This window comes from Embleya australiensis, assembly GCF_051903075.1.
Classification (GTDB): Bacteria; Actinomycetota; Actinomycetes; order Streptomycetales; family Streptomycetaceae; genus Embleya.
Genome location: NZ_CP182422.1, coordinates 4,198,622 through 4,654,826, shown reverse-complemented (window position 1 = coordinate 4,654,826; position 456,205 = coordinate 4,198,622). Strand labels below are relative to the sequence as shown.

Here is a 456,205-nt window from a genome sequence, read left to right as displayed (position 1 = left end):
CGCTCCGCGGTCGGGCCGGGGCGGGATCGGTCAGTGCGCCAGATCCGGGCGGTACGAGCCCGCCACCCATGCGCGCGTGGCGACGCCGACCCGGTTGAGGGTGTTGATCGCGGCGATCGACCAGACGATCTGGCCCATCTCCACGTCGTCGAAGTACTTCGCCGCCTCGTCCCAGACCGGCGTCGGCACGTGTCCCTCGGTGAGCAGCGTGACCGCCTCGGTCAGGGCCAGCACCGCTCGCTCGCGGGCGGTGAAGAACGGCGTCTCGCGCCACACCGGGATCGCGTGCATGCGCTGCTCGGTCTCGCCGAGTTCGCGGGCGTCCTTGGTGTGCATGTCCACGCAGTAGGCGCAGCCGTTGATCTGCGACGCGCGGATCTTGATCAGCTCCGCGACGATCGGGTCCAGACCCTCGGCCGCCGCCTTGCTCAGCGCGATGGCGGCCTTGTACGCGGCGCCGTGCAGGGGCTTGAGGGGCAGTCGGGCCGGGTCGCCGGCGACGGGGGTTTCCTCGGTCACTTCCTGAATGCTCATGACCACGACCCTACGTACGGATCGGACCACGATTAAGGTCCAATCCCATGCGGAGTTCCTGGGCCATCGGCGATGTGGATCTGTACCTGGAACCCGGCCCCGTGCGCGGCCGGCGGATCGGACTGGAGCGTGCGCTGCGCGCGGCGATCGTGGACGGCCGGCTCGCCCCCGGCACCCGGCTGCCCTCCTCGCGCACCCTGGCCGTGGACCTGGCCATGGCCCGCAACACGGTCGCCGAGGCGTACGCCCAACTCGTCGCCGAGGGTTATCTGATCGCCCGCCGGGGCGCCGGCACCGTGGTCGCCGAACGCCCGGCCGACCCGGTGCCGGTGCCGGTGTACGCGCGCGCCTCGGCCCCGCGCTTCGACCTGCGGCCCGGACGCCCGGACCTGTCCGCATTCCCCCGGGCCCGCTGGGCCGCGGCCCAGCGGCGCGCGCTGGCCGCCGCCGGACCGGACGCGTTCTGGCCGCAGGCCGACCCGCGTGGCCGGATCGAACTGCGCGAGCGCCTGGCCGACTACCTCGGCCGGGTCCGGGGCGTGCGCACCCGGCCGGATCGCATCGTGGTGTGCGCGGGCTACACGCAGGGCCTGTACCTGCTCGGCCACACGCTGGCCGCCCGCGGTGCGCGCCGGATCGCGATGGAGAACCCGGGGCTGCCGTTCCTGCGCGAGATCGTGGCCCGCACCGGCGTCGAGGTCGGCACCGTCGGGGTGGACGGGCAGGGCGCCCGGATCGACACGGCCGGCGACGCGGACGCGATCGTGCTGACCCCGGCCAACCAGGCCCCGATGGGCGTGCCGCTGCACCCGGACCGGCGCGCGGCGGCGCTGCGCTGGGCCGCGCGGACCGGTGGCGTGGTGATCGAGGACGACTACGACGGCGAGTTCCGCTACGACCGGCACCCGGTCGGCGCGCTCCAGGGCCTGGGCGCCGAGCACGTGGTGTACGCGGGCACCGCGAGCAAGATGCTCTCGCCGGGCCTGCGGCTCGGCTGGCTGGTGGTGCCGCCGTACCTGCTCGACGACCTGCTCGCGGTCCGCGACCGGCCCGAGTTGACGGTGGGCACGTTGGATCAGCTCACCCTGGCCGAGTTCATCGCCGCCGGCGACCTGGACCGGCACGTGCGCCGCGCCCGCCTGGCCTACCGCGACCGCCGCGACCGGCTCGTCGCGGAGCTGGCCCGGCGGGTGCCGGCCGTACGGGTGTGCGGTATCGCGGCGGGCCTGCAGGTGCGCCTCGAACTGCCCGAGGGCGGCCCGGGCGAGGAGGAGACGCGCGCGCTGCTGGCCCGGCGCGGCGTGGCGGTGCACCGCATGGGCTGGTACCACCGGGCCCCGTACGCCGAGCACCCGCCGGGGCTGGTCGTCGGCTACGCGGCGCCCACCGCGGCCGCCTTCGCCGGCGCACTGGAGGCCCTGGTCGCCGCGCTGGCCGAGCTGTTCGGGCCGAGGACCGCGCCCGGGCGCGCCCGGCTCCGCGAACACACCGGGGGCGGGCCGTTCGGCCCGCCCCCGGTCGATTCCGCGTGAGGCCGGCGCCGCGAAGGCGCCGGCTCCGACTCAGATCAGGCCCAGCTCGCGCACCGCGTCGCGCTCCTCGGCCAGCTCCTGCACCGAGGCGTCGATCCGCGCCCGGGAGAACTCGTTGACGTCCAGGCCCTGGACGATCTCCCACTTGCCGTCCTTGCAGACCACCGGGAAGGACGAGATCAGGCCCTCGGGCACACCGTAGGAGCCGTCCGAGACGACACCCATCGAGGTCCAGTCGCCGTCGGCGGTGCCGTTGACCCAGGTGTGCACGTGGTCGATCGCCGCGTTGGCCGCGGACGCCGCCGAGGACGCGCCGCGCGCCTCGATGATCGCCGCGCCGCGCTTGGCGACGGTGGGGATGAAGGTGTCGGCGAGCCAGGTGCGGTCGTCGACCACCTCGGCGGCGTTCTTGCCGGCGATCTGCGCGTGGAAGATGTCCGGGTACTGGGTGGCCGAGTGGTTGCCCCAGATGGTCAGCTTCGCGATGTCGGTGACCGCGACGCCGGCCTTCTTCGCGAGCTGGGTCAGCGCGCGGTTGTGGTCCAGGCGGGTCATCGCGGTGAAGCGCTCGGCCGGTACGTCGGGCGCGTGCTGCTGCGCGATCAGCGCGTTGGTGTTGGCCGGGTTGCCGACCACGAGCACCTTGATGTCGTCCGCCGCGCCGGCGTTGATCGCCTCGCCCTGCGGCTTGAAGATGCCGCCGTTGGCGGCCAGCAGGTCGCCGCGCTCCATGCCCTTGGTGCGGGGGCGGGCGCCGACCAGCAGGGCCACGTTGGCGCCGGCGAAACCCTCGGTCGGGTTGTCGAAGATGTCGATCCCGGCGAGCAGCGGGAACGCGCAGTCGTCGAGCTCCATCGCGGTGCCCTCGGCGGCCTTGACCGCCTGGGGGATTTCCAGGAGGCGCAGGCGGACCGGGGTGTCGGGGCCGAGCAGGTGACCGGAGGCGATGCGGAACAGCAGCGCGTAGCCGATCTGACCGGCCGCGCCCGTGACGGTGACGTTGACGGGGGTACGGGACATTGCGCGCGGGTCTCCTCTGCTGCGGCGGGATCCGACGCCGATGGCAGTCCGCCGGTAGCTCGGCATCGAGATACTTTTCGCGGCCACACTACCCCCGCCTCCGGGGCGGCTCGGCCACCCACCGGTGTGAGGTTCGCCCGGCCGCGCGTCTCGGCTCACCCGCTCCGCCAGGGTGCGTCGGGTTCGCCGGTTTCCGTTTCGGCGGAACCGGCCGGTAGGTTCGTGACGGATCGAAGTCGCACGGCCTCGAAGGGTGATCCCGATGTGCATGTCACCGGACCGCGTCGCGTCGATCCCGGCGGCGGTGCCGGAACCCGCGCCCGTGCCGATCGCACCCGTGGTCGAGGGCGCGCCGGTCGACCCGATCGACGCGGTGGCGCTCGGCTGGGTCGACAACGCGGGCATCACCCGGGTCAAGACCGTCCCGTACTCCCGCCTGGACGCGGTCGCCGTGCACGGCGTGGGCTTCTCCCCCGTGTTCGACGTGTTCCTCGCCGACGACTCGATCACCGCGGGCAACCTGGTCGGCGGTCCGGCGGGCGATCTGCGCCTGGTCCCCGACCTGACGGCGCTGCGTCCGCTGGCCGCGCAACCGGGCTGGGCCTGGGCGCCCGGCGACCGCTACACCCAGGACGGCGTGCCGTACGCGGGCTGCCAGCGCACCTTCGCCCGGCGGATGGCCGCCCGCGCCGGGTTGCGCGGGTTGTCGCTGCGGATGGGCTTCGAGGTCGAGTGGGTCACCGGTACCGAGGACGCGGCGGGCCGCTTCGTGCCCGCCTTCCACAAGGCCGCGTACGGGATGACCCGGGTGGTGCGGGTGTCCGCCCAGCTGCGCGAGCTGATCCGCGCGCTCGCCGCGCAGGAGGTGCGCGTGTTGCAGGTGCATCCGGAATACGCGGCCGGCCAACTGGAGGTGTCCGTCGCCCCGGAGGACCCGGTCGGCGCGGCGGACACCACGATCCTGGTGCGCGAGACGATCCGGGCGGTGGCCGCCCGGCACGGGCACGCGGTCAGCTTCGCGCCGTGCGTGGTGCCCGGCGAGGTGGGCAACGGCGCGCACCTGCACTTCTCGCCGTGGCGCGACGGGACGAACCTGTGCCACGGGGGTGAGGGGCCGCAGGGGTTGACCCACGAGGGCGAGGCGTTCCTGGCGGGTGTGCTGCGCGAGTTGCCCGCGCTGCTCGCGATCGGCGCGCCCGGCGCGGCCAGTCATCTGCGTCTGGTCCCGGCCCAGTGGGCGGGGGTGTACCGCTGCTGGGGTCTGGAGAACCGCGAGGCCGCGATGCGGCTGGTCACCGGGATGGCCGGCGAGCGGCAGCACACCGCGAACGCCGAACTCAAGTGTTTCGACGCGACCGCCAATCCGTATCTGGTGGTCGGCACGGTGATCGCGGCCGGTCTGGCCGGGCTCGAGGACGGCCTGCGGCTGCCGGTGGAGGTGCCGGGCGACCCCTCGACCGCCGGGGACGTACCGCGCCTGCCCGGCTCCCCCGCGGCGGCGCTGGCCGCCCTGGAAGCGAGCACGGTGCTGCGCGAGGCCCTGGGCGAGACCCTGTTCGACGCGATCACCGCGGTCCGCCGAGCCGAGATCACCCGCTCGGCCGGGATGACCCCGAACGAGATCGCCACCGAGGCGCGCCGGTTGTATTAGGCCCGACCCGGCGCACCGGGTCGGACCCGGGCGCCGGTACGACCGGCCCTGGAACTAGGCCCTAGCGGCCGGTGCGCCTGGGCACCCACGGCAGGTCGACCAGCGGTTCCGGGATGCTCAGCCCCAGGAGCAGGACCGCGCCGCCGAAGATCAGCAGCATGGCCACGTCGGTGAACCGGCTGCGCACCGCCAGTACCCCCACGTCGGACACGAACACCCGCAACAGCGCGGCGACCAGGAAGGTCCCGGCGATCATCATCGCGGCGGGACGGAACCCGCTCAGCGCCGCGGTCAGCAGCGCGGCGAACAGGCAGCCGAAGACCACCGTCGCGGGCCACTCGCGCAACCGCCCGGGGCCGGTCGGCGAGCCGCCGCCCTCGGGCGGGAAGGTGCCCGGATCCCTCCTCCTGCCCTCCCTGCGTCGCCCCCGAGTCGTTGCCACCACGTCCACCTCTCATCGACAGGGCGAGCGGTGCCGCGACCGGCCCGGAGCGGTGCGGCTCCGGGCCCGTCGCGACCGGGTCACAGACCGGTGACCTGCCGCTCGGCGGCCTCGACGACGTTGGTGAGCAACATCGCGCGGGTCATCGGACCCACCCCACCGGGCATCGGGGCGACCCACGCGGCCTTCTCGTACGCCTCCGGGTGCACGTCGCCGACCAGGCCGTGCTCGGTGCGGGTGATGCCCACGTCGAGCAGCACCGCGCCGGGCTTGACCATGTCCGCGCTGATCAGTCCGGGCACCCCGGCGGCGGCGATCACGATGTCGGCCTGGAGCACGTGGAACGGCAGCTCCTTGGTGCCGGTGTGGCACAGGGTCACCGTGGCGTTCTCGGTCCGGCGGGTGAGCAGCAGGCCGATCGGGCGGCCGACGGTGACCCCTCGGCCGATCACGCACACCTCGGCGCCGTTGATCTCGATGTCGTGCCGGCGCAGCAGTTCCACGATGCCGCGCGGCGTGCACGGCAGCGGCGCCTCCTGGCCGAGCACCAGCCGGCCGAGGTTGGTCGGGTGCAGGCCGTCGGCGTCCTTGTCCGGGTCCATCAGCTCCAGGACCCGGTTGGCGTCCAGGTGCCGGGGCAGCGGGAGCTGGACGATGTAGCCGGTACAGGCGGGGTCCGCGTTGAGCTCGCGGACCACGTCCTCGACCTGGTCCTGCGTCGCGTCGGCGGGCAGGTTGCGCTGGATGCTCGCGATGCCGACCTGGGCGCAGTCGCGGTGCTTGCCGCGCACGTACGAGTGGCTGCCGGGGTCGTCGCCCACGAGCACGGTGCCCAGACCCGGCGTGATGCCGCGGGCCTTGAGGGCCTCGGCCCGTACGGCCAGTTCGGCTTTGATGGCGGCGGCGGTGGCCTTGCCGTCGAGGATCTGCGCCTTCAAGTTGTCTCTCCTGGTCCACGGTTCCGGGCCGGTCGTTGCGATTGTCCCGTATCCGGGCCGGCCGTGCGGCGGACCCCGTACAGCAGCCGCGCCGGCGGGGCCAGGATGCGCTGCCGGACGAACGCGGGCAGGTGCCGGGCCGCCACCGGTTCGTTCGCGCGGGTGATCACCCGACCGAGCCGCTTGAGGTGTTGCCGCAGTACCGGATACCCCCACAGGTCCGGGAGTTCGGGCAGGGTCGGGGGGCGGCGCTCCTCGGCGGCCGAGGCCAGTTCCTCGACGTAGGCGTCGAGTCGGGCCAGGTCGTCCTCGGGGATCGGCTCGGGCGAGTCGGTGCGGTAGGTCTCGGGCGCGGTCATCAGCCGGTAGCCCAGGCGCTGGGCGGTGACGATGGCGGGCCACAGGCGTTCCGCGTCCAGGTGCCGGCCGGTGATCTCGCCGAGCGCGGACTCGTACACGCTCCACAGGTCGATCAGTTCGCGGCGAGCGGCCCGGCGGGTGCTGCCCCAGGCCCGATCGTCGACGATCTGCCCGGTGACGGTGGCGCGCAGCAACATCGCCTCGGCGCGGATGGCCCGGCCCAGCTGCCGGGGCAGCCGGGTGGCCGAGGCGCGCGGCCACAACACCAGGCTCGCGACCAGGCCGACCGTCAGGCCGAGCACGGTGTCGATCATCCGGGTGGCGGCCAGGTCGCCCACGTGCGCGCCGGGGCTGCCGGCGGCGGCCAGGAACAGGCCGACGGGGGTCACGCAGGCCGCGCCCACGGCGAGGTTGCGGGCGATCACCGTCTGGGTGGCGCCGAACAGCAGTGCGACGACAACCACCACCAGCCACTGGTCGGGCCGCAGGTCGTGGAAGAACAGCGCGATCACCGCGACGCCGAGCAGGGTGCCGATCGCCCGTTGCAGCACCCGGCCGAAGTCGAGCACGACGTTGCCGCCCTGGAGCGCGGCACCGGCCGCGATGGCCACCCACACGGGGTGCACCACCGGCAGCAGCGCGGCGGCGAGCGCGGCCGAGCCGACGCCGAGGCCGGTGCGCAGCGCGGTCGGCGGCACCAGCGAGGACCGGTCGAACGCGGCGCGCAGCCGCTCGCCGGCGCTGGGCCGCCGGCCGGGGATGATCTCGCCCTCCTTGACCGCGGGTTGCCCAGCCGCCGCGGCGGCGGCCCGCAGCGCGGTGCGCAGCGTGCGTTCGGCGGCGGTCTCGGTGTCGGCGAGCACCGCGGGCAGCACCGGGACGAGGGTGGGCCGCCCGACGGCGCCGGCCAGCGCGCGCACGGTCTCGGTGATCTCCGCCGGCAGCGGCCGGTCCCGCTCGACGGCGAGCAGCTGGGCGGCCTGGAACAGGTCGAGCGCGCGCCGGCACAACACCCGCAGGCGGCGGGCCTCACCGGTGCGCCGGTTGCGTCTGGTGTCGGCGCGCAGCACGGTCACCCACGCGCTGTGCACGGTCTCGGAGGCGCGGTGCCGGGCGGCGTCGCTCGGCTGGTCGCCGATCGCGGCGAAGAAGTCGGCCAGCGCCTCGAAGCAGGCGGCGAGCGCCAGGTGCTCGGGGTGGCGCGGGCGCACCAGCCAGCCGGACATCGACACCAGCCAGGCCCCGGCGGCGCCCGCGAGCACGAGGGCGCCGCGTTCGAGCACCCGGTCGGGCTGGTGCGGCAGGAACGCGCCCATCGCGCAGACCAGGGTGAACATGTACCCGCCGGGACGGTCCACCTGGAGCGCGCCGCACAGGAAGGTGGCGACGCCGGCCACCACGGTGATCACCGGGACGTACAACAGCGGGGTGCCGGCCGCGAGCGAGCCCAGCATCAGCGACACGGCCAGGCCCAGGCCGACCAGCGCGAGGGTGATGCCGCGACGCGCGTAGGGCTCCTTGGCCGCGTACAGGACGGTGTAGCCGCCGAGCGCGGCGAAGGTGGCGTCGCCGAGGCCGAGGGTGGCGGTGACGATCGCGAAGGGGATGCCGACGCCGAGCGCGGCCCGGATCCCGGCGGCCCAGGTGAAACCCTTCCCGGTGAGCGTGACCAGCGGCCTGATCTGGTTCTGCGGGCCCAGCTCCGGCGGGTGCACTGCCGGGAACGGAGGCAACGTCGGCGGCCCGTTCGGGTCCGCCGAGGGTCCGGGCGGCAACGCGAGGGGTGCACGTTCCGGATGGGGTCCCGGGGTCGCCTGATCCTGCATGCTCCCATGCAACGCACGTTTCACCGGGAATGCCAAGTCCCACTCGCGCATGATCCCGCTCACCGAACCGGCGGGGACCTACCCGGCGCCAACCGCTTCGGTATAAGGTGCCGCCTCCAATGGACTCTCGGGTCGTGGGGGCGACGCCGGGCTCGAATACGGCGCTCGCGCGTCGACATGCCCGGGGGTCACCGGCGTCGCGCACGATGTGCGCGCGTTCTCAGGGGAGAGTTCCACATGTCCCAACCTCCGGGTCCGTACGGCCCGCCGCCCGGGTACGGCGCCGAGGGCCAAGGCGCGGGCTACGGCCAACAGCCCGGTTACGGTCAGCAGGCCTACGGCCAACCGGCCTACGGCCAGCCCGACTACGGTCAGCAGGCAGGCTACGCCCAGCCGTACGGCTACGGGCCGCCGCAGAACCTCGGCGACTACTGCGCGAGCTGGGGGCGGCGCGTGGGTGGGGCGCTCCTGGACGGGCTCGTCATGCTGCCGGTGGTGATCCCGTACTCCATCGGGTTCAGGATGTTCATGGACAAGACCGAGACCACCAGCAACCTCGACGGCACCGAGACGACCACCTACGAGGGTGGGTCCGGTCCGATCGTGCTGATGATCGTCGGCGGTGTGCTCTCGTTCGCGTTCGGTCTGTGGCAGCTCTACCGCCAGGGCAAGACCGGTCAGACGATCGGCAAGAAGGCGGTCGGGATCAAGGTGTTGCGCGAGCGGGACGGCATGCCGACCGGCTTCGGGATGGCCTTCGTCCGCGCCATCGCGCACTTCCTCGACATCATCACGTGTTTCCTCGGCTTGTTGTGGCCGCTGTGGGACGACAAGAAGCAGACCTTCGCCGACAAGGTGTGCTCGACGGTCGTGGTCAAGGTCTGAGCACCCCCACCGACGCGCGCGAGGCGCGGCCCCGTTCGGGGTCGCGCCTCGCGTGTGTCCTGGGCCGGATCGGTCGGATCCGGATCAGTGGAAGAAGTGCCGGGTCCCGGTGAAGTACATGGTGATGCCGGCCGCGCGCGCGGCCTCGACCACCTGCTCGTCGCGGACCGAGCCGCCCGGCTGCACGACCGCCTTGACACCGCCCTCGATCAGCACCTCCAGGCCGTCGGGGAACGGGAAGAACGCGTCGGACGCGCCCACCGAGCCGGCCGCCCGCTCGCCGGCGCGCTGCACCGCGAGCCGGGCCGAGTCGACCCGGTTGACCTGGCCCATGCCCACCCCGACGGTCGCGCCGCCGGACGCGAGCAGGATCGCGTTGGACTTGACCGCGCGTACCGCCCGCCAGGCGAACACCAGGTCGCGCAGCGTCTCGGCGTCGGCCGGCTCGCCGGTGGCCAGCGTCCAGGCGGCCGCGTCGTCGCCGGGCGCCTGGTAGCGGTCGGCGTTCTGCAGCAGCAGCCCGCCGTCGATCTGGCGGAACTCGACCGGCGTGGCGGGCGCCTCGGGCGCGCGCAGCACCCGGATGTTCTTCTTCCGGGCCAGCACCTCGACCGCGCCGTCCTCGTAGCCCGGCGCCACGATGACCTCGGTGAAGATCTCCGCGACCTGCTCGGCCATCGCCACGCTCACCGGCCGGTTGACCGCGATCACGCCGCCGAAGGCGGACAGCGGGTCGCTCGCGTGCGCCCGCAGGTGCGCCTCGGCGACGGTCTCGCCGATCGCGATGCCGCACGGGTTGGCGTGCTTGATGATCGCCACGCACGGCTGCTCGTGGTCGTAGGCGGCGCGGCGGGCCGCGTCGGTGTCCTGGTAGTTGTTGTAGGACATCTCCTTGCCGTGCAGTTGCTCGGCGCCGGCCAGGCCGCCGGTGCCGTCCACGTAGAGCGCGGCGGCCTGGTGCGGGTTCTCGCCGTAGCGGAGCACGTTCTCGCGGCGCCGCACCGAGCCGAGGAAGGCCGGGAAGCCCTCGTCGTCGGCCGGCGCGTAGCTGCTCGAGAACCAGGACGCCACCGCGACGTCGTACGCGGCGGTGTGGCCGAACGCCTCGCCCGCGAGCCGCTTGCGCTGCGCGAGGTCGAAGCCGCCGGCCTCGATCGCGGCGAGCACGTCGGCGTAGCGGTCCGGGCTGGTCACCACGGCCACGGACGGGTGGTTCTTGGCCGCGGCACGCACCATCGAGGGCCCGCCGATGTCGATCTGCTCGACACACTCGTCCGGCGTGGCGCCCGACTCGACGGTCGCGGTGAACGGGTACAGGTTGACCACGACCAGGTCGAACGGCCGGATCTCCAGCTCGTCGAGCTGCGCGCGGTGCGACTCCAGGCGCAGGTCGGCGAGGATGCCGGCGTGTACGCGCGGGTGCAGCGTCTTGACCCGGCCGTCCAGGCACTCGGGGAAGCCGGTCAGCTCCTCGACCTTGGTCACGGGCACGCCCGCGGCGGCGATCCGACCGGCGGTGGAGCCGGTGGAGACCAGTTCGACCCCGGCGGCGTGCAGGCCGCGGGCCAGCTCCTCCAGGCCGGTCTTGTCGTACACGCTGATCAGCGCGCGACGGATCGGGCGCAGCCCGTCCTGGTCGGCGGGGGTGGGGGTGGGGGCGGCGGAAGTCATGCGGGGATCCGGACCTTTCTTCCTTCGATGCGGTAGCCCTCGCGGGCCAGCCGGCCCACGACCTCGACGAGCAGGGTGCGCTCGACAGTCTTGATGCGCTCGTGCAGCGCCTCGCCGCCGTCGGCGTGATCGCCGTCCTCGACCGCGACGACGCCCTGAGCGATGATCGGCCCGGTGTCCACGCCGGCGTCCACGAGGTGCACCGTGCAGCCGGTCACCTTGGCGCCGTACGCGAGCGCGTCCCGGACGCCGTGCGCGCCGGGGAACGAGGGCAGCAGTGCGGGGTGGGTGTTGACGGTGCGTCCCTCGAAGCGGGCCAGAAAGCGCGGGCCCAGGATCTTCATGAAGCCGGCCGAGACGACCAGGTCGGGCTCGTACGCGGCGACCGCGGCGGCGAGCGCCGCGTCCCAGTCGGCCCGGGTGGGGTGGTCGGACACCCGCTCGACGAAGGTGGGTACACCGGCGCGTTCGGCGCGGGCGGGCCCCGCGATGTTGTCGCGGTCGGCGCCCACGGCCACCACGCGTGCCCCGTACGCGGGATCCGCGCACGCGTCGAGCAGGGCTTGCAGGTTGGTGCCGGAGCCGGAGACGAGGACGACGAGCCGGGCCGGCCCGGGGGTGCGCGGGGCGTGAACGGCCACTGCTTTCAAGCTCTTTCCGGAAGGGAAGGGCGGGAGGGGCACCCAAGGGATTCGGGCTCTCGCCGGGATCTCGCACGGGTCCGGCGGGCGTTCCCCGACGGGAGGCGGGAACACGGAGCGGCGCCCGTACGTCGGCAACGATAGCGTCAGGGGGTAGGCAGTACCGAACCGGCGGGGTGGGATGCCATCGGCGGTGCCGGCGTGATCCGGTCGACGGGCCCACGGGCCGCGGTCGACGGGGGCCTCCGGGCCCCGCGGACGCCGCCGCCCGGCTACGGTGCACCCCGCACACGTACGATCCTGGGAAGGGAATCCCGCGATCCGGCACGACGAGGGCAGGCAGAGGATGAGTACCGGCAACGAGACCGACGAGCGGGATCCCTACGCCCCGCCGCCGGAGGGTACGCCCGACCGCCCGCCGGCCGCCCCGTGGAACGTGCCCGGCAACGGGCGAGGGGACGGCAACGGAGGCAACCGACAGGGCCGCGACGACCGGCCGCAGCGGGCGCCGCGCGAGCCGCGCGAGCAGCCCGACCCGAAGGACGTCCGGGTCCGCAACGCGCGCCTGGCGCTGTGGGCGGGGGTGTGGGCGGTGTTCTTCGCCCTGTTCTTCCCGTCCGACCTGGGCCTGGTGCTCGGGGTGGTGCTGGGTGTGGTCGCCCTGGCACTCGGCATTCGCACCGTCCGCGGCACCACCCCGGCCACCGCCGGGCCGCGGATCGAGGAGGGCCCGGGCGGCACCGCCCGACACCCGGGGCACGCCCCCGGCGGCCCGGCCCACCGGCCGCGCGTGCGCCGGCCGGCGCGCGCCCGCTCGGGCGCCGCGCTCGCGGGTTTGGTCACCGGCGCGATCGCGGTGGTCTACGTGCTGGGCGTGTGGACCTTCGAGGCGGTCAACAAGGACTACTACGACTGCATGGACAGCGCGCTCACCAAGACGGGCGAGCAGCGCTGCCTGGACAAGCTGCCGGACCGGTACCACTGGGTCGTGGACGGCACGTTCTAGGGCTCTGGCCAGGGCTCCTGTCGGGTTCGGGGCTCGGCCCTCCGGGGGTCGGAGTTGCGGGGCTCGGCGTTTCGGGGCTTGGAGCCTCGGGGTTTCGTGTTCCGGGGTTCCGCGGATGCGAGGAGCGGGTGCGCTCCTGTGTCGGTCGGGTCGGGATGGAACGAGGCGAGGGCCGTCTCCGCCGTGGCGGGGGCGGCCTTCGGGCTTTCCGGGGTCTGCGGGCTCGCCGGGCCTGCCAAGCTCCCGGGGGTCGTCGCGTCGTCCGGGCCGGGCGGGTCCGCCGGGCGTCTCGGGGTCTTCTCCCGGCCGCGCCACCACGTGGCGGCCAGGGCGGCGGGGGCGGCGACCAGGGCGATCTCGACGGTGAGCGCGGCGGCGGTGTGCCATACGTTCGGGCCCAGGTCGGCGAGGTTGGCCAGGCCGGCGGTGCCGGTGGCCAGTCGCGTGGAGGCGAGGGCGAGCAGGCCGACGCCCACACCGGCGCCGACCGCGTGCGCGGTGACCGGGAGCCAGGACCGGGGCGGCTCGGCGCGGGCCGCGAAGCAGCCCGCCACGACGCCCGCGAGCACCGGCAGCACCGCGGGCGCCCATGCGGTGGAGGGCACCGTCGCGGGGCCCGGCAGGGCGGCGAGCAGCGGCAGCGTGGGCAGCGTGCCGAACGTGCTGCCGGTGGGCGCGATGGTGGTGGCCGCGCCCAGCACGAAGCCGGTGCCGGCCGCGTAGCACACCGCCCATACGATCGCGTTGGGCACCAGGGCCGCGCACAACACGGCCAGCGCCGCGAAGCCGACCGCGTCGTTCGTGGTCAGCTTCAGGGCCAGGCGGATCTGCCCCGCGTGGGCGAACAGACAGACCAGGACCAGCAGCGCCCCGCCCGCCGCGAGCACCGCGGCCGAGGCCAGACCGGCGCGGACCGCGGGCACCCGGACCAGGATCGGGCCGAACGCGCCCAGCACCCCCGCGGCCAGGACACCGATCCCGGCGACCGCGACCGTGTCCGGGACCGGCCGCACGCTCGCGGTGCCGACGCCGGCGGCCACCGCGTACATCAGGCCCGTGTACACCGGCACCTGCGCCGCGAGCACGAGCGCGGTCCCGGCGACGCCGTCGGCGAGCCGTCGGCCCATCCGGCACAGCAGCCAGATCAGCGGGACGGTCAGCCCGAGCGGGGCGAGCCGCAGCGGCACCACGGTCACGATCGGCGCGACGGAGCCGGTGGCGGCGTGGCTGGTCTCCACGACCTCGAAGCCGACGTGATGCGCGGCGAGCCAGATCCCGCCGACCACGCGCAGCAGCGCCTGGGGGTGGTCGAAGCTGCCCGAGCCGACGCCGCAGGTGGCCACGATCAGGACCAGCAGGGCGACCGTGCCGAGCCCGGCCGCGGCCACGAGCAGCGCGGACGCCACGCCTCGGGCCAGCGCCTGGGTGATCCGGGCGATGTCGGGGCGGTGCGCGGCGAGGGCGGTCAGGGCCGCCGCGCCGGGCAGCGTGGACCACGCGGGCAGCGCCGGACCGGTGGGCGCGGGCGGGCCCCAGGGGCGGGCGGACGGTGGTTCGCCGGCGTCGGGGGTCTCGACCGGGGCGAGCGCGGGGAGGGCGTCCGGGGGGCGGTCGGGCCTGGGCGGAACGACCGGGGGCGGGGCATCGGGGCGCGGGGGCACCGCCGGGGCTTCGTAGGCCGGTTCCGGCGCCTCGGGTGTCGCCGAAGGCGCGTGCGCCGGGTCCGGTGCCGCCGGGGGGTGCCGAGGCGTCCGCGTCGGCGTGTCGCGGGTGTGTACCGCGTCGGCCGCTCGGGCCGGCTCCGCCGTCTCGTCGAGCGAGGTGGGGGGCGTGCCCGACGGCGCGGGCGGCTGCTCGAAGGGATGCTCGAAGGGCCCGGAGCGGGGTCCGAGCAGGCTCTCCACGCCGGCCCACGGGCCGGCTCGGACCACCGCCCAGGGCGCCGACGAGCCGCGCTCGTTTTCCGGCATTTCGGTCACGGTCCCCATGCTGCCCGCGCGACCGCGATCCGGGCCGCATATGCCCGCCGAGCGGGGCAAGACACCCCATTTGCTCGATCGCAAGCATTTAATATGCATTTTCGGTCGACCCTCGGGTACCTCAGCCCCTCATGGGCATCGACGACGAGCACACGGTCCCGCGCGCGAGCGCCCCGGGGTTCGACGCCCTGGTCGCGGCGACCGCCCCCGACATCGCGCGTTACACGTTCCTGTTGACCGCGAGCCCCACACGAGCCGCGCACGTGACCCGGCACACCTTCGCCCGGGTCTGGCGCGACCTGCCGGACGCGGCGGACACCCCGGCCGACGCCGCCTACGTCCGCACCGTCGCCGGCGACCTCGCGCTGGGCCGCCGGTTCCTGGTCCGCCGGGCGCTGTGGCGGCTCGTACCGCACCCCGACCGCACCGCCCGGGTGGTCCCGCACGCCGACGACGACACGCGGCGCGACCAGGACGTCGCGCTCCTGCGCGCGCTCCAGCGGGTGCCCGCGCACCGGCGCCGGGTCTTCGTCCTGCGACACCTGTTCGGGTTGTCCCCGGAGCAGGTGGCGGCCGAGACCGAGGCGACCACCGAGGTGACCCGGATCCGGCTGATACACGCCCACGAGGACCTCGCCGACCGGATCCCGGCGATCACCGGCCCGTCGCCGAACTGCGCCGAGGCACACGCGTTCCTGAGCACGCTCACCCGCGACCTGGCCGCCCGCCACGCGCCGGAAGTCCCGCAGGCCCACGCCGCGCGCGTGGGCAGCCGGGCACGGACCGCGACGCTGGTCACCGTGGTGGTCGCGGCGATCCTGGCGCTCTTCGTCGCCGCGCTCCCCCGGCTGCTCACCCCGGGCACCTCCCGCGACTCGCGCGGGGGCGACCGGGTACGGCCGCTCACCGGCCCGGAGGCGGCCCGCCCGGTGCCGCCGATGCCCGCGTCGGCGGACGACAGCCCGCCGGCGCCCGCTGCGGCCCCGCCCGCGCCCGTGGAGCGCACGCAGGCGCCGACCGAGGCACCGGCCACGCCCGAGGCGCCCGCGCCGCCGTCCCCCGCGGCCCCCCTGCCGCCCGCGGACGGGCAACCGGCCCCCGGTGTGACGCCGGCCCCCGCCGCCCCGGAGCGGCTCGCGCCGCTGCTTCGACCGGCGACGCCCACCGGTGCCCGGACCACGACCGGGACGGCGGCCGACCTGCGGGCGGGCACGGGGGCCGCGGCGACCGGCCCGGCCTCGCTGCTGGCCCCGGAGCGGGCCTTCGTCCTCGACACGAGTTGCGTGAACAACGGGCTGCGCCGGCCGGCGCAGCCCTGACGGGCCGGGGAAGGCACGACGCCCCGCATCCCACCGGAAACGGCGGGGTGCGGGGCGTCGTCGGTGACCGGGTGGGTCAGCCGGCCATGATCTCGCGCATCAGGCGCGCCGTCTCGGACGGCGTCTTGCCGACCTTGACGCCGACGGCCTCGAGCGCGTCCTGCTTGGCCTGCGCGGTGCCCGAGGAGCCCGAGACGATGGCGCCGGCGTGGCCCATGGTCTTGCCCTCGGGGGCGGTGAAGCCCGCGACGTAGCCGACGACCGGCTTGGTGATGTGCTCGGCGATGTAGGCCGCGGCACGCTCCTCGGCGTCGCCGCCGATCTCGCCGATCATCACGATCGCGTCGGTGTCCGGGTCGTCCTGGAACGCCTGGAGGCAGTCGATGTGCGTGGTGCCGATGATCGGGTCGCCGCCGATGCCGACGGCGGTCGAGAAGCCGATGTCGGCCAGCTCGTACATCATCTGGTAGGTCAGCGTGCCCGACTTGGACACCAGACCGATCCGGCCCGGCTTGGTGATGCTGGCCGGGATGATGCCCGCGTTGGACTGACCGGGGGTGATCAGGCCGGGACAGTTCGGGCCGATGATCCGGGTCTTGTTGCCCTTGGCGCCGGCGAGCGCCCAGAACTGCGCGGTGTCGTGCACCGGCACGCCCTCGGTGATCACCACGGCGAGGCCGATGCCGGCCTCGATCGCCTCGACCACGGCGTCCTTGGTGAACTTCGGCGGCACGAAGACCACGGTGACGTCGGCGCCGGTGGCCTCCATGGCCTCGGCCACGGTGCCGAATACCGGTACCTCGGTGCCGTCCACGTCGACCGTGGTACCGGCCTTGCGCGGGTTCACGCCACCGACGATGTTCGTCCCGGAGGCGAGCATCCGGTGGGTGTGCTTCATCCCCTCGGAGCCGGTCATGCCCTGGACGATGACCTTGCTGTCCTTGGTCAGGAAGATAGCCATGCTGGGTCGGTCTCCCTTACTTCGCGGCAGCGAGCTCGGCGGCCCGCTCGGCCGCGCCATCCATGGTGTCCACCTGCTGGACCAGCGGGTGGTTCGCGTCGGTCAGGATCTGCCGACCCAGCTCCGCGTTGTTGCCGTCCAGTCGCACGACGAGCGGCTTGGTGACCGCCTCGCCCTTCTGCTTCAGCAGTTCGAGCGCCTGCACGATGCCGTTCGCGACCGCGTCACACGCGGTGATGCCGCCGAAGACGTTGACGAAGACCGACTTGACGTCGGCGTCGCCCAGGATGATCTCCAGGCCGTTCGCCATCACCTCGGCGGACGCGCCGCCGCCGATGTCGAGGAAGTTGGCGGGCTTGACGCCGCCGTGGTTCTCCCCGGCGTACGCGACCACGTCCAGCGTGGACATGACCAGGCCCGCGCCGTTGCCAATGATGCCGACCGAACCGTCGAGCTTGACGTAGTTCAGACCCTTGGCCTTGGCCGCCGCCTCCAGCGGGTCGGCCGCGTCCTTGTCCTCGAGCGCCTCGTGGTCGGGGTGGCGGAAGTCGGCGTTCTCGTCGAGCGAGACCTTGCCGTCCAGCGCGATGATCTTGCCCTCTTCGGACTTGATCAGCGGGTTCACCTCGACGAGCGTGGCGTCCTCTTCGACGAAGACGGTCCACAGCGTCTTGAGGGTCGCGACGATCTGGTCGTGCAGCTCGGCCGGGAACTTCGCCGCCTCGACGATCTCGCGGGCCTTGGCCTCGGTCACGCCCTCGATCGCGTCGACCGGGATCTTGGCGAGCGCGTCGGGGTTCTCCTCGGCGACGACCTCGATCTCGACGCCGCCCTCGACGGACGCCATCGCGAGGAAGGTGCGGTTGGTGCGGTCGAGCAGGAACGAGACGTAGTACTCGTCCACCGGCTTGGCCAGCCCGGCCAGCATGACCTTCTTGACGATGTGGCCCTTGATGTCGAGGCCGAGGATCTGCTCGGTCTTCTCGACGACCTCGTCGGTGCTGAAGGCCAGCTTCACGCCGCCGGCCTTGCCGCGGCCACCGACCTTCACCTGAGCCTTGACGACGGCCTTGCCGCCCATGCGCTCGGCGGCGGCCCGTGCCTCCTCCGGCGTGAAGACGACTTCACCGGGCAGAACCGGCACACCGTGCTTAGCGAAGAGATCCCTCGCCTGGTACTCGAACAGGTCCACGCGGGTCCGTCCTTGTGATCGCGATCGGATATGCGGAACATGCGCAGCCGCGTCCGTCGTCGCGCAGGTCCGGCAGGCTCGCCCCCGGTTCCGGTGGACGGCGTCCGCACGCGTAGCTGATCCGCCTTGCAGGCTATCGGGCAGGAGTGCGGGGGCCGAACCAGGGTCCGGGTCACATTCCGCGGGCGGCGCCGGACCTCGGCTTCGCCGTGCGTCCGAATCCGCCCGTTTACGCCTGTTCCACCGTGACACAGGGAACACACCCGAACGGAACGTGACGACCCGATGTGGCCGATCCCACGCCCGAGCCCCACGGTCGATAGTCACACTTATCCGGAACTCCGACATACGAACGAACGGACGGCCACGATGGACGCGCAAGCCAATCCCGACGAAGGAGCCGAGATGACCGCGCTCGCACATGAGTCGCCGATCGCCTCGACACTCGACGACTTCACCACCCGTCCCACCGCCTTCATCGCCGCACTGCCGCTCCCGGACGGCGTACGTGTGGAGTTCATCGAAAGGAACTACTACATGTCGCCCCCGGCCAACGCCGAGCACAACAGGTGGGCGGTCGACCTGATCGTGCAGTTGCGTGCGGCAGGTATCGACGCGGCTCTGATCGGCAACGGGTACTGCTCGGAACCCGCCGGGGAGAAGCACGTGACCGGCGCCTTTATCCCGGATTTCGAAATCCCCTACCGCCGCCCGAACGAGGCGGACGAGGCGTATCGGAGCAGCCACGACGGTTGGTACCCGGCGAGCATGCTCCACCTCGTCGGCGAGATCACGTCCCCGAGCAACGCACGGATCGATCGGGAGGAGAAATACCGTACCTACGCTCGCGCCGGCATCCCCGTCTATCTCCTCATCGATCGGGAAAAGGGCCTCGCCATCTGCCACTCGGAGCCGGTAGATCGCGGAGAGGAGTCCTACTACCGAGTGGCCGACCCGGTCAAGCTGGGCGAGAAGGTGCAACTCCCCGACGGCCTCCCCGCCCTGGACACCGCCAAGTTGAACTGACCGTCCGTAACACCTGCGCCGCAACGGCAGGCTCACAGTACGTACCGGCCACTCCTACGCTGCCGGCACCGGGAGGGGCAGGCCCTGGAGTGCGGCGGCCATGACCTCCGGGAACAGGTCGGGGGTGCAGGCGAAGGCGGGGGTGCCGAGCGCGGACAGGGCCGCGGCGTTGGCGTGGTCGTAGGCCGGGGCGCCCTCGTCGGAGAGGGCCAGCAGGGTGACGAAGGTGGTGCCGGCGGCCTGCATGCTCGCCGCACGGCGGAGCATCTCGTCCCGCACACCGCCCTCGTACAGGTCGCTGATCAGCACGACGACCGTCTCCGTCGGCCGGGTGATCAGCGACTGGCAGTAGGTCAGCGCGCGGTTGATGTCGGTGCCGCCGCCGAGACGGGTGCCGAAGAGCACGTCGACCGGGTCGTTCAGTCGGTCGGTCAGGTCGACCACGCTCGTGTCGAAGACCACCAGCGAGGTCCGCAGCGCGTGCATCGAGCCGAGCACGGCGCCGAACACCGACGCGTAGACCACCGAGGCCGCCATCGAGCCGGACTGGTCGACGCACAGGATCACGTCCTTGTGCACCCCGTGCCGCCGGCGCCCGTAGCCGACCAGGCGCTCCGGCACGATCGTGCGGTGCTCGGGCTGGTAGTGGCCGAGGTTGGCCCGGATCGTGGCGTTCCAGTCGATGTCCCGCGGGCGCGGGCGGTGCACCCTGGTCGAGCGGTCGAGCGCGCCTCGGACCAGGCTCGTGGTGCGTTGCGCGACCCGGCGCTCCAGGTCGTCGACGACGCGGCGGACCACCGCGCGGGCGGCCTCCTTCGTCGCCTCGGGCATCAGCGCGGTGAGCGCGAGAAGGGTGCCGACCAGGTGCACGTCGGGTTCGACCGCGGCCAGCATCTCCGGCTCCAGGAGCAGCCGGGTCAGGTCGAGCCGCTCGATCGCGTCCTGCTGGAGGATGCTCACCACGCCCGCCGGGAAGTAGGCGCGGATGTCGCCGAGCCAGCGGGCCACCGACGGCGCGGAGGCACCGAGGCCGCCGGCGCGCGGCCCGGTCGCCCGGCGGCTGCCGCGCGGGGCCTGGGTCTCGGGGCGGTACAGCGCGCTCAGCGCCTGGTCGATCCGGGCGTCGTCGCCGGTGAGCCCGTGGCCGGTGCCGTCGGGTTCGCCGCCGAGTACCAGGCGCCAGCGGCGCAGCCGTTCGTCGTCGGCCTCGCTCGTCACGGGGTCGCCTCCCGGTGTGCCAGGCCCAGGATCCCGGCCAGCAGTGGCAGTACGGCGTCGGCGCGCGCGCCGTCGAAGTGCTCGGCGGTGGCGATCGGGACGACGGCCCGCGCCGGGGTGCGGATGCGCTCGCCGAGCAGCCGGCGCTCGGGCGCGGCGAAGCCGGCGAAGGTGCGGCGCAGCAGCGGCAGGATCTCCACGAACAGGTCGTCGGGGGTGCCGGTGATCCAGGCGTCGACCAGGTCGAGGAGTCCTTCGTCGTGGATCAGCAGCATGCCGCCGCCGGCCAGGAATCCCTCGATCCAGGCCGCCGATTCGCGATGCGGGACGCCCCGGGTGAGGGCGCGGGCCAGGCGGGGCGCCGCGTCCTCCGGCGCGAGGCGGCCCCGGTCGAGCAGCAGGCGGGTGGCGCGGCCGGTGAGCAGGCCGGGCAGGTTCTCCCGGTCGGCGAGCCGCCGCAGGGTGGCGTACCACTCGTCCTGTCGGCGCTCAGGGAGCAGTTGTACGGCGGCGTGCACGTCGTCGAGGCGACGGCGCATCGCGGCGGCGCCGTCGTGGTCCAGTCCGGCGCAGGCCGCGGGCAGCCCGACGCAGATCCGGACCACCAGGCCGGCCACGACGGTGTCGAGCGCCGAGGTGTCGGTGCCCCGGACGTCGCCGTAGCGCAGCGCCCGCACCAGTCCCGGCAGCGCCTCGGCGAGCCGGCCGACGTCGGCGTCCAGGGCGGCGCGCCGGTCGAGCACGCGCATGATCACCGGCAGCGCGTCGGGCAGGTCGGCGCGCAGGCAGCGTTCGGCGACCTCGGTGACGTCGGCGAGCGATTCGGCCCGGATCGCCAGGTCGCTCGCGCGCGCCTCGGCCGCGGCGACCACGGTGGTCCCCCACACGCCCGCCTCGGCCACCCGGATCGCCAACTCCGGCTGCCAGTCCAGGCGCCAGGTCTCGCGGAAGGTGCCCCGGCTCTCCCGGCCCGGGACCGGCACGCCCCACGGGACGTCGAGCAGGGCGAGCCGGTTGAGCAGTCGGCTGCGGTCGGCGTGCGAGTCCTTGCGCAGGTCGAGTTCCAGTTCGCGGGCGGCGGGCTCGGGCCGGAGCCGCAGTCGGCGCTGCTCGCGGGTGAGGTCGCGCTGGAGGGGTACGGCGGGCACCGTCGGCGGCACCTCGCCGATCACGTCGCCGACCACGAGAGCGTCGTGCACCAGCGCGAGCGGCCCGGTGACGCCGTCGCACATCACCGCGCGGACCGCTTCGAGAGTCTCGTCCAGACCGGCCAGCGGTCGTCCGCGCAGCGCGGCGAGCGCGTCGGCGTGGCGGGTCGCCTCGATCACATGCGCGGAGGAGACCGGGTGGCCCGCCTCGCGCAGCAGCCCGGCGATCCGGACGAACCAGCGGGGCAGCGGGTCGGGCTCGGCGGCGGTGTCGAACAGGTGCCGGTACCAGCCCGGGGACGCGACGCCGGCCCCGTAGCCGGAGCTCTGCGCGAGGCGGTGGTGGGTCCACGGCACCCACGTGGTCTCGACCTTGACGGCGGCCCGGTGCGGCGCGAGCAGCGCGCGGTCGGCGGCGGCGGAGGGCGGGTCGGCGAGCGCGGGCACGTGCCAGGCGCCGCACACCACGGCGATCCGGGTGTGCCCGGCCCGGCGCGCGGAGCGGATGCACTGGCGCATGTACGCCTCGCGCAGTCGCTCGATGTCGGGCTCGGCGCTCGGGCCCGGGTCGACGGCGGGCCGCTCGTCCTCGCGCAGCGCGGCCATCGCCTCGGCGAGCGCCGCGAACGGCCGCAGCGGGTCGTCGGCGGGCGGGCGGTGCTCGATCACGTCCTCCCACCAGTGCTCGGCGTCGTCCCGACCGGCCAGTCGGGCCAGCGCGGCGATCGGGTCCACCGGGGGCGGCACGGGATCGGCCGGCTCGTCGCTCTCGCGCTCGCGGCGGGCCCGGTCGAGGGTGAAGGACACCGCGACCGGCAGGTCGATGAACCGGACCGGGACACCGTGCTCGCTCGCGTGGGTGATGGCCACCCACTCGGGGCTGAAGTCGGCGTACGGCCAAAAGCCGGCCTGCGCGGGATCGTCGACCGCGTGCGCGAGCAGCGCGACGGGCGGACGCAGGCCCGGCTCGGCGGCGAAGGACAGCAGCGGGTCGGCCTCGGGCGGACCCTCGATCAGCACGATGTCGGGCCGCAGCCGGGCCAGTGCGGCGCCGACCGCCCGGGCCGAGCCGGGGCCGTGGTGCCGCACGCCGAGCAGGATCGGTCGCGCGGCCGGGGGCCGCGCCATCAGACCGGGTCCGCGTCGCGGCAGGCCCGGTAGAAGTCCTGCCAGTCGGCGCGCGGGCGCACCGCGGTCTCCAGGTATTCGCGCCAGACCAGGGTGTCGGCGCCCGGGTCCTTGACCACCGCGCCCAGGATCCCCGCCGCCACGTCGGCCGAGCGCAGCACACCGTCGCCGAAGTGCGCGGCGAGCGCGAGGCCGCCGGTGACCACGGAGATCGCCTCGGCGGTGGACAGCGGCCCGGACGGGGTCTTCAGCCTGGTCCGCCCGTCTTCGGTGAGGCCGGCGCGCAGTTCCCGGAACACCGTGACCACACGCCGCAGTTCGGCCTCGGCACCGGCCACCGGCGGCAGTTCCAGGCCCGAGCCGAGCTGGGCCACCCGGCGGCTGACGATCTCCACCTCCGCGTCGGCGGTCGCGGGCAGCGGGAGCACCACGGTGTTGAACCGGCGGCGCAGGGCCGAGGAGAGTTCGTTGACCCCTCGGTCGCGGTCGTTGGCGGTGGCGATCAGGTTGAACCCGCGCACCGCCTGCACCTCGTCGTTCAACTCCGGTACGGGCAGGGTCTTCTCGGACAGGATGGTGATCAGCGAGTCCTGCACGTCGGCCGGGATGCGGGTCAACTCCTCGACCCGGGCGACCAGTCCGCGGCTCATCGCACGCATCACGGGGCCCGCCACCATGGCCGCGCGGCTGGGCCCGTGCGCGAGCAGTTGGGCGTAGTTCCAGCCGTAGCGGATGGCCTCCTCGGGAGTGCCGGCGGTGCCCTGCACCAGCAGTGTGGAGTCACCACACACGGCGGCGGCCAGATGCTCCGACACCCAGGTCTTGGCCGTGCCCGGCACCCCGAGCAGCAGCAGCGCGCGGTCGGTGGCCAGCGTGGTGACGGCGACCTCGACGATCCGGCGCGGCCCGATGTACTTGGGCGAGATCACCGTGCCGTCGGGCAACGTGCCGCCGAGCAGGTAGGTGGCCACGGCCCACGGCGACAGCTTCCAGCGTGGCGGCCGGGGCCGCTCGTCGGCGGCGGCCAGCGCCGCCAACTCCCCGGCGAACGCGTCCTCCGCGTGCGCCCGAAGCACACCCTGATCGACCTGCGCACCCGATTCGGCAGACACGCCCACCACGGCTCCCCCAGCGCTCGAACAAACCCGAACAGGGACAAGTCTGCCGCCCGGGTCCGACACGCCGAGGCGCCGAGGGGGTCAGAGGTGATCGAGCAGAAACGCGGTCTCGATGGTCGCGTCGAACGGCTCGGGCAGCCGCACCGGACGTCCGGCTCGCACTCGTTCGGTGAACGTGTAGCGCCCGTCGACCGGCTCGAAGCACACGATCACCTCGTGCTCCCGCCGATCGACGATCGCCATCACCGGCACTCCGGCGCGCGCGTATTCGTCGGGCTTCTCCCGCAGATCGATTCGGCGGGTGCTGCCCGAGGTCACCTCGACGAACATCCAGACTCCGGAGGCGGACATCGCGTGCCCGTCCCGGAATTCGGCTTTCTTGCGCGGATCGAGAACCACGAGGTCGGGTGTGCGCTCGGTACCGATTCCCACCACGAAGGCAATGCCTTCCAGCACGAGCACCTCTGCCGGAAGCAACGGTTCGAGCACGTGCCGCAGACCCGTGAGGATCCGGGCGTGCTCCCAGTCCGGCGATGCCTGCATGACCAGACCGGCCGTCGACGCCTCCCACCGCACGCCCTCGGGAAACTCACCCGAGTCGCGCAGCATCCGCAAGGCCGCCAGGCGCATGTCCCCCAATGGGTCGATCTGATCCGCGTCGTCGGTCACAGCCTCATCATCTCGCGACGAGGCCCGTCGATGCGGACATCGGACGAACACGGGGAAAACGTGCCGCCCGCACCGTCGCCACCGCCCTTCCGCACGAGGACGGATCGGCTCAGCCGTCGAGCAGTTCCGCGCGCATCGTCGCGCGGTAGCGCAGGGTCGCGGCCAGGGTCCGGAAGGCTTTGGGCCATTCGCCCTCGCCCTCGGCGAGGCGGTCCACGCGGTCGACCATCGACGGGTCCAGGCCGCGACCGGCCACGTCTCGGGCGCCGCTGAAGCTCCAGGGGTACGCGCCGGAGTCGGCCGCCGTGGCGAAGGCGTCCAGGACCGCGTCGCCCAGGGGGAGCGGCCACGGGGTCGGGCAGTTGGTGAGCAGTTGCAGGGCCTCGGACAGGCCGTGCGCGGCGATGTGGCGGGCCACGTGGTCGGCGCACTCGGCCGGCGGCAGCACGGTGAGCAGGCGGGTGGGCGCACCGCGGCCGGCCAGTGCCCGGGCCCATTCGACGTCGCGCTGGAGCACCGCCGCGCGGGCCCACCCCTCGCGGACGTCCTCGGCGAACCGGCGCGGCAGCGCACGGGCCGCGATCTCCTCGGGGCTCGCCCCGAACACCTCCCGCCACACCGACAGCGGCGTGGCCGCGACGACCTCGCCCAGCCACCACGAGTGGTCCTCGCGTCCGGTCGGCGAGGACCGGTCGATGCCGTCCCGCACCATCGCCTCGTCGCACTCGCCCGGCGGCACCACAAGGACCCGACCCGCGCCGTCGGGCCGCAGGCAGGCCCGGCCGCGCGCGCTCATCCGGGCCACGAACGCCGATCCGGGCAGCGCGCCGAGGCGTCGCGCCGCGGCCACCCGGACCACCTTGGCCCGATCGTCCAACGCCGCCTCCAGGAACGCCTCGTCGCCCGCCGTCGCCCCGGTGCCCAGCGCCTCGACGAACACCGCGCGGTCCTCGGCCGGTTCGGCCCGCCAGGTCCGGGCCAGCAACTCCCTGGCCCCGTCCGGGTCTGCCGCCCGCAACACCGCGAACGCGGCCAGCCGCTCGCCGAACCGGCCGTGCCGCCACAGGTCGATCGGGTCGTCGGGATCCTTGGCCGCGATCCGGGTCAGCCAGGCCCACTCCGGGTTGAGCCCGGCCAGCCAACGCCCCCTCGGCCCGGCGAGTTCGGCCACGATCGCCCGCAGGTCGGTGCGCGAGCGGGCCGCGGTCAACAGGGCCGGCAGTTCGGACTCGGGTGCCCGCAGGCCGGCCGTCCGGGCCAGGGCGAGCCATTCCGGCAGGAAGTCCATCCCGTCGCCTTCGAGCAGGATCCGCAGCCGCACCCGGGCCGGCTCCGGCACGGACGGTCGCGGGTCCACCTCGGCGCACGGCTCCGGCGGCGCGCCCGCGGGGGCCCGTCGGCCCGCCCGCCGATGCACCATCACGATCGCCGCCAGGTCGAGCAGTCGCACCGCCTCGTCGGTCCGGTCCACGCCCGCGGCCAACTCGCCCAACGCGCCCTCGGCCGGCCATTCCGCGGCCCTGCGCCGCCCGGTGCCCACCAGTGCCGCCGACACCAGGTCGTCCCACACCGGATCCGCGACCCGCATCCGAACTCCCCTCCCACACATGGCGATCGGCCGCCGAAGATCGGCGACGGCGTCGATCCTCCGACCCGATCGGGCCGGGCGGCGGCGGACCGATGACAGCGAGACGGCACAGCGAGCCGCCGACAGCGGACCGGCCACCGCGGATCGACTACAGCGGCACGGCTTGGCCCTCGTGCCACGCGGTCACCGGGACGAATCCGCGCGCGCCGTACTCGCCGAACACGGTCAGCCCCGTGCCGCCGGACATCGCGGACAACCGCCACAGCGCCTGTTCGCCGGTCCGGGCCCGGTCCACCGGCAACCAGAACCCGTCCGCGCCGGCGATTCGCCACCCCATCGGCTCCGGCACCGCGACCACGTCGGCGAGCACCACCGGCCACGCCTCCAGCCAGGGCTCGCGGCGCAGCGCCTCGGCGTAGGCCAGAGTCGCCTCCTCGGGTCCCACCCCGGCCGGCTCCGCCCCGGCGGCCGGCTCACCGGTCCGCTCGCCCAGCGCCACCCGCAGCGGCACCGCGTCGTCGTGGAAGGCCGCGTCGGCCTCGATGGTGCGCCCCACGGGCAGCGCCAACTGCGGCGCACGCCCCTGCGGTCCGAAGGCCAGCACCAGCGCGGGCCGGCCCGACCCGGTGCCGCGCAACCAGATCCGCCGCTCGGTCAGCCCGCCGTCGACGCTGTCCCGACTGCCGAGCACCAGCCACCGATCGTGCACCGCGGTGCCCTCGGCCCGCGCCGCCCGCAGCACGTCCTCCGCGTCCACGGTCCAGCCGATGCGCGCCCGCAATCCGGCCACCAGGGACGGATCCAGGTCGTCGGCGTGTTCGTGGGCGCGCAGGAGCAGCCACAACTCGGCGTAGTCCTCCAGCAGTCGGCCCGGCCAGCCCTCCGCCCCGGACGCGGGTATCGCGCCCGCCGCGCGCAACCGGGCGGCCAGGCCCGGAGCCTTGGCGTCGACCATGCGCTCCGCGATGCCGTCCCACATCGCGTATCCCTCACGTTCGGTGCCCGCCAGGCCCTGGTGCACCCGATCGGCCAGCCATCGGCGCAACCGCTCGGTGCCCTCGGCGACTTCGGCCGCCCGCCGCTCGGCCCGCCGCCGGGCCGCGGCGGGATCGGCCAGACCGGCCCGCTCCCGCCGCCCGGCCGCCGGGGCGTCGACCCAGTCGGGCACGCCCGCCCCGACCGGCACCGCGGCCGGATCGTTCGCCCACAGGAGCAGCAGGCCGAGGGCGTGTACGCAGGGAAAGCCCGGTCCGGGACACGAACATCGCCCCGTGGGACCGGCGGGATCGACCACCGTGCGGTAGGCCGCCGCGCCGCCGCCCGACCCCCAGATCGGACCGCCGGCGGCCGTCGAGGCACCGGTGGCCGACCACGACTCCGGTCTCGCGAGGGCGCTCCCGGCCGTGCGTGCTGCGGCGTCGGGGGCCAGTGCCAACACCCGTTCCGCGGTCCACCGTTGCTGCATGACGGCCACGGTACGGGCCCGCACCGACACGTGTGTGCGAGCCCGTCGAACCCGCGGAGCGCGCCGGGCCGAATGTCCGCATCCGAGCGAAGTGCCCGGTCAGGCGGCGGTGGTCGCCACGTGTGCGCGCACCCAGTCGACGATGTCGGTGGTCGGCGCGCCCGGGGTGAACACCGCCGCGACACCGATCCGGCGCAGCTCGGGGACGTCCTCCTCCGGGATGATCCCGCCGCCGAACACCAGGATGTCCTCGGCCTCGCGCTCCTTGAGCAGTTCGATCACCTTGGCGAAGAGCGTCATGTGCGCGCCGGAGAGCACCGACAGACCGATCGCGTCGGCGTCCTCCTGGATGGCCGTCTCGACGATCTGGACCGGGGTCTGGTGCAGCCCGGTGTACACCACCTCGAAGCCCGCGTCGCGCAGTGCGCGCGCGACCACCTTGACCCCACGATCGTGTCCGTCGAGCCCGGGCTTGGCCACGACGATCCTGATCGGTCCGGGAACACCCATCACTGCCTCCATGTACATAGCGAAGCCCTCGCCCGGAGCGTAACCCCCGCTCGGTCGGCGCACGGGCGGCGGTCGACGGCGTCCGCCCGGACGGGTGCCGCCGAAGCGGACCGCATCACCCGCCCGGCCGCCTGACCTGCGGTTCCGATCGCGAGGATTGTCCTGTGAACGTCAAGGGAGCTACAGTCCGTTTCCGACCGACCCCCGAGACGTAAGGCGACGTAGGTGACGGACGTTCGCTACCCGAGTGCGGAGCAGCAGGCTCGCCACGGGTCGGACACCGAGGGTGCGTATTCCCCCTACGGCTCGTCCGACCCGGCCCACGGCGGCTACGACCAGGGCTACGGGTACGGCGCGAACGCCTACTCGGCCGACCCGAGCGGCGGTTGGCCCGCGGTCGACGCATCGGGTGGCTGGGGTGTACCGGCACCCGCGTACGACGGATACGACACCGGCACCGGCTACCCCGCGGCGACCGGCTACGCATCCGGCGGGTACGCCGCCGTCGACCACTCCGGCACCCAGTACTCCGCCGTCGGCTACGACACCACGGGCCAGGGCACGGGCGGCTACGACACCTCGGGGTATCAACCCGCCTACGACGCCTCGGGATACGTCCAGGTGCCGGGCCGGGACGGCTACGGCAACGGCTCGTCGGACGGCCACACCGGGACCTACGACGCCTCCGGCGGCCATGCCGCGACCGGCGCCTACGGCTACTCGGCGGTCCAGGACACGGGCTACGGCACGCAGACCCAGACCTGGGCGGTCGCCGACACCGCGGTGCAGGATCCGGCGCCGGCCCCGTACGTCGACCCCGCCTGGGACGGCGGCTCGAACACCGGTATGTGGTACGCCGCTTCGGACACCGCCGCGTGGGAATCCGACACCTGGTACTCCCCCGTCCCGGTGCGCGACGACGCCGACAAGTGGTCGGGCGGCAACCGCTCGACGACGGACCTGTTCGACGACGGCACCACCCGTGCGCCGGTCGAGCCCGCGTTCGATGTCGACGACCATGACCGCAGCGTGCCGGCCCGCACCGACACCGGGGCCGACGCGGACGACGCGCGCGACGAGCGGCGGGCCGAGCCGGCCGGGAAGCCGAAGGTCAAGGCCGCCAAGGAAGCCAAGGAGCCCGCCGACAAGACCCGGGTGAAGCGCAAACGCGCGTTCCCGCTCACCGCCGGCGCCCCGCTCGCGGTGATGGGCGCGGCGGCGATGGCCGTCGCGGCGGTCGGCGGCCTGCACACCGCGGGCGCCGAGACCAAGGACGCGGACCCGGTGGCCGGCGGCGAGGACCTGCCGCTGATGTCGCCGATGGACAAACAACTGGTGGATCTCCAGGTCGGCGCCGAGGACTTCGCCGAGCGCGCCAGTCGCGCGCAGACCCGGGTCTCGCTCCAGGAGCGCCAGGAACAGGCCCAGCAGGACCAGGAAGCCGAGCGCAAGCGCCGGGAGTCCCTCAGGCCCAAGTACGTGCTCCCGGTCGCCCAGAAGGGCCTCAGCGCCTATTTCGGCTCCTCCGGCTCGCGCTGGGCGCACACCCACACCGGCATCGACTTCCCGGTGGACCTGGGCACCCCGGTGCTCGCGGTGATGGACGGTGTGGTGCGCACGCAGGTGAACACGGCGTACGGGAACATGGTGATCCTGACCGGCAAGGACGGCACCGAGACCTGGTACTGCCACCTGACCCGGGCCAAGATCCGCTCCGGTCCGGTCAAGGCGGGCGACGTGATCGCCTACAGCGGCGACACCGGCAACAGCACCGGCCCCCACCTGCACTTCGAGGTCCGCCCCGGCGGCGGCGCCCCGATCAACCCGCTGCCCTGGCTGCGGGCGAACGGCCTCGACCCGACCTGAGCGCGGCGCGCGGCGGGGATCCGGGACCTATCGTGGACGGATGAGCTCATCCGAGGCGCAGTTCACCGCCGAGACCGGCAACCGTGGCGAATTCGTCCGACAGGCCAACCGGTTCACCGGGCGGCCGGAGCCGGAGCGCGGGCGATATCAGCTGGTCGTGTCCCTGGCCTGCCCGTGGGCGCATCGGGCGATCATCGTCCGTCGGCTGCTCGGGCTCGAGGACGCACTGGGTCTGTCCGTGGTGGACCCGATCCGGGACGAGCGCGGGTGGCGGTTCACCAACCACCCCGACGGACGCGACCCGGCGACGGGGCTGGCGTTCCTCGCCGACGCCTATCGGGCCAGTGACCCCACCTACGCCGGTCGGGTGACCGTACCCGCGATCATCGATCTGACCACCGGGCACGTGGTCACCAACGACTATCCGCAGATCACCCTCGACCTCTCCACCCGCTGGACCGCGCTGCACCGGGCCGGCGCGCCCGATCTGTACCCCGAGCACCTGCGCGCGGAGATCGACGCGATCAACGCGGACGTGTTCCGGGACGTGAACAACGGCGTGTACCGGTGCGGGTTCGCCACCTCGCAGGACGCCTACGAGGAGGCGTTCGACGCGCTGTTCGCCCGGCTGGACCTGCTGGAGAAGCGGCTCGGCGGGCAGCGCTTCCTGGTCGGCGAGTCGATCACCGAGGCGGACATCCGGCTGTTCACCACGCTGGTCCGGTTCGACGCGGTCTACCACGGCCACTTCAAGACCAACCTGCGCAAGCTGACCGAGTACCCGGTCCTGTGGGCCTACGCCCGCGACCTGTTCCAGACCGAAGGCTTCGGAGACACGGTCGACTTCGACCACATCAAGCGCCATTACTACGTCACACACAACGCGATCAACCCAACCGGAATCGTCCCAAAGGGCCCCGACCCAACCCTGTGGCACACCCCACACGACCGCGGCTGAGCACACCCGCGACGCACGGCGCGGGGGCGCGGAGGCGTGACGCGGAAGCGTGACGCGAGGCGCGCGCGGACGCGGTACGGGGCTCGGCGCGCGCGGCGGGAACGCAATACGGGACGCGGCGCGGAGGTGCGGGGTGACGCGGAGACGCGGGCGCGGAGGTGGGGGCGCGGGAGGCGGGAGCGCGGGGCGGGAACGCAAGGGCGGAGCGCGCGGCGCGGGAACGCGATACGGGACGCCGCGCGTGCCGCGCGCGGACGCGGTACGCGGCTCGGCGCGCGGGAACGGGCGCGGAAGTCCGGGGCGGCGCGAAGACGCGGGCGCGGAGGTGCGGGACGCGGGGACGCAGCGCATGGCGCAGGGCGCGCGGCGCCGGAACGCGATACCGGACGCCGCGCGTGCCGCGCGCGGACGCGGTACGCGGCTCGGCGCACGGAGACGGGCGCGGAGGTCCGGGGCGGCGCGGAGACGCGGGCGCGGAGGTGCGGGGCGCGGTGCCGAACCGAGGCGCGGGCGCGAAGCGGCAGAGGGGCGGGTTCGGAGATAGCGGGTGCGGACCCGGGGCAGTGCCCGCCGCGTACGCGCGAGGGGGCGGGTGGGCTGTCGGCCCACCCGCCCCCTCGTCGTATCGGCCACCCGCGTCGGCTACTTGGTCGGGTCGACGGCCGGCGGGGTGCCGTCCGGGCCGCCGTCGGACGCCGCCGGAGCGGCCGAGGATCCGGCCGGTGAGTCCGGCTCGGCCGGCGCTTCGATCACGGCCAAGATCTCCGTCTCGTCTTCCGCCTCGACCTCGGCATGACTCCCGGCCCCGGCACGGGATGTGACCTCGACCCCGGCTCCGGTCTCGGTGTCGGTCTCGACGTCGGTCCTGAGGTCGGCGCCGGTCTCGATGCCAGTCCTGAAGACCGTCTCGATCTCGCCGCCGGACTCGACATCCGTCCCGAGGTCGGTCCCGGTCTCGGTGTCGGACCCGACGCCAGACCCGAAGCTCGTCCCCATCTCGACGTCGGACTCGATATCCGTCCGGAGGTCGGCCCCAGCCTCGACGTCGGACTCGGCGTCCGTCCCGAAGCGGGTCCCGGTCTCGCTGCCAGTCCCGAGGTCGGCCCCGGTCTCGATGTCGGACTCGGCACCGGTCCCGGAGTCGGTGCCGATCTCAACGCCGGTCCCGAGGTCGGCGTCCGGCCCGAAGCCGGTCCCGGTCTCGGCGCCTGTCCCGAAGGCGGCCCCGGCCTCGGCGCCGGTCCCGAAGGCGGCCCCGGTCTCGGCGCCGGTCACGGAGGTGGTTCCGGTCTCGGCGCCGGTCACGGAGGTGGTTGCGGCCTCGATGCCGGGCTCGATGTCCGTCCCCGGCACCGTGGCGGCCTCGGGGTGGGGCGGCCGGCCTGGGCGGGTTGTCGGGTCCGGGGCGGTCCCGGGGTCGGCTGTCGGACGGGGCTCGGGGTCGGATCCGGCTTTCGGGTTCGGGTTCGGGTTCGTTCCGGTGTTCTCGCCGAGTGGGCCTACGCGCTCCTCGTGTCCGTCTCGGCCCACGAACGCCGTGCCGCCCGGCTCCGGCGGAGCCACCGGCGCGAAGAACCGGGCCGGCGGCGCGGGCGCGTCGGAGCGGCCGGTCGGCACCATCGACCACAGGGCCCCGGCGAGGCCCGCCAGGCCCACCCCGATCGCCGCGGTGGCCAGCGACCACTCGGGGCTCATCAGCGCGTGACCGCCCGCCCGTAGGAGATACGCGATCGCGATGGCGGTGAACACCACACCCGCGATCAGGGCCATCGGGTCGAAGCGCTGCCTGTTCGTCCTCATCGGGATTCGCCCTCCATCCGGGCCACGCCGTTCCTCGGTGTCGTGCTCATCGAGGCAGCCGTCCGTGGTCGTCGTACAGCAGTTCCACCTGGCCCACGCCGACCTTCAGGTCCAGCGTGATCGTGCCGCGCTCCGGCTGCGCGATCGGCTCCAGCGTCTCGCTCCGGTCCGGCCGCCAGCCGTCGTCGCGCCCGCTCGTCGTGCGCACGTCGCCCACGTCGGAGCGGCCCTTGAACACCACCCTGACGTCCTTGGGCACCCACACCTGGATCTGCCCGGCGCCCACCGTGGCCTTGACCGTCGCCGCGCGGGCCGGCCCCAGGTCGAGGCTGCGCAGGTCCAGGTCCATGTCGCCGCCGCCGAGGTGGTACGACGCGGGCAGCGCCGCGACCGAGGTCGGCGTGTACGTGCGCTCCCCCCACGGCCCGGTCAGCGGCACGGTGATCGCGGTCAGCCCGGCGAGCAGCGCGGTGAGCGCGAGGGCGGGCAGGATCAGCAGCCGGGCCCGGCCGAACCAGGTGCCCGCGATCAGGCCCAGTCCGACGACGCCGAGCACGATGGCCACCGCGACGGTGAACGTCACGTCGACCGCGTCGCTGCGGTTGAGCACCCACAGCAGGCCGCCGACCATCGTGGCCACGGACAGCGTGGCCAGCGCCACGTACGAGCGCGGACGCTTCGCACCCTTCCCCGGCTCGGCCGCGACCGGCTTCGCGGGCGGCTTCCCACCCTCCGGCGCCGAGCCGCCACCGGGCGCCTGCCACCACATCGGCGGTCCCGGCGCGGTGTCGCCGGCCGGGACGGTGTCGACCGGCGCGGGAGCGCTCGCCATCGCCGCGACCCCCGCCGTGCGCGCGGCGGCCTCGGACCTGCGTTTCGTGTCGGTCCAGACCATGAACAGGACCACGGCGGTGATCATCATCAGCGGGACCGACGGGCCGAAGCCCGAGTCCAGATACGTGAAGAACAAGGCGACCCCCATCACGGCGACCACGGTGGCGGCCGTCGCCCCGCGGTCGAACTTCCCGGAGAGCACCCGGCGCAGCACCGGCTGCTCCTCTCCACGGGCCGGGATCAACAGCCAGCCCAGGCTGTACACCAGTACGCCCACCCCGCCGAAGAGCGACAGCACCGCGAAGACGATGCGGAAGATCACCGGATCGAGGCCGAAATGCTCGCCGAGCCCGCCGCACACGCCGGAGACCATGCGGTCGTCGACGCTGCGCAGAAGTTGGGGTCGAGTGGTCGTCGTCGTGGGCGCCGCGGACGACCCCGGAGGGCCGCCCGGGACGTCGCCGGCCCGGTCGCCGGCCGAGACACCGGGTTTCATGTCGTCGTTCATGGGTCCATCGTGGCGTGCGCGCGGCCCCGTTCCCATCGGGCTCCGCCCTGGTCGACCCCTGGTCCGACCCTGAGGGGGAATCAGGGTCGGGCCCTGATGCGCCCCGGCTTGCCGGCGTGTGACGATCGGTCGTGTGACCGCCGTATATCCGCCCCCCGCCGCGCCGAACCGGCCCGCGTACCCGACGCCGAAGCTCCGCCGCGCCGCGTCCCACCGGTTCGCCGGCGGCGTCGCGCGCGGCCTGGCCGAGCATCTCGGCGTCGAGGTGGTGGTGCTGCGCGTCGCCTTCGTCGCGCTCGCGTTCTTCGCGGGCCTGGGCGTGGTCCTGTACGCGGCCTTTTGGATCTTCGTACCGCAGAGCGTGACCGACGCCGCCCCGCCGAGCCGCGAGCGCGGCCGGGAGCGGCATCAGGCGCTCGCGCTGATCATCGTGCTGATCGCGGCGACCATGCTCACCGGGCTCGGGACCGACACCGACGCCGGTTCCGGCGACTGGTTGTGGCCGCTGCTCGTGGCCGGGCCCGGAGTGATCCTGCTGTGGCGTCAGGCCGACGAGTCGCAGCGGCAGCGCTGGTTCTCGCTGGACGGGCGCAGCCGGGTGGCGGGTTGGCTGCGCGCCCTGATCGGCGCCACGCTGGTGGTCGCGGGCCTGATCTTCTTCTCGCTCGGCCGCGGCGGTATCGGCGACGCGCTGGCCGCGATGCGCGGCGCGGGCCTGCTCCTGGTCGGCCTGCTGGTCATCTTCGGCCCGTATCTGCTGCGGCAGACCCGCGAGCTGGGCGCCGAGCGCCGGGCCCGCATCCGGGCCCAGGAGCGGGCCGAGGTGGCCGCGCACGTGCACGACTCGGTGCTGCACACGCTGACCCTGATCCAGCGCCAGGTGGAGGACCCGCGCGAGGTGGCCCGGTTGGCCCGGGCGCAGGAGCGCGAGTTGCGGGCCTGGTTGTACCGCCCCGACGGCGAGGAGCCGGACCGCACCTTCGCCGCCGCGCTGCGCGGGGTCGCCGCCGAGGTGGAGGACGCGCACGGGGTGTCGATCGAGATCGTGTGCGTGGGCGACTGCCCGGTCGACGACCGGCTCTCCGCGCTGATCGCCGCCGCGCGCGAGGCGATGGTGAACGCGGCGAAGTACGCGGGCGGCGCGGCGATCTCGGTGTTCGGCGAGGCCGACGAGGACACGGTCACGGTGTTCGTCCGCGACCGCGGGCCCGGTTTCGACCCGGACTCCGTACCCGCAGACCGGCTGGGTGTGCGAGAGTCCGTGCTCGGGCGCATGCGCCGCAACGGGGGCGCCGCGAACATCCGCAGCGAACCCGGCGAGGGCACCGAGGTCGAGCTGGAGATGCGCCGCGCCGACGCCGGCCGGTCCGCTGTGGGAAGGACGAACACGTGAACACCACCGAGACGAGTAGCGCACCCGTCGAGGGCACGCCCCGCACCCGGGTGGTCCTCGTCGACGACCACCGGATGTTCCGCACCGGCGTGCGCGCCGAGATCGGCGAGGCGGTCGAGGTGGTCGGCGAGGCCGACGACGTGGCGAGCGCGGTGGCCGTGGTCACCGAGACCCGCCCCGAGGTGGTCCTGCTCGACGTGCACCTGCCCGGCGGCGGCGGGGTCGAGGTGTTGCGCCGGTGCGCGTCGCTGATCCCGGCGGTGCGCTTCCTGGCGCTGTCCGTGTCGGACGCCGCGGAGGACGTGATCGGGGTGATCCGGGGCGGCGCCCGGGGCTATGTGACCAAGTCGATCACCGGCGACGAGCTGATCCGCGCGATCGGCCGGGTCGGCGAGGGCGACGCGGTGTTCTCGCCGCGCCTGGCGGGCTTCGTACTGGACGCGTTCGCGGCCACCGACGTGCCGCCGATCGACGAGGACCTGGACCGGCTCACCCAGCGCGAGCGCGAGGTGCTGCGGCTGATCGCGCGCGGCTACGCCTACAAGGAGATCGCCCGCCGACTGGTCATCTCGGTCAAGACGGTGGAGACCCATGTCTCCGCCGTGCTGCGCAAGTTGCAGCTGTCCAACCGGCACGAGCTGACCCGCTGGGCGACGGACCGGCGACTGGTCTGACCGGTCGCGGACGCCCGGCACATACGACGACGGCGCCCGTCCTCGGATTCGTTCCGAGGACGGGCGCCGTCGTATGTGCCGGGTGCCCGAGGGCTCTAGCCGGGGCGGATGGCCGCGAGGAACGGCATCGAGTCCAGCGGCGCCTTGGTCACGGTCTTGCCCGGACGCGGGGCATGCACGATCTGGCCGTTGCCGATGTACATGCCCACGTGGCGGTTGTCCGAGTAGAAGAACACCAGGTCGCCCGGCTGGAGGGCGCTCTTGGCGATCCTGGGGCCGTCGTTGATCTGGGTCCAAGTGGTGCGGCTGAGCGAGACGTTCGCCGCCTTCCAGGACGCCTGGGTCAGGCCCGAGCAGTCGTACGAGCCGGGGCCCTCGGCACCGGAGACGTACGGCTTGCCGATCTGTGCCAGCGCGAAGTTGATCGCGGCCTGGGCCCGACCGGACGCCGGGACGCTGGTCGCCGGCGCGGTGTCCTTGTCCTTGTCCCGCGAACTGCGGTCGTTGCCCCGCGTGCTGTCGTTCGCGTGCTCGTCCGAGTCGAGGACTTCCTTCTTCTGCTGCTCGGTGAGCGTGTTGAGCAACCGCTGCGCCTCGGCCAGCTTGGCCTGGATGTCGGTCTTGTTCTTGTTCAGGTCGGTGCGCAGCTTCTCCAGTTCCGCGAGCTGCGAGGAGGCCTCGGTGCGGTCCTGCTGGAGAACTCGGGCCTGCGCCGCGATCTGCTTCAGCTTGGCGGCCTGCTGGCCGTCGAGCTGGGACAACATCTGCGACTTCTGCAGGTAACCCTCGGGGTCGCCGCTGAGCGCGAGCGAGAGCGACGGCGGGAGGCCGCCGCTGCGGTACTGGTTGGCCGCCAGGACACCGATCTGGTCGCGCAGGGCGTTCAGCGCGGCCTGTTCCTCGGTGATCCGGGCCTGCGTCTGGTTCGCGGTGCCCTGCTGCTTCTCGATCTGCTCCTCGACGCCGTTGGCGGCGTCGGTGGCCTTGATCACGTCACTGTGCAGCTGGTTGACGCGGTCCTTGGTCTGCTGGAACGACTGCGCGGGATCCGCGCTCGCGGTGCCGGCGAAGGTCATCACGCCGGTCATCGTCGCGGCGGCCGTAACGACGGTCGCGGCGGTACGCACGGCGGTGCGCGGCTTGGGCTTGCGGTGTTGCCCGGGTCGACGTTGGGACGCCACTGGTGGCGGGTCTCCTTCCTCGGCCGCCTACCGGGTTAGCTGACGGGTTCGGGCGGAAGAAGGCGCCCTACGGTGCCGAAGCACCGATTCACCCCAAGGGACTGCGAGGGTCCCCGGTTCCGGCTGCGCGTCGCGACGACCGTGGTTGCCCACCGTCACCGAAACCCGTCACCGAATTCGGCGGAGGCGATCGTGTCGACCGGGTGGCCGACCTCGAGCCGATCGCCTGCCGCAGAACACTAGTCACACGCGTGTCAGGACCATCACCATTGGCCTTCGTATTGCCAAAACTTTACCAATGTCACCGTTTCCATCTCCGCGTATCACGGGAAAAGCGCCCGGATTCCCTAAAGTCGATCTTGATCCCTTTTGGCGATCTTTAATGGCATTCGACCGATGGTGAGGCGTGAACCGCCGCCGGCTAGGCTGCCGGACGGCGGCGGGGGTCTTGGCGTCGGCGCCGAGAACGCCGGCCGGATGCCCACCGGGGCGACGATCGACGAGGGGTTGTACGACGTGGACGTTCTGCGGCAGATCCTGCTGGTGCTGCACATCGTGGGCATCGCGGCCCTGCTCGGCGGCTTCCTCACCCAGATGTCCGCGCTGCGCACCGGCGACGTGCGGATCGTGCCCGCGATGACGCACGGCGCGCTGACCATGCTCGTCACCGGCCTGGCCCTGGTGGGCGTGGTGCAGTCCGGCCTGGACCGGGACGTGGACACCGCCAAGATCGGCACCAAGCTCGGCATCCTGCTGGTCATCCTGCTGCTGGTGTGGGGCAACCGCGCCGCGGACCGGGTGTCCGCGCGCGTCCTCGGCGCGATCGGCCTGCTGACCGTGGCGAACATCGCCATCGCCGTGATGTGGACCTGAGCGGCCGGTCCCGCCGCCGCTAGCGGGTGTCCACCACCCGGAACACCTCGGCCATACGTCCGGCGCCCAGGTCGAACCGCGCCGCGTTGCCCTCCAGCATCGACACGACGTGCTCGCGCAGCTCCGGCAGATGGCCCGTCTGGCTCTCGTGCGACAGCAGCGCCGCGATCTTGCGCTCGAACACCTCCGTCACGTCCACCGCGTGGTTCGGCGCCGCGGTCGGCGACAGCCAGGTCTCCGGCACCGTCCACTCCTTCAGCCCCTCCGCCTCCAGCAGTTCGGGGTGGGCGAACGGGTTGCGCGCGTCCGGATAGATGGCCCGCATCGCCGCCTCGCCGGCCTCCAGGTGGTCGGGGTGGCTCGGCGCCAACCGGGTCCAGTCCCGCTCCGGACTCGGGATCACCATGCGCTGCGGGCGCACCTGCCGGATCACCCGGCTGATGTCGCGCCGCAGTTCCATGGAGGCCGCCAAGCGCCCGTCCGGATACCCCAGCCAGTACAGCTGCCGCACCCCCACGTGCGCCGCCGCCGCGCTCTGCTCGGCCCGCCGGATCCCGCCGATCTCGGACCGGGGCACCGCCGGATCGAACCCGCCCGCGTCCCCGTCGGTGACCAGGCAGTAGCTCACCTCGATGCCCGCCTCGGTCCACGTGGCGACCGTCCCCGCCGCCCCGAAGTCGATGTCGTCCGGGTGCGCGGCCAGCACCAGGACCCGCTCCACGTCGCGATCGTCCAGCACGATGTACTCCCTTGATCCGACTCGCTCCGACCCGAACCGACCCGATGTCCGACGGGGCGAAGATGGTTGTCGGCGCAATGATCCCTGCCCGCGACAACGGCCCGGGCACGACCCGCCCGACACCCACCTAGACTCGGGGAACGATGAGCAGCCTCTTCGACGACATCCCCCTGCCCGGTTTCGACACCGCGGCCAAGAAGTCCCCCGCCGGCTCCGCGGACGAGATCCCGCTGCCGCCCGAGCCGGACGAGAACCACGTGTACGGCCTGCCGGAGGACTATCCGGACGACCTGTACGAAGGGCAGTACGCACCGCCGCCCGAGCCGCGCGACGCCTACTACCGCAACGGCGCCCCGCGCCCCGTGGTGGACCCGGCCCGGCTGCTCGACGGGATGAACCCGCAACAGCGCGCCGCGGTCGTGCACGAGGGGTCCCCGCTGCTCATCGTGGCGGGCGCGGGCTCCGGCAAGACCCGTGTGCTGACCCACCGCATCGCCCACCTGCTCGCCTCCCGGCACGTGCACCCCGGCGAGATCCTGGCGATCACGTTCACCAACAAGGCCGCCGCCGAGATGCGCGAGCGGGTCGAGGCGCTGGTCGGGCCGCGCACCAAGGCGATGTGGGTGTCCACCTTCCACTCGGCCTGCGTACGCATCCTGCGGCAGCAGTACAAGAAGCTCGGCATGAGCTCCTCGTTCTCCATCTACGACTCGGCCGACCAGCAGCGGCTGATGGCGATGGTCTGCCGCGACCTCGACCTGGACCCGAAGAAGTTCCCGCCGCGCAAGTTCAACGCGCAGGTGTCCAACCTCAAGAACGAACTGATCGACCACGAGGACTTCGCGGCCAAGGCGATCAACGAGTCCGAGCGCATACTGGCGCAGGCCTACACGATGTACCAGGAGCGGCTGCGCCAGGCCAACGCGCTCGACTTCGACGACCTGATCATGACCACGGTGCACCTGCTCCAGGCGTTCCCGGACGTCGCCGAGCACTACCGGCGACGGTTCCGGCACGTGCTGGTGGACGAGTACCAGGACACCAACCACGCGCAGTACACGCTGGTGCGCGAGCTGGTCGGCGGCGCGGCCGGCAGCGGCCCGCGCCTGACGGTGGACGGCGAGTTGGTCAACCCCGCCGAGGCCGGGCTCGTCGGGCTCGAACCGGCCGAGTTGTGCGTGGTCGGCGACGCGGACCAGTCGATCTACGCGTTCCGCGGCGCGACCATCCGCAACATCCTCGACTTCGAGGCCGACTACCCGAACGCCACCACGATCCTGCTGGAGCAGAACTACCGCTCCACGCAGACCATCCTGAGCGCGGCCAACGCGGTGATCGAGCGCAACAGCAACCGGCGCGCGAAGAACCTGTGGACCGACGCCGGCGCCGGCACCCCCATCGTCGGCTACGTCGCGGACGACGAGCACGACGAGGCGCAGTTCGTCGCCGACGAGGTGGACCGCCTCACCGACGCGGGCCACACCAAGCCGGGACAGGTCGCGGTGTTCTACCGGACCAACGCCCAGTCCCGCGTCTTCGAGGAAGTCTTCATCCGGGTCGGCCTGCCGTACAAGGTCGTCGGCGGCGTGCGCTTCTACGAGCGCCGCGAGGTCCGCGACGTGCTCGCCTACCTGCGCCTGCTGGCCAATCCCGACGACACGGTCTCGCTGCGCCGGATCCTGAACGTGCCCAAGCGCGGCATCGGCGACCGGGCCGAGGCGTGCCTGGACGTGCTCGCGACCCGCGACCGCATCCCGTTCGCCCAGGCGCTGCGCCGGGCCGACGACGCGCCGGGGCTGGCCAAGCGCTCGGCCAACGCGGTCAAGGGCTTCGTCCGGCTCCTGGACGACCTCACCGCGGTGGTGGACGGCGGCGCGGGTCCGGCGACCGTCCTGGAGGCGATCCTGGAACAGAGCGGCTACCTCGCCGAGTTGCAGGCCTCCAGCGACCCGCAGGACGAGACCCGGATCGAGAACCTTCAGGAACTCGCTGCGGTGGCACTGGAGTTCGAGCAGGCCCAAGCCCAGGAGGGCGGCTCGGGCACGCTCGCCGACTTCCTGGAGCGGGTCTCGCTCGTGGCCGACTCCGACCAGATCCCGAGCGACGCCGAGGACGGCGGCGTGGTCACCCTGATGACCCTGCACACCGCCAAGGGCCTGGAGTTCCCCACGGTGTTCCTCACCGGCCTGGAGGACGGCGTCTTCCCGCACATGCGCTCGCTCGGCGACGCGAAGGAGTTGGAGGAGGAGCGCCGGCTGGCCTACGTGGGCATCACCCGCGCCCGCGAGCGGCTCTACGTCACCCTGGCGAAGATGCGCAGCGCGTGGGGCGCGCCGTCCTACAACCCGCCGTCGCGCTTCCTGACCGAACTGCCGGAGAAGCTGGTCGACTGGCGCGGCACCTCGCCGTCGGCGGCCAAGGCGATGTCGGCGACGAAGTCGACGGTCGGCTCGCGCGGCGGCTTCGGCAAGGGCGCGCAGATCAAGGAGCGCCCGGCCATCGCGCTGTCCCCGGGCGACCGGGTCACCCACGACAAGTTCGGCCTGGGCACGGTGGTGTCCACCGCCGAGACCGGTGACAAGGCGAAGGCGACCATCGATTTCGGCGCGGGCGGCGAGAAGACCCTGCTGCTGCGCTACGCGCCGGTACAGAAGTTGTAGCGCCGCTCGCGTCGAGACGAGTGCGGGCCGGGTCGATGTCCTCGACCCGGCCCGCCTGCGTGTTCCGCTCCGCTCAGCCCGCGATCTGGATCTCGTACGGCGCCGACTCCACGCCGGAGGCGGACACCACGCACAGCTCCACCCGGCCCGGTTCCACGTCGACCGGGACCGGGACGACCACGCACGCGTCGGAGGGGTTGGCGAAGCCGGTGTCGGCCGGGATCAGCGGGGCGTGCACGTGGACCGCGCCGAACTTGACCACCACGCGCGCCAGCAGGTCCGCCTCGTGCGAGCCACCCGCCGCGAGGTTGATCCCGCGCACCTCGATGTCGTCGCCCTGGCGGACCGCGGAGTCCAGGTCGCCGCGTGTGCGCACGCGCACCACGGACAGGATCACCGGGCGGTCGTTCTCCGCCAGCTTGCCGGCGAGGTAGGTGACCACCGAGACCACGGCGAGCGCGACCAGCGTGGCCGGGATGTCCGGGAGCCGATCGGGGTCGCGGGCCAGACCGACCACGACGAAGCCGACCGCGACCAGGTTGACCAGGACGTACTGGGCGTCCACGAACGAGGCCCGACCCGCGTCGTCGGTGACCAGGTCGCGCAGCGCCGCCTGGTCGGCGCGGAGCTTTTGCAGCACCCGGCGGCCGACCTTGTCGCCGACGATCCGGCGTACCGCCACCGCGGCGAGCAGCGGCGCGGCCACCAGGGTGATCTGGTCGAGCGCGACGTCGCCCAGCCGATCGAGCAGCCGGTCCCGCTGTCCGTCCCCGGAGGCCGCGGCGAGCCGCATGCCCAGGAAGGCGAAGCAGTACATCAGCGCCACCATCCACAGCGCGGCGACCGCCTTGGAGGTGGACAGGCGCCCGTCCAGGCCCCGTACGGGCGCGAACACGCCGCCCCCGGCCCGGGCGGCCCAGCCGACCACGCTGAGCGCTCCGGCGACCACCACGGCCGCCACGATCCCGGCGGTGCGCGAGCCGGTCCAGCCCGCGCCGATCGCGGTCAGCGCCTGCACCAGGACGAGCACGGCGACCAGGAACCACAGCACGATCAGCGCACGACCGCCCAACACCTGTAGCCAGGCCCGCCCCTGGGCCCGCCGTATGGTGGCCAAGTCCTGGGCCTTGCCCCGCAGTTCGTCGGAGATCCACTGGCGCGCGCCGCCGTCGGAGTGGGCGACCGCCGAGGGCACACCCTCCTTGCGGGCCAGCGCCCGCCGCAGCGTCTCGAAATCGGCGACGGTCCTGCGGTATTCCTCCCGGACCACGCAATGACAGTCCGGTCCGTGCACACCGACACCGTGCGCCACTTCGCCACGCCCTCCCCACCACCACATACGAACGTGCTCGTTCAGCGGCACATTGTGCCGCATCCGAGAGGGCCGTACCGGCCCGGTCCGGCGATCGCGCGCAATCTCGATCGAAGACCCGCCGCGACGCCAACCCCCGTATCCCACAAGGCGTCCCGCCGGCTCGTCGGCCCGGCCGCGGCGGGCTCCGGGAACGCCGCCGGCCCCCGTCCGAAATCGGGCGGAGGCCGGCGAAAGCACGTGCGATCGAGGTGGTGGACCCGATCGAGCGCAGCGGGCGGAGCGACGCGGGAGGCTACTCCCACTCGATGGTGCCCGGGGGCTTGCTCGTCACATCGAGAGTGACCCGGTTGATCTCCCGGACCTCGTTGGTGATCCGGTTGGAGATCCGGGCCAGCAGGTCGTAGGGCAGGCGCGACCAGTCGGCGGTCATGGCGTCCTCCGAGGACACCGGACGCAGCACGATCGGGTGGCCGTAGGTGCGGCCGTCGCCCTGGACGCCGACCGAGCGCACGTCGGCCAGCAGCACCACGGGGCACTGCCAGATCTCCCGGTCGAGCCCGGCGCGGGACAACTCCTCGCGGGCGATCGCGTCCGCCTCGCGCAGGATCTCCAGCCGGTCGGCGGTGACCTCGCCGATGATCCGGATCCCCAGACCGGGGCCCGGGAACGGCTGCCGCCAGACGATCTCCGAGGGCAGGCCCAACTGCTCGCCGACCGCGCGCACCTCGTCCTTGAACAACTTGCGCAGCGGCTCGATCAGCTTGAACTGGAGGTCTTCGGGCAGCCCGCCGACGTTGTGGTGCGACTTGATGTTCGCGGTGCCGGTGCCGCCGCCGGACTCGACCACGTCCGGGTAGAGCGTGCCCTGGACCAGGAACTCGACCTCCTCGCCGTGCGCGCCCGCCTCGGCGACCACCTCGGCGGCGGCCTGCTCGAAGACCCGGATGAACTCGCGCCCGATGATCTTCCGCTTCTCCTCGGGGTCGGTCACCCCGGCGAGCGCGATCAGGAAGCGTTCCTGGGCGTTGACCACCTTGAGCGAGACCCCGGTGGCCGCCACGTAGTCCCGCTCGACCTGCTCGGGCTCGTCCTTGCGCAGCAGGCCGTGGTCGACGAACACGCAGGTGAGCTTGTCGCCCACGGCGCGCTGGACCAGGGCCGCGGCGACCGCGGAGTCGACCCCGCCGGACAGGCCGCAGATCACGTGCTTGTCGCCGACCTGCTCACGGATCAGCTCGACCTGCTCCTCGACGATGTTGACCATCGTCCAGTTCGCCGCGAGCTTCGCGCCCACCTTCAGGAAGCGCTCCAGGATGGCCTGGCCGTGCTCGCTGTGCATCACCTCGGGGTGGTACTGCACGCCGTACAGCCGCGCCTCGTCGTTCTCGATCGCGGCGACCGGCGCGCCCGCGCTGGTCGCGGTGACCGCGAAGCCGGCCGGCGCGGCGGAGACCGAGTCGCCGTGCGACATCCACACCGACAGGTCGACGGGCAGCCCGTCGAACAGGGTGCTTCGCGTACCGGTCACGGTCAGCGGGGTGGCGCCGAACTCGGCGAGACCGGTCTTCTCGACCACCCCGCCCAGGGTCTGCGCCATGGCCTGGAAGCCGTAGCAGATGCCGAGCACCGGGACGCCGGCCGTGAACAGCGCCGGGTCGATGCTGGGCGCCTCGTCCGCGTACACCGAGGAGGGGCCGCCGGACAGGATGATCGCGGCCGGGCGCTTCGCGAGCATCTCCGGCACGGACATGCTGTGCGGCACGATCTCGCTGTATACGCGCGCCTCGCGCACCCGGCGGGCGATGAGCTGGGCGTACTGGGCGCCGAAGTCGACGACGAGGACGGTTTCGGTGCCGCCTCCGTCCGGGCTGGCAAAGGTCACGAGGGGCCTTCCGGCGAAGCGAAAAAGGGGTGTACGCCGATTCTACCGGCGTCGCGCGGGTGACCCCGGCTGGTGTCCGCTCCCGCCGTCGCGGCATACTGACGCCATGTCCTCGTTCGGCGTGACGCGCAGCTTTACCTATGGCACCGGGATCCCCGGCGCCGCCGTCACCGCCTGAACGCAGCACAGCCACAGGCAGACGAAGACGCCCCGGGTCCGGTACCCGGGGCGTCTTCGCGTTCGTGTCGAGGCCCCGGATCCGACCCCTTCCGGAGAGCAGGCCGCATGGACGACACCACCACCACCCCGCCGCAGACGCCCGAGGACGTGATCGGCGCGGGCCGCGCCCGCATCGACGACCTCGACCGGCGGATCATCGCGCTGATCACCGAGCGGGTGGACATCTCCGCCGAGATCCAGCGGGTCCGCGTCGCGTCGGGCGGCGCCCGCGTGCAACTGTCCCGCGAGATGGAGGTCATCGCCCGGTACCGCGAGGGGCTGGGCAAGCCGGGCACCACCGTCGCGCTGACCCTTCTGGAGTTGTGCCGCGGTCGGGTCGGCCCCCGGGCGTAACCTCATCGCGCCGGCGGTCGTTGTGACTGATGGCCGGCCCGCTTCATGCGCGGGCCGGGCACCGCAAGGCCGCCGACGCGATGAGGCGCGCTCACCAGCGCGCCGTGGGACCTCGCGTTGGTGCCGTGACCGGGACGCAGGGGACAGCAACCGGTCACAACCCCGCCGGCGGCCGGTGTCGGGGACGCCCGACACCGGCCGCCGCGCCTTGGGTCGATCCACGGATCGACCCCCGCGCGTCGGGCCTCGGCGTGCCCCATGCACCACGAATCCCACGCACCGCGAAAGCTGCGCAACGCGGATCTTTCACACCAAAGCCGCCGGCAGCGCCAAGAGTAGCGGGATTCGGTGCCCCCATCGGTGGTTCCGGCGAAGTGCGCGGCCGGCTCGGGGGCGTCCGGTTAGCGCAAATGATGATCATTAACCGGTCGATAAATGTCATTTTGCCCCGAGTTGGCAGTCCCTCGCTCGGCCCTGCCCGGCGAACGGAATTCACCCTTGCGCCGACTCGCGCCCCGCGAGCCGCACACACGCCTGCCGATACCCGGCGCGCGCCGGGTATCGGCAGGCGTGTGAGGCCCGTGGGCACCGACCGCACGCGCGGGGTCAGCGCACGCGCAGGGTCTTCATGATGCGCAGGGACAACGTCAGCGAGCGGGCCCACTGCTCGTCGGTCATGCCGAACGGGGCGGCGATCGGCAGGAGGCGCTGGGTGGCCACGGTCTGCGCCTCGGTGAACTTCATGATCCCCTCCGCGCCGTGTCGGCGACCCAGGCCCGAGTCGCCCATGCCGCCCATCGGCGCGCCCGCGCTGCCGTACGCCGCCGCGTAGCCCTCGTTGACGTTCACCGTGCCCGCGCGCAACCGGCGCGCGAGCGCGCCGCCGTGCCGGGTGTCGCGCGTCCACACGCTCGCGTTGAGGCCGTACGCCGTCTCGTTGGCGCGGGTGACGACCTCTTCCTCCTCGGTGTAGCGGTACACCGACACCACCGGGCCGAACGTCTCCTCCGCGCACACCGCCATCTCGGGGGTGACGTCGGCGAGCACCGTCGGCTCGTAGAACAGCGGGCCCAGGTCGGGCCGGGCCTTGCCGCCGACCAGCACCCGTGCGCCCGCCGCCCGGGCCTCGTCCACGTGCCGGGTGACCGTGTCCAACTGCCGGCGCGAGACCAGCGAGCCCATGTCGGTGTCCCACCCGTATCCGGCCGCGAGCCGCATCGCCTGGATCCGGCCCAGGAACCGGTCCACGAACGCGTCGTGCACGTCCTCGTGCACATACATCCGCTCGATCGAGATGCACAACTGCCCGGCGGAGGAGAAGCAGGCGCGCACCGCCCCCTCGGCGGCCCGGTCCAGGTCCGCGTCGGGCAGCACGATCATCGCGTTCTTCCCGCCCAACTCCAGCGACGCGCCGACCAGTCGCTCGGCCGCCCGCCGGGCCACCTCGCGGCCGGTGCGGGTGGAGCCGGTGAACCCGACGTAGTCCGCGCCCTCCACCACCGCCGTGCCGACCACCGGGCCGTCGCCGAGCACGATCTGCCACAGGTCCTCGGGAAGGCCGCAGTCGATCAGCACGTCCTGGGCCCACAGCGCGGTCAGCGCGGTCTGCGTGTCGGGCTTCATCACCACCGCGTTGCCCGCGATGAACGCCGGGATCGCGTCGCCGATGGACAGCGCCAGCGGGTAGTTCCACGGCGACACCAGGCCGACCACTCCCTTGGGGTGGCGGACCTCGATCGCCTTGGTGAGCACCGGCAGCGCACCGGCCCGGCGGCGCTCGCGCAGGTAGCCCGCGGCCCGCCGGCCGTAGTGCCGCGAGCACAGCGCGACGTCCAGGACCTCCTCGAAGGCGTGCTTGCGTGCCTTGCCGGTCTCGGTCTGGACGATGTCCAGGATCTCCGACTGGCGCTCCAGCACCCGGTCGTGGAAACGCAGGAACACCGCGGCCCGCTCACGCACCGAACGCTTCGCCCACGCGGTCTGCGCGAGCCGCGCGCGGGCGAAGGCGGAGGTGACGTTCTCCGGGGTGGACTCGGGGAGTTCGGCGATCGGCGACCCGTCGAACGGACTACGGGTCGTCACCTTCGTCGGCACGGCGCCGGTCACCACGCGCCGCGCCAGTCGCTCGGCGGGCAGGTGGGGCACGGCGATGGAGGCTGCTGCGGGCGCTGCGATGTCCGTCATGGCACCAGCCTAGACAGCGCTACTTTCGGGTAACAAGAACCGTCCGGCGCGCGGACGGACCCGACCCGCCCACACGCCGTTCCCGGGCCCGACTCAGTCCGTGTCGAGGTCGGCCAGCGCCGACTCGATGGTGCGGTGATACGTGGGATACGCGTACATCATGTCCCGCAGCGTGGCCACCGGGACCGCCGCGCGCACGGCCACCACGAGCGCGCCCAGGATCTCGCCGCCGGCCGGGCCGGCGGTGGTCGCGCCGACCAGCACGCCCCGGTCGACGTCCTCGATCACCTTCACGAAGCCGCGCGCGCCGGTGATGTGTCCGCGCGAGGAGGCGGCCAGGTCCGCGTGGCCGATCCGCACCGAGAGCCCGGCGGCGCGGGCCTGGTGCTCGGTCAGGCCGACCGCGGCGATCTCCGGGTCGACGAACGTCACCCGCGGCAGCGCGCTGTGGTCCGCGTCGGGTCCGGCGGTACCCCGACCGGCCGCGTGCAGGACCGCCTTGGTCACGATGGCCGACTGGTACATCGCCACGTGGGTGAACGCGCCCTGCCCGGTCACGTCGCCGACCGCCCAGACCGCGGGGGCCGTGCCGCCGGGCTGCACCCGCAACTGCCCGTCCACCGGCAGCGCGTGCGCGTGCGGGTCGACGCCCAGCGCCTCGGCGCCCAGGCCCGGCAGGTCCACCCGGCGGCCGGTGGCCACCAGCAGCTTCTCCGCCTCGATCGAGCGCCCGTCGGAGAGTTCGACGGTGAACGTCTTGCCGTCGTGCGCGACCCGCTCGGCCCGCGCGCCGAGGTGGATCTCGACGCCGTCCTCGCCCAACGCCCATGCGGCCAGGTCGGAGGATTCCGGCTCCTCGGCGGCCAACACCCGCTCGCCGTTCTCCACGATCGTCACCCGGGTGCCGAATCGGGTGAACACCTGGGCGAGTTCGAGGCCGATCGCACCGCCGCCGAGCACCGCGAGCGAGGCCGGCGCCTCGGCGGCCTCGATCGCCTCGCGATTGGTCCACAGCGGGGTGCCCGCCAGGCCCTCGATCGGCGGGACGAACGCCTTGGTACCGGTGCCGACCACGATCGCGTGCCGGGCCCGGAAACGCCGCACCCCGTCGGGGCCGGGCACCTCGACGGTGTCCACGCCGGTGATCCGGCCGGCGCCGCGTACGAAGGTCATGCCCTTGTCGATCAGCCGGTCCACGGCCGCCGTGTCGTCCCAGTCGGCGGTCAACTCGCGGACCCGCGCGGCGAGCGGCGCCCAGTCGGGGTGCTCCTCGGTCCGGGCCCGGGCCGCCGCGTACACCATCGCCTTCGACGGGATGCAGCCCCAGTACGGACACTCGCCGCCGACGAGGCCGTCCTCGATGCCCACCACGTCCAAACCGGCGGAGGCCAGGTTGCCGGCGACGGCCTCACCGCCGACGCCGAGGCCGAGGACGATCACGTCGACATCGACGGTCGCGACGTCTTGGGGGTGCTGCGTGCTCACTGATGTACCTCCGGGGATGGCTGGGACTCCTCGGACCGTACCCCGGGACGGGACTCGGACTCGCGCGTCACTTGCCCTGGAAGGACTCCGTCATCCTCTCGAAGCGGTCCAGCGAGAGCGGGTTCCAGTCCTTCTCGTACGACGCCACGTACAACGCGTAGTCCACGTTTCCGGTCGTCACGACGCCCAGGTTCATCGCATGACTGGGCACCGAACTGCCCGAGTCGTCGCCCCTGATCGGGTCGCCCTGAAAGACGTACTCCCACAGTGCGGCCGTACGCGTGCCCGGCGGCAGCGGGGTGTACTCCCGCAGTTGTCGCCGGTTGTAGCCGGGCTTCTTCTGTGCGGTCGACTCGACGACCCGCTCGAAGTTGCCCAGCGGGTCGTGGCCGAACGGCGTCGCGCCGATCACATAGGCGGTCTTCCGATCCGCCGTCACGTACTTGATCTGGTCCTTGTTGACGCCGAAGACCGTACGGGTCCTGTCGCCCTTGGGCATGAACAAAGAGAATCCGAGCGGATCCTTGACCAGTTCGTAGCCGGCGGGCGGGACGGACCCGTTCGGCGCGGAGGCGGACGGCGGCGAGGTGGGGGGAACGTTGGGCGCCGGCGGCTGGGTCTGCGGCGGCGTCACCTGCCCGGAGGCGGGCGGGTTCGGGCCCGCCTTGCCGCCCTTGTCGTCGTCCCGGGTGACCAGGAACCCCACCGCGGCGCCGCCCGCGATCAGCGCGACCACGAGCGCCACGACCGCGACGATCCGGCCGCGTCGGCGCGGCTCAGGGGTCGGCTGATGCGGCGGCGCGGGGGTGTGCGGGATGTGCGGCGGTTGCGGGGGTACGCCCGTGCGGGTCGGCGACGCCTCGGCGGGCGAATACGCCGGTTGCGGCCAGGAGTTCGGCGGCGTGTTGCCGCCAGGGTGACCGGTCGCGCCCGTGTCGTGGCCGGCCTGCGCGCGCCCGTGCGGGTCGTACGGCTGGGCCGGGGTGGTCGGCGCGCCGGGGTCGGCAACCGGGGTCGGCGGCGGCGGGACCGCGCCGTACTGCCGCGACGGCGTCGAGTTCGCCACCTCGCGCAGGATCCGGGCGCCGTCCTCCACGCCCATCCGCAGGTCGACGTCCTTGACCAGCCAGCCCGCGATCACCGGCTCGAGCCCGCCCGCGTGCCGGGGCGGGTCGGCCTCGTCGTTCAGGATCGCGTTCAGCGTGCTGATCATGGTGCCCCGACGGAACGGGTTGCGTCCCTCGACCGCCATGTACAGCACCACGGCGAGCGACCACAGGTCGGCGGCGAGCAGCGGGCGTTTGCCCTCGGCCCGCTCCGGCGACAGGAAGTCCGGCGACCCGACCAGCATGCCGGTGGTGGTGAGCGTCGCGGTGCCGGTCGCGGTGGCGATCCCGAAGTCGGTCAGCACCACCCGCCCGTGCGGGGTGACGAGGATGTTCGCGGGTTTGACGTCGCGATGCAGCACGCCCTTCTGATCGGCGGCGATCAGCGCGTCGAGCACCTTCAGGCCCAGTTCGGCGGCGTCGGCCGGGGTCAGCGTGCCCTGCGTCTCCAGGATCTCGGCGAGCGACTGGGCCTCGACCAGCTCCATCACGATCCACGGGATGCCGCCGTCCTCGACCACGTCGTGGATGGTGACCACGTTCGGATGCCCGATCCGGGCCGCCGTGCGGGCCTCGCGCATCGTGCGCTCGCGGGCCAGCTCCTTCTCCTCGTCGTCGAGGTGGTCGGGCAGCCGCAGCTCCTTGATCGCGACGTCGCGGTGCAGCATCTCGTCCACGGCACGCCATACCGTGCCCATGCCGCCTCGGCCGAGCATGGTGCCCAACCGGTAACGCCCGCCGACCACCCGACCGCGCGTGCCCCCGGTCTGTGCCACGTACCCTCCCCGCATCGGCCGGCCGTACCGCCGGCCATCTTCGGTCTGCAACCCGCCACATTAGATGCGACGCCTGGGGGTTCGGCGAGCGGATCCGCCGACCGGACCGCTCCGGGCCCGCCTCTCGCACCCCGCCGGCGGGCACGCCGACGGTCCCCGTCACGGCCGTGACGTGGGGTTTCCGGCCGCGGGCGAGCCGCGGCCGGTGCTCGATCGGGCGGGGGCGAACCCGATCAGGTCGACTTGCCCGCGCTGCCGGCCGACGGCGGGTCGGTGATCGGCGGGCGCGTGGTCGTGGTGGTCGTCGGCGGCCTGCTCGTGGTCGGCGGCCTCGTGGTGGGCGGGCGCGTCGTGGGCGGGCGGGTGGTCCAGGTCTCCGTGTTCGTCGGCCGCGAGGTGCGGGTCGACCCGGATCCCTGGCTGCCGCTGCCCGAGGTGCCGCTGTCGTTGTTCCCGGAGCCGGTGGAGGAGCCGGTGGTGTGCAGCATGTCGTTGCGGGTCCCGCTTCCCGGCGAGTTCGCGGCGCCCGAGCCGGGAGGCTGCGTGTCGGCGACCTTCACGTTGCCCGAGTCGCGGTCGCCGCCTCCGCCACCGCTCTGTCCGCCCAGCGCGTTCGGCACGAAGATCGCCAGCGCGGCCACCGCGGCGGCGACCATGGTGCCGAAGACGACGGCCTTGCGGCGCTTCTTCTTCGTGGCGGCGTCGGCCGCGGCCGACGGGCCGTCGGAGGGGCCGCCGGCCGGGCCGATCAGCACCGGGTTGACCCGGTCGTCGGCGGTGGCCGAGCCGTGCACCGCGTCGGTGGGCGACCAGGCGTGTGCGCCGGTCGCCGGGTAGCCGCCGCCGGAGCTGTCCGGGTCGGCGGAACTGGCCGCGCCGAACGGCGGCGCGGCGGCGGTCGACGGCTGCTGCCGCCAGTCCGGCTCGGGTCCGGGCTCCGGCGTCGGCACCGACGTCGACCGGGTCTGCGGGGTCGGCGGCGGGGCCGGCTGCCAGGACGAGCGGGTGGCGCCGCGGACGCCGCCCGGGTCCTCGACGGTCGCGGTGCCCGGCGGGATCGGGCCGGCCGCGTTCCAGGAGTCCTCGGGAAGCGGTTCGACGCCGACCAGCGCGGCGGTCAGAAGCCGTTCGGTGGTGTCCTCGTCGGCCCGCTCCAACGGGTCCTTGCGCAGCAGCGCCTCGATGGCCGGCCACAACGCGCCGGACTGCCGCGGCGGCGCGGGCTCGTCGGTGAGCACCGCGCTGAGCGTGTCCATCGCGCCCGACCGGCGAAACGGCGAGAACCCCTCCACCGCCTGGTACAGGGTCACCCCGAGCGACCACAGGTCGGAGGCCGGACCGGGCCGACGCCCGAGCACCCGCTCCGGCGCCAGGTATTCGGGCGAGCCGACCAGCATCCCGGTCGCGGTGAGGGTGACGGAGCCGGCCACGGTGGCGATGCCGAAGTCGGTCAGCACGATCCGACCGCCGGGCGCCATCAGGATGTTGCTGGGCTTCACGTCGCGGTGCAGGACGTCGGCCGCGCGGGCGGCGCGCAGCGCGGCGAGCACCGCCAGGCCGACCTCGGCCGCCTCGTGCGGGGCCATCCGGCCCTCGTCGAGCACGTCGGTGAGCGAGGGCGCGCGGACCAGCTCCATCACGATCCACGGGCGCCCGTCGTCCTCGGCGACGTCGAAGATGGTGACCACGTTCGGGTGGGTGATCCGGGCCGCCGCGCGGGCCTCGCGCAGCGCCCGCTCGCAACGGCCCTGGGTCTCCATCTCGTCCAGGTCGTCCGGGATCCGGACCTCCTTGACCGCGACGTCGCGGCGCAGCAGCTCGTCGAAGGCGAGCCACACCGTGCCCATACCACCTCGACCGAGCGGCTCGCCCAGGCGATAGCGCCCATCCACCAGGCGGCCGTGCGAGCCGCTGTCGTGTGCCACGTGGTCCTCCCCAAGACCGTGGACACCACCCGATCCGCCCCGTCGGCGCGTCTTTGGCGTCACGTATAGGACGTCCGGCGGGTGCCGAAGGTTCCGCTCCGGGCCGGGCTCAGCCGCCCGGCGTGAAACTCTCCCGCGCCGCTTCGAACGCCGAACGCACCAGCGCCGCGCCGCCGTCGGGGCCGGAGACCCAGAAGTCCCAGGTCCGGCCGTCCTCGACGAAGCGCATGTTGATCGATCGGCGCACCGTGCCCCGGTCGTTCCAGGTGAACTCCCAGAGTCCGGCGACCTGTCGGTGCACGGTCGTGCAGATGAGGCGGATCAGGTGGTAGTCCGTGCCGTTTCCGATGAAGCTGCCCGGTCCCAGGCCCTTGGATGCCTGTACGGTCAATTCGCCGCACGGATCGCCGTGCGCGTCGGACGCGTCGGGGCGCACCCCGAGGCGGTACAGGTCGTCCGTCGACCGGTAGTAGACCCGCTCGCCGGCCGCGTCGCGCACGGTCCAGTCGGCGGGCACGAGCACGGTGAACGCGCCGCGCGCGGTCACCCGCCGAAACCCGCCCGCCGGATCGACCGGACCGGGGCCGCCACTCGGGACGACGACGGCACCACTCGCCCGGACGTCACCGACCCCCGGCGGGCCGGAAGCGGCAGCCGAGGCCACGCCCCGACGATCGGTCCGCTCCACCAACACCCCGACGACCACCCCGATCACCGCAAGCACCACGCCCACCGCCACCGCCCCCACCACGACAAGCACCCGCCGCGACGCCCGAGCAAACACGGGCCGCCCCGAGCCCCCGGGCAGCGCGGCCGGGGTGAACGACCCGGCGGGGGCGGGCAACGGGGCCGGGGTAAGCGACCCGGGCGGGGTCGCCGGCTCCGGCGGTTCGGGTGAGCCGAACACGACGGGCGGCCCCGGCGGCGCGGGCGGCCCGAGCGGGGTCGCCGACTCGGGCGAGGCGGGTGGCGTGGGCGAGGCGAGCGCGATGGGTGGTCCGGAGGGTGTGCGCGACCCGGCCGGGGTGGCGGGCGCGAGGGGGGCGGCCGGTTCCGGGGGTGTGCGCGGGTCGGGTGTCGGCGCCGGCTCGATGCCGGGGAGGGAGTTCGCGGACGGGGCCGAGTCGGGGTGACCGGGTGCGTCGGGGGAAGCGAGGTGGGCGCGCGCGACGGGCGTGCCGGGCCCACGCCGCTCCCCCGCTCCTCCCGCGCTCGCCGCGGCCAGCAGCGGGGCCGCGTCCGCCGCCGTCATCCGCGCGGCCGGATCCGGCGTGAGCAGCCCGAGCACCGCCTCGGCCAGCGGCCCGGCGTGCGTGGGCGGCGGGCACCTGCCCAGCGCCACCGCCTGCAGCGTGGCCAGCGGATTGTCCCGGCGGAACGGCGAGAATCCCTCGACCATCTCGTACAACGTCACACCCAGCGACCACAGGTCGGCCGGCGCCCCGGACGGCCGCCCGCTCGCCCGCTCCGGCGCCATGTACTCCGGGGTGCCCGCCGTCGCGCCGGTCTCGGTGACCGCGGGCGCGTCCGGGTGCGTCGCGATGCCGAAGTCGGTGAGCACCACGCCGTCGTCCTCGTCCACGATCACGTTGGCGGGCTTCACATCCCGGTGCTCGATGCGGACCCGGTGCACGGCGGCCAGCCCCGCGAGCATGCGCGCGCCGATCCGCGCCACCCGCTCCGGCTCCATCGCGCCCTCGGCGATCAGCGCGGTGAGCGGCCGGCCCGGCAGCAGCTGCATCACGATCCACGGCCGGCCGTCCTCGACCACGATGTCGAACACGGTGACCACGTTCGGGTGCCGCACCCGCCCCGCGGCCCGCACTTCGCGCTGCATCCGCGCCGAGCGCCGGGCCACCTCGTCGGCGTCGAGCCAGTCGGGCAGCCGCAACTCCTTGATCGCCACGTCCCGCCCGATCTCCGGGTCGTGGGCCCGCCACACCACCCCCATGCCGCCCTGCCCCAGCACCTCCGTCAACAGGTACCGCCCCGCGAGTACGCGTCCACTCATCGCCGCCCCCGACCGGATCGTCTTCCGGGCCCGGTCAAGCGGCGATCGACAGGTGACGGCGGGCGTGCTCGTAATAGGCGCCGGCCGTGCCCCACAGGTCGTCGCGACCGCGCACGGTCAGCCAGTAGCGCAGGCCGGACGTGGTGCGCACGACCAGGTCCTTGCCGTGGTACGTGGTCAGGTCCTGGCCGCGCCAGACGTACTCCCACTCCGCGGCCTCGTGGCCCCGGTAGTCGATGGCCCGCAGGAGCAGCCGCTCGTAGTCCTCGCCGTCCAGCCGCTCCCGCCCGCCGACGCTGCCGTGCTCGCGGTGCGCGACCGACTCCTCGGGGGCCATCACGATGCCCCGGTCGACGGTGACGGTGACCGAGATCAGCCGGTCCGGGTCGGTCACCGTCAGCCCGCTCTGGCTGTCCGTACAGGTCCAGCCCTCCGGCACGGGCAGCGCGAAGCCCAGGTCGGTGCGGCGCCGCCGGCGCAGTCGCGGTATCACCTTGTTGTCCACGAGCGGGCCGACCACCAGGCAGCCGCCGATCAGCGCGCCGACGATGATCGGGTTCGGGTTGATCTTCGCCGCCTCCAGCGCGCCGCCGGCGATGACCCCGAGCAACATCGCGATCGGCACCGACCGGGAGATCCGCCGGTGCGGCAACACCAGCCACACGCTCAGCGCGAGCGCGAGCAGCACGATCGTGTACATCCCGGTCCAGTTGCCGAACGCGGCCAGCCAGCGCGCGCCGGCGGCGGTGGCGATGCCGACCGAGGTCAGGATGGTCGTCCAGTGCCGGAACCACCAGCGCGGCCAGCGCCGGTAGCGGGCCCGGAACGCGCCGCCCTCGCGGGGCAGGCGCACGTTGGTGGAGGTCTCGTCCAGGCTCCCCCGGGCGCCGCCCCGGGTGCCCGCGCCCGCCCGGGCCGGCGGACGCGGCGTGCCCGGCGCCCGCGGCGTGCCGGGGCGCAGCGGGATGTGCGGATGGCCGGTCACCCGCACACCGTGCCGCCGCACCGCGCCGGGCCGGGTCCGGTCCGGCACAAAACGCTCGGAGGTCGATCCGCCGGCCGCGGTCGGCATGCGCTCGACGATCTCCAGGAGCAACTCGCGCACCTGGGCCACCGAGCCGCGCCGCGCCGGGTCCTTGACCAGCAGCGCCTTGAGCACCGGGGTCAGCGGGCCGGCCAGGAAGATCTCCGGGAAGCGGCCCGCGGCCACCGCGGCGAGGGTGGCCGCGTGCGTGTTGCGGCGATACGCCGGTCGGCCCTCGACCGCCTCGAACAGCGTCGCGCCGAGCGACCACAGGTCGGCGGGCGGCCCGGGCGGCTCGCCCGCGATCTGCTCCGGCGCCAGGTATTCGGGCGAGCCGACCATCGCGCCGGCCTGGGTGAGCGTGGCGCTGTCCTCGACCGAGGCGACGCCGAAGTCGGTGAGCACCACCCGGCCGTTGCGGGCCAAGAGCACGTTCGCGGGCTTGACGTCGCGGTGCAACACGCCGACCTCGTGCGCGGCCTCCAGCGCGGCGAGCAGGCGCAGGCCCAATTCGGCGACCTGCTCGGGCGGGATCGGCCCCTCCTTGTCCAACTCCTGGGCCAGGGAGAGCCCGCGGACCAGTTCCATCACGATCCAGGGCCGCTCGTCCTGCTCGGCGACGTCGAAGATGGTCACCACGTTCGGGTGGTCGATCCGAGCCGCCGCCCGCGCCTCGCGCAACATCCGCGCGCTCAGCGTGCCGCGCTCGTCCTCGTCCTCATAGCGGGGCAGCCGCATCTCCTTGACCGCCACGTCGCGATCCAACATGGTGTCCACCGCCCGCCACACGGTGCCCATCCCGCCCCGGCCCAGTTGATCACCCAGGCGGTATCGCCCCGCCAGCAGACGCTCGGGCGCTTCCGGGTCGGTCAAGTCTCTCGCTCCCCATGCAGCCGCGGTCCCGCCGCGCGATCGGGTGGTTGCCTTCCCATACTCCTGTCCGGCGGCGCGCGGGGTCCACCGGTTCGCGGACGAACCTCGCCGACGACACCTGACCGGCCTATCGATGGAACGTGACGACGCCCGGGAAGGTGCCCACGACACTCCGGATCAACCACCGGGATCGGATGCCGCCGGGCCTCACCCGGAGACGATGTCCTCCGCCCCGAGCCGCACCGCGTCCGCCGTGTGATCGTCCATCTGCTCCTGCGAGGACCGTTCCGCCTCGATCCGCTTGAGGAAGTAGTCCACCTCCCGCCGCAACCGCTCCTCCTCCCATCCCAGCACCCGGGCCATCAAGGCACCGCAGGCCCGGGCCGCCCGCGCGCCCCGGTCGAATGTCTCGATCGACACTCGGGTCCGGCGATCCAGCACGTCGCCCAGGTGCAGCGCGCCCTCGTGGGTGCACGCGTAGACCACCTCGGCGGCCAGATAGTCGTCCGCGCCGTCCAGCGGATACGCCAACTCCGGCTCCGCCGCGATCAGCGCGAGCGGCTCCTCGATCAGCGACCCGTACCGGTTCAACAGGTGCTCCACCCGGGCCACGTGCAGCCCGGTGCGCGCCGCCGTCGAGGCCCGCGCGTTCCACAACGCCCGATACCCCTCCGCGCCCACCAGCGGCACCGTCGCGGTGCAACTCGGCGGCACCTTGCGATCCAGGCCGTGCACCGCGGCGTCCACCGCGTCCGCGGCCATCACCCGATACGTCGTGTACTTGCCGCCCGCGACCACCACCAGGCCCGGCACCGGGTGCGCCACGGTGTGCTCGCGGGACAACTGCGAGGTGGCGTCCGACTCGCCCGCGAGCAGCGGACGCAGGCCCGCGTACACCCCCTCGACGTCCTCGCGGGTGAGCGGCACCGCGAGCACCTCGTTGACGTGGTCGAGCAGATAGTCGATGTCCGCCCGACTCGCCGCGGGATGCACCTTGTCCAGATCCCAGCGGGTGTCGGTGGTGCCGACGATCCAGTGCCGGCCCCACGGGATCACGAACAGCACGCTCTTCTCGGTGCGCAGGATCAGCCCGGTCGAGGAGTGGATCCGGTCCCTGGGCACCACCAGGTGGATGCCCTTGGAGGCGCGCACGTGGAACTGCCCGCGCTCGCCGACCATGGCCTGGGTCTCGTCCGTCCACACCCCGGTCGCGTTGACCACCTGCCCGGCCCGGACGTCGTACGTCGCGCCGGTCTCCATGTCGCGCACGTGCACCCCGACCACCCGCTCGCCCTCGCGCAGGAAGCCGGTCACCGCCGCCCGCGAGGCCACGTGCGCGCCGTAGCCGGCGGCGGTGCGCACCAGGGTCATCGTGTACCGCGCGTCGTCCACCTGCGCATCGTGGTACTGCACCGCTCCCACCAGCGCGTCCTTGCGCAACGCCGGTGCCAGGCGCAGCGCCTGACGTCGCGTCAGCTGCCGGTGCCGGGGCAGCCCCGGATCCTGCCCGGCCGACATCGCCATCGTGTCGTAGAGCGTCACCCCGGCGGTGACGTAGGGCCGCTCCCAGCCGCGGTGGCGCAGCGGATACAGGAACGGCACCGGCTTGACCAGGTGCGGCGCCAGCGTGCGCAGCAGCAGCCCGCGCTCGCGCAGCGCCTCGCGCACCAGCGCGAAGTCCAGCATCTCCAGGTAGCGCAGTCCGCCGTGGATCAGCTTGCTGGAGCGGCTGGAGGTGCCCGACGCCCAGTCGCGCGCCTCCACCAGCCCCACCGACAGACCCCGGGTGACCGCGTCCAGGGCGGTGCCCGCGCCGACCACGCCGCCGCCCACCACGACGATGTCCAGTTCGCGCTCGGCCATCCGCCGCAGCGCCCGCGCACGCTCCGCGGGCCCCATCGCCGTGGTCCGCATCCGCCACCTCCGACCTCGATCATCACGCAAGGGACCACACGGACGGCGACGACGCGCCCCTCCTGCGTGTACCCATTGCCCCGCCGCCCGGACCCCGCATGCGCCGCACGACCCGCGCGCACCCCGCGGACGAGGTGCCCGCGAGCTGCCCGCGAGCCACCCTTGAACCGCCCGGAAACGACGAACGGCCCCGAACACCGAGGGTGTTCGGGGCCGGACGGGGGTTCGGGTCAGTGCGCGGGCGAGACCGTGACCTCGACCTGCTGGAACTTCTTCAGCTCCGAGTAGCCCGTGGTGGCCATCGCCCGGCGCAGCGCGCCGAACAGGTTCATCGAACCGTCGGACACGTGCGAGGGGCCGAGCAGGATCTCCTCCAGGGTGCCCACCGCGCCCAGGTTCATCCGCCGGCCGCGCGGCAGTTCGGGGTGGTGCGCCTCCGAACCCCAGTGGTGGCCGGCGCCGGGGGCGTCGCTGGCCCGGGCCAGCGCCGAGCCGATCATCACCGCGTCCGCGCCGCACGCCACCGCCTTGGCGATGTCGCCGCTGCGGCCCACGCTGCCGTCGGCGACCACGTGCACGTAGCGCCCGCCCGACTCGTCGAGGTAGTCCCGCCGCGCCTCGGCCACGTCGGCCACCGCGGTCGCCATCGGCACCGCGACGCCGAGCACGCCGCGCGTGGTGTGCGCCGCGCCGCCGCCGAAGCCGACCAGGACGCCGGCCGCGCCGGCCCGCATCAGGTGCAGCGCGCCCTGGTAGGTCGCGCACCCGCCGACGATCACCGGCACGTCGAGGTCGTAGATGAACTGCTTGAGATTCAGCGGTTCGGCCCGACCGGACACGTGCTCCGCCGAGACGGTGGTACCGCGGATGACGAACACGTCGACGCCGGCGTCGATCACGGCCTTGTGGTACTGCGCGGTGCGCTGCGGCGACAGCGCCGCGGCGGTGACCACGCCCGAGTCGCGGATCTGCTTGATCCGCGCGCCGATCAGCTCCTCCTTGATCGGCTCGGCGTAGATCTCCTGCATCCGCCGGGTCGCCGCGTCCTCGTCGAGCGCGCCGATCTCCTCGATCAGCGGCGTCGGATCCTCGTAGCGGGTCCACAACCCTTCGAGGTTGAGCACGCCGAGGCCGCCCATCCGGCCGACCTCGATCGCGGTCTGCGGCGACACGACGCTGTCCATCGGCGCGGTCAGGAACGGCAGCTCGAACCGGTACGCGTCGATCTGCCACGCGATCGAGACCTCTTCGGGGTCCCGGGTCCGCCGGCTGGGGACGATGGCGACGTCGTCGAAGTGATAGGCACGCCGGCCACGCTTGCCCCGGCCGATTTCGACCTCAGTCACGTTGCGCCTCTCCTGCTGGAATCGGTGGCTGGGAAAATCCCCGTATCCCAGGGTACGGGGCGAGTACGCAGGCAAGAGGCCCCGCCCGGCGTACGGACGGGGCCCCTCGGTGTAGTACGGATACCACGGCGCCCGCTAGCGCGAGTGGTAGTTCGGCGCTTCCTGCGTCATGTGGATGTCGTGCGGGTGCGACTCCTTGAGCCCGGCCGAGGTGATCCGCACGAAGCGGCCCTTGTCCTGGAGCTCGGTCACGGTCGCGGCGCCGGCATAGCCCATCGACGCGCGCAGGCCGCCGATCAGCTGGTGTGCGACGGCGGACAGCGGGCCCCGGTAGGGCACCTGGCCCTCGATGCCCTCGGGGACGAGCTTGTCCTCGGAGAGCACGTCGTCCTGGAAGTAGCGGTCCTTGGAGAAGGACTTGGCCTGGCCGCGCGACTGCATCGCGCCGAGCGAGCCCATGCCCCGGTAGGACTTGAACTGCTTGCCGTTGATGAAGATCAGGTCGCCGGGGCTCTCCTCGCAACCCGCGAGCAGGCTGCCCAGCATCACCGTGTCCGCGCCCGCCGCGATCGCCTTGGCGATGTCGCCGGAGTACTGGAGGCCGCCGTCGCCGATCACCGGCACACCCGCCGCCCGCGCCGCCTGCGCCGCCTCGTAGATCGCCGTGACCTGGGGCGCGCCGACGCCGGCGATCACCCGGGTGGTGCAGATCGAGCCGGGGCCCACGCCGACCTTGACGCCGTCCACGCCCGCGTCGATCAGCGCCTGGGCGCCGTCGCGGGTGGCCACGTTGCCGCCGATGACGTCGACCTTGGTGTTCGCCTTGACCTTGGCGATCATCTCCAGCACGTTGCGCGAGTGGCCGTGCGCGCTGTCCACCACGATGAAGTCGACGCCCGCCTCGACCAGCGCCTGGGCGCGGCGGTAGCTGTCGTCGCCGGTGCCGATCGCGGCGCCGACCACGAGCCGGCCGTCGGCGTCCTTGGTCGCGTGCGGATACTGCTCGCTCTTGACGAAGTCCTTGACCGTGATCAGGCCGTGCAGCTTGCCGGCGTCGTCGATCAGCGGCAGCTTCTCCACCTTGTGCCGGCGCAGCAGTTCCATCGCCTGATCGCCGGTGGTACCGACCTTGCCGGTGACCAGCGGCATCGGGGTCATGATGTCGCGCACGCGGCGCGAGTGGTCGACCTCGAAGCGCAGGTCGCGGTTGGTGACGATGCCGAGCAGTCGGCCCTTGTCGTCGGTGACCGGAACACCGCTGATTCGGAACCGCGCGCACAGCGCGTCGACTTCCTGCAGCGTGGCGTCGGCGCCGATGGTGATCGGGTCGAGCACCATGCCGGCCTCGGACCGCTTGACCGTGTCCGCCTGCGCGGCCTGGTCCTCCACCGACAGGTTGCGGTGCAGCACACCGACACCGCCCTGGCGGGCCATGGCGATCGCCATCCGCGCCTCGGTGACGGTGTCCATCGCCGACGACAGCAGCGGGATGCGGACGCGGATGTTGCGGGTGACCCGGGCGGAGGTGTCCACCTCGCTCGGCACGACGTCGGACGCGCCCGGCAGCAGCAGGACATCGTCGTACGTCAGCCCGAGCATCGCGAACTTCTCGGGTACGCCGTCGGCCGTGAGACTCATGACACCTTCCGAAGGTATTCCGATGGACCGCTCCGCCGGCCCCGCGAGGAACGGGGTCCCCGGGTAGCCGGGTAGGACGAGAACGCGCTCTCGGCAAGCGGATGGGTGGGTTGAGGGTTCATGCTACTGGCCCCGCGCGGTGCTTCGAGCCCGCTTGCCGACGGTGAGCACAACGGCACACCCGACCCCGACCATTCCCGGCCGGAATCGGCACCGGACTCAGCACCGGTCCGGCACCACCCGACGGCGGTTCGCGGCGGTGCCGTCCACCTCGGCGAGCAGCGCGTCGAACAAGCCGACGATCCGGTCCTGGACGGGGAGCGGGCGCCGCCGGCGCAGCTGCTCCACGAGTTCGTCGTCCTGACGCAACAGACCCAGGTCGGCGGTGCCGGATCGGCCGCCGAACCGCACACCACCGCCGCTCACGCGGTCTTCTCCTCGCCCGCCAACGCCCGCAGGCGGGTCAACGCGCGATGTTGGGCGACCCGCACCGCCCCGGGCGACATGCCCATCGCCCGCCCGGTCTCCTCGGCGGACAACCCCACCGCGACCCGCAACACGAGCAGTTCGCGCAGATTGTCGGGCAACCTGCCGAGCAGGGCGCGCGCGTGCGCGGCGTCGCTGCGCCGCACCACCTGGTCCTCGGGCCCGGGGTGGTCGTCCACCGCCTCGGGCAGATCGCAGGTGGGTACCGCGCCGCGCATCGCGGCACGCTGCACGTCGACCACCTTGTGTGCGGCGATACCGAAGACGAACGCCTCGAACGGGCGCCCCTCGTCGCGATATCGCGGCAGCGCGGAGAGCACCGCCAGGCACACCTCCTGCGCGGCGTCGTCGGCCGCGTGCTCGGCGCCGGAGACCCGGCCGAGCCGGGCTCGGCAGTAGCGCAACACCAGTGGTCGGACGTAGGCGAGCAGTTCGTCGGTCGCCTGCACATCCCCCTGGACCGCGCGGACCACGACGGCACGCATGCCGTCGTCGGCGTGCGCGTGTGCTTCGTACGACTCGTCCGGCATTCGCTCGGGGGTCCCACCCATGCCATTCAGTATGCAGGGATCGGCAACCGAATCACGGCCATGCCGACCCGGGGGACTCATCCGGCCCCCCGGGCAACGGCATTCACCGCACGGACCCTCGCCCGTCGGGGGCCGTCGGCACCCGCCTCATCGCACAAGTCCCCACCGACCGTGGTCGCCCGGACGAACCCCCGGGCCCTCGCGGTCGGGGAGGTCCTCGCGGACGTTCGTCATCGCACGAGTCCCCACCGGAATCCCAGCGCGACCGCGTGCGCCCGGTCGGACGCGCCCAGCTTCTTGAACAGGCGTCGGGCGTGGGTCTTGACCGTGTCCTCGGACAGGAACAGCTCGCGCCCGATCTCGGCGTTGCTGCGCCCGTGGCTCATGCCCTCGAGCACCTGGATCTCACGTGCCGTCAGGGTCGGCGCCACGCCCATGTCGGGCGAGCGCAACCGCCGGGGCGCCAGCCGCCACGTCGGGTCGGCGAGCGCTTGGGAGACGGTCGCGCGCAGTTCCGCGCGCGACGCGTCCTTGTGCAGATATCCCCGAGCCCCGGCGGCGACCGCGAGGGCCACCCCGTCCAGGTCCTCGGCCATCGTCAGCATGATCACCCGTGCGCCGGGGTCGCCGGCCAGGAGGCGGCGCACCGCCTCGACGCCGCCGAGCCCGGGCATCCGCACGTCCATGAGGACGAGGTCGGACCGCTCCGCGCCCCAGCGCCGCAGTACCTCCTCGCCACTCGTGGCCGTCGTCACCCTCTCGACGCCGGGGACCGTGGCCACCGCCCGCCGCAGGGTCTCCCGAACCAGCGGGGAATCGTCGCAGACCAGGACGGTCGTCATCGCCGGCCTCCGCAGTGGATCCGCGTCACGTTGAGCCTCCACGCCTGTACGTACCGTTTCCTTTGCGGCGGCCCCGAGGGTCGGTGGCTCGGGATCCAGTCCCGACCGCCCTCGTCGCCAACCGCTTCACCCACCCCAACGAGCATCACTCGAAAGGGTTACGGGGGGAGTTCCGCTCCGCCGCCACCACAACGAGGCGACCGTCCCGAAGGACACGCAAGGGTGAAGCCCGGCCGCCCCACGCCACCCGGCAGCCGCCCCGCACACCCCTGTCCCCACCGCTCCCAACCCCGAACGCCCCTCCATGCACACCACACCCATTCGCACCACATCACCCCAATTAGCCCGATACACCTGCCAAGGACCCCAGCCTGGGTAATTTTTTCGGGATTCGATGCATAAGTGGGAATTAGGATTGGAACTGATCATTTCGTGACACAGTCGCACCTACTTCTGATCGCTTGATCACGACTGTTCTGCACGGTCCGCACCAGAGGTGGCATCCCTGCTCACCGATCACTCGTACGCGATAAGCAAGAGGGACGAGTCATGGCTGATTTCTCGCGACTCCCCGGCCCCAACGCCGATCTGTGGGACTGGCAGCTGTCGGCAGCCTGTCGCGGAGTCGACAGCGCACTGTTCTTCCACCCCGAAGGCGAGCGAGGCGCCGCCAGGGTCGCCCGGGAGGCTTCGGCCAAGGAAGTCTGCATGCGGTGCCCGGTCCGTCGCCAGTGCGCCACGCACGCGCTCAAGGTGCGCGAGCCGTATGGCGTATGGGGCGGGCTCACCGAGGACGAACGGGTCGAACTCGACAGCGACCGCCGGCACGGGGTCGCCGCGGAACGGGCGGCCGCGGCGAGCGGCGCGTCCGTGACGCACTGATCTTCACGACCTCCACGACCTCCACGCATCGACCCCACGGGCGCCCACGCCTCGCCTCCCGCCCCGACGGCGGCGCCCGACAACACCATCGTGAAACGTTCGGCGGCCCGCCCCCAAGCCAGGGGGCGGGCCGCCGAACGTCGACACGGGCCGGTCGCGCGACACGTGTCGGCACGGGACGCGCGGGAGGGTTCGGCCCGTTATTGGAAGGCGGACATGTCCATCTCCCACACCTTCGGCCAGTCCTTGCCCCGGAAGGAGGCGTCGGTGCCGCCGTCGCAGAAGACCACGGAGCCGACGAAGAAGCTCGACTCGCCGCCGAGCAGGAACGCCACCAGCGCGGCGATCTCCTCGGGCCGGCCGCCGCGACCGGCCGGGATGGTGTTCAGGAACATCTCCATGCCCTCGGCGGTCAGCGGGTCCGTGCGCCCCTCGGCCGTCATCGGGGTCTCGATCAGGCCCGGCGCGATCGCGTTGAGCCGGATACCGTCGGCGATGTACTCGGCGCACCGGGTGCGGGCGTACCAGGCGAGCGCCGCCTTGGTCGCGGGGTAGGCCTGCAGCGCCGCGAACTCGCCGAACGCCTCGGCGGCCGCGCTCGCCCCCGCCTCGTCCCCGGCCAGGCACGACTCGGCCACCTCGACCGGCCAGTTCGGCTGCGCCGTCGTGGAGTTCGAGCTGATCAGCACGACCGAGGGGCCATCACCGGCGGCGAGCAGCGGACGCAGCCCCTCCAGGAGCACGATCGCGCCGAAGTAGTTCACCGACACCAGCAGGCCGCCCGACCGACCGGTGGCCGCGGCCAGGCCCGCGAACGGCACGAAGCCGTCGAGCACGCCGCCGGACAGCTCGGTGACCCGCGTGATCGCCTCGGCCCGACCCTCGGCCGTGCCCAGGTCCACGGTGACGTCGGCGTCGCGCAGGTCGACGCCGATCACCCGGTGCCCGTCCGCCTCCAGCCGGGCCTTGGTCGCGGCGCCCAGGCCGGAGGCCGCGCCGGTGATCGCGTAGGTACCCATGTGTCTCCTTCGTGCTGCTCGACGGGATCGGCCGCACCCGGCGGCTGACGGTCCGTCAGTTATCGGGCTCCGGGCACTCTCGCAGATCGGGCCGGCGGCGAAAAGGCCGACGGGCCCGACCGCGGGGATGCGGTCGGGCCCGTCGGGGACGTGCGGGGTGGAACCGGCGCGCGGGCTACCCGTGCGCGGAACCGATGCGCGTGGAACTAGTGCGAGTGGCCGTGGCCGCCGTGGCTGTGCCCGGCCGGCTCTTCCTCGGCCGGCTTCTCGACGACCAGGGTCTCGGTCGTGAGCAGCAGCGACGCGATCGACGCGGCGTTCTGCAGCGCGGAGCGGGTCACCTTGACCGGGTCGATGACGCCCGAGTCGACCAGGTTGCCGTACTCGCCGGTCGCGGCGTTGAAGCCGTGCCCGACACCGAGCTCCTGCACCTTGTTGACGATCACGTAGCCCTCGAGGCCCGCGTTCTCGGCGATCCAGCGCAGCGGCTCGACCACGGCGCGACGCACGACCGAGACACCGGTCGCGATGTCGCCGGTCTGGCCCAGGTTCTCCGCGAGCACCGAGGCCGCGTGCACCAGGGCGGTGCCGCCGCCGGCGACGATGCCCTCCTCGATGGCCGCGCGGGTCGCGGAGACCGCGTCCTCGAGACGGTGCTTCTTCTCCTTGAGCTCGACCTCGGTGGCCGCGCCCACGCGGATCACGCACACGCCGCCGGCCAGCTTCGCGAGCCGCTCCTGCAGCTTCTCGCGGTCCCAGTCGGAGTCCGTGGACTCGATCTCACGCTTGATCTGCTTGACCCGGTCGGCGATCGCGGCACCGTCGCCGGCGCCGTCCACCAGGGTGGTGGCGTCCTTGGTGATGGTGATGCGACGGGCGCTGCCCAGCACCTCCAGGCCGACCTGGTCGAGCTTGAGGCCGACCTCGGGGGCGATGACCTGACCGCCGGTCAGGATCGCCATGTCCTCCAGCATCGCCTTGCGGCGGTCGCCGAAGCCCGGGGCCTTGACCGCGACCGCGTTGAAGGTGCCGCGGATCTTGTTCACGACCAGGGTGGACAGCGCCTCGCCGTCCACGTCCTCGGCCACGATCAGCAGCGGCTTCGACGCGCCGGCCTGGATGATCTTCTCCAGCAGCGGCAGCAGCTCGGCGATGGCCGAGATCTTGCCCTGGTGGATCAGGATGTACGGGTCGTCGAGGACGGCCTCCATACGCTCCTGGTCGGTGACCATGTAGGGCGACAGGTAGCCCTTGTCGAACTGAAGGCCCTCGGCGAACTCCAGCTCCAGACCCATGGTCTGGGACTCCTCGACGGTGATCACACCGTCCTTGCCGACCTTGTCCATGGCCTCGGCGATCAGCTCGCCGATCTGCTTGTCCTGGGCGGACAGCGCGGCGACGGCGGCGATGTCCTCCTTGCCGTCGATCGCGCGGGCGGTACCGAGCAGCTGCTCGGACACGGCGGCGACGGCGAGGTCGATGCCCTTCTTCAGGTCCATCGGGGCCGCGCCGGCGGCCACGTTGCGCAGACCCTCGCGCACCAGCGCCTGGGCGAGCACCGTCGCGGTGGTGGTGCCGTCACCCGCGATGTCGTTGGTCTTGGTCGCGACCTCCTTGGCGAGCTGCGCGCCAAGGTTCTCGTACGCGTCCTCGAGCTCCACCTCACGGGCGATGGTCACGCCGTCGTTGGTGATGGTCGGGGCACCGAACTTCTTGTCGATCACGACGTTGCGGCCCTTGGGGCCGAGCGTGACCTTGACGGTGTCGGCCAGCGCGTTGACGCCGCGCTCCAGCGACCGCCGGGCCTTCTCGTCGAACTGGAGGATCTTCGCCATGAGGGTCTTCGTCCTTAAAGGTTGCTTTTCGACGTCGTACAACCGACTCCGCCCCGGGTCCACCGGCCGCGAGGGCAGGGCGATCCGGGGCGGGGTCGTCGAACCGTCACCGGTTCCGGCGCGTCAGCGCGATGTCACTTCTCGATGATCGCGAGCACGTCGCGGGCCGAGAGAACGAGGTATTCCTCGCCGTTGTACTTCACCTCGGTGCCGCCGTACTTGCTGTACAGCACGGTGTCACCGACGGCGACGTCGAGCGGCAGACGCTGACCGTCCTCGAAACGACCCGGGCCCACGGCCAGGACGACGCCCTCCTGGGGCTTCTCCTTGGCGGTGTCCGGGATCACGAGACCCGACGCGGTGGTCTGCTCGGCCTCAAGCGTCTGAACCACGATGCGGTCCTCGAGCGGCTTGATGGCAACCTTGGTGTTGGCGGTCGTCACGATGCGACCTCCCCCTTCGGAGATCTCACGGAAAAATGTCTGTCGGCGAATGGGACAGATCCGTCGTCGCGGGTGCCGGACCTGCTCGTATCGCACTGGCACACTCATGGGGAGAGTGCCAGCACAGACACTAGGTGGCGGTTAGCACTCCGTCAACCAGAGTGCCAGATTCAGCGCGTCGCGAGCGTTCTTCATACCAATGGGCGCGGATCTACGGGGACCGGCTTCATGCCGATGGGCGCGGATCGATGGGGCCGGGCGCTCGGCGAGAATGGCCGGGTGCACACCGACGCCATCGAAGCCCTCACCGCGCTGCGGACCGACGAGGGCCGCTGCCTGCTCGACCTGCTGGCCGAACACGACGCCGCGGACGAGTTGTCGCTGGCCACCCGGTTGCGTCGGGAACATCCGCCGGAGTTGATCGCCGCCGCGCTCACCCAGACCCGGTTGCGGCAGCGCGGCCGGGCCAAGTTCGGGGCTGACGCGGACCGGATGTTCTTCACGTCCAACGGCCTGGAGCAGTCCACCCGGACCTCGGTGGCCGACCACCGGGCCGCCCGGCTGGCCGCGGCCGGCGTCCGCCGGGCGATCGACCTGTGCTGCGGCATCGGCGGCGACGCGCTCGCGCTGGCCCGCGCCGGGGTCGCGGTGCACGCGGTCGACCTCGATCCGGCGACCTGCGCGGTGGCCCGGGCCAACGCGGAGGCGCTGGGCCTGGCCGACCTGCTCACGGTCGAGTGCGCGGACGCGACCGAGGTGGATCCGTCCGGCTACGACGCGGCGCTGATCGACCCGGCCCGGCGCACCGCCCGCGGTCGCACCTTCGACCCCGAGTCGTACGCGCCGCCCTTCTCGTTCCTGAGCACCCTCGCCGCCCGCGTCCCCGCCGGCGCGGCCAAGGTGGCCCCCGGCATCCCGCACGAGATCGTGCCCGCCGGCATGGAGGCGGAGTGGGTCTCCGACCGCGGCGACGTCAAGGAGGCGGTGTTGTGGTGGGGCGGGCTCGCCCGGGCCGGTCTGCGTGCCACCCTGTTGCCCGGCGGCGCCGAGTTGGCCTCGGGGATGGTCCGGCAGGCGCCGGTGGGCCCGATGCGCCGCTACCTCTACGAGCCGGACGGCGCGGTGATCCGGGCCCATCTGGTGTCCGAGGTCGGCGAGTTGGTGGACGGCAACCTGGTGGACGAGACGATCGCCTACCTGACCTCGGACCGGCTGGTGCACACCGCGTTCGCGAGCGTGTACGAGATCACCGACGTGTTGCCGTTCAACCTCAAGCGGCTCAAGGCCCTGCTGCGCGAGCGCGGCGTCGGCACTCTGACGGTCAAGAAGCGCGGCTCTGCGGTCGAGCCGGAGGAGGTCCGCCGCCGGGTCCGCCCCACCGGTCCGAACGCGGCCACGGTGCTGTTGACCCGGGTGGCGGGCGCGCCCACGATGCTGATCGGTCACCCGGTGCCCTGCGGTGGGTGACCCGGGCCGGGGCGGTCCTCAGCCGATGTAGTCCTCCAGGCGCGCGATCGTGAAGCCCTGGGCCTGGATCTTGCGCAGCATGTTGCCGAACATCTCGGTCATCGTGGTGCCCTTGAGCTCACTCGGGCCGCGGAAGTGGGCCAGGATGATGTCGCCCGGGTGCAGCTTCTTCTCCCCCGCGTACTGCATGTCGTTGATCTGCATCGACTCCTGCCACTTCACGATCGCGCCGATTCCGCCGCAACCGCCCGCCACCGTCTGCGTGGTCGCGTTCCAGTTGCCGTAGGGCGGGCGGAACAACGTCGGGCGTTTGCCGTACAGCTCGCCGAGCCGGTCCTGTTGGCCGCAGATCTGGTGCTTCTGCGCGTCGGCGCCCAGGGTCTTCAGGTCGGGGTGGGAGAGCGTGTGGTTCTGCACGGTGGCGCCGAGGTCCTGGAGCTTGCGGAAGTATTCCGGGTCCTGGCGCACGTAGGTGTCGTTGAGGAACATCGCCACCGGGATGCGCAGGTCCCGCATCATGTCCAGGAACTTGGGATCCTTCTCCGCGCCGTCGTCGATCGTGATGAACACGATCTTCTCCTGTGTGGGGATCTTCTCCACCACCGGCGGCTTGGGCCCGCCTCCCTTGATCGGCTTGTCCGCGGGCGGGGCCGGCGGCGCGGCGAACGGCTTCAGGTTCCACTTCGCGGCGAGCGTGGCGGGGTCGGCGCCGGGGGTGTCCGGCTTGGCCGCGGGCGCCGGTTTGGCGGCCGCGGTCGAGGTACCGCCGGAGGGTACCTCGGTCGCCTTCACCGACGACGTGTCGTCGGATCCGCCGCCACAGCCGGTCAGCGCGAGCAGCAGTACGCCGGCCAGGCCGACGCCGACCGAGGCGAATACGCCTCGCCGCTTTTGTACCGTTCCATGCGCCACTGTCGCCGGCCCTTCCGTCGCCTGGACCGTTCGCCCGATCCACCCGCGCCCACGCTACGCGGCGCGGCGGCCTGTCACGGTCCGGACAAGCCCTGTTCAAGGGACTGTCGAAGGACTGTTGAGCAGCCGATGAGCTGGGCACACTCCCGGCAAGGCCAATGGCACGTGCGGCGGCACGCAGCCATCAGCCAAGGCACTCGACCCACGTCCGGCTTGCGAATGGCCTCCTCGTCGGACGCGGGTCGAGTGTTGCGCCGACTCGGGCGGGGCGAGGGCGGCGCCGAGGCTTCAGGGGCCGACGCTGAGCCGTTCGAAGTTCCAGGTGTGCGGCGGCCGGGCGACCAGGGCGGCCGGTGGCTCGGGCAGCGCCACCGGCGGGCCGGTCCACAGCGCGATCACCACCACGCGGTCCCCGTCGGGTGCGTCCGGGGCGGCGAACACCTCGATCCGCTCCAGGCCGGGCGCGCCGGCCACGACGGGCAGCGCCACCTCGTGCACCCATGCGGCCAGCGCCGCACCGTCGCCGGACTCGGTCCTGGCCTCCCACATCGCCGCGATCGCCATGGTCAGGACACCGCCTGCGAGATCGTGACCGGCATCGACGAGTCGGCCGGGATGGACAGTGTGGAGGGGGCCCGGTCGCGGGCGACCATCTCGGCGCCAAGCGCGGCGACCATCGCGCCGTTGTCGGTGCACAGGCCCGGCCGCGGCACGCGCAGCACGATCCCGGCCGCGTCGCAGCGCTCCTGCGCCAGCGCCCGCAGGCGGGTGTTGGCGGACACGCCGCCGCCCATCATCAGGTGCTCGACGCCGTTCTCCTTGCAGGCCCGGATCGCCTTGCGGGTCAGCACGTCGACCACCGCCTCCTGGAAGGACGCCGCCACGTCCGCCACCGGCACGCTCTCCCCGGCCCGCTGCCGGGCCTCGACCCAGCGCGCGACCGAGGTCTTGAGGCCGGAGAAGGAGAAGTCGAACGGCGCGTCGCGCGGACCGGTCAGCCCGCGCGGGAAGGCGATCGCGGCGCGGTCGCCCTCGCGCGCCCACCGGTCGATCACCGGGCCGCCCGGGAAGCCGAGTCCGAGCACGCGCGCGACCTTGTCGAACGCCTCGCCCGCCGCGTCGTCGATGGTCGACCCCAGCGGGCGCACGTCGGAGGTGATGTCGGGCACGAGCAGCAGCGAGGAGTGCCCACCGGAGACCAGCAACGCCATGCACGGTTCGGGCAGCTTGCCGTGCTCCAGCTGGTCCACGCACACGTGCGAGGCCAGGTGGTTGACGCCGTACAGCGGCTTGTCGAGGGCGACCGAGTAGCCCTTGGCCGCGGCGACGCCCACCAGCAGCGCGCCCGCCAGGCCGGGACCCGAGGTGACCGCGATCGCATCGATGTCGCCCATCGTGACACCCGCGTCGGCGAGCGCGCGGCGCACCGTCGGCACCATCGCCTCCAGGTGCGCGCGGCTGGCGACCTCGGGCACCACACCGCCGAACCGGGCGTGTTCGTCGACACTGGAGGCGACCGCGTCGGCGAGCAGCGTGGTGCCGCGCACGATGCCGATGCCGGTCTCGTCGCACGAGGTCTCGATGCCCAGGACGAGTGGTTCGTCAGCCACCGGTGGCCGTTCCTTCCCGACGTTCCTTCAGATCGCAGCGCATCACCAACGCGTCCACGTTGGCGGGCTGGTAGTAGCCCCGGCGCACGCCGATCCCCTTGAAGCCGAAGCGCTCGTACAGCGCCTGCGCGCGGGCGTTGTCCACCCGCACCTCGAGCAGTACGTCCCGGCAGCCGCGCGCCACCGCCAGGTCGAGCAGTTCGGTCAACAGCAGCGCGCCCAGGCCCGTGCCCCACCGATCGCGGCGCACCCCGATGGTCTGCACGTCGCCCTCGTCGCCGATCACCGCGAGCCCGGCGTATCCCGCCAGGGTGCCCGTCTCGTCCTCGGCGACCACGTAGTGCCGCATCTCCGGTTCCGACAACTCGGACCAGAACATCCCCGCCGACCACGCGTCCTCGGCGAACAACTCGTGCTCGAGTCGCATCACGGCCTCGATGTCCCACCACCGCATCCGCCGCAGGCGAGACCCGAATTCCATGCCGGAAGTCTAGGCCCTGCCCGGCGTGGCCCGGCCGGGCTACGCCCCGGGCGGGGGCCCCGCGGGGGTGACGGCCTTGTAGCCGGCGGGGACCTGGGCGTCGGGGCGGCGCAGGTAGAGGGGCTCCGGCGGGAGCAGGGCGAGGCCGGCGGTCAGGCGTTCGACGGCGAACGCCGCGAGCGCGGCGGCGTCCGGGTGTTCGGGGCCGCGCACGTCCGCGAACGCGTCCGGGTACAGCGCGGCGCCCGCGCCGACGGCGGGCAGCGCGGTGACGGTCGCGGCCAGGTCGCCGGCGCGGTCCACCGACGGTCCCTCGACGCGCGTGTGGGCGTCGTCGTAGCGCGCCCAGTAGACCTCCTTGCGGCGCGCGTCGGTCGCGGCCGTGAACGGCCCGGCGACCGTGGCGTCGCGGCCGGCCGCGTACGCGAGCGCGTCCAGGGTGCATACGCCGTGCACGGGGATGCCGAGCGCGTCGCCCAACGCGAGCGCGGTCACGATGCCCACCCGCAGGCCGGTGTACGGCCCGGGGCCGACGCCGACCGCGATGTCGGTGAGTTCGGCGCGGGTGCGTCCCGCCGCCCGGAGCACGTCGACGATGCCGGGCGCGAGCAACTCGCCCTGCCGGCGCGCGTCGATCCGGGTGGAACCGGCGAGCACGCGGGAATCGTCGTGGAGGGCGACCGTGACGGCCGGGGTGGCGGTGTCGAAGGCGAGCAGCAGCACGGCACCAGGCTACCGACCGCGGAGCGCGGGCCCGCCCACCGGCGCCTCCCGGGACGCGTTCGCGGGGAAAAGCCGACCCGGCTCCGACGCGGGGACACCGGCTGCCGGCACCATGGAGGCCGACACACGGCGGAAGAGGGACCCAAGGCAATGGCGAAGCGGCTCAACCCGGGCGTGGCCGTCGCGGGCATCACCATCGCCGCGCTGGTCGGCGTCGGCTTCCTCGCGGTCCAGGCCGCGAACTCCGCACCGGACAATCGGGGGATAGCGCGTACGAGCACGCCGACCCCGTCCGGCGCCTCCGGCGCGCCCGTGGCGCCGGCCTACGTCCCACCGCCCGTGCCGGCCAACTCCGGCACCGGCAAGCGGGTCGTGTACTCGCTCAAGGACAACCACGTCTGGCTGGTCGACGAGGCCGAGCGCATGTTGCGCGACTACCGGGTGGCCGCCGCGCCGGTCAAGCCGCAGCCGGGCACGTTCCAGGTGACGCTGAAGAAGGAGGAGGCGCAGACCGGCAGCGACGGCCTGCGGATCACCTACTCGGTGCGCTTCGGCGCGGTCCAGGGCGTGCCGCTCGGCTTCGCGGCCACGGACACCCCGCTGGACCAGATCGACAGCGGCGGCAAAACCGGCCCCTCCCCCACCGGCACCGCCCGCCCGCGCACCTCGGCACCGCCCGCCAAGCAGAGCGCGGGCATCCGCTCGACGCCGGACGACGGCGTCGCGCTGTGGAACTTCGCCCCGGTCGGCACACCCGTCATCGTGGTGCCCTGAGCCCCGGTCGCGACGCGCCGAGCCCCGGTCGCGACGCGCCGAGCGCCGCCGCGAGGCCCTGAGCCGATCGGGTCCGCCACGCCACGCCCACCATTGTCCGATTCGGCGGCCTTTCTTCAGCTTTGCCCACATATCATCGGGATGATGATCCCTCTGGCCCCACCGGCCCCACCGGGCACACGCGGGCGACCGGCAGGGCCCGTCAGGGCAATGGCACCGAGGAACAGGTGGGCGGCGTGGCGCACGACTCCTCCGGTCCGAGCGGTCCCGGCGACGTCCAGGGGCCGACTCCCCGGCGCAGGCTGTTCGACTATCCCCGGAGCAATCGCCGGGGTCCGCGCCGTTGGCTGCCCTCGTTCAAGCACCTGCTCACCCTGCTGCTCCTGGCCCTGTCCGGCCTGTTCGCCGCCGTGGGCCTGGTCTACGCGATCACCCCGGTTCCCGAGACGGTCAACGCGCAGGCCCGGCAGGAGAGCAACGTCTGGAACTGGAGCGACGGCACCGAGATCACCCGCACCGGCGCCACCAACCGGCAGGCGGTGCCGCTGGCCGCGATCCCGATCGACGTGCAACACGCGGTGCTCGCCGCCGAGGACCGCTCCTTCTACTCGAACTCCGGCGTCTCGATCACCGGCACCGTCCGCGCCCTGCTGAGCAATCTCGCGGGCGGCGGAGGCGGCCTCCAGGGCGGCTCGACGATCACCCAGCAGTACGTCAAGAACGTCTACCTCACCCAGGAACAGACGCTGGGCCGCAAGTTCAAGGAAGCGATCATCGCGGTCAAGCTCGACCGCACCGTACCCAAGGACGACATCCTCACCGGCTACCTCAACAGCGTGTACTTCGGGCGCGGCGCCTACGGCGTCGAGGCCGCCGCACAGGCGTACTACGGCATCGACGTCGGGCAGCTCACCGTCGAACAGGGCGCCTACCTCGCGGTGTTGCTCAACGCGCCGAGCGCCAACGACGTGCGCAACGCGGGCGAGGCGGGCCGGCGGCGGATCCTCGCCCGGTGGAACTACGTGCTCGACGGCATGGTCAAGGAGAAGTGGCTGACCCCCGAGCGGCGCGCCGGCATGGTGTTCCCGGAGCCGGTCGATCCGCGCCCGGCGGCCAACCTGGCCGGGGTCAACGGCTATCTGGTCGAGATGGCCAAGCGCTACCTGCTCGACCACAAGGTGGTCGACGAGGACCGGCTCGACGCGGGCGGCTACGCGATCACCACCACGTTCGACAAGCGCAAGACCGAGACGCTGTACAAGACCGTGCAGGACCAACTCGCCCAGTCGCTCGACCCCACGGACCGCTCCGTCGACGTCGGGGTGCGGGTGGCCGCCGCGTCCGTGGAGCCCGGCACCGGGCGCATCGTCGCGGTCTACGGCGGGCCGAACTACGTCAAACAGTTCGTCAACGACGCCACCCGCCGCGACGTGCAGGTCGGCTCCACGTTCAAGCCGTTCGTACTCGCCGCCGGGTTGCGCGACGGCGCCCAGGACCCGGACGGCAAACGGGTCCGGATCACCCCGACCACGGTCTACAACGGCAACGACAACGTGGTGATCCACTACCCGAACGGCAAGCCGGTGATCCAGGACGGGGTGCCGTGGCAGCCCGGCAACGAGGACGGGGTGAGCTACGGGCAGATCACCCTGGCCCGAGCGATGGACCGGTCGGTCAACACCGCCTACACCCAACTCGGCATGGACGTGGGCACCGATCGGGTGGTGCGGGCCGCGGTGGACGCGGGACTGCCCGCGACCACGCCGGGGCTGCGCCCCGTACCGTCCGTCTCGCTGGGCACCTCCACGCCCAGCGCCCTGGACATGGCCGCGGCCTACGCCACCTTCGCCGCCGAGGGCAAGCAGCGCGACGCGTACCCGGTGGACAAGCTCAGCCGCGGCGGCGACACGATCGACCTGCCGGACCACGACGCCAAGGACGCCTACGACAGCCGGCAGGCGGACGCGGTCACCCGGGTATTGCGCGGTGTCGTGGACGGCGGCACCGGATTTCGCGCGCAGGCGCTGAACCGCCCGGCGGCGGGCAAGACCGGCACCACCGACGACAACCGTTCGGCCTGGTTCGTCGGGTACACCCCGGACCTGGCCACCTCGATGGGCATGTTCCGCGAGGACGCCGACACGCACGCGTTCCTGTCCCTGTCCGGCGTCGCCGGGCTGGACCGGGTGGACGGCGGCAACCTGCCGACCCGCATGTGGACGACCTACATGCGCGCCGCGCTCGCCGGCGCCGGCGTCGCGGACTTCCCGGAGGACACCGAGGGTGGTCTCGGCGGTCCCGACACCGGTCTGGTGCCGCCGGGCACCGGTACGCCGCCGCCCGGCACGGCGCCCCCGACGACGGCGCCCGCGAGCAGCGCGCCGCCGAACACCACCCCGCCGACCACGACGGCGCCGACGGGCACCTCCTCGCCGGGTACGTCCACCGGCGGCGGAGCGAGCACCCGCCCGCCGAGCCGGTCCCCGGGCCCGCCCGAAACGCCCGCCTCCCAGGCCCCGGCAACGGGCACCTGACCGAGGCCCGGTCCGGCGGATCCCGACGGGGCCGCCGGACCGGCCCGGGGCGTCAGCCCGCCAACCCGTCCAGGTCGGCGCCGGCCCAGCGGGCCCCGATCCCGGTCACCCGGATCGTGCGCACCTCGTCCCCGGCGAAGTCGCCCGCACTCGCGGCGAGCGGGTCCGCCTCGGCGTGGTCGCGGTCGATGGCCACCTCCAGGCGGTCCTCGGTCAGGTCCTCGACCATGCCCTCGCCCCACTCCACGACGGTCACCGACTCGTCGAGCGAGGCGTCGAGGTCGAGGCCGTCGATCTCCGCGGTGACGTCGGCGGAGCCGCCGAGTCGATAGGCGTCGACGTGCACCAGGGCCGGGCCGCCGACCTCGGACGGATGTACGCGGGCGATCACGAACGTCGGCGAGGTCACCGCGCCGCGCACGCCCAGGCCCACCCCGATGCCCTGGGTCAGCGTCGTCTTGCCCGCGCCCAGACCGCCGGACAACACGAGCAGGTCGCCCGCCCGCAACACCTTCGCCAACCGGGCGCCCAGCGCGCGCGTGTCCGCACCGCCGGCGACCGTCACGGTCATACTTCGCACCACTTCAGCACTCCCACCACGCCGGTCCCGTCGGCCCGAACCGCCTCGGACCCCACCGTCGTCCCGAATCCGCCCGCGGTCTCGGGACCCCTGCACGGGATCACTGTCCGTCAGGATCCCGACCCGCGTCGAATCCGACCTGTGCGGAGGATTCGCCGCGCCCGTGCCCGCCGGATTTCCCGCCGGATTTCCCGCCGCGCCGACCGGGCGCGCCCACGGCGCGCGCGAGCAGCCCGCGCAGCGCCGCGTTCACCACCTCCGGATGCTCCAGCGGGGTCAGGTGTCCGGAGTCCGGCACGATCAGCAACTCGGCGCCGGGCAGCGCCTCCTTGATCGCCTCGCTGTGCGAGGCGGGCGCGATCAGGTCGCCCTCCCCGGCCACCACCAGCGTCTCCACCGTCTCCAGCGCCGGCAGCGCGGCCAGCTTGTCGTGCGTCTCGAAGGCGGGGAAGAACTCGGCGATCACGTCGATCGGCGTGCCCGAGATCATCCGGTCGGTGAACCGCACCAGGGTGGGGTCCACCTCCGAGTCGAAGGCGTATCGCTCGGTGAACAGGTACACCAGGTCGCGGGCCGCGCGCCGACCCGCCTCCACCAGCGCGGCGCGCCGGCCGAGGGTACGCAGCAGCCCCGGCGCTATCCGGTGCACCAACCGGGCCCCGGCCGCCGGGATGCCCAGCGTCACCGTCGCCCAGCGGCCCGCCGACGTGTTCATCAGCGCGACGCCGATCACCCGTTCCCCGAACAGCTCGGGGTGCTGGTCGGCGAGCGCCATGATGGTCATCCCGCCCATCGAGTGGCCGAGCAGCACCAGCGGTCCCTCGGGCGCGAGTTCGCCGAGCACGGTGTACAGGTCCGCGCCGAGGTGGTCGATCGTCGAGGTCTCCGGCGCGCCGCGACCGGAGCGGCCGTGGCTGCGCTGGTCGTAGAGCACCAGCCGGTATTCCTCGCGCAACGCGGCCCGCTGGTAGTGCCAGCAGTCCATGTCGAGGCAGTAGCCGTGGCACAACACCACGGTCACCGGGGCGTCCCGGTTACCGTCCACCTCGGCGTACAACTCGACGCCGTCCTCGGCGGTGATCAGCTGCGGCTCGCCGCGCAGCGTGCCGAACTCGGCGAGCGCGTCCAGTTGGGCCTCGGTACGGCGGCGGAAGGCGCGGCCGACCGTCATGCGCTCGATCGCCACGCCCGCGGCGGCGCCGGCCGCGAGCACGCCGACCGCGGCGCCGACGATGCCGGCCCGGCGGCCGAGCGCGCGGCCGGCGCCGGAGGAGGCGGGCACGGGAGTGGTCACGACGCGCCCGTCCCGGTGTGGACCCTGGGCACGCGGGCGCCGATGCGGGTGACGATCTCGTAGGAGATGGTGCCGATCGCCGCCGCCCAGTCCTCGGCGGTGGGCTCGCCCCGGTCGCCGGGGCCGAACAGGATCGCCTCGTCGCCCGCGCTCGCCTCGTCGTCGCCGAGGTCGACCACGAACTGGTCCATCGCGACGCGGCCCGCGATCGTGCGCCGCCGTCCCGCCACCAGGACCGGGCCGACGTTGCTCGCGTGGCGGGGGATGCCGTCGGCGTAACCGGTGGGGATCAGCGCGAGGTTGGTGTCCGTCGGCGCGATCCAGGCGTGCCCGTACGAGACGCCGTGGCCGGCCGGCACCCGCTTGACCCCGGCCAGGTTCGCCGCCAGCGTCATCGCGGGGCGCAGGCCGAAGTCGGCCGGGCCGCCGACTTCGGGCACGGGCGAGAGGCCGTAGCCGGCCAGGCCGACCCGGACCAGGTCGAAGTGGCTGTCGGGCAAAAGCAGTGTGGCCGGCGAGTTGGCCATGTGCCGCACCTCGGGGGTGACCCCGCGGCCCTCGGCGTGGGCGAGCATCGCCACGAACTCGCCCAGCTGGGCCGGTACGGACGGATGCCCGGGTTCGTCGGCGCAGGCGAAGTGCGACCACAGGCCGACCACCTCGACCGTGCCGTCGGCCTGGGCCTTGAGCGCGGCGTCGACCAGGGCCGGCCAGTCGGCGGGTGTGCAGCCGTTGCGCCCCAGGCCGGTGTCCGCCTTCAGGTGCACGCGCGCCGGTCGCTCGGCCGCCCGGGCGGCCGCCACCACCTCGCGCAGCGCCCACGACCCGCTCACCGAGATGTCCACGTCGGCGCGCACCGCGTCCTCGAAGGCGTCCCCGGGGGCCCACAACCAGGCGAGCACCCGGCCGGTGTCGCCCGCCGCGCGCAGCGCCAGCGCCTCCTCGACCACGGCGGTGCCCAGCCAGGTGGCGCCGCCCGCGCGGGCGGCCCGCGCGGAGGGGATCATGCCGTGTCCGTAGGCGTTCGACTTGACCACGCTCATCACCGCCGCCGACCCCACTCGGGCTCGAATGGCCGCGATGTTGTCCCGAATCGCATCCAGATCGATCCGCGCTTCGGCACGCATGGGGCAGGTGGTCCTTCCGACGACGATCATCGAACGCGAGTCCGGGGCGCGGTCCCGGCCGGCCGCCGGGCCCGGAAGATCCCCGAACTCAAGACTCCCAGTGTGGCAGGCCCGGGCCCGGGCGGCGTCCTCCTCACGTGCCGGTGACGTCCGCCCACACCCCCGGCAGCGCCCGGATCAGGTCCGGCGCGGTCACCGGGCCGGATAGCGTCCGGGCGGCCAGCCCGTGCAGCCAGGCGGCCGCGGAAGCGGCGTCCAGCGCGTCCAGACCGGCCGCGAGCAGCGCGCCGGCCAGGCCGGAGAGCACGTCGCCGCTGCCCGCGGTGGCCAGGCGCGGGGTACCGGTGGGATTGACCCGGGTCCGGCCGTCGGGCGCGGCGATCACCGTGGTGGAGCCCTTGAGCAGGACCACGCAGCGGTACAGCGCGGCGAGCCGGCGCGCGTGCTCCAGCCGCCCCGCCTCGATCCGCTCGCGGGTGACCTCGACGCCCGCGGCGGCGAACAGGCGCACCGCCTCGCCCGCGTGCGGGGTCAACAGCGTCGGGGCGGGGCGGGTGCCGGGGGCGGAGCGGGCGAGCAGGGTCAGGCCGTCCGCGTCCACCAGTACGGGCACTTCCGCGTCCAGCACGCTCGCGAAGCGCGCCTCGGCGTCCGGGTCGGTGTCCAGGCCGGGGCCCACCACCCACGCCTGCACCCGGCCCGCCTCGGCCGGGGGCGCCTGGGTCGCCAGCGCCTCCGGATGGGCCGCGAGCACCGGGCCGAGCACGGCGGCCGGCCCCGTGCAGCGGACCGCGCCGACTCCGCCGCGCACCGCCGCGCCGACCACCAGGACCGCCGCGCCCGGGTAGCGGGGGGAGCCTGCGGCCACGCCGAGCACACCGCGCGAATACTTGTCGCTCTCGCCCGAGGGAGAGGGCAACAACCGGGCCACGTCGTCGTGTTGCAGCACGGTCGGGTCCGGCTCCGGCAGGTGCGGGCCGAGGCCGATGTCGACGAGGTGCACCACTCCCGCGTGGGCCGCGCCGGGGTCGATCAGCAGGCCCGGTTTGTGGGTGCCGAAGGTGACCGTCACATCGGCGCGCACCGCCGCGCCCGCGACCTCGCCGGTGTCCGCGTCCACGCCGCTGGGCACGTCGACCGCGACCACGGTCGCGCCCGACACCCGGGCGAGCAGCGCGGCGGGGGTCGGGCGCAGTGCGCCCCGGCCGCCGATCCCGACGATCCCGTCCAGGACCAGGTCGGCCCGCCCGAGCAGGTCGGCGAGGCCGGGGCCGTCCGGGTCGACCGCGTCCCGCGCCCGGACGCCGGCCGCCCGGGCCCAGGCGAGGCCGGCCGGATGGGCCCGGTCCGGGGCGAGCAGCAGGGCGTCCACGCGCGCGCCGCGCCGGGCCAGCATGCCTCCCGCGTACAGCGCGTCGCCGCCGTTGTCGCCACTGCCCACCAGCAGCACCACGCGGGCCCCGTAGACCCGGTCGAGCAGGCGCACGCAGGTGCCGGCCAGCCCGGCCGCGGCGCGGCGCATCAGGGTGCCCTCGGGCAGCGTCGCGAGCAGCGCGCCCTCCGCGGCGCGTACCTGCTCGACCGTGTGTGCGGCGCGCATGGGCGGCCCCCTAGCCCTCGGCGATGACGACAGCGGAAGCGATGCCCGCGTCGTGGCTGAGCGACACATGCCAGTGCGTCACACCCAGCACGGCGGCGCGCGCGGCCACCGTGCCGGTGACGGCCAGCAGCGGACGGCCGGAGTCCTCGGTGGTCACCTCGGCGTCCAGCCAGTGCAGTCCGCCGGGCGCGCCGAGCGCCTTGGCCAGCGCCTCCTTGGCGGCGAAGCGCGCGGCCAGCGAGGCGACCCCGCGGGGCTGTCCGGGGCGCACGTTCCGCTCCGCGTCGGTGAACAGCCGATCGGCCAGTCCGGGTGTGCGCTCCAGCGACTGCCCGAAGCGTGCGATGTCCGCCACGTCGATACCCACACCGATGATCACGGCCCGAGCCTATTGCCGGGCACGGCGCCGAAGAACACACCGGCCACCCGCGCCGACCCACCCACCGGCGACGCGCCCACCACACGCGCCGACAACGCGGCCGGGCCGCATCCCCGGCGGGGATGCGGCCCGATCGGCTCGCGAAACGGTCCTGCGCGGTGCTCGTGGCGGTGTGCTCCCGCCCGCTCAGGAGGCTTCGACGACCTCCGACCGACGGGTCTGCCTCGTGATGGTGACCGGCGCCTCGACCCGCACCTCGGGGGCGCGGCGGGGGGCCCGCTGGCCGAGCACCATCGCGCCCAGGGCGATCACCAGGCCGAGCACCTGGAGCGGGGTCAGCGTCTGGCCCAGCACGATCAGGCCGGCGAACGTGGCGATCACCGGGTTGACCAGGCCGAGGAAGGAGGCCACCCCGGCGCCGAGCCGCTCGATGCCGCGGAACCACAGGACGTAGGCGAGCGCGGTGCCGATCAGCACGAGGTAGCCGAAGCCGAGCAGGTTGCGGCCGGTGGGCACCGGCGGCATGCCCTCGACGGCGAACATCAGCGGGACGATGACCAGGCCGCCGACGGTGAGCTGCCAGCCGGTGGTGGCCAGGAGCGAGACGCCCTCGGGCCGACCCCAGCGGGCCGACATCACCACGCCCGAGGCCATCAGGGTGGTGGCCAGGAGCATCAGGCCGATCCCGATCGGGTCGATCTTCGCCTGCGAGCTGAGCACCAGCAGGCCGACCCCGATCACCCCGCCGACGCCGGCGAGCAGCACCCGGGGCTGCGTGCGCACCTTCAGGATCAGGAAGGACAGGCCCGCGACGATCAGCGGCGACACCGCGCCGATCGTGGCGGCGACACCGCCGGGCAGGCGGTAGGCGCCGGCGAAGATCAGCGGGAAGAACAGCCCGACGTTGAGCATCCCCAGGACGAACGAGCGCCACCACCACACACCGGTGGGCAGTCGGCGCGACAGGGCGACCAGGATCAGCCCCGCGGGCAGCGCCCGCACACCCGCCGCGAGCAACGGCCGGTCCGCCGGGAGCATCTCCGTGGTCACGAGGTAGGTGGTCCCCCACGTGGCCGGGGCGACGGCCGTCGCCAGGAGCATCCCCAGGCGACCGAGTCCCTTGCTACCGCCCTGAACCGCCATGACTTTCACCTCAACGCTAGTTTTGCGAGCACTGACTATCTGAACGTTGAGATAAGTAAATACCTTGGATCTGCGAGCGTCAAGTAGATGAGCGTTGAGATAAATTGGAGCCATGAACGGACGTGACGCAATTGATGACGTATGGGACCAATGGCACCGTGAACGCCCCGAGATCGACACCGACCTGCTGGATGTGATGGCCGCCGTCGGCCGCATGAACCGACTGCGCCGGTACATCGACCAGACGTTGCGGACCTACTTCGCCCGGTACGGGCTCGACTTCTCCGAGTTCGACGTGCTGGCCACACTGCGCCGCTCCGGCGGCGTCGAGGGGGTCAGCGCGGGCACGCTGCTGCGCTCGGCGATGGTGACGTCGGGCGCGATCACCAACCGGGTGGACAAGCTCACCGCCAAGGGCCTGGTCGAGCGCTCGGTCAGCACCGAGGACCGCCGCTCGGTCCGGGTCAGGCTGACCCCGGAGGGCATCCGGCTCGTGGACGACATCCTGCTCGGCCACATCGAGAACGAGGCGCGCTTTTTGGCCGTGCTCGACGACGGCGAGCGCGACCTGCTCAACGGCCTGCTGCGCAAGCTCCTGATCGCCCAGGGAGACACCCACCTGGGCTGAGCTCATGAGGGCGCTTCGCGCCGGCTCGCGAGGGGCTGTTTGTCCGGCGCTTCGCGCCGGCTCGCGAGGGGCTGTTTGTCCGGCGCTTCGCGCCGGCTCGCGAGGGACCACTTTTCTGCTCCCCCGCTTCGCTCCTCCGCAGAAAAGCGGCCCCTCGCTCGGGGTCGGGTGTCCCTCCGCTTCGCTCCGGGCCACCCGACCCAAACTTCGCGGCTCCGCCGCTCTCCGCGCTTCGCGCGTCGATCCCGGGGGCGACCCGACTCGTGGGCGCTGACCCGCCACGGGGGCGGCGGGTAGGGGCAGCGGCCTCGCCGCACCCGACCCGGCCCGGCCGGTCCCGCACCGAGGCCGGCGCTCGACAAGACCGCCCCGCGCCCCCCTCATTCGAGGAGGGTGCGGGGCGGCCGATGCGCGGGACGGGCTACTCGACCGTGACCGACTTCGCCAGGTTGCGCGGCTGGTCCACCTCGTGGCCCTTGGCCGTGGCCAGCTCACAGGCGAACACCTGGAGCGGCACCGTGGACACCAGCGGCTGCAGCAGCACCGGCGTGGCCGGGATGCGCACCAGGTGGTCGGCGTACGGCACGACCGCCTCGTCGCCCTCCTCGGCGATCACGATGGTGCGCGCGCCGCGGGCCCGGATCTCCTGGATGTTGGACACGATCTTGTCGTGCAGGACCGAGCGCCCGCGTGGCGACGGGACCACCACGACCACCGGCAGGCCCTCCTCGATCAGCGCGATCGGGCCGTGCTTGAGCTCGCCCGCGGCGAAGCCCTCGGCGTGCATGTACGCCAGTTCCTTGAGCTTGAGCGCGCCTTCGAGGGCCACGGGGTAGCCCACGTGCCGCCCCAGGAACAACACCGAGCCCGCGTCCTTGAGCGATCGCGCCAGCTCGCGCACCGGCTCCATGGTGTCCAGGACCTTGTCCACCATCTCGGGCATCGCCGCGAGCTGCTCGATCACCTCGGTGATCTCGTCGCCCCACTTGGTGCCGCGCACCTGGCCCAGGTACAGCGCGACCAGGTAGCACGCGACCAGCTGGGTCAAGAACGCCTTCGTCGAGGCCACCGCGACCTCGGGGCCGGCGTGCGTGTACAGCACGGCGTCCGCCTCGCGCGGCATCGTCGAGCCGTTGGTGTTGCAGATCACCAGCACCTTGGCGCCCTGCTCGCGGGCGTGGCGCTGGGCCATCAGGGTGTCCATCGTCTCGCCGGACTGCGAGATCGTCACCACCAGCGTCTGCCGGTCCAGGATCGGGTCGCGGTAGCGGAACTCGCTGGCCAGCTCGACCTCGCAGGGCACCCGGGTCCAGTGCTCGATCGCGTACTTGGCGATCAGGCCCGCGTGGAACGAGGTACCGCAGGCGATGATCACCACCTTGTCGATCTCGCGCAGCACCTCGTCGGCGATCCGCACCTCGTCGAGCACCAGGCGCCCGTCGGTGCCGATCCGGCCGAGCAGGGTGTCGCCGACCGCCTTGGGCTGCTCGGCGATCTCCTTGAGCATGAAGTAGTCGTAGCCGTCCTTCTCCGCGGCCGACACGTCCCAGTCGACGTGGTACTCGCGAAAGGCCGCCGGCGCGCCGTGGAAGTCGGTCACCGTGACGCTGTCCCGGCGCAGCTCCACGACCTGGTCCTGGCCCAGCTCGATCGCCTCGCGCGTGTGCTCGATGAAGGCGGCCACATCCGAGGCGAGGAAGTTCTCGCCGTCGCCGCGACCGACCACCAGCGGGGAGTTGCGGCGCGCGCCGACCACCACGTCGGGGGCGTCGGCATGCGTCGCGACCAGGGTGAACGCACCCTCCAGGCGGCGGCAGACCCGGCGCATCGCCTCGGCCAGGTCCTGCCCCGCGCCCGGGAACTCCTCGGCCAGCAGGTGCGCGACGACCTCGGTGTCCGTCTCGGAGGCGAGCTTGTGCCCGCGCTCGGCCAGCTCGGCCCGCAACGCCGCGAAGTTCTCGATGATCCCGTTGTGCACGACGGCGACCCGACCCGCGTTGTCCAGGTGCGGATGCGCGTTCACGTCGTTGGGCGCGCCGTGTGTGGCCCACCGCGTATGACCGATGCCACACGTCCCCACCGGAAGCGGCGACTCCGTCAGCGCGTCCACGAGGTTGGCCAGTTTCCCGGCCCGCTTCTCGCTCACCAGCGCACCGTCGACGAGCACGGCCACCCCGGCCGAGTCGTAGCCGCGATACTCCAGCCGCCTGAGCCCGCCGATGACCACATCCAGCGCCGATTGAGCGCCCACATATCCCACAATCCCGCACATGGGGGCCAGCCTACGGGGTCCGCATCGAGCCGGCGGAAACACGTTCGACGGCCCGGCGACGGGCGGTCCGCGACCACTGACGACAATGAGTGGGTGCATTCCTTCGCGGCTCAGGGACCGGCTCGCGACCTGTCCCCCTTCGTCGAACTCGACCGCGCCGCCTGGACCCGACTTCGGGCCGGGACGCCGCTGCCGCTCACCGCGGACGAACTCGAGCGCCTGCGCGGTCTGGGCGACGTGGTGGACCTGGACGAGGTCTCCGACGTCTACCTGCCGCTGTCGCGCCTGCTCAACCTCTATGTCGGCGCCACCCGGGGCCTGGGTCGCGCGCTGACCACGTTCCTGGGCAACGGCGAGAACCCGGGGATACCGTTCGTGATCGGCGTCGCCGGCAGCGTCGCCGTCGGCAAGAGCACCACCGCGCGCATCCTGCGCGAGCTGCTCGCCCGCTGGCCCGACCACCCGCACGTGGAACTGCTGACCACCGACGGCTTCCTGTACCCCAACGAGGAGCTGGAACGCCGCGGCATCATGCACCGCAAGGGTTTCCCCGAGTCCTACGACCGGCGGGCCCTGGTGCGCTTCGTGGCCGACGTCAAGGCCGGCAAGCCCGAGGTCACCGCGCCGGTCTACTCGCACCTGACCTACGACATCGTGCCGAACGAGCGGTTGACCATCCACCGGCCCGACATCCTGATCGTCGAGGGCCTGAACGTGCTGCAACCGGCGTCGCCGACCGCCGACGGGCGCCCCCGGCTCGCGCTGTCCGACTTCTTCGACTTCAGCGTGTACGTGGACGCGCGCACCCAGGACATCCGCCGCTGGTACCTGGAGCGCTTCCTCAAGCTGCGCCAGACCGCGTTCCGCGACCCGGCCTCGTACTTCCGCAAGTACGCGGTGATGACGCCCGACGACGCGCTGCGCTACGCGGAGAACACGTGGGCGACGATCAACGAGGTCAACCTCGTGCAGAACATCCGCCCCACCCGCGGGCGCGCCACCCTGGTGCTGCAAAAGGACGCGGAGCACGCGGTGAGCCGACTGCGGCTGCGCAAGTTGTGAACCCGGGTACCTTCACGGGATGTTTCATCTTCGTCTGATCGTCCCCGTGGAGCGCAGCGCCGCCGTGCGCGACCTGCTGCTCACCGAGCCCGGAGCCACCCACCTGGTGATCTGGCCGGGCGCCGCGGTGCAGCCCGCGGGCGACGTGATCTCCTGCGACCTCGCCCGTGAGGCCACCAGTTCGGTGCTCGCCGAACTGCGCGCGCTGGACCTGCACCGGGACGGCTCGATCGCGCTCGAGGACCTGGACGTGATGTTGTCCCGCTCCGCCGAGGAGGCGGAGCGGGACGCGCCGGGCGAGAGCGCCGACTCCGTGGTCTGGGAGGAGATCGAGGAGGCCACCTCCGAGGAGTCCACCCTCTCGGTGACGTTCCTGGCCTTCTTGACGGTGGCCACCATGATCGCGGCGTGCGGCGTGCTGCTCGACAACGCGATCCTGATCGTCGGCGCGATGGTCGTCGGCCCCGAGTTCGGACCGCTGGCCGGACTGTGCGTGGCCGCGGTACAGCGCCGGCCCCGGCTCGCCGCCCGCTCCGGGCTCGCCCTGCTGATCGGCTTCCCGGTCGCGATGCTGGCCACCATGGCCTTCACCGGGCTCCTGGGCGCGCTCGACCTGGTCGACCGGGACATGCTGGAACGCCCGCGCCCGCTCACCGAGTTCATCTATCAACCGGACTGGTTGTCGTTCTGGGTCGCGCTGTTGGCCGGTGTCGCGGGCATGCTCTCGTTGACCAGCGCCAAGTCCGGCGCGCTGATCGGTGTGCTGATCTCGGTCACCACCGTGCCCGCCGCCGCGAACGCCTCGGTGGCGATCTGGTACACCGACTACGCGCAGGCCGGCGGCTCGCTGGGCCAACTCGGCCTGAACCTGGGCGCCATCGTCATAGCCGGCACCCTGACCCTGCTTGTCCAGCGCGGCCTGTGGAACCTCCAGGCCGCACGCACCAAGCGGCGGCCCCCGACCATCGCGCCGGGAGCCGCCGAGTCGTCGTGAACTCGCGCGCGTTCGACAGCCGGAGACGGCCTAGTCCAGCGCGAGCAACGTGCGTACCACCTCGGCCAGATGCGCGGCCTCGTCGTGCGCCTGGTCGTGGGTCTCGGCCTCGACCATCACCCGGACCAGCGGCTCGGTGCCCGACGGACGCAGCAGCACCCGGCCGGTGGCGCCCAGCCGCTCCTCCACCAGCGCGACGGCGTGGGCGAGTTCGGGGGTGGTGTGCACCCGGGTGCGGTCCACGCCGGCGACGTTGACCAACTGCTGCGGCAGGCGGGTCATCACCGACGCCAACTCGTGCAGCGGCTTGCCGGTCTCCGCGACCCGCGCGAGCAGGCGCAGCGCCGTCAGTGTGCCGTCGCCGGTGGTCGCGTGCTCCAACAGCACCACGTGGCCCGACTGTTCGCCGCCCAGCGAGAGCCCCGAGGCCTGCATGGCCTCCAGCACGTAACGGTCGCCGACCGCGGTCTCCACCATCTTGATGCCCGCGGCCTGCATGGCCAGCCTGAGCCCGAGGTTGGACATGACGGTGGCCACCAACGTGTTGTCCACGAGATGCCCGCCGTCGCGCATGGCCAGCGCGAGCACCGCCAGGATCGCGTCGCCGTCGACCAACTCGCCGCGCGCATCCACCGCCAGGCACCGGTCGGCGTCGCCGTCGTGCGCGATGCCGGCGTCGGCGCCGTGCTCGACCACGGCCGCCGCGAGCGCGTCCATGTGCGTGGAGCCGCAATTGTCGTTGATGTTCAGGCCGTCGGGCTCGGCGTGGATCGCGATCACCTCGGCCCCGGCCCGGCGCAGCGCGTCCGGCGCGACCGCCGAGGAGGCGCCGTTGGCGCAGTCCACGACCACCTTGAGCCCGTCCAGGCGGTGCGGCAGGGACGACAGCAGGTGCTCGACGTAGCGCTCGTGGCCCTCGGGGTGGTCCTGTACCCGGCCGACCGCGGAGCCGGTCGGCCGCTCCCACTCGGTGCCGAGCAGCGCCTCGATCCGGTCCTCCACCTCGTCGGGCAGCTTGTGCCCGCCGCGCGCGAAGAACTTGATCCCGTTGTCCGGCATCGCATTGTGGCTCGCGGAGAGCATCACGCCCAGGTCCGCGCCGAGCAGCCCGGTCAGGTAGGCGATCGCCGGCGTCGGCAACACGCCGGCACGGTAGACGTCCACACCCGCGCCCGCGAGCCCGGCGACCACGGCGGCCTCCAGGAACTCCCCGGACGCCCGCGGGTCACGACCGACCACGGCGAACGGCCTGCGGCCGTGCCCTGATTGCGGAATCCCGTCCCGGCCGCGTGATCCGAGCACCCGCGCGGCGGCGACCGCCAGGTCGAGCGCCAGTTCCGCGGTCAGCCGGCCATTCGCCAGGCCACGCACGCCGTCCGTACCGAAGAGTCGTCCCACAGTTGGATCTCCCGCATACATTCCGGATGTCTCGGACACTACCTCTCGGCGCCGCTCCTCCAGGAGGGGCGCCGGAAAAAAGCATCAGGCCCCGGGGGCACGAACCGTGCCCCCGGGGCCTGAATGACGCTGCGAACAGCCGCAGAGGGTGCTGCGGGCTGTTTAGCGCTTGCTGTACTGAGGCGCCTTGCGCGCCTTCTTCAGACCGTACTTCTTGCGCTCCGTGGCACGCGGGTCACGGGTCAGGAAGCCGGCCTTCTTGAGCGCCGGGCGGTTCGCCTCGACGTCGGCCTCGTTCAGCGAACGGGCCACACCCAGACGCAGCGCGCCGGCCTGGCCGGAGACGCCGCCACCGTGGATGCGGGCGTGCACGTCGTAGCGGTCGTCCAGCTCGAGCACCTTGAAGGGCTCGTTGACCAGCTGCTGGTGCACCTTGTTCGGGAAGTATTCCTCGAGCGAACGCCCGTTGATCTTCCACTTGCCGGTGCCGGGCACGATGCGAACGCGCGCGACGGCCTCCTTGCGGCGGCCGGTGGCCGCGCCCGCCTGCGGCTCGCTGAAGCGCGACGCGAGCGACTCGGAGGTGTAGCTCTCGAGCGGAAGACCCTCGGTCTCCTCGATCGGGGTTTCTGCAATGGTCTCGGCCACTGTTCTCCTCAAACTATTCGTTCGTCAGGCGGTGGCCGTGACTACTGCGCGACCTGGGTGATCTCGAACGGAACCGGCTGCTGCGCCGAGTGCGGGTGCTCGGAACCGCGGTACACCTTGAGCTTCGACAACATCTGCCGGCCCAGGGTGTTCTTCGGGAGCATGCCCTTGATGGCCTTTTCCACGGCCTTCTCGGGGTTCTTCTCCAGCAGCTCGTCGTAGCGGACGGCGCGGAGGCCACCCGGGTAGCCGGAGTGGCGGTACGCCATCTTCTGGCTGCGCTTGTTGCCCGACAGGTGAACCTTGTCGGCGTTCACAATGATGACGAAATCGCCGGTGTCGACGTGCGGCGCGTACACCGGCTTGTGCTTACCCCGGAGCAGGGCAGCAGCCTGGGTGGACAGACGGCCGAGCACGACATCGGTCGCGTCGATGACGTGCCACTGACGCTGGACGTCGCCGGGCTTGGGGCTGTACGTGCGCACGGTCGATAGCCTTCGCTTCTTCGTGAGTGTGTGCTGACGGATGCCGACTGGCTGTCCGGGAGATGATTCCGAACCATGCGGACTCCGGTGGCCGGCGGCCCGGCGTACCGACTCCACTCAAGCAAGCCAATACGCACAACGAACCGGCACAATACCGGGTCAAGGGGGTGCCGGTCAAAACGAGCAATGGGGCGATGATTTGCTCATGCCCCTCTCCAGCGTAAGCCATCGCCGGGGGTGCTCCGACCGTGCCACGCCGACACTCACCGCTTCGGTGACGGATACGATGCGCCGAACGGCCGGAGCGTCGGCACATGGGGAGCCGGGGCGGGTCATTTCCTTGCAGGGGGCGGATGTGTCGGGGGTCGGAACACCCGGGGACGACGGGCAACGCCCATGGAGCGTACGCCCGGGCGGGCCCGGTACGCCGGGGCAGCCGCAACACGCGTGGGACCCGTTTCCCTCGCACGCGCACGGATCCCAGGGGCAACCGCCGCAACAGCAGCCCCAACAGCCCTTCGCACAACCCCCGCCGCAGGCCCAACAGCCCGCAGGGCAACAGCAGTTCGGCGGCGCGGGCGGGTCGAGCGGCCCCGACTGGAGCCGGTTGGCGGAGGAGCGTGACTCGGCGGCCCGGCGCCGCAGGCTGCTGTTCGCCGCGGGCGGCACCGTGCTCGGTCTCGCCCTGGTCGGCGGTGTGGTCGCCGCCGCGATGACGCTGTCCGGCGGTGACGACGACAAGAAGGCCGGCCCCGGCGCCTCCGGCGGCCCGTCCGCCGCGACGTTCGCCCCGGAGAAGCCGACGTTCCGCCCGGCGCCGACCGTACCCGCGCCGCCGCCCGCCCGCGCGGTGCTCGCCGACCCGACCCTGGACACCGCGCCCTTCACCGTCGAATCGTTGTTCCCCAACCAGAAGTTCACCGTCAACGGACGGCAGTACTCGGTGGCCGCGGGCAAGCTGGACAACACGTGCTCCGACGGCACCGACACCAAGCTCGGCGCGGCGGCCCGCGACCAGCAGTGCACACAGCTGATCCGACTCGCGGTGATCGGCCCGAACGGCGTGCTCACCACCGCGGCGGTCGCCTCGTTCCCGTCCGAGGGCAAGGCGAACGCGGTCAAGAACGGCAAGGACGGCGGCGAACTGCTGCCGCTGGCCGGTCCCGGAGTCAAGGTGTTGGACGCCAAGAAGCAAAAGCACGGCAAGCTGCGCAACTCGGTGGGCCGCTACGGCCTGTTCACCCTCGACTGGTACGCCGACGGCAAGGACCCGGTCGGCGACGACAAGACCATGGCGCAGGCCCAGGACGACGTGGACAAGTTCCTGTGGAACTCGTTGACCGCGCGCGGCGAGGCGATCTCCAAGCAGATCGACGACGAGAACCGGCGCAAGGCGCTGCAGCAGATCCAGGGCTGAGCGACAGCGGGGGCGGCGCCGGGCCGCCCCCGCGCTCAGCTGCCGTCGCGGCGCCGCCGGGTGGCGCTCACCCGGTCCGCGAGCAGTTCGTCGGCCGGATACGCCACCTCCTCCAGGGTGAGCCCGTGCGCGGGCGCGACGTGCACGCCCGAGTCGCGCACCGCGCGCCCCAGGACCTCCTGCGGCCAGGTCGGCGGCTTGCGCCCGGTGCCCACCGCGAACATCGCACCGACCAGCGAGCGCACCATGTTGTGGCAGAACGCGTCGGCCCGCACGGTCGCCACGATCACCGGGCGGTACGCCGGACCCACGTCCGCCCCGGTCGGCGTCTCGCGGGCCCAGGAGAAGTCCTGGAGGCAGCGCACCGTCGTGGCCCCCTCGCGCCGGCGGCAGAACGACGCGAAGTCGTGTTCGCCGATCAGCCGCCCGGCCGCCTCGTTCATCCGGTCCTCGTCCAGCGGCCGGTCGTGCCACACCACGTCGCCCCGGCGCAGCGGGTCCACCCCGCCCGGCGCGTCGCACACCCGGTACGCGTAGCGCCGCCAGATCGCGCCGAACCGCGCGTCGAACCCGGCCGGCGCCACGGTGATGTCGCGCACCCGCAGATCCCGCGGCAGCCGCCCGGTGACCCGGCGCAGCGCCACCTCGCCCAGGTCGGCCCACACCTCGTCGGGCACGTCCAGGTGCGCCACCTGGCCCCGTGCGTGCACCCCCGCGTCGGTCCGCCCAGCCACGGTCAGCTGCGCGGGCTCCGCCAGCCGCAGCACCGTGGTCAGGGCGCTCTCCAACGTCCCCTGCACGGTGCGCAGTTCGCGCTGACGGGCCCACCCGGCGAACTCGGTGCCGTCGTACGACAGATCGATGCGCAAGCGCACCACGTCATCCACCTCCGGACATGGCGCGAGCCCGCCCTCCGTACGGATACGGAGAACGGGCTCGCACGGTGATTCGGAACGCCTGGAGCGTCCGACCCGGCCTCAGGCCTTGTCGGCGTCCTTGCTCTCCTCGGCCTCGGCGGCCTCGGCGGCGGGCGCCTCCTCGGTCGGGGCGGCCTTCGCCGTCTCGACCTTGGCGGTCTCCTGCTCCTTGACCGAGCGCTTGGTGGCGGCCTCGGCCTCGCCGACCGCGGTCTGCGCCACGGTCAGCGCCTCGACCAGCTCGATGACCGCCATGGGCGCGTTGTCGCCCTTGCGGGTGCCGATCTTGGTGATACGCGTGTAGCCGCCGGGACGGTTCGCGTAGCGCGGACCGATCTCCTCGAACAGCGTGTGCACGACGCCCTTGTCACGAACGACGGTGAGCACCTGGCGACGGTTGTGCAGGTCGCCCTTCTTCGCCTTGGTGATCAGTCGCTCGGCGACGGGACGCAGCCGGCGCGCCTTGGCCTCGGTCGTGGTGATGCGACCGTGCTCGAACAGCGCCGTCGCGAGACCGGCCAGGATCAGCCGCTCGTGGGACGGGCCGCCGCCGAGGCGCGGACCCTTGGTGGGCCTGGGCATGTTCTCTCCTTGATATTCCTGCGCCGGCCGTATCAGGTACCGGCGTCAGTCCACCCGGGCCGGTCGGCCCGGGTGGCGGCAACTCCCGAAAGAGCCGCTCAGTACTGCTCGGTCTCCGCGAAGCCGTGGTCGTCCTCGTCGCCGAAGCTGTCCGCGGCGGCGGTCGGGTCGAACCCGGGCGGGCTGTCCTTGAGGGCCAGACCCATCCCGTTGAGCTTCGCCTTGACCTCGTCGATGGACTTCGCACCGAAGTTGCGGATGTCCAGCAGGTCGGCCTCGCTGCGCGCGACCAGCTCACCCACGGTGTGGATGCCCTCGCGCTTGAGGCAGTTGTAGGAGCGGACCGTGAGCTCGAGCTCCTCGATCGGCAGCGCCAGGTCGGCCGCGAGCGCGGCGTCGGTCGGCGACGGGCCCATGTCGATGCCCTCGGCGTCGATGTTCAGCTCGCGCGCGAGACCGAACAGCTCGACCAGGGTCTTGCCCGCGGAGGCCATCGCGTCACGCGGACGCATGGACTGCTTGGTCTCGACGTCGACGATCAGCTTGTCGAAGTCGGTGCGCTGCTCGACACGGGTCGCCTCGACCTTGTAGGTGACCTTGAGCACCGGCGAGTAGATCGAGTCGACCGGCACGCGGCCGATCTCCTGGCCCGCCTGCTTGTTCTGCACCGCGGAGACGTAGCCGCGACCGCGCTCGACGGTCAGCTCCATCTCCAGCTTGCCCTTGGCGTTCAGCGTGGCCAGGACCAGGTCGGGGTTGTGCACCTCGACACCGGCCGGCGGCGCGATGTCGCCGGCGGTGACCACACCCGGGCCCTGCTTGCGCAGGTACATCACGACCGGCTCGTCGTGCTCCGAGGAGACGACCAGCTGCTTGATGTTCAGGATGAGGTCGGTGACGTCCTCCTTGACGCCCGGCACGGTGGTGAACTCGTGCAGGACACCGTCGATCCGGATGCTGGTGACGGCAGCGCCCGGGATCGAGGAGAGGAGGGTACGACGGAGCGAGTTGCCGAGCGTGTAGCCGAAGCCGGGCTCGAGGGGCTCGATGACGAACCGCGAGCGGTATTCGTCGACGACGTCCTCGGTGAGGGTCGGCCGCTGGGCGATAAGCATGGGGTGCCTCCATGTCATTGGCGTCCGCTATATGACGCCAGTGAGAACAAGGATACGGGCGGACCGGCATCCAGGGTTTGTCTGCAAACCCTGGGGCGGTCCGCCCGTTCCGAAGAGCCGCTACTTCGAGTAGAGCTCGACGATCAACTGCTCCTGCACCTGCGTGTCGATGACCTGACGCGCCGGGAGGGAGTGCACGAGGATGCGCATCTTGCCCGGGATGACCTCGAGCCAGGCCGGGACGGTGCGCTCGCCGGCCTCGGCACGGGCGACCACGAACGGGGTCAGCTCGACCGAGTCCTTGCGGACCTCGATGATGTCGTTGTCGGAGACCCGGAACGACGGGATGTCCGTCTTGACGCCGTTGACCACGATGTGACCGTGGCGCACGAGCTGACGGGCGTGGTCACGCGACTTGGCGAAGCCCGCGCGGTAGACCACGTTGTCCAGGCGCGACTCGAGGATGCGAAGCAGGTTCTCGCCGGTCTTGCCCTGGCGACGGTTCGCTTCCTCGTAGTAGCCCTTGAACTGCTTCTCGAGAACGCCGTAGATGCGCGCGCACTTCTGCTTCTCGCGCATCTGCAGCAGGTACTCGCTGTCCTTGGTACGGCCACGACCGTGCTCGCCCGGCGGGTAGGGGCGGATCTCGATCGGGCACTTCGGGCCCTCGCACTTGCTGCCCTTGAGGAACAGCTTCATCTTCTCGCGACGGCAGCGCTTGCAGTCCGCGCCGGTGTAACGCGCCATTGTTCTTTAACTCCTAGTCAGCTGCTGGTCAGACGCGGCGGCGCTTGGGGGGGCGGCAGCCGTTGTGCGGCACGGGGGTGACGTCCTGAATGGAGCCCACCTCCAGGCCGGTGGCCTGCAGCGAACGAATGGCGGTCTCCCGACCGGAGCCCGGGCCCTTGACGAAAACGTCGACCTTGCGCATGCCGTGCTCCTGCGCACGACGCGCGGCGGACTCGGCGGCCATCTGCGCGGCGAAGGGGGTCGACTTGCGCGAGCCCTTGAAGCCGACGTGGCCCGCGGAGGCCCACGAGATCACGTTGCCGCTGGGGTCCGTGATCGAAACGATGGTGTTGTTGAACGTGCTCTTGATGTGGGCGTGCCCGTGAGCGACGTTCTTCTTTTCCTTGCGGCGCACCTTCTTGGCGCCCGCGCGGCTCTTGGGAGGCATCTGCTGAAAACTCCTGAGGTCGTCGGTCCGCTACGAATTGAGGACCGCGTGATCCGTCGTACGCGGACTACTTCTTGCCCGGCTTCTTCTTGCCGGCGATCGCGCGGCGCGGGCCCTTGCGGGTACGCGCGTTGGTGTGGGTGCGCTGACCGCGGACGGGAAGACCGCGACGGTGACGCAGACCTTCGTAGCAACCGATCTCGACCTTGCGGCGGATGTCGGCGGCGACTTCGCGGCGGAGGTCACCCTCGACGCGGTAGTTGCCCTCGATCCAGTCGCGAAGCTTGATCAGGTCGTCCTCGGCGAGATCGCGGACGCGGGTGTCGGGGTTGACACCGGTGTTCTTCAGCGTGTCCAGCGCACGAGTGCGCCCGACGCCGAAGATGTAGGTCAGAGCGACCTCGACCCGCTTGTCACGGGGGAGGTCGACGCCGACGAGGCGTGCCATATGTGTGGCTCCTGGTTTCAGTCGGAGGTCTGGCCCAGCACCGGTCCGGCAGATCCACGGGGGATGTGCTCGGTCCTCGGCCTCCGGCCGAGGGTGGCGTCCCGCACGGGGCGGGGGTCGGGTGCTGCGGCTCTTACGGGGTGCGTCGCGCGTCGATCGCTCGTTGTGCGAAGGGGGGTGGTGCCGCTCAGCCCTGGCGCTGCTTGTGGCGCAGGTTCTCGCAGATCACCATGACCCGGCCGTGACGGCGGATCACCTTGCACTTGTCGCAGATCTTCTTGACGCTCGGCTTGACCTTCATGATTTCTCCGGTACGTGTGACGAAGGCGTGCGGGCACGCCGCCGTCGCCGAGTCGGTTGTCGGTTTGCTGCCAGGCCCCACACACCACGCACGGCGTGGGCGGGACCGGGGCTCGCCTACTTGTAGCGGTAGACGATCCGGCCGCGGGTCAGGTCGTAAGGGCTCAGCTCCACGACAACCCGGTCGTCCGGAAGAATCCGGATGTAGTGCATCCGCATCTTCCCACTGATGTGCGCGAGGACCTTGTGCCCGTTCTGAAGCTCGACGCGAAACATGGCGTTGGGGAGCGACTCGATGACGGTGCCCTCGATTTCGATGGCCCCTTGCTTCTTGGGCATGTCCTCCGCGCTTCGTGTCTCGGGATCAACTACCGTTACCCGGCGCACATGACGAAGCTCAGATTTTCGGCGCCCGTACGACGGGCGCGCCAAACCTGGCTACATGTGAGCCGACGAGTCAGTCTAAGCCACTGGACGGGTGAAAGCGAAACCGGCCCCGGAACCGCGGATTCCGCGCCGGCACCCCCGCGGACACCCGCAGCGGCGCACCGCCCGCGCACGAGCCGGCGCGTGGATCAGCGCACGAAGTAGACCAGTGCCCACACCAGCACGCCGAGGGTCATCACGACCAGCCAGACCTTGTTCAACATCGTGTTGGACACCCGCGACCGACGTTCCTCGGCCGGACCATAGGCACCCGCGCGAAACGGCGCCTCGACGGGGTGGTCGTATCCCGGCGGCGGCGTCGCGCCCGCCGTCTCGGTGCGATCCTCGCGACCCGGCAGGTTCGCCGCGAGCGAGTCCAGCTCCCCCACCGTGACCGCCCGGCGCACCCCGTCCAGGCCGGCCCGGTAGTCGGCCAGCGCCAGCCGACCCGACGCCAGGTGCTCGCGCAGCTCGGCGGTCACACGTTCGCGGTCCGCCGGAGTCGCGGGGACGTTCGGATCACGGTCCATGCTCCGAGCGTAGTCCCGCTCGGCCCACCGGCGCCCGGGTCACGGCGCGGCGCGGCCGTGTCGCCACACGATCATCTGGATCGAACCCAGCACCGCGGCCGCCGGACCGTAGACCCACACCGGCCAGAAGTACACGACGCCCGTGCCCGCGACCGCGACCAGCAGCCAGATCACCACGTTCAGCGCGGTGACCGCGTTCAACACCGTCCAGGCCGCGCGCAGGCCCCGCGCCGCGGTGGCCCACCCGTCGCCCGGGCGCCGCGTCGGGGCGGCCGACCACCGCACCTCGGCCGGCACCGGCGGCAGCGGCCGCGGCGGCGTGAGCGGCATCGCGGGCAACACCGACGTCGCCGGCTCCGTACCCGACACCGCCGGCCGGGCGAGCGCCGCCCGGGTGCGCGCCTCCTCGTAGGCCATCCGCGCGCGGATCACCTCGACGTCGGCCTCCAGATGCTCCGGGGGCGGCAGATCGGCGATCAGCCGGGCCAGGTCCCCCAGGGTGACCGCCGCGAAGGCGGCGCCCATACGCTCGTTGAACTCTGCCAGCGTCAGCCGTCCGACCAGATGGTGCTCACGCAGGAGCGTCACCGCCGCCTCGCGGTCCACGTCGGATGCCCGCATCGTCGGATGCCTCACCATGCCTTCGACACTAGGCAGGCACCGCGGTCTCGTACATGGGGCCAGCCCCACCATCGGCGGGGGTCTGTCCTCAGGGTGCGGTGAGCACCACGGGTCCGTTCGCGGTGATCGCGATCGAGTGCTCCCAGTGCGCCGCGTGGCCGCCGGCGGTGGTCTTGACCGTCCACTCGTCGGGCAGCGTGTAGGTGTCCGGCTTGCCGAGGGTGACCATCGGCTCGATCGCCAGGCACACCCCGACCTCCAGGCGCGGACCCCGGCCGCCCGGGCCGTAGTTGAGCACGTGCGGGTCCTGGTGCATCTCGGTGCCGATGCCGTGGCCGCCGTAGTCCTCGACGATCCCGTACTTCGCGCCGCCCGGCAGCCGGTGCGACCGGATCGACTTCTCCACCGCGTGGCTGATGTCGGTCAGCCGACCGCCCGCCACCGCCGCCTCGATGCCCGCCCACATCGACTGCTCGCACACCCGGCTCAGTTCCAGCACCTCGGGCACGACCGTGCCGATCGGCACCGTGATCGCCGAGTCGCCGTGCCAGCCGTCCAGGATCGCGCCGCAGTCGATCGAGATGATGTCCCCATCCCGCAGCGGCGTCTCGTCCGGGATCCCGTGCACGACCACGTCGTTGACCGACGCGCAGATCGACGCCGGGAAGCCGTGGTAGCCCTTGAACGAGGGAATCGCCCCGGCGCCGCGGATCGAGCGCTCGGCGATCGTGTCCAGATCGGCGGTGGTCACCCCGGGCACCGCCGCCTCGCGCAGCAGGGCCAGCGTGTCGGCCACCACCGCGCCGGCACGACGCATCTTCTCGATCTGCTCGGGCGTCTTGCGTTCGATCCGCATGTGCCGCTTCCTGAACACCGGCATTGCCGTCCTCACCTGTCATCCACTGAAAGCACGATGGGCGATCCGGGGTTTCCCCGGATCGCCCATGTGTGATGTCTGTCGCGGCCGGCCCCGATCAGGCGCCGAACTCCCGAAGCGCGGTCATCGCGCGCGCGGTGACCTCCTTGACCGGACCGGTCGCCTGGATCGGCAGCAGGAGGTTGCGCTCCGAGTAGTAGCCGACCAGGGGTTCGGTCTGCTCCTTGTAGACGTCCAGACGGTGCCGGACGGTCTCCTCGCGGTCGTCGTCGCGCTGGTACAGCTCACTGCCGCACTCGTCGCAGATGCCGGCGACCTTCGGCGCGTCGGTCAGGATGTGACAGACGTGTCCGTTGGCCCGGCACTGCCGACGGCCCGAGATCCGCTGAATGATCTCCGAGTCGTCGACCTTGAGTTCGAGCACCACGTCCAGCTCGGTGTCGTTCTCGGCCAGGATCTCGTCGAGCACCTTGGCCTGCGCCGTGTTGCGCGGGAACCCGTCCAGGAGGAAACCTCCGGCGACGTCCGGCTGCGCCAGGCGCTCCCGGACCATGCCTATGGTCACCTCGTCGGGTACGAGGTTGCCCGCGTCCATGTAGGTCTTCGCCTCGCGGCCGAGCGGAGTGCCCTGGCTCACGTTGGCGCGGAAGATGTCACCTGTCGAGACGGCGGGAATCGACAGGTTGGCGGCGATGTACTGGGCCTGGGTTCCCTTACCCGCGCCGGGAGGCCCCACGAGAACGATACGCATTTAGCGGAGGAAGCCTTCGTAGTTGCGCTGCTGGAGCTGACTCTCGATCTGCTTCACGGTTTCCAGACCCACTCCCACGATGATCAGGATGCTCGTGCCGCCGAACGGGAAGTTCTGGTTGGCGTTGAAGAGCACGAGCGCGATGCTGGGTACCAGCGCGATCATGCCCAGGTACAACGATCCGGGCCACGTGATCCTGGTGAGGATGTAGTTCAGGTATTCCGCGGTCGGTCTGCCGGCGCGGATCCCCGGAATGAAGCCACCATACTTCTTCATGTTGTCGGCTACTTCTTCGGGGTTGAACGTGATGGCCACGTAGAAGAACGCGAAGAAGACGATCAGCAGGAAGTACGTGATCATGTACAGCGGGTGGTCGCCCTTGACGAAGTGTCGTTCGATCCACACCGCCCAGTCCGACTTGCCACCGCTGAACTGCGCGATCAGAGCCGGAATGTAGAGCAGCGACGAGGCGAAGATGACGGGGATGATGCCCGCCTGGTTCACCTTGAGCGGGATGTAGGTCGAGGTCCCGCCGTAGGCGCGACGCCCGATCATGCGCTTGGCGTACTGCACCGGGATCCGGCGCTGCGCCTGTTCCACGAAGACCACCAGGCCGACCATCACGAGGCCGATGGCGATGACGGTGAAGAACGGGACCCAACCGTCGCCGATGGTGCCCTGCTCCTTGATCGTCCACAGCGCGGCCGGGAAGCCGGCGGCGACCGAGACGAACATCAGGATCGACATGCCGTTGCCGATGCCGCGGTCGGTGATCAGCTCACCGAGCCACATGATCGTCGAGGTGCCGGCCGTCATCACGACGACCATCACGATCACCCGGAAGAGCGAGTCGTCCGGAACGATGCCCTGCGGGTCACAGGTGGCGCTGCGGGCGCTGGAGAACAGCGCGCCGCTGCGGGCGGTGGCGATCAGCGCGGTCGCCTGGAGCACGGACAGCGCGATGGTGAGGTAGCGGGTGTACTGCGTGATCTTCGCGGTACCGGCCTGGCCCTCCTTCTTGAGGGCCTCCAGTCGCGGGATCACGACGGTGAGCAGCTGGAGGATGATGCTCGCCGTGATGTACGGCATGATCCCCAGCGCGAAGATCGTGAGTTGCAGCAGCGCACCACCGCTGAACATGTTCACGAGCCCGAACAGGCTGTTCTTGTTGGAGTCCTCTACGCAAGAGCGCACCATCTCGAATGAGACGCCGGGTACCGGGATGTGCGACCCGATCCGGAAAAGGACGATGATCGCCAACGTGAACAGCAGCTTCTTGCGCAGGTCGGGCGTGCGGAACGCCCTGGCGAACGCGGTGAGCACACTGCCTCCTGCGCCCCGCCCGTCTCAGGGGCGAGTCGATCGAGTCGTCGGTCCGGGAAGAGGACCACTGGTCAGGTCCCTCACAGGAACCTCACGGACAATAACAGCGCCGACGGCCCGGAAGTATCGCCCGGGCCCGACGTTCCTGCGTCATGACACAACACAAGTGAAAAACGGAGCAAGTCATGTGAGGGGGTGGCGCAATGAACCCACCCCCACGGCACAGCAAACCACAGGGGCGTCACCACCTTACCGGCGTGACGCCCCTGAGCTATAGCCTCCAACGACGTCAAGGCCCGTTCGGTACCGATCCGAACGGGCCATGACGGTCATTCCTTGTCCGCGAGGGGTCAGACCGACAGTTCGTCGGCCGAACCACCCGCGGCGGCGATCTTGGTCTTGGCGGAGCCGGAGAAGGCGTGCGCCTTAACCTGGACTGCCACCGAGATCTCGCCGGTGCCCAGGACCTTGACGGGCAGGTTCTTGCGAACCGCGCCCTTCTCGATCAGACCCTCGACGGTGACCTCGCCACCGTTGGGGTACAGGGACTCGATCCTGTCCAGGTTCACGACCTGGAACTCGACCCGGAACGGGTTCTTGAAGCCCTTGAGCTTGGGCAGCCGCATGTGCAGCGGCATCTGCCCACCCTCGAAGCGGGCCGGCACCTGGTAACGAGCCTTGGTGCCCTTGGTACCACGACCGGCGGTCTTGCCCTTGGAGCCCTCACCACGACCCACGCGGGTCTTGGCGGTCTTGGCGCCCGGGGCGGGCCGCAGGTGGTGCACCTTCAGCGGGTTGTCAGCACCCATGTCAGTCGACCTCCTCGACGGTGACGAGGTGCGACACCGTCGCGATCATGCCGCGGATCTCCGGGCGGTCCTCCTTGACGACCACGTCGTGGACGCGCTTGAGACCGAGCGAACGGAGAGTGTCCCGCTGGTTCTGCCTGCCACCGATCTTGGATCGGGTCTGCGTGACCTTGAGACGTGCCATTACGCACCAACCCCCGCGCGGGCCCGCAGGAGCGCGGCCGGGGCCACGTCCTCCAGGGGCAGGCCACGACGAGCCGCGATCTCCTCGGGGCGAACGAGCCCCTGGAGCGCCGCGACGGTCGCGTGCACGATGTTGATCGGGTTCGACGAACCGAGCGACTTGCTCAGCACGTCGTGGATGCCGGCGCACTCGAGCACGGCGCGCACGGGGCCACCGGCGATGACACCGGTACCCGGCGAGGCCGGCTTCAGGAGCACGACGCCGGCAGCCTTCTCACCCTGGATCGGGTGCGGAATGGTGCCCTGGATACGGGGGACCTTGAAGAAGTGCTTCTTGGCCTCTTCAACACCCTTGGCGATCGCGGCCGGCACCTCCTTGGCCTTGCCGTAACCGACACCTACGGTGCCGTCGCCATCGCCCACCACGACCAGCGCGGTGAAGCTGAAGCGACGTCCACCCTTCACGACCTTGGCGACGCGATTGATCGCGACGACGCGCTCGACGTAAGCGGTCTTCTCGGCGGCTGCGCCACCATCACGTCGATCCCGCCGGTCCCGCCGCTCGCCGCCGCCGGCGCCGCCACCGCGGCGCTGGGGTCCAGCCATCAGAATGTCCTCATCTGTCGTTCGAAGCTTGTCCGGAGCAGCGGGCTCAGAAGGTGAGCCCGTTTCCGCGTGCGGCATCCGCGAGAGCGGCGATGCGACCGTGGTACTTGTTGCCACCGCGGTCGAACACGACGGCCTCGACACCCGCGGCCTTCGCGCGCTCGGCGACCAATTCGCCGACCTTGCGAGCCTGGGCGGTCTTGTCACCCTCGGCGCCGCGGATGGACGGGTCCATCGTGGACGCCGAAGCGAGAGTGTGGCCGGCGATGTCGTCGATAACCTGCGCCACCATGTGACGGGTGGAGCGGCTCACGACGAGACGGGGCCGCAGCGGGGTGCCGGAAACCTTCTTCCGCACCCGGATGTGCCGGCGCTTGCGTGCGACAGACTTCTTCGCAACGCCCTTGCCGGTCTTCACGCCGACAGCCATGCCTACTTACCAGCCTTTCCGACCTTGCGGCGGATGACCTCGCCCGCGTACTTGACGCCCTTGGCCTTGTACGGGTCGGGCTTCCGCAGCTTGCGGATGTTCGCGGCGATTTCACCGACCTTCTGCTTGTCGATGCCCTCGACCGAAAAACGGGTGGGGGCCTCGACCGCGAAGGTGATGCCTTCCGGGGCCTCGACGACGACGGGGTGGCTGAATCCGAGCGCGAACTCCAGCGAGGAGCCCTTCTGCTGGACACGGTAGCCGACACCGCTGATCTCGAGCTTCTTGATGTATCCCTGGGTCACACCAGTGATCATGTTCGCCACCAGCGTCCGGGACAGCCCGTGCAGGGCCTTCGAGCGACGCTCGTCGTCGGGGCGGGTCACCGCGAGGGTGCCGTCGTCCGACTTGGCGATCTCGATCGGGGCGGCGATGGTGTGCGACAGGGAACCCTTGGGGCCCTTCACGACAACCTCGCGGCCATTGATGGTGACGTCCACACCGGTGGGAACCGGGATGGGGAGACGTCCGATGCGCGACATTGCTCTCCTTCCCTTCCCTTACCAGACGAAGGCGAGGACTTCCCCGCCCACGCCCTTCTTGGCCGCCTGCTTGTCGGTGAGGAGACCGGTCGACGTCGAGATGATCGCGACGCCGAGGCCACCGAGTACCTTCGGCAGGTTCGTGGACTTTGCGTACACCCGCAGACCGGGCTTCGACACGCGGCGGACGCCGGCGATCGAGCGCTCGCGGTTCGGGCCGTACTTGAGGACGACGGTGAGCTTCTTGCCCACCTCCGCGTCCTCGACGCGCCAGCCCTGGATGTAACCCTCCTGCTGGAGGATCTCCGCGATGTGCGACTTGATCTTGCTGAACGGCATCACGACATCGTCGTGGTATGCCGAGTTGGCGTTCCGCAGACGGGTCAGCATGTCTGCGATGGGGTCGGTCATGGTCATGACGGCCTCAAGGCCTTTCTCGCCGTGGTTTCCCGGCGTGCGATCCCTCGTCCGCCGCCGACCCGAAGGACGGCGGCGGACGGCGACTGCGGTGCGGGACCTACGACGTCGTTACTGTTCTCGCTCGGCCCAGCGGGCGAACGATTTGTTGCGGTAGCGGTAGCTCTCGGCCGCCGGGGCGGCCGCGGACTACCAGCTGCTCTTGGTGACGCCCGGCAGCTCGCCGGCGTGCGCCATGGTGCGCAGGCACACACGGCACAGACCGAACTTGCGGTACACCGAGTGAGGACGGCCACAGCGCTGGCAGCGCGTGTAGCCGCGAACCTCGAACTTCGGCTTGCGGGCGGCCTTTGCGATCAGGGCCTTCTTCGCCACGTCTCAGTCTCCTTGTTGCGTTCCTCAGCCGCCGAGGCGACTGCTCACGCTTCCTTGAACGGGAAGCCGAGGAGACGCAGCAGAGCGCGGCCCTCGTCGTCGTTCTTGGCGGTGGTCACCACAGTGATGTCCATGCCACGAACGCGGTCGATCTTGTCCTGGTCGATCTCGTGGAACATCGACTGCTCCGTGAGACCGAAGGTGTAGTTGCCGCGCCCGTCGAACTGCTTGGGCGAAAGCCCGCGGAAGTCGCGGATACGCGGCAGGGCGATCGACAGCAGACGGTCCAGGAACTCCCACATGCGGTCGCCGCGCAGTGTAACGTGCGCGCCGATCGGCTGACCCTCGCGCAGCTTGAACTGCGCGATGGACTTGCGGGCCTTGGTGACCTGGGGCTTCTGGCCGGTGATGGCCATCAGGTCCTTGATCGCGCCGTCGATCAGCTTGGAGTCGCGGGCGGCGTCGCCCACACCCATGTTGACCACGATCTTGGTGACACCGGGAACCTGCATGATGTTCTCGAACGAGAACTCCTCACGCAGCTTGCCCAGGATCTCCTCGCGGTAACGCTGCTTCAGACGCGGCAGTTCACGCGCCTCGGTGGTGACCGTCATCAGATGTCCTCACCGGTCCGCTTGGCGTACCGGATCTTGTTGCCCTCGTCGTCGAACCGGAAGCCGGTCCGGGTCGGGACCTTCTTACCGTCCTTCTCCACGACCAGCATCACGTTGCTGATGTGGACGGACGCTTCCTGGGTGATGATGCCGCCGGTCTTGGCACCCTTGGCGGACTGACCCACCTTGGTGTGCTTCTTGATCCGGTTGACACCCTCGACCAGGACGCGCTCCTGGGTCGGGTAGGCCGCGATGACCTTGCCCTGCTTGCCCTTGTCCTTGCCGGTGATGACCTGTACCAGGTCACCCTTCTTGATCTTCATCGCCTTCGCCATTGGTTAGAGCACCTCCGGCGCGAGCGAGATGATCTTCATGAACTTCTTCTCGCGAAGCTCACGGCCGACCGGGCCGAAAATACGGGTGCCACGGGGTTCGCCATCGTTCTTCAGGACGACGGCGGCGTTCTCGTCGAAGCGGATGTAGGAGCCGTCGACACGCCGGCGCTCCTTGACCGTCCGCACGACGACCGCCTTGATGACGTCGCCCTTCTTCACGTTGCCACCGGGGATCGCGTCCTTGACGGTGGCAACGATGACGTCCCCGATGCCCGCGTAGCGCCGGCCGGAGCCACCGAGCACACGGATGCAGAGAATCTCCTTCGCACCCGTGTTGTCGGCGACTCGCAGTCGCGACTCCTGCTGGATCACGTCTAACTCCTGATCGTCACGTCGCGGTCACGACCCACGGATGGTGGGGCGACCGGCGCTCGCTACTTGGCCTTTTCGAGGATCTCGACGATGCGCCAGCGCTTGCTGGCGGACAGCGGCCGAGTCTCCATGAGGACGACACGGTCACCGACGCCACAGGCGTTCTGCTCGTCGTGAGCCTTCAGCTTGTTCGTGCGGCGGATGACCTTGCCGTACATCGGGTGCTTCACGCGGTCCTCGACGGCGACGACGACGGTCTTGTCCATCTTGTCGCTGACGACGAGGCCCTCACGGGTCTTGCGGAATCCCCGGGCTGCTTCAGTCATCTCAGTCTTCTCGCTCACGCCGCGCCTCCGGTCTCCTGCACGTCGATGCCCAGCTCGCGCTCGCGCATCAGCGTGTAGATCCGGGCGATGTCCTTACGGACAGCCTTGAGCCGCCCGTGGTTTTCGAGCTGCCCGGTCGCCGCCTGGAAACGGAGGTTGAACAGCTCCTCCTTGGCTTCGCGGAGCTTGGCGACGATCTCCTCGTCACCGAGTTCGCGGAGCTCGGACGCCTTGGTAACGGCCGCCATCACGCCTCACCAGCCTCGCGCCGGACGATCCGGCACTTCATCGGCAGCTTGTGCACGGCGCGGGTAAGCGCCTCACGAGCCACCTTCTCGTTCGGGTACGACAGTTCGAACATCACCCGACCGGGCTTGACGTTCGCGACCCACCACTCGGGCGAGCCCTTACCGGAACCCATGCGGGTCTCGGCAGGCTTCTTGGTCAGCGGACGGTCGGGGTAGATGTTGATCCACACCTTGCCACCACGGCGGATGTGCCGGGTGATGGCGATACGAGCGGACTCGATCTGACGGTTGGTGACGTACGCCTGGCCGAGGGCCTGGATGCCGTACTCGCCGAACGCCAGTTCCGTACCGCCCTTGGCGCGGCCACCACGCTTGGGGTGGTGCTGCTTGCGGTGCTTGACCCTGCGGGGGATCAGCATCGGGGTCAGGCCTCCGATCCGGATTCGGGCGCCGAGTTCACAGCCTCGGCCGCCGGCGCGGAACCGGTGTCCGAGGAACCGGTGGCCTGCGCGTCGTTCTGCTGCGGACGTCCGCCGCGGCCACCACGGCCACCGCGCTCGCCACCACGACCGCCGCCGCCACCCTCGCCGCGGCGGGGACGCTCGGGAGCGCCACCACGGGCGGGACGGTTGCTGGCACGCGCCGCGGCGTTCTCGGCACGGACCTCGGCGATGTTCTTCACGTCGCCCTTGTAGATCCACACCTTCACACCGATGCGACCGAACGTCGTACGGGCCTCGAAGAAGCCGTAGTCGACGTTGGCGCGCAGCGTGTGCAGCGGCACACGACCCTCGCGGTAGAACTCCGAGCGGGACATCTCGGCCCCACCCAGGCGGCCACCGCACTGGATCTTGATGCCCTTGGCCCCGGCCTTCATGGAGCTCTGCATCGCCTTGCGCATCGCGCGGCGGAAGGACACGCGGCTCGAAAGCTGCTCGGCCACACCCTGCGCGACCAGCTGGGCGTCCACCTCGGGGTTCTTGACCTCGAGGATGTTCAGCTGGACCTGCTTGCCGGTGAGCTTCTCCAGCTCACCGCGGATGCGGTCGGCCTCCGCACCACGACGGCCGATGACAATGCCCGGCCGGGCGGTGTGGATGTCGACGCGGACGCGCTCACGGGTGCGCTCGATCTCGACCTTCGAGATCCCGGCGCGCTCCATGCCCTTCGTCATCATCTGACGAATCTTGACGTCCTCGCCGACGTAGTCCTTGTACAGCTTGTCGGCGTACCACCGGGACTTGAAGTCCGTGGTGATGCCGAGACGGAACCCGTGCGGGTTAACCTTCTGGCCCACTAGCGGGTCCTCTCCTTCTCGGCGACAACCACGGTGATGTGGCTGGTGCGCTTGCGGATGCGGTACGCCCGGCCCTGTGCCCGCGGACGGAAACGCTTGAGGGTCGGACCCTCGTCCACGTAGGCGGAGGACACGTACAGGTTGTTCGTGTCCAGGTTGTGGTTGTGACCGGCGTTGGCAATGGCGCTGTCCAGCACCTTGCCGACCGGCTCACTCGCGGCCTGCGGGGCGAATCGCAGGACCGCCTGGGCCTCCGCGGCGTTCATGCCACGGATGAGGTCCACCACACGGCGGGCCTTCATGGGCGTGACGCGGATGTACCGCGCCTGAGCCCTGGCTTCCATCGACGTCCCCTTGCTCATCTCGATATCCATGCGATTCGCCGCGTCAGCGACGACGCGACTTCCGGTCGTCCTTCTCGTGACCGCGGAAGGTCCGAGTCGGCGCGAACTCGCCGAGCTTGTGGCCGACCATCGACTCGGTCACGAACACCGGGACGTGCTTGCGGCCGTCGTGCACCGCGATCGTGTGGCCCAACATCGCCGGGACGATCATCGAGCGGCGGGACCAGGTCTTGATGACGTTCTTGGTTCCCTTGTCGTTCTGTACGTCCACCTTCTTGATGAGGTGGCCGTCGACGAAGGGTCCCTTCTTCAGACTGCGCGGCATCGAGACTGCTCCTAGCGCTTCTTGTTCGTCTTGCGGCGGCGGATGATGAGCTTGTCGCTGGCCTTCTTCGGCCGACGAGTACGACCCTCGGGCTTGCCCCAGGGGCTCACCGGGTGGCGACCACCGGAGGTCTTGCCCTCACCACCACCGTGCGGGTGGTCGATGGGGTTCATCGCCACACCGCGGACGGTCGGGCGCTTGCCCTTCCAGCGCATGCGACCGGCCTTGCCCCAGTTGATGTTCGACTGCTCGGCGTTGCCGATCTCGCCGACCGTCGCCCGGCAGCGCACGTCCACCAGGCGAATCTCGCCCGAGGGCATGCGGAGGGTCGCGTGGGCGCCCTCCTTCGCCAGCAGCTGCACGCTGACACCCGCGGAGCGGGCGATCTTCGCGCCGCCACCGGGCCGGAGCTCGATGGCGTGGATGACCGTACCGACCGGGATGTTCCGGAGCGGCATGTTGTTGCCCGGCTTGATGTCGGCGCCCGGACCGTTCTCGATCCGGTCGCCCTGCTTCAGCTTGTTCGGGCACAGGATGTAGCGCTTCTCGCCGTCCGCGTAGTGCAGCAGAGCGATGCGCGCGGTGCGGTTCGGGTCGTACTCGATGTGCGCGACCTTGGCCGGCACGCCGTCCTTGTCGTTGCGCCGGAAGTCGATCAGTCGGTACGCGCGCTTGTGTCCGCCACCCTGGTGGCGAGCGGTCACGCGGCCGTGGTTGTTACGACCACCCTTGCTGTGCAGAGGGCGGACCAGCGACTTCTCCGGCTCGGACCGCGTGATCTCGACGAAGTCGGCGACGCTGGCGCCACGACGGCCCGGCGTCGTCGGCTTGTACTTGCGGATGCCCATGGCTTCTCTTAGTCCTCGTCCGTATCAGCGGCCGTCAGCCGACGGGTCCACCGAAGATGTCGATCCGCTCGCCCTCTGCAAGGGTGACGATCGCGCGCTTCGTGTCCTTGCGCTTGCCGAAACCGGTCTTGGTGCGCTTGCGCTTACCGACGCGGTTGATCGTGTTGACGCTCTCGACCTTGACCCCGAAGACCGCGATGACGGCCTGCTTGATCTGGGTCTTGTTGGCGTCGGGGTGCACGATGAACGTGTACTTGTTCTCGTCGATGAGCCCGTAGCTCTTCTCCGAGATCACCGGCTTCAGCAGCACGTCGCGCGGGTCGGTGTAGGTCTTGCTGGTGACCTTCGTCGTGCTCTCGACGGTGTCGGTGCTCACGCGATGCTCCCTTCGAGCTCGTCGGAGCCCGCGACCGCCGAGGCGGCCTTCGCCGGTCCGGCGATGAAGCGCTCCAGAGCGGCCTTCGTGAAGACCACGTCGTCGGAGACGAGCACGTCGTAGGTGTTCAGCTGCCCGACCTCGAGCACGTGCACCTGCGGGAGGTTGCGAGCGCTCAGCCAGGCGGCGGTGTCGGACTTCTCGACGACCAGGAGCAGGTTCTTGCGCTCGCTGATCTTGCCGAGGAGGGTCTTCGCGGCCTTGACCGAAGGCGTCTCGCCCTCGACCAGCGCGGAGACGCAGTGGATGCGCTCGTGCCGAGCCCGGTCCGAGAGGGCGCCGCGCAGGGCGGATGCCTTCATCTTCTTCGGGGTCCGCTGCTCGTAGTCGCGCGGCACGGGACCGTGCACGACGCCACCACCGGCGAACTGCGGCGCGCGGGTCGAGCCCTGACGGGCGCGACCGGTGCCCTTCTGGCGGTACGGCTTGCGCCCACCGCCGCGGACCTCGCCACGAGTCTTGGTCTTGTGCGTGCCCTGACGGGCGGCGGCGAGCTGCGCCACGACGACCTGGTGGATCGTCGGGATGCTCACCTGGACGTCGAAGATCCCCGCGGGGAGCTCGATCGTCCCGGACTTGTCGCCGGCGGGCGAAAGAACGTCAATGCTGGTCATGAGATTCACACACCCTTCGCCGCAGTGCGCACCAGAACCAGGCCGCCGTTCGGACCGGGGACCGCACCCTTGATCAGGAGCAGGCCCTTCTCCGCGTCCACGGCGTGAACGGTCAGGTTCTGGGTGGAAACGCGCTCGTTGCCCATGCGGCCCGCCATGCGCACACCCTTGAACACACGACCCGGGGTGGCGCAGCCACCGATCGAGCCGGGCGAGCGGTGCTTGCGCTGCGTACCGTGCGAGCTGCCGAGACCCTTGAAGCCGTGTCGCTTCATGACACCGGCCGTGCCCTTGCCCTTCGAGGTGCCCATGACGTCGACCTTCTGGCCGGCCTCGAACACATCGGCGGTGATCTCCTGGGCCGGCGTGTACTCGCCGGCGTCGGAGGTGCGGAGCTCGACCAGGTGGCGACGCGGGGTCACACCGGCCTTGGCGAAGTGGCCGGCGAGCGGCTTGTTCACCTTGCGCGGGTCGATCGCGCCGAACGCGATCTGGACGGCGGAGTAGCCGTCGACCTCGGCGGTGCGGACCTGGGTCACGACGCAGGGCCCGGCCTCGACCACAGTCACTGGAACGACGCGGTTGTTCTCGTCCCAGACCTGGGTCATGCCGAGCTTCTTGCCCAGGATGCCCTTCATCTGCTTCGTCATCGTCGGTGCGTCCTCAGAGCTTGATCTCGATGTCGACGCCGGCCGGCAGGTCGAGACGCATGAGCGAGTCGACCGTCTTCGGCGTGGGGTCGAGGATGTCGATGAGCCGCTTGTGAGTGCGCATCTCGAAGTGCTCGCGCGAGTCCTTGTACTTGTGCGGCGAGCGGATGACGCAGTACACGTTCTTCTCGGTCGGCAGCGGCACCGGTCCCGCAACCTGCGCACCAGTACGCGTCACCGTCTCGACGATCTTCTTCGCCGAGCTGTCGATGACCTCGTGGTCGTAGGCCTTGAGCCTGATGCGGATCTTCTGTCCCGCCATGGCTGCTTCGAATTCCTTCTCTCGTACCGCTGCGGATCACCCCCGCTGACACGGGGAGAAGACTTGGGCTGAAAACCCCTCGGGGTTTCCCTTCCCCGCCGACCCCCGCGGTCGGGCGTGTCGCCTTGTTGCTCACAAGCGCCCCTTGGAAACCCTTACGGGCGGCCTGGGGGCCTGGGCAACGTACGCTCGGCGTCACCTTCGCTGCGGCAAGCGAAAGGACGGCACGAGGTCACTAAGCGACGACGCCGGCTGCATGGGTGGCAGGACAGAAGTCCACCGATTGTTCGGAGCCAACGGGGGCCGCGCTACGTACCGTCTTCGCGACAGGCACGGCGCAGCCCGTTGTCCATCCGAGCAACTTGGCTAGTATGCCCCACCGATGGCGGGCTTGGCCAATCGAGCGGCTCTCCCGGGTTGGAGAGAGCCCCCGAGCAATGGATATCCGGTCCCACCTAGGGGGTGGAATCGATCCGGACAAAGTCCCGCCCGCCGACCCAGGTGGACCGGCGGGCGGGATTTCATCACTTCTTGATCTTGACGACCTGGCCGGCGCCCACGGTGCGGCCACCCTCGCGGATGGCGAAACGCAGGCCCTCTTCCATGGCGATCGGCTGGATCAGCGCGACGTCCATGCCGGTGTTGTCACCGGGCATGACCATCTCGGTGCCCTCGGGGAGGGTCACCACGCCGGTCACGTCCGTCGTACGGAAGTAGAACTGCGGCCGGTAGTTGTTGAAGAAGGGGGTGTGACGGCCACCCTCGTCCTTCGACAGGATGTAGACCTGGGCCTCGAAGTCGGTGTGCGGCGTGACCGAACCCGGCTTGATGATGACCTGGCCGCGCTCGACGTCCTCGCGCTTGATGCCGCGGAGGAGCAGACCGACGTTCTCGCCCGCCTGGCCCTCGTCGAGCAGCTTGCGGAACATCTCGATGCCGGTGACCGTGGTGGTGGTCTTGGTCTCCTTGATGCCGACGATGTCGACAGTCTCGTTGACCTTGACGATGCCACGCTCGATGCGGCCGGTGACGACCGTGCCACGACCGGTGATCGTGAAGACGTCCTCGACGGGCATGAGGAACGGCTTGTCGGTGTCACGCGGCGGAGTCGGGATCGCCTCGTCGACGGCGGCCATCAGCTCCAGGAGCTTGCCACCCCACTCCTTGTCGCCCTCGAGCGCCTTGAGCGCCGAGACCCGCACGACCGGAAGGTCGTCGCCCGGGAACTCGTACTCGGAGAGGAGCTCGCGCACCTCGAGCTCGACGAGCTCCAGGATCTCCTCGTCGTCCACCATGTCGGCCTTGTTCAGCGCGACCACGATGTACGGAACGCCGACCTGGCGGGCCAGGAGCACGTGCTCCTTGGTCTGCGGCATCGGGCCGTCGGTGGCGGCGACCACGAGGATCGCGCCGTCCATCTGCGCGGCACCGGTGATCATGTTCTTGATGTAGTCGGCGTGCCCGGGGCAGTCGACGTGCGCGTAGTGACGGTTCTCCGTCTGGTACTCGACGTGCGCGATCGAGATCGTGATACCGCGCTGCCGCTCCTCCGGCGCCTTGTCGATCTGGTCGAACGGCGTGAAGGGGTTCAGGTCCGGGTACGCGTCGTGCAGCACCTTGGTAATCGCCGCGGTCAGCGTCGTCTTACCGTGGTCGATGTGACCAATGGTGCCGATGTTGACGTGCGGCTTAGTCCGCTCGAACTTAGCCTTCGCCACTGGGGTCCTCCTGTGGACTGGTTCTTTACGCCGTACGACGTCGGGTATCGGGGGTGAGCCGGGGCGGAGGCCCCGAAGTCCGGTTCCGGACCCCGGGTCCCCCAGGTATCGCTGGTGCCGCGCCTGCGGTGATTACTCGCCGCGCGACTTGGCGATGATCTCCTCGGCGACGTTCCTCGGAACCTCGGCGTAGGAGTCGAACTGCATGGAGTAGCTCGCGCGACCCGAGGTCTTGCTGCGGAGGTCGCCGACATAGCCGAACATCTCCGACAGCGGGACCAAAGCCTTGACGACACGCGCACCGAAGCGCTCGTCCATGGCCTGGATCTGGCCGCGACGCGAGTTGAGGTCGCCGATCACATCGCCCATGTAGTCCTCGGGCGTGGTGACCTCGACGGCCATCATCGGCTCGAGAAGAGCCGGCGACGCCTGCCGAGCCGCTTCCTTGAACGCCTGCGAACCGGCGATCTTGAAGGCGAGTTCGGACGAGTCGACCTCGTGGTAGCCACCGTCGATCAGCGTCAGACGCACACCGACCATCGGGTAGCCCGCGAGCACGCCGTACTGCATGGCCTCCTGCGCGCCCGCGTCGACCGAGGGGATGTACTCCCTCGGGATGCGGCCACCGGTGACCTTGTTGACGAACTCGTACGCGTCGCCCTCGAGCGGCTCGAGCGCGATCTGCACCTTGGCGAACTGACCGGTACCACCGGTCTGCTTCTTGTGCGTGTAGTCCACGCGCTCGACGATCTTGCGGATCGTCTCGCGGTAGGCCACCTGCGGCTTGCCGACGTTGGCCTCCACGCGGAACTCGCGCTTCATCCGGTCGACGAGCACTTCGAGGTGCAGCTCGCCCATACCACCGATGATGGTCTGGCCGGTCTCCTCCTCGGTGTGCACCTGGAAGGAGGGGTCCTCGGCGGCGAGGGACTGGATGGCGACACCCAGCTTCTCCTGGTCGCCCTTGGACTTCGGCTCGATCGCGACCTCGATGACCGGGGCCGGGAACGTCATCGACTCCAGGATCACCGCGTTGGACGGGTCGCAGAGCGTCTCGCCGGTGGTGGTGTCCTTCAGACCCATCACCGCGATGATGTCGCCCGCGCCGACCGACGGGATCTCCTCACGCTTGTTCGCGTGCATCCGGTAGATCTTGCCGATGCGCTCCTTCTTGCCCTTCACCGAGTTCAGCACGGAGCTGCCGGCTTCCAGGACACCCGAGTAGACCCGGACGAAGGTGAGCTTGCCGAGGTGCGGGTCACGCATGATCTTGAACGCGAGGCCCGCGAAGGGCTCGTCGTCGCTCGGCTGGCGAACGATGACTTCCTCTTCGTTGTTGACCGCGTGACCTTGGATGCCCTCGATGTCGAGCGGCGACGGCAGGTAGCGCACGACCGCGTCGAGCAGGGGCTGGACGCCCTTGTTCTTGAACGCGGTACCGCAGAACACGGGGGTGAACGTGGGCTTGCCCTTGTTCTCACCCTTGGTCGAGGCGATGGTCGCGCGACGGATCGCGGCGATCAGCTGCTCCGTGTCGGGCTCCTGGCCCTCCAGGTACAGCTCCATCATCTGGTCGTCGTATTCGGCGATCGTCTCGAGCAGCTTGCCGCGGTATTCGGCGGCCGCCTCGACGTGCGTGGCCGGGATGTCGACGACGTCGTACATCTCGCCCTTGGCCGCCTCGGCGGACCAGACCAGCGCCTTCATGGCGACCAGGTCGACAACGCCCTGGAAGTCCATCTCGGTGCCGATCGGCAGCTGCATGACCAGCGGAACCGCGCCCAGGCGCGCGTCGATCATGTCGACGCAGCGGTGGAACTCGGCGCCGGTGCGGTCGAGCTTGTTCACGAAGCAGATGCGCGGCACGCCGTACCGGTCGGCCTGACGCCAAACGGTCTCGGACTGCGGCTCCACACCGGCGACACCGTCGAAGACGGTGACGGCGCCGTCGAGCACGCGCAGCGAACGCTCCACCTCGACGGTGAAGTCGACGTGGCCCGGGGTGTCGATGATGTTGATCGTGTGATCGACGTCGTCGAGCGTCCAGTGACAGGTCGTCGCGGCAGACGTGATGGTGATGCCGCGCTCCTGCTCCTGTTCCATCCAGTCCATGGTGGCAGCGCCCTCATGAACCTCACCGATCTTGTAGTTGACCCCGGTGTAGAACAGGATCCGCTCGGTGGTGGTGGTCTTGCCCGCGTCGATGTGGGCCATGATGCCGATGTTTCGGACCTTGGCCAGATCAAGAGCAGTGGTAGCCATCGTGGCTTGTCTTCTCTCGGCTTCTCGTCGTTGCGGGTGGAACTACCAGCGGTAGTGCGCGAAGGCCTTGTTGGACTCGGCCATCTTGTGGGTGTCCTCGCGGCGCTTGACCGCGGCACCCAGACCGTTGCTCGCGTCCAGCAGCTCGTTCATCAAACGCTCGGTCATCGTCTTCTCGCGACGGGCGCGGGAGTAGCCGACGAGCCAGCGGAGAGCGAGGGTCGTGGAGCGGCCCGGACGGACCTCGACCGGCACCTGGTAGGTCGCGCCACCGACACGGCGGCTGCGGACCTCGAGGGTCGGCTTCACGTTCTCGAGCGCGCGCTTGAGCGTGATGACCGGGTCGGTACCGGTCTTCTCGCGGCAGCCTTCGAGCGCGCCATAGACGATCTTCTCGGCGACGGAGCGCTTGCCGCTCATCAGGACCTTGTTCACCAGCGAGGTGACCAGCGGCGAGTTGTAAACCGGGTCGATGATGACCGGTCGCTTGGGGGCAGGGCCCTTACGCGGCATTAGCTCTTCTCCTTCTTCGCGCCGTAGCGGCTGCGCGCCTGCTTGCGGTTCTTGACACCCTGGGTGTCGAGCGAACCGCGGATGATCTTGTAGCGGACACCGGGGAGGTCCTTCACACGACCACCGCGAACGAGCACGATGGAGTGCTCCTGGAGGTTGTGACCCTCGCCGGGAATGTAGGCCGTCACCTCGATGCCACTCGTGAGGCGCACACGCGCGACCTTGCGAAGCGCAGAGTTCGGCTTCTTCGGCGTCGTCGTGTAAACACGGGTGCACACGCCGCGACGCTGCGGGCTCCCCTTGAGCGCCGGAGTCTTGGCCTTGTCGACCTTGTCCTGGCGGCCCTTTCGGACCAGCTGCTGGATCGTGGGCACCGCGTCTCCGTCTTCTTCGTGCCGAGCGGTCTTTTTGAAGCGACTGCAATGTCTGAATCGGCCTGCATCCCGGTCGACGCCGGAACCACCGGCAAGCCCGACCCCCGCGGTCGGGCGTGTCGCCCGGTCTTGGGAGTGTGCTTGCTCAGGAGGCTGCGGGTCGGTCTCCCGCGCCCTCTCACGCACGCATCCCGAGGGGATTGCGGTGAGCGCAGGCACAAGAGCCCGGGGACACCCCAGGCACAAGGAGAGAGACTACCTACCACAGCAGCAGAGGTCAAAGCGAAAAGAAAGACCCCCACCACGACACCGAATCCGGGGCTCTCACGCTGGTGGAGCACCGATTCGCTCGGGCCGATATGTCACTCTCCGGGCCCCACCGTACCCGGCATCGCGGAAAGAGGCGAACGAGCGCCCGGGGCCGCTCCCCCGGGGGCCGGGCCTCGGGTCAGCGCACGCCGCACCCTCCGACGAGCAGGCCGAGGTAATCGGAATACCCGTGGTCGTGCCGGGAATCCACGATGAGCATCACCACGACCAGCGCGAGCACCGCCATGCCGATCCAGCCGAGCACTACGCCGGCGATCGCCATGCCGCGGCCCTCCTGGCCGGTGCGGGCGGTCTGGGCCAGGGCTATGTGCCCGAAGATCACCGCGAGCAGGCTGCCGATCCAGTAGATCCAGACGATGCCCAGGATCATCGACGCGATGGCCAGGCCGTTGGTGCCCGGCTGGGGCAGGTAGCCGCCGTAGCCGGGCTGCGGGTAGTAGCCGTAGCCGTAGGGCTGTTGGCCGTAGGGGGCGTGCGGGTCGTAGGGCTGCCCATACGGCGCCTGGCCGTAGCCGTACGGCGCGGCGGGGTCGCCATACGGCGGCTGCCCGCCGGGGGCGCCGTAGGGGCCCTCGGAGTCGTCGGCGGGTCGTTCGCCGAAGGAGCCGTACGGGCCGGGCCCGCCAGGGGTGCTCATGGGGTCCTCCCGGGGTACGACGGAGCGTTGGGAGCATCGTCGCACCCCCGGGACCCTCGTGGAGAGTCCTTCGGGCACCCGGCCTCGGACGCGCGACAGGGCCGCCACCCCGAAGGATGGCGGCCCTGTCCGGTACCGGGAGGATCAGCCCTGGTAGCCGCCGAAGTCGTACTCCTCCAGCGGGACGGCCTGGCCGGAGCCGGACCCGAACGCGGAGTAGTCGGCCTCGTCGTACCCGGACATCGAGTACATGGCGGCCTTGGCCTCCTCGGTCGGCTCGACCCGGATGTTGCGGTAGCGGGGCATGCCCGTACCGGCCGGGATGAGCTTGCCCAGGATCACGTTCTCCTTCAGGCCGAGGAGCGGGTCCGACTTGGCGTGGATCGCCGCGTCGGTGAGCACCCGGGTGGTCTCCTGGAAGGAGGCCGCCGACAGCCACGACTCGGTGGCCAGCGACGCCTTGGTGATGCCCATGAGCTGCGGACGGCCCGAGGCCGGGTGCCCGCTCTCCGACATGACCCGACGGTTCTCCGTCTCGAAGCGACCGCGCTCGACCAGCTCGCCCGGAAGCAGCTCGGCGTCGCCCGACTCGATGATCGTCACGCGGCGGAGCATCTGCCGAATGATGATCTCGATGTGCTTGTCGTGGATCGACACACCCTGCGAGCGGTAGACCTGCTGGACCTCCGCCACGAGGTGGATCTGCACCGCGCGCTGACCGAGGATGCGCAGCACGTCGTGCGGGTTGACCGCGCCGACGAGCATCTTCTGGCCGACGTCGACGTGGTCGCCCTCCTCGACCAGCAGGCGCGAGCGCTTGCTGACCGCGTACGCCAGTTCCTCGGAACCGTCGTCCGGCACCACGACGACCTTGCGGGTCTTCTCGGTGTCCTCGATACGGACCCGACCGGCCGCCTCGCTGATCGGGGCGACACCCTTGGGGGTGCGCGCCTCGAAGAGCTCGACGACACGGGGCAGACCCTGGGTGATGTCGTCACCCGCCACACCACCGGTGTGGAAGGTACGCATCGTCAGCTGGGTGCCGGGCTCACCGATCGACTGGGCGGCGATGATGCCGACCGCCTCGCCGATGTCCACCAGCTTGCCGGTGGCCAGCGAACGGCCGTAGCACATCGCGCAGGTACCGACCTTGGACTCGCAGGTCAGCACCGACCGCGTCTTCACCGACTCGACGCCTTCGGCGACGAGGTGGTTGATGATCACGTCGCCGAGGTCGGCGTTGGCCGGGGCCAGCACCTTGCCGTCGACGACGACGTCCTCGGCCAGGTTGCGGGCGTAGACGCTGGTCTCGACGTCGTCGTCCTTGCGGAGCACGCCGTCGGCACCACGCGTGGCGATCGACAACACCAGACCGCGGTCGGTGCCGCAGTCCTCCTCGCGCACGATGACGTCCTGCGAGACGTCCACCAGACGACGGGTCAGGTAACCCGAGTCGGCGGTACGCAGCGCGGTGTCGGCCAGACCCTTACGGGCACCGTGCGTCGAGATGAAGTACTCGAGCACGGACAGGCCCTCGCGGAAGGACGCCTTGATGGGACGGGGGATCGTCTCGTTCTTGGCGTTCGACACCAGACCGCGCATACCCGCGATCTGCCGCATCTGCATCATGTTTCCGCGAGCACCCGAGTCGACCATCATGAAGATGGGGTTCGTCTTGGGGAAGTTCAGGTTCATCGCCTCGGCGACCTCGTTGGTCGCCTTGGTCCAGATCTGAATCTGCTCCTGCTGACGCTCGTCCTTGGTGATCAGGCCGCGCTCGTACTGCTTCTGGACCTTCTCGGCCTGGGCCTCGAAGCGCTCCAGGATCTCCTTCTTCGCCGGCGGGACGACGACGTCGGAGATCGAGACGGTGACACCGGAACGGGTGGCCCAGTGGAAGCCGGCCTCCTTCAGGTTGTCGAGCGTCGCCGCCACGACCACCTTCGGGTACCGCTCCGCCAGGTCGTTCACGATGACCGACAGCGTCTTCTTGCCGATCTCCTCGTCGACGAACGGGTAGTCCGCCGGCAGGAGCTCGTTGAACAGCGCGCGACCGAGCGAGGTGCGCACGCGCAGCGGCGAACCGGGCTCCCAGCCCTCGGGCGCGACCCAGCCGCGCGACGGGACGGTGCCCGCCGGCAGCCGCAGCTCGATCTTCGCCTGCAGGTCGAGCTCACGGGCGTCGAACGCCATGATCGCCTCGGCCGTGGACGCGAAGACGCGCCCGTCGCCCTTGGTGTTCTCCCGCTCGGAGGTCAGGAAGAACAGCCCGAGCACCATGTCCTGGGTCGGCATGGTGACGGGGCGACCGTCGGCCGGCTTCAGGATGTTGTTGCTGGACAACATCAGGATGCGGGCCTCGGCCTGCGCCTCCGCGGACAGCGGCAGGTGCACGGCCATCTGGTCACCGTCGAAGTCCGCGTTGAACGCGGTGCACACGAGCGGGTGAATCTGGATGGCCTTGCCCTCGACGAGCTGCGGCTCGAACGCCTGGATGCCCAGACGGTGCAGCGTCGGTGCGCGGTTGAGCAGCACCGGGTGCTCGGCGATGACCTCTTCGAGCACGTCCCACACCACGGGGCGGGCACGCTCGACCATGCGCTTGGCCGACTTGATGTTCTGCGCGTGGTTGAGGTCCACCAGGCGCTTCATCACGAACGGCTTGAACAGCTCGAGCGCCATGGCCTTCGGCAGACCGCACTGGTGCAGCTTGAGCTGCGGGCCGACGACGATGACCGAACGCGCGGAGTAGTCCACGCGCTTGCCGAGCAGGTTCTGCCGGAAACGACCCTGCTTGCCCTTGAGCATGTCGGACAGCGACTTGAGCGGCCGGTTGCCCGGACCCGTCACCGGACGACCGCGGCGGCCGTTGTCGAACAGCGCGTCGACGGCCTCCTGGAGCATGCGCTTCTCGTTGTTCACGATGATCTCGGGGGCACCGAGGTCGAGCAGGCGCTTCAGGCGGTTGTTGCGGTTGATCACGCGGCGGTACAGGTCGTTCAGGTCGGAGGTCGCGAAGCGGCCACCGTCCAGCTGCACCATCGGACGCAGGTCCGGCGGGATCACCGGGACGCAGTCCAGGACCATGCCGTTGGGGCTGTTCCGGGTCTGCTGGAACGCGGAGACGACCTTGAGGCGCTTGAGCGCGCGGGTCTTCTTCTGGCCCTTGCCGGTGCGGATGATCTCGCGCAGCTTCTCGGCCTCGGCGTCGAGGTCGAACGACTCCAGCCGACGCTGGAGCGCCTGCGCGCCCATGCCGCCCATGAAGTAGGTGCCGAAGCGGTCCCGCATCTCGCGGAACAGGATCTCGTCGCCTTCGAGGTCCTGGACCTTGAGGTTCTTGAACCGGGTCCACACGTCGTCGAGCCGGTCCAGCTCGCGCTGGTTGCGGTCGCGCAGCTGCTTCATCTCGCGCTCGGCGCCTTCGCGCACCTTGCGGCGCACGTCGGACTTGGCGCCCTCGGCCTCCAGCTCGGCGAGGTCGGCTTCGAGCTTCTTCTGCCGCTCCTCGACGCTGGCGTCACGGCGCTGCTCGATCTGCTGACGCTCGACCGAGATCTTGGCGTCGAGGGACGGCAGGTCGCGCTGGCGGCGCTCGTCGTCGACGTACGTGATCATGTACGCCGCGAAGTAGATGACCTTTTCCAGGTCCTTCGGGGCGAGGTCGAGCAGGTAGCCGAGGCGGCTGGGCACACCCTTGAAGTACCAGATGTGCGTGACCGGCGCGGCGAGCTCGATGTGGCCCATGCGCTCACGACGCACCTTGGCGCGAGTGACCTCGACGCCGCAGCGCTCACAGATGATGCCCTTGAAGCGGACACGCTTGTACTTGCCGCAGTAGCACTCCCAGTCCCGGGTCGGACCGAAGATCTTCTCGCAGAAGAGCCCGTCCTTTTCCGGCTTCAGGGTGCGGTAGTTGATGGTCTCGGGCTTCTTGACCTCGCCGTGCGACCACTGGCGGATGTCGTCTGCGGTAGCGAGGCCGATACGCAGCTCGTCGAAGAAGTTGACGTCGAGCACTGTTTCGTCAATCCCTCTTTCGGGGTTTGGTCCCGGCGGTCACGGCGGGGGCTGTGCCGTGTCCACCAGTGTGTGTCTTCATCAGGACTGGGGTCGAAATCCCGGGTCCGGCCTCGCGGCCGGACCCGGGAGGGAGCCTCAGACCTCTTCGACGCTGCTCGGCTCGCGCCGCGACAGGTCGATTCCAAGCTCCTCCGCAGCGCGGAAGACGTCCTCGTCGGTGTCGCGCATCTCGATCGACATACCGTCGCTGGAGAGGACCTCCACGTTGAGGCAGAGCGACTGCATCTCCTTGATGAGCACCTTGAAGGACTCGGGGATGCCCGGCTCCGGGATGTTCTCGCCCTTGACGATCGCCTCGTACACCTTCACGCGGCCGAGGACGTCGTCGGACTTGATGGTCAGCAGTTCCTGGAGGGCGTAGGCGGCACCGTATGCCTCGAGCGCCCACACCTCCATCTCACCGAAGCGCTGGCCACCGAACTGGGCCTTACCACCCAGCGGCTGCTGGGTGATCATCGAGTAGGGACCGGTCGACCGGGCGTGCAGCTTGTCGTCGACCAGGTGGTGCAGCTTGAGGATGTACATGTAACCGACCGAGACCGGGTGCGGGAACGGCTCGCCGGAGCGGCCGTCGTACATCTTCGCCTTGCCGGTGCCGTCGATCAGCCGGACACCGTCACGGGTCTTGTTGGTCGAGTCGAGGAGACCGGTGATCTCCTCCTCGCGCGCGCCGTCGAAGACCGGGGTGGCGACGTTGGTGCCGGGGGCACCCTGGTCGGCCGCGATCGCCCGGAGGCGACCCTTCCAGTCCTCGTCGTCGCCCTCGACGCTCCAGCCGGTCTTGGCGATCCAGCCGAGGTGCGTCTCCAGGACCTGACCCGGGTTCATCCGGGACGGGACACCGAGCGGGTTGAGGATGATGTCGACCGGGGTGCCGTCCTCCAGGAACGGCATGTCCTCGACCGGCAGGATCTTCGAGATGACGCCCTTGTTGCCGTGCCGGCCGGCGAGCTTGTCACCGTCGGTGATCTTGCGCTTCTGCGCGACGTAGACGCGGACCAGCTGGTTCACGCCCGGCGGCAGCTCGTCGCCGGCCTCGCGGTCGAACACGCGCACGCCGATGACCTTGCCGGACTCGCCGTGCGGGACCTTGAGCGAGGTGTCGCGCACCTCGCGCGCCTTCTCGCCGAAGATCGCGCGGAGCAGGCGCTCCTCCGGGGTCAGCTCGGTCTCGCCCTTGGGGGTGACCTTGCCGACCAGGATGTCGCCGGGGACGACGTCGGCGCCGATCCGGATGATGCCGCGCTCGTCCAGGTCGGCGAGGACCTCTTCGGAGACGTTCGGGATGTCCCGGGTGATCTCCTCCGGGCCGAGCTTGGTGTCACGGGCGTCGACCTCGTGCTCCTCGATGTGGATCGAGGAGAGGACGTCGTCCTGCACCAGACGCTGCGACAGGATGATCGCGTCTTCGTAGTTGTGGCCCTCCCACGGCATGAACGCCACGAGGAGGTTCTTGCCGAGGGCCATCTCGCCCTCTTCGGTGCACGGACCGTCGGCCAGCACCTGGCCGGCCTCGACCCGCGCGCCCTCGTCGACGACGACCTTCTGGTTGAAGGACGTGCCCTGGTTGGAGCGCATGAACTTCTGCACGCGGTACGTGGTGTACGTCGCGTCGTCGTTCATCACGGTGATGTAGTCGGCCGAGACGTCCTGCACCACGCCGGGCTTCTCGGCGGTGATCACGTCGGCGGCGTCGACCGCGGCGCGGTACTCCATGCCGGTGCCCACCAGCGGCGACTCCGCCTTCAGCAGCGGCACCGCCTGGCGCATCATGTTCGAGCCCATCAGCGCGCGGTTCGCGTCGTCGTGCTCGAGGAACGGGATCATCGCGGTCGCGACCGACACCATCTGGCGCGGCGAGACGTCCATGTAGTCGACTTCGTCGCCGGGGATGTAGTCGATCTCGCCGCCGCGGCGACGCACGAGCACACGGGCCTCGGCGAACGAGTCGTCCTCGTTCAGCGGGGCGTTGGCCTGCGCGATGACGAAGCGGTCCTCTTCGTCGGCCGTCAGGTAGTCGATGCCGTCGGTGACCCGGCCCTCGACGACCTTGCGGTACGGCGTCTCCACGAAGCCGAACGCGTTGACCCGGCCGTAGGAGGCGAGCGAGCCGATCAGGCCGATGTTCGGGCCTTCGGGGGTCTCGATCGGGCACATGCGGCCGTAGTGCGACGGGTGCACGTCGCGGACCTCGAAGCCGGCCCGCTCACGCGAGAGGCCACCGGGGCCGAGCGCGGACAGACGACGCTTGTGGGTCAGGCCCGACAGCGGGTTCGTCTGGTCCATGAACTGCGACAGCTGGCTGGTGCCGAAGAACTCCTTGATGGAGGCGACGACCGGCCGGATGTTGATCAGCGTCTGCGGCGTGATCGCCTCGACGTCCTGGGTGGTCATGCGCTCGCGGACGACGCGCTCCATCCGGGCCAGGCCGGTACGGACCTGGTTCTGGATCAGCTCGCCGACGTTGCGCAGGCGACGGTTGCCGAAGTGGTCGATGTCGTCGACCTCGACCACGATCTCCTGGCCCGACGCGCCTTCCATGGCCTCTTCGCCGGCGTGCAGCTTGACCAGGTACTTGATGGTCGCGATGACGTCTTCGACGGTCATGACGCCGGCGTCCAGCGCCTGCTCGACCCCGAGCTTCTTGTTCACCTTGTAGCGGCCGACCTTGGCGAGGTCGTAGCGCTTCGGGTTGAAGTAGAGGTTCTCGAGCAGGGTCTGCGCGGCCTCGCGGGTCGGCGGCTCCCCCGGACGCAGCTTGCGGTAGATGTCGAGCAGCGCGTCGTCCTGGCCCTGGGTGTGGTCCTTCTCCAGGGTCTGGCGCATCGACTCGTACTGGCCGAACTCCTCCAGGATCTGGGAGTCGGTCCAGCCGAGCGCCTTGAGCAGCACGGTGACGCTCTGCTTGCGCTTGCGGTCGATGCGGACACCGACGGTGTCGCGCTTGTCGATCTCCAGCTCCAGCCAGGCACCACGCGAGGGGATGACCTTCGCGCTGAAGATGTCCTTGTCGGACGTCTTGTCGACCTGGCTGTCGAAGTAGACACCCGGCGAGCGGACCAGCTGGGACACCACGACACGCTCGGTGCCGTTGATGATGAAGGTGCCCTTGTTGGTCATGAGCGGGAAGTCGCCCATGAAGACCGTCTGGCTCTTGATCTCGCCGGTCTCGTTGTTGGTGAACTCGGCCGTGACGAACAGTGGCGCCGAGTAGGTGAAGTCGCGCTCCTTGCACTCCTCGATGGAGTTCTTCGGAGGCTCGAACCGGTGGTCCCGGAACGTCAGGGACATCGAACCGGAGAAGTCCTCGATCGGTGAGATCTCTTCGAAGATCTCTTCGAGTCCGGACTTGGTGGGCACATCCTGTCCGCCCGCGAGGGCGGCCTCGACCCGTGCCTTCCACGCACTGTTGCCGAGCAGCCAGTCGAAGCTCTCGGTCTGCAACGCGAGAAGGTTCGGAACCTCCAGGGGTTCCCTGATCTTGGCGAAGGAGATGCGGAGCGGGGCAGTGGCGGCGCCGGGGTTGGTAGCGGAGGCGGTGCGCGAGGCGGCCAAGAGGGGTCCTTCCGAGGGCTCGGACTCACTATGCGCATACTGGACGGCCCGGGTTCATACACCGGGGTAAGTCAATAGGCAGCGCAAAGGGTCAGTGTAGCCACAAGGCACACCGCTGTCCAGCCCCTATGAAGGGCCGGTCCACCACCCGGATTCGTGAACCATCCGGCAACCGTGCTTCAGGGGTGCGTCCGAAGAATTGCGCGCCCCGATCCGTTCGTCAAGGGGTTGCTTTCCCCCTGACAGCCGACGGAACCCTTCCGAGCGCCGAGAAAACCGGACCTCCGTCCCGAACTCGCGGCCTGCGGCGAGAGTCTCGTCACAGCGGCCGACCGAGTCGGCGAGAAGCCTCGGCAAGCCGGAAAAACACGGTAGACCGCCGGTCCGACAACGCCCGGGCGGCGCGCTTCGAACCGGCCGCGCGCGCCGTGGCGCACGCCCTCGGCGAGGACCCGACGGCGCTGGTGCGCGGGGGTTCGGCGACTGCTCAGAGTGTTGGGAGTATCACCCTTTCGGGCGAGGCCGATCGGGGCGAATCGGGCGCCGCGCGACCCCTTCCGGTGACCCGTCGACGCCGGCGGGCCGGGTGCGGGCGAGCCCGATACCGGCCCCGAAAAGCCCGAAGGCGATCGCCCTGACGGACGATCGCCTTCGGTGATGCCGCCCGAGTGGGCGGCGTCGAATTACTTGACCTCGACCGAGGCGCCGGCGCCTTCGAGGGCGGCCTTCGCCTTCTCGGCGGCCTCCTTCGAGACCTTCTCCAGGAGCGCCTTGGGGGCGGAGTCCACGAGGTCCTTGGCCTCCTTCAGACCGAGGCTCGTGAGCGCGCGCACCTCCTTGATGACCTGGATCTTCTTGTCGCCGGCACCCGTGAGGATGACGTCGAACTCGTCCTGCTCCTCGACGGCCTCGACGGCGCCGGGGCCGGCCGGGCCCGCGGCAACGGCGACCGGGGCGGCGGCCTTGACGTCGAAGGTCTCCTCGAACAGCTTCACGAAGTCCGCGAGCTGGATGAGGGGCATGGCCTTGAACTCTTCGATGAGCTCTTCGTGCGTGAGCGCCATGATCGGCGTTCCTTCCTGATCAATTCGGCTGGTGCCGGGTGGTGTGGATGGGCGGGGGCGCTGCCCCCGGCGACGTCGGTCGCGACTGCCGAACTACTCGGCGGTCTCGGCCTCCGCGGCGGGAGCCGGCTCGCCGGCACCGCCCTGCTCGACCTTCGCCCGAAGCGCGTCCGCGGTGCGGGCGAACTGCGTGAGCGGAGCCTGGAAGGTCGCCGCGGCCTTGGCCATGGAACCCTGCATGGCACCCGCCAGCTTGGCGAGCAGCACCTCGCGGGACTCGAGGTCCGCGAGCTTCTTGATCTCGTCGGCGCTGAGCGCCTTGCCCTCAAGGACGCCGCCCTTGATGACGAGAAGGGGGTTCGCCTTGGCGAAGTCACGCAGGCTCTTCGCGGCCTCCACGGGGTCACCCGTGACGAACGCGATCGCGGACGGGCCCTCGAGGAGGTCGTCCAGCTGATCGATGCCCGCCTCGTTGGCGGCGATCTTGGTCAGCGTGTTCTTCACCACGGCGTACTGCGCGTTCTCACCGAGCGAACGACGCAGCTCCTTGAGCTGCGCGACGGTGAGCCCGCGGTACTCGGTCAGCACTGCGGCGTTCGAGTCACGGAACTGGTCCGTGAGCTCGGCGACCGCGGCCGCCTTGTCGGGCCTCGCCATAGGGCTGGCCTCCTTCCGCGATGCGATTGCCGGTCGACCGTGGCGGTCGACCTGTGCCGGATGAATTCGCCGGTCCGCGGGGCGGAAGGGGTCCACACACGAAAAACGCCCCGGCGCAGGCGCACGGGGCGTACATCCTCGATCCACACGGCATCCGTATGTATCGGGGGTAACGTCTCACGTTCACACCTACGCAGGCCGTCCGCGATGCGGAACCTTCGTTTGTCGACCCGCCTTGCGGCACGACGACAACGACCGACGGTCTTTGGCTTGGGGTAAAGGTACGCGACGGCACCCGTTCGGAGCAAATCGCTTCGGCGGGCGGGCGGCGCGGGCTTCGCCGGCGCCCGGCGTGCTTGGCGGCGGCCGGGGCCGGACGTGCCGAGGCCCGGCACACCGTGTGGGGTGCCGGGCCTCGTTCGTGTGCGGGGCGGATCAGACCGCCTCTTCCTCCACCAGGAGGTTGCGGGTGCGGTTGGGGTCGACCTGGATGCCGGGGCCCATCGTGGTCGAGACGCCGACCTTCTTGATGTAGCGACCCTTGGCGGCCGACGGCTTCGCGCGGAGCACCTCTTCGAGGGCGGCGGCGTAGTTCTCGACGAGCTGGGCGTCGTCGAACGTCGTCTTGCCGATGATGAAGTGCAGGTTCGAGTGCTTGTCGACGCGGAACTCGATCTTGCCGCCCTTGATCTCGTTCACGGCCTTCGCCACGTCGGGCGTGACCGTGCCGGTCTTCGGGTTGGGCATCAGACCACGCGGGCCGAGCACGCGGCCCAGGCGGCCGACCTTGCCCATGAGGTCCGGGGTGGCGACGACGGCGTCGAAGTCGAGCCGACCCTTGGCGACCTCGTCGATGAGTTCGTCGGAGCCGACGATGTCGGCGCCGGCGGCCTTGGCAGCCTCGGCACGGTCACCGGTCGCGAAGACCAGGACCCGGGCGGTCTTGCCGGTGCCGTGCGGGAGGATGACCGTGCTGCGGACCATCTGGTCGGCCTTGCGCGGGTCGACGCCCAGGCGCATGGCCACCTCGACGGTGCCGGCGAACTTGGTGGGCGAGGTCTCCTTGGCCAGGCGGACGGCCTCGAGCGGCGAGTAGAGACGCTCGTGGTCGACCTTGGTGTCGGCCTCGCGGTAGGACTTGCTGCGCTTCACTGAAAGCTCCTGGAATTCTGAAAGGAGTTGTGGTGGGAGCGGGTCGCGCGGACCCTTCCACTCCGCGAGTCGGTGGGCGTACGCACACCTTCTCGCGCTGTTTCGGTACTGCCGGAGTGCTGCGGGGGCTGGATCAGCCCTCGACCGTGATGCCCATCGAACGCGCGGTGCCGGAGATGATCTTCTCGGCGGCGTCGAGGTCGTTGGCGTTCAGGTCGGCCATCTTGGTCTGCGCGATGCCGCGGACCTGCTCGCGAGAGATCTTCGCGACCTTGGTCTTGTGCGGCTCGCCCGAGCCCTTCTCGACACCGGCGGCCTTGAGGATCAGGCGCGCGGCCGGCGGCGTCTTCGTCACGAAGGTGAAGGAGCGGTCTTCGTAGACCGAGATCTCCACCGGGACGATGTCGCCACGCTGCGACTCGGTCGCCGCGTTGTAGGCCTTGCAGAACTCCATGATGTTGACGCCGTGCTGACCCAGCGCGGGGCCGACCGGCGGGGCCGGCGTGGCTGCGCCGGCCTTGATCTGCAGCTTGATGATCGCTGACAGCTTCTTCTTCTTGGGAGGCATTTTTTCCGGGTCCTTCGACGAGATGTACGTCCCGATCACCACGCGGAGCGCGGACGTGTTCGGGCCCGCCACGCGGTGCGGCGCCCACTCAACGATAACCACCGTTGTGAGGGCGCCTTGTCCACCACCCGGATGCGGCCCCGGCGAACCGGGGCCCCACCAGGGGGAAGTATCAGTTCTTCTGGATCTGGTTGAACGAGAGCTCGACCGGCGTCTCGCGCCCGAAGATCTCCACCAGGCCCTTGACCTTCTGCGAGTCGGCGTTGATCTCGTTGATCGTCGCCTGCAGCGTCGCGAAGGGGCCGTCGATGACGGTGACCGAGTCGCCGACCTCGAAGTCGAGCACCTTGACCTCGGTGGTGCTCTTGGCGCCGCTGCCGCCGCCGGTCGCCTTCTCCTCCTCGGGGGCGAGGATCTTGACGACCTCGTCGAGGGTGAGCGGGAAGGGCTCGTGCGCGTTGCCGACGAAGCCGGTGACACCGGGGGTGTTGCGCACCGCGCCCCACGACTCGTTGGTCAGGTCCATCCGGACCAGCACGTAGCCGGGGAACTTGTTGCGCTTGACGGTCTTGCGCTGACCGTTCTTGATCTCGACGACCTCTTCCTGCGGCACCTCGACCTGGAAGATGTAGTCCTCCATGTTGAGCGAGGTGGTGCGGGACTCGAGGTTGGCCTTCACCCGGTTCTCGTAGCCGGCGTACGAGTGGATGACGTACCACTCGCCCGGGGCGCGACGGAGGACCTCCTTGAAGTCCTCGACGGGGTCGCCCTCGGGGACGTCCTCGGCTGCCTCGGCGTCGTCGTCGGACTCGGACGCGTCGGCGAACTCGTCGTCGTCCTCGTCCTCGTCGTCGGCGAACTCGGCTTCCGCGCCCTCGGCGTCTTCCTCGTCGCCCTCGGCGTCTTCCACGTCGTCATCGGTGGAGACGGCCGGGGCCTCGGCCGCGTCCTCGAGGGCGATGTCCTCGAGAGCCGCGGCCTCCGCCTGCTCCGACAGGGTCCCCGTCTCATCGGCGGAGTTGTCGGCGGACAGGTTCGGGTCAGACACGTTGGGTGCTTCTTCCTGGCTGGGGGTCGAACGGTCGTTGCAGGCGCGCTGCGAGGGACGGGGCTCAGCCGAAGACGGCGAGCGCGGCCTTCGCGAAGGCGAGGTCGAGTCCGTAGACGATTCCGATGATCATCAGGCAGAACACGATGACCACGGTGGTGTACGTGCTCAGCTCGTTGCGGGTCGGCCAGACGACCTTGCGCAGCTCGGCAATGATCTGCCGGTAGAAGAGAGCCGCCCGCGCGAACAGGTTTTTCTTCTTCTGCTCCGGCTTGCCCGAGGAGCCCTTCGGGCGATTCGCCCGGCGACCGCCGGGGGGCACGTCGTCGGAGCCGTGGCCATCAGAGCTGCTGTGCTCAGGCGTAGCCGTGGAGCCGTGGGCCTCCGTCAACTCGTCCTCACCTGATCCGGTCCGACCGTGGATCACCGACGGGGTTGTCGGCGCCGACAGTTTGCGCTGACTGCGTGCACGTCACGGTCGATCCGAGGATCGACCGCTCTCGCACATCGCAGGGCACGAGGGACTTGAACCCCCAACCCCCGGTTTTGGAGACCGGTGCTCTGCCAATTGAGCTAGTGCCCTTCGTTTGGTCATCAACCTAGCGGAGTCACCGGCCCGAGAACACAGGATTTCGGGCGCGGCAGCACGCAGGTTGGGACCGCCAAGCGTCGAGTGTACGGGGTCGGGTGCGTCAGGTCGAACCCGTGCCGTGACGGTACCGAAGTTCGGGTGTGCTCGCGGCGCGGAATCGGCGTGCTCTCGGCGGGGGCGAATGCGACGATGGCCGGCATGACGGCTTCCACCCCCAGCTCCCCGTCCGCCGCGTCCGGGTCCGCCGCCGGGCGCCGGGTCTCGGTTCGCGTCGGCGCCATCGCCGAGTCCGCGACGCTCGCGGTCGACGCCAGGGCCAAGGCGCTCAAGGCCGCCGGGCGTCCCGTGGTCGGCTTCGGCGCCGGCGAGCCGGACTTCCCGACGCCGGACTACATCGTGGACGCCGCGGTCGCGGCCTGTCGCGAGCCGCGCTTCCACCGCTACACCCCGGCCGGCGGGCTGCCGGAGTTGAAGGCCGCGATCGTGGCCAAGACGCTGCGCGACTCGGGTCTGGCGGTGGATCCGGCGCAGGTCCTGGTCACCAACGGCGGCAAGCAGGCCATCTACGAGGCCTTCGCGGCCCTGCTCGACCCGGGCGACGAGGTGTTGGTGCCGGCGCCGTACTGGACCACCTACCCCGAGTCGATCAAGCTCGCGGGCGGCGTCCCGGTGGACGTGGTCGCCGACGAGACCACCGGCTACCTGGTGTCGGTCGAGCAGTTGGAGGCGGCCCGGACCGAGCGCACCAAGGTGCTGGTGTTCGTCTCGCCGTCGAACCCGACCGGCGCGGTGTACTCGCGGGCGCAGACCGAGGCGATCGGGCGCTGGGCCGTCGAGCACGGGTTGTGGGTGCTGACCGACGAGATCTACGAACACCTGGTCTACGACGATGCCGAGTTCGTCTCGATGCCGGTGGTGGTGCCGGAGCTGGCGGACCGCTGCGTGATCGTCAACGGGGTGGCCAAGACCTACGCGATGACCGGCTGGCGGGTCGGGTGGATCATCGGCCCCCGGGACGTGGTGGCGGCCGCCGCGAACCTGCAGTCGCACGCCACCTCCAACGTCTGCAACGTCGCCCAGGCCGCGGCGCTGGCCGCGCTGAGCGGGGATCTGTCGGCGGTGGACACGATGCGGGCGGCGTTCGACCGGCGCCGGCGCACCATCGTGCGGATGCTGAACGAGATCCCGGGCGTCGAGTGCCCCGAGCCGAAGGGCGCCTTCTACGCCTATCCGTCGGTGAAGGGGGTGCTCGGCCGGGAGATCCGGGGCGCGCGCCCCGCGACGTCGGCCGAGTTGGCGGGGCTGATCCTGGACGAGGTCGAGGTGGCGGTGGTGCCGGGTGAGGCCTTCGGCACTCCGGGCTACCTGCGCCTGTCGTACGCGCTCGGCGACGAGGACCTGGTCGAGGGCGTACGGCGGATCGCGGAATTGCTGGCCGAGGCGAAGTAGCCGCACGTCGTCGCCTATGTCGTCGCTCGTGTCGTCGTTCACGTCGGCGCCGCCGAAGTTTCCGCTCTCCTTCAGGGGGATCATCGGCGGTACCCCTCACGTGTGCGGGGCCGGTGGTCCATGATCTGTGGATGGATCGTCCCGCACGCGATGTCCGCACCCTCCCGAAGGCTCATCTCCACCTGCACTTCACGGGATCCATGCGGTCGGAAACCCTGTTGGAACTGGCGGACCTGCACGGTGTGCGGCTGCCCGACTCGCTGACCTCGGGCCGGCCGCCACGATTGCGGGCGACCGACGAACGCGGCTGGTTCCGCTTCCAGCGGCTGTACGACATCGCGCGCTCGTGTGTGCGCTCCGAGGACGACATGCATCGGCTGGTCCGCGAGGCGGCCGAGGACGATCGGGCCGAGGGGTCCGGGTGGCTGGAGATCCAGGTCGACCCGACCTCGTACGCGCCGCGGCTGGGTGGGCTGACCCCGGCGGTGGAGATCGTGCTGGACGCGGTGGAGGCGGCGCGGAAGGCCACCGGGATCGGGATCGCCGTGGTGATCGCGGCGAACCGGACCAAGCACCAGTTGGAGGCACGTACGCTCGCGCGGCTCGCGGCGCAGTACACCGATCGTGGCGTGGTCGGGTTCGGGCTGTCCAACGACGAGCGGCGCGGGCGGGCGCCGGCGTTCGAGCGGGCCTTCGAAATCGCCCGGCACGCGGGGCTGTTCGCGAATCCGCACGGCGGTGAGTTGGACGGGCCGCGCAGCATCCGGGACTGCGTGGACGTGTTGGGCGCGCGGCGGCTCGGGCACGGGATCCGGGTGGTGGAGGATCCCGAGTTGATGGCGGTGTTGGCCCGGCGGCGGATCGTGTGCGAGGTGTGTCCGGCCTCCAATGTCGCGCTCGGCGTCTACGACAAGGCGGCGGATGTGCCGTTGCGGACGTTGTTCGAGGCGGGTGTGCCGATTGCGCTGGGCGCGGACGACCCGCTGCTGTTCGGGTCGCGGTTGGCCGCGCAGTATGAGCTGGCCCGGGACGAACACGACTTCACCGACGCGGAGTTGGCGGAGTTGGCGCGGCAGTCGATCCTGGGCTCGGTGGCGCCGGCGGAGGTGCAGCGGGCGTTGCTGGACGGGGTGGAGGGGTGGCTCGCGGGGTCCGATGCGGTGGTGGGGGCGGGGGTTGTGCCCACCCGCCCACCCGTTGCGTGAGGTGAGAGGCTGCGGGATTCGGGCAGGCGGCGAGCGAATCGGGCCCCGCGGCCGAGAGCATCGGGGTGCGGGTCGGGTGCCGACGGCTGGGTGCGGGGTGTGGATGGGCTGCGTGCTGCGTGCTGCGATGCGGGCCCGGGCGGTTGGGACCTCGCGAGCGGGGACCGGTGCGTCCGGGTCGGCTCGGGCGCCGGAGGCTGGGCACCGGGCGTGAGCGGGCTGCGGGCTGCGGTAGGCGCCGGGTGGTGGGGACCTCGCGAGCAGGGGGCAGCGTAGGGGCCGGTTGGGTGCCGGGTTGCGTGCGGGGCCTCGGTGGGCTGCGGGCTTTTGTGCGGGCCCGGGGGCGGCGGAACCTTGCGGTCGGGGACCGGTGCGTCCGGGTCGGCTCGGGCGTCGGGAACTGGGCGGCCGGACGTGAGCGGGCTGTGGGCTTTGGTGGGCACCGGGCGCTTGGGGCCTCGCGAGCGGGCAGCGCGAGGGCGGTCGGGTGCCGAGGTTGGGTGCAGGCTGTGGGTGGACCGCGGGCTTTTGTGCGAGCTCCGGGTCGGCTCGGGCGCCGGGCGGTGGGGACCTCGCGGGCCGGGGGCGGCGCGGAGGGTTGGTTGGGTGCGCCGAGGTTGGGTGCGGGCTTTGTGCGGACGCGGGGGCGGCGGAGGCTCGCGTTCGGTTGAGTGGGCTGTGGGGTTTGGTGGGTGCGCCGGGGTTGGGGTCGGGGTGGGTCAGAGCTTGGCGTTGATTAGGACTGGTTCGTTGGTCAAGGTGATGCCGAAGGTTTTTGCTACGCCGTCGCGGACCTCTCGGGCCAGGGTGAGGAGGTCTTCCGTGGTGGCTTTGCCGCGGTTGGTCAGGGCCAGGGTGTGTTTGGTGGAGATGCGGGCTCTGCCCTCGCCGTAGCCCTTGGTGAAGCCTGCCCGTTCGATCAGCCAGGCCGCGGAGGTCTTCACGTGGTCGGCGCCGGACGGGTAGCGGGGCGGAATGACGTCGGGGCCCAGGTGGCGGGCGACGCGCGCGGTGAGGTCGGCGAAGGCATCGTGGGTCAGGATCGGGTTGGTGAAGAAGGAGCCCGCGCTCCAGGTGTCGTGGTCGGCGGCGTCGAGGACCATGCCCTTGCCGCGACGCAGTTCGAGTACGGCGGCGCGGGCGGCGGCCGGCGCGACCCGCTCCCCCGGCTCGACGCCGAGCACGCGGGCCAGTTCGGCGTAGCGGATCGGGGCCGAGCGGCCGTCGTCGTCGTGCAGCCGGAAGTGCACCCGCAGCACCACGAAGCGGTCGTCGCCTTTGAACACGCTGTGCCGGTAGGTGAAGCGGCAGTCGGCGGCGGTGAGCGTGCGCGGGCGGCGTTCGGTGCGGTCGTAGACCTCGACGGAGGTGATCGTCTCGGCGACCTCCTGGCCGTACGCTCCGACGTTTTGCACCGGGGTGGCGCCCGCGCTGCCGGGGATGCCCGCGAGGCATTCGATGCCGGACAGGCCCGCGTCGACCGCGGCGGTGACCACGTCGTCCCACGGCACGCCGGCGTCCACGCTCAGCGCGGTGCCGTCGACGCGGAGGCCCGTGGTGGCGATCCGCAGCACGTCGCCGGCGAAGCCGTCGTCGCCGACGACCAGGTTGCTGCCGCCGCCGAGCACGAGCAGCGGGATGCCCTGCTCGTCGGCGGCACGGACGATCGCCAGGACCGCGTCGGTGGTCGTGGCCGTGTGGAGCCGACGGGCCGGGCCGCCGAGGCGGAGGGTGGTCAGGGCGGCGAGGGGCGCGTCGATTTCAGGCTGCACCGTTGGATTCTCGCATCACCCGCCCGGCGCCGGGCTCGGGCCGGCCGCCCCGGGGCTCCGGGCACACCCGGCGCCTCGGGCCGAGGCCGGCCGCATCACGGCTGCCGGCACGCTCGGCGCCGGGGCTCGGCTCGGCCGCGTCGCGGCTGCCGGCACGCTCGGTGTCTGGGGCCGGGGTCGAGCGGGCCGCGGCTCCGGGCGCTCCCCGGCGCCTGGGCTCAGGCCAGTTGCACGATGGCTCTGGGGACGCCCAGGACCTTGGCGCCGGCGGCGGTGACCACGAGGTCCACGCGGGCCCGGCGGTCGTCCAGGAGTACCGCGACCTTGCCGGTGACCTCGATGGTCGCGCCCTCGACGCTGTCCGGGACCACGACCGGCTTGGTGAAGCGCACGCCGAATTCGACCAGCGCGCCCGGGTCGCCCAGCCAGTCGGTGACCACGCGGGCGGCCTCGGCCATGGTGAACATCCCGTGCGCGATCACGTCGGGCAGGCCGACGTCGGTGGCGAACCGGCCGTTCCAGTGGATCGGGTTGAAGTCGCCCGACGCGCCCGCGTAGCGGACCAGGGTCTCCCGGGTGACCGGGAAGCTGCGCGTGGGCAGTTCGGTGCCGACCGCGACGTCGTCGAAGGAGATCTTGGCGGTCATGGTCAGCCCTCCGATTCGTCGGCGGCGCGGGCCACCAGGCTCGACAGCGCGGTGACGACGTGCTCGCCCTCCACGGTCCTGACTTCGGCGCGGGTGGTGAGGACGTCGTTGCCCGCGAGGGTCTTGATGTCGTCCACGGTGGTCACCACGGTCAGTCGGTCGCCGGCGCGGACCGGTCGGGTGTACGTGAACTTCTGGTCGCGGTGCACCACACGCGAGTAGTCCAGGCCCAGTTCGGGGTCATACACGACCTGGTCCGCGGCGCGCATCGTGACCACGATCGCGAAGGTCGGCGGCGCGATCACGTCGGGGTGGCCGAGCGCCTTGGCCGCCTCGGGGTCGTTGTACGCGGGATCGGGGTCACCGATCGCGGCGGCGAACTCGCGGATCTTCTCCCGACCCACCTCGTACGGCTCGGTGGGCGGGTAGGTCCGCCCGATGAACTTCGCGTCCAGCGGCATGAAGCGGTTCTCCCTGGTGGAGGCGGCGGTGGCCGGCGAGCCGGCGGGGCAACGCTGCGGAGAATACGACAACGAGGCCACCCCCTCGTGGGGAGTGGCCTCGTCGGTGTCGGAGTGCGAAACGCCTAGCGGGTTTCGCGGTGCGCGGTGTGCGCGTTGCAGCGGGGGCAGTGCTTCTTCATCTCAAGACGGTCCGGGTCGTTGCGCCGGTTCTTCTTGGTGATGTAGTTCCGCTCCTTGCACTCCACGCAGGCCAGCGTGATCTTCGGGCGGACGTCGGTGGCAGCCACTGGAGTGCCTTCCTTGCGGTCAGGGGTGAATACAGCAAAAGCAGCCGATGCGGAGTCTCCCCCGAATCGGCTCGCTTGGTAGCGGCGACCGGACTTGAACCGGTGACACAGCGATTATGAGCCGCTTGCTCTACCGTCTGAGCTACGCCGCCTCGACGAGGCCCCCACCTGTTGCCAGGCGGGGATCCCATCGTCTGAGCCCCAATACGGAATCGAACCGTAGACCTTCTCCTTACCATGGAGACGCTCTACCGACTGAGCTATTGGGGCGAGCAGGAAAACCATACACGCTGCCCGACACCGATCGGAAATCGATTGGCGCAATGCCCCCTGCCTCAGCTCTCGGTGGACCAAACAGCCCTGGTCAGAGCCCCTTCGACGGTTTGCGCGTACACGGCCGCGGCCAGCCACGCAGCGGACAAAAGGTCGTTGTCGCCCGCGCGAAGACGCCCGAAAACATCCCGTTCGCGGCCCGCCGCGGCGTGCGTCAGACGTTCCACGAGCAGTGCCCCCGTGGCCAGCCCCACCCGGCGCAGTCGGGCGGTGTCGCCGGCGGTGGAGCCGGCCAGGGCCAGGACGGGACGGCCGCCGCTGATCGCGCGTTCGACGTGACGGTGCATCAGGTAGAGCGGGGCGGGCGGGGGTTCCTCGGCCGCGCCGGGTACGGACGGGGTCGGGTCGGCGGCGGGCAGGTCGGCACGGTGCAGGCGCTCCAGGCCCAGGTCGATCCGGCCCAGGCGGTCCTCGGCGAGCCGCAGGGTCGGGCCGTCGCCGGGCGCGACGCCGACCGCGAGCGGCCGGATCGCCCGGTCGGCGCCGGGTTCGAGGCGGCCGACCACGCGCAGGCGCAGTCCGGGGCGGTCGGCGAGCAGGCGCAGGTTGTCCCGGTAGGCGAAGACGGGGTCGGCGTGCGCGACGAGCAGGTGTACGGACTGCCCGGCGCATTCGGCGAGCAGGCGGTCCCGGGCGCCGGGGGTGGTGCCGAGCACGGTGACGTCGAGGAAGAGCAGGTCGGCGCCGGCGGGGCGGTCGTCGGGGGGCAGGTCGCGGTGGCCCACGATCCGGTCGATCTGGGCGGACAGCGGCGTCTCCCACAGGGCGCGCAGCGGTTCGTCGGTCCAGGCCGCGCCGCTCGCGCGTGCGGCGCGGACGGCCTGGCCGGCGCCGAGCCGACCGTTGGCGGAGACGGTGGCACCGGAGACGACGAGGCCGGCGCGGGTGAGCGCGACCGGGTCGATCGAGGTGTCGCCGAGCCGGATCGCGCGGCCGGCGGCGCCGATCGCCCGGTCGGCGCCGCCGGGGGCGACGTCGCCGATGGTGCGCAGGGTGCCTGCGGGGTCGACCGTGGTGGTGACCGCGCCGGCGAACCCCCGGGCGGTCAGGACGGGTTCGGTGAACAGGCCGTACAGGCGCAGCGAGCCGGCCGGGGCGTAGGCGCGGCGGGAGGTGCCGCGCAGGAGGTCGAGGGACTGCGGGTAGGTCGCCGCCGGGGTGCGCAACGCGTGGGCCACGTCGAGCAGTTCGCGCATGGCGGCGACGAGGTCGGCGAGTCGGTACGCGGGGTCGCGGTCGCGGGCGGCGCGCAGGCCGGTGGCAACCGTGACGGCCGCGGCGGCGGCGCGGTGCAGGCCGGCGAGGCGGGCGGTGTGCGCGGCGCGGAGCAGGCCGGCCTGGAGTACGGCGCCGGCGCCGTCGACACCGGCGTCGACGATCTCGGCGCCGGCGGTCCAGAGGGCGTCGGCGGCGGTGCGTTCGGCGGGGGTGGACTCGGTGGGGGTGGCGGACTCGGCGGTTGCTTCGGCCGGTTCCGTGGGCTCGGTGGTGGTGGGCGCGTCGGGTGTGGCGGTTTCGTCGGGGGCTTGGGGGTCGGCCACCGGGGCCCCGGCGGCGGCTGCGGCGCGGTGTACGCAGGCGGGGGCCAGCAGGCAGCTGCAGCGCAGGTCGGCGGTGGTGGTGACGGCTCCGGTGGGGATGTACAGGGTCAGTTCGGCGTCCTCGCCGACGGTGATCCGCACCGTGTCGCCGTCGTGTTCGATCGGGCAGGCGGCGAGTTTGCCGATCGCGGCGTCGAGGCGTTTGCGCAGGCGCGGGGTGAGTGCTTCGACGATGTCGGCGGTGACGTCGGGGGCGACCGGTGGGAGGCCCTGCGTGCTCATCGGACCTTCTCTCCGACCCAGCGGGCCAGTTCGGTGGGGCTCAGCGCGGCGACCGGCATGCCGGCGGCGACCAGTCGGCCGGCGACGGCGGTCGAGTAGCGCGGTCGGCCGGCGTCGTCCAGGCTCGCGCAGCCGAGGATGTGGCAGCCCGAGGAGGCGAGCGCGCGGACCTCGGCGAGCAGGCCGCCGATCGGATAGCCCTCCTCGAAGTCGCTGACCACGGCGATCAGGGTGCGCGAGGGCACGGTGACGAGATCGCGGGCGGCGCGCAGGCCGGCGGCGATGTGGGTGCCGCCGCCGACCTTGACCTCCAGGAGCAGGCCCAGGGGGTCGTGGACGTGTCCGGTGAGGTCGATGACCTCGGTGGAGAAGGTCAGGAAGTGGGTGCTCAGGGACGGGACGCCGGCCATGATCGAGGCGGTGAGCGCGGACCAGATGGTCGACGCCTCCATCGAGCCGGACACGTCGACCACCAGGATCAGCCGCCAGTCGTTGCTGCGGCTCGCACGGGTGCGGAAGATCGGCTTCTCCGGCACCACGAGCACCGAGCCGTCGGCGGCGCGGCGGGCGGTGGTGAGGTTGGCCCGCAGGGTGCGTGGCAGGTCGAGCGCGCCGCCGGGGCGGCGGGTGGGCCTGGGGGTGGTGATGCCGGTGAGCGCGGGGCGCAGCCGGGTGGCGAGTTCGCGGGCGAGTTCGGCGACGATGCGGGCGATCAGCGGGCGGAGGAGGGCGAGTTTGCTCTCCGGGAGGCCGCCGGCGTGGGTCAGGACGGTCTTGAGCAGGTCGACGGAGGGGCGGGCGGCGGCGGGGTCGAGGTGGGTGAGCACATCGGTGCGGCCCGCTGACGCGGCGGCGGCCAGAACCTCCTCGCGGACGGCCGGGCCGAAGAGGGCGATCAGGTCCTCGGACCATTCCCGGACGCCGGGGTAGGGGGCTTCGCGGCCCGCGCCCGGGGCGTCGCCGAGGTCGCTGCGGGAGCCTTCGCCGTGGCCGGTGCCGTATAGCTCGTCGAGCGCGCGGGCCATGCCGGATGCCTTTGGGGGGAGGCGGTCGGATTGGCGGCCGAGGATGAGTTTCCAGCGTTGGGCGGGGGGGAGGTCGTGGATTTTTGCCCACCCGCCCACCCGTTCAGCGAGACCCGCAGGCTGCGGATTTACGGCATCGGCCGAGCCGGATCGGCCTCGCGGCCGCCCGTCGGGAGCGGGAGGGACTGCGGCGGGCGCGGGGTTCGCGGGCTGCGGATCCACGGCGTGGGCCGGGCCGGATCGATCCTGCGGACCACCATCGGCGGGAGCCGGGGCGAGGGCGGGGTTCAGGGGTTGCGGAGCCACGGCGTCGGGCTGGACGGATTGGTCTCGCGGAACGCCGGCGGAAGTGGAAGAGGCCGGGGCCGCCACGGGGTTCGTGGGCTGCGGATTCACCGCCTTGGCCGGGGCGGATCGGTCCTGCTGACCACCATCGGCGGGAGCCGGGGCGAGGGTGGGATTCGGGGGCTGCGGAGCCACGGCGTCGGGCTGGACGGATTGGTCTCGCGGAACGCCGGCGGAAGTGGAAGAGGCCGGGGCCGCCGCGGGGTTCGTGGGCTGCGGATTCACCGCCTTGGCCGGGGCGGATCGGTCCTGCGGAACACCGGCGGGGGGAGCCGGGGCGAGGGTGGGGTTCGCGGGCTGCGGATCCACGGCGTGGGCCGGGGCGGATTGGTCTTGCGGAACGCCGGCGGCGGGGGCCGGGGCGAGGGTGGGATTCGGGGGCTGCGGAGCCACGGCGTCGGGCTGGGCGGACCGGCCCTGGGGGGCGGCGGTGGGGGTCGTGGGCTGCGGGTTTGGCGTGTCGGGCTGGGTTTGTGGGCCGCCGGTGGGCGGGGTGGGGCTGGGAGGTGAGGGCTGGGGTTTTTCGGCGTCGGCGCGGACCGATTGGGCTCGCGTCCCGCTGGAAGCGGCGGAGGTGGCGTTCGTGGGCTGCGGCTTTGTCGTGCCCATGGTCGGGGTGGGGTTGTGGGGCGTGGAGGGTGCCAAGAGGGCTCGTTGGAGTAGGGCTGATTTGGCTGTCAGGTCGGTGCTGGTCCATAGGGCCAGGGTGATGGGGTCCGCGTCGGTGTCGACTCGGTCGCCCAAGTGGTCGGCCAGGGTGGCCAGGACTCGGTCTCGGGCGGCGGGGGTCAGGGTGTCGAAGCCGCCTCTCAGGGCCGGGAGACGGTCCAGGAAGGGGCGGTCGGGGAGGGTGTCGACGCGGTCCAGGAGGGGGGTGAGGATCGGGCCGCCCGCCTGGAGGAGGGGGCCGGCCGCGGTGAGCAGGCCGGTGAGGCGGCGGGTCAGTTCGGCTCGGGTCGCCGGGGTGGTCGCGGTGTCGATCCAGGAGCCGATCCGGTCGCCGAGGGTGGTCGGGTCCTCGTGCCCGAGCAGGACCCGGACGGCGCCCGCGGCGGCGGACATCAGCGGCGAGCCGTCGGCGGCCAGGCGGGCCAGTCCGGCGGTCAGCCGGACTCCGCCGAACACGTCGGCGCGTCCGGCGAGGTCGGCCAGCGCGCGGGCGTCGGCCGGGTCGTCGGATCCGGTCAGGCCGTCGAGGTGGCGGACGGCGGCGGTGAGGAGGATGCGGGTGATCTCCTCGCCCGACCGCGACTCCGATCCCGACTCCGATCCCGAGGCCGTGGGGGCCTTTCGGTCGCCGGGCTCCGCGTACTCGTCGACCGTGACGGTCGCCGAGGCGCTCTCGGGGGCGGGGAGGCCCAGGTGGCCCTGGTGAATGCGGTCGGTGAGGACCAGGGCCGCGAGGAGGTCGGGGAGGCCGGCGATCGTGGGGAGGGACTCGGCGGTTTCGGCGAGGCGGGTCGCGGTGAGGTCCGGCAGGCCGCAGGCCGCGGCGCGTTCGAGGCCGGTGAGGATCTGGGCGGCCGTGGGGCCGCCTTCGGCGAGTTCCTGGTGGTGTTGGGCGCGGAGGGTGCCCTCGGCGGCCTGTTCCGGGGTGACGCCCCGGGCGCCGGCCGCGTCCAGCAGGGCCGCCACCGACGGCGTCCAGCGCACCCGCCAGCGGGTGGTGACCGCGTCCGCGCCGCCGGTGCCGACCACCGCGGTCGGCTCGGCGTAGGGGATGCGACAGGTCGTCAGCTGTTGCAGGAGCAGTTCCCGGCGGCGGTCGCGGTCGCTGCGCAGCGGGTCCAGACGCAGATCACGCTCCGCCGGGTCGGTCGGTCCGGGCAGGCCCAGTTCGGCGATCCGGCGCTCCACCTCGGGCCCCAGGCCGCTGCGCGGCGCGGCCGGTGACGGGCGCCCGGCCCGCGTGCCGACCAGCACCCGCTCCAGGGCGCGGGCGACCGAGCGGCCCCGACCCAGCGGCTCGCCGTGGGTGAGCACGGTCTGCGTCGCTTCGAGCAGTTCGCCGCGCCCCGCCGCCGGCAGGCCGCGCAGGTTCGCGAGGTCGCCGGCGATCCGGACGATCTCGCGCGCGTCGACCGGACCGCTGGGGTGTCCCTGGCCGCGCAGATCGGTGCAGATCCGTACCGCCGCGCCGATCAGCGCCTCGCGCAGCGCGGCGGGGTCGCCGGCCGACTCCAGGACGGACTGCTGCCACTCGGGATCGCGGATGCCGGCGGGGTAGCCGGAACGGGAGTCCAGGAGCGGGTAGGTGTACGGGATCAACGACATCGTCACGTCGGCGATGTCGCCGGCGGGCGGTTCCGCGTCGCCGTCGAGCAGGGCCGGTGCGTGGAACGCGCCGAGCACCACGGTGACCCGCGTCGCCCCGGCTTCCTCGGCCGCGCGCAGCGTGGACCGCATCCACGCCTCGCGGCGCAGGTCGACCGGGTCGACGCCGCCCGTGTCGCGGCGCAGCGCCCAGCCGACGGTGAGCGCGGCGCGGCGGATCGCCTCGGCGGACGAGCCGGGCGCGGTGGCCTCGACCAGCCGGTCCCACAGGTCGTCCCCGGCCCGGCCGGTGAGCCGGTCGCGCAGCGCCGCGTGCAGCCCGCCGCCCCGCGCGCCGGTGTCCCCCGCGTCCGCCCCCGGGCCGGCCGCCCGGTCCCACCCGGGGTGGCCCAGCGGCAGGTCGCACGGGATCGCCGGCACGCCGTTGCGCGCGGCCCAGCGCAGCGCGGCCAGTTCCGGCGAGAAGTCGGCGAAGGGGTAGAAGCCGAGCCCGTGCGGTCCGGTCCCGGCCAGCGCGATCGGCGCCCGGGTGTCCTCGTGCGCGAGCCACTCCAACCAGGGCGCGGCCTCGTGCGGCAGTTCGACGAGCAGCACGTCGGGCCGGGCCTCGTCGAGCAGCGCCGGCACCGCGGCGGCGAGCGAGGGCGCGTGGTGGCGCACGCCGATCAGGTGGGGCCGCCGGGACGCGGCAAGGCGCGCGGCGGCCGGACGGGCCTCGTCGTTGGGCCCGTCCGTACGTATGGTCGACACCTCGTCAGCCCTCCAGGACTCCGCGCAGGTCCCACAGGGTGCGCCAGGTGGCCGAGCCGTGTTCGGCCCGTCGGCGCACCGCCGCGTCCCAGTAGGACAGCAGCCGGGCCGCGTCGGCCGGGTCGTCCTTCTTCGCGACGCCGAGCAGGTGTCCCGGCAGCAGGCTCAGCACGTCCCGGTCGCCCGGGAAGTAGGCCGCGGCCAGCGCGAGCGAGGAGGCGACCGAGACCGCCTCGGCGGTGCTCAGCACGGTGGACGGGCGTTCGATCTCCCAACCCTCGGCGGAGCGGCCGGTGCGCAGGTCGCGGAACGCGGTGACCAGCACCTCCAGGACCGTGTCGTCGACGGCGTACGCCGTCCCGGTCCGCTCCACCGCGGCCTTGGCCTGCCGACGCACCAGCGCGGTCTCCGCGTCGTGGTCGCCGATCGGGCCGACCGTCTCGAAGTTGAACCGGCGCTTGAGCGCGGCGGACATCTCCGAGACGCCCCGGTCGCGCAGGTTCGCGGTGGCGATCAGGGTGAAGCCGGGCGCGGCGTGTACCTGCGCGTCGGGGCCGCCCGCGAGTTCGGGAACCGCGATCCGCCGTTCCGAGAGCAGCGACACCAGCGCGTCCTGCACCTCGGGCAGGCAGCGGGTGACCTCCTCGATCCGGGCCACCGCGCCCGTGGTCATCGCGGTGAGCACCGGCGAGGGCACCAGGGCGCCGCGGCTGGGGCCCTGGGCGAGCAGCAGCGCGTAGTTCCAGCCGTACTTGAGCTGGTCCTCGGTGGTGCCCGCGGTGCCCTGCACGGTGAGCCCGCTGGTGCCGCAGACGGCGGCGGCGAGCAGTTCGGACAACATCGACTTGGCGGTGCCGGGCTCGCCCACCAGGAGCAGGCCGCGTTCGCCGGCGAGGGTGACCACGCAGCGCTCGACGAGGGCGCGTTCCCCGACGAACTTGGCGCCGATGGTCAGGGCGCGGGGCAGGCCCTCGACCGGTTCGGGCAGCTTGAGTTCGTCACCGCTGCCCATCACGAAGGTGACCACGGCGCGCGGGGTCAGCCGCCAGGCCGGCGGGCGCGGGCCCCGGTCGTAGGCGGCCAGGAACGCCAGTTCCCGGGCGTACAGGTCCTCGGGCGGGTGTATCTGGCGTGCCCCGGCGGCGGGTTCGGTTGCGGTTGCCATCAGCGGCGGCCCTTCCGGGTGGTGCGGGTGACGAGTTCCTCGAAGCCTGGCGCATCACCGTCCTGCACGCGCCGCCAGGCCCGGTGGAACAGTTCGGGCACGGGCAGGTCGGGCACGATCATGCCCTGACCGGGCTTCGGGTAGAGCCCCTCCTTCCAGACCTCCAGGGGCAGTGCGGGGCTCTTCAGCGCGTTCCAGCCGCCCGGCAGGAAGAGGGTGCGGCCGGCCCGGGCCCGCTTGGCCTCCAGGACCAGGTCGGTGCCGGCGAGTTCGGTCCGGGCCTTCTTCAGCCGCGCGGGCTTCCAGCCGGTCCAGCGGGCGACCTGACGATCCGTCGGGTCCGGCAGGGCGAGCAACTGGAGGTACAGCACGGCGGCGTCCTCGCCGATGCCGTGCGTCTTGGCGACCTCGGCGACCAGCTCGGGCACCGAGTGGCTCGGGTCCTGCGGGACGCCGGGCGGGCCGTCGGCGCGCAGGAGCGTCTCGAAGGCGGGGTCGAGGATGCGGCGGAAGGCGGCGAAGGCGACGGACTTCGCCTCGCCGCGCAGCGCGATCAGCCGGTCGAACCACGGGTCGTCGACCCCGGTGAAGCCGGCGGTGCGCACCAGGGTGAACTCGTTGTCGGTGTACCAGGGGCGCAACCAGAAGCGGTCCTCGATCCGGAGCACACCGTCGGGGTCGGTGCCGCCGGTGGCGGGCAGTCCGGCCGCCTCGCGCAACAGGGTGGAGGTGGCGCCGCGTTCGGCGTACTCGACGTCCAGGTCGACCACCAGGCCCGGGTCGGCCACCCGCTTGCGCAGCAGGTCGAGCACGCGCGGCAGCTGCGGGCGCAGCGGATCGCCGTAGGGCAGCCGGTAGGCCAGCCAGGCGAGCGCGGTCACGGTCTGGCCGAGCGTGTGGCCGGCGGGCACGGCCGCGGGGTCGGAGGCGACGAGGTTGCCGTCCTTGTCGACGCTGTGGGTGGAAGTACCGGTGATCCACCGCTGGGATTCGGGGGTGAGGACGTACTCGAACGCGGCGGCGGCGATGCCCCGGACGTCCGCCGCGACCTCCTCGGGCAGCCGCAACACCCGCCCGAAGGCGGCCTCCCAGGCGCGGCTGCAGGCCGCGATGTCCCACCCGGTCGTCCACAGGGCGGCGACGTCCTCGGGCCGCTCGGGTACCAGCGCGCCCTGGACGCCGACGCGCGCCACGCGGTCGAGTCGGTCCAATTGCTCGCGGGCGCTGGTCGCCTCGGCCGCCTTGAGGCCGAGCACCGCCCGTCGGTCCTTGTCCATGTCGCCCGCGACCAGCCCGGCGAGCAGCACGCTCGCCTCGGCGCGGCCCAATCCGGTGCCCTCGGTCAGGGCCGACACCGCTTCCGGTCGCCACGGGACCGGGCCGTGGGCACGAATGCCCTCGACGACGGCGGCGACCCGCTCGGGGGACATCGGCTCGCGGTAGCGGTGTTCCTCGTGCGTCGTGAAGCCGTCGACCGCCTCGAACCGGCCCGACGGGTCGTGGTCGAGCGCGAGCCAGTGCTGCGTGTCGTTGCCGTAGGTGTACTGGCTGTCCAGGACGATCACGGTGCGGTCGGCGCGGCGCAGGACCTGTCCGATGCGCTTGCGTTCCTTCTTCTTGCCGGAGGGCTCGCACAACACGACCCGGCGCAGCGTCCCGGCGGGGGTACCCAGCGGGCCGACGGCGAGCGCCTCCAGGAGCAGCAGCAGCGAGGCGCGCTGTGTGTCGGACGTGAGCGGCGACAGGGCACGGGCGACCATCGCGGCGCGGTGGTCGAGCAGGTCGTGCCAGGCGGCCACGTGGGGTTCCCGCAGCCTCTCGGGTTCGGTGGTCCACTCGGCCGGGCCGTCGGTACGCGCCAGCGCGGCGGACACCGCGGTGATGTGTTCGAACGTGGTCCAGGTGCCCTGGCCCTGGTTTCCGTAGTAGCGGCAGCCGACGCCCGCGATGCCGGCCACCGCCGAGCACAATTCGTTGTCCCGGCCGTGCTCGGGGCCGGTGGGCACCGCGCGGAGCCGCTGCTCCTTGTGCTTCACCTTGCCGAAGTCGCGCAGCCGCTCGGCGAGTCGGGCGGTCTCCCCGGCCAGCGAGGCGACGCCGCGGACCAGGCCGGCGTGGGCGATGGCGGGCAGCAGCCGGCGCACCGGTGCGGTCCGGATGGTGTCCGGCTTGGCGGGCTTGTTCGTCGACGCCTTCTTGGCGGCCTCGTACTCGGCCCGGGCGCGCTCGCGGTCCGCGCGCACCTCCTCGACCAGTGCGCCGGCCTGCTCGTGGGTGATCGCGCGCAGCGCCAGCGAGCCGGCCTCGTCGCGCGGTCGCAGCGCGTGCCAGAACGCGGGCGACGGCACCACCCGGGTGCCGGCGGCCAGTCCGGAGCCGGACCCGCAGTCGCCGAGCAGCACACCCTCGTGCCACAGCGTCACGGCGCCGTTGTTCCGGGCGACCGCCGTGGGGGCCGCGCCGCCGGGCAGGCGCAGCGCGCCGATCGGAACCTCCAGCGGACGCTGGTCCCAGTGCCGCCGGCCGCGCACGGGCACGGTCACGGTGCGGCCGTCGACCGAGCCGGCGGTGACGGTGTCGCCGTCGATCCGCACCCAACGGCCCACGAGCGTGCCGTCGGTGCCCAACGGGGTCTGCTCCAGGCCGGGCAGCAGCGGCAACAACTCGCACGCGTCGGGCACCAGCGAGCCGCCGTCGGCGACCGCCGCGGCGAACGGGGCGGGCAGCGAGGCGCGGCCGTGGATGCCGGTGGCCGGGTCGAACTCGGTCCACTTGCGGTCCGATCGCTCGTAGTCGAGCGACCAGTGCGTGGTGCCGTCGGTGAGCACACCGCGGCGCACGGGCAGCTTGGTGTCACCGGCGTACAGCGGCCGGCCGCCGGTGGTCACCCCGCCGCCGGGCAGCGCGAGGGAGAGCATGGCGCCGGCGGAGCCGCTGTTCGGCGATCCGCCGAGCAGGAACGTCTCGGTCGGGCGCGCGGACCAGTAGCCCTCCCATTCGTAGTCGGTGTTGTACCAGGCGACCAGGAGTTGTCCGTCGACGTAGAGGTACTGGGTGCGCTGCCAGTTGGTGCGGTCCTTGGGCACGTGCGGTTCGTGGTCGAGCAGGATGCCCTCGGGGCCGACCACGAGCGCGCGCTTGTCGGTGGAGAGCACGAGCGCGGGCCAGGCCTCGTCGATCCGGATGTCGCCCTTGCGGCCGAGCAGTTCGACGGCCTCGTCGAGCGCGGGCCAGCCGAGTTCGTCGTAGACGCCGGCGCGCAGCGTGGTCGCGAGCAGCGCGATCGCGTCGAACGCGCGGACGCGGGCGACCAGGTCGGGGGTCACGTCCTCGACCACGCCGCGGAATCCGTCGAGCAGCGTGAGTTCGCGCTCGGCGTCGGGCAGGCCGGCGGCGGAGGTGAGCCGTTCGCCCATCTCGGTGAGTCGGCGGGCAAGCACGGGGCGCAGCACGGGGTGGGCGGCGGTGGCCGGCTGATGCTTGGCGTTCAGGCCGCCGACGGCGATCAGGAGCAGGGCCTGGAATCGTTCGTCGGCGGCGACGGCGGCCAGCTCGCGCCGGCCCTCGGCCTCGTCGTCCCACCACTCGCCCAGGCCGAACGTGCACTTCGGGTCCGGGTCGGTCACGGGTATGCGCTCGGCCAGGGCCAGGTCCAGCAGGTCCAGGTCGACGCCGGCGCGGTAGCGGTTGCCGCCGAACAGGGTGACCGGTACCGCCTCGGCGCGCAGCTTGTCGGCTATCCGCGCGACCAGCGCGGCGGTGCGCGCGCTGCGTGGGGTGTAGCCCCAGCCGCGCTGACGATGCGCGGCCCAGCGGGTGACCCACTGGGCCCGGACGCCGGGTTCGAGGTCGCCGCCGACGAGCAGGTCCAGGACGCCCGCGTCGTCGAGCAGGTCGAGCCAGAAGTCGTCGACCTCGGCGTTGGACGTCGAACCGCCGGGGGTGGGCAGGATGTCGAGGAGGCGGGCCCGCGACTCGGGTTCGGCGCCGGCCAGTGCCGCGATCGGGGCGCGGTTGACCTTCCAGAAGGACAGCGGCGCGCGGGCGATCGCGGGGGTGGCGAGCAGTTCGCGCAGCAGCGCGCGCTCCTCGGCGGTGTGGTCGCCGCCGGCCGCGCGGATCAGCGCGCGGGCGTCCTCGGCCAGGCCGGCGTACGGCGGCATGCCCGCGGTGCAGCGCTCGACCGCCAGTTGGCGGAACTGTACCCACGCCTCGGCGGGGCCGAGGCGTGCGGCGAGCGACTTGGCGTGCTCCTTGAGCGCCTTGGCTGTCAGCGCGCCGGCGAAGGCGAACTCCAGGAAGACCGCGCGCAGCCGCTCCTCCTCGATCGCCAGGTTGTGCACCCGCTCGGCCTCGCGGGCCTTGCCGAAGAACGCGGACGCGTAGGTCTTGTTGTCGTGCTTGAGGAAGATCCGCGCGGCCTGCTCGTGGAAGGTGGGCAGGAAGTGCGGTACGGCCCGGCCGAGGCGAATCGCGAGCTGGTCGAAGCCGTCCTTGGCCGCGCCGGGCTTGGTCTTGGCCTGCCGGTCCAGGCGTTCGATGTCGCGGACCAGGGCCAGTGCGTGGTGTCCGTTCGCCGGGTCGTTGACCAGTGCCCAGGCGGGGAAGCCGAGCGCCTCGCGGCGGACCTGGCCGACCTCGGGGGCGTCCGCCTCGCGGGTCAGCCCCAGGAAGCCGAGCGCCAGGTCCTCGGCCTCGCCCAGGGTGCCCGGGACCAGCCGGACGATCGGGCGGTCGCCGAACGCCGGGTGCAGGTAGGTGCGCACGGTGAGCGTGTCGATGTCGTCGCCGGCGAGGGTGCCGACGGGCAGGACGGCGCCGGCGTCCAGCAGGACGCGCGACGGGTCGGGGGCGGTGCCCGTGCCGGTGGTGTTCATGCCGCGTCCTCCGTGGTTTCGATCGTGCGGCCCGCGTACAGCGCGGCGCCCATCCGCATGCCCTCCGACCAGGCCACCGGCGGCACCCGGTCGAGGGTCAGCGTGGCGCCGTCCTCGGTCCAGGCGACCGAGCCGGTCTCGGTCGAGTCGTAGCCGTCGTAGTCGCCCAGCCACATCCGCGCCTCGATCTCGCGGCCGCCGTCGAGCACGGCGCACACGGCCTGGCCGCCGCGCACCTGGTAGCCCAGCTGGGTGGCCCGGCCGATCAAAAAGCGCAGCTGGTCGTAGCGTCCGCCGGCGAATTCCTCCACGCCGGTGCGGGCGGCGTCCACGTCGGCGGGGCGGTGCCACACCTCGCGGTAGAGCTGCTGGACGCGCTGCTCGACGCCGAGTTCGACGGCGAATTCGCGCAGGTCGTCGAGGTCGTCGAGGAGTACGGGGTGCGGGATGCGGATGGTTTGCGCGTCGAGGTAGACGGTGTCGCCGTCGGGGTCGACGATGCCGACGCCGCGCTCGGGGTCCGCGCCGCGCAGGAATCCGGCCACCGCGCCGTCCTCGCCGGTGGTGACCACGAGGTCGCGCAACACCCGCTGCCAGGCGGGATCCGGCCACACCCGGGCCAACACCGCGACCGGGACCGGGAGCGAGCCGATCATCCAGCGCTCCACCGCGTCCAGGCAGGCCCGATCGTGCCGATCCAGCCACTCGACGAGCTGGCGCAGGCCCACCACGGCCGGATCGTCGGCGAGTTTCCCGGGCACCGACTTCAGTTGCCGCCCCTTGGCGTTGCGGCACACCACCTTGCCGTCTTCCAAGGCGACCTCATAGTCGCCCGCCCGGATCCATCCCACGATCGTTCCCCTCCACGCATGTGTGCGAATGTCGGTGACAACCCGTCAACTGCCCAGCGGCACAAGGCGCTCGGCGCCCGTGATCAGGTTGGCGGGAACGTTAGCCGTCGATTCCGACAGCGCCGTCACCCGTCAGGATGAAACACCGCGCGAAACGACATTCGATGGCCGAAAAGTACGCCCCGTAGGGAAATTCGCGGGAGCGGGTCGGCTAACTTGCGGGGAATGACCGTGCCCGCCGTGCCTCGTGGACTGCGCAGCCTGATTCCCGGCCCCGGCCCGGAGGGGATTCCGGACGACGCGGGGCGACCCGCGACCGGCCCCGCCGAGGCCGCCGGACCCCCGGCCGGGTCGCCACCGATCGCGGCCAGGACCCGCTCGATGCTGGACGGCCTCGCGCCTGTGCCGGTGCCGCGCGCGGTCGCCGAGGCGTCGGCGGACGTGTTGTGCGCGTTGGCCGCGAGCGCGCCGGCGGAGTTGGCACAGGTGGCCCACGAACTGGCCGGTCGACTGCGGGTCGCCGCCCGCTAGGCCCTGTCCGGCGGGGCGGCTCCGCCCGTTCGGACGTGTCGCCGTATCCCCCGGCGCCTTGGCGCGTTGTTCAGGATCCACCCGCCGAGGGTGGGACCTGTACGCACCGAAAGGACCGACTCAACATGTCGCGTATCGCCAAGGCCGCTGTCCTGACCGCCACCGTGGGCGCCGCTCTCGCCGGTGCCGCCGGCCCCGCCATGGCCAGCGCCGAGGCCGACGGCGCGGCGGTCGGCTCGCCCGGCGTGCTGTCCGGCAACAACATCCAGATCCCGGTGCACATCCCGGTCAACGTGTGCGGCAACACCATCAACATCATCGCGGCGCTCAACCCGACGTTCGGCAACGTCTGCGTCAACGGCGGCTGAACCGACGCCTCGGCCCCGCCCGGCGCGTGTTTTCGCGCGCCGGGCGGGGCCGTTGCCTTGTGTGCCCGCGATCGGGGGGACCGTGGGCCGCGGCGCCCGCCGAGGGACCCGGACGGTGGGTGTGCTCGCGCGGGGGCGTGGTTCCGCTCCGCAGTGCCGGGAGGGTAGGAATGCGCGCATGACATCCTTCGCCCTGCACCACGTACAGCTCGCGATCCCCGCCGGCAGCGAGGACGCGTGTCGTGCCTTCTATCTCGGCGTGCTCGGCATGACCGAGGTGGCCAAGCCGCCGGTGCTCGCGGCACGCGGCGGACTGTGGGTGCGCGCCGGCACGCTGGAGATACACCTCGGCGTCGAGGCCGACTTCCGGCCCGCGCGCAAGGCCCATCCCGGCATCCTGGTCGACGACCTGGACGAGGTGACGGCCCGGCTCGCGGCGCACGGCACCGAGGTCACGCCCGACGGCGAGTTCCCCGGCCACCGCCGGTGCTACGCGCACGACGCGGTGGGCAACCGGCTCGAATTCCTCCAGCCGCTGTGACCGCCCGCACCGTCTCGGGTCACGGGCGGCGGGCCACCACGTCGATCTCGACCAGGATGTTCATCAGGTCCGAGCCGACGGTGGTGCGCACCGGGTACGGCGCGGTGAAGTACTCGCGGTACACCTCGTCGTAGCCGGCGAAGTCACGCTTGAGATGCTCCAAGTGCGTGGTCACCTTCACCACATGGCTGAAGTCGAGCCCGGCCTCGGCCAGTACGGCCTTGAGGTTGTCCAGCACCCGGCGGGTCTGGGTCGCCACGTCGTCGCCGACGGTCGCGCCGGTGGCCGGGTCGATCGGGCCCATGCCCGCGGTGTAGACGAAGTCGCCGGTGTCGATGCCCTGCGAGTAGGTGCCGCCGGGCTTCGGCGCGGCGTCGGTGCGGATTTCCTTGTGGGCCATGATGGTTCGCCTTCCCGATCGCGTGTGCGGATGCGTGGGAATGCTACGTGTGGCCGGGATTCAGCGGGTGACCGCGTCGTCCTGGGCGAGCAGCCGCAACTCGTCCCGGCGGGGCAGGCCCTCCCAGTCGCCGGGCACGGTCACCGCGAACGCGCCGGCCGCGGCGGCGGTTGCCAGTCGGGTCGCGACCGGGCCGCCGCCGACCAGTTCGGCCAGGTAGCCGGCGGCGAACGCGTCGCCCGCGCCGACCGGGTCGACCGCGTGCACCCGGTGCGGCGGCACGTCGTGCGGCCGGCCGTCGACGATCGCGACCGCGCCCAGCGCGCCGCGCTTGAGCAGTACCTGGGCGGGGCCGAGCGCGGTCAACTCGCGGGCCAGGTCCACGAACGGGGTGTGGTCCGGTGCCTTGAGCACCAGGCGGGCCTCGTCCTCGGTGGCGAACAGGATGTCGGCGTGGCCGGCCAGGGCGCGCAGTTCGCCGGCGGCGTCCTCGGCCGACCACAACGCCCGCCGGTAGTTCAGGTCGAGCGAGACCGGGACGCCGGCCGCGTTCGCCTCGGCGACGGCCGCGCGCACCGCGGCGCGCGCGGTCGGGGACAGCGCGGGGGTGATGCCGGTGACGTGCAGGATCCGGGCGGAGCGCACCAGGGCGGGGTCCACGTCGTCCGGGCACAGCCGCGAACCGGCGCTGCCCGCGCGGTAGTAGCGCACGTCGGTGGCCGCGCTGGTGCGTCGGGCCTTGACCATCAGCCCGGTGGGCGCCTCCGGGTCGACCACCGCGGCGCGCGTGTCCAGTCCCTCGCCGCCGAGCACGGTCAGCACCAGCCGGCCGAACTCGTCGTCGCCGACCCGGCCGATCCACGCGGCCCGCCCGCCGAGCCGGGTGATCCCGATCGCCAGGTTGCTCTCGGCGCCGCCGGTGGCGACGTCAAGCGTGCGGGCGTGCCGCAGCGGGCCGATGTGCGGCGCGCGGAGCAGCACCATGGTCTCGCCGAGCGTGACCACGTCCGGGGTTTCCCGGGGTTCGGCGGTCATGATGTCCTCTCGCGGGCGTCGCGTCGTCGACGGCATCGGATGCGGGATCAATTCGGGTGGGTCCGGTGGTTCGGGTGGGGCCGGTGGTCCGGGCGGGCTGTGCCGGTGCGCCGGGCCCGGGTTGGGCCGGGACCGGCGCGGCTTCCCCGGTCAGAAGTGCGTGTTCAGTACGTCCACGATGCGGTGGTCGTCGTCCACCACCGGCACCACGCGCCACTTGTCGAAGGCCGTACAGGGGTGCGAGATGCCCAGGCAGACCAGCTCGCCCGGGGCCACCTCGGTGTCGCCGAGGTCGAGGTAGGCGTGCTGGTCGTCGAGCCTGGTCACCCGCGCGGCGCCCGGCTCGCGCAGCGTCCCGTCCAGCGCACGGATGCGCAGCGGCACCGGCAGGTTCTGGTCGAAGGGCACGTCGCGGCGGCCCGCGCCGAGCAGGGCCAGGCCCGGCTCGGGCACGGAGAGCACCTGCGCCCAGACCTCCAGGGCGCTCGCGAGCGAGCCCTCCTCGGGATGCCGGACGAACGGGGTGCGCACCGCGTAGAAGCCGTCGTCGTGTGAGACGTAGGCGCCGCTGCGCAGGATGATCGTCCGGTCGGGGAGCGGCTTGCCGTCCGGTGCGAGCGTGTCCACGACCGCGTCGAACCAGGAGCTGCCGCCAGCCGAGACGATCGGCGAACCGGGCACCAGGTCGGCGATCTCGTCGGCCAGGGACGCGAGTTCGCCCATCCACGCGGACACCGCCGCGGCGTCGGGCAGGCCGCCCTCGTAGCCGGCCACGCCCGCCACGGTCAGCCCCGGCACCGCCGCCGCGACCCGGGCCAGCTCGGCCGCCTCGGCGACACCGCGGCACCCGGTGCGCTCGCCGGCGCGGCCCAGTTCGACCAGCACCGACAACTTCCCCCCGGGCACCGCCGCGAGCGCCGCCGCCGCGACCTCGACGCCCGCCCGGGAGTCGACGTAGAACAGCAGGTCCGGCCGGGTGGCGGCCCAGCGCAGCACCTTCTCGTCCAGGACCTCGTTGGCGATCAGGATCCGCGGTACGCCGAACCGGTGCGCGGCGAGCGCCTGATTCGCGGTGGCCACGCTGATCCCCCAGGCGCCCGCGTCCAGTTGCTCGGCGAACAGCTCGGGCGACATCGTGGTCTTGCCGTGCGGGGCGAACAACACGCCGTGCCGCTCGGTGTACGCGGCCATCGTGGCCACGTTCGCGAGCAGCGCGGATTTGCGCGCGACCATCACCGGCCACGTGAGCGGCCCGTCGAAGAGGCTGTGTCCGGCGGCGCCGAACTCGTCGTCGGTGAGTTCCTCGTAGGGCAGCCAGGTGCCCTTGGTGTACGAGTCGAGGGTCATCGGGTCGCTCCCAGGGTGCGCGATACACGAAGTGCCGCCCCCGCGACCGCGGGTCCCAGTTCGCGGACCCGGGCGGCGGTGACGCGCGACGTGAGACCGGAGACCGACAGGGCCCCGACCACGACGTCGTTGTGATCGAAGATAGGCGCCGCCACGCAGCGCACCTCGGGCTCGTTCTCGCGATCGTCCACCGAGTAGCCGCGGTTGCGGATCCGGGCCAGTTCGGTGCGCAGCAGGCCGGGGTCGGTCAGGGTGCGGGTGGTGACCGTGGGCAGGCCCGCTTCGACGACCTGGGCGAACACGTCCTCGGGCAACCAGGCGAGCATCGCCTTGCCGACCGCGGTGCAGTACATCGGCGCGCGGCTGCCGATCCGCGAGGCCATCCGTACCGCGGTCTCGTTCTCGACCTTGTCGATGTAGACGATGTGCGGCGCGTCCGGCACGCACAGGTGCACCGTGCCGCCGGCCTCGCGCATCAGGCGGTGCGCCTCCTCGGCGGCGGCGGTGCGCAGGTCGATGCCGGCCAGGTACGCCTGGCCGAGGGCGAGCGCGCCGGGGCCGAGCCGGAAGTGGCCGTGCCGGCGGTCGCGGGAGAGCAGGCCGGTGTCCAGGAGCGGCTGGGCCAGGCGCAACACGGTGCTCTTGGACAGGCCGAGGGTGTCGGCCAGCTCGGTCAGGCTCAGGCCCTCGGCGGCGGCGTGGTCACGGACCTGCTCCAGGACGGCGAGGGCGCGGCGCAGGGACGCGGACTGGTTGCGCGGCGGGGCCGGGGCGCGGCCGGCGCGGACGTCGTCCTGCTCGTCGGGGCGCGTCGGCGCGACCGCGTGGGTCGATTCGACCGGGCGGATCGGCTGGTCGACGCGGGTCGACGCGCTGCCGTCGACCGGTTCGGGGCCGTGCTCGGGAGTGCTCACTCGCATGTCCTCAGGACGGCCTGACCGGGTGCCCGGGCGGGTTGCCCGTCAGGGCTTCGAACGAGAGTACGGGGACACCCGCCACCGGCACATCGCCGCCACCGGGCACCTGTCCGCCGCGCGGCGGTACGTCGTACATGCGAGCCCTCCCTGCCCTTCCACGCGTTTCCTCGCCGCGCGCCGTGCGGCGTCGCGTCCCGCGTCTTCCTGCCTCGTCCGCATACCTCGCGTGACCCCGTGTGTCCGCGTGCCTGCGGTTCGGAACACACGGTGTCCGGTGGATGACCGACGGGTCGACCGAGCACGGACGTTACGTGTCCGTAAGCGTCCGATACCACTTTCGCAGCACACAGTTTTGCAGTGCACAACGTTCGGCGGGACGCCTTGTCGGATCGACGCGCCGCTTTCTAACGTCCCGCTCACGCCGCACCGGATTGTTTCCCCCTTGCGGCCCCGTTCGTGTCGATTGACGCGACGTCCAGACGTACAGGCCGACCCTCGGGTCGCGGCACCCCCCGCGATCGCCTCGGCCTGCCTCGCCGCAGGAGGAATTGTCGTGAAGATCCGGAGTTTGGCCGCCGTCGCAGTGGCCGGCATCGCGCTGGCGGCGTGCGCGCCCGGCACGGCGTCCAAGACGAAGTCCGCCGACGAACAGACCGGCACGCTCAAGGTGTGGCTGTACGACGAGGCCAACCGGGCGCCCAAGGAGAAGGTCGTGGGCGCGGCCGTCGCCGACTTCAAGGCGGCGCACCCCAAGGTGAACGTCGAGGTGGGCTACATCCCCACCGACGCGGGCCCGCGCGCGGAGAAGATGAAGGGCGCGTTCAACGACCCGAACAGCGCGCCGGACGTGGTCGAGTTCGGCAACACCGACCTGTTCGGCTACGTCCAGGCCGGCGGCCTCGCGGACATCTCCGGCGACCTGAGCAACTGGTCGGAGGCGAGCGACCTGCCCAAGGACCTCAAGGACACCACGCTGGTCGACGGCAAGATCTACGGCCTGCCGTGGTGGCTGGGCCTGCGCTCGCTGTACTACCGCACCGACGTGTTCACCGAGCTGGGCCTGAAGCCCCCCACCTCGTACGCCGAGCTGGTCGACGCGGCGAAGAAGGTGCGCCAGGCCAAGCCGGACATGCTCGGCATCGCGGTCGGCGGCAAGTACACCTTCGGCGGCCTGCCCTTCCTGTGGGCCAACGGCGGCGAGATCGCCACCCAGCAGGGCGGCAAGTACGCGGCCGCGATCGACTCGCCGCAGTCGCAGGCGGGCGTCAAGGCCTACACCGACCTGTTCGCCAAGGACATCTGTCCGCCTCAGCAGTGCGCCGACCTGACCGGCGGCAAGACGGTCGAGGCGTTCGCGGCCGGTACCGCCGGCATGGCGATCCTGCCCAACTCCTCGCGCAGCGCGGTCGAGGCGGGCACCGCCAAGGGCAAGTACGCGGTCGTGCCGCTGCCGGGCACCGCCCCGGGCTCGATCGCGCCGGCCTTCTCCGGCGGCAACGACCTCGGCGTGATGAAGTCCTCGCAGCACCGCTCACTCGCGGTCGACTTCATGAAGATCCTGGGCGGCAAGAAGTACCAGCTCCAGATGTTCGACGCGATGGGCAACCTGCCCACGCTCGCCTCGGCGCGCGGCGACGTGGTTGCCAAGGACCCGTGGCTCAAGCCGTTCATCGACACCCTGAACGCGGGCACCAAGTTCGTGCCCAAGGACGCCGCGTGGGCCAAGATCGACTCGCAGTCCGTGGTGCCGACCATGTTCCAGAAGGTGATCACCGGCAAGTCGGACGTCTCCGGCGCCACCGGCGAGGCCAAGACCGTCATCGACAACGCGTTCGCCGGGAAGTAAGCCGGTGACCACGACCACCACGCCCGCGCGGGCGGACCGGCCGGCCCCGGCCTCGGTCCGCCCGCGCGGCGGCGCGGGCAAGACCAAGACCGGACGGCGCCGCTCGTGGACGCCGTTCTGGCTGCTGCTGCCGTCGGCGGTCATCCTGATCCCGCTGTTCGGCTACCCGCTCTATCAGCTCGGCCTGCTCTCCTTCCTGAAGTTCGGTCAGCCGCAGGCATCGGCGGGCGAGGTCGCGGAGTTCGTCGGGTTCGACAACTACTCGACTCTGCTGGGCGACAACCAGTTCTGGGACGTGCTGTTCCAGACCGTGGTGTTCGCCGCGGCGTGCGTGGTGGCGACCCTGGCGGTGGGTGCGGCGCTGGCGGTGCTGCTCACCCGGGTCGGCAAGTGGCCCCGGCTGTTGCTGCTGTTCGCCGCGCTCGGCGCCTGGGCGGCGCCGGCGATGACCGGCTCGACGGTGTGGATGTTCCTGTTCGACACCAACCTGGGCCTGGTCAACGAGGTCCTGGGGATGCAGGGCCACAACTGGTTCTACGACAAGTGGTCCGCGTTCGCGCTGGTCGGCGTCGTGGTGGTGTGGCACTCGTTCCCGTTCGTGATGATCTCGCTGTACGCGGGCATCGAGTCGATCCCGGTCTCGGTGCTGGAGGCGGCCCGCCTGGACGGCGCGTCCACCTGGACCGTTTTTCGACACGTGATGCTGCCGATGTTGCGGCCGATCCTGACCATCGTGGTGATCCAGTCGATCATCTGGGACTTCAAGGTCTTCACCCAGATCTACGTGATGACCGGCGGTGGCGGCATCGCCGGCCAGAACCTGGTGCTCAACGTGTACGCGTACCAGAAGGCCTTCGCGTCCTCGGACTACAGCCTGGGCGCGGCGATCGGCGTGCTGATGACGCTGATCCTGCTCACGGTCACCATTTTCTACATCCGCGCGCTGCGTCGCTCCGGGGAGGAGCTGTGAACCGTACCTCCGCCGGCGCCGTCCGGCCGGCCGGCCCCCGTCGCTCGAAGGGCAATCGCACGGTGTCCCGGCGGATCGCCAACACCACGGCGATCGTGATCGCGCTGCTCACCGTCTTCCCGCTGTACTGGATGGTGCTCTCCGCGTTCAAGCCGGACGGTGAGATCAACTCGGTCGACCCGCGTCCGTGGACGTGGCATCCGACGTTGTCCAACTTCCGGGACGCGTTCGGGGTCAGCGGCTTCGGCGGCTACTTCCTGAACAGCCTGATCGTGGCGAGCGTGGTGGTGGTGCTGTCCGGGCTCGTGGCGTTCCTGGCGGCGGTGGCGCTGACCCGGTTCAACTTCAAGTTCCGCACCACGATCCTGGTGATGTTCCTGGTCGCCCAGATGGTGCCGGTCGAGGCGCTGACCATCCCGCTGTTCTTCCTGGTCCGCGACATCGGCTCGGTGGCGCCGCAGTTCGGGCTGAGCACGCTCGGCTCGCTGATGCTGGTGAACCTGGCCTTCTCGCTGCCGTTCGCCATCTGGATGTTGCGCGGCTTCGTCAAGGCGATCCCGGAGTCGCTGGAGGAGGCGGCGCGGATCGACGGGGCGAACCGGTTCACCATCCTGTGGCGGATCCTGTTCCCGCTGGTGGCGCCCGGGCTCGCGGCGACGTCGGTGTTCTCGTTCATCACCGCGTGGAACGACTTCGTGTTCGCGAAGACGTTCATCCTGGACACCGATCACCAGACCTTGCCGGCGGCGCTGATGGTGTTCTTCAAGCCCGACGAGAACGACTGGGGCGGGATCATGGCGGCTTCGACGCTGATGACCATTCCGGTGTTGATCTTCTTCGTGCTGGTGCAACGGCATCTGGTATCGGGGTTGGGCGGGGCGGTGAAGGACTGACGGTTCGGGGTGTGTCGGCGTTCGGTCGTCGTTGGTATCCGTGGTGACCTCCTCGTTGGTGAAGGGCTGATTCCGTGTCTTCGTCTTCCTCGTCCGTGGCACCGGTGGCATCCGGGCCGTCCGTGGTTCCCCGACCGGCGCGGATGACGCCCGGTGTGGGCGGGTTCGTACTGACGCCCGCGACCGGGTTGAGCCATCCGTCGGAACTGGCGGGCGAGGCGGCGTGGTTGCGCGGCGCGCTCGGCCCGGCGACCGGGTGCCTGCTGCCGCCGGGGCCGGGGATCGAGTTGCGGCTCGACCCGGAGGCGCTGCCGGCGGAGGGATACCGGCTGGAGGTCACCGCCGCCGGGGTGGACCTGTGCGGTGGTGCGCCGGCAGGGGTGTTCGCGGGCCTGCAGACGCTGCGGCAGTTGTTGCCGGCGGACGTGTTCCGGCGCGGACGGGTGCGGGACGGCGCGTGGTCGATGCCGGCGTGCCTGATCGAGGACGCGCCGGCGTTCGGGTGGCGCGGGGTGATGCTGGACGTGGCCCGGCACTTCGTGCCCAAGCAGGACGTGCTGCGCTTCGTCGATCTGCTGGCCGCGCATCGGCTGAACGTGCTGCACCTGCATCTGACCGACGACCAGGGCTGGCGGATCGAGGTGCCGGGGTGGCCCCGGTTGACCTCGGTGGGTGCGTGGCGCACCGCGAGCTTGCGCGGGGCGCGGCAGCACGAGCGCTTCGACGAGAAGCCGCACGGCGGCTTCTACACGGGCGACGATCTGCGCGAGATCGTCGCGTACGCGGCCGATCGGCACATCACCGTGGTGCCCGAGATCGACCTGCCGGCGCATGTCCAGGCGGCGGTGGCGGCGTATCCGTCGCTGGGCGCGGTGCCGGTGGACGGGGTGCGTACCCGCTGGGGCGGGCTGTCCGACGGGGTGCTGGCGCCGACCGAGGAGGCGCTGGGCTTTTGCCGCGACGTGTTGGCCGAGGTGTGCGCGATCTTCCCCTCGCGGTATGTGTGCGTCGGCGGCGACGAGGTGCCGACCGGGCCGTGGGAGCGGATGGGGCACCCCGACCCCGGCTCGCTGGGCGGCTGGTTCGTGGCCGAGTTGGCGAAGATGTTGGCCGCGCACGGGCGGGTGGTGTTCGGCTGGGACGAGGTGCTGGCGGGTGGCGACGCGGTGCCGTCGGACGCGCTGATCGGGGGCTGGCGCGCCGAGCACGGGACGATCGTGGCGGCGCGGGCCGGGTTCGACGTGGTGGCGTGCCCGGACATGTCGGTGTACTTCGACTACCGCCAGGGCGAGGCGGCGGACGAGCCGATTCCGGTGGGGCCGTTGTTGACGTTGGCGGACGTGTACGCGTTCCGGCCGGTGCCGTCGGTGCTCACCGCCGAGGAGGGCGCGCGGATCCTGGGCGGGCAGGCGCAGATCTGGACCGAGCACATGGATTCGGTGCGGCGGATCGACTACATGGCCTTCCCGAGGATGTGCGCGTTCGCCGAGGCGGTGTGGTCGGGGCCGGGCGACTTCGCGGAATTCACCGAGCGGTTGACGTCGGCGCACCTGGCGCGGCTGGACGCGTTGGGCGTGGAGTACCGCCCGCTCGACGGGCCGCACCCGTGGCAGACCCGGCCGGACGCGCCGGGGTTCCCGAAGTCGCGGGCGGAGCGGGAGGCGGAGTTGTTGGAGCTGACGGAGAACATCAGGGGTGGGGCGGTGGGGTGAGGCGGGGTGGGGTGCGGCCCCGCTTCGCGGGGGACACTGACATCTGACGCTGCGTCAGTTATGGTCGCCCGGATGGGGTCCGGGCGGCCTCGGCCTCCTCGCCCCTCCCCCACGAGAGGTTGGTCGGTGCCGTCATGCCTTCCGGATACCACGCGATCCCGAACCTGGTCGGGCTGTACGCCGAGCGCATCGACGCGGGCGATTTCGCCGGCGTGGGCGAGCTGTTCGCGCACGCCGTGATCACCTCGGAGGGCCAGGACCTGGAGGTGCGGGGCGCGGCCGGGGCGCGGGAGATGTACGAGGCGTGGACGCGCCGGTATCCGGACAACGGCACACCCCACACGCGGCACGTGACCACGAACCTGATCGTGGATGCCGACGACGACGCGGGGACGGGCACGTGCCGCAGCTACGTCACGGTGTTCCAGGCGCTGCCCGACTTCCCTCTCCAGCCCGTCTTCACCGGCCGCTACCACGACACCTTCGCCCGCCTCGACGGGGCGTGGCGCTTCACGCGCCGCCACATGATCACGGACTACGTGGGCGACCTGAGCCGGCACCTGAACCACGCGCTGTAGGGAGGGTGGCCGGGCAGCCGGGCAGCCGGGCGGTCGGGCAGCCCGGCGGTCAGGCGAAGGTGACGCCCTCCGGGGGGACGTCGACGCGGCTGTCGTCGTCCAGGATCGGGACGCCCAGGCGCTCGTGGGCGATGCGCTGGGCGGCGAGGGCCTGCGGCAGTCGGGTGTCGTAGCCGCCGCCGAGGAGCGCGGCGGCGCGGCGCGGGGTGACCAGGACCCGGCTCCACGACCAGCCCGTGGCCGGGTCGGGGGCGAGCGGGCCGAGTGCGGCGAGCCGGGCGGCGCTGCGGGAGCGCACATCGCCGCCGTCCGGGTCGGACAGGTAGCCCACATGGGTGATTTCGCCCAGCACCGCGTTGGCCTCCTCGGCCACCTCGCGCGCCAGGGTCGCGAGCGCGTCCACGTCCTCCGGCTCGGCGCCGCCGCCGGGCAGCGCGTACCCGCCGTCGGGGTCGCCCACAAGGAGCACCCGACCGTCCGGATCGAACAGCCACCCCGCCGCCCGGCCCACGGGCGTACCGGCCGGGATCGGCTCGTCCTCGTGCCAGACCCGCTCCTTCGGCGGCCGATACTCGCGCCCGTCGACCACGTACAGACAGGCCCCCGACGCCTCCGCCTCCAACGCGACCGAGACCCGACGCCGGGTGCGTCCCGGAAAACGCGGCAGCGCCTCGTCGGGCGTGAGCACGTACACCGCGTCCAACTCGGCGTCGGCCGGGGCGAGTACGGCGACCTGCTCGTCGGTGAGCGTCGGCCCGGCGAAGACGAAGTCGAGCACGACCCGCCCGAACGTCGCGGCGGACGTGGTGCACACCGCGAGCAACCGCCCGACCGCGAGGTCGAGGCCCAATTCCTCCCGCACCTCGCGCCCGGCCGCCTCGTGCGGGGACTCCCCGGCCTCGGCCGTCCCGCCGGGCAGGTCGAGGCCGGGCTTGTACCCGGGGTCGACCACCACGAGCCGACCGCGCCGATCGCGCAGCACCATCGAGGCGCCCACGACCACGCCCGGCAGGCCGGCGCAGTAGTCGATCATCTCCCGGGATACCGGCTCGTCGATGCCATCCACGCTCATCCGCTCCCCCGTCACATCCGTCGTCGTCCCGGGCGACCCGCTCGCCGCCCATCCTCGCGGACGGGTCGCCCGTACCGGGCAGGCGGGTGCATGCATCGCAACCTTTCGGGCCCCACGACAGATATAGGAGGTGTCAAGTCCGACCCCGCACACCCAGAGGAGCACGATGTCGCACATCCGTCCGCGTCGGCTCGCCCAGGCGGCCCTGCTCACCGCCGTCGGCGTCATCCCGCTGTTCTCCGCCGGCGCCGCCCAGGCGGTCACCCCGGCCCCGCCCGGCCTGGCCGGCATCACCCAGCCGGACCCGGAGCACTACGGCATGCCGACGGTCCCCAACGTCCTCGAAGAACCCGCCTCCGACACGGTCGTGGCCCCGCTCAAGGACACCCTGGCCCCCGGCGTCGTCGGCGCCGCCCCCGCCACCGACCGCGGCCTCAACGCCCCGATGGCCGCCGCCGACCGCTCCATCACCCAGGGCACCCACCACGAGATGACCACGAACGCCGCCGACGCGGTGGAGGGGGTAACCACCCCCCTGCGCGAACTCCCCACCCAATTCTGACCCCGCCCAAGCACTTCGACGGAACAGCCCCCGAGCCCGCCCCCGCTCCGGGGGCTGTTCATCGCCTGCCACGGGCCCCGGCCTCGGAGTTGGCCCGAATGGCCCGCCCACGTTGCCGGTGATCATGGTTGGGCTTCGCATGGAGAGGCACCCGACGGCACGCCGTCGCGCCGGCTTTCGAGAGGCATGAACCATGCAGGAGCCCGTGTACGTCCGAACCACCTACGCGACCGGCGACCCGGCCCGAATCGACGCCGCCCTCGACGGGATCAGCCGCGAAGCCCCCGGTCTGCTCCGCGGCCAGTCCGGCTACCACCGCTTCGGGCTGTTCGCCGACCGCGAGCTCGGCAAGATCCTCATGGGCTCGTGGTGGGACAGCGAGAACGCCATGACGCAAAGCGACGGCAACCTCGGCGACCGCCGCAGGGAGCTGCTGAAGCCGTTCGCCTCCACGGTGACCACCGAGGCGTGGACGACGGTGTCGTACACCCCGGCGCCACAACTCGCGCCGGGCGCCACCCTGCGCATGGGACGCCTGGGGTTCGCCCCGTCCAACGCGTCGCTGTTCGTGGACACATTCGTCAACGTCGGCCGCCCGAAGCTGGAGGCCATCGACGGCCTGGTCGGCGCGACACTCTTCCTGAACGCACCCGCGGGCCGAGCCCTGGTCGGCACCCTCTTCCGCGACAAGGCCGCCCTGACCGCCTCCCGCCAACCCCAGGCCGCCACCAGAGGCGAAACCCTCACCAAGGCACAAGCCACCCTGCTGAGCATCGAGGAATACACCCTGATCGCCCTCGACCGCCCCACCTGACCTCCGCCAGGAACGACAACGGCCCCTGACTGCGTTTCCGCAGATCAGGGGCCCTCATCAAGGTGTGGCGGGTGTTGGGTTCGAACCAACGTAGGCGTACACCGGCAGATTTACAGTCTGCTCCCTTTGGCCACTCGGGCAACCCGCCTTGTGCGTCTTTCGGCGCGACGGGGACAACAATAGCGGACCACCCCGGGTGCTTCGCCACTCGGTATCGGTTCGGGTGGAGGCGGGTGCGGTCGGGGTCGGGGTTGTGGGGGACGCTCTAGGCTGGAGGGGTTGCCTTCCCTCCCTGTCAGATCCCACAGAAAGCGATTCCGAGCCTTGGCTGACTCCTCTTTCGACATCGTGTCCAAGGTCGACCGTCAGGAGGTCGACAACGCGCTGAACCAGACCTCGAAGGAGATCGCGCAGCGGTTCGACTTCAAGAACGTCGGCGCGCACATCGGCTGGACCGGCGAGCAGATCGAGATGCGCGCCAACTCCGAGGAGCGCGTGAACGCGATCCTCGACGTGTTCCAGGGCAAGCTGATCAAGCGCAGCATCTCGCTCAAGTCGCTCGACGCCGGTGAGCCGAAGGCGTCCGGCAAGGAGTACAAGATCTTCGCGTCGATCCAGGAGGGCATCTCCCAGGAGAACGCGAAGAAGGTCTCCAAGATCATCCGCGACGAGGGCCCCAAGGGCGTCAAGGCGCAGATCCAGGGCGACGAGCTGCGTGTGTCGTCGAAGAACCGGGACGACCTCCAGGAGGTCATCGCGCTGCTCAAGGGCAAGGACCTGGAGTTCGCGCTCCAGTTCGTGAACTACCGCTAGTCGCGGTCGTCGCCGCGCGGCGGCGTGGTGGCGAGGTGGGCGCGGTGGTTCGGGTGGTCCGCCCCTGACACGCGCGAAGGGCACGACGAGGATTCGGGGAGGGGTCGCCTGCCGGCGGCCCGCCCGCGGTTCTCGCCGTGCCCTTCGTGCGTGTCGCAGACGGGGGCGGGCGCCGCGCTACCGGGGGGCCGCCGCCCTCGGGTCCGTTGCGGTTCGGGTGGTCAGGACCTCGGTCAGGTGGGTAGGGACCCGGTCTTCTTCGAGGCGGCCCGTGAAGCCCGCGTGGAGGACTCTGAGGGCCTCCTCGTACGCGAACGGGGCCAGGTCCGCGCCCGTGGCCAGGTGTTCCTGGGCGATCGCGAACATCGTCAGCGCGTGGCGGCGGAACCTCGCGACGCGGCCCGTCGGCGGTACCGGCCAGCGGGCGATCACCGTGCGGTAGGTGTCCTCGTACTGGCTCAGCCACGCGACCCGGGCCGCCATGCCGCCCGCCAGGCTCGCGTCGGCCGGTTCCCGGTGGTAGACCACCCCCGGCTCGGACAACCGGGTGAACGACCAGCCCCGGTCGTGCACCAGGCGCAGCCACAACGACCAGTCGACCAGGATCGGCAACTCCGGGTCGAAGCGGAACCACGACGCGGGCGCGGTGTGCGCGGGGTTGCGGGCGACCACGGCCGTGGTCGGGACGAAGTTGGCCACCGAGAGCATGTCCGGGTCGTACGGGAAGTCGTAGCGGTACGGGCTGCCCGCCGGGATCTCGCCCGGCACCGCCCGCTCCCCGCTCAGCACGCAGTCCGCGTACACGGCGTCCGTCCCGGAGTGCTCCAGCGCGGCCAGGGCCCGGTCGAGGTGGCCCGGCAGGTACAGGTCGTCGTCGTCGAGGAAGGCGACGAAGCGGCCGGTGGCGATCTCCAGGCCCGCGTTGCGCGCCGCGGCCGGCCCCCGCGAGCGCGGGAACGACAACAGCCGCACGGTCATCCCGCGCACCCCGAGCGGCAGCACCCCCGCCACGTCCGCGCCGCCGTCGTTGATCACCACCACCTCGATGCCGCGGATGCCCTGGAGGGCCACGCTGCGCAGGGCGTCGGCCAGTTGGGCCGTGCGATCCCGGGTGGGAACGATGACACTGACCGTCGCCGCCACGGCAACCTCCGCGCTTCCCGAGATGGGATCAACAGGGCTTACCGGTGGATTTCGCCACACCGGTGTCTCGACCCATATCGACACACCGGGTGCGCGACTACAGCGATCGGGTGCTCGTCTCCCTCGTACGAGACCTCCCGATTGGCCTGTCCGGGCTCAGACGCCGACGTGCATCGGGTCGCTCGTCGAGACGATCTCGCGGCCCAGCGGGGTGAGCGAGACCGGGATCAGCTTGAAGTTGGCCAGGCCCAACGGGATGCCGATGATCGTGATGCACAGGAGCACGCCGGTGACCAGGTGCCCGAGCGCCAGCCACCAGCCGAACAGCACGATCCACAGGATGTTGCCGAGCATCGACCCGGCCCCGGCGTCCGGACGCCACTCCACCCGCCGCCCGAACGGCCACAACGCGTAGGCCGCGATCCGCCAGGCCGCGATGCCCAGCGGAATGGTCACCACGAGGAAGAAGAGCAGGAAGCAGACGATGCCGGCGACCGCGTAGCCGATCGCGAGCCAGAAGCCGGCGAAGACGAGCCAGATGACGTTCAGGACAGTTTTCACGAGGGTTGTTCTACCCCGGCCCAGGCCGACATGCCGTCACCCATAGGACTGACCGCGGCGAAATCACGAGGCCGCGCACCACTCGCGGGAACCCTTACCGCCCCGCCATCTGCTCCAGCCGCGCGATCCGGTCCGCCATCGGCGGGTGGGTCGAGAACAGCTTGCTCATCCCGCCCGCGCCCCGCCGGAACGGGTTGGCGATCATCAGCGAGCTGGTGGTCTGCAACTTCGGCTCCGGCGGCAGCGGCAGCGCCTGGGTGCCCGCGTCCAGCTTGCGCAGCGCGCTCGCCAGCGCCAGCGGGTCGCCGGTGAGCCTGGCCCCGGAGGCATCCGCCTGGTATTCACGCGATCGACTGACGGCCAACTGGATGACACTGGCCGCCAGCGGCCCCAGGATCATGATGGCCAGCATGCCGAACAGGCCGGGGCCCTCGTCGTCGTTGCTGCGGCCGAACGGGATCAGCCAGGCGAAGTTGACCAGGAACATGATCACGCTGGCCAGCGCGCCGGCCACGGACGAGATCAGGATGTCCCGGTTGTACACGTGCGACAGCTCGTGCCCGATCACCCCGCGCAGCTCCCGCGCGTCCAGGATGCGCAGGATGCCGGTCGTACAACACACCGCCGCGTTGCGCGGGTTGCGGCCGGTGGCGAACGCGTTCGGCGCCTCGGTGGGCGAGATGTACAGGCGCGGCATCGGCTGGCGCGCGTCGTTGGAGAGTTCGCGCACGATCCGGTACAGCTCGGGGTTCTCCGCCTCGCTGACCGGACGCGCCCGCATCGAGCGCAGCGCGATCTTGTCGCTGTTGAAGTAGGCGTAGCCGTTCGTCGCGAGCGCCACGAACAGGGCGATGATCAACCCGGTGCGGCCGAAGAAGCTGCCGACGACCAGGATGAGCGCCGACATCCCGCCGAGCAGTACGGCGGTCTTCAGTCCGTTGTGCTGGCCGTGCACGGCAGAGTCCTCTCGAAGCGTCAGCGTCCAGGGGTGACAATGCGGGCCCGTGCGGGGTATCCGCCGGCTTGTCGCCCTCTGCCCGTTGTCTCTTCTTTCGCAACGGGACAACGCCACGCAGAGTTCCCTTCCGAGGCGGGCGTAACCCCCCGCCTCGGGACGGAACCGCAGGTCAGCCGAGCAGCCCCGGCATGGTGAGCACCCGCAGAACCAGCTGCGGCGCGACCGAGAGCAGCACCCCGAGCGCCCCCGTGAGCACGAGCGCGGCGACCAGCGGAAGCGGCATCGGGGCCGTCCCGGTACGCACCCCGGCCGCCTCCGAACCCGCGACCGGCGGCATCCCCGGCGCCTCGACCGCGAACAGTTGCGCCGTCCACGCCAGGTAGTAGTACAGGCCGATCACCACGTTGACCGCCATCACCACGGCCAGCCATCCGGTGCCGGCCCCGATCACCGCCTGGAACACCGTCACCTTGGCGAACAGCCCGGCCAGACCCGGCGGGATACCGGCCAGGCACAGCAGGAAGAACGCCATCGCGAGCGCCGCGACCGGATGCGCGCGGAACAGGCCGCGATGGTCGGCGACCAGCCCGCCCCGCTCGCGCGCGACCAGCGTCACCACGGCGAACGCGCCCAGGTTCATCACCGCGTACACCGCCAGGTAGGCCACCGCCGCGGGCAGCGTGTCGGCCAGGTCCTCGCCGTGCCCGGCGGCCGTGCCGAACGGCACCAGCACATAGCCCGACTGGGCGATCGAGGACCACGCGAGCAGCCGTACCGCGTCGGTCTGCCGCAGCGCGGCCACGTTGCCCGCGGTCATCGTCACCGCGGCGAGCACCGCGAGGGCCGGCCCCCACAGGTGCGCGTACGGGCGGAACGCGATGCCGGCGACGAGCAGCAGCCCGGCGAAGCCCGCGGTCTTCGAGACCACCGACAGGTACGCGGCGACCGGGATCGGCGCACCGCGATAGGTGTCCGGCGCCCAGGCGTGGAACGGCACCGCCGCGACCTTGAAGGCGAACCCGATCATGGTCAGCACCGCGCCGGTCGCGGCCACGTGGGTGAGCTTCGGATCGAGCCGGTCCAAATCGCCCGCGATCCGGGCCAGATGCACGCTGCCGGTACTCCCGTACACCAGGCTCACCCCGAACAGCAGCACCGCGGTGGCACCGGCCGAGAGCAGGAAGAACTTCAGCGCCGCCTCGCCGCCCCGGCCGTCCCGGCGCAGCCCGACCAGCGCGAACGCGGGCAGCGACAACGTCTCCAGCGCGACCACCAGGGTGAGCAGGTCGCGGGCCCCGGCCAGCGCCACCGCGCCGGTCACCGAGGACAGCAGCAGAAAGTGGTACTCCCCGCCCGGCACCTCCGACGAATCGCCCGCCCCCTCGGCGCCGTCCGCCCGCACCATCGGCATCGACAGCAGCACCACCACGAACGCCGAGCCGAGCAGGACCAGCTGTAGCACCAGCGTCAGATCGGTGACCACGTACGAACAGCCCGACGGCGAGCAGAACGTCCCGCGCGCGTCGTTCCCGTCCGCCCGCAGCGGCAACAAAAGCACCAGGCCGGCACCGAGCCCGGCCAGCGTCAGCCAGGGCAACACCGCCTTGCGCGCACCCTCCAGGAACAGGTCCGCGAGCAGCACCACGAGCGCGGCGACCGCGACCGCGACCACCGGCGAGATCGCGAGCCAGTCGATCGACTGGACGTCGAACGGCATGTCAGCTGCCTCCCATGAGGGCACGCACGGCCGGGTCGGTGATCGCGAGCAGGGTGGCCGGCCACAGCCCGGCGACCAGCGTCAGCACGACGAGCGGGGTCCACACCACGAGTTCCGGACCGGTCACGTCCACCCCGGCGGCCGGCTCGCCGCCCGCAGGTCCCATGCAAAGCCGCCGGACCAGGCCGAGCAGATAGGCCGCGGTCAGCACGGTGCCCAGGCCGGCGATGGCCAGGAAGGTCCGGTAGCCGCCGACGGACAACCCGGCGCCCGGCTCGTACGCGCCGTACATGGCCAACAACTCGCCCCAGAAGCCGGCCAGCCCCGGCAGCCCGAGCCCGGCCACCGCGCCGAACGCGACCAGCGCGCCCAGCCGGGGCGTACGCCCGTACATCCCGCCGCCCAGCCGGCCGAGCAGCGCCGTGCCGTGCCGGTCCTTGACCGCGCCCGCCAGGAAGAACAGCAGGCCGGTGACCAGCCCGTGGCCGATGTTGACGAACAGCGCGCCGTTGACGCCCTGCGGGGTGAGCGTGGCGATGCCAAGCAACGCGAAGCCCATGTGGCCCACCGACGAGTAGGCGATGATGCGCTTCAGGTCCCCGTCCGGGTCGCGCAGCAGCGCCAGGCACACCAGCGACCCGTACACGATGCCGACCACGCCGAACGCGGCCAGATAAGGCGCGAACGTCTCGGCGCCCTCCGGCAAAACCGGCACCGCGATCCGGATCAGGCCGTACGTGCCCATCTTGAGCAGGACGCCCGCCAGAAGGACCGACCCCGCCGTCGGCGCGGCGGTGTGCGCGTCGGGCAGCCAGGTGTGCAGCGGCCACATCGGCACTTTGACCGCCAGGCCCAGGCCGATCGCCAGGAACGCGAGCACCTGTACGCCGTGCGACATGCCCACGCCGTGCCGGTCGGCGAGTTCGACCATGTCGAAGGTGCCGGTCTCGGCCTGGATCAGCAGGAAGCCGAGCAACATCACGGCCGAGCCGAGCAGCGTGTACAGGATGAACTTGTACGACGCGGGGCCGCGCTCGCCCGGACTCCCCCACCGGTTGATCAGGAAGTACATCGGCACCAGCACGACCTCGAAGAACAGGAAGAACAGGATCAGGTCGAGGGCCGCGAAGGTACCGAGCGTGCCGGTCTCGAGGAGCAGGAACAGCGCGACGAAGGCCCGCGAGGAGCCACCCGGCGGAATGTTCCACAGGCTGTGGACGGCGACCAGCAGGGTCAGCAGCGCGGTGAGCACGAGCAGCGGCAGCGAGATGCCGTCGATGCCGAGGTGGAACCGCAACCCGAGCGAGGGCGCCCAGGACACGTCCGTCTCGAACCGCATCCCCCGCCCGCGCCGGAACGCGCAGGCCAGTGCGACGGCGCCGGCCAGGGTGGCCGCGGTGGCGCCGACGCCGATCAGCCGGGCCGCCCGATCACCGACCCCGGGCAGCAGGAGCAGGGCGGCACCGAGCAGCGGCGCGGCCACGACGAGGATCAGCACGACGCTCACCGCGGGGTCTCCTGGGCGTGAAGGGGCGTCGGGGGAAACGAGCGGGAGCGGATCACGAGCCCACCGCCACCGCGAGGGCGAGCACGACCACGCCGGCGAACAGGCCGGTCAGATACAGCCGGGTGTTGCCGTTCTGGCCGCGGCGGATCCCGCCGCCGAGCAGCCACGCGCTCTGCGCCGCGCCCTTGACGTAGGTGTCGATCACGGCCCCGTCGGTGAACCGCGCCGCCTTGGCGGCCGCTCGGACCGGGGTGAGCACCAGCGCCGCGTACAGCCCGTCCACATCGAACCCGCGCAGCGCCGGGCCGCGCACCGGACCGAGCACCCGGGCCGGGTCGGCGGCCGGATCGCGCCGCCACGCCGCGGCGACCGTACCCGCGCCCAGGAGCAGCGCGACCAGCGCCAATCCCGTGGTCAGCGGATGCGGCGTCAACTCGTCGTAGCCGAGTTCGCCGCCCAGTGAGGGCAGCCCGGCGAAGGCCAGGAAGCCGAACAGCACGGTGGGCACGGCGAGGACCACCAGCGGCCACACCATCGCGCCCGGGGCCTCGCCGTGCCGGCCCCGCCCGGGTTCGCCGTAGTCCGCCGCGTCCGCGTGCGCCGGCACCTCCGCACCCGGCGCCGCCTCGCGCGTCGGCCCGAAGAACACCCGCAGCCAGACCCGGGTCGCGTAGGCCGCCGTCACCGCGGCCGTCAGCAGCCCCGCCACCAGCACCAGCCAACCGGCGACGGCGGGCACCGAACCGTGCCCGGCGGCGGTGTGCTCGGCCGCGCCGAGCACCGCCTCCTTGCTGAAGAAGCCGGAGAACGGCGGCACACCGGCGAGTGCGGCCAGACCCGCCGTCATGGTCCAGAACGCGATCGGCGCGCGCCGACGCAGGCCGCGCATGCCGGCCAGCGCACCGGTCCCGGCCACATGGATCAGTACACCCGCGCCGAGGAAGAGCAGCGCCTTGAACGCGCCGTGCGAGAGCAGGTGGAACACCGCCGCGTCCCGCCCGCCGACCGCCAGGCCGCCGGTCATGTAGGCGAGCTGGCCGACCGTGGACCACGCGAGCACCCGCTTCAGGTCCTCCTGGGCGAGCGCGGCGAGCGCCGAGCCGACCATCGTCACCGCGGCCATGACGGCGAGCACGATCAGCGTCGGGTGCGCGGCCAGGAACGCCGGGTAGAGCCGGGCCACCAGGTAGGCGCCCGCGGCGACCATGGTGGCCGCGTGGATCAGCGCGGACACCGGGGTGGGGCCGGCCATCGCGTCGGGCAGCCAGGTCTGCAGCGGCACCTGGGCCGACTTGCCCGCTACGCCGCCCAGCATCAGCAGGGTGCCTGCGGTAACCCAGCCGGCGCCGCCCTCGGGCACCGCCGCGAGCACGTCGCGGATCCGGAACGAGTCGGCGCCCGCGGCCAGGACCAGGATGCCGATGAGGAACGGCACGTCGCCCAGCTTGGTGACCACGAATGCCTTGATCGAGGCCGAGCGGGCCGCCTCCGTCTCCCAGTGGTGGCCGATCAGGAAGTAGGAGCAGACGCCCATCACCTCCCAGCCGACGAGCAGCACGATCAGGTCGCCGGTGTAGACCACGAGCAACATCGCCGCGGTGAACAGCGAGACCAGCGCGGCGTAGGAGGAGTAGCGCGGGTCCTCGCGCAGATAGGCCGCCGAGTAGACCTGTACGAGCAGCGCGACCACGGTGACGAGCACCGCGGACAGCGCGGCGAGGCCGTCCACGCGCAGCCCGAGGGTGATGTCGAGGGCGCCGGTGGGGGTCAACCGCACCGCCGACTCGCGCACGTCGTCGCCGATGCCGGCGGCCGGCACGATCGTGAGCACGGTGGCGGCCAGGCCGGCGGGTACGGCGATCAGGACCGGGCGCACCCGGCGCCCGAACAGCAGCCCGAACAGGGCCGCGAGCGCGGGCAGTGCGATGGCCGTCGCGGCGGCGACCGTCATACCGACCCCTCCTTGTGCTCGGCCAGCTCGCGCAGGTCGGGGATGTCGGCGGTGGCCCGGTTGCGGAACACCATCAGCACGATCGCCAGGCCGAGGCCGATCTCGGCGGCGGCGATGGTGATCACGAACAGGGTCAGCGCCTGTCCGGCGTGCAGCGTGTCGCGCAGGTACATGTCGAACGCGACCAGGTTGACGTTGACCGCGTTGAGCATCAGCTCGATCGACATCAGCACCAGGATCGCGTTGCGGCGCGCGAGCACCCCGTACAGCCCGATGCCGAACAGCAGGACGGCCAGGACGAGCGGATAGACCAGATGCATCGGGTCAGTCCTTCCGATCCGAGCGCGCGCGGGCCCGGGAGCGGGAGAGCACGACGGCGCCGATCAACGCGGCCAGGAGCAGCACGGACAACACCTCGAACGGCAGCACCCACACCTTGAACAGGCTCTCCCCGGTGACCTTCGTGGTGCCCACGGTGTCGTCGCCCAGGTGGAGGTAGGCGGTCCGGAACGCGTCCACGATCACGGTGACCAGCGTCGCCGTGGCGCCGAGCGCGACCGCGGCGGCCGGGATCCGGGCGGTGCGGTCGGCCGGTTCCGAGTAGCCGATCGGCGCCTTGGTGAGCATCAGCCCGAACAGCAGCAGCACCACGACCGCGCCGACGTAGATCAGCACCTGGACCCAGGCGATGAACTCGGCGGTGAGCAGCAGGTACTCGGCGGCCAGGCCGCCGAGGGTGACCACCAGCCACAGCGCCGCGTGCACGACCTGACGGGTGGTCACCACGAGCAGCGCGGAGCCGAGCACCACCAGGCCGATCAGCACGAACGCGATCTCCGCGCCGGTGGGCGAGAGGAACCCGTGCTCGGTGGCGGCGAGATTCACGGTGTCTCCTCCGCGTCCGACGCGGCGGCCCGGGCCGCGGCCGCGGCCTTCTCCGCCTTCTCCACGGCCTTGCGGGCCTGGGTCAGCTCCTTGGGGTCCTCGGCGCGCTCGTCGAGGGCGGGTGGCGGCGGGACCGTCCACATCCACTCGCGCAGCCGGTCCTTCTCGTGCGTGAGTTCGTGGATGTCGCCCGTCGCGTACTCGAACTCGGGCGACCAGAACAGCGCGTCGAACGGGCACACCTCGACGCAGATCCCGCAGTACATGCACAGCGCGAAGTCGATCGCGAAGCGGTCGAGCACGTTGCGGGTGCGGTCGCGCGCGCCGGGTTCGCGGGCGGGCACGACCTCCTTGTGCGAGTCGATGTAGATGCACCAGTCGGGGCATTCGCGCGCGCACAACATGCAGACCGTGCAGTTCTCCTCGAACAGCGCGATCACCCCGCGCGAGCGGGGCGGCAGTTCGGGGAGCACCTCCGGATAGGACTGGGTGGTGCTGCGCCGGGTGAGCGTCTTGAGGGTCACCGCGAGGCCCTTGGCCAGGCCCTTCATCAGGTCGCCACCTTTACCACGCCGGTCAGGACGAGTTGGCCGAGCGCGAGCGGGACGAGCGTCGTCCAGGCCAGCTTCTGCAGCTGGTCCTCGCGCAGTCGCGGGTAGCTGACCCGCAGCCAGATCACCACGAACGCGAGCACGCCGATCTTGAGCAGGGTCCACAACCAGCCGACCGAGTCCGACCACGGCCCGTGCCAGCCGCCGAGGAAGAGCACGGTGGTCAGCGCGCAGACGACCAGGATCCCGGCGTACTCGGAGAGCAGGAACAGCGCGAAGCGCAGGCCGGTGTACTCGGTGTAGGCGCCGAAGATGATCTCCGAGTCGGCGACCGGCATGTCGAACGGCGGGCGCTGGATCTCGGCGAGGCCGGCGGTGAAGAACACCACGCCGCCGATCGCCTGCCAGGGCAACCACCACCACTCGAAGCCCTCGACGATCCCGGGCAGCGACACGGTGCCGGCGGCCATCGCGACCGAGGCGGCGGCGAGCAGCATGGGCAGCTCGTACGCCATCAGCTGGGCCGCCGCGCGAATGCCGCCGAGCAGCGAGTACTTGTTGGCCGAGGCCCAGCCGCCCATCAGCGAGCCGAGCACGCCGACGCCCATCACCGCGAGCACGAACACGATGCCGGCGTCGATGGTGCGGCCGACGAATCCGTTCGGGCCGATCGGGATGGCGATCAGCACCACGAAGTAGGGGATCAGCGCGACGGCCGGCGCGAGCTTGAAGACCCTGCGGTCGGCGCCGGCCGGGACGATGTCCTCCTTCTGGGCGAACTTGACGCCGTCGGCGACCAGTTGTGCCCAGCCGTGGAAGGCGCCGGCGTAGATCGGGCCGACCCGGGCCTGCATGTGCGCCATCACCTTGTGCTCGGTCTGACCGATCACCAGGGGCAGCACGAGAAAGGCCCCGAGCACCAGAACGAGCCGGAGGCACACGTCGAGGAGACTCACGGGGTGTCCCCTTCGGCGGGTTCGGTCGGATCGGTGGACTCGGCGGGCTTGGTCGGCTCGGCGGGCTTGGTCGGCTCGGCCGGCTTGGTCGGCTCGGCCGGCTCCACGGGCTCGGCGGCCTTCGTGGGCTCGGCCCCAGCGGGCCCGGGGGGCGGAGCAGGCGCGGCGGATTCGGCCGGCGCGGTGGGCTCCGCAGGTGCGGCGGGCTCTGCGGTGGGCGGCGCCTGTGCCAGCTGCGCGTCCGGCGGCGTCTGGCTCGCCGACCCCTGGGACGCGCTGCGGGTGCGCCGCGCCGGGTGCGCACCCTCCGCCGCCTGGCTCGCCGACCCGGCCGAGGCGCTGCGGGTCCGGCGCGGCGGCGCGCCCGCGCCCGCGCCCTCCGTCGTCCCCGTCCCGGCCTGGCTCGCCGACCCCGCCGACGCGCTGCGGGCGCGACGGGGGCGCTCCTCGGCCGCCGCCGCGGCCTCGGCCGCCGCCTCCTCCTTGTGCGGACCCCACACAGCCGGGTCCGGCACACCCGGCGGCAGTGTGCGCCGCCGTCCCGGCGAGCGCCCCGGCCCGCCGCCGTGGTCGGACTCGCCCGGCTCCTTGGCCCCCGGCCAGGGCTTGGCCACCCGCGCGGCCAGGACGAACTCCTTGCGCAGCGGATGCCCCTCGAACCCGTCCGGCAACAACAGCGGATCCAGGCCGGGGTGCCCGGAGAAGTCGATCCCGAACATCTCGTGCGTCTCGCGCTCGTGCCAGCGGGCCCCCGCGTACACCCCGGTCGCGCTCGCCAGCACCGCGCCCTCGCGCGGCACCCGGGTACGCAGCAGCAGCCGGGGCCCGCGCGGGATCGCGCACACGTGGGCGACCACGCCGAACCCGTCCGCGAGTTCGTCCACCCCGGTGAGCCAGTCGAAGAACGCACAACCGAGCCGATCGCGCGCCGCGGTCAGCGCGTCGACCCAGTGCTCGGGCGCGACGTCCAGCGTGACCAGCCCGTAGGCGTCCGACACGGCGAGCACCAGTTCCTCGCCCACCCCGGCACGGATCTCCTCCGGGGTCATCCGGCACCCCCGGCCGGCGGCGCGGGAGGTGCGGGCGGCGCGACCGGCGGCCGGCTCAGCGCGGCGGCGGGCAGCGCACGCCCGTACCGCGCGGCCGGGTTCTCCACCGCGATCCGCTCCTGGAGCTTGAGGATGCCCTGGAGCAGTGCCTCCGGCCGAGGCGGGCAGCCCGGCACGTACACGTCGACCGGCACGATCTGATCCACGCCCTTGGTGACGCAGTACGAATCCCAGTACGGCCCACCGCAGTTGGCGCACGACCCGAACGAGATGACGTACTTGGGCTCGGGCATCTGCTCGTACAGCCGCTTGATCGCGGGCGCCATCTTGTCGCTGACCGTGCCCGACACGACCATCAGGTCGGCCTGGCGCGGCCCGGGCGCGAACGGGATCACGCCGAGGCGGATGAAGTCGTGCCTGGCCATCGACGACGCGATGAACTCGATCGCGCAGCAAGCCAGGCCGAAGTTGAACACCCAGAGGGAGTAGCGCCGCCCCCAGTTGAGTACCAACCGCACCGGGTCGGGCGCCAGCCGGGAGAGCACCCCGAGCCGGGGTGTCGGCAGATCGACCGGCGGTCGATCCGCCGGAGCGGGTGTCACGTCCATGCGAGCACGCCCTTCCGCCACGCGTACAGCAGTCCGGTGGCCAGGAAGCCGACGAACACGAACATCTCCACCAGGGTCGTGGCGCCGAAGCCGGGCGCGTCGAAGACCGTCGCCCAGGGGAACAGGTAGATCGCGTCGACCGCGAAGATGACGTAGAGATAGGCGTAGAGGTAGTAGCGGATGTGCACCTGCGCCCAGCCCACCCCCACGGGGTCGACACCGCACTCGTACGTGGTCAGCTTCTCGTGCGTGGGTACGCTCGGTCGCAGCAGTCGCCCGCCGACGAACGCCACCGCGACGAAGGCGGACGCGACCAGCAGCACCAGACCCACGAGCGCGTACGTTCCGTAGTAGCCCTCCACCCGGCGCCTGCCTCCCGATCGACATTGCCTCGACGTTGCGTGGACGTTGCGTATCTTTGTGGCACGGGAGTCTAGGGGGGTTGCGCCGGACCTGTCCCCGGTGTCCGGTCCGGTCGACCCCGCCGGACCGGTGACATCCGCCCCGGCCCCAGGTGGTAGGGACAACCCCACCCCCAAGACACCGACCCGCGCCATGGGACCCGTCCGGGCCTCCAGGCAGAGTTGACCCAACGGATCGGCTTCTCTCCCAGCGAGGCAACTCCATGTCCATGCCCTCACCCGTGACTGCCTACGACGGGTCCACAGGTGATGCCCCGGCTCGAACCCGGCCGGGCGTCCTGCGCGCGCCGTTCACCGTGCGCACGTGGACCGACACCATCCATCTGGTGCTGAATCTGCCCGTCGGCATCGTCGGCTTCACCTACGCGGTGGTGTTCATCGCGCTCGGCATCGGGCTGACCCCGCTGTTCCTGCTCGGGTTGCCGCTGATCGTGCTGACCCTGCTCGGCGCTCGCGCGTTGGGGCGGATGGAGCGGGCCCGGGCGAGCGCGCTGCTCGACGAGCACGTCCGCGCCCCGGCGCCGGTACGGCGCCCGCCCGGGTGGACGGGCTGGATCAAGGGAGGATTGGCCGACCGTACAGGGTGGCGGGCCTGTCTCTACCTGTTCCTGCAACTGCCCTGGGGCGTCTTCACCTTCGTGGTCACCACGGTGTTGTGGGCGGCCTCGCTGAGCGCGATCACCTATCCGCTCACCCAGCCGCTGTACCGCCGGGCCGACATGCCGGGCGCGATGATCTCCGGCGACGGGCCGAACGAGCCGGGCGTGGACCACTACCTCGCCGGGCCGGGCCCGGTGTCGCTGACCGTGGCGGCCGGGGTGGTGCTGTTCTTCGTCACCCCGTGGCTGGTGCGCGGGATGGCCAACGTGGACCGGGTGATGGTGCGCGGGCTGCTCGGCCCGGCCTTCCTGTCCGAGCAGGTGCGCGACCTGACCGTCTCGCGCGGCGCGGCGGTCGACACGGCCGCGTCGGACCTGCGGCGGATCGAGCGCGACCTGCACGACGGCGCCCAGGCACGGCTCGTGGCGCTGGCGATGGACCTGGGCATGGCGAAGGAGAACCTGAACGCGAGTCAGGACACCGAGACCGCGCGGATGGTGTCCTCCGCGCACGACGAGGTCAAGCTCGCCCTCCAGGAACTGCGCGACCTCGCCCGGGGCATCCACCCGGCGGTGCTCACCGACCGGGGTCTGGACGCGGCGCTGTCCTCGATCGCGGCCCGCTGCACGGTCCCGGTCCGGGTCGAGGTGGATCTGCCGGAGCGCCCGCCCGCGCCGATCGAGTCGGTCGCCTACTTCTGCGCGTCGGAGTTGCTGACCAACGTCTCCAAGCACGCCCGCGCCACGCACGCGTGGGTGACGGTGGGCCACGAGGACGGCCGGATGTACCTGATCGTCGCCGACGACGGCGCGGGTGGCGCCGCCACCGGCAAGGGTTCCGGTCTGGCCGGCCTCACCGAGCGGGTGCGCGGTGTGGACGGCACGCTGCACGTGGACAGCCCCGAGGGCGGGCCGACCCGGGTCACCGTGTGGTTGCCGCTGTGAGGTTTTGTCGGGGGTGACCCCCGCCCTCCCGATCGGGACGGCCGGCCGCGGTTTCGGCCGGAGTACGCCGCATCCGTTCGAATCCGGAAGACTGTAGGCCGCACCCGCCGTCCGGGTGCGGCCTACCGGATTTGGGGGATGTGAACGCAGTGCGCGTCGTCATCGCTGAGGATTCCGTACTACTTCGGGATGGTTTGTCCCGATTGTTGACCGCTCGTGGCCACGAGATCGTGGGAGCGGTCGGCGACGCCGAGCAACTGGTCGCGGTCGCGACCGAGCTGCGTCCCGATGTCTGCGTGGTGGATGTGCGCATGCCGCCGACGCACACCGACGAGGGCATCCGCGCGGCGGTGAAGATGCGCGCGACGCTGCCCGAGGTCGGGGTGCTTGTCCTGTCACAGTACGTCGAGGAGCAGTACGCGACGGAACTGCTCGCGGGCAACACCAGCGGCGTCGGCTATCTGCTCAAGGACCGGGTCGCCGACGTCGGCGAGTTCGTCGCCGCGGTCGAGCGGGTGGCCGGCGGCGGCACCGCCCTCGACCCCGAGGTGGTCTCGCAACTGCTCGGCCGCTCGCGCAAACGGGATGTGGTGGAAAAGCTCACACCGCGCGAGCGCGAAGTACTCGGTCTGATGGCCGAGGGGCGCACCAACGCCGCCGTGGCGCAGGCTTTGGTGGTGTCCGACGGAGCGGTGGAGAAGCACGTCAGCAACATCTTCGGCAAGCTCGGCCTGGCGCCCAGTGACACCGATCACAGACGTGTGCTCGCGGTACTCGCCTATCTCGGATCCTGACATCGTAGGGATCGAATTACTGGACCCATGCAATCATCCGGTCGATCGCAGGCGCCGTCCAAGCCGGGGACGGGCCTTTGCTTTACTCGGATAACGCAGCGTTTTGCTCGGATTCAGCCGGATTTGTACCGCTTGCGGGCCATGTCCGGAGCGTGACGCCGCTCACGTCGCGCGCCAGGGCGGATCCCCGCCTGTTCGCGGGGGGCACCACGGTGTCCCTCCGTGCCGCCGTACGATGAAAACTGCGACATCCGCGCGGTGCGCGGACCAACCGCCGCAGCGCCGAGGAGGTCCTTCCCCGTGACCAAGCAGGTCAAGCAGCTCGACCGGGTCGTGATCCGGTTCGCCGGCGATTCCGGTGACGGAATGCAGCTGACGGGCGACCGTTTCACGTCCGAGACGGCGACGTTCGGAAACGATCTGTCGACCCTTCCCAACTTCCCCGCCGAGATCCGGGCGCCCGCGGGCACCCTGCCGGGCGTGTCGAGCTTCCAACTCCACTTCGCCGACCACGACATCCTGACCCCGGGCGACGCGCCGACCGTCCTGGTCGCGATGAACCCGGCGGCGCTCAAGGCCAACATCCGCGACCTGCCGCGCGGGGCCGAGATCATCGTCAACACCGACGAGTTCTCCAAGCGCGCGATGGCCAAGGTCGGCTACCCGACCAGTCCGCTGGAGGACGGGTCGCTCGACGCCTACAACGTGCACGCGATCCCGCTGACCACGCTGACGGTCGGCGCGCTCGCCGAGTTCGAGATCTCCAAGAAGGACGCCGAGCGGGCGAAGAACATGTTCGCGCTCGGGCTGCTGTCCTGGCTGTACCACCGCCCGACCGAGGCGACCATCGACTTCCTGCGGCGCAAGTTCGCCAAGCTGCCGGTGATCGCCGAGGCGAACGTGGCGGCGTTCAAGGCGGGTTGGAACTTCGGCGAGACCACGGACGACTTCGCGGTCTCCTACGAGGTGGCACCGGCGAAGCTGCCCTCGGGTACGTATCGCAACATCACCGGCAACCTCGCGCTGTCCTACGGCCTGGTGGCCGCCGGACAACTGGCCGAGCTGCCGGTCTACCTGGGTTCGTACCCGATCACCCCGGCCTCGGACATCCTGCACGAGCTGGCCAAGCACAAGAACTTCGGCGTGCGCACCTTCCAGGCCGAGGACGAGATCGCGGGCATCGGCGCCGCGCTCGGCGCGTCGTTCGGCGGCGCGCTCGGGGTGACCACCACCTCCGGTCCCGGTGTCGCGCTCAAGTCCGAGACGATCGGCCTCGCGGTCTCGCTGGAGCTGCCGCTGCTGATCGTCGACGTGCAGCGCGGCGGGCCCTCCACCGGGCTGCCCACCAAGACCGAGCAGTCCGACCTGCTCCAGGCCATGTTCGGCCGCAACGGCGAGGCGCCGGTGCCGATCGTGGCCCCGCAGACCCCGTCCGACTGCTTCGCCGCCGCCGTCGAGGCGGCCCGGATCGCGCTGAAGTACCGCACCCCGGTCTTTCTGCTCTCCGACGGCTACCTGGCCAACGGCTCCGAGCCGTGGCGCCTGCCCGAGACGTCCGAACTGCCGGACCTGCGGGTCGCGTTCGCCACCGAGCCGAACCAGGAGAACGCGGACGGAACCAAGGAGTTCTGGCCGTACAAGCGCGACCCCGAGACGCTGGCCCGCCCGTGGGCGGTGCCCGGCACCCCGGGTCTTGAACACCGCATCGGCGGCATCGAGAAGGCCGACGGCATCGGGTCGATCTCCTACGACCCGGCCAACCACGACCTGATGGTGCGCACCCGCCAGGCCAAGGTGGACGGCATCGCGAAGGACATCGACCCGCTGTGGGTCGACGACGCGACCGGCGACGCCAAGGTCCTGGTGATCGGCTGGGGCTCCACCTACGGCCCGATCGCCGCGGCGGTACGCCGGGTGCGGGCCGCGGGCGGCAAGGTCGCGCAGGCCCACCTGCGCCACCTCAACCCGTTCCCGGCCAACACGGCCGAGGTGCTGCGGTCGTACGACAAGGTGATCGTCCCGGAGATGAACCTGGGTCAGCTCGCCCTGCTCCTGCGCGGCAGGTTCCTCGTGGACGCCATGTCGTACAACCAGGTTCGCGGGCTGCCGTTCAAGTCCGAGGAACTGGCCCACGTGATCCGGGAAGTGATCGAGAGTGTCTGAGTCCGCGAACGGCGCCGGCGGTTTCCCCTCGCTGGCGCTGATCCCGAAGGCCGATGCCAAGCAGTCCATGAAGGACTTCAAGTCGGACCAGGAGGTGCGCTGGTGCCCGGGCTGCGGCGACTACGCCATCCTGGCCGCCGTGCAGGGCTTCCTGCCCGAACTCGGGCTCCGCAAGGAGAACGTGGTGTGGATCTCGGGCATCGGCTGCTCCAGCCGTTTCCCGTACTACCTCAACACCTACGGCATGCACTCGATCCACGGGCGCGCGCCGGCCATCGCGACGGGTCTGGCCACCTCCCGCGAGGACCTGTCGGTGTGGGTGGTCACCGGTGACGGCGACGCGCTGTCCATCGGCGGCAACCACCTGATCCACGCGCTGCGCCGCAACGTCAACCTGAAGATCCTGCTGTTCAACAACCGGATCTACGGTCTGACCAAGGGTCAGTACTCGCCCACCTCGGAGACCGGCAAGATCACCAAGTCCACCCCGATGGGCTCGCTCGACCACCCGTTCAACCCGCTGTCGGTGGCCATCGGCGCCGAGGCGTCGTTCGTGGCCCGGTCGATCGACTCCGACCGCAAGCACCTGACCTCGGTGCTGCGCGCGGCGGCGGCGCACGAGGGCACGGCTCTCGTGGAGATCTACCAGAACTGCAACATCTTCAACGACGGCGCGTTCGAGCAGCTCAAGGACCCCGCGCAGCGCGACGACGTGACCATCCGGCTCGAACACGGGCAGCCGATCCGGTTCGGCGCGCAGGGCCAGTACGGCGTCATCCGCGGCGCGCACGGTGCCCTGGACGTGGCCGAGGTGGCCGAGGTCGGCGAGGACGCGGTGCTCGTACACGACGCGCACGCGAACAACCCGGAGCTGGCCTTCGCGCTGACCCGGCTCGGCGATCTGACGAGCAACACGCACACCCCGATCGGGGTGTTCCGCGACATCGCGCGTCCGGTCTACGACCGGCTGATGTCGGCCCAGATGGCCGAGGCGGCGACGAAGCAGGGCCCGGGCGACCTGGCCTCGCTGATCCGCGGCAACGACACCTGGACGATCGCCTAGGTCCTGTCCGGCGAACGACGCGAGACCCGAGCGGGCCCGGCACGAGCGTGTGCCGGGCCCGCTCGGGTTTGCGCCGCGCCCCCTGTTCGGCCGAGCACCCGCATGCGCTGCCCAAGACCCGGGCAGCCGTGCGGGTATGCAGTCGCCCCCGGGACCGGGCGGCCGGGCCGGTGTGCCGGCGGTCGGCGGCCCGCCCGCTCCGCTCAGCGTGGACGTCCACATCCCCGAGACGATCGGGTATCGGCTCAAGAAACGACTGCTCGGCCCGCCCCTGGTGAGTTCGCGGCTGCGCGGCGAGAAGTTGTCCAACCCGACCGCGCTGGGCGTGCTGGCCTCGGACTGCATCTCCTCGTCCGCGTACGGCACCGAGCAGATGTTGCGCGCCCTGGTGCCCTACGTCGGCGTCGCCGCCTTCACCCTGCTGCTGCCGGTCACCTACGCGATCCTCGCGGTGCTGCTCCTGCTCACCCTGTCCTACTGGGACGTGGTGAGCCTGTACACGAAGGCCGGCGGCTCCTACATCGTGGCCCGGGACAATTTCGGGCCGCGTGTCGCACAGGTCGCCTCGGTCGCGCTGCTGATCGACTACGTGGTCACCGTCGCGGTGCAGACCGCGGCCGGCACCGACGCGATCGCCTCGCTGCTGCACCTGATGTGGGGCGCCGACATCAGCCGGTGGAAGCCGGAGGTGTGCGTGGCGGTGGTCGGCGTGCTGTTCTACGGCAACCTGCGCGGAGTCCGGGAGGCCGGGCGGGCGTTCGCGCTGCCCGCGTACCTGTTCATCGGCGCGCTGGCGATCGTCTTCGCGGTGGCGCTGATCCGCTGGACGACGCACGGGTCGCTGCCCCAGGCGGACGTACACGCCGCAGGCGCGGTCCCGCTGGGCACCTCGGGCAACGGACTGCTCTACGGTGCCTCGCTGTTCGTGGTGCTGCGGGCGTTCGCCAACGGCGGGTCCTCGCTGACCGGCCTGGAGGCGCTGTCCAACAGCGTCTCCACCTTCCGCGAACCGCAGGGCCGCAACGCGCGCAAGACGCTGGTGGCGATGTCGCTGGTGCTGGCCACGCTCGTGCTCGGCATCTCGCTGCTCGCGCACGCCACGCACGCGATCCCCTACGTGGACGGCGATCCCACGGTGATCGCGCAGGAGGCGCACCTGGTGCTCGGCGGCGGGGTGCTCGGCCGGGCCGGGCTGGTCTTCGTGCAGATCGCCACCGCGCTGATCCTGTACACCGGCGCGAACACACCGTTCAACGGCTTCCCGTTCCTGGCCGACTTCGTCGCCGAGGACGCCTTCCTGCCGAAGATGTTGCGCAAGCGCGGACACCGGTTGGCCTTCTCCAACGGCATCATCCTGCTCGCGGTGCCGGCCGTGGCCCTGCTCCTGGTCACCCGGGCGAGCGTGGACTCGCTGGTCGCGCTGTACGCGATCGGCGTGTTCACCGGATTCATGATGGCGGGCGCGGGGCTGACCAAACACCACTGGACCCATCGCACCGGCCACTGGCGGGTCGGATGTGTGGTGAACGCGCTCGCGGCCGTGGTGTCCGGCACGGTCGTATTGATCTTCGCGATCACCAAGTTCACCGAGGGCGCGTGGCTGGTGGTCGTGCTCTTCCCGCTCGGCGTGTGGGCCTTGATCGGGGTCAACCGGCGTTATCGCGAGGAGGCGGCGGCCCTGGAGGAGGCGCCGGCCACCGCGGACTTCGGGCTCCGCGACCGGTCGGTGGTGGTGGTACTGGTCGACTCGCTCGACGTCGCGGTGCTCCAGGCGCTGCGCTACGCCCGCTCGTTGCGCGCCGACGACCTGCACGCGGCGCACTTCGTGCTGGACAGCCGGCATGCCCGCAAGCTGAGCACCCGCTGGGACGCCAGTCGCGCGGCCGACATCCCGCTGGAGCTGATCGAGTGCCCGGACCGGCGGCTGGCCCGCGCGGTCGTCGAACTGGCCGCGCGGGAGGTGGCGGACGGCGCTTCGGGAATCATGCTGCTGCTGCCCCGTCGCACGTATCCGCCGCTGATCGGTCGGCTGCTGCACGGGCGGACCACCGACTCGATCGCGTCCGCGCTGACCCGGGTGCCGCATGCGGTCGCCACCGTCGTGCCGTTCGACGTCGGCGCGGCGATGGCCCACCGGCCGGAGCCGGATCGGGAAGCGGCCGCGAAGTGTGTTCCCCGGCTGCTGCCGATCGTGGACGCGGAGCCGGAGCCGGTCGGCGGACCGGTCGCGTCGGTCTCGGTGGCCGCGCTGAAGTGGCGACAACATGCGGACGTGGTCGGCCGGATCCGGGCGGTGTCGCCCTCGCCGGAGACCGCGCGACCGGCCCTGGAGGTCCAGCTGTACGACGACACGGGCGGCATCCGGCTGCTCTTCCACGGCCGGCGCCGACTCGCGGGCGTGGAACCGGGCCGCCGACTGCGCGTGCGCGGGGTGGTCGGCGAGGCGGAGGGCCATCTGGCGATGTCCGATCCGACGTACGAACTGCTGCCCGAGGACGAGGAGGAGTAGCGGTCCCGGCCGCTTCGGGCGCTGCGGCCGGGTCGGCCGATCCGACTCAGCCGACCCGGCGCAGCAGGCCCAGTCGGCTCGCGGTGCGCACGATGTCGGTCGGCAGGTCGTCGCCGGCGAGCAGTTCCGACAGCGGGCGGTCGCTGCCCAGGAAGAGCCGGACGTCGGCGTCGCAGCACACGTCGATCAGGTTCACGAAACGTTGCCGGGCCTCGGCGCTCGCGGTCTTCAGCGGCGGCAGGTCGCGGATCACCCACGTGGGGTACGTCTCGGCCAGCACGAGGTAGTCGAGCGGCGAGGTCCGCCCCTCGCACAGCGCCTCGAACCCGGCCCACAACTCGTCGGGCCGGGCCGCCTCGACCAGCAGCGCGCGTTTGTTCACGGTCAGCGTCGCCGCCTCGACCGGCGTGGGCGGCACCAGGCCCTGTGCGCGCAGTTGCCCGGGATCGCCCGGCCACAACACCGCGCCCCGCGCGAACGCGCCGGCGCCGGACTCGGCCCGGGGCAGCGCCCGATAGTCCTGCGGGCCGGCGACGGTGACCACGCTCATCCGGGTCTCGATCTCCCGGATCGTCGGCTCGAACAGGTGGTGGTAGAGCGGGTTGGGCAGCAGTCCGGAGGGCGGATAGTTGGAGGTGCAGACCAGGACCACCCCCCGGGTGTGCAGTTCCCGCAGCAACCGGGTGACCAGCATCGCGTCGCCCGGGTCGTGCACGTGGAACTCGTCGAAGCAGACCAGGTCGACGTCGCCCACGAGTTCGGACACCGCCGCGTCCACCGCACTGTGCTCGTGGCCGTGGTTGTCCCGGTGCCGCCGGACCGCCTCGTGCAACTGCCGGAAGAACGCGTGGAAGTGCACCCGGGTCCGCCGGTCGGCGGGTCCGGGGACGGCGGCGAAGAAGGTGTCGAGCAGCCAGGTCTTGCCCCGCCCGACCGGCCCCCACAGGTACAGCCCCGGCGGCGTCCGGCGATGGAACAGCCCGTGCGCCCGGCCCCGACCCAGCGCGAGGCCGAGTTCGGCCAGGCGGTCGGCGGCCTGCCGCTGGGCCGGATCGAGGATGTACCCGCGCGCCCGGGCGGCCTCGTCGAAACGGCTCCGGATCGTCTCGACCGTCGTTCGCATGATCGAGATCCTAGGGTCGGGCACCGAGCGTGATCCATGGCCCCGCTTCCATCTCGCCTCAGTCCACCGGCGAGTCGTCGGATCGGACCGGAACGGCGTGGTACTCGACTTCGACATAGAACTGCCCGTTGGGCTTCTTCAGCCGCCGCACGGTGCGGTGTCCGGCGGCGCCCAACTCACGCAGCGCCTTCTGCACCCGGTACGGCCCCTCGGGCATCACGTCGGCCACGTCCTTGCCGGTGAACTTGATCCCCTCCGGCACGGCCAACATGCACGCAAGCACCCGACGGGCAAGCGGGCTGAGTCCACTGTCCGCGTCGTCGGACACGGCGCCCCACCCCCATGGCTCAGTCGACGATCGAAGCGGTGTCGAGAACGAAGCCGAAGGGATCCGGCATCGGCAGGAGTTTGCCGAAGCCGACCTCCACACGGCCCGTGTAGTTGCCCTTTTCCGGCTCGGTGAAGAGTGTCAGCTTGGATTCGGTACGGTCGATCAGGAGATAGAGCGGGATCGCGGCCTCGGCGTAGACCTGCCGTTTGGTGAACCGGTCCCGGCCGGGGGCGGTGGAGGTCACCTCGACCACCAGGAGCACCCCGTCCGACGGCATCCAGGACTCCGCGCCACGCATGGCGCCGGACGCGGTCACGGTGATGTCCGGAACGACACGATCGCCGGCCGGCGTCTGCACACCCTTGTTCATGGCGGCATCGAAACGATCGCCCACGTCGAAGCGCGCCAACTGCCTGGCCAGGCGCCAGATGAGGGTCTCGTGATCGCCGTCCGGCGGTGGTGACACCCGAGTCTCCCGGTCGATGAACTCCACGCGGTAGTCGTGCAGTCGTTCGGACAGGGCGAAGAACAACTGCAACGGATCCGGCATCGCATCGTCGTCGGTTTCCACACCATGTGTGTGCACAGCTTCGACGGACATCACACCCGTTCCTCCTCTCCCCGAGGCAACTCCTTCAGCCTAGTTTCGGGGTCGGGGGCACAGTAGACCTTCCCGGGCCATTCACCCGTTCGGGCAGATGTGCTCTCCTCTAGGGTCGCGGTATGCGTGTACAGCTGCGTCAGATCGTCGTGGATGCCCGGGAACCACGGGTGTTGGTCCGATTTTGGGCCGGTTTGCTCGGTGGGGAACCGGTGGATCGGGAGCGGGGCTGGTCGCATGTCGAGCCGGCCGGTTCGGCGCGGATGGCGTTCCAGCCGGTGCCGGAGGACAAGGCCGGGAAGAACCGGCTGCATCTGGATCTGGCGGTGGCCGACGTAGAGGCTGCCGTGGCGTTCGCGGTCTCGCTCGGGGCCACGCCGGTGGGCGAGACGGTCACCGACGAGCAGGGGTCGTTCCGGGTCATGCGCGACCCCGAGGGCAACGAGTTCTGCTTCGTCGACTGAGGTGGGGCGGCGCACGGGAAAAGGCGACGGATCGGCTCGGACCGGGAGGCGGCGGGACACAGTCGCCGCTCCGGGTGAGCCGATCCGTCGCCGGTCGGGGTCGGGTCCGCTCAGGCGGCGGTCACCACGGCCTCGCGGGCCAGTACCCGCTCGTCCGCCTGCGAGCCGCCCTTGCGCGCGAAGATCACCAGACGCATGAAGGCGAACCGGCCGATGCCCGCCAGGCCGGAGGCGGACAGGTACACCGACTGCTCGACCAGTACCCCCGCGTGCGGCCGGATCGTGTGCAGCACCAGCATCGCGGCGGTGGTGAACAGGTAGCAGACCAGCACGGTCAGCGCCGCCTTGACGTGGTCGCTCTTTCCGGGCTTGTCCTGCCCGAAGGTGAAGCGGCTGTGCAGCTCGGTGGCGATCAGGGTGGAGCCCACGGTCACCAGCGCGTTGGCGGCGGCGAACGGCATGTGGCCGGAGAGCAGGACCAGCGTCGCACTGCTCGCGAGGCCGACCCCGCCGCCGAAGACGACGAAGCGGACGAAGGAGGCGATCACTCCGGGGGGCCGGGTGGGGGCGGCGGTGCTGCTCGTGGTGTCCATGTCGAAGAGCATCCGCCGCACCGCCGGCAGCCCTCGCACAATCCGCTGACCGCCCCTGTCGGCGGCTGTCAGCCGGTGCCGGCGGTCGGCTTCGGGGCTCGGGCGCGGGTGTGGCACAGGCGCGTTTCGGCCGGCGCCGAAGTGTGGCGCGGCTAGCGTGCGGGGTCTCGGGTCGTTCGCCGGCGGGCCCGGTCCGGTTCGTGGGCCGAGGGTCGCCGGCCGCAAGCGGAGGTGGCGTGGGATGGGCAGCGGCACAGGGGTTCGGCCGGCATCGACGGCCGCGCGGGCCGTGGCCGAGCGGTTTCGGGAGGTCAACGGGGACCACCCGATGACGCCGGCCGACGACGCGTACGTGAACCGGCAGTTCGTCGAGCTGACCGAGTTGTGCGCGGCGACCGGACGGGATCCGGAACGGGTGCGCCGACTCGTGCTGGACCGGTGCCTGCCGCTGCCCTCCTACCTGCGCTCGGACGGGGCCGAGATGGTGCCGGCCGACCTGTTCGCGCTCGCCGACGCGGCCGGCGGCCCGGACCGGCTCCGGGCCTGGTTCGTCGGGCACTGGGCCGACCCGGTCGAGGGCGAGGACGAGTGGGCCGGCTACCTCAGCGGGCAGTACGTCTGCCTGCACTCCGTCTCCCCCACCACGATCCGGCGCAAGAGCGAGCTGATGGCCGCGATCGACGCCGCCCTGGCCGCTCCCGCGCCCGACGATCCGGCCTGGCGCGCCGCACTCCACCGGTCGATCGACGACCTGGACGCCCTGGAGCCGGACTTCACCGCCTACGACCGCCTCCGCTTCGGCGGCCCGGTCTCCCGCGACACCCACATCACCGCATCCCGCGCCCGCCACCCGCGCACTCCCTGATCGGGGCCGCGCCGAGCGGCCTCACGACCCCGGTCGCACCGCCCGCAGCGCATCGACCAGTCCGTGTCCGTGGAACGAGTCGACCTCCCCCGACGCGGTACACGACCCCGCACACGGCAGCCGAGTCGCGGTGGCGGCCAGCCGGGCCGCGATCGTGTCCGGGCCCCACTCCGGGTGCTCGGACACGATCAGCGCGGCCACCCCGCTCACCGCGGGCGCCGCCATCGAGGTGCCCTCCTTCCGGGCCCACCCGCCGTCGCGCGCGGTGGACAAGACGCCCTCGCCGCCGGCCGAGCCGTTCCCGCCGGGCCCGGCCAGATCCACCACGCCCAGGCCGGTGTTCGAGTAGCCGGCCCGCCGACCGTCCGCGCCGACCGCCGCGACCGTGACCACACCCGGGAGTTCGGCGGGCGCCATCCGACACGCGTCGGTGACCGGGCGCGGCGGGACCGGCCGGCTCGCCGCGTCGTTCGGGCTGTACGGGTCCACCGTCTTGTGCGCGAGGTCGTAGTCGTCGTTGCCCGCCGCGGCGATCGACAACACGCCGCGCTCCGCCGCGTACGCCGCCGCCCGACGGATGCCCTCGTACGCCACCGCCTGGTCCTGGTCGTCCGGACACATCAGCCACCACGGGTCGTTGTAGTAGCTGTGGTTGGCGATCCTCAGCCCCCGCGCGGCGTGCTCGGCCAGCCATACGAACCCGCATACGCTCGCCTCGGCGTGGAACATCGTGTCCGCGTCGCCGACCCGCACCGCCGCGATCCGCACCCTCGGCGCCACCCCGACCACGCCGATGCCGTTGCGCGCCGCCGCGATCGTGCCCGCCACATGCGTCCCGTGGTCGGAGCGCGGCGCCCGCCACGCCGCGCCCTCCCGGATCGGCCGGCCCGTCGAACAGTCCACCGACAACTCCGCGTCGAAGTTCGGCGCCAGGTCGGGATGCCGATCGTCCACCCCGGAGTCGACCACCGCGACCGCCACATCGGGGCTGCCCTCGGTGATCCGCTGCGCCTCGTACGCGTGCACCATGGCCAGGTTCCACTGCGTGGCCTCCGCCGGATCCTCGACCGCGCCGCCACCGCGCGCGGCCGGCCCACCGTGCGCCCCGATCGGCGCCGTCCGGGTGGCCCCCACCCGTGCCACGCCCGGCCGCCCCCGCACCGCCGCCGCGAAGCCCGGCCCGCCGTGCGCCACGACCACCCCGATCCGCCCGTACGCCCCGACCACCGTGCCGCCTGCCCGCCGCACCGCCGACTCCACGAGCACCGTCCCGGCCGGCCCCGGCTCGCGGGTCAGCACCAGGTAGGAGTAGGTCTCCGCGGGCGCCTCGACCGACCCCTTCGACGCCGCCGACACCGCCCGCGTGGGCACCGTCCCGAGCAACACGACGCCGGCCGCCGACAGCATCGCGATCGCCACACGCATCCTCATAACGGCCCACATGCACATGTACCGCCCGAACCAACCCGGCATTCACCCGGACGAGTTGCCCACCCACCGACTCCGAACCGGCCCCGAACAGCCGGCATCGGGCAACCGGCACCGAACGCCGGCGGGCGCCGAGCGAGCCGGTCCCCCGGCCCACCCGACGCCCGCCGGCGGCGACGCCCCGTCTCACGTGGTGATGTCGCGCTCGTTCAGCCGAGCCCACGCCGCCGCGCCGAAGACCGCCGCGTACGCCGCCTGCATCCCGAGGTTGCGCAGGATCTCGCCGGTCGGGATCGGATTGCGCAGCAGGTCCCCGAAGCTCATCCACGCATCGGTGAACAACCACGGGTGCAGGCCCGACAGCTGCGGGATCCCGGTCAGGATCGCGGTCACGATCACCACGCCCACCGTGGTCGCCATCGCCGCCACCGGCACCGTGGTCAGCGTGGACACGAACAGCCCGATCGCGGCCAGGCCGACCAGCGAGGCGGCCACGCACAGCGCGATCAACACCGCCCGCCACGACGCCTCGACCATCGAGATCGAATCCCCGGTCAGCAGCGGCACATCGCCCATCGGGAACAACGCGGCGCCGACCGCCAGCGCGGACAGCGCGATGGTGAGCGTCGCGGCCAGACAGAACGTCAGCACGCCGGCGAACTTCACAAGCAGCAGTCGGGTCCGCCCGGCCGGCGCGACCAGCAGGTAGCGCAGCGTCCCGCCGTGCGCCTCCCCCGCGATCGAGTCGCCCGCGACCACGCCGACGGTCATCGGCAGGAAGAACGGCAACGCGGCGGCCAGCGACGCGAAGACCAGGAACAGCCCGTTGCCGGTGACCTGGTTCACGAAGTCCATCGTCCCGCCGTCGCCGCCGCCGCGCGAGGAACCCCCGTCGTGGAAGTAGCGCAGCGCGACCCCGAGCAACACCGGCACCAGGGCCAGGAAGCCCAGCATCGCGGCCGTCCGCGGCCGCAGGAACACCAACCGCAGCTCGCTGCGCATCAGTCCGCGCAGCCGCGGCAGCCGTTCGGCGCCGAACGACCCGGTATCCGCCGTCGGGTGCTCGAACGCGGGCGACAGGACACCCGTCTTGGGCAGTGCGTCAGTCGGTGACATCGAAGCCTTCCCCGGTCAGGGCGACGAACGCGTCCTCCAGGGACGGCCGCGCGAGGGTGAACGATCGGACCCGGATGTCGGCGCGCACCAGCGCCGCGCAGATCTCGTCCGGCTCCAGCGCGGGCGGGTCGGCCTCCACCCCGTCGTCGGTGGTGACCACGTCGGTCGCGCCGAGCCGCCGCAACACCACGACCGCCGCCTCCGCGTCGGGAGTCGTGACGAGCAGGCGGGCCCGGGTACCGGCGCGCAACGATTCGACGGTGCCCTGGGTGATCAGCCGCCCGTGGCTCATCACCGCGACGTCCGTGCACACCTGCTCGATCTCGTCCAGCAGGTGCGAGGACAGGAACACCGTGGTGCCGTCCGCGGCCAGCCCGCGAATCAGCGTGCGGATCTCGCGCATCCCCTGCGGGTCCAGGCCGTTGGTCGGCTCGTCCAGGACCAGCAGGTCGCGCGGGCGCAGCAGCGCGGAGGCGATGCCGAGCCGCTGCTTCATGCCGAGCGAGTACGCCCGCGCCTTGCGGCCGGCCACCGCAGTCAGGCCGACCTTCGCCAACGCCGCGTCCACCCGGGCATTGCGGGTCCGGGGGTCGGACGTGGGGTCGGCGGCGTCCAGCCGGTCCAGGTTCTGCCGACCGGTCAGGAAGCCGTAGTGGGCCGGGCCCTCGATCAGCGCGCCGACCCGGGGCAGGACCTGCCCGACGGCCGCCGGCATGGGGCCGTCGAGCAGGGTGACCGTGCCGCCGGTGGGCCGGATCAGCCCGAGCAACATCCGGATGGTGGTGGTCTTGCCGGATCCGTTGGGCCCGAGGAACCCGAAGACGGAGCCGGCGGGGACGGTCAGGTCGAGGCCGTCCACGGCGAGCCGGTCCCGGCCGTAGCGCTTGGACAGCCCCTCGGTACGGATCGCCGCGGTTCCGACCGCCGTGGACGCGGTCATCGCTGTGCCGCGATCCGCTGGAGCGTGTCCGCGTCGACCGCGCCGGCGAAGACCCGGCCCGAGTCGGTGGTCAACACGTTCAGCAACCGGGTGTTGATCAGCGTCCCACCCGGTACCGGCTTGCCCAGCTTGCCGAGCAACCCGGTGACGTCCTTGCCGTCCTTCCCATCCTGGCCCTTGGCCCCGGCGGGCAGTTCGACCACGGTGGTCCACCCCTCGCCCAGCAGACCGGGCGCGGGCCGCTCACCGTTCGGCGCCGGCGGTGCGGTGGGCTTCTCGGGCGCCGCCTCGTGCGCGGGGGCCTCGGTGACCCGGGCGCCGGCCGGCGGCTTGAAGTCGAACGTGCCGGCGGCCGGCTTGTCGTAGGAGACCTGCTCGAAGCCGATGTCGACGGCCGGCTTGCCGCCCTTGACGGTGTCCACGGTGACCCGAAGCGGCACCCCGGTCTTCGCGTCCACGAACACCGTCGCGGCGGCGATCAGGCTGCCCTGCGCCTTGGGCGCGAAGCGCAGCTTGTACACGTCGTGCCCGGCGACCCGGGCGGTGCCGTCGACCCGGACGTCGGTGCTCGGGCCGACCAGGTCGAGCAGTTGGCGGGCCGCGTCCTGCGGGGTGGTCGGCACCAGCGACGCCACGTCGGGGCGCGTCGCGTCGATCGTGGCGTGTGTCACGGCGTGCGCGCGGCTGTCGTAGGTCCATACGTCGCGGCCGTTGTGCACGACGTTGTACTCGGACAGATCGGCCATGATGCCGATCCGCTGCCGGTCCGGGCCGTCCAGGGCCACCTGGAGCTTGTTGGTGCCCGAGAGCAGCGCCTGCGGGCCACCGCCGCCCTTGCCCGGGAGGGCCGGCAGGCCCAGGTCGGTGTCGATGCGGACGGTGCCGGTCAGCGCGTCGGCCCGCGCTGCGGCGACCTTGGCGACGAGTTGTTCGGCGGTGACGTCGGGCAGTCCCGGTCGCCCGTCGTCGGCGAACGCGGCCGGTCCGATGGTGACCGCGCCGACGGCGGCGGCCGCGATCGCGGCCGGCACGGCGAAGCGCCACGGCACGGATCGGCGGGTGGTGCTGGTCATGACAGGTGCCCCCTGATGCGAGTGTCCAGTGCGACACATCAAGAGGACCATCGCGGTCACCCACCCGGCGTCGCCCGTACGTCACCGGAAAACGTCACCCTCGGGGCGCCCCGCGCCCGAAAGCCTGGGACTTCAAGCTGACCCACAACACCTCGCACTACTCCCGGGGGAGCAGTCGGGGTGTAATCCGCAGCCGTACACCGAAACGCGACGGGTGGGCGGGCGGGCAAACCGAACAACCAATACGCACCCGCAGCACACCCCTAAGCGCTGCGTTCCACCACAAGTTCGCACAAAGACGACAAAGCCCGCTTGGCGCTGCAATCCGGCAAAGGAGCCAAAACCTCTCGAGCCTCCTCGGCATAACGCCGAGTATCCTCACGGGCCTTGGCAAGCGCCGGATGCCCGCGCAAAAGCGACAGCGCCTCCGCGTGCTCGTCGTCGTCCGTGATCGGCCCGTCGAGCAGTTCGAGCAGGTGCCGGTCGGCCGCCGGGGACGAGCCCGCCACCCCCGCACGCAGGTGCAACACCGGCAGTGTCGGCACCCCTTCGCGCAGATCCGTGCCCGGGGTCTTGCCCGACTCGGTCGCCTCGCTGGCGATGTCGAGCACGTCGTCGGCCAGTTGGAAGGCCACGCCGAACCGCTCGCCGTAGCGGGTCAGGATGTCCACCACGTGCTCGTCGGCGCCCGCGAACATCGCGCCGAACTGCCCCGAGGCGGCGATCAGCGAGCCGGTCTTGTCCGCCATCACCGACAGGTAGTGCTCGACCGGGTCGTCGCCCATCGCCGGGCCGACCGTCTCGCGGATCTGGCCGGTCACCAGTCGGGCGAACGCGCGGGCCTGGATCCGCACCGCCTCGTTGCCCAGGTCGGCGACGATCTCCGAGGCCCGGGCGAACAGGAAGTCGCCGGTCAGGATCGCCACCGAGTTGTCCCACCGGGAGTTCGCGCTGGGCGCCCCGCGCCGCAGCGGCGCCTCGTCCATCACGTCGTCGTGGTACAGCGTGGCCAGGTGCGTCAGTTCGCACACCACCGCCGCCGGCACCACGCCCGGGGCCTGCCAGTCGCCGAATTGGGCGGCGAGCAGCACCAGCAGGGGCCGGAACCGCTTGCCGCCCGCCTCGACGAGGTGTCGCGAGGTCTGCGTCAGGTAGGGGAACTCGCTCTTGGTGGCCGCCAGGAGCTCCTGCTCCACGGCGGCCATCCCCGCCCTGATGTCGGCGTCGAGAGTTTCGTCCGTGACGCTCAGCCCGAAGGGCCCCACGATCGCCATGACGGTTCTCTCCTGTCGATCACGCAGAGTCTCTGCGTCGTGCTCAATGGACGAACAAGGCTGCCTTGTCCGCGAGGTCCAGTACCGGCTGCGGGAGGATGCCAAGGACCACGGTAACGGCTACCCCGAGCGCGATGGCAGCGGTGGTCATCACGCTCGGTACGACGACCGTCGGACCGTCGGCCTTGGGCTCCGAGAAGAACATCAGCACGATGACCCGCACGTAGAAGAACGCGGCGATCGCGCTGCACAGCACACCGACCACCACGAGGCTGCCCGCGCCGCCGCGCGCCGCCGCCTGGAAGACCGCGAACTTTCCGGCGAAACCGCTGGTCAACGGGATACCGGCAAAGGCGAGCAGGAACAGTGCGAACACTCCTGCGACCAGCGGGGAACGCCTGCCCAGACCCGCCCAGTGGGACAGATGGGTCGCCTCGCCGCGCGCGTCCCGTACCAGGGTGACCACCGCGAACGCACCCAGAGTGACGAATCCGTAGGCCACAAGGTAGAACATCGTGGACGACACGCCCGCGTCGTTCATCGCGATCATTCCGGTCAGGATGAAACCCGCGTGGGCGATCGACGAGTAGGCGAGCAGCCGCTTCACGTCGGTCTGGGTGATCGCGATGACCGCGCCCGCGACCATGGTCGCGATCGCGACGCCGATCATCACCGGCCGCCAGTCCCAGCGCATGCCCGGCAGCGCGACGTAGAAGAAGCGCATCATCGCGCCGAACGCGGCCACCTTGGTGGCCGCCGCCATGAACCCGGTGATCGGGGTCGGCGCGCCCTGGTACACATCCGGCGTCCAGGAGTGGAACGGCACCGCGCCGACCTTGAACAGCAGGCCGACCGCCACCATCGCGAGCCCGATCAGCAGCAGCGCGTCGTTGTCCATCGCGCCGGCCGAGGCCACCCCGATCTTGTCCAGCGAGACGCTGCCCGAATAGCCGTAGAGCATGGCCACGCCGAACAGGAAGAACGCCGAGGAGAACGCGCCGAGCAGGAAGTACTTGAGCGCGGCCTCCTGGGAGAGCAGCCGGTTGCGCCGGGCCAGCCCGCACAGCAGGTAGAGCGGCAGGGACAGGATCTCCAGCGCGACGAACATCATCAGCAGGTCGTTCGCCGCCGGGAAGAGCAGCATGCCCACCAGGGAGAACATGGCCAGCGGGTAGACCTCGGTCTGCGTCCACCCGGCCGCCGCGGCGTCCTTCTCCTGCTGCGAGCCGGGCGCGGCCGCGGCCTGCGGGGCGAACGCGTCGCCGCCGGCCGGTTCCAGTTTGCGCTCGCCGATCAGCAGCACCGAGGCGATGCCGATCAGGAGCAGCGTTCCCTGGAGGAACAGTGACGGGCCGTCGACGGCGATCGCGCCCATCGCGGTGATGCTGCCCCGGTGGTCGTCGGGCAGGTCCCGGGCCAGCCACACGATCGCGCCGAACGCGGCGATCATGCCGACCAGGGCCACGGTGAGCTGGGCGCGGTAGCGGGCCGGTCGGGGCAGGAACGCCTCGATCAGCACGCCGACCACGGCCACGCCCGCGATGATCAGGACCGGCGAGAGCTTGCCGTACTCGATGGTGGGCGCGTCCACCTTCGTCACGGCGAGCGTTGCCGCTGCGGCGGTGCTCATGCTCACTTGGAGCCTCCAGTGGTGTGCGCCTCGGTGCCCGCGGCCTGTTCGATGGGCTTGGTGGGCGCCGGGTCCTTCTGCTCCACCCGGCTGAGCGTGTGGTCCACGGCCGGGTTCACCGCGTCGAGCACCGGCTTCGGGTAGACGCCGAGCACGAGCAGGAACGCGATCAGCGGTACCACGACCGCCAGTTCGCGCGGCACCAGGTCGCGAAGCTTCTCGTTCCCGGGCCGGACCGGACCGGTCATCGTGCGTTGGTACAGGACGAGCACGTACAGGGCGGCGAGCACGATGCCGGTGGTGGCGAAGATCGCGGCCACCTTGTACTTCGTGAACGCGCCCACCAACACCAGGAACTCGCTGACGAACGGGGCGAGTCCCGGCATGGACAGGGTCGCGAGTCCGGCCACCAGGAACGTACCCGCGAGGATGGGGGCGACCTTTTGCACACCGCCGAAGTCGGCGATCGTCTTGCTGCCGCGGCGCGAGATCAGGAAGCCCGCGATCAGCAGCAGGGCCGCGGTGGAGAAGCCGTGGTTGACCATGTACAGCGTCGCGCCCGACTGACCCTGGCTGGTCATCACGAAGATGCCCAGGATGATGAAGCCGAAGTGCGAGATGGACGTGTACGCGATCAGCCGCTTGATGTCGGTCTGGCCGACCGCGAGCAGCGCGCCGTAGATGATCCCGATCACCGCGAGGGTGATCACCACCGGGGCGAAGTACTTCGACGCGTCCGGGAAGATCTCCAGGCAGAACCGGAGCATCGCGAACGTGCCGACCTTGTCCACCATCGCGGTGACCAGGACCGCGACACCGGGGGTGGCCTCGGTCATGGTGTCCGGCAGCCAGGTGTGGAACGGCCACAGCGGGGCCTTGATCGCGAACGCGAACATGAAGCCCAGGAACAGCGCCTTCTCCGCGGTCGGATCGATGTCCAGCTGACCGGTGGCGACCGCCTGCGAGATCTTCACGAAGTCGAAGGTGCCATGCCCGTCGACGCCGATGCCCTGGTTGGCGGTGGCCACGTACAGGCCCACCACCGCGGCCAGCATGACCAAGCCGCCGAGCAGGTTGTACAGCAGGAACTTGACCGCCGCGTAGGAGCGTTGCGCGCCGCCGAAGCCACCGATCAGGAAGTACATCGGGATCAGCATGGCTTCGAAGAAGACGTAGAACATGAACACGTCGGTGGCCGCGAAGGACACCACGACCATCGCCTCGACGAGCAGCATCAGCGCGAAGAACGCGTGCGTGCTGCGCGGCGCGGGCCGGCCCGTGCCCGCCGAGCCGTCGGCGCCCACCGGCGCGTCGTCCGCGTCGTGCCACGAGGCCAGGATCAGCAGCGGCATCAGCACCGCGGTGAGCAGGATCAGCACCAGGCCGATCCCGTCCACGCCCAGCGACCAGCGCACCCCGAACGAGGAGATCCAGCTGTAGCTCTCGGTGATCTGGAAACGTCCGCCGTCGTTGTCGAACTTGGTCGCCACCACCACGGCGACGGCCAGCGTGAGCAGGCTGAACAGCAGCGCCACGTTCTTGGCGAGCCTGCGTTTGCCGGCCGGTACGGCGGCGACGCACAGGCCGCCGACGAACGGCAGCGCCGCGAGCGTCGTCAGCCAGGGAAAGTGGCCGTTCATCGAAGTCCCTCCGCCTGGACGCCTACCGTGTGGGCGATCCGAATTCGGGTCGGCATCGTCGTCATCACGCCATCCGAGCCATCAGCGTGCAGGCCACGACCAGCAGCGTGCCGCCGAACATGGACAGCGCGTACGTGCGGACGAACCCGGTCTGTACCCGGCGCACCCGCGCCGAGGTGCCGCCGACGAAGGCCGCGAGGCCGCCGACGAATCCGTCCACGCCCCTGTTGTCGAACCACACGAGCAGGCGGGTCAGATACTGCCCGGGCCGCATGACCAGGCCCTCGTTGATCGCGTCCTGGTACAGGTCGCGGCGGGCCGCCGCGGTGACCGGGCTCGCCGCCGGCGCCACCGAGGGCACCTCGCGGCGGGCGTACTGGAGGTAGGCGACCGCCGTGCCGAGGGCGACCATCGCGATCGCCATGCCGGTCACCGCCCACTCGCTCATCGGCAGGTCGCCGTGCGAGAACCCGGTGACGGGGGTCAGCCACTTCACGAACGAGTCGTTCAGCGCGAACAGGCCGCCGGCGAACACCGATCCGAAGGCCAGCAGGATCATCGGACCGGTCATCGAGACCGGCGACTCGTGCGGGTGCGGCTCGTGCCAGTCGGCCGGCGCGCCCGCGGGCGCCTCCTTCCAGCGTTCCTTGCCGAAGAAGGTCATCAGCATCACGCGCGTCATGTAGTACGCGGTGAGCCCGGCCGCGAGCAGGGTGACCGCGCCCAGGATCCAGCCGGAGGTGCCGCCCTTGGCGAACGCCGCCTCGATGATCTTGTCCTTGGAGAAGAACCCGGACAGCAGCGGGAATCCGATGATCGCCAGATAGCCCAGGCCGAAGGTGACGAAGGTGATCGGCATGTACGTGCGCAGGCCGCCGTAGCGGCGCATGTCCACCTCGTCGTTCATGCCGTGCATGACCGAGCCCGCGCCGAGGAACAGCCCGGCCTTGAAGAAGCCGTGCGTGACCAGGTGCATGATCGCGAACGCGTAGCCGATCGGACCCAGGCCGGCGGCCAGGATCATGTAGCCGATCTGGCTCATCGTGGAGGCGGCCAACGCCTTCTTGATGTCGTCCTTGGCGCAGCCCACGATCGCCCCGAACAGCACGGTGATCGCGCCGACGATGGTGACCGCGAGCTGCGCGTCGGGCGAGGCGTTGAAGATCTCCGCCGAGCGGGTGATCAGGTACACGCCCGCGGTGACCATGGTCGCCGCGTGGATCAGCGCGGAGACCGGGGTCGGACCCTCCATCGCGTCGCCGAGCCAGGCCTGGAGCGGGAATTGCGCCGACTTGCCGCAGGCGGCGAGCAGCAACATCAGGCCGATCGCGGTCATCGTGCCGTCGCTCGCGGTCGCGCTGCCGCCGAGCACGTCCGCGAAGGAGAAGGTGCCGAACGTGGTGAACATCAGGAAGATCGCCACGGCCAGACCGAAGTCGCCGACGCGGTTCATGATGAACGCCTTCTTGGCGGCGGTCGCGGCGCTCGGCTTGTGCTGCCAGAACCCGATCAGCAGGTAGGAGGCAAGCCCGACGCCCTCCCAACCGACGTACAGCAGAAGGTAGTTGTTCGCCAGCACCAGCAGCAGCATCGCGGCGACGAACAGGTTCAGGTAGGCGAAGAAGCGCCGACGGTTCTCGTCGTGCGCCATGTAGCCGATCGAGTAGATGTGGATCAGCGAACCCACACCGGTGATCAGCAGCACGAACACCATGGACAACTGGTCCAGGTGCAGGCCGATGTCGGCCTGGAACTCGTTGACCGGCGCCCAGGTCCACAGGTGCTGGTCCACCGAGCGGCCGGTGCCGGACTTGTCGAGCATGGTCACGAACATCAGCACGCCGACCACGAACGACCCGAGGGCGAGCGCGGTGGCGAGGATGTGTCCGAAGGGGTTGGTCCGCTTGCCGCCGACCAGCAGCAACACCGCGCCGAGCAACGGCAGTCCGACGACCAGCCACAGCGCCGAGAAGGCACCGGAGGCGGCCGTGGAGTGCAGCCCGCCGCCGCCCTCGTTGGCGAGCAGGGCGCCGGAGGCCAGGGAGGAGGTTTCGATCACCGGTTCCGACCTACCACTTCATGAGGCTGGCGTCGTCGACCGAGGCCGAACGGCGGCTGCGGAAGATGGCGATGATGATGGACAGTCCGACCACGACCTCGCAGGCGGCGACGACCATCGTGAAGAACGCGATGATCTGGCCGTCGAGGTTGTCGTGCATGCGGCCGAACGTCACGAACGCGAGGTTGCAGGCGTTCAGCATCAGTTCGACGCACATGAACACGACGATCGCGTTGCGCCGGAGCAGCACCCCGGCCGCGCCGATGGTGAACAACAGCGCGGACAGGTACAGGTAGTTCACCGGGTTCACGAGCGCCCCTCCTTCGAACCGGCGCCGGCGCCGACCTCGTCGCCCGAGCCCGGGTCGGGGTCCTCGTGCTCCTGGCGGGCGGTGGGCACCGGCGCGGACGCGGGCGCGTCCGACTCGTCCGGCCACGCCTCGTCGTCATCGTCGGCGCCCGCGCTCTCCAACGCGGCCACGCTGTGCACCGCCTCGGCGCTGACGTCGCGGATCTGACCGCGCGCCCGCAGTGTGCCGTTGATCGACAACTCCGAGACGCTGCCGTCGGGGAGCAGCGCGGGTACGTCCACCGCGTTGTGCCGGGCGTACACCCCGGGCGTGGGCAGCGGGGCGACCTGCTTGTTGTCCCGCACCCGCTCCTCGGACAACTCGCGCTGGGTCTTGCGCGGCACCAGGCGCTCGCGGTGCGCGAGCACCATCGCGCCGACCGCCGCGGTGATCAGCAGCGCGCTGGTCATCTCGAAGGCCCAGATGTACTTGGTGAAGATCTGGTGCGCCAGTCCCTGCACGTTGCCCTGGGAGACCGCGCGCAGCGCCTCGTCGTCGGTCTCCGCCGGGTATACCGGGCGGCTGCCGGCCGACTTGGTCGCCAGCGCGGTGAAGTGGGTGATCGAGGCGTTGGCGATGGCCGCCGTCAGCAGGATGCCGAAGCCCAGGCCGAGCCCGGCGGCGGCGATCCGCTGACCCTTGAGGGTCTCCTTGAGCGAGTCCACCGAAGAGACGCCGACCAGCATCAGCACGAACAGGAACAACATCATGATCGCGCCGGTGTAGACCACGATCTGCACGATGCCCAGGAACACCGCGCCCTGGGCCAGGTAGAAGATCGCCAGGCACATCATCGTGGTGACCAGCGCGAGCGCGCTGTGCACCGCCTTCTTCATGAAGACGGTCGCCAGGGCGCCGATCAGCGCGACGGCCGCGAGCACCCAGAACTGCAGCGCCTCGCCGGTGGAGGTCTTGGTGACCTCGGCCGCGAAGTCCATTCCGGGGCTCATCGGCCCGCCTCCGTCCCCTGCGCGCCCGCCTCGGCCGGCTCACCGGACCGCCCCTGGGTCACCGTGCCGGGTGCGGCGCCGGTGATCTTGCCCAGGTAGTAGTCGGTGTCGGTGGTACCCGGGTACATCTCGTGCGGCGCGGGAACCATGCCCTCGTACAGCGGCGCGAGCAGCTGTTCCTTGGTGAAGATCAGGCTCGCCCGGCTGGTGTCGGCCAGCTCGAACTCGTTGGTCATGGTGAGCGCCCGGGTCGGGCAGGCCTCGATGCACAGACCGCAGAAGATGCAGCGCAGGTAGTTGATCTGGTAGTTGCGGCCGTACCGCTCACCGGGCGAGAAACGTTCCTCGTCGGTGTTGTCGGCACCCTCCACGAAGATCGCGTCGGCGGGACACGCCCACGCGCACAGTTCGCAGCCGATGCACTTCTCCAGGCCGTCGGCGTACCGGTTGAGCTGGTGCCGGCCGTGGAATCGCGGTGCGGTGACCTTCTTCTCGTACGGGTAGTACTCGGTGTTCGCCTTCTTGAACATCGTCGCGAAGGTGACACCGAACCCCGCGACCGGTCCGAGGAACTTGGGCACGGGTCTATGCCTCTCCTTCAGTGCGGTCGGCCGGGAGCTCCGCCGCCGGCGCGCCGACCGGCTCCGGTCTGCGCACGTTGCGGCGCGGCACCGGCGGGAGTTGCTGGCCCGGCATGGGCGGTACGGGGAACCCGCCCGCCATCGGGTCGAACGTTTCGGGACCGGCGGCCTTCGCGGCGGCCTCCTCGGCCTCCGCGTCCTTGTTCGGGGTAACCGCGTCCCACAGGATCGACAGCAGGAGCAGCGCGACCACGCCGCCCGCGACCCACAGCACGATCCGGGACTGCTCGTAGCCCTCGTTCTTGAGCGCGCGCACGGTGGCGACCAGCATCAGCCACACCAGCGAGAGCGGGATCAGCACCTTCCAGCCGATCTTCATGAACTGGTCGTAGCGGAACCGGGGCAGCGTGCCGCGCAGCCAGATGAAGACGAAGATGAACGCCTGGACCTTGAGGAAGTACCACAGGAACGGCCACCAGCCGGAGTTGGCGCCGTCCCACACCGCGGTGATCGGCCAGGGGGCCAGGTAGCCGCCGAGGAACAGGGTGGTCGCCAGCGAGCTGACCACGACCATGTTCACGTACTCGGCGAGGAAGAACAGCGCGAACTTCAGCGACGAGTACTCGGTGTGGAAGCCGCCGACCAGCTCGCCCTCGGCCTCGGGCAGGTCGAACGGCGCCCGGTTGGTCTCGCCGATCATCGCGACGACGTAGATGATGAACGAGACCGGCAGCAGGATCGCGTACCAGGTGTCCTGCTGCGCGGCGACGATCTCCGAGGTGGACATCGAGCCGGAGTAGAGGAACACCGCCGCGAAGGACAGGCCCATCGCGATCTCGTAGGAGATCATCTGGGCCGAGCTGCGCAGCCCGCCGAGCAGCGGGTAGGTCGAGCCGGAGGACCAGCCCGCGAGCACGATGCCGTAGATGCCCACGGACGCGACCGCGAGGATGTAGAGGACCGCGACCGGCAGGTCGGTCAGTTGCAGGTGCGTGCGGTGCCCGAAGATGGAGACCTCGGGGCCGAAGGGGATCACCGCGAACGCCATGAACGCCGGGACCATCGCCACGATCGGGGCGATGATGTAGACGGCCTTGTCGGCGCCCTTGACGGTGATGTCCTCCTTGAGCGCGAGCTTCACGCCGTCCGCGAGGGACTGGAGCAGGCCCTGCGGGCCGGTGTACTTGGGCCCGATGCGCATCTGCATCCAGGCCACGACCTTGCGTTCCCACCAGATCGCGAACAGCGTCATGACGACGCAGAACGCGAAGATGAGCACCGCCTTGAGCAGGATCAGCCACCAGACGTCGGTACCGAACCCGACCGCGGCGAGCTGCATGCCGCTGTCCGTCACCGCTCCTCCTCATGAACGTGTGCGGTCCGACCGTTGAGGCCGGTGTTGTCGGGCGGGCCCTGCGCGGACGCGAGGTCGAGCACCGCCGGGCGGATCCGGACCACCTCGCCGGGGGCGACCCGCAGTGCGCGACGCACCGGGGAGCCGGGCGAGTTCGCGGGCAGGAACACCACGCGCTCGGTCATGTCGGTGATGCGCAGCGGCAACGTGACCTCCCCGTGCAACGAGGTCACGGTGACGCCGCCGCCGTCCTCGGCGCCGATCTCGGCGGCCGTGGACGCGCAGAGCCGGACCACCGGCGCGCGCCGGGTGCCCGCCAGATGGGGTTCGCCGTCCTGGCCGCGTCCCTCGTCCAGGAGCAGGCGCCAGGAGGCGAGTACGGCCTCGCCCGCGCCGGGGCGCGGGAGTTCGCGGGCGCGGCCCTCGGGGGCGGGGCCGCGGTCGCCGGTCCACCGGCCGAGGCGGCGCAGTTCGCGCCGGGCGGCGGTGAGCGAGGGCAGCTCGATCGGGGTGCCCTCGCGCTGTTCGGCCATCGCCTCGGCGATCGCGTCCAGCACCCGCAGGTCGGACATGACCGCGGCCAGGTCGCCGCCGAGCTGGTCCTTCTTCAGGACGGTGGCGAACGGGCGTTCGCGGCCCTCCCAGTCGACGAAGGTGCCGGGCTTCTCGGCGGCGGCGGCGACGGGGAAGACCACGTCGGCGCGCTCGGTGACCGCGCTGTGCCGCAGTTCGAGGCTGACCACGAAGCGGGCCGCGTCCAGGGCGGCCAGCGCGGCGGTCGGGTCGGGCAGGTCGTCCACCTCGACGCCGCCGACCACGAGTGCGGCCAGGCGCTGTTCGCGGGCGGCGGTCAGGATCGCGGTGGTGTCCAGGCCGTAGCCGGCGGGCAGCGCGGCGACCCCCCAGGCCGCGGCCACCTCGGCGCGCGCCTCGGGGTGGTCGACCGGCCGGCCGCCCGGCAGCAGGTTGTACAGCGCGCCCGCGTCCGCCGCGCCGCGCTCACCGGCGCGCCGGGGCACCCAGGCGAGTCGGGCGCCGGTGCGCCCGGCCAGCGCGCTCGCCGCGGCGAGGGCGCCCGGCACGCCGGCGAGGCGTTCGCCGAGCAGCACCACCGCGCCCGGCTTGCGCAACACCTCGGCCGCGCCGCGGGCCAGTTCGCCGGCGACCTCCGGGTCGGCGAGGGCACAGAGCCATTCGGTCTCGGTGCCGGGGGCGGCCCGCAGCAGCGTGCCGCCCATCCGGGTCAGCCCGGAGGAGGCGAACGGCGCGACGCCGTACACCTTCAGGCCCTTGCGCGATGCCTTGCGCAGCCGCAGGAAGACGATCGGCGACTCGTCCTCGGGTTCGAAGCCGACCAGGAGCACGCCGGGGGCCTTCTCCAGGTCGGCGTAGGTAACCCCGAGCCCGGTGCCGGCCACCCGCTGGGCCAGGAACTCGGCCTCCTCGGCGGAGTGTTCGCGGGCGCGGAAGTCGATGTCGTTGCTGTCGAGCGCGACCCGGGCGAACTTGCCGTAGGCGTAGGCGTCTTCGAGGGTTGCCCGGCCGCCGACCAGGACCCCGGCGCTGCCCCGGGCGGCGGCGAGCCCGCGCGCGGCCACGCCCAGTGCCTCGGACCAGGACGCGGGAACCAGTTCGCCGCTCTCCTCGTCCCGGATCAGTGGGGAGGTGAGCCGGTCCTGACGGGTGGCGTAGCGGAACGCGAAGCGGCCCTTGTCGCAGTTCCATTCCTCGTTGACCTCGGGCTCGTCGCCCGCGAGCCGGCGCAGCACCTTGCCCCGGCGGTGGTCGGCGCGCAGCGAGCACCCGGACGCGCAGTGCTCGCACGTGGTCGGGGAGGACACCAGGTCGAACGGCCGGGCGCGGAAGCGGTACGCGGCCGAGGTGAGGGCGCCGACCGGGCAGATCTGGATGGTGTTGCCGGAGAAGTAGGACTCGAAGGGCTGCTTCTCGTAGATGCCGACCTGCTGGAGCGCGCCGCGTTCGATCAGCGCGATGAACGGGTCGCCCGCGACCTGCTCGGAGAAGCGGGTGCAGCGGGCGCAGAGCACGCAGCGCTCGCGGTCGAGCAGCACCTCGGAGGAGATCCGCAGCGGCTTGGGGAAGGTGCGCTTGACCTCGGTGAAGCGGGAGGTCGCCCGGCCGGCGCCCATCGCCTGGTTCTGGAGCGGGCATTCGCCGCCCTTGTCGCAGACGGGGCAGTCCAGGGGGTGGTTGATCAGCAGCAGCTCCATCACCCCGTCCTGCGACTTCCTCGCGACCGGGGAGGTGAGCTGGGTGCGGACGACCATGCCGTCGGTGACGGTGGTGGTGCAGGACGCCAGCGGCTTGCGCTGGCCCTCGACGTCGACCAGGCACTGCCGGCAGGCGCCGACCGGGTCGAGCAGTGGGTGGTCGCAGAACCTGGGGATCTGGATGCCGATCAGCTCGGCGGCCCGGATCACCAGGGTGCCCTTGGGCACCGAGACGTCGATCCCGTCCACCGAGATGGTGACGAGGTCCTCCGGCTTGGGGGCCGGCGGCCCACCCGCGGGGGTGTTGGTCGTGACTGTCATGTCAGCTGTGCGCTCCTGCCCCGGTGGAAGCGGGGGCCGTCGTCGCCCACGCGGTGGATGCCGCGGTGTCGAACGGACAGCCGCCGTGCTCGAAGTGCGCGAGGTATTCGTCGCGGAAGTACTTGAGCGAGGACTGGATCGGGCTCGCCGCGCCGTCGCCGAGGGCGCAGAAGGACTTGCCGAGGATGTTGTCGGCGACGTCGAGCAACGTCTCCAGGTCCTCCTCGGTGCCCTCGCCGTGCTCCAGGCGGGTGAGCAACTGGGTGAGCCAGTAGGTGCCTTCGCGGCACGGGGTGCACTTGCCGCAGGACTCGTGCTCGTAGAACTCGGTCCAGCGCAGCACCGCGCGCACCACGCACACGGTCTCGTCGAAGATCTGCAGCGCCTTGGTGCCGAGCATGGAGCCGGCCGCGCCGACGCCCTCGTAGTCGAGCGGCACGTCCAGGTGCTCGTCGGTGAACATCGGCGTGGACGAGCCGCCGGGCGTCCAGAACTTGATCCGGTGCCCGGCGCGTACCCCGCCCGCCAGGTCGAGGAGTTGGCGCAGCGTCACACCGAGGGGGGCCTCGTACTGGCCGGGCCGGGTGACGTGTCCGGACAGCGAGTACAGGGTGAACCCGGGCGACTTCTCCGAGCCCATCGAGCGGAACCACTCGACGCCCTTGTTCAGGATCGGCGGCACCGAGGCGATCGACTCGACGTTGTTCACGCAGGTGGGCGACGCGTACAGGCCGGCCACGGCGGGGAACGGGGGGCGCAGTCGGGGTTGGCCCCGGCGGCCCTCGAGCGAGTCGAGCAGAGCGGTCTCCTCGCCGCAGATGTACGCGCCGGCGCCCGCGTGCACGGTGAGTTCGAGGTCGAAGCCCGAGCCGAGCACGTTCTTGCCGAGGTAGCCGGCCGCGTACGCCTCGCGGACCGCCGCGTGCAGCCGGCGAAGCACCGGGACGACCTCGCCGCGGACGTAGATGAAGGCGTGCCCGGAGCGGATCGCGTAGGACGCGATGATCACGCCCTCGATCAGCACGTGCGGGTTGGCGTACATGAGCGGGATGTCCTTGCAGGTTCCCGGCTCGGATTCGTCCGCGTTGACCACGAGGTAGTGCGGCTTGCCGTCGTTTTGCGGGATGAAGCCCCACTTCATGCCGGTGGGGAAGCCCGCGCCGCCGCGACCGCGCAGACCGGAGTCCTTGACGGTCTGGATCACCTCGTCGGGGTGCATGGCCAGCGCCTTGCGCAGGCCGTCGTAGCCGCCGCCGCGCCGGTAGGTGTCCAGCGTCCACGGCCGGTGCTCGTCCCAGTTGGCGGAGAGCACGGGGGTGAGAAGGGAGGGTTCGGTCACGGCGCCTGGTCCCCGTCCTGGTCGGGCGCGTTCCCGGCGGGAGGCGCGGGGTGGGCCGGGTCGGACTCGGCGGTGCGCGCCGGGGCGTCGTGCGAACTCGGGGCGGGCGGTGCCTCGTTCGCGCCACCCTGGGTCGCACTGCGGGAGCCGGGCACGGTCGCGGTCGTGGATCGGGGCGCGTCGTCGGTGTGCGTGCCGTTGGCGATCCGCAGGCCGACCAGGCTGGCCGCGCCGCCGGCGCCGCCCTCGTCCACCGCGCCGGGGCGCTCGTCGGGGAAGCCGGCCAGGATCCGCGAGGTGTCGCGGAAGGTGCACAGTCGGGCGCCGCGGGTGGGCAGCGCGTCCTTGCCGGCGCGCAGGTCGTCGACGAGTTCCCTGGCCGACTGCGGGGTCGCGTCGTCGAAGAACTCCCAGTTGACCATCACCACGGGCGCGTAGTCGCAGGCCGCGTTGCACTCGATGTGCTCCAGGGTGACCACGCCGTCGGCGGTGGTCTCCTTGTTGCCGATGCCGAGGTGGTCCTTCAGGCTCGCGAAGATCTCGTCGCCGCCCATCACCGCGCACAGCGTGTTGGTACACACGCCGACATGGAAGTCGCCGCCCTGGCGCCGCCGGTACATCGTGTAGAAGGTGGCGACGGCGGAGACCTCGGCGGTGGTCAGGCCGAGGATGTCGGCGCAGAACTCGATGCCGGTGCCGGTGACGTAGCCCTCTTCGGCCTGCACCAGGTGCAGCAGCGGCAGCAGCGCCGAACGCGACTGCGGGTAGCGGCCGATCACCTCCTTCGCGTCCACCTCCAGGCGCGCGCGCACCTCGGGCGGGTACGGCGGAGCCGGCTTGGCCGGGGGCATCGGCATGCCCAGATCCGTACTCATCGGTCGACACCTCCCATGACGGGGTCGATCCCCGCCACTGCCACGATCACGTCCGCCACCTGGCCGCCCTCGCACATCGCGGCCATGGCCTGCAGGTTGTTGAAGGAGGGGTCGCGGAAGTGCACGCGGTAGGGGCGGGTGCCGCCGTCGCTGACCGCGTGGACCCCCAGTTCGCCCCGGGGTGATTCGATCGCGCTGTAGACCTGGCCGGGCGGCACTCGGAAGCCCTCGGTCACCAGCTTGAAGTGGTGGATGAGGGATTCCATCGAGGTGCCCATGATGTTCTTGATGTGCGCCGGCGAGTTGCCCAACCCGTCGGTGCCCAGGGCCAGCTGCGCAGGCCAGGCGATCTTCTTGTCGGCCACCATGACGGGTCCCGGGGCCAGCCGGTCCAGGCACTGCTCGACGATCCGCAGCGACTGCTTCATCTCCTCGATGCGGATCAGGTACCGCCCCCAGGAGTCGCAGGAGTCGGCGGTGGCGACGTCGAACTCGTAGTTCTCGTAGCCGCAGTACGGCTGCGTCTTGCGCAGGTCGTGCGGCAGGCCGGTGGAGCGCAGCACCGGGCCGGTCAGCCCGAGGGCCATGCAGCCGGCCAGGTCGAGGTAGCCGATGCCCTGGGTGCGGCCCTTGAAGATGGCGTTGTCGTTGAGCAGCAGTTCGTACTCGTGGATCCGGCCGGGGAGGATGTTGACCAGTTCGCGGATCTTGTCCACGGCGCCGGGCGGCAGGTCCTGGGCCAGGCCGCCGGGGCGGATGTAGGCGTGGTTCATCCGGAGCCCGGTGATCATCTCGAAGACGTCGAGGATCAGTTCGCGGTCGCGGAACCCGAAGGTCATCACGGTGAGCGCGCCGATCTCCATGCCGCCGGTGGCCAGGCAGACCATGTGCGAGGAGATGCGGTTGAGCTCCATCAGCAGGACCCGGATCACCTGCGCGCGTTCGGGCACCTGGTCGGTGATGCCGAGCAGCTTCTCCACCGCGAGGCAGTAGGCCGTCTCGTTGTGCAGCGGCATCAGGTAGTCCATGCGCGTCACGAAGGTGACGCCCTGGGTCCAGGTGCGGAACTCCAGGTTCTTCTCGATGCCGGTGTGCAGGTAGCCGATCCCGCAGCGGGCCTCGGTGACGCTTTCCCCGTCGATCTCCAGGATCAGCCGCAACACGCCGTGCGTGGACGGGTGTTGCGGGCCCATGTTGACGACGATGCGCTCTTCGGCATCCGCCGCGGCCTGGACCACTTCGTCCCAGTCGGAGCCGGTGACCGTGTAGACCCGGCCCTCGGTGGTCTCCCGCGCGTACGCGGCGGATGGGGGTGTCGTTGTCTGATCGGACATCAGTTGTACGACCTCCGCTGGTCGGGCGGCGGGATCTGGGCGCCCTTGTACTCGACGGGCACGCCGCCGAGCGGGTAGTCCTTCCGCTGCGGGTGGCCGGGCCAGTCGTCCGGCATGAGGATGCGCGTGAGCGCGGGGTGGCCGTCGAAGATCAGGCCGAAGAAGTCGTAGGTCTCGCGCTCGTGCCAGTCGAGCGCGGGATACACGCTCACCAGGGACGGTACGTGCGGGTCCGCGTCGGGGGCCGAGACCTCGAGCCGCAGCGCCCGATTGTGGGTGATCGAGCGCAGGTGGTAGACCGCGTGCAGCTCGCGGCCGGCCTCCTGGGGGTAGTGGGTGCCGGACACGCCGGTGCACAGCTCGAAGCGCAGCGCCGGGTCGTTGCGCAGGGTCAGCGCGACCCGGGGCAGCGACTCGCGGCGCACGTGGAAGGTGATCTCGCCGCGGTCGACCACGACCTTCTCGATCGCCTGGTCGAACTCGATGCCGGCCTCCGCGAGGGCGCCGGAGAGCTCGTCGGCGACGAGGTCGAACTCGCCCTCGCCGTCCGCGGTGCCGCGCGGGCCGCCGTAGGGGCGGGCGGCGGGGCCGGGGAAGGCGACGGTACGGACGAGCTTGCCGTAGCCGGAGGTGTCGCCGGAGCCGGCGGCGCCGAACATGCCGTGCCGGACCTCGACGGTCTCGCCGATGGGCTCGCCGTGGGTGTCGCGGGGGGTGGGGAGCTGGGCCTTCTCCTCGGGGGTGCTCATCGGGCGGCCCCGTCCTGGGTGTGGTTCGCGGGGGTGTGGCCGGTGTGGTTGTGGCCGGTGTGGTTGTGGCCGCTTTGCGCGTGGCTCGCAGGGGCGTGGCCGACCGGGATGCCGGGGTCGAGTTCGTGGGCGCCGCGGCGGGCGCTCGCGGGGAGCATCTCGATGGTGGGCAGCGCCTTCAGGGCGGCCTGTTCGGCGGCGCGGGCGGCCTTCTCGCGGTTGACGCCCAGCGGCATCGCCTGGATCTCCTCGCGGAGCTTGATGATCGCGTCCATCAGCATCTCGGGCCGGGGCGGACAGCCGGGGAGGTAGATGTCCACCGGCACCACGTGGTCGACGCCCTGGACGATCGCGTAATTGTTGAACATGCCGCCCGACGAGGCGCAAACGCCCATCGACAACACCCACTTGGGGTTGGGCATCTGGTCGTAGATCTGCCGCAGGACCGGCGCCATCTTCTGACTGACCCGCCCGGCGACGATCATCAGGTCGGCCTGGCGCGGCGAGGCCCGGAAGACCTCCATGCCGAAGCGGGCCAGGTCGTAGCGGCCTGCGCCGGTCGCCATCATCTCGATCGCGCAGCACGCGAGTCCGAACGTGGCCGGCCAGAACGATCCCTTGCGGAAGTAGCCGGCCAGCCCTTCCACGGTGCTCAACAGGAAGCCGCTGGGCAGCTTCTCCTCGATACCCACGCGGATGCCCTCTCTCCGTCAGTCGTTGGGGGAAGCCTGGGCTTGGCTGATCGGGCCCTCGGTGTGTGTACGTGCCATGTCGTCGCTCAGTCCCACTCCAGGCCGCCGCGCCGCCAGAGGTAGGCGTAGGCGACGAAGACCGCGGCCACGAACATGACCATCTCGACGAGACCGAACATCCCCAGCGAGTCGAAGTAGACGGCCCACGGGTAGAGGAAGACGATCTCGATGTCGAAGACGATGAAGAGCATCGCCGTCAGGTAGTACTTGACCGGGAATCGCCCGCCGCCGACCGGCTGCGGGGTCGGCTCGATGCCACATTCGTAGGCCTCGAGCTTGGCCCGGTTGTAGCGCTTGGGCCCGGTGAGCGCCCCCATCACGAGGGAGACCAGTCCGAAGGCCAGGGCAATGCCCCCGAGCACGAGGATCGGCGCGTACAGGTTCACCGCGCTCCCATCTCCCTTCTCAGTCCCCCGAAGCCACGCATGTGACCGGGTTCACAAGCTGCCGGAACGGCGCCCATCCTAGGCCCCTTCCGATGTGATCTGCGACACGGGTAGAGAATGATCATGGTGTGATCTTCACCACCTGATGATCGATCAGAAACGGTTGCGTGCAGGCAAAAATCACACAGGGTGAGAAATAGGGGAGCCTAAACGGTTCGCCACTCACGGACGATGTTGATCATGGGAATCGCCTATACCACCCGTTCACAAGCTCATCAAATTTGGCTGATGATGATCGGTTGTGATAATCGATCCACCCGGTTGGCTGCCCATGGTCACCCAGCGCAACCACGGGATGGGCCGCGGGGACGGCGCCGAACGCCGCCGTGGCGAGTTCGTGAACCGACGGACACAGTCCGGCTGCGGTGGGGGCGGGGGCCTTGACGGGGCGGGGGGCGGGGGTCCCGAGGGACCTTTCCGGGTGGGTGGGGTGGTTTCGGCGGGTGTTGCGCTTGTGATCGCGGGCGGCCGGTGCGGGGCGGGTCAGAGTCGGATGGTGGGCCGCCGCCGGCGTGCGGGGCTTCGAAGCTCGGGGCTCCCGACGAGACGGACGCGTTGCCCGGCGAAAACCGGCCGGCAGCAGGGAGCGGGAGGGCGCTCGGGTCGAGTCTGCCGGGGGCCTTCCCGATTGGGTCGGGCGCTTCCGCCGAGAGTCGCGCGTGTGGTTGCGAAGGGCCGGTCCGGGGCCGGTCAGAGTCGGATGGTCGGCCGCCGCCAGCGTGCGGGGCTCCAAGACCTGGGCTTCCGACGAGACGGGTGCTTTGCTCGGCGAAAACCGGCCGGCAGCGGGGAGCGGGAGGGCGCTCGGGTCGAGTCTGCCGAGGGGCCTTCCGGAGTGGGGGGCGCGTCTTCGGCGAGCTTCGCGCCTTTGGCTGCGGGCCGGCCGGTCCGGGGCTGGTCAGAGTCGCCGGGTCGGCCGCCGCCAGCATGCGGGGCTCCAAGAACTGGGCTTCCGACGAGACGGGTGCTTTGCTCCGTAAAAACCGGGCGGCAGCGGCGGAGCGGGAGGGTGGTCGGGTCGGGTCCCCGGGGAGCCTTCCTGGGTGGGTCGGGTGATTTGGGTGTGTGGTGGGCGTGTGCGGGTGGTGTTGGTTCACGAAACCGGATCCCGTGGGGTGCCGCAGCCTTTGCGTGAAGGAAAACCGCAGGTCAGCGCTGTTGGGAACTGTTTCGGGTGGCTCGGGATCCGGTTTTGGCCTCCGTTGGGCACTTTCGGTCTCCTCGACGGCCTCTGTGAGGTCGCAGCAGGCGAAGTCGGCTTCCACTGGGCAGTTCCGGTCTCCACTCCGGCGTTGAGGGTGTCGCAAGGCACGAAACCGGCACTCGACGCCCGAGTGTGCCGCCCAGCCACGCAAAACCGCAGGTCACCGCAGCTCGAAGCCCAGAACCACCCACCGCGATCCGGTTCCGAACCCCAGCTCCTCTCCAAACGCCCGCGACCCGCCCCGACCCACCCAGGAAGGCTCCCCGGAAAACCCGCCCCGACCACCCTCCCGCTCCGCCGCTGCTGGCCGGTTTTCGCCGAGCAACACGCTCGCCTCGCCGGGCGCTTAGGGTCTTGGAGCCCCGCACGCTGGCGGCGGCCGACCCCGGCGACTCTGACCAGCCCCGCACCGGCCCTCCGCAGCCAAAGGCGCAACGCCCGCCGCAAGCGCCCGACCCACTCGGAAGACCCCTCGGCAGACTCGACCCGAGCGCCCTCCCGCTCCCTCGCTGCCAGCCGGTTTTCGCCGAGCAAAGCACCCGTCTCGTCGGGGCTTCGGGTCTTGGAGCCCCGCACGCTGCGGCGGCCGACCCGGCGACTCTGACCAGCCCCGGACCGGCACCCCGCAGCCAAAGGCGCGGCGCTCGCCGAAGACGCCCCCACTCCGGAAGGCCCCCAGCGGATCCGACCCGAGCGCCCTCCCACTCCCCGCTGCCGGCCGGTTTTCGCCGAGCAAAGCACCCGTCTCGTCGGAAGCCCAGGTCTCGGAGCCCCGCACGCCGGCGGCGGCCAACCTGGCGACTCCGACCAGCCCCGGACCGGCACCCCGCAGCCGAAGTGCGACGCTCGCCGAAGACACGCGACCCATTCGGGAAGGCCCCTCGGCAGACTCGACCCGACCACCCTCCCGCTCCCTCGCTGCCGGCCGGTTTTCGCCGAGCAACACGCTCGCCTCGTCGGAAAGCCCAGGTCTTGAAGCCCCGCACGCCGGCGGCGGCCAACCCGGCGACTCTGACCGGCCCCGGACGAGCCTTCCGCAACCACCAGCGCGACGCCGACCGAAGACACCCGACCCACTCGGGAAGCCCACTGGGAAGTCGACTCGACCCGACCGCCCCGGCTCCGCCGCTGATCTTCCCCGGTGGTGTGCCAACTGCCGTGTCGGCTATCGAAGATGGGGGCAGGCGCATCGGCCGGGTGCGACGTGCCGCCTATGGGCGCTGCGGCCGAAACCGGGCCGAGCGGGCCGAGCCGAACGGGCCCCGGCCGACCAGAGGCGCGGGGGCGCAGCCCAACGCAGCCCAGCCCGGCCGGCCCGACGCGGCCTCGGGCAGCCCGAGGCGGTCGTCGTCGCCCACGCCCATCGCCATGGTGAAACGCCCAGCCTCCGACGACCCCAGCCCCGGCCTCAGCCCCACCCCCGGCTCGGAACCGGCCGGCCGCCCCGTTCGCCCGCCACCGCTACCGCACCCGACCCAGCCATCAACCCCCACCCTCAGGCCCTCGGGTCCCAAAGCCCGCCCGCTTCGCCCCTCGCCAAATGGTCGGCGTAGATGCCGACCTTCCAGGTGATGACGGAGCGGCATTCCTCCAGCGCGCGGATCTGGGCGTCCACGCGCCGGCGGTGGGTGTCGAGCAGGTGTAGGCGTTCCGCCTCGTTGCCCGGGCCTTGGCGGACCAGTTCGGCGAAGCGTTCGAGTTCGGCCAGTGGCATGCCGGATTCGCGGAGCTTGACGCAGATCAGGAGCCAGTCGACGTCGAACGAGGTGTAGCGCCGCCTGCCGCCCGGCGTGCGCAGGACCGGGCCGACCAACAGGCCCTCGCGCTCGTAGAAGCGCAGGGCGTGCACGCTCAGGCCGGTGCGTTCGGCCACCTCTCCGATGCTGAACGACTCTGCGGTCGGCTCGGTGGTCATGTCCTCGCTCGCTCTCGGACTTGATCTAGACCTCGCTCTAGATCGTAGCGTCGGCGACATGACGATCACCGCTCAGCAACCCCTCGGCTCACCCTTCTCCGCCGCCACCCACGCCTCGGACATCGTGGCCGGCCTCGACCTGTCCGGCATGACCGCCGTGGTGACCGGGGGCTACTCCGGCCTCGGCCTGGAGACCGCCCGGACGCTGGCGGCGGCGCGGGCCAGGGTCATCGTTCCGGCCCGTCGTCCCGAGGTGGCCCGGGCCGCGCTTCAGGGGGTACCGGGTTGCGAGGTCGTCGCCATGGACCTGACCGACCTGGACAGCGTGCGGTCGGCCGCCGCGCATATCCGCGAATCCGTCGATCGGCTCGACCTGCTGATGGCCACCGCCGGGGTCATGGCCACCCCGGAGCGACGCGTCGGGCCCGGCTGGGAAGGCCAGTTCGCGGCCAACCACCTCGGGCACTTCGCCCTCGCGTGCGAGCTGTATCCCCTCCTGGTCGCCGCCGACGGCGCTCGTGTCGTCGTCAACAGTTCCGCCGGACACACCCTGACCGGCATCCGCCGACACGACCCGCACTTCCGCACCGGCTACGACAAGTGGTTGGCCTACGGTCAGTCCAAGACCGCCAACGCGCTGTTCGCTGTGCACCTCGACGCGCTCGGGCGCGACGACGGCGTCCGAGCGTTCGCGCTGCATCCGGGCAAGATCATCACCGGTCTGCAACGCGAGATGGCGTTGCAGGAGCAGATCGACCGCGGCTGGGTGGATGCGCACGGCAATGTGATCGGGGCCGACTTCAAGACCGCTTCCCAGGGCGCCGCCACCGGAGTGTGGGCCGCGACATCCGCGCTGCTCGACGGACGGGGCGGGCTCTACCTCGAAGACTGCGACATCGCCCGCGTCTCCGCCCCCGACGAGCCCATGGACGACGGCGGCGTGCGCGCGTACGCCGTCGACCCCGACGAGGCCGCGCGCCTCTGGGACCTCTCCATCGCCGCGACCGGCGCCCCGCCCATCACCCGATGACGTCGCCCACGCCGCCGGCGAGCGCGGTCCGCCCCGGGTGGCGGGGGCTTCGCTCGCCGGCGGCGTCCGGGGCTCAGCGGGCGATCGGGGTGTCGACCAGGTCGTCGGCGGCTTTGGGGCCGACGCAGTGCGGCGAGCGTCCGCCGTAATCGCCCGACGTCGAGGCGGCCACGGTTGAGAGCGTCGTAGAGCGCGGCGGTGCTCGGCCAACAGGGTCGGACAGGGTCGGGTCCACCGGCGCCGTCACCGGCCCGTGCGCACACAGCAACGGGCCCGTGACCTCGAACAGTTCGTCACACCGCGCGGTCGGACGCGCGAAGAAGTCCTCCCGGAAGTGTGACGCTTCCGCGAACGTGTCAGGTCGCGGTGGGGATATGGCGGGCTGCTGCGAGCTTGGCCATCGTCCGAAGCCTCGCAAAGTAGGAGGCGCAGTACTCCGAGTTGATCAGGGGCACGACCTTGTCCAGGCCGGCGATGCAAGCCCAGAGGGAGGCGATGCCACTGTCGTCGAGCCCACCGTTCAGCTCTGTCTGGACGAGGCCGGCGACGTCGGCGTCCAGGAGGACAAGCTCCACGCCCTCGACGTCAATGCCTCGGAAGCTGTCCGGGTACGGGGCGCACCGGTGTTCCTCCCACAGCCGGACGAGTCGGTCTTCGGGCTGCGCTCCGTTCGTGTCGACGGATGCCGCGTCTGCTGCGGAAGGTGGGCGAAGGAGCAGGGAAACGGCATCGAAGACGGCACGCACCATGGTGATGGCCCTGGCCGGGTCGAGGGCGGCACTTGTCACAGTGCCCCGCGTGAGCTTGTCGCGGAGCAGTCGGCTGCGGTCGAGTTCGGCAGCGAGTTCGGCCGGAATGAGCCCTGCATCGGCGGCCCGCTCGATGAGGTCCTGGACCGGTTCGTGGACGGCTAGGCGCTCGGCAAGGACGTGCTCCAGGGCGAACAGGGAATGCGTGACGGCCACGGTGCCGAACTCGTAGCGGTAGTGGGAGTGTCGGATGAGCTCGCGGGACGTTTCCATCACGCTCATGACGTACATGGACGCGTCGCCGGGCAGAACCAGGTCGGCCACCAAAACGTCCATGCCCGCATAGTCGAGAACGACGTTGCGGGCACGCAGGTCCGGTACTGGCCGAGGGCGCGGGCCGGGCAACGGCGGCTGGGCGTTCACCAGCGCAGTCTTGTCGTCCTGAGGCTCTCGGTGCCAACGGTTTTACTCGGGGCGGGTTGGCGACCCGGTGCCGCACGTCGCCACTGGCCGGATCCGACCTTGAGTACAAGCTGAGTATCTGCGCCCATGCCCGTGCGCCGTGTGTCTCCCTAGCGTCGTCACCATGCACGAAACGACAGACGCGAACGCTCCCCGTACGTCCGGCCGTAGCGCCGTCACCCTCTACGTCATCGGCGTCGTCTGTGCGATGGTCGTCATGGCCCTGGTCGACGTCGCCGCGCTCCTGACCAATGCCGTCGACAGCGACACGTGCGCCCAGTCCTGCGCCGCCGATCCGACCGCGCGCGATGACCGCCTCGTGCTGTGGGCCAAGCTCAGCGGTGTCGTGGCGCTGGTCGGCATGTTCCTGACCGCGAGCCTGCCCACCCGCTTCCGGTGGCCCGTCGGCCTCCTCTTCCTCGGCGGCGCGTTCGTGCTCCAGGCCGTCGCGCTCACGTCCTGACGACGACAGCGCCGCCGCCGCCCGAGGCTCACGCGCACAGCCGGGCCAGCGCCGTCCTGCTCTCGTCGTCCGCGGCTCGGAAGACCAGCAGGCGCTGACTCGGGTCCTGCAGCGGCGCCAGTACCTCGAAGTGCATCGTGAGCGTGCCGGCCTCCGGGTGGCGCAGCACCTTGTGCCCGCGGCCGTTGATCCCGATGTCCCGTTCGGCCCACAAGCGCGCGAACTCCGCGTCCCCCGCGTGCAATTCCGCGATGAGGGCGGTCAACGCGCGATCCTCCGGATGTGCGGCCCACGCCGCGCGCAGGTGGGCGACGCCCTCGCGCACCACGCGGTCCCGATCGACGTACAACTCCCGTACCACCGGATGCATCAGGCACAACCACATCGCGTTGCGCCGCGCCGGCGGGAGGGCGGCGAAATCGATCAGCAGCCTGGTCGACTCCCGATTCCAGGCCAGAACGTCGTAGCGGTGGTTCATCAGCATGGCCGGCAGCGGCGACAGATCGGCCACCAACCCGGCCAACAACGGCGCGGCGCCCGTCGCCGGCTCGTCGGCCGTGTCGGGGCGTCGGCGGGCCAGGTCGAAGAGGTAGGCCCGCTCCACCGGGGCCAGCCGCAGTGCCCTGGCCAGTGCCTCCACCACGTCGGCCGAGGGCCGCATCCCGCGACCCTGTTCCAGCCGTACGACGTAGTCCACGCTGACCCCGGCCAGCTCGGCGACCTCCTCGCGGCGCAGCCCGGGAGTCCGTCGGGGCTGCCGACGCGCCGGCAGGCCGAGGTCGTGCGGGTCCAGCCGTTCCCGCCTGGCGCGCAGGAACGCGGCCAACTCCTGTGTCGTGTCCACGGTGTGGGTGGTCGTCGTCATGTCCGTGCCAACAGTCAGGGTGGGATCGGCGTTCCCAGGATGTTCTCTCCCTTACCCCCTGTTCGCGGCGGTCACAGGCTGGTACCCGGCAACGGGTCACGCGCGGAAGAACAGGGAGTACACGATGGCACTCACCCTCGACACCTACCGGCTGATGGGCCGCTCCGGGCTGCGGGTCTCACCCCTGGCACTGGGCGCGGCGACCTTCGGTACCGAGTGGGGCTGGGGATCCGAGCGGGACGAGGCGCGCCGGCTGTTCGACACCTACGTCGAGCGCGGCGGCAACTTCATCGACACCGCCGACACCTACACCGACGGCAGTTCCCATCGCCTGCTGGGCGAGTTCATGCGCGACAGGCGGGAGAGCCTGGTTCTGGCGACGAAGTACTCCACGCTGCGTCGCCCCGGCGACCCGAATGCCGGCGGCGCACACCGAAAGAACCTGTTCGCGTCGGTGGAAACGAGTCTGCGACAGCTGAACACCGACTACATCGATCTGCTCTACCTGCACGTGTGGGATGTCCGTACACCGGTCGACGAGATCCTGCGCGGCCTGGACGATCTGGTCCGCCAGGGCAAGGTCCTCTACGTGGGCATCTCCAACGCCCCGGCCTGGCAGGTGTCGCACATGCAGGCGATCGCCGACCTGCGCGGCTGGTCGCCGCTGGTCGCGCTGCAGATCGAATTCAACCTGATCGAGCGCGCGGGCGAACGTGACCTGATACCCATGGCACGCGAGATGGGGTTGGGGGTGGTCCCGTTTTCACCGCTGGCCGGCGGCGTGCTCTCCGGCAAGTACAGCCGCGACGACCTGACCGCGACGCAGGCCGCGCCCGGCGACGGCACCCGCCGGAACCTCGCCCTGGGCACGCTCACCGAACGCGGCCTCGCCATCGCCGACGTCGTGAAGGAGGTCGCCAAGGAGCTGGACCGCGCACCCGTCCAGGTCGCCCTGGCCTGGGCCCTGCACCACCCGCACGTGACCGCCCCGATCATCGGCGCCCGTACGGCCGCCCAACTGGAGAACAACCTGGGCGCCCTGGAGGTCGACCTCACCGCCGCCCACCTGGCCCGCCTCGACGAGGTGAGCGCGATCGCACTCGGCTACCCGCACGACCTGCTCGCCGGCGATCACATCCGCACCGTGACCACCGGCGACGTGCGGATCGAAACCCGCCACTGACACCCGGCGACCCCGAGGGCGGCACGGGCTCGGACGCCGTCCTCGGGGTGCTCCCGGGGTGATCCCGGCCGGGGCCGGGCCCACCCGGCGGACCGACCCCGTCAACTCATCGCCAACGCGAACCACACCCGCTTGCCGTCGGGAAGCGGCGTCACGCCGCATTCGTTGGCCAGGCTCGTCATCAGCGGGATGCCCCGCCCCGACTCCGCATCCCAGGACGGGCGGCGTCGGCGCGGGGCCGCCGGGATGGCCGCCCCGCCGTCCTCGACGCCGACCACCAACTGCCCGCAGGGCACGTCGTGCAGCAGTTCGACCCGGACCACGGTGCCATCCGGCGTGTGCCGGACCGCGTTGGACACCAGTTCGCTCGCCAGCAGCTTCGTGGTCTGCGCCGTGTCGGCCGAGGCGCCCGCCCCGATCGCGCACTCGTGGACGAAGTTGCGCACGTGTCGCACCAGTTCGGCCGTACCGACACAGCGGAGTTCGGCGACGGGGGCCAACATGTGATGACCGGCCCGATCGGCCGGCGCGTGAATCCGGGTGGCAGGCATGTCTTCTCCCCAATCCGATGTTGGCCGCCGCTGGGACACCCGTACTCACCGGGAAGAAAGAAGAAAGCGGCCCACACCGAGCATCGCCGTGCCGCATAAATGCAACCAAGTACTTCGACATAAATAACTCTTTCGGGTGACGCCGACCAAATCCGGTCGCGTTCCATTCAGACCCGGAGCACAATCCCGGACGAAGCCACCCCGGGAGGACCCAGATGCGCAGCCACGCAAGACGCCGATTGGGTATGGAACTGCGGCTGCTCCGCACGGCGTCGGGTCTGTCCGGCGAGGAAGTGGCCGATTCCTGCGGCTGGGATCAATCCAAGATCAGCCGCATCGAGACCGCGAAGGTCGCGGTGTCCCGGCACGATCTGCATCGCCTCTGCGGCATATACGGGGTGTGCGCGACCGACGTCGAACGCCTCGAAGCGCTCCTGATCGAGACGCGCGGGCCGCGCTGGTGGGTCGCCTACTCGGACGTACTCGACGCCGCCTACGAGGAACTGATCGCGCTGGAGTCGCAGGCCACGGAGATCCGCGCCGCCAACGCCGGGATGATCCTCGGCCTGCTCCAGACCCGCGACTACGCGGCGGCCGTGATCGGCTCCGGCCCGATGATCCCCGACCCCGAACGCGCCGACGCGCTCGTGGAGATCCGGATGCGGCGCCAGCGTGTGCTCACCGGGCAGAATCCGGCCAGGTTCCGCTCCGTGCTCGCCGACGGCGCCCTGCAATGCGAGATCGGCGGTCGCGGCGTACTCACCCGCCAACTCGCCCATCTCCTCGAACTCGGTGAATTGCCCAACATCGACATCCACGTGATACCGACGAGTTCCACCGCGAACGCCTACAACGGCGGCCTGACCATGTTCGATTTCTCCGGCCCGCACGCGCCCAGCGTGCTGTTCGTCGAATACCACGGCGGCATGCTGGTCAAGGAGGAGGATCGCGACCTGCGCCGCTATCGCCGCCACCTCGACTACCTGTTCGCCAACGCCCTCTCCACCGACGAGTCCAGAACCCTCATCTCGGCAAGGATGCGATCCCTGTGAACAACACCCCGGAAGCCTGGCGTAAGTCCACCCACTCGGGACACCAGGGCGACTGCGTGGAAGTGGCCCCGCGCACCGCCCACCTCACGATCCGCGACAGCAAGCGCCCGACACAGGCCCACCTGCGCCTGCCCCACCACGCCTGGCCCGAGTTCCTGGCCGCGCTGCGACACGGGTGACCCGGCGCACCGCCGCCGCCGGCGATCGACCGCGCCGAAATCGGGATGAGCCGGCCGATCGACTCCGGCTAGGGTGGTAGGCATGTTCGCCGCCGCATTCACGAGGACTCGCCGCCACTAGCGGCGGGCCGAGGCTTCCTCTCTTCCGGTTCCGCCGCACTTCGGGTCCCTGCCGGTGCGGCCGTTTCGGGCTGCCCGGCTCCGAACTGCCTTGCGGAGCCTTCTCGTGCCCTACCCCACTCATGGTGGACGCCATGAGCTCGGTCAGAACTTCCTCGTCGATCCCGCGGTGATCGACCTCTTCACGGACCTGGTCGGGCGTACGTCCGGGCCGGTCGTGGAGATCGGGCCCGGTGACGGTGCCCTCACCCTCCCGCTGAGCCGCACCGGTCGGCCGCTCACCGCGGTCGAACTCGATCCGCGGCGCGCTCGGCGGCTGGCCCGCCGTGTGCCCGGGCACGTCCGGATCGTGGCGGGCGACGTGTTGCGGTACCGGTTTCCCGATCGGCCCTTCACCGTGGCGGGCAACCTGCCCTTCCACCTGACGACTTCGGTGTTGCGGCGGCTGCTCGACACCGGACACTGGCAATCCGCGGTGCTGCTGGTGCAGTGGGAGGTGGCCCGGCGCCGGGCGGGTGTGGGCGGGGCCTCGATGCTCACGGCGGCCTGGTGGCCGTGGTTCGACTTCGAGGTGCACGCGCGCGTCCCGGCTCGGGCGTTTCGGCCGATGCCGTCGGTGGACGGCGGGCTGTTGTCGATGACGCGCCGGAGTACGCCGCTGGTCGTCGGGGCGCGGGAGCCGTACCAGGAGTTCGTCCGCCACGTGTTCACCGGCCCGGGGCGCGGGCTGCGCGAAATCCTGGATCGCACGGGCCGGTTGCCCGGTGCCGAGCTGCGCGACTGGCTCGTCGGCGCCCGGATCTCCCCCCTCGCGCTGCCCAAGGATGTGACGGCGGGTCAGTGGGCCTCGCTGTGGCGGGCGGTCGAGCGGGAAGGACACGCGAACGACGGCGGTATCCGCGCCGGCCGACCGGGGTCCGGGCGGTATCGGTCCCGGCGGTGACGTAGGCGGCGGTGACGTGAGCGGCTGCCCGCGCTCAGGCCCGCGCGACCGGTTCCTGGAGTTCGGTCACCCACTGCCTCGGGTCCGGTGGGCACTCCAGGTTGACCTCGCGCGGGTAGCCGAGCGAGCGATGGCCGTTGGCGTCGATCCAGTGGGCCAGGGCCTGTACGCCGGTCATCACGTCGTCCATCGAGCCCCGATGCACGAAGGTGGCGGCCTGCTCGATCGGCGGCAGGTCCACGATCGCGAAGTCGTGTTCGGGGCGCGGGTCGGCCGCGACCGTGATGCCGGCGTTGATGACGATCGTGTCGTCCCGGTCGGGCGAGACCTCGTAGTAGGCGATGCCCGGCCCGGTCGGCGCCACCCCGGCGGCGGCCATCCGGCGGCACAGTTCGTCGTACAGCGGACCGATGATCGGCCCGATGTCGCGCGGCCCGTCGGCGTCGACCGGGGTGGTCGCGGTCAGTACGGCCACCCGGACGCCGGGGATGCGCTTGAGCACGATGTCGTCGTCGGCCATCCGGCCCTCCGCCTCGATGGTGCGGAGCCTCGCCTCGACCTGGGCCAACCGCCGGCCGTCCGCCGCCACCGCCGCGGCGAGCTCGGCCCGGCGCAGCCGCAACATGCCGCGCAGCTCACCGGCGCTCACCTGCTCGTCCAGGATGCTCCGGACCTGCTGGAGGGTGAAGCCGAGGTCCTTCAGCGCGATCACCCGGTTGAGTCGGGCGAGTTGCTCGGCGCGATAGAAGCGGTAGCCGCTGACCGGGTCGACCCGGTCGGGGTGCAGCAGGCCGATGGCGTCGTAGTGCCGCAACATGCGGACGGACACGTTGCCGTGCCGGGCGAAGTCTCCGATGGTGAACATGACGCCTCCCAGTGCACGGCCTCACACGGTGTCAGGGTCAAGCCGCCGCGAGCACGCCCTCACTCCACCGGCCCCGCCACGTCCCATCCCGGCGCCTGCACGTGGATGTGCAGGCTGCCCGGCGCCACCTCCTCGCCGCACCCGCGACACATCAGCGCGGGGTCGAGCGCGTGGTCCCCGTGCCGGAAGTCCACCGGCGGCTCGTCGGTCAGCCACCGGTCGCCCCAGGCCGCGAGGGTCTGCAGCACCGGCGCGAGGTCGCGGCCCCGGGCGGTCAGGTGGTACTCGAAGCGCGGCGGCCGGTCCTGGTAGCGCCGCCGCTCCAGGACCCCGGCCGCCTCCAGGGCGCGCAGCCGAGTGGTCAGGATGTCCCGGGGTGCCCCCGTGTTGCGCGCGATCGCGTCGAAGCGGTGGTTGCCGAAGCCCATTTCGCGGATGGCCAACAGCGCCCACTTCTCGCCGACCACGCCGAGCGTCGAAGCGACCGAGCAGGGCCGGCCGACCGGCGCCCGGGCGGCGCGGGACGGCGCGGGAGCACCCGCCGCCGCCCCCTCGGACACCCGACCGGAGTCGGCGGAGGAGGCGTTCGAGGCGTTCGAGGCGTTCGAGGCGTTCAAAGAATCGGAGGAGCCGGAGGAATCGGCGTTGACGACCACGCCCACAAGGTTGCCATCCCCAACTCACGGACGCTACGTTGACCAAGAAGCGAGTTGGATTTTCCAACCCACACGGTCGAAAGGCGGCTGCCATGAGTAACGAGGCGTACCTCGTCGATGCCATCCGAACTCCCGTGGGCAAGCGCGGCGGGGGCCTGGCCAAGGCGCATCCCGCCGACCTGGGTGCGCACATCCTGCGCAGCCTCGTCGACGGCACCGGCGTCGACCCGGCCGCCGTCGACGACGTGATCTTCGGCTGTCTCGACGTGATCGGCCCGCAGGCCGGCAACATCGCCCGCACCTCGGGCTCTCCGCGGGCCTGCCGACGAGCGTCCCGGGCACCACCATCGACCGCCAGTGCGGCTCCTCGCAGCAGGCGGTGCACTTCGCCGCCCAGGCCGTGCTCAGCGGCACCGCCGACGTGGTGATCGCCGGCGGCGTGCAGAACATGAGCGCCGTCCCGCTGTCCGCCTCGCTGCGGGCCGGCCGCGAGTACGGCTTCGCGACCCCGTACGAGGGCGCGCGGGGCTGGCACGAGCGCTATGGCGACCAGGAGATCAGCCAGTTCCGCGCGGCCGAACTGATCGCCGAGCGCTGGGGCCTGACCCGCGATGACATGGAGGCGTTCGCCGTCACCTCGCACGAACGCGCGCTGCGGGCCCAGCGCGAGGGCCGCTTCACCAACGAGATCGTCCCCTATGGCGAGGTCACCCGCGACGAGGGCCCGCGCGAGCCGGACCCGGCCAAGATCCGCTCACTGCCGACGCTGCGCCCCGGCGGCCGGATCACCGCCGCGTTGGCCAGTCAGGTCTCCGACGGCGCCTCGGCAGCCCTGGTGGTCTCCGAACGTGCCCTGCGGGTACACGGGTTGCGCCCCCGGGCCCGGATCCACCACCTCACCGTGCTCGGCGACGACCCGGTGCTGATGCTCACCGGCCCGATCCCGGCCACCGCTCGTGCCCTGGAGCGGACCGGGCTGACCCTGGACGACATCGACCGGGTCGAGATCAACGAGGCGTTCGCATCGGTCGTACTCGCCTGGCAGCGGGCCACCGGCGCGGACCCGGAGCGGGTCAACGTCAACGGCGGCGCCATCGCGCTGGGCCATCCACTCGGCGCGAGCGGCACCAAGCTCCTGGCCACGCTGCTCAACGAACTGGAGCGGATCGACGGCCGCTACGGCCTCCAGACCATGTGCGAGGGCGGCGGCATGGCCAACGTGACCATCATCGAACGGCTGACCTGAGCCGCCGCCCGCTCCCTCCGGTCAGTCGTGGCCGTGGTCGCCGGACTGGGCGAGGGAGCGGGTCACGCCGGCCTCCAGCTCGGCACGGGCGGCCTCGTCGGCGGCGCCGGAGCGGTCGAAGGCCGCCAGCGCGCCGCGCCACAACTCGGCGGCTTCCCGGTAGGCGAAGTGGATCTCCGCGTCCAGGGCGGCGAGGCGGGCGTAGTGGGCGGCCTTCGCCGCCGTCGCGCGCGAGGCCGAGGCCAGGTAGTGGTGCGCCAGCGCGGAGACGTCCCGGGGCCGTACCGCCTCGATCGCCTCGGCCGTGCGTGCGTGCATCCGGGCCCGGCGCAGCTGGGACAGGTCCTCGTACAGGGTGTCCCGTACCAGCGCGTGGGTGAACCTCAGTTGGCCCGCGTCGGGCTCCACGAGCAGTCCGGTCAGCAGCGCCGACTCGACCGCGTCGAGCACCGTGTCCTCGTCCGTGCCGCTCTGCGCGAGCAGGATGTCGACGTCGATGTCCCGGCCGAGCACACACGCCTGCTTGAGCACCTCCTGCGCGGCCTTGGGCAATCCGGCGACATGCCGGCGGATCACGTCCCGCACCCCGACCGGCACCTCGGACACCGCCGCGTGCGCGCCCTCCGCGGCCAGCACCCGGGCCGTCTCCAGGACGTAGAACGGGTTGCCCGCGGTGCGGTCCACGATGGCCCGTACGGTGTCCTCGTCGATCGCCGCCGAGACCGCGCCGCGGACCAGGTCGCCCACCGCCTCCGGGGCCAGGCCGGTGAGTTCGACACGTTCCGGACCGCAGCGCGCCAGCCGGGCCAGCGCGTCGGCGAGCAGGTCGCCCACCTCGTTGTGCCGATAGGTGACCACGAGCAGCACGCGACCGGTCGCGTCCCGGTCGGTGGCCAGGTGGCACAGCAGCGCCAGCGTCTCCTCGTCGGCGCGGTGCACGTCGTCCAGGACCAGCAGCCACGGCGTCTCCGCGGTGGCCCGGGCCAGATAGCGCACCACCGCCTGATGCAACATCAGCTTGGCCGCGGCCTGATCGCCCACCGGGCTGTACGAGTCGGCGAGCAGCGGCGCCAACACCCGCGCGGTGTCCTCGTCCGGCGGGCTCACCGCGGCCAGGGTGCGCAACATCTGGGTCCACGGCCATCCGGCGGGCGCGCCGCCCGATTCGGGACAGCGTCCCCACGCCGCCCGCCATCCCTCGGCGGCCAGCAACTCCCGGACATGCTCGGTCAACGCGGTCTTGCCCTCGCCCGGATCACCGCTGACCAACGCCACCGCGAGCCGCCCGTCGGCGCGCTTCGCCGCGTTCAGCAGGTCGGCCGTCTCCTCGGCCCTACCGATCAGCGTGGTCGTGCGCGCCACGAACCCGTCCTCCCCCGACTCGTCGAAAACCCGTACCGGCTCCGCGACTTCCCGATGCGCGGCGGGCGCCTCGGACACGGCGAGCGCCCCCGGCGCGGCGGCTGACGGCACCGCCGCCGGCGCGTCCAACTCGGCGGAGTGGGCCAGGATGTCCGCCTCCAGGCGTTGCAGCCGCGACCCGGGCTCGACCCCCAACTCCTCGCGCAGCGCCGCCCGTACCCGACGCAACACCGCGAGCGCGTCGCCCTGACGGGCACACCGGTACAGCGCCAGCGCCAACAACCGCCAACTCTCCTCCCGCAGCGGGTGCGCCGCCGCGTGTGCCTCCAGGCCGGGCACGATCCCGGACGCCTGCCCGATGGCGAGACCGGCCTCGGCCCGACGCTCCACCGCGACCAGGCGCAACTCCTCCAGCCGGGCCGCCTCGGGCCGGGCCCACGGCTCGTCGGCGAACTGCGCGTACGCGGGCCCGCGCCACAGGTCGAGCGCCGCGGTCAACTCGCGTAGCGCGTCCTCTGCCGCCCCCGCCGCGAGGAGGCTGCCGGCCCGGTGCACCAGGGCCTCGAACCGCCACGCGTCGACCTCGTCCGTACCGACCCGGAACGCGTACCCCGGCGGCGCCGTGACCAGCACCGTCGACGGGGTGCGCGGCGCGCGGTCGGGTTCGAGCGCACGGCGCAGGTGCGACACGAAGGTCTGCACGGACCCGAGCGCGCGGTGCGGCGACTCGCCGTGCCACAGGTCCTCGATCAGCCGGTCGACCGGTACGACGTGCCCGCGCGCCAGGACGAGCCGAGCGAGAACGGCCCGATGGCGAGGGCCGCGCAGGTCGGCCCGCCGGTCACCGTCCCACGCTTCGAGCGCTCCCAGAACACGAAACGTCAGCATGGATACGAGACCTTACTGATGCGTCACGAGCAGGCGAGCGGCGGCCGGGGCTGAAGTCATCCGGCTGTTGTCCCATGCCCGGGTCAACACCGACTCGACGGCCGGTGAACACGCTTGCCGGGCTCATGTCGGCGGCATGTCAGCGGCATGTCGACGGCATGCCGGGCGCGTGTCGCCCCGACCCCGACACCCCGTCGCACGCTCGCCGTTCGTCGGAGACCGGGACCGCCCGGTGTCCGACGAACGGGCTTCGACCGACCCCGGGCCCTCAACTCCCCGACGCTCCGGGCGGGTTGCCCGGCGCCTGCGCCTCACCCTCGGGGCGTGTCGAGGGTGCGTCCGGGGACGCGGCCGGGGGCTGCTGCGTGGTACCGGGAGCCGCACCCGGCGCGGTGCCCGACCCGCCACCCGGCGGCGTACCCGGCACGGTCGCGGGCGGGTTGCCCGGCACCCCCGCCGACGGCGGCGTACTCGCCGGCGGCACCTGCCCCGGCCGGACCGGGATCGCGATCGTGAACGGGGCCGTGCCCTCCACGATCCGGCACCCCGCCGCGCCCCGGTTCGGCTCGACCCGGGGCTGCGGGAAGGGCAGGCTCTCCCGGTTCGGCACCACCGGCCGGCCGTCGGGCATGCAGGCGTAGTTCGAGAGCCCGCTGTACAAACCGAGTTGCTTGCCGTTCTGGTCGAACAGCAGGACGTCCTTGAGCGGCCGTCCCTGTGCGTCGAACGGGTAGATGTTCTGCAGCGGCCTACCGTCCAACGTGCCCATCAGGGTGCTGCCGTCCAGCGGGTGGCCGTCCGAACTGCTGTAGTACGTGGGGTAGTTCGACCCCATGGGCTCGATCCGCACGGTCTCGCCCGGCTCGAACTGTCCCCCGCTCACCATGCCGATCCCGAGCCCGACCACCATCGCGTTGAGCGGCACCGCCAGCCAGACCAGTCGGCGATCGTCACCCGAGCGCGATCCCAGCCACAACGACCCGGCCAGGGCCAGGAGTCCGACCGCCACCGGCCACCACACCCCACCCGCGATCACCCAGGCGAGCAGGGACACGACCAGCGCCCGTACCACCCACCAGGCGGACCGCAGACCGGCCAGGAACCGCACCGGCTCGGCGAAGCGCCCGGTGCGCAAGGACTCCCCGAGGGCCCTCGCGCGGCGGGTGACCGACAGTGCGGCGACCTCCGGCAGGCCGCGCTCGCGCCCGCGCAGCCACAGCGCGTTCACCGCCTCCACAGCCAGTGCGAGCACGCACGGAAAGATCCACCAGCGCTCCTGCGCGTCCCGGTGCGAGCCCAGTGCGATACCCGTCACGAACGCCGATCCGAGCGCCAACAGAAGTCCCAGTACCAGGAGTTCGACCTTGCCGACGTCGCGCAACCGGCCGCCCCCGCCGGTCGGCGTCAGCGGCGGATACCCGGCCGCCGCGCGCAGTTCGGCGGCGTACTCGTGCGGGGTGCCGAGCCGGGCGCGGAGCGCGTCGGAGGTCACCGCGCCGTCGAGTTCGGCGACCACCTCGCTCAGATTGACCTCGACGTCGTCCAGGATCTCCTCCGCCTCGACGGCGGGCAGATCGGCCAGAATGCGGGCCACCTCGACGCGGTAGTCAGCGGCGACGGGGTGCAGTGCGGTGTCCTTCATCGGGTCTCCCCCACCAGTTCCGACATCGTCCGGGCGAACGAGTTCCACGTGTCGGTGGACTCCCGGAACCGCTGCCGGCCGGGCTCGTTCAGGGCGTAGTACTTGCGGTTCGGGCCTTCGTCGCTCGCCACCACGTAGGACGTGAGGAGTCCGGCGTTGTACAGCCGCCGCAGCGTGCCGTAGACCGACGCGTCGCCGACGTCGTCGAGACCGGCCTTGCGCAGCCGGCGCAGCACGTCGTAGCCGTAGCCGTCCTCCTCGCGCAGCACGGCGAGCACCGCGAGGTCCAGCACTCCCTTGAGCAACTGACTCGGATCCATGACGCCTCCAGCTCTTGTGCGTTGCACGGTACCACGCAATGCACAGTAGTGAACGGGTCCGATCGTGCCCGCCGCACAACAGATCGGCTCGACGTCGCGTTTGTAGAGGCAGAGACCTTGGGTGGGACCCGATCGAGGAGACGTGCACGATGCGGTTCGAGGACTTCGCGGCGGCGCGGCTGCCGGCCCTGCTGCGCTATGCCGCGTTGTTGTGCGGGGACCGGGAGTTGGCCCGGGACCTCGTCCAGGAGGCCCTGATCAAGGCACTCGTGCGCTGGAAACGCGTCGGCGCGCTCGATCGACCCGACGCCTACGTCCGCACCATCGTCACCAATGAGTTCCTGTCCTTCCGCCGCCGCAAGGCGATACGCATGGTGGCGCTGACCCACGACGCGCTGGACGGTCCGGCGGCGCCCAGCGTGCCGGACCCCGCCGCCGGCATCGGGTCGGGTGAGGAGCTGTGGCGCCGGCTGAGCGAACTGCCCCGCCGACAACGTGCCGTGCTGGTCCTGCGCTACTACGAGGGGCTCACCGACGACGAGATCGCCGAGACCCTGAACTGCCGGCCCGGCACCGTCCGGGGCTACGCGTCCCGCGCGCTGGCGACGCTGCGCGTGGAGATGACCGTGACACCGACCCGAATCCCCCCGATTCCCCAGGGAGAACCGGCATGACCGACATCCGCGAACTGGAGGCGGCACTCGCCCGCCACGAACACCTGGCACCCGACGACGAGGGCTTGATCGAAGCCGCGTACGCGGGGGCCCGACGTGTGCGCCGACGGCGCCTCGCCGTCGCCGGCCTCGGCGTCGCCGCCGTGGTCGCGCTCGGCGCCGTAACCCCCCGGGTCCTCGATCACCTCGGTGACGACGGGGTACGTCGGGCGGCGGGTCCCGCCGCGAGCAAGGCTGCCGGCGTCTCCGTGACCAGTCCCCCGGCCGTGGTCGTGGACGTCGACCGCACGGAAGGGTTCTTCCCCCTGGAGCAGGGCTTCTCGGGGACCACCTCGCTGGCGAGCGTGCGCTCGGACGACCAATCCAGCACCGGCTGGGGCGGCAACGTCGGCGTCTACGCGCCGGCCGACGTCGACATGACGGCGATCGAGGCCGGCGAGGCGATCACCGTGCAAGGGCACCCAGCCCGCTATGCCGAGAACTACCTGATCGATCCGGCCGCCTATCACGAGGGTCCGCAAAACTCCTGGGCTCCCAAACCGGTGCGCTTCGACGCCGACGGAAAGCCCGGCCCCGGCACGTGGCAGGACAGGCGGGCGCCGGTCGTCGCGTGGCGCGACTCGTCCGGGTCCTGGGTCGTGGTCTCCGGCACCGACCAGCGGACGGACCTGCTGCGACTGGCCGAGGCGGTCCGACTCCGGCCGACCGGCGCCCGCACCCCCTACCGGCTCGGCTTCGTCCCCGACACGCTCCGGCTCGACTTCGGCGGCTCGAACACGCGCATCCGGGCCGAGTCCAACTCCGTACTGGTCTTCGGCGCCGCGGCCCATCCCGTGTTGAAGCGGAGCGAGCTGCGAGGCATGACGGAGTACGGCGCCCTGCGCATCCAGGTCTCGGCGTCGGACAGCGGGCGCACGGACATCGTCGCCCGAACCGGCCCGCCGACGGTGATCGCGGGACACGACACCTGGTACTTCACCTCCCCCGGCGGCGGCCTGCTGCCACCGGAGCAAGGCGCGATCCTGGTCACCAAGGTGAACGGCTGCGAAGTCCAGATCACGACCACCGACAACAACCTGGTTCCCAGGGACACCCTGCACCGCATCCTTGCGTCGATGACCTTCGGCAACTGCGCGGCCCCGGAGACCTGGACCCCTCCGCTGTCCTGATCACCCGCATCCACTGGTAATCCGAACTCCCGTGACCACCACGGGAGTTCGGCCCGTTTCCCGACTCAGCCCGCCGCCACCCACGCGTCCAGCTCGGCGATGTACGCGTCCTTGACGTCCTCCGGCAACCACGCGATGGCGAACGCGTTGTATTCGAACCGGGCCACTTCCGCCTCGGTCAGGCCGAGGTCCGCCTGGGTGCGCTCCAGGTTCTCCTGTACGTACGCGTCCATGTAGGCCGGGTCGTCGGAGTTGATCGTGACCAGGATGCCCTCGTCCAGCATCCGCCGGATCTCCGCACCCTTGATCCCGTCCACCACGAAGGAGTTCGACACCGGACACACCGTCAGTCCGAGGCCGCGCTCCTTGATCGCGGCGACCAGCTTCGGGTCTTCCAGCGCGTTCGACCCGTGGTCGATGCGGTCTACGCCGATGTCCTCGATCGCCTGCCGGATGTGCTCGACGCTGTTCTCCTGATCGACGTCGCAGTGCATCGTCAACCGGTAGCCCTCGGCCCGTGCCCGCGCGTAGACGGCGGCGAACTTTGCCGGCGGGTTGCCGCGCTCGTCCGAGTCCAGCCCGATCCCCACGATCCACTCGCGGTACGCCAGCGACTGCACGAGCGTGGCCATCGCGTACTCGGCCTGGAAGTCGCGCAGGAAGCACATGATCAGCTGGGCCCGAATGCCCAGTTCGCGCCGCGCGTCCCCGATCGCCCTGGTGAGCCCGCGCACCACCACGTCGAACGGCACTCCCCGGCCGGTGTGCGCCTGGGGGTCGAAGAACATCTCCACGTAACGCACGTTCTGCGAGGCGGCCTTGCGCAGGTAGGCCATCGCCAGGTCGTAGAAGTCCGGCTCGTGCAGCAGGACCCGCATGCCGTCGTAGTAGACGGTCAGGAAGGAGGCGAGGCTGTCGAACCGGTACGTCGCCCGCATCTCCTCGACCGAGGCGTACGGCAACTCGATCCCGTTGCGCTCGGCGAGCGCGAACTTCAACTCGGGCTCCAACGTCCCCTCGATGTGCAGATGCAACTCGCACTTCGGCAGCCCGCCGATGAAGTCCCGCATGTCACGCATGAACCGACCCTCCGCCTCGAACACCCACTCGCCCGACAACGCCAACCGTATGCCCCGGGCCGGGCCGCGCTCCGCAACCCGACCGCCGCTCCCTTGCATGGCAGATTCCACCAGGCCCTTCACGGAACGACCCACCCCGACGCACACTGTATGTAGTCACGTCATGACACACCGAAGGAAGTCCATGGACGAGCAGCCCGAAGACGGGCCGGAGCCCGACGGACGGACCTTTTGGACCGTGGTCGACGGTGAACGGATCGAGACGCCGGCCACGATCGCGAGCATCCGCGAAGCCCTTCCGACCGATCAGCGCGACGAGTTCACCAGGGTGGTCGAGGACACGCCCGCGCGGGACATGCTCCTGATCATGAACCGCTGGTCGCGCCGGACGCGACCGGAAATCGACGAGGCCACCGAACGCGAGCACGACCGCGTGGAGGCGATCACCAGGGAAGCGGGCGACCGCGTCATCATGGGGGAGGATCCGAGTGTCGTGCAGGCTGAGGTACTCGCACGACTGCGAGACGGTACGTAGCCAACTCACGACGTCGCAGCGCGGCGACCCGGACAGGGGCATGGCCCGCGTATGTCTGGACCCGTACGGGTGCGGCTCGTCGCAGACCTGGCACAGGGACCGGCGAGAGGTGACGTGCGGTTCGGTGGTGGTCGGATCCCAGGTATCGAATGACGTCCTCTTGGTCACCGTGGTCCGCGTCTACGGAACCTGAGCACGCGCGAGGCGGCTCTGTACTCGCGACACACGAGGGAGTCGGGGCTCACATGGCCCGGGATCAGCGGCGGTAGCAGCCCCAGACGCGTGGGGCTCGGGCGCCGGGGGGAATCGGGAACGGGGCGGTTTTGGCGGGTGGGGCTCCGTCGGTCGGGTACCAGATGGCGTCGTCCGGCTCCACGGCGGCGAGGTCGGCGGTCCAGGCGGGGCGGGCCGGGTCGAAGGGTTGGACGCGCACCCGGGCGGTGGCCGCGTCGACGTGCTCGATCACGCCGGGCGGGTGGGTCGGTCGCAGACGGGCGTCCCGGTGCTTGACCTTTTGGCCGATCTCGGCGGGTTCGGGCATGGCGGGGTATCCCTTTCGTGGGCGGGGATGGGGAACGCGTCGCTTCGTGGCCGACCGGCGCGGGGAGCGCTCCGCGCCGGTCGGCTTCGCCCGGCCGCCTCGGGAGGCGTCGGGTGGCGGGACCGCACCGCCGGCCAGGCCAGTGGGGGCGGTGCGGCCGATCAGGGGGTGGGCGGTCGACTGGGGTCCATGCCGTCGGGCGGCATGCGCCACGTGATCGACCCGTCGCGGAACAGGTGTTGCGCCTTGGTTCGAGACGGCTCGTCCACGAGGGGTTGGGCCGCCACGATCCGGCCGGGCCGAGCCGCCTCCGGCTTCGCCGGCTCGGGCGCGGTGAGCCCGGGCGAGCCGGCCTCGTCGTCCACCACTTCGAGGTGCGCGAGCGGAATGGTGTAGGTCGCCTGGGAGTTGGCGGTGAGCGCCACGACATGGCCGCAGGCCACGCGGTAGAGCGTCCCCACATACCGACTCCGGGCATCCCGCACCCGCACCTCACCACCCGCCATGCGGAGCCGCAAGTCGGCTTCGGTGGGCGGTTGTTGTCTCGTCACGGTCATCGGCACGCCTCTCGCCTCTCGTTGCCGTCAGTCGTTTTTCGGCCACTCCCTGACAGCATCGGCCGGCGTGCCTAACCTTTGGAGTGACCTCCCGTTGCGAGCTCAATTGGAACAAACCGGGGGAACATACGTGCGATTTCAGGAACATCCAAGCAACCCGACCGACGGGTCGCCACGGCAGCGCATGGCGGCGCAAATCAGAGAGCACCGATCACGAGCAGGGCTGTCGGTAACGGAATTGGCCGACATCGTCGGCTACAGCAAGTCGTCGATGTCGAGGTTCGAGACGGGCGACAGCCGAGTGCCGGAAGAACTGTGCCCCAAGCTCGATGCGGTGTTCGGCACAAACGGCCTGTTCACTGCGCTATTCGAGATGCTGCGGAACGTGCCGTTCCCGGATCGCTACCTCGACTACATGACGTTGGAGCGCGAGGCCAAGGCGCTCAGCGAATGGGCCGGGCTCCGCATCCCGGGACTGCTTCAGACCCCGGCCTATGCGCAAGCACTGTTCCGTGAGGGCATTCCTGGCGCAACCGAAGACGAGATCACGGCGTTGGTTGAGGCCCGCCGGGATCGCCGCGCGATTTTCGACAGGAAGCCACCCGCCTATTTCACGGCGATCCTTGACGAGTCCGTGCTGCGCCGATGGATGGGCCCGGCCGAGACCATGATCGAACAGCTCACCGTTCTGCTTGGGAACATGGACCACCAGCATGGCAACATCCGGATTTTTCCGTTGAAACGCGGCCCTTTCGGGCTCCACGAAGCCACGCAAATCAATATCGATCTAGCCGATGGCACATCACTCGTCTACCTCGAAGGCAACGCGAGTGGACTGATTATCGAAGACTCGGACATCGTCACCCAGCGCAAACGGGCCTACGATCGAGTCGGCGCCTACGCCCTTTCTCCGAGGGAGTCGGCGGACATGGTCCGAGCGGCGATCAAGGAGTATGAAGAGTGCTCACACCCTCCCAACTGACCGCTGCTGTCTGGCGCAAGTCCACCTACACCAACTCCGATGGGGGTGCATGTGTGGAGGTGGGCGGCAACTTTGCGGGCATCGTCCCCGTCCGTGACAGCAGGGCCCGCACGATCGGCCATCTCGTAGTCGGCGCGGCCTCGTGGGCGGCGCTCACCGACTCGTTGCGCGGCTGAGTGCAACGGTGGCCCCGCCCGCCCGAAGTCGAGCCGGCGGGGCCTCGCACGGCTACGCGGCCGGGGCGATGCGGGCCATGCCGTTGATGATGCGGTCCATCGCGTCGCCACCCCTGGGGTCGGTCAGGTTGGCGAGCATCTTGAGCACGAACTTCATCAGCATCGGGTGCGGCAGGCCGTGCTTGGTGGCGAAGTTCATCACCCTCGGGTCGCCGATCAGCTTCACGAAGACCCGGCCGAGCGTGTAGTAGCCGCCGTAGGTCTGCTTGAGGATGCGCGGGTAGTCGTGCAGCGCCCGCTCGCGGCCCTCGGGGGTGAGGCGGGCCACCGCCTGGGTGATCACCTGGGCCGCGATCTCGCCGGACTCCATCGCGTACGCGATGCCCTCGCCGTTGAACGGGTTGACCATCCCGCCCGCGTCGCCGACCAGCAACAGGCCCTTGGTGTAGTGCGGTTGGCGGTTGAAGCCCATCGGCAGCGCCGCGCCGCGGATCGGACCCTGCTGGTTCTCGTCGGTGTAGCCCCAGTCCTCGGGCATGCCCGAGACCCAGCCCTTGAGCAGGTCGCGGTAGTCGATGTCCTTGAACGCCGCCGAGGTGTTGAGCAGACCCAGGCCCACGTTCGAGGTGCCGTCGCCCATGCCGAACACCCAGCCGTAGCCGGGCAGCAGCTTCTCCTGGGCGTCGCGGCGGTCCCACAGCTCCAGCCACGACTCCAGGTAGTCGTCGTCGCTGCGCGGGGAGGTGAAGTAGGTGCGGACCGCTACGCCCATCGGGCGGTCCTCGCGCCGGTGCAGGCCCATCGCGAGGGACAGCCGGGTCGAGTTGCCGTCGGCAGCGACCACGATCGGCGCGCGGAAGACGGTCTCCTCCTTCGAACCGTTCATCCGCGCGTTGACGCCGACGATGCGTCCGGTGCGCTCGTCCAGGATCGGGCCGGTGACGTTGGCACGCTCGTACAGCTTCGCGCCCGCTGCCGCCGCCTGGCGGGCCAGGATCTCGTCGAAGTCGGCCCGCTTGCGGACCAGTCCGTGCGCCGGGAAGCTGGCCAGATCCGGCCAGTCCAGTTCGAGCCGCATGCCACCGCCGAGGATGCGCAGGCCCTTGTTGGGCAGCCACCCGGCCTCGACCGAGGTGTCCACGCCCATCCCGATCAACTGCTTGACCGCGCGCGGGGTGAGCCCGTCGCCGCAGACCTTCTCCCGGGGAAACGCGGTCTTCTCCAACAGGATCACGCTCACGCCGGACTTGGCCAGGTGATACGCCGTGGTCGATCCGGCCGGACCGGCCCCGACCACGATGACGTCGGCCTCATGCGTCGAGTCGGCGCGCTTGGTGGTTGTGACGGGCGCTGCGTCGGTCACGGACGACTCCCCTGGAAGTCTCTGCGGCAGTGCCGAAACCGGGACGGTTCCGGCCGGACAAGTCTATGAGCAGCGGGCCGGGAACCGGCCCGCGGTCATCCGGTGGTGGGTCGAAAGCCCCGGTGCAGCGCGACCACGCCGCCGGTGAGGTTGCGCCACGCCGCCCGCTCCCAGCCGGCCCGGCGCACGATCGCGGCCAGTCCGGCCTGGTCGGGCCAGGCGCGGATGGATTCGGCCAGATAGACGTACGCGTCCGGGTTGCTGCTCACGGCGGTGGCCACCGACGGCAGCGCGCGCATCAGGTACTCCACGTAGACCGTCTCGAACGGAGGCCACGTGGGCCGGCTGAACTCGCAGACCACCAGGCGCCCGCCCGGCCGGGTCACCCGCAACATCTCGCGCAGCGCGCCCTCGGTGTCGTTGACGTTGCGCAGCCCGAAGGAGATGGTCACCGCGTCGAACGTGGCGTCCCGAAACGGCAACCGGGTCGCGTCGCCCGCGGTGAACGGCAATTCGGGGTGCCGGCGCTTGCCCTCGCGCAGCATGCCCACGGAGAAGTCGCACGGGACCACCTCCGCGCCCGCGTCCCGGAAGGGCAGCGAGGAGGTGCCGGTGCCGGCCGCCAGGTCGAGGACGCGCTCACCCGGGCGCGCGTCCACGGCCCGCGCGACGGCTTTGCGCCAGGACCGGTCCTGGCCCATCGACAGCACGGTGTTGGTCAGGTCGTAGCGCGCCGCGACCGCGTCGAACATCGACGCGACTTCACGCGGTTGTTTGTCCAGGGAGGCTCGGGTCACCCGGCCATCATCTCGCGGCCGGGGCCGTACCCGGGTCCTGGGGGCGGGCAACGCACCGGGCGGGTCGCGTGGAGCGTGCGACCCGCCCGGTGGACTCGTGTCGGCGTGCGGCGCTCAGCGACGCCCGGCCCGGCCGCCGGCGCGGCGCCGGCCGACCTTGACCCCGCCGCCGATCCGGCCGATGCGCACGCCGACACCGACGCCACCGCCGCGACCACGACCGGTGCGGCGGCGCCTGCGGTGCGGGGTCACGGCATGGACGAGGGACCGGATTCGCGTACCAACGGACATGGTGTGCCTCCTCGTTCCGCACGGGCGGCGCCCGCGTCGGAAGTGGTCGGGAAACCCTGTCTTGTCGACCGGGCGCCTGCCCCGGGTTCGGCCGGCCATGCCTGATCGGGCCCCGAACGATCCGCGCCGCCGCCCGTCAGCGGCGGTGCACGAGCCGGCCGCCGAGCACGGTGGCCACGCACGAGCCGGTGCCGTGGGCGAGCAGGGCCGCGTACGGGTCGCCCTCGGTCGGCACGTCGAACACCGCGAGGTCGGCGAGGCCGCCCGGGCGCAGCGTGCCCGCCCCGTCCAGGCCGCCCATCGCCGCCGCGCCGCCGACCGTGACCGCCTCGACCAGGCGCCGGTCCAGGTCGTCCGCGCGGTATCCCTGCCGCACCGCGACCTCGCGGGCCGCCGCCGCCTCCTCCCACATGTCCAGGGACGGCGAGGAGGCCAGCGAGTCGGTGCCCAGGGCCAGCGGCGAGCCCTCGGTCAGGTAATCCGCCACCGGCGCCTCGCCCGCCGCCAGGATCGCGTTGGAGCGCACGCACAGGGCGACGGCCGTACCGTGCCCGCGCAGCAGCGCCCGGTCCTGCGCCCCCAGGTGCACGCCGTGCGCGACGTGCACGTCCGGCCCGAGCCCGGCGAAGCCGTCCAGGTAGGTCGCGGGGCTGCCGCCGCTGCCGCCGTCGAGCAGTTCCAGGGCCAGCCCCATCGCGCGATTCGCCTCGGCGAACCGGCCGGTGCCGTGCCGGACGAACTCCACCTCGTGCGAGGTCTCCGCCAGGTGCGGGTGCAGCCGCAGCCCGCGCTCGCGGGCGATCTTCACGCACTCCGCGAATACGGCCGTCCCGACCGTGAACGGGGTGTGCGGCGACACGCCCAACGCGCGCCCGCCGCTCGCCCCGCGCAGCGTGTCGAGGAACGCCTCACGGCGCCCGCCCGTCCACATCGCGTCGTCCGCGATCACCTCGACGTAGCTGATCCCGCGCAGACCGGACCGGCCCACCGGCACCAGGACACATGGGTCGGTGACCACATCCGCCGCCGCCGTGGTCCCCGAGCGCAACATGTGGTGCACCCCGCGGCGGGCACTCTCCTGCCACATCACCTCGGAGAAGTCGGCCCGCCGCTCGGTCAGCAGCCGGATCCACTCCGGGAACGCCAGCCCGGACAACGCGAGATCGCCGAAGTCGGTGTACTGGAGGTGCGCGTGCGCGTTCACCAGACCCGGGGTGAGCACCCCGCGCCAGACCCGCTCCCGCGCCCCCTCCGCGACCAACTCGGCCCGCGGCCCCACCGCGACGATGCGCTCGTCCTCCACGAGCACGGCACCGTCACGAATGGGCTCCGCGTCGACCATCGACAGGACAACGGGCGCAACATGCAACGTCAACGACATGCGCCCATCCTGCCAAGCCGGGCTCAGCGCGCGTCGACCACCTTCAGCTGTGTGCGAGGCGGCTCGGGGCGGGCGGTGCCGCCGGGGATGGCGGTGGAGGACAGGTGGGAGATCACCTTGTCGTCGACCGGGTCGTTCGCCGGGTCGTCGTGCACGATCAGGTGGTTGTACGTGGTGTCGCGCTGCGCGGGGACGCGCCCGGCGGCGCGGATCAGGTGCAGCAGTTCCATCCGGTTCGAGCGGTGCTTGGCGCCGGCGGAGGAGACCACGTTCTCCTCCAGCATGACCGAGCCCAGGTCGTCCGCGCCGTAGTGCAGGGTCAGCTGGCCGGCCTCCTTGCCCGTGGTCAGCCACGAGCCCTGGATGTGCGCGACGTTGTGCAGGAACAGCCGGGCGACCGCGATCAGGCGCAGGTATTCGAGCAGGGTGGCCTGGGTGCGCCCCTTCAGGTGGTTGTTCTCCGGCTGGTAGGTGTACGGGATGAAGGCCCGGAAGCCGCCGGTGCGGTCCTGCACGTCACGGATCATCCGCAGGTGCTCGATCCGCTCGGCGTTGGTCTCGCCGGTGCCCATCAGCATCGTCGAGGTGGACTCGACGCCCAGGCCGTGCGCGGTCTCCATGATCTCCAGCCAGCGCTCGCCCGACTCCTTGAGCGGGGCGATCGCGGTGCGCGGGCGCTCCGGGAGCAGTTCGGCGCCGGCGCCCGCGAACGAGTCGAGGCCCGCCGCGTGGATCCGCGAGATGGCCTCCTCGATGCCCACCCCGGACACCTTGGCCATGTGCGCGACCTCGGACGCGCCGAGCGAGTGGATCACCAGCTGCGGGAACTCGGCCTTGATCGCGGCGAACGAGCGCTCGTAGTACTCGACGCCGAAGTCGGGGTGGTGCCCGCCCTGGAACATGATCTGGGTGCCGCCGAGTTCGACCGTCTCCGCGCACCGGCGCAGGATGTCGTCGATCTCCCGGACCCAGCCCTTCTCGCTCTTGGGCGGGGCGTAGAAGGCACAGAACTTGCACGCGGTGACGCACACGTTCGTGTAGTTGATGTTGCGCTCGATGATGTACGTCGCGATGTCGACGGTGTCCGCGTAGCGCTTGCGGCGGGCGGCGTCGGCGGCTCGACCCAGCGCGTGCAGCGGCGCGTGGACGTACAGCGCGAGTGCCTCTTCGGGCGTGATCCGCCCACCGTCGGCGGCCCGGTCCAGGACCGGCTGGAGATCGCTGATCACGGGGAAGCCTCCGCATGGAACGAATACGAGTGGAACGACTGCGACTCGCGAACGAGCCTATCCGGCGCGCTCACGGAGCCTGCGGGGCGTCGAGCAGCCGCACCCGAACGTCGGCCGGATACCCGGTGTCGTGCGAGGTACGGCGGGCGAACTCGGCGATCCCGGCCAGGTGGCGCGCGCCCAGCGAGTAGTCGAGCGCCTCGGTGTAGTAGCGCTCCAGCGTGGCCGCGTCGAACGCCTCCCACCGGGCCACGTGCTCGCAGACCTTGTCCACCTCGCGCATGCACAGGTCGCGCGACTCCAGGAAGGCCCGGTGCACCTCGCGCACCTCGGCGGGATGCGCGGCCAGGAAGTCGCGGCGTGCGGCCCACACCGCGAATACGAACGGCAGTCCGGTCCACTGCTTCCACTCCTCGGCCAGGTCGTAGACCTTCAGGCCCAGGCGCGGCGCGTCGTAGAGCGTCGCACGCAACGCGACGTCGCCGATCACCACGGCGGCGTCCGCCTCCTGCATCATCAGGCCCAGGTCGGGCGCCGAGGTGAAGAACTTCGGCCGTACGCCGTACTTCTCCTCGAGCAGCAGCCGGGCCAGCCGGACCCCGGTGCGGCTCTGCGAGCCCAGCGCGACCCGGGAACCGTCCAGTTCCTCGATCGGCACCTGGCTGATCAGCATGACCGACATCACGGGCCCGTCGGCGGCCACCGCGATGTCCGGGAGCACCACGAGGTCGTCCGCGTGCCGCAGGTATTCGACGACGCTGATCGGCGCGATGTCGAGGTCGCCGCGCACCAGGGCGTCGTTGAGGTTGTCCGGAGTGTCCTTGGTGAGCTCCAGATCCACCAGCGTGCCCGTGCGGGCCAGGCCCCAGTAGATGGGCAGGCAGTTCAGGTACTGGATATGGCCCACCCGGGGTCGCCGGCGGCCGGCTTGCGGTGCGTTGTCCACACTGTCCATCCCCGCAGGCTATGCCCGGCTCCGCGGATCACCGGTATCGACCCGGCCGGTATCCGCGGTGTCACCGAACAGGCACAAGACGGGACATGAGGCAGTGGCAGCGGGAAGCGGGTGAGACCCTTCCGGGACCGGGCCGAACCGCACGGCGGTCCGCCGACTACGACGGAGGAAGCGCGATGCACTCGTCCCCGGGCTCGTATCCGGGCCAGGGTGGCGGCTACCCGCCCCCGCCCCCGCCCTACGCGGCCACACCGGCGCCACCGCCATACGACCCGGGTGGTGGGTACCGCCCCGGCGGTCCGGGCGCGCCCGGCGGCGGCCACGGCGCGCCGCCGCGACCACAACCCGCCCGACCCGCGTTCGGCGCGCTGCGCGGCACCGTCGCCGGGATCAGCCTGGTGCTGGCCGTGCTGTTGTCGATCCCGGCCCTGTCGGCGCTGTGGTTGCGCTGGGAGGTGGTATCCGACCAGGGGTTCACGGACAACGCGGTCGAGCTGATCGACGAGTCGGCGATCCGCGGCGAGGTCGCGCGGCTGATGACCGACGAGGTGATCCGGCAACTGCCGCCCGGAGTCCGCAATCAGGTGCCGCGCCAGGTGGTGCAGACGGCGGTGACCGAGGAGATCGCGAAGCCGACGTTCAAGGCGGTCTGGAAGGACGGCGTCTCCACGGCGCACGACGTGGTGTTGTCCTCGCTGCTCGGCCGGGACAGCAAGAACGTGCAGACCAACGGCGACGAGGTCGTGGTCAACCTGAAGAGCCCGGTCGACGCGATCGTGGGCCAGTTGAACAAGGCCGGGATCCCGGTCTCCAAGGCGGGCCTGCCCACCAGCATCCCGATCGACCTCGCGCAACTGCCGCACGCTTCCGACGCCAAGCAGAGTCGGGACGCGCTTCAGGCGGTGGACGACGCGGGTCGGTGGTTGCCGATCCTGACCCTCGTACTGCTGGTGCTCGGCTTGGCGGTCGCGGTCAACCGGTTCCGCGCGCTGGTGATGACCGGCGTCGGGCTGTTCGTCACCAGCGGCCTGCTGTTGATCCTGGTCAACGCCGCGAGCGGTCCGGTCGCCGACGAGCTGGCCGCCCGCAACACGCTGAACCGGGACGGCATCGAGGCCGTCTACGGCGTGTTCACCGACTCGCTGGACACGATGTCCTGGTCGGTGTTCGCGGCCTCGATCGTGATGATCGTGGTGGGCGCCGTCGGGCTGGGCATGCGCGGTCGGCGGCGCTGACCGCGCCGAGGCGGCGAGGGCGGACCCGGGACGAACCCCGGCCCGCCCTCGCGGCGTTCCCGGCTCAGGCCAGGTTGCGCGTGGAGCCCTCGTCGTCGTCCTGTTCGATGTGGATGTCGTCCACGGAGATGTCCACCTCGACCACCTCCAAGCCGGTCATCCGCTCGATCGACTCGATCACGTGGTCGCGCACCGCCGCGGCGACCTCGGCGATCGGCGCGCCGTATTCGACGACCAGGCTCAGGTCGATCGCGCACTGCTTCTCGCCGACCTCGACGCTGACCCCGCGCGCGACGTCGGGACGGCCGCCCGGGACCGCCTTGCGCATCGCGGCGAAGGCCCGGGAGACCCCGCTGCCCAGGGCGTACACCCCCGGAATCTCGCGCGCCGCGAGCCCGGCGACCTTGGCCACCACGCCGTCCGCGATCGAGGTACGACCGCGGTCGGTGGCCAGCGCGGTCACCTCCGTCATATGCGAGGCGCCGGAGGCTCCGGTCGACGGGCGCTCGACGCGCTCCGGGCTCGTGCTGCTCTTGGTCGCCGGGCGGGCGGGTACGTCTGCCATGACTGGAACCTCGTCTTTCGCCGCGTTCGTGAGAGGTGGGGGCTCCCCTCACACAGGTGTGACCCCTTCCCGGTCGGTTCCTCACGCAATCCGGGCGAATTAATCCGATCGGCCGTTCGTCGTTCCTGTCGAGCGACAGGAACATGTTTCATTTCACTCCCGGCCAACCGTTCAGGAGGCTTGCTCCCGCATCGGGAACCGCCTGTGATGGGACCCCTGCATCCCGGCCAAGGAGGAAACACTGTGGAGCGGTTCCAGGATCGGCGCATCATCGTCACCGGCGGCGGCTCGGGCATCGGCCAGGCCACGGTGCTGCGGCTGCTGAGCGAGGCGGGTTCCGTACACGCGGTCGACGTCAACGCCGACGGGCTGGACAAGACCCGTGCGATGGCGGCGGAGAAGGGCCTCGACGCCCGGCTGACCACCGGCGTGCTGGACGTGTCGGACGAGGCCGCGGTCGGCACCGGCGTGGCCGAGACCGTCGAGCGGTTCGGCGGCCTGGACGTGCTGGTCAACGCCGCGGGCATCCTGCGGGCGGGGCACACCCACACCTTCCCGCTCGACAAGTGGAACCAGATCATCACCATCAACCTGACCGGCACGTTCCTGATGACCCGCGCCGCGCTGCCCGCGCTGCTTGAGACCGGCAACGGTGTGGTGATCAACTTCAGCTCGACCTCGGCGAGCTTCGCGCACCCGTACATGGCGGCCTACGCGGCCAGCAAGGGCGCGATCGACGCGTTCACCCACGCGATCGCCCTGGAGTACAGCCGCCAGGGGCTGCGCGCGGTCAACGTCGCGCCCGGCAGCATCTCCAGCGGCATCGTCGACGACACCCCGAACCAGGTTCCGGAGGACGCCGACTGGGAGCTGTTCGGCAAGCTGATGCCGATCATCGGCGACGGCATGGCCCACCCGGACGTGATCGCCGGCATGATCGCCGCGCTCGCCTCCGACGACGGCAAGTTCGTCACCGGCACGTCGCTGCGCATCGACGGCGGCACCCACGCCTGAGCGGGACCTCGGTCCCGGGTGCCGCACGGGTCGCGTCGACCCGCGCGGCACCCGGGGCCGGCCCGAAAACGCCAGAGGGCGCCGTTCCGGGACCGGTTGCCCCGTACAGCGCCCACCGCGATGGTGCGAAGTTTCAGCCGGCGTTGATGCAGACGTTGCCGAACGCCGGGTTCACCAGGCCGATGACGTTGATGCTGTTGCCGCACAGGTTGACCGGGATGTGCACCGGGACCTGGATGTTGTTGCCCGAGGCGACACCCGGGGAGTTGACGGCGGCACCGTCCGCCTCGGAGCTGGCGCTGGCCCCACCGATGCCCGCGGCGAGGATGCCACCGGCGGCGACGGTGATGAAGGCCGCCTTCTTGACCGTGTTCATTCTTCCTCCATGTCACAGTGCCGCACGAACGGATGCGGCACGTGGGACAACGAAGCCCACAACGATCGGCAACGCCCCACCGTCCGGTTTGCCGCCGATTCACCCCTACGGGGACGCCCGCTTACGCCGTACGCCGGTGCCGGGCGCCGGCGCACCACCCATCCCGAGGGGCGCACGCGCGGCAATCGGCGCACCACGCGGTCGAGCGGCAACGGACTGCGCCCCGCGAAGCCGGGGCTTTGCGGGGCGCGGGGACGGAGGGCTCGGTGCGCGGGTGGGGGCACGTGGGAATCGGAGGTCGGGCCCGGACGGAACAGGGTGTCCCGGGACGCGTCAGGCGTCCTCGTCGTCCTCGTCGTCGTCCTCGGGCAGGTACTCGGCGCCCTCGGACTGCCAGCCGGCCTCGCTCAGTTCGGTGCCGGCGATCTCCTCGACCAGGCTGAACGGGTCGATCAGGTACGAGACGGACTCGGCCAGGTCGCTCTCGATCGCGGCCATGGCGTCGGCCCGGTCGCCGGACGAGAGTTCTTCGTCGGCCTTGACGCTGTCCAACGCGGCGGCGCGCAGCGCGTCCGCGTCGGTGACCTCGAGCACGATTTCGAGGTTGAGCCGGATGTAGCGGGTCGTGGACTCGGAGGAAGTCGGGTTTTCCATGGGCGCGAGCCTACGGGCCCACGACCGACCCCCGGCGCGCTGACGCGCCGCGCACCACCGGGCCGCCGCGTCGGGGCGACGCGCCCCGTGCGCTCAGCGGTGGCCGTACGTCACGGCGGTGACCATCAGCGCCCCGAAGACCACGGAGAATCCGAGGATGTAGATCGCGATCCGGATCCACATCCCGGTCGCCCGGCTCTTCTCGCTCTCCATCACGGCGAACTCCTCATATGTGGGCGGGAAGGCACGGCGAGAACGCGACCAGCGCGGGCGCCGCGTGGACCATCAGGAACTCGACGGGCAGGTACGCGTCGGCCGATTCCATGCGGTGCGCGAGGCCCGAGTCGAAGTGCGCCACGTCGCCGGGCGCGAGCAGGTGGGTCGCCCCGTCCAGGGTCAGCCGGAGTTGCCCGCTCAGGACGTACAGCCACTCCTCGCCCGGATGCACCCGGCCGGGCCCGTCCGCCCGCCCCGCCGGCACCCGGACCCGCAGTGCCTGCATGCCGCGTCGCGGGCTGCCCACGCGCCAGTAGGTCCAGCCGTGCGCCTCGACCGGCTCGGCCGCACGGGCGCGGACCACGGGCTCGGTCGCCGCGGCGTCCTCGCCGAGGAGTTCGGAGACGGTGGTGTTGTACACCCGGGCCAGGGTGAGCAGCGCGGGCAACGAGGGTTGCCGGCGCTCGTGTTCGAGCCGGGAGAGGTAGGCGACGGAGAGCCTGGTCAGCCGGGCGGCCTCGTCGAGCTTGAAGCCGTTCGCCAGCCGGGCCGCGCGCAGTCGATCACCGAGCCCGGTCGGCACCACCTCGGCGGCTTCCGGGTCGGCGGGTTCCGGGTCGGGATCGCCGGTGTCGTAACTTGGAGGAGCGACCATGCTTCGAGACTAGGCAGGCATGTACCGGAGAGGCAATTAACTTGCCTCAGAGGCAAATGAGCAGGTCCGCAGGCCACCCTTCCGGCCGCCCCTCGCACACCACTCCCCCGGCACGCCACCCCGGCCTACGCGCACCGTTCCGTCGAGAGCGCCCTCGCCGGCAGCTCCGCCTCCACCAGCACCACGCCGTCCTCGTAGCCGCACCTGCCGACCAGCCCGGCCCGCTCGAACAGGGCGAGCATCCGCCGGTTCCACGGCAGTACGTGCGCCCGCAGCCCGGTCGCCCCGCGCGCCGCCGCGTGCTCCGCCAGCGCGCGCAGCAGCGCCGTGCCGAGACCGTGCCGCTGCCACCCGTCCTCGACCAGGAGCGCCACCTCTCCCACCCGCTCCCCCTCGGGGTGGAACAGCGTGGCCAGCGCGCCGATCGCCCCGTCGGGGCCGACCGCCACCAGGCTCAGCCCGTCGGCCGGCGCGAGCAGCTTTGCCAGGGCGCTGTCCGGCAATCGCGGCGTCGAGGTGAAGTAGCGCAATCGCCGGGTCTCCGGCGAGCACCGCTCGTGCATCGCGCGGACCTCGGCGGCGTCCTCGATCCGGGCCGTGCGCACCCGTACCCGCGCGGGCCACTCGCCCACGCCGACCCCGCCCACCATGGTGAGCCTGGCCCGACCCCGAATCGCCGCAGTCGTCGTCTCCATCACCGCACCGCCTTTCGCCACCGGGACGGTCCTCGTGATCCGTCCCGTCCACCCCCACGGTGTCGAGACGGTGTTACGCGTCGACTACGTGAACGTGTCCTCGGTGAACCGATCCGATGACGTCGTGCCCCGGTGGCGAAACGCGGGCGACTCAGCCCGCCAGGTGGCCGAGCAGGTCCTGCCGGGTGACCACACCCTGCGGCTTGCCGTGCACCAGCACCAGCGCCGCGTCGGCCTGCTCGAGGACCCGCGCGAGCCGCGCGATCGGCTCGCCGGAGCCGATCACCGGCATCGACGCCGACATGAACTTCTCCAACGGGTCGCCCGCCGACGCCCGACCGGCCACCAGCGCGTCCAGCAGGTCGCGCTCGGCGATCGAGCCGACCACCTCGGCGGCCATCACGTCGGGGTGCCCGGCGCCGGGCTTGACCACCGGCATCTGGCTGACCCCGAACTCGCGCAGGATCGCGATCGAGTCGCCGACCGTTTCCTCCGGGTGCACATGCACGAGCGCCGGCAGGTCGCCCTGCTTGCGGGCGAGGATGTCGGCCACGGTGGCCTCGCCCTGGTCCGCGTCCAGGAAGCCGTAGTCGGCCATCCACTCGTCGTTGAAGATCTTGCTCAGGTAGCCGCGCCCGGAGTCCGGCAGCAGCACCACGACCACGTCGTCGGGACCCAGCCGCTCGGCCGCGCGCAGCGCCGCGACCACGGCCATCCCGCACGAGCCGCCGACGAGCAGGCCCTCCTCGCGGGCGAGCCGACGGGTCATCAGGAACGAGTCCCGGTCGGACACCGCGATGATCTCGTCGGGCACCGCGCTGTCGTACGCGGTCGGCCAGAAGTCCTCACCCACACCCTCGACCAGGTACGGCCGGCCGCTGCCGCCGGAGTACACCGAGCCCTCGGGGTCGGCGCCGACCACCCGCACGCCGCCGTTGGAGACCTCCTTGAGGAACCGTCCCGTCCCGGAGATGGTGCCGCCGGTGCCGACGCCCGCCACGAAGCAGGTGATCCGGCCGTCGGTCTGCTCCCACAGTTCGGGGCCGGTGGAGAGGTAGTGCGACTGCGGGTTCTCCGGGTTGGAGTACTGGTCGGGCTTCCACGCGCCGGGCGTCTCGCGCACCAGTCGGTCCGAGACGTTGTAGTACGAGTCGGGGTGCTCGGGGTCGACGGCGGTCGGGCAGACCACCACCTCGGCCCCGTACGCCCGCATCACGTTGATCTTGTCCATGCTGACCTTGTCCGGGCAGACGAACACACACTTGTATCCGCGCCGCTGCGCGACCATGGCGAGCCCGACGCCGGTGTTGCCGGAGGTGGGCTCGACGATCACACCGCCGGGACGCAGCGCGCCCGACTGCTCGGCCGCGTCGATCATCCGCACGGCGATGCGGTCCTTCACCGAGCCGCCGGGGTTGAAGTATTCGACCTTCGCCAACACCGTTGCCGACAACCCCGAGGTGACGGAGTTGAGCTTGACGAGGGGGGTGTCCCCGATCAGGTCGAGCATGGATTCGTGGTACCGCACGGAACCTCCGCCATGAGTGCGCATCAGCCGGGGCCGGATGGCCCGAAATCCTCACATTGCGCGAACTTCTCCCAGCCTAGTGGCCCCTTTCGATCTCCAGGGCGGATGGCCGGGCCGACCGGCGCGAACACGTGTTCCCGTTCCGCGACCCACGGCCGCGCGGGGCCGGTCCAACGCGCCCGCGCCGGCGCGCCGCCCGGTACCCGCCGACGAACCTGACGGTCGGTTAGGGTCGGCGTGGAGTCCGTGACGGGGAGGAGACCGAGGCCTTGGACACGACGGCAGGCCGCGGAGCACGGCGATGATGCGCACCCGGATGGCCCGTCGGGTCGCCGCCGCCGCGGCGTTCGGCGGCGGCGGCGTGGGCGTGCTGACCGGGGCGATGTTCGCGGTGTTGTACACCGAGGCGAAGATGGCCCGCCGCACCGTGGGCGAGCCCGACGGCGAACCGCCGACCGCGGACGGTGTGTACGGCGAGTACGGCGACCAGCCCGACGAGCCGATCGTGTTCGCCATGATCGGCGACTCCACCGCCGCCGGCCTCGGCGTCGAGGACCCCATGCAGACCCCCGGCGCGCTGCTCGCCTCCGGCCTGGCCGCGGTCGCCGAACAGCCGGTGCGACTGGTCAACGTCGCGCTGTCCGGCGCCCAGTCCTCGGACCTGGAGCGCCAGGTCACGCTCGCCCTGCGGCACGAGCTCGACGTGGCGATGATCATGATCGGCGCCAACGACGTCACCCACCGAATGCGCCCCGCCGAGTCGGTGCGCCACCTCGAACAGGCCACCCGCCGGCTGATCGCCTCCGGCGTCGAGGTGGTCGTGGCCACCTGCCCCGACCTGGGCACGATCGAGCCGATCGCGCAGCCGCTGCGCTACCTGGCCCGGCAGTGGAGCCGCAATCTGGCCGCCGCCCAGACCATCGCGGTGGTCGAGGCGGGCGGGCGTACCGTCTCGCTCGGCGCGCTGCTCGGGCCGGAGTTCCTGGCCCGCCCCAAGGCGATGTTCGGCCCGGATCGTTTCCACCCCTCGGTCGAGGGCTACGCCACCGCCGCGATGGCCTCGCTGCCGTCATTGTGCGCCGCGCTCGACCTGTGGCCGCTGGACGAGGTGCGCCCGGACAGCTTCCGCGGCGAGGGCGTGCTGCCCATCGCGCAGGCCGCGATCGAGGCGGCGGCCGAGGGCGGCACCGAGGTGGCCGGCACCGACGTGGGTGGTCGCGAACGCGGCCCGCGCGGTCGCTGGGCGCTGCTTCGGCACCGTCGGCGGCAGCAGATCCCGACGCCCGCCACGGTGGACCCAGAGGGCCCCGCCGAGGCCGCCGAGGGGCCCGGGGCGGACGGCGGGAGGTCCGGGGCGGACCGCGGATCGGGTCCATCGGACCCGGGGTCGAATCCATCGAACCCATTCGAGGACGTCCGGGGTAATGTGGCGAAGGAAATCTGACTGGCCGTCAGTTCGGGCGTGGGGCAGGTCGCACGATCCACCCCTCCCGCTTTCGGCTACCAGGCAGTAACTTCAAGCGTCAGTTGCGCATCCGTACCGACGAGAGTCCTCGCGGGGTCCTCGTACCGACGGCCGCGAAGACCACATAGGAGTCCCGATGCCCGAAGCAGTCATCGTCGCCACCGCCCGTTCCCCGATCGGCCGCGCCTTCAAGGGTTCGCTGAAGGACCTGCGGGCGGACGACCTGACCGCCCTGATGGTCCGCGCCGCCCTGGACAAGGTCCCGGCGCTCGACCCGAAGGACATCGACGACCTGATGCTGGGCTGCGGCCTGCCGGGCGGCGAGCAGGGCTTCAACATGGGCCGCAACGTCTCGGTCCTGCTCGGCTACGACCACCTGCCCGGAACCACGATCACCCGCTACTGCTCCTCCTCGCTGCAGACCACCCGGATGGCGATGCACGCGATCCGCGCGGGCGAGGGCGACGCGTACATCTCCGCCGGCGTCGAGATGGTCACCAGCACCCGGGGCAAGGGCAGCAGCGACTCGATCCCGGACACCAAGAACCCGCTCTTCGCCGACGCCGCGGCCCGTACCGTCACGGCCGTCGAAGAGGGCTCGACCTGGACCGACCCGCGCGAGGCCGGCCTGCTCCCCGACGTCTACATCGGGATGGGCTTCACCGCGGAGAACCTGGCCCAGCACAAGGGCATCTCGCGCGCCGAGCAGGACGAGTTCGCGGTGCGTTCGCAAAACCGCACCGAGAAGGCGATCGCCGACGGCTTCTGGGCCGAGGACATCACCCCGGTGACCCTGGCCGACGGCACCGTGGTGAGCAAGGACGACGGACCGCGCGCGGGCACCACGCTCGAAGGCGTCTCCGGCCTCAAGCCGGTCTTCCGCCCGGACGGCACGATCACCGCCGGCAACGCGTGTCCGCTCAACGACGGCGCCGCCGCGGTGATCGTGATGTCCGACACCAAGGCCCGCGAGCTGGGCCTGACCCCGCTCGCCCGGATCGTCTCCACCGCCGTGTCCGGCCTGTCGCCCGAGATCATGGGCTACGGCCCGGTCGAGGCCTCGCGGATCGCGATGGCCCGCGCCGGCCTGACCTCCGCCGACATCGACCTGGTCGAGATCAACGAGGCGTTCGCCGCACAGGTCATCCCGTCCTATCGGGACCTCGGCTTCGACCTGGACAAGGTGAACGTCAACGGCGGCGCGATCGCGATCGGCCACCCGTTCGGCATGACCGGCGCGCGGATCACCAGCACGCTGATCAACTCGCTGCGCTGGCACGACAAGCAGTGGGGCCTGGAGACGATGTGCGTCGGCGGCGGCATGGGCATGGCCATGGTGCTGGAGCGCATGAGCTGACCCGTACGCACCACGTCGGTCGCACCGACGAGTCGCGCGGCCGGTCCGGGACACCCCGGGCGGGCCGCGCGGGGTGACCCGGACGCCGCGCCCGCGTGGGTCCGAGGTCCCATCCCATCGGGACGTCGCGCCCTGGCGGCAAGGCGGCGACGGCGCGACCCTGGAGGGGAAGGGTTCTCCGGGTCGGCCGAGGGTTGCGGATCATGCCGAACGTGTACATCGTCCCCGTCCTGCTCACCGCGGCGTGCGCCGCCGCGGTGACCACGGTCGTGCGACGGATGGCTCGACGCCGCCGGGCCCGGGCCGGCGCCGAGGTCTGGGACCAGGCGTTCGTCGACCACCTCTTCCGCGACCGCGAGCCGGAGCGGCCGGCGCTGACCGTGCCGAGGCACGGACGCGACGACCTCCCGGACGACCGACCCGAGTCGGACGAGGACGGCGCCCGCCGCCCGCACCCCTCGGAGAACCTGACCCCGCTGCTGCCCACCCACCTGACCGCCGGCTACCTCACCGGCCTGGTCGCCGGCGGCACCCCGGTCACGCGCGTGCGCAACGGATCGCCCGCCGGCGCGGGCGGCCTGGACGTACTCGACTTCGCCGACGGCAGCTCGCTGGTGGTGATGCCCGGCGACCCGGAGGCCACCACGCTGATCGAGATCGCGCTGTCCCTGGGCCGCCCGGTCCGACTGCTCGGCACCTCGGAGATCGGCGGCGGCTGGACGCTGACCTTCGGCCTGGACGAGGACACCACCTACGCCCTCGCGGACCGCCTGTACGTCCGCCCCCCGGCATAGCCGGCCCCGCGCCCGGGTCGTCAGATCGCCGCGGCCAGCTCCCGAACCATCTCCCGGGCCCGGCGCACCACATCGCCCGCCGTCGCCGGCTCGCCGTCGTCCAGGCCCAGCGGGTGCTCCTCGGCCAACGGCTCCAGCGCCGCGGCCAGGTCCCCCGAGGTCACCGCGATCTGATCGCCGACCACGAACACCCCCAGATCCGGCACCTCGCGCCGGGGTTCGCCCTCCACCGCGGCGGCCAGATCGGCCAGGCACTGGGCCAGCGCGAGCGCCGCGCCCGCCCGGCTCGGCGCGCCCTCCTGACGGGCGGTCAGCGGGGCCTTGAGCCGGGCCTCGGACAGGTGGCGGAGCCGGTCGGCGACCGCGCCGGACTCCTTGACGAACGGGCCCAGATCGACCGTGAGGGAAACGGACGGTTTCCCGACCGGCGGGATGGGGATGCGGGACGACATAACCGGAGCGTACCCAGCGCGCGCACCGCGCGTGGGCCGGCTTCGACCGCTTGCCAACCGTTCGCCCGTCATGCACGCTCGGGTAACGGAACGCTCACCGGAGGCGCTTATGTCCTTGCACTTCTCCGAAGAGACCCACCGCAACCTCGTGGCCCGGGTGCCCGCCTGCACCGGCCGCGAACTCCCCGAATGGTTCCGGGAGATCGAGGCCGGTCCGGCCTTCTCCCGGTTCGAGGACCGGGTCTCCTGGCTCCAGGGCGAGCACAACCTCGGACACGGCCACGCCCTCGCCATCGTCCGCGAACACGAGCGCCGCCGGCACGCGCCGGGCGGAGTCAGCTGATCCGCCGACCCGCGGCCGATCCGCTGTCGGCCCCCCGTCGAAGACCCCCGGCACGCTGATCGCGCGCACGCCCCACGTCCGCCACACCCTCCGCCGATCCCGCGAACGCGAAAGCGGCGGTGCCCCCGAGTGGGAGCACCGCCGCTTTCGCGTGGTCGGGCCTAGGCCCGTCACCCGCGTCAGTCCCGCAGGATCGACAGCAGGCGCAGGACCTCCATGTAGATCCACACGAGGGTCACGGTCAGGCCGAACGCCGACCGCCACGCCTCTTTCTCCGGCACGCCCTGGGCGGCCAGTTGCTCGATCTCGTTGAAGTCGAGGGACAGGAAGAACGCACCGATGAGGATGCCGAGGATGCCCATCACGATGCCCAGCGGACCGCTGCGCAGGCCGAGGCCGTCGCCGCCGGCGATCAGGATCGCCAGTCCGTTGACGAGCATGAGCGTGACGAACCCGATCGCGATCGCGAGGCCGATGCGCGCGTAGCGGCTCGTCACCTTGACCCAGCCGGACTTGTACGCGACCAGCATGCCGACGAACACGGCGGCCGTGCCGAGGACGGCCTGGACCACGATGCCGCTGTACCGCTGCTCGAACGCGTGGCTGATCGCGCCCAGGAACACACCTTCGAGCGCGGCGTAGGTCAGCACCAGAGCGGGGCTGATCTCCCGCTTGAAGGTCACGACCATCGCGACGACGAACGCCGCGAACGCGGCGCCGATCGCCCAGCCGAAGTTCTCGAACGGCAGGAAGGCCCACGACAGCGCACCGGTGACGACGACCGTCAACAACGTCATCGCGGTACGCGCGACCACGTCGTCGATCGTCATCCGGCCGGTCTGGAGCGGACCGGCGGACTGCGCCCGGTACATCTCCTGAAGCTGCTCGGGGGTCATCGGTTGCATCGGCGGCTGCTGCGGCCCACCGAACGGGGCGCCCTGCGGCCCGGGCTGCGGCGCTCCGTAGCCGGCCTGCTGCTGCCGGCCGGTCTCGAACGCCCCCCGCCGCGTGAGCACCGGGTTGCTGCTCCTCATGTCATCTCCTCCATGCCCCCGGGTGGGGGTCGTGGCTTAAAAGAGTAATCCCCGAGTAAAGGTCTCGGGGGCTCCATCCTTCCCTTTCAACGTCCTCGGACACGCGATTTGTGCCCGTGGTCACTGTCCGGTCATAAAAAGTCGGATGGAATCCATCGCGAAGACGATCGTTGTAGGCACGGGAACACGCTGCGCTGTTCGCGAGTGGCGCTGAGCAGCGCCGCTGCCGCGGCACCGCTGATCGTCGACGCGTCCGGGATCCCCGAGGCGACACCCCGTGTCGCGGTCGGCCCGGCCGTGGCAGCCGGCCCGGCGGCAGCCAGGTGGTCGAGTGCGGACGGAGACGCCATATGGCGCTCTGTACAGGGGGTTTCGCCGTAATGCTCAGCGGACTCGTGGACGACGGCGCGCCGTTGCCCGCCCGACTGGGAGAACACCCGATGATCGAGGCGGAATTGAAGGCGCGTGCGCACGACCCGGAACACGTCCTGGATGCCCTGGAGAAGCTCGCGACGGGACGCGCCGAGGTCTATCGGGACACCCCTACTAACGACGACCCCGCGCGCACGCTCACGGCCGGGGATCGAGAGCTGCGGATCAGAGACGCGCGTCGAGGTCGAAACCCTGGTCGAGTCCGCCGACCGGGTCGCGGCGGCGTTGCCGGCGGTGCGCGAGGTACCTGCGGGGCTGGCTGTCGGTAACGATGCGTTGACCACGGAGCCGTACACGGACGCCGTAACCGCCCGACGCGGCGGCACGCGATAGCACGGCCGATGGGTCCGATCGAAATTTCTATCGATGAGAACGTCATCTTCACATTCGGAACCCCGGTTCCGACCGGTACACAGGGGGTGACGGTAAATGATCTTCGTTCGCTCGTCCGTTGACAGACCCGCACTTCTGTCAACGGCAGCGATCTTGAAAATGGCCTTCCCGCAGGTCAGAGCCATGATCATCTGGTCCCCGGAGCGGGACTCGAACCCGCACGACCTTGCGGCCAAGGAGGTTTAAGCTCCTCGTGTCTGCGTTCCACCATCCGGGGGCGATGCTGAGCGTAGCGGCCTCGGCGCACCGGGTTGACCCCCTGATTTTCGCGGCTCCGTGAACGGCTCGCGGCGACCCGTTCGATCGCGGAGAGCGACCGAGGGCAACCCGTCCCGATGCCGCACGGATGATGCCGAATGGGTGCTTTGAGGCGCCTGATCAGGGGATATACCGCATTCGGCCGCGGTTGCCCGGCACCTGTGACCGAGTCGGGAGCCCCATTTCAGGCCGGCCGGCGGACGCCCGCGGGAGGGGCACCAGACCCTCGTCGGCGTCGCTTGGCGCGATCGATTTCGACCATGTGTGAGCGAAACCGGCGAAGCGTGAGTAAGTGTGATCAGACGTCCTGGATCATGCGCAATCTTGTGGAAGCGTGGGTAGGCAGCACGAATCGGAACCGTTCCGTCACTGCGAGAAAAGAGGTCTCCTGTGACCGCCACCGAACCCACCGCGGGCGTCGGGACGCACGGCGCGCTCGCCGCCGTCGCCACCGACCTGACCAAGGTCTACGGCGAGGGCGAAACGCGGGTGATCGCGCTCGACGGTGTCTCGGTCGGCTTCCGGCGCGCGGAGTACACCGCGATCATGGGGCCCTCCGGGTCGGGCAAATCCACGCTGATGCACTGCATGGCGGGGCTCGACTCGATCACGGCCGGCTCGGTGCGGCTCGGCGACGCGGAGCTGTCCGCGCTGAACGACAAGCAGCTCACCCTGCTCCGCCGGGAGAAGGTCGGTTTCGTCTTCCAGTCGTTCAACCTGCTGCCCACGCTCACCGCGCTGGAGAACGTCACGCTCCCGATGGACATCGCGGGGGTCAAGCCGGACAAGGCCTGGCTCGACCACGTGATCGAGACCGTCGGGCTGCGCGACCGGCTCAGGCACCGGCCGAGCGAGTTGTCCGGCGGCCAGCAGCAGCGTGTCGCGTGCGCCCGCGCGCTGGCGAGCAAGCCGGAGATCATCTTCGCCGACGAGCCGACCGGCAACCTCGACTCGCGCTCCGGCGCCGAGGTGCTGGGTTTCCTCCGCAGCAGCGTCTACGACCTGGGCCAGACCATCGTGATGGTGACCCACGACCCGAACGCGGCCTCCTACGCGGACCGCGTGGTGTTCCTGGCCGACGGTCGGATCGTCGACGAGATGGCCGCGCCGACCGCCGACCTGGTCCTGGAACGCATGAAGCGCTTCGAGGCACAGCGCACGAGCTGACCGAGGGAACGCGACGAAGCCCGGTACGCACAGGGCGTACCGGGCTTCGCGGCGAACGACCTACGACCTACGACTTGGCCACGGGCTCCGCGGCCGGCCGAGGCGCCGGCAGCGCCGCCTCGGCGAACTCGTCGCGCGGGTGCTCCATCGCGCCGAGCGAGACGATCTCGCGCCGGAAGAACGCCGACAGCGTCCAGTCGGCGAAGACCCGGAACTTGCGGTTGAACGTCGGCACCATCGCACCGTGGTAGGTGCGGTGGAACAGCCAGGCCGGCAGGCCCTTGAGCTTGAACCGGCCGAACATCACCGCGACGCCCTTGTGCAGACCGAGGCCGGCCACCGCGCCGAGGTTCTTGTGCTTGTACTCCTGCGGCGGGAAGCCACGCATCACCGAGACGACGTTGTCACCCAGGACCCGGGCCTGCCGCAGCGCGTGCTGCGCGTTCGGCGGGCACCAGGCGCCCTCGCCCGCGGCCAGGTCCGGCACCTGCGCGTTGTCGCCGGCGGCGAACACGTTGTCCATGCCGACCACCTGGAGGGTGGTGCGGGTGTCGACGTGGCCGCGCGGGCCGAGCGGCAGACCGTACTCCGACAGAACCGGGTTGGGCTTGACGCCCGCGGTCCACAGGATCGTCGAGGCGTCGAACTCGATGTCGTTCGAGAGCACGCAGTGCTTGTCGACGCACGACTTGAGCGAGGTCTCCAGGTGGAACTCGATGTCCCGGCTCTTGAGCCGCTCCAGCGTCCACGCGCCGAGCTCGGGACCGACCTCGGGGAGGATGCGGTTGGCCGCCTCCACCATCACGAAACGCATGTCCTCGCGCTTGAGGTTCTTGTAGTAGCGCACCGCGTCGCGGGCCATGTCCTCGACCTCGGCCAGCGCCTCGATACCGGCGAAGCCGCCGCCGACGAAGCAGAACGTCAGCGCCTTGCGGCGGATGTCCTCGTCGGTGGTGGAGTCGGCCAGGTCGAGCTGCCCGAGCACGTGGTTGCGCAGTGCGATGGCTTCTTCGATGGTCTTGAGACCGATGCCGTTCTCGGCGAGGCCGGGAATGGGGAAGGTCCGCGATATGGAGCCGAGCGCGATGACGATGTAGTCGAAGCCGAGTTCGTAGGACTCGCCGGCCAGCGGCTCGACGAGGGCCACCTTGCGGTCGTGGTCGACGGAGGTGACCCGGCCGTTGACGATCTCGGCGTTGGGCAGGACACGGCGCAGCGGCACCACGACGTGGCGTGGTGAGATGCTGCCGGCGGCCGCTTCCGGGAGGAAGGGCTGGTAGGTCATGTACGACCGCGGGTCGACGACCGTGACGGTCGCTTCGCCGAAGCGCATCTTCTTGAGGATGCGCTGCGCGGCGTACAGACCAACGTAGCCGCCGCCGACGATGAGGATGCGAGGGCGATCCGTGTTGCTCATGTTTGGAAGTATCCACCGATCGAAGTCGCCGGTGCTTCGAGGCCGCGCGCAGTACCGAAGGGGCCGTCTGGTACCCTTCGTCCTTTTGCTTGTGCATTTGTGCACGGTGGGCGGTCGGGGAGGATCCATCCGACCCTGGCACCCGGCGACTCGGTCCCGGTGACCTGCGTCGATCCTGCCCGAGGGGTGCGGGGACGGCGCAATGTGATCTCCACCTCGGCTCGTCGACGACCGTGGTTTTCGAAGGCGGGGACCGTCTCGAACCGGGTCGACCAGAGGAAAACGGCCCTACATGGCCAACTTTTGCCCCGTCGACCATGTGAAGGGATTCACAAACTTTCGTCCGTGTCCGAACGTTGGACAGGGGTCGTTGGTTCCCTGGTGGTGGTTGTTCGTTCTTTGGCCGCGGCCTGTCCGCTGTCGGTCCGCTGCCTGTTCGGTCGCCGTTGGGTCGCCGTTCGCTCCTTGCCGACCCGGGGCGGGACGGCGTGCGGGGGCCAACTCGCGGGCGCGCCACGGGGGTCGGGTGGGGCGGGCGCGGCCGCGAGTGTGGGGGCGGCGGCGGGGCTACTTGCCGACCGGGGCCTCCGCCTCGGACCAGGCGATGCCGTCCAGGATGTCGTGTTCGCTGACCACGACCTCGGTCAGGCCGGTGCGCTCCATGATCGTGCGCAGGACCAGCGCGCCGGCGGCGATCACGTCGACGCGGCCCGGGTGCAGGACGGGGATGGTCGCGCGTTCGGCGTGGGTGCTCGCCAGGAGGCGGGCGGTGACGGTGCGGACCTGGTCCAGGGTCAGCCGGGCGTGGTGGATCGTGGTCGAGTCGTATTCGGGCAGGTCGAGCGCGATGCCCGCGACGGTGGTCACCGAACCGGCCAGGCCGACCAGGGTGCGGGCGCGCGCCAGGGGGACCACGGCCGCGACCTGGTCCAGGGCGGCCTCGATGTCGGTGATCGCGGCGGCGACCTGGGCCGGTGTCGGCGGGTCGTCGCGCAGGTGGCGCTCGGTCATCCGGACGCAGCCGATGTCCACCGAGCGGGCCGCCTCGGGACGGTCGGTGCCGAGTACGAATTCGGTGGAGCCGCCGCCGAGGTCGACCACGAGGTAGGGCGTCTCGACGGCGCCGGTCCCGGCCAGTTCGCGGGTCGCCCCCACGAAGGACAGCGCGGCCTCCTCGTCGCCCGAGATCACCTCCGGCTCGACGCCCAGGATCTTCCGGACGCCGTCCCGGAAATCGTCCCGGTTCTCCGCGTCCCGGCTGGCGCTGGTGGCCACGAAACGCACCCGCTCGGCGCCCAGTTCGCGGATCACCTCGGCGTAGTCGACGCACGCCGCAAAGGTGCGCTCCAGGGCCTCCGGAGCCAGTCGGCCGGTCCGGTCCACGCCTTGGCCGAGCCGTACGATCCGCATCCGGCGGTCCAGGTCGACCAGGGTGCCGCCGACCGGGTCCAGGTCGGCGACGAGCAGGCGGATGGAGTTGGTGCCGCAGTCGATCGCGGCCACGCGTCGGGTCATCGGGTCTCGTCCTCCGGGGCGGGGGCGGCGTCGGGCGAAGTGGTGGGGGCGGCGTCGGGAGAGGCGTCGGCGGGCGCGTCCACGCACACGCACGGGCCCTTGGCCCACCAGTCGGGCAGCGCGTCCAGCGCCTCGTCGCCGAGCGGGTTGACGCCGCGACCGGCGGCGAGCGCGTGGCCGGCCAGGACGTGCAGGCACTTGACCCGGTCCGGCATGCCGCCCGCCGACGGGAAGCCCTCCAGCACCTCGATCGCGTCCCGGCGCGCGATGTAGTCCTCGTGCGCGGCGGCGTACCGGGCGGCCAGATCCTCGTCCTCGGCCAGGCGCGCGTTCATCTCGCGCATGACGTTGTTCGCCTCCAGCGTCCCGATCGCGGAGGCCGCGCGGGGGCAGGTCAGGTAGTACAGCGTCGGGAACGGCGAGCCGTCCTCCAGGCGCGGGGCGGTCTCCACGACGTCCGGCAGCCCACACGGGCACCGGTGTGCGACGCCGCGCAGACCACGCGGGGTACGGCCGAGCTGCGCCTTGACGGCGTCGATGTCCTGCTGATCCATGGAGGGAGTATGTCCTGTTTCGCTGAATGGTTCGGACCGACGTTCGAGCGGGGTGCCGCCCCGGAGCCGCGTGCGGCGGCCGGTCGCTGCGGGCGGCGCGGGGCCGGGGCGAGCCGGACCGGGCTAGCCGATCGACGTGGCGGGTGTCCTCGTGTGCGTCGGCGGCGTGCTCGGGGTCGGCGTACCGGCCTTGTCCGCGTCGCGGGTGGAGTCCCACAGGTTCCGGTACCAGGGCGGCGAGCCGGCCTGGGCCGGGGTGGGCGGCGCCGGGTCGCCCGGGGTGCCGGCGGGCGGCACCACCAGGTAGGCGGTGTCACCGGGGTAGACGAAGTGCAGCCGCTCGCGCGCCTGTTGCCGGACGTACGCCGGGTCGTTCCAGCGCTCCAGGTCGGACCGCATGCGCTCGGTCTCGGACTGTTGCTTGCGGGTGCTCTCGCGCAGGTCGGCCACGTCGGAGCGCTGCGCCAGGTATTGCCGCAGCGGGTAGACGAGGGCGATCGCCAGGCTCAGCACCACCAGGCTCAGCACGATCCACTTGCCGCCGCCGCGCCGGCGCAGCCGACCCAGGCCCGCCGCCGCGGCCGAGCCCTTGAAGGACCCGGCCGCGGTCTTCGGCTTGGCGGGTTTGGCCGGCTTCGGCCCGGCCGGCCTCGACGAGGCCGGCGCCGGGCGTGTACCGCGGGCCTGGCGCGGTGGTGCGACGGCTCGGGACGCGCGGGCGACCCGAGTCGGCCCGGCCGTCCTGCGACCGCCCTCGCCCTGCTCGCTCACGCGTCCTCCCGCCGTTCCGTCGTTTCGGCGCCGGCGGTCCCCCGCTCGACCGGGTGTCAGCCCTGGAAGCGCGGGAACGCGGCGCGGCCGGCGTACTCCGCCGCGTCGTCGAGGATCTCCTCGATGCGCAGCAGCTGGTTGTACTTGGCGACCCGGTCGGAGCGCGCCGGGGCGCCCGTCTTGATCTGGCCGCAGTCCGTGGCCACCGCGAGGTCCGCGATCGTGGTGTCCTCGGTCTCGCCGGACCGGTGACTCATCATGCACCGGTAGCCGTTGCGGTGGGCGAGCGACACGGCGTCGAAGGCCTCGGTGAGCGTGCCGATCTGGTTGACCTTCACCAGGAGGGCGTTGCCCGCCTTCTCGGCGATGCCGCGCGCCAGGCGCTCCGGGTTGGTGACGAACAGGTCGTCGCCGACGAGCTGGACCTTGTCGCCGACCTGCGCGGTGAGCGCGACCCAGCCCTCCCAGTCGCTCTCGTCCAGCGGGTCCTCGATCGAGACCAGCGGGTACGCGTCGACCAGCTCGGCGTAGTAGGCCGACATCTCGGCGGAGGTCTTCTTGGCGCCCTCGAAGACGTACGCGCCGTCGGTGTAGAACTCGCTGGCCGCCGCGTCCATGGCGAGCGCGATGTCGGTGCCCGGGGTGTAGCCGGCCTTCTCGATCGCCTCGACGATCAGGTCGAGCGCGGCGCGGTTGTTCTCCAGGTTCGGCGCGAAGCCGCCCTCGTCGCCGATGCTGGTGGCCAGGCCGCGCGCCTTCAGCACGGACTTGAGGCAGTGGTATACCTCGGCGCCCCAGCGCACCGCCTCGGCGAAGGTCTCCGCGCCGATCGGCGCGATCATGAACTCCTGGATGTCGACGTTGGTGTCCGCGTGCGCACCACCGTTGAGGATGTTCATCATCGGCACCGGAAGCACGTGCGCGTTCGGGCCGCCGAGGTAGCGGAACAGCGGCAGGTTCACCGATTCGGCGGCGGCGTGCGCCACGGCGAGCGAGACGCCGAGGATGGCGTTGGCGCCGAGTTCGCCCTTGTTCTCCGTGCCGTCCAGGTCGATCATCGCCTGGTCGATCAGCCGCTGGTCGTCGGCCTCGGTGCCGACGATCTCGTCGTAGATGCGGTCGTTGACCGCGTCGACGGCCTTCTGTACACCCTTGCCGCCGTAGCGGGACTCGTCGCCGTCCCGCAGCTCGACGGCCTCGAAGGCGCCGGTGGAAGCGCCGGACGGCACGGCGGCACGGCCCGAGCTGCCGTCGTCGAGGACGACCTCGACCTCCACCGTGGGGTTCCCTCGGGAGTCCAGGATCTCCCGGGCGTGGATGACGTCGATGGACGGCACGAGTTTCTCCTTGATCAAGGGGCACGCTGGTCTGCTCGGCCAGCCTAGTAGCAGCCCGGGTCGCGCTTGGCTCGGGAACGGGTAGCTGTGGGCGACTATTCGGTGACGCGAACGCGAACGGATTGGCTAGGGTGACGCTCGGTCGAGGGACGGGGCGTACACATGACCGAACCGGATCCGGGGGACATATCACCGCTCGCGCGGGAGATCGACCGGCTGCTCGCGGGCGGGGGCGACCCGCCGGCGCTGCTGAGCGCGCTGCTCGCGGCCCGGCTGTACTGCGAACGACCCGAACGGGTCGGCTTCGCGGCAATCGGCCCGCCGGGGGGTGGGGTGGTCCCGGTGTTCACGTCGGAGGAGCAGTTGGCGCTGTTCGTCCGCGGCGGGTGCGACTGGTTCGCCACCGAAGGCGCCGACCTGGTGCGGCTGTTGCCGCCCGGCTACGACATCGCGATCGACCTGGCCGGCCCGCGACCGGTGCGGCTGCGGGCGAGTCTGTGGAACGCGGAGGCGGCGGATGGGTGACGACGGGTTCAAGGTCGACAGCGCGTTCGTGCGCGGGGCCGGTACGGAGTTGATCGAGGCGCTGGCGGTGGCCCGGGAGATCGCGCAGAAGCAGCAGCCGTTGCGGGATGGGTTGGTGGCGCTGCAGAAGTACTACTCGTCCCCCCTCCAAGCCGGCGAGATCGTGCTGGCCTCCGCCAAGGCGATGGCCGCGCTGGTCAACCTCGGCGAGAACATCGCGATCGCGCTGGAGATGGCCGCGCAGCAGTACGAGGCGGCCGAACGTGACGCCGAGGCCCGGTTCTTCACGCCCGGCGGCGCGGCCTCGATCCACGCGGGCGACGACATGGGCACCACCCCGAACTGACGGAGGCCGCCCGGTGTTGGTATCCGGCGAACCACTCACCCCCGACTCGCAGCCTCGCGGCCTGATACCCGGCGACTGGGAGGTGTTACACACGCTCGCCGACGTACTGACCCGGTTCTCGGTGCAGGCGCTGGAGGCCAAGGGCCGGCTCGGCCGGATCGAGGGCAAAGAACTCTGGCAGGGCAACGCGGCGGAGGGCTTTCGCAAGGACCTCGGGATCGTCACCGACCTGTTGGGCCTGCACGGCAAGGAATACCCGAGCGTCGCCGCGAAGTTGCGCGAGTTCGCCGAGGTGCTGCGGTTCGCCCAGGGCGAGTGCGCGAACGAGATCATCCCGAAGGCGAAACAGGCGTTCTGGCTGATCGAGGCGCAGGCGCGCGAGCAGGAGTCGTACGACCTCGCCAAGCGCAATCAGGACGTGCAGCAGGCCAACGGCGTCGGCAAGGAGTGCCTGCCCTCGCTGCCGCACAAGCCCGAGGGCCATCCGGGCGCGGACCTGTTGCGCGAGGCGCAGGAGCAGTTGAAGCGGGTGCGCGAGCGGGTGGAGAAGGCCGACGCGCACGCGCTGTTGGAACTGCGCAAGTCCCGTGGCGTCCTCGACCTCGACCCGGACATATGGAAGACACTGCGCCAGGCGGGGGTCGATTTCGCCAAGGGCGCCGCCGGCGGGGTCTTCGAACTCGCGAGCTTCGCGTGGACGATCGACCCGGGTCGGATCTTCGTCGACCCGATCGCGTACGCCACCGACCTGAAGGGCATCGCGGGCGGCATGCTCGGCATCGCCCGGGACCCGGTGGGATTCGCCCAGGACACGGTCGTCACCTCGTGGGAGGACTTCAAAAAGAACCCGGCCCGGTGGATGGGCAACCTGGCGCCCGACCTGGCCCTGACGCTGGCCACGCGCGGCGGCAACAAGGCGCTGACGCCCGCCGAGCAGGTCGAGAAGAACATCGCCAAGCGGGACAACCCCCGCTGCCGGGCCGCGGAGGCGTGCACGCGCGAGGGCGAGCCGATCGACGTGGTCACCGGCGAGATGGTGCTGCCGCAGACCGACGTGACGCTGCCGGGTGCGCTGCCGTTGGTGCTGGAGCGGCATCACCGGACGGCGTTCGGCGGGGGCCGGCTCTTCGGTGAGCGGTGGGCGTCGACGTTCGACCAGTGCCTGCGGCTGGGCGCGGACCGGGTCACGTTCACGGCCGCCGACGGGATGACGCTGCGCTATCCGGTGCCGAGGCCGGGCGAGCCGGTGCTGCCGATGGGCGGATACCGGTGGCCCCTGGCGTGGGACGGCGCCGGCACGTTCACGGTGACCGACCCGCGCCGGGGCTGGACGTGGTCGTTCGCGGCGCTCCCGGGGCGGGCGTCCCGGCGAATACCGGTGCGGGCGCTGGCGGATCGCAACGCGAATCGTGTCGAGTACGTCTACGACGCCGACGGTGTGCCGTGCGAAGTCACCCACTCGGGCGGCTACCGGGTGGCGGTCGACTCGGCGGCAGGCCTGATCACGGGATACCGCCTGCTCGGCGCGGACCCGGTCACCCACACGAGCACGAACGACCCGTCTGCCTGCGTCGACCTCGTCACGTTCGCCCACGACGCGCTCGGCAACCTCACCGAAGTCGTCAACTCCTCGGGCCACCCGCTGCGCTTCACCTACGACACCCACCACCGCATGACGTCCTGGACCGACCGCAACAACACCTGGTACCAGTACGAATACGACGAGGCTGGCCGCTGCGTCAGGGGCTCCGGCGTGGCCGGCGTCTTGGACAACACGTTCGCCTATGACACCGCCGCCAGGGTCACCCGGATGACCAACGCCCTCGGCGCCGTCCGCGAATACGAATACAACGACTGGTCCCAGGTAATCCGCGAAACCGACCCCCTGGGCGCCACCCGCCACACCGAATGGGACTCCTACAACCGCCAAGTCGCAGTAACCGACGAACTCGGCCACACCACGAGGTACGCATACGACGCGCAGGGCAACCCGATCGGCGTCATCCTCCCCGACGGCACCTTCACCGTCGCCGACGTCGACCCGGCGCTCTGCCGCCCCACCCGAATCACCAATCCGGACGGCACGGTCCGCCAACACACCTACGACAACCGCGGCAACCTCCTCACCACCACCGACGAACTCGGCGCGGTCATGTCCTACGCCTACAACGAGGCCGGCCACCTGACCGCCGTCACCAACGCCCTCGGCCACACCACAACCATCTCCGCCAACCCGGCCGGCCTCCCCACCACAATCACCGACCCACTGGGCGCCACCACCCACATCACCCACAACGCCTTCGGCCGCACCACCACCTCGACCGACCCCTTGGGCCACACCACCAAGACAACCTGGACGGTCGAAGGAAAACCCGCCCACCGCGAACGCCCCGACGGCACCACCGAATCCTGGACCTGGGACGCCGAAGGCAATCTCCGCCACCACATAAACCCAGCCGGCTTCACCACCACCTACGAATCAACCCACTTCGACCTCCCCTCCGCCCAAACCGGCCCGGACGGCGCACGCCTGGAGTTCACCTACGACGCCGAGTTACGCCTGACCCGGGTCACCAACCCAAAAGGCCTTACCTGGAACTACACATACGATCCGGCCGGCCGACCCACAATCGAGACGGACTTCAACGGTCGACAATCGACCTACCACCACGACGCGGCGGGTCGATTAGTATACCGCACGAACGGCGCGGGCGAGGTTGTCACTTACCGTCGCGATGCCCTGGGTCGAGTCATTACGCAATGCCATGTGCAGTCCGGCCGCGAAACCACATATCAATACGACGCTGTCGGCCGACTGGCGCGGACCACCAATCCGGACGTGGACTTGCGGTTGGTACGCGACGCTTTGGGTCGAGTCATCAAAGAAATTTCCAACGGTCGGACGATGACCAATTCATATGATGCTTTGGGGCGACGAGTACTCCGTCAGACTCCTTCTGGTCACGTAAGCAACTGGAGCTACGATTCCGCCGACCGTCCTGAAATGCTGTGCACCGGAAACCTGACCTTCGAGTTTGAGCATGATCTCGGCGGCCGGGAGAAATCCCGAAGCTTTGAGAATGTGCGATTCCACCAGCAATGGGACCGCGGCGATCGACTGACTGAGCAGTCAATCGAGACCGGTCGAGACGTTGGCCGCCTTGCAACAATCATGGATCCCACCACACGGCTAAGGGAAAGCGAACTTCGCAGCTATTCATATCGCGCCGATGGCTACATCACCGCAATCAACGATAGTTGGGCAGGACCGAAAAGCTACGACTTGGACAACGTCGGTCGGGTGACTGGGGTTCGCGGACGCAGCTGGTTGGAGAAATACGCATACGACACCTCGGGGAACCAACTCGAAGCCGAGTGGCCAGCCGAAAGCGACGAATCCCAGGGAGAACGCGAAGTATCCGGCACCCTGGTCCGAAGAGCAGGTCGCACCAGATACGAATACGACGCCCAAGGTCGTTTGGTCCGCCAATACCGCAAAACATTGTCAGGGAAGGTCAGGCAGTGGGCGTACGGATGGGATCCTGACGATCGACTGGTAGAGGTACTGACTCCCGACCGCCGCCGATGGGTCTACGTCTACGACGGGTTGTCTCGGCGCACCGAAAAATTCGAGGTCGCCGCAGATTCTCACATAAAGAACACCGTTATATTCGACTGGGACATGAGTAGAGTCGTCGCACAAGACGACGGCCATTCTGTCCTCACCTGGGAATACAAAAACGCTACCAACGTACCCATTTCGCAATCGGTCGGAGCAGGCGACCGGCCCGGAACGACCTATGCCATAAGAACGGATGCCATAGGCACACCCACCGAACTCGTCTCTCCGGGCGGGGATATCGTCCTGAGAATGGGATCGAGCATATGGGGAGAATCCTTTTCTCAAGCAGGCTCCGATATTCGATGTCCGCTCAGATTTCCTGGGCAATATTTTGATGCAGAATCCGAATCAAGCTACAACTACTTTCGCACCTACGATCATCGCCTCGCCGGCTACCTATCACCCGACCCGCTCGGCCTCTTCCCCTCCCCACGAGAGAGGGGCTATGTTGCAAACCCGCTTGTCGAGTCCGATCCACTAGGACTCGAGGCTTGCAAAGTCGCGGTAATCGGACGCCGGGAAGATACCGCAGCCGCCGGCAATTGGGAGGGCCATGACGTACTTGACGTTCCGAAATGGTCTATTGAACTGAATGATCAATGGATCCAGAACATCATTGCCGAACGGCAGGATGTCTACTTGGCTTCACCACTCACTCACGATAACTTATGGCGGTCGCAGCGAGGACGAGAAACAGTAACCGCCAGAGAGGTGCGCATGCTGACCGAAGCCGGCTACACTTGGGACGGAAACTACCTCAGACCCCCACGGCGTTAGGAAGCACTTCGATGGACCCAACGAATGCCCAACTATCCGCCTTGGATTCACGCGAGAGCCGGAACTACGGGGACAGCCCCCTGGACAGCAAGAAAGACCGGATGATCGGATCTTTTATCCATCTGATCAAGAGCGGCACCGATTTGCACTACGCGATCGAACTCGCAAAACAGAAGGCGCGCTGGGACGCGCTCGACACGTATGCAGCGCGGATGGCGTCACTTGCCGTACGCAACCGCGATTCCCAAGCTCTTCGCGATGGGCTCGTCGCCGCTCTGATTGCAATGAAATCAACCGATGATCAGCGGGACGTTCTCCCGACTTTGAGTATCCTGTACCGAGCGTGGGAACTCGTGGCCGACAAGAATATCGCCTTCCGGGCGCAGCGTGAACTGGAAGTCGGCGAGACCGAAGATCCTTTGATCGAATTCGGTCGACGCTCTCCTGATGAACGCAGAATCCAGGCCATGGGGTATCACGAAGGCAGCGATTCCGAAGGATTCCGCTTCGTCGATCGATGATCGGAAGCTGCAGTGAAGCTGGTGCCGCATAGAACGCGCGCGCACGAAGAAGCGTAGAAGTCCTTCACCAGGCGGCGTGGTTACGCGTTACATCGCCGGACCTGTCAACAAGAGGTGGAGCGGAGGTCGCGTTCGATGCCATTTCCTCGCGCGCTGGGAGAATGCTCCGGTGCACGCGCCGTATCTCGCTGATGTAGGTTCGACCCGGTTCGTATCCTATTTTGTCGAGCATGAGCCTGTGGGCACCTGGGTCGAGCCGGTGCCGTTGTTCTGGGATTCATGAGTTCGGGACAATTCGGTAGATGGAGTCGACTTCGTGACACCGGAGTTCGTCGGTTGATTGCGAGCAAGTCGATCACCGCTCCGGCTGCTCGCTTCCGGCAGGAGGCGCCGCGCCATAAGCGACTGCGTGTCGCTAAGGTTTCGGGGTGGTCGACGACAGTGGTTTGGGAGCTGTGCAGCGGGAGTTCGCCGTTCGGAGGACCGTTGGGATTTCACGGAGGAAGACGATCGCCGGTTCCTGTTCGAGTACTCCAAGGAATTCCGAGAACGCGGACGATCGTCTACCGGCTGCACGCCGCAGGATCGGAGTATTCGCGGGCGATCGTGGCCGATGGTGGAGGGCCGATCAGGATCCCGCGACCGGGTCGACGGATGTTCCATATGTGGAGGGTGTGAGGTCGGGTTCGGCCGTCGGGTCGCCGATCTCGACGCTCATCCCGGCCGCGCCGGCCTCCTGTAGGCGCCAGGCCATGCGCCGCACGTCCCGCACGACGTCCCCCCACGACGCTTCCGCATGGGGCGTGCAGGTCAGCCACCACAGCGGGGTCGCGTCGGGGTGGTCCGAGGGCGGCTTCGGAAGACGGGCAATTCTTACGTCAACGGCCGCCAGTTCGATCGTGTCGGACAACGACACCCTGCCCGGATTCGGCGCAAGGGGCCGCGCCTGTAGGAGAATTGCCGTGATCACGTCCGCCTCCACCGCCCACGAGACCCGGCACACCAGCGCCGTGCCCCACTCGCCGATCGCCTCGCGGACCAGGTTCGGATCGACCGGTGGGGCCACCGCCTCGGGAGCGAATTCGGCCCGCTGGATCACCTCGGCGAGCCGATCGTCGTCCTCCCACCCCTCGGCGATCGCCGTCGCCCACTCGTAGGCGCTCGCTCGACCGAGGAAATGGGCCGCGTGTGCCGGAGACATCCCGGCCACGGCCGTGAGCAGTGTCGACTCGACCCACCGGAACGCGTCGCCGGGATACCAGTGGTGGCCGTCGACCAGCTCTCGAACCACTTCCGTGAGCGCCCAACACATCGCGTCGTCGCCGGTCACCGTGGGCTCTTGCCCGACCGGAACCCGTCCGCCCGGCGCCAGGCCCGCATCGATCCGCGAGGCCGCGACGCGCAGCGCCATCGCGTCCTCCACCGCCCAGCAGTACTCGATGTACGACTCGCGTCCGGCCGGTACCCGATACGGCGCCGGAACGACGTGTACCCGCACGGCGTCGCGCTCTGGGACGAAGCCGATCGTTTCCAGCCACGCACAGGCTCCGGGCTCGCGTATCCACCTCGGATCCAGGTGCGACACGTCGATCCCCGGCACGGTGTCGTCCGGCCCGACGGCGACGAGCACCACCGTGTACGGCTCGGCCTGGGCAAGGCGCTCGACGACCTCCTCCACGGGAAGCTCGAACCGACCCGCGAGCGTCTCGAGCACATCGGGTCCGTCGAGTCGCGCAGCGGTCGCGGCCACCAGGACGATCTCACCGGCTGTACGCATATTGCGCCCCCGCGACCGCACAGCCCGAAACCGACCGGGGTCGACCGCCACCGATCCGTCCGCCACACCAGCGCTCACAAAATGGCCCGTCATGCCGCGACGCTATCCGGCGTCGATCACCGGTCGACAAGGGAGAGGAAGGTGTGGGGGCTTCACCCACCCTGCGACAGCCCGCACGGTCGGCGCGGCGAGGCCTCCGACTGCCGCCCCATCCCGTACACCCACGGCACCCGTGGCTCACCTCCGTTCCCGCCCCGGCGACCGGGATCGGGGCCGCCGACAAACGGGGTGAGAGAGCCGTCTCGCACGCCGGTTCCCTGGCGCGACGAGCCCGGATGCGGCCTGTGAGGGCAGGAGTCGCCTTTGTGACACCGGAGTTCGGTGGCTTGTCACACGCGCGGAGCGCGTTCCGGGCGCGTGCTTCTCCAGGCGGGAACTTCCTCTCCGGCGGTCCCGGGGGTCGCTAGGGTTTCGATGTGTTCGAAGACGGTGGTGTGAAGTCTGTGCGTCGGGTGTTCGCCGTGCGCGGGACCGAGGGTGCGTACGGGTTCCTGTTCGAAATCGTGGACATGATGGTGCGGATGTTCGGGGTTTCGGAGGAGGAGGCGTTTCTCCGGGTGGATCGGCACTGGCGGCCCTACCGCTGGGATTTCACGGAGGAAGACGATCGCCGGTTCCTGTTCGAGTACTCCAAGGAATACTGGGCCGACGAGATCTACCTGGATTCGGATCCGTGGCTGCAACGGTCGAGGGACGATCGCAGCCGGTCGCAACCTCGGCCGATGCCCGAGGCCGGAGATCCGGAGTTCGGGGGCTTGGCCTTGGGGGACGATCTCGCGCCCGTCGAGATGTTCGTGACGTGGGACGGCGAACTCGACGACTTCGCGTCGATCGTGGCCGGATCGCGGCAAAGCACGGGTGGGCATGCCGCGCGGGTCGAGAACGATCGTGTGGTGATCTCGATCATCGGTGAGCTGTACAACGCCGACTCCGACACGTCATATGTGTCGATGACGTGCCGACCGAAGCACGGGACATCATGGGCGGACCTGTCCGAGGACCTGCGGACGATCGTCTACCGGCTGCGCGCCGCAGGGTTGGAGTATTCGCGGGCAACCGTGGCCGATGGCGGTGAACCGCTCAGGATTCTCCGACGGGATCGACGCATGTTCCATATGCGGAGGGCGTGAGGTCGGGTTCGGCCGTCGGGTCGCCGACCTCGACGATCATCCGGCCCGCGCCGGCCTCCTGCAGGCGCCAGGCCATCCGACGAGCGTCCCGCACGGGTAGTGCAGGTCAGCGACCACATCGGGGTCGACGCCTCGGCATCGACGGACACCGGTTCCATCAAGCAAGCAATGCGTACATCGACGGCCGCGAGTGCGGCCGTATCGGATGACGAGGGAACCACTGGATCGAGCGCAACGGGGCGCGCCCGCACGAGGGTTGCCGCAAGGACGTTCTCGTCCACCGCCCATGCGACCAGGCACACCAGCGCCGTCCCCCAGTCGCCGATTGCCTCACGGACCAGTTGCGGACCAGTTGCGGATCGACGGGTTCGGCCGCCGCCTCGGGGGCGAACTCGGCTCGTTCGACCACCTCCGCGAGCCGATCGCGGCGCTCTCACTTCTCGGCAATCGCCGTGGCCCACTCGACGGCACCACACGAAGCCGACCGGAATCCGCCACCATCGACCCGCTGAAACGCCAGTCCCCACGAGATCGCCAGACATCCGGCGAGAGTATCCGGCGGCGTAAATCACCGGTTGCGGAGGGAGATTGCCTGCGGTGTCTGTGGCTGAGGCAGTCGGCGGGGACTCCTGTTGCCGTCCACGCTTCGGCTGCGTGGGCCAGTGCGGGGCTGGTCAGAGTCAGTGATGGGCCGCCGCCGGCGTGCGGGGCTCCGAGACGCCGGCCTTCGATGAGACGGGCGCGTTGCTCGGCGAAAACCGGCCGGCAGCGGCGGACAGGGGGTGGTCGGGTCGAGTCTGCCGGTAAGCCTTCCCGGGTGGGTCGGGCAGGGCATTTTGAGGTGCGGTGGGGGTGGGAGTTCACGAAACCGGACGGCGTGAGGTGCCGGGGTCTCGGCGCGCGAGAAAACCGCAGGTCAGCGGGAAGGGAAGCCGTTTCGAGTGCCTCGGGATCCGGTTTCGGCTCCCACTGGGCACTTTCGGTCGGCTCGACAGCCTCTGCGAGGTCGCAGCGCCTGAAGCCAGCCCCGAGCGGGCAGTTTCGGTCTCGGCAGCGGCGATGCAGGGACCGGAGCACACGAAACCGGCACTCGACGCCCGACTTTCCACCTCGACTCCGCAAAACCGCAGGTCACCGAAGCTCGAAGCCCGCAACCGTCGATCGCGATCCGGTTTCGAACCCCGACTCCCATCCAAACGCCCCCGAAACGCCCCGGCCCACCCGGGAAGGCCCCCGGGGAACCCGACCCGAGCACCCTCCCGCTCCCCCGTTGCCGGCCGGTTTTTCGCCGACCGATGCGGCCGTCTCGTCGGGAATCCCAAGTCTTGGAGCCCCACACGCCGGCGGCGGCCCACCACCGACGCTGACCGGCCCCGGACCAGCCCATGCAACCGGGGGCGCAACGCCCGCCGGAAGCACCCGACTCACTCGGAAGGCCCTCCGGAGGACTCGACCCGAGCACCCTCCCGCTCCCTCGCTGCCGGCCGGTTTTCGCCGAGCAACGCACCCGTCTCGTCGGGAACCCCAACTCTTGGAGCCCCGCACGCCGGCGGCGGCCCATCACCGACTCAGGCCGGCCCCGCACCGGCCACCCAGCAACCAAAAGCGCAACGCCTGCCGGAAACGCCCGACCGACCCGGGAAGGCACCCGGCGGGCTCGACCTGGGCCCTCACCCTGCCCCCGTTGCCGGCCGGTTTTCGCCGACCGATGCGGCCGTCTCGTCGGGAGCCCTGTGTCTCGGAGCCCCGCACGCCGGCGGCGGCCCACCACCGACGCTGACCGGCCCCGCACCGGCCACCCAGCAACCAAAAGCGCAACGCACGCCGGAAGCACCCCGCCCACCTGGGAAGGCACCCCGGCGGGCTCGACCGGACCGGGCTGGGCGTGTTCACCCGGGAGTGGGTGCTTCCCGTGCGGCCGAGGCGTGGCGCCGGCTTTTTGGTCGCCGCCGTCTGTGGCCGACCTGTCGTGGTGGGGACTTCGGGGGGACGTGGTGGGGACGGGGTGAGGCAGATCATGATTTTGGCGTAAACGTGGCCATACCGGCGGTAACGTGGCCGGTATTGGTCCATGCAGCCCTCGGGGGTGGCACGTCATGACGGCGAAACCCGGCAATCCGGCCCTCGTTCGCGCCCGCCACGCGCATGGGTGGATCGCGCAGCGGCATCTCTCGGCCGCCTTTCGGGAGTGTGCGGCGGGGTTGGGGCTGCGGCTGGATGTGAGCGTGCGGCAGGTTCGACGCTGGGAATCAGCGAACCCGCCTTGGCCGACGCCCGATTACGTACGGGTCTTGGAGACTATGTTCGGCGTGCCGCTGGATCGACTCGGATTCATTCGCCCCGCGCATTTGGTGGATGTAGACCCGACGATGGACGACGGCCATGCCTTCCGTGAACTCAAGGGCCGTGAGCAACCGGGTTGGTGGCGCACGGAGTCCGACGAGATGGCGGGAAATGCCCACTACGCGCGGCTGGTGGAGGCGGAGCAGGCGGCTGTGGCAGTGCGGGAGTATCTGCCAACCCTGCTCCCCGGTCTGTTGCAGACCTTCGAATACGCCTTCGCCGTCATCCGCGCCGGTTCTCCCACCCTGTCTCGGGATGAGGTGTTGCGGCGCACCCAGCGCCGCGTCGAACGCCTCGGGCGGGTCGGAGAGTTGTCGCCCGCCGGACGATCTCTGTGGTTCGTCGTACACGACTCGGCGCTGCGCAATCCGGTGGGCGGCTGGCACACCCTGGCCGACCAACTCGGTCACCTATTGGTCGTTCTCTCGCAGCGAACCGAGGTGCGGCTCCAGGTGCTTCCTGACGATGTGGGCGCGCATCCGGGGCTCAACTCCGGCCCGTTCTCGTGGTTCGACTTCGGGCGCGATCGCGTCGTCTACCTCGAAGGCCTCACCGGCCGCTCGTGGACTTCCCGTCCGACCTGTCTCGCCGCCTACTGCCTGGCCTACGATCACCTGCAAGCGGCAGCCCTCGCGGTGGACGAGTCCATCGAACTCATCGCCAAGAGGGCCCGGGAAGCGGAGACGAAGGCATGGGCCACGGCCACAAACCTGCTCGGTGGACAATCAGCAGCCACTCCGGAAACGAAAACTGCGTCGCCGTTGCCCTCCTTGGCCCCGTCGGAGTCCGAGACTCGAGGCTCGACGACGGACCGATAGTTACCCTGTCCCCGGCCGCTTGGCATGCGCTCCTCGATGGAGTCCGCTCGCGCTGAATGCGGATGACACAACTGGCTTGAGGGCAGTGCGAATTCCGACGACTCGGCCCGGCTGTTGCACATGATCGCGAGCGCGGGCGCGGGATTGCGGGTGTCAGCGACGGGCGACCAACCTTCTGTAACACCGGACGTCGGGGCTTGCCGCAGGGGGCGTCACCAGGGCAAACGTGGTGTTGGTGTGGTGTCGATCGGGAGCATGTCGGGCCTCGCTGTTCCCTTTGGTGACCATGTCACCGGTCTGTGACAGCGCCGTCGTGGTACGACGACGCCCGTATCTTCCTGGTCTCCGGGCTCGCCATAGTGATCGAGCAAGCACCGCGGGGCCTCGCCGGCCCCGGGCTTCGATCACCGGATACCAAGGGGACGTTCAATGTTCGGGAACCGCAGCAGGGCCTTCTTCCTCTCCGCCGCCGTCGTCGGCGGCGCGATGATGATGACGGCGTGCCAGGGCACCGACTCGGGCAACGCCGCGCAGGGCAACCCGCCCGCCGCCGCACAGGGCGCACCGGCCGCGCAGAACCCGGCCGCCCCGCCCGCCGCGTCCACCACCGGCGGCGGCCAGGCCGGCGGGACCGGATCCACCGGGGGCACGTCCGCCGGGAATACGACGAAGGACTCTTCCGGCACGACCTCGGTCAAGCCGAACAAGGCCACTGGCACCACTACCACCGGCGGCGGCAACTCCGGCTCCGGCGGCCCCGCCAAGTGCCGCACCGACGACCTCAGCTTCCTCGCCGACGACGTCACCATCGACGGCGACGGCAACCGCACCGTGGCCGTCACCCTCAACAACCTCGCCGGCGACTGCTCCATGTACGGCTTCGCCGGCGTCGACCTCAAGACCACCGCCGGACCGATCTCCGCCAAGCGCACCAGCGAACCCGTCTTCCCCATCACCCTCAAGCGCGACACCTCGATCTCCTTCGGCATCCACTACCCGAGCAACGACTCCGGCGGCTCCGGCGTCCGCATCACCGGCCTGCTCGTCACCCCGCCCGGAGAGACCAAGGCCGCCGACATCCCCTGGCCCGGCGCCGCCACCCTCCCCGTCACCGACGGCACCGGCTCCGCCGTCACCGTCGGCCCCATGGGCAGCGCCGGCCAAGGCGGCTGACCCACACCCGGCCCGCACCCAGCCCACCCCCGCCCCACCGTCACAGGTACACCGGATGCAACCGGCCCGAGCGCGCCACGTTCAGGCGTGCGTCGTGGCCGGTGCGGGCGAAGGCGGAGACCAGGCGGCCGTCGACGGCGCCGAGGGCGAGGTCGTGGCGTCGGCCCGACCCGTTCGGGGTGGCGGGCGCGCGCGGGGCGGGCACGTACTCCTGGACCAGCCAGCCCGATTCGACGGCGTGCTCCACGGCGCCCGCCCAGGCGGCATCCGAGGATTCCCGGCCGATGACGACCCCGCGACCTCGCGTGTCGAGCGGGTGCTTGAGGACGTAACGCTCCCGGTCACGGCCCACGGCGCGCAGAACGGCGCCGTCGCACAGCGCGATGTTGCGTGACCAGGGGATGGCCGGCCGCACACGTCGATGGTCGGCCGCGCCGAACAGGCCGGCGAACCGCGGGTCCGACAACACGGCCAGGCAGAGTTTGTTGTCCCCGAGGAATCGACCGCGCAGCCCGTTCTGGACGAAGAGGCTCCGCTTCCGCACAGCCCGCAGGTATGGCAGCGCGTCGGCGCCCATCCGCAGCAGGTCCCGCGTCGAGATCTTGGCGTAGGCGTGCGCGACCGGCTCCCCGTCGACGACGACGGTGGTACCGCCGGGGTCGATCCGCAGATCGCGCGGATCGGCGTGCACCACGCGGATCCCGATCGCCGTCAGACCGGCCTCGTAGTCGTTTATCTCGTTGCGATTGGCCCCCCGCGGACACAGCAGGGCCACCGAGCGCGGTCGGGCCCCGGTGTGCCGCAGCGCCAGATCGGCCAGCCAACTGCCGGTCCAGGTGGGCATGTCGGCGGGCAGCGGCGCGGGCAGCGCGACCCCGTGTCGGGTCAGCAGCACCCGCCACGCGGCCCGGCCCCGGCCCGCCGCGGTGAGGCCGGCGGGGCAGTTCGCGTTGGTCTCCAGCACCCGCAGCCCTCCATCGGGATGGGGCAGCAGATCCAGCCGCATCAGATGTACACGGTGGTCGCGCGCGGCGGCGACCTCCTCGCGCAGCGGCTCGGGCACGGTGAGCACACGGCGCAGTCGCGGATCGTGGTCGTACGCGCTCAGGATCGTCTCGATCAACCGGTGGTACGCGGCGAGGAAGGCGTCCAGTTCCGAACGCAGTCCCGACCGCAGGCACAGCGGCGGCCCCAGTGGGCGCGGCCGTTGGGCGACCCCGTCCCGCAGGACCAGGGAACGGGTCAGCTCCCGGCCCTGCGGCGTATGTGCCAGCCGAGCCGTGTGTCGCGCGAACGACTCGTCGAGACCCGGCCAGACATGGGATCCGGGCCCCGCGGGTGGACGGCGCAGGGAATGACGCGTTGTCGCGGGCACGATGCCGGTCCTCCTGACCTTCGTGGCCGACCGGCCCGGACCGGCGGCCGGCCCACGCCGCCGTTCACGCGCACAGCAGACCGCACAACAAATCCGCGTAGGCGTGCGTGATCCCGTGCGGCGAGCGGTCGTGCTCGGTTCCCTCGATCGATCGCCACCGCGAGATGCTGGGATTCACCTCGATGATCACGGGACCGTCGGGCCCCTCCAGCAGATCCACCGACGCGACGTCCAGACCGAGCGTCGCGCTCGCGCGGAGCGCGAGTTTCTCGACCCGGGGCGGGAGTTCGGCCGCGGCCCAGCCGCGCGGGTAGAGCGGGTGATGGGTGTTGCCGTCGGGCGCGGTGTTCACGTGGAAGTAGCACGCCACGACCCGCGACCCGATGACCACGACCCGCAGGTCGCGCCCGGGGTTGGTGACGAAGCGCTGCACACACAGCGCCCGATGGCGTTCCAACAGGTGCCACACCAGGATTCCCGGACGGGTACCGAGCCCCCCGGGATGCGGACTGTCGGAGCCCGCGGCCCGCAGACGCAGGACGTCGACCGAGGCATGCCCGTACGGCGGCTTGACCACGACCTCCCGCCATGCGCCGAGACAGGCGTCCACGTCCTCGGGGGTGCGCGCCACCCGCGTGTCCGGCACCGGCAATCCGGCCGACGCCAGGGCCGCGATCTGGCGCGCCTTGTTGTCGTACGCACCGAGGCTGCCCACGGGGTTGACCAGGCGCGTGCCGGCATCGGCCAACAGCCCGAGCCAGGCGAGTTCGTCGGCCAGATGCCCCGAGGGGTGGCGGGTGAGCACCCGTGAGCACACCACCGCAAGCCGGGGCACCTCGAAGCGCCCGTCCTCGCGGAGTACCCCCGCCGGGACACAACTCGGCGTCAGGCCGCCCCAGTCGACCGCCTCGACCCGCAGCCCGCGTTCGGTCAGTTCGGCACTCAGCGCCGCCGTCTCCCAGGGCGTGCCGGTGCGGTCGGTCCCGTCGGGCCGATCGAGGATCCACACATCCGCCGCCACCGCGTCGGTACCGTCTGTCACCACGGGCCTCCCGGTTCGACTGTATCCACTCACCGAACCCGGCAAACCGGACAACAACGAGCCGCGCCGCCTAACCCCGGCCGTGCCGCACGCGCGCGGGGCGCGCAGAACTCGCGCAGAACTCGCGCAGGACTCCCGCCGGACTCGCCCAGAACTCGCGCGGGCCCATCCACCGCACCCGCCCACCAACCCCCAGGGCCCACTCCCGCCGTAACAGGCGGCACTTTCCGGCCACTTCTGGTTTGCTGGGATCAATCGTTTTCAGTCACAAGCCGGAAAGGGCTTGGTTCCGCGTGGAGTTGTTCGCGATTCTCTTCGTCTCCGTGGCCGGCGGGGGCGTTCTCGTCCGCGCGGGCACGGTCGTCCGGATGTACGAACTCGCCGCGTGGCGGCGCTGGTTGCCGTTGAGCCTCGCGCTGTTCGGGATCGCCATGGGCCTGATGCGAGCCGAGGACGTGGTGCCGGTCGCCGGGCTGATCGCCCTGCCGTGCTACGTGGCCTCGGTGTTGTTCGCCCAGGCGGGGATCCAACACGCCGTGGACGAGGAGGCGGCCCGGCGCGGCCGAGGCGACGTCATGATCCCGGCCCCGGACCCAGACCGAACACCCGCCAGCGCTTGGGGGTGACCACGCCCAGACTCGTGCCCTCCCGGGACAGCGGGCGCTGCTGTTGCGCCAGCCCCGCCTCGCCCAGGATGTGCCGCATGGCGAATTCCCAGCGCTCCTGCGCCCATTCGTCCTCGCGCATGGCGACCTCGCCCCACACGATGACGTGCGCGATGTCGCCATCGCGCGCCATCGACAGGCACACCCGCGGATCGTTTTCCAGGTTCGCCTTCTTGGTGCGACCGGTGAGGCTGAGGTAGAGGTACTCGTCGTCGTACGCCAGCATCACCGGGGTCACGTGCGGCTCCCCCGTCGGGGTCACCGTGCCCACGTGCACCCAGTGCTCCGGGTCGCCGAGCATCGCGTCCAGAGCCGTCTTCAGTTCGGGGTCGATCACGGAGGATCCGCCTTTCGCAGCACAGGGGCCTCACCGCCACCGTACTGCGCCTCCCACCCCACCGGTCACGAGATCACCGTCCCAACGGTGTTCGGAAACCGTCTAGAAGTCGTCCGGATACGGTGCGGACACCACCTCGACCACACTCGGCGCCGGTGTCACGTACCCCGGCAGCAGTTCGGACAGCAGCGCCCGCACCGCCTTGGTGTCGTTGACCGCCGCCGCCTCGTACAGCTCCGGCAGCCGGACCACCGCGTCCAGGGCCTGTCCTGGCGGCACCGTCGCCTGGATCCGCCGATGCTCGGTGGGCAGTCGTTCCTCGCCGACGGCGAACAGGGCCTCGTTGAGCTTCTCGCCGGGCCGCAGGCCGGTGAACCTGATCGGCACGTCGGGCAGGTTCACCTGTTCGGCGAACTTGTGCACCAGGTCCACGATCCGTACCGGCTCGCCCATGTCGAGGACGAAGATCTCCCCGCCCTGGGCCATCCGGCCCGCCTCCAGAACCAGCCCGACGGCCTCCTCGATGGTCATGAAGAACCGGGTGACGTCGGGGTGCGTGACGGTGACCGGGCCGCCGGCGCGCAACTGCTCGGCCAGTACGGACAGCAGCGAGCCGCGGCTGCCCAGCACGTTGCCGAACCGCACGCCCGCGAACACCCCGGGCGCCTGCGTGTTCGCCTGCACGATCAGCTCGGCCAGCCGCTTGGTGGCGCCGAGCACCGAGGCCGGATCCGCCGCCTTGTCGGTGGAGATCAGCACGAAGCGCTCGACCCCGATGTCCAGGGCCGCCCGGACCAGGTTCTCCGTACCCAGCACATTGGACTTCACCGCCTCGCACGGATGCCGCTCCAGCAGCGGCAGGTGCTTGTGCGCGGCGGCGTGGAAGACCACCTCCGGCTTGAGTTCGTGGAAGAGCTGCTCGATCCGCGGCCGATCCCGGATGTCGGCGATGACCAACGACTCGTCGTCGAGCAACGCCTCGCCCCACACGTCCAGTTGCAACCGGTGGAGGTTGGACTCGTCGTGGTCGAGCATGTACATCCGGCTCGGCCCGAAGCCGTACACCTGCCGGCACAGCTCGCTGCCGATCGAGCCGCCGGCGCCGGTGATCAGCACCCGGCGCCCCGCGATCACCTCGCGCACCGACGCCGAGACCACGTGCAGCTCCTGCCGACCGATCAGCCGGTTGACGTCGAGCATGCGCATGTCGCTGCCGACCACGTCGCGCCGCAACGCGACCAGGAAGGACGGCAGATACCGCACGGCGGCGCCGATCGCGGCCGCGCCGGCGGCGACCTTGCGGAACTCCTCGTGCGGAAGGCCCGGGATGGCCAGGACGACCACCTCGATGCCGTGCTCCAATGCCACGTCGGTCAGGGCGTCGAGACCGCCCAGGACCGGAAGCAAATGTTGTGGATTGTCCGCGTCGGCGACCCGGACCCCGTCCTTGTCGGGATCGTCGTCGAGAAATCCGATCGGACGCAACCCGAAATCGGGCGTCCGCAACAGATCCCTCGCCAACGCGCTGCCCGCCGACCCGGCCCCCACGACCAGGGTCCGCAGACCCGCTCCGGATATGTCCGTCGCTGCCGAACTCCGACCCATCAAGCCCCCCTCGGTCAGGAGCAGCGTGATCGGGCTCGGATCGTGCACCGACCACACGCGGCACCGATCCGCCGGTGCAGCCAGGCGTCCCGCCTCGTCGCACCACGCCCACCCCGGCGGGGGTACGCAACTGCCCCTATTGCCCCCACAACCCCCGACAGCCCCACGATTACGGCGTCACTTGCGGCCCAGGCGCATCGGGTGGACCAACAGCCGCGCAGGCAACCACCGGCACTCGGGATTCAGCGTACGGCCCGCCTCGGGCCGCCGTCGCGGTTTCGCCTAAACGCCCGAGAGTTTGGTGTTTGCCGTTTGCGCGAGGGAACGCCACCCGCCTCCGCCACGTCCCCTTCTGTTCCCCGGGCACGAAGTCCGGGTCCCACCCGTCCCGTTCCCCGGGCACGAAGTCCGGGCCCCACCCGTTCCGTTCCCCGGGCACGAAAATCGGCCCCACCCGCGACGCACGCGGATGAGGCCGACCCCGAGTCCTGCCCGACCGATCAATCCACCACAGGCGGAGCCGTGGTGCGGTCGCCCACCCACGTCTCCTCCTCCTCGCGCAGGTAGTCGGCGCGCTGCCGCCGGTTGCGCTGGTCGCGCTCCCCGCCGCCCGCGCCCATCCCGCCGCCGCCGCGCATCCCGCCGCGACCGGCGCCGGCCTGCCCGCCCGCACCCGCGCCGGCCCGCCCGGCCAGACCGGAGCCGCCGGAGGAGAACCGGCCCGCCCCGCTCGCGGTACGCGGAGTGCCGCCGACCACGCCACCGCTCTGCCCGGTGAACCGGCGCCCACCCGCGCCCCCGGGCTTGCCGCCGAAGCGACCGCCGGACGGGTGCTCGCCGCCACCGCCGCCGCCCGGGCCGCGCCCGAAGGGCCGACCGCCGGTGACCGGCTCGGTCGACGACTGGACGTTGGGGTTGCGCCCGTTGCCGGGCAGCGGGTTCGAGGTCAACTGGGCCTTGGTGACTCCGGTCTTGCCGCCGGGCGGAATGCCGACCTTGCCGCCGGCCGGCGGCGGGAAGCCGCCGGGCAGACCACCGGGCGGATTCTGCTGGAAGGGACCGCTGCCACCGGGACCGGGCAGACCGGGACCCGTGGGGCCGGGGGGACCGTCCAACACCGGCGTGGGCCCGTTCTGGAACGGACCGGTGCCCTGGAGGTCGGTACCGACCGGCGGCACGTAGCCACCGGGACCCCCGACACCCCCGGACCCCGAGCCGCCCGAACCCGAACCGTCGGAGCCGGAGTACACCACGCCGCCGTCCCCGTTGGGCCCGTGCCCGGGGATCAGCGTCCCGCCGTCACGGCCCGTCGTGGTCCGCACCGTCGAGTTGTCGCCGGTCCGCCGGGGGTCGCCGGTCGTACCGCCGCCCCCGTGGTGCGTCACCTGCGGCAGCGCGGGCAGCGGCGGGAATTCCACCGCCGGTGCCTTGGCCAGCGTCTCGGTGGTCACCGTGTAGGTGCTGCCCAGGCTCTCCATCCGCCGGATGGCCTCCTGGCGCGCCTTCTCCAACTCGGTCTTGGCCGACTCGACCAGGACCTTCTTGTCGGGGCTGTCGCCGGGTTGGCACAGCAACTTCTTGTCCCCGTTGCTGTCCACGATGACCTTGGCGTTCGCCGGCACCTCCGGCATGGTCAGCAGCGCGAAGCTCAACTCGCTGCCCGCGTGGTCCATCGCGGTGCCGACCGTGCCCGAGTGCTCGGCGAACTTGCGCGTCGCGACCATGACCTTGCCGGCCCAGTCGCGGAAGCTGTCGGCCGACTTGCCCTTCCACTCCAGTCGGCTGATCCGCGTCTCCAACGCCGTCGTCAGCGTCTCCAGCGTCTCCTTGGCATCGAGCAACGCCTTTCCCGACGCCGTCAGTTCGGCCGGTCGCGCGCCGTCGATCATCTTCTTCAGCGCCTCGTGCGAAAACTCGTCGAACTTGGTGGGACCGTCTCCCCACCCACCGCCACCGCCCGCATCCGCAACCATCACGTCACCCCGTCCCCGTAGTTGCCGTCACGTCGAATCGGACCCCGCTCAGGGGGTCTTCGCCGGCGGCGCGGGAGCCGGCGCGTTGTTCGCGTAGTCCTGTTGCAGAGCCTTGTACTTGGCGGTGAACTCCGCCTCGTTGCCCTCGTACGTGCCCCGCACATACTGGACGGTCATCTGCATCGCCTCGATCTGGCGCTTGAGCTGCGTCGACAGGTCGATCAACTCCGAGCGCACGTCGACGTAGGCCGACCACAGCCGGATCGCCTCGCCGAAGTTGCCCGAGGCGTCCAGCTCGACGCGGTTGTCCACCAGCTTGTGCGGTGCCGCGGTGGATGCGTCCAGGTCGTCCAGCGCGCGCTGGACGTCCTTCTGGAACTGCACCATCGATTCCAAACCGACGGACAGCGCCTGCATGTCCGACGACGAGACCCCCACAGGCCCGCCGTCACCGATATCCGCAATGAGCACCATCTGCCACACTCCCCCGTGCGTGGAGCCGATACCTCACCCCGTCACCACGCAGCTAGTTACCAACGCACCGCGCGTGCCCCACATCCGAGGCGGCGCATCGCGGCGCACCCGTATCAGTAGTCCCCAGACTACCCAGCCGATATGACCGATGGGTACGGGGTAACCCTCGCTTCGGACGGTGACCGGGTATCGATTCGGTGAACCACGAACGCGCGGAATACCCGACATATCCCATCGCCGGGTCTCCCGCTACGAACTATTCGGCCTCTTCGGCCAGTTCCAGCCAGCGCATCTCCAACTCGTCCCGCTCGTCCCGAATCGCGCGCAGTTCGGCGTCGAGCGCGGAGACCTTGTCGAAGTCGGTGGCATGCTCGGCCAGGCCGTCGTGCACCTTCTTCTCCCGGTCGGCCAGCTTGGTCAACTGCCGCTCGACCCGCTGGAGTTCCTTCTTCGCCGCCCGGGTGTCCCCGCCGCTGCGGCGGACCGGCGCGGCGGCCGTGGCGCCCGCCTCGACGACGGCGTGCCGGCGCTGGAGGTATTCCTCGATGCCGCCAGGCAACATCCGCAACGTGCGGTCGCCGAGCAGCGCGAGCACCGTGTCGGTGGTGCGCTCGACGAAGTAGCGGTCGTGGCTGACGATCACCAGCGAGCCCGGCCAGCCGTCGAGCAGGTCCTCCAGCTGGGTCAGCGTCTCGATGTCGAGGTCGTTGGTCGGTTCGTCCATGAACAGCACGTTGGGCTCGTCCATCAGCAGCCGCAGCAGCTGCAACCGGCGTCGCTCGCCGCCGGACAGGTCGGAAACCGGCGTCCACTGCTTCTCGCCGGTGAAGCCGAACTGCTCGCACAGCTGACCGGCGGTCAGCTCCTTGCCCTTGCCGATCTCGACCCGCTCACGCACCTGGGAGACCGCCTCCAACACGCGCAGCGTGCCCGGCAGTTCGACGACCTCCTGGGAGAGGTAGGCGAGCTTGACGGTGCGCCCGACCACGATCTTGCCCGCGGCGGGTTGGCGGTCCTCGTAGGCCGCGTCCTTGAGCGCGCGCAGCAGCGAGGTCTTGCCCGCGCCGTTGACCCCGACCAGGCCGATCCGGTCGCCCGGGCCCAGGTTCCAGGTCAGGTGCTCCAGGAGGGTCTTGGGGCCCGCCTCGATCCGTACGTCGAGCAGTTCGAACACGGTCTTGCCCAGGCGCGCGTTGGCGAAGCCGCGCAGCGCCAGGGTGTCGCGCGGCGGCGGCTCGTCGGCGATCAGCTCGTTCGCCGCCTCGATCCGGAACTTTGGCTTGGAGGTGCGCGCGGGGGCGCCGCGGCGCAGCCAGGCCAGCTCCTTGCGGACCAGGTTCTGCCGCTTGGTCTCCTCGGTGCTCGCGATCCGCGCGCGCTCGGCGCGGGCCAGGACGTACGCCGAGTAGCCGCCCTCGTAGTCGTGCACCTTGCCGCCCTGCACGTCCCATGTGCGGGTGCAGACCTCGTCCAGGAACCAGCGGTCGTGGGTGACCACGACGAGCGCGGAGCGCCGGGTCTTGAGGTGTCCGGCCAGCCAGGCGATGCCCTCGACGTCGAGGTGGTTGGTCGGCTCGTCGAGGATGATCAGGTCGTGCTCTTCGATCAGCAGCTTGGCCAGCGCGATCCGGCGCCGCTCGCCACCGGACAGCGGGCCGATCACCGAGTCGATACCGCTCTCGAAGCCCGGCATGGACAACCCGCCGAACAGCCCGGTCAGCACGTCGCGGATGCGCGCGTCGCCCGCCCACTCGTGCTCGGGCCGATCGCCGACGATCTCCCGCCGTACGGTGGCCGTCGGGTCGAGGTCGTCCTGCTGGCTGAGGATGCCCAGGCTGAGCCCGCCCACGTGGGTGACCCGGCCCGAATCGACCGGTTCCCGCTGGGCCATCACCCGGATCAGCGTGGTCTTGCCGTCACCGTTGCGACCCACGACCCCGATCCGGTCGCCCTCGGCCACGCCGAGGGACACTTCGTCGAGCAGGGTGCGCATGACGTACGCCTTGCCGACTGACTCAAGATTGACCAGGTTCGCCATCAGACCGAACCGCCATACCGCAACGCTCGCATTCGACCAAGCCTAACGGTCTCCACTACACCGTGTTCTCGCGCTCCACCGGAACGACCCGGCGCGGCAGTACCCGGGCCCCGGGCACCGCACCGAACGCGACGCGCGCGGCCCGGCAGGTGCCCGATCCGGTCAGCCGCTCGGCCACCAGCCCGGCCGTCTCCCGGTCCGGCGCCAGGAACGCGCAGGTGGGTCCGGAGCCGGAGACCAGCGAGCCGACGGCGCCCGCAGCCATACCCGCCGCGAGCGTCGCGGCCAGCGCGGGCCGCAGGGACAGCGCGGCCGGTTGCAGATCGTTGACCAGGTTCGCGCCCAGCGCGCGCGCGTCGCCCGCCCGCAGCGCGGCGATCAGCTCGGCCCGCGGCTCCGGCGGCCCGACCGGCTCGCCGGCCAGCTCGCGCAGCCGGTCGCACTCGCCGTAGACGGCGGGTGTGGACAGCCCGCCGTCGGCGAGCGCGAAGACCCAGTGGAAGCGCGCCGTGGTCGGCACCGACGCCAGCCGCTCGCCCCGCCCGGTGCCGATCGCGGTCCCGCCCAGGTCGGAGAACGGCACGTCGCTGCCCAGCTCCGCGCCGAGCCGGCGCAACATCGGGCGCGGGGTGTCGCCGCGCCACAGCGTGTCGCACGCGAGCAGCGTGGCCGCGGCGTCCGCGCTGCCGCCGGCCATGCCGCCCGCGACCGGGATGCCCTTGCGGATGTGGATGCCCACGTTCGGCTCGCGGCCGAGCCGGTCGGCGAGCAGGATCGCCGCGCGCGCGGCCAGGTTGTTGTGGTCCAGCGGGACGTCGCCGACGCCCTCGCCCTCACAGGTCACCACGAGGCGCTCCGCCGGGGTGACGGTGACCTCGTCGTACAGCGACACGGCGTGGAAGACGCTGACCAGCTCGTGGAAGCCGTCGGGCCGCACGCCACCGACCGCGAGCTGCAGATTGACCTTCGCGGGAACGCTGACGGTGACGGAAGACACGGCTAGTGGAACTCCTTCGTGGCCCTGTCGGGCCTCTTCGGACGCGGGCCGTGCGAACTCCCCGGCACCGTGGCCGATGGTATCGACGGCGGCACCCGGCCCTCAGTCGCGGGGCCCGTTCGGGGCGCCTTGGGGGCGGTTGTCGGGCCGGTGCTCGGCGATCCGGGCGAACTCCGCCACTCCCAGCGCCTCGCCGCGGGTGCGCGGGTCGATCCCGGCCGCGCGCAGCGCCTCCTCGGCCCCGGCCGCCGAGCCGGCCCAGCCCGCCAGCGCCGCCCGCAGCGTCTTGCGCCGCTGCGCGAAGGCCGCGTCCACCACCGCGAACACCTCCGCGCGGGTCGCGGTGGTGGGCGGCGGGTCGCGGCGGACGAACGACACCAGGCCGGAGTCGACGTTGGGTGCGGGCCAGAACACATTGCGCCCGATCGCGCCCGCGCGTTTGACGTCCGCGTACCAGGCGGCCTTGACCGACGGCACCCCGTACACCTTGCCGCCGGGCGTGGCCGCGAGCCGGTCGGCCACCTCGGACTGCACCATCACCAGGAGTCGATCGAGCGAGGGGAACGTCTGGAGCATGTGCAGCAGCACCGGCACCGAGACGTTGTAGGGCAGGTTCGCCACCAGCGCGGTGGGCGCCGGGCCGGGCAGTTCGGCGACCGTCATGGCGTCGGCGTGCACCAGCGCGAAATCGGCCGCCCGCTCCGGCATCCGAGCCGCGATCGTGGTCGGCAGGTGCCGGGCCAGGACCGGGTCGATCTCGATCGCGACCACCCGCGCGGCGCTCTCGAGCAGGGCCAGGGTCAACGAGCCGAGGCCGGGGCCGATCTCGACGACCACGTCGTCGGGCCGCACCCCGGCGGTGCGCACGATGCGGCGCACCGTGTTGGCGTCGATCACGAAGTTCTGGCCGAGCTGCTTGGTCGGGCGCACACCCAGGGCCTCGGCGAGCGCACGGATGTCCGCGGCACCGAGGAGTCCCGGTCCCGCGGGAAGATCACTCACGAGAAGAGCCTACTGCCGCACAGCGGCCACGGACTCGCCCCGCGCTGGACATACATGAGCTTTGCCCGATATGTCTGCTCGGAGGCGGGTGCCTGGCTGGCCACCCCGGTGCCGCCCATCGACTGCCAGGTCTGCGCGTCGAACTGATAGAGCCCGTGATAGGTCCCCGAGCCGTCCACCACGTTCGCCCGGCCGCCCGACTCGCACTGCGCGAGCGCGTTCCAGTTGAGCTGGTCGGCCCCGGCCACCGAGTTCGGCATCTCCTTGGTGCCGACCTTGACGATCTGGGTGACCGGCTCCTTGATCACCTTCTCCGAGATCTTGCGCGGCTCCTGCTTGACGCCGTTGATCGTCTCGTAGGAGTAGGTGATCTGCTTCAGCCCGGTCACGCCCTTGGTGGCGACCTCCTCGGTGCCCTTGAACTGGGTCGGGTCGTCCTGCTTGACCGTCTTGAACGGAAGCTTCTCGTCCTTGGTGACCGTGCTGCCGGTGACCCGCAGGATGGAGATGGTCTGCCCCTGCTGCGGATACGCGTCGGTCGGCACGTCCATCCGGTCCTGCGGCCCTATCGCGATGCCCGCCTGGTCCAGGGCGGCCTGCACGGTGGCCGCGTTGGTCCGCAGCGGGATGGTCCTGCCGTCGACCAGGAAGGTGATCGCGCGTTCGGTGCGCACGTCCAGGTTGAGCCCCTGCCGGCCGATCGGCAGATCGCGCGAGACGGACAGGTAGGCGCCGTCCGCCCGCACCCCGACCTGCTCCAGCGCCTCGGACACCGACTTCGCGGTCACCCAGACCTGCTGCGGCCGGCCGTCGACGGTCAGGGTCAGCAGGCGGCCGTAGCGCACCGCGATGCGGTCGCCGTCCTCGATGCCCGCCTTGCGGCCGGGCGCGACGATGTCGTGCTCGCCGACCTTGACGTCCTGGCGGTCGAGCAGCCCGGAGACGTCGGAGGCGAACGTGTGCACGGTGCGCTCCTCGCCGTCCACGACGAGCTTGACCGTCTTGTCGTAGGCGACGAAGGCGGTGGTGCCGCCCACCAGGACGGCGACCACCAGGGCCTGCGGGACGAGCGAACGCAGGGACGGGCCGGGGCGGCTGCCGCCCCTCCCCGCCCGGGCGGAGGTACGCCTGCGGGCGGAGCCGGCGGAACGACTCAAGGGTGCTCCTGAGGGGTTTCCGGGGGTCGGGTCCGGGGGTGTGATCCCGGGTGCGGGCCGAGGTTCCGCCCGACGAGCACCGGACTGTACACCGGCCCGGGACGCGGGCCGGCCGCCGCCCGGTCGTCCTGGTGACGGGCGGCCGGCCCGCACCGGCCGCGGCGGGCCGGCGGGGCAACTACGCGAGTGCGAAAGTGCGTTCGGCGTTGGCCGCGAGTGCGGCGGCCAGTTCGTCCTCGGCCAGGCCCTTGACCTCGGCCATCGCCCGTACCGTGATCGGCACGAGGTAGGGCGCGTTGGGGCGGCCCCGGTAGGGCACCGGGGTCAGGAACGGCGCGTCGGTCTCGACCAGGATCAGCTCGGTCGGGGCCACCGTCAGCGCGTCGCGCAGCGGCTGCGCGCTGGGGTAGGTCACATTGCCCGCGAAGGACATCACGTAGCCGTGCTCGGCGCAGGTCTTCGCCATCTCGGCATCACCCGAGAAGCAGTGGAAGACCACCCGTTCCGGCGCGCCCTCCTCGGCCAGGATCCGCAACACGTCGGCGTGCGCCTCGCGGTCGTGGATCACCAGCGGCTTGCGGTGCCGCTTGGCGATCTCGATGTGCCGGCGGAACGACTCCTGCTGGGTGGCCACACCCTCGTCGCCGGTGCGGAAGTAGTCGAGGCCGGTCTCGCCGACCCCGCGCACGTGCGGCAGCGCGGCGAGCCGGTCGATCTCGGCGATCGCCGCGTCCAGGGCGGCCGCCCCGCCGGGCGCGCGCCGCTGTCCGGACCACCCGTCGGGGTCGCCGAGCACGATCCGCGGCGCCTCGTTCGGGTGCAGCGCCACGGTGGCGTGCACCCGCTCGTGCGCGGCGGCCGTCTGTGCCGCCCAGACCGAGGACGTCACGTCGATGCCGACTTGGACGAGGGTGTCCACGCCGACCGCGGCGGCGGCCGACAACGCGTCGGCCGGCGTCGTGTCCTGGAGGTCCAGATGCGTGTGCGCGTCCCAGACCGGCACCCGCAGCGGATCCGGGGCCAGCGGCGGGGTGGTGTCCCGGGGCCCGCCGTCCCGCCGCTTGCGCTTGCTCACCTACGCGTCCGCCTTCTTCTCTTCCAGCCTCGGGAACAACACCGCGCCCTTGGTGACCACGGCCCCTTCGGGCAACTGCCCCCAGCGGCCCGCGTCCTGCACGTGCTGCGCGTCCAGCGCGCCCAGGTGGGCCTCGGCGCCGAGCGAGTCCCACAACTTGTGCGCGGTCTCCGGCATCACCGGGTTGAGCAGCACGGCGAGCGCGCGCAGCGACTCGGCCGAGGTGTACAGGATCGTGGCCAGCCGGGCCCGGCCCTCGGGGCTGTCGTCCTTGGCCACCTTCCACGGCTCCTGCTCCGTGATGTAGCCGTTGACCAGCTTCACGTAGCCGAACACCGCGTCCAGACCGGCCTGGAAGTCGAGCGCGCGGACCCGGTCGTCGGCGAGCGAGACCGTCTCGATCAGCGCGCTGTGCAGCACTCCCTCGGCGTCCCCGTCGGCGGTGGAGGCGGGCAGCGCGCCGTCGAAGTACTTGCCGACCATGGCCGCCACGCGCGAGGCCAGGTTGCCGAAGTCGTTGGCCAGCTCGGAGGTGTACCGCGCGGAGAAGTCCTCCCACGAGAACGACCCGTCCTGGCCGAACTGGATCGCGCGCAGGAAGTAGTAGCGGTAGGCGTCGACGCCGAAGTGGTCGGTGAGCTGCCGCGGCGAGATGCCGGTCAGGTTCGACTTGCTCATCTTCTCGCCCCCGACCATCAGCCAGCCGTTCGCGAACACCCGCCCGGGCACCGGCAGTCCGTTGGCCATCAGCATCGCGGGCCAGATCACCGCGTGGAAGCGCAGGATGTCCTTGCCGACCAGGTGCACGTCGGCCGGGAAGGTCTGCTCGAACTTCGCCTGGTCCGCGCCGTAGCCGACGGCGGTGGCGTAGTTGAGCAGCGCGTCGATCCACACGTAGATGACGTGCTTCGGGTCCCACGGCACCGGGATGCCCCAGTCGAACGTGGACCGCGAGATGGAAAGGTCCTGCAGGCCCTGCCGGACGAACTGCAGCACCTCGTTGCGGGCCGAGGCCGGCTGGATGAAGTCGGGGTTGGCCTCGTAGAACTCCAGCAGGCGCGGACCGTACTCGGAGAGCTTGAAGAAGTAGTTCTCCTCCTTGAGCATCTCCACCGGACGCTTGTGGATGGGGCACAACTTCTGCCCGTCCTCGCCGTCGAGCAGGTCACCCGGCGCCTTGTACTCCTCGCACGCGACGCAGTACGGGCCCTCGTAGCCGCCCTTGTAGATCTCGCCCTTGTCGAACAGGTCCTGGACGAACTCCTGGACCCGGGCGGTGTGTCGCAGCTCGGTGGTGCGGATGAAGTCGTCGTTGGCGATCTCCAGGTGCTCCCACAGCGGCTTCCACGCCTCCGTGACCAGCTTGTCGCACCACTCCTGCGGAGTGACCCCGTTCGCCTCGGCCGTGCGCATGATCTTTTGACCGTGCTCGTCCGTGCCGGTGAGGAACCACACCTTCTCGCCGCGCTGGCGGTGCCAGCGGGTGAGCACGTCGCCTGCGACGGTCGTATAGGCGTGGCCCAGGTGCGGGGCGTCATTTACGTAGTAAATGGGCGTTGTGACATAGAACGCCTTCGTGCGCTCGCCCGCAGTGTGTTCAGTGGTTCCAGTGGCCGCCATACCCGGAATCCTACGGCCGGCGGGACGCCGTCCGCCCCCGAGTATCCCCGGGGGCGGACGGCGGCGTGCGGGCGGGCCGGACGGGGGTCAGGCGGAGCGGTGCAGCGAGGGCAGGTGCCACCGCGAGGCGCCGCGCGGGGCGGGCACCTTGTCCGGCTTCGCGGCCTTGATCGGCTTGACGGCCTTCACGGCCTTCACGGCCTTGACCGGCTTGCGGGTGCCTGCGGCCGAGGCGACCCGTCCGGCGGGCAGTATCCGCAGCCGGGTGCCGTCGCAGTGCTCGCACGCCGGCTTGGTGAACGGGGACGGCACAAGGGTCCCCTCCGAGTAGTAGCGGCACAGTCGCAATCCGTGCAGATCGGTCGCGTGGTGAATCTCGTAGTCGCGTTCCCAGCCTCGACCACACGACATACAGACGAAGGAGTAGGACTCGTGCACCACCGTCGGGTTCTCCATGACGACCTCCTCACACGGGTGGGCCCGCCGACTGGTTCGAGGGCTTCCCGTGACCGGTATCCATGGAATGCCCGAGGGGGCGGCGACGTATCGACCCGAACGGTTCCTTGACGGGGGGCACTACGGAATATTGATATTCCGAAAGACTCATCACCCGATCGAGTGCAGCGCCCTACCTGCCCGTTGCACGCGCTTGACCGTCGCGCCGTGCGCGGGTACGAGCGACTCGAACACGCCGGGTGGCGAGTGGTACACAGAGCGTTTCAGGAGGGGTGGGTCGGGGCGATCCGGACGCCCCCGGGCCGACCTACTTGCCCGCCTGGGCCGCCTTGGCCGCCACCACCGCGTCGAAGACCGTGCGCTTGGGCACGCCGACCTCCGCGGCCACCGCCGCGATCGCCTCCTTGCGCGGCTGGCCGGCGGCCTCGCGTCCGGCCACCAGCGCGACGAGGTCGGCCGGGCCGAGCTGCGACGGGTCGGCCGGCGGCGCGCCCGCGACCACCACGGTGATCTCGCCGCGCACGCCCGGCTCCGCCCACACGGCGAGTTCGCCCAGGGTGTCCCGGCGGACCTCCTCGTACGTCTTGGTCAACTCGCGACACACCGCGCCGCGCCGTTCGGCGCCCAGCGCCTCGGCCATCGCCGCCAGCGACTCGGCGAGCCGGTGCGGCGCCTCGAAGAACACCATCGTGCGCGGCTCGGCGGCCAACTCGGCAAGGCGTCGGGACCGCTCCCCGGCCTTGCGGGGCAGGAAACCCTCGAAGCAGAACCGGTCCACCGGCAGACCGGACAGCGCCAGCGCGGTCAGCACCGCCGACGGCCCCGGTACGGCCGTCACCCGGATGTCCTCCGCCACCGCGGCCTCGACCAGGCGATAGCCGGGGTCGGACACCGACGGCATTCCGGCATCGGTGACCAGGAGCACCCGCTTGCCCTCGCGCAACGCCCGGACCAGGTCCGGGGTGCGCGCCGCCTCGTTGCCCTCGAAGTACGACACCACGCGCCCCGGCACCTCGACGCCGAGCGCGCCGGCCAGTCTGCGCAGCCGGCGGGTGTCCTCGGCGGCCACCACGTCGGCCGTGCCCAGCTCCGCGGCGAGGCGCGCGGGCGCGTCGCCCACGTCGCCGATGGGGGTGCCGGCCAGTACGAGTACGCCGCTCTGAGAGGTGTGCTGTTCGTGTTCCACGCGGCCATCCTCTCCTTTCGCGCGCCCGGTCTCGCCCGCGCGTCAATACGATGCTCCGGTGACGAGTGACGTGGCGACCGATCAGCCGACCCGAAAGCATGCCCCCCAGGGGGATGCGGAGTCCCCCGGCGACACGGGGACCGCACGTCCGGAGCCGCGCGGTTGGGCCTGGTCACTGGCTCGGTTCGGGTTTCGGGATCGGCCGCCGACGTCGCTGCGTGAGCGGTTGGTGCCGTCGTACACCGACAACAGCGCCTACACCGGCGGCGGCTGGCTGCCGTGCATCCTGGTGACGCTCCTGGCCGGATTCATCCGGTTCTGGAACCTCGGCAAGCCCAAGTCGGTGATATTCGACGAGACGTACTACGCCAAGGACGCCTGGTCGCTCCTGAAACTCGGCTACGAGGGCACCTGGCCCAAGGAGGCCAACGACCAGATCCTGGCCGGCAACGCCGACAGCCTCCAGACCCAGGGCTCGTACATCGTCCACCCGCCCATCGGGAAATGGACGATCGCCCTCGGCGAGCAACTCTTCGGGCTGACCCCGTTCGGGTGGCGCTTCGCCCTCGCCGTCCTGGGCACCCTGTCCGTCCTCATGCTCTGCCGCATCGGCCGCCGCCTGTTCCGCTCCACCCTCCTGGGCTGCATCGCCGGACTCCTCATGGCCCTCGACGGCCTGCACTTCGTGATGAGCCGCACCTCCCTGCTCGACCTCGTCCTGATGTTCTGGATCCTCGCCGCCTTCGGCGCCCTGCTCATCGACCGCGACGACACCCGCGCCCTCGCCGCCCGCATGTTCCCCGACGGACCCGACGCCGCCCGCGCCGCCCGCATGAAACTCGGCCTGCGCCCCTGGCGCATCGTCGCCGGCATCTGCCTCGGCCTGGCCTGCGGCACCAAATGGAGCGGCGTCTACGTCCTCGCCGCCTTCGGCATCCTCACCGTCCTGTGGGACGCCGGCACCCGCCGCGCCTGCGGCGCACGCCGCCCCTACCGCGCCACCCTGCGCCACGACGTCCTCTTCGCGTTCCTGTCCACCGTCGCCATCGCCCTCGGCATCTACATCTGGTCCTGGACCGGCTGGTTCCTCACCGACAACGGCTACTTCCGCCACTGGGCCGACGACCGCGCCGGACTGTCCCCCGACCACGTCCTCGGCATCCCACTCCCCCAATTCGGCATGACCTGGGTACCCGCACCCCTACGCAGCCTGTGGCACTACCACGCCGAAATGTGGTCGTTCCACACCGGTCTGGACAGCCCACACCCCTACCAGTCGAACCCGTGGAGTTGGCTGGTCCTGGGCAGGCCGGTGGCGTACTACTTCGAAACGGTCCACCAGGGCACGGCGGGCTGCACCGAACAGGACTGCTACCAGACGGTCCTGGGCATCGGCACGCCGCTCCTGTGGTGGACCGGGGTGGTCGCGGTCGGCTACCTGCTGTTCCGCTGGGCGGGTCGGCGCGACTGGCGTGCGGGCGCGATCCTGTGCGGCCTGGCCGCCGCCTACCTCCCCTGGATGGCCTACCAGCAACGCACGATCTTCCTCTTCTACGCGGTCGCGTTCGTCCCGTTCCTGTGCCTGGCGGTGACGATGATGCTCGGCGCACTCCTCGGCCCACCCGGAGCCACCGAACGCCGACGCGCCTGGGGCACCGCGGGCGTGGTCGCGATCATCGCCCTGATCGCCTGGAACTTCCTGTACTTCTACCCGATCTTCACCGGTGAGACGATCACCCGCAGCGGATGGCTGGACCGCATGTGGTTCAGCACCTGGATCTAGCGGCGCGATGTCGCCGTCGATGCCGAGGGAGGCTGCACCGGTGCCCGTCACGCGGGAGCAGGACATACGCAGGCGAGCCATCGACGCGACCCGCGACCTGGCCGCGGAGGGCGGCTACGACAGCGTGCAGATGCGCGACGTGGTCCGCCTGTCCCGGCTCTCCTCGGCGACCATCTACCGGCACTTCTCCTCGAAGGACCACCTGCTCGCGGCCACCCACCTGGAGTGGATCGCGGCCCTGGAACGCAGCGGCGCGGCCCGCCCGGACGGCGCGAACGCGGCTGAGCGGGTCTGCGCGATCCTGCGCGACACCTGCCGCACGATGGCCCGCCACCCCCGCCTGACCGCCGCCCTGATCCACGCCCTCGGCTCCTCCGACCCGGGCGTGGGCGACTGCCACCGCGAAATCAACCGCATCATGAACACGATGTTCCGCACGGCCCTGGCCGACGAGGTGACCAACGCCGACGAGTTCGTCCACTTGCTCGGCATCGCCTGGGAAGGCGCCCTCTTCAGCTGGGCCTTCGGCCGAATGACCATGACAGAGGTGGAACACACAATCTGCCGAGCCACCCACCTACTCCTACTCGGCACCACCACAGAGGCGGCCACAACCCCCTGACGACCCCCCGAAACCAAGCCACACCCCTCAGCCCGTCCAACACCTGAGAACGCCCCCGCAGGCGCCCGGGAACCGCCACCCGAACCGGCGAACGCAACCCAACCCAGCCCGTCCGGCGCTTGAGGACGCCCGCCGCAGGCACCACGGTCCGCAGCCTCAACCTCCGGACCCAACCAATCCCAGCCCGTCCGGCGTTTGAGGACGCCCGCCGCAGGCGCCCGGGAACCGCCACCCGAACCGGCGAACGCAACCCAACCCAGCCCGTCCGGCGCTTGAGGACGCCCGCCGCAGGCGCCACGGTTCCGCAGCCTCAACCTCCGGACCCAACCAATCCCAGCCCGTCCGGCGTTTGAGGACGCCCCCCGCAGGCGCCCGGGAACCGCCGCCCGAACCGGCGAACGCACCCCGAATCGTCCCGTGCCCACCGGGCACGACCTCAGCCCGTCCGGCGCCTGAGGACCGGCCGGACGGGCCCACCCGCCCGCACTACGACGCCCGGCTCGCGCGCTCCGCGACAGTCAGATCCAACGGCGCCAACTCCGGCCGCTTCGCCGTCACGTGATCCCCCGACGACTGCCCCCGAAGCCGCCGCCCGATCCACGGCACCAGGTGCTCCCGCGCCCAATGCACGTTCTCCAACCGCGCCGCCCCCGCCGTCACCGCGACCTCCTCCGCCGGCCACGGCGCATCCGGGTCACCGTCCACGGCCAGCCCGAGCGCCCGCCCGACCTTGAGCGCGACCCGATCGTGCCCCTCGGGCGACAGGTGCAGCCGATCCTCGCTCCAGGCCCGCCGATCGTGCAGCGAGGTGAGCCCCCACATGTCGGCCACCGCACAGTCGTACCGATCCGCGACCGCCCGCAACAACTCGTTGTAGGTGGCCACCTTGCCCCGGATCAACTTGAGCACCGGCACCCACCGCGTATCGAACCCGGTGAACACCACCACCCGCGCGCCCGTCGCCGTCAGCGCGGCGACCGCCTCCTCGTACTCCGCGGCAAGCTTGTCCGGATCGCTCCCGGGCCGCAGCACATCGTTGCCCCCCGCGCACAACGTCACCAGATCGGGCCGCGCCGCGATGGCCAGCGGCACCTGCTCCTCGACGATCTGATGCAACAACTTCCCACGCACCGCGAGATTCGCGTACCGCAACCCCGGCCGCTCCACCGCCAGCCGAGCCGCGAACCGATCGGCCCACCCCAGGTAGTTCCCGTCGGGCCCGGGATCGCCGACGCCCTCCGTAAAGCTGTCGCCGATGGCCACATAAGAGTTGATTTCGGACAGATTCCCGTGTGGATTCACAAGCTCGGCCATGTCACCCGATGTTGGCACCGCTCACCTCGCCTACGCGACCGTAATAACCACCCGAACACACTCCGCTACACGCGGCGGCGCCCCGCATGTCACCACGCGAGACGCACCCTTTCGAGCAAGGCCGATCGACCTCCGGACATTCCCACCCCGACCCGAAAGATCACCGTTCACATACCAGGCACGGCTTCGTCACTCGAGGCTTCGACGTCGGGCCGGCCATTCCAGCCGCCCGGTCGGGGCGAGTCGGCCATGATTCGACGCATTGATCGGGATCACACCATGCCCGGTGGGATTCCGCGTCTTTACCAACCGACGACCACACAGTGGAATCCGGGAATGACGAAAGCCCCGCCGGAATTTCGGCGAGGCTTTCGCGATGTGTGGACCTGTGGGGATTTGAACCCCAGACCCCCTCGATGCGAACGAGGTGCGCTACCAGACTGCGCCACAGGCCCAACGAGGAGAAACATTACCACCTCCCCGAGCCGGCTCGTGCACGGGTATTCACTCGTTGCCGGCTCGGCGCCACTCGTGTTCGTAGAGCGGGAGGGAGTCGACCGAAGCGCCGTAGCCGGTGCGGGTGTCCTCGGCGTATTGGTCGAACAACGGGGTGGGCGGGCGCAGTGCCTCGGCCGGTTGCGGGTCCGGGACGGCGTGGATCTGCGGGCGCTCCGGCTCCTGTTCGGTGTCGCCGCGCGGGACGACCGGGGCCGTCACGTAGGTGGGCAGCGGGACGGGGACCGGGTCCCACGCGTCCCGGTCGGGGCCGTCGCCGGTGGCGAGCTCGGCGATCCACTCGGCCAGCGCGGGCTCCTCCGCCGCACGTTCGCGTCGACCCCGGGCCGAGCCGCCCGCTCCCGCGGGGCCGGACGCACCCGGCGTGCCGGAGCCCGAACGCGGGGTACGGACCTGTCGCCCGTCGCCGGCTGTCGGCGGCGTCGCGGGCCGGGGATCCGCCGTGGCGCCGTCGGCGGCCTCACGCGTCCGGGCCCGGACCCGCGCCTCGTTCGCCGCGCCGGCGTCGGCCGGCGTGCCCGGCCTGCCCGCCGGTCGGCCCAGCCGGCGCAGACCCGCCTCGTAGCGGCGGCGCTCCTGGACCCGCAGATGCACGATGTACGCCGACAACAACACGCCGGGCACGGCGGGCAGCCACACCCAGGCGAGGCCGGCCACTCCGGCCAGGATCGCACCGGCGGTGAAGCCGGCGAACAGGCTCGCGATCACCCGGCGGCGACGGGTGAGCAGCGCGGCGCGCCCCTCGTCCCGACGCACCGGCACGGCGGGGCGCTTGCCCGCACCACCACCCTTGCCCTTGGCCGCGGCGGCGGACCCGGCACCCGACCCGGTCGCCTGCTGCGGCACCGACGACTGGCCATCCGAGGACTGCCCTGCGGAAGCCTGCACGGAAGCCTGCGCACCCGAGCCCTGCGAACCCGAAGCCTGCGCCCCGGCCCCCGGCCCCGCGCCCGCCGTCCCCGACGGCCGCCGACCGCGCCCGGACTCACCGGCGGCGCGACGCTCGGCGCCCTCCGTACCGCTCTTTTCGGCCAGCGCCCGCGCCGAGCGCCGCTCGAAGGCGCTGCGACGGGACAGGATCCGGATCGCGGTGGTGAACCGCTCGGTCGGCCGGGCCTCGTTCAGCTCGTCCTGTCGGCGAAGCCACATGGGCACCAGATAGGCAGCCCAGGCCCCCACGATCGCTGCGTAGATCAGGCCGCTGCCGTTCACGCTTCACACGCTAAGCCGGATGGGCACCGCATCGTCGGATTAGGCACGGTGTGTCGTGCGATCCGTTCTGATGCCCATGTGACGGATGTGACTACCGGGGCCATCGAGGCGACCGGATCGCTCGGGGTCGCCGAGACCCCCGAGGCCGACCGGGCAGCCGTGCCCCCGGAGGCTCCGGGGTCTGCCGAGGTGACACCGCTCATATCTCCGGGAGAGTAGCGAAATCGCGAGATCGATGTGTCGATATGGCGGGATCGACATCGAAGAGATTCCGAAGGCGGCGGTGACTACCAGGTGAACCCCCGGCTTTCCCGATAGGCGCGCCACCGCATCAACAGCCCCTCGGGGACCTCCTCGGCGTTCAGCGCGTACGCCAGGTGGTCCCGCCAGTCGCCGTCGATGTGCAGGTAGCGCGGGCGCAGGCCCTCCTCGCGAAATCCCAGCTTGTCCACCACGCGCCGACTGGCCCGGTTCTCCGGCCGGATGCACACCTCCAGGCGATGCACCCCGAGCCGGAAGAAGCAGTGGTCGGAGACCAGCGCGACGGCGGTCGGCATCACCCCGAGCCCGGCGACGCGTTCGTCGACCCAGTAGCCGACGTGCGCCGAGCACATCGATCCCCAGGTGATCCCGGCGACGGTGACCTGGCCGACCAACTGCCCGTCGTACAGCACCACGAACGGCAACATCCGCCCCGCGCCGGCCTCGGCCCGCAGAAAGCGGACCATCTGCCGAAAGGTCGGCCGCCGCCCGGCCGCCGACCCCGGCGGCACGGTCGCCTCCCAGCGGCGCAGCCACTCGCGATTACGGGTGTGCACCTCCTGCCAGGCGGCCGCGTCCCGGGCCCGGATCGGCCGCAGCGTCACCCGGCCCTCGGCGAGTTCCACGGGCCAGCCGCGGGTCAGCGCGTGCCCCATGGCGGCTGCTGCGCCCCTCCGTAGCCCCCGCCGCCCTGGTAGCCGCCCCCGCCGCCGCCACCCTGGTAGCCGCCGCCCGCGCCGTAGCCGCCCTGGTACCCACCGCCGCCGGGCGGAGCCTGCTGCGGCCCGCCGCCGAACCCGCCGGCACCGCCCCCGCCGCCGAAACCGCCGCCGCGCGCGTGGTCACCGCCCTGGAGCTGGGACACCACGTGCGGCAACACCTTCGCCAGCACCGTGATCCCGTCCTGCGCGCCGCCCGGCGAGCCGGGCAGGTTGACGATCAGGCTGCGGTAGGTCCAGTGCGAGTCCTGGGTGATCGCGACGCCGGCGATGCCGCGCGACAGGATCGAGGTCGGCACCTTGTCGAAGTTCTCCATCCGGATCGCCTCGGCGATGCCGGGCACCTCGTAGCTGATCACCCGACTGGTCATCTGCGGGGTCTGGTCGAACGGGTTGAGCCCGGTCCCCCCGGTGGTGATGATCACGTCGTAGTGGCCCGCGCACGCGTCGCGCAGCGCCTGGGCGACCGGCTCGCCGTCCGGCACGATCTGCGGCCCGCGCGTCTCGAAGCCCATCTGCTGCAGCCCGCGCACGATCACCGGGCCGCTCTCGTCCTGGTAGGTCCCGGCCGCCGCGCGCGTGGACACGGTGATCACCATGGCTCGCATCAGACTTGCCCTCCGTCCCGTTGTGTGGCCCCTGCCCCCGGGTCCCGCTGCCAGTCCCCGGAGACTCCGCCCGTCTTCGCCTCGACCCGTACATCGGTGATCACCGCGCCCGGGTCCACCGCCTTGACCATGTCCACCACCGTCAGCGCCGCCACGGAGACCGCCGTCAGCGCCTCCATCTCGACACCGGTGCGGTCGGCGGTGCGCACGGTCGCGGTGATCGCCACCGCGTCGTCGTGCACCGACAGATCCACCGCGACGCCGTGCAGCGCGATCGGGTGGCACAGCGGTACCAGGTCGGGGGTGCGCTTGGCCGCCATGATGCCCGCGATCCGGGCGGTGGCCAGCGCGTCACCCTTGGGTACGCCCTCGCCACGCAGGAGTTCGACCACCCGCGGCGACACGAGCACCCGGCCCGACGCGGTGCCCGTGCGGACCGAGACGTCCTTGGCCGTGACGTCCACCATGCGGGCCGCGCCGGCCTCGTCGAGGTGCGTGAGGTTCTTGGCGCCGCGCGTCAACTGTCCACCCCATACGGTGAGCCCCCCGTTGCGGCGGGCGTCGAAGTGCCGTCCGTGTCCGACTTCCGTGTGCGTCGAACCGGCGTTTCATGTCGGGGCAACGTTAGAGGCACAACCGGGCGCCCCGCATGCACGGGCACGCCCGGACCGCGATCGCGGCGCCCGGACGCAGGCGCCGCCGCCCGCTCAGCCGAGCAGCATCACGGACACCTCGGCGCCTTCGGCCACCGCGGTGACCTCGGCGGGAAGGCTGATCAGCGCGTTCGCCCGGGCGAGACTGCCGAGCAGGTGGGAGCCGGTGCCGCCGACCGGATCGACCGTGCCCTCGCCCACGCCGTCGACCGGCGGGGTGTACCACGCACGCAGGAACTGACGCTTGCCCTCGGGCGAGGTCAGCGCCGTCGAACAGGTCGCCCGCACGGTCGGGCGCTCGGTGACCGCGGCGCCCTGCATCCGCAGCAGCGCCGGCCGGACGAACACCTCGAAGGACACGAAGGCACTGACCGGATTGCCCGGGAGGGTGAAGATCGGCGTCTCGTCGGGGCCGATCACCCCGAAGCCCTGCGGCATCCCCGGCTGCATCGCGACCTTGCCGAACTCGACCGTGCCCAGTTCGGACAACACTTCCTTGACCACGTCGTAGGCGCCCGCGCTGACCCCGCCGGTGGTGACCACCAGGTCCGCCCGGATCAGCTGGTCCTCGATGGTGTCGATCAGCACCTTGGGGTCGTCGGGCACGTTGCCGACGCGGTAAGCGATCGCGCCGGCCTCGCGTGCGGCGGCGGTGAGCATGTAGCTGTTCGAGTCGCGGATCTGCCCGGGGCCGATCGGCCGGCCGGGCTGGATCAGCTCGCTGCCGGTGGACAGGATCACCACGCGCGGCCTGGGCCGGACCCGGATCCGCTCCCGGCCGATCGCGGCGAGCAGGCCGACTTGGGCGGAGCCGATCGTGGTCCCGGCGTCCAGCACGGTCTGCCCCGCCGACACGTCGTCGCCCCGCCGCCGGATGAACTGCCCGCTCGACGGCGCCTTCGTGATCCGCACGGTCGGCAGCCCCGCGTCGGTCCACTCCACCGGCACGATCGCCTCGGTGCCCTCCGGCACCGGCGCACCGGTCATGATCCGCGCGCACGTGCCCGATCCGAGCGCGACCTTCGGGGTGTCGCCGGCGGCGATGTCGTCCACCACCTCGAGCACCACCGGGTACTGCTCGCCCGCGTCCGCGACATCGGCCAGCCGCACCGCGTAGCCGTCCATCGACGAGTTGTCGAACGGCGGCAGGTCGCCGGTGGCGGCCACCTCGTCGACCAGGAGACTGCCGTGCGCGTCGAGCAGTTGCAGTTCGAGGGGCGCGAGCGGGGCGATCCGTTCGAGGATCCCGCCCAGATGGTCCTCGACGCTTTTCATCCGTGCATCTCCTCGTTCACGTACTGCCTCAACCAGGCCCGGAATTCGGGCCCCAAGTCTTCACGCTCGCATGCCAGCTTCACGATGGCACGCAGATAGTCGGCCCGGTCGCCCGTGTCGTAGCGGCGCCCTTCGAACAGCACGCCGTGCACGGTGCCGCCCTCGTCCGGCCCACGCTTCGCGAGCACCCGCAGGGCGTCGGTCAACTGGATCTCGCCGCCCCGACCGGGCGGGGTCTGCTCCAGTACGTCGAACACCGCCGGGTCCAGCAGATAACGGCCGATCACCGCGTAGTTGCTCGGCGCGGTCCCGGTCTCCGGCTTCTCCACCAGGTCGGTCACCCGCACCACGCCGGGCTCGGAGACGCCCTCGGCCAGGGGTTCCACCGCCGCACAGCCGTACAGGTGCACCTGCGCCGGGTCGACCTCGATCAACGCCACGACGCTGCCGCCGAGTTCGCTCCGCACCCGGAGCATCGTGGCGAGCAGCGGATCGCGCGGGTCGATCAGGTCGTCGCCCAGCAGCACCGCGAACGGCTCGTCGCCGACGTGCGGCCGAGCGCAGGACACCGCGTGCCCGAGGCCGCGCGGGTCGCCTTGGCGCACGTAGTGGATCGCGGCCAACTCGCTCGACTCGCGGACCAGCTTGAGCCGGTCCACGTCGCCCTTGGCGGCCAGCGCGTGTTCGAGTTCGTACGCCCGGTCGAAGTGGTCCTCCAGGGCGCGTTTGTTGCGCCCGGTGATCATCAGTACGTCGGTGAGCCCGGCCGCGACGGCCTCCTCGACCACGTACTGGATGGCCGGCGTGTCCACGACCGGCAACATCTCCTTGGGTGTGGCCTTGGTCGCCGGCAGGAAGCGGGTACCGAGGCCGGCGGCGGGCACGACCGCCTTGGTGAGCCGGAACACATGACGCGCAGACATGGCCGCACACTAACGGGTGAGGTCGCCGGGGGTGCCATGAAGCCCGGCGATTGGCCGGTTGTCGGCCGGTGGCCCGGTCTCGGCCGGGTCCGGTCCGCAGAACCGGTCGCCGCCCGCCCGCTTGGCCCGGGCCAGCGCCCGGTCGGCGGCGCGCAGCAGGGTCGTGGCGTGGGTGCCGTCCGCGGGCAGCACGGCGGTGCCGATTGCCATGGTCAGCGGGACCGGGTCGGTCGCCGGGCCGAACGTGCCCCGGCGTACGGCGTAGCACAGCCGCTCCGCCACCTTGGCCGCCCCGGCCGCGTCGGTCTCGGGCAGCAGGATCACGAACTCCTCGCCGCCGTACCGGGCGATGGTGTCCACCTGGCGGATCTCCAGGGCCAGCCGCTGGGCCACCTCGCGCAACACCGCTCCCGCGCCCTGGTGGCCGTGCCGCTCGTTGACCGCGCGGAAGTGGTCGAGGTCGAGCATGAGCAGCCCCAGCGGCCGGCCGAACCGGGTCGCCCGCATCACCTCGCGGTCCAGCACGAGTTGCAGATAGCGGTAGTTCCACACGCCGGTCAGCGGATCGGTGACCGACAGCCGCTCCAACTCGGCCCGGTTCAGCTCCAACCGGGTGACCTCGTGCCGCAGTTCGGGCAGTTCGTTGCCGGCGATCGCGCGCAACCGGCGTACGGCGACCGTCAGCGAGCCGACCGCGACCGCGAGCGCGCCGACGAGCAGGATGATCAAAAGGCGTTCGAAAGTCAGGCTCATGCGGGATCCGGGTCCGGTGCGATGGCGCGAACTGTGTCGATTGCGCGGACTCCTTCGGTAACCCGTCCAAACACGTCATTCAGGGAACAGCATGAAGGACATCCTCAACGACAAGGCCACGCTGAGGTCACAGTTGATGAACTCACGGTCACGCGTCGGGTCGGACCGGCGTGTCGCGGCGAGTCGCGCGCTCCGGGGCGCGCTCCTCGCGCTCCCCGAGATCGCCGCCGCGGGCACCGTCGCGGCGTATGTGCCGGTGGGCTCCGAGCCGGGCGGGCGGGATCTGGCCGAGGACCTGGCCGCCGGGGCGACCCGGCGGGTGCTGCTGCCGGTGCTGCTGGCCGACAACGACCTGGACTGGGCGCTGTACGAGGGGCCGGCGTCGCTGGTGCCGGCCGGCCGCGGGCTGCGCGAGCCGATCGGGCCGCGGCTCGGCCCGGAGGCGGTGCGCACGGCCGATGTGCTGGTGGTGCCCGGGCTCGCGGTGGACCGCCGGGGGATGCGGCTGGGGCGCGGCGGCGGCTCCTACGACCGGGCGCTGGCCCGGGTGCCGGAGGCGGCGGTCACCGTGGTGCTGCTGTACGACGGCGAGGTGCTCGATCGGGTGCCGGCCGAGCCGCACGACGTCCCCGTGGACGTCGCGGTGACGCCCGCGGCGGTGTACCGGTTCACCCGGTAGCACCGCCGCGGGCGCCCGTCACGGCTTGCCCGGTGCCGCCGGACCGGCCGGGAGCAGGGTCAGCCGGTGTTTGGCCGCCTTGTCCACCGCCGCCGGCGTGAACGCCCACGGCAGCGTCTCGCCCTTGCGCCACAGGTCGGTCTGATCGGTGTAGTTGTCGTGCCACACGTGCCCGGAGGCGCCGGTCAGGTTGATCCACCGGGACGCGTCCAGGTCGGACATGTCCACCACCATCCGCATCGACGGCACGGTGGTCACCTCGTAGCCCTGCGCGGCGTTCCAGCCGGTCGCGTTGACCAGCCCCTCGCCGCCGGCCATCCCGTACGGCCCCCGGTTGAGCATCCACTTGACCACGCCCGGACCCTCGGTGCCCAGGGTCTGATTGCGCAGGGTCAGCGTGTGCAGCCGGCCCCACGACCAGGTGTCGATGTCCTTGCCGAGCCGGGCGGTGAGGTCCTTCTTCGCCTCGGTCATCGCCTTGTGCAGCAGCCCGTCGCGGGTGGTGATCGCGCCCGGGTTCTTGGAGATGTTCCACCACGGGCTCTCCGGGGTGGCCAGCAGTGTGCGTACGACCTCGTTCCACCGGTCGCCGCCGTCGGGCTGCGCGGTCGAGTCGTCCCGGTCACCGCACTGCACGTGCGTGTTGTCCGCGTTGCTCGCGCAGTCGTTGTCGGCCCGGACCGAGAACGGCATCTTGTCGCCGAACGCGAGCATCAGCACCTGACGCCACACCGCGTTGAAGTACGCCGCGGCCGTGGAGTCGGCGTCGTTGCGCTTGTTCCAGTCCTTGAGCAGGTCCTGCGCCTCGCGCACCCACGGATCGTCGATCCGCACCGCCAGCAGGGCCGGGACCAGGAACTGCGCGACCGGGTTGATGTCGTCGACCTGCATCTTCTGCATCATCGCCGGATCGATCTTGCCCGGCGCCTTGGTGATCATCTCCTCGATCCGCGCGCTGCGGGCGCCGTACCCCCAGTCGGAGGTCAGCAGATACGGGTACGCCGGCGAGGTCACCGCGTTGTTCGCGGTGACGATGTAGCCCTCCTGCGGGTCGTACACGTTCGGCAACGACTCGAACGGGATGGTGCCCAGCCAGTCGTACTTCGAGTCCCACCCGTACACCGGCCACCGGCCGTCGCCGCTGCGGCGCAGTGGGATCTTGCCGGGCGCCTGGTAGCCGATGTGGCCCTCGACGTCGGCGTAGATCGCGTTCTGCGACGGCGCGTCGAAGTTCTTCAGCGCGGCGCGGAAGTCGTTCCAGTTCTGTGCCCGGTCCAGTTGGAAGAGCGCGTCCATCGAGCTGCCCGGGTCGAGCGCGGTCCAGCGCAGGGCGACCGCGTAGCCGTCCTCGCGCTGGGGGCTCAGGTCGGGGATCGGCGCGTCCTTGCCGACCTGCTTCAGGTCGTCTGACTCGTCGACCGCGTCGGTCAGGATCGGTCCGTGTCGGGTGGTGCGCACGGTGATCCGGCGATCGGCGCCCCCGGCGACCTTGATGGTCTCCTGACGGACCTCCTTGAACGGCTCCCACTTGGAGTCGTAGAGCACGCCGTCGCCCTGGACCTTCTCCAGGTACAGGTCGGTCACGTCGGCGCCGAGGTTGGTGAAGCCCCAGGAGATCTTCTGGTTGTGGCCGATGATCACGCCGGGCATGCCGGAGAACGTGTAGCCGGAGACGTCGTATTGGCACTGCGGTCCGACCGCGCGACAGTGCAGCCCCATCTGGTACCAGACCGACGGCAGCGACGGCGACAGGTGCGGGTCGTTGGCGAGCAGCGGCTTGCCGGTGGTGGTGCGGCTGCCGGCCACCACCCACGAGTTGGAGCCGACGCCCGACGACTTCTCGCTGAACAGCGAGGGCAGCTTGGACAACGACTCCGAGAGGTTGGCCAGCGCGGTCTGCGCGTTCTTGGACGGCGCCGGCGGCGGCGCGTCCTGGGCGAAGCGCTCGGTCTTGCCGTCCTTGACGATGTCGCCGTTGCGCACGATCGGCTTGTTCGTGTCGTACGGGTACGGCGGGTACAGCTCGTCGATCCGGTTGACCGTCAGCTTGTCGGACAGCAGCGCGCGGTCGATCTCGTCCTGCATGTTGGTCCGCAGGTCCCACGCCATCGCCTTGAGCCAGGCGACCGAGTCGACGGGGGTCCACGGCTCGGCCTTGTAGCCGTCGTGCACGAGACCGAGCAGCGCGTATTCGAACGACGCGTCGGCGCCCTTGTGGTCCTTCAGATAGGCGTTGACCCCGTCGGCGTAGGCCTGGAGGAACTTCTGCGACTCCGGGGCCAGCGCCGCGTATTCCTGCTCGGCCACCTTGCGCCAGCCGAGCGTGCGCAGGAACTTGTCGTTGTCCACCTGCCCGGAACCGAACATCTCGGACAATCGGCCCGCGGTCATGTGCCGGCGTACGTCCATCTCCCAGAACCGGTCCTGGGCGTGTACGTAGCCCTGCCCCCGGAACAGGTCCTCGGACGTGTCGGCGTACACCTGCGGGATGCCCTGGGCGTCGCGGACCACGTCCACCTTGCCGGTCAGCCCCGCGATCCGCACGGTGCCACTGGTCTGCGGGAACGAGTCGCGGGACAACTGCCAGCCCCACCAGCCGAGTCCGCCGGCCGCGATGGCGAGCACCACGACGAAGACGATGGCGGTCAGCCGGAACCGGCGCCATGCCTTGGACGGCCCCTTGGGGGTGTTCGATCGTTCCTTGACCTTGCCGGTGCCGCCGGCGGCGGGCTCGGCGGCCTCGGTGTCGGCCGGGGCGCCGGGCGCGGCGGCCGCGGGCTCGGCGGTGGAGCCGGTCTCGGCGGAGGGCGAGGGTGCGGGCGCGGGTGCCGGGATCGGTGCGGGCGCGGGCGGCGGTGGCTCGGCGGCGCGCGGCGCGGGCGGTACGGGCGCCGCGGCGGGCGGCGGGACCGACCCCGCGGCCGGCTCCGCGTACGGCTCCAGGGGCGGGTAGGGCTCCCCGTGGGCGGGTGACTCCGGTGGGGCGTACGGCTCTTGTCCGGCGTGGGGCTCCTGCGCCGGATGGGGGTCCTGCCGCGGCGCGTACGGCTCCTGCGGGACGTAGGGCTGGACGTGGGGCTCTTGCTCTTGCTCTTGCGGGGCGTACGGCTCGGGTTCGGCGTACGGCTCGGGCGCGGCCCGGCGCTCACGCTCCGCGCGTTCTTCCGCGCGCCGCTGGGCCGCGACCGGATCCGCCGCGGCCCACTGCGATGTGGGCCACTCGCCCGTGGGCCAGTCGTCCCACCCGGAGGATGAGGCGTCCTGGCCACCGGGGGGCTGCTCCGGGTCGGGCGTCTTCGAGGGAGGCATCAAGGTCCTTATGCGGTCGGTGCGGCAAGGGACACCTTAAAAGCCGAGTGTCGTCGACAGCACAGCCACCGGTACGAGACGGGACCCCTGTGGGGTATGGATCCTTCGCTTTGGTAAAATATTTGCCAGGCGTAGGTAATTGATCGCCGGTTCGCCGGCGCGGCAGGGCCCCCCGTTCCAAGGCCCGCTGATTCTCTGCGCATTCGCGGCGCCGGCTTCGCCCGTCGTCGTCTGCCTTCATGTTCAAGCACTCCGTGCGGCCGCCTGGGGGGTGGCCGGACCGACGACCGCCGGAGGTGACGCACGTGTCCGTGCCCGAGCTCAACCAGGTCCTGCTCCTGGGGGCCCTCGTCATGCTGTCCGCCGTCATAGCGGTCCGCCTGGCGACCCGCACCGGACTGCCGAGCCTGCTGCTCTACCTCGGACTCGGAATGGTGATCGGGGCCGACGGCCTCGGCATAGGTTTCGACAACGCCGAACTGACCCAGACGCTCGGCTACGCCGCGCTGATAGTGATCCTCGCGGAGGGCGGGATCGCCACCAGTTGGAAGGAGATCAGGCCGTCGGTGCCGGCGGCGGCGGTGTTGTCCACCGTCGGGGTCGGGGTGAGCGTCGCGGTCACCGCGTTGGCCACCAGGATCGTGCTCGACGTGGACTGGTCGACCGCGATCCTGATGGGCGCGATCGTGTCCTCCACGGACGCCGCCGCGGTCTTCTCGGTGTTGCGCAAGTTGCCGCTGCCGCACCGGTTGACCGGGTTGCTGGAGGCCGAATCCGGCTTCAACGACGCGCCGGTGGTGATCCTGGTGGTCACGTTCGCCCACACGAGCCACATCGAACCCTGGTACAGGATCCTCGGCGAGATCGGCCTGGAGCTGACGATAGGCGCGGCGGTCGGCCTCGCGGTCGGCCGGCTCGGCGCGCTCGGCCTGCGCCACGTCGCGCTGCCGGCCTCCGGCCTGTATCCGATCGCGGTGATGGCGCTGTGCGTGCTGGCCTACTCCGGCGGCGCGTTGGCGCACGGCAGCGGGTTCCTCGCGGTCTACCTGACCGCGCTGGTCCTGGGCAACTCGCAACTCCCGCACGGCCCGGCCACGCGCGGCTTCGCCGAGGGGCTCGGTTGGATCGCCCAGATCGGGCTGTTCGTCCTGCTCGGACTGCTGGTCACCCCGCACGAGTTGGGCAGCGCGGTGGTCCCGGCGCTGGTGATCGGCACCATCCTGCTGCTGGTGGCCCGGCCGCTGTCGGTGATCGTGACCACGTCGCCGTTTCGCATACCGTGGCGCGAGCAGCTGATCCTGTCCTGGGCGGGCCTGCGCGGGGCGGTGCCCATCGTGCTGGCGACCATCCCGATCGTGAAGGACATCCCCGACGCCCAGCGGCTGTTCAACATCACCTTCGTGCTGGTCGTCGTGTTCACCCTGGTCCAGGGGCCCACACTGCCGTGGATAGCGCGCAAGGCCGGTTTCGCGGGTGCCGACGAGCCGACCGACCTCGGCGTGGAGTCCGCGCCGCTGGAGAAGCTGCACGGCCACCTGCTGTCGGTGAACGTGCCGACGGGTTCGCGGATGCACGGCGTGGAGGTCGGCGAGCTGCGCCTGCCGCGCGGGGCCGCGGTCACCCTGATCGTGCGCGAGGACGGGAGCTTCGTCCCCGAGCCGACCACCGTGCTGCGGCGCGGCGACGACCTGCTCGTGGTGACCACCGACGCGGTGCGCGACGAGACGGAGGACCGACTGCGCGCGGTCAGCCGGGGCGGCAAGCTCGCGGGCTGGTTCGGGGTCAAGGGCGACACCTGAGGCGCGGCGCCTCGCCGTCGGCCCGGACCGGATGTGCCTGGGATACAATCGTATGGTTGATCGTCGGCGGGGCGCCCCAGGGCGTCCCGGACGCCGATCCCACTGCACACACCGACTCTGCCTGACGCAGGGCTGGCGTCGTGACCGCACGGCGGCCGAGGCACAACGCTTCGGTATCTACCCCGGTGGACGCTTTCGAGGACAGCTCTCGGCGCACCGGGGTTTCCCCTGTGCGTCACCAGGTGGCAGGAAGCGACAACCCGCGATGCCCACGATGCCCACGCATCGGACCGCCGCACGCGCCCGCCGGGGGCGGTGCGCATGATCTCCACGTACTCCACGCTGCTGCGGACCCCCTCCGCCTGGCGATTCCTGGCTCCCGCGCTGATCGCGCGGCTGCCCTACGCGATGCTCGGCCTGGGCATCGTGCTGCTGGTCAAACACACCACCGGCTCATACGGCACGGCCGGCGCGGTCTCCGCCGCGGCGGCCGTGGCGCTGGCCTTCGTCGGCCCGCAGACGGGTCGGCTCGCCGACCGCTTCGGCCAGGCGGCGGTGGTCGTACCCGGCGCGCTGCTGCACGGCGCGGCGGTGTCCGCGCTGATCGTGGCCGCGCTCGCCGAGGCGCCGCTGTGGCTGCTGTTCACGACCGCGGTGCTCTCCGGCGCGACGGTGCCGCAGATCGGCTCGATGGTGCGGGCCCGCTGGGCGGCGCACCTGGAGCGGTCGCCGCTGCTGCCGACCGCGTTCGCGTTCGAATCGGTGACCGACGAGTTCACCTTCGTGGTCGGCCCGGTGGTGGCCACCTTCCTGGCCACCGGCGTACACCCGGCGGCCGGCCTGGTGGTCGAGGCCGCGCTGACCGTGGTCGGGTCGTTGTTGTTCGCGACACAACGCGGCACCGCGCCCCGGCGGGTGGTCCGCACGGCCGGTGACACGCCGCACACGTCCGCGCTGCGGATCGGCGGGGTACGCCTGCTCGTGGTCGCGTTCATCTGCATCGGCGGGGTCTTCGGCACCGTGCAGGTCTCGGTCACCGCGTTCGCCGAGGAGGCCGGCCGGCCCGGCTTGGCGGGCGCGCTGTACGCGGTCTTCGCGGGCGGCAGCCTGATCGCCGGGGCCGTCTACGGCGCGATCGCCTGGCGGCGGGCCGCGCACCGCCGGATGGTGGTGATGTTCGCGCTGCTCGCGCTCGGCACCGCGCCGCTGTGGGCCATCCCGTCGGTGGGAATCATGGTGCCCGTCGCGTTGCTGTGCGGACTGGCGATCGCACCCACGCTGATCACCGGCTTCACCCTCGTCGACACGCTCGTCCCGGCCGCGGCCAAGACCGAGGCGTTCACCTGGTTGACCGGGGCGATCGGGCTCGGCCTCGCGCTCGGCTCGACGTTCTCCGGGATGCTCACCGACGCGCGCGGCTCGGGCGCCGGGTTCGCGCTCACCCTGGCCTCGGCCGGCATCGGCTTCCTGGTGGTGCTGGCCGGGCAACGGCTGCTGAAGCCGAAGGCGGATGTGACACCCATTACACCGACGACCACCACCGTGGTGGACGGAACTCCGGTGGATGCTGCACCATTGGCACTCGACAGGTGAGAGTGCCAGTACCCAGCTGACCTGTCTGTCGAAGGAGGACCAGACCGTGCCGACGTACCAGTACCAGTGCACCGCCTGTGGCGAGGGCCTCGAGGCCGTCCAGAAGTTCACGGACGACGCGCTGACCGTGTGCCCCGCCTGCCAGGGCAGGCTGCGCAAGGTCTTCTCGGCGGTGGGCGTCGTGTTCAAGGGCTCCGGCTTCTACCGGACCGACAGCCGCGGCTCGAGCACGTCGTCGACACCGGCGACGGCCGGGGCGTCCTCGACGGGTTCGTCGGGTTCGTCCTCCTCCTCGTCCTCGGAGGGTTCGTCGTCCTCGTCTTCGTCGTCGACGTCCTCGACGTCTTCGTCGTCCTCGGCCGGCTCGTCCGGTACGACGTCGACGGCGGCCTGAGCGATGACGACCGGCGTGTTGCCGGCGGGGGTGGCCCCGGCCGAGATCGGTGTGATCGGCGGTTCCGGGTTCTACGCCTTCCTGGACGACGTGGTCGAGGTGCGGGTGGACACGCCGTACGGCGCGCCCAGCGACGCGCTCTTCCTGGGCGAGGTGGCCGGCCGTCGGGTCGCGTTCCTGCCCCGGCACGGCCGCGACCACTCGATCCCGCCGCACCGGATCAACTACCGCGCCAACCTGTGGGCGCTGCGGGCCGTCGGGGTCACGCAGGTGCTCGCGCCGTGCGCGACGGGCGGTCTGCGGGCCGAACTGGGCCCGGGCACGCTGGTGGTCCCCGATCAGCTGATCGACCGCACCTCCGGCCGCGTCCAGACGTTCTTCGACGGGCTGCCGCTCGCCGACGGCAGCGTGCCGCCGGTGGTGCACACCACGTTCGCCGACCCGTACTGCGCCGACGGGCGCGCGGTGGCCATCGCGGGCGCCCGCGCCTCGGGGTGGGAGCCGGTGGACGGCGGCACCCTCGTGGTGATCGAGGGGCCGCGCTTCTCCACCCGGGCCGAATCCAAGTGGTACTCGGCCCAGGGCTGGTCGATCATCGGGATGACCGGGCACCCCGAGGCGGTGCTCGCGCGCGATCTGGGGCTGTGCTGCACGGCCATCGCGCTGGTCACCGACCTCGACGCGGGCGTCGAGGCGGGCGAGGGGGTCACCCACGCCGAGGTGATGGAGGTCTTCGCGGCCAACGTCGACCGGCTGCGCACGCTGCTGTTCGACGTGGTGGCGGCGTTGCCGAAGACTCGTACGTGCAGCTGTGGCACGGCGGAGGTCGAGCGACCCGCGTAGGCGGTTCGCCGGTCGGTGAGTGTTGTGCGGTCGGCGCGTTCGGCCGTGTGTGATGTGTTCGAAGGCCGTCTCCCGGGTGGGGGGCGGCCTTCGTGCCGTTCGGGGGCGGGTCGCTCGGTGGGGGGAGTCGTGTCGCTCACGTGGGTGAATTCGTTGTCCACAGGGGGGCGGTGATCCACAGGCGTCCGGGCGGTTCGGCGCGGGCGGGTCGGCGGGCGGCACGGTGGGGATGCGGCTCGGCCCTCGTTTTCCCGCCCCGGTTCCGACGGGGGTCGGGCCGCATCGTCCCTACCGTGTGCGCCGCCCGCGTTGGAGGTGTGATGTCCGCTTCGGGATCGTTCGGATCGCCGTCCGGTCCGTCGTTCGGCCGGCCCGGCGGCCCGGCCCTTCGCGGGTCGCCGGGGGCGCCCGCCCGGCCGCCGTGGCGCCGCGTGTTGGCCCGGCATCGGCGCGGGTTGGCCGCGTTGTCGGCGGCGGTCGCCGCGCTCGCGGTGATCGTGGCGGTCCGGCCGGCGCCCGTGCCCACCACGCCGATCCTGGTGGCCGCGCGGGACCTGCCCGCGGGCAGCACACCCGGGCCCGCCGACCTGGCCCTGGTGCGGATGCCGACGGCGTTGCGCCCCGAGGGGGTCCTGCGCGCGGTCCGGCAGGCCGAGGGGGGCGCGTTGACCGGGCCGCTGCGGCGCGGCGAGCCGGTGACCGACGTGCGGTTGACCCGGCCCGGCGGCCCGGCCGACGCGGGCACGGTGGCGCTGCCCGCGCGCTTCGCCGACGCCGACGCGGTGGCCGTACTGCGTCCCGGCGACCGGATCGACGTGCTGGCCGCGCCGCCGCCCGAACACCCCGGCCCCGCACGGCCGATCGCCGCCGGCGCCGTGGTGGTGGCCAAGCCGCCCCCGACCGATTCCCGGTTCGGGGCGTCCGGGTCCGGAGCGCTCGTTATCCTCGAGGTTCCCCGCGCCGTGGCGAACGAACTCGCGGGCGCGGCGACCGGCCCGGGACTCACTTACACCATCCGCAGGTTCTGAGCGGCGTTGTTGCGGCGGATCGCGAATGACACCAGACTCGTGCGGGTTGTCCGGCTTCATCGGCTATTCCGCAATTACTACGATTATTACCGCTGTTGGTGGTGATCGTTGCTCGGAACGCCCGGTCGAGCCTCGACCGATCAAGATCGATGGGAATCAAGCAGTGGGCGGCTTCAAGAAGTTCCTCATGCGCGGAAACGTCGTCGACCTGGCCGTGGCCGTGGTCATCGGCGCCGCGTTCACGGCGGTCGTGAACGCGTTCGTGAAGGGGATGATCAACCCGGTCGTGGGTGCGCTGGGCACCAAGAACCTGGACAGCTACACGACCTGCATCAAGGGCCCGTGCGGCGTCGACGCGAAGGGCGAGACGACCGGCGTCCAGCTGCTGTGGGGGTCGGTGCTCGGCGCGGCGCTGACGTTCGTGATCACCGCGGCGGTGGTCTACTTCCTGCTCGTGCTGCCGATGAACCACATGCTGGAGCGGCGCAAGCGGGCGCTCGGACACGCGGGCGAGAAGGAATTGAGCGACGTCGAGATCCTGCGCGAGATCCGCGACCTGCTCGCCGAACGGCTGGAGCCGCAGCAGGACTCCGGCCGCGACGGCGGCACCGGATCGTCGGGGTCCTCGGGGACCTCGGGAGGCTCGGGGACTGCGGGAGGCTCCGGGGCCTCGCGTTCGGACGTCTGATCGGTCGAACGGCGGGCCCGCGCCTTCGTGGAAAGGTGCGGGCCCGCCGTTCGTTTTCGTTTACGTGCGGCGAGCGCCTGTGCCGCCCCGGGCCGCGCCGGCCGCCCGACGGCGGCCCCGGCTCAGAAGTGGTGCGGCGGCTTGTCGTCGAGGAATCGACGGATGTCGGCCGGGTCGGCGCCGGTCCGGTGCTCGCCCCAGCCGGTGTCGGTCTCGTCCGAACTCGTCTCGGGCAGCAGGTCGTCCCAGCCGAAGCGGTCGTGCCGCTTCGGCTCGTCCGGTCCGTTCGCCTCGCGTGCTTGCGCCTCCGCCATCGCACCAGTGTGCCGGCGCTCCGGCGCGGGCCGCGTCACGCGGCCTCGAGCCCCTGGGCGGCGGCCAACTCGCGCAGTTCGACCAGCGCCTGCTTCTCGATCTGCCGGATCCGCTCGCGGGTGAGCCCGAGTTGCTTGCCGACCTCGGTGAGCGTGTGCTCCTTGCCGTCGGCCATGCCGTAGCGCGCCCGCAAGATGGTGGCCGTACGGCCGTCGAGCCGACCCACCAGGTCCGCTATCTGCTCCCGGCGCAGCGTCGCGAGGGTGATGTCCTCCGGGGTCAACGGGTCGGTCTCCTGGACCAGTTCGCCCAGTTCGGTCTCGCCGTCGTCACCCACGGGGGTGTCCAGGCTGATCGGGTCGCGCGCCCATCCGATCACGTCGACCACCCGCTCGGGGGTGCTGCCCACGATCTCGGCGATCTCCGGGATCTCGGGGTCGCGACCGTGGTCGCGGGCGAACTCGCGCTGCACGCGGCGGATCTTGCTGAGTTCCTCGACCAGGTGCACGGGCAGTCGCACGGTGCGGGCCTGATCGGCCATCGCCCGGGTGATCGCCTGCCGGATCCACCACGTGGCGTAGGTGGAGAACTTGAAGCCCTTCGCGTAGTCGAACTTCTCGACCGCGCGGACCAAGCCCACGTTGCCCTCCTGGACCAGGTCCAGGAACGGCATCCCGCTGCGCGGGTAGCGCCGCGCGACGGAGACCACCAGACGCAGGTTGGCCTGGATGAACAGTTCCTTGGCCGCCGCTCCGCGCGCGATCAGCGCGTCGAGTTCGGCCCGGTCGACTCCCTCGGGTACGGCGTCCTCGTCGATCAGTTTCTGTGCGTAGAGTCCGGCCTCGATGTCCTTCGACATCTCCACCTCGCGCTCCGCGTCCAGGAGCTTCGTGCGGCTGATCTCGTCCAGGTACACACCGACCGTGTCGCGCTCGACGTCGGCAGCCTTCCGCGTGCGGGAAGCCGCCACTCGCTCGGCGCCCTGTCGGGCCACACCACGTGTAGTCGGCATGCTCTAGCCCTCGCTTTCATTCGCGTTCGTCAACATTTCGAACGAACGAGAAGCCTGTGGTATTCCATCCGGAGATGTACTGTTGAAAGGTTGGCCGATAGCGGCCTTTATCAGCGCCTGCCCGGCCTCGGGCTACGCATGCACGCTCCGGAGTGCCTACGATCCGCTCAACGGCCGAGGGGCCCCGGATGTTCCTAAGGCCCGGGTGGGAGCGGGTGCGCGGACTCCGGGAGGGCGGCCTCGACCCGGCGGCGGGCGTCGCCTCGGCCGCCGTGGGGCGGTCCGGTGCGACGCGGCGCGCGACTGCCCGACCGACGACTTTCGGCCGGCCGATGTCGGCCCACCGTGCCCGGCCGGCATCCTTCCCGGCCCGGCGGTCGGCGCGGGTCAGTGCGTGTCGGAGGCGGGTTCCAGGTCGCGGGGGATCAGCCGCCAGGCCAGTACCGCGGCGACCAGCGCGACCACGCCGCCGGCCAGGAAGGTGGGCGTCATGCCGGCCGTGAACGCGTCGCCGGCCCGCGTGAGCAGGCCGCCCGTGCCGAGCCGGTCCGCCACCACCGACGCGTCCCCGATCGACTCGCGCACCGCCGACAGGTCGGCCGCGCCGAGGTCGAGGTCGGCCAGGTTGGAGCGGTAGAGCGCGGAGGCCATGCTGCCGAGGATGGCGACGCCGAGGGCTGCGCCGAGTTCGTACGCGGTCTCGTCGATGGCGGCCGCGCCCCCGGCGTCCGCGGCCGGCGCCGAGGACATCAGCACCACCGACGCGACGGTGGCCAACGTACCCACGCCGAGCCCGACCACCGCGAGCGAGACGCCGATCAGCGGGTAGTCCACGTCCCGGAAGTGCTGCCCGATCCAGGGCAGGGCCAGTCCGACGCCCATCAGCGCGAGGCCGATCGCGAGCACGTTGCGCGGCGGGAAGCGGTGCATCAGCGCCGGCACCACCATCGACGCCATGATCAGCGCGATCGGCGCGGGCAGCAGGTGTAGTCCGGCGGACACGGGGCTGTAGCCGCGGACGTACTGGAACCACTGGCTGAGCAGGAACAGCGCCGCGCCGAGGCCGAGCATGCCCAGGAAGATCGCGGTCGCGGCCATCGTGAACGCGCGGTTCGTGAACAGCCGGACCTGGAGGAGCGGGTGGGCGAGGCGCAGTTGGCGCCGGACGAACACGGTCAGCGTGACCACCGCGATCGCGAGCAGGATCCAGGCTCCGGGGTCGGCCACGCCGCCCTTGCCGAGTTGTTTGACGCCGCCCGCGAGCGTGGCCATGCCGACGATGGACAGCCCCACCCCGGGCCAGTCCCACGCGCCGGAGCGCGGCGAGCGGGACTCGGGCAGCAGCCACAGGCCGAATCCGATCACCGCGACGGCGATCGGCACGTTCAGCAGGAACGCCGACTGCCACCCGTGCGACTGTACGAGCAGTCCGCCGATCACCGGCCCGAGCGCCATGCCGCCGCCGAAGACGGCCGACCACACGGCGTAGGCGAAGGCCCGCTCCCGGGCGTCGGTGAACACCTGGCGCAGGATGGTCAGCGTGGAGGGCATGATCGCCGCGCCGCCGACGCCGAGCAGCACCCGGGCGGCGATCACGTGCCAGGCCGCGGTGGCCGCCACCGCGAGCAGCGAGGCGACCGCGAAGATCGCGAACCCGACCAGGAGCAGCCGTTTGCGGCCCCAGCGGTCGCCGAGCGCGCCGGCGGTGACCAGCAGGCCGGACAGCGCGAGCGCGTAGGAGTCGATGATCCACAACTGCTCGACCGAGCCGGGCCGCAGATCGGCGACCAGGGAGGGGAATGCGACGTTCAGGATCGTCGCGTCCATCGAGATGATCAGCAGGCTCCCCGACAGGATCGCGAGCACGGCCCAGCGCCGCGGGTCACGGGCGGGACGAAGGGAGGTGGAGCCGGCCATGAGACATCCTCAATTCTTTTGAGACATAAGTGTCTCATGCCTCGATCGACGCGTCCAACGCTCCCCCGCCGGGGTGTCTACCGCTCGCCTCCCGGGAGTACGACATGCATGAACGACTCGTCGTGTCGGAATCCGAGGCGCTCGTACACCGTCCGGGCCGGATTGCCCTCGGTGACCGCGAGGCCGATCGAGGGCAGCCCGGCGCGTGCGGCGAGGCCGAGCGTGTGGCGCAACAGCCGGGCACCGAGGCCGGCGTACGCGGGGTCGGGATCGCGGAAGACCTCGCTGATCCACGGCCCGAGCTGTTCGGCGTCGTTGACCAGCACCGTCGCGACCACCCGCCCCCCATCCAGCGCCACCACGCTCGCGTCGAGCAGGGGCCCGAGCACACGTCCGTGGTAAAGGACGTCCAGGTCCTCGGGATTGGGATGCGACGTGCCGTCGGGATGTCCGGGCGGATAGGCGGCGATCCAGGAGTCGTACAGCGCCGAGGGCGGCACGGACGTCACCGGCCGCACCTCGATGCGCGGATCCGCCCAGGCGTGGCCGTCGGCCCGCGGATCCAACTCGCGGGCGTACCGGTGCAGATGCCGCACCAGACGGCCGCCCGACGCGATCAGCACGGCACCGGTTTCCGCGTGCGCCGACACGACCCATCCGGGGAGCGCGGTCAGGATGGCGGGGGCCGCCGCCTCGGCCGGCAGCCGATGCAGCCGCAGGTCGAGCGCGGCCGGTCGGCCCGAGCGGTTGCCGAGCCGGTAGTCGGCGACGAGCGTCCCGTCCCGATCGAAGACGGTTCCGCGCGTACGCACGCTTTCATCGGTGGTCATGAGGTTCATTCTTCGATGCCCGAGCAAGTCGTTTACCTCCTCGGTCGCGGCCCTCTGCCCCCTCGCCAGGATCACCCGGCACACCGGTCGTCGCATTCCCGCGACCACCAGAACATGCGCGGAGAGTGATCGCCCCCGAAACTGACATACATGGATAAAATCTCGCTCCGGACGGCCACGAAGGAGCAGCTCGCCTCGGCCCGCAGCACCTCGTCGGGCCGCAGCTCGGCCGCCATGCTCGGCGGCTCCCGCCGGCGGTTGCGGCAGACCCTGATCGCCCTCACGGCGGGCAACTCGCTGGATCAACCCGAGAGCCCGGGCGAGGCCTCCCTGATCGTGCTGACCGGCCACATCCGGCTGACCGCGGGCGACGACTCCGTCGAGGGCACCTCCGGCGACCTGCTCGTCGTCCCCGAGGAGCCGCACACGGTGGAGGCCGTCGAGGACTCGGCCGTCATCCTGACCGTCGGCACATCGGCGACTACCCCTGGCGCTTGATCCACTCGCCGCCGCCGAGCGGGTAGTCGTAGCCGGGGCGGGCCGCGCCGGCGCTGGTGCGGAACGGCTTGCCCTTGTTGTCGACCTTGACCGTGCCGCGGCGGCCGTCGGCGGCGGACCAGTCCAGGGTGAGATCCCAGCGCACGTCGTGGGCCTTGGTGTGCACCGTGACGTAGAAGACCTCGGGATCGGTGGCGCTGACCTTGTACGGGAAGTCGCGTTGGCCGTTCTTCGCGGTGACGGTGGGGCTGCCCCGGTCGAGGTCGACGTCGAAGGACTTGGTGTCGACGTCGCCGCCGCAGCCGACGCCCATCGCGTAGTCGTTCCAGGCGAGGGGCGCGCCCTTGGCGACGACGCGGACGTGCAGCGCCTCCAGGACGATCGTTTCCCGTTCGCGGCCCTGGACGGTGAGGGCGATCTGCTGCTCGTCCGAGGAGACCGCGCCGTACGCACCGGACCAGCGCACCGCGTCCGCCTCGCCGGCGGGCGGGCCGACCTGCTCGGGGGCGCTGTCGACGAGGAAGTGTTGGCTGCACGGGTTGCTGTACACGTAGGGGCGTACGGCGATGCCGAGCGGGTCGTCGCCCGAGGCGGCTCCCGTGCTCGGCGTGCCGCCCTTCGAGGCGCCGGGCGCGACCTTGCCGGGCGGGGTGGTGCCGGTCGGGGTCGAGGCCGATCCGGTACCGGTACCGGCGGTCGGCGGGGAGGCGGGGGCGGGCCCGGCGGGCCGGTCGCCGGCGGCCGGCGGGGCGGTGGGCACGGGGCCGGAGTCGGCCGCCGTGCGGGCGCCGGAACCGTCGCCGTCGTCGCCGGACAGCGGGTACGCGACGACCAACACGGCGCCGAGCACGGCCGCGGCTGCGGCGAGGCCAACCGCGGCACGGCGACGCCGCACGGGGTGGGGGGCCGGTACATGCGGCGGCCCAACGACCGTCACCGTGTCGTCCCGCCCCGGCCCCTGCGCGGACGAGCCGACCGAGCCCGAGAAGCCGACCGGGGACGCTTCGCCCGAAGCCGCCGAACCGCCCAGGGACGCTCCGGAGCCGGAAGCCCCAGCGGCCCCGCCCCCGGCTCCCGAGCCCGCCCCCGACACGCCATCCCCGCCCGCCTGCCCAACCGAGCCCTCCACCGCCCCAACCGACCCACCCGCTGCCGCAACCGGACCCGCAACCGCAGTCGGCCCCGAGGCCGGAGCCGAAGCTGAGGCCTCGGTCGGAACCTGGCCCCCGGCCGGGATCCGGGCCGGGGGCCAGGCCGAAGCCTCAGCGGCAGCCGAACGCGGAGCCTCGACGACAGCCGAAGCCTCAGCGGCAGCCGAAGCCGGAGCCCCGGCGGAAGTCGAGGGCGAGGTCGAACCCAAGGCCGAAGCTCCCGCCGAAGGCAGAGCCCCCGCCGGAGACGAAGCCGGGCCCGGGGCCGAAGCCCCCTCCGGACCCGGCCCCGGAGCCGGCGTCGGCGCCAAGGCCGGCGCTGAGACCTCGGTCGGAGCCGGGCCCCCGGCCGGGATCCGGGCCGGGGGCCAGGCCGAAGCCTCAGCGGCAGTCGCACGCGGAGCCTCAGCGGCAGCCGGAGCCGGGCCCCCGGCGGAAGTCGGGGTCGAGGTCGGGCCCAAGGCCGAAGCTCCGGCCGGAGGCGAAGTCGAGCCCGAAGACACGGCCCCCGCCGAAGGCGAAGCCGGAGCCGGGGCCGAGGCCCCGGCCGGAGCCGGCGCCGGGCCCGAAGGCGAAGCCCCCGCCGGAGGCGAAGCCGGACCCGAAGGCGAAGCCGGAGCCGGGGCCGAGGTCCCGGCCGGAGCCGGCGCCGGGCCCGGAGGCGAAGCCGGGGTCGGGGTCGAGGACTCGGCCGGAGGTGGCACCGGCGTGCGTGGGCCGGGTGCGTCCGGGCGGCGGCCCCGCATCGCGTCGGCCAGGATCCAGTGCCGGTGCAGCTCCACCAGCTCCTGTGGTGTCGCCCGGCACGCCCTCGCGAAGCGCTCCACCGGTGCGTACTCGTTCGGCACCGCGGTGCCGTTGCAGTAGCGGTGCAGTGTCGAGGTGCCCATGTGCAGCCGCTTGGCCAGCGCCCCGTAGCTGAGCCCCGAGCGGTCCTTCAGCCCCCGCAACAAACGCGCGAACGCCTCCGTTCCCGCTGCTCCCGCTGCCTCCGACACCCGTTCCTCCATCGCCCCGTGTCCCAAGCCGGCGTTCCAGGGGCCCGGCATTTCCCCTGGTCAGACCCGGTTTCGCCGTTCCGGCGTCCCCAATCGGCCGCTGTCCGTAGCGGCTGGGACGAACCCTGTCACAGGCTCGTGATCGTTCAAGCAGCGCATCACCCGAACTCCCGAGGAGCCTGATCACATGTCCCGCGTCCGCACTTCCCGCACCCGTCTCGCCGGTGTCACGACGCTCGCGCTGGCCGCGCTCCTGCTGACCGCGTGCGACAACGACTCGGACAAGGACGCCAAGCCGGCCGCCGCCCCCGCCGTGACCACCACGCCCGGCGCCCCCGCGGCCGCCGCACCGACCGCCGCGCCGATCGCCACGACCCCCGCAGGCGCCCCCTCCTCCCGACCCGCCTCCTCGAACACCAAGCCGGGCTCAGCCTCCGGCCAGGACTCGGGCGGGCGTACCGATGCCGACAACGCCGTCACCTGCGAGGGCTCCAACACCAAGACCGTCGCGGCCCCGCTGAACCGCCCGATCAACCACGTGCTCCTGACCGTCACCAACACCGGCGGCAAGATGTGCTTCCTCTACGGCTACCCGGCCCTGCGCTTCGGCGACGCCCAGTCCGTACCCCCGGTCATCGACGAGTCCAAGCCGCAGGCGGTCGTCACGCTCAAGCCCGGCGAGTCCGGCTACGCCTCCGTCACCCTGTCCGCCGCGGACGGCAGCGGCGGCACCGGCCACACCGAGCAGTCCCTCACCGTCTACTTCCACGGCCCCTCCGGCAACCAAAACGTCGGCAGCGGCGCCACCCCGTCGTTGCCCGCCAAGGGCCTGTACATCGACGACTCCCTCAAGACCACCTACTGGCAGCAGTCCATGGACGACGCCACCAGCTGGTAGCCCGCCCCGGGAGCCGAGCCGGCACCGCCCGAAAACGCCCCGACGTCCACCCGACCCCGTCCGCTATCCTGTGCGCGGGATCCGATCCCGGGGACAGCAGGCCCATCACCCCCGGACCCGGTTCCCCGCCCCGCCTCCATAGCTCAGGGGATAGAGCACCGCTCTCCTAAAGCGGGTGTCGCAGGTTCAAATCCTGCTGGGGGCACCACCGGTCAGGTCGGGGAAACCCGGCCTGAACAGGTCGTTCACCGGCCGAGACGGCAGGTTTGCCAGCTCGCCGGGAGTCGCCCGGGGCGGTGTGCGTGCGCGATATCCCAATGCGGACCGTGTGCGTGGTCATATCCCTGGACAGCTATCCGGCGTAGTAAGGAGCTTGACACTCAGTGACTGGCAGCGTCAGAGCTGTCGACGTCACCACCCACCGACCGCGTCATCGCGGTCGTGCAACTGCTCCTCGACGCCGAGGACGGGGCGTCGCTGTCGGAGATCAGCGATGCCCTCGGCCTCAACCGGGCGACGTGCGCCGCCGTCCTCGGCGCGCTGGAGCACCACGGCTGGACCGAGCGCGGCCCGGACCGCTCCTACCGCGCAGGCGCAGGCCTGGTTCCCCTGGCCAACGCGATCCTGACGCGCGTGCCCGTCGTCGACGCGGCCCAGGAACTGCTTCGGCGACTGACCGACACCACGGGCCTGGCCACGTCGCTGAGCCGCGTCGCGGCGGACCACACCAGCGTGGTCGCCTCGTTCGGCCGCGCACGACCGGGGCACCCCGACCGGACCCACCTGCCGATCTTCCCGCCGTTCGGCGCCGCCGTGATGGCGTTCCGCACGCCGGCCGAGCGCCGGGACTGGCTGGCACACACCCCCGGAACAGCGGCCCGCGAACACCTGGACCGATTCCTGACGACGGTGCGCACCACGGGCGTGGGCGTCTGGCGGCTCGACGACGCCGTGGAGCAGGTCACCGAGGCGATCCGCGCCATGTCCGCGCGGACCGACCGAAGCGGCCTGCCCCAGATGTCGGACTTCCTGCTCCGGATCGGCCGCGGCTACCTCGCGAGCGAGCTGGCGGAAGCCACGACGCTGGCCGTCTCCTACATGGCAGCGCCGGTACTCGGCCACGACGGCCGACCGCAGTTCGAGGTAGAACTACACCTCCTGCGCCCCGACGCGTCCCAGGGCGAGGTGCGCCGGCTCACCGACGAACTGCGCGCGGTCGCCGACGAACTCACCCTCCGCTGTGGGGGCACACCACGGGCCGGCACCTGACGTGGGTTCCCGAGAGGGAGGCGGGACCGGCCGCGGGCGTCGGTGTCGTCGCCCGGTCCTGCCGGACTCGGGGCTGCGTCCGGCGCTGCCGGCCTTGGTCGAGCCGGATGTGCGGGGCGACCCGATGTCGCCGTTGCGGTGGACGACGAAGTCCACCCGGCACCTGGCCGGCGAACTCACCCGCCGAGGCCACCGGATATCCGCCGACACCGTCGCCGACGTGCTGCGCGAGGAAGGCTTCAGCTCTCAAGGCAACGCCAAGACTGTCGAAGGCCGGCAACACCCCGACCGCAACGGCCGGTTTCACTACATCAACGAGCAGGCCAAGGACCATATCGACGCCGGAACCCGGTGATCGGTGTCGATACGAAGAAGAAAGAAATCGGGGGGCCGTACAGGAACGGCGGCCGCGAATGGCAACCCACAGGCAACCCCGTGCAGGTCAGCACCCACGACTTCCCGGACGAAGAACTCGGAAAGACCGTGCCCTACGGCATCCACGATCCGGCCGCGAACACCGGCTGGGTCAACGTCGGCACCGACCACGACACCGCGGCCCTCGCCGTCGAATCCGTCCGACGCTGGTGGAAGGGCCGTGGCAAGGAGGACTACCCGCAGGCCGGACGACTGCTGATCACCGCCGACGCGGGCGGTTCCAACGGATACCGGACCCGCGCCTGGAAGGCCGAACTCGCCGCTCTGGCCTTGGAAACCGGCTTGGACATCACTGTCCGTCACTTTCCTCCGGGCACTTCGAAATGGAACCGGATCGAGCACCGGCTGTTCTCCCACATCACCATGAACTGGCGCGGCAGGCCGCTGACCAGCCACGAACTCATCGTGCCGGCCATCGCCGCGACCACCACCCGTACCGGACCGAAAGTCCATGCCGAACTCGGCAGCACCGCCTACGAGACGGGTATCCGTATCGGTGACGGGCAGATGGAAGCCCTACCCCTGACCCGCCACGACTGGCACGGGCGTCTGCCGGACGGTGACCGTGAACTTCGCGATGCCGCGGCCCGCGGGCGCGGAGACGACGCTCAGGTAGGCCGCTGGTGCCCGTGCGGCCGACCCTGCGACGGGTCCCGCGGTGCGCCTTGCGACGGACTCGCCGGCCCGTTGTCCGACCAACTCATGCTCTCCCCCGTCGTTGCCTTTGATGTTTGCGGACACGGTAGCCACAGCCTGCCTCCCCCTCCGCCGATTCCCGCAACCCGACGACCGCGCCTCCCCCGCACCACCACCGGCGCCGAGACTCCGTCCGGCGGGCGCCGCGCCCGGGTTGCGTGGTGGCGGGGCGGGTGCGGGGGTGTGGGCGGGCCATGCGCCGATCAACGCCGCCCGGCGGGGCGGGGGTTGCGCTCGGGTCGCCGCGTGCGGTCCGGGGTGGGATCGGATCGCCCGCGACGTCGGCCCGGCGGCAACGGGCGCTCTTTCGCGCGGACTTGCCCGGGTGTGGAGTCCCTCGAGGCGTTCCATGACGAAGGCGTCGAGGTTGGTGTCGAGGGTGCGGTTGATCGGTTCCATCGCGGGGTCCGGCGGGCGCTGCGCGAGGGGTTCGTGGTGGCGGTGTTCGGGTCTTCCGCACCCGCATCGTCTCGTCAACCCCCGCCGATTCCGGAGCGCCCACACCGGACTTCCAGGTGCTCGACCCGTCCCTGATGACCCTTCCGTGCCGAGCCCGATGGAGATCATCCCCCACGAAGATGCTTTGGCCCGGGATCGTCCGGCACGGTCCTCACGAATGGAAAACCGTTCGGAATTTCGCGAACACCTACTATGGACAGATTGTTTCGACCCCAATACAGTGCGCTCGGGGGCTGCTGGACGGGAAATGCAATAGGGGGCGGAAAACAGGTGGATGGCGACTTTCATGATCGTTGCCGTCCGACACTGTAGGCACGAGTAAAACGGAACGTATTCCGCCGGTCTCGCATCCGGCCCCCATCCGGTGCCGAAAGGCGACCGGGTGCACGGAACCCGAACCATGTCGCGACACGCCCGGACGGAAGGAAACAGACCATCATGTCGTTGTCCGCAAGCGACCTCGCAAAGGCAGAAGGAACACCGATCACAGTCCGCTCGACGTTCTTCCAGAACATCTACCTGCGCATGGACGGCACCGGGGTGACCACTTCCACGGACAACGGAGGCGGGAAGGTCAACTGCCAGTACGGCACCGGAACGTGGACGACGTACAAGGTCCACGCGCAGAGCGACGGCACCTACTCCTTCGAGTCCGCGGCCTTCCCGAACGTGTTCCTGCGCCTGGACGGCACCGGGGTCCCCGCCACCATGGCCGGAGGCGGGAAGGTCAACTGTCAGTTCGGTGCCGGCCCCTATGAGAAGTTCAAGGCCCGTGCCCAGGCCGACGGTTCGTTCTCGTTGGAGTCGGCAGCTTTCCCGGGCATCTACCTGCGCTTGGTGACCGACAGTGGAGTCACCTCCGCGACCGGGCCGGGCGGAACGGTCAACGCCCAGATCAACGCCAACGGCGGCGATCACGAGAAATTCTTCCTCGACCTGGCCTAGCCGCCGGCTCGACCGGGCAATTCCACGTCCGATTCTCCCGGGATGTATGTGACGTCGGAAATATCGCTGGGTGGATTTCGTGGGCAGTCGCTTTCCGACGACCCTGCCGAGTCCGCTGAGCGGTTCACGGCGGCATCCGGACATCGCCTGTGCCTTTTTCTCGAAGGTTCCATCCGAGCGTTCGGTCGCACCCGAAAACGACGACCTGGGTAAAGTGGTCGAGGGCGAATTTGCAGGCCCTTCAGGGGAAGTAATCCGTCCGGCAGGATCGCACACGGATCACCGGTCTCGGCCGTCGGAAAAGAGGCGGGCGGTTCACAGCCCCGCAAGTCGCACGCCGGCCACTCGTCGGCCCGTACCCTCACCTCCTGGGCGACGCTCGCCACCGCAGATACGGGGGACTGCTCCCCCGTCCTCAGGGAACCGTGCAATCGACTTCGAAGAACTTCGACAACAAGGCGAAGCCCGGTCGGTTCGCCCCGGTCTTGGTCCGAAGTCGCACAACCGCGTCCTGAAGAAGAGACCTCGATCGGGTCCTCGGACTCCCAGGTCTGCCGCACCTGTGCTCCCGTCGGGCCCCCGCCGGAACCATCGGCGGGGCCCGACGATGCACGGCCTTCGCCGACCCCGCATGATTCATCAGGCCCGGCACCGACACCACCGCCCATCTGATCGCTCGTTGACGAACGGCCTTTGCCGACACTGCGGATCAGTGTCGTACCTCTGACCCGAACACCCGGGCCGACGGCCAGTCGGGTGCCGGCTCGCCCGGCCAAGGCGAGCAGGATGCGCTCCAGCACGGTTCGCAGCGCGCCGCTGCGGCGGCCGTACCGCGGGTCGGCCCCGCGACCTGCCCGACCAACGTCCGTCGGGCGCAAGCGGCGGCATCGCACACGAACCGGCGTACGCGCAGCCGTACTTCGACCACCCGACCCACCACCGTCGTGTGTACCAACGGCGCACGCAGCGGTCGTGCACCCGCACCGACCGGCGAGCACGGCCCGGACACGCGGCGCTCGGGACACTTGATTCGGCCCGGACCCGGACCCGGCGGGCGGCGATCTCGACACTGTCGACACGGCCCCCGGCTACCCCCCGGGCACAACAGTGCAGCGTTCGCGCCATGAAGTCCGCCCCCGGTCGGTCGGGCCCGGCGACCAGGGCTTCGTAGCTCACGCCCAGATCCGCCAGGACCAGTCCGTTCCGGCCCGGCCTGGTTGCACTCCTTCGATCACCACTGCGGACACACCGCACTCAAGGGCCGCCCACCCGCAAGCCGCGTCACCAACCTCACGGGTGAATACACACTGTCGCAGGTTCAAATCCTGCTGGGGGCACACAGCCCGTCCAGGCGAGAAACCCCGGCCCCGGCCGGGGTTTCGGTGCGGGTCACTGGTCCAGGTATGCGAGGACCGCCAGTACGCGGCGGTTGTCGCCGTCGGCCGGTAGTAGGCCCAGCTTGGTGAAGATGCTGCTTATGTGCTTGGCGACGGCCTTCTCCGAGATGAAGAGGGACTGGGCGATGCCCGCGTTGGAGCGGCCCTGGGCCACCCACACCAGGACCTCGCGTTCGCGACCGGACAGGGTGCTCATGTTCTCGTCGCGCTCCTTGCGCACCAGGAGCTGGGAGATCACGTCGGGGTCCATCACGGTGCCGCCCTCGGCCACCCGTCGGATGGAGTCCAGGAACTGCGCTCCGTTGGTGACCCGGCCCTTGAGGATGTAGCCGATCCCGTTGCCGCCGCTGCTCAGCAACTCGCGCGCGTACAGCGGCTCGACGTACTGGGAGAGAAGCAGCACGGGCAGGTCGGGCATCTCGCGCCGGGCGGCGAGGACCGCGCGCAGGCCCTCGTCGGTGAAGTTCGGCGGCAGCCGGACGTCGACGATCGCGACGTCCGGTCGTTCCTCGGTGAGCGACTCCAGCAGGTCCGCTCCGTTTTCCACCGCGGCCACGATCTCGTGGCCGTGTGCCTCCAGGAGGCGGATCAGTCCGTCCCTAAGGAGGAAGTGGTCTTCGGCGAGGACAATTCGCACGGAAGCTCCATCGTCACCATCGTCGGGCCGTTGACGGGGCTGTTCACGGCCAGTACACCGTCGAAAGTGGCAAGTCGTCGCTCGACGCCCTGCAGACCGGTGCCACGGGCGGCGTCCGCGCCGCCGTGTCCGGTGTCGGTGATGGTGACGCGCAGCATTCCGTGATCGTAACGGACGTCGATCCAGGCCCGGTCCGCGTTCGAGTGCTTGGCGACGTTGGTGAGGATCTCCGAGATCGCGAAGTACGCGGCCGACTCGATCGGCATCTCGGGGCGGCCCGGCAGATCGACGGTGACCTCGGTGGGAACCGGGCAGACCATGGCCAACGACCGCACCGCGTCGACGAGTCCGCGGTCGGCGAGCACCGGCGGGTGGATGCCGCGGACCAGGTTGCGCAGTTCCTGCAACGCCTTGGCCGAGGACTGGCGTGCCTCGATCAGCAGTGCGCGCACGGCCTCGGGGTTGGTCTCCAGGAGGCGTTCCGCGGCGTCCAGGTTCATGCCCATCGCCACCAGGCGTGCCTGGGCACCGTCGTGCAGGTCGCGCTCGATCCGGCGGATCTCGGCCATCTGTGTGTCCGCCGCGTCCGAGCGGGTCGTGGCCAGGTGCTCGATGCGGCCGGCCATCATCTCGTTCTCGCTCGGGGCGAGCATCGCGTAGGTGTACAGGGCGTGCTTGTGGACGGCGCGGGGCGCCAGCCACAGGGCCAGCGGCAGGTGCAGGACGCCGAGGATGCCCGCGAGCACCGCGGTGGCCGATCCCCCGACCGGGATGAAGTAGTACCACAGGCCGTCCCACTCCTCGGAGAGCGAGACGCCGAAGAAGGCTAGGAAGATGCCCCACGCGCTGCCGAGGAGCAGGGCGATCGGGAAGAAGGCCAGGAAGGCGCCGGCGACTGGGTCGGAGAGCACCCAGACGAACTCCCGCCGCAGCTGCGGGTCGTTCATGATCCAGCGGTAGCGGGCGACGACTCCCGAGGCGCCCGCGGGCACCGGCGGCTGCCGGCCGGCCGGGGTCGGGATCCGCACGCCGGACCAGCGCGCGGCCAGCACGCGTTGGCGGTTGCTCAGCCCGCGTACGCCCTCCATGGCACGCGGCACCATGCCGAGGCCCGGACCCACCAGGGTGATCGCGGAGGAGACGGCAAGGGAGCGGCCGAGGGCCGCGATCGACATCCAGCACAGAACCAACGCCCGTCGCAGACCGACGAACCCGGCGGGGACGGAGAACCCTTTGATCTCGCCCGACGACGGGATTTCCCGGGGCTGCGTCGTGCCGTCCATGTATTCACTCCTCTTGCCATTCGCAGTGTCCCGGCCACAGTGGCCGTGTCGCTATTGTGGCGGAGGTCGGGCACCGAAATCGGTAGTATTTACTCCCCTCTTGGACGGCGGAGGGGGGTGTTTCCCCTACCTCCGTCAGGGCGCGGCCAGAGGTGTTCCGGGGGCGACGAAGAGCGACAGGGTGTCCGCCACGCAGGCCGCCTGCTGCCGGCCCTCGACCTCCACCGTCATGCGCACCGCGGTCAGGTGACCCGAGGGCGTTTCGCGGACATTGGTGAGTCTGGCGCCGCCGCGGACCCGGGCCCCGACCGGCACGGGGCGGGGGAAACGCACCTTGTCCAGGCCGAAGTTGACGCCCAGCTCCACCTTTTCGATCGCGAAGATCGCCCGCATCATCGCGGGCAGCAGCGCGAGCGTCATATAGCCGTGGACGATGGTCCCGCCGAACGGTCCGGTCGCCGCCCGCTCGGGGTCCACGTGAATCCACTGGAGGTCGCCGGTCGCACCGGCGAATTGGTCGACGCTTCCCTGGGTGACTTCGAGCCATTCGCTGTAGCCGAGGTGTTCGCCGGCCGCGCCGGCGAATTCCTCAAGGCTGGAAAAGGATCTCATGCGGCAGATTCTGTGTGGGCGTCGAGGACGCGGCAAGGTGCTCCGGGGCCGGTTGTTCGTTCGGTCAGCGCGCCGTCAGCCGGCTGTCAGCGGTCGCCGGGAATCACCCCGTCGCGGCGCGCGCACAGCCGGCCCGGCACGGTGTCAGCCGTAGCGCTTGAGCTCGTGGAAGAAGTCCGGAACGGTGTGCAGTCCGTCCGTCTCGCGCACGCGGTTGTACACGTACTTCGCGACGGCCATGTCGAGGACACCCAGGCCGAACGGCGAGAAGACCACCGGCCGGTCGGCCGGCGGGGTGATCGCCCCGGTGAGCACGTCGTACAGGGTGCCGGCGACGAACTCCCGGTTGCCAACCAGCTGTTCGGCCAGATGCGGCGAGGTGTTCGCCTTCATGCAGTGCTCGATGTCGTCGACGATGTTCCACGAGTCCAGGACGATCTCGGGGGACAGGTCCCGCAGCGAGACGTGCAGTACCAGCGGGTTGTGCGCGAACCATCGCGGGTCGCTCACATGCGGCTCACCCGCGACGGTGGCGAAGACCACCAGATCGCTGGAGCGGATCAGGTCCTCGGCCTTGTCGTGGATGGTGATCCCGCGGTCCTCGCCCTCGGCCCGGCGCAGGTAGCCCGCGAAGCCCTCGGCGTACTCGGCCGACACGTCGTGCACGCCGATCGACTCGAAGGCGAAGCCGCTGCCCGCGAGGTACCGGTGTACATAGCGGGCGATCAGGCCGACCCCGAAGAAGCCCACCCGCGTGGGGCGTTGCCCCCGCGCCGCGCCGAGCCGCGCCGCCGCGAGGGCCGCGGACGCGGCGGTGCGCGCCGCGCTGATGATGGAGCTCTCCAGGCACGCGAACGGGTAGCCGGTCTCGGCGTCGTTGAGGATGAGCACGGCCGAGGCGCGCGGGATGCCGGCTGCCACGTTCTCCGGGAAGCTGGAGATCCACTTGATGCCGTGCACCTCCACGTCGCCCTTGATCGACGCGGGCAGCGCGATGATCCGCGACGACGGACGATCGGGGAAGCGCAGGAAGTACGAGTCGGGGTTGACCGTCTGCCCCTCGCCGTGCAGCCGGTAGGCGGCCTCGATCGTCGCGACGACCTCTTCCTCACGCCCGCTGAGGACTCGGTCCACCTGGGCGCCGGAGACCACGGCGAAGGAAGGTACCTGATTCATGGGAACACTGCTCCTGGTGGGACGAAAGGACCCGGTCGGGATGGGAAGGTGATCGGTCGCGGGCGGGCCGACCCTCAGCCGATGCGGGCCAGGCCCTTCGCGCCCCGCCGCGCCTGTCCGCGCGAGACGACCAGCGGGTCCCAGTCCGGCGCCCGTTCGGGCAGTCTGGAGGCGTCGCCGAGCACCGCGCCGGTGTACGCCTCGGCAAACAGCCCGCGGCCGAGGATGCGCGAGGCGGCGGCGATTCCGCAGGTCGCCACACCGCCGATACCGCTGCCGTAGCGGACGTTCTGGCCGACCACGTACAAACCCTCGACCTCGGTCCGCACGTCGGGCCGCCGGGCCGTGCCGCCCCAGGTGGCCATGCCGTACGGGGTGCCGCCGCCGGCTCGGATGTAGCGCTCGTTGGTCAGCGGAGTCGCCGTCTCCACGTGTGTGATGCGGCTGCGGAACGGGCCGAGGATCTTCTCGGCGGTGTCCAGCATCGCCTCGGTCAACTCCCGCTTGCGGGCGAGGTAGATGGGGTTGCGGCGGTACGGCTCGCCGTCCACCGGTCCGCCCGGCACGCCCCAGAAGTCGTAACCGAACGGGCAGTTCATCATGAGCTGGAAGTTGCTGTGGCCGGGCGGGCATACGGTGTGCGCCCCCGGGTCCCTGAGGGAGGCGAAGAACAGGGCGAGTTGCGACACCGTGTCCATCGTCTTGTCGCGCGCGTACCGCTCCAGCATCGCCGCGTGCGCGCCCTCCATGTCGTCGCTGCCGTGCCACCAGATGTTGGCGTTGGGCAGCGCGGGCAACTCGGTGTCCAGCGCGACGTACACCGAGACGATGGCATTGCGCATGGTCGCCTCGCGGGTCCGTGCCACGACGCCGGCGGGGAAGGCCGCCTCGCCGCCGCACAGGTCGAGGACGGTGCGCCGGTAGTCCGCGTTGGAGATGATCAGCGGCGCCGAAACGCGCTGCCCGTCGGTGAGTTCGACGCCGGTGGCGCGCCCGTTCTCGATCAGGATGCGGCGTGCCTCGCACCGGGTGCGCAGCTCGCCGCCGTACGCCTCGAGCGCCTCGACGAACGCGGCCACCAGGGCCTGTCCGCCGCCCTCGGGGTAGTACGCGCCGCGCAGGTAGTGGTCGGTGATGTTGACGTGCTCGGCGAAGCCGACCCCGTCGGGCATCGAGCCGTAGTTGCCGGCCTGGGCCGCGATCAGGGTTCGCCCCTTGGCGGACAGGCCGCAGTGGTCCAGGGCCTCGCCCAGCGTACGGCGCGTCCAGCGCATCGCCTCCGGGAACCTGCGGCACAACTGTGCCATCGAATCACCGGTCAGACTGGCCCGGTTCACGGCGGCCAGCGACGTGGCGAGGTCGATGAAGCGGTCGACGCGGTCGGCCTCCTCGGGCAGTGCCTGCCTGAGCCGGTCGGCGTAGGCGTCCCACCCGGCCGGCACGTCCAGGGTCGCGGTGGGCGTCATGACCCGGTCGAAGCCGTGCTCGTTGTCCATGGGCAAAAAGCGCACCCGGTCGCGGACGCCGAGCCCGGACAGGATCGTGGGGATGAGCCCGTCGGGCCCACAGTCGCCGAGGTAGTGCATGCCGACGTCGAACTCGTACTTGCGCCGCCTGCGGAAGGCGTGCGCGTTGCCGCCCGCCACGTCGTGCTGTTCGAGGACGAGCACGCGGCGCCCGTCGGCGGCCAGATAGCCAGCGGTGACCAGGCCGCCGATGCCGCTGCCGACGACGATCACGTCGTAGCTGTCCCGAAGGCCCCCGGCCCCCTGCGTTCCGGTCCCCATCAGAAGGTGCCACCACCGTGGATCTCGAAGACCGACCCCGTGATGTACGAGGCCCGGTCCGAGACCAGGAAGGACACCAGGTCCGCCACCTCCTCGGGGCGGCCGGCGCGGCCGAGCGCCACGTTCTTCAGCATCCGCTCCACCGCGGCCTCGGACATGTCGTCGACCATGTCGGTCGCGATCAGGCCCGGGGCGACCACGTTGGCGCGCACACCGCGTGGCCCGCACTCCTTGGCGAGGGACTTGGTGAAGCCGATGATCCCGGCCTTGGAGGCGGCGTAGTTGGCCTGCCCGATGTTTCCGTGGATCCCGGAGACCGAGGACAGGTTGACGATCGCGCCGTTCCTGCGCTTGCTCATGGAGAACGCGGCGGCGCGGCACACGTGGTAGACGCCGTCCAGATTGGTCCGCAGGACCTGGCCCCAGTCCTCCTCGGGCATCAGGATCACCGGCCGGTCCCGGGTGATGCCCGCCGAGGTGACGGCGACGTCGACGGGGCCGAGTTCGCGCTCGGTCCGCGCGTACCAGTCGCGCACGTCCGCCGCGTCGGACACGTCGCAGCGAGCGGCGCTGATACGCGTGCCGAACTCGGCTGCCTGCTTGGCGAGTTCCTCGGCGGCCTCGTCGTTCGAGCGGTAGCAGAACGCCACGTCGTACCCGTCCCGGGCCAGGCGCAGCACGATGGCCTTGCCGATGCCCCGGGACCCGCCGCTGACCAGCGCGATCATGCGTGCTCCCCCAGCAGTCGCAGGACGGCACAGGCCACCGCGCCGTCCCGGTCGACGGCGGACACCAGCGCGATCCGGCCGGACGAGGTCGGGTCGGCCTCGGCCACCCCGAGCACCGCCTGGATCTGGAAGGAGGCGGAGGCCGCGCTGGTGTCGCCGAGCAGCTCCATGGACGGCACCCGGGACAGCGCGTCGGCGGGCAGCAGCGCCGCCAGCGCCTCCGACTCGGCCCGGCCGGCGGCGGTGGGGGCGGCGCACGGGACGGCCGCCCACACCTCGTCGGGGGTGACGCCCGCGCGGTTCAGGGCGCGGCGCACGCAGCCGGTGACGGCGGCCTGCGGGTCGTCGTCGATGTCGATGCCGCTCTCGATGCTCAACACCGCGGCCAGCGCGGGGCGTTCGGCGGCGCCGGCGTGCTCGACCAGGAAGAGCCCGCAGCCCTCGCCGAGCAGCGGCGAGGGGTCGCCGGCCGCGAGGGCGGTGTACTCGAACCAGGCGTGGATGGCGGAGAACTCCTCGGCCGAACCCACCAGGTACTTCGTCGCACGGCCCTGGCTCATCAGCCGCCGCGCGTAGTTGAGGGCGAGCAGCCCGCTGACCCGGCCGCCCGCGACCGTCGTATTGGGGCCCTTGAGGTCGTGCCGGATCGCGCAGGCTCCCGCGGCGTGGTTGAGGCTGCCGAAGGGGATGCGGCCCGCGTCGACGTGGAAGGGCAGCGCGTTCGTATAGGACTGACGCAGGAGGTCCGTCATGTTCTCCAGGCTGCCCATGGAGATGCCGAGAACCACACCGGTGGCCTCGTCGGTCCGCACCACCTTGTTGCCTTCGGCGTCCAGGAGCAGCCCGTCGGAGGCGACCAGGGCCAGCGCGGTGAGCCGGTCCATCTTGGCCGTGCCCTTCGGGCCGAGCAGGCCCGGGATGTCGAAGTCCGGGACCGTGCAGACGTTGGGCGACGGCAGCGTGCCGAGCGCCGCGTCCGCCTTCACGGCCGTCTTCGCGCCGCCGCGCACGCCCGCGGCGAAGGCTTGGCGGGTCACGCCGTGCGGGGATACGGCCGACCACCCGGTGATGACGAGCGTCTCCGGCGGCAGCGAGGCCGCCGGGGTGACTGCTGCGGTACTCATGGTGGGACTCACTCTCCGTACGTCCCCAGAATCAGGATGGCGTTGTTGCCGGCGAAGGCGCTGGAGTTGTTCTGCACGAGCCGCACGTCCGCGTCGAGGGCGTGGTTGGGCACCACGTCGAGCGGGCAGGCCGGGTCCGTCTCCCGATGGTGGATGGTCGGCGGAATGAACCCGTGCTCGATGGCGAGGCTGCAGGCGATGGCGCCGAGGGCGCTCGCCGCTCCCATCGCGTGGCCGAGCATCGACTTCAGGGCCACGGTGCGCGGCGGCGCGTCGCCGTAGACGTCGAGGATGGCGGCCGACTCCGTGCGGTCGTTGGCCTTGGTGCCGGTGCCGTGCGCGGAGATGAAGTCGATCTCCTCCTTCTTGACCCCGGCGTCGTCCAGGGCGAGGCGAATGCCGCGCGCGATGCCGACGCGGTCCGGGGCGGTGGCGTGATTGGCGTCGCAGCTGAGGCCGTAGCCGAGCACCTCGGCGTAGATGTGCGCGCCGCGCGCCAGCGCCGACTCCAGGCTCTCCAGGACGAGGATGCCCGCACCCTCGCTGGTGAGGATGCCCTGCCGGTTCTTGTCGAAGGGCCGTACCACGTCCGGGGTGAGCGCGCCGAACCGCTTGAAGGTGAGGTACGCCTTGCGGCACACCGCGTCGGCCCCACCGCACAGCGCGATGTCGACCTCGCCGGAGCGGATCGCGTCCAGGCCGTAGCCGATCGAGTAGTTGCCCGCCGCGCAGGCCGTCGTGATGGTGGTGGCCTCCACGTTCGGTATGCGCAGCTCGCGGGCGATCACGGTGCTCAGCCGGCCCGCGTTGATGCGGCGGGACAGGACCGGGTCCATGGCCTCCGGGTCCCCGGCGGCCAGTTCCTGCTCGACGAGCACGCCGATGTCGTGCGACTCGCCGTCGGTGGTGCCGATGCTGATGAGCGCCTGCCGCTCACGCAGGTCGGCCTCGCCGAGTCCGGCGTCCTCCACCGCCATCCGGGCGGCGGCGACGGCGAACTGCCCGGCGCGGCCCATGTCGTCGAGGGGTACGTTGCGGATCCAGCGCTCCGGTTCGAACTCGGAGACCTCGCATGCGGTGTTGTGGCCGAACCCCGCGGTGTCGAAGCGGGTGATCGGCCCCGCGCCGGAGCGGCCGGCCCGCAGCGCCGCGGTGAACTCCTCGACACCCGTGCCGATGCTGGAGATCGCGCCGAGGCCGGTGAGGACGGCCCGGCGGCGATTCGCCGGTGCGCGGGCGGGGGGCGCCGGTGGTGGCTGTGCGGTGGACATCGGACTCCTTAAGCAGTGGGGTGCCTGTGGATGGGGGGTCCGGGACGGGAACCCCCGCTGCTCACCAACCGGCGGCGGCGGCGGTCACCTGGTACGTGGTCTCCACGTTCACCATCTTCGGGAGCTCGTCCATGTCGATGACGATGGAGTACTCCATCTCCAGGGCGCTGAGCACGTCGATGAGTTTCAGGGAGTCGGCGCCCAGTTCGTCGATGAACAGCGTGTCGTCCGCGAACTCGGTGTGTACATCGATGTTCTCGGCGATGATTTCCCTGATGCGGGTAAGGCGCTCGGGCACAACCGTGGTCATGTTTTTTTCTCCGTTTCCCAGGTTCTCGAATTTGCCTTACGGCAAAAATTAGTCAGCCTCGATGACGGGCCGATGACATTCAACTGACCGCTCACTGACGGCGGTTGCCGGTCACCTTCCGACGGCCTTTTCGAAGCCCCGTACGCTGCCGGCGACCGCGATGACCAGGATCGTCGTCAGGGTGATGGTGGCGACCACGCCCGGGTGGTCGGCGGCGAACCCGCTGCCCGCCGCGCCCGACGGGTCGTTGCCCCACAGCCTGCGGCAGGTGGTGATGACGGCGGTGACCGGGTTCCATTGGGCCACCGGGCGCAGCCATTCCGGCAGGCCGTTCACGCCGACATACGCATTGGAAAGAAAGCTGAAGACGACGAGCACGAGTGCGCCCGTGCCGTCGATGGCCTCGACATTCTTCTGGGTGGTGCCGAGGAGAATTCCGAGCCACAGCATGGTGTAGATGAAGGCGAGCAGCACGGCGAATCCGGCGGCGGTGCGCAGCACGCCCTCGTGCGGCCGCCAGCCGACGGCCAGGCCGACCAGGGACACCGCCGTCAGGCTGACCGCGCCGACGCACAGGTCGGCCAGGGTGCGGCCGATGAGCACCGAACTCGGTGCGATCGGCAACGAGCGGAATCGGTCCACCAGGCCGTGGCGCAGATCGAGGGCGACACCGATGGCCGTGGGGCCGACGCCGGACAGGCCGACCTGGACGGCGATGCCCGCCAGGATGAAGTCCTCGTACGGGACTCCGCCGGGGACGTTCATCGACTTGCGAAAGAGGTAGCCGACGGCGACGAGCATCACCAGCGGCGTCATCGTCACGAGCACGAGTCGGCCGGGCGAGCGGCGCAGGTGGATCAGATGGCGTCCGGCCAGGGCGAGGGTGTCGCCGAGGTAGCCGAGCAGCGCGCCCCTGGACTCCGCGGATCGCGGCACCGGGGACGAGGCCGCGGGGACAGCCGTCGGCGGCGACACCACGGCGTCGGTCGTCGATGTCATCGCCGGCTCTCCTTCTTTTGTCCCGTGCCCGTGAGCTGGAAGAACACGTCGTCGAGCGTGGGCTTGCACACCTCGAAGTCGACGGTTTCCACGCCCTTTTCGCGCAGGGCGACGGCGGCGCGCGCCACCTCGTCCAGGCCGCCCCGGTCGAGGTGCACCGATACCCGCAAAGTGGCCGGGTCGGCGACCGGTTCCTGGGCGCTGCCGAGCGTGGCGAGCGCGGCGACCGCGTCGGCCAGGCTCTCCGGGCGGGCCACGGTCACCTCCAGGCGTTCGCTGCCGACCATGCGCTTGAGCGCCGCGGGGGTGTCCTCGGCGATGACGCGGCCCGCGTCGATGACGGCGATGCGATCGGCGAGCGCGTCCGCCTCCTCCAGGTACTGGGTGGTGAGCAGGATGGTCACGCCATTGGCGACCAGGTCGCGCACCACGTCCCACAGGACGCTTCGGCTGGTGGGGTCCAGGCCCGTGCTGGGCTCGTCGAGGAACAACACCTGCGGATCGCCGATGACACAGGTCGCCAGGTCGAGCCGGCGGCGCATGCCGCCCGAGTAGGTGCCCACGGTGCGGTCGGCGGCATCCGTCAGCTCGAACCGCTCCAGCAGCTCGGCCGCGCGCAGGGCCGCGCCGCGTCGCCCGTAGCGCAGCAGCTTGGCCAGCAGGACCATGTTCTCGCGCCCGGTGAGCAGTTCGTCGACGGCCGCGTACTGTCCGGCGAGGCCGATGCGCCGCCGGACCTCCTTGCCCTCGCGCACCACGTCGTGCCCGGCGACGACGGCGCGGCCGGCGGACGGCTCGACCAGGGTGGCGAGGATGCGGACGGTGGTCGTCTTGCCGGCGCCGTTGGGGCCGAGTACGCCCAGGACGGTGCCGGCCGGCACCGCCAGATCGACGCGGTGCAGTGCCGTGTGGCCGCGGTACTGCTTCTGCAGCCCTTCGGCGAGGATGGCCGGATCGGACGAGGCCACGGTCATCCCGCCCGACGCTGCAGGCTGAGCGGACGCATGTCCGTCCAGTCGCGCTCGATGTGGGCCACGGCCGTGGCGCGGTCGGTCTCTGCGAGCACCACCCGCCAGCCGTCGGGCACGGCGGCGAAGGACGGCCACAGGGAGTACTGCCCCTCGTCGTTGACGAGGACGAGGAACCGGCCGTCTTCGCGGTCAAAGGGGTTGGCCATGGATGTTCTCCAGATCTCGAATGCGTCGAATGCGTCGAATGCGCCGGGGGATCGAGTGGTCGGGGGTCAGGCGGGCTCGGCCGCGGCCCGGGCCGCCGCCAGAGCGGAGAGCGCGTGCTCGACGGCCCGGCCGATGGCCGCCGCCGGGGCGGGTCGCATCATCTGTTGGTGCGTGCAGTCCACGTCGTACGCGTCGATGGCCCGGCCGACGTGCGGCTCCCAGCTCTTGAGCTTGAGGGCGCGCTCGTCCCGCGTGCCCCGATCGCTGCCCCCGGTCGCCACGAAGAGCGTCATGGGGCAACCGTCGAAGCGGCCGGGGGTGAAGCGCCGGAACAGCTCCAGGTTGTTGCGCATGATGCCCAACAGGCGTTCCAGGGTGCCCTGTTCGAACGCGGCGAGCGGGCCGCCCGAACGGGCGAGGTGCGCGGCGACGCCCTGCGGGGTGAGCCGGTCGAACCCCGCCGGGTCGACACCGGCCTCCGTCAGGAAATCGGCGAGGAACTCCTCGTCGCTCGGCGAGGCGCCGTGCGCGTCGTCGGGGTAGGCGTCCAGGTTCGCCAGGTAGGCCACTTCCTCGCCCGCCGCCCGCAGTCGCACGGCCATCTCGTGGGCGACGACACCGCCGTAGGACCAGCCGAGCAGGTGGTACGGGCCGGTCGGCTGGATGGCCCTGATCCGGGCCAGGTAGTCGTCCGCGACGTCCCCGATGTGCTCGGGCAGCGGGCCGGGCTCGGCGATGCCGCGCGCTTGGAGGCCGTAGACGGGCTGCTCCGGGTCCAGGTGCTCGGCGAGCGCGGCGAACGGGATGGCGAAGCCCAGGCCGCCGTGTACGCAGAACAGCGGCGGCCTGCCGCCGGTCGGGCGGATCGGCAACACGGGCCCCAGCGGGTCGCCGGCCTCGCCCTCGGTGACCGCGCTCGCGGCGAGGGCCTCGACGGTGCGATGCTCGAAGACCGCGCCGAGGCCGATCCGCAGCCCGAGGCGGGCGGCGCCGTCGATCAGCCTGATCACTTTCAGACTGTCCCCGCCCAGTGCGAAGAATCCGTCGTCCGGGCCCACGTCGTCGACACCGAGCACCTCCTCGATCGCCGCGCACAACAACCTTTCCCGCTCGGTGCGGGGCCGCTGCGGCGCGCGGTCGGCGCCGGCCCGGGGGCGGTCGGGGGTGGGCAGGGACTTGACGTCGAGCTTTCCGTTGGCGTTCAGCGGCAGCGCGGGCAGCGGGAGATAGCTGTCCGGCACCATGTAGCCGGGCAGGGAGCGCGCCAAGTGCCGTTGCAGTTCCTCCGGTTCCGGGTTCGGGCAGCCGGGGGCCGGCACCACGTAGGCGACCAGGCGACGCTGGCCCGTGCGTTCGGCGGGAGCCAGCACAGCGGCCCGCGCGATCGCCTGATGGGCGCTCAAATGGCGCTCGATCTCGCCGAGTTCGACGCGGTAGCCGCGGATCTTCACCTGCTGGTCGGCGCGGCCGACGTAGTCGATCCGGTCGTGCCGGTCCCAGCGCACCAGGTCGCCCGTCCGGTACATCCGCTCGCCCGGCGCCCCGAACGGGCACGCCACGAAGCGGTCGGCGGTCGCACCGGGCCGGTCGAGGTACCCGCGGGCGAGGCCCTCACCCGCCAGGTACAGCTCGCCGACCACACCGCGCGGCACCAGTCCCAGCGTCTCGTCCAGGACGTAGGCGCAGGTGTCCCCGATCGGCAGCCCGATGGGGACGGTGGCCCCGCCGCCGACCAGGGCGGTGTTCTGGCAGGTGGCGAAGGTGGTGGCCTCCGTCGGGCCGTACACGTTGAATACGACGGTGTCCGGCAGCGCGGCCCGCAGGCGTTCGATGTGGTCTGCGGACAGCGCCTCGCCGCCGGTGAACAGGGCCCGCACGCCGGCCATGGCGCGGGGCCGGGTGTCGGCGAGGGTGTTGACGAGTTGGGTGGTGAGGAAGGCGATGGTCACCCCCGCCCGGCCGACGAACGCCTCCAACGTCTCGGGGTCGGCGGGCCCCGGCGGGCAGACCGCCAGCCGCGCGCCGTGGGTGAGCGGCGCCCAGATCTCGAAGGTGGACGCGTCGAAGGCGACCGCCGCGAAGCACAGGAAGGTGTCGTCCGGCGTCGGCGCCAACTCCGGCAGCCCCCCGACCAGACGCACGGCGGCCCGGTGCGAGACGGCGACGCCCTTGGGCTTTCCGGTGGAGCCGGAGGTGTAGATGACGTAGAGCAGGTCGTCGGGTGCGACGACCGCGGCGGGCCCCGGGGCGGCGGGCAGCGCGGCCGACGCGGCCACGGTGTCGGGGGCGTCGAGGACCACGACCTCGGCCCCGGCACGCTCGGCGCCGGAGGCGGCCCGGCTCGCCAGGGACTCCTGGGTCAGCAGCAGGCGCGCACCGCTGTCGGTCAGCATGTCGTGGACCCGCTCGGCGGGGTACGACGGGTCGAGGGGCAGATACGCCGCGCCCGCCCTGGCGATCGCCAGCACCGTGATCACCGTGGCCGGTCCGCGCTCCAGGAGCAGGGCCACCAGGTCGCCTCGGCGGGTACCGCGGGCGGTCAGCAGGTGGGCCAGACGGTTCGCGGCCGCGTCCAGTTCGGCGTACGTGACCTCGACCAACCGCTCCGGGGAACCCGGCTCGGCGTGGATCAGGGCCACGGCGTCCGGCGCGGCGGCGACCCGGGCGGCCACCAGCTCGGTGACCGTGGTGTGCGGGGTGCCGATGCGATGGGTGCCGAGGGCGAGCAGTTCGGCGTGCTCCCGGGGGTCGACGATGTCCAGGCGGGACAACGGCCGAGCAGGCTCGGCGAGCGCGGCGGCCAGCAGCCGCAGGTAGGCGTCGGTGATGCGGCGCGCCGTCGCGGGCTCGAAGAGGTCGGCGGCGTACTCGACGGCCAGCGACAACCCCGGCCCGGCCGAGTCCCCCGCCTCCTCGGTGAGCTGGAAGAGCAGGTCCCACTTGGCGGTCTCCCCCGGCACGGGCTCCTGCGTCACCGAGACCCCGGCGTCGGCGTCCGCGGGGGTCTTCGCGTCCGGGCCCGGTGCCGCCTGCTGGAAGCCGAGCATCACCTGGACCAGCGGGTGCCGCGACATCGACCGCTCGGGGTTGAGCACCTCCACCAGCTTCTCGAAGGGCACGTCCTGGTGCCGATAGGCGGCCAGGTCGCACTCCTTGACCCGCTCGACCAACTCCCGCAGGCTCGGGTCGCCCGAGGTGTCGGTGCGCAGTACCAGCGTGTTGACGAACATGCCGACCATGTCGTCGAGGCGCTCGTCGGTGCGGCCCGCCACGGGACTGCCGAGCGCGATGTCGGTGCCCGCGCCCAACCGGGTGAGCAGCGCCGCGAGCCCGGCGTGCAGCACCATGAACACGCTGACGCCCCACTCGGCCGCGAGCCGGTACAGGTCGTCGCCGAGCTCCTGCGGCACCGCGGTGCGGACGTGGCCGCCGCGAAAGCCCGCCCGGGCGCCGCGCGCGAAGTCGAAGGGCAGCGCCGGCTCCTCCGGGAGACCGGCCAACGCCTCGGTCCAGTACGCGAGTTGGCGAGCCAGCTCACTGCGCGGATCGTCCGCGTCGCCGAGCAGTTCCCGCTGCCACAGGGCGTAGTCCGCGTACTGCACCGGCAGTGACGGCAGTTCGGGCGCACGGCCGGTGCGTCGGGCCCGGTAGCACTCGGTCAGGTCACGGGTGAGCGGGGCGAGGGACCACCAGTCGGCCGCGATGTGGTGCACCACGAGCAGCAGTACGTGCTCTTCGGGGCCGAGCGCGAACAGGCCGGCCCGCACCGGGATCCGGGTCTCCAGATCGAAGCCGCGCGCCGCCTCGGCGGCGAGCGCGGCGGGCAGGCGCTCCTCGGTCGTCTCGCTCACCGGCATCGGGACGAGGGCGTCGGCCGGCGCGAGCACCCGCTGCTCGGCCGGACCCGCACCGTCGTCCCCGGCCGTGGCGCGCGGCGGGAAGACGGTGCGCAGCGCCTCGTGGCGCGCGACGACGTCCCGCAGCGCCCCCTGGAGCGCCGCGACGTCCAGGGGCCCCGAGAGCCGGACCGCCAGCGGGATGTTGTAGAGCCCGTCGGGCGCGCCGAGGCGTTCGATGAACCACAGCCGCTGCTGCGCGTACGAAAGGGGCAGGGACGCCGGACGCGGGCCCGCGACGAGCGGGGCCCTGCCGCGCTCCGCACCGGGCAGCCGCTGTGCGAGGCGCGCCGGCGTCGATGCCTCGAACAGGTCTCGTATCCGCAGTTCGGCGCCGAGTTCGGCGCGGACCCGGTTGACGATGCGCGTCGCGAGCAGCGAGTGGCCGCCGAGCGCGAAGAAGTCGTCCTCCACGCCGACGCGTTCGAGCCCGAGCACCTCGGCGAAGACGCCGCAGAGCAGCTCCTCCTCGCGGGTGCGCGGGGCGCTCGCCGACGTGGCGTACGCGGGTGCGGGCAGCGCACGCCGGTCCAGCTTGCCGTTGGCGGTCAGCGGCAGCGCGGCCAGCCGAACCACGGCCGCCGGGACCATGTAGTCGGGCAGCCGCTCACCGACGAACGCCCGTAGTTCCGCGCCCGGTTCGGCCGTCGCCTCCGGGCCGTCGCCCGCGTCGTCGCGCAGCACCACGTACGCGACCAGGCGCTGGTCGCCCGGCCGGTCCTCGCGGGCGACCACGGCCGCCTCGGCGACGCGCGGGTGCCGGCCCAGCACGGTGGCGATCTCGCCCGGCTCGATCCGGAATCCGCGCAGTTGCACCTGCTCGTCGGCGCGCCCCAGGTATTCGAGGGTGCCGTCGGATCGCCACCGGCCCAGGTCGCCGCTCCGGTACATGCGGGCGCCCGAGGGCTCGAACGGGCAGGCCACGAAGCGCGCCGCGGTCAGGTCGGGGCGCCCCAGATAGCCGCGCGCGAGGCCGGGGCCGGCGACGTACAGCTCGCCGGGCACGCCCGCCGGTACGGGTTGGAGGGCGCCGTCGAGCACGTACACCCGCAGGTCCGCGATGCCGCGCCCGATCACGCTGCCGCCGTTGCCGGCCGCCGTCGCGGCGTCCAACTCCTGGTAGCTGACGTGCACCGTCGTCTCGGTGATCCCGTACATGTTGACCAGGAGCGGCCGGTCGGGGGCATGCCGGGCGTACCAGTCGGCGAGCTTGCCGACATCGAGCGCCTCCCCGCCGAACACCACGCGACGCAGCGCGAGTTCGCGCGGGCGCTCGGAGTCGGCGCGGATCAGCTGATAGAACGCGGACGGCGTCTGATTGAGGACGGTGACCCCCTCCCCGGCGAGCAGGTCCAAGAACGCGCCGGGCGAACGAGACACGTCGTACGGCACGACGACCAGGCGCCCGCCGCGCAACAGCGCGCCCCACAACTCCCACACCGTGAAGTCGAAGGCGATGGAGTGGAAGAGGGTCCACACGTCGTCGGGTCCGAAGCCGAACCGGTCGTCGGTGGAGTCCAGCAGTCGCACCACGTTGTGGTGCGGTACCACCACGCCCTTGGGACGACCGGTGGAACCGGAGGTGTAGATGACGTACGCGGGGTGCTCCGGATCCGCGTCGAGACCCGGGTCCGTGTCCGGGCAGGCGGCGAGCGCGACCGAGGTCTCCTCGGCCCCGAGGTCGACACGCTCCACGGCCGGTGCGTCGGGCAGCTCCGGCAGTCCCGCGTCGGCGCACGTCAGCAGGAGCGCGGGGCGCGCGTCACGCAGCACGTAGGTGATCCGGTCCGCCGGGTGGCCCGGTTCCAGGGGCAGATAGGCCGCGCCGGCCTTGAGAACGGCGAGGACCGCGACGATCAGCTCCGCGCCGCGCGGGAGCGCGAGGGCCACGAACGTCTCGGGCCCCGCGCCCCGCGCGGCGATGAGGTGGGCGAGCCGGTTCGCGCGGGCATCCAGCTCCCGGTAGGTGAGGGTGCCGCCGGGCCCCTCGGTCCCGGGCACGGTGACCGCGACGGCGTCGGGGGTGCGTGCGGCCTGCGCGGCGAACAGCGCCGGGATGGTGGTGCGGCGGGCGGGCTCACGCGGAGCGGCCGACGCGCCGCTCCACTCGGTGAGAAGGCGCGCCCGCTCGGCGGGGTCCGGCGCGCCGAGGCGGGCGAGGAGCATGTCCGGCTCGTCCGCGACCTCCTCGAGGATGCGGACGAACCGATGGAGGACACGTGTCGCGGCGGCCCGGGCCGTCGCCTCGCTCTGCCCCAGCGTCGAGTCCTTGTAGGCGAGTCGCAGATCGAGGCGCTCGCCGGGGAACGCCGTCAGGCTCAGCGGGTAGTGGGTGGCCGAGTGCATCTCGGCCGCACTCACCTCACCGCCGAACTCGCGGCGCAGGGTCTCCCCGTCCAGCGGGTAGTTCTGGAACGCGAGCACGGTGTCGAAGAGTTCGCCCTGGATGCCGGAGGCGGCCTGCGCCTCGGCGAGCGGCAGGTGCTCGTGCGGCATCATCTCGACCTGCTGTCGGGCCAGCGCCCGGAACAGCTCGCTCGCCCTCAGGTCCGGGCGCAGCTCGGCCCGCACGGGCAGGGTGTTGGCGAAGAGCCCGATCATCGACTCGACGTCCGGCACCTCGGCGGGCCGGCCGGAGGTGACGACGCCGAAGACGACGTCCTGGCGGCCGGTGAGCCGGCCGACCAGCAGCGCCCAGCAGCCCTGCACCACGCTGTTGAGGGTCAAGCCCTGCCCGCGGGCCCATCCGGCGAGCGCGGCCGTGCTCTGCGGTGACAGTACGTGCTCGACGAACGAGGGCGGTTCGAGTGCCCGGCCCGCGTCGGGAAGCACCCGCACGGGCCCCTCCAGCCCGGCGAGCAGCGTGGCCCAGGCCGCCCGCGCCGCGTCCCGGTCGCGGTCGTTCAGCCAGGTCAGGAAGGACCGGTACGGCGCGGGCGCGGCCAGTGCCGCCCGCTCGCCCCGCGCGCCGAGGAGCAACAACTCGTGGACGGCGAGCGGAAAGGACCAGCCGTCCATGAGGATGTGGTGCACCGACCACAACAACCGGTGGCGCCGCTCACCGAGCCGGATCAGCGTGAACCGCATCAGCGGCGGACGCGCCAGGTCGAACCGGCGCAGCCGGTCCTCGTGCGCGAGCCGCCGCGCCGCGGCCTCCCGCTCGGCCTCGGGCAGCCCCGTCAGGTCCCGGAAGTGCCAGTCCGGCTCGACCTCGCTCTCCTTGAGAACGATCTGGACGGGTTCGCCACTTTTGCGATTGCGGAAGCAGGCTCTGAGGTTCGAGTGTCGGCTCAGCAGCGTCGCCGAGGCCGCCCGCAGCCGGGCGGCGAGCCGGGGCCCGTCGTCCGTGTCCCGGTCGTCGATGTCCGCGACGAACTGGAGCGTGTAGAGGTCGGGTGCCGCCGGGTCGTACGAGGACAGGAACAGCAGCCCCTGTTGCAGCGGTGAGAGCGGCAGTACTTCGCTGATCTTCGACCCGGCTCCGGGAGCGGTCGTCACGACAATTCCTCATTCAACTCGAATTCGAGATCGGCCAGTTCCTCGTCGGAGAGGGAGATCAGGCTGCCCTCGGGCTCCACGGCGGCGCGTTCGGGACCGTCCTGCTCGTGTTCGGCGGCGATCTGTGCCAGGGCGGCGGCCGTCTTGTGCGTGAAGATGTCGCGGGTGGTGAGGGCGAGGCCGGCTTTGCGGGCGCGGCTGACGAGTTGGATCGAGCGGATGCTGTCCCCGCCCAGGGTGAAGAAGTCGTCGTCGATGCCGACATCGGTGAGGCCCAGGACGTCGCCGAGGATGCCGCACAGCAGCCGCTCGTTCTCGTTGCGCGGCCCGCGCGCGGTGTCCCGATCGGCCGCCGTGGGCGACGGCAGCGCCTTGCGGTCGAGCTTGCCGTTCGAGGTCAGCGGCATCGCGTCCAGCACGACCCAGGAGGCGGGGATCATGTACGCGGGCAGGAGCTGGGCCAGCTCGGCGCGTACCCTGCCGGCGTCCACGCCGGGCCCGGTGAGGTAGCCGACCAGGCGGGGGTTCCCGGACGCGTCGGGCAACACCGCGACGGCGGCATCGGCGACCGTGTCCAGGGAGCGGATCACGGCCTCGATCTCACCGGTCTCCACACGCCGTCCGCGGATCTTGATCTGGTGATCGCGACGCTCGATGAACTCCAGCTGCCCGTCGGCGCGTTGCACGACCCGGTCGCCGGTGCGATACATCCGGGCACCGGCACCCGCGAAGGGATCGACAACGAACGTGGCCGCGGTACGGGCGGGATCATGCAGGTAACCGCGACCCACACCGGCACCGCCGACGTACAACTCGCCCGGCACACCGGCGGGAACCGGCCGCAGCTCGTCACCCAGCACGTACAGGCGGGTGTTCCGCACGGCCGTACCGATCGGCACCCGAGACCCGAGGATGTCGGAAGCGGTGATCACGGCATGCGTCACATCGTCCGAGCACTCCGTGGGCCCGTACGCGTTCATCAGCGGGATCTTCGGATGACGGGCGTGCCAACGCCGGCACAGATCGACCGGCAGCGCCTCCCCCGTGGTCATCAGCCACCGCAGATCCGGCAGTTCCGGAGCGACGTCTTCGAGGTCCCACGCGTCCAGCGCCGCCCGCAGCAACGAGGGAACGACCTCAAGCACGGCGACCCGTTCATCGCGGGCCACGGCGAACAGGGCAGCGGGGTCGGCCGCCATGTCGGTGCCGCACACCCGGACCCGACCACCGACGACCAGCGGCGCGAGCATCTGCCACACCGACACGTCGAAGGTGAGCGGCGCGTTCTGCACGACCGACTCACCGGCTGCGAGGTCGAGGTCGGCGACCTTGGCCCAGAGATGATTGAGCATGCCCGACCGCTGCACCATCGCCCCCTTGGGACGACCGGTGGACCCCGACGTGAACATCACATACGCCAGGTCCGCCCCGGAACCGACACAAGCCGGCAGCTCGCCGGGGATCGGCGCGCCCTCCAGGTCGACGACCGTGACGGGGACGGTGGTTGTCGAGGCGGCAAGCTCGGCCGCCGACGCCTCGTATCCCGCGCCCACCAGCAGATGGCCGGCGCCGCTGTCCCCGAGCAGGGACGTGTTGCGGGCGGTCGGCGCGTCCGGATCGAGCGGCAGATACGCGCCACCCGCCCCCAACACGCCCAACACACCCACCACGAACGACACCCCGGGATCGGCGAACATCGCCACCACCGAGCCGGTCGACACCCCGGCCTCCGCCAGCCGGACGGACAGTCCACCGGCCGCGGCGACCAGCTCCCCATAGGTGAGCGATGTGGTGCCGTCGGACACGGCGGTCTCGTCGGGGATGCGGGCGGCCACCGCGCGTACCCGCTCGACGACGCCAAGGCTCTCCTCGGGGATCGACGGGTCCCATGTGCCGAGCAGCCCGCCCAGCTCACCGGTCCTACCGGGGCCGGCCGCGGTCGCCGGGGCGGTCACATCGACGTGGGCGAGCGGCAGTTCGGGCCGCTCCGCGACCGTGCGCAGCAGGTGCTGGAAGATCACCGCGGTCCGCTCGACGTCGTCCCGGGTGAACCGGTCCGGCGCGTAGTCCAGACGCAGGGTCAGGGCGTCGCCGGGGAAGACCACCATGCTCAGCGGATGGTGGCGGGCGTCCCTGGCCTCGGCGCGCACCACACGCGGACCGTCGGCGCCGGTGTCGAGGCCGTTCTCGTCCAGCGGGAAGTTCTCGAAGAGCACCACGGTGTCGAAGACTTCGCCGGAGAGCCCGGCGGCCTTGTGGATCTCGGCGAGGCCGAGGTGTTCGTGCGGGAGCAGCGCGGTCTGCTGATCCTGGAGGGCGTGCAGCAGTTCGGTGAGCGTGGCGCCGGGATGCAGCCGCGCGCGCACCGGCACGGTGGTGAGGAACATGCCGATCATCGACTCGACGTCCGGGACCTCGGCGGGGCGGCCGGAGGTGACGGCGCCGAAGACGACGTCCCGGCGGCCGGTGAGCCGGCCGAGCAGCAGCGCCCAGCAGCCCTGCACCACGATGTTGAGGGTCAGCCCCTGTGCGCGGGCCCACCTGGACAGGGCGGCCGTCAGCTCACGGGGCACCTCGGCCTGTACCGAGTCGGGCAACATCGGGGCGTGGTCGCGATCGCCCGGGACGAGCAGCGTGGGTTCGGCCACATCGGCGAGCACCGCGTGCCAGGCCGCCTTGGCGGCCTCCCGGTCCTGCGCGGTCAGCCAGGCGAGATAGGAGCGGTACGGGGCCGGGTCGGCTGACAGCGCGACGTCCGCGCCGGTCGCGCAGAGCGTGAACAACTCCCGTACGAGCAGCGGCATCGACCACCCGTCGACCAGGATGTGGTGGCTGGTCCAGATGAAGCGGTGCCGGTCCTCGCCGTGGGTGACCAGCGTGAAGCGCAGCAGCGGCGGGGCCGCGAGGTCGAAGCGACGGGCCCGCTCGGCGTCGGCGATCCGGTCCAGTTCGGCGGCCCTCGCGGACTCCGGAAGATCCGTCAGGTCGATTGCCCGCCAGGGCAGTTCGGCGTGCCGCGGGATGAGCTGAACGGGTGCGCCGGTGGCGCGGGCCCGGAACGAGGCGCGCAGATTCGGATGCCGATCGAGCAGCGCCTGGCCCGCCGCACGCAGCATGGCGGGGTCGAGGTAGCCCTCGATGTCCGCGACGATCTGCAGGGTGTACACGTCCACGGCGTCCACCGCGTCCGCGTCGTCTTCGGCCTCGGCCGCGCCCGCGGTGTCGTAGTCGGCGTGGAAGAGCATGCCCTGCTGCAGCGGGGTGAGCGGCAGGACGTCCACGAGGGCGGTGCCGGTCCGCGCGAACTCGGCCTCGTACTCCTCGATCTCGTCCTGCGCCGGCTCCACCAGCGGCAGGTCGGACGGGGTGAGGCCGCCCGCACCCGGCGCGCCGGCGAGCCGGGCGAGCAGTTCCAGGGCGCGGAACCACGTCTGCGCGATGTCCTGGGCGTCCTCCTCGGCCACGGTCCGTCCCGCCCACGCCCAGTTGGCGATCAGGTGCGGTCCGTCGTGGCGGTCCTCGGTCGCGGGGGTGACGTCGAGCAGGTGCGGCAGCGGCATGCCCGGGTGCGCGCCGGTGCCGACGACGCCGTTGCCGGCGACGGGTTCCCACAGCCGGGTGTCCCGGGCGTCGAAGCGGCCCATGTAGTTGAAGCCGATCTGCGGCCGGTTGAGGCCGGCGAGGGCGCGGGCGGCGTGCGGGTTGAGGTAGCGCAGCAGGCCGTAGCCGACGCCGCGGTCGGGCAGCGCGCGCAGCTGTTCCTTGATCCGCTTGAGGGCCGTGGACAGGGCGGGGCCGCCCGCCCACACCTCGTCCCAGTCGAGCGTGCCGGGGTCGAGGCGCACCGGGAAGGCGCTGGTGAACCAGCCGACGGTGCGGGACAGGTCGAGGTCGTCGCCGAGCTGCTCGCGGCCGTGGCCCTCCAGCTCGATGAGGGTCTGCGCGTACCGGGCGTGGCCGTGCCGCCGGCGCCAGTCGGCGACGGCGAGCGCGAGGCCGGTCAGCAGGACGTCGTTGACCTCCGCGTGGAAGGCCGCGGGGACCTCCGTGAGCAGCGGCCCGGTGACGTCGGGGCCCAGTTCGAGGCGGAGGGTGCGCCGGGTGCCGTACACGTCCGTGGCGGGGTCGAGCCGGTGGGTGCCGACCAGCGGATCGGGTCCGGCCAGGATGCCCTGCCACAGGGCGAGTTCGGGCCCACGCACCTGGGTGCGGGCCTGCTCGGCGAGCAGTTTCGACCAGCTGCGGTACGAGGTGCCGACGGGGTCGAGGGCCGGGGCGCGGCCGGCGGCGAGCGCCTCGTAGGCGGCCGCCAGGTCGGGCAGCAGGATGCGCCACGACACGCCGTCGATGACGAGGTGGTGGGCGCAGAGCACCAGCCAGGCGGTGTCGGCGTCGGGTCCCGCGCCGATCAGCACCGCCTGAACCATGACGGCGCCGGCGGGGTCGAGTCGGGCGCGGGCCGCGGCCGCCTGCCGCTCGGTGTACCCGAGGACGTCCTCGGCGTCCGCACCGCCGTCGAGGCCCTGAACGGCGATGACCAGGCGCTCACCGGAAAGCGCGCCCGGCTCCAGGACCTCCGCGTGCCAGAGCCCCGGGGCCGGTTCGGTGGCCCGGGTGCGCAGCGCGTCGTGGTGGTCGACCAGGGCGTGCAGGGCCGCGTCGAGCCGGTCGGCGTCGAGCGCGGCGGGAACGCGCACCACGACGTGCTGGCTGTACTTGACGACCGGCCCGGTGAGACTGCCGCTGTCGTCATGCAACTGAGCCATGATCGGCGTGAGTTCGTACGGGCCGCTGCCCTCGTCGTCCGCACCCGCGCCGGCGCCGCTCGCGGCCTCGGCGTCGACCCTGCCCGCCGCCTGTGCGAGGGCGGCGGCCGTCTTGTGGGTGAAGATGTCGCGGGTGGTGAGGGCGAGGCCGGCTTTGCGGGCGCGGCTGACGAGTTGGATCGAGCGGATGCTGTCCCCGCCCAGGGTGAAGAAGTCGTCGTCGATGCCCACATCGGTGAGGCCCAGGACCTCGTTGAAAATGCCGCACAGCAGCCGCTCGTTCTCGTTGCGCGGCCCGCGCGCGGTGTCCCGATCGGCCGCCGTGGGCGACGGCAGCGCCTTGCGGTCGAGCTTGCCGTTCGAGGTCAGCGGCATCGCGTCCAGCACGACCCAGGAGGCGGGGATCATGTACGCGGGCAGGAGCTGGGCCAGTTCGGCGCGTACCCTGCCGGCGTCCACGCCGGGCCCGGTGAGGTAGCCGACCAGGCGGGGGTTCCCGGACGCGTCGGGCAACACCGCGACGGCGGCGTCGGCGACCGTGTCCAGGGAGCGGATGACGGCCTCGATCTCGCCGGTCTCCACACGCCGTCCGCGGATCTTGATCTGGTGGTCGCGACGCTCGATGAACTCCAGCTGCCCGTCGGCGCGTTGCACGACGCGGTCGCCGGTGCGATACATCCGGGCACCGGCACCCGCGAAGGGATCGACGACGAACGTGGCGGCGGTACGGGCGGGATCGTGGAGGTATCCGCGTCCGACACCGGCACCGCCGACGTACAACTCGCCCGGCACACCGGCGGGAACCGGCCGCAGCTCGTCACCCAGCACGTACAGGCGGGTGTTCCGCACGGCCGTACCGATCGGCACCCGTAGGTCGAGGGTGTCGGAGGCGGTGATCACGGCGTGGGTGACGTCGTCCGAGCACTCGGTGGGCCCGTACGCGTTCATCAGCGGGATCTTCGGGTGACGGGCGTGCCAACGCCGGCACAGATCGACCGGCAGCGCCTCACCTGTGGTCATCAGCCAGCGCAGGTCCGGCAGTTCGGGGGCGATGCCCTCGATGTCCCAGGCATCCAGGGCCGCCCGCAACAGCGAGGGCACGACCTCCAGGACCGCGACCCGTTCGTCGCGTACCAGGGCGAACAGCGCGGTGGGGTCGGCCGCCATGTCGGTGCCGCACACCCGCACCCGACCACCGACGACCAGCGGCGCGAACATCTGCCACACCGACACGTCGAACGTCAGCGGCGCGTTCTGCACGACCGACTCACCGGCCGCGAGGTCGAGATCGGCGACCTTGGCCCACAGGTGGTTGAGCATCCCGGACCGCTGCACCATGGCGCCCTTGGGACGACCGGTGGACCCCGACGTGAACATCACATACGCCAGGTCCGCCCCGGAACCGACACAAGCCGGCAGCTCGCGGCAGGGAGACACGTCCGCCAGGCCCACGACCGTGACCGGGGCGGTGGTGACCGAGCGGGCGAGTTCGCCGGCCGATGCCTCGTATCCCGCGCCCACCAGCAGGTGGCCCGCGCCGCTGTCCCGCAGCAGCGCACCGTTGCGGGCGGTCGGCGCGGCCGGATCGAGCGGCAGATACGCGCCACCCGCCCCCAACACACCCAACACACCCACCACGAACGACACCCCGGGATCGGCGAACATCGCCACCACCGAACCCGCCGACACTCCGGCCTCCGCCAGCCGGACGGAGACGCCTGCGACGCGCGTAACCAGCTCGCGATAGGTGACGTTCTCTGCGCCGTCGGACACGGCCACCGCGTCGGGCGTTTCCGTCGCCACGGCACGTATGCGTTCGACGAGCCCTTCGTCCGCCTCCCCTTCGGCGGCGGGGTCCCACTCGCCGAGCAGCCCGAGCAGCTCACCCGTCGCGCCCAGGCCGACCCGGCCGAGCGGCTGATCGGCGGGCATGGCGGCGAGCGCGGCCAGGAAGGTCTCGAAGCGGGCCAGGTGTGTGGCGAGTTCCGCGGAGCCGTACAGCTCGGGGTTGCCGTCGAGGTGGATCTCCATCGTGCCGTCGGCCGTGTTCAGGACCGTCATGATGAGGTCCTTGACGATGCCGGTGGACAGGTTGACCACCAAACCGCGGCAGTCGTCGGAGAAGGCCAGCTCCGGGTCCTGGTTGAGCACGTTGATGAACGGCCCGAAGGCACGCTGGTCGTCGGTGCGCAGGCCGATGTCGCGGCGGATGCGGTCGCCGCGGTAGCGCTGGTGTTTGAGCGCGCTCGCCACCTCCACCCAGGCCCGGCGCAGCAGCTGGGTGCGGGTCATCTCCGGGCTCACCCGCACGGCGAGCGGCAGGTAGTTGGCGAGCATGCCGGGGACCTGCCGGCTGATGGCGCCGACCCGGCCGGTCACCGGCAGGGTGAGCAGCGGTCCGGCGACACCGGTGACCCGCTGGGTGTAGGCGGCCATCGCGGCGACCATCAGGACGGGCATGGTGACCTTGCCGTCCTGGGCGAGGGCGCGCAGCGCGTCGGTGGCCTCGGGGGAGAGGCGGGAGGTGTGGCGCAACGCACCGCGGCCGGGGGCGGGCTCCTCCTCGGAGAGGGAGACCAGCTCGGGCGCCGGCCCGTGCGCGCCGGAGGTGAGGCGCTGCGTCCAGTAGGTACGGTCCCGCTCGACCAGCGGCGAGTCGCGGTATTCGCGCTCGGCGTCCAGGAGGCGGTGGAACGCCGGGATGGCGCCGGGGTCCGCTGCCGAATCGGCGATGCCGGCGACGAGCCGGGTGTACAGCTCGGCGAGCCTCGGGTAGAGGAGCACGCGGCTGTAGCCGTCGATGAGGATGTGGTGCATGCACAGGTAGAGCAGGTGGTGCTCGGGCCCCAGCTTGATCAGCGCGCCGCGATACAGCGGAAAGTCGGTGACCTTCAGGGGCTCGGCGTGGTCGGCGCGCATCCACCGCTCGGCGGCGGCCAACGGCTCGGCCTTTTCGCTGAAATCGAAGATCTTGAGCGGGAGTTGGGCGAGTGGACGGATGATCTGCCCAGGCACGCCGTCCTCTTCGAGGAACTGCGCGCGCACTCCCTCGGCCTCGTCGGCGAGGCGGTGCATCGCCTGTACGAGCAACCCCACGTCGAGTGGCCCGCGCAGTTCGATGTAGTCCGCCATGTTGTAGGCCAGCGGCCCGGTGGCGAACCGCTCGTCGAACCAGATCTCGGCCTGCGCCGCGGTGAGCGGAAGGACAGTACCCCGGTTTTTTGCCATCGCTTTGCTCTCCGTCATCCTCAGCTCAGCCTCGAATCGACTCTCGATCCTTTGGTACCGCCCGGTCCGCGGTCAGCCGGAAATCGTTTCGAGTCCGGCGGTGAATTCGGACCCGATGTCCGCGTATTCGACGCCTGCCGTGAGACCTTCCGGGCCGATCGAATCGCGCACCCAATCGTCGCGGTAGACGGTCTCCATATAGCGCTCGCCCAGGTCGGGCGAAATGGTCACGGCGGTCACCTGGTCGGGTGCGCCGGCGGTGCCGTTGCCGTAGTGCTCGTCGAGCCAGTGGAGCGCTCCGCTGACGGCGGTTCCGGTGGAGCCGCCGAAGAGGAACCCGTGGCGCATCAACTCGCGGCAGGTACGGACGGTGTCCGCCTCCTCGACATGGATCGCGGCGTCCACCAGCGACTCGTCCAGGAGCGGCGGGCGCACGCTGGTACCGAGGCCCGGGATGTGCCGGGTGGCCGCGGGGCGCCCGAAGGTGACGGAGCCGACGCTGTCGACGGCGATCACGCGCACCGACGGGCGCCGCTCCCGGAAGTAGCGCGCGCAGCCCATCAGGGTGCCCGTGGTGCCGGCGCCGATGAACAGCACGTTCAGGTCGGGGAACTGGCGGGCGATGGCCGGCGCGGTGGTCCGGTAGTGGGCCATCCAGTTGCCCGGGCTCAGGTACTGGTTGAGCCAGACCTTCTTGTCGTCGGCGGCGAGCAGCGCCTTCACGTGCCGGATCCGCGCGCCGAGGAAGCCCTCGGTCTCGTGCGGCTCGGTGACGACGTGGACCTCGGCGCCGAAGGACTCCATGGTGCGCCGGGTCACCTCGTTGCACCGGGAGTCGGTCACGCACAGGAACCTGAAGCCCCGGTTCGCGGCGAGCACGCTCAGGGCGACGCCCATGTTCCCGGACGAGGACTCCACGAGGGTCGAGCCGGGGCCGAGCACACCCGCGGCCTCCGCCTGCGCGACGATCTCACGGGCCGCCTTCAGCTTGATGGATCCGGCGAAGTTGAATCCCTCGACCTTCAGAAAGAGACGACGCCCGAAGAGCGGCTGTAAATTCACGAAGAGGTCGCTTACCTCGAATTCATGCGACGCGGAAATAACCGGCACTGGCGACTCCTGGCCCTCGGCAACCAATTAGCCTGGACGGCCAGCCTCTCGCCGTGCGCTGACGAGGTGCTGACGGACTGCTGACGAGGGCGGCGTCACGAGCGCCCCGCCCACCTCGCAAGATGCGTCAGTGGCCCGTCAGTTATCGGTCACTTGAGTGTCAGCGCGATCGGCCTATGTTTGTCATTCCGCCTGTCCAGCTCTTCCGCGAGGAGTCCGGTTTGAATCGGCCGTCCGCGATCAGCGAAGTCCTCTCGCTCTCGCCGCTGCAACAGGGACTGCTCTTTCTTTCGGAGTACGACCGCGAGGGAACGGATGTCTACACCATCCAGCTGGTGCTCGATTTCCGGGAAACGACCGACGCCGACGCCGCCGCGCTGCGCGCCGCAGCGACCGCGCTGCTGGAGCGGCACTCGAATTTGAGGGCATGCTTCCGGCACCGCAAGAACGGCGAGGCGATCCAGATGATCCCCAAGTCGGTGTCGCTGCCGTGGCGCGAGGTGGAGGTCGGTGCCGGGAGCGGACGGGCCGCGTCGGTGGAGGCCGAGTTCGACCGGGTGGCCGAGGAGGACCGGCTGCGCCGCTTCGACCTGGCCCGGCCGCCGCTGCACCGGTTCACCCTGATCCGGGCGGACGACGGGCGTTGCCGCCTGGTGTGGACGGTGCACCACATCCTGGTGGACGGCTGGTCGATGGTCTCGCTGATCGGCGAACTGAGCGCGCTGGTCGAGGAGTCGAAGTCGGGGTCCGCCCACCCCTCGCCGACGGGGGCCGCCTCGGCCTCCTACCACGCCTACCTGGCCTGGCTCGGCGCGCAGGACAAGCCGGCCGCCCGGCAGGCCTGGGCGCGGGCGCTGGCCGGTGTCACCGAACCGACCCGGCTCGTCCCGGTGGGCCACGCCCACGCCGAGGACCGGGGCGCGCTGCCCGAGTCGGTACCGCTCGACCTCTCCCCCGAAGTCTCCGCCGACCTCGTCCGATTCGCCCGCTCGCGCGGCCTGACCGTCAACGCGGTGGTGCAGGGCTGCTGGGCGCTGCTCCTGTCCAGGTCGACCGGCCAGGACACGGTGTTGTTCGGCGCCGTGACGTCGGGCAGGCCGGCCCAGATCCCCGATGTCGAGCACATGGTGGGCCTGTTCGCCAACACGCTGCCGGTCCGCGTCGACGTCGACCCGTCCCGTACCCCGGCCGAGTTGTTCGCCGCGGTGCAGCGGGCCCAGGCCGACCTTCTGCCGCACGAGCACCTGCCTTTGGCGGAGGTGCAGCAGCTCACCTCCGTGCGCGGTGAACTCTTCGACACGGCGCTGATGTTCCAGAACTATCCGATGGGGCCGATGCCGCACACCGCGACCGCGAGCTCCCTGGTGACCGGCGTCGACATCCGCTCCGCCACCCACTACCCGATCACCCTCACGGTCTTTCCGGGAACCCCGCTCGGCCTCGCGGTCAATCATCGGCCCGGGGTGGTCACGCGCGCCGAGGCCCACCGGATCGGGCGGCGTTTCGCGCGGCTCCTGGAGTCCGCCGTCGCCCGGCCCGACGTGCCCTGCGGCCGACTCGACATCCTGGACCGGGCGGAGCGGGCGCGCATCGTCGACGGGCGCAACGACACCGGGGTGCCGCTCCCCGGTCACTGGCTGGCGCCGCTGCTCGACGCCCGGGCCGAGCACACCCCGCACGCACCCGCCGTCAGCTGCGGCGACGAGCGGCTCGACTATCACGAACTACTTTCCAGAGCCGACGAGTTGGCTCGTGCGCTGCGTGCGGCGGGCGCGGGCCCGGAGCGCACGGTGGCCATCGCGCTCGACCGGTCCTGCGCACTTGTCGTGGCCGCCCTGGCCGTGCTCAAGTCCGGCGCGGCCTACCTGCCGCTCGACCCCGACTACCCCGCCGACCGGCTGCGCTACATGCTGGCGGACGCCGCCCCCGTGGTCACCCTCACCGACCGACGGGTGCGCGAACTCCTCATGGGCGACGACGAGACGAGCACGGGGCAGTGGTGGGCTCTCGACGAGCCGGGGTCCGTACCCGCCGCGCCCGTGGTCCTCGGGGAGGGGCCTGTTCCGGCCCCGCACGCCGACCATCCGGCGTACGTGATCTACACCTCGGGCTCGACCGGCCGCCCCAAGGGCGTCGTCGTGCCGCACGGCGCGCTGACCAACCTGGTCCACGACATGGTCGGTCGCTTCGCGGTGACCGCCCGGGACCGGTTCCTCGCGGTCACCACCTTCGGCTTCGACATCGCCAACCTGGAGTTGTTCGTACCGCTCGCGGCCGGCGCCGAACTGCTCGTCGCCGCCCGCGAGACCGTGCGCGACCCGGCCGTCCTGGCCACCGCCGTCACCGACCTCGGCGCCACCCTGATGCAGGCCACCCCCAGCCTGTGGGAGTCCCTCGCCGCCGACCACGCCCCCCGGTTGGCGGGTCTGCGGGCCCTGGTGGGCGGCGAGGCGCTGCCCGAGCCGCTGGCGCGCACGCTCACCGCGCACTGCGCGTCCGTGACCAATGTGTACGGCCCGACGGAGACGACGATCTGGTCGACGGCCGCGCCCCTCACGGCGGACACCCCGAACGAACCCGGCCCACCCCCCATCGGCGGCCCCCTCGCCAACACGCGCGTGTACGTGCTCGACGGCGCCCTGCGCCCGGTGCCCGACGGCACCTTCGGCGAGCTGTACATCGCCGGATCCGGGCTCGCCCGCGGCTACCTCGACCGGCCGGGCCTGACCGCGGAGCGGTTCGTCGCCGACCCGTTCGGGCCGCGCGGCGCGCGCATGTACCGCACCGGGGACGTGGTCCGCTGGGACCGCACCGGCAGCGCCCTGGAGTACTCGGGGCGCAGCGACCACCAGGTCAAGATCCGCGGCCACCGCGTCGAACTCGGCGAGATCGAGTCCGTGCTCGCCGCGCAACCCGGCATCCGGCAGGCCGCCGTCACGGCCGCCGCCGACCGGGCGGGGCACACCCGCCTGGTCGCCTATGTCGTACCGGCGGGGACCGATACCGACCGGCTGCGGGAGCGGGTCGCCGCGGTGCTGCCCACGCACATGGTCCCCGCCGTGTACGTTCCCCTGGACGCGCTGCCGCTGACCCCGAACGGCAAGACCGACCGCAAGGCCCTGCCCGCGCCGCCCGACGAGCGCGCGGGCACCGGGCGGGCTCCCGTGGGCGAGCACGAGGAACTGCTGTGCGCGGTCTTCGCGCAGGCGCTCGGGCTCGAACGTGTCGGCGCCGACGACGACTTCTTCGCCCTGGGCGGCCACTCGCTGTCCGCGACCACGGTCACCAACCGGCTGCGCGCCGCCCTGGGCGTGGACGTCCCGGTGCGCTCCCTGTTCGACGCCCGCACGGCCGAGGCGCTGGCCCGCACCCTGTCCCCGGCCCTCGCCGGGGCCGACGCCGGGCCGGCCTCCGGCGACGCGCGCTCCACGACGGTGTCCCGTGATCGACGCCCCGTGTTGCGCGCCGTGCCGGGTCGCCCGTCGTCGGTGCTCCTGTCCTACGCCCAGGAGCGCCTGTGGTTCCTGGACAAGATGGACGGCCCTTCGGGCGCGTACAACATCCCGCTGGCCGTGCGCCTGACCGGCCCGCTCGACGCCGGGGCGCTGACGGCCGCCGTACGCGACGTGGTGGCCCGACACGAGAGCCTGCGCACCGTGTTCGCCGAGGCCGACGGGCTGCCCTCGCAGTTGATCCTTTCCCCCGACGAGGCGGACCGGGCGGGTGCGCGGCTGGTACAGGTCACCCTGCCGGGCTCGGCACCGGCCGGCCCGACCGCGGCCACCGAAGCCGCGCTCGCCGACGCGCTCGCCGCCGAGGCCGTCCACCCCTTCGAGCTGTCCGCCCAAGTGCCCCTGCGGGTCCGGTTGTTCACGATCGGGCCCGACTGCCACGTGCTCGCGCTGACGGTGCATCACATCGCGGCCGACGGCTGGTCGCTCGGCCCGCTCACCCGCGATCTCGCCGACGCCTACGCGGCACGGCTCGCGGGCGGCGCGCCGCGGTGGGCGCCGCTGCCCGCGCAGTACGCCGACTACGCCCTGTGGCAACGGGAGCTGCTCGGCGCCAAGGCCGACGAGGACAGCCTGGTCGCCTCCGAACTGGCCCACTGGCGCCAGGTGTTGGCGGGCATCCCGGAAGAACTGGACCTGCCCACCGACTTCCCGCGCCCGGCGCGGGCCGGTCACCGCGGCGCGGAGGTCGCGTGTACGGTGCCCGCCGACGTTCACGTGCGCCTCTCGGAGCTGGCGCACCGCGGCGGTGCCAGCCTGTTCATGGCGGTCCAGGCCGGACTCGCCGCCCTGCTCACCCGGCTGGGCGCGGGCACCGACATCCCCCTGGGCAGCGCGGTCGCGGGGCGCAGCGACGACGCGCTCCGCGACCTCGTCGGCTTCTTCGTCAACACGCTCGTACTGCGCACCGACACCGGGGGTGATCCCACCTTCGACGCCCTGCTCTCGCGCGTACGCGAAAGCGATCTGACCGCGTACGCGCACGCCGAGCTGCCCTTCGAGCATCTTGTCGAGGAGCTCAACCCGGTGCGTTCGATGGCCCGGCAGCCGCTCTTCCAGGTGATGCTGGCGTTCGACAACGCGGACCCGCTGCCCGGACTGTCGGGGATCTCGGCCGCCGTCGAGCCGGTCGGCACGGTGACGGCGAAATTCGACCTCTCCTTCCACGTGCTGGAGCAAACCACCGCGGACGGCGCGCCGAACGGCCTCGACCTTCGCCTGCACTACCGCGAGGACCTGTTCACCGAGGCGACGGCGGATCGCCTCGCGCGGGCCCTCGCCACCCTCCTCGGCTCCGCCGCGCACGCCCCCCACTCCCCCCTCAGTGCCCTCGACCTGCTCACCGCCGAAGAGCGCCGCACGCTCCTGTCGGACCGGAGCGGACGACTCGTCCCGCGGCCCCCGGTCACGCTGCCGGCCCTCTTCGAGGCGTACGCGGCCCAGGCCCCGGACCACCCGGCGCTGATCACCCCCGACGGCGTACCCGCCGGCCCCGGCTCCGTCCGGCTCACCTACGCGGAACTCGACACCCGGGCGAACCGGCTCGCCCACGTCCTCCTGGCCCGCGGGATCGGCCCCGGGGACGTGGTCGCGCTGGCCCTGCCCCGGTCCGCGCGGATGGTCGTCGCGCTGCTCGCCGTCCTCAAGACCGGCGCGGCCTATCTGCCCGTCGACCCCGCGTATCCCGCCGAGCGCATCGCGTACATGCTCCGGGACGCGGCGCCGGCCGCGGTGTTGACCGACGCGGCGGTCGCCGACCGGCTCCCCGACCTGCCCGGGGGCGCGGTCCCGCTCGTCCTGAACGCCCCCGCCGTCCTGGCCGAGTCGGCCGAGCGGCCCGGCACCGCCCCCACCGACGCCGACCGCACCCGGGCACTGACCCCGCAGGACACCGCGTACGTCATCTACACCTCCGGCTCGACCGGTCGCCCCAAGGGCGTCGCCGTGCCGCACTCGGGGGCCGCGAACCTGGCCGCCAACCTGCGTTCGGGCCTGGGCGCGGGGCCCGACACGCGGGTCCTGCAGTTCGCCTCGTTCAGCTTCGACGCCACCGTGTGGGAGCTGTGCGCCTCGCTGTTCTCCGGCGGCGCCCTCGTCTTCGCCACCGACGACAGCCGACTGTCCGGCGAGCTGCTCGCCGACCTGATCGCGGAGCACGGCGTCAACCACACGATCCTGCCGCCCACCGTCGTCGCCGGCATCCCGGACGCCGAGGTGTTGCCCGAGGGCATGACTCTGCTGGTCGGCGGCGAGGCATGCCCGCCCGCCGTAAGCAATCGTTTCTGCCGGCACGTCGAACTGCGCAACGCCTATGGCCCGACCGAGGCTTCGGTCTGCGCCACCTGGAGCGACCCGCTGACTCCGGAGGGCAGGCCGCCGATCGGACGCCCCCTGGACAACTTCCGGGTGTACGTCCTGGATGCGGGCCTGTCCCTGTCGCCCATCGGCGTCACCGGCGAGCTGTACCTCGCCGGGGCCGGCCTCGCCCACGGATACCTGGGCCGCGCCGCCACCACCGCCGAGCGTTTCGTCGCGGACCCGTTCGGGCCGGCGGGCACCCGCATGTACCGCACCGGCGACCTCGTGCGGTGGCGGCCCGACGGCGCCCTGGACTACGTCGGCCGCTCCGACCACCAGGTCAAGCTGCGCGGCTTCCGCATCGAGTTGGGGGAGATCGAGGCCACCCTCGTCCGCCATCCGGTGATCACCCAGGCCGCCGTCGCCGTCGTGCCCACGCCCACCGGGGAACCCCAACTGATCGGGTACGTCGTACCCGTGCCCGGCGTCGCGGCCGTGGATGTGCCGGTGCTGCGCGCGTTCGCCGCCGAGACGCTGCCCGCGCACATGGTGCCCGTGTCCCTGGTCACGTTGCCCGCGCTGCCGTTGACGGCGAACGGCAAACTCGACACCCGCGCCCTGGCGGCGGCCGGAACCGGCGCCGCCGCCCCCGTCCCGGTACACGCACCGGGCACGGCCGCCGAGCAGGTCGTCGCCGGGGTCTTCGGCGAGATCCTCGGCCTCGAACAGGTCGACGTCGACGGGGACTTCTTCGCGCTGGGCGGCGACAGCCTGCGCTCGGTGCAGGTGGTCAGCCGCGCCGCGAAGGCCGGGCTCACCCTCTCGCTGGCCGATGTCTTCACCCACAAGACGGTGGCGGCTCTCGCCGCAGCCGCCCGGCCCACCACCCTGCGGGCACCTGCCACACTCCCGTCCGCCATGACCGCGCCCGTCCTGCCCATCCGACCGGCCGGCACCGCGGAGCCCCTCTTCTGCGTGCACGGCGGCGTCGGCTTCGGGCTGCCGTACGCGGAGTTGGCCCCGCACATCGACGCGGCCCGACCCGTGTACGCGCTGCAGTCCGACGGCATCGCACCGCACGGGGACGAGGGGGAGCGACCCCGGGACGTACCGGCGCTCGCGGCCACGTATCTGGCGCGCGTCCGGCAAGTGCAGCCGCAGGGTCCCTACCACCTCCTGGGCTGGTCCTTCGGCGGTCTGGTCGCGCACGAGATGGCCGTCCAGCTCCAGGCCGCGGGTGAACGCGTCGCCTTCCTCGCGGCGTTGGACATCTACCCCGTGGCTCCGCACGACCCGAACCCCTCCGACAAAGAGGTCCGCGCCGCCTTCGTCGAACACCACGCCGCGGGGACCGCGATCACCGAGGAGGAGTTGCGCCGGCTGACCACGATCATGCGCCGGCACATCGATCTGGCAAGGGTGTTCACGCCGGGCCGCTTCACCGGAGCGCTGACCCTGTTCGTCGCCACCGGCGAGCAGCGGGAGACTCCGGCCGCCGAACTCGTCGCTCGCTGGCACCCGCACCTGGACGGACCACTCACGGTACACGAAGTGCCGTGCGACCACGAGCGGATGCTCTCCCCAGAGGCCGCCCGGCGGATCGGCGCGGTCACCGACGCGGCCCTGAACCGGGCGTGAACCGGGCCTGAACGCACGAGCGGCAGCTCCGCGGGGAGCTGCCGGTATCAGTGACGAGTCGCCGTCTCGGCGCTCACAACGAGGGATCCTGCATCAGGATCGCCTGGTAGAGGTGGTGAAGGCGACTGTTCGGCTTGAGCCCCAACTCCTGGTCGAGCCACTTGCGCGTGCGGTGGAAGACGTCGACGGCCTCGGACTGCCGTCCGCAGCGGTACAGGGCGATCATCAACTGCTCGCTGAACCGCTCGCGTTCGGGGTACTGCGCGAGCAACTGCTTGAGTTCGGCGACGACCGTCCCGGCCTCGCCGAGCTGGAGCTGGGCCGCGATGAGGTCTTCGCGCGCGGTCTTGCGCTGTTCGTCGAGACGCAGCGCCACGGCCCGGCACCAGGGGCCGTCACTCGTGTCGAGCAGGGCCGGCCCGCGCCACATGCCGAGCGCCTCGCGCAGCAGATCCGTGGCCTCGTGCGGCCGGTTGACGACCAGGCTCGCGCCCTTGCCCGCCGTTTGCAGAAAGCGGTACGCGTCCACGGCGTCGGCGGGGATGTTCAGCGTGTAGCCGTTGTCCACCGTACGAATCAGCTCGTGGCCGGGCCCGCCGAGCCCTAACTCGGCCAGTGACCTGCGCACCCGCTTGACGTTCGCCTGTAACGCGTTGCGCGTGTTCTTGAGCGGCGCCTCGCCCCACAGCTCGTCGATCAGCTCGTCGAAGGTGACCACCTGACCGATGTTGAGCGCCAGCATGGTGAGCATCACCCGGTTCTTCTTCGCGCGTATACCGACGGTTTTCTGACCGTCTCCTAACAGCAGCGGACCCAATATGGAGATGTACACCAAAATCCCCCGTCTACCGTTGAATTCCAGTCACAAGTTGTTCGCTTGCAACGCCGGGCCTGCCACATGGAACAACGGTCGACTCGTTCCGGGCGACCCGAAGGAGGGTAAGAATCCAGGTGGTATTCACGATGGTCAATTATCGGATACGCTAGACGGCTCCGATACTGTACCTTCGTACATGCTTTCGTAGACTTGCGCAACCAGGCCCGCCTGAAGGCGGGATTCCACTTGCAGCTTGACCAGGATGTTTGCCACATGAGCCTTTACGGTTCGTTCCGTGACGTCGAGTCGGGTGGCAATGCCGCGGTTGGAATGCCCCGCCCCGAGGAGCGCGAAAACCTGTTTCTCGCGCCCGGAGAGCGCCCCGACTCGGGCAAGTTCGGTCTGCCAGCGCACCGAAGCAGGGCCGCTGTCGCTGTGCATGAGTCACCCCCGTGATCGCCCCGCTTCCCGGTTGTGCGCACGTCGGAAGGCGCAGACCTCCGCCACGAGGCAGTTGATCATGCGCCGCCGAACACGCATGCGATTCTATGTTTCCCGTCGGAATCCCCACACGGTTTACGGAACCCCCGGCTCGGCGGTTCAACGTGGGCCGGCGAATTTTCCGCGCGCGAACGCACGAAAAAGGTGGCCGGGGGCGGGCCGAAGCCCATCCACCGACCACCCGGAGCCCGACGCGCGAAGAGCGGTCAGGGAGCCGACGTCCGCTCCGCGACCACGGCCGGCATCCGCGGCCCCCGGGGACCGTGCTGATACGCGAGCCGCGAGGGCCACCAGGTTTTCCAACCGACCAGCATGACCACGGCCGGCAGGGCGACGATTCGGATGAGCGTGGCGTCGAGCAGCACCGCACCCGCCATACCCACGCCCAACTGCTTGAACTCGATGAAGTTCAGCGACGCGAGCAGGGCGAACACGGAGACCATCACCATCGCGGCGCCCGTCACGACGCCCGCCGTCCGCGTGATGCCCTGTTCGACGGCGTCCCGAATGCCGAGCCCGCCGCGCGCGGCCTCTCTGATCCGGCTGACGACGAAGACGTGGTAATCCATCGACAGGCCGAGCAGGATCACGAAGAGCATCAGTGGCAGCCATGCCACCACTCGGCCCGTGGACTGGAAGCGCAGGATGCCTTCCGCCCAGGTCCGCTGGAAGATCAGCGCAAGCAGACCGAAAGACGCCACGGCGGACAGGACGTTGAGGACCACCGTGATCAGCGCGAGCACCAGGGATCGGAACGCGACGGCCATGACCAGGAAGGTCATGGCCAGCGCCGCCCCGAGTACCCAGGGCATCTTGGCGACGACGTTCGCCCGGTAGTCCACGTCGTACGCCACATCGCTGCCGCCGACCGCGAACTCCGCGCCCTCGACGCCGCCGAGGGTGTTCGGGGCGATGTCCTCGCGCAGCTTCGTCAGGGACTCGCGCGCCTTGCCGGAACTGCTCTTGAAGCGTGTGCCGACGGAAATGGTGCTGACCGTGCCGTCCGCCGACGTACGCACCAGGGGCTGCGGGATCTGTACGAAGAGGTCGTCGTGCCGCGTGCGGTCCACCAGCGCGGCCACCGCCGTGCGCAGGTCCGCGGCCCGGTCGGCGGAGACCTTCACGGCGATCATGTGCGTATCGGCCGGGCTGGGGAACGACTTCGTCAGACGCTCGTTGGCCTGCATCGCGGGGATCGACTTGGGCAGGTCGTCGATACCGGTGGCCTTGAGCCGCAGACCGAGGGCGGGCAACGCGAGGGCGAGGAGCACACCGACGGAGAGCACGAGTGCGAGAACCGGGTGGCGCAACGACGGCTTGAGCATCGCCGACCACAGGCGAGGCTTGACGCCGCCCTTCTGCGTGAGCCGCCACACCAGGGGGACGCGCGGCTTGTCCAGATAACGGCCGAACTTGGACAGCATGGCCGGCAGGACGGTCAGCGAGGCGCCCATCGCGATGGCGACGACCAGAATCGCGCCCGTGGCCATCGCCTGGAAGGCGATGTGCCCGGCGAAGTAGAGCGCGCACATGGAGACCATCACCACCAGGCCGGAGACCAGCACGGCGTGGCCGGACGTGGCCGCGGCGACCTCGATGGCGTCGACCTCGTTGGCGCCGAGCGCGCGTTCCTCGCGCTGGCGCTTGAGGTAGAAAAGCGAGTAGTCGACGCCGATGGCCATGCCCACCAGGACGATGATGTGGGTCACCGGACCCGGATCCGGCACGAGTTGGGAGGCCGCTCCCCACAGGCCGAGTCCGGTCAGCACCGAGGACAGGCCCAGGACGACGGGGACGCTCGCGGCGACCATCGCGCCGAAGACGAAGACCATGACGAGTAACGTCACCGGCAGGCTCAGCACGGTCGCCCTGCGGCGGCCGTCGTCCAGCAGGTCGTTGAGCCCGGCCCGGATGGAACCCTCGCCGACCAGCTCCACATGTACGTCGGAGTGCGCCTCCTGGGTCCTCTGCACGCTGTCGAGCAGCGGTCGCACCCGACTGTCGGCGGTCTCGGGGTCTCCGTTGAGCGTCACCGGGACCAGCAGGGCCGAGCCGTCCGAGGCGAGGATCGGCTCGCCGATCGAGGCGATGCCCTTGTCGCCCTTCAGGCCGGACACCGTCTCGTCGGCCGCCGCCCGGGCCTTGGCCACATCGAGCTTGCCGACGTACGGCGTGACCAGGATGTTCTCCACCGCGCGAACCTGCAGACCGCCGCTCTTGGCGATGACGGCCGCCCGGCCGGACTGACCTATGGACAGATCCGAGCTGGTGGCCTGCCGGGTACCCGTGGCGGCGCCGACCGCCAGGGCCCCGAGGACGACCCCGAGCCAGAGCGCGAGTGCCCACCAGGGGTGGACAGCGCTCCACCGCGCGGCCTTGGTGATCACGTTCCTGCCTTCCACGATTACCTCCCCCTCCTCGAAAGGAATACCCGGCACCAAAACACGGTCCTGGCTCAAGAATCCGGCCGGTGCTTTACCATCGTGCTCTCGCGCCCTTAAATCTAGCGACGCTCCGGCACGCGACCACGGGTACGATTACGCCTTTTTGAGGGGAGTTTCTTCTACTTGACACCCGGCCTGTGTCGCATGCCCTCGGTTTCCGTCGGCGACATTGGGTACCACATCCTCGGTGAAACGTAAAAGGGCCCGTCACCGAGCAGCGCGACGGACCCCGCATATCCTTCGGGAAGCAACAGGTCGGCAACTCTCCACGGTCCCGCGAACGGACCCGAGCGCGAGTACACCGTGGCCTGCCGCGCGGTGTGGGCAACGGGAATCGCCATGCCCTCGGTGAGCCTGCCGCCCACCGCCTTCACACACGCCTCCTTCCTCGTCCACAGCCGGGTGAAGGCGCCGATCCCGTCGCGCGCCACCGACTCCCGCTCCTCGTCACCGAAGAAGCGCCGAGCCAACCGCTCGGTGTCCAGGTTCGGGCGAGCCAGTTCCACGTCCACCCCGACCGGTCGCGAGGCCAGGGCGAGCAGGGCGATGTCGCCCGAGTGCGACAGGCTGAAGTGCAGGCCCGCCCCCTCGACGACCGGCTTTCCCCACCGGCCGCGGGCGAAGCGCAGGGCGGCCGGCGGGCGGCCCAGACGCGCGCCGACGACGATCCGCGTCGCGGCGTGCGCGATCACGAAACGGCGCCGCATTCCCGGCACGAGGCCGCGCCCGGCGCGGGCCTTCTCGTCCTCGTCGAGGAGATCTTCGAGGAGACCTTCGAGGGAAGCCGGACAGTGCTCCGGGTCGTCCTCGTCGCCGAGCGATATCCGCCAGACCTCCACCCGCTCCCGACCGTTCTCGTCCTCGACACCCGGCCGGCCGAGCGTGCGGCCGATGTCGCCGCAGTCCGCGCTCACCGGGAGGGCGATCGTGGCATGTCCACGGCCGGCGGCCCGAAGGCGCGGGCGTGGTGCGAGACGATGCGCCGGTACCGCCTCGGCCGGACAACCGTCGGCTGAAGTCCCTTCCGAAAAAAGGAAATCGACATAGTGTCGGGAAGACAGCCGGAAACCGCCGAGAGCGACGTCATGCCAACCACATTGGCGGAGAGCGCTGACGCCCAACTGACGGTGGACTGACTTCAGTCCCGGGGTGTCGCCGCTTTCCCGAGAGAGCGCGCCCCGGGAGGCCCCGAGGCGCGTCGCGTAAACACCCGCACAGGCGCGCGCAATTGCGCGCACGGCGCGTACACGGCGCGCGCGGTCGTTCCGACACCCGCCGACATTCGGCGGTATCGGCGCCCGATTTCGCCCTGGCTCGGCGGCCTCTCCGTCGCCGTCAGGTCGTCGGGGGCTGCGTGGGGTCCGCCGTGCCGGCTCGGTTGTAGAGGGCGGCGATGTCGGGGCCGAAGCGGCTGCTGTAGGAGGTGAGGTCGTCGCCGCCTTCCTGGTAGCCGCCGATGACGCCGATCACCGTGCCCCGACCGTTCGCGGGGTCGATGTCGGTGAGCATCGGGCCACCGCTGGTGCCGTCGGGGAAATCCGCGCAGTCGAAGCGCACCTGGGTGTCGGACAGGGCCGTGGTGGTGTTCTGGCAGCCGATCGGCTGCTCCTCGTCGTCCGGGTAGCCGATCAGTCGGGCGGCGCGGTCGACCGGGGAGTCGAAGGAAACCTGTTCGGCGCCGGTGACCTCCTCGATCCGGTCGCCGGTGCCGGGGCGCCGCACCTGGAGGAACGCGACGTCGTAGGCCGGATCCCGGTCCGAGATCCAGCGCGGATCCACGTCGATCCGGGACGGGACCCACACCCCGTACGGCATGAACCCGTCGTGATAGCCGGGGGCGAAGGCGATGTCGGACGCGAACGCCTCGCCGTAGACGCAGTGCGCGGCGGTGATCACCAGGTTGCGGTTCGGCGAGTGCACCACCGTCGCCGTGCAGAAGTGCTCCGGCCCCGTGCCGTCGCCCACGTGCAGGAGCGCGCCGATCGCCGGCGTCGGCGCGATGGCGCCGGCCCGCAGCGGCTCGGACACCGGCAGCGGCTCGACCGCCTCCGAGCTGATCGTCGGCACGGGTGTCCCCGACGAGGTCGCGGGCGCCCCGCCCAGCAGGCTCGCCGCGATGCGATCGCCCTCGGCCGGATCCGGCAGGTGATAGCCCCGGGCCGCGTCGCCGCCCGCCCGCGACCTCGGATGCCCGGAGATCCGGCCCATCGAGGCCAGACCCGCCACCACCAGCACGGCGGCCACGCAGAAGGCGGTACCGACCAGCAGTCGGCGCCTTCCTCGGGTCGCTTCGGAATCCGCGGTTCGTCGCGACACTCGATCACCAATCTCGGCGTAAATTCGGCCTCGGCCCTCGGACGCTACCGGGTGGATCGCTACCCGGGTGAGGACGAATCAGACCGCCGATCGCACGGTCACACGCTCGTGACGAAGTGTTCTTGCGACCGTCGCCCCAACAGGTGGGAGGGGGGCGACGGTCGCAGGAAACCCCCGTTATCGCACGCCGGCTCGACGCCGTCTCTCCAAACCGCCCGACCGGCCCTGCGACCGTATCCCGGGGCCCGTCGCCGACGGCACCCCGGTATGGGTGATTTATGACTGGCTTAAGGAACCTCCGGGGCTCGGGCCGGTGCCCATCGGCAACGGGCGGCCGGATCATGCCCTCGTGCCGAGGGGGCCGGCGCTGCCACACTTTCCTTGTTCCGCAGGGGTTGTCGGCGGGGTGTCGGCGGGGCGACGGCGGGCCGGAGAGGGCGGGGTACCGATGGCGGGTTCCGACGACTCGTGGTGGACGGTCCGCGCCCGGCTGCGGCTGGTCTGGGCGCCGTGCGCGGCGGTGATGCTGGCCACGGTCGCGGCGCTGGTGGTCGGGCTGACCCTGGACGGCGACGCGCGCTCGCGGGGGCTGCTCCTGGTGCTCGGCGGTGACCTGCTGCTCGTGGTCGGGCTGACCGTGCTGATCGAGGCCGCGCTGCGGCGCACGGTGGAGCGGCCGCTGACCCGGCTGGCCGATCCGAGCGAGCCGCCGAGCCGGGCCGCGCGCTACGACAGCCGCGAGTTCGGCGCGATCGCCGGCGTGATGGCGAGCCTGCGCACCCGGGCCCGCGCCGGGGAGGACCGGGCCCGCCGGGAACGCGAGCACGTCGCCGCGCTGACCGCCGTGGTCGCCGAGCGGGACCGGGAATTGGCCGCCGAGCGCGAGCGGGCCCGGGAGTCGGCGCGCGAGCGGGACGAACTGCGCGCCCGGCTCGACGAACAGGACCGGCGGGCCCGACTCGCCCAGGCCGACCTCGACCAGTTCGCCCACGCCGCGACGCACGACATGCAGGATCCGCTGCGGCGGATCGTGTCCTTCGGCCGCATGCTCCAGGAGCGCTACGAGGACGTGTTGGACCGGCGCGGCCGGCAGTACATCGACTTCACCATCGACAACGCGCGCCGACTCCAGGTGCTCATCGACGAGATGGTCACCCTGACCGAGGTGGGCCGCTCACGCGCGGAGAGCGTCGCGGTGGACCTGGACGAGGTGGTCCGGCAGACGTGGCTGGACATGGCGGATCGGGTCGAGGACACCGGCGCCGAGTTGGCGCACGCCGAACTGCCGGTGGTGGACGCCGATCCGGTGTTGCTGGCCACCCTGATCCGGCATCTGCTCGGCAACGCGGTCAAGTTCGCCCGCCCGTACGAGCGCCCGCTGGTACGGGTCGACGCCGAACCGACCGCGGAGGGATGGCGGATCACCGTCAACGACAACGGGATCGGCATCCCGGCCGAATCGGCGGAACGGGTGTTCGCCGCCTTCCGCCGACTGCACCCGCGCGAGACATACACGGGAAGCGGGATCGGCCTGGCGATGGCCAAGCGCATCGTCGAACAACACGGCGGCCGGATCGCGGTGGACACCGAGTACACGGCGGGCACGCGGATCGTCTTCACGCTGCCGGAACACTCGGCGGAAGACGCGGAGCCGAAGGACGTGGCACCCGAGGGCACGGAGCCGGAGGACGCGGCGCCCGGGGGCACGGAACCGGAGGACCCGGCGCCGGAGGGCACCGAGCCGGACAACGCGGAGCCGGAGTACGGACGACCCGAGCCGATTGAACCCGTTCGCTTCACCGATCCGTCGAACCACGAACCCCTCGCGTACGTTTCCGTTGCGTCGGCGCCGCGTGAACGACCGGCGCCGGGAACCACGACGGAGGCAGCCCATGCGAGCGACGGACCCGAGCACCGACCCGACGACCGTCGACCCGACGGGCACCCCGTCGACGAGTAGTACCGAACCCACTCGACGAATCCTGCTCTGCGGCGCCCTCGTCGCGGCCGGCGGCGTCACGCTGGTGGCCTGCGGCAGCGGCGACGACGGCAAGGACAAGGCCCCGGCCGCCGACAAGGTGCTGGGCCCGGTCGGCGACGTACCGGTCGGCGGCGGCAAGGTCTACGACGACGCCAAGGTGGTGGTCACCCAGCCCTCGGCCGGCGACTTCAAGGCGTTCACCGCCGTGTGCACCCACCAGCAGTGCCTGGTCGGCAGCGTCTCGGGCGGGCAGATCCACTGCCCCTGCCACGGCAGCAGCTTCGACGCGAACACCGGCGCCGTACTCGGCGGCCCCGCCCCGCGCCCGCTCGCGGCCAAGTCGATCGTGGTCACGAACGGTCAGGTCGTCCTCAAGCCCGCGTAACCGACCGACCCCGCCCCAGCACGTGCCCGTGCCCTGTCGACGATCTCGAACCGGTACTTCCCGGCAAATCCGGGAAAGGGATCAAAGAGGAGTTTTCACGCACATCGGATGTTGGGAGGCGGCCATGACGGGCTTGGACGAGGCACTGCCGGTCGACCATCGACTCGGGCAGGTCTACCGGTACGGCGGCGGCTTCATGGGCCTCGCGCTGATCGTGTTCGGCATCCTGGGCTTCACACACAACGTCGGCTTCTTCTCCACCACCGGACGCGAGGTCGCGGGCATGTCGACCAACGGCGCGCTCAGCCTGATCTCGGTCGTGGTCGGCGCGATCCTGATCATCGGCGCGATCATCGGCGGCAACACCGCCTCGACGGTGAACATCGTGGTCGGCGCGCTGTTCGTGATCAGCGGCTTCGTGAACCTGGGTCTGATCGGCACCTCCGACATCAACTACCTGTCCTTCAAGATGCCGAACATCATCTTCAGCTTCGTGGTCGGTCTGCTGGTGATGACGTTCGGCCTGTACGGGCGGGTCAGCGGCCATCTGCCGCACGACAACCCGTACTGGCGCTCGCGCCACCCGGACCAGGCGGCCCGCGAGGACGCCTTCCGCAGCCGGGCCTCGGTCCTGGCCCGCGACGGCGCGTCGGCGCTCGGGACGAGTTCGTCCCGAGCGGGCATCGCCGGCAGCCGCTGAGTCGCCCCGGCGGGCGATCACCGTACGCGAAGGCGCCGCAACGGAGACCATCCCGTTCCGGCGCCTTCCCGCGTACTCGCCCCCGCACGCTCAGTGCCCGGCCGCGCCCTCCGCACCGGGCGGGCGCTCGAAGCGCGGCATCAGGAATGCCAGGCCCCACGCCACGGCCAGGGCGGCGGCGCTGCCGAGGGCGCCGACCGTAAACGCGTCGTCGAACACCCCGCGCACCGCGTCCAGGCTGTGTGCGGCGGGCGCGTTGTCCTCCACGTGGGTGAAGAACAGCGTCCCGAACAGCGCCACCCCCAGCGCCCCCGCGAGCTGCTGGACCGCGTTGAGCACCCCGGAGGCCGAACCGACCTCGTGATCGGCCACCCCGGCCAGCGCGATCCCGAAGAACGGCGCCATCAGCAACCCGAACCCGAAGCCCGCGACGGCGGTCGCCGGCAGCAGGATCCAGGTGTTCACCGGGCCGTCGTGCATCGTGATGGTGGCCGCGGTCCCGAGCACCCCGAGCAGGCCGACCACCAGGCCCGCGTGCAGCACCCGACGGCCGTACTTCGCGGCGAGCACGGCCCCCGCCAGACCCGCGCCGACGGTCGAGCCCAGCGACCACGGGATCAGCGCGAGCGCCGCGTGCGTCGCGGACCAGTCCAGGCCGATCTGGAGGTAGACGCCGAGCACGAGCATCAGGCCGATCATCGAGGCGAACATCATCAGGCCGACCGCCAGGGCGCCGGTGAACGCACGATTGGCGAACAGGCTGACCTCGACCAGCGCGTCGCGACCCGCGCGGGTGGTGCGCACCTCGTACCAGGCGAACAGCCCGAGCACCGGCAGCGAGGCCGCCAGGCAGCCGAACGTCCAGGCGGGCCAGCCCTCTTCACGGCCCTGGACGAGCGGGTAGACGAGCAGCATCATCGCCGCGGTGACCAGGACGACGCCGACGAGGTCGAGGCCGGGTCGGCGGGTGGTCGTACTCGGCTCGGGGCGGGGCACCACGCGGGCGCCGGCGACCAGGGCGAACAGGCCCAGCGGCACGTTCACCATGAACACCGCGCGCCAGCCGAGGCCGAACACGTCGGCGTCCATGACCACGCCGCCCAGGATCGGGCCGAGCACCGCGGCCAGCCCCATCGAGGGGCCGAACACCGCGAACGCGGCGCCGACCTCGCTCTCGTGGAACATGTCCCGGATCAGACCGAGCGCCTGCGGCACCATCATCGCCGCGGCCAACCCCTGCAGGCCGCGGGCCCCGATCAGCATCTCCGGCGACTGGGCCAGCCCGCACAGCGCGGAGGTGACGGTGAACGCGGTCACCCCCATCAGGAACATCCGCCGCCGGCCCAGGATGTCGCCCAGTCGGGCGCCGGTGATCAGGAACATCGCGAACGCGAGCGTGTACGCGGCGGAGAACCACTGGAGGTGGGTGGAATTGCCGCGGAGCGCGTCCCGGATGCCGGGACCGGCGACGTTGACGATCGTCGCGTCGAGCAGGTCCATGATGTCGGCGCCCATGACCACCGCGAGGCCGATCCAGCGCAATCGGTAGGACGTGCGTTTCCCCGTCTCGGCCGCGGCCGGCGCGGCGTTGGTGACGTCGGTGTCCATCGTCTCCCCCGTCTCCCCTTCTGGTTCCACTCCGGCTTTTCGAACACTGTTCGCGCTCCGAACAGCGTTCTTGTCTCGAACACTGTTTTAGATGCGAACACTGTTCGAGTCAAGTACAGTGTTCGTAAAGTCGCAGGATTCGTGGGATTGGTCGAGGAGGTGGCGCCGTGTCCGAGGCTCCCGAAGTACCCCTGCCGCCGTGGCGCACGACGCCCAAGGCTCGGGGGCCGCGCAAACCGGCGCTGTCGCAGGAGGCGATCGTCACCGCCGCGCTGGAGATCATCGACGCGGAGGGCATGGACGCGCTGAGCATGCGCCGGGTGGCCCAGCGCTTCGAGACGGGGGCGGCGTCGCTGTACGCCTATGTCGCCAACAAGGAGGAACTCGTCGAACTCGTGGTGGACCGGGTCAACGGGGAGGTGCACGTCCCGGTCGCCGATCCCGAGCGCTGGCGCGAGCAGTTGCGCGAGACGATGTTCGCGATCCGCGACGTCTACGCGGCACACCGCGACCTGGGCCGGGCCACGATCGGCTCGGTGCCGATGGGTCCCAACTCGCTCCAGTCGTCGGAGCGACTGCTGGCCATCCTGCGCGCGGGCGGACTGTCCAAGCGGGTCTGCGCGTTCGCCGCCGACGTGTTGTCCATGTACACCGTGATGTCCGGCCTCGAACTGGGCGGGCCGGAGGCCGGGCACGGCTCGACAGACGCCGAGCGCGGCGCCTACTACGCGCGGATCCAGGAGTACTTCCTGTCCCTGCCCGCGAACCGCTTCCCCACGCTGGCCTCGCTGGGCGCCGAGTTGACCAGCGGCGATGGCGACGAGCGCTTCGCGTTCGGGATCGACGTGCTGCTGCTCGGCCTGATCGCCTACTCCGAACGGGAGTCCTGACCCGGACCCGGCGCCGACACCCCGTCGCGCCGGCTCCCCGTCGGTAGGTGTGGAGCAGCATGGGGAACAGGGACCACGGCACGGTCCGACGTTCTCGGGAGGCTTCATGTTCGACATCGGGGAATTCAAGGCCGGACCGCGCAACGCGATCACCGACGTGGCCGGGCTGCGGGTCGGGCACGCGGCGTACACCGACGCGGGCGCGATGACCGGGACCACCGTCCTGCTCGGCCCGGTCGGCGGCTTCGTGGCGGGGGTGGACGTGCGCGGCGGCGCACCGGGCACACGCGAGTTGGACGCGCTCGATCCGCGCAACCTGGTGCCGCGGATCGAGGCGATCGTGCTCAGCGGGGGCAGTGCGTTCGGGCTGGACGCGGCCGGCGGGGCGGTGGCGTGGCTGGCCGAGCGCGGGCGGGGGTTCCCGGTCGGCGCCGAGCCGCACCAGGTGGTGCCGGTGGTGCCCGCGGCCTCGCTGTTCGACCTCGGGCGCGGCGGCGACTGGCAGCGCCGGCCCGACGCGGCGCTCGGGCGGGCGGCGATCGCGGCGGCGGACGCCGAACCGGAGCACGCGCCGGTGCCGACGGGCAGCGTGGGCGCGGGCACGGGGGCGATGGTCGGCGGGCTGCGCGGCGGGGTGGGTACCGCGAGCGTGGTGCTGCCCGGCGGGGTCACGGTCGCCGCGCTCGCGGTGGTCAACGCGGCCGGGTCGCCGGTCGACCCGATCGGCGGGCTGCCCTACGCGGTCGGCCTCGGCCTGCCCGGCGAGTTCCCGCTCACCCCGCCCGAACACGCCGAGCACGCCGCCGCGTTGACCCGCGCGGCGGCCGCGGCGCAGACCCCGCCCTCGCTCAACACCACGATCGGGATCGTCGCCACCGACGCGACGCTGACCAGGTCCCAGGCGCAGAAGGTGGCGGGCGTCGCGCACGACGGGCTGGCGCGGGCGATCCGTCCCGTACACACCCTCTACGACGGCGACACGATCTTCGCGGTGTCCACGGCCCGCGTCCCGCTGCCCGCACTCGACCCGACCACGCCGTACGGGGTCAACGAGGAGGCCGCCGCGCTGACCCTGCTGCACGCCGCGGCGGCGGACGTGTTCGGCCGGGCCGTCCTGCACGGGGTGCTCGCGGCGAAGCGCGGCGGGTCGGTGCCGGCGTACCGCGATCTTTATCCGAATTCCACCTGTCGATACGACGGGTGACGTTTCGGCGAATTCCCAAACCCGGTCGCGGCCCGGCTTCGGAGCCGGCCTATCATCTTCGATTCGAGGACGAGTTTTCCCGTTTCCGAAGGGGCTCGAAAAACTGACGGAGCGGTCGCCGACGTGGGTCACGTGGATCATTTCCAGTACGGAGCGTTGACCCCGGTCATCGCCTACCTGATGTCGTGTCTCGGCTCGGCGCTGGGGTTGTTGTGCACGACGCGGGCCCGCGCGGTGCGCGGTTGGGTGCGGGCACGCTGGTTGGTCCTGGGCGCGGCGTCGATCGGCGGTACCGGAATCTGGGTCATGCATTTCATCGGCATGCTCGGTTTCTCGGTCCGGGGCACGCCGATCCGCTACGACGTGTCCAAGACGATCGCCTCACTCGTGCTCGCGGTGATCGTGGTCGGCATCGGCATGGCCATCGCGGGTCGACGCAACGCGGGATGGGTCGGCCTGGTGCTGGGCGGCGTGGTCACCGGCGGCGGCGTGGCGAGCATGCACTACATGGGCATGGCCGCGCTGAGCCTGGACGGCAGGATCCACTACGACACGCTGCGCGTGACGTTGTCGATCGTGATCGCGGTGGTCGCGGCCACCGCCGCGTTGTGGGCCGCGCTGCACGTCAGCGGATTCGCGGCGACCGGGGGCGCCGCGTTGATCATGGGCCTGGCGGTCGGCGGAATGCACTACACGGGAATGTCGGCGATGAGTGTGCGTACCGAGGGCGCGCACGGGTTGGCACACGGTGTGGAGGCGACACAATTCCTCGCGCCGTTGATCACCGGAATCAGTCTTTTCACGGTGATCACGTTGTTCATGGTGGCCCTGTCGCCGTCCGCCGACGAGATCCGGGAGGAAGCCGAACTCAGCGCTCGGCTGGCCCGGTTGCAAGACAATCGGGGCACCCCGTTCGCGGCGGGGAATGCCGGCGGCGGACGGGTATCGCATCGGCGGCGCACCGAAAACGATCCCCGGGATTACTTCCGCGGCGGACGCTGATCCGGGCTTCGAATCGGGCGGGGCGGGCCGGAGCGGTCGAGGCGACTCCGAGATAACGCTTGATTGCGTCAATGATTTGGCGCAGACTCGCACGACGTCTCAACCAGCCCGACGCGTCGGCGCACCGTCGGCGCGTGGTCAGGAGGAACCCGATGCCGACTCCCGTACCCCTGGACGAATATCCGGTCCACCAGGTCCCGCTGTTCCACAGCGAGGTCGGCTCGACCGACCGGAATTTCTACGACCGCTGCATCATGCACGCCTACGACCGCACGGGCGGCGTACAGATCGCCACCGGCCTGGGCGTCTACCCCAACCTGGGCGTGATCGACGCGTACGTGGTGGTCCGCAGGGACGGTCGCCAGCACGCGGTGCGGATGTCGGGCGCGCTCGGCCCGGACCGGATGCGGCAGGAGGTCGGCCCGTACCGCATCGAGGTGTTGGAGCCGCTGTCCAGCGTGCGCGTGGTGTGCGACGCGCCGGAGCAGGGCATCACGATCGACCTCACCTTCACTTCGCCGTTCGCACCGCTGCCGGAACCTCGACACGTGCAGCGCAGCGACTTCAAGCCGATGCTGGACGCGTCGCGCTTCGTCCAGATCGGCGACTGGACCGGCACGGTGACCCTGGACGGCGAGGAGATCACGGTCACCCCGCAGACGTGGTCCGGCTCGCGCGACCGCTCGTGGGGCATCCGCCCGTCGGGCGAGGCGCCGCCGGCCGGACGGCCCGCGCAGACCGCCGGGTTCTGGTGGAACTGGATCCCGCTGCACCTGGGCGATCAGGCGCTGATGATCATCGCGCAGGAATCCGCCGACGGGCACCGCTTCCTGACCGAGGCGATCCGGATGTACCCGATCGCCTCCGGGAAGGCGCCCGAGCAGTTGGGCTGGCCCGAGTTCGACGTGCGGTACACGCCCGGCACCCGGCACCCCGAGGGGGCCGACATCCACCTGACCGACCGCAAACGCAACGCGCTCACGCTGCGCCTGGAAAACCACGGGTACATCGCGCTCAACGTCGGCGCGGGCTACGGCGGCGACCCCGACTGGGGGCACGGGCAGTGGAGGGGCGAGGACTACCTCGACGGCGCGGTGTACGAGCAGAAGGATCCCGGGGTGGCCAAGCGCATCCCGTTCAGTGTGATCGACCATGTGGCCACCGCTCGGCTGCTCGGTCCGGACGGCGCCCTGATCGCGGAGGGTCTGGGCATCTTCGAGCACGGCACGTTCGGGCGGCACGACCCGTCGGGGTTCACGGGGTGGGATTCGGTGGCGCCGTAGCGGCGGGGGCTCGCCGCCGGCGCAACCGGCGCACTCTACCGGACATGCACCGTTGATGCCCGCAAAACGCACGGATTGCTGAAATACCGGGACAGTTCGCGGTATTCATAGGCGCGGGACCGGTGTCACTCACTCCCGTGGCCCGCCGACCGCCGGGCCGTGCACGCGAGTCCTCCCGCGCGCCCGGCCCGGCAGGTCTCGGCCGGAGCGGTCCGGCTCAGTCGTCGGCCAGGAACGCGTTCAGTCGCTCCGTGGTCTCGATCCACTCCTCGACCAGCGACATCACGACCTCCTGGGTCGGCCGGACCCGGTCGAGCATGCCGACCACCTGGCCGACCGGCCAGCCGTTGAGCTCCTTGTTCTTCGTCCGGGTGAACCGCCGGGACGCCGCGTTGAAGATGATGCCCTGGAGCGGCATCGGCAGCGGGTCGGGGTTGCCCGGATCCTCCCACGCCTCGGTCCACGCGCTCCTGAGCTGGCGGGCGGGCTTGCCGGTCATCGCGCGCGAGCGCACGGTGTCGGTGGACTTGGCCTCCAGGAGGTTTTGTACCGAGACCTCGTGGGTGTCCGCCTCGGCGACGGTGAGCCACAGGCTGCCGGTCCACACCCCCTGCGCGCCGAGCGCCAGCGCGGCGGCCATCTGCCGGCCGCCGCCGATGCCACCGGCGGCGAGCACCGGGATGTCGGGGCCGACCGTGTCCACCACCTGCGGGATGAGCACCATCGTGGAGATCTCGCCGCAGTGCCCGCCGGCCTCGGTGCCCTGCGCGACCACCACGTCCACGCCCGCCTCGACCTGCTTCTGCGCGTGCCGGGGGCTGCCGCACAGGGCGCCGACCAGGACCCCCGCCGCGTGGCAGGCGTCGATGATGTCGGCCGGCGGCGGGCCGAGCGCGTTGACGAACATCTTCACCAGCGGGTGCTTCAGCGAGACCTCGATCTGCGCACGCGACTCCAGGTCCACGTTCAGCCCGGCCGCCTTGACCGGTCGGTCCGCCAACTCCGGGGGCAGCGGCGGGATGTTGTGCGTCTCCAGGAGTTCGTCGACGAACTTCCAGTGCCGCTCCGGGATCAGCTTCTCCAGGTTGGCGGGCAGCGCCGCCTCGCCGCCGCCCTTGCCGATGTAGGCCATCGGGATCGCCAGGTCGACACCGTACGGCTTGCCGTCGGTTTGCTCGTCGAGCCAGGCCAGCTCGACCTCCAGCTGCTCGGGGTCGAACGCGAGCGCGCCGAGGACCCCGAAGCCTCCGGCTCGGCTGACCGCCGCGACCACGTCGCGGCAGTGGGAGAACGCGAAGATCGGGAACTCGATCCCTAGCTTCGCGCAGATGGGGGGCTTCATCGGCACAACCTCCGGTCACCGGGTGAAGGCCCCAGAATAGGAAGGCTCCTTGACCAAATCAAGGTCAAGGAGCCTTACCATTTGCGCCGGGGCGGCACCCGCCCCGCTACGGCTTGTCGGTGCCGACCGCCCACATCGCGAAGTACTGCGCCGCCGCGCCGTACGCCTGGGCGAGGGCGACCTTCGCGCCGTCCACCTGATGCTCGCCGGCCGTACCCCGGACCTGGAGCGCCGCCTCCAGGAAGCGGAGCATGCCGGAGGCGCCGATCGGGTTCGAGGACAGCACGCCGCCGGACGGGTTGACCGGGAAGTCGCCGTCGAAGGCGGTCTCGCCCCGGTCGACCATCTTCCAGCCCTCGCCCACCGGCGCGATGTCGTGGCCCTCCAGCCACATCGGCTCGTACCAGGAGAACGGCACGTACAACTCGGCCACGTCGATCTGCCGGCGCGGGTCGGTGATGCCGGCCTGGCGGTACACGTCCCACGCGCAGTCGACGCCGGCCTGCGGGCGGATCGGGTCGCGGCCGTTGAAGGACGACGGCTCGGAGCGCATCGAGGTGCCCAGTACCCAGGCCGGCGCCCGCCCGTCGGCCGCCGCCGCGTCGCCGCCCGCCTCGTCGGTGAGCACGATCGCACCGGCGCCGTCGGAGGACGGGCACGACTCCAGGAAGTGCAGCGGGTCCCACATCATCGGCGACTCGCGGACCTTGTCGATCGAGATGTCCTTGAGCTGGAGATGCGCGTACTCGTTGCGCAGCGCGTTCTGCCGGTCCTTGACCGCCACCTGCCAGCCGATGTGCTCGGGCGCGCCGGACTTGCGGATGTAGGCGCGAATCCACGGCGCGAACGCGCCGCCCGCGCCGATCGAGCCGGACTTGCCGCCGCCCAGGCCGAATTGCGCGTTCCCCTCGGACTGCTTCTCCCACGCCACCGCCAGTACCCGCTTGTGGACACGGCTGCTGATCAGGTGGGAGGCCACGATCGCGGTGGATCCGCCCACGCTGCCGGCGGTGTGTACCCGGAACACCGGCTTGCCGGCGCCGCCGAGCGCGTCCGAGAGGTAGAGCTCGGGCTTCATCACGCCCTCGAAGATGTCGGGCGCCTTCCCGATCACCACCGCGTCGATGTCGCTCCAGGTCATCCGCGCGTCGTCGAGCGCGCGCTGGGCGGCCTCGCGGACGAGCCCGGCGATCGACAGGTCGTCGCGCCGCTTCTTGTGCTTGGTCTGGCCGATGCCGACGACGGCAACGCGCTCATGGGTCATCGGTTGTCACCTTCCAGGACACAGACGAGGTTCTGCTGGAGTGCCGGGCCCGAGGTGGCGTGCCCGAGCGTGCGCGAGCGCCCGTCGACGAGGATCGCCTCGGCCGCGTCGGCGATCCGGACCAGGCCGGTGGCCATCAGCGGGTTGCCGGTGAGCGCGCCGCCGGAGGGGTTGATCAGGACGTCGTCGGCCAGGCCGAGCGACTGCCGCAGGATCACCTCCTGCGCGGTGAACGGCGCCATCAGCTCGGCCACTTCGACACCGGCCACGCCGCCCGCGCGCGCCGCGGCGAGCCGGGTGGAGGCGGAGTCGGTCAGGTCGCGCAGGGCCGGGTTGTGCACCTCGCTGCGGTGGTCGATCCCGGTGATCCAGGCCGGGCGCTCGGTCAGTTCGGCGGCCCGCGGGCCGCGCACCAGGACCACCGCGCAGGCACCGTCCGAGATCGGCGGCAGGTCGCTCCTGCGCAGCGGGTTGCGCAGGTAGCCCTCGGCGAGCAGCTTGTCCACGTCCTGCTCGGCGGTGCGTACCTGCTGGTTCGGGTTGCCGGCCGCGTCCCGGCGCGAGCGCGCGGCGATCTCGGCGAGTTCGCGTTCGGTGCTCTTGCCGGACTCGATCAGCTGCCGGGCCTGGAGCGCGGCCAGCGAGACCGGGTCCAGGCCGAGCGGCGCGAGGTAGTACGGGTCGAGTTCGAGCGGGTAGATCGCGGCCGGGTCGCCGGTGGAGGACTTGCCCGAGCCCATCGCCACCGCGATGTCGATGTCGCCGTGCCGCAATCGCACCCACGCCTCGTACATCGCCCACGCGCCGTCCATCTCCACGTGCGACTCGTGGATCGGCGGCCAGGCGCCCATCGCGTCCAGGTTCGGCACAAACGAGAACGTGCCTCCGGAGATGTAGTCGCACGACCCCTGGCAGCTGAAGCCGATGTCGGAGCGCCGCAGCCCGACCTTGCCCAGCGCCTCGTCGACGACGATGAGCAACATCTCGGTCTCGGTGAGCTCCTGCCGGCGTACCGCCGGGAGCTGCGCGGTCGCGACGATCGCGATGTCGCTGTCCTGCCGCACTGCCGTCTCCCTTGTCTCGCCCGCCTTTTGACGTGTCGTCATTTTTGACCTGCCGTCATGTGACGCGTCGTCATCAGAACACCCGGTTCATGTATTGCTCGGCGGGCTCGTCCGGCTCGCCGGTGGGCCGCCAGCCCTTGATGAAGCCCGCGACGGTGCCCCAGCCCTTGCTGGTGATCTCCGCGGCGTCGCGTTCGGCCTCGGGCATCCACTCCGCTTGCACCCGCATGCCGACCCGGATCTCGGACACGGGGAGGTCCAGGATCTGCTGCTGGGCGATCACCATCTCGTCGCCTTCGAGCACGACCGAGGCGCGCGCGAACGGCTCGGTCTCCTTCTGCCCGGGGTACGGGGTGGGGGTGACGATGGTGTAGTTGGACACCACGCCCCGGTCGGGCAGGTCCTCGTCCAGCTCGGGACCGAGCCGGATGGCGTCCACAGAGCAGTAACCCCGGCCAAGGAAGACCCGGTTGCACTGCGGGCAGCGCTGGCCGGTCAGCTTGCCCGCGCGCAGGTTGCTCGCGTAGCGGACCAGGGTGGGCGAGAGCACGTCGGTGTAGGTGATCGTGGAGAAGTACTCCATCGTGGTCACCTCCTGCGCCTCGCCGGGCTCGCCCTCCGGGGCCTCGACCTGCTCGCCGGGGACGAAGCAGACGATGTCGTCGATCCGGCCCACGGGCTCGTCCCGCCAGCGCGGCGCGACCCGCATGCCGGTGTACACGGCGTCCTCGGCGCCCGCGTCGAGCACGTGCACCAGGTCGGTGTCGGCGCCGTCCAGGCGGATCAGGACGAAGGCGAACGGGCGGTCCAGCGGGTGCGATGCGATCGGTTCGGCGACCCAGGTCCAGGACCGGACGGTGCCGGCGGGGCCCACCTCGACGAAGTCGCGCGCGAGCTCGTTCCCGGTCTCCGGGTCGTACTCCATCGGCGGCACGATCACCCGCTCGCCGGAGCGGATGCCGACGATCCGACGGGCGGTCAACTCGGAGAAGAAGCGGCCCATGACCGGCCCGAGTGTGCGCTTGTAGGGGAACTGGATGGTACTGACGGTCTGTGTCGACACGGTCATCCTCTCGGCCTTGGAACGAGGTCGGCCACCGGCCGAACGATAGGTAAGGTTCCTTGACGAGGTCAATGGATAGCGAAAACATGTTCTCTCCGGGCCTGTTCGAGAGCCCGGGAGCGACGGGTCGACTCAGCAGTTTTGGATAAGTTTTCGGCCGGGCGGCGAACTAGCGTTGGGGACATGTTCACCTCGATCTTCCAATCACAGATCTTCGTCCTCGACCAGAACGAGGCACTCGACTTCTACGTGGGCAAGCTCGGCCTGGAGGTCAAGGCCGACGTCGACATGGGCTTCATGCGCTGGCTGACCGTCGGCATCCCCGGCGAGGCCGGCCGCGAGATCCTGCTCGAAAAGCCCGGACCGCCGTCGATGTCCGCCGAGACGGCCGACCAGGTGCGCGAGTTGGTGACCAAGGGGGCGATGGGCGGCTGGCTCATCTTCATCACCGAGGACTGCCGCAAGACCTACGAGACGCTGCTGGCCAAGGGCGTCGAGTTCACCGAGGAGCCCACCGAGCGGCCGTACGGGGTCGACTGTGGGCTGCGTGATCCGTTCGGGAACCGGATCCGGTTCACCCAGCCGAACAGCTGAGGACGCGGGCGCCCGGTCCGCCGCGGGCGGTCAGCCGCTCGGGCGGGACCAGGCCATCGTGAAACAGGTCGGTACCCGGGCGGCCACCGCCTGCTTGCGATAGGCGCGCGGTGAGCGGCCGACGATGTCGTGGAAGGTACGGCTGAACGTACCGGGGCTGGCGAAGCCGACCTCGAAGCAGATGTCGGTCACGCTGCGGTCGCTCTCGCGGAGCAGGAACATCGCCCGTTCGACCCGGCGCCGCTGGAGGTAACGATGCGGCGTCTCGCCGAAGGTGGCCCGGAAGGTGCGGGTGAAGTGCGCCTCGGACACGTGCGCGATGCGGGCCAGGGCCGCGATGTCCAGCGGCTGCGCGTACGCGCGGTCCATCGCGTCGCGGGCCCGCAACATGCGGCGGTTGGTGTCCTCGGTGGCACGGCTCACGGGGCCATCCCATCACGGTTTTGTCGATGGCCGGCCGCGTGGTCGACACACTCCGCCGGCGAGCCCGCTCCGGCTCCCGCCGGAGCGGCGCGCTCGTCGGTGTGCCGGTCGGGCGTCAGCGGCCGACGTGCTCGGCCAGGAAGTCCTCCCAGGTGCGGGTGCCGACGGTGGCCTTGTCGAGCGACAGGTTGACACCCGCGCGGTAGGCATGGCCGATCTTGCCGGGGATGCGGACCGGGAGGTGGAGGCGGCGCTTGCCGGCCGCGGCGAGGTAGCCGCGCGCGAGTTCGCCCATCGTGTAGACCTTGGGGCCGGTCAGGTCGGCGACCAGGCCCGACGGGGCGCCGAGGGTGAGTTCGACCATGCGCTTCGCGACATCGCGGCCGTCGACGGGCTGGAAGCGCAGGCCGCCCGGGTTGGGCACCACCGGGAACTTGGTCATCGAGCCCATCATCTTCAACACGAGTTCGTTGAACTGGGCGGCGCGCAGGGTGGTCCAGGGCAGCCCCGACCCGGTCACCGCCTGCTCCGCGCCGAGCTTGGCGCGGAAGTATCCGATCGGCATCGTGTTCGCGCCGATCACCGAGATGTACACGAGGTGCCGCACACCGGCGTCCTTCGCGGCGCGCACCAGGTTGCGGGTCGCCTCGTCGTCGCCCTTGGCGCCGCCGGCCAGGTGCAGCACGGTGTCGACGCCCTTCATCGCCTCGTCGATCCCCTCGTTCTTCAGCAGATCGGCGCGCACCTGCTCGACGCCGTCGGCCGAGGTGCCGCCGCGCCGGCTGAGCACGCGAACCTCGCGACCGGCCTCGCGCAGCTGCGGGACGATCAGGCTGCCGAGGGTGCCGGTACCGCCGGTGACCAGGATCGATGCGCTCATGACGACTCCTTCGAAACATCACCCCGGCTCGTTCCGGGGCCTCTGCTTCGTTGACGGAGCTCCCGCGAAAAGTGTGACTACGAATTTTCGAGCGGGTTCGGCACTCAAGCGCCGACCTGCGCCGATGGTGCCCGGTCGGGCTGCGTGGCAGGTGGCGGGACGGCGAACGCCGGCCGGGGTGATCGGCTGCCCGGCCGGCGTTCGAGGTGTGCTGTCGGGTCAGACGCTGACGCCGAAGTCCTTGGCGATGCCCGCGAGGCCGGAGGCGTAGCCCTGGCCGAGGGCACGGAACTTCCAGTCGGTGCCGGCGCGGTACAGCTCGCCGAACAGCATCGCGGTCTCGGTGGAGGCGTCCTCGGAGAGGTCGTAGCGGGCCAGCTCGACGTTGTCCGCGGCGTTCAGCACGCGGATGAACGCGTTGCGGACCTGGCCGAACGACTGCTTGCGGTTCTCCGCGTCGTAGACCGAGACCGGGAAGACGACCTTGTCCACGTCGGCGGGCAGGCCCGCGAGGTTGACCTTGATCTGCTCGTCGTCGCCCTCGCCCTCACCGGTGCGGTTGTCGCCGGTGTGCTCGACGGAGCCGTCCGGGGTCTTCATGTTGTTGAAGAACACGAAGTGCTGGTCGGAGTAAACCTTGCCGGTAGCGTTCACGACGATCGCGCTCGCGTCGAGGTCGAAGTCCTCGCCCGTGGTCGTGCGCAGGTCCCAGCCGAGGCCGACGACGACGGCGGTCAGGCCAGGGGCCTCCTTGGTGAGGGAGACGTTTCCGCCCTTGCTCAGGCTCACGGCCATGGATGGTGTCCTTCCAGAGGATGTCTGACGTCGCGGACGACGCTACTGCTACTGATCCGGACGTGCAGCAGGCACGCGTAAGTTCCCGAACACCCCGAAAGGGGCCGTCAAGGTGGCGGTGATCACGGGGTGCGACCCGGCGCCAGGTTATTGACGGTTCATCAGATCAGCCGTTCAATGGCTGGAACAAACAGGGATACGACTATTAGTCATATCCGGCTCACATCCAGCTTCGCACCCCTGGGGGCAGCCATGTCCAGCGCAACGACGCCGTCGGCCGGGATCGATCAGGCGCGGATGCGCCAGGTCATGGGGCACTTCGCGACCGGTGTCACCGTGGTCACGGCCATCCACGACGGCGCGCCGGTGGGCATGGCCTGCCAGTCGTTCACGTCGCTGTCGCTGGAGCCGGCCTACATCTCCATCGCCCCGGCGCTCACCTCGACGACCTACCCGAAGGTCCGCACCGCCGGCCGCTTCGTGGTCAACATCCTGGCCGAGGACCAGGAGGACGTGTGCCGGGCGATGGGCCGCAGCGGCGGCGACAAGTTCGCCGGCGTCGACTGGTCGCCCGCCGGCAACGGCGCGCCGCGGCTGGCCGGCGCGGTGGCCTGGATCGAGTGCGACATCGCGCACGAGTTGCCCGGCGGCGACCACGTGATCGTGATCGGCGCGGTGACCGCCCTGGACCTGCCCCGAGACACCGCCCCGCTGATGTTCCACAAGGGCCGCTACGCCCGCCTGGCCGCGTAGCCCGCCGGACGCGACCTCAGCCTCAGCCCCCGGCGCCCGGCAACAACCCGTCCGCCATCGCCACCGTGACCGCCGCGGTGCGGTCGTCGACGCCGAGCTTGTTGAACGTGCGCAGCAGGTGCGTCTTGACCGTGGCCTCGCTGATGTACAACTCGCGGCCGATCTCGGCGTTGGTCATCCCGCGCGCGACCAGACCGAGCACCTGCGTCTCGCGCGGGCTCAGCGCGTCGCGCACCGGTGCCTTCATCCGGGTGACCAGCTTGGCCGCCACCGGCGGCGCCAGCACCGTCTCGCCGCGCGCCGCCGCGCGGATCGCGGCGGCCAGTTCCACCCTCGGGGTGTCCTTGAGCAGGTAGCCGGTCGCGCCCGCCTCGACCGCGCGCACGATGTCGGCGTCGGTGTCGTACGTGGTCAGGATCAGCACATGGACCCCGGGCAGTTCGCGCACGATCCGCCGGGTCGCGGCGACGCCGTCGGTGCCGGGCATCCGCAGGTCCATCAACACCACGTCGGGCCGCAGTTCGGCGGCTCCGTCCACGGCCTGTGCGCCGTCCTCGACCGAGGCGACCACCTCGAAATCGGGCTCGGCCGCGAGCATGCCCGCGAGACCCTCCCGCACCACGGGATGGTCGTCGGCGATGAGCAGCCGGATCACTGCGGTACCTCCACGCGTACGGTCGTGCCCCGGCCGGGAGCCGAGACCACCTCGGCCTCTCCGCCGACCTGTGCGAGGCGGGCTCGCATACCGGGAAGACCGTATCCCCCCTTCCCCGGCCCCGGTTCGAAGCCCCGTCCGTCGTCCACCACGGTCAGCCTGGTGGCGAACGGCCGATAGGCCAGTTCCACCGCCACGGACTTCGCGTCGGCGTGCTTGCGGATGTTGGCCAGCGACTCCTGGAGCACCCGGACCAGCACCACCTGCACGGACGAGGACAGCTCGTACTCGGTGCCGGCGACCGCGAAGGAGGCGGCCACCTCCAACTCCTCGCCGAGCGCGGCGACGGTGCGGCCGAGCACCTCGGCGAGCGGTTCGGCCGGTTCGGAGCCCTCGGCCGGGCCCTGGGCGGCGACCAGCGCACGGGCCTCGGCGAGGTTGTCCCGGGCCACCCGCTCGGCCAGGTCCAGCCGTTTGCGGGTGGCCTCGGAATCGGAGTCCACGGTGATCCCGGCCGCCTGGACCAGCATCAGGATGCTGGTGAAGCCCTGGGCCAGGGTGTCGTGGATCTCGCGCGCCATACGCTCGCGCTCGACCCGGACCCCCGCCTGATGGTGTGTCTCGGCCAGCTCCGCCCGGGTGGCCTCCAACTCGCGCAGCAGCCGGCCGCGCTCCTCCACCCGGTCGGCCAGCCACTGGACCAGCCGGGCCATCAGGAAGCTGAAGCCGAGCACGACGACGACCTCCACCACGATGCCCGCCACCGCACCGTGCTCCCAGTTCGCCTTGCGCGCGCGCAGCGCGCCGTTCATCCCGAAGACGTAGGTGCTCAGCAACATCGCGGGGATCGTCGCCTCGACGAAGGTGAAGGTCAGCGGCATCAGCACGTACATCAGCACGATTCCCTCGGGATCGTGGAGGCTGAGCGCGGTCACCGCGACGTAGGCGATCGCGAGGTGGGCCCGGCCGCGCCGGTCCCACTGGGTCGGGTCCACGCCCGGCGGCACCATCACCCAGAACGACACGGGCATGACGAGCAGCACGACGTAGCACCACGGCGGCGCGTCACGTCCGGCGAACTCGACCGCGGTGATCGCCGCGAGCAGGAAGTAGGCACCGCGGTAGACGGTGGCCAGTTTGGCCCCGAAGGCCAACTCCTCCGCGTCCTGCGCGTCGGCGGTCGCCATGGTCACCGCTCGTTCTCGATCCACCTGAATGTCCTGATCCACACGACCAAGGCGACCACACCCCACGCGGCGAGCACCAGCGCCACCCGACCGAGCTCCCACGAGCCCGCCGGCTCCACCGTCTGGAATGTGTCCGGCAGGAAGACCGAGCGCATCCCCTGGGTCAGCCACTTCAGCGGAAACAGCGCCGCGAACTGTTGGACACCCTGCGGCAGTTGGCTCGGCTCGACGAACACGCCCGAGACGAACTGAAGCACCGTGAAGGGCAGGATGATCAGCGCCCCGTTGGCGCCTTTGCGCATCAGCCCGCTCGCGGCCAGGCCCAGCAGTGTGGCCACGGTCACGCCCAGGACGAACACCCAGGCGAAGGTCAGCCACCGCGTCGGGTCGTGCGGAAGGGTCAGGTCCAGGCCCACCACCCCGACCACGAGCAGCAGCGCGACCTGGGCCAGGCTGACCACGATCACCTGGGCGATCTTGCCCAGGAGGTACGCCGCCGGCGGCATCGGCGTGCCGCGCAGCCGCTTGAGCGTGCCGTCCTGGCGTTCGGCGGCCACCGCGAGCGCCAGGCCCTGGAATCCGGCGGAGACGATGCCGACCGCGATCATGCCCGCCGCGTGCACCTGGCTCTGGGCCACACCGGTGCCGTCCACCGTGCCGCCGCTGATCAGCGCGAGCAGTACCAGAAGCAGCACCGGCATCGCGAAGGTCACCGCCATCTGCTCGCGGTGTCGGGCGAACATCTTCAGTTCGAGGCGGGTCCGTGCCGCCACGACGGTTCCCATCGACATCGACATCACCGGGCTCCGATCAGGTCGAGATAGACGTCTTCCAGGGACGGTCGGGTCACGGTCAGTTCGGGTACCTCGCCGCCGAACCTGGCCGCGAGCCGGGCCACGTCGGCGGTCGGTTCGGCGGTGGCGAGTTCGTGCGTGCCCTCGGCGTCGCGCCAGCGCAGTACCGATCGGGCCAGGTGCCGGCCGCCGAGCCGCTCGGGGGTGTCCACGTCCACGACCCGCCCGGCCCGGATCACCCCCACCCGGTCCGCGAGGTGTTCGGCCTCGTCCAGGTAGTGCGTGGTGAGCAGGATCGTCGTCCCGGCCGCCCGCAGGCCCGCGATCAAGGCCCAGAACCGGCGGCGCACCTCGGGGTCGAACCCGGTGGTCGGCTCGTCCAGGAAGAGCAGTTCCGGCCCGCCCAGGATGCCGAGCGCGACGTCGAGGCGGCGCCGCTGCCCACCGGAGAGGGCGCCGGCGCGGGTGTCCCGCCTGTCGGTCAGCCCGACCGCCTCGATCACCTCGTCGGGATCGCGGGGCCTGGGGTAATAGTGCGCGAAGTGCCGCACACTCTCGCGCACGGTGAGCCCGGACACGTCCGCCGACTCCTGGAGCACGATGCCGATCCGGGCCCGCCACCGCGACCCGGCGCGCGCCGGATCCACGCCCAGGACGGCGACCTCGCCCGCGTCGCGCGAGCGGTAGCCCTCCAGGATCTCGGTCGTGGTGGTCTTGCCCGCCCCGTTCGGGCCGAGCAGTGCGAAGATCTCACCCCGGCGCACGTCCAGGTCCAGTCCGTCCACCGCTCGATGTCCGCCGTACGCGCGCCGCAACCCGCGTACCCTGATCGCCGTTTCCGCGCCGCCCGCCTCGCCCGCCGAGGCGAGTGTCCGTTCCGCTGTCATGCCTCGACGATGGCGCAGCGGGCTCGGGCGCCGGGACGTACGAACGACGGACGCCGGGTGTCCACCGAACGACGGACAGCGGTGCGGAAGCGCTCGACGGGTCAGCCGGCCGGGACCGGTTCGGCCGCCGGCTCCCGGTCGCGCATCCGCCACGCGCACACCACCGCGACCACCATCAGCCCGGCCGCGCCCGCGAACACCAGGTCGACACTGTCGACGAACGCCGCGACCGCGTCGGCGTGACGGCCCGGCTCCAGGCGCGGGATCGCGGAGATGTCGCCGACGTCGCTCTTCGCCGCGAACGCGCGGCCCAGCAGCGTGCCGAACAGCGCCACGCTCAGCGTGCCGGTGAGCGACTGGAAGAACCGGATGCCGGTGGTGGCGACACCCAGGTGCTCCGGCGGCGCGGCCTGCTGTACGGCCGCGATCGCCCGCCCCACCAGCTGCCCGAATCCCAGTCCGAGCACCAGGAGTTCGCCGCGCAGCACCCACCACGAGGTGTCCGTGCCGAGCAGCGCCAGTCCGGCGAACGCGACGGCGGTGAGCGCGGTGCCGACCATCAGGCCGGTCCGGGTCCGCCATGGGAGCCTGGTCCCGACGATGCCCGCGACCATCATCCCGATGGCCATGAAGGCCAGGTAGGAGCCCGCGTGGGTGGCGTCCACGCCGCGCGCCAGTTGGAGGTACATCATCAGGTAGACCATCGTGCCCAGCATCCCCGCGCCGGTCAGCCCCTGGAGCAGGAACCCGTTGCGGATGTAGGTGTCGCGGAACAGCGACAGCGGCAGGATCGGCACCGCGACGGTCGCCTGGCGGTACACGAACAGCGCGAGCCCCACGGCCGCCGCGACCAGCAGGCCGAGGATGGTGGCCGAGTCCCAGGCGTATTCGGTGCCGCCCCACTGGCAGGCCAGCAGGAGCGCGCTCGCGAACACCGCGACCAGCGCCGCGCCGACGAAGTCGATCCGGGTCTCGGCGGCGGTGACGCGGGGCAGCCGCAGCGCCCACAACGCGCCGGCGATGATCAGCACGCCGAGCGGGACGTTGACGAAGAAGATCATCCGCCAGTTGCCGTGGTCGGCGAACAGCCCGCCGACGAACGGCCCGAGTGCCATCCCGCTGCCGCCCAGGATGCCCGCGAGCGCGCTCGGCCCGGTCTTGTCGCCCGGCTTGCGCAGGTGCGCCATGACCACCATGGTCACGCTCATCAGCCCGCCGGCGCCGATGCCCTGGACCGCGCGGAAGGCGATCAGCTGGGTCATCGTCCGCGCCATGCCGCACAGGACCGAGCCGACCAGGAAGAACACGATCGCGGCGAGGTAGACCCGCTTGGCGCCGAACGCGTCGCACAACCGCCCGTACAGCGGCAGCACCACGCTCGCGGCCAGCGAGAACGCCGCGACCAGCCAGGCGACATGGTCCACGCCGTGCACCGGGTCGAGATCCCGAACAATCGGGACGATCGCGGCGGAAACGATGTTCTGGTCGAGGATCGCCAACACCATCGTCAACAGGCACAGCACGGTGCCGGCGCGGCGTTGGAACTCGGTCATGGCGGAGGCGGGCAGGTTCGTCGGCGGGGCCTGCGGTGGCTTCTTCGGCGGGTTCGGCACCGATGCCCGTGTCGTCGTCATGGCAGGACCATAGAGGCGATTTTTGTATCGGGTCAATCTTTAATCCCGATCAATTTTTCATCCTGGTACAGTCATGCCATGACCCAGGAACTCGGCCTCCGCGAGCGCAAGAAGATGGAGACGCGGATCGCGCTGTGGCGCACGGCCATGCGGCTGTTCCTCGAACGCGGGTTCGACAATGTGTCCGTGGCCGAGATCGCGGCGGGCGCGAATGTGTCCAAGATGACCGTCTTCAACTACTTCCAGGCGAAGGAAGAACTGGTCCTGGGCCCGATGACGGCGCACGTCGGGGAGCCCGCCGAGGTGGTTCGGGAGCGGGGCGCGGGCGAGACCCCGGTCGACGCGCTGCGTCGGCACTTCCTGGACGCGCTGCGCGAGCGGAACCCGGTGGCCGGGCTGAACGACGACCCGCAGATCCTCGGCGTGCACCGGTTGATCCTCGACACGCCGTCGTTGCGGCACGGCGCGATGGCCGTACGCGAACGCAACGAGCACCTGCTGGCCGCGGAGTTCGAGCGGGAGCTCGCCCGCCCGGGGGACCTGGCCTGCCGCCTGGCCGCGAACCAGATCCTCAATGTGCGGCAGATCCTGATCGCCCGGACCATCGAACGGCTGGCCGCCGGGGCGAGCGCCGACGAGGTGTACCCGGTGGCGGTCGCCGAGGCCGAGGAGGCGTTCACGCAACTCGCCGACGGGCTCGGCGGTTTCTGTACGCGCGACGGGGTGCCGAGCGATCGGGGCGAACCGCGCGGAATGTGACCGATTCCGCAGTTTGCCGCAACCGGTTCGGTGGGAGCATGGCCGGGTCGGGGGGAATCGTTCGCGAAGGGATCTCGGATGACTGCGCAGGCTGAGGTGACGGCCGATCGGAACCCGTCCGGAGCAACGGAACCCACGCTCTTCGATCCGACCGTCGCGGCGCCGCCCCTGGTCGACGTGGCGCGCCTGGGGTTCGAGGGTCCGCTGGCGGCGAGCGCGGCCGCGTGGGCCGAGGACGCGGTGTACTGGGAATACACGAAGGCGGCCAACCCGATCGGCTCGGGCCACACCACGCCCGTCCCGGTGCGGCGTTTTCCGGCCGAACTGCACACCGGCGGCGACACCCGGGTGGTCCCGCTCGACCTCGCCGAGCCGATGCGGATCGAGGGCGGCCCGGCGACCAGTCCGGCGCTGCTGGCCAACTTCGTCCGGATCAACGCGGGCGACCGGCTCGCGGTGCGGCCCAACGCCACCTCGCAGCTGTACTACGTGCTGTACGGGCGCGGCCTGTCGCTGGTCGGCGGCCAGGCCGTGGAGTGGGAGAAGGGCGACTTCCTGGTCCTGCCCGACCTGGGCGAGATCACCCACCACGCGACTCAGGACGCCGTGCTCTATTGGGTGCACGACGAGCCCTTGTTGCGCTACCTCGGGGTGGTGCCGAGCAAGGCCCGGTTCCGGCCGACCAAGTTCGCCCGGCATCGTGCGGTCGAGGAACTGACCCGGATCGCCGAGGCGCCGGGCGCCAACGCCAAGAACCGGGTCAGCGTGCTGCTCAACACGGTCGACCAGGACCGGACGCTGACCGTCACCCACACCCTGTGGGCGATGTTCGGCCTGCTGCCGGTGGATCAGATCCAGCGCCCGCACCGCCACCAGTCGGTCGCGCTCGATCTGATCCTGGACTGCGAACCGGGCTGCTACACGCTGCTCGGCGACCGGCTGGACGAGCGCGGCGACATCGTCGACCCGCTGCGGGTGGACTGGGAACCGGGCGGCGCGTTCGTCACCCCACCCGGGAAGTGGCACGCCCACCACAACGAGTCGGGCAGCCCGGCGCACCTGATCCCGATTCAGGACGCGGGGCTCCAGACGTATCTGCGCAGCCTGGACATCCGCTTCAGCGACCGGCGCTAGCGACCGGGCGACCCCGCCGTGCCCCTCCCCGAGGCGGGAAACCCCTCACGGAGGGGCGCGGTCGGAGCGAGGGTCCCTCAACCATGGGGCGGTGCGGAACCCGCTCGGTCGGTGTGTCCGTCGTCTTCCACATGACGAGGGGGATTCCGTCGCGCGGGCAGGTTGGGGAGCCACCGCGCAGCGATGAGTCGGGGGGCCTGTCCTTCCGTGTGTCGGGGCCTACCCAGGTTTTGGGTCCCGACGGACGCGCGTTGAACATCGGACCCAGGCGGCAGCGGGAATTGCTGACCCTGCTGCTGCTCCGGCCGGGGGTGGCCGTGCCGGTGGAGCGCCTGGCCGAGGAATTGTGGAACGGGCGTCCGCCGCCCGGGGCCCGGTCCACGCTGCACGCCTATCTGTCCGGCCTGCGCCGGGTGTTGGAGCCGGGGCGGCGGGCGCCCTACCGCCTGTTGACTACGCGCGATGACTCCTACGCCCTGGACGTGCCGGCCGAGAGCCTGGACGTGGCGCGGCTGTGCGCGCTGACCGACGCGGGGCGCGCGGCCGGTGCGGTGGGGGCGTACGAACGGGCGGACGAACTGCTGGGCGAGGCACGCCTGTTGTGGCGGGGCGAGCCGTTCGCCGAGCTGGCCGACCACGACGCGGCCGAGTCCGAACGGGCCCGGCTGGTCGAGGAGTACACCTCGCTGCGCGAGGACGCGGCCGAGTACCGGTTGGCGATGGGCGCGCACGCGTCGGCGATCGGCGACCTGATGTCGCTGGTCAGGGCGCACCCGCTGCGGGAGCGGCCGAGGGCGCAACTCGTGCTCGCCCTCTACCGATCCGGCCGGCAGGCGGAGGCGCTGCAGGTCCTGGAGGCGGGTCGCCGGTTGTGCGCGGAGGAACTCGGCCTGGATCCGGGCCCGCGCCTGCGCGACCTCCAGGCGGCCATCCTGCGCCAGGACCCGGCGCTGAGCGCGCCCCCGCGCCCACCGGCGCCCGCGCCGATCTGCCGGCACCGCCGCCCCCTCGTGGGCGGCCGGGCCCATCACCCGCGCCCGCACCGGGATTCGCCGCACCGACGACGTTAGAGCGTGTCTTCAATCTCCCGGCGGCCGAAAACGGACGGGTGGTGTCCGAGGCCGCGAGCCTCGGACACCCTCGCCCACAACCTTCACACACAGCCTGTGGACAACCTTGTCGTCAGCCTTCGTCGACCACGGGCGGCTCGGGTGGGTCGGTGCGGTGGAAGTGGAACGTGCAGTGGGTGTCGCCGTGGCCGATGGTGCCGGCGCGCTCGAAGCGCAGACCGTGTCGGTTCGGGTCGATGGCCCGGATCCAGTTCAGGTCGAAGGCACACATCGCGGGCGTCAACTCCGGGGCGGAATTGGCGACCAGCACGTCGTGGTAGAAGCAGCGGTGGATGTCGAGGAGGTAGCGCCGATCGTCGTCCGCCGGGCGGACGAAGGTGAAGGTCCGGCCGAAGGACTCCTCCTCGCGGGACTTCGACAGCGCGACGATCGCCGCGAACGGGTCGGGCGCGGCATCGAGCATCGCCGCGGTGGCCGCCTCGGTGATCGCGCCGAGCGGTTCGACGATCGCGTCCCGGACGAGGGCGACGGCGTCGTCGCGATCCAGGTGCGGCCGCAGGATCCGGTACGCCGCGACCAGCGCGAGGGTGATCCGCAGGTTGTGCCGGGACGGCTCGTCGTCGATCAGATGCGCGTTGGCGACTTGGAGTTCGCGGTGCAGCGCGGTCAGATCGTCCGTGAGGCACTCCGGCAGGCCCCGCTCGCGAACCGCGTTCGCGATGTGCGCGACGAATGCCTCCAGCACGAGCGTGGTGTCCCGCTCGGCGTCCGGCGTATACCCGCCGTCGCCGAAGGTGTCGTGGTCGGTGGTCATCATGGTCCTTCCGAGACAGGCTCGGATGCGGGAACACGACCGCACACCGCCGAGGCGGAGCCGCGCCGAACCCGCATGCCGAGCGAGCCCGACAGCACACTCCACCGACCGACCCGGCGCTGACGAACTTCCTTGTGAAGATGGCGTATTGCCGGCACCAGCCTACGACGTCCGGCCGGCCGCGGGTCAGTCGGCCCAGGTGTAACCGACATAGTTCTCGGCCAGCGCGGCCATCGCCGCATCGGAGTCGGCCGTATACGCCAACTGCGCCTCCTGGCACCGCCGTTCGAACGCGTCCGCATCCCCGCGCGCATGCAACAACGTCGTCATCCAGTACGAGAACTGCTCCGCCCGCCACACCCGTCGCAGACACGCGTCGCTGTAGCCGTCGAGCCCCACCCGCGACCCGGCCAGGAAGAACTCCTCACACGCCCGCGCCAGCACCCGCACGTCGGCCATCGCGAGATTCAACCCCTTCGCCCCCGTGGGCGGCACGATGTGCGCCGCGTCGCCCGCCAGGAACAGCCGCCCGAAGCTCATCGGCTCGGCCACGAAGCTCCGCATCGGGGTGATGCTCCGCTCCCTGATCGGCCCCTCGTCCAGCGTCCAGCCCGGCAGCGCCAACCGCTCGCGCAACTCCGCCCAGATCCTCTCGTCCGGCCAGTCGGCGAGATCCGCGTCCGGGTCCACCTGGAGATACAGCCGGCTCACCGCACGCGAGCGCATGCTGTGCAGCGCGAACCCCCGCTCGCTGTAGGCGTAGATCAGATCGTCGGTGGACGGCGCCACATCCGCCAGGATGCCCAGCCACGCGAACGGATGGACCCGCTCGTGAATCTTCAGCACATCCGCCGGAATCGCCCCGCGCGAGACCCCGTGGAACCCGTCGCACCCCGCCACCAGGTCACACTCCAGCACCTCCTCCACACCGTCGCGCAGGAACCGCACGCGCGGCGCGTCGCCGTCGATGCCCTCGATCGCGGTCACCGGCGCGTCGAAATACATCCGCGCGCCCTCGGCGACCCGCTTCGCGATCAGGTCCTTGACGATCTCGGTCTGCCCGTACACGGTCACCGACCGCCCCCCGGTCCGACTCGGGAAGTCGATGTGCCGGTCCCGACCGGCGAAGCGCAGATGGATCCCGTGGTGGACCAGCCCCTCACGATCCAGCCGGTCCGCCGCGCCGGCCTCGCGCAGCACGTCGACCGTGGCCTGCTCCAGCATGCCCGCCCGCTGCCGGCCCTCGCAGTACGCGCGATCGCGCGCCTCCAGCAACACCGCGTCGATCCCACGATCGTGCAGCAGTTGCGACAGCAGCAGACCCGCAGGCCCCGCACCGATGATCGCGACCCGTGTCCGCATCCGCCCGCTCCTCGTCCCGCCCTACCCGATCCGCCTCAGGCTCGCCCATCGTGGGCCCGGCCGGGCCGCCCGCCTTCCGGTGGCCGGAAGCCGGTGCCCCCGGTCGAGTTTGCTCGGCGCGGACCCGGCAAGGGATGGGATGTCGAGCACGGGCGGATACCTCCGCTATGGGGAGTACATCCGCTGTTCCACCGAATGGCACGATCCGAGATCCGACACTTCTGGAGTCCCCGTGAACACGGCAGCGACCATCGTCCTGATCGTGGTGATCGTCGTCCTCCTCGCCGGCGCGGCCGTCCTCGTGGGCCGCCCGATGATGCGACGCAAGCACCTGCAAGGCCGCTTCGGCCCCGAGTACGACAAGGCGGTCGAACAGTACGGCGACCGACGCGTGGCCGAACGCCACCTGGTCGATCGCGAGCGCAAGCATCGGGACCTCGACCTCAAGCCCCTGGAGCCGGCCGCGCGGGAGCAGTACGCCACCGAGTGGACCGACGTCCAGGAACGGTTCGTGGACGCCCCCGGCGACGCGGTGGCCGAGGCCGACGCGCTGATCACCCGGCTGATGCACGAGCGCGGCTACCCGACCGGCGCACACGACACGCGGATCGAACTGCTGTCCGTGGAGCATGGCCACACCCTCGAGCACTACCGCCAGGCGCACGAGATCGCCCGACTCAACGAGGCCGGGCGCGCCGAGACCGAGGACCTGCGCCAGGCGATGATCCACCACCGGGCCCTGTTCGACGACCTGTTGGGGCAGACGTACCGCCCCAGGAACAGCGCCGCGTCCAGGAGCACGCACGACCATCGGACCGGCACGACGGACCCGACGGGCACGAGCGGCACGAGCGGTACGACCACGACACCGGCCGAATACGACACGCGGGCACCCCGATTCGACACCACGAAGCCGGAGACCCGCTGACCGGGTACACACCCGGGTAGGCATGGACAAAGCGGAAGACGAATCGGAAGACCGACCACACCGGAGCGGTCCCGAACGGGGACGCTCGAAGGAACGGCGCCACGGCCAGTCGTACCGGACGAGAGGACCCAGACCGATGCGCAAGACGAACTCCCCAAACGCGCCGGGCACTTCCGGCGCCCCACCGGAAGACGCGCCCGTCGTCGAGCGCGACGACCGCGACCGCGCCGCCCGCCAGGCCCGGATCACCGACGGCGCCGGCCCGATCCCGCCCGCGCCGACCGACCCGCCGCCTGCCCCGGCCGCCGACCTCCCGCACCGCCAGCACGACGATGTGGAGCCGTACGGGACCTCGGTCCTGCCGGTGCGCGGCGCGGGCAAGAGCAGCACGGCACCGGCCGCGGCCGGTGCCGGGACGCGCAGTGCGAGCGGTCGCCAACCGGCCGCGCGGCGCACCCCCGCGCGCCGCACCGTCACCGGCGACGCGCTGGTCGACCGGGACACCGGCGAGGAGTTGAACGCCCGCTTCCGGGACACCCTGTCGACCTTCGTGGACAGCCCCGCCGAAGCGGTCTCCGACGCCGACGAGGTGACCGCGCAGGTGGCCAAGCTGGCGACCGACGCCATCCAGGCCCGACGCGCCGAGCTGGAGCAGCTGCGGCGCGAGGCCGGGGACGACACCGAGCAACTGCGGCTCGCCCTGCAGAAGTACCGGGCCTTCGTACAGGTGATGCTCAAGCTCTGATGCTCAAGCTCTGAGGACGTGAGCACCGATGGGGACTGTCACCCACGTGGGTGACAGTCCCCACCCGCGCCCTCGTCCGCGTCGGCGCCGATGTCCCCACTCCCGGACCAGTGCAGCGCCACGTCCCGCGACAGTGCCCGGGCCGCCGTGGTCACCGTCGGCACCAGCCGCCGCAGGTCGGCCGTACGCCGCCCGGTCACCAGGGACAACGCCGCGATCACCGTGTCGTGCCGATCCCGGATCGGCGCCGCCACCGAGTGCGCGCCGACCGTCATCTCCCCCGACGTGGTGGCCACTCCGGTGCGCCGGACCTCGGCCAGACACACACGCAGCCGCTCCGGATCGGTGATGGTGCGCTCGGTGTGCGCGGCCAACGGCTGTGCCAGCACCCGCTCGCGCAACTGCCGGGGCGCGTAGGCGAGCAATACCTTGCCGACCCCGGTGGCGTGCAGCGGCAATTCCACACCCACCCGGGTGACGATCGGCATCGAGCGGGTGCCGCGCAGGCGTTCCAGATACAGCGCCTTGCCGTCGCGCAGCACCGCGAGCTGCACGTTCTCGTGGGTCGCCTCGTACAGGTCCTCCATGTGCGGCAGCGCCAGATCGCGCAGATCGGTCGCGGCGTGCGCCTGCGCGCCGATGTGCCACAGCTTGACCCCGACCCGATACGACCCGTCGTCCAGCCGCTCCAGAAAACCCCCGCCGACCAGCTCGGCGACCAGGCGATGCCCGGTGGCGAGCGCCAGATCGGCCCGCCGGCACACCTCCGTCAGGGTCAACCGGCCGTCCCCGGCCGCGAACGCGCCGAGGATGGCCATCACCTTGCCGGTCACCGTGACGGGCGTCATCGGCGGCCCTCCCTCACTCGCCCAGCTCGGCCCGGACCCGCTGCGCCACCGCGAAGGCGCTGTTCGCCGCCGGCACGCCGCAGTAGATCGCGGTCTGCAACAGCACCTCCTTGATCTCGTCCCAGCTCAGGCCGTTGGTCCGGGCCGCCTTCAGGTGCATCGCGAGTTCGTCGAGGTGGTGGCCGGCCACCAGGGCGGTGAGGGTGACGCAGCTGCGGGTACGGCGGTCCAGGCCGGGCCGGGTCCAGATCTCGCCCCACGCGTAGCGGGTGATCAGGTCCTGGTAGTCGGCGGTCAGTTCGGTGGTACCCGCGACCGCCCGATCCACATGCGCGTCGCCCAGCACCTCGCGCCGCACCCGCATCCCGTCGGCGTGGCTCATCCCCGTACCCCCGCCGTCAGGTGCGCCAGCATCGCCGAGGTGACCGCCTCGGCCTGCTGGATGTTCGCCAGGTGCGCGGCGTCGGCGACCTCCACCAGCGTCGCGCCGGGGATGCCGGCGGCCAGCTCGCGGGCGTGTTCGAGCGGCGTGGACGGATCCCGCTCGGCGCCGATCACCAGCGTGGGCGCGCTGATCCGGCCCAGTTCGGCGCGCAGGTCGTAGCCCGCGAGCGCGTCGCAACAACCGGCGTAGCCCTCCGGCGGGCAGGCGTACAACATCTCCAGGATCCGCCGCACCGCGGCCGGCTCCCGCTCGATGTACTCCGGGGTGAACCAGCGCCGGATCACCGTGTCGGCGAGTTGCCGCATGCCCTGCGCGCGCACCGTCGCGGCCCGCTCCCGCCAGCCCTCGGGCTCGCCGAATCGCGCCGAGGTGCAACACGCGATCAGCCCGGTCAGCCGTTCGGGATGATGTACGCCCATCCACAGGCCGACCGCGCCGCCGAGCGAGACCCCGGCGTAGGCGAACCGCCTGATCCCGTACGAGTCGGCCAGCGTCAGCACGTCGCCGACCAGGTCGGCGATCGAGTCGGTGCCCGGTACCGGATGCGAGCGACCGTGTCCGCGCAGGTCGTAGCGCAGCACCCGGTGCTCCCTGGACAACTCCGGGATCTGCGCGTCCCACATGCCCAGTTCGGTGCCGAGCGAGGGGCCGAGGATCACCACCGGGGCGTCGGCCGGGCCGTCGAAGCGGTGGTTGAGCGTGGCGATCGTCATGTGACCTTCTCTTGGAACCGGAACACGGTGCGGTGGTGCGCGAGCGCCCGATCGATCAGGGCCGGGGTGGAGCCGAGATGGCCGGCGGGGTCGAACAGCGTCTCGTCGGCCTCCCCCAGCACATCACGAAGGTGCCGGCCGGTTCGCGCCGAGGTCCGGGAGGCGTCGGTGAGCAGCCGGCGAGCCTGCGTCGCGCCGTGCTCGGCGGTCAACGCGGCGACCAGCCGCTCGGACACGATCCGCCCTCCGGTCAGCTCCAGGTTGGCCCGCATCCGGTCCGGGAAGACGGCCAGCCCCTCGGCCAGTTCGGCCGCCGTCGAGGCCGCGCCGCCCGCCAGACGCAGCGCCGCGCGCAGCGGCTGCCACTCGGCGTGCCAGGCGCCGGCCGGGCGCTGGTACTCGGCGCCCGCCGCCGAGGCGGCCAGGATCGAGACGTAGCCGGGCACCTGCCGGGCGGCCGAGACGATCAGCACCGACAGCACCGGGTTGTGCTTGTGCGGCATCGCCGAGGAGCCGCCGCGCCCGGCGCCGGTCGCCTCCGCCACCTCGCCCACCTCGGTCTGCCCGAGCAGCGCGACATCGCCGGCGAACTTGCCCAGCGCGCCGGTGATCCGGGCGAGCGCACCGGCCAGGTCCAGGATCGGGGCGCGCAGCGTATGCCAGGGCAACACCGGTTCGGCCAACCCCAGTTCCTCGGCGAACGGAGCGAGCAGCGCGACCCCGTGCGCACCGAGCGCGGCCAGGGTGCCCGCCGCGCCGCCCAGTTGCGCGGGCAGCGCGGCGCGGACCGCGCGGGTGTGCGCCCAGGCGTCGGTGACCGCGACGCACCAGCCGGCCGCGACCAGCCCGAACGTGGTCGGCACCGCGTGCTGGGTGAGCGTACGACCGGCCTGGAGCGTGTCGCGGTGCCGTTCGGCCAGGTCGGCCAGCGCGGCGGCGGTGCGGGCCAGGTCGGGCAGCGTGGTGTCCAGGGCGCGGGCGGCGACCAGCATCGCGGCGCTGTCCACGATGTCCTGGCTGGTCGCGCCCAGGTGCACGTGGTCGGCGGCGGCCGGGTCGAGGGCGCGCACCGCCGCTTGGAGGTCCTGGACGAGCGGGACCACCGGGTTGCCCGCGCCGCGTGCGCGACGGGCCAGGTCGACCGGGTCGAACGTACGCCGGGTGCCCGCCTCGATCGCGGCGGCGGCCTCGGCCGGGATCAGCCCGATCCGGGCCTGGGCCCGGGCCAGCGCGGCCTCCACGTCGAGCAGCGCACGCAGGTACGCGGCGTCGCTCGTGGCCGCCTCGACCGGCGTCCCGGCCCGGACCGGTTCGAGCAGCCCCGCGTCGACCTCGTCGTACGCGGGGTCCGGGTCGTGGTCGGGCACGGCGTCACGGCCGGCCACGGGGTCACGGTCACACGGCAAGGAAAACGGTCTCCTGTTCGCCCTGGATGTGCACATCGAAGCGGTAGGCTCCCGATTCCTCCCGCACGGCGATCAGCGTCTCATGCCGGCTCGCCGGAACCAGCGCGAACAGCGGGTCCGCGTGGCGGTCGTCCTCGGGGAAGTACACCCGGGTGACCGCTCGGCGCAGCATGCCGCGCGCGAACATCGACATGGCCAGGTACGGGTTCGCGTCGGCCCCGGTCGCGCCGGGCCGAACCGTGCTGAACGCGTAGCGGCCGAGCCGGTCCACCGCCGCCCGCCCCCACCCGGTGAAGGTCACCCCGTCGCGCGCGAAGGAGCCGGGTGCGCGCGGGATCCGGCCCGCCGCGTCGGCCTGCCAGATCTCCACGACGGCGTCCGGGACCGGCACACCCGCGCCGTCGTACACCGTGCCGTGCACCCGGATCGCGCCGGGCGTGTGCGGCGGGACCAGGTCCGGGCCGCCGGCGAAGGGCAGCGCGTAGCCGAAGAACGGCCCGACGGTCTGCGACGGGGTGAGCCCGCCGTCCGGATTCGGCGTGCCGCCCTCGGCGCCGATCGGCCAGGTGTTCATCGGCGGGGTGTCCATCGGCCGGGTGTCCATCGGCGAGGTGCTCATCGGTCCTCCATCGGGGTCGCGCTCGCGCCGCCGAGCACGATGTCCCACCGGTAGCCGAGCGCCCACTCGCTCACGGTGGTGTCCATGTCGAAGCCGGCGATCATCCGGCGCCGGGCCCGCTCGTCGCGCACCGAGTTGAAGATCGGGTCGTAGGCGAACAGCGGGTCGCCCGGGAAGTACATCTGGGTCACCAGGCGCTGGGTGAAGGCGGTGCCGAAGAGCGAGAAGTGGATGTGCGCGGGACGCCAGGCGTTGTGGTGATTGCCCCACGGGTACGCGCCGGGCTTGATCGTGACGAACCGGTAGCGGCCCTCGTCGTCGGTCAGACAGCGGCCGGCGCCGGTGAAGTTGGGGTCGAGCGGGGCGGGGTGACGGTCGGCCTTGTGCGGGTAGCGGCCGGCCGCGTTGGCCTGCCACAGCTCGACGAGTTGCCCGCGCAGCGGCCGACCCGACTCGTCCAGCACCCGGCCGCCGACCACGATGCGCTCGCCGAGCGGTTCGCCGACGTGTTGTGCGGTGAGGTCGGCGTCGAGCGGGTGTACGTCGGCAGCGCCGAACACCGGGCCGGTGCACTCGGTGGCGCCGCTCGGCGGGACCACCAACGGCTGCCGGGGGCTGCGCAGTTCGGTGCTCCGGTAGGCGGCGAAGTCGAACTCGGGGAGGCGGCGCGGGGGTTGGGGTGCGCGGCGGTCCGGTCGGCCGTCGGTGCGGTCGTGCGGGGTGGTCATCGGGCGTCTCTCCTCAGTTCTCCACCGTGACGGCCAGGCCCTGGCCGACGCCGATGCACAGTGCGGCCATGCCCAGGCCGCCGCCCCGGCGACGCAACCGGTGCGCGAGCGTGCCCAGGATCCGGGCGCCGGACGCGCCGAGCGGGTGGCCCAGCGCGAGCGCGCCGCCGAGCGGGTTGACCACGGCCGGGTCCAGCTCGGGCCATTCGCCCAGGCAGGCGAGCGCCTGGGCGGCGAACGCCTCGTTGAGTTCGACCGCGTCCAGGTCGGCGAGGCCGCGACCGGCCCGGGCCAGCGCGCGGCGGCCCGCCTCGACCGGGCCGATGCCGAACCGGCGCGGGTCCACGCCGTGCACGCCGCTCGCGGTGATCCGGGCCAGCGGCTCGCGGCCGATGGCCCGCAGTCCCGCCGCGTCGGCCACGAGCAGCGCGGCGGCGCCGTCGTTGAGCGGCGAGGCGTTGCCCGCGGTGATCGTGCCGTCGGGGCGGAACGACGGCTTCAGCCCGGCCAACACCTCCGGGGTGCTGCCGGGCCGGACCGACTCGTCCCGGACCAGGTCCACGCCGGGGACCGGGACCACCTCGTCGGCGAACGCGCCGGCGGCCCATGCGGCGGCGGCCCCGGCGTGCGACGCGGCGGCGTAGGCGTCCTGCGCCTCCCGGGTCACGCCGTATTCCGCCGCCAGTTGCTCGGTCGCCTCGCCGAGGCCGACGGTCCACTCGGCGGGCATGCGCGGATTGACCAGGCGCCAGCCGAGCGTGGTCGAGTGCAGCGTCTCGTGGCCGGTGGGATAACCCCGGCCGGGCTTGGCCAGCACCCACGGCGCGCGCGACATCGACTCGACCCCGCCCGCGACCACGATCGAGGCATCGCCTACCGCGACCGCGCGGGCCGCCTGGATCACCGCCTCCAGGCCGGATCCGCACAGCCGGTTCACCGTGACGCCGGGCACCGAGGTGGGCAGTCCGGCGAGCAGCACGGCCATGCGCGCCACGTCCCGGTTGTCCTCGCCGGCCCCGTTGGCGGCGCCGAACACCACGTCGTCGATGCGCTCCGGGTCCAGATCCGGCGCCCGGTCGAGCAGGGCGCGCAGCACGGTCGCGGCCAGATCGTCCGGCCGCACCCCGGCCAGCGCGCCGCCGTGGCGACCGATGGGCGTGCGTACGGCGTCCACCAGATAGACGTCCTCGAGCCCGTTCATGCGCTCTCCCCTGCGGCGGCGATGTCGTACCGCCCACCGTGCCGCCTGACGCCCACCCGCCGGGCGCCCGGATTCCGCTCAGCGGAAGCGCACACCCTCGACCGGGGTCGAACATTTGCCCGGATCGGGCCCCACTGACGGCCCCCACGGGACTAGCCTTCGATCGCCCGTCGCGGCGGCGCGGCGCGGCACACACCCACGGGGAGGACCGGCACATGGCAATGCGCAAGGCGACCATGCAGCGGCAGGTCGCGGAGGTGGTGGCCGCGGCCGTGCCCGGCGACGAACCGCTGTGCACGATGTTCGTGGTCCGCGGGCCGAACCCGATGTTGTTCGCGCTCTTCGGCGGCATCGGCGCGCTGATCGGGGCTTCGATGTCCGACTACTACTTCTTCACGGTCACCCGCCAGGGGGTGCTGTTCCACCGCGCGAGTTCGCTGAGCAGCAGGCCGAAGGAGGTGGCCTACGCGCTGACCCACGCGCAGGCCGGGGCACTGCTGAGCGGGCTGGAGACGAAGACGACCTGGAGCCGGATGTTCTTCCACTTCCCCGGCAAGGACAAGCCCGCCAAGCTCAACTTCCCGCGCCCGTGGCGCACGGAGGGCGAGTGGATCTTCCGCTACCTCACCGACGCGTACGCGGCGTCCGGCGGCGTGCCGCAGGGCGGCGGCCACCCGGCCCAGGTGCCGAACCAGTACGCGCCGCAGGCGGCGAACCCGTACCCGGGGCAGGCCCCACAGCAGTATGCCCAGGCCCCACAGTACCCGGGCCAGGCACCCGGCCAGTACGCGCCGCAGCCTCCGCACCAGCCGCCGGGCCCGCCGCCCGGCCAATACCCGGCACAGGGCTGATCCGCCCCGGCGCGCCCGATCGAAGTCGGCCCGTTCCGGCCGGAGTTCGGCCGAGCGCGCCGGGGGTGACGCCCTGTCAGCCGGTGACCCGAACCACGTACTTGCCCGCACCCCGCCCCGCGGCCAGCAGGTCGTGCGCGGCCGGAACCTCGGCCAACGACGACAGTTCGGTGACCGGGAAGTCCAGCCGGCCGCCCGCGAGCAGGTCCAGGGTGCCCCGGATGGCCCGGGCCACCCGCCGGGGCGCGCCCGCGACCAGGCCGCGATGGCTGAATCCGGTCACCGTGATGTTGCCGCCGATCAGTCGACCGGCCGGCGGCATCGGGTCGAGCGCACCGCCGGAGGCGTTGCCGAACAGCACGATCCGGGCGCCGGTCGCCGCCGCGTCCAGGTCCAGGGCCAGCGCACTGGTGCCCAGCGGGTCCAGGATCACATCCACCCCGTGGCCCTCGTTGGCCGCCCGGATGGCGTCCGCGTCCGCTTCGTCGCGCACGAACACCTCGTCGTAGCCGCTCTTGCGGGCGGCCTCGACCTTCTCCGCCCGGCCCACCGTGCCGATCAGCCGACCACCGCCGAGCAGCGGGACCAGTTGCGCCAGCGCACTGCCGATGCCACCGCTCGCGGAGTGCACCAGGACACTGTCCCCGGGGGCGAACCGACCAGCCTCGGCCAGCAGCAACATCGCCGTGGCCAGGCCCAGCGGCACCGCCGCCGCCGTGCGCAGCGTCACCTCGGCGGGCACGGTCATGGTCAACCCGGCCCGGGCAATGGCCACTTCGGCGAGGCCGCCGCCGTCGGGCACCGCCGCGACCCGGTCGCCGACCGCCAGGCCGACCACGTCCGCGCCGACCTCGCGCACCGTGCCGGCGACCTCCAGGCCGGGGCGATACGGCCAACTCCGGACATAGCCCGGATCGCCGCGCCGGGCCATCACGTCCATGAAGTTCAGCCCGGCGTACGCGACGTCGACGGCCACCTCGCCCGCGCCCGGACGGGGCACCTCCACGTCCACGATCCGCGACCGGCGCGCGTCCCCCGGCTCGGTCATCAACAATGCGCGCATGTCCGCCCCCGTCCACGGTTACGATGTTCGACGTACGTCGAAAGTAGTACCACGATGATCGGGGACGCCGGGCAAAATCACCGCCAAGGCGGTCGGGGAAACCCTCCGCGCGCCGGGACCCGTGGAGAAGAGGAGCCGCCTGTGCCCCGCTCGCATCGACGGCGCCCGGCGCCGGTCCACGTGGCCACCGCCGAGATGAACGTGCTCGACGTCCTGCACGCGCTGTCCGACCCGACCCGGATGACCATCACCCGCACACTCCACGCCGACCCCGAGCGCGCGTGCGGCACCTTCCCGGTCGAGGTGGCCCCGTCCACGCTCAGCCACCACTTCCGGGTGTTGCGCGAGGCGGGCGTGATCCACCAGCGCGAGGACGGCAACCGCCGCCTGACCACACTGCGGCAGGCGGATCTGGAGGAGCGCTTCCCGGGTTTGCTCGCGGCGATCCTGGGAGCGTACGAGCGGCAGGCGGCCGGGGACGGCTGAACCCGGCGCGCCGGGGTCGTCACCCGCTGTCCGCTGTCCGCTGTTCGCTACCCGCGCAGCGGCAATGGCAGGGGTATGGCGGGAAGTCCGTCGATGCTCGCGATGTTGTACGGCTTGGTGCCGACGTACTCGACGAACTCCTCGTCGGTCTTGCGGGCCATGTACTCCTCGTGCAGGGTCCGCTCCTCGCGATAGTCCATGAACGGGACAGCGAACCCGCAGGTGTCGCTGATCAGCTTCGCCCGCACCACCACCACGGCGCGCAGCCCGGCGGCATCCGCGTCACCGAAGCGGGCCACCAGGTCGACGAAGCGCGGGTCGTCGCGGAAGACCGGCTCGCCGACACCGTGCACCCGGACGATCTTCGGCGGCCCCTCGAACGCGCACCACATCAGGGTGATCCGGCCGTTCTCCCGCAGGTGCGCGATGGTCTCGGCGTGGCTGCCGCCGAAGTCCAGGTAGGCCACGGTCTGTTCGTCCAGCACGAGGAGGGTGCCGGCCCGCCCCTTGGGCGACACGTTGACATGGCCGTCGTCGGCGAGCGGCGCGCTCCCCACGAAGAAGACGGGTTGGTCCTCGATGAACTTGCGCAGTCGGTCGTCGATCCGCTCGTACGTTTTTCCCATGTCCGCATTATCCGAGGTGTGTCGTTCGAGCCCAGGCAATATCCGGCCCGTCTCGATCTGCGGACGCATATCCCACCATGCGGCCATCCGCCATGCACACGCCCCGCACCGATCCGTCGCCGTCGCCCACGGGCGCGCCCGTGCCGTCAGTACGCCCGGACCGCCGCCCGCACCCCCGCGAGCGCGGTCGGCGCCACCGAGACCGCGTCGCAGCCGAGCCGGACAAGATGCGGCAGGACCGCCGGATCCGCCGCCGCGTCGCCGCACAGTGACACCGCGCGTCCGTGCGCGTGGCCCGCCCGGATGGTCTGCGCGATCGCGTCCAACACCGTCGGGTGCGCGGCGGAGGCGGGCGTCAGCCGGGGGTCGTCCCGGCTCAGCCCGAGCAGCCGCGAGGTGAGGTCGTTGGTGCCCAGGGACAGGAAGTCGGCGTGCTCGGCGAGATCGTCCACCTGGTCGAGCACCTGGGGCAGTTCGACCATCGCGCCCAGCGGCGGCGGGAGCAGGCCCAGACTCGCGCACGCGTCGGCAAGCAAACCGCGCACGTGCTTGATCCGCCGGGGGTGGTCGACCATCGGCAGCAGCAGCGCCACCTCGACCCCCGTGTCACTCGCCGCGCGCATCACGCCGCGCAGTTGTGCGGTCAGCGCGTCGGGTCCGGGCAGCGTGATCCGCCGGTCGCGCAGGAACGGCGGGCGTTTGTCGCCGGTGAAGTCCAGCGTGCGCACCACCACCAACCCCGGCGGCACCGCGGCCAACACCGGGGTCAACATCGCCACGTGCCGTTCCTCGTCCGGCCAGCCGGACTCCTCGGTCAGGAAAGGCAGTTCGGTACGCAGCAGGCCCACTCCCTCGGAGCCGGCCTCGCCCGCCGCGAGCGCGTCCGTCACGGTCGCCACGTTGGCCCGCACCCGGATCCGGCGCCCGTCCCGGGTGATCGCCTGCCCCGCGCCGCCACCGGGCACCCGCCGCGGCGCCGGGATGGTCCGTACGCCCGCGCCCGCGTTGGCCTCGACCGTGCCCGCCTCGCCGTCCACCAGGATCAGGTCCTCGGCCAGCTCGGCCAGCGCCGCCACCGGGATGCCGAGGACCAGCGGGATGCCCAACGAGCGGGCCACGATGGCCAGATGCCCGGTCGGCCCGCCCCGCTCGGACACCGCCGCCGCCGGTCGCGCGCCGCGCAGCAGGTCCATCGCGGCCAACTCCTCGCCGACCAGCACCGCCGGCGCCCCGCCCTGCGGCGCGCCGCCCGTCGGGTCCTCGCCGCGCAGCAGCGCCTCGGCCTGGCGGCCGATGTCGCGCACGTCCACCGCCCGCTCGGCGAGCAGTTCGTCGTCGAAACCGGCCACCACGTCGGCGAATTCGCGCACCGCCTCGGCGAGCGCGTCGATCGGCGCCAGGCCCGCCGCGAGGTGTCGAGCCGCGCCGTCGCGCAGCTCGCGATCCCGGGCGATCAGCGCGGCGAACTCGACGATGTCGGCCTCCGCCGCCCGGCCGCGCGTGCGCAGTGCCCCGGCCAGGTCGTCCATGTGCCGGGCCACGGTGTCCAGCGCGGCCGGGATGTCGGTCGGCGGCCCCGGGTCCGGCCGGGCGGCCGGTGCGCCGACCCGGGCCGCCACGAGGCGGCCGACCGCGGACCCCGGCGCGGCTCCCGTGCCGCGCAGTACCGCGCTCACGCGACCCGCATGCGGTCGCGGCCGGCGCAGTGCAGATCTCCCACGGTGCGTCCTCTTCCTTCCACGTCGTCCCACCCGCCGCAGATCGGCACGCGCGCCCGCAGGCACGCGAGTTCGACCCGGCGGACGACAAACCGCCCGGTCCAGGCACACAGTCTGATGGACACGCGGACGCTGTCCAGCCGAGCCACCCACACAGGAGCCGGCGAAGCACGGCGCGGGAGAGCCGAGGACGCGCCGAACGGCCCGCCGGTCCGATCAGGCGGTGTCGTCGGCCTCGCGGTAGCGAACGGCGGAGAGGTCGTCGACGAAGCGGCCCATCAGCGCGCCGAGGGCGGCGAGGTCCTCGTCGGACCAGCCCGACAGCGCGTCCTCGAAGTGCCGGTCCCGCACCCGACGCAGCCGGCGGACCACACCGCGACCCTTGGGGGTGAGGCCGACCCGGGTGATCCGGCCGTCGCGCGCGTCGGTGGTCCGGGTGACCAACTCGTCCGCCTCCAGCTTGCGCAGCTCCCGGCTGACCAGCGACATGTCCATCCGGGCGAGCTTGGCCAGATCGCCGATCGCCAGGCCGCCGCCGCCCGCCTGCAACCGGGCCAACAACACCACGGCCGGCTGGGAGACCTGGGCGCGCGAGGCGCTGGTGAGTTCACCGTGCACGCGGCGGCTCTGCTGGAGCCGGATCAGGCGTTCGAGCGCGGTCTGGACGTGGTGCCGCGACTCGTGTCGTTCCGGAGTGGGCGACTCGGCTGACGAGGGCACTGGACGAGTCCTCCGGGAGGGAAACAACGCCGTACGGTTTCGTATGGCGGAGGCGGGCGTTCCACAGTCTAGGTGCGCGCCCCCACCGGTCGAAGGTAATTGATGGAGTCCAGCATTGACACGTGTAGGGGCCGGTGGTTGGCTGCGCGCGTCATGATCGACGCCGGGCCCAGGACCGTCGTCGAACCCATCGATTCCCCCGGGAGACCCGCGTGTTCGCACTCGACGGCAGGGCCGCGCTGGTGACCGGCGCGGGACAGGGCGTCGGCGCGGGCATCGCCCGACTGCTCGCCGCACAGGGCGCGATCGTGGCCGTGAACGACCTCGACGCCGAGCGCGCCGAGCAGACCTCGGCCACGATCCGGGACGCCGGCGGCCGGGCGTACCCCGCCGTGTTCGACGTGACCGACCCCAGGGCCGCGCTCCTGGCGATCCGCGCCTTCGAACGCGCCGTGGCGCCGGTCGACATCCTGGTCAACAACGCCGGCAACGGCGGCGCCGAGGCATTTCGCCCTACCCGGTTCCGGCAGACCGTGCCCGAGGACTGGCAACGCTTCGCCGACGTCAACCTGTTCGGCGTGATGGCGTGCACCAAGGCGGTACTCGACGGGATGTGCGCGCGCCGCTTCGGCCGGGTGATCACCATCGCCTCGACCGCCGGGGTGAGCGGCCAGGCGTTCGGCATCTCGCTGTACGGGGCCGCGAAGGGCGGCGCCATCGCCTTCATGCGCCACCTCGCGATGGAGACCGCGCGCGACGGCGTGACCGCGAACACGGTCGCACTCGGCCTGATGGACCCGCGCCCCAGCGGTCGCGAACTCGCGCACACCGCCGGACAGGCCGAGCGCATACCGGTGGGCCGCCTGGGCACCCCCGAGGACGCCGGTGCGATCTGCGCGTTCCTCGCCTCGACCGAAAGCGCCTGGATCACCGGCCAGACCCTCCAGGTCAACGGCGGCGCGATCACCACCTGACCCCCGCCACCCGACCCCCGCGAAATCGCGCGCGCACCCCTGGATCGCTCGACGCATGTGTGCTGCACTGATTACCGAACCCGCGAGTAACAACGCGCGATCGGAGTGAGCGGCATGACGGCCGAGACCGCTGAACCGAGCACGACCGACCCGAACCCCAGGACCTGGCCCACCGACGTCCCGCTCGCGGACCTGGACTTCTGGTCGGGCCCCCTGGCCGCCCGCGAACAGGGTTTCGCCCGGCTGCGCGCCACCTGGCCGATGCCCTACTACCCGGAGCCGGAGAGCCCGCTGGAGCCCGGCCCCGGCTTCTGGGCGCTGACCCGGCACGCCGACGTCGCGGAGGCGACCCGGCGCCCGGAGGACTTCTGCTCGGGGCAGGGCGCCACCCACATACCCGACTTCCCGCCGGGTTTCGGCGAGTTCTTCGGTTCCATGATCGAAATGGACGATCCCCGGCATCAGCGGCTGCGCCGGATCGTCGCCCGCGCCTTCACCCCCAGGATGATCAAACAGTTCTCCGAGGACGTGGACCGCACCGCCCGGACCATCGTCGACGACGTGGCCGAACGCGGCTCCTGCGACTTCGTCACCGACGTCGCCGCCCGCCTGCCGCTCGACGTCATCTGCGACATGATGGGCGTGCCGAGCGCGGACCGCCGCTTCGTCTTCGAACGCTCCAACGTGATCCTCGGCGTCGCGGACCCGGAATACGTGCCCCAGGAGGGCGGCGGCCACATCGAGGCGCTGCTCACGGCCGGCGCCGAACTCGCCGAACTGATGCGGGACCTGGCGGAGTTCCGGCGCGGCACCCCCACCGACGACGTGACCTCCGCGCTGGTCAACGCGGAGATCGACGGGGAGAGCCTGAGCGCGGACGAACTGGCCTCGTTCTTCATCCTGTTGCTCGCCGCCGGCAACGAGACCACCCGCAACGCGATCTCCCACGGACTGTGGCTGCTGACCGGGAACCCCGACCAACACCGCCTGTGGCGCTCGGACTTCGACCGGTACGCCCCCACCGCCGTCGAGGAGATCATCCGCCTGGCCTCGCCCGTGGTGTGGATGCGGCGCACCGCCGTCCGCGACACCGAACTGAACGGGAAACAGGTCCGGAACGGCGACAAACTACTGCTCTTCTACTGGTCGGCAAACCGCGACGAAACGGTCTTCACCGACCCGACCCGATTCGACCTCACCCGCACCCCGAACCCACATGTCGGCTTCGGCGCCCGCGGCCCCCACTTCTGCCTGGGCGCACACCTGGCACGCCGCGAAATCACCCTGCTGTTCCGCGAGTTGCTACACCGCCTGCCGGACATCCAAGTGGTGGGCGAGCCACAAAGACTGCGCTCGATGTTCATCAACGGCATCAAACACATGACCTGCGAATACACCCCCACCCCACGCCCCCACCCGGGGCCCTGACCACGCCGTGCCGAGCGGCAGAGCACAGCGGACCCGAAACCAGGCGCCACCCAACGGCAACACCGCTGGGCCCCACCCCCAAGCCGAGCCGCCCCCGCAGCGGTGAAGCGAAACGAAGCCGCAACCACCACGCCCCGGCGAAACACAGCGGAACCGGAACCACATCCCACCCAGCGGCAACGCCACTGGGTCCCACCCCGGGAACACTCACGAACCTGGCCTCACTCCCGACCCGGCCCGCCCCGACAGCGGTGGAGCGCAGCGGAGCCGCAACCCCACTACGCCACCGGTGGAGCGCAGCGGAACCGGAACCCGGCGCCGCGCAGCGGCAACGCCCCCCGTCCGCCCCCGACGGAGCGCAGCGGAGGAGAAACCACTCCGCGGCAGCCACGAACCCGGCCCCCACCGAGGCGCGGCCATGGTCGTGAGGGCCGGCAGGTGAGCCGCGTCGGGGCAGGACCGTGCCGGGGCAGAACCCGGGTCGGGGCAGAACCCGCGTCGGGGCAGAGCCCGCGTCCGGACAAAGCCCCATCGGGGAGGAGGCGAAGTGATTCTCCTCCGCTTCGCTCCGTCGGGGGCGGAGGCGCGGGGGGCGTTGCCGCTGCGCGGCACCGAGGGGTTCCGGCTCCGCTGCGCTCCACCGGTGACGCAGCGGGTTGCGGCTCCGCTGCGCTCCACCGCTGCCGGGGCGGGCCAGGAAAGAGGGTGGGGCCAGGTTCGTGGGAACCCCGGAGTGGGCTCGCGGGGGGGGGCACGGCACGCGGCACCGGGGTTCCGGCTCCGCTGCGCTCCACCGGCGGCGCAGCGGGTTGCGGAGCGCAGCGCTCCACCGCTACCGGGGCGGCCCAGGGGCGAGGGTGGGCCAGGTTCCTGGGAGCCCCGGAGCAGGGCCTGGGGGCGCTGCCGCCGCGCGTCACCTGGTTCCGGTTCCGCTTCGCTTCACCGGGCGCGGTGAGTTGCGGCTCCGCTGCGCTCCACCGCTACCGGGGCGGGCCGGGGTCGCAGGTGGGGCCAGGCTCGTGGTTGCCCCCGGGGTGGGACCTGGGCGCATTGCCGCCGCGCAGCACCTGGATCCGGTTCCGCTTCGCTTCACCACGCGCAGTGGATTGCGGCTCGGCTCGAATCAGCGCTCGGACTCGGGCGGCCCGGCCTCGGCTGCCGTTCCGGGCTCGGACTCATCCTCCCGCGTGGGCTCGTCCTTGGACGCGGAGTCGTCCTTGGAGGCCGGCCCGGCTTTGTCCTTGGACCCGGACTCGGGTCCGCTGGCGGGCCCGGCGTCCGACCCAGGCTTGGGCGTGCCGTTCGACGCAGGCTGGGACGCGGACTCGGGCCCGGCATCGGCTCCAGGCTTGGGCGCGGGCTCGGCCTCGCCTTCGGGTTCGTCCCCGGCCCGGGCCTCCGCCGCAGCCGGTTCGCCCCCTGACGGCTCCCCCGGCTCCGCCCCGGTGCCCGACCCCGCACCCGGCCCCGCCCCCGAGCCGGCCTCGGGCGCCCCCGGCATAGCCGGCGCCGACGGCTCCCCCGGCCCCGCCCCCGGATCGATCAGCGCGTCGATCCGCTCCGCCGCCGGCAGCTCGCCCCCAGGAGTCACCGCGTCCACCACCCCCGGCAGCGTCGCGGCGAGCGCGGCGGCGGTCTCCTCCTTGGTCAGGCCCGCCCGGCCCGCCAAGCGGACCATCTCGTCCTCGCCGAGCGCGTCGGTGAGTTCCTTGCCGCTCACCGGCTGATTGCGCCCGGTGTCCACCCACGACTGGGCCTGTTCGTCGAGGCCGCCGTCCCGCAGCCGCTGCACCAGCGCGCCCAGGCCGCCGGAGCCGCCCTGCCGACTCAGCAGACCGAGCAGTACCCCCGCCAGTGCTCCGTTCCGACCCCCGCCCGGCCCACCGAGCAGGTTGCCCAGGATGCCGCCGACTCCGCCGGGGAGGCCCATTCCGCCGCTCATCCGTCTTCTCCCTGCACAGGTAGCCCAACCAGGCTCCCATAGTGGGGTAAATGGGACAGTAGTTCGCGGTGGGCACGTCGGCAGTACGCCCATCGGGCGACGAGTCGATCAGCGGGTCGGGTCGAACAGCACCTTGAGGCAGCCGTCCGTACGATCCGCGAAGGTGCGGTATCCGACCGCCGCCTCGCTCAGCGGCATCCGATGGGTGAACACGTCGACCGGGACCAGCCGGCCGTGCCGGATCAGCGGGATCAGCGTCGGCCACGTGGCCGCCACCGGCGCCGTGGTGAAGCGCAGCGTGACATTGCGGATCAACAGCAGCGGCACGGCGATCGGGAACGCGAAGTTCGCGTCCACCCCCACCACCGAAACGGTGCCCGAACTGCGCACCGAAGCGATCGCCGCGCTCAGCGTCGCGTCCTGCCCGACCGCCTCGATCACCGCACCCGCGCCGAGCCCGCCCGTCGCCGCCCGCACCTGCTCGGCCACGTCGCCCCGGGTCGCGTCGATCGGCTCCGCGCCGAGGCGTTCGGCCATCGCGAGTCGTTCGGGCACCCGGTCGGCCGCCAGGATCCGCCCCGCGCCGAGCACCTGGGCCGCCTGCAGCGCGTACAGCCCTACCGGCCCGAGCCCGATCACCAGCACCGTGGCACCGGGCGTGATGTCGGCCCGGGTCGCCGCCGTCCAGCCGGTCGGCAGCGCATCGGTGAGCAACACCGCGTGATCCACGGAGACGTCCTCGGGCACCGGCAGGAGCCACGCGTCGGCGGCCGGCACCGCCACCGCCTCGGCATGCCCGCCCGGCAGCCCGACGTCGCCGCCCAGCACCCGCACACCACCACCCACACAGTCGATCGGATTGCCGGCCCGGCACCCCGGACACCGCCCGCAGCCGATCACCGGCGACACCAGCACCCGATCGCCCACCGCGATCCGGCCCACGTCCGCGCCGATCTCGACCACCGTGCCGACCACCTCGTGCCCCGGGCGCAGCCCGACGGCCGGGAACTCGCCCTCGTAGAAGTGCAGATCGGAGCCGCACAAGGCACTCGCGGTCACCTGGACGATGGCCCCGTCCGGACCGGCGAGCACCGGGTCCGCGACCTTTTCCACGCTCACGTCCCGGGTTCCATTCACGACGACGGCACGCATGTCCACTCCCTGGCTGATTCGAATACCCGACCTCCGGCGTCACACCCGAGGCCCCGGTAACACTGTTACAGAAGCCGTGTGAAGCCAACCCCCGACGGCCCCGAAACCGCCCGGCGTGACGTTCGTCCCACGGCCCGCCGAGCCGCGCGCGCGTCGGTACGGTGATCTCCATGTCGCTGTCGCAAGCCCTGCGCGGGCACGCCCGGGGCGTCCTCTCCCGCGCCGCGCACCGAGGCTGGCGGGCACTGCAGCGGGCGGGCGCGATCACCTCCGAGCAGCCCGGTCCGTACCGCTTCCGGCGGCTGGGCGCGGACAGCAAACTGGCCTTCCCGGTCGGCTCGGTGTTCGGCGAGGAGTGGATCACCGTGGGGGCCGGCTGCATCATCGGCGAACACGTCACGCTGTCCGCCGGCCTGGCCCCGGGGCACGACCTGGGCAGCGCGGCGGTGGTCACCATCGGCGACCGGTGCACGATAGGGCGCGGGAGCCACATCGTCGGGCATCGCTCGATCACCATCGCCGACGACGTGTGGACCGGGCCGTACATCTACATCACCGACCAGAACCACAGCTACGCCGACCCGGATCGGCCGATCGGCACCCAGTGGCCGATCAACGACACCGTGGAGATCGGCGCGGGCAGTTGGCTCGGTGCGGGCGTGATCATCCTGCCCGGCGCCAAACTCGGCCGGAACGTGGTGGTCGCCGCCGGCTCCGTGGTGCGCGGCACGGTGCCCGACCACAGCGTGATCGCGGGCGTGCCCGCGAAGGTGGTCCGCCGGCGCACCGAAACCGGCTGGGATCCGCCGCTGCGGCACACCCCCACGCCGCTCCCGGACGGGATCACCCACGACGAACTGGTCGCCCTGCTCACCGAGTACGACGCCTCCGGCGGCCAGTAGGCCGGGTCGGTGGGCCCACCGGGTTCCACGTGAAACCCCCGACCCGGGCCGGACGTACCGCGCCGGCGTGCGGGGCCGGCCACCCGACCCGACCCCGCACGCCCGACCCGGTCGACCCGGTCACGCCGTCACCCGGTCACGAACTCACGCACTCACTCGTCTCACGCCTTCAGCCCCGACAACCGCAACTGCACACCCACCGCGTCCAGCACCCGCGACTGCTGCCCCCACTGCCAACCCGGCACCGTCCAGTCGGCGTCGAGCATCGAGATCGACACCGACCCCTTGCCGATCGCCGTGGTGTCCGCGTTCCGCACCGGCTCGTCCACGTTCGGCGCCAGGCCCAGGTCCAGCTTGTAGCAGGTGTCGCAGGACGGGTCCTTGACGTAGCTCACCGCCAGGAACTCGGCCTCGCCCACGTTCGTCATCTCCACCCGACCGGTCGGCTTCGCCGGGTAGTTCACGTTGAGTGTGGTGTGCGCGGGCAGCAGCGGGCCGTTCCGGCGCGCGGTGGCCGCCAGTCGGTTCACCAACTGCGTCGCGAAGGCCGTCGCCTGCGGCATCTGCGGGAACGGGTTGCGCGGATCGGCGGTGCTGTACTCGGCGCTGAACGCCACCGCCGGGATGCCCTTCTCCGCGGCGGTGATCGACGCGCCGACCGTGCCCGAGTGGTTCGTGGTGGCGCCGATGTTCTGCCCGGGGTTGATCCCGGTGACCACCAGGTCCGGCTTGCCGTCGCGGAAGACGTTCGCGAGCCCGAACGAGACCGAGTCGGCGGGAGTGCCCGCGACCGACCAGATGCCGGGCTCCACCTCGGCCGCCTTGACGATCGAGCCGGGCGTGGCGTTGATCCCGGTGCCCTTGCCGGACTGGTCGGTGGCGGGCGCGACGATCACCGCGTCGTGCCCCGCCGCGCGCAGCGCCTTCTGCAGGGCACGGATGAACGGTCCCTGGTGCCCGTCGTCGTTGCTGATCAAAATGTTGAGCCTGCGCGGCGCCTGCGCGGCGCGCGCGTCGTCGCTCGCGACCGCCACGGGCGCGCTCGCCGCGAGCAGCGCGGCGGCGGTCGCCCCCACCGCGAGGGTCACCACACGTTTTCCACCGAATATGGCCATCTCGTCCTCCGTAGGCAAGAAGGTCTGCACGCGCCGAACCGCCCCGCGCGACCGACGGGATCGGTGTCGCGGGTTCCCCGTGCGCAACGCGGAACGGCTGGGCGAAACCCGTGTCGACCCGACCTGGAACGGTGGGCGAAGTACGGGTCGAACGACGTGTACGGAGGGGTGAATCGGACGGAATGCACCCTGCGATTCGACACGTGTCAGCCGGCGGATAGCGAAACTAGGGTCATCGGTCGGACATTGCAATGGGCACGGCCGGGCGATTCGGCCCACCTTGCGCTGCCGAGCCGGACCGGCCGAGCTCGGCCGAACTCCTGCTGCACCACCGTGATCTGACGCTGCATCAGTCGACCGGCGGGCCGGCCGGACCCCGGGCGCACCCGCGCGCGCCGGGTCCGGCCGGACCGTCGGCGTCGACGGTCCGGGCCGAAACGGTCACCGACGCCGACGCGGCCGACGCCGACGTCCTCCGCTCGAACCACACCGAGGCCGGCACCGACCGGATGCCTCCGGTCGATGCGGGCCGAGTGGTCCGGTAGCCGCCCCACGCGTGCCACTTCCGGAATTCAACATCATTTCGGTCAAAACGTGCTCAAGCACCACACGTGACACGCCATCTCGTCCCAGGTGTCATCCGAAAAGATCACCGCACGGATAACACCCCGGTATCGGGGGCAGTAAACCCGCCATGTTGGGGCTGCCGAACACCATCCACGCGCTTCTCTTCGACCTCGACGGGGTCCTCACCCAGACCGCCAAGGTGCACGGCGTCGCCTGGAAGGAGACCTTCGACCACTTCCTGCGCGAACGCGACGGCGCCGGCTTCACCCCGTTCGACCCCAGACGCGACTACGACACCTTCGTGGACGGCAAGCCGCGCCTGGACGGCACCCGTTCCTTCCTGGAGTCGCGCGGCATCGAACTGCCCCTGGGCGAGGAGGGCGACCCGCCGGGCAGCGCCACCGTGTACGGCCTGAGCAACGCCAAGAACGACCTGGTGTTGCGGCTGATCCACGACGGGGGCGTGGAGGTCTATCCCGGCTCGGTGCGCTACGTACACGCCGCCCGCGCGGCGAGGTTGCCATGTGCCGTGGTGTCCTCCAGCGCCAACTGCGAGGACGTGCTGCGCGCCGCGAACATCCACCACCTGTTCGACACGATCGTCGACGGCCTGGTGGCCAAGCGCGACCACCTGAAGGGCAAACCGGCACCCGACACCTTCCTGGCCGGGGCGAAGGCGCTGGGCGTGGCCCCCGCGCACGCGGCCGTGTTCGAGGACGCGCTGGCCGGCGTCGCGGCGGGCCGGGCCGGTGACTTCGGCCACGTAGTGGGCGTGGACCGGGTCGGACAGGCCGAGGAACTACGCAGGCACGGCGCGGACGTGGTGGTATCGGATCTCGACGAACTCCTCGCCGACCCGAGCGACGACACCGCCGGCGACACCAGTGGCGACCGAAGCGGTGACCCGGCGACCGGGCGGCCCTCGGCGGAAGGCACGGCATGAGCACCGAACACCCCTACACCGTCGAGCCGTGGGGCATCACCGAACAGACCCTGGACCCGGACCACCTGCCCCAGTCCGAGTCGGTGTTCGCGCTCTCCAACGGCCACATCGGACTGCGCGCCAACCTCGACGAGGGCGAACCGCACGGCCTGCCCGGCACCTACCTCAACGGCGTCTTCGAACTGCGCCCGCTGCCCTACGCGGAGGCCGGATACGGCTACCCCGAGTCCGGCCAGAGCGTCATCAACGTCACCAACGGCAAGATCATCCGACTCCTGGTCGACGACGAGCCGTTCGACCTGCGCTACGGGCAGACCCAGGACCACGAGCGCTCGATCGACTTCCGCGAGGGTGTGCTGCACCGCCGCGCGTTGTGGACCTCGCCCGCCGGCCGCACCGTCCGGGTCACCTCCAAGCGGCTGGTCTCGCTCACCCAGCGCTCGATCGCCGCGATCGAGTACGAGATCGAACCGATAGACGGCCCCGCCCGGATCGTGCTCCAGTCGGAACTGGTCACCAACGAGGAACTGCCGCTGCCGAACGCCGACCCGCGCGCCGCGGCCGTCCTGGAGGCGCCGCTGCGCCCCGAGGAGCACACGCACAACGGCGGCAAGGCGATCCTGGTGCACCGCACCGAGCACAGCGGGCTGCGCGTCGCCGCCGGCATGGACCACGAGATCGACGGTCCCGAGGGCATGTACATGGAGACCGAGAGCGCCGCCGACCTGGCCCGGTTCAGCGTGACCACGGTGCTCGACCGGGGCGCCAAGCTGCGGATCGTCAAGTACATCGCCTACGGCTGGTCCTCCACCCGCTCGCTGCCCGCGCTGCGCGACCAGGTGGCCGCCGCGCTGACCGCCGCCCGCTACACCGGGTGGGCCGGCCTGGTCGCCGAACAGCACGGCTACCTCAAGGAGTTCTGGGACAACTCCGACATCGAGGTCGAGGGCGACGTCGAACTGCAACAGGCGGTCCGCTTCGCGATGTTCCACGTGCTCCAGGCGGGCGCGCGGGCCGAGGAGCGGGCCATCCCGGCGAAGGGGCTGACCGGGCCGGGCTACGACGGGCACTGCTTCTGGGACACCGAGGTGTTCGTCCTGCCGGTGCTCACGTACGGCCTCCCGCACGCGGTCGCCCAGGCGTTGCGCTGGCGGCACTCGACGCTGCCGCTGGCCCGCGAGCGCGCCGCGCAACTGGGCCTGCGCGGCGCGCTGTTCCCGTGGCGGACGATCCGCGGCGAGGAGTGCTCGGGCTACTGGCCCGCGGGCACCGCCGCGTTCCACATCGGAGCGGACATCGCGGTCGCCGTCGCGCGCTACGTCCGGGCCACCGGCGACCGGGACTTCGAGCGCGACTTCGGCCTGGAGATCCTGGTCGAGACCGCGCGGATGTGGCGCTCGCTGGGCCATCACGACGCGGAGGGCCGATTCCGGATCAACGGGGTCACCGGCCCGGACGAGTACAGCGCGCTCGCCGACAACAACGTCTACACCAACCTCATGGCGCAGTCGAACCTGCTCGCCGCGGCCGACTCGGTGGGCCGCCACCCGCACGAGGCCCGCGCCCTGGAGGTGAACACCGAGGAGGCGGCGAGCTGGCGCGACGCGGCGAGCGCGATGTACATCCCCTACGACGAGGACCTGGGGGTGCACCCGCAGGCCGACGGCTTCACCAAGCACCGGATCTGGGACTTCGAGAACACCCCGCCGGACCACTATCCGCTGATGCTGCACTACCCGTACTTCGACATCTACCGCAAGCAGGTGGTCAAGCAGGCCGACCTGGTGCTGGCCATGCAGGTGCGCGGGGACGCGTTCACCGACGAGCAAAAGCGCCGCAACTTCGACTACTACGAGGCGCTGACCGTACGCGACTCGTCCCTGTCGGCCTGCACCCAGGCGGTCATGGCGGCCGAGGTCGGCCATCTCGAACTGGCCCTGGACTACACCGCCGAAGCGGCCCTGATGGACCTGCACGACCTGGCCAAGAACACCAAGGACGGCCTGCACATGGCCTCCCTGGCGGGCACCTGCGTGGCGCTGGTCGCGGGCTTCGGCGGGTTGCGCGACCACGGCGAGCGCATGTCCTTCAAACCGCGCCTGCCGGTCGGGCTGACCGCGCTGCGCTTCTCGTTGTCGGTGCGCGGCGCGCGGCTGCGGGTGGAGACCACCCACGAGCACACCACGTACACGCTGCGCGAGGGCGCCGAGATCCCGTTCCTGCACCACGGCGAGGAGCACACGCTGATCCCCGGCAAGCCGATAACGCTCGACATCCCGGAGCTCACCCGGGACACCCCGCCGGGGCAGCCCGCGGGTCGGGCCCCGGTGCGCCGCCAGGGTGTCCCGGAGACCCACCCCACCGGGCCCAGCCCCGGCTGACCGGGCCGGGGCCGGGACACCGGCCGCGCCGGTCTCGACGCACACCTCTGGCCTTGACGTCCACGTCAAGGTCTACCGTTTCGAACATGCGCATCGGAGAACTGGCTGAGCGCGCGGGGACCAGCACGCGGGCCCTGCGCTACTACGAGCAACGCGGCCTGCTGTCGGCCCGCCGGACCAGCAGCGGCTATCGCGACTACGACGAGGACGATGCCCGACAGGTGCGCGAGATCCGCGCGCTCCTGGGCATCGGCTTCGACCTGGAGGAGACCCGGCCGTTCGTGGAGTGCCTGCGCGCCGGGCACGACGCGGGCGACGAGTGCCCGGCGTCGCTGGCGGTGTATCGCCGCAAACTGGCCGAACTCGACGCGTGCATCGACCGCATGCAGGCCATCAGGGCGCACCTGGCCGGCCAACTCGAACAGACCGAGCGAGCGCACGCGGGCGGCGGCTCCGCCGAGCGGGCGCCCGGGCCGGCCACGCCGGCGCTCGCCGCCGCCGCGACGCTGCCCGAGGCGCCGGAACCCCGCTGCGCGCTGACCTCGGGGTCGGCCGCCGCGCCCGCGGCGCCCACCACGTCCACCGCGCCCCTCAAGGAGTCCCGATGAGTGCTCACGTCCCCGACGTCCAGGACGCCGATTTCGACACCGCCGTACTGCGCGCCGACCGGCCGACCCTGGTCGAGTTCACCGCCGACTGGTGCCCGCCGTGCCGCCAGATGGCGCCGGTGCTCGAACAGATCGCGATCGAGCGGCCGAACCTGGGCGTGGTCAAGCTCGACGTCGACCGCAACCCCGCCACCGCGGCCCGCTACGGCGTGTTGTCCATGCCGACGTTCCTGCTCTTTCGCGACGGCGAGCCGGTGAAGCAGTTCGTCGGGGCCCGCCCCAAGCGCTGGATCCTGGCCGAACTCGCCGACGTGATCGACGCCGGGCCCGCCCGCGCCCGGTAGATTCCGAGGATGGCCGGCGCCCCCAGGATCACCTTCACCACCGACTACGGCCTCGCCGACGGTTTCGTGGCCGCGTGCCACGGGGTGATCGCCGGCATCGCGCCGGCCGTACCGGTGGTGGACGTGACCCACCAGGTGCCGCCCGGCGACGTCCGGCGCGGCGCGCTGGTGCTGGCCCAGACGGTGCCGTGGTTCCCGGTGGGCACCGTGCACGTCGCGGTGGTCGACCCCGGTGTGGGCACCGCCCGACGGGCGGTCGTGCTGCGGGCGGGCGGGCACCTGCTGGTCGGGCCGGACAACGGGCTGCTGATGTGGGCCGCGCGCGAACTCGGCGGGCCGGCGGAGATCCGCGAGATCGCCAACCCCGCGCTCACCCTGGCCCGGGTCTCGCGGACCTTCCACGGCCGGGACGTGTTCGCGCCCGTCGCCGCCCACCTCGCCGCGGGCACCCCGTTCGCCGAGGTCGGGCCGGCCGTGACCGACCCGGTCGCACCGGCCGAGCCCGTGCCGGGCGAGGTGTTGACCGTGGACCACTTCGGCAACGTGCAGCTCGCGCACTCGACGGCCGAGTTCGCCGGCGCCGACACACTGCGGATCGAGGTCGGCGGGCGCGTACTCACCGTTCCCCTGCGCGGCACCTTCGGCGAGGTGGCGGCGGGGGAACTCGTCGCGTACGCGGACTCCGCCGGCTTCCTGGCGATCTCGCTCAACCGGGGCGACGCGGCGACCCTGCTCGGGGTCCGCGCCGGCGACCGGATCGAGGTCCGTCCCGGGTGAGGACCGCCTACTTCAGGGTGGGCTGCTGGTTCTCGAACCAGACCTGGTCCAGGGCCGCCTTGCAGCTCTCCCCGGCGGCACAGGTGAGCGCGACGTCGTTCGAACCCTCGTTGAGCTGCACCATGTTCCAGGTGCCGGTGACACTGTTGGTGCCGTAGTTCTTGAGCTTGGCCTTGTTCGTCGTGTCCTTGCCGTTGACCAGGATCGACAGGTTCTGCTGCTCGGAGGTCGTGTTGAGGAATTTCACCGCCAGGTAGTAGGTGCCCTTCTTCGGCACCTCCACCTTCCAGGTGATCGTCGACCCGGGGGCGGACATGTCGATCATGCCCTTGCCCGACGACGACGCCACGCCGGCCACCGCGACCGCGCCGCCGGAGGGCGAGGCGTCCTCCGCCTCCACCATCGCGAACTTGCCGCCGGGCGCGGTGGTCGGAGCCGTGGACGGCGACGCGGTCTGCGACGGGCCCGCGCTCGTCTGCGTACCGGCGCTCGTGGCCGGCGTCTTCGCCTTGTCGTCCTTGCCGTCGTCCCGGGTCAGCAGCAGGCCGGCGACCACGCCGATCACCACCAGGACCGCCACGGCCACGCCGATCATCACGCCGCGACCACCACCGCCACCGCCGCCGCCGTGCGATTGCCGGGGCTGTTGCGGGGGCTGCGCGCCGCCCTGCTCGTGCTGGGCCGGAATCGCGGCCTGCGGCTGGGTATGCGCGGGCGGCTGGGCGTAATTCATCTGCCCGACCTGCACATATTGCGGCATCATCCGATTGGCGGAAGAACCGTACGCACCGGTCGTCCCTGTCCCGTCGCCCGCTTCCTCACCCGGCGCCGGCCGATAGAGGTACCCGTACGGGTCTTCAGGTTCACCGTTGGTACCCGCCGTCATCGGGTAGTCCTCCCTACGTGCGCCAGGTCAAGCTTTGTCAATACCAGGCATCACACTAACGGGCGACGGGTGCGACACGTGGTGTTGTCCGCGTGACGGGACTGTCACGAAAACGCCCTACTGAGGCGTACGGCGGCCGGCCGGCCCAAGAACACGCCGAAGCCGGCGAACCCACAAAACCCACCCATCAGGTGACCGAATTCACCCGAGACAACCAAAATCACCAGCAAAAAACCGCCCCGGCACAACACCCGGCCGCGAGGCCGAACCCGCCCCACCCATGCCTTCAAACCGCGGCGCGTACGCCCAACGCAACGGGCGGAGCGGGCGGGCACACCAAATCAAGCCAACCAAAAGCACACCCGCGGCCCGCCCACGCGACCGGCGCCGCCCCTAACCGGCCCGCCGCTGCGCCCGATCGCGCCGGCGCTTGTTCGCGTACATGTGCTCATCCGCGATCCGCAACAAATCCTCGGGCTCGGCCGCCTCCTCGGCCCAACCGATCCCGAAGCTGGCCCCCTCCAGCGGCACCGCCAACCCCTCGGCCGGAATCGGCACGGAGAGCGCACGGCGCAACCGCACCGCCATCTCCTCCGCCTCCTCCCGTCCGATCCCATCGGCCAGCACCACGAACTCGTCGCCGCCGAGCCGGGCCACCGTGTCCCCCTCGCGCACCGCGGCCGTCAACCGCTCGGCGACCGCCTTGAGCACCACGTCGCCGATGTGGTGGCCGAAGTTGTCGTTGATGTGCTTGAACCCGTCCAGGTCGCAGAACAGCAGCGCGACGCCGCGACGTTCGGCGGCGGGCGGCTCGTCGACGACCACCACCGCGCCCTCGGGCATGCTCAGGATCGCGCCGGTGGGCACGGCCCACTCGTCCGCGTACGGCTCGTGCACGTCGCCGCCCGGACCGGCGGCCGGGAGCCCGGCCTTGAGGCCGAACCGGGCGGCGAGCCGGGCCCGCAGCTCGCGCCCGTTCGGCAGCCCGGTGAGCGGATCGTGGCTGGCCTCGTGCACCAGCGCCTGCTCGCGCTGCTTGCGGTCCTCGATGTCCTCCACGTGGGTCAGCCCGAACCTCAGATCGCCGAGCCCGTCGGCGACCTGGGAGGTGCGCAGCGAAACCCACCGGTACGTTCCGTCGCTGCGGGCCAGCCGCAGCTCGGTACAGCCCGCCACCGGCACCGTCCCGCCCAGGTGCCCGCCGAGCAGCGGCCGATCCTCCGGGTGTGCCAACGCGCCCAGCCCGAGCCGCTTGAGCACCGGCGCCGGGTAGCCCAGCATCCGGCACAGCGCGTCGTTGGCGCGCAGCAGCTGGCCCTGCTCGTGGCCGCGCACACCGGTCATCACCATGCCGCTGGGCGCGTACTCGAACGCCTGCCGGAAACTCTCCTCGCTGGCCCGCAACGCGAGCTGCTCACGCTCCAGGCGGGCCACCGCGCGCTGCATGTCGCTGCGCAGCCGCGCGTTGTCCACCGCGATCGCCGCCTGTGCCGCGAACATGCCCAGCACCTCGCGCCGCCACGGGGCGGGCCGCAGGCCATCCACCGGCAGGTCCACCGACAACACGCCGACCAGGTCGCCCTCGGGCGTGTGCAGCGGCGCGAGCAGCGCGTCGCGCGGATGCCACGCCTCGGGGTGGTCGGGGATCGGCAGGTCGGGTATCCAGCTCGGGATGTCGCCCACGTCGGCCTGCCCCGAGCGGTGCCCGAGGAAGCGCAGCGGCCCCCAGGGCTCGGCGGCGGCCAGGATGCGGTCCCAGCCCTCCCGCGAGCCGATCTGGCCGGCCATCGCCTTGCGCAACTCGTCGTTGCCGGCCACCGCGGCGACCTCCAGATCGGCGTCGGCGCGAACGAGATTGACCGCTGCCACGCCGAACCCCAGGCCCGAGACCACGCCGTCGACGACGGCCTGCAGGGTGTCCTTGAGGTCACGCGTGGCGTTGAGGTCGGCGACGACGCGGTTCAAAAGGCGCAAAGTCGCCAACCGGACGTGGGTCTCCGTCTCGGCTGTCATGGGTCTCCCCCAGGGGTCGACGCCGGTGTCTTCTGAACAGATATCGTCCGTTTACCAGAGAAACTGAATCACAGCGGGCTTCGCGTTGGCGACGTTCCGTCATCGATCAGACTGTCACTGTGAGCCACCTCACGCTTCATACCGTATCGAGTCGGACCGCCGAGCCGCCCCGGAATCGCACCCTCCGCCGGCATCCAAGGCGCATCGTACGAGGTCGGCGCCCATTTACGGGAAATAACCCCAGGGTTCGCGGGATATACCTGACGACCAATCAGAAACCAATCGCAAACCGATCGGGCGCTCGGGTGTGCGTCAGCACATTGATGCACAGCACATCCGGTCCCGGGCCGACGCCGCATACCCTTGACCCGTGTCCCCACCACTCCCGCCTCCCGTCGATCCTGCCGACTTCAAGGCCGCGATGTCCCGATTCGCCGCCGGCGTGGTGCTGATCACCGCGATCGAGGGCGACCCCGACGACGGCGGGCCCGTGGACGACGTGGGGATGACCGCGACCGCGTTCATGTCGGTCTCCCTGGAACCCCCGCTGGTGCTGATCAGCCTGCGCCGCGAGGCGCGGATGCGCGACGTGCTGGACGAACAACCGCTGTGGGCGGTGTCCCTGCTCTCGCAGAGCCAGCGCCACGTCGCCGGCCGCTTCGCCATCCCCGGCCGGATCAGCGACCGGCTGATGTTCGCCGACATCCCGCACCGCCGCGGCCCGGTGTCCGGCGCGGCCCTGGTCGGCGGCGCGCTGGCGACCCTGGAGTGCCGCACCGACCAGGTCGTCGAGGCGGGCGATCACATCCTGTACGTCGGCGAGGTGCTGCGCGTGGACCTGCCCAGCCCCGAGGGCCTGCCCCTGACGCACTACCGGGGCCGCTACCGAAGCCTGGGCTGAGCGCGTTACGCGCCCGGCCGCGGCCCCGGGCGCATCAGCCCGTCGGCCGTCACCGAGGCGACCGGTCGGCCGGCCCGGGTGAACACCCGGATCCGCCCGTGCATGCGCCCGTCGCCCGCGTACTCGCTCGCGCAGCGCAGCAGCAGCCACTCGTGCGCCGAGAACGGCTCGTGGAAGGTGATGTTCTGGGACAGCGCCACCGACATCGACCGCCCGCCACGCCGCTCCAGTTCGGCGCGCGAGTACGGGCGCAGCGCGACCGGGCCCAGGAAACCCTCGGTGGACCAGGCCAGGATCGCCCGGGCCGTGGTCGCGGTGTCCGGGACCGACGTGCACCGCGTCCACAGGTCCAGGCGCGGCGGTCCCTCCGCGTCCGGCGCCAACGCCGCCGCGCCGCCGGCCGTACGCACCTCCCACGGCAACATCGGCACCGACACCTCGGCGCACTCCTGCGGCCCGGGCACCCCGGCCGGCAACGCATCGGCGTGCCGGACCAGTTCGGGGCCGGCCACGCCCAGCGTCACGAACGCCCGGTAGTGCTCGGCGGCGCCCTGCCGAAAACCCACCTGGAGGATCGCCGCCGACCGCCCCTCGTGCAGCCGCTCGACCCGTACGTCCACCGGCGCGGTCGGATCCCCGGCCCGGGGAAAGACCCCCTGAAGCGTCTGCACCGCCATGTGGGGGACCACCCGCTCGGCGGCCACCACCGTCTGCGCGAGCACCTGCGCGCCGAGCGTGCGCGGGATCGGCGTCACCAGGTTGCGCGCCCGGAACCGGGTGAGCGCCGCGTCCGGGACGGCGCCATCCGCCGGATCCGCCGCCGCGAGCCCGTCCAGGTCCAGCACGTCCACCAGGTCGGCCGCCGCGATCGTCGGCCATGTCGCCACTCCACCGGTCATCCGCGCATGATCGCAGTCCGCGGCCGGATCTGATAGACCGTCAGGCGGGTCGCCCGATCATCGCGTCGCGCCTCTCCCGGTGAACTTGACCACCAGCGAGACCAGGAACGCCGCGACCGCGATGCTGATGATCCAGCGAAGCCAGTCGATCCCCTTGGTGTCCTCGACACCCAGTCCGGCGGCGATGCCGTAGCCGATCAGGGTGCCCACGATGCCGACCGCCATCGTGGCCAGGAAGCCGATCTTCTGTTTGCCCGGCAGAAACAGTCGGCCAAGCGCGCCGATGATGATGCCCGCGATGATCAGACCTACGAACGTCATGGGATTCCTCCAGCCGGCCGGCAGTCGTACAAAGTACGATGACCCGGACTTTTCCGGGCAGGTGTCTCCTGTTCCCCACGTTCCCCGCGCGTTAACGCGAACGCCCCCACGTCACAAAGCTCTAAGGTGGTTGCGTCCGCCGGGTGGCCACGGTGCAAAATGGTCCGGTACACGCCCCGATAGCTCAGTTGGCCAGAGCACGCGCCTTGTAAGCGCGGGGTCGTCGGTTCGAACCCGACTCGGGGCTCCCAGGGGCCGTCATCCGCGCGATCGCCGGATGGCGGCCCGCTTTTGTCGGCCCGGCGGGGGCCGGCAGGGTGGGTGCGGCGGGGCCCGCTCGCCGGTCTGCGGCGGGGCTCGGCGACGGGGCTCAGCGGCGGCGGTCCGGCGCCGGACCGGTCGAGCCGCGGACCACCAGTTCGGGGCGGTAGATCAACTCGGTACGCGGTGCCCGCCCGCCGCCGATCTCGTCGAGCAGCGCGCGCACCGCCGCCGCGCCCATCGCCTGCACCGCCTGGCGCACCGTGGTCAGCGGCGGATCGGTGAAGGCCACCAGCGGCGAGTCGTCGTAGCCCACCACCGAGACGTCCTGCGGCACCCGCAACCCCCGCTCGCGCGCGGCCCGTACCGCGCCGAGCGCCATCAGGTCGCTGCCGCACACGACCGCGGTCGCCCCCCGGTCAAGCAGCGCGCCCGCCGCCGCCTGGCCGCCCTCCACCGAGAACAACGAGCGCTCGATCCAGCCGTCGGCCTCCGTCACCCCGAACCGCTCGGCGAGGCCGCGCCGAAAACCCGCGATCTTGCGCGCGGTGGGCACGTACCGCTCGGGCCCGACCGCGAGCCCGATCGCGGTGTGCCGCAGCGAGGCAAGGTGGCCTATCGCCAACTCCACCGCGACCGCCTCGTCGCTGGAGATGAACGGCGCGTCAATCCCCGGGGCGAAGCCGTTGACGAACACCATCGGCAGGCCGCGCTCGACCAGCCGCAGGTAGCGCGACATGTCCGCGCCCGAGTCCGAGTGCAGGCTGGAGACGAAGACGATCCCCGACACCCCGCGCTCCAGGAGCAGTTCGGTGTAGTCGTCCTCGGTGACCCCGCCCGGGGTCTGCGTGCACAACACCGGGGTGTAGCCGTGATGGGCCAGCGCCCGCTCGATGACCTGCGCGAACGCCGGGAAGATCGGGTTGTCCAACTCCGGGAGCAGCAGCCCCACCAGGCCCGCGCTGCGCCGGCGCAGCCGGGCGGGCCGCTCGTATCCGAGCACGTCGAGAGCGGTCAGGACGGCCCGCCGAGTGTCGTCCGCAACCCCGGGTTTGCTGTTCAGAACCCGACTCACGGTCGCCTCGCTGACCCCTGCCTGCGTTGCGATGTCCGCCAGCCGAGCCTTCATACGCAGAGCCTAGTGACACTTTCAGCAGGATTTCGCAGGGCTTTGCGGGTCCCGCAAAACATTTCGGGCGAAGCCGACTGCTGACAGATCACGTGCGCCCGGGTACGGTGAAGCGCAGTCCGTCCTCGAATGGACTAGACCACTGTCCGCCGTCACGGACAGGCACCGCACGGGTACTTCACCCTCCACTCGGATCGTCCGGCACGTTCCTGCCGGTGGAAGGACACATCACCATGGCCACGGTCAGCTACAAGCAGGCGACCTGTACCTACAAGGGCGCCGAGCGCCCGTCCGTCAACGCGCTCGACCTGGAGATCGCGGACGGCGAGTTCCTGGTCCTGGTCGGCCCCTCCGGTTGCGGCAAGTCCACCTCCCTGCGCATGCTCGCGGGTCTCGAGGAGGTCACCGGGGGCTCGATCCACATCGGCGACCGCGAGGTCACCAACCTGGAGCCCAAGGACCGCGACATCGCGATGGTGTTCCAGAACTACGCGCTCTACCCGCACATGACGGTCGCCGAGAACATGGGCTTCGCGCTGAAGATCGCGGGCGTCGACAAGAAGCAGATCCGGGCCAAGGTCGAAGAGGCCGCGAAGATCCTCGACCTCACCGAATACCTGGACCGCAAGCCGAAGGCCCTCTCGGGCGGTCAGCGCCAGCGTGTCGCGATGGGCCGCGCGATCGTCCGCGAGCCCCAGGTCTTCCTGATGGACGAGCCGCTGTCCAACCTCGACGCCAAGCTCCGCGTCCAGACCCGTACCCAGATCGCCGGCCTCCAGCGCCGCCTGGGCATCACCACCGTCTACGTCACGCACGACCAGGTCGAGGCGATGACCATGGGCGACCGCGTCGCGGTGCTCAAGGACGGCCTGCTCCAGCAGGTGGACACCCCGCGCAACATGTACGACCGCCCGGCCAACGTGTTCGTGGCCGGCTTCATCGGCTCGCCCGCGATGAACCTGATCGAGGTCGACCTGGCCGAGGACGGCATCCGCTTCGGCGACGCGGTCGTCCCGGTCTCGCGCGAGGCCCGCGAGGCGGCGGTGGCCGAGGGCACGGGCAAGGTGACGCTGGGCGTGCGCCCCGAGCACCTGAAGATCAACTCGGCCGAGGGCCTGAGCAAGGAGGGCAAGGGCCTCGCGGTCTCCGTCGACGTGGTCGAGGAACTCGGCTCCGACGCCTTCGTCTACGGCTCGGTCACCCTCGACGGTGTGGACAAGCCCCTGGTGGTCCGCGTCCCGGGCCGCAGCGTTCCGGAAAAGGGCTCGGTCCTGCACGTGGTCCCGACGGTCGGCGAGACCCACCTGTTCTCCACGAAGAGCGGCGAGCGCCTGCACGACTGACCGGCCCGACACGATCGCCGGCGGCGCCCGACGCGGCGCCGCCGGCGAGTGTCGTCCCGGACCGGGAGGCCGTCAGGGGTGAGACTCGGTCCATGGAGCGTATGACCGAGACCGAGTGGCGGGGCTTTTTGTTGGCGGGGCCGCCGCGCACCGGGAAACTTGCCACCGTACGTCCCGACGGTCGGCCGCACGTGGCGCCGGTCTGGTTCGACCTGGACGATCGCGGCGACACGGTGGAGCTGGTGTTCACCACGTTCGCGTCCTCGGTCAAGGGGCGCAACCTCGCCAACGATCCGCGCGTGAGCCTGTGCGTGGACGACGAACGGCCGCCGTACGCCTATGTGGTGGTCGAGGGCGAGGCCCGACTCTCGGTCGACCCGGTCGACCTGCGCGTGTGGCCGAGCCGGATCGCCGCCCGCTATATGGGCGCCGACAAGGTGGTCGAGCGCGAGCCCGTGGAGGGCGAGCAGGTGGTGCACGTGCACATCCACCACGTGGTGGCGGACCGGAACATCACGGGCTGAGCCGGCCTTTCGCAGATTCATTCCGCAGGAGCCGCACACCTCGCATACCTCGCACACCACAGGACCCGCACATGTCGTGCGGGTCCTGTGGGCGGTGCGGGGCTTCGATGCCCGGGGGATCAGCCCAGCAGGCCGCCCAGGGGCTTGGTGCCGCTGCCGCCGGACTTCGGGGCGCCGCCGGAGCCGCCCGAGCCGCCGGGGTTCGAACCGGCCGAGCGGGGGGAGCCGGACGCGGTCGGGGCCGAGGCCGAGGTCGGCTTCCTGTCGGTGGCATCGGCCGGGGCCGACTTGGCCGCGCCGGTGGAGGCACTCGGCTGCGGGGTGGTCGCCGCGCGCGGGGTGGCCTGCGCGGCGGGGCCCTCCTTGACCGGACCGGCCGCCGCCGAGGGTTCGACCACCGGCGGACGGGGTTGACCGGCCACGGCCCCGGCCGGCTGCCCGGCGGCGGGGACGACCGGGGCCGAGGACTCGGCGGGCCGACCCGGCTCGCCGACCCGGCCGGTGTCCGACTCGTCGGGGTGCCGGTGGCCGCCGCCGAGCAGCGAGCCCGCGAGCAACGTCGCGCCGACGCCCGCGAACGCCAGCATCGAGCCGTAGCCGAGCTTGCGCCGCCGAGCCCGCACGGGGGTGACGATGGGACCCCGCCAGGTCCGCAACGACAACCACGCGTCCGCCGAGTACATCGGCGCGCCCGCGAGCGCCAGCGGGCTGAACGCGGCCAGGAAGACCAGGTAGGGCGCGTGGTACGGCGAGGACCCGGTACCCACCGCGATCAGCACGCCCAGCGAGAGCAACATCCCGAGCAGCCCGGCCAGCCGGGTCCACAACCCGAGCACCACCGCGAAGCCGACCACCACCTGGCCGAAGGCGAACAACAGCCCCGCCCCGATCGCGTGATCGGCGGCCAGGTCCATCACCGACGGCGACAGACTCCCGTCACGCAGCACGCCGATGCGATGCCCGAACGAATCGCTCGACCCCGGATCCAGGAAGCCCGGCGCATAAAGCTTGCGCAGCCCCTCGACCAGGAACGCCCCACCGAGGAACAGCCGCAACGGCAACAACACGGTGCCGGCCTGCACACTCCCCCGGCGCGCATGCGTGGGCGCCGCGGCGGTCCCGTCCCGCTCACGCACCCCCGCCCCCGAACCGCGCCGGGCAGGCGGCACCCGCCGCCGGGTCCCGTCGTCACGAATCACCGGGAGCCGCGTGGTCGCGTCGTCATCCGCCCGGTCACGCGGCCCGGGCACAGGTTTGGGGGCGGTGCCGATCCGGGGGCCGGCGATCACCACCCGCAGGGTCTTCGTGGGGGTGGCGACCGCCGCCGGATCGCCGGGATCACGCACCGCCGCGGGCGAGGGCAACAGCCCGACAGCACCGCCGAAGCTGCCTTCCGATCTGGTGTCCACGCACCACTAACCGCCCAAGGTCCCCCAAGGATGCGGCCCACCACGTATTACCCCATGCAACCCACAAACCCCCAAACCTCCCGCTACACTCCGCCCCGCAGTGCGGCACGGATGCGCGGCCAAGACGCACACGGGTCTCCAAAACGAAGCACTCCCACCCGAGACCGCTGCATTCAGCGGCGGCCGGAATGGGCCGGGCCTCCTCGGCGCGCGTTGCGCTGTTGATGGCAGGTGGCCGGTGCGGGGCCGGTCAGAGTCGGCGATGGGCCGCCGCCGGCTAGCGGGGCTCCACGCCCCCGGCTTTTGACGAGACGGGCACGTTGCTCACCGAAAACCGGCCTGCAGCGGCGGTCAGGGTGGGCGCTCGGGTTGGGTTCGCCGGGCGTGCGTTCCCGAGTGGGCCGGGTGTTTTCGGCGCGCGCTGCGCCTTGGGTTGCGTGGGCTGGTCCGGGGCCGGTCAGAGTCGGTGATGGGCCGCCGCCGACCAGCCCCGGACCAGCCACCCGCGACCACAGGCACAACGCGCGTCGAGAACACCCCGGCCCACCCGGGGAGGTCCCCGGCGAACCCGACCCGACCGCCGCCGACCGCCCGGCCCGATCCGGCCCGGCCCGCTTCGCCCGTCTGCCTCTCCCCGCCTACTTCGCCCCTCGCCGCCTGGCCACCTCGTACAGCACGATGCTTGCCGCGACCCCCGCGTTCAGGGACTCGTTGCCGCCGGCCATCGGGATTCGGACCGTGATGTCGCATGTTTCCTGCACCAAGCGGCCCAGGCCCTTGCCCTCGGAGCCGACGACCACCACCAGGGGTTCCGTGGCCGCGGCCAGTTCGTCGAGGGTGATGTCGCCGTCGGCGGCCAGGCCGACCACCGTCAGGCCGGCCTTCTTGTAGGCCTCGAGGGCTCGGGTGAGGTTGGCCGCCCGGGCCACCGGCATGCGGGAGGCCGCGCCTGCCGAGGACTTCCAGGCGCCGGCGGTCATTCCGGCCGCGCGGCGCTCGGGGACGACCACGCCGTGGCCGCCGAAGGCCGCCGCGGAGCGGATCACCGCGCCGAGGTTGCGCGGGTCGGTGACGCTGTCGAGCGCGACGACGAGGGGTGTTTCGCCGCGGTCGTGCGCCTCCACCACGAGGTCGTCCGGGTGGGCGTACTCGTACGGCGGCATCTGGAGCACCAGGCCCTGGTGGATCGCGCCGTCGGTCATCCGGTCCAGCTCGGGGCGCGGGATCTCCATCAGCGGGATGCCCCGCGTGTTGGCGATCTTCATCGCCTCGCGCACCCGGTCGTCGCTGTCGATGTACTGCGCGATGAACAACGACGTGGCCGGCGCGTCGGCGCGCAGCACCTCGAGCACCGAGTTGCGGCCCGCGACCAGCTCGGACGCGCTCTTCCCGCCCCGACCGGGACGCCCGCCCGCCGGGCGCCGGGCCGCGGGCGCCGCGGCCTTGCGCTTGGCCGCGGCGTTGGCGGCGCGCTGCTTCGCGTGCCCCTTGCGCATCTCCGCGGGCGGCGTCGGCCCCTTGCCCTTCAGCGCCCGGCGGCTGTGCCCACCAGTACCGACCGAGGGCCCCTTCTTGCTTCCCTCGTTGCGCTTGTTACGGCGCTCCGTGTTGCCGGCCATGACGGGTACATCCCTTCGATTGCTTCATATTGCGATCCCCGGTCGCCCGAGGGGCAACCGCTCCAGCCGTTACAACCGTACGGCCGGTCCGCCACCTCGTGGCGTTCCGGCCGTACGGCGCGTTCTCGTCGAGCCTCCCGGGCCCGAGGGCGACTCAGTCCCGGTGCAGCGTCCACCGGGGGCCGTGCGGCGTGTCCTCCACCACGATCCCGGCCGCCGTGAGGCTGTCCCGGACCGCGTCGGCGGCCGCGTAGTCCTTGCGCGCCCGCGCCGCCTCACGCTGCCCGAGGGCGAGCTTGACGAGGTGGTCGACCACCCCGCGCAGCTCGTCGGAGCGACCGGCGGAGGCGCCCGCCGTCCACTGCTCCGACAGCGGGTCCATGCCGAGCACGCCCAGCATCGCCCGCACATCGGCCGCGTGTCGTACGACCGCGTCCTTGTCGCCCGCCGCCAGCGCGGTGTTGCCGTCGCGCACGGTGTTGTGCACGACCGCCATCGCCTGCGGTACGCCCAGGTCGTCGTCCATCGCGGCGGCGAACACCGCCGGCACGTCGGCCGTCGGTTCGATCGCCCCGGTCTGTTCGCCGGCCCGCTCCAGGAAGCCCTCGATCCGCCCGAAGGAGACCTCGGCCTCGCGCAGTGCCTCCTCGCTGTACTCGATCATCGACCGGTAGTGCGGGGTGGCCAGGTAGTAGCGCAGGACCAGCGGCGACCAGCGCTTGAGCATCTCGGAGACGAGCACCGAGTTGCCGAGCGACTTGCTCATCTTCTCACCGCTGAGGGTGACCCAGGCGTTGTGCATCCAATAGGCGGCGAACGCGTCGCCCGCCGCCTTGGACTGGGCGATCTCGTTCTCGTGGTGCGGGAACACCAGATCCAGCCCGCCGCCGTGGATGTCGAACGCCGCGCCCAGGTACTTGTGCGCCATCGCGGAGCACTCCAGGTGCCACCCCGGACGACCGTGCCCCCACGGCGTCTCCCACGACGGCTCGCCGGGCTTGGCCGCCTTCCACAGCGCGAAGTCGCGCCGGTCCCGCTTGCCCGCCGCGCCCGTGCCCCCGTCCTCCGCCTCGCGCATCGCGTCCGGCTTCTGACCGGACAGCGCGCCGTAGGCCGGGAACGAGGAGACGTCGAAGTACACGTCGCCGCCGGACGGATAGGCGTGCCCCGTGGCGATCAGCCGGTCCATCATCGCGACCATCTCGGGGATGTGCCCGGTCGCCCGGGGCTCCACGGTCGACGGCAGGCAGCCGAGCGCGGTGTACGCGTCGGCGAAGGCCCGCTCGTTGGTCTGCGCGACCTGCCAGTAGGGCACACCCTCCGTGGCGGACTTGGCGATGATCTTGTCGTCGATGTCGGTGACGTTGCGGCAGAACACGACGTCGTTGCCGCGGTGGGCGAACCACCGGCGCAGCACGTCGAAGTTCAGCCCCGATCGGATGTGCCCGATGTGCGGAGGTGCCTGCACGGTGGCACCACACAAGTAGATCGAGACCTGTCCCTCGACAAGCGGCACGAAGTCCCGGACCGTGCGGGTGCTGGTGTCGTACAGGCGCATGCTCACACGCGCAAGCTTAGAGCGTCGGGACGGCGCGGCGTGCGCCGTTATCCCTCGGTTCCCGGCCCGACCGGCACCACGAGCGCGGTGGCGATCGCGGCCACTCCCTCGGCCCGCCCGGTCAGCCCCAGACCGTCGGTGGTGGTCCCGGACACCGACACCGGCGCGCCGGCCGCGGCCGACAGCACGGCCTCCGCCTCGGCCCGCCGCCGCCCGACCTTCGGCCGCACCCCGATCACCTGCACCGCGATGTTGCCGATCTCGAATCCGGCCGCGCGCACCAGCCGCGCGGCCTCGGTCAGCAGGGTCGCCCCCGACGCCCCGGACCACTGCGGCCGCGAAGTGCCGAAGTGTGCGCCCAGATCGCCGATGCCCGCCGCCGAGAACAACGCGTCGCACGCGGCGTGCGCGACCACGTCGGCGTCGGAGTGCCCGGCCAACCCGGTCTCCCCGGGCCAGAACAGCCCGGCCACCCACAACTCGCGCCCCGCCTCGAAGGCGTGGACGTCCACCCCGATCCCGGTACGGGGCAGCACCACCCGAGCCGCGTGCTCACCGGACAACGTCGATCTCCGTACTCTCCGCGGCACCGTCCGCCTCGTCGGCGCGCGCCTGCCCCGCCCGCTCCGCTCGCCGCTCCAAGAGCGCGCGGGCAAGCAGCAGGTCGAACGGTCGGGTCACCTTGAACGCCTCTTCGGAGCCGGGCACCACCACAACCGTGCCGCCGGTGCGCTCGACCATCCCGGCGTCGTCGGTCGCGCCCTCCGCGCCGAACCCCTCGGCCTCGGCGTGGGCGCGCGCCAATACCGCCCGTCGAAAACCCTGGGGGGTCTGTACGGCGCGCAGCAGCGATCGATCGACCGTGCGCACCACGGTCTCGGCGCCGTTCGCCGCGGCGACCTCCTTGACCGTGTCGACCACGGGCAACGCGGGCACCACCGCGTCGGCCCCGTCGGCGACGGCGGTGATCACCGCCTCGACCACGTGGGCCGGCACGAACGGACGCGCGGCATCGTGCACGAGCACGATGTCGTGATCGGTCGGCACCGCCGCGAGGGCGAGCCGTACCGATTCCTGGCGTGTCGCACCGCCCGCGACCACCCGCACGGGTGATTCCGCGGGCAGTTGCGCACGCAAAAGATCCCGGACACCGGCGACACCGTCCGGCGGTGCGGCGACCACGACCGCGGTTACCCCGCGGGCGGCCAACAGCGACCGGACGGCGTGCACCAGCATCGGGATGTCCCCAAGCTCACGCAACGCCTTGGGCGCACCGGGACCGAGCCGTTCACCACGCCCTGCAGCGGGCACAAGGACCGCAGTGTTCAACGAAGTCCCCTCAAACCACCCGGGCGCCGACGCCACATGGCGCCGACACCGCACCGGCGGATCCGTCCGTCATCGACGGGCGGATCCTACGGCTCAGGAAGCCAGGACCTCGTCGAGGATGGCCTCGGCCTTGTCCTCGTTCGTGTTCTCGGCGAGCGCCAACTCGCTCACCAAGATCTGCCGAGCCTTCGCCAGCATGCGCTTTTCGCCTGCCGACAGGCCGCGGTCACGCTCGCGGCGCCATAGATCGCGCACGACCTCCGCGACCTTGATAACGTCACCGGAGGCGAGCTTTTCCAGGTTCGCCTTGTAACGTCGTGACCAGTTCGTCGGTTCTTCGGTGTGCGGAGCACGCAGTACCTCGAAGACGCGGTCGAGCCCTTCCTGGCCCACCACGTCTCGAACACCGACGAATTCCGCGTTGTCCGCGGGCACGCGGACGGTCAAATCACCCTGGGCGACCTTCAACACCAAATAGGTCTTGTCCACACCCTTGATCGTGCGCTGCTCGATCGCCTCGATCAGCGCGGCCCCGTGATGGGGGTAGACCACGGTGTCGCCAACCTTGAACGTCATGTGACAGGTACCCCTTCCGTGGCTTTCTAGGGTAACACGGGACACGCCCCTACTGAATGACGTTTCCGCAGGTCAGGGCCTTAGTCGGGGCTTGACAAGCAGCCCGTGGGCGTGCTGGGACAGGGAACCCCACACCCGTAGGACTCGAACAAATAGGACAAACAGCTCGTCCTGAGGGTGCGTCGACCGCTCTCGTGCGACCCAAATGTCCCACCCGCATCACCGGAGTCCGGCCGATCCCGGCGGCCTTGCGCCGACTCCGCCCCGGTGAAGGCGCCGCTCGGCGCGGTGAGCCGCGTACAAGTCGTCCATCCGGCCTGAGTACGCTGTCCCCGGTCATCGTGACCGGTCCAGAATCCTAGATCTTCAAGGAGATGCCGCCGCCGTGAGCCGCAGCCTTCGACGCGGCGCCCTCGCCGCCACCGTCGCCGTCGTCCTTCCCCTGGCCGCGGGCTGCGCCAGTGGCAAGGAAGCCGAGACCGGCAAGATCAAACCCGACACGGCCAGTACGGCGTTCGGTTCGCTCAAGATCCAGAACGTCCAGCTGGTGACGAGCGACCCGGGCAAGAACCTGGTCGCGCTCGGTGGCGCGCTGTTCAACGAGGGCACCACGCCCGAGACGATCACCAAGGTGACGGTGGACGGCGCGGGACAGGCCCTCGGCGGCCCGCTGACCATCCCGGCGGGCGGCGCCGCGTACCTGGTCGACCGTCCCCAGGGAATGGCCGCCGACGACCCGCAGGGGCGCGTCTACCTCGGTCCGCTGGTCTTCCCGAACGCCGCCAAGGTCGAGGCCGGTTCGTTCCGCCGGGTGACCTTCGCGTTCGGCACCGCCGGCGAGACCTCGCTGGACGTCTCGGTGCACTCCCCGTCGAGCTACTACGCGCAGCTGAAGCCGACCCCGACCTTCACCCCGCCGCCGCCCGCGCCGCCGACCGCCTCGGCGCCGGCCACCGCGCCGCCGAACACCGCGCCCGCCACCGCCAACACGGGCGGCGCCACGGCCCCGGCGAGCGGCAACGGCGCCTCCGGCACCCCGCGCAACAGCGCGTCGGCCCCGGCCGGCGGCTGACGGCCGTACCCGCGCCGCGGGACACAAAGGCACATACGACGGCGCCCGCGCCGCCTCCCGGACACCGGGGGCGGCGCGGGCGCCGTCGTCACATGGGGGCCGGGGCGGCCCCGGCCCGATCAGGGCTCGAACTTGTACCCGAGACCGCGCACGGTGACCAGGTAGCGCGGGGCGCCCGGGTCCGGCTCGATCTTGGCCCGCAGTCGCTTCACGTGCACGTCCAGCGTCTTGGTGTCGCCCACATAGCCGACGCCCCAGACCCGGTCGATCAACTGCATCCGGGTGAGCACCCGGCCCGCGTTGCGCAGCAGCACCTCGAGCAGGTCGAACTCCTTGAGCGGGAGATCGATCCGCCGACCCTCCACGGTGACCCGGTGGGCCTCGACGTCGAGCCGGACCGGACCCGCCTCGATCGCGCGCGGCTCGTCCGTCTCCACCCCGCCCTGGCGGCGCAGCACGGCGCGGATCCGCGCGATCAGCTCGCGGGTCGAGTACGGCTTGGTGACGTAGTCGTCGGCGCCGATCTCCAGGCCGACCACCTTGTCGACCTCGCTGTCCTTGGCCGTCACCATGATGACCGGCACATTGGACTTGGCCCGCAGCCCGCGGAAGACCTCGGTGCCCGGCAGGCCGGGCAGCATCAGGTCGAGCAGGACCAGATCGGCGCCGCCCTGGTCGAACAGCTCCAACGCCTCGGGGCCGGTGGCGGCCACGGCCACCTCGAAGCCTTCCTTGCGAAGCATGTACGACAGCGCGTCGCTGAAGGACTCTTCATCTTCGACGACGAGCACACGGGTCATCGTGATGCCTCCATGGATGGGGTCGACGATGTCATCGACATCGATTGAGAGGTACTGGACTTGAAGGGCAGCACCAGGGTGAAGGTGGATCCCACACCCTCAAGGCTGCGCACGGTTACCTCTCCCCCGTGGCCCGCCGCGATGTGCTTGACGATGGACAGGCCCAAGCCGGTACCGCCGGTGGCCCGCGAGCGGGCCGGATCGACACGGTAGAACCGCTCGAAGATGCGATCCAGGTCACGCTGGGGAATGCCCAGGCCCTGGTCGGAAACGGTGATGACGGCCATCCGCGCCTCTGCTCTGACCTCGATGTCGACCCTCGTCCGCGCAGGACTGTAGTTGACCGCGTTCTCGACCAGATTGCCCAGGGCCATCACCAGTTGATTGTGGTCCCCCGGCACGATCAGCTCACGATCGCCCCCGATCGCGAGGGTGATCTGCTTCGACTCCGCCGCCTGCCGGCAGCGGTCGGCGGCCTCGGCCACCAGGTCGTCGAGCGGGACCGGGCCCACGTGGTGCAGCGGATGGTCGTTCTGCACCCGGGACAGGTCGATCAGCTCCTGGACCAGGTTGGTCAGCCGGGCCGACTCGATCTGCATGCGGCCCGCGAAGCGGATGATCGCCTCGGGGTCGTCGCTGGCGTCCATGACCGCCTCGGCCAGCAGCGAGAGCGCGCCGACCGGGGTCTTGAGCTCGTGGCTCACGTTGGCCACGAAGTCGCGGCGCACCGCGTCCACCCGGCGCGCCTCGGTGCGGTCCTCGACCAGGAGCAGCACCAGCCGAGAGCCCAGCGGCGCCACACGCGCGGACACCTCGAACTCGTGCGCCTCGCCGTCGGCGCGGGCGAGCAGCAGGTCGCGCTGCCTTATCTCGCCGTCGCGCCTGGTCTCCTTGGCCATCGCCAGCAGGTCCTCGGGCACCAGTTGATCCCCGCGGACCAGGCCGAACTTGTAGGCCGCGGAGGACGCCTTGACGACCGTGTCGAACTCGTCGAGGACCACGGCGGAGGAACGCAGCACCGACAACACGGTGGCCACTCCGGGCGGCAGAGAAGGGGCCGCGGCGGGCGCCGCGGCCGTACCTCTGCCCTGGGCCCGCTCACTCCAGCGGAAGGCCAGGGTGCCGGCCACACCGACGGCCAATCCGGATACAGCGGCCAAAGCGGCGGCGGCAACGTTCACGTCCACATGTTCCAGGGTAGAGCTGACCCGAACGGGTGAAACCGTCCAGAGGGTCCGTCGTGCAGATCTTCATGTGTCGTTCATCCGTGCGCCACGCCTGTCACCGGTGATCGTTCGGAGGTCGTCATGTCCGACCCGCAGACCCCGCCCCAACCGAGGGCGCCCGTGCCGGGCTGCAACTGCCCGTCCAGTTGTGGCTGTGGCTGTAAGTCCGGTTCCGCGTGCAATTGTGGCGGCAGTTGCGGCCGCTGAACCGGCGCTCGGGCCGATGAGCCCGGCCCGTGCGGAGCGCCCGGCCCCTTCCGTGACAGGCGGGCGCTCCGCGCGGAGCCGATCGGGCCTTCACCCGAAGTTCGTGATCACTTCCGCCCCTGGTTCTTGACCGCTTCGATCGCGGCCGCCGCGGCCTCGGGATCGAGGTAGCGGCCACCGGGGGTGACGGGGCGCAGATCCGCGTCCAGTTCGTACAGCAGCGGGATGCCGGTGGGGATGTTCAGGCCGGCGATGTCCGCGTCCGAGACGCCGTCCAGGTGCTTGACCAGCGCGCGCAGCGAGTTGCCGTGCGCGGCCACCAGGACCGTGTCTCCGCCGAGCAGGTCCGGCACGATCGCGTCGTACCAGTAGGGGAGCATGCGCTCCACGACGTCCTTGAGGCACTCGGTGCGCGGGCGGATCTCCACCGGCAACGACGCGTAGCGCGGGTCGGCGAACTGCGAGTATTCGTCGTCGTCGGCCAGCGGCGGCGGCGGGGTGTCGTAGGAGCGGCGCCAGAGCATGAACTGCTCCTCGCCGAACTCCTCCAGGGTCTGCTTCTTGTCCTTGCCCTGGAGCGCGCCGTAGTGCCGCTCGTTGAGCCGCCAGGAACGCCGCACGGGCAGCCAGTTCAGGTCGGCCACGTCCAGCGCAAGCTGGGCGGTGCGGATCGCGCGGCGCTGGAGCGAGGTGTGCAGGACGTCGGGCAGCACCCCCGCGTCGAGCAGCAGCTGCCCGCCGCGCGCGGCCTCCTTCTCCCCCTTTTCGGTCAGGTCGACGTCGACCCAGCCGGTGAACAAATTCTTGGCGTTCCATTCACTTTCGCCGTGGCGAAGAAGTACCAGTTTGTACGGAGCATCAGCCATGGCAAGGAGCGTAATCCACCACCGCGTGGCCCTATTGCCCGCGGTTCTCCGGGGCCGCGAAGCGGGCGAAGGCCTCCAGGTTGCGCAGGGATTCGCCGCGTTCGACGCGCCAGTCCCATTCCCGGCGGATCGAGGTGGCGAAGCCGATCTCCAGGAGGGTGTTGAAGCTGTCGTCGGCGGTCTGCAGCACCACGCCCAGGATGCGGTCGATCTCCTCGGGGCTCACCGCGGCCAGCGGGAGCCGGCCGTTCAGGTACACGTCGCCGAGTTTGTCGACGGCGAAGGCCACCCCGTACATCCGCACGTTGCGCTCCAGCAGCCAGCGGTAGAAGGCGGCGTGGTTCTCGTCCGCGTGCCGGATCACGAACGCGCTCATGGTCAGGCTGTGCGCGCCCACCGTGAGGGCGAGCGCCGTCTTGAGCTTGCGCGTGCCCGGCAGCACCGCGACGAACGTGTGCGGCGCGGACTGCTCCCACTCGACGCCGGCGTCGTCCAGGGCCGCGCGCACGGTGGCCGCGGCTCGCTCTCGTTCGGCTTCCACGGCCTGCCCCATTCGTCGCCCCTCTCGCCCCGGTACCCCGACGCTACTGCCCGCCCACGACCCACCCACGCGGGGCGGTGCTGCGGGCCAGTGTGTCGGCGTACACCTCGGCCATCGAGGCCGCCGCCGCCGCCCAGCCGAAGGAGGCCGCGTGCCGCACCGCGCCCTCGGCATAGTCCTCGCGCAGCCGGGGGGCGCGGATCAGGTCGCGCAGGGCCAGGCCGTAGTCGACCGGGTTGTGGCCCCGGACCAGGGTGCCGGAGACGCCGTCGCGCACGGCGGTGGGCAGTCCGCCGACCGCCGCCGCGACCACGGGCGTCCCGCACGCCTGGGCCTCGATGGCGACCAGGCCGAAGGACTCGTTGTAGGAGGGCACCACCGCGACGGTGGCCGCGCGGTACCAGTCGGCCAGCACGTCCTGGCGCACAGGGCGCTGGAAGCGGACCACGTCGTGGATGCCCAGCGTCGCGGCCAGCTTGTGCAGGTGTTCGGGCGCGGCCATGCCGTTTCCGCTGGGGCCGCCGACCACCGCGACCACCAGCGAGTCGCGCAGCGCGGGGTCGGCCTGGAGCAGATGGGCGATCGCGTACAGCAGCACGTCGGGCGCCTTGAGCGGCTGGATCCGCCCGGCGAACAGGATCACCGTGGCGTCCTCGGGCACGTCGAGGCGGCGGCGCGCGGCGGCCATGTCGCCGGGGCAGAACGTCTCCAGGTCCACCCCGGGGTTGACCACCGCGACCTGATCGGGCTCCGCGGCGTAGAGGTCGATCAGCTGGTCGGCCTCCTCGACGGTGTTGGCGACCAGCCGATCGGCCGCCTCCACCACCTGGGACTCGCCGATCACCCGGGCCCGGGGCTCGGGGGCGTCGCCACCCGCGAGGGAGGCGTTCTTGACCTTGGCCATCGTGTGCATCGTGTGCACCAGCGGCACGCCCCAGCGCTCCTTGGCGAGCCAGCCCACCTGGCCGGAGAGCCAGTAGTGCGAGTGCACCAGGTCGTAGTGTCCGGGGTCGCGCATCGCCTCGGTGCGCAGCACGCCGGAGGTGAAGGCGCACAGCTGGGCGGGCAGGTCCTCCTTGGACAACCCCTCGTAGGGCCCGGCGGTGACGTGCCGCACCAGGACGCCCGGGGCCATCTCGACGACCGGCGGCAGGTCGCTGCCGGTGGCTCGGGTGAATATCTCCACCTCGATGCCGAGCGCGGCCAGCCGCTTGCTCAGCTCGACGATGTAGACGTTCATCCCCCCGGCGTCGCCGGTGCCGGGTTGGTGCAGCGGGGAGGTGTGAACGCTGAGTGTCGCGATTCGACGAGGTGCCCCCCGGCGCGCTCCCCATGTGATCGCGCGCTGGACGTGGTGGCTCACTCGTTGACCTCCCTGGCCGGCCCCGTGCCCTGTCGTTCTGTTGTGCGGAACTACCAGTTGTACCGAGCCGTCGCGGACGAGGTCCGCCCGGCCCGCCGTCGCGGCCCAACTCAAGTCCCAACCCATCGTGGTCGGGCGGGATTCCCGGGCGGGGTGTGATCCACGCCCCGGCGGGGGCGTACGGAGGTGTTCGCCTACCCTGCGAGCATGGGCACGCGCGGCAAACCGGGCATCGGCGCCCCGGGAGCGGGGACGGGAGCGGGGTCCCGGTCGCGGCCGACCGGGGTGATCACCCGGGGTACCACCAACGCGAACCGGCTGCGCCGGGTCGACCGGTGGCTGACCGGGGTACACGGGCGGCTGCTGCGGGCTGCGGCCGATCCGCTGGTGGTCGACGTCGGCTATGGGGCGTCACCGGTGACCACGGTCGAGTTGGCGCGCCGACTGCGCACGGTGCGGGCCGATGTCGCGGTGGTCGGCTTCGAAATCGACCCGGAGCGGGTGGCCGCGGCGTTGCCGTACGCCGGGAACGGGCTGACCTTCGCCCGGGGCGGCTTCGAGGTGCCGCTGCCGGCCGGCCGCTCGGCGACCGCGATCCGGGCGTTCAACGTGTTGCGGCAGTACGACGAGGACGCGGTGCCGGCGGCCTGGGCGCGGATGTGCGCCCGCCTCGCGCCGGACGGGGTGCTGGTCGAGGGCACGTGCGACGAGTTGGGTCGGCGTGCGGTGTGGCTGGGCATCGGGTCGGACGCCCGGCCGCGCACGGTCACCTTCGCCGCCCGGTTGGCGGGTCTGGGGCGGCCGTCGGAGTTGGCCGAACGGTTGCCGAAGGCGTTGATCCACCGCAATGTGCCGGGCGAGCCGGTACACGCGTTCCTGACCGCGTTCGACCGGGCCTGGGACCTGCACGCGCCGCTGGCCGCGTTCGGCGCCCGGCAGCGCTGGCTCGCGGCGACCGCGACGCTGGCCCGGGACTGGCCGGTTTGCGACGGCCCGGCGCGCCGGCGGCAGGGCGAGGTGACCCTCGCGTGGTCGGCGGTGGCGCCCCTCGGGCGTGCCCGCGAGTCCTGGCGGCGGGTGTCGGCCGTACCCGACCGACTGTATTGATACATTCTGGTGACTCGTGTCCGATCCGAAACGGCACATGAAATCTTGAACACACCGCGTTGATCCGGACGTGGAACAGCTCGGCGTGTCGTCCGGGAATGGACTGATACGCCCGTTCCGATATCCGGACGATCTCGAATAGTCCCCTGCCGATCGCAGCCGGAACATGCAAGGATCCGACGCTGAACCGGTCCCCGGGAACTGCCGTCCCGAAAGCGCGGGTTCCGGTCGGCGTCGCCGCATGAAATCGTCCGCAGCGTCTCAGGACAAGCCGTTTTCCGAAAGGGCGAAAGCATGGTGAAACTCGGGGGCCGGATCGGTCTGCGAACCCGGGCCGTGACCAGCTGCGGAGCGGCACTGTTGTGCGCGGTCCTGTTCGGCGGCAACGCGTGGGCGGCTCCCGACGCGCCGCCGGTGCCGCCGCCCGCCAACACCGCGATCACCTCGGTCCAGGACCTGCTGGCCGCCCAGGCCCGGGTGCAGGAGTTGTACCGCCAGGCCGAGCAGGCCACTGAGCGATTCAACGCCACCACCGAGCAGTTGGGTCGTACCCAGATCAAGGCCAACGACGTGAACGCGGGCGTGGTGTGGGCCCGGCAGAACGTCGAGAAGGCCAAGGAGGATCTGGGCCGACTGGCCCGACTCCAGTACACGACGCGGGGCATGGACCCGCTGCTGACCCTGATGTTGTCCGCGGATCCCGCGCAGTTCCTGCGCGACGCGCCCACGTACGAGCGGGTCTCGCAGTCGCAGTTGGACACCATCGCACGCGCCAAGCAGGCCGAACTCCAGCTCACCGCAATGCAGAAGAGCGCGGACGCCCAGCTCGCCGAGAGCCGTCGGCTGGAGCAGGAAGCCGCCGCGACCCGGACCGACATCCAGTCCCGGATCACCGAGGCCGAGAAGATATTGGCCGGCCTCACCCCCGAGCAGCTGGCCGAACTCGCCCGGATGGAGGCGCTGTCCGCGGAGGCCGGTCAGGCCCAGCTGAACACGCTGATCGGCAAGCCCGACCAGCAGACCACGCCCAAGGCGGCGTTGGCCATCGCGTTCGCGATCGACAAGATCGGCAAGCCGTACATCTGGGGCGGCGTCGGCCCCGAGGGCTACGACTGCTCCGGCCTGACCTCGAAGGCGTGGGCGTTCGCGGGCGTGCCGATCCGCCGCACCTCGCAGGAGCAGTGGGCGTCGCTGCCGCGCGTACCGCTGGCCGACATGCGCCCCGGCGACCTGATCGTGTACTACTCCGACGCGAGCCACATCGGCATGTACCTGGGCAACGGCAAGATCGTGCACGCGCCCCGTCCGGGCCGCACGATCACCATCGCCAACGCCGGTTCGATGCCGATCCTGGGCGTGGTACGACCCGACGCGGGCGCGGGGACGGTGAACGCCCCGGCGATCCCGAACGTCCCGGGCCCGCCGCCCACCACGCCGCCGACGACGCCGCCGGTCACGCCGCCCGTGACTCCTCCGGTGACCACGCCGCCGGTAACCACGCCGCCCGTGACCACACCTCCGGTAACGACGCCTCCGGTGACCACTCCGCCCGTGACGACGCCTCCGGCGAGCACGCCCCCGCCGTCGACGCCACCGGCGACGGGGACGCCGAGCGGGTCGAAGTCGGGAACGCCGGCGCGTGGGTCGGGGACACCTTCGGGCGGGTGATCGCGGGTTGCGAACGAGGTTGGTGAACGGGCCTCGTGAGCGCGATCCCGTGCACGCATCGAAGGGGCCGGGCCTGCGGGCTCGGCCCCTTCGCGTAGGCGGTCGGGCGCGGGACGCGGCGGCGCGGTCCCGAGGCGAGCCGAACCCGGGGTCGCGCCGTGCCCGCCCCCGGCGACCCGACCGGCTCGCCGTGGGCCTACAGCGCGGCCACCGCCGCCTCGAAGGCGATGTATGCCCTGGCCTCGAACAGCACGAAGCGGGCCTCCGTCACGGCGGACGGTGTGCCGTGGACCGTCTCCACGGCGATGCGTGCCGCGTCGTCCATGGGCCAGCCGTAGATGCCCGCCGAGACCGCCGGGAACGCCACGGTCGATGCGCCGAGGTCGTCGGCCACGCGCAGGCACTCGCGATAGCACGAGGCGAGCAGGGCGGAGCGATCCTCGGTGCGGCTGTACACCGGGCCCACCGTGTGGATGACCCAGCGGGCCGGGAGGCGGCCCGCGGTGGTGGCCACCGCGGCGCCGGTGGCCAGGCCGCGACCCAGCTCGGCCGCGCGCAACGCCCGGCACTCGGCCAGGATCTCCGGGCCGCCCCGGCGGTGGATCGCTCCGTCGACGCCACCGCCGCCCATCAGGGAGGAATTCGCCGCGTTCACGATCGCGTCCGCGTGTTGCTCGGTGATGTCGCCGCGAACCAACGTGATCCGTGTCATGCCGACGAGCCTGCCGGCCGGGGCCTCGGCGCCGCCGGCGCATTTCCCCACAGGGGTGACGCCGCGAAACGGCGCCGGTCCGGGGTCCGGGCCGGGGGACCGTACGGTTATCGGCTCGGGCCGGCCCGCGCTATCGTCCCTTTTCGATTGCCGAACTTCGATTGCCGAACGACGCCGCGTCCGAGCGGCGGCATCATTCCGGAGGTGGTGGCGTGCGCCCCGCGTACGGCGGCGACGGCGGAGCGGTCGAACGGACCGGCTACCGCGCGGGACCGGTGTCCGTCCCCTCGGCATCGGGTCCGGTCGCCCACGTGGCGCGTCCGCTGCGCGTCCTGCTGATCGAGGACGACGCCGGGGACGCCTTCCTGGTCGAGGAGCTGCTGGCCGACTCGCCGGATCCGATGGAGATCGTCTGGGCGCGCTCGATGGCCGAGGCGATGGTCGGACTCGGCGAGGACGTCGGGTGTGTACTGCTCGACCTCGGGCTGCCCGACGCCGAGGGGCTCAACGGGCTGCACCGGCTGTTGGCGTTCGCGCCGCGCACCGCGGTGATCGTGCTGACCGGGTTGGCCGACGCGCATCGCGGGTCGGCCGCGGTGGCCGCCGGTGCCCAGGACTACCTGGTCAAGCAGGAGATCGACGGCTCGCTGCTGTCCCGGGCGATCCGCTACGCCCTGGAGCGCAAGCGGGCCGACGACTCGCAGCGCCGGCTGGTCGAGTCGGAGTTGCGCGCGCAGGAGAACGCCCGGCTCGAACGCGGACTGCTGCCCGCCCCGATCCTGCGCGACCCCTCCCTCGACTTCCTCGCCCGCTACCGCCCCGGTCGACAGCGCGCGCTGCTCGGCGGCGACCTGTACGACGCGGTGCAGACCGCCGACGGGCGGGTGCACGTGATGATCGGCGACGTCTGCGGGCACGGCCCGGACGAGGCCGCGCTCGGGGTCAACCTGCGGATCGCCTGGCGCTCGCTGATCTTCGCCGGACTCACCGGCGGTGACCTGCTCACCACGCTGGAACGAATCTTCGAACACGAGCGGCGCTCGGACGAGATGTTCGCCACGCTGTGCATGACCATCATCGAGCCCGACCGCCGCCGGGGTCGGGTCTACCTCGCGGGCCACCCGGCGCCGCTGCTGATCACCCCCGAGGGGGTGGCGCCGCTGTCCGAGGGCGCCACCGGACCGGCGCTCGGGTTGTTCCCCGACGGCCGGTGGGGATACGAGCCGATCGACCTCGGCCCGGACTGGTCGCTCCTGCTCTACACCGACGGGCTGATCGAGGGCCGGATCGGCCGGGGTCCGGAACGCCTGGGCACCGAAGGCCTGTTGCCGCTGATCACCCGCCTGCTCGCGGCCGGGGGCACCGGCTACGACCTGATCGACTCCGCCGTCGCCGCGGTGGAGGAACTGCACGGGGACAGCCTCAACGACGACGTCGCGGTGTTGCTGCTCCGGCACGATCCGAACCATCCGCCGCACGGCGCCCCGGGCGAACATCCGGTGTTGCCCGGCCCGGCGACCGGTGAGGGCCGGACGGCATGAGTCGACGCGAGCCACGAAAGCGGCCCGGCGGCCCCCGCATGCGCCAGGTCGTCGGCCTGGGCCTTGGCCTGCTCGCGCTGGTCATCGTGATCTCCGCGGTGATCGGCGCACTGGCCATATCCCGGCTGAACGACTCCCGCCGCACCGTGCTGGAGCGGCTCGAACCGGCCGCCAACGCCGCGCTGCGCCTGGAGAACGCGCTGGTCGACCAGGAGACCGGGGTGCGCGGCTGGATCCTCAGCGGCGACCCGAGCTTCCACGAGTCGTACACGCAGGCGCGGTCCGAGGAGGACCGGGCCTACGCGGCGCTGGAGCGGCTGCTGCCGAACTCGGCCGACGGTGACCGGCTGCGCGCCGACCTGGTCGAGGTGGGCGCCCGGGCCCGGGCCTGGCGAATGGGGTACGCGGAGCCGGCCTTCGCCGATCGGCCGGGCATCGCCGCGGTGCCCGACCAGGGCCGAGGGCTGTTCGACGCGGTGCGCGCGAGGACCTCGGTCCAGCAGGCCGATCTGGGCGACGAACGGGCCGCGGCACGGCACGAACTGTCGCGCGACGCCACCATGCTGACCGCGACGCTGATCGCGGTGGCGGTGTTGTTCGCCGGGCTGCTGATCGCCATCGCGGTGTTCTTCCGCCGGATGGTCACCAGCCCCCTGGAGCATCTGGGCGAGCAGGTCCGGCGGGTCACCGAGGGCGAGTACGACCACGCGCTGACCGGGCACGGCCCGGCCGAGATCGCCGCGCTCGCGCAGGACGTGAACTCGATGCGCGACCGCATCCTGGAGGAGTTGCACAGCACCGAGGCGGCCCGCGCGCTGATCGACGAACAGGCCGAGGACCTGCGCAGATCCAACGCCGAGTTGGAGCAGTTCGCCTACGTGGCCTCGCACGACCTGCAGGAGCCGCTGCGCAAGGTGGCCAGCTTCTGTCAGCTGTTGGAGAAGCGGTACCAGGGCCAACTGGACGAACGGGCCGACCAGTACATCGCCTTCGCCGTGGACGGCGCCAAGCGGATGCAGACGCTGATCAACGACCTGCTCGCGTTCTCCCGGGTGGGCCGGCTGGACAGCGAGCTGGGCGACGTCGACCTGCGGGAGAGTCTGGAACGCGCGCTGCACGCGCTGGCCGCGGCCCGTGAGGAGAGCGGCGCGAAGATCACCGCCGATCCGCTGCCCACCGTGCCGGGCGACGCGGTGCTGCTCGGGCAACTCGTGCAGAACGTGGTCGGCAACGCGATCAAGTTCCGCACCGGGGAGACTCCGAGGGTGCACGTGGGCGCCCGCTGGGACGGCGAGCAGTGGGAGTTCGCCTGTGTCGACAACGGCATCGGGATCGAACCGCAGTACGCCGACCGGATCTTCGTGATCTTCCAGCGCCTGCACCCGAAGGACGCCTACGGCGGCACCGGCATCGGACTGGCCATGTGCAAGAAGATCGTCGAGTATCACGGCGGTCGGATCTGGCTGGACACCGAGGTCACCGCCGGCACCACGATCCGCTGGACCCTGCCCGGCCCGCCGCCCGCCTCGGACGAGGCAGCTCACCAGGGGCCGTAGGGCCCCATGTTGTTGCGGCCGCCGCCGCGCCGGCCGCCGACCTCCTTGAGCGCGGGGCGCACGTCGACCATGTAGACGATCGCCGCGACCAGGCCCGCGAGGGTGAACATCAGGCCCAGGCCGCCGGTCGGCAGCACGTCGACCACGACCGCGATGCCGAGCAGGATCAGCCAGAAGGACTTCTTCTTCTTGTCGGCGGCGCGGTACGCGTCCTCGCGCCGAAACGCCGCGTCGAACAGGCAGAAGACCTTGAGCAGGAGAATGCCGAGGAAGAGCCAGGTCAGCGCCTGGTCGAACTTGGCCGTCAGCAGACCATCGGCGATGTCCATGCCCATCGATCCTCCTCTGCGCGGCCGCCGGGTGCCGCCACGTCGTGCGGGGGCTTCCAGTCTGGCACGCCGGGCGCAGCCTCGGGGGTTCCCCGGGCCGCGCCCCGACGATGGTGACGCGGACGGATCAGGCGCCGGAACCGCCGGTCGGCTCGGTACCGGTCTCGGCGGCGGGCTTGGTCCGCGGCTTGGCGTTGGCCCGCTTGGCCGCGGTCACACCGGTCGCGGCGGTCTTCGCCCGGCTCGCGGCCGGCGCGGCCGGGGGTTCGGCGACGGGCGTGGCGTCGTCGTGCCGGTCGCCGCGCTTGACCAGCTTCTCGCCGCGGGCGGCGAGGTCGTCGTAGATCCCCCGGGCCCGGTCCACCTGCGACCTGGCGAAGGTCTGGGTGCGGTCGGGGAGCGTCTGGATGCGCTCACGGAGCACCTTCGGGTCGGTGACGACCTCGGTCCGGAACCGCTCCGGCAGCTCGCGCAGCTTCTCCACCACCAGGTCGCCCGCGCCGGCGACGGCGTAGAACGGGGTGGTCTCGGTCAGGGTCTTCCTCAGTTCCGTGGCGATCGCCATGGTGTTCCTCACTCCTTGTGCGTGTGGATCGAGGGATCGGTCGTGGCCCGGCCGGGCTTGCCGTTCTCGGTTCCGTCGGCGGCGCCCGGTACGTCCCGCACTGCGCCGTCCTGTGCGTTCTCCTTGCGGAATGCCTCGTAGATCTCCACGAGCACCCGCTTCTGACGGTCGTTGATCGCCGGATCCGCCATGATCGCGGTGTGCACCTCGCGGTCGCCGTCCTCGCGTTCGTCGAGGATGCCCGCCTGCACGTAGAGCGTTTCGGCGGAGATGCGCAGCGCCTTGGCGATCTGCTGGAGGATCTCCGCACTCGGCCGCCGCAGACCGCGCTCGATCTGGCTGAGGTAGGGGTTGGACACCCCGGCCACTTCGGCGAGTTGCCGAAGCGAGTATTGCGCGTTGCGGCGTTGCTCCCGGATGTATTCACCCAGCGAGCCGACGTTCAGACCTGCCATGCCCCCCAGCATGCACACATCACGCTTGCTCCTGCAAGCACCCCGCTAACAACCGCGAGCGCGCCGCCGAGCCGGGAGCCGACCGGCTTCGCCGGCCCCGGGGCGGGTCAGCGCCCGGACAGCAGGTCCTCCACCTTGGCCTCGCCCTCGCGGTAGCGCCGGGTGATCTCGGCGGCGCAGTCGTCGGCCGTGCGCTGGAGGCGATGCCGGCGGGAGGAGACCTCCTGCTCGTGGCCGGCGAGCTTGTCCAGCGCCTCGCCCAGTTCCGCGTCGGTGTGCGCGGCGAGGTCGGACAGGCCCACGTCGGCGAGCAGTCGCTCGATCCAACTCCGGTAACGATCGGTGCGCGGGGGCTGTACGTTGACGTGCCGGGCGCCCCGGGTGGGCGGTCTGGATTCGGACAGGATCTCGGGCAGCCGGCCCACCACCGGCGATTTCGGCTCGGCGCCGTCCCCGCCGGACCGCCGGGCCAGTTCGGCGCGCAGGATGTCGATCCGCCCCTGGAGCAACCTCCGCAGATAGGACAGATCGTTCTCCTCGCGCTGGGCGTCACGCATGAGTTCGCGAACCCGACTCAGCGCGAGGGCACGGATGGCCTCCGGGGCCACTCCGTCGGGAAGATCCACCATGAGACGCATCGTGTCATGTCGGGCAGACCGTCGCGTGCCACATGGCGCGGAATCGATCCGGACGGGTGTGCAGAATGGGCCCATGCGTGCCGTCGTGCAAGTGGTGACCGAGGCTTCCGTAACCGTGGACGGGGACGACGGGGAGGTGACAGTCGGCTCGATCGTGGGCCCCGGACTGTGCGTCCTGGTCGGCGTCACGCACACCGACACCCCCGAGATCGCCCGCCGACTGGCCGCGAAGTTGTGGAGCCTGCGCGTGCTCGACGGCGAGAAGTCCTGCTCCGATCTGGCCGCACCGTTGCTGGTGATCTCGCAGTTCACGCTCTACGGCGATGCCCGCAAGGGTCGTCGGCCCACCTGGAACGAGGCCGCGCCGGGACCGGTGGCCGAACCGCTGGTGGCCGAGGTGGTCGCGGCGCTGCGGGCGCTGGGCGCCGAGGTGGCCACCGGCGTCTTCGGCGCCGACATGCGCGTCGCGCTGGTCAACGACGGCCCGATGACCCTCGTCGTCGACATGTGAGCCCGGTCGCGACCACGACGACCCCGAGAAATCCCAGGGTCGCGAACCCCGCTTCCCGGGGGTTCTCCCCATGTTCCCGGGCTTCGCGGGGAAGGAGAATGGCGACAGGTTCACCGACCGAAGGGGGTTGACCATGTCGCATCGCGGGCCGTACATCGCGGCCGGGATCGTCGTCGCCATCATCGCGCTGATCGTGCTGCCGTCCTGGATCGCCTGGACCATCGTGGCGGTCGCGATCGGCCTGCCCGTCGTCGCCTACTTCACCCTGGACCGCTCGCAGCGGCGGCGCCTGCACCGCATCCGCCGCCGCGAGATCCGCTAGCAACGCGACCCGCCCGGCCCCCGGGCACGGGCGGGGGGCGGCGCTACGCGGGGACCACGATCTCCTGCGTCGCCGGCACCCCGCCGGCCAGGAGTTCGGCGTCCACGGCGGTGTTGCGCTTGATCAGCGCGAGCGCGATCGGGCCGAGTTCGTGGTGGCGCGCCGCGCTGGTGACGAACCCGACCTGGCGGCCCGCGAGTTCCACCGGCGCGCCGTGCGCCGGCAGCGTCTCCTGGGTGCCGTCCAGGTGCAGGAAGACCAAGCGCCGCGGCGGGCGGCCCAGGTTGTGCACGCGCGCGACCGTCTCCTGTCCCCGGTAGCAGCCCTTGTCCAGGTGCACGGCGGTGTCGATCAGGCCCAGCTCGTGCACGATCGTGCGGTGGTCGGTCTCCAGGCCGCGCCGGGGCCGGTGCGCCGCGATCCGCAACGCCTCGTACGCCCACATGCCCGCCGGATGCGCGTGCTCTTGCCCATACGCCGCCAGCCGCTCGCGGGGCAGGAACACCTCGCGGCCGTACTCGGTCGCCCGGGCCGGCACACCCTCGGGAGCGTCCCCGCCCGCCTCGTGCACGACGGCGAAGTCGGCGGACACGTCGGCGACCTCGACCCGCAGCATGAAGCGCATCCGGTCCAGGAACTCGACCAGGGCCGGCGCCTCGCCGGGCTCGACGTGGGCCCAGAACGCCTCGCCGTCGTCCACCCCGTACAGCGCGTGCTCGATGTGCCCGTGCGGGCTCAGCACCAGCGTCAGCGTGGCCTCGTGCGGCTTCAGGTCGGTCAGGTGCTGCGTGGTCAGCGAGTGCAGCCAGCTCAGCCGGTCCGGGCCGGACACCCGGATCACGTCGCGGTGCGACAGGTCGACGAAGCCCTCGCCCGCCTCCAGCCGACGTTGTTCGCGCAGGGGGTCGCCGTAGTGCGCGGCGACGCCGGCGTCGGGGGCTTCCGCGGCGACCGCGCCGGGCAGGGTCAACAAAGGGCTCGTGGGCATGTCCCCACAGTACGAGACCCGTCGAAGAAACCTCAGTTCGCCCGGGCCGCCGTGCACTCCGCACAGCGGCCGAAGATCGCGAAGTGCGCGAGGTCGATGTCGAACCCGTGCTCGACGCGCAGCCGCTCGCCCATCCCGGCGGCGACCTCGGTGCCCACCTCGATCACCCGGCGGCAGTCCCGGCAGACCAGGTGCAGATGGCCGCCGGCGTCCGCCGGGTGATAGGTCGGCGCACCGTGCCCGAGGTGGGTGTGGGTGACCAGGTCGAGCTGTTCGAGCAGTTCGAGGGTGCGGTAGACGGTCGAGATGTTGATCCCGCCGGCGGTCTTGTGCACCTCCACCAGGATCTCGTCCGGTGTCGCGTGGCCCAGCGCGTTCACCGCTTCGAGGACGAGTTGGCGCTGCGGCGTGAGCCGGTAGCCCTTCTCGCGAAGCTCGTGCTTCCAGTCAGTGCTCACGCAGGGAAGTTTACGAGTGCGCGGCGCCCGCCGGGCGGGGCGAGCGGGCGACTACTCGGCCGCGAGTTCCGCGTCGACCCGCTTGAGCTGCGCGGAGACGTGTGCCTGGAGCGGGTGTCCCATGGCGGCCATGTCGTAGGCGTACATCAGCTCGCCCTTGACCAGGCCGTAGAGCCGGTGTCCGGCGGTGTACTCCTTGGCGTCCTCGGTGCGCGCGACCACGTCGGTGCGCATCTCCAAGCGCGGGCCCTCCACCTTGCCGAGCCAGATCTCCACGATGCCGGTCGGGTGGGCGAGCGTGACGTCGACCGAACCGTCCAGCTTGGAGCGCCAGAAGCCGGTCTCGGTGGCCAGCGGGCGCACCCGCTCCCCCGCGTCGTCGAGCAGCCAGGTCCGCGACGTGTAGGTCAGGAACGGCTTGTTCGCGATATAGCCGAAGGTGACCTGCTGGCCGAAGCGGAACGCCTCGATCGTCGGGTAGTCGCCGACACCGGCGCCTTCCCAGGTGCCGAGCAGGAACGCGAGGGGGACGGCGTCGAAGTGCAGGTCGTCCGGGATTTCGATCATGGTGGGGAGGGCCGCTTCCGAGGGTCGGGTACGGCCGGTCAGCCTACCGGGCGTCGGCTCAGTTCTGGCCCTTGTACAGCTTGGACACGGTCAGCGCGGCGAACCACGCGACGAGGACGCCGACCACGGCCAGCAGCGCAATGAAGAAGATGTGCATCGCCCGGGTGCTCCTCGTGCTTCGTACGGGGCGGCCGGATCGCCCCGGCCGGGTGCCAAACGGCCTCAGTGTATAGGCTGCGAGCCGTGAAGCGATCTCTCGTGGTCAAGGTCACCGCAGGTCAGGACGCGCCGGAGCGCTGCTCCCAGGCGTTCACCGTGGCGTCGGTGGCGCTCGCGTCGGGGGTCGACGTGTCGCTGTGGCTCACCGGCGAGTCGTCCTGGTTCGCGCTGCCCGGGCGGGCCGCGGAGTTCGAACTCCCGCACGCCGCGCCGCTGCCGGATCTGCTCGACGCGCTGCTCGCGGGCGGACGGGTGACGTTGTGCACGCAGTGTGCGGCGCGGCGCGAGATCACCGGGGACGACGTGCTGCCGGGGGTGCGGATCGCGGGCGCCCAGGTGTTCGTGCAGGAGGCGCTCGCCGACGGGGCCCAGGCGCTGGTGTACTGACCGGCCGGGCCCCGACGCGCCGGTGTCAGTGGCTGATCCCGGAGATGTTCAGGCCGATCACGCCGAGCAGGACCAGGCCGATCGAGATCAGCTTGAGCGGGGACGAGCCCTCGTTCAGCAGCCAGATGCCCACGAGCGCGGTGCCCGCCGCGCCGATCCCGGTCCACACCGCGTAGGCGGGGCCGACCTCCAGGGACTTGAGCGCGTAGGTGAGCAGTCCGAAGCTGCCCAGCGCGCAGGCGGCGAAGCCGATTGTGGGCCACAGCCGGGTGAACCCGTGACTCTGCTTGAGCATGATGGCGAAGCCGGTCTCCAGGATCCCCGCGATGATCACAATCGCCCATGCCACGTGTTGCCTCCCGGCGTCGCGCCTTGCTCCGGTGCCCCGATGCGCCGGGCGGTTCCCCCGACGATACGGAAACCTTTCTGCCCCGCCGACGGGCGGGACACACCGGGTGCACGACCGAACGACCGCGCCCCTCCCCCGAGCACGTGGGGAGGGGCGCGGCCGTATCGCACCGAGCGGTGGCGGATTCCGTGGGTGTACGTCCGAAGGAGATCCGCCCCGTCGGCGTGTCAGACCGCGATCTCGACCTCGGCGACGGTGCCCTTCTCGGACACCACCACGCTGCGGTCCACGGTCGCCCCGGGCACGAGCGCCCGGACGGTCCAGTTGCCGGGTGCCGCGAAGAACCGGAACTGGCCGGTCGCGGACGTGGGCACCTCGGCGGTGAAGTCGCCACCCGCGTCGAGCAGGCGCACGTAACCGTTGATCGGCTGCCCGCCCTTGGTCACCGCCCCCTGGATGATGGTTTCCTTCGCCACGTCAACTCCTGCCAGATCCGGGCCGCCGGCCTTCGCACCGCACATCGTTCCTGCTCCCTGCGTTCGGGTGGGTGTAGCCGTCGGTCACTTGCCGTCGCCGAGCTCGATCGGCACGCCGACCAGCGCGCCGTACTCGGTCCACGAGCCGTCGTAGTTGCGCACGTTGCCCTGCTCCAGCAGCTCGTGCAGGACGAACCACGTGTGCGCGGAGCGCTCGCCGATCCGGCAGTAGGCGATGGTGTCCTTCGCCAGGTCCACGCCCTCACCCTCGTACAGCGCGGTGAGCTCCTCGTTGGTCTTGAAGGTGCCGTCGTCGTTGGCGGCCTTCGACCACGGGATGTTCTTCGCGGTCGGCACGTGGCCGGCCTTCTGCGACTGCTCCTGCGGCAGGTGCGCCGGGGCGAGCAGCTTGCCGGAGAACTCGTCGGGCGAGCGCACGTCGACCAGGTTCAGCGAACCGATGGCGGCGAGCACGTCGTCGCGCCAGGCGCGGATCGAGGTGTCCTGCGGCTTGGCCGTGTAGGTGGTCGCGGCGCGCTCGGGCACCTCGACGACCAGCTCGCGGGAGTCGAGCTCCCACTTCTTGCGACCGCCGTCGAGCAGCTTGACGTCGCTGTGGCCGTAGAGCTTGAAGTACCAGTAGGCGTAGGACGCGAACCAGTTGTTGTTGCCGCCGTAGAGCACGACGGTGTCGTCGTTGGCGATGCCCTTGGCGGACAGCAGCGCCGAGAAGCCGGCTTCGTCGACGAAGTCGCGCTTGACCGGGTCCTGCAGGTCGTCGCGCCAGTCGATGCGCACCGCACCGCGGATGTGGTTCTTGACGTAGGCGCTGGTGTCCTCGTCGACCTCGACGAGGACGACCTTCGGGTCGTCCAGGTGGGCCTGGACCCAGTCGGCGTCTACCAGAACGTCGGAGCGGCTCATGGGATACCTCCGGTGCAGAAATGCGCGGGATCTCGCGGATGTCGGGGTGCACGTTCGCGACACACGTTCGCGATACACCCGGGCATGCCGCGGCGCCGCCGCATGCGGGGATGTACGTGTGTCAGGGGTGTTTCACGCGGGAGCCGGGTGCCCGTTCCGCCGTGTCGTCACACGGCCCGGGTCCCGGGGCCGACGGCCGGTCGCGATCCACCGCGGGTGGATCGCCGAACGACGACTGTCGACAAGTCAGTCAGCGCAACACAGGCAGGTCTGCGTGCGGCACAGGTCCACTGCGCGCCGCTTGGTGAGGTCATCCGCCTGTCGCTTCACATCACGATCGTAGGGACGGATGACCGCCACTGTCATGCATGTCCCATCATGCGAGACAAATCTGTCCGCACCTTGAGATTCCCGTGGGATTAGTCCTTATTTGTCAGGGTTGTGCGGATGGAATCTCCAAGAGTTGTTCGCCGCCGCCGACGGTCCTGACGCTGAAGCGGACGATCTCGCCGACGGGGATGCTGGTCGCGCCCCGGATCGGATCGGCTGCGGGGTACTCGCCGTCGGGCACCACCCACGAGGACGCGGTCTCCACCCGGCCCTTGGTGCCGTAGACGTCCAACCGGCAGCGGGTGCCGGGGCGGATCCCGGACAGCGACAGGTCCACGCTGCTGCCCCACGCGGTCGCCGCGTAGCGCAGTTCGGCGCCCGCGCCGGAGCGTGGATCGCCCGCGCGCACGGTACGGCCACCCGATTGCGCGGGCGGCGTCGCGGCGCCGGGCGCGGTGGCCGGCGCGGTCGGCGTGCCCGGGACCGTGCCCGTCGGCGCCGCCGCGGTGTCCCCGTCGCGGCCGGTGTCGCCGAGCGCCCAGCCGGTGAGGCCCGCAAGCAGCACCAGCACCGCCGCGGCCGCGGCGGCCAGCGAGCGCAGCCGCCGACCCCGGTCGGCCCGCTCGGCGGCGGCGGACAACAACCGCGCGGGGGCCGCCCCCTGCGCCGCCGCGCCGCTGGCCCGCGCCTCCGGCTCGCTGAGCCGGGCGAGCATCCGGGGCAGGCCGGCCAGTTCCTCGTACTCGGCCCGGCAGCGCGGGCAGCCGGCCACGTGGGTACGCACCCGGGCGGCCTCGTCCTCGTCCAGCGCGCCGACCACGAACGCCCCGAGGTCCAGGCGCGCGACCGCACAGCTCAGCGGGGCGGGCGATCCCGGCGGCCGGGCGGGCGGCGGGGGGTTCGTGCCGGGAGTGGTGCCGTTCGTCGTCGTGCCCTCGTCGCCGATGTCCGTCACGGGACCAACCCCCTTTCCTCCAAGGCCACGCGCAGCGCTCGCAGCGCGTAGTACGTCCGTGATTTGACCGTGCCCTCCGGCACGCCGAGGGTCTTGGCCGCGTCGGCCACCGAACTGCCCCGGTAGTAGGTCTCCAGCAACACCGCGCGGTGCTCGGGGCTCAGCGCGGCCATCGCGTCGGCGACGTCCCAGGCGAGCACGGCCCGGTCGAACTCCGCCTCCGCGCCCTCGTCGGGCACCGTCGCGAGCACCGCGTCGCCGGTCTCGGGCGGCCGGGCGCGGCGGGCGCGGCCGACGTCGATCACCACGTTGCGGGCCACGGTGCACAACCAGCCGCGGACCGAGCCCCGGCCGGGGTCGAGGGCCTCGGGGTGGCGCCAGGCCCGCAGCAGGGTCTCCTGCACCACGTCCTCGGCCCAGGCCCGGTCGCCGCCGGTCAGCCGCAGCGCGAACCCCAGGAGGGGGCCGCCGTGTTCGAGGTAGAGGGTGCGGATGACCGCCTCGTCGGCGGTGGATATTCGGGACGCCGAGTGCAGCGGATCGGCAGTGTGCAGCGGGTCGGCGGCCTGGAGCGGGTCGCCGGCGGGCAGCGCGGCGCCGACGGGTGGCGGGTCGGCGGCGGGCCGGTCGTCCTCGGGGGCGGTGCGCGCGAGGAAGGCGCGAGCGGCCGCCGGGTCCGCCTGCGCCTCGGCGCCGAGCACGTCCGAACGTTGCAGCACACCCGCTTCACGAGCGGGCGGGCCCGGCGGTTCATCCCGCGTCCCGGGACGGGACCGGCGGCGTATCCACGGCATGGCCGCATCCTTCCGTGACGAGGCCGCCGATGCACGGTTAATCAGCCGATCATGACCCGGCCCAACAGATACGCGGCCGGCGCGGCGAGCGCGAGCGGCAGGGACACACCGGCGGTGAAGTGCACGAACCGGGACGGATGGTCGTAGCCGGCCACCCGCCGACCGAGCAGCGCGAGTGCCGCGGCACCGGCCCCGAGCAGCACGGCGTACGGCGCCTCGCCACCGAGCGAGACGGCCGCGGCGGCGCCCGCCGCGGAGCCGAGCAGCCAGGAGGGGATCGGCGCGATCGCCGGGGGCAGCGGAACCGCCCGGACCAGCGTCGCGACACCCGCCGCCAGCACCGCCGGCACCACCGCCGCGCCCGCGTCGATCGGCCCGCCCGACAGATCGCCCGCGACCAGATAGGCCACGTCGAAGGCGGTGATCAGCGCGGCGGACGTGGTCACCGTCAGCGCCGGCAACAACTCCCCCGGCCGGGCCCCGCTCCGGGCCTGCAGGGCCAGCGTCACCAACAACGCGCCGGCGAGCACCGCCGGCACGCTCGCCAACCCCTGCTCGCCCTTGGCGTAGACCGCCGCGTCGGTACCCAACGCGACCAGCACCACCAGCGCGATGCCCTGGCGCGCCGGCCACATGCCGTTCAGCCGGAACCACCCGACGGCGGTGAGCACCTGGAGGAACACGATGCCCAGCAGGAGAGCGGGCTTCCCGGCGATCGCGGTGACCGCGAGCACGCCGGCCAGCCCGACCGTGCACAGCCCCGGCAGCAGGCCGGGCGGATCCCAGATCGGCGTCTTGGCCGACCGCGACGCGCGCGTGGGCGAGTCGCCGCGCCGGGGCGCGGGCACCGGAAGCAACGCCCGGTCGGGGGCGGACTCCGTCCCGATCCGGTGGTCGGGGTCGGCCGCGTAGTCGACGTCCGCAACGAACTCGACGCCGGGATCGAAGTCGATGTCCGCAGCGAAGTCGATGTCGGCGGCGAAGTCCGTGCCCGCGCCGAACTCGGCGCCGTAGTCGGCCCCCGGCTCGAACTCCGGCTCGAACCCGGTCCCGTGGCCGCCGCCGTGCCCACCCGCATCGTCCACGATCGCCGGCATCACCTCGGTCGCGCCGGCGTACTCGCCCCGACCCTGCTCGCCGTGATGGGGCTCGCCTTGGTGCGGCACCCCGCCGTAGCCGTCGCCGCCGTAGGCCCCGAATCCGGATTCGGTGATCGCGGGCAGTACGTCGGTCGCGCCGTCGTAGCCGTAGCCGCCGCCCGGAGCCGGCACACCCGGCGGATCCGGGTAGCCGTACCCGCCGCCGGCCGCCTGGCCCGCCATCGGGTCCTGGTAGCCCTGCGGATACTGCTCCCCCTGATAGCCGTACGCCCCGTGGTCGGCCTGCTGCGGGTGCGGCTGCCCGTACTGCCCCGCCTGCGCCGGAACGGCGCCATAGGACTCGACGGGCTGCCCGCCGTACGGCTGCCCCGGATCGCCCGGGTGTCCCGGATAACCGTGGGCGACCTGCTCCCCCGGGTATCCGGTGGCCGGGTCGTAACCGCCCGGCTCGTCGTATCGGTCGCCCGTCGGGCGCCCGTCGGGGCCGCTCATCCGCCGGCGAAGGGGGGCAGGACCTCGACGGTGCCGCCCTCGGTCAGGACGACCGCCGCGTGGTCGCGACGGCCGACCGGGTCCCCGTCCACCACGAACGAGCAGTTCGCGACGACCGCCTCGAAGCGGGTCGAGCCGCCGTGGAGCTCCCGGGCCCGGCGCAGCGCCTCGGCGAGGGTGGCCGCGTCGTACGGCTCCTCCGGCGTGCCCGCGGCCTCCTTCGCCGCGGCCCAGTACCGCATGGTGCCGACCGCCATCGCGCGCCCTCCCGTGTGTCTGCGTCGTGTGTGGGTCCGCCGGTGTCCCGGTGTGTCGGTGTCCCGGTGTGCCGATGCGCCGTCCCGGTGCCTGCCGGCGCCGAGGCGTGCAGCATCCATGATGACGCCTC

General features: G+C 71.4%; 407 protein-coding genes, 8 tRNA genes, 9 pseudogenes and 1 riboswitch (1 of these 425 only partly in view). Of the genes and pseudogenes, 122 read left to right on the top strand and 302 right to left on the bottom strand.

Annotated elements, in window-relative coordinates; all coding sequences use genetic code 11:
• A pseudogene (locus ACMXN5_RS20250) lies at nucleotides 1-70 on the bottom strand (nSTAND1 domain-containing NTPase); its annotated part reaches 890 nt to the left of the window's first position; the annotation flags it as partial.
• Nucleotides 31-534 carry a carboxymuconolactone decarboxylase family protein gene (locus tag ACMXN5_RS20245; RefSeq protein ID WP_439676429.1) on the bottom strand — a complete coding sequence of 168 codons (504 nt, stop codon included), beginning with the start codon at nucleotides 532-534 and terminating at the stop codon, nucleotides 31-33. The gene ACMXN5_RS20245 and the pseudogene ACMXN5_RS20250, both read right to left, overlap by 40 nt.
• 47 nt (nucleotides 535-581) lie before the next feature.
• Here ACMXN5_RS20245 and ACMXN5_RS20240 point away from each other — a divergent pair, with 47 nt between their 5' ends.
• The gene (locus tag ACMXN5_RS20240; protein WP_439676428.1) at nucleotides 582-2,066 is read left to right on the top strand and encodes a PLP-dependent aminotransferase family protein; all 1,485 of its coding nucleotides are present in this window, start codon (nucleotides 582-584) and stop codon (nucleotides 2,064-2,066) included.
• A gap of 30 nt (nucleotides 2,067-2,096) precedes the next feature.
• Here the strand turns inward: ACMXN5_RS20240 and ACMXN5_RS20235 are convergent, their stop codons facing one another.
• Complete coding sequence (locus tag ACMXN5_RS20235) at nucleotides 2,097-3,086, bottom strand: malate dehydrogenase (protein WP_439676427.1); 990 nt, start codon at nucleotides 3,084-3,086, stop codon at nucleotides 2,097-2,099.
• 268 nt (nucleotides 3,087-3,354) lie between these two features.
• Here ACMXN5_RS20235 and ACMXN5_RS20230 point away from each other — a divergent pair, with 268 nt between their 5' ends.
• Nucleotides 3,355-4,737, top strand: a complete 1,383-nt coding sequence (locus tag ACMXN5_RS20230; RefSeq protein ID WP_439676426.1) for a glutamine synthetase — start codon at nucleotides 3,355-3,357, stop codon at nucleotides 4,735-4,737.
• A gap of 61 nt (nucleotides 4,738-4,798) precedes the next feature.
• Here ACMXN5_RS20230 and ACMXN5_RS20225 read toward each other — a convergent pair whose 3' ends face one another.
• The 3 genes from ACMXN5_RS20225 to ACMXN5_RS20215 form a co-directional block, all read right to left on the bottom strand.
• Nucleotides 4,799-5,179 carry a DUF3017 domain-containing protein gene (locus tag ACMXN5_RS20225; RefSeq protein WP_439676425.1) on the bottom strand — a complete coding sequence of 127 codons (381 nt, stop codon included), beginning with the start codon at nucleotides 5,177-5,179 and terminating at the stop codon, nucleotides 4,799-4,801.
• Nucleotides 5,180-5,259: 80 nt separating this feature from the next.
• On the bottom strand, nucleotides 5,260-6,117 hold the full coding sequence (locus tag ACMXN5_RS20220) for a bifunctional methylenetetrahydrofolate dehydrogenase/methenyltetrahydrofolate cyclohydrolase (RefSeq protein ID WP_380005283.1): 858 nt from the start codon (nucleotides 6,115-6,117) through the stop codon (nucleotides 5,260-5,262).
• Nucleotides 6,114-8,192: an FUSC family protein gene (locus ACMXN5_RS20215; RefSeq protein ID WP_439676424.1), complete on the bottom strand. Its 2,079-nt coding sequence runs from the start codon at nucleotides 8,190-8,192 to the stop codon at nucleotides 6,114-6,116. Before ACMXN5_RS20215 ends, ACMXN5_RS20220 begins: the two co-directional genes overlap by 4 nt.
• Before the next feature lie 348 nt (nucleotides 8,193-8,540).
• Here ACMXN5_RS20215 and ACMXN5_RS20210 point away from each other — a divergent pair, with 348 nt between their 5' ends.
• Nucleotides 8,541-9,188, top strand: a complete 648-nt coding sequence (locus ACMXN5_RS20210) for an RDD family protein (RefSeq protein ID WP_439676423.1) — start codon at nucleotides 8,541-8,543, stop codon at nucleotides 9,186-9,188.
• 84 nt (nucleotides 9,189-9,272) lie between these two features.
• Here the strand turns inward: ACMXN5_RS20210 and purH are convergent, their stop codons facing one another.
• Complete coding sequence (gene purH / locus ACMXN5_RS20205) at nucleotides 9,273-10,859, bottom strand: bifunctional phosphoribosylaminoimidazolecarboxamide formyltransferase/IMP cyclohydrolase (protein ID WP_395787394.1); 1,587 nt, start codon at nucleotides 10,857-10,859, stop codon at nucleotides 9,273-9,275.
• Entirely contained in the window at nucleotides 10,856-11,500 is a 645-nt protein-coding gene (gene purN / locus ACMXN5_RS20200; RefSeq protein ID WP_380005291.1) for a phosphoribosylglycinamide formyltransferase, read from the bottom strand. Before purN ends, purH begins: the two co-directional genes overlap by 4 nt.
• A gap of 346 nt (nucleotides 11,501-11,846) precedes the next feature.
• On the opposite strand from purN, the gene ACMXN5_RS20195 reads away from it, so the two are divergent.
• Nucleotides 11,847-12,506: a hypothetical protein gene (locus ACMXN5_RS20195; RefSeq protein WP_439676422.1), complete on the top strand. Its 660-nt coding sequence runs from the start codon at nucleotides 11,847-11,849 to the stop codon at nucleotides 12,504-12,506.
• Here ACMXN5_RS20195 and ACMXN5_RS20190 read toward each other — a convergent pair.
• Nucleotides 12,503-14,476, bottom strand: coding sequence for a cell division protein PerM (locus ACMXN5_RS20190; protein WP_439678040.1), 1,974 nt, complete (start codon nucleotides 14,474-14,476; stop codon nucleotides 12,503-12,505). The two genes, ACMXN5_RS20195 and ACMXN5_RS20190, sit on opposite strands and share 4 nt — an antisense overlap.
• 140 nt (nucleotides 14,477-14,616) lie before the next feature.
• Here ACMXN5_RS20190 and ACMXN5_RS20185 point away from each other — a divergent pair, with 140 nt between their 5' ends.
• Complete coding sequence (locus ACMXN5_RS20185) at nucleotides 14,617-15,804, top strand: RNA polymerase sigma factor (RefSeq protein WP_439676421.1); 1,188 nt, start codon at nucleotides 14,617-14,619, stop codon at nucleotides 15,802-15,804.
• A gap of 76 nt (nucleotides 15,805-15,880) precedes the next feature.
• Here ACMXN5_RS20185 and sucD read toward each other — a convergent pair whose 3' ends face one another.
• Nucleotides 15,881-16,765: a succinate--CoA ligase subunit alpha gene (gene sucD, locus ACMXN5_RS20180; protein ID WP_126637535.1), complete on the bottom strand. Its 885-nt coding sequence runs from the start codon at nucleotides 16,763-16,765 to the stop codon at nucleotides 15,881-15,883.
• 16 nt (nucleotides 16,766-16,781) lie between these two features.
• Entirely contained in the window at nucleotides 16,782-17,957 is a 1,176-nt protein-coding gene (gene sucC / locus ACMXN5_RS20175) for an ADP-forming succinate--CoA ligase subunit beta (RefSeq protein ID WP_078975664.1), read from the bottom strand.
• Nucleotides 17,958-18,362: 405 nt separating this feature from the next.
• Here sucC and ACMXN5_RS20170 point away from each other — a divergent pair, with 405 nt between their 5' ends.
• On the top strand, nucleotides 18,363-18,983 hold the full coding sequence (locus tag ACMXN5_RS20170; protein ID WP_439676420.1) for a Uma2 family endonuclease: 621 nt from the start codon (nucleotides 18,363-18,365) through the stop codon (nucleotides 18,981-18,983).
• A gap of 54 nt (nucleotides 18,984-19,037) precedes the next feature.
• On the opposite strand, the gene ACMXN5_RS20165 is transcribed toward ACMXN5_RS20170, so the two are convergent.
• From ACMXN5_RS20165 to ACMXN5_RS20135, 7 genes are all read right to left on the bottom strand, one after another.
• Nucleotides 19,038-20,201, bottom strand: coding sequence for a VWA domain-containing protein (locus ACMXN5_RS20165; protein ID WP_439676419.1), 1,164 nt, complete (start codon nucleotides 20,199-20,201; stop codon nucleotides 19,038-19,040).
• On the bottom strand, nucleotides 20,198-22,477 hold the full coding sequence (locus ACMXN5_RS20160; protein ID WP_439676418.1) for a DUF5682 family protein: 2,280 nt from the start codon (nucleotides 22,475-22,477) through the stop codon (nucleotides 20,198-20,200). Before ACMXN5_RS20160 ends, ACMXN5_RS20165 begins: the two co-directional genes overlap by 4 nt.
• The gene (locus ACMXN5_RS20155) at nucleotides 22,477-23,589 is read right to left on the bottom strand and encodes an ATP-binding protein (protein WP_439676417.1); all 1,113 of its coding nucleotides are present in this window, start codon (nucleotides 23,587-23,589) and stop codon (nucleotides 22,477-22,479) included. Before ACMXN5_RS20155 ends, ACMXN5_RS20160 begins: the two co-directional genes overlap by 1 nt.
• Before the next feature lie 87 nt (nucleotides 23,590-23,676).
• Nucleotides 23,677-24,264: a Uma2 family endonuclease gene (locus tag ACMXN5_RS20150; protein WP_439676416.1), complete on the bottom strand. Its 588-nt coding sequence runs from the start codon at nucleotides 24,262-24,264 to the stop codon at nucleotides 23,677-23,679.
• Nucleotides 24,265-24,373: 109 nt separating this feature from the next.
• Nucleotides 24,374-25,852, bottom strand: a complete 1,479-nt coding sequence (locus tag ACMXN5_RS20145; protein ID WP_439676415.1) for a DUF5691 domain-containing protein — start codon at nucleotides 25,850-25,852, stop codon at nucleotides 24,374-24,376.
• Nucleotides 25,853-26,000: 148 nt separating this feature from the next.
• On the bottom strand, nucleotides 26,001-27,317 hold the full coding sequence (locus tag ACMXN5_RS20140; RefSeq protein WP_439676414.1) for an SWIM zinc finger family protein: 1,317 nt from the start codon (nucleotides 27,315-27,317) through the stop codon (nucleotides 26,001-26,003).
• Between the two features lie 99 nt (nucleotides 27,318-27,416).
• Nucleotides 27,417-27,827: a cobalamin B12-binding domain-containing protein gene (locus tag ACMXN5_RS20135; RefSeq protein WP_078975670.1), complete on the bottom strand. Its 411-nt coding sequence runs from the start codon at nucleotides 27,825-27,827 to the stop codon at nucleotides 27,417-27,419.
• A gap of 225 nt (nucleotides 27,828-28,052) precedes the next feature.
• On the opposite strand from ACMXN5_RS20135, the gene ACMXN5_RS20130 reads away from it, so the two are divergent.
• Nucleotides 28,053-29,693, top strand: a complete 1,641-nt coding sequence (locus ACMXN5_RS20130; RefSeq protein ID WP_439676413.1) for a M23 family metallopeptidase — start codon at nucleotides 28,053-28,055, stop codon at nucleotides 29,691-29,693.
• A 40-nt stretch (nucleotides 29,694-29,733) separates the two neighbouring features.
• The gene (locus ACMXN5_RS20125; RefSeq protein WP_439676412.1) at nucleotides 29,734-30,651 is read left to right on the top strand and encodes a glutathione S-transferase family protein; all 918 of its coding nucleotides are present in this window, start codon (nucleotides 29,734-29,736) and stop codon (nucleotides 30,649-30,651) included.
• Nucleotides 30,652-31,293: 642 nt separating this feature from the next.
• Here ACMXN5_RS20125 and ACMXN5_RS20120 read toward each other — a convergent pair.
• A complete protein-coding gene (locus ACMXN5_RS20120) occupies nucleotides 31,294-32,451 on the bottom strand; it encodes a hypothetical protein (RefSeq protein ID WP_439676411.1) in 1,158 nt (385 codons plus the stop codon).
• 46 nt (nucleotides 32,452-32,497) lie between these two features.
• Nucleotides 32,498-33,793, bottom strand: a complete 1,296-nt coding sequence (locus ACMXN5_RS20115) for a PspC domain-containing protein (RefSeq protein ID WP_439676410.1) — start codon at nucleotides 33,791-33,793, stop codon at nucleotides 32,498-32,500.
• Between the two features lie 133 nt (nucleotides 33,794-33,926).
• Here ACMXN5_RS20115 and ACMXN5_RS20110 point away from each other — a divergent pair, with 133 nt between their 5' ends.
• A complete protein-coding gene (locus ACMXN5_RS20110) occupies nucleotides 33,927-35,186 on the top strand; it encodes an ATP-binding protein (RefSeq protein ID WP_395787368.1) in 1,260 nt (419 codons plus the stop codon).
• On the top strand, nucleotides 35,183-35,860 hold the full coding sequence (locus ACMXN5_RS20105) for a LuxR C-terminal-related transcriptional regulator (protein WP_380005324.1): 678 nt from the start codon (nucleotides 35,183-35,185) through the stop codon (nucleotides 35,858-35,860). The genes ACMXN5_RS20110 and ACMXN5_RS20105 overlap by 4 nt, the downstream gene beginning before the upstream one ends.
• Before the next feature lie 95 nt (nucleotides 35,861-35,955).
• On the opposite strand, the gene ACMXN5_RS20100 is transcribed toward ACMXN5_RS20105, so the two are convergent.
• Nucleotides 35,956-37,041: an NlpC/P60 family protein gene (locus ACMXN5_RS20100; protein WP_439676409.1), complete on the bottom strand. Its 1,086-nt coding sequence runs from the start codon at nucleotides 37,039-37,041 to the stop codon at nucleotides 35,956-35,958.
• Between the two features lie 9 nt (nucleotides 37,042-37,050).
• A riboswitch (cyclic di-AMP (ydaO/yuaA leader) is annotated at nucleotides 37,051-37,189 on the bottom strand.
• Between the two features lie 368 nt (nucleotides 37,190-37,557).
• Here ACMXN5_RS20100 and ACMXN5_RS20095 point away from each other — a divergent pair.
• Nucleotides 37,558-37,914, top strand: coding sequence for a hypothetical protein (locus tag ACMXN5_RS20095; RefSeq protein WP_380005585.1), 357 nt, complete (start codon nucleotides 37,558-37,560; stop codon nucleotides 37,912-37,914).
• Between the two features lie 19 nt (nucleotides 37,915-37,933).
• Here ACMXN5_RS20095 and ACMXN5_RS20090 read toward each other — a convergent pair whose 3' ends face one another.
• Complete coding sequence (locus ACMXN5_RS20090) at nucleotides 37,934-38,653, bottom strand: PIG-L deacetylase family protein (RefSeq protein WP_439676407.1); 720 nt, start codon at nucleotides 38,651-38,653, stop codon at nucleotides 37,934-37,936.
• A 143-nt stretch (nucleotides 38,654-38,796) separates the two neighbouring features.
• On the opposite strand from ACMXN5_RS20090, the gene pcrA reads away from it, so the two are divergent.
• Entirely contained in the window at nucleotides 38,797-41,313 is a 2,517-nt protein-coding gene (gene pcrA / locus ACMXN5_RS20085) for a DNA helicase PcrA (protein WP_439676405.1), read from the top strand.
• Between the two features lie 73 nt (nucleotides 41,314-41,386).
• On the opposite strand, the gene ACMXN5_RS20080 is transcribed toward pcrA, so the two are convergent.
• Nucleotides 41,387-42,583, bottom strand: a complete 1,197-nt coding sequence (locus tag ACMXN5_RS20080) for a hypothetical protein (protein ID WP_395787360.1) — start codon at nucleotides 42,581-42,583, stop codon at nucleotides 41,387-41,389.
• A gap of 337 nt (nucleotides 42,584-42,920) precedes the next feature.
• Nucleotides 42,921-44,510 (bottom strand): glutamine-hydrolyzing GMP synthase, encoded by a 1,590-nt coding sequence (gene guaA, locus ACMXN5_RS20075; RefSeq protein ID WP_439676403.1) that lies wholly within the window; start codon nucleotides 44,508-44,510, stop codon nucleotides 42,921-42,923.
• Nucleotides 44,511-44,795: 285 nt separating this feature from the next.
• Here guaA and ACMXN5_RS20070 point away from each other — a divergent pair, with 285 nt between their 5' ends.
• Entirely contained in the window at nucleotides 44,796-45,083 is a 288-nt protein-coding gene (locus ACMXN5_RS20070; RefSeq protein WP_395787356.1) for a chorismate mutase, read from the top strand.
• A 606-nt stretch (nucleotides 45,084-45,689) separates the two neighbouring features.
• Here ACMXN5_RS20070 and ACMXN5_RS20065 read toward each other — a convergent pair.
• The 12 genes from ACMXN5_RS20065 to ACMXN5_RS20010 form a co-directional block, all read right to left on the bottom strand.
• Nucleotides 45,690-47,267, bottom strand: coding sequence for a succinic semialdehyde dehydrogenase (locus ACMXN5_RS20065; protein ID WP_439676401.1), 1,578 nt, complete (start codon nucleotides 47,265-47,267; stop codon nucleotides 45,690-45,692).
• 93 nt (nucleotides 47,268-47,360) lie between these two features.
• Complete coding sequence (locus ACMXN5_RS20060; RefSeq protein WP_439676399.1) at nucleotides 47,361-48,752, bottom strand: dihydrolipoyl dehydrogenase family protein; 1,392 nt, start codon at nucleotides 48,750-48,752, stop codon at nucleotides 47,361-47,363.
• Between the two features lie 67 nt (nucleotides 48,753-48,819).
• A complete protein-coding gene (locus ACMXN5_RS20055) occupies nucleotides 48,820-50,634 on the bottom strand; it encodes a protein kinase domain-containing protein (protein ID WP_439676397.1) in 1,815 nt (604 codons plus the stop codon).
• Between the two features lie 233 nt (nucleotides 50,635-50,867).
• Nucleotides 50,868-52,559: a protein kinase domain-containing protein gene (locus ACMXN5_RS20050; protein ID WP_439676396.1), complete on the bottom strand. Its 1,692-nt coding sequence runs from the start codon at nucleotides 52,557-52,559 to the stop codon at nucleotides 50,868-50,870.
• A gap of 109 nt (nucleotides 52,560-52,668) precedes the next feature.
• A complete protein-coding gene (locus ACMXN5_RS20045) occupies nucleotides 52,669-54,570 on the bottom strand; it encodes a protein kinase domain-containing protein (protein ID WP_439676394.1) in 1,902 nt (633 codons plus the stop codon).
• Between the two features lie 34 nt (nucleotides 54,571-54,604).
• On the bottom strand, nucleotides 54,605-56,467 hold the full coding sequence (locus ACMXN5_RS20040) for a serine/threonine-protein kinase (RefSeq protein ID WP_439676392.1): 1,863 nt from the start codon (nucleotides 56,465-56,467) through the stop codon (nucleotides 54,605-54,607).
• 207 nt (nucleotides 56,468-56,674) lie between these two features.
• On the bottom strand, nucleotides 56,675-58,381 hold the full coding sequence (locus ACMXN5_RS20035; RefSeq protein WP_439676390.1) for a glycerol-3-phosphate dehydrogenase/oxidase: 1,707 nt from the start codon (nucleotides 58,379-58,381) through the stop codon (nucleotides 56,675-56,677).
• A 230-nt stretch (nucleotides 58,382-58,611) separates the two neighbouring features.
• On the bottom strand, nucleotides 58,612-59,727 hold the full coding sequence (locus ACMXN5_RS20030; RefSeq protein ID WP_078975688.1) for a GuaB3 family IMP dehydrogenase-related protein: 1,116 nt from the start codon (nucleotides 59,725-59,727) through the stop codon (nucleotides 58,612-58,614).
• A 135-nt stretch (nucleotides 59,728-59,862) separates the two neighbouring features.
• Nucleotides 59,863-61,365: an IMP dehydrogenase gene (gene guaB / locus ACMXN5_RS20025; protein ID WP_439676388.1), complete on the bottom strand. Its 1,503-nt coding sequence runs from the start codon at nucleotides 61,363-61,365 to the stop codon at nucleotides 59,863-59,865.
• A 219-nt stretch (nucleotides 61,366-61,584) separates the two neighbouring features.
• On the bottom strand, nucleotides 61,585-61,791 hold the full coding sequence (locus ACMXN5_RS20020; RefSeq protein ID WP_078975690.1) for a hypothetical protein: 207 nt from the start codon (nucleotides 61,789-61,791) through the stop codon (nucleotides 61,585-61,587).
• Nucleotides 61,788-62,381: an RNA polymerase sigma factor ShbA gene (shbA, locus tag ACMXN5_RS20015; RefSeq protein WP_078979276.1), complete on the bottom strand. Its 594-nt coding sequence runs from the start codon at nucleotides 62,379-62,381 to the stop codon at nucleotides 61,788-61,790. Before shbA ends, ACMXN5_RS20020 begins: the two co-directional genes overlap by 4 nt.
• A 230-nt stretch (nucleotides 62,382-62,611) precedes the next feature.
• Nucleotides 62,612-63,223, bottom strand: a complete 612-nt coding sequence (locus tag ACMXN5_RS20010) for a response regulator transcription factor (protein ID WP_020549179.1) — start codon at nucleotides 63,221-63,223, stop codon at nucleotides 62,612-62,614.
• A gap of 549 nt (nucleotides 63,224-63,772) precedes the next feature.
• Here ACMXN5_RS20010 and ACMXN5_RS20005 point away from each other — a divergent pair.
• Nucleotides 63,773-64,105, top strand: a complete 333-nt coding sequence (locus tag ACMXN5_RS20005) for a WhiB family transcriptional regulator (protein WP_078975691.1) — start codon at nucleotides 63,773-63,775, stop codon at nucleotides 64,103-64,105.
• A 200-nt stretch (nucleotides 64,106-64,305) separates the two neighbouring features.
• Here the strand turns inward: ACMXN5_RS20005 and ACMXN5_RS20000 are convergent, their stop codons facing one another.
• From ACMXN5_RS20000 to groES, 3 genes are all read right to left on the bottom strand, one after another.
• Nucleotides 64,306-65,124 carry an SDR family oxidoreductase gene (locus ACMXN5_RS20000; protein WP_439676386.1) on the bottom strand — a complete coding sequence of 273 codons (819 nt, stop codon included), beginning with the start codon at nucleotides 65,122-65,124 and terminating at the stop codon, nucleotides 64,306-64,308.
• Nucleotides 65,125-65,330: 206 nt separating this feature from the next.
• On the bottom strand, nucleotides 65,331-66,959 hold the full coding sequence (groL, locus tag ACMXN5_RS19995) for a chaperonin GroEL (protein ID WP_439678039.1): 1,629 nt from the start codon (nucleotides 66,957-66,959) through the stop codon (nucleotides 65,331-65,333).
• A gap of 134 nt (nucleotides 66,960-67,093) precedes the next feature.
• The gene (gene groES, locus ACMXN5_RS19990) at nucleotides 67,094-67,402 is read right to left on the bottom strand and encodes a co-chaperone GroES (protein WP_078975694.1); all 309 of its coding nucleotides are present in this window, start codon (nucleotides 67,400-67,402) and stop codon (nucleotides 67,094-67,096) included.
• Nucleotides 67,403-67,636: 234 nt separating this feature from the next.
• On the opposite strand from groES, the gene ACMXN5_RS19985 reads away from it, so the two are divergent.
• Nucleotides 67,637-68,869: a class I SAM-dependent methyltransferase gene (locus ACMXN5_RS19985; RefSeq protein WP_439678038.1), complete on the top strand. Its 1,233-nt coding sequence runs from the start codon at nucleotides 67,637-67,639 to the stop codon at nucleotides 68,867-68,869.
• 18 nt (nucleotides 68,870-68,887) lie between these two features.
• Here ACMXN5_RS19985 and ACMXN5_RS19980 read toward each other — a convergent pair whose 3' ends face one another.
• The 5 genes from ACMXN5_RS19980 to tsaB form a co-directional block, all read right to left on the bottom strand.
• A complete protein-coding gene (locus tag ACMXN5_RS19980) occupies nucleotides 68,888-69,781 on the bottom strand; it encodes a polysaccharide deacetylase family protein (protein ID WP_439676384.1) in 894 nt (297 codons plus the stop codon).
• A gap of 288 nt (nucleotides 69,782-70,069) precedes the next feature.
• Complete coding sequence (locus tag ACMXN5_RS19975; protein ID WP_380005366.1) at nucleotides 70,070-70,345, bottom strand: hypothetical protein; 276 nt, start codon at nucleotides 70,343-70,345, stop codon at nucleotides 70,070-70,072.
• Between the two features lie 2 nt (nucleotides 70,346-70,347).
• Complete coding sequence (gene tsaD, locus ACMXN5_RS19970) at nucleotides 70,348-71,391, bottom strand: tRNA (adenosine(37)-N6)-threonylcarbamoyltransferase complex transferase subunit TsaD (RefSeq protein WP_395787328.1); 1,044 nt, start codon at nucleotides 71,389-71,391, stop codon at nucleotides 70,348-70,350.
• Complete coding sequence (gene rimI / locus ACMXN5_RS19965; RefSeq protein ID WP_439676382.1) at nucleotides 71,384-71,872, bottom strand: ribosomal protein S18-alanine N-acetyltransferase; 489 nt, start codon at nucleotides 71,870-71,872, stop codon at nucleotides 71,384-71,386. The genes tsaD and rimI overlap by 8 nt, the downstream gene beginning before the upstream one ends.
• Nucleotides 71,873-71,911: 39 nt before the next feature.
• The gene (gene tsaB / locus ACMXN5_RS19960) at nucleotides 71,912-72,595 is read right to left on the bottom strand and encodes a tRNA (adenosine(37)-N6)-threonylcarbamoyltransferase complex dimerization subunit type 1 TsaB (RefSeq protein WP_439676380.1); all 684 of its coding nucleotides are present in this window, start codon (nucleotides 72,593-72,595) and stop codon (nucleotides 71,912-71,914) included.
• Between the two features lie 150 nt (nucleotides 72,596-72,745).
• On the opposite strand from tsaB, the gene ACMXN5_RS19955 reads away from it, so the two are divergent.
• Nucleotides 72,746-73,369 carry a L,D-transpeptidase family protein gene (locus ACMXN5_RS19955; protein WP_439676379.1) on the top strand — a complete coding sequence of 208 codons (624 nt, stop codon included), beginning with the start codon at nucleotides 72,746-72,748 and terminating at the stop codon, nucleotides 73,367-73,369.
• A 236-nt stretch (nucleotides 73,370-73,605) separates the two neighbouring features.
• Complete coding sequence (locus ACMXN5_RS19950; RefSeq protein WP_439676377.1) at nucleotides 73,606-75,903, top strand: transglycosylase domain-containing protein; 2,298 nt, start codon at nucleotides 73,606-73,608, stop codon at nucleotides 75,901-75,903.
• Between the two features lie 52 nt (nucleotides 75,904-75,955).
• Here the strand turns inward: ACMXN5_RS19950 and tsaE are convergent, their stop codons facing one another.
• The 6 genes from tsaE to ACMXN5_RS19920 form a co-directional block, all read right to left on the bottom strand.
• On the bottom strand, nucleotides 75,956-76,474 hold the full coding sequence (gene tsaE, locus ACMXN5_RS19945; RefSeq protein ID WP_395787318.1) for a tRNA (adenosine(37)-N6)-threonylcarbamoyltransferase complex ATPase subunit type 1 TsaE: 519 nt from the start codon (nucleotides 76,472-76,474) through the stop codon (nucleotides 75,956-75,958).
• 109 nt (nucleotides 76,475-76,583) lie between these two features.
• Complete coding sequence (locus ACMXN5_RS19940; RefSeq protein ID WP_439676374.1) at nucleotides 76,584-77,777, bottom strand: alpha/beta fold hydrolase; 1,194 nt, start codon at nucleotides 77,775-77,777, stop codon at nucleotides 76,584-76,586.
• A complete protein-coding gene (alr, locus tag ACMXN5_RS19935; RefSeq protein WP_439676373.1) occupies nucleotides 77,774-78,904 on the bottom strand; it encodes an alanine racemase in 1,131 nt (376 codons plus the stop codon). Before alr ends, ACMXN5_RS19940 begins: the two co-directional genes overlap by 4 nt.
• Nucleotides 78,905-79,037: 133 nt before the next feature.
• On the bottom strand, nucleotides 79,038-80,504 hold the full coding sequence (locus ACMXN5_RS19930; RefSeq protein ID WP_439676371.1) for an NAD(P)H-hydrate dehydratase: 1,467 nt from the start codon (nucleotides 80,502-80,504) through the stop codon (nucleotides 79,038-79,040).
• 10 nt (nucleotides 80,505-80,514) lie between these two features.
• Nucleotides 80,515-80,883 carry a holo-ACP synthase gene (locus tag ACMXN5_RS19925; RefSeq protein WP_380005386.1) on the bottom strand — a complete coding sequence of 123 codons (369 nt, stop codon included), beginning with the start codon at nucleotides 80,881-80,883 and terminating at the stop codon, nucleotides 80,515-80,517.
• Nucleotides 80,884-81,069: 186 nt separating this feature from the next.
• A complete protein-coding gene (locus ACMXN5_RS19920; RefSeq protein WP_439676369.1) occupies nucleotides 81,070-82,026 on the bottom strand; it encodes an EamA family transporter in 957 nt (318 codons plus the stop codon).
• Nucleotides 82,027-82,138: 112 nt separating this feature from the next.
• On the opposite strand from ACMXN5_RS19920, the gene ACMXN5_RS19915 reads away from it, so the two are divergent.
• Nucleotides 82,139-82,654: a MarR family winged helix-turn-helix transcriptional regulator gene (locus tag ACMXN5_RS19915; protein ID WP_395787308.1), complete on the top strand. Its 516-nt coding sequence runs from the start codon at nucleotides 82,139-82,141 to the stop codon at nucleotides 82,652-82,654.
• A gap of 421 nt (nucleotides 82,655-83,075) precedes the next feature.
• Here the strand turns inward: ACMXN5_RS19915 and glmS are convergent, their stop codons facing one another.
• Nucleotides 83,076-84,926, bottom strand: a complete 1,851-nt coding sequence (glmS, locus tag ACMXN5_RS19910; protein WP_439676367.1) for a glutamine--fructose-6-phosphate transaminase (isomerizing) — start codon at nucleotides 84,924-84,926, stop codon at nucleotides 83,076-83,078.
• 93 nt (nucleotides 84,927-85,019) lie between these two features.
• Here glmS and coaA point away from each other — a divergent pair, with 93 nt between their 5' ends.
• Nucleotides 85,020-85,988, top strand: coding sequence for a type I pantothenate kinase (gene coaA / locus ACMXN5_RS19905; RefSeq protein WP_078975710.1), 969 nt, complete (start codon nucleotides 85,020-85,022; stop codon nucleotides 85,986-85,988).
• Nucleotides 85,989-86,007: 19 nt separating this feature from the next.
• Nucleotides 86,008-86,982, top strand: a complete 975-nt coding sequence (locus ACMXN5_RS19900) for a DUF389 domain-containing protein (protein ID WP_439676365.1) — start codon at nucleotides 86,008-86,010, stop codon at nucleotides 86,980-86,982.
• Nucleotides 86,983-87,012: 30 nt separating this feature from the next.
• On the opposite strand, the gene glmM is transcribed toward ACMXN5_RS19900, so the two are convergent.
• From glmM to rplM, 3 genes are all read right to left on the bottom strand, one after another.
• Nucleotides 87,013-88,380 (bottom strand): phosphoglucosamine mutase, encoded by a 1,368-nt coding sequence (gene glmM, locus ACMXN5_RS19895; protein ID WP_439676363.1) that lies wholly within the window; start codon nucleotides 88,378-88,380, stop codon nucleotides 87,013-87,015.
• 162 nt (nucleotides 88,381-88,542) lie between these two features.
• Complete coding sequence (gene rpsI, locus ACMXN5_RS19890) at nucleotides 88,543-89,028, bottom strand: 30S ribosomal protein S9 (RefSeq protein ID WP_078975713.1); 486 nt, start codon at nucleotides 89,026-89,028, stop codon at nucleotides 88,543-88,545.
• 41 nt (nucleotides 89,029-89,069) lie between these two features.
• On the bottom strand, nucleotides 89,070-89,513 hold the full coding sequence (rplM, locus tag ACMXN5_RS19885; RefSeq protein ID WP_020549205.1) for a 50S ribosomal protein L13: 444 nt from the start codon (nucleotides 89,511-89,513) through the stop codon (nucleotides 89,070-89,072).
• Nucleotides 89,514-89,868: 355 nt separating this feature from the next.
• Between rplM and ACMXN5_RS19880 the strand changes: the two genes are divergently transcribed.
• Entirely contained in the window at nucleotides 89,869-90,930 is a 1,062-nt protein-coding gene (locus tag ACMXN5_RS19880) for a hypothetical protein (protein ID WP_439676361.1), read from the top strand.
• 35 nt (nucleotides 90,931-90,965) lie between these two features.
• Here the strand turns inward: ACMXN5_RS19880 and truA are convergent, their stop codons facing one another.
• The 48 genes from truA to ACMXN5_RS19640 all read right to left on the bottom strand — a co-directional run bounded on the left by truA (nucleotide 90,966) and on the right by ACMXN5_RS19640 (nucleotide 128,634).
• Nucleotides 90,966-91,808: a tRNA pseudouridine(38-40) synthase TruA gene (truA, locus tag ACMXN5_RS19875; protein ID WP_439676359.1), complete on the bottom strand. Its 843-nt coding sequence runs from the start codon at nucleotides 91,806-91,808 to the stop codon at nucleotides 90,966-90,968.
• Between the two features lie 99 nt (nucleotides 91,809-91,907).
• On the bottom strand, nucleotides 91,908-92,429 hold the full coding sequence (gene rplQ, locus ACMXN5_RS19870) for a 50S ribosomal protein L17 (protein ID WP_380005404.1): 522 nt from the start codon (nucleotides 92,427-92,429) through the stop codon (nucleotides 91,908-91,910).
• A gap of 98 nt (nucleotides 92,430-92,527) precedes the next feature.
• A complete protein-coding gene (locus ACMXN5_RS19865; RefSeq protein ID WP_020549209.1) occupies nucleotides 92,528-93,544 on the bottom strand; it encodes a DNA-directed RNA polymerase subunit alpha in 1,017 nt (338 codons plus the stop codon).
• Nucleotides 93,545-93,664: 120 nt separating this feature from the next.
• On the bottom strand, nucleotides 93,665-94,291 hold the full coding sequence (rpsD, locus tag ACMXN5_RS19860; RefSeq protein WP_020549210.1) for a 30S ribosomal protein S4: 627 nt from the start codon (nucleotides 94,289-94,291) through the stop codon (nucleotides 93,665-93,667).
• Nucleotides 94,292-94,319: 28 nt separating this feature from the next.
• Nucleotides 94,320-94,721 (bottom strand): 30S ribosomal protein S11, encoded by a 402-nt coding sequence (rpsK, locus tag ACMXN5_RS19855; RefSeq protein ID WP_020549211.1) that lies wholly within the window; start codon nucleotides 94,719-94,721, stop codon nucleotides 94,320-94,322.
• Nucleotides 94,722-94,788: 67 nt separating this feature from the next.
• The gene (rpsM, locus tag ACMXN5_RS19850; RefSeq protein WP_078975718.1) at nucleotides 94,789-95,169 is read right to left on the bottom strand and encodes a 30S ribosomal protein S13; all 381 of its coding nucleotides are present in this window, start codon (nucleotides 95,167-95,169) and stop codon (nucleotides 94,789-94,791) included.
• Nucleotides 95,170-95,356: 187 nt separating this feature from the next.
• Nucleotides 95,357-95,470, bottom strand: a complete 114-nt coding sequence (rpmJ, locus tag ACMXN5_RS19845) for a 50S ribosomal protein L36 (protein WP_009740505.1) — start codon at nucleotides 95,468-95,470, stop codon at nucleotides 95,357-95,359.
• Between the two features lie 116 nt (nucleotides 95,471-95,586).
• Nucleotides 95,587-95,808, bottom strand: a complete 222-nt coding sequence (gene infA / locus ACMXN5_RS19840; RefSeq protein WP_018382544.1) for a translation initiation factor IF-1 — start codon at nucleotides 95,806-95,808, stop codon at nucleotides 95,587-95,589.
• Nucleotides 95,809-96,044: 236 nt separating this feature from the next.
• Nucleotides 96,045-96,425: a DUF1707 SHOCT-like domain-containing protein gene (locus ACMXN5_RS19835; protein WP_439676357.1), complete on the bottom strand. Its 381-nt coding sequence runs from the start codon at nucleotides 96,423-96,425 to the stop codon at nucleotides 96,045-96,047.
• Between the two features lie 39 nt (nucleotides 96,426-96,464).
• A complete protein-coding gene (locus ACMXN5_RS19830; protein ID WP_439676355.1) occupies nucleotides 96,465-97,064 on the bottom strand; it encodes a DUF1707 SHOCT-like domain-containing protein in 600 nt (199 codons plus the stop codon).
• A 70-nt stretch (nucleotides 97,065-97,134) separates the two neighbouring features.
• Entirely contained in the window at nucleotides 97,135-97,902 is a 768-nt protein-coding gene (gene map, locus ACMXN5_RS19825) for a type I methionyl aminopeptidase (RefSeq protein ID WP_395787289.1), read from the bottom strand.
• Nucleotides 97,903-98,020: 118 nt separating this feature from the next.
• Nucleotides 98,021-98,674, bottom strand: a complete 654-nt coding sequence (locus ACMXN5_RS19820; protein ID WP_439676353.1) for an adenylate kinase — start codon at nucleotides 98,672-98,674, stop codon at nucleotides 98,021-98,023.
• Complete coding sequence (secY, locus tag ACMXN5_RS19815; protein ID WP_395787285.1) at nucleotides 98,675-99,997, bottom strand: preprotein translocase subunit SecY; 1,323 nt, start codon at nucleotides 99,995-99,997, stop codon at nucleotides 98,675-98,677.
• 350 nt (nucleotides 99,998-100,347) lie between these two features.
• The gene (gene rplO, locus ACMXN5_RS19810; RefSeq protein WP_380005415.1) at nucleotides 100,348-100,806 is read right to left on the bottom strand and encodes a 50S ribosomal protein L15; all 459 of its coding nucleotides are present in this window, start codon (nucleotides 100,804-100,806) and stop codon (nucleotides 100,348-100,350) included.
• Nucleotide 100,807: 1 nt separating this feature from the next.
• Nucleotides 100,808-100,990: a 50S ribosomal protein L30 gene (gene rpmD, locus ACMXN5_RS19805; protein WP_020549219.1), complete on the bottom strand. Its 183-nt coding sequence runs from the start codon at nucleotides 100,988-100,990 to the stop codon at nucleotides 100,808-100,810.
• The gene (rpsE, locus tag ACMXN5_RS19800) at nucleotides 100,990-101,595 is read right to left on the bottom strand and encodes a 30S ribosomal protein S5 (RefSeq protein WP_020549220.1); all 606 of its coding nucleotides are present in this window, start codon (nucleotides 101,593-101,595) and stop codon (nucleotides 100,990-100,992) included. The genes rpmD and rpsE overlap by 1 nt, the downstream gene beginning before the upstream one ends.
• Before the next feature lie 46 nt (nucleotides 101,596-101,641).
• Entirely contained in the window at nucleotides 101,642-102,025 is a 384-nt protein-coding gene (gene rplR, locus ACMXN5_RS19795) for a 50S ribosomal protein L18 (protein ID WP_395787283.1), read from the bottom strand.
• Nucleotides 102,026-102,027: 2 nt separating this feature from the next.
• Nucleotides 102,028-102,567 (bottom strand): 50S ribosomal protein L6, encoded by a 540-nt coding sequence (gene rplF / locus ACMXN5_RS19790; protein ID WP_078975726.1) that lies wholly within the window; start codon nucleotides 102,565-102,567, stop codon nucleotides 102,028-102,030.
• An 18-nt stretch (nucleotides 102,568-102,585) separates the two neighbouring features.
• Nucleotides 102,586-102,984: a 30S ribosomal protein S8 gene (rpsH, locus tag ACMXN5_RS19785; RefSeq protein ID WP_020549223.1), complete on the bottom strand. Its 399-nt coding sequence runs from the start codon at nucleotides 102,982-102,984 to the stop codon at nucleotides 102,586-102,588.
• Nucleotides 102,985-103,173: 189 nt separating this feature from the next.
• Nucleotides 103,174-103,359, bottom strand: a complete 186-nt coding sequence (locus tag ACMXN5_RS19780; protein ID WP_020549224.1) for a type Z 30S ribosomal protein S14 — start codon at nucleotides 103,357-103,359, stop codon at nucleotides 103,174-103,176.
• Nucleotides 103,360-103,403: 44 nt separating this feature from the next.
• The gene (gene rplE, locus ACMXN5_RS19775) at nucleotides 103,404-103,973 is read right to left on the bottom strand and encodes a 50S ribosomal protein L5 (protein ID WP_078975727.1); all 570 of its coding nucleotides are present in this window, start codon (nucleotides 103,971-103,973) and stop codon (nucleotides 103,404-103,406) included.
• Nucleotides 103,973-104,296, bottom strand: a complete 324-nt coding sequence (gene rplX / locus ACMXN5_RS19770; protein WP_078979278.1) for a 50S ribosomal protein L24 — start codon at nucleotides 104,294-104,296, stop codon at nucleotides 103,973-103,975. Before rplX ends, rplE begins: the two co-directional genes overlap by 1 nt.
• Before the next feature lie 15 nt (nucleotides 104,297-104,311).
• On the bottom strand, nucleotides 104,312-104,680 hold the full coding sequence (gene rplN / locus ACMXN5_RS19765; protein WP_078975728.1) for a 50S ribosomal protein L14: 369 nt from the start codon (nucleotides 104,678-104,680) through the stop codon (nucleotides 104,312-104,314).
• Between the two features lie 62 nt (nucleotides 104,681-104,742).
• On the bottom strand, nucleotides 104,743-105,024 hold the full coding sequence (gene rpsQ / locus ACMXN5_RS19760; RefSeq protein WP_020549228.1) for a 30S ribosomal protein S17: 282 nt from the start codon (nucleotides 105,022-105,024) through the stop codon (nucleotides 104,743-104,745).
• Nucleotides 105,021-105,254 (bottom strand): 50S ribosomal protein L29, encoded by a 234-nt coding sequence (gene rpmC / locus ACMXN5_RS19755; RefSeq protein ID WP_020549229.1) that lies wholly within the window; start codon nucleotides 105,252-105,254, stop codon nucleotides 105,021-105,023. The genes rpsQ and rpmC overlap by 4 nt, the downstream gene beginning before the upstream one ends.
• Nucleotides 105,254-105,673, bottom strand: coding sequence for a 50S ribosomal protein L16 (gene rplP, locus ACMXN5_RS19750; RefSeq protein WP_020549230.1), 420 nt, complete (start codon nucleotides 105,671-105,673; stop codon nucleotides 105,254-105,256). The genes rpmC and rplP overlap by 1 nt, the downstream gene beginning before the upstream one ends.
• A gap of 5 nt (nucleotides 105,674-105,678) precedes the next feature.
• On the bottom strand, nucleotides 105,679-106,551 hold the full coding sequence (gene rpsC, locus ACMXN5_RS19745; protein WP_078975729.1) for a 30S ribosomal protein S3: 873 nt from the start codon (nucleotides 106,549-106,551) through the stop codon (nucleotides 105,679-105,681).
• Nucleotides 106,551-106,895 carry a 50S ribosomal protein L22 gene (rplV, locus tag ACMXN5_RS19740; RefSeq protein ID WP_078979279.1) on the bottom strand — a complete coding sequence of 115 codons (345 nt, stop codon included), beginning with the start codon at nucleotides 106,893-106,895 and terminating at the stop codon, nucleotides 106,551-106,553. The genes rpsC and rplV overlap by 1 nt, the downstream gene beginning before the upstream one ends.
• 43 nt (nucleotides 106,896-106,938) lie before the next feature.
• Nucleotides 106,939-107,220, bottom strand: a complete 282-nt coding sequence (rpsS, locus tag ACMXN5_RS19735) for a 30S ribosomal protein S19 (RefSeq protein WP_020549233.1) — start codon at nucleotides 107,218-107,220, stop codon at nucleotides 106,939-106,941.
• 11 nt (nucleotides 107,221-107,231) lie between these two features.
• Entirely contained in the window at nucleotides 107,232-108,068 is an 837-nt protein-coding gene (rplB, locus tag ACMXN5_RS19730) for a 50S ribosomal protein L2 (RefSeq protein WP_020549234.1), read from the bottom strand.
• Between the two features lie 34 nt (nucleotides 108,069-108,102).
• On the bottom strand, nucleotides 108,103-108,444 hold the full coding sequence (gene rplW, locus ACMXN5_RS19725; protein WP_020549235.1) for a 50S ribosomal protein L23: 342 nt from the start codon (nucleotides 108,442-108,444) through the stop codon (nucleotides 108,103-108,105).
• Nucleotides 108,441-109,118 carry a 50S ribosomal protein L4 gene (gene rplD, locus ACMXN5_RS19720; RefSeq protein ID WP_078975730.1) on the bottom strand — a complete coding sequence of 226 codons (678 nt, stop codon included), beginning with the start codon at nucleotides 109,116-109,118 and terminating at the stop codon, nucleotides 108,441-108,443. Before rplD ends, rplW begins: the two co-directional genes overlap by 4 nt.
• A gap of 5 nt (nucleotides 109,119-109,123) precedes the next feature.
• Complete coding sequence (gene rplC / locus ACMXN5_RS19715) at nucleotides 109,124-109,768, bottom strand: 50S ribosomal protein L3 (protein ID WP_380005421.1); 645 nt, start codon at nucleotides 109,766-109,768, stop codon at nucleotides 109,124-109,126.
• 13 nt (nucleotides 109,769-109,781) lie between these two features.
• Entirely contained in the window at nucleotides 109,782-110,090 is a 309-nt protein-coding gene (rpsJ, locus tag ACMXN5_RS19710) for a 30S ribosomal protein S10 (protein ID WP_020549238.1), read from the bottom strand.
• 524 nt (nucleotides 110,091-110,614) lie between these two features.
• Nucleotides 110,615-111,808 (bottom strand): elongation factor Tu, encoded by a 1,194-nt coding sequence (gene tuf, locus ACMXN5_RS19705; RefSeq protein ID WP_078975732.1) that lies wholly within the window; start codon nucleotides 111,806-111,808, stop codon nucleotides 110,615-110,617.
• Between the two features lie 132 nt (nucleotides 111,809-111,940).
• Nucleotides 111,941-114,070: an elongation factor G gene (fusA, locus tag ACMXN5_RS19700; RefSeq protein WP_395787279.1), complete on the bottom strand. Its 2,130-nt coding sequence runs from the start codon at nucleotides 114,068-114,070 to the stop codon at nucleotides 111,941-111,943.
• Nucleotides 114,071-114,112: 42 nt separating this feature from the next.
• On the bottom strand, nucleotides 114,113-114,583 hold the full coding sequence (gene rpsG / locus ACMXN5_RS19695; protein ID WP_020549241.1) for a 30S ribosomal protein S7: 471 nt from the start codon (nucleotides 114,581-114,583) through the stop codon (nucleotides 114,113-114,115).
• Nucleotides 114,583-114,957 (bottom strand): 30S ribosomal protein S12, encoded by a 375-nt coding sequence (gene rpsL, locus ACMXN5_RS19690; protein ID WP_020549242.1) that lies wholly within the window; start codon nucleotides 114,955-114,957, stop codon nucleotides 114,583-114,585. The genes rpsG and rpsL overlap by 1 nt, the downstream gene beginning before the upstream one ends.
• A gap of 448 nt (nucleotides 114,958-115,405) precedes the next feature.
• Entirely contained in the window at nucleotides 115,406-115,924 is a 519-nt protein-coding gene (locus ACMXN5_RS19685) for a DUF4190 domain-containing protein (protein ID WP_439676351.1), read from the bottom strand.
• A 144-nt stretch (nucleotides 115,925-116,068) separates the two neighbouring features.
• Nucleotides 116,069-119,944, bottom strand: a complete 3,876-nt coding sequence (locus tag ACMXN5_RS19680; RefSeq protein WP_126636172.1) for a DNA-directed RNA polymerase subunit beta' — start codon at nucleotides 119,942-119,944, stop codon at nucleotides 116,069-116,071.
• A 138-nt stretch (nucleotides 119,945-120,082) separates the two neighbouring features.
• Nucleotides 120,083-123,562, bottom strand: coding sequence for a DNA-directed RNA polymerase subunit beta (gene rpoB / locus ACMXN5_RS19675; protein ID WP_126636173.1), 3,480 nt, complete (start codon nucleotides 123,560-123,562; stop codon nucleotides 120,083-120,085).
• 683 nt (nucleotides 123,563-124,245) lie between these two features.
• A complete protein-coding gene (gene rplL / locus ACMXN5_RS19670; RefSeq protein ID WP_439676350.1) occupies nucleotides 124,246-124,626 on the bottom strand; it encodes a 50S ribosomal protein L7/L12 in 381 nt (126 codons plus the stop codon).
• A 93-nt stretch (nucleotides 124,627-124,719) separates the two neighbouring features.
• On the bottom strand, nucleotides 124,720-125,283 hold the full coding sequence (rplJ, locus tag ACMXN5_RS19665; protein WP_380031802.1) for a 50S ribosomal protein L10: 564 nt from the start codon (nucleotides 125,281-125,283) through the stop codon (nucleotides 124,720-124,722).
• A gap of 435 nt (nucleotides 125,284-125,718) precedes the next feature.
• On the bottom strand, nucleotides 125,719-126,435 hold the full coding sequence (rplA, locus tag ACMXN5_RS19660; protein ID WP_126636177.1) for a 50S ribosomal protein L1: 717 nt from the start codon (nucleotides 126,433-126,435) through the stop codon (nucleotides 125,719-125,721).
• Nucleotides 126,436-126,568: 133 nt separating this feature from the next.
• Complete coding sequence (rplK, locus tag ACMXN5_RS19655; RefSeq protein WP_078975739.1) at nucleotides 126,569-127,003, bottom strand: 50S ribosomal protein L11; 435 nt, start codon at nucleotides 127,001-127,003, stop codon at nucleotides 126,569-126,571.
• Between the two features lie 172 nt (nucleotides 127,004-127,175).
• Complete coding sequence (gene nusG, locus ACMXN5_RS19650; protein ID WP_439676349.1) at nucleotides 127,176-128,051, bottom strand: transcription termination/antitermination protein NusG; 876 nt, start codon at nucleotides 128,049-128,051, stop codon at nucleotides 127,176-127,178.
• A gap of 64 nt (nucleotides 128,052-128,115) precedes the next feature.
• Entirely contained in the window at nucleotides 128,116-128,442 is a 327-nt protein-coding gene (gene secE, locus ACMXN5_RS19645; RefSeq protein WP_078979280.1) for a preprotein translocase subunit SecE, read from the bottom strand.
• 119 nt (nucleotides 128,443-128,561) lie between these two features.
• Nucleotides 128,562-128,634, bottom strand: a tRNA-Trp gene (locus ACMXN5_RS19640).
• A gap of 207 nt (nucleotides 128,635-128,841) precedes the next feature.
• Here ACMXN5_RS19640 and ACMXN5_RS19635 point away from each other — a divergent pair.
• Together ACMXN5_RS19635 and ACMXN5_RS19630 are read left to right on the top strand one after the other, a co-directional pair.
• Entirely contained in the window at nucleotides 128,842-130,092 is a 1,251-nt protein-coding gene (locus ACMXN5_RS19635; protein WP_439676347.1) for a pyridoxal phosphate-dependent aminotransferase, read from the top strand.
• Between the two features lie 131 nt (nucleotides 130,093-130,223).
• On the top strand, nucleotides 130,224-131,297 hold the full coding sequence (locus ACMXN5_RS19630; RefSeq protein ID WP_439676346.1) for an adenosine deaminase: 1,074 nt from the start codon (nucleotides 130,224-130,226) through the stop codon (nucleotides 131,295-131,297).
• Nucleotides 131,298-132,016: 719 nt separating this feature from the next.
• Here ACMXN5_RS19630 and ACMXN5_RS19625 read toward each other — a convergent pair.
• The 11 genes from ACMXN5_RS19625 to ACMXN5_RS19575 all read right to left on the bottom strand — a co-directional run bounded on the left by ACMXN5_RS19625 (nucleotide 132,017) and on the right by ACMXN5_RS19575 (nucleotide 147,910).
• On the bottom strand, nucleotides 132,017-133,069 hold the full coding sequence (locus ACMXN5_RS19625) for a UDP-N-acetylmuramate dehydrogenase (RefSeq protein WP_439676345.1): 1,053 nt from the start codon (nucleotides 133,067-133,069) through the stop codon (nucleotides 132,017-132,019).
• 218 nt (nucleotides 133,070-133,287) lie between these two features.
• A complete protein-coding gene (locus ACMXN5_RS19620; protein ID WP_395787264.1) occupies nucleotides 133,288-133,716 on the bottom strand; it encodes a MaoC family dehydratase in 429 nt (142 codons plus the stop codon).
• Between the two features lie 2 nt (nucleotides 133,717-133,718).
• The gene (locus ACMXN5_RS19615) at nucleotides 133,719-134,177 is read right to left on the bottom strand and encodes an FAS1-like dehydratase domain-containing protein (protein ID WP_395788615.1); all 459 of its coding nucleotides are present in this window, start codon (nucleotides 134,175-134,177) and stop codon (nucleotides 133,719-133,721) included.
• Nucleotides 134,178-134,302: 125 nt separating this feature from the next.
• Nucleotides 134,303-134,467 carry a 50S ribosomal protein L33 gene (gene rpmG / locus ACMXN5_RS19610; RefSeq protein ID WP_004571794.1) on the bottom strand — a complete coding sequence of 55 codons (165 nt, stop codon included), beginning with the start codon at nucleotides 134,465-134,467 and terminating at the stop codon, nucleotides 134,303-134,305.
• 76 nt (nucleotides 134,468-134,543) lie between these two features.
• Nucleotides 134,544-134,619: transfer RNA gene (locus tag ACMXN5_RS19605), tRNA-Met, on the bottom strand.
• A 45-nt stretch (nucleotides 134,620-134,664) separates the two neighbouring features.
• Nucleotides 134,665-134,737, bottom strand: a tRNA-Thr gene (locus ACMXN5_RS19600).
• 65 nt (nucleotides 134,738-134,802) lie between these two features.
• A complete protein-coding gene (locus ACMXN5_RS19595; RefSeq protein ID WP_439676344.1) occupies nucleotides 134,803-136,623 on the bottom strand; it encodes a hypothetical protein in 1,821 nt (606 codons plus the stop codon).
• Entirely contained in the window at nucleotides 136,620-141,017 is a 4,398-nt protein-coding gene (locus ACMXN5_RS19590) for a DUF5682 family protein (RefSeq protein ID WP_439676343.1), read from the bottom strand. The genes ACMXN5_RS19595 and ACMXN5_RS19590 overlap by 4 nt, the downstream gene beginning before the upstream one ends.
• A 4-nt stretch (nucleotides 141,018-141,021) precedes the next feature.
• The gene (locus ACMXN5_RS19585) at nucleotides 141,022-142,182 is read right to left on the bottom strand and encodes an ATP-binding protein (protein ID WP_380005446.1); all 1,161 of its coding nucleotides are present in this window, start codon (nucleotides 142,180-142,182) and stop codon (nucleotides 141,022-141,024) included.
• Nucleotides 142,182-147,059, bottom strand: coding sequence for a hypothetical protein (locus tag ACMXN5_RS19580; protein ID WP_439676342.1), 4,878 nt, complete (start codon nucleotides 147,057-147,059; stop codon nucleotides 142,182-142,184). The genes ACMXN5_RS19585 and ACMXN5_RS19580 overlap by 1 nt, the downstream gene beginning before the upstream one ends.
• Nucleotides 147,056-147,910 (bottom strand): DUF4132 domain-containing protein, encoded by an 855-nt coding sequence (locus tag ACMXN5_RS19575; RefSeq protein WP_439676341.1) that lies wholly within the window; start codon nucleotides 147,908-147,910, stop codon nucleotides 147,056-147,058. Before ACMXN5_RS19575 ends, ACMXN5_RS19580 begins: the two co-directional genes overlap by 4 nt.
• A 225-nt stretch (nucleotides 147,911-148,135) precedes the next feature.
• On the opposite strand from ACMXN5_RS19575, the gene ACMXN5_RS19570 reads away from it, so the two are divergent.
• The 3 genes from ACMXN5_RS19570 (at nucleotide 148,136) to ACMXN5_RS19560 (ending at nucleotide 149,350) form a co-directional block, all read left to right on the top strand.
• Nucleotides 148,136-148,441, top strand: a complete 306-nt coding sequence (locus tag ACMXN5_RS19570) for a hypothetical protein (protein WP_439676340.1) — start codon at nucleotides 148,136-148,138, stop codon at nucleotides 148,439-148,441.
• 125 nt (nucleotides 148,442-148,566) lie between these two features.
• A complete protein-coding gene (locus ACMXN5_RS19565) occupies nucleotides 148,567-148,809 on the top strand; it encodes a chaplin (protein WP_439676339.1) in 243 nt (80 codons plus the stop codon).
• Between the two features lie 178 nt (nucleotides 148,810-148,987).
• Nucleotides 148,988-149,350: a VOC family protein gene (locus ACMXN5_RS19560; RefSeq protein WP_439676338.1), complete on the top strand. Its 363-nt coding sequence runs from the start codon at nucleotides 148,988-148,990 to the stop codon at nucleotides 149,348-149,350.
• A gap of 19 nt (nucleotides 149,351-149,369) precedes the next feature.
• Here ACMXN5_RS19560 and ACMXN5_RS19555 read toward each other — a convergent pair whose 3' ends face one another.
• The 5 genes from ACMXN5_RS19555 to ACMXN5_RS19535 all read right to left on the bottom strand — a co-directional run bounded on the left by ACMXN5_RS19555 (nucleotide 149,370) and on the right by ACMXN5_RS19535 (nucleotide 153,185).
• Nucleotides 149,370-149,750, bottom strand: coding sequence for a RidA family protein (locus tag ACMXN5_RS19555; RefSeq protein ID WP_439676337.1), 381 nt, complete (start codon nucleotides 149,748-149,750; stop codon nucleotides 149,370-149,372).
• A gap of 60 nt (nucleotides 149,751-149,810) precedes the next feature.
• Complete coding sequence (locus tag ACMXN5_RS19550; RefSeq protein ID WP_439676336.1) at nucleotides 149,811-150,785, bottom strand: sugar kinase; 975 nt, start codon at nucleotides 150,783-150,785, stop codon at nucleotides 149,811-149,813.
• 150 nt (nucleotides 150,786-150,935) lie between these two features.
• Nucleotides 150,936-152,132, bottom strand: coding sequence for an alanine racemase (locus ACMXN5_RS19545; RefSeq protein ID WP_439676335.1), 1,197 nt, complete (start codon nucleotides 152,130-152,132; stop codon nucleotides 150,936-150,938).
• Nucleotides 152,129-153,046 carry an IclR family transcriptional regulator gene (locus ACMXN5_RS19540; RefSeq protein WP_439676334.1) on the bottom strand — a complete coding sequence of 306 codons (918 nt, stop codon included), beginning with the start codon at nucleotides 153,044-153,046 and terminating at the stop codon, nucleotides 152,129-152,131. The genes ACMXN5_RS19545 and ACMXN5_RS19540 overlap by 4 nt, the downstream gene beginning before the upstream one ends.
• A 10-nt stretch (nucleotides 153,047-153,056) precedes the next feature.
• A complete protein-coding gene (locus ACMXN5_RS19535; RefSeq protein ID WP_395787238.1) occupies nucleotides 153,057-153,185 on the bottom strand; it encodes a hypothetical protein in 129 nt (42 codons plus the stop codon).
• Between the two features lie 417 nt (nucleotides 153,186-153,602).
• Here ACMXN5_RS19535 and ACMXN5_RS19530 point away from each other — a divergent pair, with 417 nt between their 5' ends.
• The 5 genes from ACMXN5_RS19530 (at nucleotide 153,603) to ACMXN5_RS19510 (ending at nucleotide 159,048) form a co-directional block, all read left to right on the top strand.
• Nucleotides 153,603-154,895, top strand: a complete 1,293-nt coding sequence (locus tag ACMXN5_RS19530; RefSeq protein WP_439676333.1) for an extracellular solute-binding protein — start codon at nucleotides 153,603-153,605, stop codon at nucleotides 154,893-154,895.
• 4 nt (nucleotides 154,896-154,899) lie between these two features.
• Nucleotides 154,900-155,865: a carbohydrate ABC transporter permease gene (locus ACMXN5_RS19525; RefSeq protein ID WP_439676332.1), complete on the top strand. Its 966-nt coding sequence runs from the start codon at nucleotides 154,900-154,902 to the stop codon at nucleotides 155,863-155,865.
• A 62-nt stretch (nucleotides 155,866-155,927) separates the two neighbouring features.
• The gene (locus tag ACMXN5_RS19520; protein WP_395788613.1) at nucleotides 155,928-156,758 is read left to right on the top strand and encodes a carbohydrate ABC transporter permease; all 831 of its coding nucleotides are present in this window, start codon (nucleotides 155,928-155,930) and stop codon (nucleotides 156,756-156,758) included.
• A 74-nt stretch (nucleotides 156,759-156,832) separates the two neighbouring features.
• Nucleotides 156,833-158,470, top strand: a complete 1,638-nt coding sequence (locus ACMXN5_RS19515) for a beta-N-acetylhexosaminidase (protein WP_439676331.1) — start codon at nucleotides 156,833-156,835, stop codon at nucleotides 158,468-158,470.
• A gap of 134 nt (nucleotides 158,471-158,604) precedes the next feature.
• Complete coding sequence (locus ACMXN5_RS19510) at nucleotides 158,605-159,048, top strand: nuclear transport factor 2 family protein (protein ID WP_439676330.1); 444 nt, start codon at nucleotides 158,605-158,607, stop codon at nucleotides 159,046-159,048.
• A 49-nt stretch (nucleotides 159,049-159,097) separates the two neighbouring features.
• Here ACMXN5_RS19510 and ACMXN5_RS19505 read toward each other — a convergent pair whose 3' ends face one another.
• Nucleotides 159,098-160,120 (bottom strand): NUDIX hydrolase, encoded by a 1,023-nt coding sequence (locus tag ACMXN5_RS19505; RefSeq protein ID WP_439676329.1) that lies wholly within the window; start codon nucleotides 160,118-160,120, stop codon nucleotides 159,098-159,100.
• A gap of 166 nt (nucleotides 160,121-160,286) precedes the next feature.
• On the opposite strand from ACMXN5_RS19505, the gene ACMXN5_RS19500 reads away from it, so the two are divergent.
• Together ACMXN5_RS19500 and ACMXN5_RS19495 are read left to right on the top strand one after the other, a co-directional pair.
• Nucleotides 160,287-160,682: a hypothetical protein gene (locus tag ACMXN5_RS19500; RefSeq protein ID WP_439676328.1), complete on the top strand. Its 396-nt coding sequence runs from the start codon at nucleotides 160,287-160,289 to the stop codon at nucleotides 160,680-160,682.
• 193 nt (nucleotides 160,683-160,875) lie between these two features.
• The gene (locus ACMXN5_RS19495) at nucleotides 160,876-161,496 is read left to right on the top strand and encodes a hypothetical protein (RefSeq protein ID WP_439676327.1); all 621 of its coding nucleotides are present in this window, start codon (nucleotides 160,876-160,878) and stop codon (nucleotides 161,494-161,496) included.
• A gap of 65 nt (nucleotides 161,497-161,561) precedes the next feature.
• Here the strand turns inward: ACMXN5_RS19495 and ACMXN5_RS19490 are convergent.
• Nucleotides 161,562-161,644 (bottom strand) — tRNA-Tyr (locus ACMXN5_RS19490).
• A 176-nt stretch (nucleotides 161,645-161,820) separates the two neighbouring features.
• Here ACMXN5_RS19490 and ACMXN5_RS19485 point away from each other — a divergent pair.
• Nucleotides 161,821-162,309, top strand: a complete 489-nt coding sequence (locus ACMXN5_RS19485) for a YajQ family cyclic di-GMP-binding protein (RefSeq protein ID WP_078975776.1) — start codon at nucleotides 161,821-161,823, stop codon at nucleotides 162,307-162,309.
• Nucleotides 162,310-162,486: 177 nt separating this feature from the next.
• Here ACMXN5_RS19485 and ACMXN5_RS19480 read toward each other — a convergent pair whose 3' ends face one another.
• The 13 genes from ACMXN5_RS19480 to ACMXN5_RS19420 form a co-directional block, all read right to left on the bottom strand.
• Entirely contained in the window at nucleotides 162,487-163,452 is a 966-nt protein-coding gene (locus ACMXN5_RS19480) for a glycosyltransferase family 2 protein (RefSeq protein ID WP_439676326.1), read from the bottom strand.
• 156 nt (nucleotides 163,453-163,608) lie between these two features.
• The gene (locus ACMXN5_RS19475; protein ID WP_395787223.1) at nucleotides 163,609-164,013 is read right to left on the bottom strand and encodes a YccF domain-containing protein; all 405 of its coding nucleotides are present in this window, start codon (nucleotides 164,011-164,013) and stop codon (nucleotides 163,609-163,611) included.
• 94 nt (nucleotides 164,014-164,107) lie between these two features.
• Entirely contained in the window at nucleotides 164,108-164,968 is an 861-nt protein-coding gene (htpX, locus tag ACMXN5_RS19470; protein ID WP_380005517.1) for a zinc metalloprotease HtpX, read from the bottom strand.
• Nucleotides 164,969-165,140: 172 nt separating this feature from the next.
• Nucleotides 165,141-166,688, bottom strand: a complete 1,548-nt coding sequence (locus ACMXN5_RS19465) for an NADH-quinone oxidoreductase subunit N (protein ID WP_439676325.1) — start codon at nucleotides 166,686-166,688, stop codon at nucleotides 165,141-165,143.
• A 1-nt stretch (nucleotide 166,689) separates the two neighbouring features.
• Nucleotides 166,690-168,195: a complex I subunit 4 family protein gene (locus ACMXN5_RS19460; RefSeq protein ID WP_439676324.1), complete on the bottom strand. Its 1,506-nt coding sequence runs from the start codon at nucleotides 168,193-168,195 to the stop codon at nucleotides 166,690-166,692.
• Nucleotides 168,196-168,247: 52 nt separating this feature from the next.
• Entirely contained in the window at nucleotides 168,248-170,146 is a 1,899-nt protein-coding gene (locus tag ACMXN5_RS19455; RefSeq protein ID WP_439676323.1) for an NADH-quinone oxidoreductase subunit 5 family protein, read from the bottom strand.
• Complete coding sequence (nuoK, locus tag ACMXN5_RS19450; RefSeq protein WP_078975783.1) at nucleotides 170,143-170,466, bottom strand: NADH-quinone oxidoreductase subunit NuoK; 324 nt, start codon at nucleotides 170,464-170,466, stop codon at nucleotides 170,143-170,145. Before nuoK (ACMXN5_RS19450) ends, ACMXN5_RS19455 begins: the two co-directional genes overlap by 4 nt.
• A gap of 4 nt (nucleotides 170,467-170,470) precedes the next feature.
• Complete coding sequence (locus ACMXN5_RS19445; protein ID WP_395787217.1) at nucleotides 170,471-171,031, bottom strand: NADH-quinone oxidoreductase subunit J; 561 nt, start codon at nucleotides 171,029-171,031, stop codon at nucleotides 170,471-170,473.
• Nucleotides 171,028-171,582, bottom strand: coding sequence for a NuoI/complex I 23 kDa subunit family protein (locus tag ACMXN5_RS19440; RefSeq protein ID WP_380005525.1), 555 nt, complete (start codon nucleotides 171,580-171,582; stop codon nucleotides 171,028-171,030). The genes ACMXN5_RS19445 and ACMXN5_RS19440 overlap by 4 nt, the downstream gene beginning before the upstream one ends.
• Nucleotides 171,582-172,538, bottom strand: coding sequence for a complex I subunit 1/NuoH family protein (locus ACMXN5_RS19435; RefSeq protein WP_126636207.1), 957 nt, complete (start codon nucleotides 172,536-172,538; stop codon nucleotides 171,582-171,584). Before ACMXN5_RS19435 ends, ACMXN5_RS19440 begins: the two co-directional genes overlap by 1 nt.
• On the bottom strand, nucleotides 172,535-173,587 hold the full coding sequence (locus tag ACMXN5_RS19430) for an NADH-quinone oxidoreductase subunit C (RefSeq protein ID WP_439676322.1): 1,053 nt from the start codon (nucleotides 173,585-173,587) through the stop codon (nucleotides 172,535-172,537). Before ACMXN5_RS19430 ends, ACMXN5_RS19435 begins: the two co-directional genes overlap by 4 nt.
• On the bottom strand, nucleotides 173,584-174,195 hold the full coding sequence (locus tag ACMXN5_RS19425) for an NADH-quinone oxidoreductase subunit B (protein ID WP_439676321.1): 612 nt from the start codon (nucleotides 174,193-174,195) through the stop codon (nucleotides 173,584-173,586). Before ACMXN5_RS19425 ends, ACMXN5_RS19430 begins: the two co-directional genes overlap by 4 nt.
• A complete protein-coding gene (locus tag ACMXN5_RS19420; protein ID WP_078975789.1) occupies nucleotides 174,186-174,557 on the bottom strand; it encodes an NADH-quinone oxidoreductase subunit A in 372 nt (123 codons plus the stop codon). Before ACMXN5_RS19420 ends, ACMXN5_RS19425 begins: the two co-directional genes overlap by 10 nt.
• A 269-nt stretch (nucleotides 174,558-174,826) precedes the next feature.
• Here ACMXN5_RS19420 and ACMXN5_RS19415 point away from each other — a divergent pair, with 269 nt between their 5' ends.
• From ACMXN5_RS19415 to ACMXN5_RS19395, 5 genes and pseudogenes are all read left to right on the top strand, one after another.
• On the top strand, nucleotides 174,827-176,161 hold the full coding sequence (locus ACMXN5_RS19415; protein WP_439676320.1) for a sensor histidine kinase: 1,335 nt from the start codon (nucleotides 174,827-174,829) through the stop codon (nucleotides 176,159-176,161).
• Nucleotides 176,162-176,310: 149 nt separating this feature from the next.
• Nucleotides 176,311-176,955, top strand: coding sequence for a response regulator (locus tag ACMXN5_RS19410; protein ID WP_380005535.1), 645 nt, complete (start codon nucleotides 176,311-176,313; stop codon nucleotides 176,953-176,955).
• A gap of 300 nt (nucleotides 176,956-177,255) precedes the next feature.
• On the top strand, nucleotides 177,256-179,118 hold the full coding sequence (locus ACMXN5_RS19405) for a 2-oxoacid:acceptor oxidoreductase subunit alpha (protein WP_439676319.1): 1,863 nt from the start codon (nucleotides 177,256-177,258) through the stop codon (nucleotides 179,116-179,118).
• A gap of 67 nt (nucleotides 179,119-179,185) precedes the next feature.
• On the top strand, nucleotides 179,186-180,181 hold the full coding sequence (locus ACMXN5_RS19400) for a 2-oxoacid:ferredoxin oxidoreductase subunit beta (protein WP_439678037.1): 996 nt from the start codon (nucleotides 179,186-179,188) through the stop codon (nucleotides 180,179-180,181).
• A gap of 136 nt (nucleotides 180,182-180,317) precedes the next feature.
• Nucleotides 180,318-182,330 (top strand): annotated as a pseudogene (locus ACMXN5_RS19395) (APC family permease); the annotation flags it as partial.
• 406 nt (nucleotides 182,331-182,736) lie between these two features.
• On the opposite strand, the gene zapE reads toward ACMXN5_RS19395, so the two are convergent.
• Genes zapE through ACMXN5_RS19380 form a run of 3 tightly spaced genes read right to left on the bottom strand, consistent with a single transcriptional unit; the run spans nucleotide 182,737 to nucleotide 184,745 of the window.
• Nucleotides 182,737-183,813 (bottom strand): cell division protein ZapE, encoded by a 1,077-nt coding sequence (zapE, locus tag ACMXN5_RS19390; RefSeq protein ID WP_439676318.1) that lies wholly within the window; start codon nucleotides 183,811-183,813, stop codon nucleotides 182,737-182,739.
• A gap of 58 nt (nucleotides 183,814-183,871) precedes the next feature.
• Nucleotides 183,872-184,141 (bottom strand): hypothetical protein, encoded by a 270-nt coding sequence (locus tag ACMXN5_RS19385; protein WP_439676317.1) that lies wholly within the window; start codon nucleotides 184,139-184,141, stop codon nucleotides 183,872-183,874.
• Nucleotides 184,142-184,160: 19 nt separating this feature from the next.
• A complete protein-coding gene (locus tag ACMXN5_RS19380; RefSeq protein ID WP_439676316.1) occupies nucleotides 184,161-184,745 on the bottom strand; it encodes a Uma2 family endonuclease in 585 nt (194 codons plus the stop codon).
• Nucleotides 184,746-184,867: 122 nt separating this feature from the next.
• Here ACMXN5_RS19380 and ACMXN5_RS19375 point away from each other — a divergent pair, with 122 nt between their 5' ends.
• Nucleotides 184,868-185,209: a VOC family protein gene (locus ACMXN5_RS19375; RefSeq protein ID WP_439676315.1), complete on the top strand. Its 342-nt coding sequence runs from the start codon at nucleotides 184,868-184,870 to the stop codon at nucleotides 185,207-185,209.
• Nucleotides 185,210-185,319: 110 nt separating this feature from the next.
• On the opposite strand, the gene ACMXN5_RS19370 is transcribed toward ACMXN5_RS19375, so the two are convergent.
• Nucleotides 185,320-185,802 (bottom strand): GtrA family protein, encoded by a 483-nt coding sequence (locus tag ACMXN5_RS19370; RefSeq protein WP_439676314.1) that lies wholly within the window; start codon nucleotides 185,800-185,802, stop codon nucleotides 185,320-185,322.
• A gap of 241 nt (nucleotides 185,803-186,043) precedes the next feature.
• Between ACMXN5_RS19370 and ACMXN5_RS19365 the strand changes: the two genes are divergently transcribed.
• Complete coding sequence (locus ACMXN5_RS19365; protein ID WP_439676313.1) at nucleotides 186,044-186,667, top strand: DUF6058 family natural product biosynthesis protein; 624 nt, start codon at nucleotides 186,044-186,046, stop codon at nucleotides 186,665-186,667.
• Between the two features lie 21 nt (nucleotides 186,668-186,688).
• Here the strand turns inward: ACMXN5_RS19365 and ACMXN5_RS19360 are convergent, their stop codons facing one another.
• The 20 genes and pseudogenes from ACMXN5_RS19360 to ACMXN5_RS19265 all read right to left on the bottom strand — a co-directional run bounded on the left by ACMXN5_RS19360 (nucleotide 186,689) and on the right by ACMXN5_RS19265 (nucleotide 212,227).
• Nucleotides 186,689-188,092, bottom strand: coding sequence for a S8 family serine peptidase (locus tag ACMXN5_RS19360; protein ID WP_439676312.1), 1,404 nt, complete (start codon nucleotides 188,090-188,092; stop codon nucleotides 186,689-186,691).
• A 189-nt stretch (nucleotides 188,093-188,281) separates the two neighbouring features.
• The gene (locus ACMXN5_RS19355) at nucleotides 188,282-189,211 is read right to left on the bottom strand and encodes an ABC transporter permease (RefSeq protein ID WP_439676311.1); all 930 of its coding nucleotides are present in this window, start codon (nucleotides 189,209-189,211) and stop codon (nucleotides 188,282-188,284) included.
• Nucleotides 189,198-190,151, bottom strand: a complete 954-nt coding sequence (locus ACMXN5_RS19350; RefSeq protein WP_439676310.1) for an ATP-binding cassette domain-containing protein — start codon at nucleotides 190,149-190,151, stop codon at nucleotides 189,198-189,200. Before ACMXN5_RS19350 ends, ACMXN5_RS19355 begins: the two co-directional genes overlap by 14 nt.
• The gene (locus tag ACMXN5_RS19345; RefSeq protein WP_439676309.1) at nucleotides 190,148-191,224 is read right to left on the bottom strand and encodes a LolA family protein; all 1,077 of its coding nucleotides are present in this window, start codon (nucleotides 191,222-191,224) and stop codon (nucleotides 190,148-190,150) included. The genes ACMXN5_RS19350 and ACMXN5_RS19345 overlap by 4 nt, the downstream gene beginning before the upstream one ends.
• A gap of 263 nt (nucleotides 191,225-191,487) precedes the next feature.
• Entirely contained in the window at nucleotides 191,488-192,498 is a 1,011-nt protein-coding gene (locus tag ACMXN5_RS19340; protein ID WP_395787195.1) for a polyprenyl synthetase family protein, read from the bottom strand.
• Between the two features lie 43 nt (nucleotides 192,499-192,541).
• Complete coding sequence (gene nuoN, locus ACMXN5_RS19335; protein WP_395787193.1) at nucleotides 192,542-194,128, bottom strand: NADH-quinone oxidoreductase subunit NuoN; 1,587 nt, start codon at nucleotides 194,126-194,128, stop codon at nucleotides 192,542-192,544.
• Nucleotides 194,129-194,130: 2 nt separating this feature from the next.
• Nucleotides 194,131-195,768, bottom strand: a complete 1,638-nt coding sequence (locus ACMXN5_RS19330; RefSeq protein ID WP_395787191.1) for an NADH-quinone oxidoreductase subunit M — start codon at nucleotides 195,766-195,768, stop codon at nucleotides 194,131-194,133.
• 64 nt (nucleotides 195,769-195,832) lie between these two features.
• Nucleotides 195,833-197,731 carry an NADH-quinone oxidoreductase subunit L gene (gene nuoL / locus ACMXN5_RS19325; protein WP_395788611.1) on the bottom strand — a complete coding sequence of 633 codons (1,899 nt, stop codon included), beginning with the start codon at nucleotides 197,729-197,731 and terminating at the stop codon, nucleotides 195,833-195,835.
• 106 nt (nucleotides 197,732-197,837) lie between these two features.
• Nucleotides 197,838-198,137 (bottom strand): NADH-quinone oxidoreductase subunit NuoK, encoded by a 300-nt coding sequence (gene nuoK / locus ACMXN5_RS19320; RefSeq protein ID WP_020549317.1) that lies wholly within the window; start codon nucleotides 198,135-198,137, stop codon nucleotides 197,838-197,840.
• A complete protein-coding gene (locus ACMXN5_RS19315) occupies nucleotides 198,134-199,126 on the bottom strand; it encodes an NADH-quinone oxidoreductase subunit J (protein ID WP_380005561.1) in 993 nt (330 codons plus the stop codon). Before ACMXN5_RS19315 ends, nuoK (ACMXN5_RS19320) begins: the two co-directional genes overlap by 4 nt.
• Nucleotides 199,123-199,707, bottom strand: a complete 585-nt coding sequence (nuoI, locus tag ACMXN5_RS19310) for an NADH-quinone oxidoreductase subunit NuoI (protein WP_380031891.1) — start codon at nucleotides 199,705-199,707, stop codon at nucleotides 199,123-199,125. The genes ACMXN5_RS19315 and nuoI overlap by 4 nt, the downstream gene beginning before the upstream one ends.
• 4 nt (nucleotides 199,708-199,711) lie before the next feature.
• Entirely contained in the window at nucleotides 199,712-201,046 is a 1,335-nt protein-coding gene (nuoH, locus tag ACMXN5_RS19305) for an NADH-quinone oxidoreductase subunit NuoH (protein WP_380005602.1), read from the bottom strand.
• An 11-nt stretch (nucleotides 201,047-201,057) separates the two neighbouring features.
• On the bottom strand, nucleotides 201,058-203,613 hold the full coding sequence (locus tag ACMXN5_RS19300) for an NADH-quinone oxidoreductase subunit G (RefSeq protein ID WP_439676308.1): 2,556 nt from the start codon (nucleotides 203,611-203,613) through the stop codon (nucleotides 201,058-201,060).
• Nucleotide 203,614: 1 nt separating this feature from the next.
• Nucleotides 203,615-204,952, bottom strand: coding sequence for an NADH-quinone oxidoreductase subunit NuoF (nuoF, locus tag ACMXN5_RS19295; protein WP_395787185.1), 1,338 nt, complete (start codon nucleotides 204,950-204,952; stop codon nucleotides 203,615-203,617).
• Nucleotides 204,949-205,827 carry an NADH-quinone oxidoreductase subunit NuoE gene (gene nuoE / locus ACMXN5_RS19290; RefSeq protein WP_439676307.1) on the bottom strand — a complete coding sequence of 293 codons (879 nt, stop codon included), beginning with the start codon at nucleotides 205,825-205,827 and terminating at the stop codon, nucleotides 204,949-204,951. Before nuoE ends, nuoF begins: the two co-directional genes overlap by 4 nt.
• Nucleotides 205,824-207,161, bottom strand: a complete 1,338-nt coding sequence (locus ACMXN5_RS19285) for an NADH-quinone oxidoreductase subunit D (protein ID WP_380005571.1) — start codon at nucleotides 207,159-207,161, stop codon at nucleotides 205,824-205,826. The genes nuoE and ACMXN5_RS19285 overlap by 4 nt, the downstream gene beginning before the upstream one ends.
• On the bottom strand, nucleotides 207,161-207,910 hold the full coding sequence (locus ACMXN5_RS19280; RefSeq protein ID WP_439676306.1) for an NADH-quinone oxidoreductase subunit C: 750 nt from the start codon (nucleotides 207,908-207,910) through the stop codon (nucleotides 207,161-207,163). Before ACMXN5_RS19280 ends, ACMXN5_RS19285 begins: the two co-directional genes overlap by 1 nt.
• 155 nt (nucleotides 207,911-208,065) lie before the next feature.
• Nucleotides 208,066-208,602, bottom strand: a pseudogene (locus ACMXN5_RS19275) (NuoB/complex I 20 kDa subunit family protein); the annotation flags it as partial.
• A gap of 86 nt (nucleotides 208,603-208,688) precedes the next feature.
• Nucleotides 208,689-209,048: an NADH-quinone oxidoreductase subunit A gene (locus ACMXN5_RS19270; RefSeq protein ID WP_439676305.1), complete on the bottom strand. Its 360-nt coding sequence runs from the start codon at nucleotides 209,046-209,048 to the stop codon at nucleotides 208,689-208,691.
• Nucleotides 209,049-211,807: 2,759 nt separating this feature from the next.
• Nucleotides 211,808-212,227, bottom strand: a complete 420-nt coding sequence (locus ACMXN5_RS19265; protein ID WP_439676304.1) for a MerR family transcriptional regulator — start codon at nucleotides 212,225-212,227, stop codon at nucleotides 211,808-211,810.
• A 58-nt stretch (nucleotides 212,228-212,285) separates the two neighbouring features.
• Here ACMXN5_RS19265 and ACMXN5_RS19260 point away from each other — a divergent pair, with 58 nt between their 5' ends.
• Complete coding sequence (locus ACMXN5_RS19260; protein ID WP_439676303.1) at nucleotides 212,286-213,257, top strand: SDR family NAD(P)-dependent oxidoreductase; 972 nt, start codon at nucleotides 212,286-212,288, stop codon at nucleotides 213,255-213,257.
• 356 nt (nucleotides 213,258-213,613) lie between these two features.
• Here the strand turns inward: ACMXN5_RS19260 and ACMXN5_RS19255 are convergent, their stop codons facing one another.
• The gene (locus ACMXN5_RS19255; protein WP_439676302.1) at nucleotides 213,614-214,342 is read right to left on the bottom strand and encodes a hypothetical protein; all 729 of its coding nucleotides are present in this window, start codon (nucleotides 214,340-214,342) and stop codon (nucleotides 213,614-213,616) included.
• 250 nt (nucleotides 214,343-214,592) lie between these two features.
• Here ACMXN5_RS19255 and ACMXN5_RS19250 point away from each other — a divergent pair, with 250 nt between their 5' ends.
• Nucleotides 214,593-214,931, top strand: coding sequence for a hypothetical protein (locus ACMXN5_RS19250; RefSeq protein WP_439676301.1), 339 nt, complete (start codon nucleotides 214,593-214,595; stop codon nucleotides 214,929-214,931).
• Nucleotides 214,932-214,959: 28 nt separating this feature from the next.
• Here the strand turns inward: ACMXN5_RS19250 and ACMXN5_RS19245 are convergent, their stop codons facing one another.
• Complete coding sequence (locus ACMXN5_RS19245; protein WP_439676300.1) at nucleotides 214,960-215,796, bottom strand: helix-turn-helix transcriptional regulator; 837 nt, start codon at nucleotides 215,794-215,796, stop codon at nucleotides 214,960-214,962.
• Between the two features lie 124 nt (nucleotides 215,797-215,920).
• On the opposite strand from ACMXN5_RS19245, the gene ACMXN5_RS19240 reads away from it, so the two are divergent.
• Nucleotides 215,921-216,979 carry an aldo/keto reductase gene (locus ACMXN5_RS19240; protein WP_439676299.1) on the top strand — a complete coding sequence of 353 codons (1,059 nt, stop codon included), beginning with the start codon at nucleotides 215,921-215,923 and terminating at the stop codon, nucleotides 216,977-216,979.
• Between the two features lie 101 nt (nucleotides 216,980-217,080).
• Here the strand turns inward: ACMXN5_RS19240 and ACMXN5_RS19235 are convergent, their stop codons facing one another.
• A complete protein-coding gene (locus tag ACMXN5_RS19235; protein ID WP_439676298.1) occupies nucleotides 217,081-217,530 on the bottom strand; it encodes an ATP-binding protein in 450 nt (149 codons plus the stop codon).
• 215 nt (nucleotides 217,531-217,745) lie between these two features.
• Here ACMXN5_RS19235 and ACMXN5_RS19230 point away from each other — a divergent pair, with 215 nt between their 5' ends.
• The 3 genes from ACMXN5_RS19230 (at nucleotide 217,746) to erm (ending at nucleotide 219,824) form a co-directional block, all read left to right on the top strand.
• The gene (locus tag ACMXN5_RS19230; protein ID WP_395787169.1) at nucleotides 217,746-218,582 is read left to right on the top strand and encodes a helix-turn-helix domain-containing protein; all 837 of its coding nucleotides are present in this window, start codon (nucleotides 217,746-217,748) and stop codon (nucleotides 218,580-218,582) included.
• A complete protein-coding gene (locus ACMXN5_RS19225; RefSeq protein WP_439676297.1) occupies nucleotides 218,579-218,761 on the top strand; it encodes a DUF397 domain-containing protein in 183 nt (60 codons plus the stop codon). The genes ACMXN5_RS19230 and ACMXN5_RS19225 overlap by 4 nt, the downstream gene beginning before the upstream one ends.
• A gap of 226 nt (nucleotides 218,762-218,987) precedes the next feature.
• A complete protein-coding gene (gene erm / locus ACMXN5_RS19220; RefSeq protein ID WP_439676296.1) occupies nucleotides 218,988-219,824 on the top strand; it encodes a 23S ribosomal RNA methyltransferase Erm in 837 nt (278 codons plus the stop codon).
• 34 nt (nucleotides 219,825-219,858) lie between these two features.
• On the opposite strand, the gene ACMXN5_RS19215 is transcribed toward erm, so the two are convergent.
• Nucleotides 219,859-220,689, bottom strand: coding sequence for a MerR family transcriptional regulator (locus ACMXN5_RS19215; protein ID WP_439676295.1), 831 nt, complete (start codon nucleotides 220,687-220,689; stop codon nucleotides 219,859-219,861).
• A gap of 59 nt (nucleotides 220,690-220,748) precedes the next feature.
• On the bottom strand, nucleotides 220,749-221,345 hold the full coding sequence (locus ACMXN5_RS19210) for a winged helix-turn-helix transcriptional regulator (protein WP_439676294.1): 597 nt from the start codon (nucleotides 221,343-221,345) through the stop codon (nucleotides 220,749-220,751).
• A gap of 92 nt (nucleotides 221,346-221,437) precedes the next feature.
• Here ACMXN5_RS19210 and ACMXN5_RS19205 point away from each other — a divergent pair.
• Nucleotides 221,438-222,591, top strand: a pseudogene (locus ACMXN5_RS19205) (acetyl-CoA C-acetyltransferase).
• A gap of 21 nt (nucleotides 222,592-222,612) precedes the next feature.
• Here ACMXN5_RS19205 and ACMXN5_RS19200 read toward each other — a convergent pair.
• The 3 genes from ACMXN5_RS19200 to ACMXN5_RS19190 all read right to left on the bottom strand — a co-directional run bounded on the left by ACMXN5_RS19200 (nucleotide 222,613) and on the right by ACMXN5_RS19190 (nucleotide 226,803).
• On the bottom strand, nucleotides 222,613-224,841 hold the full coding sequence (locus ACMXN5_RS19200; RefSeq protein ID WP_439676293.1) for a BTAD domain-containing putative transcriptional regulator: 2,229 nt from the start codon (nucleotides 224,839-224,841) through the stop codon (nucleotides 222,613-222,615).
• Nucleotides 224,842-225,109: 268 nt separating this feature from the next.
• Complete coding sequence (locus ACMXN5_RS19195; protein WP_439676292.1) at nucleotides 225,110-226,483, bottom strand: HAAS signaling domain-containing protein; 1,374 nt, start codon at nucleotides 226,481-226,483, stop codon at nucleotides 225,110-225,112.
• On the bottom strand, nucleotides 226,480-226,803 hold the full coding sequence (locus ACMXN5_RS19190; protein ID WP_078975830.1) for a PadR family transcriptional regulator: 324 nt from the start codon (nucleotides 226,801-226,803) through the stop codon (nucleotides 226,480-226,482). Before ACMXN5_RS19190 ends, ACMXN5_RS19195 begins: the two co-directional genes overlap by 4 nt.
• Nucleotides 226,804-226,952: 149 nt before the next feature.
• On the opposite strand from ACMXN5_RS19190, the gene ACMXN5_RS19185 reads away from it, so the two are divergent.
• On the top strand, nucleotides 226,953-227,477 hold the full coding sequence (locus ACMXN5_RS19185) for a SigE family RNA polymerase sigma factor (protein ID WP_439676291.1): 525 nt from the start codon (nucleotides 226,953-226,955) through the stop codon (nucleotides 227,475-227,477).
• Nucleotides 227,474-228,646, top strand: coding sequence for a hypothetical protein (locus tag ACMXN5_RS19180; protein ID WP_439676290.1), 1,173 nt, complete (start codon nucleotides 227,474-227,476; stop codon nucleotides 228,644-228,646). The genes ACMXN5_RS19185 and ACMXN5_RS19180 overlap by 4 nt, the downstream gene beginning before the upstream one ends.
• Before the next feature lie 65 nt (nucleotides 228,647-228,711).
• On the opposite strand, the gene add is transcribed toward ACMXN5_RS19180, so the two are convergent.
• Nucleotides 228,712-229,725: an adenosine deaminase gene (add, locus tag ACMXN5_RS19175; RefSeq protein WP_439676289.1), complete on the bottom strand. Its 1,014-nt coding sequence runs from the start codon at nucleotides 229,723-229,725 to the stop codon at nucleotides 228,712-228,714.
• Nucleotides 229,726-229,909: 184 nt separating this feature from the next.
• Between add and ACMXN5_RS19170 the strand changes: the two genes are divergently transcribed.
• The gene (locus tag ACMXN5_RS19170; protein WP_439676288.1) at nucleotides 229,910-230,260 is read left to right on the top strand and encodes a hypothetical protein; all 351 of its coding nucleotides are present in this window, start codon (nucleotides 229,910-229,912) and stop codon (nucleotides 230,258-230,260) included.
• A gap of 256 nt (nucleotides 230,261-230,516) precedes the next feature.
• On the opposite strand, the gene ACMXN5_RS19165 is transcribed toward ACMXN5_RS19170, so the two are convergent.
• Together ACMXN5_RS19165 and ACMXN5_RS19160 are read right to left on the bottom strand one after the other, a co-directional pair.
• Entirely contained in the window at nucleotides 230,517-230,801 is a 285-nt protein-coding gene (locus tag ACMXN5_RS19165) for a hypothetical protein (protein WP_439676287.1), read from the bottom strand.
• Nucleotides 230,802-230,962: 161 nt separating this feature from the next.
• Entirely contained in the window at nucleotides 230,963-231,358 is a 396-nt protein-coding gene (locus ACMXN5_RS19160) for a hypothetical protein (protein WP_439676286.1), read from the bottom strand.
• A gap of 130 nt (nucleotides 231,359-231,488) precedes the next feature.
• Between ACMXN5_RS19160 and ACMXN5_RS19155 the strand changes: the two genes are divergently transcribed.
• Nucleotides 231,489-232,340, top strand: a complete 852-nt coding sequence (locus ACMXN5_RS19155) for a helix-turn-helix domain-containing protein (RefSeq protein ID WP_439676285.1) — start codon at nucleotides 231,489-231,491, stop codon at nucleotides 232,338-232,340.
• On the top strand, nucleotides 232,319-232,516 hold the full coding sequence (locus ACMXN5_RS19150; protein ID WP_439676284.1) for a DUF397 domain-containing protein: 198 nt from the start codon (nucleotides 232,319-232,321) through the stop codon (nucleotides 232,514-232,516). Before ACMXN5_RS19155 ends, ACMXN5_RS19150 begins: the two co-directional genes overlap by 22 nt.
• Nucleotides 232,517-232,568: 52 nt before the next feature.
• On the opposite strand, the gene ACMXN5_RS19145 is transcribed toward ACMXN5_RS19150, so the two are convergent.
• From ACMXN5_RS19145 to ACMXN5_RS19120, 6 genes are all read right to left on the bottom strand, one after another.
• Nucleotides 232,569-233,879 carry a geranylgeranyl reductase family protein gene (locus tag ACMXN5_RS19145; protein WP_439676283.1) on the bottom strand — a complete coding sequence of 437 codons (1,311 nt, stop codon included), beginning with the start codon at nucleotides 233,877-233,879 and terminating at the stop codon, nucleotides 232,569-232,571.
• 95 nt (nucleotides 233,880-233,974) lie between these two features.
• Nucleotides 233,975-234,676, bottom strand: coding sequence for a demethylmenaquinone methyltransferase (locus ACMXN5_RS19140; protein ID WP_439676282.1), 702 nt, complete (start codon nucleotides 234,674-234,676; stop codon nucleotides 233,975-233,977).
• 114 nt (nucleotides 234,677-234,790) lie between these two features.
• On the bottom strand, nucleotides 234,791-234,967 hold the full coding sequence (locus ACMXN5_RS19135) for a hypothetical protein (protein ID WP_439676281.1): 177 nt from the start codon (nucleotides 234,965-234,967) through the stop codon (nucleotides 234,791-234,793).
• Between the two features lie 136 nt (nucleotides 234,968-235,103).
• Complete coding sequence (locus ACMXN5_RS19130) at nucleotides 235,104-236,348, bottom strand: amidohydrolase family protein (protein ID WP_439676280.1); 1,245 nt, start codon at nucleotides 236,346-236,348, stop codon at nucleotides 235,104-235,106.
• A gap of 23 nt (nucleotides 236,349-236,371) precedes the next feature.
• The gene (gene mqnC, locus ACMXN5_RS19125; RefSeq protein WP_380014196.1) at nucleotides 236,372-237,577 is read right to left on the bottom strand and encodes a cyclic dehypoxanthinyl futalosine synthase; all 1,206 of its coding nucleotides are present in this window, start codon (nucleotides 237,575-237,577) and stop codon (nucleotides 236,372-236,374) included.
• A 70-nt stretch (nucleotides 237,578-237,647) separates the two neighbouring features.
• The gene (locus tag ACMXN5_RS19120) at nucleotides 237,648-238,532 is read right to left on the bottom strand and encodes a menaquinone biosynthetic enzyme MqnA/MqnD family protein (RefSeq protein WP_395787135.1); all 885 of its coding nucleotides are present in this window, start codon (nucleotides 238,530-238,532) and stop codon (nucleotides 237,648-237,650) included.
• A gap of 176 nt (nucleotides 238,533-238,708) precedes the next feature.
• On the opposite strand from ACMXN5_RS19120, the gene ACMXN5_RS19115 reads away from it, so the two are divergent.
• Nucleotides 238,709-239,767 carry a hypothetical protein gene (locus ACMXN5_RS19115; RefSeq protein ID WP_439676279.1) on the top strand — a complete coding sequence of 353 codons (1,059 nt, stop codon included), beginning with the start codon at nucleotides 238,709-238,711 and terminating at the stop codon, nucleotides 239,765-239,767.
• Between the two features lie 64 nt (nucleotides 239,768-239,831).
• Here ACMXN5_RS19115 and ACMXN5_RS19110 read toward each other — a convergent pair whose 3' ends face one another.
• Entirely contained in the window at nucleotides 239,832-240,332 is a 501-nt protein-coding gene (locus ACMXN5_RS19110; protein ID WP_439676278.1) for an Asp23/Gls24 family envelope stress response protein, read from the bottom strand.
• A 243-nt stretch (nucleotides 240,333-240,575) separates the two neighbouring features.
• On the opposite strand from ACMXN5_RS19110, the gene ACMXN5_RS19105 reads away from it, so the two are divergent.
• A complete protein-coding gene (locus ACMXN5_RS19105) occupies nucleotides 240,576-241,346 on the top strand; it encodes an SDR family NAD(P)-dependent oxidoreductase (protein WP_078975844.1) in 771 nt (256 codons plus the stop codon).
• A 133-nt stretch (nucleotides 241,347-241,479) separates the two neighbouring features.
• Here the strand turns inward: ACMXN5_RS19105 and ACMXN5_RS19100 are convergent, their stop codons facing one another.
• The 6 genes from ACMXN5_RS19100 to ACMXN5_RS19075 form a co-directional block, all read right to left on the bottom strand.
• Nucleotides 241,480-241,722, bottom strand: coding sequence for a chaplin (locus ACMXN5_RS19100; RefSeq protein WP_395787130.1), 243 nt, complete (start codon nucleotides 241,720-241,722; stop codon nucleotides 241,480-241,482).
• 333 nt (nucleotides 241,723-242,055) lie between these two features.
• Nucleotides 242,056-242,376: a hypothetical protein gene (locus ACMXN5_RS19095; protein ID WP_078975846.1), complete on the bottom strand. Its 321-nt coding sequence runs from the start codon at nucleotides 242,374-242,376 to the stop codon at nucleotides 242,056-242,058.
• A gap of 93 nt (nucleotides 242,377-242,469) precedes the next feature.
• A complete protein-coding gene (locus ACMXN5_RS19090; RefSeq protein ID WP_380014181.1) occupies nucleotides 242,470-242,592 on the bottom strand; it encodes a hypothetical protein in 123 nt (40 codons plus the stop codon).
• A 10-nt stretch (nucleotides 242,593-242,602) separates the two neighbouring features.
• The gene (locus tag ACMXN5_RS19085; protein ID WP_439676277.1) at nucleotides 242,603-243,247 is read right to left on the bottom strand and encodes a helix-turn-helix domain-containing protein; all 645 of its coding nucleotides are present in this window, start codon (nucleotides 243,245-243,247) and stop codon (nucleotides 242,603-242,605) included.
• A 125-nt stretch (nucleotides 243,248-243,372) separates the two neighbouring features.
• Nucleotides 243,373-243,942, bottom strand: a complete 570-nt coding sequence (locus ACMXN5_RS19080; RefSeq protein WP_439676276.1) for a GNAT family N-acetyltransferase — start codon at nucleotides 243,940-243,942, stop codon at nucleotides 243,373-243,375.
• A gap of 151 nt (nucleotides 243,943-244,093) precedes the next feature.
• Nucleotides 244,094-245,470 (bottom strand): cystathionine beta-synthase, encoded by a 1,377-nt coding sequence (locus tag ACMXN5_RS19075; RefSeq protein WP_395787125.1) that lies wholly within the window; start codon nucleotides 245,468-245,470, stop codon nucleotides 244,094-244,096.
• 301 nt (nucleotides 245,471-245,771) lie between these two features.
• Here ACMXN5_RS19075 and ACMXN5_RS19070 point away from each other — a divergent pair, with 301 nt between their 5' ends.
• The 3 genes from ACMXN5_RS19070 to ACMXN5_RS19060 all read left to right on the top strand — a co-directional run bounded on the left by ACMXN5_RS19070 (nucleotide 245,772) and on the right by ACMXN5_RS19060 (nucleotide 249,086).
• Complete coding sequence (locus tag ACMXN5_RS19070) at nucleotides 245,772-246,914, top strand: SGNH/GDSL hydrolase family protein (protein ID WP_439676275.1); 1,143 nt, start codon at nucleotides 245,772-245,774, stop codon at nucleotides 246,912-246,914.
• A 157-nt stretch (nucleotides 246,915-247,071) separates the two neighbouring features.
• Nucleotides 247,072-248,292: an acetyl-CoA C-acetyltransferase gene (locus ACMXN5_RS19065; RefSeq protein WP_439676274.1), complete on the top strand. Its 1,221-nt coding sequence runs from the start codon at nucleotides 247,072-247,074 to the stop codon at nucleotides 248,290-248,292.
• A 203-nt stretch (nucleotides 248,293-248,495) separates the two neighbouring features.
• Nucleotides 248,496-249,086 carry a hypothetical protein gene (locus ACMXN5_RS19060; protein WP_439676273.1) on the top strand — a complete coding sequence of 197 codons (591 nt, stop codon included), beginning with the start codon at nucleotides 248,496-248,498 and terminating at the stop codon, nucleotides 249,084-249,086.
• Between the two features lie 20 nt (nucleotides 249,087-249,106).
• On the opposite strand, the gene ACMXN5_RS19055 is transcribed toward ACMXN5_RS19060, so the two are convergent.
• Nucleotides 249,107-249,538 (bottom strand): hypothetical protein, encoded by a 432-nt coding sequence (locus ACMXN5_RS19055; protein WP_439676272.1) that lies wholly within the window; start codon nucleotides 249,536-249,538, stop codon nucleotides 249,107-249,109.
• Nucleotides 249,539-249,647: 109 nt separating this feature from the next.
• Between ACMXN5_RS19055 and ACMXN5_RS19050 the strand changes: the two genes are divergently transcribed.
• Nucleotides 249,648-249,881 (top strand): DUF4287 domain-containing protein, encoded by a 234-nt coding sequence (locus ACMXN5_RS19050; protein ID WP_078975854.1) that lies wholly within the window; start codon nucleotides 249,648-249,650, stop codon nucleotides 249,879-249,881.
• 179 nt (nucleotides 249,882-250,060) lie between these two features.
• On the opposite strand, the gene ACMXN5_RS19045 is transcribed toward ACMXN5_RS19050, so the two are convergent.
• The 3 genes from ACMXN5_RS19045 to ACMXN5_RS19035 all read right to left on the bottom strand — a co-directional run bounded on the left by ACMXN5_RS19045 (nucleotide 250,061) and on the right by ACMXN5_RS19035 (nucleotide 251,957).
• On the bottom strand, nucleotides 250,061-250,915 hold the full coding sequence (locus tag ACMXN5_RS19045) for a Bax inhibitor-1/YccA family protein (protein WP_380014157.1): 855 nt from the start codon (nucleotides 250,913-250,915) through the stop codon (nucleotides 250,061-250,063).
• A gap of 131 nt (nucleotides 250,916-251,046) precedes the next feature.
• Entirely contained in the window at nucleotides 251,047-251,643 is a 597-nt protein-coding gene (locus tag ACMXN5_RS19040; protein WP_439676271.1) for a hypothetical protein, read from the bottom strand.
• Between the two features lie 229 nt (nucleotides 251,644-251,872).
• A tRNA-Leu gene (locus ACMXN5_RS19035) sits at nucleotides 251,873-251,957 on the bottom strand.
• 431 nt (nucleotides 251,958-252,388) lie between these two features.
• Between ACMXN5_RS19035 and ACMXN5_RS19030 the strand changes: the two genes are divergently transcribed.
• Nucleotides 252,389-253,165, top strand: a complete 777-nt coding sequence (locus ACMXN5_RS19030; protein ID WP_439676270.1) for an ABC transporter ATP-binding protein — start codon at nucleotides 252,389-252,391, stop codon at nucleotides 253,163-253,165.
• 67 nt (nucleotides 253,166-253,232) lie between these two features.
• Here ACMXN5_RS19030 and ACMXN5_RS19025 read toward each other — a convergent pair whose 3' ends face one another.
• The 5 genes from ACMXN5_RS19025 to eno all read right to left on the bottom strand — a co-directional run bounded on the left by ACMXN5_RS19025 (nucleotide 253,233) and on the right by eno (nucleotide 258,759).
• Nucleotides 253,233-254,582: an NAD(P)/FAD-dependent oxidoreductase gene (locus ACMXN5_RS19025; RefSeq protein ID WP_439676269.1), complete on the bottom strand. Its 1,350-nt coding sequence runs from the start codon at nucleotides 254,580-254,582 to the stop codon at nucleotides 253,233-253,235.
• A gap of 567 nt (nucleotides 254,583-255,149) precedes the next feature.
• Nucleotides 255,150-256,097 carry a Ppx/GppA phosphatase family protein gene (locus tag ACMXN5_RS19020; protein WP_439676268.1) on the bottom strand — a complete coding sequence of 316 codons (948 nt, stop codon included), beginning with the start codon at nucleotides 256,095-256,097 and terminating at the stop codon, nucleotides 255,150-255,152.
• A complete protein-coding gene (locus tag ACMXN5_RS19015) occupies nucleotides 256,094-256,651 on the bottom strand; it encodes a DUF501 domain-containing protein (protein WP_439676267.1) in 558 nt (185 codons plus the stop codon). The genes ACMXN5_RS19020 and ACMXN5_RS19015 overlap by 4 nt, the downstream gene beginning before the upstream one ends.
• 123 nt (nucleotides 256,652-256,774) lie before the next feature.
• The gene (locus tag ACMXN5_RS19010) at nucleotides 256,775-257,422 is read right to left on the bottom strand and encodes an FtsB family cell division protein (RefSeq protein ID WP_439676266.1); all 648 of its coding nucleotides are present in this window, start codon (nucleotides 257,420-257,422) and stop codon (nucleotides 256,775-256,777) included.
• A gap of 56 nt (nucleotides 257,423-257,478) precedes the next feature.
• Nucleotides 257,479-258,759: a phosphopyruvate hydratase gene (gene eno, locus ACMXN5_RS19005; RefSeq protein ID WP_380037549.1), complete on the bottom strand. Its 1,281-nt coding sequence runs from the start codon at nucleotides 258,757-258,759 to the stop codon at nucleotides 257,479-257,481.
• Between the two features lie 162 nt (nucleotides 258,760-258,921).
• On the opposite strand from eno, the gene ACMXN5_RS19000 reads away from it, so the two are divergent.
• From ACMXN5_RS19000 to ACMXN5_RS18985, 4 genes are read left to right on the top strand one after another with little or no spacing between them, the layout of a single operon-like run.
• The gene (locus ACMXN5_RS19000) at nucleotides 258,922-259,284 is read left to right on the top strand and encodes an SseB family protein (RefSeq protein ID WP_439676265.1); all 363 of its coding nucleotides are present in this window, start codon (nucleotides 258,922-258,924) and stop codon (nucleotides 259,282-259,284) included.
• On the top strand, nucleotides 259,277-259,630 hold the full coding sequence (locus ACMXN5_RS18995) for a hypothetical protein (RefSeq protein ID WP_439676264.1): 354 nt from the start codon (nucleotides 259,277-259,279) through the stop codon (nucleotides 259,628-259,630). The genes ACMXN5_RS19000 and ACMXN5_RS18995 overlap by 8 nt, the downstream gene beginning before the upstream one ends.
• Nucleotides 259,631-259,643: 13 nt before the next feature.
• Entirely contained in the window at nucleotides 259,644-264,029 is a 4,386-nt protein-coding gene (locus tag ACMXN5_RS18990) for a DUF6531 domain-containing protein (protein ID WP_439676263.1), read from the top strand.
• 11 nt (nucleotides 264,030-264,040) lie between these two features.
• On the top strand, nucleotides 264,041-264,550 hold the full coding sequence (locus tag ACMXN5_RS18985) for a hypothetical protein (protein ID WP_439676262.1): 510 nt from the start codon (nucleotides 264,041-264,043) through the stop codon (nucleotides 264,548-264,550).
• 628 nt (nucleotides 264,551-265,178) lie between these two features.
• Here the strand turns inward: ACMXN5_RS18985 and ACMXN5_RS18980 are convergent.
• Nucleotides 265,179-266,327 (bottom strand): hypothetical protein, encoded by a 1,149-nt coding sequence (locus ACMXN5_RS18980; RefSeq protein ID WP_439676261.1) that lies wholly within the window; start codon nucleotides 266,325-266,327, stop codon nucleotides 265,179-265,181.
• 494 nt (nucleotides 266,328-266,821) lie between these two features.
• Here ACMXN5_RS18980 and ACMXN5_RS18975 point away from each other — a divergent pair, with 494 nt between their 5' ends.
• From ACMXN5_RS18975 to ACMXN5_RS18960, 4 genes and pseudogenes are all read left to right on the top strand, one after another.
• Nucleotides 266,822-267,517 carry a hypothetical protein gene (locus ACMXN5_RS18975; RefSeq protein ID WP_439676260.1) on the top strand — a complete coding sequence of 232 codons (696 nt, stop codon included), beginning with the start codon at nucleotides 266,822-266,824 and terminating at the stop codon, nucleotides 267,515-267,517.
• Nucleotides 267,518-269,613: 2,096 nt separating this feature from the next.
• Nucleotides 269,614-270,510 (top strand): annotated as a pseudogene (locus ACMXN5_RS18970) (Scr1 family TA system antitoxin-like transcriptional regulator); the annotation flags it as partial.
• Between the two features lie 41 nt (nucleotides 270,511-270,551).
• A complete protein-coding gene (locus ACMXN5_RS18965; protein WP_439676259.1) occupies nucleotides 270,552-270,734 on the top strand; it encodes a DUF397 domain-containing protein in 183 nt (60 codons plus the stop codon).
• Between the two features lie 373 nt (nucleotides 270,735-271,107).
• Nucleotides 271,108-271,851 (top strand): DUF4232 domain-containing protein, encoded by a 744-nt coding sequence (locus ACMXN5_RS18960; protein WP_439676258.1) that lies wholly within the window; start codon nucleotides 271,108-271,110, stop codon nucleotides 271,849-271,851.
• Between the two features lie 40 nt (nucleotides 271,852-271,891).
• Here ACMXN5_RS18960 and ACMXN5_RS18955 read toward each other — a convergent pair whose 3' ends face one another.
• Both ACMXN5_RS18955 and ACMXN5_RS18950 read right to left on the bottom strand, forming a co-directional pair.
• A complete protein-coding gene (locus tag ACMXN5_RS18955; protein ID WP_439676257.1) occupies nucleotides 271,892-273,226 on the bottom strand; it encodes a hypothetical protein in 1,335 nt (444 codons plus the stop codon).
• Nucleotides 273,227-273,290: 64 nt separating this feature from the next.
• Nucleotides 273,291-274,268 (bottom strand): ATP-grasp domain-containing protein, encoded by a 978-nt coding sequence (locus tag ACMXN5_RS18950; RefSeq protein WP_439676256.1) that lies wholly within the window; start codon nucleotides 274,266-274,268, stop codon nucleotides 273,291-273,293.
• A 293-nt stretch (nucleotides 274,269-274,561) separates the two neighbouring features.
• On the opposite strand from ACMXN5_RS18950, the gene ACMXN5_RS18945 reads away from it, so the two are divergent.
• The gene (locus tag ACMXN5_RS18945; protein WP_439676255.1) at nucleotides 274,562-274,894 is read left to right on the top strand and encodes a hypothetical protein; all 333 of its coding nucleotides are present in this window, start codon (nucleotides 274,562-274,564) and stop codon (nucleotides 274,892-274,894) included.
• On the opposite strand, the gene ACMXN5_RS18940 is transcribed toward ACMXN5_RS18945, so the two are convergent.
• The 12 genes from ACMXN5_RS18940 to rsmI form a co-directional block, all read right to left on the bottom strand.
• Nucleotides 274,842-275,270: a pyridoxamine 5'-phosphate oxidase family protein gene (locus tag ACMXN5_RS18940; RefSeq protein ID WP_439676254.1), complete on the bottom strand. Its 429-nt coding sequence runs from the start codon at nucleotides 275,268-275,270 to the stop codon at nucleotides 274,842-274,844. The genes ACMXN5_RS18945 and ACMXN5_RS18940 overlap by 53 nt on opposite strands.
• Before the next feature lie 102 nt (nucleotides 275,271-275,372).
• A complete protein-coding gene (locus tag ACMXN5_RS18935; RefSeq protein WP_439676253.1) occupies nucleotides 275,373-276,923 on the bottom strand; it encodes a polysaccharide biosynthesis protein in 1,551 nt (516 codons plus the stop codon).
• A 452-nt stretch (nucleotides 276,924-277,375) separates the two neighbouring features.
• Complete coding sequence (locus ACMXN5_RS18930) at nucleotides 277,376-278,848, bottom strand: WXG100 family type VII secretion target (RefSeq protein ID WP_439676252.1); 1,473 nt, start codon at nucleotides 278,846-278,848, stop codon at nucleotides 277,376-277,378.
• Nucleotides 278,849-278,896: 48 nt separating this feature from the next.
• Complete coding sequence (locus ACMXN5_RS18925) at nucleotides 278,897-279,322, bottom strand: hypothetical protein (protein WP_439676251.1); 426 nt, start codon at nucleotides 279,320-279,322, stop codon at nucleotides 278,897-278,899.
• A gap of 256 nt (nucleotides 279,323-279,578) precedes the next feature.
• Nucleotides 279,579-281,363: an ABC-F family ATP-binding cassette domain-containing protein gene (locus ACMXN5_RS18920; protein WP_380014301.1), complete on the bottom strand. Its 1,785-nt coding sequence runs from the start codon at nucleotides 281,361-281,363 to the stop codon at nucleotides 279,579-279,581.
• Nucleotides 281,364-281,415: 52 nt separating this feature from the next.
• Nucleotides 281,416-282,357 carry a 4-(cytidine 5'-diphospho)-2-C-methyl-D-erythritol kinase gene (locus tag ACMXN5_RS18915; RefSeq protein ID WP_395800878.1) on the bottom strand — a complete coding sequence of 314 codons (942 nt, stop codon included), beginning with the start codon at nucleotides 282,355-282,357 and terminating at the stop codon, nucleotides 281,416-281,418.
• Nucleotides 282,358-282,459: 102 nt separating this feature from the next.
• Nucleotides 282,460-283,359, bottom strand: a complete 900-nt coding sequence (gene rsmA, locus ACMXN5_RS18910) for a 16S rRNA (adenine(1518)-N(6)/adenine(1519)-N(6))-dimethyltransferase RsmA (protein ID WP_439676250.1) — start codon at nucleotides 283,357-283,359, stop codon at nucleotides 282,460-282,462.
• Complete coding sequence (locus ACMXN5_RS18905) at nucleotides 283,356-284,516, bottom strand: ubiquitin-like domain-containing protein (protein ID WP_439676249.1); 1,161 nt, start codon at nucleotides 284,514-284,516, stop codon at nucleotides 283,356-283,358. Before ACMXN5_RS18905 ends, rsmA begins: the two co-directional genes overlap by 4 nt.
• Before the next feature lie 178 nt (nucleotides 284,517-284,694).
• A complete protein-coding gene (locus ACMXN5_RS18900; protein WP_439676248.1) occupies nucleotides 284,695-285,591 on the bottom strand; it encodes a TatD family hydrolase in 897 nt (298 codons plus the stop codon).
• Nucleotides 285,592-287,211, bottom strand: a complete 1,620-nt coding sequence (gene metG, locus ACMXN5_RS18895) for a methionine--tRNA ligase (protein ID WP_380014076.1) — start codon at nucleotides 287,209-287,211, stop codon at nucleotides 285,592-285,594.
• 87 nt (nucleotides 287,212-287,298) lie between these two features.
• Nucleotides 287,299-287,667, bottom strand: a complete 369-nt coding sequence (locus ACMXN5_RS18890) for a hypothetical protein (RefSeq protein WP_439676247.1) — start codon at nucleotides 287,665-287,667, stop codon at nucleotides 287,299-287,301.
• A 307-nt stretch (nucleotides 287,668-287,974) separates the two neighbouring features.
• Nucleotides 287,975-288,853 carry a 16S rRNA (cytidine(1402)-2'-O)-methyltransferase gene (gene rsmI, locus ACMXN5_RS18885; RefSeq protein ID WP_439676246.1) on the bottom strand — a complete coding sequence of 293 codons (879 nt, stop codon included), beginning with the start codon at nucleotides 288,851-288,853 and terminating at the stop codon, nucleotides 287,975-287,977.
• A 58-nt stretch (nucleotides 288,854-288,911) separates the two neighbouring features.
• Between rsmI and ACMXN5_RS18880 the strand changes: the two genes are divergently transcribed.
• Together ACMXN5_RS18880 and ACMXN5_RS18875 are read left to right on the top strand one after the other, a co-directional pair.
• Entirely contained in the window at nucleotides 288,912-290,636 is a 1,725-nt protein-coding gene (locus tag ACMXN5_RS18880) for a dolichyl-phosphate-mannose--protein mannosyltransferase (RefSeq protein ID WP_439676245.1), read from the top strand.
• A 40-nt stretch (nucleotides 290,637-290,676) separates the two neighbouring features.
• Nucleotides 290,677-291,258: a TetR/AcrR family transcriptional regulator gene (locus tag ACMXN5_RS18875; protein ID WP_395799145.1), complete on the top strand. Its 582-nt coding sequence runs from the start codon at nucleotides 290,677-290,679 to the stop codon at nucleotides 291,256-291,258.
• 486 nt (nucleotides 291,259-291,744) lie between these two features.
• Here the strand turns inward: ACMXN5_RS18875 and ACMXN5_RS18870 are convergent, their stop codons facing one another.
• The 9 genes from ACMXN5_RS18870 to ACMXN5_RS18830 all read right to left on the bottom strand — a co-directional run bounded on the left by ACMXN5_RS18870 (nucleotide 291,745) and on the right by ACMXN5_RS18830 (nucleotide 299,492).
• A complete protein-coding gene (locus ACMXN5_RS18870) occupies nucleotides 291,745-292,572 on the bottom strand; it encodes an SGNH/GDSL hydrolase family protein (RefSeq protein WP_439676244.1) in 828 nt (275 codons plus the stop codon).
• A 381-nt stretch (nucleotides 292,573-292,953) separates the two neighbouring features.
• Nucleotides 292,954-293,027, bottom strand: a tRNA-Ala gene (locus ACMXN5_RS18865).
• A 49-nt stretch (nucleotides 293,028-293,076) separates the two neighbouring features.
• Nucleotides 293,077-294,300 carry a divisome protein SepX/GlpR gene (gene sepX / locus ACMXN5_RS18860; RefSeq protein WP_439676243.1) on the bottom strand — a complete coding sequence of 408 codons (1,224 nt, stop codon included), beginning with the start codon at nucleotides 294,298-294,300 and terminating at the stop codon, nucleotides 293,077-293,079.
• Between the two features lie 287 nt (nucleotides 294,301-294,587).
• Nucleotides 294,588-295,217 carry a GNAT family N-acetyltransferase gene (locus ACMXN5_RS18855; protein WP_380009184.1) on the bottom strand — a complete coding sequence of 210 codons (630 nt, stop codon included), beginning with the start codon at nucleotides 295,215-295,217 and terminating at the stop codon, nucleotides 294,588-294,590.
• The gene (locus ACMXN5_RS18850; RefSeq protein WP_395799139.1) at nucleotides 295,202-295,879 is read right to left on the bottom strand and encodes a molybdenum cofactor biosynthesis protein B; all 678 of its coding nucleotides are present in this window, start codon (nucleotides 295,877-295,879) and stop codon (nucleotides 295,202-295,204) included. The genes ACMXN5_RS18855 and ACMXN5_RS18850 overlap by 16 nt, the downstream gene beginning before the upstream one ends.
• Before the next feature lie 8 nt (nucleotides 295,880-295,887).
• Entirely contained in the window at nucleotides 295,888-296,355 is a 468-nt protein-coding gene (moaC, locus tag ACMXN5_RS18845) for a cyclic pyranopterin monophosphate synthase MoaC (protein ID WP_235618915.1), read from the bottom strand.
• A gap of 240 nt (nucleotides 296,356-296,595) precedes the next feature.
• A complete protein-coding gene (gene glp / locus ACMXN5_RS18840) occupies nucleotides 296,596-297,816 on the bottom strand; it encodes a molybdotransferase-like divisome protein Glp (protein WP_439676242.1) in 1,221 nt (406 codons plus the stop codon).
• Nucleotides 297,813-298,739: a UTP--glucose-1-phosphate uridylyltransferase GalU gene (gene galU / locus ACMXN5_RS18835; RefSeq protein WP_395799136.1), complete on the bottom strand. Its 927-nt coding sequence runs from the start codon at nucleotides 298,737-298,739 to the stop codon at nucleotides 297,813-297,815. Before galU ends, glp begins: the two co-directional genes overlap by 4 nt.
• A 9-nt stretch (nucleotides 298,740-298,748) precedes the next feature.
• A complete protein-coding gene (locus tag ACMXN5_RS18830) occupies nucleotides 298,749-299,492 on the bottom strand; it encodes a GGDEF domain-containing protein (protein ID WP_439676241.1) in 744 nt (247 codons plus the stop codon).
• A gap of 91 nt (nucleotides 299,493-299,583) precedes the next feature.
• On the opposite strand from ACMXN5_RS18830, the gene ACMXN5_RS18825 reads away from it, so the two are divergent.
• Nucleotides 299,584-300,171: a 5-formyltetrahydrofolate cyclo-ligase gene (locus ACMXN5_RS18825; RefSeq protein WP_439676240.1), complete on the top strand. Its 588-nt coding sequence runs from the start codon at nucleotides 299,584-299,586 to the stop codon at nucleotides 300,169-300,171.
• Nucleotides 300,172-300,189: 18 nt separating this feature from the next.
• Here the strand turns inward: ACMXN5_RS18825 and ACMXN5_RS18820 are convergent, their stop codons facing one another.
• Nucleotides 300,190-303,480, bottom strand: coding sequence for a penicillin acylase family protein (locus tag ACMXN5_RS18820; protein ID WP_439676239.1), 3,291 nt, complete (start codon nucleotides 303,478-303,480; stop codon nucleotides 300,190-300,192).
• A gap of 239 nt (nucleotides 303,481-303,719) precedes the next feature.
• Here ACMXN5_RS18820 and ACMXN5_RS18815 point away from each other — a divergent pair, with 239 nt between their 5' ends.
• From ACMXN5_RS18815 to mscL, 6 genes are all read left to right on the top strand, one after another.
• Nucleotides 303,720-305,279 (top strand): potassium/proton antiporter, encoded by a 1,560-nt coding sequence (locus ACMXN5_RS18815; RefSeq protein WP_439676238.1) that lies wholly within the window; start codon nucleotides 303,720-303,722, stop codon nucleotides 305,277-305,279.
• A gap of 321 nt (nucleotides 305,280-305,600) precedes the next feature.
• Entirely contained in the window at nucleotides 305,601-306,872 is a 1,272-nt protein-coding gene (locus tag ACMXN5_RS18810; RefSeq protein WP_380009161.1) for an MFS transporter, read from the top strand.
• A 46-nt stretch (nucleotides 306,873-306,918) separates the two neighbouring features.
• Nucleotides 306,919-307,266 (top strand): FmdB family zinc ribbon protein, encoded by a 348-nt coding sequence (locus ACMXN5_RS18805; RefSeq protein WP_439676237.1) that lies wholly within the window; start codon nucleotides 306,919-306,921, stop codon nucleotides 307,264-307,266.
• Between the two features lie 3 nt (nucleotides 307,267-307,269).
• Entirely contained in the window at nucleotides 307,270-308,109 is an 840-nt protein-coding gene (locus tag ACMXN5_RS18800) for an S-methyl-5'-thioadenosine phosphorylase (RefSeq protein WP_439676236.1), read from the top strand.
• Nucleotides 308,110-308,429: 320 nt separating this feature from the next.
• Nucleotides 308,430-309,137 (top strand): SAF domain-containing protein, encoded by a 708-nt coding sequence (locus tag ACMXN5_RS18795; protein ID WP_439676235.1) that lies wholly within the window; start codon nucleotides 308,430-308,432, stop codon nucleotides 309,135-309,137.
• Nucleotides 309,138-309,300: 163 nt separating this feature from the next.
• Nucleotides 309,301-309,825, top strand: coding sequence for a large conductance mechanosensitive channel protein MscL (gene mscL / locus ACMXN5_RS18790; RefSeq protein WP_439678036.1), 525 nt, complete (start codon nucleotides 309,301-309,303; stop codon nucleotides 309,823-309,825).
• 122 nt (nucleotides 309,826-309,947) lie between these two features.
• Here the strand turns inward: mscL and ACMXN5_RS18785 are convergent, their stop codons facing one another.
• From ACMXN5_RS18785 to ACMXN5_RS18770, 4 genes are all read right to left on the bottom strand, one after another.
• A complete protein-coding gene (locus ACMXN5_RS18785) occupies nucleotides 309,948-310,139 on the bottom strand; it encodes a hypothetical protein (protein ID WP_395799118.1) in 192 nt (63 codons plus the stop codon).
• A gap of 35 nt (nucleotides 310,140-310,174) precedes the next feature.
• Nucleotides 310,175-311,152 carry a sigma-70 family RNA polymerase sigma factor gene (locus ACMXN5_RS18780; RefSeq protein ID WP_439676234.1) on the bottom strand — a complete coding sequence of 326 codons (978 nt, stop codon included), beginning with the start codon at nucleotides 311,150-311,152 and terminating at the stop codon, nucleotides 310,175-310,177.
• Nucleotides 311,153-311,539: 387 nt separating this feature from the next.
• Nucleotides 311,540-313,069, bottom strand: a complete 1,530-nt coding sequence (locus tag ACMXN5_RS18775) for an MFS transporter (protein WP_439676233.1) — start codon at nucleotides 313,067-313,069, stop codon at nucleotides 311,540-311,542.
• A gap of 77 nt (nucleotides 313,070-313,146) precedes the next feature.
• Entirely contained in the window at nucleotides 313,147-313,899 is a 753-nt protein-coding gene (locus ACMXN5_RS18770) for a GNAT family N-acetyltransferase (protein WP_439676232.1), read from the bottom strand.
• Nucleotides 313,900-314,049: 150 nt separating this feature from the next.
• Between ACMXN5_RS18770 and ACMXN5_RS18765 the strand changes: the two genes are divergently transcribed.
• Nucleotides 314,050-314,397, top strand: a complete 348-nt coding sequence (locus ACMXN5_RS18765) for a LuxR family transcriptional regulator (protein ID WP_439676230.1) — start codon at nucleotides 314,050-314,052, stop codon at nucleotides 314,395-314,397.
• Here ACMXN5_RS18765 and ACMXN5_RS18760 read toward each other — a convergent pair.
• Nucleotides 314,381-315,235, bottom strand: coding sequence for a hypothetical protein (locus tag ACMXN5_RS18760; RefSeq protein WP_439676229.1), 855 nt, complete (start codon nucleotides 315,233-315,235; stop codon nucleotides 314,381-314,383). The genes ACMXN5_RS18765 and ACMXN5_RS18760 overlap by 17 nt on opposite strands.
• Nucleotides 315,236-316,281: 1,046 nt before the next feature.
• Nucleotides 316,282-316,558 (bottom strand): annotated as a pseudogene (locus ACMXN5_RS18755) (helix-turn-helix domain-containing protein); the annotation flags it as partial.
• Nucleotides 316,559-316,733: 175 nt separating this feature from the next.
• Here ACMXN5_RS18755 and ACMXN5_RS18750 point away from each other — a divergent pair.
• The 6 genes and pseudogenes from ACMXN5_RS18750 to ACMXN5_RS18725 form a co-directional block, all read left to right on the top strand.
• A complete protein-coding gene (locus ACMXN5_RS18750) occupies nucleotides 316,734-317,444 on the top strand; it encodes a DUF4232 domain-containing protein (RefSeq protein ID WP_439676227.1) in 711 nt (236 codons plus the stop codon).
• Between the two features lie 132 nt (nucleotides 317,445-317,576).
• Nucleotides 317,577-317,652: transfer RNA gene (locus tag ACMXN5_RS18745), tRNA-Arg, on the top strand.
• A 179-nt stretch (nucleotides 317,653-317,831) separates the two neighbouring features.
• Nucleotides 317,832-318,713 carry a helix-turn-helix domain-containing protein gene (locus ACMXN5_RS18740; protein ID WP_439678035.1) on the top strand — a complete coding sequence of 294 codons (882 nt, stop codon included), beginning with the start codon at nucleotides 317,832-317,834 and terminating at the stop codon, nucleotides 318,711-318,713.
• Between the two features lie 10 nt (nucleotides 318,714-318,723).
• Nucleotides 318,724-319,694, top strand: a pseudogene (locus ACMXN5_RS18735) (ISAzo13 family transposase); the annotation flags it as partial.
• A 1,047-nt stretch (nucleotides 319,695-320,741) separates the two neighbouring features.
• Nucleotides 320,742-321,248 carry an AbfB domain-containing protein gene (locus ACMXN5_RS18730; protein WP_439676226.1) on the top strand — a complete coding sequence of 169 codons (507 nt, stop codon included), beginning with the start codon at nucleotides 320,742-320,744 and terminating at the stop codon, nucleotides 321,246-321,248.
• Nucleotides 321,249-322,456: 1,208 nt separating this feature from the next.
• Nucleotides 322,457-322,555 (top strand): annotated as a pseudogene (locus ACMXN5_RS18725) (IS481 family transposase); the annotation flags it as partial.
• Nucleotides 322,556-322,637: 82 nt separating this feature from the next.
• Here ACMXN5_RS18725 and ACMXN5_RS18720 read toward each other — a convergent pair.
• The 15 genes from ACMXN5_RS18720 to sbnA all read right to left on the bottom strand — a co-directional run bounded on the left by ACMXN5_RS18720 (nucleotide 322,638) and on the right by sbnA (nucleotide 350,248).
• Nucleotides 322,638-323,282 carry a LuxR C-terminal-related transcriptional regulator gene (locus tag ACMXN5_RS18720; protein ID WP_395799106.1) on the bottom strand — a complete coding sequence of 215 codons (645 nt, stop codon included), beginning with the start codon at nucleotides 323,280-323,282 and terminating at the stop codon, nucleotides 322,638-322,640.
• On the bottom strand, nucleotides 323,234-324,565 hold the full coding sequence (locus ACMXN5_RS18715; RefSeq protein WP_439676225.1) for a sensor histidine kinase: 1,332 nt from the start codon (nucleotides 324,563-324,565) through the stop codon (nucleotides 323,234-323,236). Before ACMXN5_RS18715 ends, ACMXN5_RS18720 begins: the two co-directional genes overlap by 49 nt.
• Nucleotides 324,566-324,700: 135 nt before the next feature.
• Nucleotides 324,701-325,177: a MaoC family dehydratase gene (locus ACMXN5_RS18710; protein ID WP_380009127.1), complete on the bottom strand. Its 477-nt coding sequence runs from the start codon at nucleotides 325,175-325,177 to the stop codon at nucleotides 324,701-324,703.
• A 144-nt stretch (nucleotides 325,178-325,321) separates the two neighbouring features.
• On the bottom strand, nucleotides 325,322-326,353 hold the full coding sequence (sbnB, locus tag ACMXN5_RS18705) for a 2,3-diaminopropionate biosynthesis protein SbnB (protein WP_439676224.1): 1,032 nt from the start codon (nucleotides 326,351-326,353) through the stop codon (nucleotides 325,322-325,324).
• A gap of 74 nt (nucleotides 326,354-326,427) precedes the next feature.
• A complete protein-coding gene (locus tag ACMXN5_RS18700) occupies nucleotides 326,428-328,140 on the bottom strand; it encodes a phytoene desaturase family protein (RefSeq protein WP_439676223.1) in 1,713 nt (570 codons plus the stop codon).
• Nucleotides 328,140-328,868, bottom strand: a complete 729-nt coding sequence (gene fabG / locus ACMXN5_RS18695) for a 3-oxoacyl-[acyl-carrier-protein] reductase (protein WP_395799098.1) — start codon at nucleotides 328,866-328,868, stop codon at nucleotides 328,140-328,142. Before fabG ends, ACMXN5_RS18700 begins: the two co-directional genes overlap by 1 nt.
• The gene (locus ACMXN5_RS18690) at nucleotides 328,865-329,992 is read right to left on the bottom strand and encodes a beta-ketoacyl synthase N-terminal-like domain-containing protein (protein ID WP_439676222.1); all 1,128 of its coding nucleotides are present in this window, start codon (nucleotides 329,990-329,992) and stop codon (nucleotides 328,865-328,867) included. The genes fabG and ACMXN5_RS18690 overlap by 4 nt, the downstream gene beginning before the upstream one ends.
• Nucleotides 329,993-330,000: 8 nt before the next feature.
• Complete coding sequence (locus tag ACMXN5_RS18685; RefSeq protein WP_395799094.1) at nucleotides 330,001-331,263, bottom strand: beta-ketoacyl-[acyl-carrier-protein] synthase family protein; 1,263 nt, start codon at nucleotides 331,261-331,263, stop codon at nucleotides 330,001-330,003.
• Between the two features lie 61 nt (nucleotides 331,264-331,324).
• Nucleotides 331,325-331,573, bottom strand: a complete 249-nt coding sequence (locus tag ACMXN5_RS18680; RefSeq protein ID WP_395799092.1) for an acyl carrier protein — start codon at nucleotides 331,571-331,573, stop codon at nucleotides 331,325-331,327.
• 111 nt (nucleotides 331,574-331,684) lie between these two features.
• A complete protein-coding gene (locus tag ACMXN5_RS18675; RefSeq protein ID WP_439676221.1) occupies nucleotides 331,685-332,572 on the bottom strand; it encodes an ABC transporter permease in 888 nt (295 codons plus the stop codon).
• The gene (locus tag ACMXN5_RS18670; protein ID WP_439676220.1) at nucleotides 332,569-333,546 is read right to left on the bottom strand and encodes an ATP-binding cassette domain-containing protein; all 978 of its coding nucleotides are present in this window, start codon (nucleotides 333,544-333,546) and stop codon (nucleotides 332,569-332,571) included. Before ACMXN5_RS18670 ends, ACMXN5_RS18675 begins: the two co-directional genes overlap by 4 nt.
• Nucleotides 333,543-333,749, bottom strand: coding sequence for an MbtH family protein (locus ACMXN5_RS18665; RefSeq protein WP_439676219.1), 207 nt, complete (start codon nucleotides 333,747-333,749; stop codon nucleotides 333,543-333,545). The genes ACMXN5_RS18670 and ACMXN5_RS18665 overlap by 4 nt, the downstream gene beginning before the upstream one ends.
• Before the next feature lie 66 nt (nucleotides 333,750-333,815).
• Complete coding sequence (locus tag ACMXN5_RS18660; RefSeq protein WP_439676218.1) at nucleotides 333,816-341,144, bottom strand: amino acid adenylation domain-containing protein; 7,329 nt, start codon at nucleotides 341,142-341,144, stop codon at nucleotides 333,816-333,818.
• Nucleotides 341,141-349,138 carry an amino acid adenylation domain-containing protein gene (locus ACMXN5_RS18655; protein WP_439676217.1) on the bottom strand — a complete coding sequence of 2,666 codons (7,998 nt, stop codon included), beginning with the start codon at nucleotides 349,136-349,138 and terminating at the stop codon, nucleotides 341,141-341,143. Before ACMXN5_RS18655 ends, ACMXN5_RS18660 begins: the two co-directional genes overlap by 4 nt.
• Before the next feature lie 72 nt (nucleotides 349,139-349,210).
• Nucleotides 349,211-350,248, bottom strand: coding sequence for a 2,3-diaminopropionate biosynthesis protein SbnA (sbnA, locus tag ACMXN5_RS18650; RefSeq protein WP_439676216.1), 1,038 nt, complete (start codon nucleotides 350,246-350,248; stop codon nucleotides 349,211-349,213).
• 221 nt (nucleotides 350,249-350,469) lie between these two features.
• Here sbnA and ACMXN5_RS18645 point away from each other — a divergent pair, with 221 nt between their 5' ends.
• Nucleotides 350,470-357,696, top strand: coding sequence for an amino acid adenylation domain-containing protein (locus ACMXN5_RS18645; protein WP_439676215.1), 7,227 nt, complete (start codon nucleotides 350,470-350,472; stop codon nucleotides 357,694-357,696).
• Between the two features lie 73 nt (nucleotides 357,697-357,769).
• Here ACMXN5_RS18645 and ACMXN5_RS18640 read toward each other — a convergent pair whose 3' ends face one another.
• The 5 genes from ACMXN5_RS18640 to ACMXN5_RS18620 form a co-directional block, all read right to left on the bottom strand.
• The gene (locus ACMXN5_RS18640) at nucleotides 357,770-358,528 is read right to left on the bottom strand and encodes an AfsR/SARP family transcriptional regulator (RefSeq protein ID WP_439676214.1); all 759 of its coding nucleotides are present in this window, start codon (nucleotides 358,526-358,528) and stop codon (nucleotides 357,770-357,772) included.
• Nucleotides 358,529-358,663: 135 nt separating this feature from the next.
• Complete coding sequence (locus ACMXN5_RS18635; protein WP_078975919.1) at nucleotides 358,664-358,954, bottom strand: helix-turn-helix domain-containing protein; 291 nt, start codon at nucleotides 358,952-358,954, stop codon at nucleotides 358,664-358,666.
• Nucleotides 358,955-359,220: 266 nt separating this feature from the next.
• Entirely contained in the window at nucleotides 359,221-361,416 is a 2,196-nt protein-coding gene (locus tag ACMXN5_RS18630; protein WP_439676213.1) for an MMPL family transporter, read from the bottom strand.
• A 161-nt stretch (nucleotides 361,417-361,577) separates the two neighbouring features.
• Nucleotides 361,578-362,372 (bottom strand): 4'-phosphopantetheinyl transferase family protein, encoded by a 795-nt coding sequence (locus ACMXN5_RS18625; RefSeq protein WP_439676212.1) that lies wholly within the window; start codon nucleotides 362,370-362,372, stop codon nucleotides 361,578-361,580.
• 421 nt (nucleotides 362,373-362,793) lie between these two features.
• The gene (locus ACMXN5_RS18620) at nucleotides 362,794-363,702 is read right to left on the bottom strand and encodes a trypsin-like serine peptidase (protein WP_439676211.1); all 909 of its coding nucleotides are present in this window, start codon (nucleotides 363,700-363,702) and stop codon (nucleotides 362,794-362,796) included.
• 520 nt (nucleotides 363,703-364,222) lie between these two features.
• On the opposite strand from ACMXN5_RS18620, the gene ACMXN5_RS18615 reads away from it, so the two are divergent.
• From ACMXN5_RS18615 to ACMXN5_RS18605, 3 genes are all read left to right on the top strand, one after another.
• On the top strand, nucleotides 364,223-365,734 hold the full coding sequence (locus tag ACMXN5_RS18615) for an ATP-binding protein (protein WP_439676209.1): 1,512 nt from the start codon (nucleotides 364,223-364,225) through the stop codon (nucleotides 365,732-365,734).
• On the top strand, nucleotides 365,667-366,140 hold the full coding sequence (locus ACMXN5_RS18610; protein WP_439676208.1) for a Rieske (2Fe-2S) protein: 474 nt from the start codon (nucleotides 365,667-365,669) through the stop codon (nucleotides 366,138-366,140). Before ACMXN5_RS18615 ends, ACMXN5_RS18610 begins: the two co-directional genes overlap by 68 nt.
• A gap of 124 nt (nucleotides 366,141-366,264) precedes the next feature.
• Nucleotides 366,265-366,840, top strand: a complete 576-nt coding sequence (locus ACMXN5_RS18605; RefSeq protein WP_439676206.1) for a DUF4383 domain-containing protein — start codon at nucleotides 366,265-366,267, stop codon at nucleotides 366,838-366,840.
• Nucleotides 366,841-366,930: 90 nt separating this feature from the next.
• Here the strand turns inward: ACMXN5_RS18605 and ACMXN5_RS18600 are convergent, their stop codons facing one another.
• Nucleotides 366,931-368,448: an MFS transporter gene (locus tag ACMXN5_RS18600; protein WP_439676204.1), complete on the bottom strand. Its 1,518-nt coding sequence runs from the start codon at nucleotides 368,446-368,448 to the stop codon at nucleotides 366,931-366,933.
• 167 nt (nucleotides 368,449-368,615) lie between these two features.
• Between ACMXN5_RS18600 and ACMXN5_RS18595 the strand changes: the two genes are divergently transcribed.
• From ACMXN5_RS18595 to ACMXN5_RS18580, 4 genes are all read left to right on the top strand, one after another.
• Nucleotides 368,616-369,338 carry a TetR/AcrR family transcriptional regulator gene (locus tag ACMXN5_RS18595; protein ID WP_439676203.1) on the top strand — a complete coding sequence of 241 codons (723 nt, stop codon included), beginning with the start codon at nucleotides 368,616-368,618 and terminating at the stop codon, nucleotides 369,336-369,338.
• 106 nt (nucleotides 369,339-369,444) lie between these two features.
• Complete coding sequence (locus ACMXN5_RS18590) at nucleotides 369,445-370,542, top strand: P1 family peptidase (RefSeq protein WP_395799060.1); 1,098 nt, start codon at nucleotides 369,445-369,447, stop codon at nucleotides 370,540-370,542.
• A gap of 132 nt (nucleotides 370,543-370,674) precedes the next feature.
• Nucleotides 370,675-371,544, top strand: coding sequence for an MHYT domain-containing protein (locus tag ACMXN5_RS18585; protein WP_439676202.1), 870 nt, complete (start codon nucleotides 370,675-370,677; stop codon nucleotides 371,542-371,544).
• Between the two features lie 152 nt (nucleotides 371,545-371,696).
• Nucleotides 371,697-372,827, top strand: coding sequence for a hypothetical protein (locus ACMXN5_RS18580; RefSeq protein WP_439676201.1), 1,131 nt, complete (start codon nucleotides 371,697-371,699; stop codon nucleotides 372,825-372,827).
• Between the two features lie 217 nt (nucleotides 372,828-373,044).
• Here ACMXN5_RS18580 and ACMXN5_RS18575 read toward each other — a convergent pair whose 3' ends face one another.
• The 4 genes from ACMXN5_RS18575 to ACMXN5_RS18560 form a co-directional block, all read right to left on the bottom strand.
• A complete protein-coding gene (locus tag ACMXN5_RS18575; protein WP_439676200.1) occupies nucleotides 373,045-374,169 on the bottom strand; it encodes an NAD(P)H-dependent flavin oxidoreductase in 1,125 nt (374 codons plus the stop codon).
• Between the two features lie 106 nt (nucleotides 374,170-374,275).
• Nucleotides 374,276-375,433: a thiolase domain-containing protein gene (locus ACMXN5_RS18570; protein WP_380009048.1), complete on the bottom strand. Its 1,158-nt coding sequence runs from the start codon at nucleotides 375,431-375,433 to the stop codon at nucleotides 374,276-374,278.
• Nucleotides 375,430-376,497: a lipid-transfer protein gene (locus ACMXN5_RS18565; RefSeq protein WP_395799050.1), complete on the bottom strand. Its 1,068-nt coding sequence runs from the start codon at nucleotides 376,495-376,497 to the stop codon at nucleotides 375,430-375,432. Before ACMXN5_RS18565 ends, ACMXN5_RS18570 begins: the two co-directional genes overlap by 4 nt.
• A gap of 73 nt (nucleotides 376,498-376,570) precedes the next feature.
• On the bottom strand, nucleotides 376,571-377,566 hold the full coding sequence (locus ACMXN5_RS18560; RefSeq protein ID WP_439676199.1) for a Zn-ribbon domain-containing OB-fold protein: 996 nt from the start codon (nucleotides 377,564-377,566) through the stop codon (nucleotides 376,571-376,573).
• 177 nt (nucleotides 377,567-377,743) lie between these two features.
• Between ACMXN5_RS18560 and ACMXN5_RS18555 the strand changes: the two genes are divergently transcribed.
• Complete coding sequence (locus tag ACMXN5_RS18555; protein ID WP_439676197.1) at nucleotides 377,744-378,154, top strand: VOC family protein; 411 nt, start codon at nucleotides 377,744-377,746, stop codon at nucleotides 378,152-378,154.
• Between the two features lie 30 nt (nucleotides 378,155-378,184).
• Here ACMXN5_RS18555 and ACMXN5_RS18550 read toward each other — a convergent pair whose 3' ends face one another.
• The 3 genes from ACMXN5_RS18550 to ACMXN5_RS18540 form a co-directional block, all read right to left on the bottom strand.
• The gene (locus tag ACMXN5_RS18550; protein ID WP_439676196.1) at nucleotides 378,185-378,577 is read right to left on the bottom strand and encodes a helix-turn-helix domain-containing protein; all 393 of its coding nucleotides are present in this window, start codon (nucleotides 378,575-378,577) and stop codon (nucleotides 378,185-378,187) included.
• Nucleotides 378,578-378,692: 115 nt separating this feature from the next.
• Nucleotides 378,693-379,457, bottom strand: coding sequence for an SDR family oxidoreductase (locus ACMXN5_RS18545; RefSeq protein WP_439676194.1), 765 nt, complete (start codon nucleotides 379,455-379,457; stop codon nucleotides 378,693-378,695).
• A 219-nt stretch (nucleotides 379,458-379,676) separates the two neighbouring features.
• A complete protein-coding gene (locus ACMXN5_RS18540) occupies nucleotides 379,677-380,252 on the bottom strand; it encodes a TerD family protein (protein ID WP_395799036.1) in 576 nt (191 codons plus the stop codon).
• Between the two features lie 252 nt (nucleotides 380,253-380,504).
• On the opposite strand from ACMXN5_RS18540, the gene ACMXN5_RS18535 reads away from it, so the two are divergent.
• Nucleotides 380,505-381,005 carry a flavin reductase family protein gene (locus ACMXN5_RS18535; RefSeq protein ID WP_439676193.1) on the top strand — a complete coding sequence of 167 codons (501 nt, stop codon included), beginning with the start codon at nucleotides 380,505-380,507 and terminating at the stop codon, nucleotides 381,003-381,005.
• A gap of 22 nt (nucleotides 381,006-381,027) precedes the next feature.
• Here the strand turns inward: ACMXN5_RS18535 and ACMXN5_RS18530 are convergent, their stop codons facing one another.
• The 5 genes from ACMXN5_RS18530 to ACMXN5_RS18510 form a co-directional block, all read right to left on the bottom strand.
• Entirely contained in the window at nucleotides 381,028-381,660 is a 633-nt protein-coding gene (locus tag ACMXN5_RS18530) for a response regulator transcription factor (RefSeq protein WP_380034574.1), read from the bottom strand.
• Nucleotides 381,657-382,871, bottom strand: coding sequence for a sensor histidine kinase (locus ACMXN5_RS18525; protein WP_439676191.1), 1,215 nt, complete (start codon nucleotides 382,869-382,871; stop codon nucleotides 381,657-381,659). The genes ACMXN5_RS18530 and ACMXN5_RS18525 overlap by 4 nt, the downstream gene beginning before the upstream one ends.
• Complete coding sequence (locus tag ACMXN5_RS18520; protein ID WP_439676190.1) at nucleotides 382,850-383,638, bottom strand: ABC transporter permease; 789 nt, start codon at nucleotides 383,636-383,638, stop codon at nucleotides 382,850-382,852. Before ACMXN5_RS18520 ends, ACMXN5_RS18525 begins: the two co-directional genes overlap by 22 nt.
• Before the next feature lie 5 nt (nucleotides 383,639-383,643).
• A complete protein-coding gene (locus tag ACMXN5_RS18515; RefSeq protein WP_439676189.1) occupies nucleotides 383,644-384,528 on the bottom strand; it encodes an ABC transporter ATP-binding protein in 885 nt (294 codons plus the stop codon).
• Between the two features lie 101 nt (nucleotides 384,529-384,629).
• Nucleotides 384,630-386,162, bottom strand: a complete 1,533-nt coding sequence (locus tag ACMXN5_RS18510; RefSeq protein WP_439676188.1) for an MFS transporter — start codon at nucleotides 386,160-386,162, stop codon at nucleotides 384,630-384,632.
• Nucleotides 386,163-386,240: 78 nt separating this feature from the next.
• On the opposite strand from ACMXN5_RS18510, the gene ACMXN5_RS18505 reads away from it, so the two are divergent.
• The 3 genes from ACMXN5_RS18505 to ACMXN5_RS18495 all read left to right on the top strand — a co-directional run bounded on the left by ACMXN5_RS18505 (nucleotide 386,241) and on the right by ACMXN5_RS18495 (nucleotide 389,125).
• The gene (locus ACMXN5_RS18505; protein WP_439676186.1) at nucleotides 386,241-386,921 is read left to right on the top strand and encodes a TetR/AcrR family transcriptional regulator; all 681 of its coding nucleotides are present in this window, start codon (nucleotides 386,241-386,243) and stop codon (nucleotides 386,919-386,921) included.
• 78 nt (nucleotides 386,922-386,999) lie between these two features.
• Nucleotides 387,000-388,055, top strand: coding sequence for a cupin (locus ACMXN5_RS18500; protein WP_439676185.1), 1,056 nt, complete (start codon nucleotides 387,000-387,002; stop codon nucleotides 388,053-388,055).
• Between the two features lie 251 nt (nucleotides 388,056-388,306).
• Nucleotides 388,307-389,125 (top strand): AfsR/SARP family transcriptional regulator, encoded by an 819-nt coding sequence (locus ACMXN5_RS18495; RefSeq protein WP_439676184.1) that lies wholly within the window; start codon nucleotides 388,307-388,309, stop codon nucleotides 389,123-389,125.
• Nucleotides 389,126-389,237: 112 nt separating this feature from the next.
• Here ACMXN5_RS18495 and ACMXN5_RS18490 read toward each other — a convergent pair whose 3' ends face one another.
• Nucleotides 389,238-389,942, bottom strand: a complete 705-nt coding sequence (locus tag ACMXN5_RS18490; RefSeq protein WP_439676183.1) for an L-2-amino-thiazoline-4-carboxylic acid hydrolase — start codon at nucleotides 389,940-389,942, stop codon at nucleotides 389,238-389,240.
• Nucleotides 389,943-390,125: 183 nt separating this feature from the next.
• Nucleotides 390,126-391,301 carry a 4-hydroxybenzoate 3-monooxygenase gene (locus ACMXN5_RS18485; RefSeq protein WP_439676182.1) on the bottom strand — a complete coding sequence of 392 codons (1,176 nt, stop codon included), beginning with the start codon at nucleotides 391,299-391,301 and terminating at the stop codon, nucleotides 390,126-390,128.
• Between the two features lie 232 nt (nucleotides 391,302-391,533).
• On the opposite strand from ACMXN5_RS18485, the gene ACMXN5_RS18480 reads away from it, so the two are divergent.
• Both ACMXN5_RS18480 and ACMXN5_RS18475 read left to right on the top strand, forming a co-directional pair.
• Nucleotides 391,534-392,229, top strand: coding sequence for a hypothetical protein (locus ACMXN5_RS18480; protein ID WP_439676181.1), 696 nt, complete (start codon nucleotides 391,534-391,536; stop codon nucleotides 392,227-392,229).
• A 136-nt stretch (nucleotides 392,230-392,365) separates the two neighbouring features.
• On the top strand, nucleotides 392,366-392,974 hold the full coding sequence (locus ACMXN5_RS18475; protein ID WP_439676180.1) for a hypothetical protein: 609 nt from the start codon (nucleotides 392,366-392,368) through the stop codon (nucleotides 392,972-392,974).
• Nucleotides 392,975-393,012: 38 nt separating this feature from the next.
• Here the strand turns inward: ACMXN5_RS18475 and ACMXN5_RS18470 are convergent, their stop codons facing one another.
• From ACMXN5_RS18470 to ACMXN5_RS18445, 6 genes and pseudogenes are all read right to left on the bottom strand, one after another.
• Nucleotides 393,013-393,822 (bottom strand): IclR family transcriptional regulator, encoded by an 810-nt coding sequence (locus tag ACMXN5_RS18470; protein ID WP_439676179.1) that lies wholly within the window; start codon nucleotides 393,820-393,822, stop codon nucleotides 393,013-393,015.
• Between the two features lie 13 nt (nucleotides 393,823-393,835).
• Nucleotides 393,836-394,980, bottom strand: a pseudogene (gene pcaDC / locus ACMXN5_RS18465) (bifunctional 3-oxoadipate enol-lactonase/4-carboxymuconolactone decarboxylase PcaDC).
• Nucleotides 394,977-396,365, bottom strand: coding sequence for a 3-carboxy-cis,cis-muconate cycloisomerase (gene pcaB, locus ACMXN5_RS18460; RefSeq protein ID WP_439676178.1), 1,389 nt, complete (start codon nucleotides 396,363-396,365; stop codon nucleotides 394,977-394,979). The pseudogene pcaDC and the gene pcaB overlap by 4 nt, the downstream one beginning before the upstream one ends.
• A 10-nt stretch (nucleotides 396,366-396,375) precedes the next feature.
• On the bottom strand, nucleotides 396,376-396,960 hold the full coding sequence (gene pcaG, locus ACMXN5_RS18455; RefSeq protein ID WP_439678034.1) for a protocatechuate 3,4-dioxygenase subunit alpha: 585 nt from the start codon (nucleotides 396,958-396,960) through the stop codon (nucleotides 396,376-396,378).
• Nucleotides 396,961-397,001: 41 nt separating this feature from the next.
• Entirely contained in the window at nucleotides 397,002-397,733 is a 732-nt protein-coding gene (gene pcaH, locus ACMXN5_RS18450; RefSeq protein WP_439676177.1) for a protocatechuate 3,4-dioxygenase subunit beta, read from the bottom strand.
• A gap of 13 nt (nucleotides 397,734-397,746) precedes the next feature.
• Entirely contained in the window at nucleotides 397,747-398,934 is a 1,188-nt protein-coding gene (locus ACMXN5_RS18445) for a thiolase family protein (protein ID WP_439676176.1), read from the bottom strand.
• A 215-nt stretch (nucleotides 398,935-399,149) separates the two neighbouring features.
• On the opposite strand from ACMXN5_RS18445, the gene ACMXN5_RS18440 reads away from it, so the two are divergent.
• The gene (locus tag ACMXN5_RS18440) at nucleotides 399,150-399,785 is read left to right on the top strand and encodes a hypothetical protein (protein ID WP_439676175.1); all 636 of its coding nucleotides are present in this window, start codon (nucleotides 399,150-399,152) and stop codon (nucleotides 399,783-399,785) included.
• A gap of 76 nt (nucleotides 399,786-399,861) precedes the next feature.
• Here the strand turns inward: ACMXN5_RS18440 and ACMXN5_RS18435 are convergent, their stop codons facing one another.
• Nucleotides 399,862-400,848, bottom strand: coding sequence for a quinone oxidoreductase family protein (locus ACMXN5_RS18435; protein ID WP_439676174.1), 987 nt, complete (start codon nucleotides 400,846-400,848; stop codon nucleotides 399,862-399,864).
• 141 nt (nucleotides 400,849-400,989) lie between these two features.
• On the opposite strand from ACMXN5_RS18435, the gene ACMXN5_RS18430 reads away from it, so the two are divergent.
• Nucleotides 400,990-401,334: an ArsR/SmtB family transcription factor gene (locus ACMXN5_RS18430; protein WP_439676173.1), complete on the top strand. Its 345-nt coding sequence runs from the start codon at nucleotides 400,990-400,992 to the stop codon at nucleotides 401,332-401,334.
• Nucleotides 401,335-401,381: 47 nt separating this feature from the next.
• Here ACMXN5_RS18430 and ACMXN5_RS18425 read toward each other — a convergent pair whose 3' ends face one another.
• The 4 genes from ACMXN5_RS18425 to ACMXN5_RS18410 form a co-directional block, all read right to left on the bottom strand.
• The gene (locus ACMXN5_RS18425) at nucleotides 401,382-401,960 is read right to left on the bottom strand and encodes a pyridoxamine 5'-phosphate oxidase family protein (protein ID WP_439676172.1); all 579 of its coding nucleotides are present in this window, start codon (nucleotides 401,958-401,960) and stop codon (nucleotides 401,382-401,384) included.
• A gap of 146 nt (nucleotides 401,961-402,106) precedes the next feature.
• A complete protein-coding gene (locus ACMXN5_RS18420) occupies nucleotides 402,107-403,636 on the bottom strand; it encodes a putative PEP-binding protein (RefSeq protein WP_439676171.1) in 1,530 nt (509 codons plus the stop codon).
• On the bottom strand, nucleotides 403,633-403,803 hold the full coding sequence (locus ACMXN5_RS18415; RefSeq protein ID WP_439676170.1) for a hypothetical protein: 171 nt from the start codon (nucleotides 403,801-403,803) through the stop codon (nucleotides 403,633-403,635). The genes ACMXN5_RS18420 and ACMXN5_RS18415 overlap by 4 nt, the downstream gene beginning before the upstream one ends.
• Before the next feature lie 91 nt (nucleotides 403,804-403,894).
• On the bottom strand, nucleotides 403,895-404,398 hold the full coding sequence (locus ACMXN5_RS18410; RefSeq protein ID WP_395797037.1) for a MarR family winged helix-turn-helix transcriptional regulator: 504 nt from the start codon (nucleotides 404,396-404,398) through the stop codon (nucleotides 403,895-403,897).
• Between the two features lie 212 nt (nucleotides 404,399-404,610).
• Here ACMXN5_RS18410 and ACMXN5_RS18405 point away from each other — a divergent pair, with 212 nt between their 5' ends.
• Entirely contained in the window at nucleotides 404,611-405,372 is a 762-nt protein-coding gene (locus ACMXN5_RS18405; protein ID WP_395797035.1) for an SDR family NAD(P)-dependent oxidoreductase, read from the top strand.
• Between the two features lie 114 nt (nucleotides 405,373-405,486).
• Nucleotides 405,487-406,800, top strand: a complete 1,314-nt coding sequence (locus ACMXN5_RS18400; RefSeq protein WP_439676169.1) for a cytochrome P450 — start codon at nucleotides 405,487-405,489, stop codon at nucleotides 406,798-406,800.
• A gap of 1,123 nt (nucleotides 406,801-407,923) precedes the next feature.
• Here the strand turns inward: ACMXN5_RS18400 and ACMXN5_RS18395 are convergent.
• Nucleotides 407,924-408,742, bottom strand: a complete 819-nt coding sequence (locus ACMXN5_RS18395) for a YidB family protein (RefSeq protein WP_439676168.1) — start codon at nucleotides 408,740-408,742, stop codon at nucleotides 407,924-407,926.
• Nucleotides 408,743-408,850: 108 nt separating this feature from the next.
• Nucleotides 408,851-409,894, bottom strand: coding sequence for an alcohol dehydrogenase catalytic domain-containing protein (locus tag ACMXN5_RS18390; RefSeq protein ID WP_439676167.1), 1,044 nt, complete (start codon nucleotides 409,892-409,894; stop codon nucleotides 408,851-408,853).
• Nucleotides 409,895-410,064: 170 nt separating this feature from the next.
• Between ACMXN5_RS18390 and ACMXN5_RS18385 the strand changes: the two genes are divergently transcribed.
• Entirely contained in the window at nucleotides 410,065-410,796 is a 732-nt protein-coding gene (locus ACMXN5_RS18385) for an acyltransferase (protein WP_439676166.1), read from the top strand.
• Between the two features lie 161 nt (nucleotides 410,797-410,957).
• Here the strand turns inward: ACMXN5_RS18385 and surE are convergent, their stop codons facing one another.
• Nucleotides 410,958-411,911, bottom strand: coding sequence for a 5'/3'-nucleotidase SurE (gene surE / locus ACMXN5_RS18380; protein WP_439676165.1), 954 nt, complete (start codon nucleotides 411,909-411,911; stop codon nucleotides 410,958-410,960).
• 694 nt (nucleotides 411,912-412,605) lie between these two features.
• Between surE and ACMXN5_RS18375 the strand changes: the two genes are divergently transcribed.
• From ACMXN5_RS18375 to ACMXN5_RS18355, 5 genes are all read left to right on the top strand, one after another.
• On the top strand, nucleotides 412,606-413,421 hold the full coding sequence (locus ACMXN5_RS18375; RefSeq protein WP_439676164.1) for an HAD family hydrolase: 816 nt from the start codon (nucleotides 412,606-412,608) through the stop codon (nucleotides 413,419-413,421).
• On the top strand, nucleotides 413,418-415,802 hold the full coding sequence (locus ACMXN5_RS18370) for a glycoside hydrolase family 65 protein (protein ID WP_439676163.1): 2,385 nt from the start codon (nucleotides 413,418-413,420) through the stop codon (nucleotides 415,800-415,802). The genes ACMXN5_RS18375 and ACMXN5_RS18370 overlap by 4 nt, the downstream gene beginning before the upstream one ends.
• A gap of 86 nt (nucleotides 415,803-415,888) precedes the next feature.
• The gene (locus ACMXN5_RS18365; RefSeq protein ID WP_439676162.1) at nucleotides 415,889-416,410 is read left to right on the top strand and encodes a MerR family transcriptional regulator; all 522 of its coding nucleotides are present in this window, start codon (nucleotides 415,889-415,891) and stop codon (nucleotides 416,408-416,410) included.
• Entirely contained in the window at nucleotides 416,407-416,754 is a 348-nt protein-coding gene (locus ACMXN5_RS18360; RefSeq protein ID WP_126636431.1) for a thioredoxin family protein, read from the top strand. The genes ACMXN5_RS18365 and ACMXN5_RS18360 overlap by 4 nt, the downstream gene beginning before the upstream one ends.
• 9 nt (nucleotides 416,755-416,763) lie before the next feature.
• Nucleotides 416,764-417,531, top strand: a complete 768-nt coding sequence (locus tag ACMXN5_RS18355) for an SAM hydrolase/SAM-dependent halogenase family protein (protein WP_439676161.1) — start codon at nucleotides 416,764-416,766, stop codon at nucleotides 417,529-417,531.
• Between the two features lie 7 nt (nucleotides 417,532-417,538).
• Here ACMXN5_RS18355 and ACMXN5_RS18350 read toward each other — a convergent pair whose 3' ends face one another.
• Nucleotides 417,539-418,264 (bottom strand): hypothetical protein, encoded by a 726-nt coding sequence (locus ACMXN5_RS18350; protein WP_439676160.1) that lies wholly within the window; start codon nucleotides 418,262-418,264, stop codon nucleotides 417,539-417,541.
• Between the two features lie 546 nt (nucleotides 418,265-418,810).
• A complete protein-coding gene (locus ACMXN5_RS18345) occupies nucleotides 418,811-420,430 on the bottom strand; it encodes a diguanylate cyclase domain-containing protein (protein WP_380008906.1) in 1,620 nt (539 codons plus the stop codon).
• 421 nt (nucleotides 420,431-420,851) lie between these two features.
• Here ACMXN5_RS18345 and ACMXN5_RS18340 point away from each other — a divergent pair, with 421 nt between their 5' ends.
• Nucleotides 420,852-421,331, top strand: a complete 480-nt coding sequence (locus ACMXN5_RS18340; RefSeq protein WP_380009220.1) for a flavin reductase family protein — start codon at nucleotides 420,852-420,854, stop codon at nucleotides 421,329-421,331.
• A 5-nt stretch (nucleotides 421,332-421,336) separates the two neighbouring features.
• Here the strand turns inward: ACMXN5_RS18340 and ACMXN5_RS18335 are convergent, their stop codons facing one another.
• Both ACMXN5_RS18335 and ACMXN5_RS18330 read right to left on the bottom strand, forming a co-directional pair.
• On the bottom strand, nucleotides 421,337-422,230 hold the full coding sequence (locus tag ACMXN5_RS18335; protein ID WP_439676159.1) for an acyl-CoA thioesterase: 894 nt from the start codon (nucleotides 422,228-422,230) through the stop codon (nucleotides 421,337-421,339).
• A 57-nt stretch (nucleotides 422,231-422,287) separates the two neighbouring features.
• Nucleotides 422,288-422,551, bottom strand: coding sequence for a GlsB/YeaQ/YmgE family stress response membrane protein (locus tag ACMXN5_RS18330; protein ID WP_380008898.1), 264 nt, complete (start codon nucleotides 422,549-422,551; stop codon nucleotides 422,288-422,290).
• A 173-nt stretch (nucleotides 422,552-422,724) separates the two neighbouring features.
• Here ACMXN5_RS18330 and ACMXN5_RS18325 point away from each other — a divergent pair.
• A tRNA-Thr gene (locus ACMXN5_RS18325) sits at nucleotides 422,725-422,798 on the top strand.
• 123 nt (nucleotides 422,799-422,921) lie between these two features.
• Here ACMXN5_RS18325 and ACMXN5_RS18320 read toward each other — a convergent pair.
• Complete coding sequence (locus tag ACMXN5_RS18320) at nucleotides 422,922-423,941, bottom strand: LacI family DNA-binding transcriptional regulator (RefSeq protein WP_439676158.1); 1,020 nt, start codon at nucleotides 423,939-423,941, stop codon at nucleotides 422,922-422,924.
• A 233-nt stretch (nucleotides 423,942-424,174) separates the two neighbouring features.
• On the opposite strand from ACMXN5_RS18320, the gene ACMXN5_RS18315 reads away from it, so the two are divergent.
• Both ACMXN5_RS18315 and ACMXN5_RS18310 read left to right on the top strand, forming a co-directional pair.
• On the top strand, nucleotides 424,175-425,284 hold the full coding sequence (locus ACMXN5_RS18315) for an ABC transporter ATP-binding protein (RefSeq protein WP_380009217.1): 1,110 nt from the start codon (nucleotides 424,175-424,177) through the stop codon (nucleotides 425,282-425,284).
• A gap of 92 nt (nucleotides 425,285-425,376) precedes the next feature.
• Nucleotides 425,377-425,808: a PPOX class F420-dependent oxidoreductase gene (locus tag ACMXN5_RS18310; protein WP_380008892.1), complete on the top strand. Its 432-nt coding sequence runs from the start codon at nucleotides 425,377-425,379 to the stop codon at nucleotides 425,806-425,808.
• A 119-nt stretch (nucleotides 425,809-425,927) separates the two neighbouring features.
• Here ACMXN5_RS18310 and ACMXN5_RS18305 read toward each other — a convergent pair whose 3' ends face one another.
• The 6 genes from ACMXN5_RS18305 to ACMXN5_RS18280 form a co-directional block, all read right to left on the bottom strand.
• Entirely contained in the window at nucleotides 425,928-427,217 is a 1,290-nt protein-coding gene (locus tag ACMXN5_RS18305; protein ID WP_439676157.1) for a TQO small subunit DoxD, read from the bottom strand.
• Nucleotides 427,218-427,855: 638 nt separating this feature from the next.
• The gene (rlmB, locus tag ACMXN5_RS18300) at nucleotides 427,856-428,836 is read right to left on the bottom strand and encodes a 23S rRNA (guanosine(2251)-2'-O)-methyltransferase RlmB (protein WP_439676156.1); all 981 of its coding nucleotides are present in this window, start codon (nucleotides 428,834-428,836) and stop codon (nucleotides 427,856-427,858) included.
• Between the two features lie 154 nt (nucleotides 428,837-428,990).
• Complete coding sequence (gene cysS / locus ACMXN5_RS18295; protein WP_395797002.1) at nucleotides 428,991-430,400, bottom strand: cysteine--tRNA ligase; 1,410 nt, start codon at nucleotides 430,398-430,400, stop codon at nucleotides 428,991-428,993.
• 41 nt (nucleotides 430,401-430,441) lie between these two features.
• A complete protein-coding gene (gene ispF / locus ACMXN5_RS18290) occupies nucleotides 430,442-430,957 on the bottom strand; it encodes a 2-C-methyl-D-erythritol 2,4-cyclodiphosphate synthase (RefSeq protein WP_439676155.1) in 516 nt (171 codons plus the stop codon).
• Nucleotides 430,947-431,759 (bottom strand): 2-C-methyl-D-erythritol 4-phosphate cytidylyltransferase, encoded by an 813-nt coding sequence (gene ispD / locus ACMXN5_RS18285; RefSeq protein WP_439676154.1) that lies wholly within the window; start codon nucleotides 431,757-431,759, stop codon nucleotides 430,947-430,949. The genes ispF and ispD overlap by 11 nt, the downstream gene beginning before the upstream one ends.
• A gap of 57 nt (nucleotides 431,760-431,816) precedes the next feature.
• Entirely contained in the window at nucleotides 431,817-432,299 is a 483-nt protein-coding gene (locus tag ACMXN5_RS18280) for a CarD family transcriptional regulator (protein WP_020552233.1), read from the bottom strand.
• Nucleotides 432,300-432,684: 385 nt separating this feature from the next.
• On the opposite strand from ACMXN5_RS18280, the gene ACMXN5_RS18275 reads away from it, so the two are divergent.
• On the top strand, nucleotides 432,685-433,371 hold the full coding sequence (locus ACMXN5_RS18275; RefSeq protein WP_439676153.1) for a hypothetical protein: 687 nt from the start codon (nucleotides 432,685-432,687) through the stop codon (nucleotides 433,369-433,371).
• A 119-nt stretch (nucleotides 433,372-433,490) separates the two neighbouring features.
• Here ACMXN5_RS18275 and ACMXN5_RS18270 read toward each other — a convergent pair whose 3' ends face one another.
• From ACMXN5_RS18270 to mshA, 5 genes are all read right to left on the bottom strand, one after another.
• Nucleotides 433,491-434,171 carry a response regulator transcription factor gene (locus tag ACMXN5_RS18270; protein WP_078975976.1) on the bottom strand — a complete coding sequence of 227 codons (681 nt, stop codon included), beginning with the start codon at nucleotides 434,169-434,171 and terminating at the stop codon, nucleotides 433,491-433,493.
• Entirely contained in the window at nucleotides 434,168-435,358 is a 1,191-nt protein-coding gene (locus tag ACMXN5_RS18265; protein ID WP_235618594.1) for a sensor histidine kinase, read from the bottom strand. Before ACMXN5_RS18265 ends, ACMXN5_RS18270 begins: the two co-directional genes overlap by 4 nt.
• Nucleotides 435,359-435,711: 353 nt before the next feature.
• Nucleotides 435,712-436,470, bottom strand: coding sequence for a phosphoglyceromutase (locus tag ACMXN5_RS18260; RefSeq protein ID WP_380008871.1), 759 nt, complete (start codon nucleotides 436,468-436,470; stop codon nucleotides 435,712-435,714).
• Nucleotides 436,471-436,501: 31 nt separating this feature from the next.
• Entirely contained in the window at nucleotides 436,502-437,023 is a 522-nt protein-coding gene (locus ACMXN5_RS18255) for a YbjN domain-containing protein (protein ID WP_439676152.1), read from the bottom strand.
• A 31-nt stretch (nucleotides 437,024-437,054) separates the two neighbouring features.
• Nucleotides 437,055-438,374, bottom strand: a complete 1,320-nt coding sequence (mshA, locus tag ACMXN5_RS18250) for a D-inositol-3-phosphate glycosyltransferase (RefSeq protein WP_395796990.1) — start codon at nucleotides 438,372-438,374, stop codon at nucleotides 437,055-437,057.
• Nucleotides 438,375-438,581: 207 nt separating this feature from the next.
• Here mshA and ACMXN5_RS18245 point away from each other — a divergent pair, with 207 nt between their 5' ends.
• Together ACMXN5_RS18245 and ACMXN5_RS18240 are read left to right on the top strand one after the other, a co-directional pair.
• Nucleotides 438,582-439,481 (top strand): class I SAM-dependent methyltransferase, encoded by a 900-nt coding sequence (locus ACMXN5_RS18245; RefSeq protein ID WP_439676151.1) that lies wholly within the window; start codon nucleotides 438,582-438,584, stop codon nucleotides 439,479-439,481.
• 294 nt (nucleotides 439,482-439,775) lie between these two features.
• A complete protein-coding gene (locus ACMXN5_RS18240) occupies nucleotides 439,776-441,149 on the top strand; it encodes an NlpC/P60 family protein (protein WP_439676150.1) in 1,374 nt (457 codons plus the stop codon).
• A 196-nt stretch (nucleotides 441,150-441,345) separates the two neighbouring features.
• Here the strand turns inward: ACMXN5_RS18240 and ACMXN5_RS18235 are convergent, their stop codons facing one another.
• Entirely contained in the window at nucleotides 441,346-441,861 is a 516-nt protein-coding gene (locus ACMXN5_RS18235) for an O-acetyl-ADP-ribose deacetylase (protein WP_395796984.1), read from the bottom strand.
• A gap of 212 nt (nucleotides 441,862-442,073) precedes the next feature.
• Between ACMXN5_RS18235 and ACMXN5_RS18230 the strand changes: the two genes are divergently transcribed.
• Together ACMXN5_RS18230 and ACMXN5_RS18225 are read left to right on the top strand one after the other, a co-directional pair.
• The gene (locus ACMXN5_RS18230) at nucleotides 442,074-443,402 is read left to right on the top strand and encodes a PP2C family protein-serine/threonine phosphatase (RefSeq protein WP_439676149.1); all 1,329 of its coding nucleotides are present in this window, start codon (nucleotides 442,074-442,076) and stop codon (nucleotides 443,400-443,402) included.
• Entirely contained in the window at nucleotides 443,399-444,958 is a 1,560-nt protein-coding gene (locus ACMXN5_RS18225) for a sensor histidine kinase (protein ID WP_439676148.1), read from the top strand. Before ACMXN5_RS18230 ends, ACMXN5_RS18225 begins: the two co-directional genes overlap by 4 nt.
• Here the strand turns inward: ACMXN5_RS18225 and ACMXN5_RS18220 are convergent.
• The 4 genes from ACMXN5_RS18220 to ACMXN5_RS18205 all read right to left on the bottom strand — a co-directional run bounded on the left by ACMXN5_RS18220 (nucleotide 444,943) and on the right by ACMXN5_RS18205 (nucleotide 446,936).
• Nucleotides 444,943-445,269, bottom strand: coding sequence for a DUF2516 family protein (locus ACMXN5_RS18220; RefSeq protein ID WP_414646417.1), 327 nt, complete (start codon nucleotides 445,267-445,269; stop codon nucleotides 444,943-444,945). The genes ACMXN5_RS18225 and ACMXN5_RS18220 overlap by 16 nt on opposite strands.
• Before the next feature lie 145 nt (nucleotides 445,270-445,414).
• Nucleotides 445,415-445,852, bottom strand: coding sequence for a hypothetical protein (locus ACMXN5_RS18215; RefSeq protein ID WP_439676147.1), 438 nt, complete (start codon nucleotides 445,850-445,852; stop codon nucleotides 445,415-445,417).
• A gap of 8 nt (nucleotides 445,853-445,860) precedes the next feature.
• Nucleotides 445,861-446,307 (bottom strand): helix-turn-helix domain-containing protein, encoded by a 447-nt coding sequence (locus ACMXN5_RS18210; RefSeq protein ID WP_439676146.1) that lies wholly within the window; start codon nucleotides 446,305-446,307, stop codon nucleotides 445,861-445,863.
• Nucleotides 446,308-446,414: 107 nt separating this feature from the next.
• Nucleotides 446,415-446,936, bottom strand: a complete 522-nt coding sequence (locus tag ACMXN5_RS18205; RefSeq protein ID WP_439676145.1) for an RsiG family protein — start codon at nucleotides 446,934-446,936, stop codon at nucleotides 446,415-446,417.
• Nucleotides 446,937-447,018: 82 nt separating this feature from the next.
• Here ACMXN5_RS18205 and dtd point away from each other — a divergent pair, with 82 nt between their 5' ends.
• On the top strand, nucleotides 447,019-447,456 hold the full coding sequence (gene dtd / locus ACMXN5_RS18200; RefSeq protein ID WP_439676144.1) for a D-aminoacyl-tRNA deacylase: 438 nt from the start codon (nucleotides 447,019-447,021) through the stop codon (nucleotides 447,454-447,456).
• Between the two features lie 133 nt (nucleotides 447,457-447,589).
• Nucleotides 447,590-447,778: a hypothetical protein gene (locus ACMXN5_RS18195; protein ID WP_078979320.1), complete on the top strand. Its 189-nt coding sequence runs from the start codon at nucleotides 447,590-447,592 to the stop codon at nucleotides 447,776-447,778.
• A gap of 43 nt (nucleotides 447,779-447,821) precedes the next feature.
• On the opposite strand, the gene ygfZ is transcribed toward ACMXN5_RS18195, so the two are convergent.
• The 3 genes from ygfZ to ACMXN5_RS18180 are packed head-to-tail and all read right to left on the bottom strand — an operon-like array spanning nucleotide 447,822 to nucleotide 449,791.
• Complete coding sequence (gene ygfZ, locus ACMXN5_RS18190) at nucleotides 447,822-448,766, bottom strand: CAF17-like 4Fe-4S cluster assembly/insertion protein YgfZ (protein WP_439676143.1); 945 nt, start codon at nucleotides 448,764-448,766, stop codon at nucleotides 447,822-447,824.
• A gap of 32 nt (nucleotides 448,767-448,798) precedes the next feature.
• Nucleotides 448,799-449,224, bottom strand: a complete 426-nt coding sequence (locus ACMXN5_RS18185) for a Fur family transcriptional regulator (protein WP_078975989.1) — start codon at nucleotides 449,222-449,224, stop codon at nucleotides 448,799-448,801.
• A gap of 51 nt (nucleotides 449,225-449,275) precedes the next feature.
• Complete coding sequence (locus ACMXN5_RS18180; protein ID WP_078975990.1) at nucleotides 449,276-449,791, bottom strand: FABP family protein; 516 nt, start codon at nucleotides 449,789-449,791, stop codon at nucleotides 449,276-449,278.
• A gap of 243 nt (nucleotides 449,792-450,034) precedes the next feature.
• Between ACMXN5_RS18180 and ACMXN5_RS18175 the strand changes: the two genes are divergently transcribed.
• On the top strand, nucleotides 450,035-450,397 hold the full coding sequence (locus ACMXN5_RS18175; RefSeq protein ID WP_380030116.1) for a DsrE family protein: 363 nt from the start codon (nucleotides 450,035-450,037) through the stop codon (nucleotides 450,395-450,397).
• Nucleotides 450,398-450,422: 25 nt separating this feature from the next.
• On the opposite strand, the gene ACMXN5_RS18170 is transcribed toward ACMXN5_RS18175, so the two are convergent.
• The 8 genes from ACMXN5_RS18170 to ACMXN5_RS18135 all read right to left on the bottom strand — a co-directional run bounded on the left by ACMXN5_RS18170 (nucleotide 450,423) and on the right by ACMXN5_RS18135 (nucleotide 456,074).
• Nucleotides 450,423-450,746, bottom strand: coding sequence for a DMT family transporter (locus ACMXN5_RS18170; protein WP_439676142.1), 324 nt, complete (start codon nucleotides 450,744-450,746; stop codon nucleotides 450,423-450,425).
• Between the two features lie 227 nt (nucleotides 450,747-450,973).
• Nucleotides 450,974-451,267 (bottom strand): DUF1416 domain-containing protein, encoded by a 294-nt coding sequence (locus tag ACMXN5_RS18165; protein ID WP_020552259.1) that lies wholly within the window; start codon nucleotides 451,265-451,267, stop codon nucleotides 450,974-450,976.
• A gap of 39 nt (nucleotides 451,268-451,306) precedes the next feature.
• A complete protein-coding gene (locus tag ACMXN5_RS18160; RefSeq protein WP_395796968.1) occupies nucleotides 451,307-452,146 on the bottom strand; it encodes a sulfurtransferase in 840 nt (279 codons plus the stop codon).
• Nucleotides 452,147-452,392: 246 nt separating this feature from the next.
• Nucleotides 452,393-452,512 carry a putative leader peptide gene (locus ACMXN5_RS18155; RefSeq protein ID WP_395796966.1) on the bottom strand — a complete coding sequence of 40 codons (120 nt, stop codon included), beginning with the start codon at nucleotides 452,510-452,512 and terminating at the stop codon, nucleotides 452,393-452,395.
• Nucleotides 452,513-452,579: 67 nt separating this feature from the next.
• Nucleotides 452,580-453,431 (bottom strand): anti-sigma factor family protein, encoded by an 852-nt coding sequence (locus tag ACMXN5_RS18150; RefSeq protein WP_439676141.1) that lies wholly within the window; start codon nucleotides 453,429-453,431, stop codon nucleotides 452,580-452,582.
• Nucleotides 453,428-454,150 (bottom strand): sigma-70 family RNA polymerase sigma factor, encoded by a 723-nt coding sequence (locus ACMXN5_RS18145; RefSeq protein ID WP_439676140.1) that lies wholly within the window; start codon nucleotides 454,148-454,150, stop codon nucleotides 453,428-453,430. Before ACMXN5_RS18145 ends, ACMXN5_RS18150 begins: the two co-directional genes overlap by 4 nt.
• 116 nt (nucleotides 454,151-454,266) lie before the next feature.
• The gene (locus ACMXN5_RS18140; RefSeq protein WP_439676139.1) at nucleotides 454,267-455,817 is read right to left on the bottom strand and encodes a hypothetical protein; all 1,551 of its coding nucleotides are present in this window, start codon (nucleotides 455,815-455,817) and stop codon (nucleotides 454,267-454,269) included.
• A complete protein-coding gene (locus ACMXN5_RS18135; protein ID WP_078975997.1) occupies nucleotides 455,814-456,074 on the bottom strand; it encodes a MoaD/ThiS family protein in 261 nt (86 codons plus the stop codon). The genes ACMXN5_RS18140 and ACMXN5_RS18135 overlap by 4 nt, the downstream gene beginning before the upstream one ends.
• Nucleotides 456,075-456,205: the final 131 nt, after the last annotated feature.

Coding starts and splice junctions, on each gene's coding strand:
- ACMXN5_RS18600 (WP_439676204.1), bottom strand. CDS start 368,448: ATGGACACCGACGTCACCAACGCCGCGCCGGCCGCGGCCGAGACGGGG.
- ACMXN5_RS19285 (WP_380005571.1), bottom strand. CDS start 207,161: ATGTCCGATCAGACAACGACACCCCCATCCGCCGCGTACGCGCGGGAG.
- ACMXN5_RS18930 (WP_439676252.1), bottom strand. CDS start 278,848: ATGGTTGCGGATGCGGGCGGTGGCGGTGGGTGGGGAGACGGTCCCACC.
- ACMXN5_RS18485 (WP_439676182.1), bottom strand. CDS start 391,301: ATGCGGACACGGGTCGCGATCATCGGTGCGGGGCCTGCGGGTCTGCTG.
- ACMXN5_RS19900 (WP_439676365.1), top strand. CDS start 86,008: ATGTTTCATCTTCGTCTGATCGTCCCCGTGGAGCGCAGCGCCGCCGTG.
- rplC (WP_380005421.1), bottom strand. CDS start 109,768: ATGACGAAGCAGATGAAGGGCATCCTGGGCAAGAAGCTCGGCATGACC.
- ACMXN5_RS19110 (WP_439676278.1), bottom strand. CDS start 240,332: ATGGCAGACGTACCCGCCCGCCCGGCGACCAAGAGCAGCACGAGCCCG.
- ACMXN5_RS18815 (WP_439676238.1), top strand. CDS start 303,720: ATGTTCAAGCACTCCGTGCGGCCGCCTGGGGGGTGGCCGGACCGACGA.
- ACMXN5_RS18225 (WP_439676148.1), top strand. CDS start 443,399: ATGAGTCGACGCGAGCCACGAAAGCGGCCCGGCGGCCCCCGCATGCGC.
- ACMXN5_RS18995 (WP_439676264.1), top strand. CDS start 259,277: ATGGGTGACGACGGGTTCAAGGTCGACAGCGCGTTCGTGCGCGGGGCC.
- ACMXN5_RS19550 (WP_439676336.1), bottom strand. CDS start 150,785: ATGACCGCCGAACCCCGGGAAACCCCGGACGTGGTCACGCTCGGCGAG.
- ACMXN5_RS18510 (WP_439676188.1), bottom strand. CDS start 386,162: ATGACGACGACACGGGCATCGGTGCCGAACCCGCCGAAGAAGCCACCG.
- ACMXN5_RS18545 (WP_439676194.1), bottom strand. CDS start 379,457: ATGAGCGCATCGATCCTGGTCACCGGCGGTACCGGCACCCTCGGCAGC.
- ACMXN5_RS19080 (WP_439676276.1), bottom strand. CDS start 243,942: ATGGAGACGACGACTGCGGCGATTCGGGGTCGGGCCAGGCTCACCATG.
- ACMXN5_RS18890 (WP_439676247.1), bottom strand. CDS start 287,667: ATGGAGAACCCGACGGTGGTGCACGAGTCCTACTCCTTCGTCTGTATG.
- ACMXN5_RS19510 (WP_439676330.1), top strand. CDS start 158,605: ATGCCTTCCGGATACCACGCGATCCCGAACCTGGTCGGGCTGTACGCC.
- ACMXN5_RS18390 (WP_439676167.1), bottom strand. CDS start 409,894: ATGCGTGCCGTCGTCGTGAATGGAACCCGGGACGTGAGCGTGGAAAAG.
- ACMXN5_RS18825 (WP_439676240.1), top strand. CDS start 299,584: ATGAAGGACATCCTCAACGACAAGGCCACGCTGAGGTCACAGTTGATG.
- ACMXN5_RS19440 (WP_380005525.1), bottom strand. CDS start 171,582: ATGAAGGGCCTGGCCAAGGGCCTCGCGGTGACCCTCAAGACGCTCACC.
- ACMXN5_RS19975 (WP_380005366.1), bottom strand. CDS start 70,345: ATGGCGATCGCGGCGATGTGGGAGGCCAGGACCGAGTCCGGCGACGGT.
- dtd (WP_439676144.1), top strand. CDS start 447,019: ATGCGTGCCGTCGTGCAAGTGGTGACCGAGGCTTCCGTAACCGTGGAC.
- ACMXN5_RS19955 (WP_439676379.1), top strand. CDS start 72,746: ATGGCGAAGCGGCTCAACCCGGGCGTGGCCGTCGCGGGCATCACCATC.
- ACMXN5_RS18520 (WP_439676190.1), bottom strand. CDS start 383,638: ATGTCGATGGGAACCGTCGTGGCGGCACGGACCCGCCTCGAACTGAAG.
- ACMXN5_RS19380 (WP_439676316.1), bottom strand. CDS start 184,745: ATGTCCGTCGAAGCTGTGCACACACATGGTGTGGAAACCGACGACGAT.
- ACMXN5_RS18610 (WP_439676208.1), top strand. CDS start 365,667: ATGCGAGCGACGGACCCGAGCACCGACCCGACGACCGTCGACCCGACG.
- ACMXN5_RS18500 (WP_439676185.1), top strand. CDS start 387,000: ATGACTGCGCAGGCTGAGGTGACGGCCGATCGGAACCCGTCCGGAGCA.
- ACMXN5_RS20135 (WP_078975670.1), bottom strand. CDS start 27,827: ATGGGTGTTCCCGGACCGATCAGGATCGTCGTGGCCAAGCCCGGGCTC.
- ACMXN5_RS19195 (WP_439676292.1), bottom strand. CDS start 226,483: ATGAAGGACACCGCACTGCACCCCGTCGCCGCTGACTACCGCGTCGAG.
- ACMXN5_RS19280 (WP_439676306.1), bottom strand. CDS start 207,910: ATGAGCACCCCCGAGGAGAAGGCCCAGCTCCCCACCCCCCGCGACACC.
- ACMXN5_RS20045 (WP_439676394.1), bottom strand. CDS start 54,570: ATGAGTGGACGCGTACTCGCGGGGCGGTACCTGTTGACGGAGGTGCTG.
- ACMXN5_RS18590 (WP_395799060.1), top strand. CDS start 369,445: ATGTTCGACATCGGGGAATTCAAGGCCGGACCGCGCAACGCGATCACC.
- nuoN (WP_395787193.1), bottom strand. CDS start 194,128: ATGAGCACCGCCGCAGCGGCAACGCTCGCCGTGACGAAGGTGGACGCG.
- ygfZ (WP_439676143.1), bottom strand. CDS start 448,766: ATGCCCACGAGCCCTTTGTTGACCCTGCCCGGCGCGGTCGCCGCGGAA.
- ACMXN5_RS18570 (WP_380009048.1), bottom strand. CDS start 375,433: ATGACCCATGAGCGCGTTGCCGTCGTCGGCATCGGCCAGACCAAGCAC.
- ACMXN5_RS19820 (WP_439676353.1), bottom strand. CDS start 98,674: ATGCGTATCGTTCTCGTGGGGCCTCCCGGCGCGGGTAAGGGAACCCAG.
- ACMXN5_RS19100 (WP_395787130.1), bottom strand. CDS start 241,722: ATGAACACGGTCAAGAAGGCGGCCTTCATCACCGTCGCCGCCGGTGGC.
- ACMXN5_RS19915 (WP_395787308.1), top strand. CDS start 82,139: ATGAACGGACGTGACGCAATTGATGACGTATGGGACCAATGGCACCGT.
- ACMXN5_RS19465 (WP_439676325.1), bottom strand. CDS start 166,688: ATGCCGTTCGACGTCCAGTCGATCGACTGGCTCGCGATCTCGCCGGTG.
- rlmB (WP_439676156.1), bottom strand. CDS start 428,836: ATGGCCGGCAACACGGAGCGCCGTAACAAGCGCAACGAGGGAAGCAAG.
- ACMXN5_RS19685 (WP_439676351.1), bottom strand. CDS start 115,924: ATGAGCACCCCTGGCGGGCCCGGCCCGTACGGCTCCTTCGGCGAACGA.
- ACMXN5_RS18140 (WP_439676139.1), bottom strand. CDS start 455,817: ATGAGCGGCCCCGACGGGCGCCCGACGGGCGACCGATACGACGAGCCG.
- rplR (WP_395787283.1), bottom strand. CDS start 102,025: ATGGCTGTCGGCGTGAAGACCGGCAAGGGCGTTGCGAAGAAGTCTGTC.
- ACMXN5_RS19415 (WP_439676320.1), top strand. CDS start 174,827: ATGCCCTCACCCGTGACTGCCTACGACGGGTCCACAGGTGATGCCCCG.
- rplX (WP_078979278.1), bottom strand. CDS start 104,296: ATGAAGATCAAGAAGGGTGACCTGGTACAGGTCATCACCGGCAAGGAC.
- ACMXN5_RS18425 (WP_439676172.1), bottom strand. CDS start 401,960: ATGGGAAAAACGTACGAGCGGATCGACGACCGACTGCGCAAGTTCATC.
- ACMXN5_RS18830 (WP_439676241.1), bottom strand. CDS start 299,492: ATGAGCCTGACTTTCGAACGCCTTTTGATCATCCTGCTCGTCGGCGCG.
- glp (WP_439676242.1), bottom strand. CDS start 297,816: ATGAAAAGCGTCGAGGACCATCTGGGCGGGATCCTCGAACGGATCGCC.
- ACMXN5_RS20240 (WP_439676428.1), top strand. CDS start 582: ATGCGGAGTTCCTGGGCCATCGGCGATGTGGATCTGTACCTGGAACCC.
- ACMXN5_RS19315 (WP_380005561.1), bottom strand. CDS start 199,126: ATGAGCCCCGGAATGGACTTCGCGGCCGAGGTCACCAAGACCTCCACC.
- rpsG (WP_020549241.1), bottom strand. CDS start 114,583: ATGCCGCGTAAGGGCCCTGCCCCCAAGCGACCGGTCATCATCGACCCG.
- ACMXN5_RS18775 (WP_439676233.1), bottom strand. CDS start 313,069: ATGGCCGGCTCCACCTCCCTTCGTCCCGCCCGTGACCCGCGGCGCTGG.
- ACMXN5_RS18850 (WP_395799139.1), bottom strand. CDS start 295,879: ATGGTGATCACCGTGTCCACGCGCGCGGCGGCCGGGACCTACCAGGAC.
- ACMXN5_RS18310 (WP_380008892.1), top strand. CDS start 425,377: ATGGAGCGTATGACCGAGACCGAGTGGCGGGGCTTTTTGTTGGCGGGG.
- ACMXN5_RS18985 (WP_439676262.1), top strand. CDS start 264,041: ATGGACCCAACGAATGCCCAACTATCCGCCTTGGATTCACGCGAGAGC.
- ACMXN5_RS20185 (WP_439676421.1), top strand. CDS start 14,617: ATGGGCATCGACGACGAGCACACGGTCCCGCGCGCGAGCGCCCCGGGG.
- ACMXN5_RS18965 (WP_439676259.1), top strand. CDS start 270,552: ATGGGCCACGGCCACAAACCTGCTCGGTGGACAATCAGCAGCCACTCC.
- rpsJ (WP_020549238.1), bottom strand. CDS start 110,090: ATGGCGGGACAGAAGATCCGCATCAGGCTCAAGGCCTACGACCACGAG.
- ACMXN5_RS19115 (WP_439676279.1), top strand. CDS start 238,709: ATGCACTCGTCCCCGGGCTCGTATCCGGGCCAGGGTGGCGGCTACCCG.
- ACMXN5_RS19245 (WP_439676300.1), bottom strand. CDS start 215,796: ATGACGACGACCACCCACACCGTGGACACGACACAGGAGTTGGCCGCG.
- ACMXN5_RS20010 (WP_020549179.1), bottom strand. CDS start 63,223: ATGACGACCGTCCTGGTCTGCGACGATTCCCCGCTGGTTCGGGAGACC.
- ACMXN5_RS19265 (WP_439676304.1), bottom strand. CDS start 212,227: ATGACCACCGAGCCGACCGCAGAGTCGTTCAGCATCGGAGAGGTGGCC.
- ACMXN5_RS19135 (WP_439676281.1), bottom strand. CDS start 234,967: ATGTCCGTTGGTACGCGAATCCGGTCCCTCGTCCATGCCGTGACCCCG.
- rpsE (WP_020549220.1), bottom strand. CDS start 101,595: ATGGCTGGACCCCAGCGCCGCGGTGGCGGCGCCGGCGGCGGCGAGCGG.
- fusA (WP_395787279.1), bottom strand. CDS start 114,070: ATGGCTACCACTGCTCTTGATCTGGCCAAGGTCCGAAACATCGGCATC.
- ACMXN5_RS19180 (WP_439676290.1), top strand. CDS start 227,474: ATGACCGACATCCGCGAACTGGAGGCGGCACTCGCCCGCCACGAACAC.
- ACMXN5_RS18240 (WP_439676150.1), top strand. CDS start 439,776: ATGGTGAAACTCGGGGGCCGGATCGGTCTGCGAACCCGGGCCGTGACC.
- ACMXN5_RS18355 (WP_439676161.1), top strand. CDS start 416,764: ATGGCCGGCGCCCCCAGGATCACCTTCACCACCGACTACGGCCTCGCC.
- ACMXN5_RS18685 (WP_395799094.1), bottom strand. CDS start 331,263: ATGTCCACCGCACAGCCACCACCGGCGCCCCCCGCCCGCGCACCGGCG.
- rpmC (WP_020549229.1), bottom strand. CDS start 105,254: ATGGCGGCCGTTACCAAGGCGTCCGAGCTCCGCGAACTCGGTGACGAG.
- ACMXN5_RS18680 (WP_395799092.1), bottom strand. CDS start 331,573: ATGACCACGGTTGTGCCCGAGCGCCTTACCCGCATCAGGGAAATCATC.
- ACMXN5_RS19430 (WP_439676322.1), bottom strand. CDS start 173,587: ATGACCCCGGAGGAGATCCGTGCCGGGGTGGGCGAGGAACTGGTGCTC.
- rpsM (WP_078975718.1), bottom strand. CDS start 95,169: ATGGCACGCCTCGTCGGCGTCGACCTCCCCCGTGACAAGCGGGTCGAG.
- ACMXN5_RS19370 (WP_439676314.1), bottom strand. CDS start 185,802: ATGGACACCACGAGCAGCACCGCCGCCCCCACCCGGCCCCCCGGAGTG.
- ACMXN5_RS19375 (WP_439676315.1), top strand. CDS start 184,868: ATGCGTGTACAGCTGCGTCAGATCGTCGTGGATGCCCGGGAACCACGG.
- ACMXN5_RS19830 (WP_439676355.1), bottom strand. CDS start 97,064: ATGGTGAGGCATCCGACGATGCGGGCATCCGACGTGGACCGCGAGGCG.
- ACMXN5_RS20115 (WP_439676410.1), bottom strand. CDS start 33,793: ATGAACGACGACATGAAACCCGGTGTCTCGGCCGGCGACCGGGCCGGC.
- metG (WP_380014076.1), bottom strand. CDS start 287,211: ATGGCGGCCACTGGAACCACTGAACACACTGCGGGCGAGCGCACGAAG.
- ACMXN5_RS20210 (WP_439676423.1), top strand. CDS start 8,541: ATGTCCCAACCTCCGGGTCCGTACGGCCCGCCGCCCGGGTACGGCGCC.
- ACMXN5_RS18215 (WP_439676147.1), bottom strand. CDS start 445,852: ATGGCGATCGCCACGGAACTGAGGAAGACCCTGACCGAGACCACCCCG.
- ACMXN5_RS20035 (WP_439676390.1), bottom strand. CDS start 58,381: ATGCGGACCACGGCGATGGGGCCCGCGGAGCGTGCGCGGGCGCTGCGG.
- ACMXN5_RS18235 (WP_395796984.1), bottom strand. CDS start 441,861: ATGACACGGATCACGTTGGTTCGCGGCGACATCACCGAGCAACACGCG.
- rpsH (WP_020549223.1), bottom strand. CDS start 102,984: ATGACCATGACCGACCCCATCGCAGACATGCTGACCCGTCTGCGGAAC.
- ACMXN5_RS18615 (WP_439676209.1), top strand. CDS start 364,223: ATGGCGGGTTCCGACGACTCGTGGTGGACGGTCCGCGCCCGGCTGCGG.
- ACMXN5_RS19615 (WP_395788615.1), bottom strand. CDS start 134,177: ATGCCGCTGGACGCGAAGTTCATCGGGCGGACCTACCCGCCCACCGAG.
- nuoE (WP_439676307.1), bottom strand. CDS start 205,827: ATGAGTACGGATCTGGGCATGCCGATGCCCCCGGCCAAGCCGGCTCCG.
- surE (WP_439676165.1), bottom strand. CDS start 411,911: ATGGCCATATTCGGTGGAAAACGTGTGGTGACCCTCGCGGTGGGGGCG.
- ACMXN5_RS18395 (WP_439676168.1), bottom strand. CDS start 408,742: ATGAGCGGCGGAATGGGCCTCCCCGGCGGAGTCGGCGGCATCCTGGGC.
- ACMXN5_RS18560 (WP_439676199.1), bottom strand. CDS start 377,566: ATGACCGTGTCGACACAGACCGTCAGTACCATCCAGTTCCCCTACAAG.
- ACMXN5_RS18375 (WP_439676164.1), top strand. CDS start 412,606: ATGTTGGGGCTGCCGAACACCATCCACGCGCTTCTCTTCGACCTCGAC.
- ACMXN5_RS18820 (WP_439676239.1), bottom strand. CDS start 303,480: ATGCCTCCCTCGAAGACGCCCGACCCGGAGCAGCCCCCCGGTGGCCAG.
- ACMXN5_RS19045 (WP_380014157.1), bottom strand. CDS start 250,915: ATGAGGAGCAGCAACCCGGTGCTCACGCGGCGGGGGGCGTTCGAGACC.
- ACMXN5_RS18715 (WP_439676225.1), bottom strand. CDS start 324,565: ATGGACGGCACGACGCAGCCCCGGGAAATCCCGTCGTCGGGCGAGATC.
- ACMXN5_RS18350 (WP_439676160.1), bottom strand. CDS start 418,264: ATGAATTACGCCCAGCCGCCCGCGCATACCCAGCCGCAGGCCGCGATT.
- ACMXN5_RS19535 (WP_395787238.1), bottom strand. CDS start 153,185: ATGTACGACGTACCGCCGCGCGGCGGACAGGTGCCCGGTGGCGGCGAT.
- pcaH (WP_439676177.1), bottom strand. CDS start 397,733: ATGACCACCCCGCACGACCGCACCGACGGCCGACCGGACCGCCGCGCA.
- ACMXN5_RS19865 (WP_020549209.1), bottom strand. CDS start 93,544: ATGCTTATCGCCCAGCGGCCGACCCTCACCGAGGACGTCGTCGACGAA.
- ACMXN5_RS18780 (WP_439676234.1), bottom strand. CDS start 311,152: ATGCCGACTACACGTGGTGTGGCCCGACAGGGCGCCGAGCGAGTGGCG.
- ACMXN5_RS18870 (WP_439676244.1), bottom strand. CDS start 292,572: ATGGCCGAGCTTGTGAATCCACACGGGAATCTGTCCGAAATCAACTCT.
- rplB (WP_020549234.1), bottom strand. CDS start 108,068: ATGGGCATCCGCAAGTACAAGCCGACGACGCCGGGCCGTCGTGGCGCC.
- ACMXN5_RS19920 (WP_439676369.1), bottom strand. CDS start 82,026: ATGGCGGTTCAGGGCGGTAGCAAGGGACTCGGTCGCCTGGGGATGCTC.
- pcrA (WP_439676405.1), top strand. CDS start 38,797: ATGAGCAGCCTCTTCGACGACATCCCCCTGCCCGGTTTCGACACCGCG.
- ACMXN5_RS18800 (WP_439676236.1), top strand. CDS start 307,270: ATGACGACCGGCGTGTTGCCGGCGGGGGTGGCCCCGGCCGAGATCGGT.
- ACMXN5_RS18400 (WP_439676169.1), top strand. CDS start 405,487: ATGACGGCCGAGACCGCTGAACCGAGCACGACCGACCCGAACCCCAGG.
- ACMXN5_RS18360 (WP_126636431.1), top strand. CDS start 416,407: ATGAGTGCTCACGTCCCCGACGTCCAGGACGCCGATTTCGACACCGCC.
- ACMXN5_RS19345 (WP_439676309.1), bottom strand. CDS start 191,224: ATGACCAGCACCACCCGCCGATCCGTGCCGTGGCGCTTCGCCGTGCCG.
- ACMXN5_RS19425 (WP_439676321.1), bottom strand. CDS start 174,195: ATGGACGTGACACCCGCTCCGGCGGATCGACCGCCGGTCGATCTGCCG.
- ACMXN5_RS19215 (WP_439676295.1), bottom strand. CDS start 220,689: ATGTTCACCATCGGAGACTTCGCCCGGCACGGCAACGTGTCCGTCCGC.
- ACMXN5_RS18810 (WP_380009161.1), top strand. CDS start 305,601: ATGATCTCCACGTACTCCACGCTGCTGCGGACCCCCTCCGCCTGGCGA.
- ACMXN5_RS19200 (WP_439676293.1), bottom strand. CDS start 224,841: ATGCTGACGTTTCGTGTTCTGGGAGCGCTCGAAGCGTGGGACGGTGAC.
- ACMXN5_RS19065 (WP_439676274.1), top strand. CDS start 247,072: ATGCCCGAAGCAGTCATCGTCGCCACCGCCCGTTCCCCGATCGGCCGC.
- ACMXN5_RS19020 (WP_439676268.1), bottom strand. CDS start 256,097: ATGACCCGACGCGTGGCCGCGATCGACTGCGGCACCAACTCCATCCGC.
- ACMXN5_RS18855 (WP_380009184.1), bottom strand. CDS start 295,217: ATGGGGCACGCGCTGACCCGCGGCTGGCCCGTGGAACTCGCCGAGGGC.
- ACMXN5_RS19060 (WP_439676273.1), top strand. CDS start 248,496: ATGCCGAACGTGTACATCGTCCCCGTCCTGCTCACCGCGGCGTGCGCC.
- rplF (WP_078975726.1), bottom strand. CDS start 102,567: ATGTCGCGCATCGGACGTCTCCCCATCCCGGTTCCCACCGGTGTGGAC.
- rplQ (WP_380005404.1), bottom strand. CDS start 92,429: ATGCCCAGGCCCACCAAGGGTCCGCGCCTCGGCGGCGGCCCGTCCCAC.
- ACMXN5_RS18345 (WP_380008906.1), bottom strand. CDS start 420,430: ATGACAGCCGAGACGGAGACCCACGTCCGGTTGGCGACTTTGCGCCTT.
- ACMXN5_RS18470 (WP_439676179.1), bottom strand. CDS start 393,822: ATGACGCCCGTCACGGTGACCGGCAAGGTGATGGCCATCCTCGGCGCG.
- ACMXN5_RS20065 (WP_439676401.1), bottom strand. CDS start 47,267: ATGACGGACATCGCAGCGCCCGCAGCAGCCTCCATCGCCGTGCCCCAC.
- rpsS (WP_020549233.1), bottom strand. CDS start 107,220: ATGCCGCGCAGTCTGAAGAAGGGACCCTTCGTCGACGGCCACCTCATC.
- ACMXN5_RS19455 (WP_439676323.1), bottom strand. CDS start 170,146: ATGACGGTCGCCGCCGCGACGGCCATCGCACTGCCCGCGCTCGCGGCC.
- ACMXN5_RS18180 (WP_078975990.1), bottom strand. CDS start 449,791: ATGATCGAAATCCCGGACGACCTGCACTTCGACGCCGTCCCCCTCGCG.
- ACMXN5_RS19255 (WP_439676302.1), bottom strand. CDS start 214,342: ATGGACGTTTTGGTGGCCGACCTGGTTCTGCCCGGCGACGCGTCCATG.
- rplJ (WP_380031802.1), bottom strand. CDS start 125,283: ATGGCGAGGCCCGACAAGGCGGCCGCGGTCGCCGAGCTCACGGACCAG.
- ACMXN5_RS20070 (WP_395787356.1), top strand. CDS start 44,796: ATGGACGACACCACCACCACCCCGCCGCAGACGCCCGAGGACGTGATC.
- rplD (WP_078975730.1), bottom strand. CDS start 109,118: ATGACCAGCATTGACGTTCTTTCGCCCGCCGGCGACAAGTCCGGGACG.
- ACMXN5_RS20005 (WP_078975691.1), top strand. CDS start 63,773: ATGGCTGATTTCTCGCGACTCCCCGGCCCCAACGCCGATCTGTGGGAC.
- ACMXN5_RS18540 (WP_395799036.1), bottom strand. CDS start 380,252: ATGGCCGTGAGCCTGAGCAAGGGCGGAAACGTCTCCCTCACCAAGGAG.
- ACMXN5_RS18730 (WP_439676226.1), top strand. CDS start 320,742: ATGTCGTTGTCCGCAAGCGACCTCGCAAAGGCAGAAGGAACACCGATC.
- ACMXN5_RS18155 (WP_395796966.1), bottom strand. CDS start 452,512: ATGACAGTGGCGGTCATCCGTCCCTACGATCGTGATGTGAAGCGACAG.
- ACMXN5_RS18160 (WP_395796968.1), bottom strand. CDS start 452,146: ATGAGCCGCTCCGACGTTCTGGTAGACGCCGACTGGGTCCAGGCCCAC.
- ACMXN5_RS20160 (WP_439676418.1), bottom strand. CDS start 22,477: ATGGCGCGGCCCCCGGCCGCGCGACCGATCCTGCTCGGCGTGCGGCAC.
- ACMXN5_RS18515 (WP_439676189.1), bottom strand. CDS start 384,528: ATGACAGCGGAACGGACACTCGCCTCGGCGGGCGAGGCGGGCGGCGCG.
- ACMXN5_RS18260 (WP_380008871.1), bottom strand. CDS start 436,470: ATGGCTGATGCTCCGTACAAACTGGTACTTCTTCGCCACGGCGAAAGT.
- ACMXN5_RS18245 (WP_439676151.1), top strand. CDS start 438,582: ATGGGCACGCGCGGCAAACCGGGCATCGGCGCCCCGGGAGCGGGGACG.
- ACMXN5_RS19050 (WP_078975854.1), top strand. CDS start 249,648: ATGTCCTTGCACTTCTCCGAAGAGACCCACCGCAACCTCGTGGCCCGG.
- ACMXN5_RS19500 (WP_439676328.1), top strand. CDS start 160,287: ATGTCGCACATCCGTCCGCGTCGGCTCGCCCAGGCGGCCCTGCTCACC.
- ACMXN5_RS18635 (WP_078975919.1), bottom strand. CDS start 358,954: ATGCACAGCGACAGCGGCCCTGCTTCGGTGCGCTGGCAGACCGAACTT.
- ACMXN5_RS18750 (WP_439676227.1), top strand. CDS start 316,734: ATGTCCCGCGTCCGCACTTCCCGCACCCGTCTCGCCGGTGTCACGACG.
- ACMXN5_RS19070 (WP_439676275.1), top strand. CDS start 245,772: ATGATGCGCACCCGGATGGCCCGTCGGGTCGCCGCCGCCGCGGCGTTC.
- ACMXN5_RS20000 (WP_439676386.1), bottom strand. CDS start 65,124: ATGGGTACCTACGCGATCACCGGCGCGGCCTCCGGCCTGGGCGCCGCG.
- ACMXN5_RS18785 (WP_395799118.1), bottom strand. CDS start 310,139: ATGGCGGAGGCGCAAGCACGCGAGGCGAACGGACCGGACGAGCCGAAG.
- ACMXN5_RS18795 (WP_439676235.1), top strand. CDS start 308,430: ATGTCCGCTTCGGGATCGTTCGGATCGCCGTCCGGTCCGTCGTTCGGC.
- ACMXN5_RS18280 (WP_020552233.1), bottom strand. CDS start 432,299: ATGACGTTCAAGGTTGGCGACACCGTGGTCTACCCCCATCACGGGGCC.
- ACMXN5_RS20245 (WP_439676429.1), bottom strand. CDS start 534: ATGAGCATTCAGGAAGTGACCGAGGAAACCCCCGTCGCCGGCGACCCG.
- nuoK (WP_078975783.1), bottom strand. CDS start 170,466: ATGCATCTGGTCTATCCGCTCGTCCTGGCCGTCCTGCTGTTCGGCATC.
- ACMXN5_RS19085 (WP_439676277.1), bottom strand. CDS start 243,247: ATGGTCGCTCCTCCAAGTTACGACACCGGCGATCCCGACCCGGAACCC.
- ACMXN5_RS18205 (WP_439676145.1), bottom strand. CDS start 446,936: ATGGTGGATCTTCCCGACGGAGTGGCCCCGGAGGCCATCCGTGCCCTC.
- ACMXN5_RS20140 (WP_439676414.1), bottom strand. CDS start 27,317: ATGCAGCAACGGTGGACCGCGGAACGGGTGTTGGCACTGGCCCCCGAC.
- ACMXN5_RS19365 (WP_439676313.1), top strand. CDS start 186,044: ATGGGCAGCGGCACAGGGGTTCGGCCGGCATCGACGGCCGCGCGGGCC.
- sbnB (WP_439676224.1), bottom strand. CDS start 326,353: ATGAATCAGGTACCTTCCTTCGCCGTGGTCTCCGGCGCCCAGGTGGAC.
- ACMXN5_RS19055 (WP_439676272.1), bottom strand. CDS start 249,538: ATGTCGTCCCGCATCCCCATCCCGCCGGTCGGGAAACCGTCCGTTTCC.
- ACMXN5_RS18440 (WP_439676175.1), top strand. CDS start 399,150: ATGGCAATGCGCAAGGCGACCATGCAGCGGCAGGTCGCGGAGGTGGTG.
- ACMXN5_RS19560 (WP_439676338.1), top strand. CDS start 148,988: ATGACATCCTTCGCCCTGCACCACGTACAGCTCGCGATCCCCGCCGGC.
- sucD (WP_126637535.1), bottom strand. CDS start 16,765: ATGGCTATCTTCCTGACCAAGGACAGCAAGGTCATCGTCCAGGGCATG.
- ACMXN5_RS20230 (WP_439676426.1), top strand. CDS start 3,355: ATGTCACCGGACCGCGTCGCGTCGATCCCGGCGGCGGTGCCGGAACCC.
- ACMXN5_RS18765 (WP_439676230.1), top strand. CDS start 314,050: ATGGATAAAATCTCGCTCCGGACGGCCACGAAGGAGCAGCTCGCCTCG.
- ACMXN5_RS18135 (WP_078975997.1), bottom strand. CDS start 456,074: ATGGCGGTCGGCACCATGCGGTACTGGGCCGCGGCGAAGGAGGCCGCG.
- ACMXN5_RS20170 (WP_439676420.1), top strand. CDS start 18,363: ATGACCGCGCTCGCACATGAGTCGCCGATCGCCTCGACACTCGACGAC.
- ACMXN5_RS19000 (WP_439676265.1), top strand. CDS start 258,922: ATGACCGAACCGGATCCGGGGGACATATCACCGCTCGCGCGGGAGATC.
- ACMXN5_RS19120 (WP_395787135.1), bottom strand. CDS start 238,532: ATGGACAGTGTGGACAACGCACCGCAAGCCGGCCGCCGGCGACCCCGG.
- ACMXN5_RS18210 (WP_439676146.1), bottom strand. CDS start 446,307: ATGGCAGGTCTGAACGTCGGCTCGCTGGGTGAATACATCCGGGAGCAA.
- ACMXN5_RS18165 (WP_020552259.1), bottom strand. CDS start 451,267: ATGTGCGGTGCGAAGGCCGGCGGCCCGGATCTGGCAGGAGTTGACGTG.
- rplE (WP_078975727.1), bottom strand. CDS start 103,973: ATGACGGTCACCACCGAGGCGCGTGAACTGCCGCGTCTGAAGCAGCGT.
- fabG (WP_395799098.1), bottom strand. CDS start 328,868: ATGATCGCGCTGGTCAGCGGCGGGTCCCGGGGCATCGGCAAGGCCATC.
- rpmJ (WP_009740505.1), bottom strand. CDS start 95,470: ATGAAGGTCAAGCCGAGCGTCAAGAAGATCTGCGACAAGTGCAAGGTG.
- ACMXN5_RS20195 (WP_439676422.1), top strand. CDS start 11,847: ATGAGTACCGGCAACGAGACCGACGAGCGGGATCCCTACGCCCCGCCG.
- ACMXN5_RS20145 (WP_439676415.1), bottom strand. CDS start 25,852: ATGCGGGTCGCGGATCCGGTGTGGGACGACCTGGTGTCGGCGGCACTG.
- ACMXN5_RS19400 (WP_439678037.1), top strand. CDS start 179,186: ATGAAGGACTTCAAGTCGGACCAGGAGGTGCGCTGGTGCCCGGGCTGC.
- ACMXN5_RS19355 (WP_439676311.1), bottom strand. CDS start 189,211: ATGTCACCGACTGACGCACTGCCCAAGACGGGTGTCCTGTCGCCCGCG.
- rplK (WP_078975739.1), bottom strand. CDS start 127,003: ATGCCTCCCAAGAAGAAGAAGCTGTCAGCGATCATCAAGCTGCAGATC.
- ACMXN5_RS18255 (WP_439676152.1), bottom strand. CDS start 437,023: ATGGGGCAGGCCGTGGAAGCCGAACGAGAGCGAGCCGCGGCCACCGTG.
- ACMXN5_RS19630 (WP_439676346.1), top strand. CDS start 130,224: ATGGATCGTCCCGCACGCGATGTCCGCACCCTCCCGAAGGCTCATCTC.
- ACMXN5_RS19095 (WP_078975846.1), bottom strand. CDS start 242,376: ATGGAAAACCCGACTTCCTCCGAGTCCACGACCCGCTACATCCGGCTC.
- galU (WP_395799136.1), bottom strand. CDS start 298,739: ATGTCTGCGCGTCATGTGTTCCGGCTCACCAAGGCGGTCGTGCCCGCC.
- ACMXN5_RS19170 (WP_439676288.1), top strand. CDS start 229,910: ATGGACGAGCAGCCCGAAGACGGGCCGGAGCCCGACGGACGGACCTTT.
- ACMXN5_RS18370 (WP_439676163.1), top strand. CDS start 413,418: ATGAGCACCGAACACCCCTACACCGTCGAGCCGTGGGGCATCACCGAA.
- ACMXN5_RS18505 (WP_439676186.1), top strand. CDS start 386,241: ATGACCCAGGAACTCGGCCTCCGCGAGCGCAAGAAGATGGAGACGCGG.
- map (WP_395787289.1), bottom strand. CDS start 97,902: ATGCGGATCGAACGCAAGACGCCCGAGCAGATCGAGAAGATGCGTCGT.
- ACMXN5_RS18445 (WP_439676176.1), bottom strand. CDS start 398,934: ATGAACGGGCTCGAGGACGTCTATCTGGTGGACGCCGTACGCACGCCC.
- add (WP_439676289.1), bottom strand. CDS start 229,725: ATGCGTGACATGCGGGACTTCATCGGCGGGCTGCCGAAGTGCGAGTTG.
- ACMXN5_RS18330 (WP_380008898.1), bottom strand. CDS start 422,551: ATGACGTTCGTAGGTCTGATCATCGCGGGCATCATCATCGGCGCGCTT.
- ACMXN5_RS18575 (WP_439676200.1), bottom strand. CDS start 374,169: ATGAAGCCCCCCATCTGCGCGAAGCTAGGGATCGAGTTCCCGATCTTC.
- ACMXN5_RS19340 (WP_395787195.1), bottom strand. CDS start 192,498: ATGGCGATCGTGGGGCCCTTCGGGCTGAGCGTCACGGACGAAACTCTC.
- tsaE (WP_395787318.1), bottom strand. CDS start 76,474: ATGACCGTGACGGTCGCCGGCGGTGCGGACACGCGCGCGCTGGGCGCC.
- ACMXN5_RS18980 (WP_439676261.1), bottom strand. CDS start 266,327: ATGCGTACAGCCGGTGAGATCGTCCTGGTGGCCGCGACCGCTGCGCGA.
- ACMXN5_RS19930 (WP_439676371.1), bottom strand. CDS start 80,504: ATGCGCGCCGCACACACGGTCGAGCAGGTACGCGCCGCGGAGGGCGCG.
- ACMXN5_RS19565 (WP_439676339.1), top strand. CDS start 148,567: ATGTCGCGTATCGCCAAGGCCGCTGTCCTGACCGCCACCGTGGGCGCC.
- ACMXN5_RS18665 (WP_439676219.1), bottom strand. CDS start 333,749: ATGGCCAACCCCTTTGACCGCGAAGACGGCCGGTTCCTCGTCCTCGTC.
- ACMXN5_RS19330 (WP_395787191.1), bottom strand. CDS start 195,768: ATGAACGGCCACTTTCCCTGGCTGACGACGCTCGCGGCGCTGCCGTTC.
- ACMXN5_RS19250 (WP_439676301.1), top strand. CDS start 214,593: ATGCACGAAACGACAGACGCGAACGCTCCCCGTACGTCCGGCCGTAGC.
- ACMXN5_RS19835 (WP_439676357.1), bottom strand. CDS start 96,425: ATGGACCGTGATCCGAACGTCCCCGCGACTCCGGCGGACCGCGAACGT.
- ACMXN5_RS19585 (WP_380005446.1), bottom strand. CDS start 142,182: ATGGCAACCGCAACCGAACCCGCCGCCGGGGCACGCCAGATACACCCG.
- ACMXN5_RS19635 (WP_439676347.1), top strand. CDS start 128,842: ATGACGGCTTCCACCCCCAGCTCCCCGTCCGCCGCGTCCGGGTCCGCC.
- ACMXN5_RS18670 (WP_439676220.1), bottom strand. CDS start 333,546: ATGACCGTGGCCTCGTCCGATCCGGCCATCCTCGCCGAAGGGCTGCAG.
- rpmD (WP_020549219.1), bottom strand. CDS start 100,990: ATGGCACGTCTCAAGGTCACGCAGACCCGATCCAAGATCGGTGGCAGG.
- ACMXN5_RS18335 (WP_439676159.1), bottom strand. CDS start 422,230: ATGACCGGTGGAGTGGCGACATGGCCGACGATCGCGGCGGCCGACCTG.
- glmS (WP_439676367.1), bottom strand. CDS start 84,926: ATGTGCGGGATTGTGGGATATGTGGGCGCTCAATCGGCGCTGGATGTG.
- ACMXN5_RS19300 (WP_439676308.1), bottom strand. CDS start 203,613: ATGACAGTCACGACCAACACCCCCGCGGGTGGGCCGCCGGCCCCCAAG.
- ACMXN5_RS19260 (WP_439676303.1), top strand. CDS start 212,286: ATGACGATCACCGCTCAGCAACCCCTCGGCTCACCCTTCTCCGCCGCC.
- ACMXN5_RS19505 (WP_439676329.1), bottom strand. CDS start 160,120: ATGAGCGTGGATGGCATCGACGAGCCGGTATCCCGGGAGATGATCGAC.
- ACMXN5_RS20235 (WP_439676427.1), bottom strand. CDS start 3,086: ATGTCCCGTACCCCCGTCAACGTCACCGTCACGGGCGCGGCCGGTCAG.
- infA (WP_018382544.1), bottom strand. CDS start 95,808: ATGCCCAAGAAGCAAGGGGCCATCGAAATCGAGGGCACCGTCATCGAG.
- ACMXN5_RS18490 (WP_439676183.1), bottom strand. CDS start 389,942: ATGATGACCACCGACCACGACACCTTCGGCGACGGCGGGTATACGCCG.
- ACMXN5_RS19495 (WP_439676327.1), top strand. CDS start 160,876: ATGCAGGAGCCCGTGTACGTCCGAACCACCTACGCGACCGGCGACCCG.
- alr (WP_439676373.1), bottom strand. CDS start 78,904: ATGCGTGCCGAAGCGCGGATCGATCTGGATGCGATTCGGGACAACATC.
- pcaG (WP_439678034.1), bottom strand. CDS start 396,960: ATGAACACCTGGCCGATCGGCGCCGAGGGCGGCACGCCGAATCCGGAC.
- ACMXN5_RS18700 (WP_439676223.1), bottom strand. CDS start 328,140: ATGGGGACCGGAACGCAGGGGGCCGGGGGCCTTCGGGACAGCTACGAC.
- ACMXN5_RS18770 (WP_439676232.1), bottom strand. CDS start 313,899: ATGACCACCGATGAAAGCGTGCGTACGCGCGGAACCGTCTTCGATCGG.
- groL (WP_439678039.1), bottom strand. CDS start 66,959: ATGGCGAAGATCCTCCAGTTCGACGAGAAGGCCCGGCGGTCGCTGGAG.
- ACMXN5_RS19555 (WP_439676337.1), bottom strand. CDS start 149,750: ATGGCCCACAAGGAAATCCGCACCGACGCCGCGCCGAAGCCCGGCGGC.
- ACMXN5_RS18365 (WP_439676162.1), top strand. CDS start 415,889: ATGCGCATCGGAGAACTGGCTGAGCGCGCGGGGACCAGCACGCGGGCC.
- rimI (WP_439676382.1), bottom strand. CDS start 71,872: ATGGAATTCGGGTCTCGCCTGCGGCGGATGCGGTGGTGGGACATCGAG.
- ACMXN5_RS19160 (WP_439676286.1), bottom strand. CDS start 231,358: ATGACCGTGACGAGACAACAACCGCCCACCGAAGCCGACTTGCGGCTC.
- ACMXN5_RS19620 (WP_395787264.1), bottom strand. CDS start 133,716: ATGACCGCCAAGATCTCCTTCGACGACGTCGCGGTCGGCACCGAACTG.
- ACMXN5_RS20120 (WP_439676411.1), bottom strand. CDS start 32,451: ATGAGGACGAACAGGCAGCGCTTCGACCCGATGGCCCTGATCGCGGGT.
- ACMXN5_RS18710 (WP_380009127.1), bottom strand. CDS start 325,177: ATGAGATCCTTTTCCAGCCTTGAGGAATTCGCCGGCGCGGCCGGCGAA.
- rplP (WP_020549230.1), bottom strand. CDS start 105,673: ATGCTGATCCCCCGCAGGGTCAAGCACCGCAAGCAGCACCACCCCAAG.
- ACMXN5_RS19185 (WP_439676291.1), top strand. CDS start 226,953: ATGCGGTTCGAGGACTTCGCGGCGGCGCGGCTGCCGGCCCTGCTGCGC.
- ACMXN5_RS18270 (WP_078975976.1), bottom strand. CDS start 434,171: ATGACCCGTGTGCTCGTCGTCGAAGATGAAGAGTCCTTCAGCGACGCG.
- ACMXN5_RS19240 (WP_439676299.1), top strand. CDS start 215,921: ATGGCACTCACCCTCGACACCTACCGGCTGATGGGCCGCTCCGGGCTG.
- ACMXN5_RS18195 (WP_078979320.1), top strand. CDS start 447,590: ATGTCGCATCGCGGGCCGTACATCGCGGCCGGGATCGTCGTCGCCATC.
- ACMXN5_RS18320 (WP_439676158.1), bottom strand. CDS start 423,941: ATGAAGGCTCGGCTGGCGGACATCGCAACGCAGGCAGGGGTCAGCGAG.
- ACMXN5_RS19190 (WP_078975830.1), bottom strand. CDS start 226,803: ATGGATCCGAGTCAGTTGCTCAAGGGAGTGCTGGACCTCGCGGTGCTC.
- moaC (WP_235618915.1), bottom strand. CDS start 296,355: ATGGTGGACGTCACGGCCAAGGACGTCTCGGTCCGCACGGGCACCGCG.
- ACMXN5_RS18555 (WP_439676197.1), top strand. CDS start 377,744: ATGTTCACCTCGATCTTCCAATCACAGATCTTCGTCCTCGACCAGAAC.
- ACMXN5_RS19025 (WP_439676269.1), bottom strand. CDS start 254,582: ATGAGCAACACGGATCGCCCTCGCATCCTCATCGTCGGCGGCGGCTAC.
- ACMXN5_RS18535 (WP_439676193.1), top strand. CDS start 380,505: ATGTCCAGCGCAACGACGCCGTCGGCCGGGATCGATCAGGCGCGGATG.
- ACMXN5_RS19165 (WP_439676287.1), bottom strand. CDS start 230,801: ATGCCCGAACCCGCCGAGATCGGCCAAAAGGTCAAGCACCGGGACGCC.
- ACMXN5_RS18340 (WP_380009220.1), top strand. CDS start 420,852: ATGTCCCGATTCGCCGCCGGCGTGGTGCTGATCACCGCGATCGAGGGC.
- rplV (WP_078979279.1), bottom strand. CDS start 106,895: ATGGAAGCCAGGGCTCAGGCGCGGTACATCCGCGTCACGCCCATGAAG.
- ACMXN5_RS19580 (WP_439676342.1), bottom strand. CDS start 147,059: ATGAACACCACCGGCACGGGCACCGCCCCCGACCCGTCGCGCGTCCTG.
- zapE (WP_439676318.1), bottom strand. CDS start 183,813: ATGCGAACGACGGTCGAGACGATCCGGAGCCGTTTCGACGAGGCCGCC.
- rplO (WP_380005415.1), bottom strand. CDS start 100,806: ATGGGTGCTGACAACCCGCTGAAGGTGCACCACCTGCGGCCCGCCCCG.
- ACMXN5_RS18385 (WP_439676166.1), top strand. CDS start 410,065: ATGTCGCTGTCGCAAGCCCTGCGCGGGCACGCCCGGGGCGTCCTCTCC.
- rpsK (WP_020549211.1), bottom strand. CDS start 94,721: ATGCCTCCCAAGAGCCGCGCGGGCGCCAAGAAGGTGCGCCGCAAGGAA.
- ACMXN5_RS19360 (WP_439676312.1), bottom strand. CDS start 188,092: ATGCGTGTGGCGATCGCGATGCTGTCGGCGGCCGGCGTCGTGTTGCTC.
- ACMXN5_RS19235 (WP_439676298.1), bottom strand. CDS start 217,530: ATGCCTGCCACCCGGATTCACGCGCCGGCCGATCGGGCCGGTCATCAC.
- rpsD (WP_020549210.1), bottom strand. CDS start 94,291: ATGGCGCGTTACACCGGCGCGGACTGCAAGCGCTGCCGTCGCGAGAAG.
- ACMXN5_RS20190 (WP_439678040.1), bottom strand. CDS start 14,476: ATGCCGGAAAACGAGCGCGGCTCGTCGGCGCCCTGGGCGGTGGTCCGA.
- ACMXN5_RS20125 (WP_439676412.1), top strand. CDS start 29,734: ATGAGCTCATCCGAGGCGCAGTTCACCGCCGAGACCGGCAACCGTGGC.
- ACMXN5_RS19015 (WP_439676267.1), bottom strand. CDS start 256,651: ATGGATCAGCAGGACATCGACGCCGTCAAGGCGCAGCTCGGCCGTACC.
- ACMXN5_RS18605 (WP_439676206.1), top strand. CDS start 366,265: ATGACGGGCTTGGACGAGGCACTGCCGGTCGACCATCGACTCGGGCAG.
- ACMXN5_RS19595 (WP_439676344.1), bottom strand. CDS start 136,623: ATGAGCACGCAGGGCCTCCCACCGGTCGCCCCCGACGTCACCGCCGAC.
- ACMXN5_RS19350 (WP_439676310.1), bottom strand. CDS start 190,151: ATGACCGCGTCCACGGCGGTCGGAACCGCGGCGATCCGTACCGAGGGG.
- purH (WP_395787394.1), bottom strand. CDS start 10,859: ATGACTTCCGCCGCCCCCACCCCCACCCCCGCCGACCAGGACGGGCTG.
- shbA (WP_078979276.1), bottom strand. CDS start 62,381: ATGCCGGACGAGTCGTACGAAGCACACGCGCACGCCGACGACGGCATG.
- guaB (WP_439676388.1), bottom strand. CDS start 61,365: ATGAGTCTCACGGCCGACGGCGTACCCGAGAAGTTCGCGATGCTCGGG.
- ACMXN5_RS19230 (WP_395787169.1), top strand. CDS start 217,746: ATGCGCAGCCACGCAAGACGCCGATTGGGTATGGAACTGCGGCTGCTC.
- ACMXN5_RS18960 (WP_439676258.1), top strand. CDS start 271,108: ATGTTCGGGAACCGCAGCAGGGCCTTCTTCCTCTCCGCCGCCGTCGTC.
- rplL (WP_439676350.1), bottom strand. CDS start 124,626: ATGGCGCTCACGCACGAAGAGCTCATCGAAGAGTTCAAGGCCATGCCC.
- ACMXN5_RS18690 (WP_439676222.1), bottom strand. CDS start 329,992: ATGAGTACCGCAGCAGTCACCCCGGCGGCCTCGCTGCCGCCGGAGACG.
- ACMXN5_RS19985 (WP_439678038.1), top strand. CDS start 67,637: ATGGGCGCGGATCGATGGGGCCGGGCGCTCGGCGAGAATGGCCGGGTG.
- ACMXN5_RS18655 (WP_439676217.1), bottom strand. CDS start 349,138: ATGGCAAAAAACCGGGGTACTGTCCTTCCGCTCACCGCGGCGCAGGCC.
- ACMXN5_RS18435 (WP_439676174.1), bottom strand. CDS start 400,848: ATGCGCGCATTGTTGATGACCGAGCCGGGGGACGCGCGCCGGTCGCGG.
- ACMXN5_RS19570 (WP_439676340.1), top strand. CDS start 148,136: ATGACCGTGCCCGCCGTGCCTCGTGGACTGCGCAGCCTGATTCCCGGC.
- ACMXN5_RS18675 (WP_439676221.1), bottom strand. CDS start 332,572: ATGACATCGACGACCGACGCCGTGGTGTCGCCGCCGACGGCTGTCCCC.
- ACMXN5_RS18580 (WP_439676201.1), top strand. CDS start 371,697: ATGCCGACTCCCGTACCCCTGGACGAATATCCGGTCCACCAGGTCCCG.
- ACMXN5_RS18475 (WP_439676180.1), top strand. CDS start 392,366: ATGCGCAAGACGAACTCCCCAAACGCGCCGGGCACTTCCGGCGCCCCA.
- ACMXN5_RS19130 (WP_439676280.1), bottom strand. CDS start 236,348: ATGTCGTTGACGTTGCATGTTGCGCCCGTTGTCCTGTCGATGGTCGAC.
- ACMXN5_RS18925 (WP_439676251.1), bottom strand. CDS start 279,322: ATGGTGCTCATTGCGGATATCGGTGACGGCGGGCCTGTGGGGGTCTCG.
- ACMXN5_RS18315 (WP_380009217.1), top strand. CDS start 424,175: ATGGCCACGGTCAGCTACAAGCAGGCGACCTGTACCTACAAGGGCGCC.
- ACMXN5_RS19545 (WP_439676335.1), bottom strand. CDS start 152,132: ATGACCCTCGACTCGTACACCAAGGGCACCTGGCTGCCCTACGAGGAA.
- nuoH (WP_380005602.1), bottom strand. CDS start 201,046: ATGCAGCTCGCCGCGGTCGGGTTCGGTACCGACGTCTGGTGGCTGATC.